This is a genomic window from Niveispirillum fermenti (assembly GCF_052474395.1).
Genome location: NZ_CP156681.1, coordinates 112177 through 568553, shown reverse-complemented (window position 1 = coordinate 568553; position 456377 = coordinate 112177). Strand labels below are relative to the sequence as shown.

At 66.5% G+C, this 456377-nt stretch carries 423 protein-coding genes, 10 tRNA genes and 3 riboswitches (2 of these 436 only partly in view); of the genes, 232 read left to right on the top strand and 201 right to left on the bottom strand.

Going from position 1 to position 456377, the window contains the following annotated elements; genetic code table 11:
- On the top strand, window positions 1-240 hold the 3' portion of the coding sequence (locus ABC728_RS14090; RefSeq protein WP_416618972.1) for a Smr/MutS family protein. The gene continues 384 nt to the left of window position 1, outside the view; only the last 240 of its 624 coding nucleotides appear in the window; its start codon lies off the left edge, out of view; its stop codon occupies window positions 238-240.
- A 126-nt stretch (window positions 241-366) separates the two neighbouring features.
- Here ABC728_RS14090 and ABC728_RS14085 read toward each other — a convergent pair whose 3' ends face one another.
- The 3 genes from ABC728_RS14085 to ABC728_RS14075 form a co-directional block, all read right to left on the bottom strand.
- Window positions 367-1161: a lysophospholipid acyltransferase family protein gene (locus ABC728_RS14085; RefSeq protein ID WP_416618971.1), complete on the bottom strand. Its 795-nt coding sequence runs from the start codon at window positions 1159-1161 to the stop codon at window positions 367-369.
- 31 nt (window positions 1162-1192) lie between these two features.
- Window positions 1193-2011, bottom strand: a complete 819-nt coding sequence (locus ABC728_RS14080; RefSeq protein ID WP_416618970.1) for a GNAT family N-acetyltransferase — start codon at window positions 2009-2011, stop codon at window positions 1193-1195.
- Window positions 2012-2333: 322 nt separating this feature from the next.
- A complete protein-coding gene (locus tag ABC728_RS14075; protein WP_416618969.1) occupies window positions 2334-2753 on the bottom strand; it encodes a MucR family transcriptional regulator in 420 nt (139 codons plus the stop codon).
- Between the two features lie 97 nt (window positions 2754-2850).
- On the opposite strand from ABC728_RS14075, the gene ABC728_RS14070 reads away from it, so the two are divergent.
- The gene (locus ABC728_RS14070) at window positions 2851-3099 is read left to right on the top strand and encodes a sulfurtransferase TusA family protein (protein ID WP_416618968.1); all 249 of its coding nucleotides are present in this window, start codon (window positions 2851-2853) and stop codon (window positions 3097-3099) included.
- Between the two features lie 4 nt (window positions 3100-3103).
- On the opposite strand, the gene ABC728_RS14065 is transcribed toward ABC728_RS14070, so the two are convergent.
- Entirely contained in the window at window positions 3104-3598 is a 495-nt protein-coding gene (locus ABC728_RS14065; RefSeq protein ID WP_416618967.1) for a GNAT family N-acetyltransferase, read from the bottom strand.
- A 5-nt stretch (window positions 3599-3603) separates the two neighbouring features.
- Window positions 3604-4296, bottom strand: coding sequence for a tRNA (adenosine(37)-N6)-threonylcarbamoyltransferase complex dimerization subunit type 1 TsaB (tsaB, locus tag ABC728_RS14060; protein ID WP_416618966.1), 693 nt, complete (start codon window positions 4294-4296; stop codon window positions 3604-3606).
- Window positions 4297-4364: 68 nt separating this feature from the next.
- On the opposite strand from tsaB, the gene ddpX reads away from it, so the two are divergent.
- A complete protein-coding gene (ddpX, locus tag ABC728_RS14055) occupies window positions 4365-4916 on the top strand; it encodes a D-alanyl-D-alanine dipeptidase (protein WP_416618965.1) in 552 nt (183 codons plus the stop codon).
- On the opposite strand, the gene truA is transcribed toward ddpX, so the two are convergent.
- The 4 genes from truA to ABC728_RS14035 all read right to left on the bottom strand — a co-directional run bounded on the left by truA (window position 4909) and on the right by ABC728_RS14035 (window position 7691).
- Window positions 4909-5679 (bottom strand): tRNA pseudouridine(38-40) synthase TruA, encoded by a 771-nt coding sequence (truA, locus tag ABC728_RS14050; RefSeq protein ID WP_416618964.1) that lies wholly within the window; start codon window positions 5677-5679, stop codon window positions 4909-4911. The two genes, ddpX and truA, sit on opposite strands and share 8 nt — an antisense overlap.
- Before the next feature lie 5 nt (window positions 5680-5684).
- On the bottom strand, window positions 5685-6518 hold the full coding sequence (locus ABC728_RS14045; protein ID WP_416618963.1) for a carbon-nitrogen hydrolase family protein: 834 nt from the start codon (window positions 6516-6518) through the stop codon (window positions 5685-5687).
- A gap of 4 nt (window positions 6519-6522) precedes the next feature.
- Window positions 6523-6792: a glutaredoxin 3 gene (gene grxC / locus ABC728_RS14040; RefSeq protein ID WP_416618962.1), complete on the bottom strand. Its 270-nt coding sequence runs from the start codon at window positions 6790-6792 to the stop codon at window positions 6523-6525.
- Window positions 6793-6911: 119 nt separating this feature from the next.
- Window positions 6912-7691, bottom strand: coding sequence for a double zinc ribbon domain-containing protein (locus tag ABC728_RS14035; RefSeq protein WP_416618961.1), 780 nt, complete (start codon window positions 7689-7691; stop codon window positions 6912-6914).
- Between the two features lie 238 nt (window positions 7692-7929).
- Between ABC728_RS14035 and ABC728_RS14030 the strand changes: the two genes are divergently transcribed.
- Entirely contained in the window at window positions 7930-8205 is a 276-nt protein-coding gene (locus ABC728_RS14030) for an usg protein (protein ID WP_416618960.1), read from the top strand.
- A gap of 57 nt (window positions 8206-8262) precedes the next feature.
- On the opposite strand, the gene ABC728_RS14025 is transcribed toward ABC728_RS14030, so the two are convergent.
- The 3 genes from ABC728_RS14025 to ABC728_RS14015 form a co-directional block, all read right to left on the bottom strand.
- Window positions 8263-10479 (bottom strand): xanthine dehydrogenase family protein molybdopterin-binding subunit, encoded by a 2217-nt coding sequence (locus tag ABC728_RS14025; protein WP_416618959.1) that lies wholly within the window; start codon window positions 10477-10479, stop codon window positions 8263-8265.
- Between the two features lie 35 nt (window positions 10480-10514).
- Window positions 10515-10973, bottom strand: a complete 459-nt coding sequence (locus ABC728_RS14020; protein ID WP_416618958.1) for a (2Fe-2S)-binding protein — start codon at window positions 10971-10973, stop codon at window positions 10515-10517.
- Window positions 10974-11182: 209 nt separating this feature from the next.
- The gene (locus ABC728_RS14015) at window positions 11183-13300 is read right to left on the bottom strand and encodes a winged helix-turn-helix domain-containing protein (protein WP_416618957.1); all 2118 of its coding nucleotides are present in this window, start codon (window positions 13298-13300) and stop codon (window positions 11183-11185) included.
- Between the two features lie 223 nt (window positions 13301-13523).
- Here ABC728_RS14015 and ABC728_RS14010 point away from each other — a divergent pair, with 223 nt between their 5' ends.
- Window positions 13524-15344: a DUF885 domain-containing protein gene (locus ABC728_RS14010; RefSeq protein WP_416618956.1), complete on the top strand. Its 1821-nt coding sequence runs from the start codon at window positions 13524-13526 to the stop codon at window positions 15342-15344.
- A gap of 266 nt (window positions 15345-15610) precedes the next feature.
- On the opposite strand, the gene rpsA is transcribed toward ABC728_RS14010, so the two are convergent.
- Together rpsA and cmk are read right to left on the bottom strand one after the other, a co-directional pair.
- Entirely contained in the window at window positions 15611-17305 is a 1695-nt protein-coding gene (gene rpsA / locus ABC728_RS14005) for a 30S ribosomal protein S1 (RefSeq protein WP_445376577.1), read from the bottom strand.
- Between the two features lie 452 nt (window positions 17306-17757).
- Window positions 17758-18423 (bottom strand): (d)CMP kinase, encoded by a 666-nt coding sequence (gene cmk, locus ABC728_RS14000; protein ID WP_416618955.1) that lies wholly within the window; start codon window positions 18421-18423, stop codon window positions 17758-17760.
- 209 nt (window positions 18424-18632) lie between these two features.
- Between cmk and ABC728_RS13995 the strand changes: the two genes are divergently transcribed.
- Complete coding sequence (locus tag ABC728_RS13995) at window positions 18633-19571, top strand: alpha/beta fold hydrolase (protein WP_416618954.1); 939 nt, start codon at window positions 18633-18635, stop codon at window positions 19569-19571.
- Between the two features lie 343 nt (window positions 19572-19914).
- On the opposite strand, the gene ABC728_RS13990 is transcribed toward ABC728_RS13995, so the two are convergent.
- On the bottom strand, window positions 19915-21288 hold the full coding sequence (locus ABC728_RS13990) for a M23 family metallopeptidase (protein WP_416618953.1): 1374 nt from the start codon (window positions 21286-21288) through the stop codon (window positions 19915-19917).
- 630 nt (window positions 21289-21918) lie between these two features.
- On the bottom strand, window positions 21919-23157 hold the full coding sequence (locus ABC728_RS13985) for a UbiH/UbiF/VisC/COQ6 family ubiquinone biosynthesis hydroxylase (protein WP_416618952.1): 1239 nt from the start codon (window positions 23155-23157) through the stop codon (window positions 21919-21921).
- A gap of 296 nt (window positions 23158-23453) precedes the next feature.
- Here ABC728_RS13985 and ABC728_RS13980 point away from each other — a divergent pair, with 296 nt between their 5' ends.
- The 4 genes from ABC728_RS13980 to ABC728_RS13965 all read left to right on the top strand — a co-directional run bounded on the left by ABC728_RS13980 (window position 23454) and on the right by ABC728_RS13965 (window position 29988).
- Window positions 23454-23792 (top strand): P-II family nitrogen regulator, encoded by a 339-nt coding sequence (locus ABC728_RS13980; protein WP_416618951.1) that lies wholly within the window; start codon window positions 23454-23456, stop codon window positions 23790-23792.
- Between the two features lie 304 nt (window positions 23793-24096).
- Complete coding sequence (locus ABC728_RS13975; RefSeq protein WP_416618950.1) at window positions 24097-25347, top strand: aminotransferase class I/II-fold pyridoxal phosphate-dependent enzyme; 1251 nt, start codon at window positions 24097-24099, stop codon at window positions 25345-25347.
- Window positions 25348-25379: 32 nt separating this feature from the next.
- A complete protein-coding gene (locus ABC728_RS13970; protein ID WP_416618949.1) occupies window positions 25380-28031 on the top strand; it encodes a DNA translocase FtsK in 2652 nt (883 codons plus the stop codon).
- A 115-nt stretch (window positions 28032-28146) separates the two neighbouring features.
- Window positions 28147-29988: an ABCB family ABC transporter ATP-binding protein/permease gene (locus tag ABC728_RS13965; RefSeq protein ID WP_416618948.1), complete on the top strand. Its 1842-nt coding sequence runs from the start codon at window positions 28147-28149 to the stop codon at window positions 29986-29988.
- A 341-nt stretch (window positions 29989-30329) separates the two neighbouring features.
- Here ABC728_RS13965 and htpG read toward each other — a convergent pair whose 3' ends face one another.
- From htpG to ABC728_RS13950, 3 genes are all read right to left on the bottom strand, one after another.
- Window positions 30330-32207 (bottom strand): molecular chaperone HtpG, encoded by a 1878-nt coding sequence (gene htpG / locus ABC728_RS13960; protein WP_416619059.1) that lies wholly within the window; start codon window positions 32205-32207, stop codon window positions 30330-30332.
- Between the two features lie 150 nt (window positions 32208-32357).
- Window positions 32358-33005, bottom strand: coding sequence for a UTRA domain-containing protein (locus tag ABC728_RS13955; RefSeq protein ID WP_445376576.1), 648 nt, complete (start codon window positions 33003-33005; stop codon window positions 32358-32360).
- Between the two features lie 149 nt (window positions 33006-33154).
- Window positions 33155-33712, bottom strand: coding sequence for a pseudouridine synthase (locus ABC728_RS13950; protein WP_416618946.1), 558 nt, complete (start codon window positions 33710-33712; stop codon window positions 33155-33157).
- A gap of 108 nt (window positions 33713-33820) precedes the next feature.
- On the opposite strand from ABC728_RS13950, the gene ABC728_RS13945 reads away from it, so the two are divergent.
- On the top strand, window positions 33821-34603 hold the full coding sequence (locus ABC728_RS13945; RefSeq protein ID WP_416618945.1) for a superoxide dismutase: 783 nt from the start codon (window positions 33821-33823) through the stop codon (window positions 34601-34603).
- A gap of 74 nt (window positions 34604-34677) precedes the next feature.
- Window positions 34678-35049, top strand: coding sequence for an HNH endonuclease signature motif containing protein (locus ABC728_RS13940; RefSeq protein WP_416618944.1), 372 nt, complete (start codon window positions 34678-34680; stop codon window positions 35047-35049).
- 236 nt (window positions 35050-35285) lie between these two features.
- Here the strand turns inward: ABC728_RS13940 and ABC728_RS13935 are convergent, their stop codons facing one another.
- The 3 genes from ABC728_RS13935 to thrC form a co-directional block, all read right to left on the bottom strand.
- Window positions 35286-35888, bottom strand: a complete 603-nt coding sequence (locus ABC728_RS13935; RefSeq protein ID WP_416618943.1) for a GNAT family N-acetyltransferase — start codon at window positions 35886-35888, stop codon at window positions 35286-35288.
- 56 nt (window positions 35889-35944) lie between these two features.
- Window positions 35945-37150, bottom strand: coding sequence for a M16 family metallopeptidase (locus ABC728_RS13930; protein WP_445376645.1), 1206 nt, complete (start codon window positions 37148-37150; stop codon window positions 35945-35947).
- Between the two features lie 101 nt (window positions 37151-37251).
- Window positions 37252-38661: a threonine synthase gene (thrC, locus tag ABC728_RS13925; RefSeq protein ID WP_416618941.1), complete on the bottom strand. Its 1410-nt coding sequence runs from the start codon at window positions 38659-38661 to the stop codon at window positions 37252-37254.
- A 331-nt stretch (window positions 38662-38992) separates the two neighbouring features.
- On the opposite strand from thrC, the gene ABC728_RS13920 reads away from it, so the two are divergent.
- From ABC728_RS13920 to ABC728_RS13895, 6 genes are all read left to right on the top strand, one after another.
- A complete protein-coding gene (locus ABC728_RS13920; RefSeq protein WP_416618940.1) occupies window positions 38993-39562 on the top strand; it encodes a hypothetical protein in 570 nt (189 codons plus the stop codon).
- Between the two features lie 6 nt (window positions 39563-39568).
- The gene (locus ABC728_RS13915; protein WP_416618939.1) at window positions 39569-40105 is read left to right on the top strand and encodes a hypothetical protein; all 537 of its coding nucleotides are present in this window, start codon (window positions 39569-39571) and stop codon (window positions 40103-40105) included.
- Between the two features lie 101 nt (window positions 40106-40206).
- A tRNA-Ile gene (locus ABC728_RS13910) sits at window positions 40207-40282 on the top strand.
- A 488-nt stretch (window positions 40283-40770) separates the two neighbouring features.
- On the top strand, window positions 40771-42966 hold the full coding sequence (locus ABC728_RS13905; protein ID WP_416618938.1) for a winged helix-turn-helix domain-containing protein: 2196 nt from the start codon (window positions 40771-40773) through the stop codon (window positions 42964-42966).
- Between the two features lie 228 nt (window positions 42967-43194).
- Window positions 43195-43440, top strand: coding sequence for a hypothetical protein (locus ABC728_RS13900; protein WP_416618937.1), 246 nt, complete (start codon window positions 43195-43197; stop codon window positions 43438-43440).
- Between the two features lie 21 nt (window positions 43441-43461).
- Window positions 43462-43818 carry a hypothetical protein gene (locus ABC728_RS13895; protein WP_416618936.1) on the top strand — a complete coding sequence of 119 codons (357 nt, stop codon included), beginning with the start codon at window positions 43462-43464 and terminating at the stop codon, window positions 43816-43818.
- A gap of 27 nt (window positions 43819-43845) precedes the next feature.
- On the opposite strand, the gene ABC728_RS13890 is transcribed toward ABC728_RS13895, so the two are convergent.
- Both ABC728_RS13890 and def (ABC728_RS13885) read right to left on the bottom strand, forming a co-directional pair.
- On the bottom strand, window positions 43846-44667 hold the full coding sequence (locus ABC728_RS13890) for a COQ9 family protein (RefSeq protein WP_416618935.1): 822 nt from the start codon (window positions 44665-44667) through the stop codon (window positions 43846-43848).
- Window positions 44668-44706: 39 nt separating this feature from the next.
- Window positions 44707-45267, bottom strand: a complete 561-nt coding sequence (def, locus tag ABC728_RS13885) for a peptide deformylase (protein WP_416618934.1) — start codon at window positions 45265-45267, stop codon at window positions 44707-44709.
- 307 nt (window positions 45268-45574) lie between these two features.
- Here def (ABC728_RS13885) and rpsU point away from each other — a divergent pair, with 307 nt between their 5' ends.
- Window positions 45575-45778, top strand: coding sequence for a 30S ribosomal protein S21 (gene rpsU / locus ABC728_RS13880; protein ID WP_012567245.1), 204 nt, complete (start codon window positions 45575-45577; stop codon window positions 45776-45778).
- 233 nt (window positions 45779-46011) lie between these two features.
- On the opposite strand, the gene ABC728_RS13875 is transcribed toward rpsU, so the two are convergent.
- The 3 genes from ABC728_RS13875 to thiO form a co-directional block, all read right to left on the bottom strand.
- Window positions 46012-46788: a thiazole synthase gene (locus ABC728_RS13875; RefSeq protein WP_416618933.1), complete on the bottom strand. Its 777-nt coding sequence runs from the start codon at window positions 46786-46788 to the stop codon at window positions 46012-46014.
- Window position 46789: 1 nt separating this feature from the next.
- Window positions 46790-46990: a sulfur carrier protein ThiS gene (thiS, locus tag ABC728_RS13870; RefSeq protein ID WP_416618932.1), complete on the bottom strand. Its 201-nt coding sequence runs from the start codon at window positions 46988-46990 to the stop codon at window positions 46790-46792.
- Window positions 46991-47027: 37 nt separating this feature from the next.
- Window positions 47028-48191, bottom strand: coding sequence for a glycine oxidase ThiO (thiO, locus tag ABC728_RS13865; RefSeq protein WP_416618931.1), 1164 nt, complete (start codon window positions 48189-48191; stop codon window positions 47028-47030).
- A riboswitch (TPP riboswitch) is annotated at window positions 48184-48288 on the bottom strand. It overlaps the preceding gene by 8 nt.
- A gap of 179 nt (window positions 48289-48467) precedes the next feature.
- Between thiO and def (ABC728_RS13860) the strand changes: the two genes are divergently transcribed.
- From def (ABC728_RS13860) to ABC728_RS13845, 4 genes are all read left to right on the top strand, one after another.
- The gene (gene def, locus ABC728_RS13860; protein ID WP_416618930.1) at window positions 48468-48974 is read left to right on the top strand and encodes a peptide deformylase; all 507 of its coding nucleotides are present in this window, start codon (window positions 48468-48470) and stop codon (window positions 48972-48974) included.
- A gap of 78 nt (window positions 48975-49052) precedes the next feature.
- A complete protein-coding gene (gene fmt, locus ABC728_RS13855; RefSeq protein WP_416619058.1) occupies window positions 49053-49973 on the top strand; it encodes a methionyl-tRNA formyltransferase in 921 nt (306 codons plus the stop codon).
- Window positions 49974-50001: 28 nt separating this feature from the next.
- Window positions 50002-50622, top strand: coding sequence for a thiamine phosphate synthase (locus ABC728_RS13850; protein ID WP_416618929.1), 621 nt, complete (start codon window positions 50002-50004; stop codon window positions 50620-50622).
- Window positions 50623-50685: 63 nt separating this feature from the next.
- Window positions 50686-51747 (top strand): COX15/CtaA family protein, encoded by a 1062-nt coding sequence (locus ABC728_RS13845; protein WP_416618928.1) that lies wholly within the window; start codon window positions 50686-50688, stop codon window positions 51745-51747.
- Between the two features lie 109 nt (window positions 51748-51856).
- Here ABC728_RS13845 and ABC728_RS13840 read toward each other — a convergent pair whose 3' ends face one another.
- The 4 genes from ABC728_RS13840 to ABC728_RS13825 all read right to left on the bottom strand — a co-directional run bounded on the left by ABC728_RS13840 (window position 51857) and on the right by ABC728_RS13825 (window position 55571).
- Window positions 51857-53056, bottom strand: coding sequence for a BaiN/RdsA family NAD(P)/FAD-dependent oxidoreductase (locus ABC728_RS13840; RefSeq protein ID WP_416618927.1), 1200 nt, complete (start codon window positions 53054-53056; stop codon window positions 51857-51859).
- 31 nt (window positions 53057-53087) lie between these two features.
- The gene (locus ABC728_RS13835; RefSeq protein WP_416618926.1) at window positions 53088-54509 is read right to left on the bottom strand and encodes a pentapeptide repeat-containing protein; all 1422 of its coding nucleotides are present in this window, start codon (window positions 54507-54509) and stop codon (window positions 53088-53090) included.
- A 150-nt stretch (window positions 54510-54659) separates the two neighbouring features.
- On the bottom strand, window positions 54660-54971 hold the full coding sequence (gene arfB, locus ABC728_RS13830; RefSeq protein ID WP_445376575.1) for an alternative ribosome rescue aminoacyl-tRNA hydrolase ArfB: 312 nt from the start codon (window positions 54969-54971) through the stop codon (window positions 54660-54662).
- 159 nt (window positions 54972-55130) lie between these two features.
- Window positions 55131-55571 carry a hypothetical protein gene (locus ABC728_RS13825; RefSeq protein ID WP_445376574.1) on the bottom strand — a complete coding sequence of 147 codons (441 nt, stop codon included), beginning with the start codon at window positions 55569-55571 and terminating at the stop codon, window positions 55131-55133.
- Between the two features lie 548 nt (window positions 55572-56119).
- Here ABC728_RS13825 and ABC728_RS13820 point away from each other — a divergent pair.
- From ABC728_RS13820 to ABC728_RS13805, 4 genes are all read left to right on the top strand, one after another.
- The gene (locus tag ABC728_RS13820) at window positions 56120-57433 is read left to right on the top strand and encodes a type III PLP-dependent enzyme (protein WP_416618923.1); all 1314 of its coding nucleotides are present in this window, start codon (window positions 56120-56122) and stop codon (window positions 57431-57433) included.
- Window positions 57434-57585: 152 nt separating this feature from the next.
- Window positions 57586-59010, top strand: a complete 1425-nt coding sequence (locus ABC728_RS13815) for a homospermidine synthase (RefSeq protein WP_416618922.1) — start codon at window positions 57586-57588, stop codon at window positions 59008-59010.
- 109 nt (window positions 59011-59119) lie between these two features.
- Window positions 59120-60472: an amidohydrolase gene (locus ABC728_RS13810; RefSeq protein WP_416618921.1), complete on the top strand. Its 1353-nt coding sequence runs from the start codon at window positions 59120-59122 to the stop codon at window positions 60470-60472.
- Window positions 60473-60716: 244 nt separating this feature from the next.
- A complete protein-coding gene (locus ABC728_RS13805) occupies window positions 60717-62420 on the top strand; it encodes an ABC transporter permease (protein WP_416618920.1) in 1704 nt (567 codons plus the stop codon).
- Window positions 62421-62601: 181 nt separating this feature from the next.
- Here the strand turns inward: ABC728_RS13805 and ABC728_RS13800 are convergent, their stop codons facing one another.
- Window positions 62602-63150 carry an invasion associated locus B family protein gene (locus ABC728_RS13800; RefSeq protein WP_416618919.1) on the bottom strand — a complete coding sequence of 183 codons (549 nt, stop codon included), beginning with the start codon at window positions 63148-63150 and terminating at the stop codon, window positions 62602-62604.
- A 268-nt stretch (window positions 63151-63418) separates the two neighbouring features.
- Here ABC728_RS13800 and ABC728_RS13795 point away from each other — a divergent pair, with 268 nt between their 5' ends.
- The 5 genes from ABC728_RS13795 to ABC728_RS13775 all read left to right on the top strand — a co-directional run bounded on the left by ABC728_RS13795 (window position 63419) and on the right by ABC728_RS13775 (window position 70208).
- Window positions 63419-63994, top strand: a complete 576-nt coding sequence (locus ABC728_RS13795; protein WP_416618918.1) for a sigma-70 family RNA polymerase sigma factor — start codon at window positions 63419-63421, stop codon at window positions 63992-63994.
- Window positions 63991-64659 carry a ChrR family anti-sigma-E factor gene (locus ABC728_RS13790; RefSeq protein ID WP_416618917.1) on the top strand — a complete coding sequence of 223 codons (669 nt, stop codon included), beginning with the start codon at window positions 63991-63993 and terminating at the stop codon, window positions 64657-64659. Before ABC728_RS13795 ends, ABC728_RS13790 begins: the two co-directional genes overlap by 4 nt.
- Window positions 64660-64798: 139 nt before the next feature.
- Entirely contained in the window at window positions 64799-65668 is an 870-nt protein-coding gene (locus tag ABC728_RS13785) for a 50S ribosomal protein L11 methyltransferase (protein WP_416618916.1), read from the top strand.
- A gap of 107 nt (window positions 65669-65775) precedes the next feature.
- Window positions 65776-67803, top strand: coding sequence for an aminopeptidase P family protein (locus ABC728_RS13780; RefSeq protein WP_416618915.1), 2028 nt, complete (start codon window positions 65776-65778; stop codon window positions 67801-67803).
- Window positions 67804-68111: 308 nt separating this feature from the next.
- Entirely contained in the window at window positions 68112-70208 is a 2097-nt protein-coding gene (locus ABC728_RS13775; RefSeq protein WP_416618914.1) for a TonB-dependent receptor plug domain-containing protein, read from the top strand.
- A 99-nt stretch (window positions 70209-70307) separates the two neighbouring features.
- Here ABC728_RS13775 and ABC728_RS13770 read toward each other — a convergent pair whose 3' ends face one another.
- Complete coding sequence (locus ABC728_RS13770) at window positions 70308-70838, bottom strand: hypothetical protein (protein ID WP_416618913.1); 531 nt, start codon at window positions 70836-70838, stop codon at window positions 70308-70310.
- Window positions 70839-70988: 150 nt separating this feature from the next.
- On the opposite strand from ABC728_RS13770, the gene murI reads away from it, so the two are divergent.
- A complete protein-coding gene (gene murI / locus ABC728_RS13765; RefSeq protein ID WP_416618912.1) occupies window positions 70989-71825 on the top strand; it encodes a glutamate racemase in 837 nt (278 codons plus the stop codon).
- Between the two features lie 78 nt (window positions 71826-71903).
- On the opposite strand, the gene ABC728_RS13760 is transcribed toward murI, so the two are convergent.
- The 3 genes from ABC728_RS13760 to ABC728_RS13750 form a co-directional block, all read right to left on the bottom strand.
- Window positions 71904-75047: an efflux RND transporter permease subunit gene (locus ABC728_RS13760; RefSeq protein WP_416618911.1), complete on the bottom strand. Its 3144-nt coding sequence runs from the start codon at window positions 75045-75047 to the stop codon at window positions 71904-71906.
- Window positions 75048-75183: 136 nt separating this feature from the next.
- Entirely contained in the window at window positions 75184-76284 is a 1101-nt protein-coding gene (locus tag ABC728_RS13755; protein ID WP_416618910.1) for an efflux RND transporter periplasmic adaptor subunit, read from the bottom strand.
- Between the two features lie 424 nt (window positions 76285-76708).
- Window positions 76709-77074 carry a hypothetical protein gene (locus ABC728_RS13750; RefSeq protein WP_416618909.1) on the bottom strand — a complete coding sequence of 122 codons (366 nt, stop codon included), beginning with the start codon at window positions 77072-77074 and terminating at the stop codon, window positions 76709-76711.
- Window positions 77075-77315: 241 nt separating this feature from the next.
- Between ABC728_RS13750 and ABC728_RS13745 the strand changes: the two genes are divergently transcribed.
- A complete protein-coding gene (locus tag ABC728_RS13745; RefSeq protein WP_416618908.1) occupies window positions 77316-78122 on the top strand; it encodes a CAP domain-containing protein in 807 nt (268 codons plus the stop codon).
- A 43-nt stretch (window positions 78123-78165) separates the two neighbouring features.
- Here the strand turns inward: ABC728_RS13745 and ABC728_RS13740 are convergent, their stop codons facing one another.
- Entirely contained in the window at window positions 78166-78360 is a 195-nt protein-coding gene (locus tag ABC728_RS13740; RefSeq protein ID WP_416618907.1) for a zinc-finger domain-containing protein, read from the bottom strand.
- A 200-nt stretch (window positions 78361-78560) separates the two neighbouring features.
- Here ABC728_RS13740 and ABC728_RS13735 point away from each other — a divergent pair, with 200 nt between their 5' ends.
- The 6 genes from ABC728_RS13735 to ABC728_RS13710 all read left to right on the top strand — a co-directional run bounded on the left by ABC728_RS13735 (window position 78561) and on the right by ABC728_RS13710 (window position 83896).
- Complete coding sequence (locus tag ABC728_RS13735) at window positions 78561-79544, top strand: ABC transporter ATP-binding protein (protein WP_416618906.1); 984 nt, start codon at window positions 78561-78563, stop codon at window positions 79542-79544.
- 9 nt (window positions 79545-79553) lie between these two features.
- A complete protein-coding gene (locus ABC728_RS13730; protein WP_416618905.1) occupies window positions 79554-80402 on the top strand; it encodes a ChbG/HpnK family deacetylase in 849 nt (282 codons plus the stop codon).
- 96 nt (window positions 80403-80498) lie between these two features.
- Window positions 80499-81059, top strand: coding sequence for a hypothetical protein (locus ABC728_RS13725; protein ID WP_416618904.1), 561 nt, complete (start codon window positions 80499-80501; stop codon window positions 81057-81059).
- 6 nt (window positions 81060-81065) lie between these two features.
- A complete protein-coding gene (locus ABC728_RS13720) occupies window positions 81066-81587 on the top strand; it encodes a hypothetical protein (RefSeq protein ID WP_416618903.1) in 522 nt (173 codons plus the stop codon).
- Window positions 81588-81657: 70 nt separating this feature from the next.
- A complete protein-coding gene (locus tag ABC728_RS13715; RefSeq protein WP_416618902.1) occupies window positions 81658-83043 on the top strand; it encodes an aldehyde dehydrogenase family protein in 1386 nt (461 codons plus the stop codon).
- 28 nt (window positions 83044-83071) lie between these two features.
- A complete protein-coding gene (locus ABC728_RS13710) occupies window positions 83072-83896 on the top strand; it encodes an N-formylglutamate amidohydrolase (protein ID WP_416618901.1) in 825 nt (274 codons plus the stop codon).
- 43 nt (window positions 83897-83939) lie between these two features.
- Here the strand turns inward: ABC728_RS13710 and ABC728_RS13705 are convergent, their stop codons facing one another.
- Window positions 83940-84113, bottom strand: a complete 174-nt coding sequence (locus tag ABC728_RS13705) for a hypothetical protein (protein WP_416618900.1) — start codon at window positions 84111-84113, stop codon at window positions 83940-83942.
- A gap of 198 nt (window positions 84114-84311) precedes the next feature.
- On the opposite strand from ABC728_RS13705, the gene ABC728_RS13700 reads away from it, so the two are divergent.
- Complete coding sequence (locus ABC728_RS13700; protein ID WP_416618899.1) at window positions 84312-84608, top strand: DUF1244 domain-containing protein; 297 nt, start codon at window positions 84312-84314, stop codon at window positions 84606-84608.
- Window positions 84609-84775: 167 nt separating this feature from the next.
- Here the strand turns inward: ABC728_RS13700 and rnd are convergent, their stop codons facing one another.
- Entirely contained in the window at window positions 84776-85924 is a 1149-nt protein-coding gene (gene rnd / locus ABC728_RS13695; protein ID WP_445376644.1) for a ribonuclease D, read from the bottom strand.
- Window positions 85925-86248: 324 nt separating this feature from the next.
- Between rnd and aspS the strand changes: the two genes are divergently transcribed.
- Window positions 86249-88060 (top strand): aspartate--tRNA ligase, encoded by a 1812-nt coding sequence (aspS, locus tag ABC728_RS13690; protein ID WP_445376573.1) that lies wholly within the window; start codon window positions 86249-86251, stop codon window positions 88058-88060.
- Between the two features lie 697 nt (window positions 88061-88757).
- On the opposite strand, the gene ABC728_RS13685 is transcribed toward aspS, so the two are convergent.
- The 3 genes from ABC728_RS13685 to ABC728_RS13675 are packed head-to-tail and all read right to left on the bottom strand — an operon-like array spanning window position 88758 to window position 91662.
- Window positions 88758-89771, bottom strand: coding sequence for a site-specific tyrosine recombinase XerD (locus tag ABC728_RS13685; RefSeq protein WP_416618896.1), 1014 nt, complete (start codon window positions 89769-89771; stop codon window positions 88758-88760).
- A 3-nt stretch (window positions 89772-89774) separates the two neighbouring features.
- On the bottom strand, window positions 89775-91541 hold the full coding sequence (locus ABC728_RS13680; RefSeq protein WP_416618895.1) for a hypothetical protein: 1767 nt from the start codon (window positions 91539-91541) through the stop codon (window positions 89775-89777).
- Window positions 91525-91662, bottom strand: a complete 138-nt coding sequence (locus tag ABC728_RS13675; protein ID WP_416618894.1) for a hypothetical protein — start codon at window positions 91660-91662, stop codon at window positions 91525-91527. Before ABC728_RS13675 ends, ABC728_RS13680 begins: the two co-directional genes overlap by 17 nt.
- A 266-nt stretch (window positions 91663-91928) precedes the next feature.
- On the opposite strand from ABC728_RS13675, the gene ABC728_RS13670 reads away from it, so the two are divergent.
- Together ABC728_RS13670 and aroB are read left to right on the top strand one after the other, a co-directional pair.
- On the top strand, window positions 91929-92504 hold the full coding sequence (locus tag ABC728_RS13670) for a shikimate kinase (protein WP_416618893.1): 576 nt from the start codon (window positions 91929-91931) through the stop codon (window positions 92502-92504).
- A 43-nt stretch (window positions 92505-92547) separates the two neighbouring features.
- Window positions 92548-93678: a 3-dehydroquinate synthase gene (gene aroB / locus ABC728_RS13665; protein WP_445376572.1), complete on the top strand. Its 1131-nt coding sequence runs from the start codon at window positions 92548-92550 to the stop codon at window positions 93676-93678.
- A 62-nt stretch (window positions 93679-93740) separates the two neighbouring features.
- Here aroB and ABC728_RS13660 read toward each other — a convergent pair whose 3' ends face one another.
- The gene (locus ABC728_RS13660) at window positions 93741-94409 is read right to left on the bottom strand and encodes a CoA pyrophosphatase (RefSeq protein ID WP_445376571.1); all 669 of its coding nucleotides are present in this window, start codon (window positions 94407-94409) and stop codon (window positions 93741-93743) included.
- A complete protein-coding gene (locus ABC728_RS13655; RefSeq protein WP_416618890.1) occupies window positions 94393-95022 on the bottom strand; it encodes a DUF1285 domain-containing protein in 630 nt (209 codons plus the stop codon). Before ABC728_RS13655 ends, ABC728_RS13660 begins: the two co-directional genes overlap by 17 nt.
- Window positions 95023-95164: 142 nt before the next feature.
- Here ABC728_RS13655 and ABC728_RS13650 point away from each other — a divergent pair, with 142 nt between their 5' ends.
- From ABC728_RS13650 to ABC728_RS13635, 4 genes are read left to right on the top strand one after another with little or no spacing between them, the layout of a single operon-like run.
- Entirely contained in the window at window positions 95165-96184 is a 1020-nt protein-coding gene (locus tag ABC728_RS13650; protein WP_416619057.1) for an AAA family ATPase, read from the top strand.
- A gap of 15 nt (window positions 96185-96199) precedes the next feature.
- Window positions 96200-97102 carry a DUF58 domain-containing protein gene (locus tag ABC728_RS13645; RefSeq protein WP_416618889.1) on the top strand — a complete coding sequence of 301 codons (903 nt, stop codon included), beginning with the start codon at window positions 96200-96202 and terminating at the stop codon, window positions 97100-97102.
- Between the two features lie 4 nt (window positions 97103-97106).
- Entirely contained in the window at window positions 97107-99845 is a 2739-nt protein-coding gene (locus ABC728_RS13640; protein ID WP_416618888.1) for a DUF4159 domain-containing protein, read from the top strand.
- Window positions 99842-101929: a hypothetical protein gene (locus ABC728_RS13635; RefSeq protein ID WP_416618887.1), complete on the top strand. Its 2088-nt coding sequence runs from the start codon at window positions 99842-99844 to the stop codon at window positions 101927-101929. The genes ABC728_RS13640 and ABC728_RS13635 overlap by 4 nt, the downstream gene beginning before the upstream one ends.
- A gap of 4 nt (window positions 101930-101933) precedes the next feature.
- On the opposite strand, the gene ABC728_RS13630 is transcribed toward ABC728_RS13635, so the two are convergent.
- The gene (locus tag ABC728_RS13630) at window positions 101934-102485 is read right to left on the bottom strand and encodes a DUF1003 domain-containing protein (protein ID WP_416618886.1); all 552 of its coding nucleotides are present in this window, start codon (window positions 102483-102485) and stop codon (window positions 101934-101936) included.
- 160 nt (window positions 102486-102645) lie between these two features.
- Window positions 102646-104124: a DegQ family serine endoprotease gene (locus ABC728_RS13625; RefSeq protein ID WP_416618885.1), complete on the bottom strand. Its 1479-nt coding sequence runs from the start codon at window positions 104122-104124 to the stop codon at window positions 102646-102648.
- Window positions 104125-104613: 489 nt separating this feature from the next.
- Here ABC728_RS13625 and ABC728_RS13620 point away from each other — a divergent pair, with 489 nt between their 5' ends.
- Complete coding sequence (locus ABC728_RS13620) at window positions 104614-105288, top strand: winged helix-turn-helix domain-containing protein (protein WP_416618884.1); 675 nt, start codon at window positions 104614-104616, stop codon at window positions 105286-105288.
- Window positions 105281-106657, top strand: a complete 1377-nt coding sequence (locus tag ABC728_RS13615; RefSeq protein WP_416618883.1) for a sensor histidine kinase — start codon at window positions 105281-105283, stop codon at window positions 106655-106657. Before ABC728_RS13620 ends, ABC728_RS13615 begins: the two co-directional genes overlap by 8 nt.
- A 36-nt stretch (window positions 106658-106693) precedes the next feature.
- Here the strand turns inward: ABC728_RS13615 and ABC728_RS13610 are convergent, their stop codons facing one another.
- A complete protein-coding gene (locus ABC728_RS13610; RefSeq protein WP_416618882.1) occupies window positions 106694-107437 on the bottom strand; it encodes a hypothetical protein in 744 nt (247 codons plus the stop codon).
- A 334-nt stretch (window positions 107438-107771) separates the two neighbouring features.
- On the opposite strand from ABC728_RS13610, the gene ABC728_RS13605 reads away from it, so the two are divergent.
- From ABC728_RS13605 to ABC728_RS13570, 8 genes are all read left to right on the top strand, one after another.
- Window positions 107772-108590 (top strand): phage capsid protein, encoded by an 819-nt coding sequence (locus tag ABC728_RS13605; protein WP_416618881.1) that lies wholly within the window; start codon window positions 107772-107774, stop codon window positions 108588-108590.
- Window positions 108591-108666: 76 nt separating this feature from the next.
- Window positions 108667-108936: a hypothetical protein gene (locus tag ABC728_RS13600; RefSeq protein WP_416618880.1), complete on the top strand. Its 270-nt coding sequence runs from the start codon at window positions 108667-108669 to the stop codon at window positions 108934-108936.
- 134 nt (window positions 108937-109070) lie between these two features.
- Entirely contained in the window at window positions 109071-109643 is a 573-nt protein-coding gene (locus tag ABC728_RS13595; protein WP_416618879.1) for a hypothetical protein, read from the top strand.
- Window positions 109640-111406, top strand: a complete 1767-nt coding sequence (locus ABC728_RS13590) for a hypothetical protein (protein WP_416618878.1) — start codon at window positions 109640-109642, stop codon at window positions 111404-111406. Before ABC728_RS13595 ends, ABC728_RS13590 begins: the two co-directional genes overlap by 4 nt.
- On the top strand, window positions 111406-114366 hold the full coding sequence (locus tag ABC728_RS13585) for a glycosyl hydrolase family 28-related protein (RefSeq protein ID WP_416618877.1): 2961 nt from the start codon (window positions 111406-111408) through the stop codon (window positions 114364-114366). Before ABC728_RS13590 ends, ABC728_RS13585 begins: the two co-directional genes overlap by 1 nt.
- A complete protein-coding gene (terL, locus tag ABC728_RS13580) occupies window positions 114366-115838 on the top strand; it encodes a phage terminase large subunit (RefSeq protein WP_416618876.1) in 1473 nt (490 codons plus the stop codon). The genes ABC728_RS13585 and terL overlap by 1 nt, the downstream gene beginning before the upstream one ends.
- Window positions 115839-115882: 44 nt before the next feature.
- A complete protein-coding gene (locus ABC728_RS13575) occupies window positions 115883-116191 on the top strand; it encodes a hypothetical protein (RefSeq protein WP_416618875.1) in 309 nt (102 codons plus the stop codon).
- Window positions 116188-116628: a cell wall hydrolase gene (locus tag ABC728_RS13570; protein WP_416618874.1), complete on the top strand. Its 441-nt coding sequence runs from the start codon at window positions 116188-116190 to the stop codon at window positions 116626-116628. Before ABC728_RS13575 ends, ABC728_RS13570 begins: the two co-directional genes overlap by 4 nt.
- A gap of 107 nt (window positions 116629-116735) precedes the next feature.
- On the opposite strand, the gene ABC728_RS13565 is transcribed toward ABC728_RS13570, so the two are convergent.
- A complete protein-coding gene (locus ABC728_RS13565; RefSeq protein ID WP_416618873.1) occupies window positions 116736-116957 on the bottom strand; it encodes a hypothetical protein in 222 nt (73 codons plus the stop codon).
- A 270-nt stretch (window positions 116958-117227) separates the two neighbouring features.
- Between ABC728_RS13565 and ABC728_RS13560 the strand changes: the two genes are divergently transcribed.
- From ABC728_RS13560 to ABC728_RS13550, 3 genes are all read left to right on the top strand, one after another.
- Window positions 117228-117617 (top strand): DUF952 domain-containing protein, encoded by a 390-nt coding sequence (locus ABC728_RS13560; protein WP_416618872.1) that lies wholly within the window; start codon window positions 117228-117230, stop codon window positions 117615-117617.
- Window positions 117614-118696, top strand: coding sequence for a quinone-dependent dihydroorotate dehydrogenase (locus ABC728_RS13555; protein WP_416618871.1), 1083 nt, complete (start codon window positions 117614-117616; stop codon window positions 118694-118696). The genes ABC728_RS13560 and ABC728_RS13555 overlap by 4 nt, the downstream gene beginning before the upstream one ends.
- A gap of 63 nt (window positions 118697-118759) precedes the next feature.
- Window positions 118760-119968, top strand: a complete 1209-nt coding sequence (locus ABC728_RS13550; protein ID WP_416618870.1) for an EAL domain-containing protein — start codon at window positions 118760-118762, stop codon at window positions 119966-119968.
- Window positions 119969-120009: 41 nt separating this feature from the next.
- Here ABC728_RS13550 and ABC728_RS13545 read toward each other — a convergent pair whose 3' ends face one another.
- Window positions 120010-120627 carry an alpha-ketoglutarate-dependent dioxygenase AlkB family protein gene (locus ABC728_RS13545; RefSeq protein WP_416618869.1) on the bottom strand — a complete coding sequence of 206 codons (618 nt, stop codon included), beginning with the start codon at window positions 120625-120627 and terminating at the stop codon, window positions 120010-120012.
- Between the two features lie 98 nt (window positions 120628-120725).
- Here ABC728_RS13545 and ABC728_RS13540 point away from each other — a divergent pair, with 98 nt between their 5' ends.
- The 7 genes from ABC728_RS13540 to trhO all read left to right on the top strand — a co-directional run bounded on the left by ABC728_RS13540 (window position 120726) and on the right by trhO (window position 129013).
- Window positions 120726-122003: a hypothetical protein gene (locus ABC728_RS13540; RefSeq protein WP_416618868.1), complete on the top strand. Its 1278-nt coding sequence runs from the start codon at window positions 120726-120728 to the stop codon at window positions 122001-122003.
- A 132-nt stretch (window positions 122004-122135) separates the two neighbouring features.
- Window positions 122136-122630 (top strand): iron response transcriptional regulator IrrA, encoded by a 495-nt coding sequence (gene irrA / locus ABC728_RS13535; RefSeq protein ID WP_416618867.1) that lies wholly within the window; start codon window positions 122136-122138, stop codon window positions 122628-122630.
- Between the two features lie 140 nt (window positions 122631-122770).
- Window positions 122771-125317, top strand: coding sequence for an ATP-binding protein (locus ABC728_RS13530; protein WP_445376570.1), 2547 nt, complete (start codon window positions 122771-122773; stop codon window positions 125315-125317).
- Between the two features lie 150 nt (window positions 125318-125467).
- On the top strand, window positions 125468-125872 hold the full coding sequence (locus ABC728_RS13525; RefSeq protein ID WP_416618865.1) for a tellurite resistance TerB family protein: 405 nt from the start codon (window positions 125468-125470) through the stop codon (window positions 125870-125872).
- Window position 125873: 1 nt separating this feature from the next.
- Window positions 125874-127202, top strand: coding sequence for an MFS transporter (locus tag ABC728_RS13520; protein WP_416618864.1), 1329 nt, complete (start codon window positions 125874-125876; stop codon window positions 127200-127202).
- A 100-nt stretch (window positions 127203-127302) separates the two neighbouring features.
- The gene (locus ABC728_RS13515; RefSeq protein ID WP_445376569.1) at window positions 127303-128193 is read left to right on the top strand and encodes a sugar phosphate isomerase/epimerase family protein; all 891 of its coding nucleotides are present in this window, start codon (window positions 127303-127305) and stop codon (window positions 128191-128193) included.
- A 58-nt stretch (window positions 128194-128251) separates the two neighbouring features.
- The gene (gene trhO / locus ABC728_RS13510; RefSeq protein WP_416618862.1) at window positions 128252-129013 is read left to right on the top strand and encodes an oxygen-dependent tRNA uridine(34) hydroxylase TrhO; all 762 of its coding nucleotides are present in this window, start codon (window positions 128252-128254) and stop codon (window positions 129011-129013) included.
- A gap of 16 nt (window positions 129014-129029) precedes the next feature.
- Here the strand turns inward: trhO and ABC728_RS13505 are convergent, their stop codons facing one another.
- Window positions 129030-130220, bottom strand: a complete 1191-nt coding sequence (locus ABC728_RS13505; RefSeq protein ID WP_416618861.1) for a hypothetical protein — start codon at window positions 130218-130220, stop codon at window positions 129030-129032.
- A 246-nt stretch (window positions 130221-130466) separates the two neighbouring features.
- On the opposite strand from ABC728_RS13505, the gene ABC728_RS13500 reads away from it, so the two are divergent.
- A complete protein-coding gene (locus ABC728_RS13500) occupies window positions 130467-130841 on the top strand; it encodes a ribbon-helix-helix domain-containing protein (protein WP_416618860.1) in 375 nt (124 codons plus the stop codon).
- 169 nt (window positions 130842-131010) lie between these two features.
- Here the strand turns inward: ABC728_RS13500 and ABC728_RS13495 are convergent, their stop codons facing one another.
- The 3 genes from ABC728_RS13495 to gluQRS all read right to left on the bottom strand — a co-directional run bounded on the left by ABC728_RS13495 (window position 131011) and on the right by gluQRS (window position 133641).
- Window positions 131011-131895, bottom strand: coding sequence for a TIGR01459 family HAD-type hydrolase (locus tag ABC728_RS13495; protein WP_416618859.1), 885 nt, complete (start codon window positions 131893-131895; stop codon window positions 131011-131013).
- A 269-nt stretch (window positions 131896-132164) separates the two neighbouring features.
- Window positions 132165-132656, bottom strand: a complete 492-nt coding sequence (locus ABC728_RS13490; RefSeq protein WP_416618858.1) for a hypothetical protein — start codon at window positions 132654-132656, stop codon at window positions 132165-132167.
- Window positions 132657-132735: 79 nt separating this feature from the next.
- The gene (gene gluQRS, locus ABC728_RS13485; RefSeq protein ID WP_416618857.1) at window positions 132736-133641 is read right to left on the bottom strand and encodes a tRNA glutamyl-Q(34) synthetase GluQRS; all 906 of its coding nucleotides are present in this window, start codon (window positions 133639-133641) and stop codon (window positions 132736-132738) included.
- Window positions 133642-134082: 441 nt separating this feature from the next.
- Here gluQRS and ABC728_RS13480 point away from each other — a divergent pair, with 441 nt between their 5' ends.
- Window positions 134083-134649, top strand: a complete 567-nt coding sequence (locus ABC728_RS13480; protein ID WP_416618856.1) for an HNH endonuclease — start codon at window positions 134083-134085, stop codon at window positions 134647-134649.
- A gap of 20 nt (window positions 134650-134669) precedes the next feature.
- Here the strand turns inward: ABC728_RS13480 and ABC728_RS13475 are convergent, their stop codons facing one another.
- Window positions 134670-135218, bottom strand: coding sequence for a D-glycero-alpha-D-manno-heptose-1,7-bisphosphate 7-phosphatase (locus tag ABC728_RS13475; protein ID WP_416618855.1), 549 nt, complete (start codon window positions 135216-135218; stop codon window positions 134670-134672).
- A 65-nt stretch (window positions 135219-135283) separates the two neighbouring features.
- The gene (ileS, locus tag ABC728_RS13470) at window positions 135284-138475 is read right to left on the bottom strand and encodes an isoleucine--tRNA ligase (protein WP_416618854.1); all 3192 of its coding nucleotides are present in this window, start codon (window positions 138473-138475) and stop codon (window positions 135284-135286) included.
- A 260-nt stretch (window positions 138476-138735) separates the two neighbouring features.
- Between ileS and ABC728_RS13465 the strand changes: the two genes are divergently transcribed.
- Window positions 138736-139971 carry an MFS transporter gene (locus tag ABC728_RS13465; RefSeq protein ID WP_416618853.1) on the top strand — a complete coding sequence of 412 codons (1236 nt, stop codon included), beginning with the start codon at window positions 138736-138738 and terminating at the stop codon, window positions 139969-139971.
- Here ABC728_RS13465 and gcvA read toward each other — a convergent pair.
- A complete protein-coding gene (gene gcvA, locus ABC728_RS13460; RefSeq protein WP_445376568.1) occupies window positions 139956-140852 on the bottom strand; it encodes a transcriptional regulator GcvA in 897 nt (298 codons plus the stop codon). The two genes, ABC728_RS13465 and gcvA, sit on opposite strands and share 16 nt — an antisense overlap.
- Window positions 140853-140971: 119 nt before the next feature.
- Window positions 140972-142957 carry a sensor histidine kinase gene (locus ABC728_RS13455; RefSeq protein WP_416618851.1) on the bottom strand — a complete coding sequence of 662 codons (1986 nt, stop codon included), beginning with the start codon at window positions 142955-142957 and terminating at the stop codon, window positions 140972-140974.
- Window positions 142958-143217: 260 nt separating this feature from the next.
- Between ABC728_RS13455 and ABC728_RS13450 the strand changes: the two genes are divergently transcribed.
- Window positions 143218-143293, top strand: a tRNA-Ile gene (locus ABC728_RS13450).
- A gap of 390 nt (window positions 143294-143683) precedes the next feature.
- Here ABC728_RS13450 and ABC728_RS13445 read toward each other — a convergent pair.
- The 7 genes from ABC728_RS13445 to ABC728_RS13415 all read right to left on the bottom strand — a co-directional run bounded on the left by ABC728_RS13445 (window position 143684) and on the right by ABC728_RS13415 (window position 151041).
- Window positions 143684-144727, bottom strand: a complete 1044-nt coding sequence (locus ABC728_RS13445) for a sulfate/molybdate ABC transporter ATP-binding protein (protein ID WP_416618850.1) — start codon at window positions 144725-144727, stop codon at window positions 143684-143686.
- A 14-nt stretch (window positions 144728-144741) separates the two neighbouring features.
- Entirely contained in the window at window positions 144742-145611 is an 870-nt protein-coding gene (gene cysW, locus ABC728_RS13440; protein WP_416618849.1) for a sulfate ABC transporter permease subunit CysW, read from the bottom strand.
- 1 nt (window position 145612) lies between these two features.
- Complete coding sequence (cysT, locus tag ABC728_RS13435) at window positions 145613-146464, bottom strand: sulfate ABC transporter permease subunit CysT (RefSeq protein ID WP_416618848.1); 852 nt, start codon at window positions 146462-146464, stop codon at window positions 145613-145615.
- 194 nt (window positions 146465-146658) lie between these two features.
- Complete coding sequence (locus ABC728_RS13430) at window positions 146659-147666, bottom strand: sulfate ABC transporter substrate-binding protein (RefSeq protein ID WP_416618847.1); 1008 nt, start codon at window positions 147664-147666, stop codon at window positions 146659-146661.
- Window positions 147667-148223: 557 nt separating this feature from the next.
- Window positions 148224-149210, bottom strand: coding sequence for a hypothetical protein (locus ABC728_RS13425; RefSeq protein WP_416618846.1), 987 nt, complete (start codon window positions 149208-149210; stop codon window positions 148224-148226).
- Between the two features lie 172 nt (window positions 149211-149382).
- Complete coding sequence (locus ABC728_RS13420; RefSeq protein ID WP_416618845.1) at window positions 149383-150669, bottom strand: hypothetical protein; 1287 nt, start codon at window positions 150667-150669, stop codon at window positions 149383-149385.
- Between the two features lie 297 nt (window positions 150670-150966).
- Window positions 150967-151041, bottom strand: a tRNA-Gln gene (locus tag ABC728_RS13415).
- A 189-nt stretch (window positions 151042-151230) separates the two neighbouring features.
- Here ABC728_RS13415 and ABC728_RS13410 point away from each other — a divergent pair.
- A complete protein-coding gene (locus ABC728_RS13410; RefSeq protein ID WP_416618844.1) occupies window positions 151231-152307 on the top strand; it encodes a peptidoglycan-binding protein in 1077 nt (358 codons plus the stop codon).
- A gap of 37 nt (window positions 152308-152344) precedes the next feature.
- Here the strand turns inward: ABC728_RS13410 and ABC728_RS13405 are convergent, their stop codons facing one another.
- The 4 genes from ABC728_RS13405 to argH are packed head-to-tail and all read right to left on the bottom strand — an operon-like array spanning window position 152345 to window position 158052.
- Window positions 152345-155077: a TIGR02302 family protein gene (locus tag ABC728_RS13405; protein WP_416618843.1), complete on the bottom strand. Its 2733-nt coding sequence runs from the start codon at window positions 155075-155077 to the stop codon at window positions 152345-152347.
- 49 nt (window positions 155078-155126) lie between these two features.
- On the bottom strand, window positions 155127-156410 hold the full coding sequence (lysA, locus tag ABC728_RS13400; RefSeq protein ID WP_416618842.1) for a diaminopimelate decarboxylase: 1284 nt from the start codon (window positions 156408-156410) through the stop codon (window positions 155127-155129).
- Complete coding sequence (locus tag ABC728_RS13395) at window positions 156407-156574, bottom strand: hypothetical protein (protein WP_416618841.1); 168 nt, start codon at window positions 156572-156574, stop codon at window positions 156407-156409. The genes lysA and ABC728_RS13395 overlap by 4 nt, the downstream gene beginning before the upstream one ends.
- Window positions 156575-156633: 59 nt before the next feature.
- Window positions 156634-158052, bottom strand: coding sequence for an argininosuccinate lyase (gene argH / locus ABC728_RS13390; RefSeq protein ID WP_416618840.1), 1419 nt, complete (start codon window positions 158050-158052; stop codon window positions 156634-156636).
- Window positions 158053-158160: 108 nt separating this feature from the next.
- On the opposite strand from argH, the gene ABC728_RS13385 reads away from it, so the two are divergent.
- Complete coding sequence (locus ABC728_RS13385; protein ID WP_416618839.1) at window positions 158161-158754, top strand: TlpA family protein disulfide reductase; 594 nt, start codon at window positions 158161-158163, stop codon at window positions 158752-158754.
- 67 nt (window positions 158755-158821) lie between these two features.
- Here ABC728_RS13385 and ABC728_RS13380 read toward each other — a convergent pair whose 3' ends face one another.
- The 12 genes from ABC728_RS13380 to rplU form a co-directional block, all read right to left on the bottom strand.
- The gene (locus ABC728_RS13380) at window positions 158822-160510 is read right to left on the bottom strand and encodes a methyl-accepting chemotaxis protein (protein ID WP_416618838.1); all 1689 of its coding nucleotides are present in this window, start codon (window positions 160508-160510) and stop codon (window positions 158822-158824) included.
- 179 nt (window positions 160511-160689) lie between these two features.
- A complete protein-coding gene (gene trmB, locus ABC728_RS13375) occupies window positions 160690-161400 on the bottom strand; it encodes a tRNA (guanine(46)-N(7))-methyltransferase TrmB (RefSeq protein ID WP_416618837.1) in 711 nt (236 codons plus the stop codon).
- A 141-nt stretch (window positions 161401-161541) separates the two neighbouring features.
- A complete protein-coding gene (metK, locus tag ABC728_RS13370; protein ID WP_416618836.1) occupies window positions 161542-162711 on the bottom strand; it encodes a methionine adenosyltransferase in 1170 nt (389 codons plus the stop codon).
- A 176-nt stretch (window positions 162712-162887) separates the two neighbouring features.
- On the bottom strand, window positions 162888-163337 hold the full coding sequence (locus ABC728_RS13365; protein ID WP_416618835.1) for a helix-turn-helix domain-containing protein: 450 nt from the start codon (window positions 163335-163337) through the stop codon (window positions 162888-162890).
- Between the two features lie 186 nt (window positions 163338-163523).
- Complete coding sequence (gene lnt / locus ABC728_RS13360; protein ID WP_416618834.1) at window positions 163524-165125, bottom strand: apolipoprotein N-acyltransferase; 1602 nt, start codon at window positions 165123-165125, stop codon at window positions 163524-163526.
- 153 nt (window positions 165126-165278) lie between these two features.
- Window positions 165279-166214: a hemolysin family protein gene (locus tag ABC728_RS13355; RefSeq protein WP_416618833.1), complete on the bottom strand. Its 936-nt coding sequence runs from the start codon at window positions 166212-166214 to the stop codon at window positions 165279-165281.
- A 10-nt stretch (window positions 166215-166224) separates the two neighbouring features.
- Window positions 166225-166908, bottom strand: coding sequence for an rRNA maturation RNase YbeY (gene ybeY / locus ABC728_RS13350; protein ID WP_416618832.1), 684 nt, complete (start codon window positions 166906-166908; stop codon window positions 166225-166227).
- Window positions 166909-166914: 6 nt separating this feature from the next.
- On the bottom strand, window positions 166915-167901 hold the full coding sequence (locus ABC728_RS13345) for a PhoH family protein (protein WP_416618831.1): 987 nt from the start codon (window positions 167899-167901) through the stop codon (window positions 166915-166917).
- Window positions 167898-169286 carry a tRNA (N6-isopentenyl adenosine(37)-C2)-methylthiotransferase MiaB gene (miaB, locus tag ABC728_RS13340; protein WP_416618830.1) on the bottom strand — a complete coding sequence of 463 codons (1389 nt, stop codon included), beginning with the start codon at window positions 169284-169286 and terminating at the stop codon, window positions 167898-167900. Before miaB ends, ABC728_RS13345 begins: the two co-directional genes overlap by 4 nt.
- A gap of 131 nt (window positions 169287-169417) precedes the next feature.
- Window positions 169418-170473, bottom strand: a complete 1056-nt coding sequence (obgE, locus tag ABC728_RS13335; RefSeq protein ID WP_416618829.1) for a GTPase ObgE — start codon at window positions 170471-170473, stop codon at window positions 169418-169420.
- Window positions 170474-170788: 315 nt separating this feature from the next.
- Entirely contained in the window at window positions 170789-171073 is a 285-nt protein-coding gene (gene rpmA, locus ABC728_RS13330; protein ID WP_416618828.1) for a 50S ribosomal protein L27, read from the bottom strand.
- Window positions 171074-171110: 37 nt separating this feature from the next.
- Complete coding sequence (rplU, locus tag ABC728_RS13325; protein WP_416618827.1) at window positions 171111-171422, bottom strand: 50S ribosomal protein L21; 312 nt, start codon at window positions 171420-171422, stop codon at window positions 171111-171113.
- Window positions 171423-171762: 340 nt separating this feature from the next.
- On the opposite strand from rplU, the gene ABC728_RS13320 reads away from it, so the two are divergent.
- Window positions 171763-171852: transfer RNA gene (locus ABC728_RS13320), tRNA-Ser, on the top strand.
- 116 nt (window positions 171853-171968) lie between these two features.
- On the opposite strand, the gene ABC728_RS13315 is transcribed toward ABC728_RS13320, so the two are convergent.
- The 5 genes from ABC728_RS13315 to ABC728_RS13295 all read right to left on the bottom strand — a co-directional run bounded on the left by ABC728_RS13315 (window position 171969) and on the right by ABC728_RS13295 (window position 174386).
- Entirely contained in the window at window positions 171969-172157 is a 189-nt protein-coding gene (locus ABC728_RS13315) for an HGGxSTG domain-containing protein (protein WP_416618826.1), read from the bottom strand.
- Window positions 172078-172755: a hypothetical protein gene (locus ABC728_RS13310; RefSeq protein WP_416618825.1), complete on the bottom strand. Its 678-nt coding sequence runs from the start codon at window positions 172753-172755 to the stop codon at window positions 172078-172080. Before ABC728_RS13310 ends, ABC728_RS13315 begins: the two co-directional genes overlap by 80 nt.
- Before the next feature lie 2 nt (window positions 172756-172757).
- Window positions 172758-173582, bottom strand: a complete 825-nt coding sequence (locus tag ABC728_RS13305; RefSeq protein WP_416618824.1) for a hypothetical protein — start codon at window positions 173580-173582, stop codon at window positions 172758-172760.
- Window positions 173582-173875 carry a hypothetical protein gene (locus ABC728_RS13300; protein ID WP_416618823.1) on the bottom strand — a complete coding sequence of 98 codons (294 nt, stop codon included), beginning with the start codon at window positions 173873-173875 and terminating at the stop codon, window positions 173582-173584. The genes ABC728_RS13305 and ABC728_RS13300 overlap by 1 nt, the downstream gene beginning before the upstream one ends.
- 373 nt (window positions 173876-174248) lie before the next feature.
- Entirely contained in the window at window positions 174249-174386 is a 138-nt protein-coding gene (locus tag ABC728_RS13295) for a helix-turn-helix domain-containing protein (protein WP_445376567.1), read from the bottom strand.
- Between the two features lie 171 nt (window positions 174387-174557).
- Here ABC728_RS13295 and ABC728_RS13290 point away from each other — a divergent pair.
- Window positions 174558-175747, top strand: a protein-coding gene (locus tag ABC728_RS13290; RefSeq protein ID WP_416622366.1) for an IS3 family transposase whose coding sequence is annotated in 2 segments (ribosomal slippage) — window positions 174558-174834 and window positions 174834-175747 — 1191 coding nt in all. Because the reading frame shifts where the segments join, the coding sequence is not laid out codon by codon here.
- A gap of 143 nt (window positions 175748-175890) precedes the next feature.
- On the opposite strand, the gene ABC728_RS13285 is transcribed toward ABC728_RS13290, so the two are convergent.
- Together ABC728_RS13285 and ABC728_RS13280 are read right to left on the bottom strand one after the other, a co-directional pair.
- Window positions 175891-176496: a hypothetical protein gene (locus ABC728_RS13285; RefSeq protein WP_416622287.1), complete on the bottom strand. Its 606-nt coding sequence runs from the start codon at window positions 176494-176496 to the stop codon at window positions 175891-175893.
- Complete coding sequence (locus tag ABC728_RS13280) at window positions 176493-177737, bottom strand: tyrosine-type recombinase/integrase (RefSeq protein WP_416622288.1); 1245 nt, start codon at window positions 177735-177737, stop codon at window positions 176493-176495. Before ABC728_RS13280 ends, ABC728_RS13285 begins: the two co-directional genes overlap by 4 nt.
- 395 nt (window positions 177738-178132) lie before the next feature.
- Between ABC728_RS13280 and ABC728_RS13275 the strand changes: the two genes are divergently transcribed.
- Window positions 178133-178672: an SH3 domain-containing protein gene (locus ABC728_RS13275; RefSeq protein ID WP_416622289.1), complete on the top strand. Its 540-nt coding sequence runs from the start codon at window positions 178133-178135 to the stop codon at window positions 178670-178672.
- A gap of 222 nt (window positions 178673-178894) precedes the next feature.
- Here the strand turns inward: ABC728_RS13275 and ABC728_RS13270 are convergent, their stop codons facing one another.
- Together ABC728_RS13270 and ABC728_RS13265 are read right to left on the bottom strand one after the other, a co-directional pair.
- A complete protein-coding gene (locus ABC728_RS13270; RefSeq protein ID WP_416622290.1) occupies window positions 178895-180622 on the bottom strand; it encodes a stimulus-sensing domain-containing protein in 1728 nt (575 codons plus the stop codon).
- Between the two features lie 12 nt (window positions 180623-180634).
- Entirely contained in the window at window positions 180635-181333 is a 699-nt protein-coding gene (locus tag ABC728_RS13265) for a response regulator transcription factor (protein ID WP_416622291.1), read from the bottom strand.
- A gap of 145 nt (window positions 181334-181478) precedes the next feature.
- Between ABC728_RS13265 and ABC728_RS13260 the strand changes: the two genes are divergently transcribed.
- Entirely contained in the window at window positions 181479-182246 is a 768-nt protein-coding gene (locus ABC728_RS13260) for a HugZ family pyridoxamine 5'-phosphate oxidase (RefSeq protein ID WP_416622292.1), read from the top strand.
- 194 nt (window positions 182247-182440) lie between these two features.
- Window positions 182441-184045, top strand: coding sequence for a phosphoenolpyruvate carboxykinase (locus tag ABC728_RS13255; protein ID WP_416622293.1), 1605 nt, complete (start codon window positions 182441-182443; stop codon window positions 184043-184045).
- A 207-nt stretch (window positions 184046-184252) separates the two neighbouring features.
- On the opposite strand, the gene ABC728_RS13250 is transcribed toward ABC728_RS13255, so the two are convergent.
- From ABC728_RS13250 to ABC728_RS13235, 4 genes are all read right to left on the bottom strand, one after another.
- Window positions 184253-185188, bottom strand: a complete 936-nt coding sequence (locus tag ABC728_RS13250) for an IS110 family transposase (protein ID WP_445376291.1) — start codon at window positions 185186-185188, stop codon at window positions 184253-184255.
- A gap of 265 nt (window positions 185189-185453) precedes the next feature.
- Window positions 185454-186401, bottom strand: a complete 948-nt coding sequence (gene egtD, locus ABC728_RS13245) for an L-histidine N(alpha)-methyltransferase (protein WP_416622298.1) — start codon at window positions 186399-186401, stop codon at window positions 185454-185456.
- Window positions 186401-187684, bottom strand: a complete 1284-nt coding sequence (gene egtB, locus ABC728_RS13240) for an ergothioneine biosynthesis protein EgtB (RefSeq protein WP_416622297.1) — start codon at window positions 187682-187684, stop codon at window positions 186401-186403. Before egtB ends, egtD begins: the two co-directional genes overlap by 1 nt.
- A 297-nt stretch (window positions 187685-187981) precedes the next feature.
- Window positions 187982-188905 (bottom strand): LysR family transcriptional regulator, encoded by a 924-nt coding sequence (locus ABC728_RS13235; RefSeq protein WP_416622296.1) that lies wholly within the window; start codon window positions 188903-188905, stop codon window positions 187982-187984.
- A 125-nt stretch (window positions 188906-189030) separates the two neighbouring features.
- On the opposite strand from ABC728_RS13235, the gene ABC728_RS13230 reads away from it, so the two are divergent.
- Window positions 189031-189825, top strand: coding sequence for a DODA-type extradiol aromatic ring-opening family dioxygenase (locus ABC728_RS13230; RefSeq protein WP_416622295.1), 795 nt, complete (start codon window positions 189031-189033; stop codon window positions 189823-189825).
- Window positions 189826-189915: 90 nt separating this feature from the next.
- Here ABC728_RS13230 and ABC728_RS13225 read toward each other — a convergent pair whose 3' ends face one another.
- Together ABC728_RS13225 and ABC728_RS13220 are read right to left on the bottom strand one after the other, a co-directional pair.
- Window positions 189916-191880, bottom strand: coding sequence for an AsmA family protein (locus ABC728_RS13225; RefSeq protein ID WP_416622294.1), 1965 nt, complete (start codon window positions 191878-191880; stop codon window positions 189916-189918).
- 264 nt (window positions 191881-192144) lie between these two features.
- Entirely contained in the window at window positions 192145-192375 is a 231-nt protein-coding gene (locus ABC728_RS13220; RefSeq protein WP_445376566.1) for a hypothetical protein, read from the bottom strand.
- A gap of 92 nt (window positions 192376-192467) precedes the next feature.
- Here ABC728_RS13220 and ABC728_RS13215 point away from each other — a divergent pair, with 92 nt between their 5' ends.
- Window positions 192468-193403 (top strand): IS110 family transposase, encoded by a 936-nt coding sequence (locus tag ABC728_RS13215; RefSeq protein WP_445376291.1) that lies wholly within the window; start codon window positions 192468-192470, stop codon window positions 193401-193403.
- Between the two features lie 185 nt (window positions 193404-193588).
- Here ABC728_RS13215 and ABC728_RS13210 read toward each other — a convergent pair whose 3' ends face one another.
- Window positions 193589-194152 carry a TetR/AcrR family transcriptional regulator gene (locus tag ABC728_RS13210; protein ID WP_416617953.1) on the bottom strand — a complete coding sequence of 188 codons (564 nt, stop codon included), beginning with the start codon at window positions 194150-194152 and terminating at the stop codon, window positions 193589-193591.
- A gap of 342 nt (window positions 194153-194494) precedes the next feature.
- Between ABC728_RS13210 and ABC728_RS13205 the strand changes: the two genes are divergently transcribed.
- The 5 genes from ABC728_RS13205 (at window position 194495) to groL (ending at window position 197425) form a co-directional block, all read left to right on the top strand.
- A complete protein-coding gene (locus ABC728_RS13205; protein ID WP_416617954.1) occupies window positions 194495-194692 on the top strand; it encodes a hypothetical protein in 198 nt (65 codons plus the stop codon).
- Complete coding sequence (locus ABC728_RS13200) at window positions 194689-194916, top strand: cytochrome P450 (protein ID WP_416617955.1); 228 nt, start codon at window positions 194689-194691, stop codon at window positions 194914-194916. The genes ABC728_RS13205 and ABC728_RS13200 overlap by 4 nt, the downstream gene beginning before the upstream one ends.
- A 199-nt stretch (window positions 194917-195115) precedes the next feature.
- Complete coding sequence (locus tag ABC728_RS13195) at window positions 195116-195247, top strand: hypothetical protein (RefSeq protein WP_416617956.1); 132 nt, start codon at window positions 195116-195118, stop codon at window positions 195245-195247.
- 181 nt (window positions 195248-195428) lie between these two features.
- Window positions 195429-195719 carry a co-chaperone GroES gene (gene groES, locus ABC728_RS13190; RefSeq protein ID WP_094458166.1) on the top strand — a complete coding sequence of 97 codons (291 nt, stop codon included), beginning with the start codon at window positions 195429-195431 and terminating at the stop codon, window positions 195717-195719.
- Between the two features lie 53 nt (window positions 195720-195772).
- Window positions 195773-197425 (top strand): chaperonin GroEL, encoded by a 1653-nt coding sequence (gene groL, locus ABC728_RS13185; RefSeq protein ID WP_416617957.1) that lies wholly within the window; start codon window positions 195773-195775, stop codon window positions 197423-197425.
- A gap of 125 nt (window positions 197426-197550) precedes the next feature.
- On the opposite strand, the gene ABC728_RS13180 is transcribed toward groL, so the two are convergent.
- Window positions 197551-198510: a hypothetical protein gene (locus ABC728_RS13180; protein WP_416617958.1), complete on the bottom strand. Its 960-nt coding sequence runs from the start codon at window positions 198508-198510 to the stop codon at window positions 197551-197553.
- Between the two features lie 187 nt (window positions 198511-198697).
- On the opposite strand from ABC728_RS13180, the gene ABC728_RS13175 reads away from it, so the two are divergent.
- The 4 genes from ABC728_RS13175 to ABC728_RS13160 all read left to right on the top strand — a co-directional run bounded on the left by ABC728_RS13175 (window position 198698) and on the right by ABC728_RS13160 (window position 201946).
- The gene (locus ABC728_RS13175; RefSeq protein ID WP_416617959.1) at window positions 198698-199489 is read left to right on the top strand and encodes an ABC transporter ATP-binding protein; all 792 of its coding nucleotides are present in this window, start codon (window positions 198698-198700) and stop codon (window positions 199487-199489) included.
- 91 nt (window positions 199490-199580) lie between these two features.
- Complete coding sequence (locus ABC728_RS13170) at window positions 199581-200453, top strand: transporter substrate-binding domain-containing protein (RefSeq protein ID WP_416617960.1); 873 nt, start codon at window positions 199581-199583, stop codon at window positions 200451-200453.
- Window positions 200454-200538: 85 nt separating this feature from the next.
- The gene (locus tag ABC728_RS13165) at window positions 200539-201252 is read left to right on the top strand and encodes an ABC transporter permease (protein WP_416617961.1); all 714 of its coding nucleotides are present in this window, start codon (window positions 200539-200541) and stop codon (window positions 201250-201252) included.
- A 16-nt stretch (window positions 201253-201268) separates the two neighbouring features.
- A complete protein-coding gene (locus ABC728_RS13160) occupies window positions 201269-201946 on the top strand; it encodes an ABC transporter permease (protein ID WP_416617962.1) in 678 nt (225 codons plus the stop codon).
- Here ABC728_RS13160 and ABC728_RS13155 read toward each other — a convergent pair whose 3' ends face one another.
- From ABC728_RS13155 to ABC728_RS13135, 5 genes are all read right to left on the bottom strand, one after another.
- Window positions 201947-204376, bottom strand: coding sequence for a patatin-like protein (locus ABC728_RS13155; protein WP_416617963.1), 2430 nt, complete (start codon window positions 204374-204376; stop codon window positions 201947-201949).
- Window positions 204377-204443: 67 nt separating this feature from the next.
- A complete protein-coding gene (locus ABC728_RS13150) occupies window positions 204444-205523 on the bottom strand; it encodes an NAD(P)/FAD-dependent oxidoreductase (protein ID WP_416617964.1) in 1080 nt (359 codons plus the stop codon).
- Between the two features lie 7 nt (window positions 205524-205530).
- A complete protein-coding gene (locus tag ABC728_RS13145; protein WP_416617965.1) occupies window positions 205531-207402 on the bottom strand; it encodes a LodA/GoxA family CTQ-dependent oxidase in 1872 nt (623 codons plus the stop codon).
- Window positions 207403-207684: 282 nt separating this feature from the next.
- Entirely contained in the window at window positions 207685-208035 is a 351-nt protein-coding gene (locus tag ABC728_RS13140; protein WP_416617966.1) for a hypothetical protein, read from the bottom strand.
- 143 nt (window positions 208036-208178) lie between these two features.
- A tRNA-Ala gene (locus ABC728_RS13135) sits at window positions 208179-208254 on the bottom strand.
- Between the two features lie 247 nt (window positions 208255-208501).
- Between ABC728_RS13135 and ABC728_RS13130 the strand changes: the two genes are divergently transcribed.
- The 4 genes from ABC728_RS13130 to ABC728_RS13115 are packed head-to-tail and all read left to right on the top strand — an operon-like array spanning window position 208502 to window position 211111.
- A complete protein-coding gene (locus ABC728_RS13130; RefSeq protein ID WP_416617967.1) occupies window positions 208502-208795 on the top strand; it encodes a YggT family protein in 294 nt (97 codons plus the stop codon).
- Between the two features lie 3 nt (window positions 208796-208798).
- Window positions 208799-209116, top strand: coding sequence for a DUF167 domain-containing protein (locus ABC728_RS13125; RefSeq protein WP_416617968.1), 318 nt, complete (start codon window positions 208799-208801; stop codon window positions 209114-209116).
- Between the two features lie 28 nt (window positions 209117-209144).
- A complete protein-coding gene (gene folD, locus ABC728_RS13120) occupies window positions 209145-210059 on the top strand; it encodes a bifunctional methylenetetrahydrofolate dehydrogenase/methenyltetrahydrofolate cyclohydrolase FolD (protein WP_416617969.1) in 915 nt (304 codons plus the stop codon).
- On the top strand, window positions 210056-211111 hold the full coding sequence (locus ABC728_RS13115) for a magnesium transporter CorA family protein (protein ID WP_416617970.1): 1056 nt from the start codon (window positions 210056-210058) through the stop codon (window positions 211109-211111). Before folD ends, ABC728_RS13115 begins: the two co-directional genes overlap by 4 nt.
- Before the next feature lie 49 nt (window positions 211112-211160).
- Here ABC728_RS13115 and mtgA read toward each other — a convergent pair whose 3' ends face one another.
- Complete coding sequence (gene mtgA / locus ABC728_RS13110; RefSeq protein WP_416617971.1) at window positions 211161-211859, bottom strand: monofunctional biosynthetic peptidoglycan transglycosylase; 699 nt, start codon at window positions 211857-211859, stop codon at window positions 211161-211163.
- Window positions 211860-211977: 118 nt separating this feature from the next.
- Here mtgA and ABC728_RS13105 point away from each other — a divergent pair, with 118 nt between their 5' ends.
- The gene (locus ABC728_RS13105; RefSeq protein ID WP_416617972.1) at window positions 211978-212613 is read left to right on the top strand and encodes a glutathione S-transferase family protein; all 636 of its coding nucleotides are present in this window, start codon (window positions 211978-211980) and stop codon (window positions 212611-212613) included.
- 88 nt (window positions 212614-212701) lie between these two features.
- Window positions 212702-212779, top strand: a riboswitch (SAM riboswitch).
- 84 nt (window positions 212780-212863) lie between these two features.
- Window positions 212864-214069 (top strand): O-succinylhomoserine sulfhydrylase, encoded by a 1206-nt coding sequence (gene metZ, locus ABC728_RS13100; protein ID WP_416617973.1) that lies wholly within the window; start codon window positions 212864-212866, stop codon window positions 214067-214069.
- A 40-nt stretch (window positions 214070-214109) separates the two neighbouring features.
- Here metZ and ABC728_RS13095 read toward each other — a convergent pair whose 3' ends face one another.
- Window positions 214110-214889 carry a class I SAM-dependent methyltransferase gene (locus tag ABC728_RS13095; protein ID WP_416617974.1) on the bottom strand — a complete coding sequence of 260 codons (780 nt, stop codon included), beginning with the start codon at window positions 214887-214889 and terminating at the stop codon, window positions 214110-214112.
- Between the two features lie 154 nt (window positions 214890-215043).
- Between ABC728_RS13095 and ABC728_RS13090 the strand changes: the two genes are divergently transcribed.
- From ABC728_RS13090 to ABC728_RS13065, 6 genes are all read left to right on the top strand, one after another.
- Complete coding sequence (locus tag ABC728_RS13090) at window positions 215044-215250, top strand: hypothetical protein (RefSeq protein ID WP_416617975.1); 207 nt, start codon at window positions 215044-215046, stop codon at window positions 215248-215250.
- A 156-nt stretch (window positions 215251-215406) separates the two neighbouring features.
- On the top strand, window positions 215407-215862 hold the full coding sequence (locus ABC728_RS13085) for an MmyB family transcriptional regulator (protein ID WP_416617976.1): 456 nt from the start codon (window positions 215407-215409) through the stop codon (window positions 215860-215862).
- Window positions 215863-215977: 115 nt separating this feature from the next.
- Window positions 215978-216910: a substrate-binding periplasmic protein gene (locus tag ABC728_RS13080; protein WP_416617977.1), complete on the top strand. Its 933-nt coding sequence runs from the start codon at window positions 215978-215980 to the stop codon at window positions 216908-216910.
- Window positions 216911-217090: 180 nt separating this feature from the next.
- Window positions 217091-217537, top strand: a complete 447-nt coding sequence (locus ABC728_RS13075) for a tripartite tricarboxylate transporter TctB family protein (RefSeq protein WP_416617978.1) — start codon at window positions 217091-217093, stop codon at window positions 217535-217537.
- 3 nt (window positions 217538-217540) lie between these two features.
- On the top strand, window positions 217541-219049 hold the full coding sequence (locus ABC728_RS13070; protein ID WP_416617979.1) for a tripartite tricarboxylate transporter permease: 1509 nt from the start codon (window positions 217541-217543) through the stop codon (window positions 219047-219049).
- Between the two features lie 71 nt (window positions 219050-219120).
- Window positions 219121-220092: a tripartite tricarboxylate transporter substrate-binding protein gene (locus tag ABC728_RS13065; protein ID WP_416617980.1), complete on the top strand. Its 972-nt coding sequence runs from the start codon at window positions 219121-219123 to the stop codon at window positions 220090-220092.
- 219 nt (window positions 220093-220311) lie between these two features.
- Here the strand turns inward: ABC728_RS13065 and ABC728_RS13060 are convergent, their stop codons facing one another.
- The gene (locus ABC728_RS13060) at window positions 220312-220689 is read right to left on the bottom strand and encodes a VOC family protein (protein ID WP_416617981.1); all 378 of its coding nucleotides are present in this window, start codon (window positions 220687-220689) and stop codon (window positions 220312-220314) included.
- A 220-nt stretch (window positions 220690-220909) separates the two neighbouring features.
- On the opposite strand from ABC728_RS13060, the gene leuD reads away from it, so the two are divergent.
- From leuD to sucD, 8 genes are all read left to right on the top strand, one after another.
- The gene (gene leuD / locus ABC728_RS13055) at window positions 220910-221521 is read left to right on the top strand and encodes a 3-isopropylmalate dehydratase small subunit (RefSeq protein WP_416617982.1); all 612 of its coding nucleotides are present in this window, start codon (window positions 220910-220912) and stop codon (window positions 221519-221521) included.
- A 144-nt stretch (window positions 221522-221665) separates the two neighbouring features.
- Window positions 221666-222781, top strand: a complete 1116-nt coding sequence (leuB, locus tag ABC728_RS13050) for a 3-isopropylmalate dehydrogenase (RefSeq protein ID WP_416617983.1) — start codon at window positions 221666-221668, stop codon at window positions 222779-222781.
- A gap of 22 nt (window positions 222782-222803) precedes the next feature.
- Window positions 222804-223277, top strand: a complete 474-nt coding sequence (locus ABC728_RS13045; RefSeq protein WP_416617984.1) for a GNAT family N-acetyltransferase — start codon at window positions 222804-222806, stop codon at window positions 223275-223277.
- Window positions 223278-223689: 412 nt separating this feature from the next.
- Window positions 223690-224655, top strand: coding sequence for a malate dehydrogenase (gene mdh / locus ABC728_RS13040; protein ID WP_416617985.1), 966 nt, complete (start codon window positions 223690-223692; stop codon window positions 224653-224655).
- A gap of 761 nt (window positions 224656-225416) precedes the next feature.
- Window positions 225417-225731: a hypothetical protein gene (locus tag ABC728_RS13035; protein ID WP_416617986.1), complete on the top strand. Its 315-nt coding sequence runs from the start codon at window positions 225417-225419 to the stop codon at window positions 225729-225731.
- Between the two features lie 343 nt (window positions 225732-226074).
- Window positions 226075-226386 carry a hypothetical protein gene (locus ABC728_RS13030; protein WP_416617987.1) on the top strand — a complete coding sequence of 104 codons (312 nt, stop codon included), beginning with the start codon at window positions 226075-226077 and terminating at the stop codon, window positions 226384-226386.
- 376 nt (window positions 226387-226762) lie between these two features.
- Entirely contained in the window at window positions 226763-227959 is a 1197-nt protein-coding gene (gene sucC / locus ABC728_RS13025) for an ADP-forming succinate--CoA ligase subunit beta (protein ID WP_416617988.1), read from the top strand.
- A gap of 1 nt (window position 227960) precedes the next feature.
- A complete protein-coding gene (gene sucD, locus ABC728_RS13020; protein WP_416573306.1) occupies window positions 227961-228833 on the top strand; it encodes a succinate--CoA ligase subunit alpha in 873 nt (290 codons plus the stop codon).
- 89 nt (window positions 228834-228922) lie between these two features.
- Here the strand turns inward: sucD and ABC728_RS13015 are convergent, their stop codons facing one another.
- The gene (locus ABC728_RS13015; RefSeq protein ID WP_416617989.1) at window positions 228923-229393 is read right to left on the bottom strand and encodes a helix-turn-helix domain-containing protein; all 471 of its coding nucleotides are present in this window, start codon (window positions 229391-229393) and stop codon (window positions 228923-228925) included.
- Between the two features lie 829 nt (window positions 229394-230222).
- Here ABC728_RS13015 and ABC728_RS13010 point away from each other — a divergent pair.
- Entirely contained in the window at window positions 230223-230441 is a 219-nt protein-coding gene (locus ABC728_RS13010; RefSeq protein WP_416617990.1) for a hypothetical protein, read from the top strand.
- Here the strand turns inward: ABC728_RS13010 and ABC728_RS13005 are convergent.
- The 6 genes from ABC728_RS13005 to ABC728_RS12980 all read right to left on the bottom strand — a co-directional run bounded on the left by ABC728_RS13005 (window position 230412) and on the right by ABC728_RS12980 (window position 240974).
- Entirely contained in the window at window positions 230412-232103 is a 1692-nt protein-coding gene (locus ABC728_RS13005) for a PAS domain-containing sensor histidine kinase (RefSeq protein ID WP_416617991.1), read from the bottom strand. The two genes, ABC728_RS13010 and ABC728_RS13005, sit on opposite strands and share 30 nt — an antisense overlap.
- Before the next feature lie 113 nt (window positions 232104-232216).
- Window positions 232217-233339, bottom strand: a protein-coding gene (gene prfB / locus ABC728_RS13000; RefSeq protein ID WP_445376565.1) for a peptide chain release factor 2 whose coding sequence is annotated in 2 segments (ribosomal slippage) — window positions 232217-233269 and window positions 233271-233339 — 1122 coding nt in all. Because the reading frame shifts where the segments join, the coding sequence is not laid out codon by codon here.
- Between the two features lie 160 nt (window positions 233340-233499).
- Window positions 233500-234156, bottom strand: coding sequence for an OmpW/AlkL family protein (locus ABC728_RS12995; RefSeq protein WP_416617993.1), 657 nt, complete (start codon window positions 234154-234156; stop codon window positions 233500-233502).
- 180 nt (window positions 234157-234336) lie between these two features.
- Window positions 234337-236628, bottom strand: a complete 2292-nt coding sequence (locus ABC728_RS12990) for an ATP-binding protein (protein ID WP_416617994.1) — start codon at window positions 236626-236628, stop codon at window positions 234337-234339.
- A 139-nt stretch (window positions 236629-236767) separates the two neighbouring features.
- Window positions 236768-237982, bottom strand: coding sequence for a 2-oxoglutarate dehydrogenase complex dihydrolipoyllysine-residue succinyltransferase (gene odhB, locus ABC728_RS12985; protein ID WP_416617995.1), 1215 nt, complete (start codon window positions 237980-237982; stop codon window positions 236768-236770).
- Between the two features lie 55 nt (window positions 237983-238037).
- Window positions 238038-240974 carry a 2-oxoglutarate dehydrogenase E1 component gene (locus ABC728_RS12980; protein WP_416617996.1) on the bottom strand — a complete coding sequence of 979 codons (2937 nt, stop codon included), beginning with the start codon at window positions 240972-240974 and terminating at the stop codon, window positions 238038-238040.
- A gap of 243 nt (window positions 240975-241217) precedes the next feature.
- On the opposite strand from ABC728_RS12980, the gene ABC728_RS12975 reads away from it, so the two are divergent.
- The 3 genes from ABC728_RS12975 to ABC728_RS12965 all read left to right on the top strand — a co-directional run bounded on the left by ABC728_RS12975 (window position 241218) and on the right by ABC728_RS12965 (window position 244104).
- The gene (locus tag ABC728_RS12975) at window positions 241218-241826 is read left to right on the top strand and encodes a TetR/AcrR family transcriptional regulator (RefSeq protein ID WP_416617997.1); all 609 of its coding nucleotides are present in this window, start codon (window positions 241218-241220) and stop codon (window positions 241824-241826) included.
- Between the two features lie 3 nt (window positions 241827-241829).
- Complete coding sequence (locus ABC728_RS12970) at window positions 241830-243131, top strand: hypothetical protein (RefSeq protein WP_416617998.1); 1302 nt, start codon at window positions 241830-241832, stop codon at window positions 243129-243131.
- A gap of 61 nt (window positions 243132-243192) precedes the next feature.
- Window positions 243193-244104: a peptidylprolyl isomerase gene (locus ABC728_RS12965; protein ID WP_416617999.1), complete on the top strand. Its 912-nt coding sequence runs from the start codon at window positions 243193-243195 to the stop codon at window positions 244102-244104.
- Between the two features lie 100 nt (window positions 244105-244204).
- Here ABC728_RS12965 and purF read toward each other — a convergent pair whose 3' ends face one another.
- Genes purF through radA form a run of 3 tightly spaced genes read right to left on the bottom strand, consistent with a single transcriptional unit; the run spans window position 244205 to window position 247856 of the window.
- On the bottom strand, window positions 244205-245659 hold the full coding sequence (gene purF / locus ABC728_RS12960; RefSeq protein WP_416618000.1) for an amidophosphoribosyltransferase: 1455 nt from the start codon (window positions 245657-245659) through the stop codon (window positions 244205-244207).
- 60 nt (window positions 245660-245719) lie between these two features.
- Window positions 245720-246442 (bottom strand): CvpA family protein, encoded by a 723-nt coding sequence (locus tag ABC728_RS12955; protein WP_416618001.1) that lies wholly within the window; start codon window positions 246440-246442, stop codon window positions 245720-245722.
- Window positions 246443-246455: 13 nt separating this feature from the next.
- On the bottom strand, window positions 246456-247856 hold the full coding sequence (gene radA, locus ABC728_RS12950) for a DNA repair protein RadA (RefSeq protein WP_445376564.1): 1401 nt from the start codon (window positions 247854-247856) through the stop codon (window positions 246456-246458).
- Between the two features lie 271 nt (window positions 247857-248127).
- Here radA and ABC728_RS12945 point away from each other — a divergent pair, with 271 nt between their 5' ends.
- Window positions 248128-248466 carry a hypothetical protein gene (locus ABC728_RS12945; protein ID WP_416618003.1) on the top strand — a complete coding sequence of 113 codons (339 nt, stop codon included), beginning with the start codon at window positions 248128-248130 and terminating at the stop codon, window positions 248464-248466.
- 346 nt (window positions 248467-248812) lie between these two features.
- On the opposite strand, the gene ABC728_RS12940 is transcribed toward ABC728_RS12945, so the two are convergent.
- A tRNA-Gln gene (locus tag ABC728_RS12940) sits at window positions 248813-248886 on the bottom strand.
- Window positions 248887-249233: 347 nt separating this feature from the next.
- On the opposite strand from ABC728_RS12940, the gene ABC728_RS12935 reads away from it, so the two are divergent.
- From ABC728_RS12935 to ABC728_RS12925, 3 genes are all read left to right on the top strand, one after another.
- Window positions 249234-250196, top strand: coding sequence for a Ppx/GppA phosphatase family protein (locus ABC728_RS12935; protein ID WP_416618004.1), 963 nt, complete (start codon window positions 249234-249236; stop codon window positions 250194-250196).
- A gap of 145 nt (window positions 250197-250341) precedes the next feature.
- A complete protein-coding gene (locus ABC728_RS12930) occupies window positions 250342-251052 on the top strand; it encodes an RlmE family RNA methyltransferase (protein WP_416618005.1) in 711 nt (236 codons plus the stop codon).
- 285 nt (window positions 251053-251337) lie between these two features.
- Entirely contained in the window at window positions 251338-252414 is a 1077-nt protein-coding gene (locus ABC728_RS12925) for an HD-GYP domain-containing protein (RefSeq protein ID WP_445376563.1), read from the top strand.
- 211 nt (window positions 252415-252625) lie between these two features.
- Here the strand turns inward: ABC728_RS12925 and ABC728_RS12920 are convergent, their stop codons facing one another.
- On the bottom strand, window positions 252626-253141 hold the full coding sequence (locus ABC728_RS12920; protein ID WP_416618007.1) for a DUF2059 domain-containing protein: 516 nt from the start codon (window positions 253139-253141) through the stop codon (window positions 252626-252628).
- Between the two features lie 59 nt (window positions 253142-253200).
- Window positions 253201-254298, bottom strand: coding sequence for an ABC transporter substrate-binding protein (locus tag ABC728_RS12915; RefSeq protein WP_416618008.1), 1098 nt, complete (start codon window positions 254296-254298; stop codon window positions 253201-253203).
- Window positions 254299-254476: 178 nt separating this feature from the next.
- Between ABC728_RS12915 and ABC728_RS12910 the strand changes: the two genes are divergently transcribed.
- Window positions 254477-255613, top strand: a complete 1137-nt coding sequence (locus tag ABC728_RS12910) for an acyltransferase family protein (protein WP_416618009.1) — start codon at window positions 254477-254479, stop codon at window positions 255611-255613.
- Between the two features lie 90 nt (window positions 255614-255703).
- Here the strand turns inward: ABC728_RS12910 and ABC728_RS12905 are convergent, their stop codons facing one another.
- The 14 genes from ABC728_RS12905 to ABC728_RS12840 form a co-directional block, all read right to left on the bottom strand.
- Window positions 255704-257545 (bottom strand): DUF885 domain-containing protein, encoded by a 1842-nt coding sequence (locus ABC728_RS12905; RefSeq protein WP_416618010.1) that lies wholly within the window; start codon window positions 257543-257545, stop codon window positions 255704-255706.
- A 293-nt stretch (window positions 257546-257838) separates the two neighbouring features.
- Window positions 257839-258201, bottom strand: a complete 363-nt coding sequence (locus tag ABC728_RS12900; RefSeq protein WP_416618011.1) for a hypothetical protein — start codon at window positions 258199-258201, stop codon at window positions 257839-257841.
- Between the two features lie 120 nt (window positions 258202-258321).
- Window positions 258322-259140 (bottom strand): ferritin-like domain-containing protein, encoded by an 819-nt coding sequence (locus tag ABC728_RS12895; RefSeq protein ID WP_416618012.1) that lies wholly within the window; start codon window positions 259138-259140, stop codon window positions 258322-258324.
- Between the two features lie 92 nt (window positions 259141-259232).
- Window positions 259233-259577 carry a HesB/IscA family protein gene (locus tag ABC728_RS12890; protein WP_416618013.1) on the bottom strand — a complete coding sequence of 115 codons (345 nt, stop codon included), beginning with the start codon at window positions 259575-259577 and terminating at the stop codon, window positions 259233-259235.
- A gap of 11 nt (window positions 259578-259588) precedes the next feature.
- Entirely contained in the window at window positions 259589-259978 is a 390-nt protein-coding gene (locus ABC728_RS12885; RefSeq protein WP_416618014.1) for an SUF system Fe-S cluster assembly protein, read from the bottom strand.
- A 15-nt stretch (window positions 259979-259993) separates the two neighbouring features.
- Entirely contained in the window at window positions 259994-260476 is a 483-nt protein-coding gene (sufU, locus tag ABC728_RS12880; RefSeq protein ID WP_416618015.1) for a Fe-S cluster assembly sulfur transfer protein SufU, read from the bottom strand.
- 65 nt (window positions 260477-260541) lie between these two features.
- Window positions 260542-261810, bottom strand: coding sequence for a cysteine desulfurase (locus ABC728_RS12875; RefSeq protein WP_445376562.1), 1269 nt, complete (start codon window positions 261808-261810; stop codon window positions 260542-260544).
- Window positions 261810-262703, bottom strand: a complete 894-nt coding sequence (locus tag ABC728_RS12870) for a GNAT family N-acetyltransferase (RefSeq protein WP_416618017.1) — start codon at window positions 262701-262703, stop codon at window positions 261810-261812. Before ABC728_RS12870 ends, ABC728_RS12875 begins: the two co-directional genes overlap by 1 nt.
- Before the next feature lie 3 nt (window positions 262704-262706).
- Window positions 262707-263966 carry a Fe-S cluster assembly protein SufD gene (sufD, locus tag ABC728_RS12865; protein WP_416618018.1) on the bottom strand — a complete coding sequence of 420 codons (1260 nt, stop codon included), beginning with the start codon at window positions 263964-263966 and terminating at the stop codon, window positions 262707-262709.
- A 3-nt stretch (window positions 263967-263969) separates the two neighbouring features.
- Window positions 263970-264857, bottom strand: coding sequence for a GNAT family N-acetyltransferase (locus ABC728_RS12860; RefSeq protein ID WP_416618019.1), 888 nt, complete (start codon window positions 264855-264857; stop codon window positions 263970-263972).
- 18 nt (window positions 264858-264875) lie between these two features.
- Entirely contained in the window at window positions 264876-265634 is a 759-nt protein-coding gene (gene sufC, locus ABC728_RS12855; protein ID WP_416618020.1) for a Fe-S cluster assembly ATPase SufC, read from the bottom strand.
- 86 nt (window positions 265635-265720) lie between these two features.
- On the bottom strand, window positions 265721-266005 hold the full coding sequence (locus tag ABC728_RS12850) for a GIY-YIG nuclease family protein (protein WP_416618021.1): 285 nt from the start codon (window positions 266003-266005) through the stop codon (window positions 265721-265723).
- 167 nt (window positions 266006-266172) lie between these two features.
- A complete protein-coding gene (sufB, locus tag ABC728_RS12845; RefSeq protein ID WP_416618022.1) occupies window positions 266173-267654 on the bottom strand; it encodes a Fe-S cluster assembly protein SufB in 1482 nt (493 codons plus the stop codon).
- A 37-nt stretch (window positions 267655-267691) separates the two neighbouring features.
- Window positions 267692-268150, bottom strand: coding sequence for an SUF system Fe-S cluster assembly regulator (locus ABC728_RS12840; RefSeq protein ID WP_416618023.1), 459 nt, complete (start codon window positions 268148-268150; stop codon window positions 267692-267694).
- 668 nt (window positions 268151-268818) lie between these two features.
- Here ABC728_RS12840 and ABC728_RS12835 point away from each other — a divergent pair.
- Window positions 268819-269211: a helix-turn-helix domain-containing protein gene (locus ABC728_RS12835; protein WP_416618024.1), complete on the top strand. Its 393-nt coding sequence runs from the start codon at window positions 268819-268821 to the stop codon at window positions 269209-269211.
- Between the two features lie 54 nt (window positions 269212-269265).
- Here ABC728_RS12835 and ABC728_RS12830 read toward each other — a convergent pair whose 3' ends face one another.
- The 3 genes from ABC728_RS12830 to rho all read right to left on the bottom strand — a co-directional run bounded on the left by ABC728_RS12830 (window position 269266) and on the right by rho (window position 272895).
- On the bottom strand, window positions 269266-271065 hold the full coding sequence (locus ABC728_RS12830; RefSeq protein ID WP_416618025.1) for a M3 family oligoendopeptidase: 1800 nt from the start codon (window positions 271063-271065) through the stop codon (window positions 269266-269268).
- A gap of 62 nt (window positions 271066-271127) precedes the next feature.
- Window positions 271128-271337 carry a hypothetical protein gene (locus ABC728_RS12825; protein WP_416618026.1) on the bottom strand — a complete coding sequence of 70 codons (210 nt, stop codon included), beginning with the start codon at window positions 271335-271337 and terminating at the stop codon, window positions 271128-271130.
- Window positions 271338-271626: 289 nt separating this feature from the next.
- On the bottom strand, window positions 271627-272895 hold the full coding sequence (rho, locus tag ABC728_RS12820) for a transcription termination factor Rho (protein WP_416618027.1): 1269 nt from the start codon (window positions 272893-272895) through the stop codon (window positions 271627-271629).
- 534 nt (window positions 272896-273429) lie between these two features.
- On the opposite strand from rho, the gene ABC728_RS12815 reads away from it, so the two are divergent.
- From ABC728_RS12815 to ABC728_RS12805, 3 genes are all read left to right on the top strand, one after another.
- Complete coding sequence (locus tag ABC728_RS12815) at window positions 273430-274074, top strand: response regulator (RefSeq protein ID WP_416618028.1); 645 nt, start codon at window positions 273430-273432, stop codon at window positions 274072-274074.
- A complete protein-coding gene (locus ABC728_RS12810; RefSeq protein ID WP_416618030.1) occupies window positions 274064-274597 on the top strand; it encodes a hypothetical protein in 534 nt (177 codons plus the stop codon). Before ABC728_RS12815 ends, ABC728_RS12810 begins: the two co-directional genes overlap by 11 nt.
- A gap of 227 nt (window positions 274598-274824) precedes the next feature.
- Window positions 274825-275151, top strand: a complete 327-nt coding sequence (locus ABC728_RS12805; protein WP_416618031.1) for a hypothetical protein — start codon at window positions 274825-274827, stop codon at window positions 275149-275151.
- A gap of 15 nt (window positions 275152-275166) precedes the next feature.
- Here ABC728_RS12805 and ABC728_RS12800 read toward each other — a convergent pair whose 3' ends face one another.
- Window positions 275167-275970, bottom strand: coding sequence for a polyphosphate kinase 2 family protein (locus ABC728_RS12800; protein WP_416618032.1), 804 nt, complete (start codon window positions 275968-275970; stop codon window positions 275167-275169).
- 198 nt (window positions 275971-276168) lie between these two features.
- Here ABC728_RS12800 and ABC728_RS12795 point away from each other — a divergent pair, with 198 nt between their 5' ends.
- Window positions 276169-278352, top strand: a complete 2184-nt coding sequence (locus ABC728_RS12795; protein ID WP_416618033.1) for a M3 family metallopeptidase — start codon at window positions 276169-276171, stop codon at window positions 278350-278352.
- 158 nt (window positions 278353-278510) lie between these two features.
- On the opposite strand, the gene ABC728_RS12790 is transcribed toward ABC728_RS12795, so the two are convergent.
- Together ABC728_RS12790 and ABC728_RS12785 are read right to left on the bottom strand one after the other, a co-directional pair.
- A complete protein-coding gene (locus ABC728_RS12790) occupies window positions 278511-279230 on the bottom strand; it encodes a hypothetical protein (protein ID WP_416618034.1) in 720 nt (239 codons plus the stop codon).
- Between the two features lie 107 nt (window positions 279231-279337).
- Window positions 279338-280006, bottom strand: coding sequence for a glutathione S-transferase family protein (locus ABC728_RS12785; protein WP_416618035.1), 669 nt, complete (start codon window positions 280004-280006; stop codon window positions 279338-279340).
- Between the two features lie 531 nt (window positions 280007-280537).
- On the opposite strand from ABC728_RS12785, the gene ABC728_RS12780 reads away from it, so the two are divergent.
- The 7 genes from ABC728_RS12780 (at window position 280538) to ABC728_RS12750 (ending at window position 287713) form a co-directional block, all read left to right on the top strand.
- Complete coding sequence (locus ABC728_RS12780; protein WP_416618036.1) at window positions 280538-280993, top strand: GNAT family N-acetyltransferase; 456 nt, start codon at window positions 280538-280540, stop codon at window positions 280991-280993.
- Window positions 280990-282600 carry an ABC transporter substrate-binding protein gene (locus ABC728_RS12775; RefSeq protein ID WP_416618037.1) on the top strand — a complete coding sequence of 537 codons (1611 nt, stop codon included), beginning with the start codon at window positions 280990-280992 and terminating at the stop codon, window positions 282598-282600. Before ABC728_RS12780 ends, ABC728_RS12775 begins: the two co-directional genes overlap by 4 nt.
- Window positions 282601-282718: 118 nt before the next feature.
- The gene (locus tag ABC728_RS12770) at window positions 282719-283177 is read left to right on the top strand and encodes a GNAT family N-acetyltransferase (protein ID WP_416618039.1); all 459 of its coding nucleotides are present in this window, start codon (window positions 282719-282721) and stop codon (window positions 283175-283177) included.
- Window positions 283178-283514: 337 nt separating this feature from the next.
- Window positions 283515-284576 (top strand): efflux RND transporter periplasmic adaptor subunit, encoded by a 1062-nt coding sequence (locus ABC728_RS12765; protein ID WP_416618041.1) that lies wholly within the window; start codon window positions 283515-283517, stop codon window positions 284574-284576.
- A 59-nt stretch (window positions 284577-284635) separates the two neighbouring features.
- The gene (locus tag ABC728_RS12760) at window positions 284636-285325 is read left to right on the top strand and encodes an ABC transporter ATP-binding protein (protein ID WP_416618042.1); all 690 of its coding nucleotides are present in this window, start codon (window positions 284636-284638) and stop codon (window positions 285323-285325) included.
- On the top strand, window positions 285322-286479 hold the full coding sequence (locus ABC728_RS12755) for an ABC transporter permease (protein WP_416618043.1): 1158 nt from the start codon (window positions 285322-285324) through the stop codon (window positions 286477-286479). The genes ABC728_RS12760 and ABC728_RS12755 overlap by 4 nt, the downstream gene beginning before the upstream one ends.
- Before the next feature lie 46 nt (window positions 286480-286525).
- Window positions 286526-287713, top strand: coding sequence for an ABC transporter permease (locus ABC728_RS12750; protein ID WP_416618044.1), 1188 nt, complete (start codon window positions 286526-286528; stop codon window positions 287711-287713).
- A gap of 130 nt (window positions 287714-287843) precedes the next feature.
- Here the strand turns inward: ABC728_RS12750 and ABC728_RS12745 are convergent, their stop codons facing one another.
- The 5 genes from ABC728_RS12745 to ABC728_RS12725 form a co-directional block, all read right to left on the bottom strand.
- Window positions 287844-290003 carry a TonB-dependent receptor gene (locus tag ABC728_RS12745; protein ID WP_416618045.1) on the bottom strand — a complete coding sequence of 720 codons (2160 nt, stop codon included), beginning with the start codon at window positions 290001-290003 and terminating at the stop codon, window positions 287844-287846.
- Window positions 290004-290085: 82 nt separating this feature from the next.
- A complete protein-coding gene (locus ABC728_RS12740) occupies window positions 290086-290289 on the bottom strand; it encodes a hypothetical protein (protein WP_416618046.1) in 204 nt (67 codons plus the stop codon).
- Window positions 290286-291437: a PepSY-associated TM helix domain-containing protein gene (locus ABC728_RS12735; protein WP_416618047.1), complete on the bottom strand. Its 1152-nt coding sequence runs from the start codon at window positions 291435-291437 to the stop codon at window positions 290286-290288. The genes ABC728_RS12740 and ABC728_RS12735 overlap by 4 nt, the downstream gene beginning before the upstream one ends.
- A gap of 206 nt (window positions 291438-291643) precedes the next feature.
- Entirely contained in the window at window positions 291644-292060 is a 417-nt protein-coding gene (locus tag ABC728_RS12730; protein WP_416618048.1) for an HRDC domain-containing protein, read from the bottom strand.
- A 277-nt stretch (window positions 292061-292337) separates the two neighbouring features.
- The gene (locus ABC728_RS12725; protein ID WP_416618049.1) at window positions 292338-293081 is read right to left on the bottom strand and encodes a SapC family protein; all 744 of its coding nucleotides are present in this window, start codon (window positions 293079-293081) and stop codon (window positions 292338-292340) included.
- A gap of 331 nt (window positions 293082-293412) precedes the next feature.
- Between ABC728_RS12725 and ABC728_RS12720 the strand changes: the two genes are divergently transcribed.
- A complete protein-coding gene (locus ABC728_RS12720) occupies window positions 293413-294315 on the top strand; it encodes a LysR substrate-binding domain-containing protein (RefSeq protein WP_416618050.1) in 903 nt (300 codons plus the stop codon).
- A 35-nt stretch (window positions 294316-294350) separates the two neighbouring features.
- Here ABC728_RS12720 and dapD read toward each other — a convergent pair whose 3' ends face one another.
- Both dapD and ABC728_RS12710 read right to left on the bottom strand, forming a co-directional pair.
- Window positions 294351-295196, bottom strand: coding sequence for a 2,3,4,5-tetrahydropyridine-2,6-dicarboxylate N-succinyltransferase (gene dapD / locus ABC728_RS12715; protein WP_416618051.1), 846 nt, complete (start codon window positions 295194-295196; stop codon window positions 294351-294353).
- Window positions 295197-295395: 199 nt separating this feature from the next.
- On the bottom strand, window positions 295396-296148 hold the full coding sequence (locus ABC728_RS12710) for a pyrimidine 5'-nucleotidase (protein ID WP_416618052.1): 753 nt from the start codon (window positions 296146-296148) through the stop codon (window positions 295396-295398).
- 102 nt (window positions 296149-296250) lie between these two features.
- Between ABC728_RS12710 and ABC728_RS12705 the strand changes: the two genes are divergently transcribed.
- The 4 genes from ABC728_RS12705 to ABC728_RS12690 all read left to right on the top strand — a co-directional run bounded on the left by ABC728_RS12705 (window position 296251) and on the right by ABC728_RS12690 (window position 301256).
- A complete protein-coding gene (locus tag ABC728_RS12705; RefSeq protein ID WP_445376561.1) occupies window positions 296251-297936 on the top strand; it encodes a sensor domain-containing diguanylate cyclase in 1686 nt (561 codons plus the stop codon).
- Window positions 297937-297988: 52 nt separating this feature from the next.
- The gene (locus tag ABC728_RS12700; RefSeq protein ID WP_416618054.1) at window positions 297989-299266 is read left to right on the top strand and encodes a DUF2336 domain-containing protein; all 1278 of its coding nucleotides are present in this window, start codon (window positions 297989-297991) and stop codon (window positions 299264-299266) included.
- A gap of 4 nt (window positions 299267-299270) precedes the next feature.
- Window positions 299271-300557: a CCA tRNA nucleotidyltransferase gene (locus ABC728_RS12695; protein ID WP_416618055.1), complete on the top strand. Its 1287-nt coding sequence runs from the start codon at window positions 299271-299273 to the stop codon at window positions 300555-300557.
- A 147-nt stretch (window positions 300558-300704) separates the two neighbouring features.
- Complete coding sequence (locus tag ABC728_RS12690) at window positions 300705-301256, top strand: DUF924 family protein (protein WP_416618056.1); 552 nt, start codon at window positions 300705-300707, stop codon at window positions 301254-301256.
- Here the strand turns inward: ABC728_RS12690 and ABC728_RS12685 are convergent.
- From ABC728_RS12685 to ccmA, 3 genes are all read right to left on the bottom strand, one after another.
- Window positions 301226-302713 carry a peptidoglycan DD-metalloendopeptidase family protein gene (locus tag ABC728_RS12685; protein WP_445376560.1) on the bottom strand — a complete coding sequence of 496 codons (1488 nt, stop codon included), beginning with the start codon at window positions 302711-302713 and terminating at the stop codon, window positions 301226-301228. The two genes, ABC728_RS12690 and ABC728_RS12685, sit on opposite strands and share 31 nt — an antisense overlap.
- 224 nt (window positions 302714-302937) lie before the next feature.
- Window positions 302938-303603 (bottom strand): heme exporter protein CcmB, encoded by a 666-nt coding sequence (gene ccmB / locus ABC728_RS12680; protein WP_416618058.1) that lies wholly within the window; start codon window positions 303601-303603, stop codon window positions 302938-302940.
- Complete coding sequence (ccmA, locus tag ABC728_RS12675; protein WP_416618060.1) at window positions 303600-304286, bottom strand: heme ABC exporter ATP-binding protein CcmA; 687 nt, start codon at window positions 304284-304286, stop codon at window positions 303600-303602. Before ccmA ends, ccmB begins: the two co-directional genes overlap by 4 nt.
- A 755-nt stretch (window positions 304287-305041) precedes the next feature.
- Here ccmA and ABC728_RS12670 point away from each other — a divergent pair.
- The 4 genes from ABC728_RS12670 (at window position 305042) to ABC728_RS12655 (ending at window position 308546) form a co-directional block, all read left to right on the top strand.
- The gene (locus tag ABC728_RS12670; protein ID WP_416618061.1) at window positions 305042-306169 is read left to right on the top strand and encodes a type III PLP-dependent enzyme; all 1128 of its coding nucleotides are present in this window, start codon (window positions 305042-305044) and stop codon (window positions 306167-306169) included.
- Window positions 306170-306449: 280 nt separating this feature from the next.
- Window positions 306450-307154, top strand: coding sequence for a TorF family putative porin (locus ABC728_RS12665; protein ID WP_416618062.1), 705 nt, complete (start codon window positions 306450-306452; stop codon window positions 307152-307154).
- A 177-nt stretch (window positions 307155-307331) separates the two neighbouring features.
- Window positions 307332-307760 (top strand): flagellar basal body rod protein FlgC, encoded by a 429-nt coding sequence (locus ABC728_RS12660; RefSeq protein WP_416618063.1) that lies wholly within the window; start codon window positions 307332-307334, stop codon window positions 307758-307760.
- Window positions 307761-307964: 204 nt separating this feature from the next.
- Window positions 307965-308546, top strand: coding sequence for a hypothetical protein (locus ABC728_RS12655; RefSeq protein WP_416618065.1), 582 nt, complete (start codon window positions 307965-307967; stop codon window positions 308544-308546).
- A gap of 69 nt (window positions 308547-308615) precedes the next feature.
- Here ABC728_RS12655 and ABC728_RS12650 read toward each other — a convergent pair whose 3' ends face one another.
- The 4 genes from ABC728_RS12650 to oppB are packed head-to-tail and all read right to left on the bottom strand — an operon-like array spanning window position 308616 to window position 312520.
- Window positions 308616-309617, bottom strand: a complete 1002-nt coding sequence (locus tag ABC728_RS12650) for an ABC transporter ATP-binding protein (RefSeq protein ID WP_416618066.1) — start codon at window positions 309615-309617, stop codon at window positions 308616-308618.
- Window positions 309618-309636: 19 nt separating this feature from the next.
- Window positions 309637-310650 (bottom strand): ABC transporter ATP-binding protein, encoded by a 1014-nt coding sequence (locus ABC728_RS12645; RefSeq protein ID WP_416618068.1) that lies wholly within the window; start codon window positions 310648-310650, stop codon window positions 309637-309639.
- Between the two features lie 13 nt (window positions 310651-310663).
- Window positions 310664-311581: an ABC transporter permease subunit gene (locus ABC728_RS12640; protein WP_416618070.1), complete on the bottom strand. Its 918-nt coding sequence runs from the start codon at window positions 311579-311581 to the stop codon at window positions 310664-310666.
- A 15-nt stretch (window positions 311582-311596) separates the two neighbouring features.
- Entirely contained in the window at window positions 311597-312520 is a 924-nt protein-coding gene (gene oppB / locus ABC728_RS12635; protein ID WP_416618071.1) for an oligopeptide ABC transporter permease OppB, read from the bottom strand.
- 643 nt (window positions 312521-313163) lie between these two features.
- Between oppB and acnA the strand changes: the two genes are divergently transcribed.
- A complete protein-coding gene (gene acnA / locus ABC728_RS12630; RefSeq protein WP_416618072.1) occupies window positions 313164-315872 on the top strand; it encodes an aconitate hydratase AcnA in 2709 nt (902 codons plus the stop codon).
- 211 nt (window positions 315873-316083) lie between these two features.
- On the opposite strand, the gene ABC728_RS12625 is transcribed toward acnA, so the two are convergent.
- From ABC728_RS12625 to znuC, 5 genes are all read right to left on the bottom strand, one after another.
- Window positions 316084-316692: a periplasmic heavy metal sensor gene (locus tag ABC728_RS12625; RefSeq protein WP_416618073.1), complete on the bottom strand. Its 609-nt coding sequence runs from the start codon at window positions 316690-316692 to the stop codon at window positions 316084-316086.
- Window positions 316689-317204, bottom strand: coding sequence for a hypothetical protein (locus ABC728_RS12620; RefSeq protein WP_416618074.1), 516 nt, complete (start codon window positions 317202-317204; stop codon window positions 316689-316691). The genes ABC728_RS12625 and ABC728_RS12620 overlap by 4 nt, the downstream gene beginning before the upstream one ends.
- Window positions 317201-317896 carry an RNA polymerase sigma factor gene (locus ABC728_RS12615; protein ID WP_416618075.1) on the bottom strand — a complete coding sequence of 232 codons (696 nt, stop codon included), beginning with the start codon at window positions 317894-317896 and terminating at the stop codon, window positions 317201-317203. Before ABC728_RS12615 ends, ABC728_RS12620 begins: the two co-directional genes overlap by 4 nt.
- Window positions 317897-318293: 397 nt before the next feature.
- Window positions 318294-319085: a metal ABC transporter permease gene (locus ABC728_RS12610; protein ID WP_416618269.1), complete on the bottom strand. Its 792-nt coding sequence runs from the start codon at window positions 319083-319085 to the stop codon at window positions 318294-318296.
- Window positions 319078-319914 carry a zinc ABC transporter ATP-binding protein ZnuC gene (znuC, locus tag ABC728_RS12605; protein ID WP_445376559.1) on the bottom strand — a complete coding sequence of 279 codons (837 nt, stop codon included), beginning with the start codon at window positions 319912-319914 and terminating at the stop codon, window positions 319078-319080. Before znuC ends, ABC728_RS12610 begins: the two co-directional genes overlap by 8 nt.
- Window positions 319915-320067: 153 nt before the next feature.
- Between znuC and ABC728_RS12600 the strand changes: the two genes are divergently transcribed.
- On the top strand, window positions 320068-321003 hold the full coding sequence (locus tag ABC728_RS12600) for a zinc ABC transporter substrate-binding protein (protein ID WP_416618076.1): 936 nt from the start codon (window positions 320068-320070) through the stop codon (window positions 321001-321003).
- A gap of 61 nt (window positions 321004-321064) precedes the next feature.
- A complete protein-coding gene (dapB, locus tag ABC728_RS12595; protein ID WP_416618077.1) occupies window positions 321065-321862 on the top strand; it encodes a 4-hydroxy-tetrahydrodipicolinate reductase in 798 nt (265 codons plus the stop codon).
- Window positions 321863-321941: 79 nt separating this feature from the next.
- Here the strand turns inward: dapB and ABC728_RS12590 are convergent, their stop codons facing one another.
- The 6 genes from ABC728_RS12590 to ABC728_RS12565 form a co-directional block, all read right to left on the bottom strand.
- Complete coding sequence (locus tag ABC728_RS12590; protein ID WP_416618078.1) at window positions 321942-322595, bottom strand: TerC family protein; 654 nt, start codon at window positions 322593-322595, stop codon at window positions 321942-321944.
- Between the two features lie 334 nt (window positions 322596-322929).
- Complete coding sequence (locus tag ABC728_RS12585) at window positions 322930-323301, bottom strand: hypothetical protein (protein WP_416618079.1); 372 nt, start codon at window positions 323299-323301, stop codon at window positions 322930-322932.
- 110 nt (window positions 323302-323411) lie between these two features.
- Window positions 323412-324023: a histidine phosphatase family protein gene (locus tag ABC728_RS12580; protein ID WP_416618080.1), complete on the bottom strand. Its 612-nt coding sequence runs from the start codon at window positions 324021-324023 to the stop codon at window positions 323412-323414.
- Window positions 324024-324033: 10 nt separating this feature from the next.
- On the bottom strand, window positions 324034-324933 hold the full coding sequence (hemF, locus tag ABC728_RS12575) for an oxygen-dependent coproporphyrinogen oxidase (protein WP_416618081.1): 900 nt from the start codon (window positions 324931-324933) through the stop codon (window positions 324034-324036).
- Between the two features lie 46 nt (window positions 324934-324979).
- Window positions 324980-325411 carry a tRNA (cytidine(34)-2'-O)-methyltransferase gene (locus tag ABC728_RS12570; protein ID WP_445376643.1) on the bottom strand — a complete coding sequence of 144 codons (432 nt, stop codon included), beginning with the start codon at window positions 325409-325411 and terminating at the stop codon, window positions 324980-324982.
- Between the two features lie 56 nt (window positions 325412-325467).
- Window positions 325468-325710, bottom strand: a complete 243-nt coding sequence (locus ABC728_RS12565) for a hypothetical protein (RefSeq protein WP_416618083.1) — start codon at window positions 325708-325710, stop codon at window positions 325468-325470.
- A 281-nt stretch (window positions 325711-325991) separates the two neighbouring features.
- Between ABC728_RS12565 and rpmB the strand changes: the two genes are divergently transcribed.
- The 6 genes from rpmB (at window position 325992) to ABC728_RS12535 (ending at window position 331426) form a co-directional block, all read left to right on the top strand.
- The gene (rpmB, locus tag ABC728_RS12560; protein ID WP_416618084.1) at window positions 325992-326288 is read left to right on the top strand and encodes a 50S ribosomal protein L28; all 297 of its coding nucleotides are present in this window, start codon (window positions 325992-325994) and stop codon (window positions 326286-326288) included.
- A gap of 162 nt (window positions 326289-326450) precedes the next feature.
- Window positions 326451-327224: a queuosine precursor transporter gene (locus tag ABC728_RS12555; RefSeq protein ID WP_416618085.1), complete on the top strand. Its 774-nt coding sequence runs from the start codon at window positions 326451-326453 to the stop codon at window positions 327222-327224.
- Window positions 327225-327350: 126 nt separating this feature from the next.
- Window positions 327351-328601 carry a tRNA guanosine(34) transglycosylase Tgt gene (gene tgt, locus ABC728_RS12550; RefSeq protein ID WP_416618086.1) on the top strand — a complete coding sequence of 417 codons (1251 nt, stop codon included), beginning with the start codon at window positions 327351-327353 and terminating at the stop codon, window positions 328599-328601.
- Window positions 328598-329509 carry a diguanylate cyclase gene (locus ABC728_RS12545; protein ID WP_445376558.1) on the top strand — a complete coding sequence of 304 codons (912 nt, stop codon included), beginning with the start codon at window positions 328598-328600 and terminating at the stop codon, window positions 329507-329509. Before tgt ends, ABC728_RS12545 begins: the two co-directional genes overlap by 4 nt.
- Window positions 329510-329526: 17 nt before the next feature.
- Window positions 329527-330303 carry a glycosyltransferase family 2 protein gene (locus ABC728_RS12540; RefSeq protein ID WP_416618088.1) on the top strand — a complete coding sequence of 259 codons (777 nt, stop codon included), beginning with the start codon at window positions 329527-329529 and terminating at the stop codon, window positions 330301-330303.
- 130 nt (window positions 330304-330433) lie between these two features.
- Entirely contained in the window at window positions 330434-331426 is a 993-nt protein-coding gene (locus tag ABC728_RS12535; protein WP_416618089.1) for a TerC family protein, read from the top strand.
- 61 nt (window positions 331427-331487) lie between these two features.
- Here ABC728_RS12535 and ABC728_RS12530 read toward each other — a convergent pair whose 3' ends face one another.
- Window positions 331488-332171, bottom strand: coding sequence for a DUF1194 domain-containing protein (locus ABC728_RS12530; RefSeq protein ID WP_416618090.1), 684 nt, complete (start codon window positions 332169-332171; stop codon window positions 331488-331490).
- Between the two features lie 25 nt (window positions 332172-332196).
- Window positions 332197-333285, bottom strand: coding sequence for an A/G-specific adenine glycosylase (mutY, locus tag ABC728_RS12525; protein ID WP_416618091.1), 1089 nt, complete (start codon window positions 333283-333285; stop codon window positions 332197-332199).
- A 28-nt stretch (window positions 333286-333313) separates the two neighbouring features.
- Between mutY and ABC728_RS12520 the strand changes: the two genes are divergently transcribed.
- A complete protein-coding gene (locus tag ABC728_RS12520; RefSeq protein ID WP_416618092.1) occupies window positions 333314-333787 on the top strand; it encodes a DUF721 domain-containing protein in 474 nt (157 codons plus the stop codon).
- 40 nt (window positions 333788-333827) lie between these two features.
- On the opposite strand, the gene ABC728_RS12515 is transcribed toward ABC728_RS12520, so the two are convergent.
- Entirely contained in the window at window positions 333828-334997 is a 1170-nt protein-coding gene (locus tag ABC728_RS12515) for an aminotransferase (RefSeq protein WP_416618093.1), read from the bottom strand.
- 81 nt (window positions 334998-335078) lie between these two features.
- The gene (gene ispH, locus ABC728_RS12510; protein ID WP_445376557.1) at window positions 335079-336053 is read right to left on the bottom strand and encodes a 4-hydroxy-3-methylbut-2-enyl diphosphate reductase; all 975 of its coding nucleotides are present in this window, start codon (window positions 336051-336053) and stop codon (window positions 335079-335081) included.
- Between the two features lie 167 nt (window positions 336054-336220).
- Between ispH and ABC728_RS12505 the strand changes: the two genes are divergently transcribed.
- The 6 genes from ABC728_RS12505 (at window position 336221) to ABC728_RS12480 (ending at window position 343132) form a co-directional block, all read left to right on the top strand.
- Window positions 336221-336775: a hypothetical protein gene (locus ABC728_RS12505; RefSeq protein WP_416618095.1), complete on the top strand. Its 555-nt coding sequence runs from the start codon at window positions 336221-336223 to the stop codon at window positions 336773-336775.
- A 59-nt stretch (window positions 336776-336834) separates the two neighbouring features.
- Window positions 336835-336935, top strand: a riboswitch (glycine riboswitch).
- A gap of 171 nt (window positions 336936-337106) precedes the next feature.
- On the top strand, window positions 337107-338225 hold the full coding sequence (gene gcvT, locus ABC728_RS12500; protein ID WP_416618096.1) for a glycine cleavage system aminomethyltransferase GcvT: 1119 nt from the start codon (window positions 337107-337109) through the stop codon (window positions 338223-338225).
- A 193-nt stretch (window positions 338226-338418) separates the two neighbouring features.
- Complete coding sequence (gene gcvH, locus ABC728_RS12495) at window positions 338419-338790, top strand: glycine cleavage system protein GcvH (RefSeq protein ID WP_416618097.1); 372 nt, start codon at window positions 338419-338421, stop codon at window positions 338788-338790.
- On the top strand, window positions 338790-340136 hold the full coding sequence (gene gcvPA / locus ABC728_RS12490; RefSeq protein ID WP_416618098.1) for an aminomethyl-transferring glycine dehydrogenase subunit GcvPA: 1347 nt from the start codon (window positions 338790-338792) through the stop codon (window positions 340134-340136). The genes gcvH and gcvPA overlap by 1 nt, the downstream gene beginning before the upstream one ends.
- Window positions 340136-341689: an aminomethyl-transferring glycine dehydrogenase subunit GcvPB gene (gene gcvPB, locus ABC728_RS12485; protein WP_445376556.1), complete on the top strand. Its 1554-nt coding sequence runs from the start codon at window positions 340136-340138 to the stop codon at window positions 341687-341689. The genes gcvPA and gcvPB overlap by 1 nt, the downstream gene beginning before the upstream one ends.
- 603 nt (window positions 341690-342292) lie before the next feature.
- A complete protein-coding gene (locus ABC728_RS12480) occupies window positions 342293-343132 on the top strand; it encodes a substrate-binding periplasmic protein (protein ID WP_416618100.1) in 840 nt (279 codons plus the stop codon).
- Window positions 343133-343162: 30 nt separating this feature from the next.
- Here ABC728_RS12480 and ABC728_RS12475 read toward each other — a convergent pair whose 3' ends face one another.
- Window positions 343163-344740: a peptide ABC transporter substrate-binding protein gene (locus ABC728_RS12475; RefSeq protein ID WP_416618101.1), complete on the bottom strand. Its 1578-nt coding sequence runs from the start codon at window positions 344738-344740 to the stop codon at window positions 343163-343165.
- 154 nt (window positions 344741-344894) lie between these two features.
- On the opposite strand from ABC728_RS12475, the gene ABC728_RS12470 reads away from it, so the two are divergent.
- From ABC728_RS12470 to smc, 4 genes are all read left to right on the top strand, one after another.
- Window positions 344895-345632: a TerC family protein gene (locus ABC728_RS12470; protein WP_416618102.1), complete on the top strand. Its 738-nt coding sequence runs from the start codon at window positions 344895-344897 to the stop codon at window positions 345630-345632.
- A 166-nt stretch (window positions 345633-345798) separates the two neighbouring features.
- On the top strand, window positions 345799-346188 hold the full coding sequence (locus tag ABC728_RS12465) for a winged helix-turn-helix domain-containing protein (protein WP_416618103.1): 390 nt from the start codon (window positions 345799-345801) through the stop codon (window positions 346186-346188).
- 102 nt (window positions 346189-346290) lie between these two features.
- Window positions 346291-346938, top strand: a complete 648-nt coding sequence (locus tag ABC728_RS12460) for a thioredoxin domain-containing protein (protein WP_416618104.1) — start codon at window positions 346291-346293, stop codon at window positions 346936-346938.
- Between the two features lie 182 nt (window positions 346939-347120).
- Entirely contained in the window at window positions 347121-350645 is a 3525-nt protein-coding gene (smc, locus tag ABC728_RS12455) for a chromosome segregation protein SMC (protein ID WP_445376555.1), read from the top strand.
- 59 nt (window positions 350646-350704) lie between these two features.
- On the opposite strand, the gene rlmN is transcribed toward smc, so the two are convergent.
- Window positions 350705-351907, bottom strand: a complete 1203-nt coding sequence (rlmN, locus tag ABC728_RS12450; protein ID WP_416618106.1) for a 23S rRNA (adenine(2503)-C(2))-methyltransferase RlmN — start codon at window positions 351905-351907, stop codon at window positions 350705-350707.
- Between the two features lie 319 nt (window positions 351908-352226).
- Here rlmN and ABC728_RS12445 point away from each other — a divergent pair, with 319 nt between their 5' ends.
- Window positions 352227-352490: a hypothetical protein gene (locus ABC728_RS12445; RefSeq protein ID WP_416618107.1), complete on the top strand. Its 264-nt coding sequence runs from the start codon at window positions 352227-352229 to the stop codon at window positions 352488-352490.
- Window positions 352491-352535: 45 nt separating this feature from the next.
- On the top strand, window positions 352536-353996 hold the full coding sequence (locus tag ABC728_RS12440; protein WP_416618108.1) for a methyl-accepting chemotaxis protein: 1461 nt from the start codon (window positions 352536-352538) through the stop codon (window positions 353994-353996).
- Between the two features lie 113 nt (window positions 353997-354109).
- On the opposite strand, the gene thpR is transcribed toward ABC728_RS12440, so the two are convergent.
- From thpR to polA, 3 genes are all read right to left on the bottom strand, one after another.
- Complete coding sequence (gene thpR, locus ABC728_RS12435; protein WP_445376554.1) at window positions 354110-354661, bottom strand: RNA 2',3'-cyclic phosphodiesterase; 552 nt, start codon at window positions 354659-354661, stop codon at window positions 354110-354112.
- A 25-nt stretch (window positions 354662-354686) separates the two neighbouring features.
- A complete protein-coding gene (locus ABC728_RS12430; protein ID WP_416618110.1) occupies window positions 354687-355730 on the bottom strand; it encodes an aldo/keto reductase in 1044 nt (347 codons plus the stop codon).
- 79 nt (window positions 355731-355809) lie between these two features.
- Window positions 355810-358740 carry a DNA polymerase I gene (polA, locus tag ABC728_RS12425; protein WP_416618271.1) on the bottom strand — a complete coding sequence of 977 codons (2931 nt, stop codon included), beginning with the start codon at window positions 358738-358740 and terminating at the stop codon, window positions 355810-355812.
- A 392-nt stretch (window positions 358741-359132) separates the two neighbouring features.
- Here polA and ABC728_RS12420 point away from each other — a divergent pair, with 392 nt between their 5' ends.
- Together ABC728_RS12420 and secB are read left to right on the top strand one after the other, a co-directional pair.
- Window positions 359133-361319, top strand: coding sequence for a putative bifunctional diguanylate cyclase/phosphodiesterase (locus ABC728_RS12420; RefSeq protein WP_445376553.1), 2187 nt, complete (start codon window positions 359133-359135; stop codon window positions 361317-361319).
- A 104-nt stretch (window positions 361320-361423) separates the two neighbouring features.
- Complete coding sequence (gene secB / locus ABC728_RS12415; protein ID WP_445376668.1) at window positions 361424-361870, top strand: protein-export chaperone SecB; 447 nt, start codon at window positions 361424-361426, stop codon at window positions 361868-361870.
- A 42-nt stretch (window positions 361871-361912) separates the two neighbouring features.
- Here secB and ABC728_RS12410 read toward each other — a convergent pair whose 3' ends face one another.
- Together ABC728_RS12410 and ABC728_RS12405 are read right to left on the bottom strand one after the other, a co-directional pair.
- Window positions 361913-362935, bottom strand: a complete 1023-nt coding sequence (locus ABC728_RS12410; RefSeq protein ID WP_416618113.1) for a 2-dehydropantoate 2-reductase — start codon at window positions 362933-362935, stop codon at window positions 361913-361915.
- Window positions 362936-362942: 7 nt separating this feature from the next.
- Window positions 362943-363497, bottom strand: a complete 555-nt coding sequence (locus tag ABC728_RS12405; RefSeq protein WP_416618114.1) for an Mpo1 family 2-hydroxy fatty acid dioxygenase — start codon at window positions 363495-363497, stop codon at window positions 362943-362945.
- Between the two features lie 94 nt (window positions 363498-363591).
- On the opposite strand from ABC728_RS12405, the gene ABC728_RS12400 reads away from it, so the two are divergent.
- Window positions 363592-364254 (top strand): hypothetical protein, encoded by a 663-nt coding sequence (locus ABC728_RS12400; RefSeq protein WP_416618115.1) that lies wholly within the window; start codon window positions 363592-363594, stop codon window positions 364252-364254.
- 3 nt (window positions 364255-364257) lie between these two features.
- On the opposite strand, the gene ABC728_RS12395 is transcribed toward ABC728_RS12400, so the two are convergent.
- The 4 genes from ABC728_RS12395 to secA form a co-directional block, all read right to left on the bottom strand.
- Window positions 364258-365673: a DegQ family serine endoprotease gene (locus ABC728_RS12395; RefSeq protein ID WP_416618116.1), complete on the bottom strand. Its 1416-nt coding sequence runs from the start codon at window positions 365671-365673 to the stop codon at window positions 364258-364260.
- Window positions 365674-365707: 34 nt separating this feature from the next.
- Window positions 365708-365965, bottom strand: coding sequence for a hypothetical protein (locus tag ABC728_RS12390; protein WP_416618117.1), 258 nt, complete (start codon window positions 365963-365965; stop codon window positions 365708-365710).
- Between the two features lie 133 nt (window positions 365966-366098).
- On the bottom strand, window positions 366099-366734 hold the full coding sequence (locus ABC728_RS12385) for a MarC family protein (protein ID WP_416618118.1): 636 nt from the start codon (window positions 366732-366734) through the stop codon (window positions 366099-366101).
- A 200-nt stretch (window positions 366735-366934) separates the two neighbouring features.
- Window positions 366935-369685, bottom strand: coding sequence for a preprotein translocase subunit SecA (gene secA, locus ABC728_RS12380; RefSeq protein ID WP_416618119.1), 2751 nt, complete (start codon window positions 369683-369685; stop codon window positions 366935-366937).
- A 348-nt stretch (window positions 369686-370033) separates the two neighbouring features.
- On the opposite strand from secA, the gene ABC728_RS12375 reads away from it, so the two are divergent.
- Complete coding sequence (locus ABC728_RS12375) at window positions 370034-370924, top strand: peptidylprolyl isomerase (protein ID WP_416618120.1); 891 nt, start codon at window positions 370034-370036, stop codon at window positions 370922-370924.
- A gap of 93 nt (window positions 370925-371017) precedes the next feature.
- On the opposite strand, the gene ABC728_RS12370 is transcribed toward ABC728_RS12375, so the two are convergent.
- Window positions 371018-372454 carry a hypothetical protein gene (locus tag ABC728_RS12370; protein ID WP_416618121.1) on the bottom strand — a complete coding sequence of 479 codons (1437 nt, stop codon included), beginning with the start codon at window positions 372452-372454 and terminating at the stop codon, window positions 371018-371020.
- Window positions 372455-372739: 285 nt separating this feature from the next.
- Here ABC728_RS12370 and ABC728_RS12365 point away from each other — a divergent pair, with 285 nt between their 5' ends.
- Entirely contained in the window at window positions 372740-377686 is a 4947-nt protein-coding gene (locus ABC728_RS12365) for an alpha-2-macroglobulin family protein (RefSeq protein WP_416618122.1), read from the top strand.
- 149 nt (window positions 377687-377835) lie between these two features.
- Here the strand turns inward: ABC728_RS12365 and trpB are convergent, their stop codons facing one another.
- Both trpB and ABC728_RS12355 read right to left on the bottom strand, forming a co-directional pair.
- Window positions 377836-379053 (bottom strand): tryptophan synthase subunit beta, encoded by a 1218-nt coding sequence (trpB, locus tag ABC728_RS12360; protein ID WP_416618123.1) that lies wholly within the window; start codon window positions 379051-379053, stop codon window positions 377836-377838.
- 133 nt (window positions 379054-379186) lie between these two features.
- Window positions 379187-380332 carry a succinylglutamate desuccinylase/aspartoacylase family protein gene (locus tag ABC728_RS12355; protein ID WP_445376552.1) on the bottom strand — a complete coding sequence of 382 codons (1146 nt, stop codon included), beginning with the start codon at window positions 380330-380332 and terminating at the stop codon, window positions 379187-379189.
- Window positions 380333-380404: 72 nt separating this feature from the next.
- Here ABC728_RS12355 and ABC728_RS12350 point away from each other — a divergent pair, with 72 nt between their 5' ends.
- From ABC728_RS12350 to ABC728_RS12335, 4 genes are read left to right on the top strand one after another with little or no spacing between them, the layout of a single operon-like run.
- A complete protein-coding gene (locus ABC728_RS12350) occupies window positions 380405-381646 on the top strand; it encodes a hypothetical protein (RefSeq protein WP_445376551.1) in 1242 nt (413 codons plus the stop codon).
- A 46-nt stretch (window positions 381647-381692) separates the two neighbouring features.
- Complete coding sequence (locus ABC728_RS12345; RefSeq protein WP_416618126.1) at window positions 381693-381998, top strand: hypothetical protein; 306 nt, start codon at window positions 381693-381695, stop codon at window positions 381996-381998.
- Window positions 381965-382624: a hypothetical protein gene (locus tag ABC728_RS12340; protein ID WP_445376550.1), complete on the top strand. Its 660-nt coding sequence runs from the start codon at window positions 381965-381967 to the stop codon at window positions 382622-382624. The genes ABC728_RS12345 and ABC728_RS12340 overlap by 34 nt, the downstream gene beginning before the upstream one ends.
- A complete protein-coding gene (locus ABC728_RS12335; protein WP_416618128.1) occupies window positions 382621-383598 on the top strand; it encodes a glycosyltransferase family 2 protein in 978 nt (325 codons plus the stop codon). Before ABC728_RS12340 ends, ABC728_RS12335 begins: the two co-directional genes overlap by 4 nt.
- On the opposite strand, the gene ABC728_RS12330 is transcribed toward ABC728_RS12335, so the two are convergent.
- From ABC728_RS12330 to ABC728_RS12305, 6 genes are all read right to left on the bottom strand, one after another.
- A complete protein-coding gene (locus ABC728_RS12330) occupies window positions 383505-383978 on the bottom strand; it encodes a helix-turn-helix domain-containing protein (protein ID WP_416618129.1) in 474 nt (157 codons plus the stop codon). The two genes, ABC728_RS12335 and ABC728_RS12330, sit on opposite strands and share 94 nt — an antisense overlap.
- Window positions 383979-384182: 204 nt before the next feature.
- Complete coding sequence (locus ABC728_RS12325; protein ID WP_416618130.1) at window positions 384183-384950, bottom strand: glycosyltransferase; 768 nt, start codon at window positions 384948-384950, stop codon at window positions 384183-384185.
- A 3-nt stretch (window positions 384951-384953) separates the two neighbouring features.
- Window positions 384954-387950, bottom strand: coding sequence for a polysaccharide biosynthesis/export family protein (locus ABC728_RS12320; RefSeq protein ID WP_416618131.1), 2997 nt, complete (start codon window positions 387948-387950; stop codon window positions 384954-384956).
- A 138-nt stretch (window positions 387951-388088) separates the two neighbouring features.
- The gene (aguB, locus tag ABC728_RS12315) at window positions 388089-388967 is read right to left on the bottom strand and encodes an N-carbamoylputrescine amidase (protein WP_416618132.1); all 879 of its coding nucleotides are present in this window, start codon (window positions 388965-388967) and stop codon (window positions 388089-388091) included.
- Between the two features lie 163 nt (window positions 388968-389130).
- Window positions 389131-390117, bottom strand: coding sequence for a FecCD family ABC transporter permease (locus ABC728_RS12310; protein ID WP_416618133.1), 987 nt, complete (start codon window positions 390115-390117; stop codon window positions 389131-389133).
- 7 nt (window positions 390118-390124) lie between these two features.
- A complete protein-coding gene (locus tag ABC728_RS12305; RefSeq protein WP_416618134.1) occupies window positions 390125-391063 on the bottom strand; it encodes an ABC transporter substrate-binding protein in 939 nt (312 codons plus the stop codon).
- 256 nt (window positions 391064-391319) lie between these two features.
- Between ABC728_RS12305 and ABC728_RS12300 the strand changes: the two genes are divergently transcribed.
- Window positions 391320-391883 (top strand): AAA family ATPase, encoded by a 564-nt coding sequence (locus tag ABC728_RS12300; RefSeq protein ID WP_416618135.1) that lies wholly within the window; start codon window positions 391320-391322, stop codon window positions 391881-391883.
- On the opposite strand, the gene ABC728_RS12295 is transcribed toward ABC728_RS12300, so the two are convergent.
- Window positions 391876-393180 carry a pentapeptide repeat-containing protein gene (locus ABC728_RS12295; protein WP_416618136.1) on the bottom strand — a complete coding sequence of 435 codons (1305 nt, stop codon included), beginning with the start codon at window positions 393178-393180 and terminating at the stop codon, window positions 391876-391878. The genes ABC728_RS12300 and ABC728_RS12295 overlap by 8 nt on opposite strands.
- Window positions 393181-393297: 117 nt before the next feature.
- Here ABC728_RS12295 and phoU point away from each other — a divergent pair, with 117 nt between their 5' ends.
- From phoU to ABC728_RS12275, 4 genes are all read left to right on the top strand, one after another.
- Window positions 393298-394029, top strand: coding sequence for a phosphate signaling complex protein PhoU (phoU, locus tag ABC728_RS12290; protein ID WP_416618137.1), 732 nt, complete (start codon window positions 393298-393300; stop codon window positions 394027-394029).
- Between the two features lie 121 nt (window positions 394030-394150).
- Window positions 394151-394648, top strand: a complete 498-nt coding sequence (locus ABC728_RS12285) for a hypothetical protein (protein ID WP_416618138.1) — start codon at window positions 394151-394153, stop codon at window positions 394646-394648.
- A 103-nt stretch (window positions 394649-394751) separates the two neighbouring features.
- On the top strand, window positions 394752-395525 hold the full coding sequence (locus ABC728_RS12280; RefSeq protein ID WP_416618139.1) for a hypothetical protein: 774 nt from the start codon (window positions 394752-394754) through the stop codon (window positions 395523-395525).
- Between the two features lie 116 nt (window positions 395526-395641).
- Window positions 395642-395878, top strand: a complete 237-nt coding sequence (locus ABC728_RS12275; protein WP_416618140.1) for a hypothetical protein — start codon at window positions 395642-395644, stop codon at window positions 395876-395878.
- Between the two features lie 58 nt (window positions 395879-395936).
- Here the strand turns inward: ABC728_RS12275 and ABC728_RS12270 are convergent.
- Window positions 395937-396011 (bottom strand) — tRNA-Thr (locus ABC728_RS12270).
- Between the two features lie 53 nt (window positions 396012-396064).
- Entirely contained in the window at window positions 396065-397285 is a 1221-nt protein-coding gene (rlmB, locus tag ABC728_RS12265) for a 23S rRNA (guanosine(2251)-2'-O)-methyltransferase RlmB (protein WP_416618141.1), read from the bottom strand.
- A 138-nt stretch (window positions 397286-397423) separates the two neighbouring features.
- On the opposite strand from rlmB, the gene ABC728_RS12260 reads away from it, so the two are divergent.
- The 15 genes from ABC728_RS12260 (at window position 397424) to ABC728_RS12190 (ending at window position 414669) form a co-directional block, all read left to right on the top strand.
- Window positions 397424-397508, top strand: a tRNA-Tyr gene (locus ABC728_RS12260).
- Between the two features lie 79 nt (window positions 397509-397587).
- Window positions 397588-397661, top strand: a tRNA-Gly gene (locus ABC728_RS12255).
- Window positions 397662-397728: 67 nt separating this feature from the next.
- A complete protein-coding gene (gene tuf / locus ABC728_RS12250) occupies window positions 397729-398916 on the top strand; it encodes an elongation factor Tu (RefSeq protein ID WP_416618142.1) in 1188 nt (395 codons plus the stop codon).
- A 265-nt stretch (window positions 398917-399181) separates the two neighbouring features.
- Window positions 399182-399257, top strand: a tRNA-Trp gene (locus tag ABC728_RS12245).
- A gap of 85 nt (window positions 399258-399342) precedes the next feature.
- A complete protein-coding gene (gene secE, locus ABC728_RS12240; protein ID WP_416618143.1) occupies window positions 399343-399558 on the top strand; it encodes a preprotein translocase subunit SecE in 216 nt (71 codons plus the stop codon).
- A 2-nt stretch (window positions 399559-399560) separates the two neighbouring features.
- A complete protein-coding gene (nusG, locus tag ABC728_RS12235; RefSeq protein WP_416618144.1) occupies window positions 399561-400091 on the top strand; it encodes a transcription termination/antitermination protein NusG in 531 nt (176 codons plus the stop codon).
- Window positions 400092-400228: 137 nt separating this feature from the next.
- A complete protein-coding gene (rplK, locus tag ABC728_RS12230) occupies window positions 400229-400663 on the top strand; it encodes a 50S ribosomal protein L11 (RefSeq protein WP_416618145.1) in 435 nt (144 codons plus the stop codon).
- Complete coding sequence (gene rplA / locus ABC728_RS12225; protein WP_416618272.1) at window positions 400663-401370, top strand: 50S ribosomal protein L1; 708 nt, start codon at window positions 400663-400665, stop codon at window positions 401368-401370. The genes rplK and rplA overlap by 1 nt, the downstream gene beginning before the upstream one ends.
- Window positions 401371-401674: 304 nt before the next feature.
- Window positions 401675-402193: a 50S ribosomal protein L10 gene (gene rplJ / locus ABC728_RS12220; RefSeq protein WP_416618146.1), complete on the top strand. Its 519-nt coding sequence runs from the start codon at window positions 401675-401677 to the stop codon at window positions 402191-402193.
- Window positions 402194-402238: 45 nt separating this feature from the next.
- Window positions 402239-402616, top strand: coding sequence for a 50S ribosomal protein L7/L12 (gene rplL / locus ABC728_RS12215; protein ID WP_416618147.1), 378 nt, complete (start codon window positions 402239-402241; stop codon window positions 402614-402616).
- Window positions 402617-402995: 379 nt separating this feature from the next.
- A complete protein-coding gene (rpoB, locus tag ABC728_RS12210; RefSeq protein WP_416618148.1) occupies window positions 402996-407189 on the top strand; it encodes a DNA-directed RNA polymerase subunit beta in 4194 nt (1397 codons plus the stop codon).
- Between the two features lie 88 nt (window positions 407190-407277).
- Window positions 407278-411567 (top strand): DNA-directed RNA polymerase subunit beta', encoded by a 4290-nt coding sequence (gene rpoC / locus ABC728_RS12205; protein ID WP_416618149.1) that lies wholly within the window; start codon window positions 407278-407280, stop codon window positions 411565-411567.
- A gap of 518 nt (window positions 411568-412085) precedes the next feature.
- A complete protein-coding gene (locus tag ABC728_RS12200; RefSeq protein WP_416618150.1) occupies window positions 412086-413729 on the top strand; it encodes an EAL domain-containing protein in 1644 nt (547 codons plus the stop codon).
- Window positions 413730-414038: 309 nt separating this feature from the next.
- A complete protein-coding gene (locus tag ABC728_RS12195) occupies window positions 414039-414377 on the top strand; it encodes a hypothetical protein (protein WP_416618151.1) in 339 nt (112 codons plus the stop codon).
- A 10-nt stretch (window positions 414378-414387) separates the two neighbouring features.
- Window positions 414388-414669: a hypothetical protein gene (locus ABC728_RS12190; RefSeq protein WP_416618152.1), complete on the top strand. Its 282-nt coding sequence runs from the start codon at window positions 414388-414390 to the stop codon at window positions 414667-414669.
- Between the two features lie 193 nt (window positions 414670-414862).
- Here ABC728_RS12190 and ABC728_RS12185 read toward each other — a convergent pair whose 3' ends face one another.
- Together ABC728_RS12185 and rimO are read right to left on the bottom strand one after the other, a co-directional pair.
- A complete protein-coding gene (locus ABC728_RS12185; RefSeq protein WP_416618153.1) occupies window positions 414863-415264 on the bottom strand; it encodes a DUF2306 domain-containing protein in 402 nt (133 codons plus the stop codon).
- 25 nt (window positions 415265-415289) lie between these two features.
- Window positions 415290-416627, bottom strand: a complete 1338-nt coding sequence (gene rimO / locus ABC728_RS12180; RefSeq protein WP_416618154.1) for a 30S ribosomal protein S12 methylthiotransferase RimO — start codon at window positions 416625-416627, stop codon at window positions 415290-415292.
- 811 nt (window positions 416628-417438) lie between these two features.
- Between rimO and rpsL the strand changes: the two genes are divergently transcribed.
- The 37 genes from rpsL to ABC728_RS11995 all read left to right on the top strand — a co-directional run bounded on the left by rpsL (window position 417439) and on the right by ABC728_RS11995 (window position 445469).
- Window positions 417439-417810, top strand: a complete 372-nt coding sequence (rpsL, locus tag ABC728_RS12175; RefSeq protein WP_029013599.1) for a 30S ribosomal protein S12 — start codon at window positions 417439-417441, stop codon at window positions 417808-417810.
- Between the two features lie 12 nt (window positions 417811-417822).
- Entirely contained in the window at window positions 417823-418293 is a 471-nt protein-coding gene (gene rpsG / locus ABC728_RS12170) for a 30S ribosomal protein S7 (RefSeq protein WP_416618155.1), read from the top strand.
- A gap of 36 nt (window positions 418294-418329) precedes the next feature.
- Complete coding sequence (gene fusA / locus ABC728_RS12165; protein ID WP_416618156.1) at window positions 418330-420402, top strand: elongation factor G; 2073 nt, start codon at window positions 418330-418332, stop codon at window positions 420400-420402.
- A gap of 37 nt (window positions 420403-420439) precedes the next feature.
- Entirely contained in the window at window positions 420440-421627 is a 1188-nt protein-coding gene (gene tuf, locus ABC728_RS12160; RefSeq protein WP_416618142.1) for an elongation factor Tu, read from the top strand.
- A 106-nt stretch (window positions 421628-421733) separates the two neighbouring features.
- Entirely contained in the window at window positions 421734-422042 is a 309-nt protein-coding gene (gene rpsJ, locus ABC728_RS12155; protein WP_029013602.1) for a 30S ribosomal protein S10, read from the top strand.
- A 66-nt stretch (window positions 422043-422108) separates the two neighbouring features.
- Entirely contained in the window at window positions 422109-422813 is a 705-nt protein-coding gene (gene rplC / locus ABC728_RS12150) for a 50S ribosomal protein L3 (protein WP_416618157.1), read from the top strand.
- Between the two features lie 3 nt (window positions 422814-422816).
- Window positions 422817-423437 carry a 50S ribosomal protein L4 gene (gene rplD, locus ABC728_RS12145; RefSeq protein WP_416618158.1) on the top strand — a complete coding sequence of 207 codons (621 nt, stop codon included), beginning with the start codon at window positions 422817-422819 and terminating at the stop codon, window positions 423435-423437.
- A complete protein-coding gene (locus ABC728_RS12140; protein WP_416618159.1) occupies window positions 423434-423751 on the top strand; it encodes a 50S ribosomal protein L23 in 318 nt (105 codons plus the stop codon). The genes rplD and ABC728_RS12140 overlap by 4 nt, the downstream gene beginning before the upstream one ends.
- A gap of 10 nt (window positions 423752-423761) precedes the next feature.
- Window positions 423762-424586, top strand: coding sequence for a 50S ribosomal protein L2 (gene rplB, locus ABC728_RS12135; RefSeq protein ID WP_416618160.1), 825 nt, complete (start codon window positions 423762-423764; stop codon window positions 424584-424586).
- 12 nt (window positions 424587-424598) lie between these two features.
- On the top strand, window positions 424599-424877 hold the full coding sequence (gene rpsS / locus ABC728_RS12130) for a 30S ribosomal protein S19 (RefSeq protein ID WP_054168362.1): 279 nt from the start codon (window positions 424599-424601) through the stop codon (window positions 424875-424877).
- Window positions 424878-424879: 2 nt separating this feature from the next.
- Window positions 424880-425278, top strand: coding sequence for a 50S ribosomal protein L22 (gene rplV, locus ABC728_RS12125; RefSeq protein ID WP_416618161.1), 399 nt, complete (start codon window positions 424880-424882; stop codon window positions 425276-425278).
- A complete protein-coding gene (gene rpsC / locus ABC728_RS12120) occupies window positions 425278-425955 on the top strand; it encodes a 30S ribosomal protein S3 (protein WP_416618162.1) in 678 nt (225 codons plus the stop codon). The genes rplV and rpsC overlap by 1 nt, the downstream gene beginning before the upstream one ends.
- A 42-nt stretch (window positions 425956-425997) precedes the next feature.
- Window positions 425998-426423, top strand: coding sequence for a 50S ribosomal protein L16 (gene rplP, locus ABC728_RS12115; protein ID WP_416618163.1), 426 nt, complete (start codon window positions 425998-426000; stop codon window positions 426421-426423).
- Window positions 426420-426629, top strand: a complete 210-nt coding sequence (gene rpmC / locus ABC728_RS12110) for a 50S ribosomal protein L29 (RefSeq protein ID WP_416618164.1) — start codon at window positions 426420-426422, stop codon at window positions 426627-426629. Before rplP ends, rpmC begins: the two co-directional genes overlap by 4 nt.
- Before the next feature lie 12 nt (window positions 426630-426641).
- Entirely contained in the window at window positions 426642-426899 is a 258-nt protein-coding gene (gene rpsQ / locus ABC728_RS12105; RefSeq protein WP_416618165.1) for a 30S ribosomal protein S17, read from the top strand.
- A gap of 18 nt (window positions 426900-426917) precedes the next feature.
- Window positions 426918-427286, top strand: coding sequence for a 50S ribosomal protein L14 (gene rplN, locus ABC728_RS12100; protein WP_094456275.1), 369 nt, complete (start codon window positions 426918-426920; stop codon window positions 427284-427286).
- On the top strand, window positions 427283-427603 hold the full coding sequence (gene rplX / locus ABC728_RS12095) for a 50S ribosomal protein L24 (protein WP_211098329.1): 321 nt from the start codon (window positions 427283-427285) through the stop codon (window positions 427601-427603). The genes rplN and rplX overlap by 4 nt, the downstream gene beginning before the upstream one ends.
- An 8-nt stretch (window positions 427604-427611) precedes the next feature.
- The gene (gene rplE / locus ABC728_RS12090) at window positions 427612-428172 is read left to right on the top strand and encodes a 50S ribosomal protein L5 (protein ID WP_416618166.1); all 561 of its coding nucleotides are present in this window, start codon (window positions 427612-427614) and stop codon (window positions 428170-428172) included.
- Window positions 428165-428470, top strand: a complete 306-nt coding sequence (gene rpsN / locus ABC728_RS12085) for a 30S ribosomal protein S14 (RefSeq protein ID WP_416618167.1) — start codon at window positions 428165-428167, stop codon at window positions 428468-428470. The genes rplE and rpsN overlap by 8 nt, the downstream gene beginning before the upstream one ends.
- 13 nt (window positions 428471-428483) lie before the next feature.
- The gene (gene rpsH / locus ABC728_RS12080) at window positions 428484-428882 is read left to right on the top strand and encodes a 30S ribosomal protein S8 (RefSeq protein WP_416618168.1); all 399 of its coding nucleotides are present in this window, start codon (window positions 428484-428486) and stop codon (window positions 428880-428882) included.
- Between the two features lie 11 nt (window positions 428883-428893).
- Window positions 428894-429427: a 50S ribosomal protein L6 gene (gene rplF, locus ABC728_RS12075; RefSeq protein WP_416618169.1), complete on the top strand. Its 534-nt coding sequence runs from the start codon at window positions 428894-428896 to the stop codon at window positions 429425-429427.
- Between the two features lie 11 nt (window positions 429428-429438).
- A complete protein-coding gene (rplR, locus tag ABC728_RS12070) occupies window positions 429439-429801 on the top strand; it encodes a 50S ribosomal protein L18 (protein ID WP_416618170.1) in 363 nt (120 codons plus the stop codon).
- Between the two features lie 10 nt (window positions 429802-429811).
- Window positions 429812-430438: a 30S ribosomal protein S5 gene (gene rpsE / locus ABC728_RS12065; protein WP_416618171.1), complete on the top strand. Its 627-nt coding sequence runs from the start codon at window positions 429812-429814 to the stop codon at window positions 430436-430438.
- The gene (gene rpmD, locus ABC728_RS12060; protein ID WP_416618172.1) at window positions 430438-430629 is read left to right on the top strand and encodes a 50S ribosomal protein L30; all 192 of its coding nucleotides are present in this window, start codon (window positions 430438-430440) and stop codon (window positions 430627-430629) included. Before rpsE ends, rpmD begins: the two co-directional genes overlap by 1 nt.
- A 35-nt stretch (window positions 430630-430664) precedes the next feature.
- Window positions 430665-431135, top strand: coding sequence for a 50S ribosomal protein L15 (rplO, locus tag ABC728_RS12055; protein WP_416618173.1), 471 nt, complete (start codon window positions 430665-430667; stop codon window positions 431133-431135).
- Between the two features lie 404 nt (window positions 431136-431539).
- Entirely contained in the window at window positions 431540-432883 is a 1344-nt protein-coding gene (secY, locus tag ABC728_RS12050) for a preprotein translocase subunit SecY (protein ID WP_416618174.1), read from the top strand.
- Window positions 432880-433524 (top strand): adenylate kinase, encoded by a 645-nt coding sequence (locus ABC728_RS12045; RefSeq protein WP_416618175.1) that lies wholly within the window; start codon window positions 432880-432882, stop codon window positions 433522-433524. Before secY ends, ABC728_RS12045 begins: the two co-directional genes overlap by 4 nt.
- A gap of 366 nt (window positions 433525-433890) precedes the next feature.
- Window positions 433891-434259 carry a 30S ribosomal protein S13 gene (rpsM, locus tag ABC728_RS12040; protein WP_416618176.1) on the top strand — a complete coding sequence of 123 codons (369 nt, stop codon included), beginning with the start codon at window positions 433891-433893 and terminating at the stop codon, window positions 434257-434259.
- Between the two features lie 17 nt (window positions 434260-434276).
- Window positions 434277-434672, top strand: a complete 396-nt coding sequence (gene rpsK / locus ABC728_RS12035; RefSeq protein WP_416618177.1) for a 30S ribosomal protein S11 — start codon at window positions 434277-434279, stop codon at window positions 434670-434672.
- Between the two features lie 130 nt (window positions 434673-434802).
- Complete coding sequence (locus ABC728_RS12030) at window positions 434803-435819, top strand: DNA-directed RNA polymerase subunit alpha (protein ID WP_445376549.1); 1017 nt, start codon at window positions 434803-434805, stop codon at window positions 435817-435819.
- A gap of 155 nt (window positions 435820-435974) precedes the next feature.
- A complete protein-coding gene (rplQ, locus tag ABC728_RS12025; RefSeq protein ID WP_102113032.1) occupies window positions 435975-436403 on the top strand; it encodes a 50S ribosomal protein L17 in 429 nt (142 codons plus the stop codon).
- 683 nt (window positions 436404-437086) lie between these two features.
- Window positions 437087-439228: an elongation factor G gene (gene fusA / locus ABC728_RS12020; protein ID WP_416618179.1), complete on the top strand. Its 2142-nt coding sequence runs from the start codon at window positions 437087-437089 to the stop codon at window positions 439226-439228.
- 111 nt (window positions 439229-439339) lie between these two features.
- The gene (locus ABC728_RS12015; protein ID WP_416618180.1) at window positions 439340-440230 is read left to right on the top strand and encodes a DMT family transporter; all 891 of its coding nucleotides are present in this window, start codon (window positions 439340-439342) and stop codon (window positions 440228-440230) included.
- 136 nt (window positions 440231-440366) lie between these two features.
- The gene (locus ABC728_RS12010; protein WP_054168339.1) at window positions 440367-440630 is read left to right on the top strand and encodes a DUF2312 domain-containing protein; all 264 of its coding nucleotides are present in this window, start codon (window positions 440367-440369) and stop codon (window positions 440628-440630) included.
- A gap of 207 nt (window positions 440631-440837) precedes the next feature.
- Window positions 440838-442292: a TrkH family potassium uptake protein gene (locus ABC728_RS12005; RefSeq protein WP_416618181.1), complete on the top strand. Its 1455-nt coding sequence runs from the start codon at window positions 440838-440840 to the stop codon at window positions 442290-442292.
- An 88-nt stretch (window positions 442293-442380) separates the two neighbouring features.
- Window positions 442381-444174 carry an acyl-CoA dehydrogenase gene (locus ABC728_RS12000; protein WP_416618182.1) on the top strand — a complete coding sequence of 598 codons (1794 nt, stop codon included), beginning with the start codon at window positions 442381-442383 and terminating at the stop codon, window positions 444172-444174.
- A 227-nt stretch (window positions 444175-444401) separates the two neighbouring features.
- Window positions 444402-445469 (top strand): Rieske 2Fe-2S domain-containing protein, encoded by a 1068-nt coding sequence (locus ABC728_RS11995; RefSeq protein WP_416618183.1) that lies wholly within the window; start codon window positions 444402-444404, stop codon window positions 445467-445469.
- 21 nt (window positions 445470-445490) lie between these two features.
- Here ABC728_RS11995 and ABC728_RS11990 read toward each other — a convergent pair whose 3' ends face one another.
- Both ABC728_RS11990 and ABC728_RS11985 read right to left on the bottom strand, forming a co-directional pair.
- Entirely contained in the window at window positions 445491-445964 is a 474-nt protein-coding gene (locus tag ABC728_RS11990) for a thermonuclease family protein (RefSeq protein ID WP_416618184.1), read from the bottom strand.
- A 160-nt stretch (window positions 445965-446124) separates the two neighbouring features.
- Window positions 446125-446298 (bottom strand): succinate dehydrogenase assembly factor 4, encoded by a 174-nt coding sequence (locus ABC728_RS11985; RefSeq protein WP_416618185.1) that lies wholly within the window; start codon window positions 446296-446298, stop codon window positions 446125-446127.
- Between the two features lie 226 nt (window positions 446299-446524).
- Between ABC728_RS11985 and htpX the strand changes: the two genes are divergently transcribed.
- Window positions 446525-447514, top strand: coding sequence for a zinc metalloprotease HtpX (gene htpX / locus ABC728_RS11980; protein WP_416618273.1), 990 nt, complete (start codon window positions 446525-446527; stop codon window positions 447512-447514).
- Between the two features lie 39 nt (window positions 447515-447553).
- Here htpX and ABC728_RS11975 read toward each other — a convergent pair whose 3' ends face one another.
- Window positions 447554-448435 carry a ribose-phosphate diphosphokinase gene (locus tag ABC728_RS11975; RefSeq protein ID WP_416618186.1) on the bottom strand — a complete coding sequence of 294 codons (882 nt, stop codon included), beginning with the start codon at window positions 448433-448435 and terminating at the stop codon, window positions 447554-447556.
- A gap of 324 nt (window positions 448436-448759) precedes the next feature.
- Between ABC728_RS11975 and ABC728_RS11970 the strand changes: the two genes are divergently transcribed.
- Together ABC728_RS11970 and ABC728_RS11965 are read left to right on the top strand one after the other, a co-directional pair.
- The gene (locus ABC728_RS11970) at window positions 448760-449737 is read left to right on the top strand and encodes a protein phosphatase CheZ (protein ID WP_416618187.1); all 978 of its coding nucleotides are present in this window, start codon (window positions 448760-448762) and stop codon (window positions 449735-449737) included.
- A gap of 6 nt (window positions 449738-449743) precedes the next feature.
- The gene (locus ABC728_RS11965; RefSeq protein WP_416618188.1) at window positions 449744-451009 is read left to right on the top strand and encodes a pentapeptide repeat-containing protein; all 1266 of its coding nucleotides are present in this window, start codon (window positions 449744-449746) and stop codon (window positions 451007-451009) included.
- Window positions 451010-451170: 161 nt separating this feature from the next.
- Here ABC728_RS11965 and acs read toward each other — a convergent pair whose 3' ends face one another.
- Complete coding sequence (acs, locus tag ABC728_RS11960) at window positions 451171-453111, bottom strand: acetate--CoA ligase (protein WP_445376548.1); 1941 nt, start codon at window positions 453109-453111, stop codon at window positions 451171-451173.
- A gap of 299 nt (window positions 453112-453410) precedes the next feature.
- Here acs and ABC728_RS11955 point away from each other — a divergent pair, with 299 nt between their 5' ends.
- Window positions 453411-453632, top strand: a complete 222-nt coding sequence (locus ABC728_RS11955; RefSeq protein ID WP_416618190.1) for a hypothetical protein — start codon at window positions 453411-453413, stop codon at window positions 453630-453632.
- Between the two features lie 64 nt (window positions 453633-453696).
- Here ABC728_RS11955 and ABC728_RS11950 read toward each other — a convergent pair whose 3' ends face one another.
- The 5 genes from ABC728_RS11950 to ABC728_RS11930 form a co-directional block, all read right to left on the bottom strand.
- On the bottom strand, window positions 453697-454032 hold the full coding sequence (locus ABC728_RS11950; RefSeq protein WP_416618191.1) for a Rieske (2Fe-2S) protein: 336 nt from the start codon (window positions 454030-454032) through the stop codon (window positions 453697-453699).
- Window positions 454029-454442: an EVE domain-containing protein gene (locus ABC728_RS11945; protein WP_416618192.1), complete on the bottom strand. Its 414-nt coding sequence runs from the start codon at window positions 454440-454442 to the stop codon at window positions 454029-454031. The genes ABC728_RS11950 and ABC728_RS11945 overlap by 4 nt, the downstream gene beginning before the upstream one ends.
- 47 nt (window positions 454443-454489) lie before the next feature.
- A complete protein-coding gene (locus ABC728_RS11940) occupies window positions 454490-454771 on the bottom strand; it encodes a YciI family protein (protein ID WP_416618193.1) in 282 nt (93 codons plus the stop codon).
- A gap of 127 nt (window positions 454772-454898) precedes the next feature.
- Window positions 454899-455414, bottom strand: coding sequence for a L,D-transpeptidase family protein (locus ABC728_RS11935; RefSeq protein WP_416618194.1), 516 nt, complete (start codon window positions 455412-455414; stop codon window positions 454899-454901).
- 24 nt (window positions 455415-455438) lie between these two features.
- A protein-coding gene (locus ABC728_RS11930) for a penicillin-binding protein activator (RefSeq protein ID WP_416618195.1) crosses the window boundary here: on the bottom strand, window positions 455439-456377 show its 3' portion. It continues 366 nt past the right edge of the window; the window shows 939 of its 1305 coding nt (coding positions 367-1305); its start codon lies beyond the right edge, outside the window — the gene reads right to left on this strand; its stop codon occupies window positions 455439-455441.

The window sequence follows — 456377 nt, the reverse complement described above, 5'->3', positions numbered from 1 at the left end:
GCGCATGACACGCTTCTGGGCTTCATCCGGCGCAGCCATGCGGCCGGCCGCCGCAACGTGCTGGTGATCACGGGCAAGGGGCAGATGCCGCGCGGCGAAGGGGTGCTGCGGCTGTCGGTCCCGCGCTGGCTGCGGGAAGGTGATGTCGGGCGGCTGGTCCTGTCCATCCACCAGGCCCAGCCGCAGCATGGCGGGGGCGGGGCCTATTACGTGCTGCTGCGCCGCCGGCGCGAAGGTTGATACCAGGTTGCGGTGAGTTGAACTCATCGCAACCTGATTGGCGCGTTGAGCGCCCGCGCGGCACGTGCTGCATGAAGCCCAGGCCGACGGATGTCGGCGTCGGCGTGAGGGGCAGAAAATATACGGTCAGGCCGCCCGGCCCGTGACGGCCCGGTCCACGCCCGCGGCCACCGATTTCCAGCAGATGTCGGCCAGCGCCTTGCGGCTGCCGACGCTGTCCAGCGATTGCGGCGGGTGGAACTCCACCAGGATGCGCAGGCGCCCGGCCCGCATCATGCGCCACAGGTGCGGGGGCAGTTCCATGTCGCCATACCAGGCGTAAAGCTGCCGCCAGGCATGGCCCAGCGGGATGCCGTCCAGATGGGTGGCTGTGACGCTGACAGGCTGCACGGTCAGGGGCCGATCCTGGATGCGGGTCGATGCGACGGCGAACAGCGCCGTCTTGAAGGGCAGGGTGCGGTTGCCGTCGCTGCTGGTGCCTTCCGGAAACAGGATCAGATGGTCACCGGCCAGCAGCCGGCCCTGGATCGTGTCGCGCTGTTCATCCGCCTTGTGCCGGGCCGTGCGATCGACAAAGACGGTGCGCTGCAGACGGGCCAGCAGGCCGAAGACGGGCCAGCCATCGACATCCACCTTGGCGATGAAACTGGCCGGCAGGATGGACCCCAGGACGGGAATGTCGAGATAGGAGGAATGGTTGGCAATGAACAGGACCGGCCGGTCGGTGGCCGGCGTGCCCTTCACCTCCACCTGCAGGCCCATGATGCGGCAGCAGATGCGATGGTAGAAACGCGGAAAGGCCGCCGCGGCCCGGTGGGGCGACAGGCGCAGCAGCAAAATCTGGACGGGAATGCCGCACAGGGTCACGGTGGCATAGGCCGCCAGCCTGAAAATTCCCAACAGCGTCGAGCCGATCTCCATTCCCCACCGCCCGTCGCGAAGGCGCGCCGCCTTACAGCAGCGCGCTGCCCCGGCGCTCATAATGGCGCAGGTATTTGTCGGTGATCAGGTCGGTCTTCACGACGATCGACACATCGGTCGTGTTGAACTGATGGTCTACCACGGCCCCTTCGCCCACGAAGCCACCCAGCCGCAGATACCCCTTGATCAGGGGCGGCACCTCATTGATGCCGCGGCGGGGGTCGATCTCATGCTCCGCCATCATCGCCATTTCCACATAGCGGTGCGGCAGGGCCACGGGGCGCAGGGCAGGCGGGGCCAGATGGTGGTAGTAGAGATAGGAGAGCGGCAGGGCGAGCGCCTTGGGGTCCGTGCCGGGCAGGCTGGCGCAGCCGAACATCAGCTTGATGTCGTAATGCGCGGCATAGGCGGCAATGCCCCGCCACAGCAACTGCATGGTCCCGCGGCTGCGATAGGCCAAATCCACGCAGGAGCGGCCCAGTTCCAGCACCTCGCCCGGATATTCCTCGATCCGGGAGATGTCGTATTCATCGGAGGAATAGAACGACCCCATGCGGGCCGCCGTGGCCCGCCGGATCAGGCGGTAGGTGCCCACCACGCCGGCCGCACCGCCGCCCAGGCTATGGTCGATCACCAGCAGATGGTCGCAGATGCTGTCGAACATGTCGAAGTCGCGCCGCTGGGCAGCCATCTCCGCCGTCGGCCGTGCCTCCATCTCCTCATAGAAGACGCGATAGCGCAGGCGCTGGGCGGCCGTGACCTCGGCCGCGCTTTCCGCGAGCCGGACTTCCAGATTGCCGGCGCGCAATTCACCGGAAATCAGGGCATCGGTGGCAATGATGTCAGCCATGCTCTCACATATTCTGGGTCGCTGGCGTTATCCGGCCGGGACCGGGCCGGTCTCCAACCTCGTGTATTGGCATAACACAAAGCGCCGTCAACCGGTCAACCCACTGTGTCACAATCGGTGGCCCGATCACGAAAGTTTCATGGCCCCGCCCCGCAAATTTCAAAGACCTTCGCGGGTTTGCGGGTAGGTACGCGCCGGTGCCATGCGCAAATCACAGGGGTTGCCCGCCCCCGCCCCCCCGGCTACGGCGCATGCCGACATGGAAAGGGGGCGGCCCTGCGGCCGCCCCCGAACCGATGCACCCCCGAAGGGCGTCTGGTGCTTACTCGTCCTCGCCGCGGCGGGCGCGGGTGCCAAGGCCGATCTGCTTGGCCAGGCGCGAACGCTGCTTGGCATAGTTGGGTGCAACCATCGGATAGTCGGGCGGCAGGCCCCAGCGCTCCCGGTATTCCTCCGGCGACATGTTGTAGGCCGTCTTCAGATGGCGCTTCAACATCTTCAACTTCTTGCCGTCTTCCAGGCAGACGATGTATTCCGGGGTCACCGACTTCTTGATGGCGACGGCCGGCTGCGGCTTCTCGCTCTGTACCACCGGCTCGGCGCCGACATTGGACAAAGTGCGGTAGACCTGTTCGATCAGCGCAGGAAGATCATTGATGGTGACTGTATTGTTGGAAACATGAGCAGCGACGATTTCCGTCGTCAGAGACAAAAGTTCGGGCGAGGATGATGCGTTCGTCATGTATCATTGCTCCGGGCGAGAATCTCGATGGTCATATAAGTCCTCTTTCCCCCTCTTGCAATATCGATTTGGCACGAAGGCAAAGGAATCGTTCGACGTGGAAAACATTCCAGATCAGTTTCTCGACATCACGGCACTTGTCTGCCCAATGACATTCGTCAGAACGAAACTTGTCGTGGAACGATTGTTGCCCGGTCAAGGGCTTGAAGTGAGAATGAATTTTGGGGAGCCCAGCCGCAATGTCCCGGCCAGCCTGCGTGAACACGGCTATCTGGTCGGCGATCTTCAACCGGAGAATCCTGAAATCCCCGACGGCATCCAGCGTTTGAAGGTGCGCAAGCCCTGACCGTTCAGGGCGGCGGCGGTTCCAGCATCATGATCAGCGCGTCAATTGATTGGCCGCCATGCTGGTAATAGCCGCGCCGCCGGCCGGCCTCGATAAAACCTGCCGAAGCATAGAGCGCGATGGCCGCTGTATTGATGACGGCGACTTCCAGGAAAATCTTTGCCACGCCGCGCGCCGTCAGGCTGTGCAACCCTTGGGCCAGCAGGGCACGGCCCAGCCCGTGGCCACGCGCGGCGGGGTCGGTGCCGATGGTCAGCAACTCCGCCTCGTCCAGCACCATTCGCCACAGTGCCAGGGCGCGCGGCGCCCCCCCTTCGGTCAGAATCCAGCCTTCCACGCCCGGCATGGCCAGCAGATTGGCGAAGGCGGCCTCGTCCCAGGCGGGGCCGCTTGGTGCGGGATCGCGGAAGGCCAGGGCATGCAGGGCGGCCAGCACACCCGCATGTACCGGCCCCGCCGGCAGGATTTCCCGTTCCCCCGTCTGCCGTTCCCCCGTCATGGCGGTCAGCGCGGCCGGGGAAGGGTGACGTCGGGCGGGCGCAGATAGAACGGATCGGCCGCACGCCGTGCGATATCGGCCGGCCCCGCCGCTGCCGCAATGCGGGCGGTGGCCAGCGCCTCTGCCGCACCCGTGGTTTCCAGCACGCCGACGGGGCCCGTCCAGACCCCCAGCGCCTGGGCCGCGCGCGCCGCGGCATCCCCCACGATCAGCAGCGGCCCCGGCGGCAGCGTGGCGGCGGCGTGGGCCGGCAGGTCGGCGGGCAGCACGTCGGCCGGCTCGCCCAGCGGGACCAGTGCCGCCGTGAAGGGCTGCACGAACAGGTCGTCGCGCCGGCTTTCGATGGCGGCCAGCAGCGTGTGACCGGCGCGGGTGGCGGGGTCCAGCCCTGCGGCGGCGGCTTCCAGCGTCGTCACTCCCACCAGCGGACAGCCGGCGGCCAGGGCGAAGCCGCGGGCGGCGGCCAGCCCGACGCGCAGCCCCGTGAAGGTGCCCGGCCCGACCGTCACCCCGATGCGGCCGATGGCGCCGAAGCCGATCCCGGCTGCGGCCAGCACCTCCTCGACCATGGGAACCAGCCGTTCGGCCAGGCCGCGCTGCATCTGTTCGGCGCGCACGGCCAGGCAGGTGCCTGTCGCCGCATCCCACAGGGCGACGGCGCAGGCGCTGGTCGCCGTATCCAGGCCAAGCGTGATCATTGGCGCATATCCATCCGCATCCGGTTCCGCTATCCAGGTCCGGCCCCCGAACGACAAAGGCCCGTCCCATGCGGTTCGTCCCCATCGCCCCGCCGGATTTCGACGTCGATCTCGATCTTCGCTATGCCACGGCCGACAATCTGACGGGAAGGCCGATCTTCGCGCGGCCGCTCTGCCTGCTGCATCCGGCTGCTGCCGCGGCCCTGTCGCGGGCCATCGGTCTGGCGGCGGCGCAGGGGCTGCGGCTGCGCGTCTTCGATGGCTACCGTCCGCCGGCGGCGCAATGGGCCCTGTGGAACGCGCTGCCCGATCCGACCTTTATCGCTGATCCGCGCATCGGGTCCAGCCATGGGCGCGGCGTTGCGGTGGACCTGACGCTGGCGGCACCGGACGGGGTGCCGCTGGAGATGGGCACCGGCTTCGATGACATGCGCCCCATCGCCTTTCACGCGGATACGCGCATTCCCGTGGCGGCCCAGCGCAACCGCGCCCTGCTGCTGGGCATCATGGCGGCGGCCGGCTGGCAGCATTACATGAACGAATGGTGGCATTACCAACTGCCCGATGCCGCAACCTATCCCCTGGTGGAGGATGGGGCCCTGGGACCAAGGATCATGTGACGGGATCGTCGAACCGTTCGCCCGGATAGAAGGCGTGCGTGAAGTAAAGACCATCGGCCGGGGCCGTCTGGCCCGCGGCCGACCGGTTGCGGGCGGCCAGGGCCGACGACACGTCATCGGCGGTCCAGCGTCCCTCGCCCACCATCTTAAGCGTGCCCACCATGTTGCGTACCTGATGGTGCAGGAAGGACCGGGCGCGGGCCACGATCCGCACCTCCTCCCCCACCCGGCCGACGGACAGTTCAGCCAGCGTCTTCACGGGGCTGGCGGCCTGGCACAGGGAGGCGCGGAAGCTGGTGAAATCATGCTGGCCCACCAGTCGCTGTGCGGCCGCATGCATGGCATCGGCATCCAGCGGGTGCGACACCAGCCAGGCCCGCCCGGCATCCAGGGCCAGCGGTGCCCGCCGGTTGACGATGCGATAGAGATAGGACCGGCCGATACAGGAAAAGCGAGCGTGGAAGTCGCCCTCCATCGCCTCGGCCCGCAGCACCGCGACGGGATTGGGCTTCAGATGGTAGTTCAGGGCGTCGCGGACCTTTTCGGCCCCGACATCCTTTTCCAGATCGAAGCTGGCGACCATGGCCGTGGCATGCACGCCGCTGTCGGTGCGGCCGGCGGCATGCACCGTCACGCGCTCCTGGGCGAAGCGGTGGACCGCCTCTTCCAGGCAGGCCTGGACGGAGGGGCCATGGTCCTGCCGCTGCCAGCCCAGGAAGGGACGGCCATCGAACTCGACGGTGATTTTCCAGCGCCGCGACATGGGGATCAGGGTCCGGCGAAGGGCCGGTCATGCATCAGGCTGGGCACCATGCGCCGCGCCTCCGCTACCTTGGACAGGTCCAGGTCGGCCAGCACGATGCCCGGCTCCTGCCCGCCATCGGCCAGGACCTCGCCCCAGGGGCTGATGATGACGGAATGGCCATAGGTGCCGCGCCCGCCATCATGCATCCCGGTCTGGGCCGGCGCCAGGATGAAGCATCCCGTCTCGATCGCGCGGGCGCGCAGCAGCACATGCCAGTGCGCCCGACCCGTGGGCACGGTGAAGGCGGCCGGGACCGTGATGATGGAAGCCCCGGCCTTGGCCAGCGCCCGGTAGAGATGGGGGAAGCGCACATCATAGCAGATGGTCAGGCCCAGCCCGCCCCAGGGCGTAGCCGCCACCACGGCCTGTTCGCCGGGGCGGTAGGTGGCGCTTTCGCGGTAGCTTTCGCCATCGGCCAGATCCACATCGAACATGTGGATCTTGTCGTACCGCGCTTCGATCCCGCCCTGCGGGGAGATCACAAAGGCGCGGTTGGCCACGCGGCCGTCGGGCAGCAGGCAGCCCAGCGTGCCCGTCATGATCCAGGCACCCGTCTCGCGGGCCAGATCGCGGAAGAAGGGGACGCCGGGATGCTCGGCCTCCGGCTTCACGCGGGCCAGCACATTCTGCCGCCCCTGCACCATCATGGAGACATTCTCCGGCAGGCAGACAAGCCGCGCCCCCTGTTCCACGGCCTGGCGCACGAAAAGGCCCGCCTGTTCCAGGTTGGGGGCGATTTCCGGACCGGCATTGACCTGCACCAGGGCGGCGCGCAGCAGCGAAGGCGCATCCGTCATGATGTCAGGCCCCGATGCCCAGCAGCGGGTCAAGCTTGCCCGCCCGTTCCAGGGCATAGGTATCGTCGCAGCCGCCGACATGCCGGCCGTCGATGAAGACCTGCGGCACGCTGGTGCGGCCGCCGGCGCGGTCCACCATTTCCGGCCGGCGTCCGGGGTCGGCCATGATGTCGATCTCCTCATACGCCACGCCCTTGCCGTCCAGCAGGCGCTTGGCGCGCGTGCAATAGCCACACCAGGGGCTGGTATAGATTTCGACCTTGGGCGCGGGCATGTCCGATCCTGTGGTGATCTTCGGTAAGGCTGCTATCTTCCAATATGGACGCGGAATGGCGCGGGGCAAAGGGATTGTCGCTGCAATGCACCCCCGCCCGTCCGCAAGGGGGAGGGCTGTCAGTTGTCCTCCGGCTCCACGGCGTCCGGCTCCACGGCGTCCAGCGCCACGGGACGCACCACGCGCGCCAGGGTCAGCACATCCACGGCCGCCGCGCCACCCCGCCTAAGCACCCGCACGCACTCCCCCACCGTGGCCCCCGTGGTGAACACATCATCCACCAGCAGGATGCGCGCGCCCCGGACCCGGCCCGCCCAGCGGTCGTTCAGCCCGAAGGCCCCGGCGACATTGCGCACGCGGCCCTTGGCCGTCAGCCCGCCCTGGCTGGGCGTGGCCCGCCGGCGCAGCAGCAGGTCGGGGATCACCTCCCGCCCCGCCCGCCGGCCCAGGGCCGTCGCCAGCAGCGCCGACTGGTTGTAGCGGCGGCGCAGCAGGCGCCAGCGGTGCAGCGGCACGGGCGCGACCAGCACCCTCTCATCCGTCAGCAAACCGGCCCCCGCCCGCGCCAGCCACTGGCCGAAGGCCGTGGCGCAGTCCGTCCGGTCCCCATGCTTGAAGCCCAGGACCAGCCGGCGGCTGGCATCGTCATAGGCGAAGACGGACCGGCAGCGGTCAAAGGGCGGCGGCCGTGCGATGCAGGCCCCGCAGACCAGCCCGCCACCCCCCTGGCCCAGGGGGTCGTAATCGAACGGCAGGCCGCAGCGGGCACAGTGCGGGGCCGCGATGAAGGAGATCCCCTGCCAGCAGCCGGGGCACAGCGCGCCGGGCTCCCCCACCTCCACCCCGCAGGACAGGCAGCGCGGGGGCAGCAGCAGGTCCAGCCCCCGCCGCGTTACCATGCGCAGCCAGGGGTAAAACCTTCCTATGCGTGTGTAAATGGTTTCATCCATACAGCAAAGGTAGCATCCGCCCGGCGCGGACGGCAATGGCCGTTTGGCAGCACTCCCGGCGTTATGCTACTAGTGCTTTGATATATAAACAATATTCACAAGATTGCGATTTGCTGGCAGACTTTTCCGGGTGGGATGGGAAGACCATCCCGCACGGTGAAAACCCGGATTGGTGAAAGGAGGTTCCATGGTCGCTTCCCGGTCCAGCCTGTCCCGGCAATTGCAGGATTACCGCCTGACCACGGCGGAAATACTATACCACATGCCCGACCATCCCGGCCTGCTGCAGACCTATGTCTGGCAGGAACTGGATCTGGCGCCCCGCTTTCCGGTTCTGCGCCGGTTCCTGGATTTCTGGTCTTCCAACCTGGATGGCCGGTTGCATTCGGTGCGGGTGGCGCATCTGGACCTGGTCTGCCCCGGCCGGATGCGCCATGTCGATGCGCTGATGAGCTTGCAGTAGCCGGCTCTCCAGCCGGCGGGGGGCAGTACCCGGCTCTCCAGCCGGCGGGTGCCTGGCCTAAAGGTCGGTGATGAAGCCGTGATCGGTCAGCGGCAGCGACCGGATGCGCCTTCCCGTCACGGCGAACAGCGCGTTGGCCAGGGCGGGGGGCAATGGCGGGGTCATGGGTTCCCCGGCCCCGCCGACGGGGGCGTCGGGACTTTCCAGCAGGATGATCTCAATTTCCGGCATCTGTTCCAGGCGCAGCAGGGGGTACTGGTCGAAATTCAGGCTGGTCACGGCTCCTTTGGCCAGTTCCACCTTCTCTGCCAATGTCGCGGACAGGGCCATCAGAATCGATCCCTCCCCCTGGGCCCGCACGCTGTCGGGATTGACGGCCGTGCCGCAATCGAAGGCACACCAGACCCTGGTGACCCGCAGCCGCCGGTCGGATACCTCCACCTCCACCACCTGGGCGGCGATCGCTTCGAAACTGTTCCAGATGGCCAGCCCCAGTCCCCGGCCCGCCGGCAGGGCACGGCCCCAGCCGGCCGCCGCGGCCGCCGCGTCCAGCACGCGCAGCGCGCGGGGGTTGTCGGCCAGCAGCCGGCGGCGATAGGCCAGCGGGTCCTGTCCCGCCTGTTCGGCCAGTTCATCGACGAAGGTTTCGAAGAAGAAGGCGCATTGTGTGCTGCCCGGTGCCCGCCAGGGACCGAAGGGGACGGGCAGGTCCGCCTGCGTCACGGCAGCCAGGGAAGCGGGCAGGTAATAGCTGGGCTGGTGGTCCGGTTGTCCGGCATGGCCCGGCCTGGCCATGGACAGCAGGACATCGCCGCCGGCCGGAACGCAATGCGTATGGACGGCGGTGGGCAAGCCGTCCGGGCCCAGCCCCGCCGTGATGCGGCAGGCCGTGGCCGTGCGGTAGCGGCCCTGGGCCATATCCTCTTCCCGCGTATAGACCAGTTTCACCGGAGCGCGGACCGACCGCGACAGGATGGCGGCATAGGCGACGTAATCATCGATGAAGCGCCGGCCGAATCCGCCGCCCGACACCAGCGTATGCGTCGTGACCTGTTCCAGCGTCAGGCCGGCGGCCCCGGCCACGATGCGCCGGACGGAGGAGGGGGCTTGGCTGCCCGTCCAGGCTTCCGCCGCGTCGGACGTGATATGGACCACGGCCGACAGCGGCTCCATCTGCGCATGCGCCAGGGCGGGGACACGGTAATCCCCACTGAACCGGCGGGTGGCGCGGGCCATGCCGGCCTCGTGCAGGCTGCGCTGTTCCGCCTCGTCCTGGCCCTCGGCCACACGGACGATGCCCGGACCATTCAGCCGGGCCATGATGGCGGCATGCATGCCGTCGGTGTCCAGATCGTCCTTGCCCTGATTGTCCCAGACCGGCGACAGGGCCAGAAGCCCCTGGCGGGCGGCCCACCAATGGCTGGCCACGACGGCCACGGCATCGGCCATCACCATGGGCTGGGGCAGGCCGGGGATGGTGATCTCCACCCCCATGACCGGCACGACATGGCGCACGCCGGGTATACGCAGCGCCGGGGCCGGATCGACGGAAACCAGCCGGCCGCCGAAAACGGGGCTCTGCATCAGCGTAGCGGACAGCAGGCCCGGCACCTGGACATCGGTGGCGAAGACGGCACTGCCATCCACCTTTGCCGGGATATCCTTACGTGGCAGCGGCCGGCCGATCAGCCGCCATTGCGACCGGGGCAGCGGCTCGGGCGCTTCCGGCACGGGCTGACGCGCGGCCGCATCGGCGATGACGGCATAATCCACGTGGCGCCCGCTGGGCGCATGATGCACGCCGCCCTCCATGGCCCGGCATTCCGCGGCCGGCACGTCCAGGTGGGCGGCCCCGGCCGCCACCAGCATCTGCCGGGCGGCGGCCCCGGCGCGGCGCAGCCGGTCCCATTGGGTACGGATGGATGAACTGCCGCCGGTCCAGTGCGCCCGGCCCGACCCCATGCCCATGCCCACCTTCAGCGGCGCCGTCTTCACGGTCACCCGGTCCCAGGGCACGCACAATTCCTCTGCCAGCATCTGGGCCACGCCGCTGAAACCGCCCTGGCCCATTTCCTGCGCGTTGGAGAAGATGGTGATGGAACCGTCACTGGCGACATGCAGCCAGTCATTGACCGTGGAGCCCCCACCGGGGGCGGCAGGTGTCAGGGCACCGCCGGGGGGCGCGACGGCAAGCGCGCCGCCCGGCAGCAGGGTCAGGGTCAGTCCGGCGCCCGTGGCGCGCAGCAGGCTGCGGCGGGAAAGTGCGATGGCCATGATGGCGTCTCCCTTGGAAAAGGTTGCGGGCCGGATCAGGCCGGGGGCATGCCGGCGGCCACGCGGATGGCGCGACGGATGCGGGGATAGGTGCCGCAGCGGCACAGGTTGGTGATGGCATCGTCGATATCGGCGTCGCTGGGCTGGGGCTTCTCGCGCAGCAGCGCCTCGGCGGCCATCAGCATGCCCGACTGGCAATAGCCGCATTGCGGCACCTGCCCCTCGATCCAGGCCTTTTGCAGCGGATGCGACCGATCGGGCGACAGGCCTTCCACGGTCGTCACCTTCTGGCCGTCGAACTGCTCCATGGGGAACTGGCAGCTTCGCACGGGAAACCCGTCAAGCTGCACGGTACAGGCGCCGCATTGGGCGATGCCGCAGCCGAACTTGGTGCCCGTCAGGCCCAGCATGTCGCGCAGCACCCACAGAAGCGGCATGTCCTCCGGGACATCCACAATGCGGGGCTGGCCATTCACCTCGATCTCGTAACGCATTCCGCCCTTCCGTCCTGTCACCCTGTGCTGCCGGCTGTCCGGCTCGTCGGTCGCGGCACAGGGTGGGGCGGATGGCGGCGGGGGGAAAGCGGGATGGCCCGACGGTTGGCCGGCGGAACCCCGATATTCTGCCGATGGCCCGGTCAACCGGCGGATCGGGCCCGCCGGTGACGATGTTCGGCCGGTGAGGGGTGGGCCGGTGGAAGGGATCAGGGGGCGGCGATGCGGATATCGACGATATCGACCATGGTGCCCTGATGTTCCCCGGCCACCAGCCGCCCCTCGGGGTCGATCGCCAGGGAGGATTTGTAAAGCGCGTCGGGCAGCGGCGCCACGATCCGCGGCTCCCCACCATCGGCCGGCAGCAGCAGGATGCGGGCACCCTGCTGCGGCACCCGTTCCACCAGATGCACGCCGGCCGGGCCGGTTACCCAATTCTCCACGTCATAGGGGTCCAGCACCTCGCTGATCTTCTCGGCCGGGCCGCCATCGGCGGGCTGACGCCACAGGCCGCGCTGCGTCGCATGGGCCAGATAGAGCCATTTGCCGTCCGCGCTCTCCTTGGCGGCGCGCCAGCCGGGCCCGGTGATGGGCATGGCCTCCCTGTAGGGCGGGCGGCTCAGCCAGATGCGCCAGTCACCCTGCCGGTTGGACGCGAAATAGAGCCGTCTCCCATCCCGGGACCAGGCGGGGGCCCGGTCCTCCACCCCCGGTTCGGCGGCGACGCGGGTCAGCCGGCCGCTGGCCCTTTCCAGGATGAACAGGCCGGGATTGCCGTCCACCGTGGAAATCAGGGCCAGCCGCCGCCCGTCGGGCGCCCAGCGGGGCGACTGGGTATAGGCGCCCCCGAACTGCGTCACGGGGACGGGTGCCGCGCCGGGGTCGGCCACCCAGATCTCGAACATGCCCGTCCGGTCGGAGGCGAAGGCGATGGCCCCGTCAGGGGACACATCGGGGTCCCAGTCCAGGCGCGTGCTGGGCGGGATGGCCGGGCTGGTGCCGCCATCGGGCTCCAGCCGCAGCAGGGCGGAACGGTTGGTCCGCACCTCTGCCGCCACCCGGTCGCCGCCGGCCGCCACCCGGCCCAGCAGATTCAGGCCGGGGGCGATGCGCTGCGGCGGCTGCCGCCCGTCCGGGTCGAAACGCCAAAGGCCGAAATCGCCCGTGCGGCTGGACGAGACATAAAGCCAGCGCCCGTCACCCGACCAGACCACCCCGTGCAGCTTCCGCCCATCCTGTGTCACGCGGGTTTCGCGGCCCGTGGCCAGATCGCGCACATGCACCTCGCTGACGCCGACGCCCAGATGGCGCATGAAGGCCAGCCGCCGGCCATCGGGGGATATGGCGGGGTCGCTGTCACCCGCCTGGCCGGCCGGCGGGTCGGTCAGGGGGACAAGCGTGCCGGCCCGCTCGCCCGACAGGGCCAGGGACCATATGCGGGCCGGCTCGCCCCTGGCGGCCCGCTCGCTGAAGGCCAGATGGTCTGCGTCCAGCCAGACGGGCTGGGTTTCGCGATAGGTGGTGCAGGCGCCCACCGGGCGTTCCGGACCGGACGGCACGGGCCGGACCAGGATGCGGCACGGCTTGCCCGCCTCGCTGCGGATGAAGGCGATGCGGCCGCCATCGGGTGACCAGGCGGGGAACAGGTCATGCGCCCGGTCGTCCGTCAGGCGCACGGGCGTGCCGCCGGACAGCGACTGCAGCCAGAGGTCGAAGCCTTGCCCGGCCCGATCGGCGGCATAGACGATCTGTCCGCCGCCGGGGCTGATGGCGGGATGCATCTCCTGCCCCGGATCGCTGGTCAGGGGCAGGACCGTGGCTGTCGGCGCCGCCGCCGGCCCCCCCAACGCCAGCCACAGTCCGGCCACCCCCGCCAGGGCCAGGATGGCGGCGCCCAGCAGCAGGCCTGGCCGGCGGGGTGCCGTGGCCGCTGGCCCATCGGGTGCCGTTGCGGGGCTGTCTACTTGTTTCGATTCCGCAACGATATCTTGTTCTGTATCCGGAATAATCAGCCGATAACCGATCTTGGGGATGGTTTCGAAGGTGATCACGCCATCCACGGTCAGCACGGCCCGCAGCCGGCCGATGCAGCGGCCGATGGCGTCGTCACTGACCTCCAGCCCCCAGGCGGTACGCATCAGTTCGGCCCGCGACACGGTGCGCCCCCCGGCCCGGACCAGCACGATCAGGGTTTGAAGTACGCGCGGTTCCAGCCGCACCTCCGCACCGTCGCGTAGCGCCAGCCCCAGCGACGGGCGGACCAGCCAGGGGCCCAGATGGAAATCCGGCTCCACGGCCAGATCGATGGTGCCCATCGCCACGCCCATGCGCCTGCCGTCCCCTTATCGTTCTTCCGCCGGCGCGCAGAGTGCCGCGATTGGCCCCGATTGGCAAATGGCAAGGCGGCGCTGGTTCCGGCCGGGGCGGGCGCAATGGCCCGGTGCCGGGGCTTGGCCCCCTGGTCGCGGCGGCCCGGCCATTGTAGGCTGGTCATTCCGCGACCGGTGATCGGACCATCGGCCGGCAAGCAAGAATGTGGGGAACATCACGATGAAATTGAAGCGCGTTCTGTTGGGCACCGTCGGGGGTGTCGTCGGTCTGGCTGCCGTGGCGGTGGCCTGGGGGTTGTGGGGCCCGCTGCCCATTCATCCGACGGTGGAGCGTCAGACGCTTGCCCAAATCATGGACAGTCCGGAACTGCTGACGCAGTTGGGCTTTGTCGATGGCACGCTGCTGGACTTCCATTCCGGCAAGCTGGACCGGATCAGCCCGGATGATCTGGCACGCACCCGCCGGGACCTGACGGCCTATATCAAGGAGATCGAGGGTTTCACGGGCCTGACGGGCCAGAAGGCGGTGTCGCAGCAGGTGATGCTGGAATTCTACCGCACCCAGCTCGACTTGCTGGATTTTCCATGGGTCACGGCGGCGGCCGGGCTCTATCCGGTGGACCAGCTTTTCTCCGTTCCCGTCAGGCTGCCGCAGTTCCTGACGAATGCCCATGTCGTGAAGGATGTGAAGTCGGCCGAACGCTATGTCAGCCGCCTGCAGGCGGTACGGCCGAAATTCACGCAACTGGCCGATGCGGTCAGGGAACAGGCGCGGGCCGGCGTCGTGCCGCCCGATTTCGTGGTCGACAAGGCGCTGGTCGTGCTGGACGGCTTCACGGCCGGGCCCGTGGCGGAAAACCCGCTTGTCGCCACCTTCGCTGCGCGCCTTGAAAAGGCCGGTGTCGGCGATGCGGATCGCCAGCGCCTGTTGGCCGCCGCAACGGCGGCGGTGGAACAGGATGTCTATCCCGCCTATCGCGATCTGGCCGCACTGTTGCGGCAGGAAATCAGGCCCAAGGCCACGGCCGATGCCGGCGTCTGGCGCCTGCCCGATGGGGAACGGTTCTATCGCGCCGCTTTGCGTGCCAACACCACAGTCGATATCGATCCCGAAACGATCCACCAGATCGGCTTGTCGGAGGTGGCACGCATAACGGGGGAGATGGATGCGCTGTTGCAGGGGCTGGGGCACCCGGACGGCACGGTGGCAGAGCGCGTCGCGCAGCTTGAACAGGACCCGGCCCAGCATTACCCGCCCGGCCCCGAAGGCCGCGCCCAGGAACTGGCTGATCTGAAACGGATGAGTGATACGATCCTGGCCAAATCGGGCGACTGGTTCCGCACATTGCCGCCGCAGCCGCTGGATATCCAGGCCGTGCCCGATTATGCGGAGGCGACGGCCCCCGGCGGCTATTACAATCCCCCCGCGCTGGACGGTTCGCGCCCCGGCATCTTCTATATCAACCTGGGGGAAAAATCGCGGGAGGCCAAGTTCGGCCTGCCCACCCTGGTCTATCACGAGGCCGTGCCAGGCCATCATTTCCAACTGGCCCTGGCCCAGAACATCCAGGACGTGCCGACCTTCCGCAAGGTCTATCCCTTTACGGCCTATGCGGAGGGCTGGGCGCTCTATGCCGAGCTTCTGGCCAAGGAAATGGGCATGTACGAGGACGATCCCCATGGCGATCTGGGCCGGCTGCGCGCCGAACTGTTCCGGGCCGTGCGGCTGGTGGTCGATACCGGCCTGCATGCCAAGCGCTGGACCCGTGAAGAAGCCATCACCTACATGCGCGACACCACGGGCATGAACGAGGCGGCCGTGACGATCGAGATCGACCGCTACATCGTCATGCCCGGCCAGGCCTGCGCCTACAAGCTGGGCCAGTTGAAGATCCTGGAATTGCGGGAAAAGGCCCGGGCGGCCCTGGGGGACAGGTTCGACATCAAGGGTTTCCACGATGTCGTGCTGGGGTCCGGCGGCCTGCCCCTGACCGTGCTGGAAGGGCAGGTGGATGCCTGGGTGAAGCAGGTGAGGGGTTAAGGATAAGGAGAGGGGGCAGTCGGTCGGCGCGGGACAGGGCAAAAGCTCCACCGTGTCGGCTGCGACCTTCGCGGAGACCGGTTGGCCTGGCCGCCGGCAACCCCCGGGACTGGACGATATCCAGGCGGACGGCGCGGCCCAATCCCTGTCTCCCGCACAGGATTGCAGGAAATGCGGCAGCCGAGCCGCACAAGCAAAAGGCCGCCGGGTCACCCCGGCGGCCTTCGCTACTCTCAACCCTGGCAGAGGGCTGATCCGTTGCCGGATCAGTCGTTCTGCTGCCTGCGCTTCAGGGCCGCACCCAGGATGTCGCCCAGGGAAGCGCCGCTGTCGGACGAGCCGTACTCGGCCATGGCGGTCTTCTCTTCCTCGACTTCCTTGGCCTTGATCGACAGGCCGATCTTGCGGGAACCGCGATCGACCTGGGTGACCTTGGCATCGACCTTTTCGCCAACGGCGAAGCGGTCGGGGCGCTGCTCGGAACGCTCGCGCGACAGGTCGGACTTGCGGATGAAGCCGGTGAAGCCTTCACCCACCTCGACCTCGATCCCGCCTTCGGTGATCTGGGTCACGGTGCAGGTGACGACCTCGCCCTTCTTGATGCCGGCAGCGGCGCTCTCGAACGGATCGGAAGCAAGCTGCTTGATGCCGAGCGAGATGCGCTCCTTCTCAACGTCAACGTCCAGGACCTTGACCTTGACCTGATCGCCCTTCTTGTATTCCTGGATCGCCTGCTCGCCCGGGGTGTTCCAGTCCAGATCGGACAGGTGGACCATGCCGTCGATGTCGCCCGGCAGACCAACGAACAGACCGAATTCGGTGATGTTCTTGACCTCGCCTTCCAGCTCGGTGCCGCCCGGGAACTTCTCGACGAAGGCTTCCCAGGGGTTCTGCATGGTCTGCTTCAGACCCAGCGAGATACGGCGCTTCACCGGATCGACGTCCAGGACCATCACTTCCACTTCCTGCGAGGTGGAAACGATCTTGCCCGGATGGACGTTCTTCTTGGTCCAGCTCATCTCGGAGACGTGGACCAGACCCTCGATACCCGGCTCCAGCTCCACGAAGGCGCCGTAGTCGGTGATGTTGGTGACGCGGCCCTTGAACTTGGCCTGCGGCGGGTACTTGGCTTCCACGCCCTCCCACGGATCGGCTTCCAGCTGCTTCATGCCGAGGCTGATGCGCTGGGTCTCCGGGTTGAAGCGGATGACCTGGACCGTGACGGTCTGGCCGATCTGCAGGGCTTCGGACGGGTGGTTGATGCGGCGCCAGGCGATGTCGGTGACGTGCAGCAGGCCGTCAACGCCACCCAGGTCAACGAACGCACCGTAATCGGTGATGTTCTTGACCACGCCCTGCAGAACCTGGCCTTCCTTGAGGGAGGCGACCAGCTCGGAGCGGGCTTCCGCACGGCTTTCTTCCAGCACGGCGCGGCGGGAAACGACGATGTTGCCGCGCGAGCGGTCCATCTTCAGGATCTGGAACGGCTGCGGCGTGCCCATCAGCGGGGCGATGTCGCGCACCGGACGGATATCGACCTGGCTGCCCGGCAGGAAGGCCACGGCGCCGTTCAGATCGACGGTGAAGCCACCCTTGACGCGGCCGAAGATGATGCCGGTGACGCGGGACTGGTCCGTGAAGGACTTTTCCAGCAGGGTCCAGGCTTCCTCGCGCTTGGCCTTTTCACGCGACAGGACGGCTTCGCCGTTCTTGTCTTCCATACGCTCCAGGTAGACTTCGACCGTGTCACCGGCCTTCAGTTCCACCGGCTGGCCCGGGACGGCGAATTCCTTCAGGGCGACGCGGCCCTCGGACTTCAGGCCGACATCGATCAGCACCATGTCGTTGTCGATGCTGAGGATGCGACCCTTGACGACGGTGCCTTCCAGGCTGTCGGAAGAGCCGAACAATTCTTCAAGCAGAGCGGCGAAGCTTTCCTTCGCGGCGGAAACCTGTGCCATTTGAACTCCAATGGGCAGACTGTTTCGGGTTGAACCAAACGATGACGCCGCCCCCGAACCGGCACGCCCGAGCCGGCCGATAAGGCTTTGCCACCGCCGCACCGGACACCATGTCCGGCGGCTTGGATGCGCGCGGGCCCCGGGCCGGTTGCCCGGACAGGTCCCGGTCCCGAAGATACCGGCCTCACCGCCGGCGGAATGCCGGGCGGGGAACCGATGAAGGCCATGGCGGCACCGGCGGCGAGCGCCGGCGAGGACGTTTTTCAAGCAAAAACGCGGGCATCGACACGCTCGGGCCCTGGGCCCGGGGGTCGCCGCTCGCGTCACGATCCTTCATGTCCTTCGGGACAGGCGGCCTATATAGCCGCGATGCGCGCTCCCCGCAACCGAATGAGTTGCGGGGAGCGCGCGCGGGCGGCCGCTCCGGACGCATGGGTGTCAGGCGGGGGGTGTCAGGCGGGAAGTCGCGCCCTGATGACCTGCATCGCCTCCTCGAACGATTGCCGGACATCCTTGTCGGAATTGTCCAGCACCACGGCGTCGCGGGCCGGGACCAGGGGGGCGATGGCCCGGTTGGAGTCGCGGGCGTCGCGGGCCTGCATGTCGGCCAGCACGTCGGGGAAGGACGGGGTCTCCCCGCGGCCGCGCAATTCATCGAAGCGGCGGCGGGCCCTGACCTCCACGCTCGCCGTCACGAACAGTTTCACGGGCGCGTCGGGACAGATGACGGTGCCGATGTCGCGCCCGTCCAGCACGGCGCCTGCGGCCCCGCCCGGCGGGCAGGCCGCGAAGGCGCGCTGGAATTCCAGCAAGGCCAGCCGGACACCCGTCACGGCCGACACGCGGGAGGCGCCGGCCGCCGTATCGTCCTGGCGCAGGGCGGGGTCGGCGGTCAGCCGGGCAATATCGTCGGCTGTCAGGGCGCGGGCGGCGGCGGCGGCGGCGGCGGGGTCGTCCAGATCGGCCCCAGACCGGATCATGGACAGGGCCACGGCGCGGTAGAGCGCGCCCGTGTCCAGCAGGGCGAAACCCAGGGCATCGGCGACGCGGCGGGCCAATGTGCCCTTGCCGGACGCTGCCGGGCCGTCGATGGCGACAATGGGGAGAGGACGTGTCATGGTCATATGTCCATTGCTGGCGGGATCGGCATCCGGGGTGGGGGCAGGGATGCGCCAGGCTTGTCCGCCCGTCAAGCCCGAGGGGTGACTTGAAATTCGATTCGGATTTCATTTGACTTGCCGGGGCAGGGGCCTTTGCCCATGCTGAAGCAGCCGGCACGGCCATAAACATGCCGGCAACGGCCATAAACATAAGGGAGGGGATGGAGATGCGCCTGTTGGGGAAAATCCTGCTGGTGCTCCTGGTTCTGGCGGCGGTTGGCATCGGCGGCTTCGCCTGGTGGGCCTACACGCCGGATCTGCCGCGCGCAGATGTGGAGGCGCGGTTCGCGCGCAGTATCGATGATTATGTCGAGGTCATGGGGGTTCGCTTCCATGTCCGGCGTGAGGGGGCATCGGACGCGCCCGTGCTGGTCCTGATCCATGGCAACGCCTCCATGCTGCAAAGCTGGGACGGTTGGGCCACCGACCTTGTGCAGGATCACCATGTCATCCGCTATGATCTGGCCGGGCACGGCCTGACGGGGCCGGACCCGTCGGGTGTCTATTCGCCGGAGCGTGATGCCGAACAGTTGAAGGCCTTGCTGGATGCGCTGGGCGTGACCCGGGCCACCCTGATCGGCAATTCGCTGGGCGGGCAGATTGCCTGGCACTTCGCCGCCGCACACCCCGAACAGGTGGAAAAGCTGGTGCTGATCGCGCCCGGCGGCTTCCCGCGGCCAGGCTTCGGTTATGACCGGAAGCCGGAACTGCCCAGCCAGATGAAGATGCTGCCCTATACGCTGAAGCGTGAGACGGTGGAAGCCGTGATCGGGCCGCTTTACGGGGACCGGGGGCGGCTGACGGCCGTGATGCTGGACAATTATCACCAGTCCTGGCTGGCGCCCGGCGTGCGCAAGGCCCAGGTACAGCGCCTGTCCAACTATATCCTGCATGAGCCGGAGGAACAGTTGCGGTCCATCCAGGCGCCCACCCTGCTGGTCTGGGGGGAAAAGGACTGGCTGGTGCCGTTCGCCAGTGATCCGCCGAAATTCCTGGCGGCCTTGCCGCAGGCGCGGCTGGTCAGTTTCCCCGGTCTGGGCCATATGCCGCAGGAAGAGGACCCGGTCACGACCCTGGTGCCCGTGCGCGCCTTCCTGGCGGAATGACAGGCGGCGATGGGGCAGGGCCGATGGTGGGGCGCATCGCACTGGCTCCACCGTCGGCCCCGCGCATCTAGCACCCGCCCTCGGCGCTTCAGGCCAAGGGTATGGCCAAGGGCGCGGGATGATGGGCCTGCGGCAACCTGACGGCATCGGCAAAAACCCATCCATGCCGGCGTCGATGCGAACCCCAAAGATGCGAACCCCAAAGCAAAGAGCCCCGGTGAAATCCACCGGGGCTCTTTGCTTTGGGGTCCTGGATGGGACGTGGCGCGACCGGAACGCGCCGTTGACTTGGGTGCCCGCCTGTCGAATATCGACTGAAGGCAGGCCGTATGGCCGGCTTGGATCAGCAGCCGAGCTTGGGGTCGCAGCTTGCCTTGGACGGCTTGGTGATAACGGCCGGGGCTGAGACCATGGCAACACCATCGGTATCGCCGCCGGCCTCGAACCGCTCGCGCAGGTTGGCGACCACGCCCTTGAAACGGTCAAGCTCCCGGCCCGTCAGGTTGCGGCCCGTGGGCATGGCCACGGACAGCGGGTTGACCTGCTGGCCGTTGCGGACGATTTCGTAATGCAGGTGCGGTCCGGTGGAACGGCCCGTCGTGCCGACATAGCCGATCACGTCGCCCTGGCCGACGCGCGCGCCGCGGCGCATGCCGCTACCGAAGCGCGACATGTGGGCATAGGCCGTCGAAATCTCGTTATTGTGCCGGATGCGGATATAGTTGCCATAGGCCCCCTTGGGCCCCACCTCTTCCACCACGCCGGCACCGGCGGCGAAGATGGGGGTGCCGGTCGGGGCGGCGAAGTCCACACCCTTATGCATGCGGCTATAGCCCAGCACGGGGTGACGGCGCATGCCGAAGCCGGAGGACAAGCGGGCGCCGTCCACGGGCGTGCGCAGCAGCGCCTTGCGCACCGAAGAGCCCTGGGCATTGAAATATTCGGCGATGCCCTGGTCGTCCTCGTACCGGTAGATGGCCTGTTCCTTGCCGGACAGGGTCAGCGAGGCATAAAGGATGTTGCCGGTGCCCGACGTGGGCTCCCCATCTTCCGTGACGACCCGTTCATACATGATCTCGAACCGGTCGCCGGGCTGGATGTCGCGCTGGAAGTCGACATCATAGGAATAGTTGCGGATCATCTGGGCCAGGACGGCCATGGGCACGCCGGCCCGGTTGCCCGATTCGAACAACGAGGAGCGGATTTCCCCCTGTGCCGCCACGGCGCGGCGGGTCAGCTTCTTCGCCGTTTCCGCCGCCTGATAGCGCACACCGTCATAGCTGACGGAAACCGACCGTTCCACGACGGGCTGGAATTCAAAGCCGACGAAGCGGCTTTCGCCGTCGGTGCGATCGAATCTCACTTCCACGGCCTGGCCGGACCGGATGCGGCGCGGATCATAGACGGCGCGCAGGGCGTTGATGGCTTCGTGTGCATGCGGCTGGGGCACGTCGGCATCCAGCAGGACCTGCATCAGCGTATCGCCACGGCCCAGATTGACCAGACGGCGTTCCACCGGATCGGCAGCCTTTTCCATGTCGCCCCAGGCATCGGGGGTGATGGCGGCGCCCTGCATAGCGTCCAGAGAGGCGAGGGCGGAACCTTCCGCGGCGGGCGGTGTTGTAGAGGACAGACTGGTACTGTCACGAAGCGTCGCGACGGTGACGCCGCCGATGGCGGCCAATCCGATGGCAAAAATCGCAAAACGCCTCAGCACCGACGCCCCTCCATCCTCGCGTTCCCTCAGGACCAGCCTATCTGGCAGGACCAGCCTGTCTGGATGCCCGGCCCGAAGGCCCGGCGGATGTTGCCTGGAAGTGACCAGCCCGCCACAGTCAATCGCAAGATTCGTCGAGACGAATGCGTTTCGTGCAGCGGACCCGTGCTTCCAGCATCGAAGTCGAGGGGATAATCCTTATAACGGCACGTGAATGCGAGCGAAAAGAAGCCTCAAAAGCAAAAAAAATCGCTGGAAAATCCGAACGCTTGCTGTTCCATACCCTGAATCGGGGCTTCATGTTTCCCGGCATTTTCCAGTACAGGTCGAATCGTGGGGATTACCGCTTTGGAATCCGCCATTTCCGGAGCACCCGGCTGACGGGTTGCTCCCCTGGTGGGGAAAGCGGAAGAAGGCCGCCCCATCCTGTCCGGATGGCCAGCGTCCGTTCCCTGTCATTATGCAGATGTCGCCTCCCCGATTCGGACTAGCCGGGATCGGCGGCCATTTCTGCCGGATGCCCACCGGGCAACCACCCGATGCCCGCGCTTGCATCACCCCCGCGCAGCAGACACCCCGAGGCCGCAATGGCCGAGGGGACAGGGGCCGGAGAAGAAGACCGGCGGCGGATCAGAGGGCCTCGCCCCGCACCAGCCGGGGCAGTTCGCCGACGACGCCCATGGCGTGGCGCATGAAGAACTTCTTCATGGGCTTCAGGGGGGGCAGGCCGTTTACGGCCGCCATGCCCAGGCGCCGTGCATGCACGACGGGGGCCACATCATTGCTGAACAACCGCACCAGCAGGTCGGTGGTGGCCAGCAGGCTGACCGTGTCGGCCCGCCGCCAGCGCTGATAGCGTTCCAGCACATTGGCCGCACCGGGGTCCAGCCCGACCCGGATGGCATCCACCACCACCTCGGCCAGGGCGGCCAGATCGCGGATGCCGACATTCAGCCCCTGGCCGGCAATGGGATGCATGCCATGGGCGCTTTCGCTGACCAGGGCCAGACGGGTGTCGATATAGCGTTCGGCATGCGACAGGCCCAGCGGATAGGACCAGCGGCCGGCCACCGGCTCCACCCGTCCCAGCCAGTCGCCGACACGAAGCTGCAGCTCCTGCCGGAAACGGTCTTCCGGCAGGTTCATATAGAAATCGACCAGGCTGGACCGCTCGGTCCAGACGATGCTGGTATGATGTCCGCCGGCCAGCGGCAGCATGGCGAACGGCCCGGCCGGCAGGAACTGTTCCACCGCCACGCCGCCATGCGCCCCGTCATGCCGGATGGTGCAGACGATGGCATGCTGCTTGTACGACCAGGCGATCTGCCGGATACCGGCATGCTCGCGGCAGAAGCTCTTCTTGCCATCGGCGCCCACCACCAGACGGCCGGTGATGGTGCGCCCGTCTTCCAGGCCGACCACCACACCGGCGGCATCACGCACCAGGGATGTCACGACGGACGGGGCCAGGTGCGTCACGGCGGGCAGTTCCGCCAGACGGCGATGGAGCGCATGGCGCAGCACCCGGTTCTCGATGATCCAGCCGAAAGGCCGGTCCCCGATTTCCTGATGGTCATAATGCAGGAATAGGGGAGAGGACTGGTCGGTGACACGGATGTCCAGCATGGGCCCGACATTGCTGTCCAGATGGTCCCAGATGCCCGCGCCCATCAGCACTGTGGCCGATCCGTAGGCAATGGCCGTGGTCCGGCCGTCGAAATCCGGCAGCAGGGTTCCGTCCAGCGGTTCCCGGTCGATGACCAGGGTCGCCACCCCGGCCGTTCCCAGCGCACAGGCCAGTGTCAGCCCCGACAGGCCGCCGCCGATGATGATGACATCGGCCTGATGGTCGCTGTTCTGCACGGACATGATGCGTTTTCCCCGGATAATGCGGATCAAATGGGCGGTTTGCAGCTTGGGACATGCGCCCCTGTCTGTCCAGACGGCGCGGCGTCGCAGCAACAGCCCAAAAAATAGGCATACATTGCCCATGTGCGCGCCGTAATCGTGGGGGTACCCCCCCTTTTTCGCGTCCAAGTCCCTGGAAAAGGTCCGCGGCACGGTTCTTGTAAGATAAAGTGGCGAAGCGCCGTGCCCGCTTTGGTCCGGCGTCGGGATCCTTAAGGTCGTATCTGTTCGTTCCATGCAAAGGAAGGGAGTGCGCAATGAAGCTCGTCGTGGCCATCATTAAGCCGTTCAAGCTGGACGAGGTGCGCGAGGCCCTGACGGGACTTGGCATCCAGGGCCTGACCGTCTCGGAGGTGAAGGGTTTCGGTCGCCAGAAGGGCCAGACCGAGATCTACCGCGGTGCCGAATATTCCGTCAGTTTCCTGCCCAAGGTGAAGGTGGAGGTGGCCGTCACCGATGAACTGGTGGACAGTGTCGTGGACGCTGTGCAGAAGGCCGCCAATACCGGCCGTATCGGCGATGGCAAGATTTTCGTGCTGGATGTTGTGCAGACCGTGCGCATCCGCACCGGTGAACAGAACGGCGACGCCCTGTAACAGGGCGCAACCCTTTCGACACGCTTCTGGAAAACCCGTCCGCGGCCATGGCCGCGGACGGGTTTTCTTGATTCGTTCACATGAAATCCGCGATTCCGATCAACCACTTACGGAAGTTTTCAACGCTTTTCTCAGATTTTATCCACAAGCCGTTGTTAACAAATTGATTCTGCCGGGCACAGGCCTTCGGACGGCCGGCTTGTGCGCTGCGGGGGCGGCGGCTACACTTCCGGCCATGGCGCCGGACGGGACCGACCGGGCGGCGCGGATTGCCACGCCAGCCCCCATGTCCCCAAGGCCCCCCATGCTTGACGCCGCCCTTCCCGCGATCCAGGCGCCCTGCCGCAACGACCGTCTGGCGGATCTGTGCGAATATCCGTTTCCGCGGCTGCATGCGCTGCTGGCCGGCGTGCGGCCGCTGTCCAATGTGGAACCCACGATCCTGACCATCGGGGAGCCGCAGAACGAGCCGCCATCCCTGCTGACCCGCACGCTGGCGGCCGCGGCCCCGGCGGCCTGGGCCAAATACCCGCCGACGGCGGGCACGCCCGGCTTTCGCACCGCCGTCGCCGGCTGGCTGGCCCGGCGTTTCGACCTGCCGCCCGGCTTCATCGATGCAGACCGCATGATCCTGCCCGTCTGCGGCACGCGGGAGGCGCTTTATCAACTGGCGCAACTGGTCGTGCCGGCGCACAAGGCCGGCGGGCGGCCCGTGGTGCTGATCCCCAACCCCTTCTACGCCGTCTATCAGGGGGCCGCCGTCATGGCGGGGGCGGAACCGGTGCTGCTGGATGGCACGCCGCAGACCGGGTTCCTGCCCGATCTGGACAGCGTGCCGCCCGATGTCTGGGCGCGCACGGCGCTGTTCTATCTCTGCACCCCGGCCAACCCGCAGGGTGCCGTGGCCAGCCTGGATTATCTGAAACGCGCCCTGCTGCTGGCCCGCCGCCACGGTTTCACCCTGGCGGTCGATGAATGCTATGGCGAACTGTGGCACGATGCGCCGCCGGCCGGCGGCATGGATGCGGCCCTGGCGCTGGGCGGGGAACAGCCCCTGTCCAACCTGCTGGTCTTCCATTCGCTGTCCAAGCGGTCCAGTGCTGCGGGCCTGCGCTCCGGTTTCATGGCCGGTGACCCCGGCCTGATCGCCGCCTTCACGCGGCTGCGGGCCTATTCGCTGGCCGGCATGCCGCTGCCGGTCCTGGATGCCGCCGCCGCCCTGTGGGCCGATGATGCGCATGTCGCCGTCAACCGCGACCTCTACCGCGCCAATGTGGATGCGGCGGAAGCCGTTCTGGACGGACGGCTGGGCTATTACCGGCCCGATGCCGGGTTCTTCCTGTGGCTGGATGTCGGCGATGTCTGCGGCACGGGGGAGGAGGCGGCCTGCCGGCTGTGGCGCGAGGGTGCCATCCGCGTGCTGCCCGGCGCCTATCTGACGCAGCCGCATGCCGACGGCTACAATCCCGGCGACCGGTATATCCGCGTCGCCCTGGTCCACGATACGCAGGATGTGGCCCGGTCGATCGAGCGGCTGGCCCGCATCCTGTCCTGATATTGCCCTTTTGTCCGGCGAGAAAAGAGCCCATGTCCAGCCGCACCAGCCCCCACACCCCGTCTTCCGGCCGCGCCGCGCCGCGCGGGAACGTGTCCGGTGCGCCGCGCCGGTCGCGGCTGTTGCCCGACGGGGCGCTGGCCTTTCTGCTGCGCCGCCTGACGGAGGGCGCGGGGCTGCTGGTGGCCGGCGCCGGCCTGCTGCTGTTGCTGGCCTTCCTGACCTATGACAGCCGGGACCCTTCCTGGAGCACGGCCGTGCCGGGGGAGGAGATACCCACCCATAATGCCATGGGCCATTCCGGCGCCTATGTTGCCGACCTGCTGTTGCAGAGCCTGGGCTATGCCGCCTATCTGCTGCCGCTTTTCCTGCTGGGCTGGGGCGGGCGGCTGTTCCGGCACAATCCCGCCCGCAATTTCGCCCTGCGCGTGCCGCTGGCGCTGGGCGCCGTGCTGCTGATGGCGATGGCCCTGGTCTGTCTGTCGGCCGGCAATCTGGCCTGGGGCGGGCTTGCCGGTGCCCTGCTGGTCGGGCCGCTGCTGCGGCTGGCCGAGGCGCTGACGGGCAGCGTATCGGGCCCGCTGGTCGGCCTGGCCCTGCTGCTGCCGGCCCTGCTGCTGGGGCTGTGGGCGCTGGATGTGAAATTGTGGCAGGTGTCGGCGTTCGCGGCCTGGGCCCGTGGCCGGTTGCGGGCGGCGCGTGGTTCATCGGGGCCGGCTGCCGCTGCCGCACCGCATGCCGACCCCGCCGGTGGTCACCGGGGTGGCCGCTGGTCGGCGCCCGCGGGGGAAACCGCCCCCGCCGTGCCGGCGGCAGTGCCGGTGGCCGGTGCCTCCATCGCCGCCCGTGCCGCGGCCATCCGGGCGAAGGCCGGAAGCCTGCTGTCGCGGTTCCGCCGCACCCCGGCCGTGGGGGAAGGGCCCGCCGGCCGTGTTGCACCCAGCCTGGGGGACGACCCCGCCATGCCATCTGCCGCGCCGGCGGGTGACGGCCCGGCCGCCGCCCCGCCCCCGCAAACTTCCCCCACGGAGGAAAGGCGCCGGCCGGCCCCCGTCGTCGGCCCGGCGCCCAAGCCGATCCCCGAAGTGGCGCGCAAGGTGGAAAAGTCTCGCCAGGCCGCCCTGTTGCTGGAACCGGAGGCGCGCGGCGACTATGAATTGCCCCCCGTCGACATCCTGCAGCTCCCCCCTCACGGCGCCGGTCCGGCCATGGACGCGGCGGCCCTGCAGGCCAATGCGGAGATGCTGGAGCGCGTGCTGGAGGATTTCGGTGTGCGCGGCCAGATCGTGAAGGTCAGCCCCGGCCCCGTCGTCACCCTTTACGAGCTTGAACCGGCACCGGGGCTGAAATCCTCCCGCGTCATCGGCCTGGCCGACGATATCGCCCGGTCGATGAGCGCGATGTCGGTGCGCGTGGCCGTGGTGCCCGGCCGCAATGTCATCGGCATCGAGATGCCGAACCAGAAGCGCGAGACCGTGTTCATGCGCGAACTGCTGATGGCCGACGCCTATGAGAAGAGCCAGCAGAAGCTGGCCCTGGTGCTGGGCAAGGATATCGGCGGCGGTCCCGTCATCGCCGATCTGGCCCGCATGCCGCACCTGCTGGTGGCCGGCACCACGGGTTCGGGCAAGTCGGTGGCCATCAACACCATGATCCTGTCGCTGCTGTACCGGCTGCCGCCGGACAAGTGCCGCTTCATCATGGTCGATCCGAAGATGCTGGAACTGTCCGTCTATGAAGGCATTCCGCATCTTCTGGCCCCCGTCGTGACCGACCCGAAAAAGGCCGTCGTGGCCCTGAAATGGGCCGTGCGGGAGATGGAGGACCGGTATCGCAACATGTCCAAGCTGGGCGTGCGCAATATCGACGGCTACAACGCCCGCCTGCGCGAGGCGCGACAGAATTCGGAGGTGCTGACGCGGCGCGTCCAGACCGGCTTCGATCCCGATACGGGCAAGCCGATCTACGAGGAGCAGCCCATCGAATTGACGGAACTGCCCTATATCGTCGTCATCGTCGACGAGATGGCCGACCTGATGCTGGTCGCCGGCAAGGATATCGAGGCGGCCATCCAGCGGCTGGCCCAGATGGCGCGTGCCGCCGGCATCCATCTGATCATGGCCACCCAGCGGCCCTCGGTCGATGTGATCACGGGCACGATCAAGGCCAACTTCCCCACCCGCATCAGCTTCCAGGTCACCAGCAAGATCGACAGCCGCACCATCCTGGGCGAACAGGGGGCGGAAAACCTGCTGGGCCAGGGCGACATGCTCCACATGGCCGGTGGCGGCCGCATCACCCGCGTCCATGGCCCCTTCGTGCGGGATGAGGAGGTGGAGCAGATCGTGAAGTTCCTGAAGGCGCAGGGCGAGCCGGCCTATGTCGATGCCGTGACGGAGGAGGATGAGGAGTTCGACCCCGCCGCCGCGGGCGATGAAGGCGGCAGTGGCGGCGGGCGCGGTGATTCCTCCGGCGACGACCTGTATGACCAGGCCGTGGCCGTGGTGACGCGGGAAGGCAAGGCGTCCACCAGCTTCATCCAGCGCCATCTGCGCATCGGCTACAATTCCGCCGCCCGCCTGATCGAGCGGATGGAGAAGGAAGGGGTGGTCAGCAAGGCCAACCATGCGGGCAAGCGCGAGGTGCTGGCCCGCGACCCCGACGACCGCGAGCGGGTGAACTGACGGTCCCGCGCAGGTCCGTGCCCGGATGGCAGCCATGTGACGGGCCGCCCTGTCCTTGGCGGGTGGGGCGGCCATATCCTGTCGGCCCCGCCACCGAAGATTGCCCCCGATCCGCATGCGCCGCCACGACCGTCCCTCCGGCACCCAAGACCCGGCCCAGCCCGCCCGCCAGCGCCTGTCCGACGGGCAGGTGATCCGGCAGTTGCTGCCCTATCTCTGGCCCGCCGGACAGGCGGGCATCAAGATCCGCGTCGTCACGGCGCTGTTGTTCCTGGCCGCGGCCAAGGCCGCCAATGTCAGCATCCCCATCTGGTACAAGGGGGCGGTCGACGCGCTGACGGCCACGGGGGACCTGGCCACCAATCCCTATATCGTGCTGCCCGTCGGCTTCATCCTGGCCTATGGCCTGGCGCGTGTCCTGTCGCTGGCCTTCGGGGAACTGCGTGATGCGGTGTTTGAACGGGTCAGCCAGCGGGCCATGCGCCACGCCGCGCTGAACGTGTTCCGGCACCTGCATGCGCTGTCGCTGCGCTTCCACCTGGAACGCCAGACCGGCGGGTTGTCGCGCATCGTGGAGCGCGGGACAAAGGCCATCGACAGCCTGCTGGGCACGGCGCTGTTCAACGTGCTGCCCACCCTGCTGGAAATCCTGCTGGTCACGGGCATCCTGTGGAAATTGTTCGATTTCCGCTTCGCCGCCGTGACCTTCGTCACGGTGGCCGGCTATATCTGGTACACGATCGCCGTCACCAACTGGCGCACCCGCATCCGCCGCGACATGCTGGATGCCGACAGCCGCGCCAGCGCCAAGGCCATCGACACGCTGCTGAACTATGAAACGGTGAAATATTTCGGCAATGAGCGGTTCGAGGCCGAGCGGTACGACACGGCGCTGCGCGTCTATGAGAATGCGGCCGTGCGCACCCAGTCCTCGCTGTCGCTGCTGAATGTCGGCCAGGGGGTGATCATCGCGGTGGGCGTGGTGACCGTGATGTGGATGGCGGCCGAGGGCATTGTGAGCGGCCAACTGACCATCGGTGATTTCGTTCTGGTGAACACCTATCTCCTGCAGCTCTACCAGCCGCTGAACGTGTTCGGCTTCGTCTATCGCGGCGTCAAGGAGGCGCTGAACGAGATGGAGCGGATGTTCGAGCTTCTGTCCGTCAACCAGGAGGTGCAGGACGCGCCGGATGCCAGGCCCCTGGTCTGTGCGGGCGGCGAGGTCCGGTTCGACGGCGTGCGCTTTGCCTATGATCCCCGCCGGCCGATCCTGCAGGGGCTGGATTTCACGGTGCCGGCGGGCCATACCGTGGCCGTGGTGGGACCGACGGGGGCCGGAAAATCCACGCTGTCGCGCCTGCTCTACCGGTTCTATGACACGACGCAGGGGCGCATCCTGATCGACGGGCAGGATGTGCGGGCCGTGACGCAGGAAAGCCTGCGCGCGGCCATCGGCATCGTCCCCCAGGACACCGTGCTGTTCAATGACACGATCCGCTACAACATCGCCTATGGCTGGCCCGGCGCCGATCAGGCCGAACTGGACCGGGTGGCGGAGGCGGCGCAGATCGCCACCTTCATCCGCGGCCTGCCCGACGGCTGGGATACGATGGTGGGCGAGCGCGGCCTGAAACTGTCGGGCGGGGAAAAGCAGCGCGTGGCCATCGCCCGCACCTTGCTGAAGAACCCGCCCATCCTGATCCTGGACGAGGCGACATCCGCGCTGGACACCCATACGGAACGGGAAATCCAGGCGGCCCTGCGCGATGCAGCGCGGGGGCGCACCACCCTGGTCATCGCCCACCGCCTGTCCACGGTCGTGGATGCCGACGAGATCATCGTGATGGATGCCGGCCGTATCGTGGAACGCGGCAGCCACGCAGTCCTTCTGGCCCGGGGCGGCGCCTATGCCGCCCTTTGGGCCCGCCAGCAGGAAGCCACGCTGGCAGGCCCCTGACGGGAAGGATGGGGAAGGAACGGCCGGCGGTTTCCACGGGCAGGGTGACCGCCGGCGGTCGCTAAGCAGGTTACTCCAGATCGGGCCATACATGGCCCAGCCTGGAGGAACCTGCCAACTCCATGGTTTGCAGATTTTCCGAGCCCGCCCATCTGTGGGCGGCGTTCGGAAAATCTGCTTATACTATTTTGCGGTGACCAGAACCTATTGGTTCTGGTCACCGCCCTCAATTGCCGGCGCCAACATTCGTTGGCGCGGGCGACGCCGCACGAGCGGTGCTGTGGCAGTCGCCGCCGGACCAAGTTGCGATGAGTTCAACTCACCGCAACTTGGTATGAGCGTCAGAGCCCCCGTTCCACGAAGGCGGCCATGCGGCGGCTGAAGGCAAGCGGGTCGGGCAGGGGCTCGCCCTCCAGGATCCGGGCCTGGTCCAGCAGCAGCCAGGCTGCATCCTCCAGCGCTTCCGCTGCCCCTTCCTGCCCGGCCTTTTCCGCCAGCCGGCGGATCAGCGGGTGGCCGGGATTGACCTCCAGCACGCGCCTGGTGGCGTCATCGGCGCCCAACTGCCCATGCTGTTTCAGCAGGCGCTGAAGGTGAATATCCATGTCGCCATCATCGGCGACAAGGCAGACGGCGCTGTCGGTCAACCGTTCCGACCGGCGGACATCCTTCACCTCCTCGCCCAGGGTCAGCTTCAGCAGGGCGGTCAGGGAGGACAGGTCGCCATCGGATGCCTTGTCCTTCTTCTCTTCTTCCGGCTTATCCTCGCCCTTGATCTTGGACAGGTCGGCCCCGCCGCGCGTCACGGACTTGAAGGGCTTGCCGTCCGTCTCGCGCACCGACCCCACCCAGAACTCGTCCACCGGGTCGGTCAGCAGCAGCACCTCCACGCCCCTGGCGCGGAAGCCCTCCACCTGCGGGCTTTTCTCCACGGCCGATTTCTCATCGCCCGTGATGTAATAGATGGCGTCCTGGCCTTCCTTCATGCGGGAAATGTAGGTGGCGAGGCTGACCAGCTCGCCCTTGCTCTCCGTGGTGCGGAAGCGCAGAAGCTTCAGCAGATCGTCGCGATGGGCGTAATCCTCGTAAAGCCCCTCTTTCAGCACGGCGCCGAAAGCGTCCCAGAAACGGGCGTAATCGGCCGCCTGCTCGGGATCGGCGGCCTTCTTGTTCAGGTCGCCCAGCACGCGCTTCACGATCCCGGCCTTCAGCTTGGCCAGCACCGGGTTGTTCTGCAGCATCTCCCGGCTGACATTCAGCGGCAGGTCTTCGCTGTCGACCACACCCTTCAGGAAGCGCAGATAGGGCGGGACCAGCCCTTCCGCCTCATCCGTGATGAAGATACGGCGCACATAAAGCTTCACATGATGGGCACGGCGCGGATCGAACAGGTCGAACGGCCGCTGCTGCGGCACGAACAGCAGGCCCGTATATTCGATGACGCCCTCGGCCCGCCAGTGCAGGGTCAGCCAGGGCTCGTCGAAGCCGTGGCCGACATGGTGGTAGAATTCCTTGTACTGCTCCGCCGTGATCTCCGACCGCGGCCGCGTCCACAGCGCGTTGGCCGCATTCACGCTGTCGGTGGCATCGGCGCCCAGCAGGATGGGCACGGCGATATGGTCGGAATAGGTCTTGATGACCTGGCGCAGCCGGTGTTCCTCCAGGAACTCCTTTTCCGCCTCGCGCATGTGCATGACGATGCGGGTGCCGCGGGCCGGCGCCTCCTGCGCCTCCGCCACCGTGAAGCTGCCCTGGCCGTCGCTGACCCAGCGCCAGCCCTGGGCCTCCCCGGCCTTGCGGCTGAACACCTCGACCTTTTCCGCGACCATGAAGGCGGAATAGAAGCCGACGCCGAACTGGCCGATCAGGCTGACATCCTTCTTGGCATCGCCCGACAGGTTCTTCACGAAGGCCGAGGTCCCCGACCGCGCGATGGTCCCCAGATTCTCCACCAGATCGTCGCGGCTCATGCCGATGCCGTTGTCGCTCAAGGTCAGCGTCCCGGCTTCCTTGTCGGCGACCAGGCGGATCTTGAAATCCGGATCATCGCCCAGCAGCGAACCGTCGGTCAGCGCGGCATAGCGCAGCCGGTCGCAGGCATCCGATGCGTTGGAGATCAGTTCCCGCAGGAAGACTTCCTTCTCCGAGTAGAGGCTGTGCGCCACGATATCCAGCAGGCGGCTGACCTCGGCCTGGAAACTGAGCCGTTCCTCGCTCATCTCTCTCACCATTTTGCTTGTCGTCATCTAGTCTGGCCTGAAGCCGATCCTGGATATGGGGCAAGGCGGCAGGTTGCGCAAGCGGTCCGGCCCACCGGCCGGCGATGGTCGCCGGGGGGCGGGGGACGGAACCGGCAATGCAGCGTGTCATCATGCCTTCGGGCGGGAAATGCCTGTCAGGATGATCTGGTCGCCGGGCATCCAGAATTCCGCCACCGTGGACACCTGGCCGCCCAGCCGGGTCCGGCGGGTCAGATGCAGGCAGGGGCTTTGCGGTGGCAGGGCCAGCAGGCCGGCAATGTCGGGCGGGGGCAGGGCGGCGCGCAGGCTGTGATCCATCTGCTCATAAGGGGCCACGGGTTCCGGCGTGCCGGGGGCCGGCCGGTCCGGGGCCAGATGCGGCAATGTCCAGCGGTCCTCCACCTGCAGGGGAAGCCGGTCGGCCAAGTGCCGCCAGCGGCCGTGGAACAGGCTGATGCCCGCCCGCATGCCAAATGCCAGGGCGATGGCGGACGAAGCCGGCTTCGTCGCGCTGGTGATGGTCTCCACCCGGTGCCGGGCTCCGCGGCCCAGCGCCGTTTCGACCATGTCGGGGATTTCCAGCATGGTCGCCGTTTGCCGGGCCGGAGCGACGAAGCTGCCAAGGCCCGGCACACGGATCACCCAGCCCTCGGCCGTCAGTTCCCGCAGTGCGCGATTGGCCGTCATCCTGGATACCTGGAACCGCGCCACCAGTTCATGTTCGGACGGCACACGGTCGCCGGGGGACAGAGCGCCGCTGCCGATCAGGGATGCCACATGCTCCTTCACTTTTTGATAAAGGGGTGTTGCCGAATTGGAAACAACGGGGTTCTGCTTCACATTCACTGACCGGTGCTGATGTTCATGGGGATCGAAGGGAAATCTCCAGATCAGCATACAGGGATAAAGCGGCGTGTGAAAGCCTGTCAGCGCCCTTTGGGAAACACGGTTTCACGCCATTGCCCGGGGGCCAGACCATCCAGGGTCCAGTCCCCCACGGCATGGCGGACAAGGCGCAGCGTGGGGAACCCGACGGCTGCCGTCATGCGGCGCACCTGGCGGTTGCGGCCTTCGCGCAGCACGATCTCCAGCCAGCTTGTCGGTATGGATTTCCGGAAGCGGACCGGCGGCGTGCGGGGCCACAGCCACGAAGGCTCGGCGATGGGCCGCACGGTGGCCGGTAGGGTCGGGCCGTCCTTCAGCGTGATGCCGTGGCGCAGCGCGTCCAGGACTTGCGCCGTCGGTTCGCCTTCCACCTGCACGCAATAGGTCTTGGGCCATTTGTGCCGCGGCTGGCTGATGCGGGCGATCAGGCCGCCATCATCGGTCAGAACCACCAGCCCCTCGCTGTCGCGGTCCAGCCGCCCGGCCGGATAGACGCCGGGCACGTCCACGCATTCGGCCAGGGTACGGGCGCCCGTACCTTCGTCCGTGAACTGGCACAGCACATCGAAAGGTTTGTTCAGAAGGATGACACGGGACATGGGAATGACAATATGAACCGATGGCAGTGGCTGGCTGTTGACGTTTTATAGGCGATGGCATTCCCCCGGCGCCATCGGCAAGAAGCTGGATTGAAAGGAAATGCACAAATGACCATGCATGCAAATGTCCGCAAGGGCGCCACGCAGGCCCAGGCCCACGCACTGGACCGCCGGCTTTTCCTGGCGGCCGGCGCTGCCGGGGCCGCCATTGCCGCTGCGGGCGGGTTCCATCTGCGCCCGGCGGCCGCCCAGGCGACGACGCAGGCGCCCTATACCTTGCCATCCCTGCCCTATGCCACCGCGGCGCTGGAACCGCATATCGATGCGCAGACCATGGAATTGCACCATGGCAAGCATCATCAGGCCTATGTCACCAACCTGAACAATGCCCTGGCCGACCATGGGCAGTTGCAGCGCCTGACCCTGGCCGAACTGTTGGCCGAATTGCCCCGCCTGCCCGAAGCCATTCGCAATGCCGTGCGCAATAATGGCGGCGGCCATGCCAACCACGCCATGTTCTGGTCGATCATGGCGCCCAATGCCGGTGGTGCGCCCGAGGGCGATATCGCCACAGCCATTGATGACAGTTTTGGCGGCTTCGACGCCTTCAAGAAGGCCTTCAACGATGCCGGCGCCAAACAGTTCGGGTCCGGCTGGGTGTTCGTGACGGTGGGGGCCGACGGCAAGCTGGCCATCAAGGCGCAGCCCAACCAGGACACGCCCCTGATGCAAGGCCAGGGCGTGGTAATGGGCAATGACGTCTGGGAACATGCCTATTATCTGAAATACCAGAACCGCCGCGCCGACTATCTGACGGCCTGGTGGAACCTGGTGAACTGGCACGCCGTCAATGACCGTCTGGCCCGTGTGCGCAATGGTGAGCGCATCTGATGCCGTGCGATGCCGGATGACGGCCAATGGCCATCATCCGGCATCGCCGGGGTGACCCATTGCCAGGGATATCGATGGACCGGCTGAAGCCCCTGCCGCCTGATGCCTGCCTGCCGGCCCGCCCTGCGGCCGGCAGGATGCTGGGTGCCTGCGGCCTGTGTGGCCGGCCGATGGTCGCGGGGCCCAGCGTGGAGGAACATCATCTCGTTCCGCGCAGCCAGGGCGGCCGGGAGACGGTGCCCCTGCACCGTGTCTGTCACCGGAAGATCCATGCCGAACTGTCGGAAAAGGAACTGGCCCGCGGCTACACCACGCTGGAAGCGCTGCGGGCCCATCCCGACATCGCCTCCTTCATCGCCTGGGTCGCCCGCAAGCCGCCGGAATTCACGGCCGTCACCTTCCGGGCGAAGGACCATGCGAAGGCGGGGCGCAAGTACCGCGACTGATGCTGGCGGTCAAAATGATTGACCCAAGGTCAATCTATTCATGCTGACGGTATGAACGGTATGATGCGGGCGCCTGCTTTGTCTGATGCCTGATCCCGGTGATCGGTTGCGATCACCGGGACTTGGTATACCGCTCCCCTCAGAAAATTCCGGTAGCGACCTCATGTTTTCCTTTATTTTCAGAGGTTTAAACAAGAGATTTCGGGGATTCTCTGGGTATTTGGGTATATGACGCCCTATTGCCCGCGCCCGGCCGCCCAGTCATCCCGCAGGATGGCATACAGCACATGGTCGGCCCATTTGTCATTGATGCGCAGATAGGCGCGGGCATAGCCCTCGCGCGTGAAGCCCACCTTTTCCAGCACGCCGCTGCTGGGCTGGTTGGTGGGCAGGCAGGCGGCCTCCACCCGGTGCAGACCCAACTGGCCGAAGGCGAAGGACAGCAGCAGGCGCACCGCTTCCGACGTGAAACCACGCCGGGCGAAGGGACGCCCCACCCAATAGCCCATGCTGGCCATCTGGGCGACGCCGCGCCGGACATTGGTCAGGCCGATGCCGCCCACCACCTGCTCGCTGCCCTGCTCAAAGGTCAGGAAACTATAGGCCTCGTCTTCCCGCCATTCCCCGGCCTGACGGCGCAGACGGCGGGCGAACGCCTCTCTGGTCAGGGCGTCGGGGGGCCAGGTCGGCTCCCACGGGACCAGGAATTCGCGGCTGGCTTCGCGCAGGTCGGCCCATTGCTTCCAGTCGCGCGGCTGGCCGGGGCGGATGAAGACGGATGCGCCGTCGACGCGCAGGGGCGGGGGGCTCAACAGCCCGTCGGGGATCAAGCGGATCATTCTGTGCTGCCCCTCCCCCTCTTGTCCCGTTGTTCCAGCCCCGGCCCCGATGGATATCAGGCTGCCAGCCGGCCCGTCACCTGCTCCAGGCTTTCCAGCCCTTCCAGCGGCCCCAGGGCCGCCAGGGTCGGCTTGCTGGCGAAGATGCGGTCGGCGCAGGCCGCCACGGCGTCCAGGTCGACGGCTTCCAGCCGGGCCACCGTTTCGGCCGGCGGGATGGCCCGGCCATAGACCAGAAGCTGGGAGCCAAGCTGTTCGGCCCGGTTCGTCGTGCTTTCCAGGCCCATCAACTGGCTGGCCTTCAACTGTGCCCGGGCGCGGGCCAGTTCCTCGGCCGTCAGGGTGCGGGCCAGCCTGCGCACCTCGTCGCAGATGACGGGCACCAGTTCGGCCGTGCGGTCGGGGCCGGTGCCGGCATAGATGCCGAAGACGCCGCTGTCGCTCATCGACCAGTTGAAGCTGTGGACGGAATAGACCAGCCCGCGCTTCTCCCGCACTTCCTGAAACAGCCGGGACGACATGCCCCCGCCCAGCAGGGTGGACAGCAGCATGACGGTGTGCAGGTCGGCGCTGTTGTTCGACACGCCGTCGAAGCCCAGCAGGACATGCACCTGCTCCAGGTCCCGCTCCTCCCGGAACTCCCCGCCCTGATAAAGGCCGGTCTCCGCCACGGGGCTGCTGCCATCGGGCAGGTCGGTGAACAGGCGGGCCACCTGTTCCACCAGATCCTCGTGCCGGAGATTGCCGGCCGCGGCCACGACGATATTGGCGGGGACGTAGCGGCCGGCCACGTAATCGACCATGGCGGCACGGGGCAGGCTTTCCACCACGTCGGCCGTGCCCAGCACGGGGCGTCCCAGCCGCTGCCGTGGAAAGGCCGTGGCCAGGAAATGGTCATAGACGATGTCGTCGGGCGTGTCTTCCGCCTGGCCGATCTCCTGCAAGATGACCTGGCGCTCCTTTTCCAGTTCGCCCTCGTCGAACAGGGGATGCTGCACCATGTCCGACAGGATCGACAGCGCCAGGCCCAGATCCTCCTTCAGGACCTTGGCGTAGTAGCAGGTCTGCTCGCGGCTGGTATAGGCGTTCAGATGGCCGCCGACATTCTCGATCTCCGCCGAAATGGCGAAGGCGTCGCGCGTCGGCGTGCCCTTGAACAGCATATGTTCCACCAGATGCGCCACGCCGTTGGCGGCCAGCGGCTCATGCCGGCTGCCGACGCCGATCCAGACGCCGACCGTCACGGTCTCGACATGGGGCATGGCGTCGGTGGCGACGCGCAGCCCGTTGGGAAGGGTGGTGACACGGGTGCCGGGGGCGGCGGGGAAGGCGCTGGTGCTCGACAAAGTCTTCTCTGTTCCGTTCAGGCGTTGATACGCGCCACGCGGGAGCGGGCACGCACATACTCCTTCAATATCTGGATATCGTTGGCAAGGATATCCATGCGTTCGGGTCGATCATAAAGATCGGCCAGATGCCGGGGCAGGGGGGGGCGCAGGCCCGTCGCCTTTTCCACCGCGTCGGGGAACTTGGCCGGGTGTGCCGTGCCCATGACGATGACGGGCACCGACGGGTCCAGGCCGGCGGCATGCGCCGCGGCCACGCCCACCGCGCTGTGCGGGTCGACCAGATAGCCCGACCGCGCATAGGCATCCTGCATGACCGCCAGCGTGCCGGCCGTATCGCAGCGATGGCCGGCGAACAGGTCGCGCACCCGTGCCAACTGGCCCTGGCTGACCTCGAACCGTCCCGTTTCCCGGAAACCGGCCATGCAGGTGGCCACCGCCGCACCGTCACGGTCCATCAGGTCGAACAGCAGCCGCTCGAAATTCGAAGAGACCTGGATGTCCATGGAGGGCGACAGGGTCGGCACCACGCCGTCGGCCTTCATCTCGCCGGACGCGAAGAACCGGGCCAGGATATCGTTCTCGTTCGTGCCGACGATCAGCTTCGCCACGGGCACACCCATCTGGCGCGCCGCATAGGCGGCATAGACATTGCCGAAATTGCCGGTCGGCACGGCGAAGGCCACCTCCCGGTCGGGGGCGCCCAAGGCCACGGCCGCCGCCACATAATAGACGATCTGGGCCATGATGCGGGCCCAGTTGATGGAATTCACGGCCGACAGGTTCAGCGCATCGCGATAGGCCGCGTCGTTGAACATGGCCTTCACGGCGTCCTGGCAATCGTCGAACGTGCCTTCCAGGGCGACATTGTGGACGTTGGATGACAGCACGCTGGTCATCTGCCGGCGCTGCACCTCCGACGTGCGGCCCCTGGGATGCAGGATGACGATATCCACGCGGTCGCGGTCGCGGCAGGCCTCGATCGCGGCGGAGCCCGTGTCGCCGCTGGTGGCCCCCACGATGGTGACACGGCTGTCCCTGGCGGCCAGCACATGGTCGAACAGCCGGCCCAGCAGTTGCAGCGCCACATCCTTGAAGGCCAGCGTGGGGCCGTGGAACAGCTCCATCATCCAGGTGCGGGCATCAAGCTGGACCAGCGGCACCACGGCCTGATGGGCGAAGCTGCCATAGGCATCGGTGACCAGCCGGGCGAAATCATCGCGGCCGATGGTGCCACCCAGGAACGGCAGCATGACCTCAACCGCCAGCTCGGCATAGGAAAGGCCACGGAACCGCCGCAGGTCATCGGGGGTCAGCCGGGGCCAGGCGGCGGGGACGTAAAGGCCGCCATCCCGGGCAAGGCCGGCCAGCAGAACATCGTCGAACGCCAGGGCGGGCGCCTGGCCGCGCGTGCTGATATAGGACACCTGATACCTCGACCCGGAAAGCGGCTGCAAAACAAGGCGCGTACCCTAGCCAGCACCAGCCGCCCCCGCAAGGGGACCGGCAGGCCGCTGGCGTGCCCTGGGCTCATGCCTGCCCCGATGGCGGGGTGTACCACCAAAAGCGGTAGGGCGACCCCGGAAAATCACCGGCCCGCCTGGGCTTAGGTGGTACTTCAAGCCGGGTTTCCTTATCGGCCGCAAAGGTTTATCTTAAATGCTATCAAATGTTCGGTCACAGGTTTTGGTCCCAAGGGTTGCAATTCCGGTGGCTGCCCGGATTGCCGGGGGATCAGGTAAGCGGGGTGGCGGCGCGATGGATTGGACACAGGCCTTCATGATGGGGATGGTGATGGGCCTTGGCGCCTATCTCTTCACCTATCTCATGGGGCGCTATGTCGAAAGCTCGCTCCAGTCCGGCCTCGACCTGAAACGGATCGAGGAGATATTGCCCCGCCGTTCCCTGCTGGAGGCAAAGTTCGACCTGCGCCGCAGCGACCGCAAGGCACGGGTGACGCAGTTGCAGGCCGAACTGACGGACCTGCGCCGCCGCCGCTTTCTGCAGGAAAAGGCCCTGGTGGATGCCAGGCGGGAAGCCAACTCGCCCGTGCGCATCATCGGCCCGGAAGGCCAGACACTGGCCAAGTTCCGCGCCTGGATGGTCAACCGCCAGGTGCAGCAGGCCCTGACCGACCGCAAGCGCCACCCGATGCTCGACATGGAATGGGCCAACCCGCAGGTGGTGGAGATCTGGGCCGACAACCTGGGCGATGCCAAGCGCGAGGCCCAGCGGCTGTTCCCCATGCCGCTGGGCTACAGCCTGCTGAACATCACGCTGGAAAGCACCTCGGCCCCGCCGGCCGCTGCCGAAGCGGCGGCGGGCTGACGGACGATGACCGGGCCGATCCTGCTGGTGGTGCTGATCGTCGCCACGGCCTTTGCGCTTGCCCTGGAACAGGCCATGCGCCGCGTGCGCAACACCCGCCGCCGTGTCAGCACCCTGGTGACCAAGAAGCAGCAGCAGGTTGAACGCCTGCGCACGGCCGGCCGGGAAAGCCTGACCCTGGGCCGGGAGGTGCGCAACCAGCAGCGCACCGCCGACCTGCTGCTGGAAGAAATCGGGCAGGTGGATGGCGAACTGGAACGGCTGGCCCATCCCGCCAACCGCACCTTCGTGCTGGATGAACGGCGCGGGGCGGCCGACAGCGGCTGGCATGTCACCGTGGAGGCCCCCATCGTCGGTGCCAGCACCCGCAACGGCCCGACCTGGCAGGGTCATCGCCGCTTCCGGGTGTGGGCGCCCGACGAGCATGCGGCGCGCGCCAAGGTCGAGAAGCGGTACGGTGCCGAACAGGGCTATGCCATCATCTCCATCTTCCCCGCTCCGCCCCCCGTCGCCAACCGCAATGGCGACCCGGCCATGGTCTGACATTGCGGGAGCCCCCGCCGCCCGTAAGGGAAAAGCCAGCCCATAAATCCCGTATTGCCAGGAAGCAGCCCTTTGGGGCATTGTGCGGCTCCGCCTTCTGCGGGCCTGTAGCTCAATGGTTAGAGCCGGCCGCTCATAACGGTCTGGTTGGGGGTTCAAGTCCCTCCGGGCCCACCAATTTATCAAGGGTTTAGCGTCGCCACGTTGGCGACGCTAACAGCCTTGTCAAGTGAGCTGTAAGTGCAAAGGGCGTTGGCGGACAGCTAATACTATTTTGCGGTGATCAGAACCAATTGGTTCTGATCACCGCCATCGATCGCCGGCGCCAACATTGGTTGGCTTGGCGACGCCGCACGAGCGGTATAAGGACCCGAAAATCTCACGCAACGCGGTCCAGGCCGTGCGCAGGAAGCGGGCGGGGCCAGCTCCTCTGACTTTCTCCCGCCTATAAGGAGATTGTTGGCATTATAATAAAATTATTAAGTGATTTATTGGAGGTCTCCGAGGGTTTTTGGCGTGAAATGATGGAAATACAACCCCCGCGTTCTGCAAATCGCTGGCTGCACGGTCATCATTTCAGGTAGATTTGGCGTTTCGACCGGCCGTGAAGGGCCGGCGGGCGAAGGATATGACGACGGGCAGCGCATGTTGCAGGGGAAATGGAAATGAATCGGCCGGACACGGAACCTGGCCGCGGCCAGGACGTGACCATCGGCGATGTCACGATTTCTCCGTCATTGAACCGTATCGCCATTGCCGCCCGTCAGTGCCGCCTGCAGCCCCGTGTGATGCAGGTGCTGCTTTTGCTTGCCCGCCACCAGGGGCGTTCCGTCACGCGCGATGAACTGCTGGAACAATGCTGGGGCGGTGTCTTCGTGGCCGAAGACAGCCTGAACCGCTCCATCTTCCAATTGCGCCGCGCCCTGCGGGAAGTGGGGGCGGCGTGCGTGCGGGTGGAGACGATACCGAAGATCGGCTACAGCCTCGTTATCGATGTGATGCCATCTGCCTCCGGGCCGGCCATTTCCGCAGAGCCGGGGGAGGATGCGCGGGGGGCGGAGGTGACGCCCGCGTCCCCGCCCGCCGCCGTGCCGCCAGCCCGGCCCGTGACCGGGCAAGAGGAAGCCGCGACCCTTGCGCCGCGGGGTTTGGCGACCCGCCTGCTGCTGTTGGTGGCGCTGTTGCTGCTCGTGGCGCTGGCGGTGCTGGGGCTGCTCTATCATCGCAAGGAGGGTGGCTTTGCGACATTGCCCGCCTTCGACATCCATGCCCTGACGCTGGAACCGGGATTGAACCTCTATCCCGCCCTTTCACCGGATGGAAAGATGGCGGCCTATGCCCACCGCAATTCCTTCGGCGACATGGATCTCATGCTGCGCAGTGCGGCCCCGGGCGGGCGGGCCACCATCCTGACCCAGACGGAGGACAGCGACCGTTATCCCGTCTGGTCGCCGCGCGGCGACCGGCTGGCCTTTGTGCGCGTCGGTCCCGACTGGAACTGCCGGCTTTACGTCATCAGTGTCCCGGCGGGAAAGGAAAGGCTGGTATCCCCCTGTCTGGGCGATCACATGCCGCATCTGGCATGGCGGCCCGATGGCAAGGCACTGGTGCTGACGGCGCTGACGGAAGGGGATCCGGGCCGGTCACGCCTGATCTCCATACCCCTGGATGGCGGCACGCCGTCGCCCGTGCCGGTTCCGGCAGACGCAGGCGCGGATGATTGGATGCCGGCCTATTCGCCCGATGGCGGCCGGCTCGCCTTCGTCCGGGCCCTGTCGGGCGGCCAGGCGGCGCTGATGGTTAGCGACGCCCGGACGGGGCGCGCGCTGCGGCGACTGCCGCTCGACCCTGGCATTTCGCATTTCGGCTGGGCGGCCGATGGCCAGGGATTTTACCTGACAAACGCTTCCCGGCGGCGGCGTGGATTGTGGCATGTGGATATCAGCACGGGACGCTGGCAGCAGATCATGCCGTCCATCGGCCGGCTGGGCCTGATATCGGTGGACCGGGCCCGCGGAACCATGCTGGTCGAAACCTATCGCGGCCATTCCGACATCGTGGAATTCGGTTCGTCGGGCAACCAGCATGTACTGCTGGGCTCCACCGCCAACGAGTACGAGCCCCAGCTTTCCCCGGATGGCAAGGCCATGGCCTTTGTCAGTGACCGGCTGGGGCCGCCGCAGGTCTGGCTGGCGGTGGAGGACGGGGAGCCCCGTCCCCTGACGGATCTGCGGGCGGCCATCCTGACCGGTCTGCGCTGGTCGCCGGATGGCGCCAGGTTGCTGTTTGTGGCGGAAGACGGCCCGTCGCACGACCTTTACCAGGTGGAACCGGCAAGCGGACAGACGACGCGCCTGACCCAGGATGGCCGCCAGAAGGGCACCCCCGTCTGGCTGCCGGATGGCAGCATCGGCCTGCCCGTGCTGGACACCGAGGGGTGGGCCGTCTGGTCCCTGGAACCCGATCGCGGCCTGTCCCGGAAGACGGATATGCGTCACGACTTCATCGACCTGTCACAGGACCGGACCATGCTGCTGACGGGGGATACCGGCACCACCCGGTTGAACTGGCGGATGCTGGATGGGTCGGATGCCGGGACGCTGGACCTGCCCTTCACGCTCCGTCGCCGCAATCTCGCCGTCTGCCCCGATACGATCTATGCCGCCCGCGTCACCCGGTTCAGTGCCGAGGTCATCGCCATCGATCGGCTGACGGGCTGGGAGCGGCGGCTGGGCATCCTGAACCGGACGGAATTGCAGGGCCAGATTTCCGCTGATTGCGCAAAAGGGTCCGTTCTGATGGCCAGCATCATCGACCAGGAAGCCGGCCTCGCCCTGATCACGCCGGATGATGCGGACTGACGGGGCGGCGGCACGGGTTTCCTGAGGGATGTGAGTTTTCTATTAAATATCAATTAATTAGAGTGGTGCTCTGATTTCCATTCGGAAATGATCGGCGTTCGATCATGCAATGATCAGCTTTCCGTCATGGCCTGATCGATGCGTCGCTGCAATGGTTGCGGCCTCTGCGGGCACCCTGCTGTTCCGGCCATGTCGGCCGGTGAAGGGGGCCTTGAACAGGAGCAGGAAATGAAGGACGGAAAACTCCGCCTCAAGGCATGCATCACCATCGAACTCCAGACCACCAGCTTCATGGAAGCCGGGGAACACCAGAAGCGCCTGATGCAATTGCTGGAAGAGGTTCAGCGCCATTATCCCGACAGCCGCCTGGATCTGCGTGAGCTGCGCACCAGGACGGCCGCCAACGGCAGTTCGGCACCGCAGCCGCCGGCCACGCGCACGGGCCGCCTGCGGCCCTATGCCAGTGTTGCCTGACGCCGGGGAGGGAGAAGCATCATGCAACGCTATCCCAGCACGGCGCTGTCGATCGCCCAGGCCCTGATGAAGATCAATCCGCGCATGTCGCTGCGCACGGCCACCACCTTGCTGACCATTTGCGAAAATGAGGGCATCAGCCAGGCCGAACTGGCCTATCTCATGGGGGAGGCGCCGTGCGCCATCAGCCGCGCCATCGATGAATTGTCACGCGATTGGGACAATGGGGAGGGCGCACCGGGTCCGCTGGTCGAACGCCGGCCCTGGACCCAGGATGCGCGCCTGCGTGTGGTCCAGTTGACCGACCACGGGCGCGCCATGCGCGATCTGCTGAACAGCCAGATCGAAGCGGCCCGGCCCATCGTCGCGGCCGCCTGATCCCGGTTCCGTCAATTGGCCCCGTCGTCAGCCGGCCCCGGCCGCCGCCTCGCGCAGGCGGCGCATGAAACGGGCCCGCGAGGGGACATGCTGAAGGATCGTGGCCGCCCTGTCCGCCCCGCCCGTCATGCGGCCGATGCCCTTGCCCAAGGCCAGGACATCGCTGATGCGGCGATCCAGGAAGGACCAGGTGTCGGCCATCCCTTCCGACTGGTCGTCCAGCCAGTAAAGGGTGGTGGCCGCCACGACGCCGGACAGCAACAGGCGCTTGGTATAGAAATTATAGTCGGTCGATGCATCCCCGATGCCACGCCAGACGGCATCGACCGTGGCGTACAGAAGCTGTGGCCCGCGCGCCGCGTTCAGCGGCATGGCCAGCAGGCTGCTGGACCGGCGCACGGCCTCCCGATAGGGGGCCAGCGCCTCCAGCCGGCTGCGCACGGCCAGGGCCACCCGTTCGCGCAGCTTCAGGGCCGTCAGGTCGGTGCGGGCCAGGGCAGCATGCATCTGCCGGTCGGCCCAGTCGCTCAGCCAGCAGGCCGCCTCGACGGGGCCGCCGGGAAAGGCGGCGTCGGCCTCCTGCGGGTGGAAACCGGCGCTTTCCGCGCCGCGGCGCATGACGGTGCGGTTCCAGCCGTCGAAGGCCACGTCGGGCAGCATGGCCAGCAGGATGCCATCCCGCCGCGCGGCCAGGGCCGCCTGGGCATCGGCGAAGGCATCGCTTTCCCCGGGCGCCGGCCCGCCGCTGCCCTCGGCGCCAGCCGTGCCGGCTGTGACGGCATCCGTCATTCCGGCCGTGGCGGTATCGGCGGCCGGGTCCGGCAGGGATGTTTCGCAGGCATCGGTCATGGCATCGTTCCTCAATAGAGCGGCCGGTTCCATGGGCTGTCAGCGTGCCGCCGCCAGCACGTCCGGCCCGAAGAACCTCTGTTCTTCCATATAGGTCAGCGTGGCCAGGGATTCCATGCGGTCCAGATAGAGGACGGCGTCCAGATGGTCCAGCTCATGCTGGATCACCCGGGCATGGGTGCCCGCGGCCTCGCGTTCCACCAGATTGCCGTCCAGATCATAGCCCCGGTAGCGGATATGCCGATAGCGCGGCACGACGCCGCGCAGGCCCGGAATGGACAGGCACCCTTCCCAGCCCGGTACCCGCTCCGCCGATAGGGGAACGAAGACCGGATTGACCAGGACTTGCGGCCCCATGGGCCGGTCGCCGGCCGTATCGGTGGCCCGTTCCGGCGGCACGCGGAAAACGATGATGCGGCGGGCGACATCGACCTGCGGTGCGGCCAGCCCGATGCCCGGCGCGTCTAACATCGTCTCCACCATATCATCCGCCAACTGCCGGATATCATCCCCGAAACCGCCCGCCGCCGGGACAGGTAGCGGGTCGGCAACCCGGCGCAGCACGGGATTGCCCATGCGGACGATGGGAAGAACGGCCATGACGGGCACCTCCTGCGCGGATGTGAAGGGACGATTCGGGGTGGTACGGCATTCTGCGACCCCGGCCCCGGCGATGCAAGGCAAGGAAAACCCGTCCATAGCGGCCCGCATGCCCGCCATTCCGCATGAATTGGCGGTTGATGATGATGCGGGCCTTCACAAGCCCCCCGCACCTGTGTATAACCCCGGCGACTGGATCGGGCGATGGCGCGACCTGCAAGGGTCTCGCGTTGCCGTTTCTTTGTTCTCAACCCTTATCGCGTGGCGCCGGTTCGCCCGGTCAGCGCACCATTGGAGTGGATGTCCCGTGCAAGTTCTGGTTCGTGATAACAACGTCGATCAGGCCCTGCGCGCGCTGAAGAAGAAGATGCAGCGTGAGGGCATCTTCCGCGAAATGAAGCTGCGCCGCAATTACGAGAAGCCGTCCGAGAAGCGCGCCCGCGAGAAGGCCGAGGCCATCCGCCGCGCCCGCAAGCTGCTGCGCAAGCGTCTGGAGCGCGAGGGCTACTAAGCCCTCCCCCCTCCCTGTCCATCGGACAGGCGCCAGTACGGCCCCGGTAACGGGATTGAACGCCGCCCCCGGATTGTCCGCGGGCGGCTTTTGATCTTTCGTGCCGGGGATTTCGTGTTTGCGGGGGTGGGGGCCTATGCCCGCCGTCCCGTGGACACAGGTTTATGGCGGTAGGGGGGGCACGGGCCGCGCCCTCGACCAGCGGGATCCGGTATCCCGCCGGTTCGTTCCCATCAGGTGCCGATCAGCCCCAGTTCCGGGCTGGATGCCTCCGCCCGCAGCCGCTTGGGGATACGGCCGGCCAGGCGTGCCAGCCGCCCGCCTTCCACCCCGGCCCGCATGGCGGCAGCCATCTTCACGGGGTCGATGCTTTTCGACACGGCCGTGTTCAGCAGTACGGCATCGCAACCCAGCTCCATGGCCAGTGCCGCGTCGCTGGCCGTGCCGATGCCCGCGTCCAGGACCACGGGCACGATGCTGTTCCGGCAGATCGTCTCGATATTGTAGGGGTTGAGGATGCCAAGCCCCGTGCCGATGGGGGCGCCCAGCGGCATGACGGCGGCACAGCCGACATCGGCCAGCCGCCGGCAGACGATGGGATCGTCGGTGCAATAGGGCAGGACGGTGAATCCGTCGCGCACCAGCTCGTCCGCGGCGCGCAGCAACTGTTCCACGTCGGGATAGAGCGTTTCCCGGTCGCCGATCAGTTCCAGCTTGATCCAACTGGTGTCCATCGCCTCGCGCGCCAGTTGCGCGGTCAGCACGGCATCCTTCACGGTGGAACAGCCGGCCGTGTTGGGCAGCAGCCACACCTTGCCGGCCACCAGGTCCAAAAGCCCCTCGCCATAGCCCGTCAGGTCGGCGCGGCGCACCGACACGGTCAGGATTTCCGCACCGGACGCCGCCAGGCTGTCCAGGAAAACCTGCTGGTTTGGATAGCCGGCAGAGCCCAGGAACAGGCGCGACGCGAAATTCTTGCCCGCAATCTTCAGCGGATCGGTGATAGCCATCTCAACCACCCTGCAGCACCTTGACGATTTCCACCCGGTCGCCGGGGGACAGGTTCGTATCGGCCCAGCGGCCGCGCGGCACCACCATGTCGTTGACGGCGACGGCGATGCCGCGCGCCGCCGGATCGATGCCGTCCGCGGCCATGACCGCGGTCAGGGCGTAATCGTCGGGCACCTGTTCCCTGCCATTGATGATGATCATGCCAACCTTTCCTTAGCCGCCCGGGTGGCGGCCAATCCTATGCCGCCTGCGCCGCGGCGAAACGTTCGGCCCCGAAGGGCCTGATATGCGTGTCGACCCGTCCCGTCAGGATCAGGTCGGTGATGGCATCGGCCGTGACGGGGGCCAGCAGGATGCCGTTGCGGTGATGACCGGTGGCCAGCACCAGCCCCTCCAGCCCCGGCGCGGGCCCCAGGATGGGGGCGTCGTCGCGGCTGCCGGGGCGCAAGCCCGTCCACATCTCGCGCACGGGCAGTTCCTCCACCCCCGGCAGGGCTCGCCAGGCGGCATCCAGCAGGGCCAGCACGCCGCCGGCGGTCATCTGGCTGTCGAATCCCTTTTCCTCCGTCGTGGCGCCGATGATCAGCGTGCCGTCACGGCGCGGCACCAGATAGCATTTGGGGGCCCAGACGACATGAGTCAAAAGCGGCCGGGCAGGGTCCATCGCCAGCGACATCATCTGGCCCTTCACGGGGCGGACGGGCGGCGGGACGGGCTGCCCCGGCAGCAGGCGCGACCAGGCGCCGGCCGCCAGCACGACGATATCGGCGCCGGCCACCCTGTCCCCCAGCACCACGCCCGTCACGCGGCCGGCCGACACATCCAGGCCGGTGACCGCCGTCCCCTCATGCAGGCGCGCCCCGGTCGCGGCCAGGGCGGCGCGCAGCGCGGCGGCGGCCAGGCGGTTGTCCACCTGCCCGTCCCGCGGGCTGAACACGCCGGCGGCCGTGCGCGGGTTGAGGAAGGGTTCCTTCTCCTTGGCTTCCGCCCCCGTCAGCCAGGACAGTTCCAGTCCCAGCCCGCGCTGGAAGGCGTAGTTGGAGCGCAGCAGTTCCACCTCGTCGCGGGTGCTGGCCACCACCAGCGTGCCTTCGCTGCGCAGGCCGGCGGGCAGGCCCGTGACCGCCTCCAGTTCCCGCGCGAAGCCGGGCCAGCGCGCCTGGCTTTCCAGGCACAGCGGCAACAGCGGCTGTTCGCCCGGCTCCGTCTCCACCCCGGCGGCCAGCATGCCGGCGGCGGCGCGCGTGGCGCCCTGGCCGGCCCGGTCGCGTTCGAAGATATCGACCGACGCCCCGGCCCCGGCCAGCCGCCAGCCGATCGCCATGCCGATGATGCCGCCGCCGATGATGGCCACGCGGGGCCGGTCCTTGGATTGCCCGTCCTTGGATTGGATAATGGTCATTCTCGCCTTCTCCCTTCGCCGGCATGACCCGGATCAGGTTCGATGGGTGTGATCTCAGCCGCCGTCCGGCAGGATGGCGGCACCCCAGGGTCCATGTCCTATGTCATGGGCCTGTCCCGGTTGGAATGCAAGGGGCTGGTGCCCGGCAGACCCGACCCGTCCGGTTCGCGCTTGACCATCGGCCCCATGCGGCATATCTGCCGCAATAGAGGGACCCTTGTGCAAGCAGCGTCGCCTCCCGCCCCGTCAATCCCGCCGGACCCGGACACGCCGCCCATGTCGCTTCTGCCCATCCTGACCATTCCCGACAGCCGCCTGAAGGCCACGTGCAAGCCGCTGGACAATGTCGACGGGCGCGTCGCGGCCCTGATGGATGACATGCTGGAAACCATGTACAAGGCCCCCGGCATCGGTCTGGCCGCGCCGCAGATCGGTCTGCTGGAACGGCTGATCGTCGTGGACGTGACCGATCACCGCACCGAGACGCCCCAGCCGCTGGCCATGGTCAACCCCGAACTGCTCTGGACCTCCGACGAGGTGACCGTGACGCAGGAAGGCTGCCTGTCCATCCCGGAAATCTATGCCGATGTGACACGGCCCAGCATGATCCGGGTGCGTTATGTCGATCGCGGGGGCGAGGTGCGGGAGATGGATGCCGACGGCCTGCTGGCCACCTGCATCCAGCATGAGATCGACCACCTGAACGGCGTGCTGTTCATCGACCATCTGTCGTCGCTGAAGCGCAACATGCTGCTGCGCAAATACAACAAGTCGCGCAAGTAAGCCCGCAAATAAGGATGATGCCGGGGTACGCCCCGGTTTCCCTGATCCCGGCCGAAAGAGAGGCTTTTCCCCGTGCCGCTGCGTCTTGCCTTCATGGGTACGCCCGACTTTTCCGTGGGCATCCTGGATGCCCTGGTCCAGGGCGGGCATGAACTGGTCTGTGTCTACAGCCAGCCGCCCCGCCCCGCGGGCCGCGGCCAGCAGGTGCAGGCCACGCCCGTGCATCGCCGGGCCGATGCGCTGGGCATCCCCGTGCGCACCCCCAAGAGCCTGCGCAAGCCGGAGGAGCAGGCGGCCTTCGCCGCCCTGGACCTGGATTGCGCCATCGTGGCCGCCTATGGCCTGATCCTGCCGCAACCCGTGCTGGACGCACCGCGCCTGGGCTGCGTCAATGTCCATGCCAGCCTGCTGCCGCGCTGGCGCGGGGCGGCCCCCATTCAGCGTGCCATCCTGGCCGGCGATGCCGAAACGGGCGTGACCATCATGCAGATGGATGCCGGCCTGGACACGGGCGCCATGCTGATGAAGGACAGCCTGCCCATCACGGCGGGCATGAACGCCGCCACACTGCATGACGCCCTGGCCGCCATGGGTGCCCGGCTGATGGTGGCGGCCCTGCCCGGTATTGCAGACGGTTCGCTGACCCCCGTGCCGCAGCCGGAAGAGGGCGTGACCTATGCCGCCAAGCTGGCCAAGGAGGAAGGGCGCCTGGACCTGTCCCGTCCGGCCGTGGAACTGGATCGGCAGGTCCGTGGCCTGACCCCCTGGCCCGGCTGCTGGATCGATCTTGCCGGCGGAGAGAAGCTGAAGGTGCTGGCGGCCGAACCGGTGGCGGGCGACGCCCCGCCGGGGACCCTGATCGATGCCGGGCCGACAGTGGCCTGCGGCGATGGCGCGTTGCGTCTGCTCCGGGTACAGCGGCCCGGCAAGGGGCCTGTGGATGGCGCTGCCTTCCTGCGCGGCTTTCCCCACCGGATCGGGGACAGGCTGACCGCCTGACAGGGGGCGGGGAAGGGGAGATGACGCCGTGCCGCTGCTGCCGTTCCCACCGCTGCTGCTGATCACCGACCGGGCGCAGGCCGCGGGCGGCCTGCCCGACATTGTCGCGGCCTGCGTCGCCGCCGGCTGCCGCTGGGTCAGCCTGCGTGAAAAGGACCTGCCGGCCGATGGACAGGCCGGGCTGCTGGCGGTGCTGCGACCCTTGCTGGCGCCCGTGGGCGGCGTGCTGACCGTCCATGGCGACCCGGCGCTGGGCCTGCTGTGCGACGGGGTGCATCTGCCCGACGGTGCCGACATCGCGGCCGTGCGCCGGCGCCTGGGGCCGGGCGCGCTGATCGGCGCCTCCTGCCACGGCCGGGCGGCGGTGGCGGCCGCGGCGCGGGCCGGCGCGGATTACGCCACGCTGAGCCCCATCTTCCCCAGCGCGTCGAAACCCGGATACGGTCCCGCCCTGGGGGCGGGGGTGCTGGCCGGGCTGCCCCTGCCCACCCTGGCGCTGGGCGGGGTGACGGCGGGGAACCTGCCGGATTGCCTGGCGGCGGGTGCGGCGGGGGCAGCCGTCATGGGCGGCCCGATGCGCGATCCGGCCGGTATGGCGGCACTGGTCACAGCCCTGGCTGCGACGCGGGGCCGCAAGGCCGGCATTTGACCATCGGCCCCTGTCGCGCCCATATCACGGCATCGTTTTCCCACCGATCGAACGGCCCGCCCCATGTCCGTCGCCCAGACCCCTTCTGTCCCCGGCCATCGCGCCGTTGCCAACTGGCTGCTGTTCTGCGCCGGCATGGTCTTCGCCATGGCCATCATCGGCGCCATCACGCGCCTGACGGAAAGTGGCCTGTCGATCACCGAATGGAAGCCCATCACGGGCACCATCCCGCCCCTGAACGAGGCGCAATGGCTGGCCGAGTTCGAAAAGTACAAGCAAATCCCCGAATATCAGGTTCTGAAGCGGGGCATGAGCCTGGATGAATTCAAGCAGATATTCTTCTGGGAATGGTTCCATCGGCTGTGGGGGCGGCTGATCGGGGTCGTCTTCGCCGTGCCGCTGGTCTGGTTCGCCGTGAAGGGCATGGTGACGCGGCAGATGCTGCCCCGCCTTGTGGGCCTGTTCCTGCTGGGTGGGCTGCAGGGTTTCATCGGCTGGTTCATGGTGCAATCGGGCCTGTCGGAGCGCACCGATGTCAGCCATTACCGGCTGGCCCTGCATCTGGGCATGGCGCTGTTCCTCTATGCATTGCTGGTCCAGGCCGGGCTTGACCTGCGCCACCCCCAGGCCCGCCGGCATCCGGAAAGGGCGGGGCTGGTCCGGCTGGGGCGGGTGTCGCTGGCGCTGGTGGCCGTGACGGTCATCTGGGGGGCCTTCGTGGCGGGGCTGGATGCCGGCCTCGCCTACAACAGCTGGCCCCTGATGAACGATGCCTTCGCCCCGCCGGAAATCTGGAACCTGCGGCCTGTCTGGCTGAATATCTTCGAGAATACGGCCATGGTGCAGTTCATCCATCGCTGGCTGGCCATCCTGACGGCCGGCGTCACCGTCGCCTATTGCTGGCGCATCGGTCAGCGCACGGATGTGCCGGCCGTGGCCAAGCGCGCCGCCCTGTGGCTGATGCTGGGCATCGGTGGGCAGGTGGTGCTGGGGATCACGACGCTGCTGCACGCCGTGCCCGTCGCGCTGGGCGCGGCGCATCAGGGTGGGGCGCTGATCGTCATCACGCTGCTGATCCGCTCGCTGCACACGCTGCGGCGTCATGCCGACGATCGACATGTCTGACCGTCGGTACAGGGCGGCGGCTGCCGTCGCGCGCCCATGCGCGCATGAGCCGTTGGCCTGTTGGCGCCGGCGGCCGAAGGGCCTGAAAAAGTGACTGACGGTCCGCTTTTCAGGCCGCCATGCCGGCCGCGTGGCCGGAGGACCAGGCCCATTGGAAATTATACCCGCCCAGCCAGCCGGTGACATCCACCGCCTCCCCGATCACGAACAGGCCGGGGATATTCTTCGCCTCCATGGTCTTGGAGGAAAGCGCGCCAGTATCGATGCCGCCCAGCGTCACCTCTGCCGTGCGATATCCCTCCGTCCCGTCGGGATGGACGGTCCAGCCATGCAGGGCCGCCGCCACGCCGGCCAGATCGGCATCCTTCAGGTCGGCCAGGGGGCGGCTGGTCAGGGGGGCCGTGCCCAGCAACCCCACTTCGAACAGCCGCTCGGCAAAGCGGCGGGGCAGCAGATCGCCCAGCACCGTCTTCAGCTCTGCCTTCGGGCGCGACCGTTTCAGCCCCTTCAGATGGTCGGCCAGCGCCAGATCCGGCGACAGGTCGATGACCACCGGCCGCCCTTCACGCCAGTAGGAGGATATCTGCAGGATCGACGGGCCGGACAGCCCGCGATGGGTGATCAGCAGCGCCTCGCGGAACCGGCCGCCGCCGCAGGCGACGGTGGCTTCCAGCGGCACGCCCGACAGGCCGTCCAGCTTCTTCAGATCCGGCGGCGCGAAGGTCAGCGGCACCAGCGCCGGGCGTGGTTCCACCACCGGCAGACCCCAGGCGCGGGCCAGCCGGAAGGCGAAGTCGCTGGCCCCCATCTTCGGGATCGACGGGCCGCCCGTGGCCAGGATGAAACTGTCGGACGTGAAGGCGCCGTGGCTGGTGTCCAGCGTGAAGCCGGGGGTGTTGGACGCCACGTCGGCGATGCGGCAGGCGGTGCGGATATCCACCCCGGCATCGGCGCATTCGGCCAGCAGCATGGCGACGATGTCGCGCGCGCTCTCGTCGCAGAAAAGCTGGCCCAGCTTCTTTTCGTGCCATTTGATGGCGTGCCGGTCGACCAGGGCGATGAAATCATGCTGGGTGTGCCGCTTCAGCGCGGAAATGCAGAAATGCGGGTTGGCCGACAGGTAACGGTCGGGCCGCGCATCCAGGTTGGTGAAGTTGCAGCGCCCGCCGCCGGAGATCAGGATCTTCTTGCCCACCTTTTCCGCATGGTCGATGACCAGCACGCGCCGGCCGCGGCGGCCGGCGAAGATGGCGGCATAGAGGCCGGCGGCCCCGCCCCCGGCGATGATGATGTCGTAATGCGTTCCCATGCCCGGTCGGTAGCAGGGAACGCGGCCGCGATCAATCCCGGCCCTGCAGATCGTCCGGTTCGGGCAGCCCCTTGGCGTTGGCCAGCTTGCATTTGCTGAAATCGACGCCGCGCAGGTCGGCATTCGTCAGGTTGGCGTCGGTCAGGTCGGCGCCCTTGATGCTGACATTGCGCACCTGGGCCTGCCGCAGGTCGGCCCCCGACAGGATGGCGCCCGTCAGGTCGGCCCCCACCAGGACGGCCTTGCCCAGGCGGGCCCGCTCCATGTTGGTCTGCCAGTCATAGCCCTGGATGTTGATGGGGGCGGCCAGCACCCCCGTCAGGTCGGCTCCCACCATCATCGACCGGATCATGCGGGCGCCGCGGATGTTGGAATTGCGCAGGTTCGCCCCCCGCAGGTCCGCCGACGACAGATCCGCCATCAGCAGGGCCGAGCGCGACAGGTTGGCATTGCGCAGCACCGTGCCGCGGAAGATGCCGGCCGACAGCGTCATGCGCGACAGATCGGCCCCCGTCAGGTCCTTGCCCGACAGGTCCAGTTGCCGGCCCTGGTTGCCGCCCGTCTCGATCCATTTGACATGGGCCTTCAGCAATTCCGCCAGGCCCCCTTCCATGTCGTCCAACTGCTCGACGGTCCTGGCATCCTCGATATTGGCCAGCGACAGGTCGACCCCGTCCAGGATGGCGCCGATCAGGTTGGCGCTTTTCAGGTTGGCATGGCGCAGCACGGCCCCCGTCAGGATCGCGCCCTCCAGGTTCGCGCCTTCCAGGTTGGCCTCCGTCAGGTCGCAGGAGGTGAGGTCGCAGCCCGTCAGGTTGCTGTCCGACAGGTTGGCCTTGCACAGGATGGACCCGCGCAGGTCGGCGTCACGCAGGTCGGTCTGCATGACGAAGCTGTCCGACAGGCGCGCCTTGGACAGGGTGGCGCGCATGATTACGGCCTTGGACAGGTCCGCTTCCGCGCTGTTGTGGACGGAGACCAGTTCGCCATTGCGGGCCAGCGCCAGGGTGCCGTTGCGGAAATCGGCAGAGGTCAGGTTGCAGCTGATCATCACCGCCCCGCGCAGGATGGCCCCGCGCATGTCGGCCGCCGTCAGATCGGCATGCATCAGGTCCGCTTCCGACAGGTCGGCCGCGTAGAAGTTGGTCATGCGCAGGTCCGCCCCGCGCAGCAGCGTGTTGTGCAGCTTGGCGCCCGTGAAATCGGCCGATGCCAGCACCGCCCCCGACAGGTCCAGGCTGGACAGTTCGCACAGCTTGAAATGCGCCCGCACCCCGGTGATGCGTTGCTCCACGAAGGCCTGATGCTGTTTCAGCATCACATCCAGGTCGGTCTGCGCGATCTTGCTGCGGTAGACGCCCAGCCGCTCATCCAGCAGCGAGGGCGATTTCTGGATCGCCACACGGGAAAGATCGACCGGGCGCTCGCTGCCCGAACGGGTGAATTTCGTCATGAACGGCGGGACCTGCACAGCCCGACCGGGACCAACCCGGTCGGGTTACCACATTAAGCCAGGCATCCCCGTGCCGCAAAGCACCATTCTGCCGGGGCCACGGATGTCCCGGTCTGGTGGGACCACGGATGTGCCGGCGGCACGAGGGTGTCAGTCCGGGTCCACCCGTCCGCGCATCTTCTTCACCCCGCTGCGGGTTGATTTCGCCTCCAGCCGGCGGGTCTTGGATGCCAGGGTGGGCCGTGTGGGCCGGCGCGGTGCCTGGCGCTCGGCGGCCTTGGCCAGGATTTCCACCAGCCGCGCCTTCGCATCCTCCCGGTTGCGCTCCTGGCTGCGATGGGCCTGGGCGACCAGGACCAGCACGCCGTCGGCCGTCAGCTTGCGCCCCGCCACGCCGCGCACCCGCTGTTTCAGCCAGTCGGGCAGGGAAGGGGAATTGGCGACGTCGAAGCGCAGTTGCACCGCCGTTTCCACCTTGTTGACATTCTGCCCCCCGGCCCCCCGGCCCGCAGGAAGCTTTCCTGCAGCTCGTCCTCGTCGATGGCGATATGGGGGGTGATGGGGATCATGGGTCCGGTTCCGTTGGGGCTGGATGCCAACAACAGCAAAGCCGGCCCGCCGTCAAGGCCCGGACGGCGGCAGCGGCTTGCGGCCGGGAACGGGGGAGGACTGCACCGGCGTCGGCTTGTCCGCTGCGCGGCCATGGGTGATGCGCGTGGCCGGCGGGTCGTTGCGTGGCGGGGCCGGCCCGTCCACGGTGACGGCGGGGGGCTGCGGTTCCTGCTGGGCACGCAGCATGCGTTCCGCATCCAGCCGGCGTTCGCGCATCTCCCGGTCGTACATCGGATCGGGGTCGGGGCGGGCGTCCAGGCCCGCTGGCGGGCGCAGCAGGTCGGATTGCAGGCGTCCCTGTTCGGCGGCGGCCGGGTCGGATGGGCGCGGCGCGCCCGTCAGGCCGGGCGGCGGGGTCAGCAGCGGGTTTTCCTGCGCCCCCGCGGGGGACAGGACCAGCAAGGCCGCAAGGACCGGCAGAAGGGGAGCGATCGGGCGCATGATCATCATATGGGTCCCCCTGCCCGCCCCGCACAGGGGCAGGCAGGGGGGGCGGGAAACGGTGCCGGCTGCCGCCGGGTACAGGCCAGCCATGCACATCCTGTCCGAACAAACCCTTGCAACGATGGCGCATTGCATGGATAAGCAGGGATAGACGCACCCGCACGTGCCCCTGGCCCTTGTGGCGCCACCGCCGGTCCCCGGCGATGCCCCTGGTGTTTACGCAACGACGTCAGGCGTCCTTTTTGGCAGCACCGGTCGACAGTGGGCCGGTACCCCGAGAGGGAAGTCGACATGAACGCCGTTATGCCTGAAAAGGCCATGTTCGCGTAAGCGCGACCCTGGCTCCCTCGTCCGTTGACGCTTTGCGGCCCCCTGCATCCCGCAGGATATCGGCCCGGCAATCACGACGCGGCGCCAGGAACCTTCCCGCATCTGAAACCGGCCGGGCTGCTTCGCCGCCCGCCGCCATCATTTCAATTCCGCCATGATGCCGCGCCCGCGCGAACGGGTGCCATATGGCGGCATGGGGTTTCCGCCCCCGGGGGATCGTCGCCATGGCCCATATCCGTTTCCGTTCTGCCGTCGCACCCTTGCGCCGCGGCCTTGCCCGCAACCCCGGCCCCCGTCCGGCCGGCCACCGTCTGGCGGGCTCTTGTCTGCCCGATGTCGGTCAGATGGTGGCGCGTCTGGCCCCGGCGGAGCCGATGCATTGCATTCGTCCCGACACGCTGCGCGCTACGGCCGGCCGTTTCCTTGACCTGTTTGGCCGGGCCACGGGCGGGGTGGGAGACGTGCTTTATGCCGTCAAGTGCAATCCGGACCCGGCCTTCCTGCGCGCGCTCTACCAGGGCGGCATCCGGCATTTCGACTGTGCCTCCCCGGCCGAGATCCGCGTGGTGCGGCAGATGTTCGACGATGCGCATATCCATTACATGCATCCGGTGAAGAACCGTGCCGCCATTGCCAGCGCTTATCGCGACCATGGCGTGCGCGACTTCTCGCTGGACAGCGTGGAGGAGTTGGAAAAGATCCTGGCCGTCACGGACAATGCGGCCGACCTCGGCCTGTTCGTGCGGCTGGCCATGCCCAAGGGCAAGGCCGCCTATGACCTGTCGGGCAAGTTCGGCGCGGCGTTCGACGATGCCGTCACCCTGCTGCGCCGGGCCCGTGCCGTGGCGGCCCGCGTCGGCCTGTGCTTCCATGTCGGCAGCCAGATGATGGAACCCGCCGCCTATGGCCGGGCCCTGGCCCTGGCCGGGCGGGTGATCGATGCCGCCGGTGTCGTCATCGATGTGCTGGATGTGGGGGGCGGCTTCCCCGTCGCTTATCCGGACATGGACCCGCCCGACCTGCGGGACTACATGGACGCCATCGCCACGGGCCTGGCGGCCCTGCGCCTGCCGGCCCACGCCCGCATCTGGTGCGAGCCGGGGCGTGCCCTGGTGGCGGCGGGCGGTTCCATCGTGGTGCAGGTGGAGCGCCGCCGCGGCACGGACGAGCTGTTCGTGAATGACGGCGTCTATGGCAGCCTGTCGGATGCCGGCGTGCCCGGTTTCCGCTTCCCCTGCCGGCTGATGAGGGCCTCCACGGCCCCGCTGGCCCCGTTCAGCTTCTGGGGCCCGACCTGCGACAGTGCGGACCACATGAAGGGTCCGTTCCTGCTGCCGGCCGACGTGCGGGAGGGCGACTGGATCGAGATCGGGCAGTTGGGTGCCTATGGCGCCACGCTGCGCACGGCCTTCAACGGCTTCGACCAGGCCCGTCTGGTGGAGGTCCGCGACGGCCCGCTTCTGGCCACGCCGGGACACGCCCAGGTACCGGATCAATCATCGGACCCCGCGCGGGAGTTGCCAGGAATGGCGGCTTAGGTCACTCTGTCCGGACCGCATTAACCCTGCATGGTCCCTTCCGGTGGACGGGGCCATGCTTTCCTGTTGTCTGCGTTCATCATTGAGCCCCAGTCAACCCCACGTCCATGAGGCACCCATAGGCGGGTAATAGCCCCGGAGCAAAAGCGAAAATGACCCAATATCAGAAGCATTGTGCCCTTCCCGGGCGTCTTGTGATGGTAGGTTTCGGCAGCATCGGCCAAGGTGTGCTGCCGCTGATTCTGAGGCATGTCGACATCAAACCTCAGAACATCACCATCGTTACGGCGGACGAGCGCGGACACGGTGAGGCTGACTATTACGGCATCAAGTTCGTCAAGGAGCCGCTGACCCGGGATAATTACCGGGCCGTGCTGGAACCCCTGCTCGCCAAGGGCGATTTCCTGCTGAACCTGTCCGTCGACGTGTCGTCGATGGCGCTGGTCGAACTGTGCGCCGAAAAGGGCGCGCTTTATCTGGACACCTGTATCGAGCCCTGGCCCGGCGGCTATACCGATGCCAGCGTCCCGCCCTCGCTGCGGTCCAACTATGCCCTGCGCGAGCAGGCGCTGGCCCTGCGGGCGAAACTGGGCCGGGATGCCCCCACGGCCGTGCTGACCCATGGCGCCAATCCGGGCCTGGTCTCGCATTTCGTGAAGCAGGCGCTGCTGAACATCGCGGAGGATACGGGCCGCGACGCGGCGGCCCCGTCCGACCGCGCCGGCTGGGCCGCCCTGGCGCAGGAACTGGGCGTCAAGGTCATTCACATCGCCGAGCGCGATACCCAGGTCTCCTCCATCCCCAAGAAGCGGGGGGAGTTCGTCAATACCTGGTCGATCGACGGTTTCATCTCCGAAGGCTGCCAGCCGGCCGAAATGGGCTGGGGCACGCATGAGGCCACCTTCCCGCCCGACGGCATCCGCCATGATTTCGGCTGCCAAGCCGGCATCATCCTGAACCGTCCGGGCGTGACCCAGCGCGTGCGCACCTGGACCCCCATGGAAGGCCCCTTCCACGGCTTCCTGATCACGCACAGCGAATCGCTGTCGATCCCCGATTTCCTGAGTGTGAAGGACGCGGACGGCAATGCCGTCTACCGTCCGACCACGCACTACGCCTACCATCCCTGCGACGATGCGGTGAAATCGATCCACGAATTCGCCGGCAAGAACTATGTGCAGCAGGAAACGCAGCGCCTGCTGATGAACGAGATCATCGAGGGGGTGGATGAACTGGGCGTGCTGCTGGCCGGGCATGAGAAGGGGGCCTACTGGTACGGTTCCCAGCTTTCCTGCGCGGAGGCGCGCCAGTTGGTGGAATTCAACAGCGCCACCAGCCTGCAGGTGACCGTGGCGGCCCTGGCCGGCATGATCTGGGCCATCGAGAATCCCGACCGCGGCATCGTGGAGGCCGAGGACATGGATTTCCAGCGCTGCCTGGATATCTGCACGCCCTATCTGGGGCCCGTCGTCGGCGCCTATACCGACTGGACCCCCCTGGAAGGGCGGAACAAGCTGTTCCCGGAGGATGTCGATACGTCCGACCCGTGGCAGTTCAAGAATATCCGCGTGCTGTAAGCCTGGGGCGGGCGGGGGGTGGCGCGTGCCCGTCCCCCACCCGCCTGCCTGTTGCCGACCCGGCCACCTGTCACACCGGGTGACGGCTTTATGATGGGGGTATGGGGTCATGAAGCGTAACCGGGTGGCCTGGGTCGTCATGGCGGCGGCATTCTGCCTGTCCCTGTCGGGCGGTGTGGCCGGCGCGCAGGAGGCGGCGCCCGCCGTTTCCGCAGCCGCCCCGGCCGCCATCCCCGCCTATATCCGGTCCGACGTGAAGGCGCTGGAGCCCCGGATCGTCGCCTGGCGGCGCGACATCCACCAGCATCCCGAACTGGGCAACCGGGAGGTCCGCACGGCGGCGCTGGTGGCCGACCATCTGCGCAAGCTGGGGATGGAGGTACAGACCGGCGTGGCCCATACCGGCGTCGTCGGGGTCCTCAAGGGGGCGGAACCCGGTCCCGTCGTGGCCCTTCGCGCCGACATGGACGCCCTGCCGGTCACCGAGCAGGTCGACCTGCCCTTCGCGTCCAAGGTGCGCACCACCTATAACGGGCAGGAGGTGGGCGTCATGCATGCCTGCGGGCATGACGGGCACACCGCCATCCTGATGGGCGTGGCCGAGTTGCTGGCCAAGCGGCGCGGCCAGTTGCGGGGCACTGTGAAATTCATCTTCCAGCCGGCCGAGGAAGGCGCCCCGGCGGGCGAGGAGGGCGGGGCCGAACTGATGATCCGCGAAGGGGTCCTGTCCACCGACCCCAAGCCGCAGGCCATCTTCGGCCTGCACCTGTTTTCCGGCGGGCACGCGGGGGAGATCAGCTATCGTCCCGGCCCCGCCATGGCCGCGTCCGACCGGTTCCGCATCCTTGTGAAGGGACGGCAGAGCCATGGTGCCTATCCCTGGGCGGGGGTGGATCCCATCGTCACCGCCTCGCAGATCGTCACGGCCCTGCAGACCATCGTCAGCCGGCGGGTGGAACTGGTGAAGGAGCCGGTCATCGTCAGCGTCGGTTCCATCCATGGCGGCGTTCGCAACAACATCATCCCCGATCAGGTGGAGATGGTGGGCACCATCCGCACCTTCGATGCTGCGATGCAGGCCCAGGTCCATGCGGAGATCAGGCGCATCGCCAACGGCATCGCCGAAAGCGCCGGCGCCACGGCCGAGGTGGAAATCGAGATCGGGTATCCGGTCACCGACAATGACGAGGCCCTGTCGGCATGGGCCGCCCCCGTGCTGGAACAGGTGGCCGGCAAGGACAAGCTCTCCATCCGGCCCAAGGCCGGTGGTGCGGAGGATTTCTCCTTCTTCCAGCAGAAGATACCCGGCTTTTATTTCTGGGTCGGGTCCACGGCGCCGGCCGTGCCGCTGGACAAGGCGCCGTCCAACCATTCCCCCCTGTTCCATATGGACGAATCCAGTCTGGCACTGGGGGCCGAGGCGCTGGCATCCCTGACCGTGGCCTGGCTGGACAGCCACTGATACCCTGTAGTCCGGCAGATCGCGGCCCATCACCGGGCTTGATACCGCCGGCCTGACTGATTGACCTTTGGCCAATCAATCATGGCCCTTCAATCGCCGGCGCCCACGTCCGTGGGCTCGGGTACGTGGCAGGTGTGGTGCCCCGCCATCCCACCCGCTTCCGCGCCCCGCACATGGCACCGATGGCGGGCCTGCGGCGTCTTCGTCATTGCGAACCGTTCGCATGGGTGGGAAAGTGCCCGGCATGAGCGATCACGTCCTTTCCGCCCCCCCCGTTTCCGCTGCAGCGCGTCTGCGCCCCGCCTGGTTCCGGTTCGTGCCCGGCGGCTGGACGCTGTCGGTACTGCTGATCGCGCTGTTCGTGGCGCTGCCGTTGCTGATCGTGGGCAGCCGCGTCTTCGTGTCCAGCAACGGGGTGTGGAGCCATCTGGCCTCCACCGTGCTGGGCACCTACATCGCCAACACGCTGATGCTGGCCGGCGGGGTTGCGTTGGGGGTGAGCGTGATCGGCGTGGGCACGGCCTGGCTGGTCACCATGTGCCGCTTTCCGGGCCAGCGCTGGCTGGAATGGGCGCTGCTGCTGCCCATGGCTGTGCCCGCCTATGTCATGGCCTATACCTATACCGACCTTTTGCAGTTCGTGGGACCCGTGCAGACGGGCCTGCGCGAGATGTTCGGCTGGCGCCGCGCCGATTACTGGTTTCCGGAGATAAGGTCGCTGGGCGGGGCCATCACGGTCCTGTCCTTCGTGCTGTACCCCTATGTCTATCTGCTGGCCCGGGCGGCCTTCCTGGAACAGTCGGTCTGTGTGCTGGAGGTGGCGCGCACGCTGGGCGCCGGGCCGTGGCGCAGCTTTATGCGCGTGGCCCTGCCGCTGGCCCGGCCGGCCATCGCCGCCGGACTGGCGCTGGCCATGATGGAGGTGCTGGCCGATTTCGGGACGGTGCAGTATTTCGCCGTCGATACCTTCACGACGGGCATCTATCGCACCTGGTTCGCGATGGGAGAGCCTGTGGCGGCGGCACAGCTTGCCTCTGTCCTGATGCTGTTCGTGATGGTGCTGATCGTCATGGAACGGTACAGCCGCGGCCGGGCCCGCTATTTCCATTCCACCGGGCGGTATCGCAGCCTGCCCAGCTATCATCTGCGCGGCCTGCCGGCGCTGGCGGCGCTGGTGGCCTGCCTGGCGCCGCTGCTGGCCGGCTTCGTCATTCCCATCGCCATCCTGGGAAAGCTGGCCATGGAGGGGGGCGACCAGCTGTTCGGGGCGAATTTCAGGGAACTGGCCGGCAATTCCTTCACGCTGGCGGGGCTGACGGCGGTGCTGGCCGTGGCGCTGGCCTGTCTGGTCGCCTATGGGCTGCGCCTGCGCCCCACGGCGACGTTGAAGACCGCAGCGCGGGTGGCGGCCATGGGCTATGCCATTCCCGGCTCGGTCATCGCGGTTGGCATCCTGATCCCCGCTGCACGCATCGACAATGCCGTCGATGGTTTCATGCGCGGTCATTTCGGCGTTTCCACCGGCCTGCTGCTGTCCGGCACCATCGCCGCCATCGTCTATGCCTATCTGGTGCGGTTCCTGGCCGTGTCCTTCAACACGGTCGAGGCCAGCCTGTCGAAGATACGTCCCACCATGGACCAGGCGGCCCGCATCCTGGGCCAGACGCCGGGCCGCACCCTGCTGAAGGTCCACACCCCCATCATGCGCGGCAGCCTGCTGACGGCGGGGCTGCTGGTCTTCGTGGATGTCATGAAGGAACTGCCGGCCACCATGATCGTCCGGCCGTTCAATTTCGACACGCTGGCCGTGCGTGTCTACACGCTGGCCAGCGACGAGCGGCTGGCCGAGGCGGCCACCCCGGCGCTGGCCATCGTCGCGGTCGGCATCCTGCCCGTCATCCTGCTGTCGCGCGCCATCGCCAAGAGCCGGCCGGGCAGCGACGGCTGATACTATTTTGCGGTGACCAGAACCTATTGGTTCTGGTCACCGCCCTCAATTGCCGGCGCCACCATTCGTTGGCGCGGGCGACGCCGCACGAGCGGTGCTGTGGCGGTCGCCGCCGGACCAACTTGCGATGCGTTCTACTCATCGCACGTTGGTATGAGACCAACGGTCAAATATTCTATTATTACGGCGCCGGCGGTGGGGCGCGGTCGGCGCAGGCGCTGCCGATGGCCTGATAGGCGGCACCGCTGCCCGCCAGGCTGAACGTGTCGATGGTGCGGTTGCCGCGCAGGCTGGTGCCCTGCACCTTCAGAAGCGAGCCCTGGGTCATGGCCTGGGCGATGGCGCGGTCGGTCTTGTCATCGCGCGCCCAGGCCTGCTCCCCGTCGCTGAACAGCTTGAAGCCGTGCCGGCCCACCTGGATCAGCACCTCGCTACGCTCCGCGAACGGATAGCCGGCGATGAAATTGACCACATCGAAGCTTCTTTCCGCCGGCCGATGGACCACCAGCAGGAAAACATCCCCGCGCCGCGTGAACTCCCCCTCCTGCCGCTTGGGCCGCGACACCATCCAGCAGACGGGGCCCGACGCCTCTTCCAGGATGAAGGCGTTCCAGTCGCGGTAGGCGCCGATCAGCTTCGGTTCCGCCGCAGGGGCCGGCAGGGCCAGCACCGACAGCACCGACAGCCAGCCCACCGTCAGACCGATCATCCGTCGTAGCGATGCGCGCATGGGCCCCCTTCGTCCTTCCCTTGCTGGTCCCGCCCGGGTGGCTGGCGTCGTCCCCTTCCCGTTTAACCGAATTGCCCGGTCGAACGGAATGCCAAAAAATTCGCCGCCTCCGGTGATCCGTTTCCGCCCGACCTTCGTAATGATTGGCATGGAACAGAGCGGTCACTATAGTCGGCGGGCATTCAGCGCGGCGGGACCCGGCAGACAGGCCGGGGCCAGGGCTGCGCTTGTCGCCCAACGGATACCGCCACCGGATATGACCGCGGACATGGCTGACACCACCGAGGTTGACCGGTTGAACGGACTGTTGCTGTGCGTGGCGCGGCAGCGGGACAGGCAGGCGTTCGTCGCCCTGTTCAATCATTTCGCACCCCGGCTGAAATCCTTCCTCCTGCGTGGCGGCATGGATGCGGGGGCGGCGGAGGAGACGATCCAGGACGTGATGGTCACGGTCTGGCGCCGGGCCGGCGATTTCGACCCGTCGCTGGCCGCGGCCAGCACCTGGATCTTCGCCATCGCGCGCAACCGGCGCATCGACCGGCTGCGCCGCGACCGGCGCCCCGCCTTCGATCCGGACGATCCGGCCCTGGTGCCGGACCCGGTGGATGGTGCGATGGAAATGATGCTGGTGGAGGAAAGGGCGGCGCTGCTGCACCGGGCGATCCGGGAGCTGCCTGCCGAACAGGCGGAATTGTTGAGGATGGCTTATTTCGAGGACAAGGCGCACAGCGCCATCGCACAGGAGAGGCACCTGCCGCTGGGCACGGTGAAATCGCGGCTGCGCCTGGCGCTGGCCCGCCTGCGCAAGGCGATGAGCGGCGATACGCTGGGGGAGCAGGCATGAGGTCACATCCCCACCATCATCCGGCTCCGGATCTTCTGCTGGCCTATGCCGCCGGCTCCCTGAACGAGGGGGCATCGCTTCTGGTCGCCACGCATCTGGCGCTGTGTCCCCATTGCCGGGCGGAGGTGACGCGGCTGGAGGAGATCGGCGGCGCCCTGCTGGAGGGGACCGAGCAGGTCGCCGTAGGCGATGACCTGCTGGCTGGCGTGCTGGCCCGGCTGGATGAACCGGCCCGGCCCCTCATCCGCATGCCCGATGTCACGCCGCGCCCGCCGCCGGCCGGGATGCCGCTGCTGCCCCAGCCGCTGCGATCCTATATTGGGGGGGACCTGGACCGCGTCCGCTGGCGCCTGACCATTCCCGGCCTGCACGAGGCGGCCGTGCCCTGCCGGGGCGGATCGGTGAAGATGATGCGCATCCGGGCCGGCATGGGCATGCCCCGGCATACCCATAATGGCGATGAACTCACCCTGGTGCTGGCCGGTGGCTTCTCCGATGCCGACGGGCATTACCTGCGCGGGGATTTCGCCGCCACCGACCCCAGCATCGATCACCGCCCCGTGGCCGACGCCGACGGGGATTGCATCTGCATCGCCTTCACCGACGCGCCGCTGCGGCTGACCGGCCGCTTCCTGCGCTGGCTGAACCCGATCCTGCGGACCTGACCGAGCCGTTTCTTCGCGTCTTGCGGGGCTCTGATGCCGCAATGTGCCGCAATGTGTCATTGTCGGGGGCGGCGGCGGCGGCTAGAAATGGCCGCGCCCGATGCGGGGGCGGACAGTTCGGAAGAGGCGGAGAGTTTTCATGCAGCCGATGTGGCGTGTTGCGTTCGAGGTGCCGGAGGCGCTGGTTCCCGTCTTTGCCGACATGGTGGAACCCCATGTCGATGCCGTGTCCACCTTCGAATTGCAGGAAGGCGGCCAGTGGCTGGTCGAATGCACGTCCTATAACGAGCCGGACAAGGCGCGCATCGGGTTGAAACTGGCCGTGCTGGCCGCGGCCCACGGCATCGCGGAACCGGACCTGACGGTGGAGCCGCTGGCCGCCATCGATTGGGTGACCAGGACCTATCTCAGCTTCCCGCCCATCACGGCCGGCCGCTTCTTCATCCATGGCAGCCACCATCAGAAGCCCGTGCCCAAGGGCAAGCTGGGCCTGCAGATCGAGGCGGCGATGGCCTTCGGATCGGGCGAGCATGCGACCACGCAGGGCTGCCTGCGCGCCATTTCCGAATTGTCGGCCCGCGGCGGGTTCGCCAACGCGCTGGACATGGGCTGCGGCTCCGGCATCCTGGCCTTCGCCCTGGCCAAGCTGGCGCGCGTGCCCGTGATCGGCGTCGATATCGACGAGGTGTCGATCGAGATCGCGCGGGAGAATGCCCGGCTGAACCGCGTGGCGGACCTGGTGAAGCTCTATGCCGCCAACGGCTATGCGGCCGAAGCCGTGCGCCGGCACGGCAAATTCGATCTGATCGTGGCCAACATCCTGGCCCGCCCGCTGGCCCGCATGTCGCCCGATCTGCGCCGCTATCTGGTGCCCGGCGGCACGGCCATCCTGTCGGGCCTGCTGCACCATCAGGAACCGCTGGTCATCAACGCCCACCGCGCCCAGGGCCTGCGCCTGGTCAAGCGCTTCCGCCTGGGCGACTGGTCGACGCTGGTGCTGAAGGGCTGACCGGCGGGGCGGGCGGCGCCCGCTGTCGGCCCCACCCGCCCCTTGCACCCCGGCGCCCGGCGCTCTAGCGTGGCGGCATCAAAAAGCCGCTCGCGGGAGCCAAGAAAGTGTCTGTCAGCACCCCTACCACCATTTACCAGGGCGACGCCGCCCTTGCCGATCTGCTGCGTGGCGACGGGATCGACCGGTCCGTGGCCGCCATCCGGGACCTGATCGCCGGCGTGAATGCCGCCCCGGATGGCGAGGCGCCCGATGCCTGGCTGGAGCTTGTGTCCGGCCGGCGGTCGGACGCGACGACGCAGCAGTTGCTGGCCCTCCGCGCCACCATGGCCCGCCCGGCCGATCCGGCCCATGGCGACCATGGCGCCCGGCTGGCGGCCTTGCGTGCCGAACTGAAACGCCGCGGGCTGGACGGGTTCGTGGTGCCGCGCGCCGATGAATATCAGGGTGAATATGTGCCCCTGCGCGGGTCGCGGCTGGCCTGGATCAGCGGCTTCACGGCCTCGGCCGGGGCCGTGGTGGTGACGCTGGACAAGGCGGCCGTCTTCGCCGATGGCCGTTACACGATCCAGGTGCGCCAGGAAGTGTCGGCCAGCCTGTTCAGCTATCATCACCTGATCGAGGAGTTCCACGGCGACTGGGCGGCGGCGAACCTGCCTTCCGGGTCCCGCCTGGGCTTCGATCCGTGGCTGCATACCGGTGCCTGGGCCGACCGGATGCGATCCTGCCTGACGCCGGCCGGCATCGAACTGGTGGCGACCGACGGCAATCCGCTGGATGCCGTCTGGGCCGACCAGCCGCCGGCCCCGCTGGGCGTGGTGAATGCCCATCCCCTGTCGGCCGCCGGGCGGTCCGCCGCCGACAAGCGGGCCGACATCGCCACGGCGCTGGCCGGGTTGAAGGCCGACGCCGCCGTGCTGACCCAGCCGGACAGCATCGCCTGGCTGCTGAATGTGCGCGGGGCCGATGTGCCCTGCACGCCGCTGCCCTTGTCCTTTGCCACCATCCGGGCCGATGGCGTGGTGGACTGGTTCGTGGACCGGCGCAAGCTGGCGCCGGGGCTGGAGGCGCATCTGGGCAACCAGGTCGCCATCCGCGCGCCCGACGAGCTGGGCAGCGCGCTGGATGCGCTGGGCGCGGCCGGTGCCAAGGTGCGGCTGGACGGGGCCAATGCGGCGCTGTGGGTGGTGGACCGGCTGTCGGGCGCCGGGGCCAGGGTGGATGGCGGCGGCGACCCCTGCACCCTGCCCAAGGCCGTGAAGAACCAGACGGAGATCGAGGGCGCCCGGGCCGCCCATCGCCGCGACGGGGCCGCCCTGGTCCGTTTCCTGCGCTGGTTCGACGCCGAGGCGCCGAAGGGCCATCTGGACGAACTGACCGTGGTGGACAGGCTGCACAAGGCCCGCCAGGGAGCCGCCGATTTCCGCGGCCCCAGCTTCGATACGATCAGCGGGGCCGGCCCCAATGGCGCCATCGTGCATTACCGCGCGACCCGGGCCACCAACCGCCGGATCGAGAAGGACAGCGTCTTCCTGCTGGACAGCGGCGGGCAGTATCTGGACGGCACCACCGACATCACCCGCACCCTGGCCGTCGGCGATGTCGGACCACAGGCGCGCCGGCACTTCACCCTGGTGCTGAAGGGCCATATCGCACTGAACCGCGCCCGCTTCCCCGCCGGCACGGCCGGCAGCCAGCTCGACAGTCTGGCGCGCCAGTTCCTGTGGCAGCACGGGCTGGATTACGACCATGGCACGGGCCATGGCATCGGTAGCTACCTGTCGGTGCATGAGGGGCCGCAGCGCATCGGCAAGCAGTTGAACGGCGTCACCCTGCTGCCCGGCATGATCCTGTCCAACGAGCCCGGCTATTACCTGGCCGGTGCCTATGGCATTCGGGTGGAAAACCTGGAACTGGTGGTGCCCGCCGCCATTCCGGGGGCCGACCGGCCCATGCTGGGCTTCGAGACGCTGACCCTGTGCCCCATCGATCACCGCATGGTCGATCGCGACATGCTGACGGGGGACGAGCGCGACTGGCTCAACACCTACCATGCCCGCGTCCGGACCGAACTGTCCCCGCTGGTCGAAGGTCCCGATCTCGACTGGCTGCATCAGGCAACGGCGGCGATTTGAGCCCCTTGTGCCGATGAAGGCCGGGTTACCGGCCCTCATCGGCATCCGCGGGCCCGTCCCTCCCTCCTTTTTCCGGGGCGGATGCCTGCCAAGGGACAGGTGCCGCCGGATGCACCGGCGGCCTATCCCTGGAACAGGGCAGCCGGCCGGCGCGGTTCCCCGCGCCCCTGCCGTGCCTGCATCCGTGCCTGCATCTGATCGGATTCTCCCGGTGCTTTGCGGTATTCAAACGGTGCATCAAGATGTTATGGCTGGTTCAGCCCTGTAAATTATATCCTATAGGGCAGAATTTGGAGGAATAGTGCCCCATGCGCCTGCACCGCGATGCCCCCCGCCCGTTCCTGTGGACCGTTGCCGCCCTGGCCCTGTTGCCCCTGGGGCCGGCCGGTCCGGTCCGGGCGCAGGACACGCAGGTGGCAGAGATCGTCGTGACGGGCCGGCGCGTCGGTGTGCCGGCCTTTGAACGGGTCTATGGTCCCACCATCATCGACGCGGCCACCCTGGCCACCGCCCCGCAACGGCGGCTGGATGAGGCGTTGCGGGCCGTACCGGGTTTCAGCCTGTTCCGCCGTTCCGGTTCCCGCACGGCCAACCCCACGGCGCAGGGCGTGTCGCTGCGCGGCATCGGCCCCAATGGTGCCGGCCGCACGCTGCTGCTGGTGGACGGGGTGCCGGTCAATGATCCGTTCGGCGGCTGGGTTTACTGGTCCCGGCTGCCCACCGGGTCGGTGGAAACCGTCACGATCACGCGCGGCGGCGGTGCCGGCCCCTGGGGCAACAGCGCCCTGGCCGGCACGATCCGTATTGAAACACGCCAGCGCGACGGTCTGGACATGGAACTGGCGGGGGGTGGCGATGGCACATGGCTGGGCCGGGCCACGGCCGGCGGGTCGGCCGGCGGCTGGCATGTGGGTCTGTCGGGAAGCGCGTTTCGCACCGATGGGGTGATGCTGGTCGAAAGATCCCGCCGTGGTCCCATCGACATCCCCGCCGATGCCGACGCCTATGCCGTGAACGGGGTCGTCGCCACCCGGATTGGCGGCATCGCCGCCACGGCCAAGCTTTCCGGCTTCAAGGAAAGCCGGGGGAATGGCACGCCCTACACCAACAATGCCACCGAAGCGCTGGAAGGCAGTCTGCGTCTGGCCGGTGATGGCGGGGCGGTCACCTGGGAGGCGCTGGCCTATTGGCGTGACTGGTCCTTTGCCAGCACCTTTTCCGGGGTCAACGCCGGGCGCACGGGCGAAACGCCATCGTTGGACCAGCATGACGTGCCGGCCACGGCCACGGGCGGCATCCTCCAGCTTTCCTTCCGGCCCGCCGCGGGGCACGAGACCGATATCGGCGCCGACCTGCGCCTGACCGACGGGCGAACCCGCGAGCATTTCACCTTTTCCGCTGGCCGGTACACGCGGGAGCGCGCGGCGGGCGGGGAACAGCAGGTGGCCGGCCTGTTCATCGAACATGCCTGGACCGGTGTGCCCGGTCTGACCCTGTCGGCCGGGGGCCGTCTGGATGGCTGGCGCAACAATGACGGCCACCGGACCGAACGCGACAATGCCACGGGGGCGATCCTGCGCGACGACCGGTTCGCGAAACGGGACGGCACCGTTGCCAATGGCCGGGCCGGCGCCGACTGGCAGGCCAGCGACCTGCTGGGCCTGCGCGCTGCCCTCTATACCGGTTTCCGCCTGCCCACCTTGAACGAGCTTTATCGGCCATTCCGGGTCGGCAATGACATAACCGAGGCGAATGCCGGATTGGAACCGGAACGGATGCGCGGTGTGGAAGCCGGGATCCGGTTGACGCCGGGCGGGGGCCTTACCGCCAGTGCTACCCTGTTCCATGTCCGGCTGCGGAATGCGGTGGACAATGTCGTCATCCAGACAACGCCGGGCAACAATGCCGAACTGGGCGTTTTCGTGCCGGCCGGCGGCAGCCTGGCCCAGCGCCGGGGGCTGGATCGCGTGGTAGTGCGGGGGCTGGAACTGGACCTGGGCTGGCAGGTGACGGACAGTTTGCGTCTCGGCGCCGCCTATCTGCATAGTGACAGCGAGATCACGGATGCGGGGGCCATGGCGGGGCTGGAGGGCAACCGGCTGGGCCAGTCACCCCGCCATGCCGGCACCCTGGACCTGACCTGGAACCCGGTTCCCGCCCTGACCCTGCGCGCCCAGGTCCGCAGTGCCGCCCGGCAATTCGAGGACAGCCGCAACCAGGGCACGCTGGACGGCTATACGGTGGGCGACCTCTACGCCGCCTGGCATGTCGATCAGAGCCTGGAATTCTACGCCACGGCGGAGAATGTGGCGGGAGCGCGCGTGGAGACAGGCCGGCGGGGCGATGGGCTGACCAATATCGGGCCGGAGCGTCAATGGCTCATGGGCCTGCGCGTGCGGCTGTAGGCCGTCCGCGCCGACCCCACGCAACCCATCATCCTGCCCCGGCGCGGATCAGGGCTTGGCGTCCGGTGCGCAGATCAGGGCTTGGCCCTGGGGCACGGATCAGGGCTTCGCCCTGGCGCGATAGATGCGGAGCTGCTCGTTGAACCGATCGGCGAAGATCTGCATGGCTGCGACGGTCAGGTCATATTGCTGGACCAGGGCCAGATATTCCTCGACCGTAACCTGATTCTGCGCGCTTTTCACCAGCCGGTCCAGGCAGGTGTTGAAGGCCTCCGACTCGGTGACATAGGTCTTCACGGCCACCTGGGCCTTGCGCATATCCTCTTCCGTCGCCTTGGTGCCATCGGGCAGGGCGCCCGGCGTGCGCGGACGGGTGCAGCCCGGCGCTTCGGCCTGGGCTGCCGCAGCGGCCTGCCCCTGCTGGCGTACCAGATCGCCCATGGTGGGCAGGTTGCCCGCCGGCGGCAGCGGGGATGCCGGCACGGGCGCCGCCTGCTGCTGCTGCGCCTGCCGCGCGATTTCGCCCATGGTGGGGCCGGCGGCGGGGCGGGCATCCTGTGCCAGGGCCAGGCCTGGCAGGACGGCAAGGGCCAGGGAGAGGGCGAACAGCGGACGGATCAGCGCGGGCATGGACGGAAGCACTCACCAGGGCAGGGGATTGAACGGTACGGAGGCGGAGTTACGCACAGCGCAGGGCCGCTGGCAAGTCGCTGAAATGCCGTTCCATCGCCGCAAACCCGTGCTAAACAGCGCGCAGATGGCTGGGAATGGGTTTTCCTGATGATCGGCGTGTTCGATTCGGGTCATGGCGGATTGACGGTGCTGCGCGCCCTGCACCGGTCCCTGCCATCGCATGATTTCCTCTATCTGGGCGATCATGCCGACGCCCCCTATGGCGACCGGCCGCCGGAAGAGATTTACCGGCTGACCCTGGCCGGTGTGTCACGCCTGTTCGAGCGGGGGGCCGGCCTGGTCATCCTGGCCTGCAATACGGCATCCGCCGTGGCGCTGCGCCGGTTGCAGCAGACCTGGCTGGAAACGGCCTGGCCCGGCCGGCGCGTGCTGGGCGTGCTGGTTCCCATGGTGGAGGCGGTGACGGGTGTGCCCTGGATGGCCGATGTGGCGGCCAGCCGGCAGGCGGGCGAACCGCGCACGGTCGGCATCTTCGCCACCAGCCGGACGGTGGATAGCGGTGCCTATCCGCGGGAGATCGCGGCCCGCGCGCCGGAAGTGCGCGTGGTGCAGCAGGCATGCCCCGCCCTTGTCCCCCTGATCGAAGCCGATGCCCCGCGCCAGCGCGTGGCGGAAGCCGTGCGCCTGTATGCCGACGGCCTGATGACCCGGCTGGCCAGTGCGCCGCCGCAGGCGGTCATGCTGGGCTGCACCCATTATCCGCTGGTGGCGGACCTGTTCACGGACGCCCTGCCGGTGGGGGTGGAGGTGCTGTCCCAGCCCGACCTGACGGCAAAAAGCCTGTCGGCCTATCTGGAACGGCACCCGGAATTCGACCGGCCCGGCCAGGGGGATGTCAGTTTCCTGACCACGGGCGATCCGTCCCGCATCACTGCGCTGGCCACCCGCTTCTTCGGAAAGCCGGCGCGGTTCGACCGGACATGAATGTCGGGCTGGCCACCGGCCTCACGAAGGGGCGTGCCCGGCCATTGATGAGCTGACAAGCGGCGACGGACGCTGCCATCACTCCGCCGGCACCTGCGACGGGTCCTTGTAGCGGCGCTCCTCCTCCTCCAACTGGCGGCGGACGATGCCGATGGGCTTCACGCCGCTGGCGAACAGGCTGTACAGCACGGGCGTGACGAACAGGGACAGCAATGTCCCGACGGTCACGCCGCCCACGATCACCCAGCCGATGGCCATGCGGCTTTCGGCACCGGCACCCGTGGCCAGCGCCAGCGGCATGGCGCCGAAGACTGTGGCGATGGAGGTCATCAGAATGGGGCGCAGGCGCAGGCGCGCCGCCTCCTCCACCGCGGCCATCAGTTCCAGCCCCTCCTCGCGGAGCTGGTTGGCGAACTCCACGATCATGATGGCGTTCTTGGCCAGCAGGCCGATCAGCATGATCAGGCCGATCTGCGTATAGGTGTTCAGTGACATGCCCGTCACCATGATGGCCAGCACGCCGCCCAGCCCCGCCGGCAGCACCGACGCCAGGATCATCAGCGGCAGGCGGAAATTCTCGAACTGGGCCGACAGCACCAGGAAGGCGACCAGCATGGCCATGCCGAAGGCGAACCAGATGGCGCTGCTGGCTTCCAGTTGCAGGCGGGCCGCACCCTCGAAATTGATCCGGGCCTCCGGCGGCAGCACCTCGGCCGCGGCTTGGCGCACCTCGGCGATGGCATCGCTCATCACCGTGCCCGCCGTCAGGTTGCCCGTGATGGTGATCGACCGCAGCCGGTTATAGCGGTTCAGTTCCGTCGGGCCGGCCACGTCGCGGATCTGGATCAGGTTGGCCAGCGGCACCAGCTGCCCCGTGCCGCCGGCCGTGGTGCCCCGCACGAAGATGTTGGTCAGGTCGCGGGGGTTGGACCGGTTCTCCGCCTCCGCCCGGACCACGACATCATATTCCTCGCCCCGGTCCAGATAGCGCGTGACCACCTTTTCGGCCAGCATGCTTTCCAGCGTGCCGCCGATGACCGTGACGGACACGCCCAGGTCGGCGGCCCGGTCGCGGTCGACGGTGACATAAAGCTGCGGCTTCGTCTCGTCGTAATCGGCCGTGAAGCCGGTCAGGCCGGGATATTGTTCCAGCCGTTCGATCAGCGCGTCGCGCCAGTCGGCCAGTTCCTCGAACGTGTTGCCGCCGATCACGACCTGGATCTGGTTGGCCGAGGCCCCGCCGCCGCCCAGGCCGGACGGCAGCACGGGCACGATGCGCGATCCGGGGATGGCCGACAATTGCGGGCGCAATTCGTTCACCATCTGCGGCAGGCTGCGGTCCGTCACGCGGTTGTTCCAGGGCGGGGTACGGATGATCATCATGGCGCGGTTGACGCCGGCATTGCCGCCCCAGCCGGGATTGACGATGGTCAGCACGCTGTCCAGTTCGCCCGACTTCAGATAGGGGGCCAGCAATCCTTCGACCTTCGCCACCTCTTCCATCGTGTATTCCATGCTGGCCCCTTCCGGTCCCGTCAGGGAGATGCGGGCCGTGCCGCGATCTTCCACGGGGGCCAGTTCGCTGGGCAGCGTGGCACCGATCAGCGCCGTCAGCACGATCGTCCCGCCCATGACCAGCAGCACCAGCAACCGCGCCGACAGGGCCATGCGCAGGATGCGGGTGTAGAAGTTGGTCAGGCCGACAAGCACCGCTTCGGACAGACGGTAGAGGCGTCCCGGCGAATGGTGGGGACGCAGCAGCTTGGATGACAGCATGGGAGAAAGGCTGAGGGCCACGATGCAGGAAAAGCCGATGGCGGCCATCAGCGCCACGGCGAATTCCCGGAACAGGCGCCCCTGGTCGCCCGGCAGCATGGAGAGCGGTGCGATGACGGCCAGCAGCACGGCCGTCGTCGCCAGCACCGCAAAGCCGATCTGCCGTGCCCCGCGATAGGCGGCCAGCAGGGGGGGCTCCCCCTCTTCGATACGGCGGGATATGTTCTCCACCACGATGATCGCGTCATCCACCACCAGCCCCACGGCCAGCACAAAGGCCAGCAATGTCAGGACGTTGATGGAGAAGCCCAGCGCCGCCATGATGCCGAACGCTGCCACCAGCGACACGGGGATGGCCACCACGGGAATGATGGTGGCACGGAAGGTGCGCAGGAACGCCCAGACCACCAGCACCACCAGGCCCACGGCCACGGCGATGGCGTGGAACACCTCATAGATGGACTGGCTGACATAGGCGGCGTCGTCCTGGCGGATTTCCAGCGTCATGCCGGGCGGCAGGTTGTTGTTGAACTCCGCCAGCATGGCGCGCACGCCTTCCGACACTTCCACGGTGTTGGCCGTCGACTGGCGCACGATGCCCATGCCGACCGCGGTGCCGCCATTGATGCGGAAATCGCCGCGGTCGTCGCGGGCGGCCACCTCCACCCGCGCCACGTCGCCCAGCCGGATCCAGTTCGCCCCGTCCTGACGGACCAGGATGGCGCCGAACTGCTCGGGGCGGTTCAGGCGGGTGTCGGTGCGCACCGTGAACTCGCGCTGGCTGCTTTCGATACGGCCGGCGGGCAGTTCGGTATTCTCCCGCCGGATGGCGGCCTCGATATCCTGCACCGTCACCTGGCGGGCGGCCATGGCGTTGCGGTCCAGCCAGATGCGCATGGCGAAATCGCGCCGGCCCGTCAGGCGCACCGACGCCACACCCGGCACGGTGGCCAGCGCGTCCAGATAATAGCGGCGGGCATAGTCGGTCAGCTCAAGCTGGTTCATCCGGTCCGATGCCAGCGACAGCCACATGATGGGGCTGCTGTCGGCATCGACCTTGCTGATCTCGGGCAATTCCGCCTCTTCGGGCAGATTGTCGGAAAGCCGGCCCACGCGGTCGCGCACATCATTGCTGGCGGCGTCGATGTCGCGGTCGATCTCGAACTCCACCGATACCGACGAACTGCCCTCGCGTGAGCGGGAGCGGATGGTCTTCACGCCCTCGATGCCATTGATGACGCCCTCGATGCGCTCGGTGATCTCATTGTCGATCACCTCCGCGCTGGCGCCGGGATATGAGGTGGAGATGGAGACGATGGGATAATCGATCTTCGGCAGTTCGCGGACCGGCAGCCGCTCGTACCCCAGCACGCCGAAAACCACCAGCATGGCGCTGATCACGAAGGCCAGCACAGGGCGCTGGATGGAGATGTCGGAAATCACCATGGCCGGTTTCCCACCAGAGTAGCATGCAGCCAGAAGCGCATGCACCATTCATCAATGGCCGGTGCCGCCCATGGGACGACCCGGCCCTCATCGCCGGTCGGGCGGGGCGTGCGATGCGCACCCCCGCCCGCACAAATCAAAGGGTCGGCCGCGCGGCCGACTGGGCGGCCGCCGCCGCATCGCCGACCACTTCCACCTGGACCGCCTGGCCGTCCCGGACCTTCTGGATGCCGCGGGTCACCACGACCTCGCCGCCGGTCAGGCCGGCCGTGATCTCCACAAAGCCGCGCGACCGCGCGCCGATCGTCACCTGCCGGCGCTCGACCCGGTTGTTCGCCACCAGGAACACGAACTGCCGGTCGCCCACGGGAACCAGTGCTTCTTCGGGTGCCAGCACGACGTCGCTGCGGGTTTCAAGGGTCAGGCGCGCCGTCATGAACATGCCGGGCCGCAGGCGGCCATCGGCATTGTCGATTTCCGCTACCGCGGCGATGGTGCGGGTGACGCTGTCGACGCGCGTATCGATGGCGGCGACATGACCGCGCGCCGGCTGGTCGGGATAGACGCTGGTGATGGCCGTGATCTCCATCCCCTGGCGCAGGTCGCGCAGCGCCAGTTCAGGCACGGTGAATTCCAGCTTCAGGGTGCGCGTGTCGTCCAGCGTCGTCACCACGTCGGCCGGACGGACCAGGGCGCCGGGGCTGACCTGACGCAGGCCCGTGTAGCCCGTGAAGGGGGCCCGGATGGTCAGGTCCTGAAGGCGGGCCTGCGTGGCGCGCACGACCGCGTCGGCGCTCTGCAATTGCTGGCTCAACTCGTCGACGCGGGCCTGGGACACGTTCTGGCGGACAAGCAGGGCACGGGCGCGTTCCAGCAACTGCGCGGCGTTGCGCCGGTCGGCCTCCGCGCCGGCCAGATTGGCCCGTACCTCCCGGTCATCCAGTTCCACCAGCACATGGCCCGCCTGAACCAATTGCCCCTCGGAGAAGTTGATCGACCGGACAAGGCCGGCCGTCTTGGCGGTGATGGTCACAGCCTCCGCCGCACGCAGCGATCCGACGGCGTCGAAGACGACCGGAATGTCGCCCCGGCCCACCGTCTTGCCGATGACGGAAACGGGGCGTGCTGCCTGCTGGGTGGCGGCGGTGCCATTGTCGCTCCTGCCCGTCGCATACCAGACGCCGCCGGCGATGGCGACGATGGCGACGGCGGTGGCGATCTGAAGGGGCAGGCGCATGATCCATCCGCATGTTATGGCGGCCGGCATCCGGGGACATGCCGACCCTGTTTGTTGCTTCCTGGATCCTTCCTGTGCCGCCGCACGCGGAAAGATACCATCCGTTAAATGTCGCTGGCCACCATCCGGTCAAGCCCGGACGCCCCGAAGCCGGAACAGTGCCGGCCAGCGTGCCTTTCAGGAACTAGACGCCCGACGCCCAAGCTCCAACCCCCCAATTGTTACGCGATGGTAACTGGTTGCGATAGGGGACAAACTTTTACATTTCAGGGAAAAGACATGCATGTGGCACACGCAGATGGCGTTTCGCACCTGCAAAAGGGCGACGCTGCCGGATTGTTGTGTGCGGGGAAGGGAACCCGGAGAAGGGAATCCGGATGGGGGCAGGACTGGGTAGGGGAGGGGCCGCCGGGGGGCACCGGGATCAGGCGGCGGAGGAACGGGCCCGCCGGCTGTTCAGTTCCTGCAGAAAGGCGCGATCGACGGCCGGATAGCGCGACGGCATCTCCCGTTCGATCCGGTCCATCAGGTCGACGGCGGCGACAGCACCATTGGCTTCCTCGTACAACAGGAACCAGGCGGCATAGGTGCGGCCCTGGAAGCGCAGATCCTGCCCCTCCGGCATGTCGGGCAGCACCCAATACCCGAAACGCCCATCAACGCGCTCCCCGACGAAGGGCAGTCGCGTCACCGGCAAACGCAGGCCGGAAGGGTGGTGGAGATCGGCGGGATGGTGGCTGGTCGGCATGATATCGGCAGACAGAAGGGTTGGCGCGACGAGCGGCGGCACGCTATGCTGTTAACCTGTTGTTCACAATAAGTCGGTGTAAAACAACCTTAGGCTACTATATCGGGTGTGATTCGGGATGCAACCCGCTTCAAGAATAGGTCAAGGCGCCCTGCTTGTCATACATCCAGATGGTTATGTCCGAACGGCATGCATCGCCCGCCGGACCGTGCTGCTGGGGGGGCTGGGACTGCTGCTCCCGGCCGGGGCGGCGGGTGCGTCGGCATCGCGAGCCTACGATTCCGTGCGCGACCCTTTGGCGGACAATGCCATACCATTGGATGGATTCGCCGACTATGCTGCGGCCCATCAGGTGTTCCGGCGGGCCGCGCAGGCCCAGGGGGCATGGCGGCGCGACGACATGCCGCTGCCCCGCATGGAGCGGGCCTGTCTGGAGGGGGCGTCGGCGCTGCGGCTGGGGGAGGGGGCGGCGCCCCTGGCGTCCGACATGGACCTGGCCTGGATCGCCCGCCATTACGCCGCGCAACTGGCCGCCGGCGCGCCTTTCGCCCATGCCGACGCGGGCGGGCGGCACGCCATGGACCGGATCGGCCTGCTGCACCGCACGCTGGTGGGCGTGAACGGAGAGAATCTCTATGGCAGCAACCTGTTCGACGCGGCGCAGCCGGAAAGGGCCGGCCGGCTGGCGCTGGACAATCTGATGCAGTCACCGGGGCACCGGGAAAACCTGCTGGACGCCCGATGGACCCATGCCGGCTTCGGTGCGGCCCTGGGGGTCGAGGGGGTGGTGCTGGTACAGCTTTTTGCCGAAAGGGCGGCGCTGCTGGCGGCTCCGATGCCCGTCACGCTGGTATCGGGCCGCCCCCTGCCGCCGGATTGCCTGCGCGCGGCCAGCGGCGGTTTCGATGGCATCGCCCTGGTGCCGACGGGACGGGAGCCCATGGCAGCCGACTTCATGCCACCCCAGGGGGTGGTGGCGCCGGCCGCCGGCCTGCATCGCTGCTTTTTCGCCCGCGCCTATGAGCGCACGGCACAGACCGCCCGCTACATCATCCACCCGGGCCCGATGCTGTCGGTCGCATCGGGTTGAACCGAAAGGGGTTGAACCGAAAGCCGGGGGGCAGGCGAGGAGATCAGTGGCCGTGGCCGCCGCCGGCCGCCTTTCCGGCCGCCGTCTGTACATAGTGGCGGCCGCAATAGGGGCAGTCGATCTCCCCCCGCGGGGCCAGCGTCAGATAGACCAGCGGATGACCCAGCGCCCCGCCGCCGCCATCGCAGCCGACGGTGTCTTCGTCGATATAGATGGTCTCGGCCGGCTGCATGGTCATCTGTTCCTTGGGAATGGTCTTGAAGGGAATCCGGGGAAAATCCGGGTTCGGCGGGTGCGGCGCATCATACTCCGGCCGCCGGTTTGCGCAAGGCCGGCGGCCGCCCCTGCCGTTCGGCAAATTGACCGGCGGTTGTTGCGGGTGTAGGCCAGGGGGTATGCAGCGACGCCCGTCGCCCCACCGTCCGGAACATGGTCACAATGCCCGACAGCCTGAGCCGGTCCGCCGGCACCGCCACCGACAGCGCACCGGCCGCCGCCATCGCCGTCACCGACCTGCGCAAAACCTATGCCGGCACTGCCAAGGCCCCGCCGAAGGAGGCGTTGAAGGGTATCACCCTGTCGATCCCGCGGGGGTCGATCTATGGCCTGCTGGGGCCCAACGGCGCCGGCAAGAGCACCTTCATCAACATCCTGGCCGGATTGGTGAACAAGACCAGCGGCAAGGCCAGCATCTGGGGTATCGATATCGATGAGCATGCCCGCTCGGCCCGCGCCGCCATCGGCATCGTGCCGCAGGAACTGAACCTGGATCCGTTCTTCACCCCGCGGGAGATCCTGGACCTGCAGGCCGGCCTTTATGGTGTGCCCAAGGCAGAGCGGCAGACCGACGCCCTGCTGGAGGCCGTGGGCCTGAAGGACAAGGCCAACGCCTATGCCCGCACCCTGTCCGGTGGCATGCGCCGCCGCCTGATGGTGGCCAAGGCCATGGTGCATGCCCCGCCCGTCCTGGTGCTGGACGAGCCGACGGCCGGCGTGGATGTGGAATTGCGGCAGAGCCTGTGGGCCCATGTGCGCGAACTGAACCGGGCCGGCACCACCATCGTGCTGACCACCCATTACCTGGAAGAGGCGCAGGAGCTTTGCGACACCATCGCCATCGTCAACCACGGCCAGGTGGTGGCGTGCGAGTCGACGGAGAACCTGCTGGGCCGGCTGGACAGCAAGGAGATGGTGGTCACGCTGGATGCCGACCTGGCCACCGTGCCCCCCGCGTTCGCCGCCTTCGACGCGAAGCTGGAGACCCCGCGCCGGCTGGTCGTCCATTACAAGCCCAGCGAGACCCGCGTCGCCGACCTGCTGGGGGCCATGGCCGCGGCGGGACTGGCCGTGAAGGACCTGTCCATGGTGGAAAGCGACCTGGAGGACGTGTTCCTGCAGCTTACCCGCGCGCCTGCGGCATAAGCGGCGGTCATGGCCCCGTCGGTCCTGGTCATCGCCGACGATTACGCCCTGTCGGCTGGGGTGACGGCGGCCATCCTGGACCTGGGCCGGCGTCGGCGGCTGTCGGGCACGGGGGCCATGGTGCCCAGCCCGCGCTGGCGGCACGACGCGGCCGGTCTGCGGGACATGCCGGACGGGTTCCAGACCGGCCTGCATCTCACCCTGACGGGGTCGCTGATGCCGCTGGGGCCGATGCCGGTCCTGTGCCCGGACGGGCGCTTTCCGGCGCTGGGCCGCTGGCTGCTGCTGTCGCATGCCGGCAGACTGCACGCGCCGGCGATGCAGGCCGAACTGGCGGCGGAGATCGACCGGCAGCTGGACGGTTTCGAGGCCGCGATGGGCCGTCCGCCGCATTTCGTCGACGGGCATCAACATGTGCATCTTCTGCCCGGCATTCGCCCCCTGGTCCTGGCGGCGGTGGCCCGGCGCTATCCGGCCGGCGGCGTCTGGGTCCGCGATTGTCATGAGGGGGCGGGGCGCATCGTCGCGCGTGGGGTGGCAGCGGGCAAGGCGCTGTTCATTGCCGCCCTGGCGCGGGGCATGGCGGAGGATGCGCGCACCGCGGGCCTGACCGTCAATCGCGGCTTTTCCGGCATCCATGGTTTCCGGGGGGATTTCCCACGCCTGCTGCCACGCTTTCTGGCGCGTATGGGCGATGGCGGATTGCTGATGGTGCATCCCGCCCTGCCCGACGATGAACTGGCCACGCTCGACCCCGTGGTCGGCGCGCGGCAGGTGGAAATGGCCTGCCTGACAGGCCCGCAATGGCCTGCCGCGCTGCAGCGGGCCGGGCTGGACCTGCGGTTCGGCCCGCCCTAACTTTTGGTTAGGTTGCAATGCGCGACAAGCCGTCCTGCGGGTGTTACACTCGACCTCGCCGCGTTAGCAGGTGCGGTCGTGGTGGTCGGCCACAGCATGACGTCAGACGGAATTGCCGCTTTGGAAATCAATGTCGTCCTCTTCGTCGTTGCCTTGCTGAGCGCCATCGGCGCTGTCAGCATCGCGCTGGTCCGGCAGGTCCTCTATTATTCCCGGCGCGCCCACATCGCCCGTATCGGTGAAAGCAACCGCGACCTGTCCCGCAAGCAGGAGGAACTGACCAAGGCCTACCGCGATGCGCAGGAGGCCGTCCGTCAGACGGAGGTGGAGCGCAAGGCCGCATCGACCCAACTGGCCGATGCGCAGCGCCGCCTGAAGGCCGCGGGCGAAGAGAATTACATCGTCGTGCATGAACTGGGCGAGCCGTCCGCATCCCGCCGGCTGTTCGTGGTGCAGATGACACTGGGCAGCGTGCTGACCATCAACCAGAACACCATCAAGGATTGCCGTTTCCGCGCCCTGCGCCATGTCGTGGAGATCTGGGCGGAGAATGCCGATGATGCCAACCGCATGGCCCGCACCCAATTCCCGCCTGATGGCGGCTTCAGCCTGTCCAAGGCCGTGCCCGCCAGTCAGGCGGCCATCGCGGCGGAGTGAGCGGCCATGTTGATCCAGGTCGGGCTTGTCCTGTTGATGCTGGTGTCGGTGGCCTACGCCGCCGCCGTGATGCGCAAGATCGAAACGGATGTCGGCCAGTATCAGCGCGACCTGCGCACGGTGGAGGAAGAGCATCACCGCCTGGACGTGGCCTGCAACACGCTGCGCACCCTGATTGCGCAGGTGGAGGATGAACTGTCCAAGGGCCGGGCCGGCCTGGGCGAACTGGTCGCCGCGCGGGAGCAGGTGGAGGCGGAAATCCTCGCCCTGGCGGAGGCGCCCAAGCAGCGCCTTTTCATGCTGGACCGTGCCACGCTGGCCTATGGCCGGCTTTGGGAGGTGACGGTCGTCAATGCCGGGGGGACGGGCGCGCCGCTGCCGTCGGAAACAGCCGTGGAATGGGCCAACGGCCGTACCTATATTATTCCGGGAACGACCGACCGAGATGCCCGCTATCGGGCCGAACCGCGCTTCCCGCCGTCCCTGGGATACCGGATTATGAAGGTGGAGCGCTTCCGGCGCGGCTGATGGCGGGCCCGGTGCCCTGTTGCGACCGTCGGGCTGCCCGGAAAGGCGCCCGGAACAAGGGAGCTGCGCCATGGCCGACGCCGTCATCGAGTTCCCCTCCGCCCTGGCACGCCAGCGGCCGGCCAGTGCCGCCGACAAGCGGCTGGTGGCGGCGCTGTCCCATCTGCGGGAAGGCTGGCGCCGTGAAGGCGGCATCGCCATCGACCGGCGGGCAGAGGTGCTGGACCGGCTGGCCGGCACATTGCGGCATTACGAGGCATCGCTGACCGAGGCGATGGCGGCGGATTTCGGGCACCCGCCGGGCCATGTCCGCCCCGATGCCGGCATCAGGCCCAGTCATGAGGCGATCCGCAACCTGGCCCGCCTTTGCCGGCGACGGGCACGGCACTGGCTGCCGCGCGGTGGCATGGAATGGGAGCCGCTGGGGGTGGTCGCCATCATCACGTCCCGCAACGACCCCGTGCAGCGCGCCCTGGTCCCGGTTGCCGCCGCCATCGCCGCCGGCAACCGCGTGCTGCTGAAACCGTCCGAACAGGCGCCGCGCACGGCCATCCTGCTGGAACGCCTGCTGGCGGAGACGTTCACACCGTCGGAAATGGCCGTGGCCGGCGGCGGAGCCGACACGGCGCAGGCCATCTGCCAGACGGCGGTGGACCATGTGCATTTCACGGGATGGGCCGGCAATGGCCGGCAGGTGATGCGGGCCGCCGCCGACAATCCGGCATCCGTCACGCTGGAATTGGGCGGAAAGAACCCGGTGATCGTCACCCCCGGCTATCCGCTGGCCCTGGCGGCGGCGCAGATCGCCGCCGCCAAACTGGCCGATGCCGGGCAGACGGGGGCCGCACCCGACCATGTGCTGCTGCCGGCCGGGAGCGAACTGGATTTCATAAATCATTTCGAGAAAGCAACAATTTCTCTTTATCCCTCTCTGCGGAGATCAAATTATTCCGCTATCGTAACAGATAAGCATTATCAGGATTTGTTGGGCATGATCGACGATGCGCGCCGGTGGGGCGCGCGGGCCTATGCCATCCATCCCGGGGGAGAGGGGCCGGAGCCGGGGTCGCGCAAGCTGGCACCCACCCTGCTTTGGCCCGTGATGGAGGAGGCCGAGGTGATGTCGCGCGAAGTCCATGGCCCCTTGCTGCCGCTTCTATCCTATGGCGCATTGGATGAGGCCGTGGCCATGGTGAATGGCCGCCCCCGTCCACCCGCCCTTTACCTGTTCAGCCGGCACGAACCGGATGTCGGTTTCGTGCTGGACCGTGTGCGGGCCGGCAGTATCATGGTCAACGGCACGCAATGGCGGGATGCACAAGGGAACCCGGTCTGCGCCGGCATCGCTGCCTATCATGGAGAGCCGGGGATCCGCCGGTTCAGCCAGCCGCGCATGATCTATCGCCGCGGGCCGCTGGACGGTCTGGCCAGGCTGTGGCGGCGGCTGGTCCGCTGATATCCGTCCATCCGGCTGGCCGGACGGGATGCCTGAACCGGTGACGGCCACGGGGATTTACGATAAGCAGGGTGGTATGGATATCGCCGCCCCCTCCTTCCTGTCCGCCGCCGATCCGGCACCCGTCCGCGTGATCAACCCCGATGGGGCCAGCCCGCTGCTGCTGGTCTGTGACCATGCCGGCAAGGCCGTGCCCGCCGCCCTGCATGGGCTGGGCGTCGAGCCGGCCGACCTGGACCGTCATATCGGTTGGGATATCGGGGCGGCGGCCGTGACGGAGGAACTGGCCCGGCGGCTGGATGCCACGGCCGTGCTGTCGGTCTATTCGCGGCTGGTCGTGGATTGCAACCGCTGGCCGGACAGCCCGACCCTGATGCCCGCGATCAGCGACGGGACACCGGTGCCGGCCAATGCGGTCCTTTCGGAAAGCGCGCGGATACAGCGACTGGAAGCGTTTTACCACCCTTATCACGACGCCATCAGCGCGGCGCGCCAGCATATCGCCGCGCGGGGGCAGTCTCCGGTCCTGATCTCCATCCACAGTTTCACACCACAGATGAACGGGTTTCGCCGACCCTGGCATGTCGGCGTGCTATGGAACCGCGATGGCGGTCTGGCCCTGCCCATGCTGGAGGCGCTGCGCGCCGAACCGGACCTGGTGGTGGGCGATAACGAGCCTTACAGCGCCCGCACGGGCACCGACTTCACCATCATCCATCATGGGGAAAAGGCCGGTCTGCCCGTCCTGATGCTGGAAATCCGCCAGGATCTGATCGCGGATGCCGCCGGAGCCGGCGCCTGGGCGGAACGGCTGGCCCGGCTGCTGCCGGCTGTGCTGGCCAGCCGGGCATAGCCCACCCCTGCCGGCTACGGGCGGTCGATCCCGCGGGGGACCGTCAATCGTTTTCAATATCCGCCATCAGCCCACGGACATCCAGAGACTGCAAGGCCAACAGCGCGGTGGAAAGATCAGCCGCGCATTGGTTCAGACGCTCCGCATGCAGGCTGAGCGTGGCGGCATGGCTGGTGATGTGGCTGTAGGGCAAGCGGGTGCGCATGTCGACGACCATCGGCCTCTCCATTTGGTAAAGATTCGGTTGATACTTTTGGATAGGTTTTTGAACTTGACGTCGATCTTGCATAGTTATAGCGAGACTGCAATAGGGAATTTGATCAATTATACTCAACTAAAATTTAAGATTATTTCTCTTATAGAAAGATGATCAGCGACCCATATAGGCTGCTCCATCGTTGCCGAGGAAACAGACATGGACGAGCAGACGCGCATTGAACTGGAAGCGGCGGCTTTTCGCCGGCTGGTGGCGCATCTTCAGGAGCGGACGGATGTCCAGAATATCGACCTGATGAACCTGGCCGGCTTCTGCCGCAACTGCCTGTCCAAATGGTACAAGGCTGCCGCGGACGAACGGGGGCAGGCCGTCAGCCAGGATGAGGCGCGCGAGCGCGTCTATGGCATGCCCTATGAGGAATGGAAGGCCCGGCATCAGAAGGAAGCAACGGCCGATCAGAAGGCCGCCTTCGCCAAGGCCAATCCCCATTCGTGACGAGGCCTCCTCCCAGAGGCCCAATCACGACAAGGGAACCATCATTGGGGTGGCGTGATTGGGGTGCCGTCGTCAGGGGGCCGTCGTTAGGGTGCCATTGTCAGGGTGCCATTGTCAGGGTGCCATCGTCGCGGTTGCCGGTCGGCCCAGGCCTGCCGGCAACCGGGTCACTTGGCCAGATCGACCATCTTGACCTTTTTGCCGGCGATGGCCAGGGCCAGCTTGCCGTGCTTAAGGCGCAGGGCGGCTTCCCCGAACACGTCCCGGCGCCAGCCCCTCAGGGCCGGGACATCGGCATCATCGTCCCCCGCGATGGCTTCCAGGTCGGCGGCGTTGGCAACCAGCCGGCTGGCCACGTCATTGTCGTCGCAGACCATCTTCAGCAGCACGCGCAGCAATTCCACGATGGGCGCGATGCCGGGGGCGGGTTCCACGCGCGGTTCCGGCCGTGGCAGGGCGCTGTCGGGAATGGCCTGCGCCGTCTTGATGGCGGCCAGCAATTCGGTGCCGTAGCGTCCCTGCGCCATGCCGGTGCCGAGGCCGCGCGTGCGTCCAAGGTCATCGACATTGCCGGGCGCGTGCGCCGCGATCTCCATCAGCGCCTCATCCCGCAGCACGCGGTTGCGCGGCAGGTTCTTGCGCTGCGCCTCCCGTTCGCGCCAGGCCGCCACCTCTTTCAGGATGGCGAGGAAGCGCGGCTTTTCGGTGCGGACCTTCAGGCGCTTCCAGGCATCCTCCGGCTCCGTCCGGTAGGTGGCCGGATCGGTCAGGATCCCCATCTCGTCCGCCAGCCAGGCCTCCCGCCCCGTGCGGTTCAGCTTGGCGCGGATCTTCTCATAGGCCGGACGCAGATAGGTCACGTCTGACAGCGCATATTGCAACTGCCGGTCGGTCAGCGGCCGGTGCGACCAGTCGGTGAAACGGCTGGACTTGTCAATGCGGGCCGGCGTCAGCTTGGTGATCAGCGTCTCATAGCCGACCGAATCACCGAAGCCGCAGACCATGGCCGCCACCTGGGTGTCGAACAGCGGGGCGGGCACCGACCCCATCAGGTTGACGAAGATTTCCAGGTCCTGCCGGGCCGCATGGAACACCTTCAGCACCGCCGGATCGGCCATCAGCGCGAACAGGGGCGAAAGGTCGATCCCGGGGGCCAGCGGATCAATGGCGGCGGCTTCATCGGGCCCGGCGACCTGTACCAGGCAAAGCTGCGGCCAATAGGTCTTTTCCCGCATGAATTCCGTGTCGACAGTGACGTAATCGGCGTCCCGGATACGGTCGATGAAGGCAGACAGGTCTTCGGTGGTCGTGATCAGAAGTCATGAGGGTTCTGGTAGCATCCCCGCTGCCCGCCAGACAAAGGCTTTATCGGTAGTTCAGGCATCTATTCCCTTTCTGTGTGCCGTTCCTGCTTTTGTGTGCCGTTCCTGCCGCAGCGGAAGGGCGGGCGGGTCGCAGTGGCCGGGTCGGTACTGGCTCCCATATCGATGCCATGTCTTGACAGGGAGAGGCTGTCGGTGTGGTGTGCGCATCGACGGGACGACCGCCGGCAGGCGGTGGCCCGCCCGTGCCGTTTCACCGCTTCATGTCTTGTTCACCACCGTTCTTTTCCACCACCGTTTGAAAGCAGCAGTCGCGCCATGCACGCCTATCGCACCCACAATTGTGGCCAACTCCGCCTTGATCATGCCGGCCAGTCCGTCCGCCTGTCCGGCTGGATCAACCGCAAGCGCGACCATGGGCAGTTGCTGTTCGTCGATCTGCGCGACCATTTCGGCATCACCCAATGCGTGGTCGATACCTCGTCCCCGCATTTCAAGGGGCTGGAGGATCTGCGTCTGGAATTGGTGGTGACCATCACGGGCGAGGTGGTGGCCCGCACCGCCGACACCATCAACGACAAGCTGCCGACCGGCCATATCGAGGTGAAGGTCCGTGACCTGTCGGTGCAGTCGGCCGCCGATCCGCTGCCGCTGCAGGTCAACAGCGAGCAGGACGCCGGCGAGGAACTGCGCCTGCGCTATCGCTTCCTGGACCTGCGCCGGGAGAAGATGCAGAAGAACATCCTGCTGCGCTCCAACGTCATCGCCTCGGCCCGCCGCCGCATGATCGAACAGGGTTTCGTGGAATTCCAGACCCCGATCCTGACGGCCAGCAGCCCGGAGGGTGCCCGCGACTTCCTGGTGCCGTCCCGCAACCATCCGGGCAAGTTCTATGCCCTGCCGCAGGCGCCGCAGCAGTTCAAGCAGTTGCTGATGGTGTCGGGCTTCGACCGCTATTTCCAGATCGCCCCCTGCTTCCGCGACGAGGACAGCCGCGCCGACCGCTCGCCGGGCGAGTTCTACCAGCTCGATTTCGAGATGAGCTTCGTCACCCAGGAAGACGTGTTCGCCGCCATCGAGCCGGTGATCCATGGCATCTTCGAGGAATTCAGCGGCTTCACGGGCACCAGGCGGACGGTGTCGCCGTACCCGTTCGTGCGCATCCCCTATGCTGAATCGATGCTGAAATACGGCAATGACAAGCCGGACCTGCGCAACCCATTGGTGATCACCGACGTCACCGAGGTGTTCAAGCGCGACGATGTGGAATTCAAGGCCTTCAAGGGCGTGATCGAGAAGGGCGGCGTCGTCCGCGCCATCCGCGCCCCGTCGGTCGGCGACCGTCCGCGCAGCTTCTTCGACAAGCTGAACGACTGGGCCCGCGGCCTGGGCGCGCCGGGCCTTGGCTATATCCTCTTCGAGGCGGCCGGCGGCAAGGGCCCCATCGCCAAGTTCGTGCCGGAGGCCGCCCAGGCGGCCCTGCGTGAGGTCGTGGGCCTGAAGGATGGCGATGCCGTCTTCTTCGTCTGCGACCAGGCCGGCCCCGCCGCCAAGCTGGCCGGTCTGGCCCGCACGCGCATCGGCGAGGAACTGGACCTGATCGAGAAGGACACCTACAAGTTCTGCTGGATCGTCGATTTCCCGATGTTCGAATATGACGAGGAGCGGAAGAAGGTCGACTTCAGCCACAACCCGTTCTCCATGCCGCAGGGCGGCCTGGACGCGCTGCTGAATCAGGACCCGCTGACCATCAACGCCTATCAGTACGACATCGTCTGTAACGGCGTGGAACTGTCGTCGGGCGCCATCCGGAACCACAAGCCGGAAATCATGTACAAGGCGTTCGAGATCGCCGGTTATCCGCCGGAGGTGCTGGAAGCGAAGTTCGGCGGCATGCTGTCGGCCTTCAAGCTGGGTGCGCCGCCGCACGGCGGCTCGGCCCCTGGCATCGACCGCATGGTGATGCTGCTGGCCGACGAGCCGAACATCCGCGAGGTCATCGTCTTCCCGCTGAACCAGCGCGCCGAAGACCTGCTGATGCAGGCTCCCAACGGCGTCACGCCGGACCGGCTGAAGGAACTGCATATCAAGCTGGACCTGCCAAAGCCGAAGATCACGACGGCGGAGTAAGGTTCGGGATCGTGAACAAAGGCCCGCCGCGGGGAAACCAGCGGCGGGCTTTTAGATGTTGGAATAACATATTTTTTCTGTTAAAAGAGTGGGCTCTCTTTTCGGGCGACTTTAAACGATAGGCACTACGATGACTATGTCTGCCGGCTCGGTTTGCTATCGCGGGGTTGTAATCACTCCGGTCAACTTTGAGCTGCTGAGTGGAGAAGGATTCACTGTGGAATACAGTCTGCATTGGTCGCTGCCAGACTGTGAGCATATTGAGAAATGGGGTGGCGATCTCATTCAAGCGACCTGGGAGGCAGCGCAAGATGCCTCAATCAACGCAGCGAAGCACCGACTCGATTACTATGCTCAGGCTGGCGTTTAGCATCTGTATGAAAAGTTCTTTGTGATTTTAATGCAGTACATGCTTTGATTTTCAGTATCAGGTTATCCATGCTGCGGCCGCTGGTATAAATCATGTCGGCGCTGACCGCGCCTCGCGCTGGACCCCGGCTTTCGCCGGGGTGACGGTGAGAATCCAATTTCTGTGCAATATCTTCACCGTTATATCCTGCGGGTTATAATGGCGGCAACTGCTGGCGCGTGGAACGTAGCCGAGCCCATGGATGGGGGCGATGGCCATTGAACCCGGTGACCGGTGGTGGTCATCGGGACACAGTATAAAGTGGTCGCAGCGGTCCGGCCAGACGGATCATGCCTTTGCCTTTCGCTTGCCCGACAGCGGATGGTGCTGTTCCACCGTCTGTTTCAGCCGTTCGCCCACGACATGGGTGTAAATCTGCGTCGTGCCGATATCGGCATGGCCCAGCATCTTCTGGACCGATCGCAGATCGGCGCCATGATCCAGCAGGTGGGTGGCGAAGCAGTGGCGCAGGACGTGCGGGCTGACCTTGGCCGGGTCCAGGCCCGCCTCGATGGCCAGATCCTTCAGCAACTGGCCGAAGCGCTGGCGGGTCAGGACCCCGGCATTGGCGCGCGATGGGAACAGGAAGGCCTGTTGCCGGCCTTCCCGCCCCCTGGTCATGAAGAAGGCGCGATCGGGCAGATAGGCGGACAGGGCGTCGCGGGCCGGGGCGGACAGGGGCACCAGCCGTTCCTTGCCGCCCTTGCCGCGCACGATCAGGGCGCGGGCATCGCGGGTCAGCGCGGCCATGGGCAGACCCACCAGTTCCGACACGCGCAGGCCCGTGGCGTACAGCACCTCCAGCAGCGCGTTCAGCCGCCGACCCTCCGGCGCGCCGCGGGCCGCAGCGGCCGACAGCATGGCCGTCACGTCGGCTTCCGACAGGATCTTGGGCAGGGCACGGCCCTGCCTGGGCGTGTCCAGGACGCTGGCCGGGTCCTCTGCCCGGTGCCCTTCCGACACCAGGAACTTGTAATACTGGCGCAGCGCCGACAGCCGCCGGGCCACGGTGCGCACCGATGAACCGGCCTTCACCCGGCCGGCAGCCAGATGGTCCAGATAGGCGCGCAGGTCATCGGTGGCGGCACGGTCCAGCGCGGGGCGGCCCTGCTGTGCCAGAAAGGTCGCCACATCGGCCAGATCACGGTGATAGGCCTCGCGCGTGTTGGCCGAGGCCGCGCGCTCGGCCACCATCATGTCCAGGAAGGCATCAACCCAGGGCGGCGGCGGGGGGGCCGGCTTGCGCGGCCGGCCAGGCCGCGCCTTGGCGGCACCGAGGGACCCTGCCGCCGGTCGGGTCATGGCTCAGGCCTCCGGTCGCAGCAGGCCGGCGATGGCTTCCGCGCCGATGCGGCGGGCCTGTTCCCCCAGGCCGGCCCGTGTCAGGTCGGTCAGGATGGCGGCCAGGTCCATGGCCGGCATGCCGGCCGGCCCGCCCGTGCCCAGGGCGATGATGGCATCCAGCAGGACGGCCCCCTTCACCTGACCCGGCGGCGCCGACCCGTCGGCCAGCGGCGGCAGGGCCATGGGCGTGTTCTCCAGCGCGCTCAGCAGGATCAGCACGCTGTCGACCGTATCGCGGGCGGCATTCCCGCCCAGATCGCGCTGCCAGACGGTGCGGTCGAAATCGGCCTCCCGCACCAGCCCATGGGCGGCGGCCAGGGGCCAGAGCCGGGCGAAGGCACCCTCATCCTTGCCGGCGTTGAAATCGTCCCGCGCCAGGTTCAGCCAGGGACCGGCATTGCGCAGGTCGCCATGCAGCAGGTGCAGACGCGCCACCATCGGCGCCACCGACGCGAAGCCGATGGTCAGGCGGAATTGCCGCGCCTCCTCCAGCAGCAGGCTGCCATAGGTTCCCGCCTGCATTTCCGTGCTGGCGGCCAGCATGGCGACCCTGAACAGGCCGGCCTTGGCGGCGGGCGCCGGCTCGGCCGCCAGGGCCCGGATGAGCTGGGCGCGCAGCAGGGGCGTCGGCTTCTTCGCCGCCGCTACGGTCAATGTCTTGGGATCGGGTTCGGGCACGGCCTCATAAAGGCTGCGCAGCCCCTCCGCCGTCAGACCACCGAGTGCGGCCGCCCGTTCCGCCGCCGCCAGCCGCTGCGGCAATGCCAGGCTTTCCACCCGGGCCAGGGCGGCCAGCGGGCCGGCGCCCGTGATCCGGGTTTCCGGCGGAAAGGCCCGGCCCGACGCCAGGATCAGGGCGAATTGCGTGGGTGTGGGGTCCGGTACGCCACGCACGGGGCGGTCGTTGCCCGTGATGGCGCCTTCGGCCAGCAGGGTGAAAAGCTCGTCCTTCTCCCCCTGCTCGCGCAGCATATCCAGGCCCAGCAGGGCCATGTCGGGCTGGCCGGCCACGATCTGGCAGACGATCTGCCATTTCTGCCAGACGGGGTGCCGGAAACGGCCCAGCAGGACGGGCACCTGATCGCAGGCGGCCTGCCGGTCATCCGTGAAATACCGCATTTCCAGCCAGGCCAGGGCCGCGTCTTCATCCTCCAGCACGGCGGGGGCCAGACTGCGCAGCGTATCGGCCCCGGCGGCATTACCGACGCGGACCAGTGCTTCGGCCCGTAACGCGGCCAGATCGCGGCCCTTTGCGCCAGGGCCCACCCCGTCGGCCGCGGTCAGCAGCAGCCGGCTGGCCAGATCGCGCAGGGCGGGGCTGGTCAGGCCGGCCGGGACGGCCGCGATCAGGCTTTCCAGTTCCCCGCGCGGCAGGCCCTGCCACAGGTCGGGCGACAGCCCGCCATTGTCGGGTCCCAGCGAACCTGCCAGTTCCGGGTCCTGCGCCTTCAACTCCTCCACCATCACCCCGCGCACGCCGCGCGCATCGGGGGGCGTGGCGGCCGGTGCCGGATCGGCGGCTGCCGGTTCCGCCCCGGCCGGGGCCGGCGGGAACAGCGACAGCGGCGCCCCGGTGGGACCGGGGGCCGGCCCGGAGCCGGGGGGTGTGGCGGGTGGCGGGCCGGCGGGCGGCCATGGCTGCTGCGCCAGGACGGGAGAGGCCAGCAGCGCCAGCCCGATGGCCGTCATGCAGCCGAAGCGGCGCACCCGGTCAGCCGAAACGGTCATTGGGGATCACCCGCTCCACCGGCTGCGACGGGGCGGGCAGGTCCATGCTGGCCAGCGCGACGAAGCCGCCGACACCGACAAGCAGAACGACAACCAGCAGGATCTTGATCAGCGTGCTCATGAACAACCGGTTCCGGTGAAATGGCAGAAAAGGATGGCACATGGCCGGCGCCGGGGCGCCCAGCCATGCGTCGGCGACCGGGTCCGGCTCCGCTTTTCCCTTGGCTCGCGGGGTTGGGCGATGGCGCCCGCGCGTGCTATGGAAACGTCCGTTCCGGTGGCCTTGCCAGCACCATAGCGTCCGTATCATGGGCTGGCAATCGCGCCACCACCGGCCATCCTGGTTTAAGCCCTTGACCGGCGCCGCAACCCCTGGATCAGACGCCCATGCCCGCCGCCGTCCCGTTCCCCGTGCCCAAGACCCTGGTGCTGATCGGCCTGATGGGGGCCGGCAAGACCAGCATCGGCAAGCGGCTGGCCACGCGGCTGGGCCTGCCCTTCGTCGATGCCGACCATGAGATCGAGCGGGCGGCCGGCTGCACCATCCAGGAAATCTTCGACCGGTTCGGGGAGACGGGTTTCCGCGACGGGGAACGCCGCGTCATCGCCCGGCTGCTGGAACAGCCCGTGCAGGTCCTGTCCACGGGCGGCGGGGCCTTCATGGACGCGGAGACCCGCGCGCTGATCCGCGAGCGCGGCATTTCCATCTGGCTGCGCGCCGACCTGGACCTGCTGGTCCAGCGGACGGCGCGGCGCGACCACCGGCCGCTGCTGCGCCAGGGTGACCCGCGTGCCGTGCTGTCGCGGCTGATGGATGTGCGCTACCCCGTCTACGCCGCGGCCGACCTCACCGTGGACAGTGACGACAGCCCGCCCGACATCACGACCGAGCGCGTCATCGCCGCCCTGCGCCCCCATCTGGGACATCCGGCCCCCATGGATGCCGGGGTGGCGACCGCCTGATCCCGCCTTCTTCCCTACCGTTTGCGCCTGGATACCGCCGCCCATGACCGCCGCCGCCCGCACCATCGTTCCCGTCGCCCTGCCCGTCGCCCTGGACGAACGGTCCTATGACATCCATATCGGCCCGGGCCTGATCGGGGATGCCGGTGCGCTGATCACGGCCGCCGTGCCCGGCCGGCCGCTGGTGGTGCTGACCGACAGCAGCGTGGCCGAACTGCATCTGTCCTCCCTGCTGGACAGCCTGCGCGCCGCCGGTGCGCGCGTGGCGGAACCGATCGTGGTTCCGGCGGGGGAGGCCAGCAAGGATATGGAGAGGCTGGGCACGGTGCTGGACGCCCTGCTGGCGCGGGGGATCGAGCGCCGGACGGTGCTGGTGGCGCTGGGCGGCGGCGTGGTGGGCGACCTGGGCGGCTTCGCAGCCGCCATCGCGCTTCGCGGCATCGACTTCATCCAGGTGCCCACGACGCTGTTGAGCCAGGTGGACAGTTCCGTCGGCGGCAAGACCGGCATCAACAGCCGCCATGGCAAGAACCTGATCGGCGCCTTCCACCAGCCGCGGCTGGTGCTGGCCGATACCGACAGCCTGAAGACCCTGCCCCGGCGCGAGATGCTGGCCGGCTATGCGGAGGTGGTGAAATACGGGCTGATCGACCGCCCGGATTTCTTCACCTGGCTGGAGATGCACGGCCCGGCGCTGGTGGCCGGCGACGATGCCCTGCTGACCGAGGCCATCCGCGTTTCCTGTGCGGCCAAGGCCGATATCGTGGGCAAGGACGAGAAGGAAGCGGGCCTGCGCGAATTGCTGAACCTGGGCCACACGTTCGGCCATGCGCTGGAAGCGGAGGCCGGCTATGGCACGGCCCTGCTGCATGGCGAGTTGGTGGCCATCGGCATGGTCATGGCCTTCGACCTGTCGGTGCGCATGGGCCTGTGCCCGGCCGGCGATCTGGACCGGGTGAAGGCGCATCTGTCGGCGGTGGGCCTGCCCGTATCGGCCGCCCATCTGGGCGGCGGCACCTGGACCGCGGAAAAGCTGGTTTCTCATATGGCCAGGGACAAGAAGGTGAAGGATGGGCGCGTCACCTTCATTCTGGCCCGGGGCATCGGCAAATCCTTCCGCTGCGCCGATGTCCACCTGGCCGACGTGACATCCGTGATGGCTGGTCACCTGTGACGCGGATGACCGCCGGATGGCGGTCTGGGTGACGCGGATGACCGCCGGATGGCGGTCCGGGATCAGCCCAGTTCGCCCAGCACGTCGCACAGATTGACCAGCATCCCGGCCGTGGCGCCCCAGATATGGCGGTCCTGGTAGGGGAAGACCCAGAATTGCCGCAGCGCGCCCTTGAACTCCACGCTGTCCCGGCGACGGGAGGCGGGGTCCAGGATGAAGGACAGCGGCACCTCGAACACGTCCGCCACCTCATAGGGGTCTGGTGTCAGCGTGAAGGGCGGGCGGATATGGGCCACGACGGGGACCACCCGGAAACCGGTGCGCGTGACATAGGTGTCCAGATGGCCCAGCACCTCGATATGCCGGTGGTGCAGGCCGATTTCCTCCTCTGTCTCGCGCAGGGCGGTGGCGACGGCGTCCTCGTCCTCTTCCTCCACCCCGCCGCCGGGAAAGCTGACCTGGCCCGCATGCGCGGCCAGGTGTGCGGTGCGCTGGGTCAGCAGGATGGTGGTGCCGTCGGGCCGGTCGACCAGCGGCACCAGCACGGCGGCATCGCGCAGCAGGGCCGGCTGTTCCAGGCCGGGATTGCCGTCCAGGTCGCCGCGCATGCCGATCAGGCGCGACGGTTCCTGCCGGCGCCGCTGGAAAAGTCCCCTTATGTCGTTCATGGCGGGGACCAGCCCCGGCCTTGTCTCAGCCCCGATCAATTGCCCGTCAGCCTTCCGTCGCACGTCCCAGGGGAAAGAATGCCCCCTGGCTCCACACCCCGATCATGCCGTCATCCTGGCCCGGTTCGGACCGTTCGACCAGTTCATAGAAGATCGCGCGGTTGATACGCGCCTCCAGCGGCGCCTCGGGCGGACCCTTGACCATGATATAGGGCCGCGGCTCCCCTGTCTCGGAGTCGGTCTGCACCCGGATGGGATAGTCCGGGCCGGCTATGACCTCCTGATCCAGATTGGTGCGGAAAACCAGCCGCTGGTCGTGCCCGCTGCCTTCCACCGTCAGGCCAACGGCCACGAAGGGCGCATCCTCCACCGTGATGCGCCCCCGTTCCGCCGGGGTGATCAGCCAGTAATCGCCGGCTGTGTCCCGCCGCAGGACCGTGGCGAACAGCCGGACCATGGGTAGCCGGCCGATGGGGCTGCCATGGTAATACCAGGTGCCGTCGGCGCGGATTTCGATGGGATAGGCCTCGTCCTCGGCGGTGGGCGCGCGGGGGGTGCCGCCGGCCAGGGCGCGCAACGCCGCATCGGCCCCCGCATGAGCCCCGCCGGAACCGGCGCCGCCGGTTCCATCGGCCTGCGGTGCATCGGCACCGTTATTGTTCTTGCTTTCCGTCATCGTGGATTGGACCATCCTGTTCGGTTCCGGGCTGGTGGCGCCGTCGACTGCCGTATTGATAACATAGTCGTGATGCCTAGCTTCTGGTACCCAGGGTATGCCGTCCGCGACGATGCGCGGCAGTCTGATCAGCAAAGGGACGATGATGGTGGTGAACAGTCTGGACGCCGGCCGCAACGCCGACCCGCAGGCCTTGCTGCGCGACGTCGGGGTGCTGGGCGACAAGCTGGCGGAGGCGCGCGAAGCCATCGGGCGCGTGATCTTCGGCCAGCAGGAGGCGATTGACCTGTCGCTCGTCACGCTGCTGGCGGGCGGGCATCTGCTGCTGATCGGCGTGCCGGGCCTGGCCAAGACGCGGCTGGTGGAGACGCTGGGCACCGTCATGGGGCTGGACAACCGTCGCGTGCAATGCACGCCCGACCTGATGCCGGCCGACATCCTGGGGTCGGAGGTGCTGGAGGAACAGGAGAACGGCCGCCGCGCCTTCCGTTTCATTCCCGGCCCCGTCTTCGCCGAACTGCTGATGGCTGACGAGATCAACCGCGCCAGCCCGCGCACCCAGTCGGCGCTTTTGCAGGCCATGCAGGAAGGCCGCGTGTCGGTGGCCGGCCATTACCATCCGCTGCCCCGGCCCTTCCATGTGCTGGCCACGCAGAACCCGCTGGAGCAGGAAGGCACCTATCCGCTGCCCGAAGCGCAGTTGGACCGTTTCCTTCTTCAGGTCGATATGGATTATCCCGATCGCGACAGCGAACGGCGCATGATGATCGCCACCACGGGCCCGGAAGCCAGTATCGCCACGCCCGTGCTGTCGGGGCCGGAGCTGATCACGGCGCAGGCCCTGGTGCGCCGCGTTCCCGTGGGCGACAATGTCGTCGACGGCATCCTGGACATGGTGCGCAACGCCCGGCCCGACGACAGCCCGCTGGAAAGCGTGCGCCGGCACGTGGCCTGGGGTCCCGGTCCCCGCGCGTCGCAGGCGCTGATGCTGGCGGCGCGCGCCCGCGCGCTGCTGGACGGGCGCATGACGCCGTCGCTGGATGACGTCGTGGCGCTGTCCCGGCCCGTGCTGCGCCATCGCATGGCGCTGAACTTCGCGGCGCGGGCCGATGGCATCACCCTGAATGCCATCATCGACCAGCTTGCAGCCCGGCTGGCCTGACGAGGAACCGCCGGCATGGACAATCCCGGCCGCCACCTGCCCGCCGCCATCCGCGCCCAGCACCGGGCGGAGGATCTCGCCCGCCGCCTGCCCCCGCTGCTGGTGGAGGCCGAGCGCATCGCCGCGACCGTGGCGCAGGGCGCCCATGGCCGCCGCCGCGTCGGCACGGGTGAGACCTTCTGGCAGTTCCGGCGCTATCAGCCCGGTGATGCCCATAACCGCATCGACTGGCGCCAGACCGGCAAGTCGGCCCATGTCTTCGTGCGCGAAAACGAATGGGAGGCGGCGCAGACCGTCTGGATCTGGCGCGACGACAGCCCGTCGATGAACTGGCGGTCGGGCCGCGGCCTGTCCAGCAAGCGCGAGCGCGCCGATCTTGTCGTGCTGGCGCTGGCCGCCCTGCTGCTGCGCGGCGGGGAACGGGTGCATCTGGCCGGCAGCGACGTGCCTCCGTCGGCCGCCCGGTCCATCCTGCCCCGTCTGGCGGACTGGCTGACGGCCAGGGCGGACGGGCATGACGGGTCCGGCCTGCCGCCGGCCGCAGTACGCCTGCCGCGCCATGCCCAGGCCGTGCTGGTCGGTGACCTGCTGTCGCCGCTGGACGATATCCAGGCCGCCGTGGCCCGGCTGGCCGCCATGGGCGTGCGCGGGCATCTGGTGCAGGTGCTGGACCCGGGGGAGGAGACGCTGCCCTATGCCGGGCGCATCCGCTTCAAGGGGCTGGAGGGGGAGGGGGCGCTGCTGGTGCCCCGCGTCGATGGGGTGCGCGACGCCTATCTGGACCGGCTGGCCGCCCAGCGCGACGGCCTGGCCGCCATCGCACGCGCCGCGGGCTGGACCCTGACCCTGCACCGGACCGACAAGCCACCGCAGGCCGTGCTGCTGTCCCTGTGGACGGCGCTGGCCGGGGAGGGATGAGGCCATGCTGAACCTGGGTCCCATCGCGTTTGCGGCGCCCTGGCTTCTGCTGGGGCTGGCCGTGCTGCCCGTGCTTTACTGGCTGCTGAAGGTGACGCCGCCCAATCCGCGCACCATCGCCTTTCCCGCCATCCGGCTTCTGGCCGATCTGGTGCATCGGGAGGAGACGCCGAACCGCACGCCCCTGTGGCTGCTGGTGCTGCGCATGCTGCTGGCCGCCCTGGTGATCCTGGCCCTGTCGCGGCCTTTGCTGAACCCGGCCGCTTCGCTGCCCGGCGGCGGGCCGCTGCTGCTGGTGGTGGATAATGGCTGGGCGGCGGGACGTGACTGGCCGGCGCGGCTGTCGGCCATGGACGGGCTGATCGACCAGGCCGACAGGCAGGGCCGCAGCGTCGTGCTGCTGCCCACGGCGCCATCGGCCAATGGCGACGCGCCGGCCCTCGCCGGCCCCATGCCGGCCGACATCGCCAAGCGGCAGGCGCAGGCGCTGCGTCCCTATCCCTGGCCGGTGGACCGGGCGGGGACGCTGGCGGCCTTGCGCGAATACCGGCCCGATGGGGCGCCCTATATCGTCTGGCTGTCGGACGGGGTGGCCGCGGCCGGGCCGGCCGGCATCGATGATCCCGCCACGGCGGAGATGGTGACGCATCTGCGCCGGCTGGGAACGCTGGAGGTGCGGACCGACGGGCCTGAACAGCCGGCCCTGCTGGTCCGTCCACCGCAACTGGAGGGCGGCACGCTGCGGGTGCCGGTCGAACGGGCCGACGCCAGCCTGCCGCTGCCCATCACGCTGCGCGCCCAGGGGGCGGATGGCCGGCTGCTGGGGGCGGCGCAGGTCACGCTGGCGGGCGGCCAGGGACGGGTGGAGGTCCCGCTGGACCTGCCGACCGAACTGCGCAACGAACTGGCCAGTCTGCGCGTGGAGGGCCAGGCAACAGCCGGTGCCACCCTGCTGACCGATGAGCGCTGGCGCCGCCGCCCCGTGGGGCTGGTTTCCGGCCGGGCCGATGGCGAACAGCCGCTCCTGTCCGACCTTTACTATCTGGAACGGGCACTTGGCCCCTATGCCGAACTGCGCAAGGGCAACATCACCGACCTGCTGGAACGCGACCTGTCCGTGCTGATCCTGGCCGATGTCGGGTCCCTGTCGGAGGCGGAGGTGGAACGGCTGCGGGCCTGGATCGAGGGTGGCGGCGTGCTGCTGCGCTTCGCCGGTCCGCGTCTGGCCCAGAATGCCGACAGCCTGATCCCCGTGCCGCTGCGCGCCGGTGGCCGGGCCCTGGGCGGTGCCCTGTCCTGGGACGTGCCGGCCGGCCTGGCACCGTTCGTCGATGAAAGCCCGTTCGCCGGGCTGGCCGTGCCGGATGATGTGACCGTGAAGCGTCAGGTGCTGGCAGAGCCGGGGATCGACCTCGCCTCGCGCACCTGGGCGCGCCTGGCCGACGGCACGCCGCTGGTCACGGGGGAACGGCGCGGACGCGGTGCGCTGGCGCTGGTCCATACCAGCGCCGGGCCGGACTGGTCCAACCTGGCCCTGTCGGGCCTTTATGTCGACATGCTGCGCCGTGTCGTGGCCCTGTCGGCCGGGGTGCGGGGCGGGGAGGCCTCGGGCACATTGTCGCCGCGGGCCGTGATGGACGGGTTTGGCCGGCTGTCCGACCCGCCGGCTACGGTGTTCCCCATCGCCGCCGCCGACCTGTCGGGCCCGCCGGGACCCCGCCACCCGCCGGGATATTACGGTCCGGCCGAGGCGCCGCGCGCGCTGAACCTGTCGGCCGCCGTGCCCGCCATGACCACGCCCGATGCCCTGCTGGCGGGTGTGCCCCGGGGGCTGTACGCTGGCGGCGGTGAAACCGAACTGAAGCCGACCCTGCTGACCATGGCATTGATCCTGGGCCTGATCGACCTGCTGATCGCGCTGTCGCTGCGCGGGCTGCTGCCCCTGCCCGCCTTCCTGCGCCGGGGTGCCGGCGTGGGCCTGGGGCTGCTGCTGGCGCTGTCCCTGGCCGTGCCCGGGGGCAGGGCCGATGACAGGCGCGCCATCGAGGCAACCGCCCAGAACTGGCTGGCCTTCGTGCGCACCGGCGATGGTGCGGTCGACAATATCAGCCGCGCCGGCCTGGAAGGGCTGGGTCGTGTGCTGGCCGACCGCACGGCCATCGATGTCGCGGGTGCCATGGGCGTGGACCTGGAGAATGACGAACTGGCCTTCTTCCCCCTGATCTACTGGCCCGTGACGGCGGGGCAGACGGAATTGTCGGAAAAGGCCCGCACCCACCTGAACGATTATATGCGCCAGGGGGGCATGGTGCTGATCGACACGCGCACCCCCACGGCCAATGGCAGTGGCGGGCCGGGTGGTGCTGGGCTGGAATCCCTGTTGCGGGGTCTGGACATCCCGCCACTGGCGCCCGTGGGGGCCGAGCATGTGCTGAGCAAGGCCTTCTACCTGCTGGGTGATTTCCCCGGCCGCTATGCGGGAGGGGAAGTGTGGGTGGAGGCGCGGGAGGACAATAGCAGCAATGACGGCGTCTCTTCCGTCATCATCGGGTCGAACGACTGGGCCGCGGCCTGGGCCATGGACGACCGGGGCCGGCCGCTCTATCCCGTCATGCCGGGTCCGGAACGCCAGCGGGAGATCGCCTATCGCGTGGGCGTGAACATCGTGATGTACGCCCTGACGGGCAATTACAAGGCCGATCAGGTGCATGTGCCGGCCATCCTGGAAAGGCTGGGGCAATGACGGCGCAGGATATCGCCTTCGCCCCGCTGGTCCCGTGGGCCGTGCTGGTCCCGCTGGCGCTTGTGGCGCTGATGCTGGCCGCCTATGGCCTGTTCCGCCGGGCGCGGGGGGGCTGGTGGCGGCTGGCGGGGCTGGCCGTGCTGATCCTGGCGCTGGCCAACCCGTCGCTGGTGACGGAGAAGCGCGAGCCCATCAGGGATGTCGCCGTCATCGTCGTCGACCAGTCGCCCAGCCAGAAGATCGGCGAGCGCACGGCGCGCACGGAAAGGGCCGTCGCCGCGCTGCGCGAACGGCTGGCCCGGTTCCCCGACCTGGAGGTGCGGATCGTGCGCGCCGGCGGGGGGGACGGGACCGAGGTGGAGGAAACCCGCCTGATGGAGGCCATGACGCGGGCCGTCTCCGACGTGCCGCGCGGCCGGCTGGCGGGGGCCGTCCTGGTCACCGACGGGCAGGTGCATGACGTGGCGGCCACCCTGCCGTCGCTGGGCGATTTCGGCCCCGTCCACGCCCTGCTGACGGGTGACCGGGAGGAGGGCGACCGCCGGCTGACCATCGTACAGGCGCCCAGCTTCGGCATCGTGGGCAAGGACATCACCTTCACCATCCGGGTCGATGACCTGCCGGCCCCGCGCGGCGGCGGTGACGGGGGGATTGCCGGCGTCACCCTGCGCCAGGATGGGCAGGAGGCCCAGATGCTGGCCGTTCCCCTGGGGGAGGAGGTGCCGATCACCCTGCCGCTGTCGCATGGCGGCCTGAATATCGTGGAACTGACGGCGGAGGCCGGGCCGCGTGAACTGACGCTGGCCAACAACCGTGCCGCCGTCGTCGTCAACGGCGTGCGCGACCGGCTGCGCGTGCTGCTGGTTTCCGGCGAGCCGCATGCGGGGGAGCGCACCTGGCGCAATCTTCTGAAGGCCGATCCCGCCGTCGATCTGGTACATTTCACCATCCTGCGCCCGCCGGAGAAGAATGACGGCACGCCGATCCGTGAATTGTCGCTGATCGCGTTTCCCATCCGCGAACTGTTCGAGATGAAGCTGTCGGAATTCGACCTGATCATCTTCGACCGCTACAAGAAGCGTGGCGTCATCAACAACATGTATCTGGCCAACATCGCCGAATATGTGGAGCGGGGCGGCGCCTTCCTGGAGGCCAGCGGCCCCACCTTCGCCACGGCCCTGTCACTCTATCGTTCTCCCATCGGCACCATACTGCCGGGCGGCCCCACGGGCCGCGTGCTGGAACAGCCGTTCAAGCCCACCGTGACGGAAGTGGGTAAACGCCATCCCGTGACGGCCGGGCTGACCGATGCGCCGGACGGCGTGGGCTCCTGGGGCCGCTGGATGCGGCAGATCGACGTGTCGGCCGACAGGGGCAGCACCGTGATGTCGGGTGCCGAAGGCCGGCCGCTGCTGCTGCTGGACCGGGTGGGCCAGGGGCGGGTGGCGCAATTGTCATCGGATCATTTCTGGCTCTGGTCGCGGGGATATGAGGGGGGCGGGCCGCAGGCCGAACTGCTGCGCCGCCTGGCCCATTGGCTGATGAAGGAACCGGAGCTGGAGGAGAACGACCTGCGCACGGCGGTCGATGGCAGCCGGATCACCATCACCCGCCGGTCGCTGGAACCCGACGCCCGGCCCGTCACCGTCACCGCGCCCGACGACACCGCCCAGCAGGTGGAGATGCAGGAGGCCGGCACGGGGCAGGCCACGGGCACGCTGATCGCGTCGGAACCCGGCATCTGGCGCGTGACGGACGGGGAGAAATCGGCCGTGGCCGTGGTGGGGGCCGTGAACCCGCCGGAACTGGCCGATGTCCGGTCGACACCGGAACCGCTGTCGCCCGTGCTGCGCCAGACGGGGGGCGGTGCCTATTGGCTGGAAGGCGACGGGTCGGGAATACCCGCCATCCGCCGCGTGCGGCCGGGCCGCGACGCCGCCGGGTCGGGCTGGCTGGGGCTGCGCGGCAATGACGACCATGTCGTGACGGGTGTCACGCAGACCCCGCTGCTGCCGGCCCTGCCCGTGCTGCTGCTGGCGCTGGGCATGCTGCTGCTGGCCTGGCGGCGCGAAGGGCGGGGATAGAGGTCTATCCCCGTGCCGCCAGCCCGTCCACGGCGGCGCGCAGCAACGTCAGTTCCTCGGCCTGGCTGTGCAGCATGGCTTCAAGCTCTCCGGTGCGCAGCCGGTCCAGCTTCTCGTGCAGGGCCATGATCTCCAGTTCCGCCTTCAGGTTGATTTCATAATCCATGGCGGCCTGGACACGGTCCTTCGCGGCCTGCCGGTTCTGCGACATCATGATGATGGGGGCCTGGATGGCCGCCAGCGTGGACAGGACCAGGTTCAGCAGGATGTAGGGATAGGGGTCCCAGCCGAATCCCAGCCAGGCGGCGTTCATCGCCATCCAGCCCAGCATGCACAGCGCGAAGCCGCCGACGAAGCTCCAGGAACCGCCTATGGCCGCCACCTTGTCGGCCAGCCTTTCGCCCAGAGCCATGCGGGACTCGAACTCCGAACGGGCATTGCGGGTGATCGACCGGCGATGGGCGATGCGGCTCAGCACGCGGCGCTCACGTTCCGTCAGGGCGGTGTCGCCCTGGACCAGAAGCTGTTCGGCCAGTTGCCGGATCTCGTCATTCATCGCCGCCGCTTCCGCTGGACATGGCCTTGTCCGGTGATCCTACCGGCTCCGTGCCGCCTTTCAAGCCCGATGCCGGTCATGAAAAAGGGGACGGGTGGTCTGCGCCACCCGTCCCCCCGCTCCATTGCCTTCCGGTTGGCCGGGCCGGTGTCCTTCCCGCCTATCCGACCGTGGCGGGGATGGTCAGGAAGGCCGTGGCGTCGCCGCGCCGCACCTGGACCAGGGCATTGCGGCGCCCGGCCTTGTTGGCGGCCTTCACCTGTTCGGCCACGTCGTCCGGGCTTTTCACGGGGGTGTTGTTGACCGACTGGATGAGGTCGCCCGGCCGCAGCCCCTCGATCCCCTCGCCCACGTCCAGCACCACGACGCCGTTGGCGTCCTGGGGCAGGCGCAGCCGCTGGCGCCACTGGTCGTTCAGGGTCGACAGCTTCATGCCGGCGACCTCCTCCCCGTCCTGCTGCTGGGTCTCGGTACGGGCCAGACGCTGCTGCGGCTGGCCGGGGGCCTGATCCACCGTGACAGTCATGGTGCGTTCCCGCCCGTCGCGCCAGATCCCCAGGTCCAGCTTCGTGCCGGGCTTCACCATGCCCACCTGCCGGGCCAGATCGCGCGTGTCCTTCACCGGCTTGCCGCCGGCCGACAGGACCACGTCGCCGGGCTGCAATCCGGCCTTTTCCGCGGGGCTCTTGGCATCCACGGTGGCGATCAGGGCGCCGCCCTCCTTCTTAAGGCCCAGGCCCTCGGCCAGTTCCTTGGTGACGGCCTGCAGGTTCACGCCCAGCCAGCCGCGCTCTACCTTGCCGTCGCGCTTCAGCGCCTCCACCACAGGCTTGGCCAGGTTGGAGGGGATGGCGAAGCCGATACCGACCGAGCCGCCATTGGGGGAGAAGATGGCCGTATTGATGCCGATCACATCGCCGGTGATATCGAAGGTGGGCCCGCCGGAATTGCCGGAATTGATGGAGGCGTCGAGCTGGAGATAATCGTCATAGGGGCCCGAGCCGATATCGCGCGACCGGGCCGAGACGATACCGGCCGTGACCGTACCGCCCAGCCCGAACGGGTTGCCCACCGCGATGGCCACATCGCCCACGCGCACCTTGTCGCTGTCGGCGAATTTCAGGGCGGGCAGCGGCTTGTCCGTCTTCACCTTCAGCACGGCCAGATCGGTGCGCTCATCCTCACCGATGATCTCCGCCTCGCGCTCCGTTCCGTCGCTGAAGGAGACGGTCACCTGATCGGCATCGGCGATCACATGGCGGTTGGTGACCACATAGCCAGCACTGTCGAAAACGAAGCCGGAGCCCAGCGCGCGGGCCATCGGGGCGCTGCGCCCCTCGCGCCCGCCGGGGCCGCCGGGCAGGCCGGGCAGGCCGAAGCGGCGCAGGAATTCCTCGAAGCCCGGCGGCAGGTCACGGGCCATGCGGCGGTTCGGCGTGGTCTGGGCCGCCGTGATGGTCACGACGGCGGGCGACACGCGCTCCACCAGATCGGCGATGCCACCCTGGGCCAGCACCTCCGGCGGCGCGGCGCGGGCGGTTCCGAGGGTTGCCGGCGCAAGGCCGCCCAGCAGGGCGGTGCCGGCAAGCAGGGCCATGGCCAGGTTGCGGCGAAAGGCCCGGGGCGTGGCAAGCGACATCGTACTCTCCGTATCTTCTTTTCTGTCCTGGCGCCGCATCGCCCTCCACCCGGCCTGACCCCGGATAAGGGGAAGGGGGAAGGCGGTGCCGCCTTGATGATGGCAGCATCATCCCGCCCTGACGACAGCGCCCTGACAGCCGTATGAAAAATCTGTCATCCCGCCGGGCCGTCCCCGGGCCGGGATCGGGGGTCATTGTCCGGCCGGATTCAAGGCCGGGCATCATGAAACTTTGTTCATCTTCCCGAAAGGCGGCTGTCAGCGGGGCGGGGCTAAGGTGCAGTCATGGATCGACGGGCACCGAGCCCCACACCCCCCCGCCCGGCGGTCCAGACCAGAAGTTGGCGGGGGTCGCTTCCCCACTCTCCGACCCCCGCCGACGCTTCCCTTGTAGTACATCGTAGTCTCTCTCGTCCCCTGTGGCCGGGCGGCCCCCACCGCCCGGCCACACTTCTTTTCGGGCGCCAGAAGCGTTAGGATGCGCCAATCATGAAGATCCTTGTCATCGAAGACGACCGCGCCACCGCCGATTATCTGGTCAAAGGCCTGAAGGAGGCCGGCCATGTGGTCGATCATGCCGACAATGGCCGCGACGGCCTGTTCCTGGCAGCCTCCGAACCCTATGACGCGCTGGTCGTCGACCGCATGCTGCCGGGCCGGGACGGGCTGTCGCTGCTGGAGGTGCTGCGCGCCACGGGCAATGAGGCGCCGGCCCTGGTCCTGTCCGCGCTGGGCAGCGTGGATGACCGCGTGAAGGGCCTGCGCGCCGGGGCCGATGATTACCTGACCAAGCCATTCGCCTTTGCCGAGCTGCTGGCCCGGCTGGAGGTGATGCAGCGCCGGTCCAGGGGCGGCGCGGCGCCCACCACCAAGCTCCAGATTGCCGATCTGGAGATGGACCTGCTGGCCCGCACCGTGAAGCGCGCGGGCAGGCCCGTGGACCTGCTGCCGCGGGAATTCCAGCTTCTGGAATATCTCATCCGCAATGCGGGCAATGTCGTTACGCGCACCATGCTGCTTGAAAATGTCTGGGATTATCATTTCGATCCGCAGACCAATGTCATCGACGTGCATATCGCGCGGCTGCGCCAGAAGATCGACAAGGACCACCCGGTCCCGCTGATCCATACGGTGCGCGGGGCGGGGTACGTCCTGCGTGAGTAGGTTCAATTTCCTCCGCACCACCAGCTTCCGGCTGGCCGCCTTCCATATGGGGGTCTTCACCGTCTCCATCGTGGTGGTGCTGTCCGTCGTCTACTGGTTCACGGCCGGCTTCATCAACCGCCACACGGAGGACACCGTGCTACGGGAGGTGGAGGAACTGTCCACCGTGCTGAACGAGCGGGGGCTCATGGGCCTGCTGCGCGTCGTGTCGGAACGGGCATCGGACGGGCGGACGGACATGATCTATGCCCTGACCTCCCCCAGCCATGACATCATTGCGGGCAACCTGGCCCGGTGGCCGTCGGGCGATATCGGGTCGGGCTGGATCGAATTCGACATCAAGAGCCGCAAGGAACCCGGCCGCAAGCGCCAGGCCGTGGGCGTTATCCTGCCCGTTCCCAATGTCGGCTGGCTGCTGGTCGGCCATGACATGACCGACCGCTATCTGCTGCGGGGGCAGTTGCTGACGGGCCTGATCTGGGCCGTGTCGCTGGCCATCGCCGTGGGCACGCTGGGCGCGGTCATCATGAGCCGCCGCGTGTCGGAACGGATCGAAAGCATCAACCGCACCATCGATCGCATCACGGCCGGGTCCTTCGCCGACCGCATGCAGGTGACGGGGTCGGGGGACGAGATCGACCAGCTGGTGACCAAGCTGAACCGCATGCTGGACGAGATCGGGCGCCTGATGCTGGGCATGCGGCAGGTGACCGACAATGTCGCCCACGATCTGCGCACGCCCCTGTCGCGCCTGCGGGCCCGGCTGGAACTGGCCCAGCGCGACCAGACCCTGTCGGACGGCCAATATACCACGCTGGAACAGGCCATATCGGAGATCGACCGGCTGCTGGGCGTGTTCAACGCCATCCTGACCATTGCCGCCGCCGAATCAGGCCGGGCGCGCGACGATTTCACCAAGGTGGATCTGGCCGCCCTGGCCGCGGAGGTGGCGGAACTGTACGAGCCACTGGCCGAGGAACGGGGCCTGTCCATGGATGTGACGGCCTCGTCCCCCGTACTGGTGCAGGGCAGCCGCCAGTTGCTGGCGCAGGTGATCAGCAACCTGATCGAGAATGCCGTGAAATACAGCCCCGAGGGTGGCCACGTCTCGGTATCGGCCGCCGTCGCGGACGGGCGCCCGGTCCTGTGCGTGGCGGACCAGGGACCCGGCATTCCCGCCGGCCAGCGGGAAAAGGTGCTGGAACGGTTCGTGCGGCTGGAGGCGCATCGGGGCACGCCGGGCCACGGGCTGGGCCTGTCGCTGGTCGCCGCCGTCGCCTGGCTGCATGATGCCGCACTCCACCTGTCGGACGCCCGCGACGATCCCGACGCACCCGGATTGAAGGTGGAACTGCGGTTCCGGGCGTGAGCGCGGGGACGCGGCGATCCGGTTGCTGGCCGCCATTCAGGCCGGGGGGAACCAGTCATTGCCCATCCATTGATTGGCCGCCCGCGCGATCAGGTCGGGATAATCCACATCATCGGGCAGCAACAGGGGCAGGCCGAACCTTGCCACCGTGGCCCGCACGCCATCCCGGTCCAGGGGGTAGCCCCACAGGCGGGCATGGCGCGCGATCTCCAGTTCCTGGCCCCAGAAATAGACGAGCGGCGCCTTGCAGTTGGCTGTCATGGCCTGCACCTCCTCCACCCTGCCGTCATTCATCAGGGGCTGCCAGATGTCGGGCATCAGCAGATCGACGGGCCGGTCCGGCACATAATCATGGGCGTTGGCATTGACAGTGCGGATCTTGGCCCGCGCATCGGGTGGAAGCTGGTCCAGCACGCCCAGCTCGGCGATGAGCTCCAGGACGGCCGGGTCCAGCTCGACGGTGGTGACGGTTGTCACCGCCGGGTTCATGGCCGTCGCCGCCGTACACCAGCCCATGCCCATGCCCATGATCACGACATGGCCGTGTGCATGCAGACAGCCGAGTTCCTGGCTTTCGATCTCCATCGGCGTGGTGGACATCCAGGTTTGTTCCAGGCCGCCTTCGTTCCGCCGCAACAGACCCGCCATGTTCCGGCACAGGCGCGCCTCGCTCCAGTACCCTTTGCACAGCAGAAGATCGGCCATCTTCACCCGCCAGCGCCCGACCGTCACCGCGCGGTAGGTCGGCACGAACAGCCGCGGTTCATAGAGGTCGAGCATGTATTTTCCTATCAGGGGTTGTTGTCCGCCTATAACCTAGCAACAGGCCGGCGGCAGGGTGATCGTTTTTTGCTTGACAGATATCGGATAATAATCCTATAAAAACCTACCAACGCCCGATCCATGGCTGCAGGCCATTTGGTGACAGGGGGTTGGCATCACCCCGATTTTCACGGTCCGGACACCCTGTCACTGCTGGCAACCCGCGTATCTGCGGGCCAGTACTCGACATTCACCTGTCTGTCCGGACCTTCCCCCATCGCTGCCCGACATGCGGCCGGCCCCCGCCCGGCAACCGCGACGGCTGCATTCAACATAGGAATGAGGTCGCAGGATGTCCACCGACATCGAGAAATCGTTCGTGAAGCAATATGAACGTGAAGTGCATGAGGCCTATCAGCGCCTGGGCTCCAAGCTTCGGGCCACGGTGCGGTCGAAGAACAATGTGAAGGGCGCGACCACGGTCTTCCAGAAGGTCGGCAAGGGTGTCGCCGGCACCAAGTCGCGCCATGGCAGCGTTCCGGTCATGAACCTGGACCACGGCACCGTGGAATGCGGCCTGGTCGATTATTATGCCGGCGACTGGGTCGACAAGCTGGACGAACTGAAGACCAATATCGACGAGCGGACTGTCATCGCCAATGCGGGCGCCTATGCGCTGGGCCGCAAGACCGATGAATTGATCATCGCCAGCCTGGATGCCGGTGCCAGCTTTGCCGGCAGCGACGGGGACGGCCTGACCAGGGACAAGGTGCTGGCGGCGTTCGAGATGATGGGGGCCGCCGACGTGCCCGACGACGGCCAGCGCCATGCCGTGGTGGGCTGGAAGCAATGGAGCCAGTTGCTGGGCATCGAGGAGTTCGCCAATGCCGATTATGTCGGCGAGGGGGAACTGCCCTGGCGCGGCACGCAGGCCAAGCGCTGGCTTGGCACGCTGTGGATGCCGCATTCGGGTCTGACGCTGGCGGCCGGCAATGTCCGCCTGTGCCACTGGTACCACAAGACGGCCGTGGGCCATGCCAGCGGCGCCGACGTGTCCAGCGACATCACCTGGCACGGCGACCGCGCGGCACATTTCGTGAACAACATGATGTCCCAGGGTGCCTGCCTGATCGACGCCACCGGCGTCGTCACGCTGCGCTGCAAGGAGTGATGCGCGCGGTCCGGGGCGCGGCATCACCTGCGCTCCAGGACCGCGGCCCCTCCCTTCCATCCGAAGGAGTTCAAGCATGTCCTTTGTTCCGCAGGACCTGTCGGTCCTGGCCTATGCCAACGGCTTCACGCTCTGGCATTACAGCACGCCCGACGCCCATACCGCCGTGCGGCTGGCCGGCTATTTCAACGCGGTCAGCCACATGTTGCGCCTGGGCGACATGATCCTGGCCAATACCGGGGTGGGCGGCACGCCCGTGTCCGGCATCCTGCTGGTCAATGCCAATGCCGGCGGCACGGTCGATACCGCCGATCTGACGCAGGTCGGGGCGACGGATACCGATTGACCGGCAGCCTTCCCCCGCCCCCCCGTTCCGGCAGCGTTCGGGATGACGGGGGAGGGGGCTTCGCCTCCTTAATCCCGTTTCCCGGTGAATACAACTCACCGGGAAACGGCAGTATCCCCCGAGGAGCCCATATCATGGCCTATTCCGCGGTCGGGCTGTGCGCCCGCGCGCTTTTGAAGGTCGGGGCGAACCCGATTACCTCCTTCCAGGACGGCACGGCCGAAGCGGAACTGGCCGCCGCCCTTTATGCGCCCACCCGCGACGCCCTGCTGGCCGCCCATGGCTGGAGCTTTGCCACGCGGCAGGCCGCGCTGGCCCGGCTGGCCGGCATGCCTGTTGCCGATTTCGCCCACGCCTTCGCCCTGCCGGATGATTTTCTGCGCGCGCTTTCGCTGGGAACCGGCGGGCGGGGACGGGGCCTTTCCTACCGCATCCAGGAAGGGGCGCTGCTGGCCGATGCGCCGTTGGTCACCCTGACCTATGTCGGCCGTGTGGGGGAGGGGCGGTTTCCCGCCTTCTTCGACGGTGTGCTGATCGCCCGGCTCGCAGCGGAATTCTGCATTCCGCTGACCGAGAACAGTTCCCGCGCCGACAGCCTGCTGAAGCATGCCGAAGCGGAGTTCCGCCGCGCCCGGCTGGCCGACACGTCCCAGGACAGCCAGCCGGGCTTCGAGGATTTCACCCTGATCGAGGCCCGCCTGTCATGACGCGGCTGAAAAGCATCAAGACCAGTTTCACCGGGGGCTGTGTGAGCCCCGACCTGCTGGGCCGCGGCGATCTGGCTGCGTTCGAGAATGGCGCCCTGGCCCTGACCAATGTGCTGATCGAACCCACGGGCGGGGTGCGTCGCCGGCCCGGCACGGGCTTCATCGCCCGCGCGCCGGGGCCCGGCCGCCTGATCGCCTTCACCTTCAATACCGAGCAGACGCATCTGCTGGTGCTGACCGACAGGCTTCTGTCCGTCTTCGGTGATGACAGCCTGCAGGCCACGCTGCCGGCACCCTGGACCCTGGCGCAATTGCCCGGCCTGAACTGGGCACAGAGCGGCGACGTGCTGCTGGTCTGCCATCCGGACGTGCCGCCGCGCCGCATCAGCCGGCGCGGTCCGGGTCAATGGACCCTGGCGCAATTGCCCGGCCTGAACTGGGCACAGAGCGGCGACGTGCTGCTGGTCTGCCATCCGGACGTGCCGCCGCGCCGCATCAGCCGGCGCGGTCCGGGTCAATGGACCCTGGAACCCTGGAGCTTCGCGGAGGAGGAGGGGCGGCCCCGCATCCCCTTCTTCCGCTTTGCCGACGCGGCCATCACCCTGACCCCGTCGGGCACGACGGGCCGGGTGCGGCTGCGCGCATCGGCGCCCGTCTTCACGCCCGACCACGAGGGGGCGCCCCTGCGCATCCACCGGATGCCGGGGCGCATCGCCGCCGTCCGGTCGGAGCGGGAAGCGGAGATCGATCTTGCCGACACGCTGCCCCACACCGACCCGACGCGCGACTGGGACGAGGCGGCGTTCAGCCCGCAGCGCGGCTGGCCCATTTCCGTGGCCTTCCACCAGGACAGGCTGGTGATCGGCGGATCGCGCGACCTGCCCAACCGGCTGTGGCTGTCGAAATCGGGCGACCTGTTCAATTTCGACCTGGGCGAGGGGGAGGATGACAGCGCCATCGAGTTCGCCATCCTGTCCGATGAGGTGAACCCGATCCGCGCCGTCCATTCCGGCCGGCACCTGCAGGTTTTCACGACGGGCGGCGAATGGGCCGTGACGGGCCAGCCCCTGACCCCGTCCGCCATCCGGCTGGACCGGCAGACACGGATCGGCAGCGTGGCGAACCGCAACATCCCGCCGCAGGAAATCGATGGCGGCACCCTGTTCGCGGCCGCCGACGGATCGATCCGCGATTTCCTGTGGACCGACCTGGAGCAATCCTATTCCGCGGCCGACCTGACGCTGACCACCCGGCCCATCCTGCCCGGCACGGTCGATATGGAGTTCGACCGGTTCCGCCGCCTGCTGCTGGCCGTGCAGGCGGACGGCACGCTGGCCGTGCTGGCCGACGGGGCCGTGACGCCGGTCGCCCCCGTCGCAGCCGGCCGTATCCGCCTGCCGCAGGCGGCGGCCGCGGTGCAGGCTGGGCTGGCCTTCACGCATATCATCGAACCCATGCCGCCCAACCTGCTGGCGGCGGACGGACAGGGACGGCGTGCGCGCCTGCTGGCGGTGACCTTCCGGCTGAAGGACACGCCCGCGCTGCGCGCCGACCTGGGGCAGGGGCCGGTGGAGGTGCCGCTCCGGCGCGCCGCCGGCCCCGCGCTGGCGGCGGGCCCCGCCCCGGCCTTCACGGGCGACAGGCGGCTGACCACGCTGGGCTGGTCCGCCAGCCGCAGCGGCCCGCCCTGGCGCATCGCCGAGGCGCGGCCGCTGCCCTTCACGCTTCTGTCCGTAACCCATGAAATGAAGGTGAATGACTGATGGGTGGGATCACGACGCCGGTCCTGGCCACGCTGGGCACCGTCAACAGCGTCGGCCGGACCGTTGAGCGGACGGGCGACCTGCTGGGCATCGGCAAATCCGGCCGCAGGCGGCGGGAGCGCGCGCAACTGCTGGCCGGGCAGGAGGCCGAGACGGCCGACCTGACGGCCCGCCAGGCGGCGGAGGTGGAGGCGCTTTCCCGCCGCAACGCGCTGGCCGCCGACCGCATCCAGGTCGAGGCCGGGGCTGACGGACGCCGCCGCAGCCGGGCCCTGCGCCAGGAAACCGGTCGCACCCGTGCCGCGCTGGGCGCCCAGGGCATCAGCACGGCCGATGGATCGGGCGAGGCCATCATCCTGGGCCGGGAGCGCGCCGCGGCGGCGGAGGACCGCGACGCCGACCGCCTGGACGCCCTGCGCCTGGCTGCCCTTGCCGAGGAAGAGGAGGTGCTGGACCGCCGCAACCTGCTGGACCTGACGCGCCAGCAGGAACGCCAGCGGCTGGAAAGCTGGCGCGGGGTTTCTGACGCCGCCCGCCCTCCGGCCGGTGCCGGCCGCCATGATTTCCCCCGACACGAGATCCGGAGACATTCCATGTCCACCGCCCCCCTTCCGGCGGCGAGCCCGCGTGCGCAATATGTCGCCGACGGGGCCGCCACCCGCTTCGCCTTTCCCTTTCCCGTCTATGGTTCCGGCGACCTGTCGCTTTTCCTGGATGCCGCCCCGCATGGGTCCGGCTTCATGCTGGAAGGGCTGGGCGATCCGGCGGGCGGTGCCGTGCAACTGGATACCCCGCCGCCGGCCGGGACCATCGTCACCATCGAACGGCGCATGGTGCTGGACCGGCAGGCCGATTTCCTGGAAAGCGGACCGCTGGCCGCCCGCAGCCTGAACGAACAGCTCAACCGCCTGACCGCCATGGTGCAGCAACTGGCGGCCGATCAGGCCCGCATGCTGAAGGCGGCGGCGACCGATCTGCCTTCGGCCAGCCTGCTGCCCGACCGTGCCGTGCGGGCCGGCACCGCGCTGGGTTTCGATGCGGGCGGCAATCCCGTGGCGCTGCCGCTGGAAAGCCTGCCGGCCACCGCGACGGTTGCTGCCCTGGGGGCCGGCGCTGTCACCCGCGCCGTGGCGGACAAGCTGCGCGACCAGGTGTCGGCCCGGGATTTCGGGGCCGTGGGTGACGGGATCGCCGACGATACCAACGCCATCCTTGCAGCCCTTGCCGCGCATCGGTCGGTCTTCCTGCCGGCCGGCACCTACCGCACCAGCGCCCCCATCACCCTGGGCTATGGCCACACGCTCTATGGCGAGGGGGAGGGCAGCGTCATCCAGGCGCGGGCAGAGGCCTATGATCCTGTGAACCTGCCCACATATCCCAGCCCCTTCAACGCCGTGGAACTGGTGGACGGCTATGCCACGCTGCGCGACCTGCGCATCGTCGGCGGGGCCACGGGCGTGAAGCTTTATGGGCGCGACGGGCCGGCCGTGAAGAACGTCGTGGAGAACCTGTCCATCTGGGACACCGTCAACGGCATCGTCCTGGACGGCTATCACGACACGAACCGGCCCTGCTACTGGAACCATGTGGCCCGCGTGCTGGTGGCGCGCCCGCAGGCGCATGGCGTGCTGTTCACGGTGGAGGGCGACGGGGACACGCCCAATGCCAACAAGTTCCAGGATGTCCGCGTCTACAGCCTGGCCGCGCCCATCGGCGGCTGCGGCTTCTTCATTTCCGCCGGGCGCTTCAACAACAGCTTCACCGATTGCGAGGCGAACCTGCATCCCGGCGCGCAGGCCTGCCTGCGGCTGGGGTCGGCCACCGACCAGAACCTGATCGTCAATTTCTATGCCGAGAGCCTGGGTGCGGTGCCCGGCATCCGCATCGACAACGGATCGCAGAACACCAGCATCGTCAACCTGTTCAGCGCCACGGGCGGTCAGCCCATCTGGGATACGGCCCAGGCACGGGCCTATACAGCCGTCAATGCCGGCTATCCGCTGCGCAACCTGCTGAAGGAGACGCATGTCACCGACCTGCGGGTGGAAGGGCTCAGTGTGGAGACCACCTATGTCGAACCCGACACGGGCGGGCTGGTGGCGGCCGATCTGGGCTTCACCACGCATCTGGTTTCCGCCTTCGGCGGGGCCGTGGAATTCCGGCTTCCCAAGGCGGACACGGCCAATGGCCGCATCCTGCATATCAAGAAGACGGACAGCAGTGACAACCCCGTCACGGTCAGCGAACTGGGCGGGGCGGGGCCGGATGGCCGGCCCGTGCTGCTGGCCAGCCGCTACGACCATGTGTCGGTCGTGTCCAACGGCGCCGGCTGGTGGGTCACGGCGCGCACCGGCGCACCGGCCAACGCCGCCTTCCGCGACATGGCCGGCCTGTTCGAACCTGACCTGATGAAGGATCTGTATCTCGTGTCCGGTGCGGCCGGAGCCGTGGAGGTACGCCTGCCCGCCCCGTCGGCCGTGCAGGCCGTGGGCCGCCGCATCACCATCAAGAAATCCGACCCGTCCGACGGCGCCGTGACGGTGACGGCGGCGGCCGGCACGGGGCCGGACGGGCGCGTCTGGCGCCTGGGCAAGCCGCATGAGCAGGTGACCGTCCTCTCCAACGGGGCGGGCTGGTGGGTTACGGGGGCCAGCCGGCCGCCGGCCACCATCCATTTCCACGAGGCGGCCGGCCTGTTCCAGCCCGATCTGGGCGCCGAGCATTACCTCGTCTCCGCCTTCGCGGGGCCGGTGGAACTGCGCCTGCCCGCCCCGGATGCGGCCAATGCCGGCATCCGGCTGGGCGTGAAAAAGACGGACCCGTCCGCCAATCCCGTCACGGTCACCAGTGGCGACGGCACGGCCGGCCCCGATGGCGGTCCGCAGGTCCTGGCCGGCCAGCATGACGGGCTTTGCCTGCTGTCCAACGGCAGCGCCTGGCACATTGTCGGGCGCACCTGATGGATGACGGCGACAAGAAAAGCTTTCACGCCTTCCTGGAATGCTGGAATGGCGAACAGGGCATGCAGACCCCCGCCCTGCACACCGACATGGCCGCCTGGCTGGAGGGGCGCTGGCGGGCGGGGGCGCGGGAATTGCTGCTGCTGGCCTTCCGTGACAGCGGCAAATCCACCCTGGTCGGCCTGTTCTGCGCCTGGCTTCTGTATCTGGACCCCAACCGCCGTACCCTGGTGCTGGCGGCGGAAACGCGGCTGGCCAAGAAGATGGTGCGCACCGTCAAGCGCATCATCGAACGCCATCCCGACTGTCAGGGCATGAAGCCGCAGAAGCCCGACCTGTGGGGGGCGGAGGAATTCACCATCGCGCGTGACAAGGTGATCCGCGACCCGTCCATGCTGGCCAAGGGCATTGCGGCCAACATCACGGGCAGCCATGCCGATATCGTCGTCTGTGACGATGTGGAGGTGCCCAACACCAGCGCCACGGCCGACAAGCGTCAGGAACTGCGCCAGCGCCTGGCGGAAATCGCCTATGTCCTGTCGCCCGGCGGCACCCTTCTCTATATCGGCACGCCGCACGCCTTCCATTCCATCTACAGCCGCAAGGCCCATGCGGAGGAAGGGGAGGAGGAGCCGTTCCTGGACGGGTTCGAGCGGCTGGAGAAGCCCGTCTACACGCCGGCGGGCGACAGCGCCTGGCCCGAGCGGTTCCCCGCCGCCGCCATCGAGCGCATCCGCCGCCGGTCCGGTGCCAACAAGTTCGCCAGCCAGATGATGCTGTTGCCCGCCTCGCTGGAAGACGGGCGGCTGGACGTCGACAAGCTGCTGCCCTATCGCCACGACCTGTCCATGCCGCGCACGGGCCAGCCCTTCCACCGCCTGGGGGAGACCCGGCTGCGCAGCCTGCGTGTCTGGTGGGACCCGGCGGTGGGCCTGCGCGACCGCAAGCGGCGACGGGCCGGCGACGGTTCCGTCGCGGTGCTGCTGGGGGAGGATGGGGAGGGGCATTTCTTCATCCACCGCGCCCTTTACCTGAAGGTTCCGCCCGGTGCGGAACAGCAGGCCGGCCGCGCCCAGTGCGAGGAACTGGCCGTCATGCTGAAGGAGATGGCGGTGCCGGTGCTCCATCTGGAGGTGAACGGCATCGGCGCCTTCCTGCCCGAAACGCTGCGGGCCGTGCTGGCGGCGCGGCAGGTGGCAACCCGGGTGGTGCCCGTCCGTTCCACCCTGGCCAAGGCCGACCGCATTCTGGGCCATATCGATGCGCCGCTGCATGACAGCCGGCTTTTCGCCCATGAAAGCGTGTTTGCCGGGCCGCTGCTGCGCGAGATGCGCGAATGGCGGCCCGGCGGCAAGGGCCATGATGACGGGCTGGACGCCCTGGCCGGCGCCCTGTCCACCTGCCCGGCACAGCACCCGGCCGATGCCGTGCGCATGGCCGTGATGCAGGTGGAAAGCAGTTTCACCGCATAGCGCATTCCCGACCCGCTTCGACCTCGCAAGGAGTTTTCACGACCATGACCTCCGCCCCCCCTCTGGACCTCATCTGGTGGATCACGGCCATCGAGGTGCCGGCCCTGGCCGGCCTGTTCTGGCTGGTGCAGCAGACGCGCAAGGAGAATGAACAGGCGCTCGACCCGCTGCGGCGCGGGCTGGAGACCACCTCCATCCAGCTTCGCGAGGCCCTGGCCGCCTACAAGCTGGAGGTGGCCAAGAACTATGCCTCCATCGCGGCCGTCACGGCGCTGGAAGACCGGCTGACGGCGCATCTGCTGCGCATCGAAACCAAGCTGGATGGCCGGCTGGCCGAAGGGGGCGGGCGATGAGCCGGCCCGTGCTGCTCGCCGTGACCGAAGGGGCTGGGGCCCGCCCCGGCCCCGATGCGGGCATCGATGCCCTGGCCCGCGCCATCTGGGCCCATGGGCGGGAACGGGGCATCCGCGCCATGGAGGCGCTGGCCGCCATGGCGGTGAACCGCCGCACCCTCTTTCCGGGGCGGACGCTGGCCTGCATCGCGTCCGACCCCACCTTGTTCGCGGCCTGGGACCCGGCCGATGCGCGCCATGAGGCGATGCGCCGGGCCGACAGTGCCGACCCGGCCTTCGCCGCTGCCCTGCGGGTGGCCCGCCGCGCGCTTGCCGGCGGTGCAGATCCCGTGGATGGGGCCACCTGGTTCCATGATATTGCCGATCCGGTACCCGCAGGCGTTGCCGCGCTGGCACCGCGCGCACTGCTGGCGGGCTTTCATTTCTACCGGACATAAAAAAACGCCGTCCCTGGCAAGTACCGGGGACGGCGGCAAGGTGTATGCTACGGAACAGGGAGAAGGGAAGAAGAAGAGAAATAATGAAGACAGACAGGAAAGCCTGATCAGTCAGCGGCGCGGAGCATCGCTGTATAAACAGCCATGGCCATCTCGATGCTGATCCCGCCGGCGCGGGCGCCGGCGGTCAGCATTTCCTGCGTCGGCTTCACGGGAACCGCCGTCAGGCCGCGGGTTCCCATCTGTTCCACCTCATTCAAGGCGAAACGCATGCGATCGCTCAGCATGGTTTCATTGATCTCGGGGAAGATGCGGACCACGTCCTTCATGACGGATACTCCTGGTACTGGTTGGTTGGGCCGATGGTCGCAACACCGGCCCGCCCTGTGGATGATTAACTATAGACAGGATTCTTAAGGGGCGGCCACTGTGCAGACGTATAGATTTGCCGTTATTTGCCGAATACATGCTGTTTGATGTTGGTAAAGGCCGGCGTGCATTCTCTTGCACGATGCGTAGGGCCATTGGCAGTCGCGGCCCTTTCGGATTAGGGTGGCGCCAGTCGTTCCAACCCTTTCCCGTCGCATCAAACGGACATCATGGCCGCCCCCATCTTCCACATGTGCCGCGCCGATGAATGGCAGGCCGCCCAGGCCCTTGGCCGCTATGACGGCTCGTCCCAGGACAGGGCCGACGGCTTCATCCATTTTTCCACCGGTGCCCAGTTGCCGGAAAGTGCCGCCAGACACAGGCGGGGCCAGGACGGCCTGCTGCTGCTGACCGTTGATGGCGATGCCTGCGGCGACGCACTGAAGTGGGAGCCGTCGCGCGGCGGTGCCCTTTTCCCCCATCTCTACGGCCCGCTATCGCTGGCTGCCGTGCTGCGCGTCGATCCGCTGCCCCTGGGGCCCGACGGGTTGCACCATTTGCCGGCCCATGTGGTGGGAGAAGACATGGTGGGAGAAGACATGGCGGGAGGAAACGCATGATCGACCTTTACCCCCTGGCCCGCCCCTTCCTGATGGCGATGGATGCCGAGCAGGCGCACAATCTGACGGTTGCCGCGCTGAAGACAGGGCTGGTCCCCGGTGCCGGCGGTAGCGAGGCGCCCAGTCTCGCCACGCGCGTGTTCGGGCTGGATTTTCCCAATCCCATCGGGCTTGCCGCCGGGTTCGACAAGAATGCGGAGGTGCCGGACGCGATGTTGCGTCAGGGCTTCGGCTTCGTGGAATGCGGCACCGTCACCCCCCGGCCCCAGGATGGCAATCCCCGTCCGCGCCTGTTCCGTGTGCCGACGGCGGAGGCGGTGATCAACCGGTTCGGTTTCAACAACCAGGGCCTGGACGCCTATGCTGCGCGGCTGGCGGCCAGGGCCAGCCGGCCCGGCATCGTCGGCGCCAATGTCGGCAAGAACAAGGACACGGTGGACGCCGCCAGCGATTATACCGCCTGCATCCGCCGGGTGGCCCCGCTGGCCGGCTATCTCGTCGTCAATGTGTCCTCTCCCAACACGCCGGGGCTGCGCACGCTGCAATCGCGCGATGCGCTGGCCGACCTGCTGGGCAAGTGCCTGGAGGCGCGGGACGGCACGGGTTCCCGGCCGCCGCTGTTGCTGAAGGTGGCGCCAGACCTGACGGACGAGGACAAGGCCGACATCGCCGCCGTCGTGCTGGACAGCGGCATCGACGGGCTGGTCGTGTCCAACACGACGCTGGCCCGGCCAGCCGCCATCCCGTCGGCGCTGGCTGCGGAGGCCGGCGGTCTGTCGGGACGGCCGCTGATGGAGGCCTCGACCCGCGTGCTGGGCGAATTCTTCGGCCTGCTGGGCGGCAAGGTGCCGCTGGTCGGGGTGGGTGGTGTGGCTTCCGGGGCGGATGCCTATGCCAAGATCCGGGCCGGCGCCAGCCTGGTGCAGCTTTATTCCGCCCTGGTCTATCAGGGGCCGGCGCTGGTGGCGCGGATCAAGGCCGATCTGGTCCGCCGGCTGGCAGAGGACGGGTTCGCCCATGTCGGTGACGCGGTGGGGGCGGCACACCGCGCGGAACAGGGATCACCGGCGCCGCGATGATGCGTGGCGATGACGCATCGGTGGGGCGCATCGGTGTGCGTGGCCGATAAGAGGGGGTGCCGCATGCATTGGGTCCGCCATCTGGTGTTCGCCGCCGTCTATACGGCGCTGGCCCTTGTCGTGGCATTGTCATTGCCCTTGTCGGCGCCGGGGCTCGGCGGGCATGGCGGCCTGCTGTTCGGTCTGGTGATCCTGGTCTTCGGCGGGCTGCTGCATGAATTCTGGGCCCGGCGGGACGAACGGGCGCGGCTGGAAGAACGCCTGTGGGACATGGAGACGGCGCTGGCCGATCTGCGTGCCGAACTGGCTGTGCTGCATGATGTGGAAGCCCGCCCGCCGGCACCGGAGCGGACGGAGGTGGCGGCCGTGCTGTCGGAGGCGCGGGTGCTGGAACGGCTGGCCGACCGGCTGCCTGCCCCCTCACCCCGCGCGACCCCGCCCGCTGTGGTGGAACCGGCCGGCCCGCTGTTCACGGCCCGCCCGGTCCCGTCACCCCCCGGCCCCGATCCCCAGGCCATCCTGGACCAGGTGCGCGAGGCGCTGCGCACCGATCAGGTGGATGTGTTCCTGCAGCCCGTGGTCAGCCTGCCGCAGCGCCGGCACCGGTATTACGAGCTGTTTTCCCGCATCCGGGCCGGGAAGGATGCGGCGGGCCAGCCACACTATCTCCTGCCTGAGCAATATCTGGGGCTGGCCGCGGAAGCCGGGCTGATGGCCACCATCGACAATCTGCTGCTGTTCCGCTGCATGCAGTTGCTGCGGGAAACGGAGAAGCGGCACCAGAATGTCGGCTTCTTCTGCAACCTTTCCGCCGCGACGCTGAACGATGCCGCCTTCATGCATGAATTCGTGTCCTATATGGGCCAGATGCCCAATCTGGCGGCGAAGCTGGTGTTCGAGCTTTCGCAGCAGGACCTGATGCAGGGGGGGCTGTTCGCGACGGGTTTCCTGGACGGGTTGCGGCGGCTGGGCTTCCGGTTTTCCATGGATCAGGTGGAAAGCCTGGACATGGACTGGACCGAACTGGCCCGCCACGATATCCGTTTCGTGAAGCTGGATGCCGCGCGGCTGCTGGACCCCGATGGCCGTTTCGCGGACCCGCGGGCCGTGCGCGACCTGCGCCAGCAACTGGACCGCAGCAACATCGACCTGATCGTGGAGAAGGTGGAGACCGAGGCCCAGGTGATCGAACTGCTGGATCTCTATATCGATTTCGGGCAGGGCTTCCTGTTCGGCGAACCGCGGCTGGCCCGCAAGACGGCGCCCGCCTGACGCAGCGGCTGCCGGGTGCGCCCCTTTCCGACCCGCCCCGGCTATCCCCGTGTCACACGGCGCAGGGTCAGGTTCAGGCGCCCGCCTTCCGGCAGCAGCCGGCTGGACCCGACGCGCAGCCTGTCCACGCCGTGATAGAACATGCGTGACGGCCCGGCGAAGACCATGGCCGTGCCGCTCTCCACGGCGAAGGAACGGGTGGGGTCGCGCCGGGCCGGGCCCCCCAGACGGAAAATCCCGGTATCGCCCAGCGAGATGTTGACGATGGGGGCGTCGAAATCCTCCTCATCCTCGTCCCGGTGCAGGGAAAGCCGCGCTCCTTCGCCCCGATAATGGTTGATCAGGCAGCATTCGGCATCATGGGCATAGCCCGACAGGTCCCGCCACAGGCGCAACAGCGGTTCCGGGATGGCCGGCCATGGCCGGCCGTTGGCAGGCTGCACGGGCGAATAGCGGTAGCTCTGCCGGTCCGCGATCCAGCCCAGGCTCCCGGCATTGGTCATGTCGATTGAAAAGGGGCGGCCCGTGCGCGGCATCACGAAGCGGGTGAACGGCGCCTCTTCGGCAATTCGCGCCACCACTGCCACCAGCGCTTCCTGCGCGGCCCGGTCGAGATGGCCGGGCAGGAACCGGAAGCCGTCATCCGTCACTCTGTTCACCTTTTTTCCCCTGCATATGGGCCCTGGAAGCGTCGTTTCATGCCAGTGTCACGCGCCAATCATGGACTCTGCGCGGCAACGCGCCTAGATTCATGATTATGAGAGACGAAGCCTTCGATAGCGAGCTGACGAACGACTGGAACCCCGTGGCCCTGCGCGGCGGCGTCGTCAGCCTGCGTGTCCCGGCAAGCTGGCAGCGGCTGTCCCGCGATGATGGCGGGCTGGCTTTCCAGTCGCCCGGTGCCGATCCCGTCGATCTTTTGATCTCCGTCACGACCTATCGCAACCCCTATGGCGTGCGCGCCGAGGAGGCGATCCAGTATCTGGACCGCGAGAATGTGCTGCCCCGTGGCATCCTGCCATCGATCGAGGATGGGGTGGACGGCATCGGCGGCGCGCCGAACCCGTTCGATGCCCAGATGCGGGGGGACCGGCAATGGATCGCCTATGCCGTGTCGCAGCCGCCCGATCGCCAGATATTCGTCTGGAAGGTGGCGGATTTCCAGCCGCCCGATCTGGTGCGCGTGGCGACCTTGCAGCTTCTGATCCCCGGCATGCGCGCCGACGACCCGGAACTGGCCGTTCTGATCGACCGGCTGGGGGAGGAGGCGACCCGTATCCGCTTCCATCCCGGCCCCGTCCAGGGCCCCGTGCAGCGTGTGACAATGCGCAATGTCTGGCATGGGGACAATGTGCGCTTCCGCCTGCCCTGGGACTGGCGCACGCGCACGGAGGGCGAATTGTCCGTGTTCCATCGTGAACAGGATGGTGCCGGCACCCTGCGCGTGGCCATGCACAGCTTCGAGCATCAGGGCGAGGATGCCGAATTGCGGGCCCATGCCGTGCTGCGCCAGACGGCCGAACAGTTCATGGAAGGCCCCGAGGGCCGCGTGGGCGAAGGGTCCCTGGAATGGCTGCCGGACGGGGAAGTGATGGCCCGGTTCGTCACCGACGGGGAGGAGGACGGGGAGAAGCTCCGCTTCTTCATGTGGCTGCGCGGTGCTGCGCTGGATGGCTGCACAACGGTGGCATTGTTCAGCTTCGGTCTGCCGTTATCCTCCTGTGGCGGTGAGCTGGAGCGCGCCAGCCTGGCCATGCTGGAGCAGGAGGTGCGCCGCGCCGTCGTCGGCATCGCCGATTGCACGGAGCTGGAGGATGAGGAGGACCCGCTGGCCGACGGGTTCAGCCTGTCGGACCTGCTGGAAGACGACGATCTGGATACCCAGGCAGCCCTTTCCGCCATGGAGATCGCCCTGGCCGACGATGATTTCGACCTGGATGGCGACGACGATGACGACGATGACGACGATGACGACGATGACGGGGGGGATGGCGGCAGCGGCCCTTCCGGCCCCGGCCCCTACGGTTATTCCTGACGCCTTGTCCGGCCCCGGCATGAATTGTCGGCATGGCCGGCCGGTGTGACCTTCGTCACACTTACCCCTTGTCAAATCGCCTCTGCCTGCCCCACATGACCGGGACCCGCCTTTTCAACGGTTCCCGGCACGATGCCTGACAGCGTTCATCCCTTCCCCGACGATCCCTGCCTGCCCGACTGTGCCCCCGGCTGTGCCGAGGATGCACGGGATTGCCGCGCGATCGCGGACCGGTTGAGCCGCGCCTGCCTGCGCCCGACGCGCCAGCGGGTCGATCTGGCCACGCTGCTGTTCCAGGGCGGCGGGCATCGGCATGTCACCGCCGAACAGTTGCATGCCGAGGCGCTGGCGGCCGATATGAAAGTGTCGCTGGCCACCGTGTACAACACGCTGAACCAGTTCCGCGATGCGGGCCTTCTGCGCGAGGTTGTGGTGGAGGCCGGCAGCACATGGTTCGATACCAATACCGCCGACCACCACCATATCTTCCATGAGAACAGCCGCCGGCTGCTGGACATCGCGGCCGAACATCTGCGGCTGACGGGTCTGCCGGGCCTGCCGCCGGGCACCAGCCTGTCGCGCGTCGATATCATCATCCGCGTCACCGGTGGGGCCGGCGGAGATTGATGTTCCGCGCCAGCCGTCCGGCCCTGGTTCCTTCCGGATAGGCATGCATCGCGATGATTGCGGCGGGGAGATGGCGCACGTAGACTATTGCTCCAACGCAATGCCTAACCGGTGGCGACACCGGGATGGCGGGGGACCGGATGCGCAAAGTCTTGATGGGGGGGCTTGCCCTGCTGGCCAGTGTGCATGTCATTGGCAAGTCCCTCGATATCCAGGCCGGGTGGCGTGAATACCAGGTCGCAACGGAGATCGCCGACCTGAAGCAGGTCAGCCGCGATCTGCTGGTGGCGGCCCGCGACCACGGGATCGAGGCCGGGATGACCAGCCTGGTGCTGGAGGCCGCCAGCATGCCCGGCGCCCCGGAAGCCGCCCTGCGGCCCCAGATCAACCGCCATCGCGAGGAGGGGGAGCGCAGCGCCGGCGCGGCCCTGGCCCACCTTGCCCGTATGCCGGTGGAAAGCGCGCTGGAGGAGGATGTCGCCTCCCTGCGGGTGGCCCTGGCCCGTGTGCAGGAGTTGCGCCAGCCCCTGGATGCGCTGATGTCGCGCCTGCAGGATGGCCGCACGCTGGACGGGGTGGGAACCAGCCGCGCCGATGCCGCCGTCATCATCGCCGACTGGCAGGAGGCCTCGCAGTCCTATGGGGCGGCGCTGCTGACTCTGCTGCGGGAGATCAACCGTCCCGCCCTGTCCTTTGGCGGTGCGGCGGGCGCCGCCGAAATGCTGACCCGCGACGCCATCCGCCTGCGCAGCGAGGTGGGGCAGGATATGGGCCTGCTCTACATGGCCATCATGGGCCGGCGGCCAGAGGGCAGCGCCCTGAGGGAGGCCACCTCCCTGGCCGAGATGGAGATGGCCTGGCGGCTGGTGCGTCAGGCGGCGGAGCCTGCGCACCTGCCCGAGCCCGCCCAGGCGGCGCTGAGCCAGATGGAAACGGCCTTTCATCAGCGGTACCTGCCCCTGCGCGCCGTGGTGCTGGAGGCGGCGGCACGGGGGGAGGCACGCGGCCGCATGCCCGAGCTGCTGCGCAGCGGCACGGGCATGTTGAATGCGGCCAGTGACCTGGTGGTGGAGGCCGTCAACGCCGCAGGTGCCGCGACGGAGGATATCCGCGCCACCGCCCGGCGCCGGCTTTGGACCGACATGGCGGAATTGCTGATCGCCATGGTGGCGCTGGCCTTCGCTGCCTGGATGTTCCGGGAGCGCGTCCTGCGGCCCATCCGGCAGATGACGGAAGCGATGCGGGCACTGGCCGGCGGTGATCATTCCGTGCAACTGCCCGATTTCAAGGGCGTGGGGGCGGAGATCGCCGCCATGGCGGCCGCCGTCCGGGTGTTCAAGGAAAATGCCCGGCAGTTGCAGACGGAGAATTGGGAACGCGGCCGCATGGAACGGCTGCTGATGGTGGAACGCGGAATTCTGGAGATGGCGGCGGCGGGCGCGTCGCTGGGCGATGTGCTGGCGGCCCTGTGCCGCGGCATGGAGGAGCAGTTGGACAATGCCCGCTGTTCCATCCTGCTGCTGGCAGAGGATGGCCTCCACATGTCGGTCGGCGCGGCCCCCAACCTTCCGGCCGAGATGGGCCGCGCCTATGAAGGGGTGGCCATCGGTCCGGATGTCGGTGCCTGCGGGGCGGCCGTCTATCGCCGCGCACCGGTCGTCACCGCCGATATCGCAAGCGATCCCCGCTGGACCCGGTTCAAGCACCTGCCGCTGGCGGCGGGGCTGCGATCATGCTGGTCGTTGCCCATTCTGTCGGGTGACGGGGAGCCGCTGGGCGCCTTCGCCATCTATGGCGACACGGTGCGCACGCCACAGGATTGGGAGATGGAGCGGGCCCGCCGCGCGGTGCAGCTTGCTGCCCTGGCCATCACCAGCCGCCGCGCCGCCGAACAGCTTGAGCATGCCAAGGCGCAGGCTGAACTGGGCAGCCGCACCAAGACGGAATTCCTGGCCAATATGAGCCATGAGCTTCGCACGCCGCTGAACGCCATCATCGGTTTCGCCGAGGTGCTGGAGAGCGAGCTGAAGTCCAGCGAGAAGCAGGCCCAGAACAGTTCCAGCGTCGCCTATGCCGGCGACATCATCGCCTCGGGCCGTCACCTGCTCACCCTGATCAACGACATCCTGGATGTGTCGAAGATGGAGGCCGGGCGGGTGGAACTGCGCGAGCGCATCTGCGGTGTGGATGAGCTGGTGCGCGGCTGCGAGCGCATCGTGCGGGCCCGCGCCATGGAACGCCGCCTCAATCTGCTGATCGAGGTGGCGGACGGCATGCCCCCCATCCTGGTCGATGATGTGAAGTTCAAGCAGATCGTGCTGAACCTGATGTCCAACGCCATCAAGTTCACCTCCCCCGGCGGCACGGTGAGGCTGGTGGCCAGCGTCGATCCGGCGCGCGGCGTTGCCATCACCGTCAGCGATACCGGTATCGGCATCAAGCCGGAGGACCTGCCGAAGGTCTTCGTCCCCTTTCATCAGGTCGACAATGTCTACGCCCGGTCCACGCCGGGCACGGGCCTGGGCCTGACCCTGTCCAAGGGGCTGACGGAGTTGCATGGCGGGCGCCTGACCATCGAGAGCGTGTTCGGCGAGGGCACGACCGTCACCCTGTCCCTGCCGCCGTCGCGCATCGTGTGGACGGAGACGGCCGGCCTGCCGCTGCCCCTGCCCCTGTCCATGCGGTGAGGGGGGGGTGCGGGAAGGCTGCCGGTTGCCGTAGGCCGCCTGGTGCCGGGTCCGACCCACGGCCTAAGCCGCCCGTGGGCTTGACGGTCGGGGCTGCTTTGCGCCCTACTGCCCGCACCCGCGATATTCCAGCCGAAGCAGGACCCCAGGATGATCGACCATCACCGCGCCCTGATCTACACCATGGTGCTGACCTCGGCATCGGACGGCGACATGACGGATGCCGAGTTGCACATGATCGGGGATAGCATCCGCAGCCTGCCCGTCTTCGCAGATTTCCACATCGACCAGCTGGCCACGCTGATACGGGAATGCACGGAAATCCTCAGCGATCCGTCCGGCCTCGACACGGCCATCGGCATGATCAAGCGGTCCCTGCCCAAGAGCCTGCGCGAGACCGCCTATATGCTGGCCTGCGAGGTCGTGGCCGTGGACCGCACCGCCACCCAGGAGGAACTGCGCCTGCTGGAACTGCTGCGCCATGGGCTGGATGTCGACCGGTTGACGGCTGCGGCCCTGGAACGCGGCGCCCGCGCCCGCTATACCGTGGCCTGACATGGAAACGGGCCGGCTGCCGCGTCCGGCCATCGCCGGCTGGTGCCTTTATGACTGGGCCATGTCGGCCTTCAACACCGTCATCGGCACCTTCGTCTTCTCCGTCTATTTCACCAAGGGCGTGGCGGCCGACGCTCAGTCGGGATCGGCCGACTGGGCCGTGATGCTGGGCCTGTCGGGCCTGGCCATCGCGCTGCTGTCGCCCGTGCTGGGTGCCATCGCGGACCGCGGCGGGCCCATCAAGCCATGGCTGGGCGGCTTCACGGCCCTGGCCGTGCTGGGATCGGCCCTGCTCTGGTTCATCCGGCCCGACCCGGCCTATGCGTTGCCCGCCCTTCTGCTGGTGGGCATCGCCAGCACGGCCTTCGAACTGGCCAATGTCTTCTACAATGCCCAGCTTCCCGTCATCGCGCCCAAAAGCCACCTGGGCCGGGTATCGGGCTGGGGCTGGGGCGTGGGGTATCTGGGGGGGCTGGTCTGCCTGATCCTGTGCCTGGTGCTGCTGCTCCAGGCCGATCCGCCGCTGTTCGGGTGGATCGACAGTGCGGAATCGGCCCCGGTGCGGGCCACTTCCGTACTGGTCGCCGTCTGGTACGCGGTTTTCGCCCTGCCGCTGTTCCTGCTGGTGCCCGACCGGCCGCGCGTGGCCGGTCGGCGTGCCATGGACGCCGTGCGGGAAGGGCTTTCCACCCTGGGCCGCACGCTGCGGCAACTGCCGGCCCATGGCAACACGCTGCGCTATCTGATCGCCAGCGCCCTGTGGCGCGACGGGATCAATACCATCACGGCGTTTGGCGGCATCTATGCCGGTATCGTGTTCGGCATGGTCGAGCAGCAACTGATCCTGTTCGCCATCCTGTTGAACGTGGCGGCCGGGCTGGGGGCCATCGGTTTCGCCTGGGCCGACGACCGGATGGGCGCCAAGCCGACCCTGATCATCAGCCTGCTGGGCCTGATCGCCACGGGGCTGGCCATGATCCTGGTGGGCACGGGCTGGTGGGGCTGGGCCCCGGTCCTGGCGCTGCCGCTGCCGCTGGATTTCACGCCCGATCAGCAATGGCTGCTGCTGTTGGGCATGGGGCTGGGCATCTTCTTCGGACCGGCCCAGGCGGCCGCCCGGTCGATGATGGCCCGGCTGGCCCCGAAGGGGCTGGAGACGGAGTTCTTCGGGCTCTATGCCCTGACGGGACGCGCCGTCGGTATCATCGGGCCGTTGGCCTATGCCGCGGCGGTCAGCCTGATGGAGACCCAGCGGGCCGGCATGGCCACCGTCATCTTGCTTTTCCTGCTGGGGCTGGGCCTGCTGCTGACCGTGCGCGAACAGCGCTGAACCGCATCGCGCCGGGCTTGTCGGCGGTTCCCCCTTGGCAAGGGCCGCTGTTCGGCCGATAACCGGTCTGACAGCGTTATCAGAAAAGCGGGGGGGGACGATGGCGGGGATGTTGAAGCGCCTGCTGGGCGCGGGGCTGGGGGCCTGGATGGCCGGGGCCGCCGTACCGGCGGCTTGGACGGCAGACGCTGCCGTGCCAGCAGATCGTATCGCGGTCCAGCTTTACAGCTTGCATGCGGCGCTGCTGCGTGACCCGGCCACGGCCCTGGACCGGCTGCGGGCCATGGGCGTGACGCAGGTGGAAGCCTATGGCACGCTCGGCATGTCGCCCTCCGATTTCCGGGCAGCCCTGGACAAGGCCGGCCTGACGGCCGTGGGCAGCCATGTCTGGCTGGGCGACCTGCGCGACAATCCGGAAAAGATCGTGGAGACGGCGCGTGCGGTCGGCTACCGCTATGTCGGCGTGGCCTGGATCAAGCCGCCGGATGCAAGCCCCGGCCAGGCGATCAGCCGCGCCGACGTGGATGCCGCCATCGCCGCCTACAAGGCCGCATGCCCCGTGCTGAAGGCGGCGGGTCTGGGTGTCATGTACCATATCCACGGGTACGAATTCGTGCCCGATGGTGACGGCATCCTGCTGGACCGTCTGCTGGCCGGGCTGGACCCCGATTGCGTCGATATCGAACTGGACGTGTTCTGGGTGGTGAAGGCCGGGGCCGATCCCGTGGCCCTGCTGGATCGGCTGGGATCGCGGGTGAAAATGCTGCACCTGAAGGACATGGTGCCGCAGGCGGCGGTGGGGGATTTCACCGGTCAGGCGCCGCCGGGCGACTTCGCCCCGGTGGGGCAGGGCCGGGTGGACTGGCCGGCCCTGCTGGCCGCGGCAAGGCGGGCCGGGGTCGAATGGTATGTGCTGGAGGACGAATTGGCCGATGCGGCCCGGCATCTGGAACAGTCGCTGGAATGGCTGCGCGGGCATGCGTTGCCATAGTGGGCGGGCGGGCGCCCGGCTGCTATAAGCGTCGTCAGCCAGACCGGACCCGCCTGCCATGACCGATATCGCCGTCGCCGCGCTTTACCGTTTCCACCCGCTGCCGCATTTCCGCGACCTGCGCCAGCCGCTTTACGACATGATGGCGGCGGCCGGCGTGCGCGGGTCCCTGCTGCTGGCGGCGGAAGGGTTGAACGGCACCATCGCCGGGCCGGCCGCGTTGATGGAGGGCGTGGTCGGCCGGATTGCGGCGATTGCCGGTATCGCGCCGCTGGAACCACGCTGGTCGCAGGCCGGCAGCCTGCCCTTCGGCCGCCTGAAGGTGCGGTTGAAGAAGGAGATCGTGACGATGGGCGTGCCGGCAGCCGATCCGCTGCGCGCCGTCGGCACCTATGTCGAGCCGGAGGACTGGAACGCCCTGATCAGCGACCCGGACACGCTGGTGATCGATACGCGCAACAGTTTTGAAGTGGCGCATGGCACCTTCCGGGGGGCGGTCGATCCCGGCACGGCCAGCTTCGGGCAGTTCCCCGACTATGTCCGCCGCAACCTGGACCCGGCCCGGCAGCGCAGGGTGGCGATGTTCTGCACGGGTGGCATCCGCTGCGAGAAGGCGACAGCCTATATGCTCCAGCAGGGATTCGGGGAGGTCTACCACCTGAAGGGCGGCATCCTGAACTATCTGGAACGGATCGAGCCGCAGGACAGCCTGTGGCAGGGCGGCTGCTTCGTCTTTGACGATCGCGTCGCCCTGGGCCATGGGCTGGTGCCTGTCCATTCCGGTGAGGGCGACGCTGCGGCGGGTGAGCGGGAGGCGTGAGACCGGCCCCGCGGCATCAGCGCGCCAGCCGCACCTCGCCCTTGCCCAGATGATAGACGTTGGGCGTGCCCTCATGCCCGGCCAGGATGACGCGGCCCGGTCCCGTCAGCAGGATTTGCGGGTCGCGCGCCGTGCCGCCAAAATGCAGTTCTCCCGGTCCCGTCAGCCCGGCTGTCAGGCTGCTGGCCGTGCCGGCGCCGATGTCCAGGGTGCCGGGGCCGGGAATGGCCGCCGCCACGGCACCGGACACCGACCCCACCTTGATCGTGCCCGGCCCCGGCACATTGACGCTCAGCCCGTTGTCCACCACGCCCAGCCGCACGCTCGCGGGACCGGTCAGGTCCAGGGCGGCCGTACCGGCCTTGCCGATATTCACGTCGCCCTGGCCCGTGACCCGCACGGCGGCCAGACCCTGGACAGTGCCCAGCGACACGGTGCCCGACCGGGTGATGCGCACACTGGCCGATTCCAGGCCACCGATGGCCATCTCTCCTTCGGCCAGTTCCAGGCGCGCCGGCGCCTGCAGGTCACCATCGACGGTCAGATCGCCAGCAAAATTGTTCACCAGCAGGGGCGTGCCGCGCGGGACCGACACTTCCAGCGTCACGGCGGGGTCGCTGTCGGGGCCGGGTCCCGTGATCCACAGGACCCCGTTGCGGATGGACAGGTTGAACCGTTTGCGGCTGTTCTCCAGCGTGAACAGGATCTGGTCGCCCGCATCCGCCACCTTGATCTTCACACTTCCCTTCACGTTGGCCAGCCGCAGGCCGGCCGGTGCCAGGGCCGTGGCGGTCAGCCGGTTGGTGCCGTCCTGGTCGCTGGACCGGTCCAGGTAGCGGATGTCCGGGTCCCTGCCGCGTGTGGCGTCGGCCTTGGCCGTGGCGGCCTTCGCGGCCGTTTCCAGGGCCGCATCGACACTGCGTCCGATGGCGGCCATGTCGACGGCCTGATGGGGCCGATGGCCTGTCGTGGCGCGGACTTCCGTCCTGTCGGCCGACCTGGTCGTCCTGACCTCAACCTCCGTCTTCAGGCTCCGATGGTCGGAGATCCTGGCGAAATGCTGCTCCGCCCCTGTCAACCAGCCGCCGCCATCCCTGTCCCCTGTGGCCAACGCCCAGCCGATGGTGCCGGCGGTGACCAGGACGGCGACGACTCCACCCAGCGGAATGCCGGGGGTGACACGGGGGCGGTTGCTGGAAGGGGGCATCGGGGGGCGTCCGGATGGGTGGGGCAGGGCGGGGAATCGGCTGGCATCATAGCGCACATCACCGGGCTGTCGCGCAGGGTTTCCTTGCCGAAACAATGTCGCTGGCCTGTTACAAACCCTTGCCGGAAAACGGGTAATCGGAATGGCTATCATAGCACCCGCGACAACCCATTGTCACATACAAGTAGATTCAATATGTTCCGCACAACTGCGAACAACGATTGACAATAGGACGGACGGTTCCAGATGGCCGCAAAACGTCGTCCCCCGACGAATCCCGAAGATACGGCGCCGGAGTCCATGCGGGCTGTGTGCCGAAATGTCATTGTCGGTGGCAAGCGGACCAGCGTTCGGATGGAACCGCTGTTATGGGACTGTCTGACCGAGATATGCCGGCGCGAATCGCATCTGATGAACGATATCGTCACGATGATCGATGCCCGCCGGGGGGACAGCGCCCTGACCGCGGCGCTGCGTATCTTCATCCTCAGCTATTTCCGCACGGCCTCCGATGCGTCGCCGCGCCTGGCAGGCCTGCAGGAGGAACAGGCGGCGTTCGGCACGGCGGCCGACTATTCCGCCGTCTTCCGGCGGGCGCTGGGCGTCTTCGACCCCGGGTGATCCGGCACCGGCCCCGGCTGCATCATGCCCTGCAATCGCCAGTGCCCCTCATGCGGTAGCTTTTGGGCGTTGGCTTTGGGTGTGGGTTTTGGCGACGCGGCCGGGGCCGTGCGGCGGTGGTCGCCGCCGGACCACCTTGCGATGAGTTCTGCTCATCGCAAGAGCGGCATCAGTCCCAGCGCAGGCCGGCGGCGGCACAGGTCGGGCGGTGCGGGCTGGCTTCCAGCAGCCGGCCCAGTTCCGCCGGCCCCGGCAACTGCCCCAGCACGGTGCCCAGTTCCTCGCGATGGATGCCGCCGGTGATCAGCAGGCTGTCGATGCCGGCGGCATTGGCACCGGCGATGTCGGTGCGCAGGCTGTCGCCCACGGCCAGGATGCGGCCGGGGGGCAGCCCGCCCAGCAGGTCGAAACAGCGGCGATAGACGGGGGCGTGCGGCTTGCCGTGATAACGGACATCGCCGCCCAGTTCGCCATAGTGGCGGGCCAGTTCGCCGGCACACAGCACCAGCCGGTCATCGATCACCACCACCAGATCGGGGTTGGCGCACAGCATGGGCAGCCCCAGGTTCCGGCAACGCTGCAGCAGCGGCGCATAATCGACCAGGGTCTCGTCATAGTCGTCGATGCCGGTATTCAGGACGAAATCCGCTTCTTCCGGGCTGTCCACGCGCGCACGGTCGCCCAGGCTGTCATAGACATCATTGTCCCGCGGCGGGCCGATATGGAACAAACGCGGCCCCAGTGCCGCGTGCCAGGCGTCGTTGCGGTCGCGCAACGCCTCGAAACTGGCTTCCCCCGAGGTGTAGAGCGCATCATACAGGTCCGGGGTCACCCCCATGGCCGTCAGCTTGGCCGCTGCGGCCTGGATGCGCCGCGGGGCGTTGGACAGGAGGCAGACGCGCTTGCCGGCCGCGCGCAGCGCGCGCAGGCATTCCACGACCCCGTCATAGGGGCGTATCCCGTCATGCACCACGCCCCACAGGTCCAGGATGAAGCCGTCATAGCGATCGGCGATGCCGGCCAGGCCGGGAAGCAGCGGGACGGGATGCGACATGGCGGAAGAGGTCCGGAACAGAAAGACGGGATGGGGTCAAGGTGGCCGCTGGCCGTACCCGGGGCAAGGCCGGGCGGGGGCATGGCAGCCGTGCCCCCGTGCCATCTGATACGAGCGGCCGAAAATCTTGACCGATGGTCAAGGTTTTCGGCACCTCAAGCGCCGGGCCGGCAGTCGCCGCCGCGCCGCCCATGCGGGGTCGCCAAGCCAACGAATGTTGGCGCCGGCGACTGAGATACCGTGTTGGGTGTCAAGCGGGTCGCGGCGGGTCAGAACAGGTCGTCGATCTCGCTCTGGTCCATGGTGACGGCGGGGTTGCTGTCCTGGACGGAGCCATGGACGATCGCGCTGCCCCGATCCACCAGATCCTGCAGGCGCCGCCAATAGTCGCCGGCCGTGAAGCCCAGCATTTCCGGATCGTCGCGCATGGGCGACAGGGTGGCCACCGCCTCCACGATCAGGCTGTTCATGTCGTTGATGGTGTCATCGAACGGCGCCCGGAATTCCATGGGCACATGGTCATAGGCTTCGATGGCCAGCGGGGCGAAGGCCAGGCCGGATTCCTCGAAATGCTGGCGATAGGTCTTGGGTGTCCAGGCGACGATCTCGTCCAGCATGTCGGGCATGTCGCCAACCATCGACAGCAGCATGATCACTTCGTTGAAATGATTGAAATAGTCCGTCGACAGAAGGGTCCTGTCATCGATGGTGGTGTCGCGGACGCGCTGGCGGTAAAGATCGAACATGGACGTATCTTGCATGGCATGGTCTCCATACCACAATATTTGGCCACAATATCCTTAAAATTGCATCAAGCCTGTTTCCGCTCGCCGTTCCCTTTTACCTTTCCTTCATCGCGCACCCCTCATGGATGGGCATCATTTTACCCCGTGCGCGGGCCCGCACCGTGGCCGGGTCCAACCCTTGGTCCCGCAGCTCCCGCAGGGCGGTGGCGCCGTCGCGTTTGGACAGTCGCTCGCCCCTGTCGTTCAGCAGCAGCCCATGATGATGATAATCCGGAACCGGCAGGCCCAACAGGGCCTGAAGCAGCCGGTGGACGTGTGTGGCGTGAAACAGGTCCTCCCCGCGTGTCACCAGGGTCACACCCTGTAACGCATCATCCACCGTCACTGACAGGTGGTAGGAGGTGCGGACATCGCGCCGGGCCAGCACGACATCGCCCAGCAGGCCGACCAGCGCATCGGTCCGCCCCCGCCCCCGGTCATGCCAGGAAAGCGGGCCGGTCAGTGCCGCCGCCTTCGCCACATCCAGGCGGATGGCATGCGGCTCCCCCGCTGCCACGCGGGCGGCCGCCTCGGCCCGGGGGCGATGCCGGCACAGGCCGGGATAAAGCGGACCCTCGGGCCCCATGGCGACCAGATGCGGGGCATTGCCGGCCCGCGCGATTTCATCCGCGATCTCCTTGCGCGAACAGAAGCAGGGATAGGTGACGCCCAGCCCGTCCAGCCTTTCCAGCGCGGTGGCATAGTCGGCCATATGCTCGGACTGGCGGCGCACCGGTTCTGCCCAGGCCAGCCCCAGCCAGGCCAGATCCGCTTTCAGCGCCACCTCAAATGCCGGGCGGCAGCGATTGGGATCGATATCCTCGATCCGCAATAAAAAGCGCCCGCCCGCCCGCTGTGCCGCATTGAACGCGAACAGGGCGGAATGGGCATGGCCCAGATGCAGATACCCCGTCGGGCTCGGGGCGAAGCGGGTGATGGTGGCGTCGGGCTGTTCTGCCATGTCCTGAAAGCCGGATGGACCGGGGCGGTCCCTATGCAAACGCACTATACCCTCAATGGATGGCGGGTCACAAGGTCAACACCCACAAGGACTTGAGTGTCATTTTCGTTGCAGACGCATGATAAATCCGGAAATCCGCCCTTCGGCGGGTTGCCAGACGGCCTGCGCCGTTATATCTAATTTCCGACGTTCCGGCCTGCCGCCAACCTGTCCGCCGCCCGATGCCAAGGTGTCTCCTCGGGTGGAAGAAGGCGGGGCTCGGGGGTCGGGAACACCGACGGAACGGCGCTGGGGGTGAATCTTGTCACCACCTTATGATTGTTGTCCCGAATTGGTGCTGGCCGGGTCCCCCCGTCCGACCGGCAGGCACCCGCTGTCGCTGAAATCCGGTTCGCACATGGTGCGGTTGCTGATCCAACCTCCATTTCATGGGGGTGGGGCATGAGTGCGACCGTCAGCAATCTCAGGACTTTGGTCCTTAATGCCGACATGCAACCGCTCAGTTGGGCGCCGCTTTCCGTCTGGAACTGGCAGGAGGCGTTCGTCGCCGTCCTCCAGGGCCGGGTGACGCAGTTGCGATCCTATGACGATGTCCGCATCCATTCGGCCACCCGCGCCTTCGAGGTGCCGGCCGTTGTTGCCCTGAAAAGCTACCGCAAGCGCAAACGGGTGGCCTTCACGCGCTACCATCTGTTCCTGCGGGACGAGTTCCGCTGCCAATATTGCGGTCAGCGGCATGATGCGAAGGACCTGACCTTCGATCATGTCATTCCGCGCAGCAAGGGTGGCCTGACGGAATGGTCCAATATCGTCGCCTCCTGTTCCGCCGACAATCTGCGCAAGGGCAGCCGCACGCCGGCACAGGCGGGGATGCGGCTGATGCGCCAGCCGGTGGAACCCTCCCCCATGCAGCTTGACGCCGCGGCCAGACGCATGCCCTGGGCCAAGGACGAACTGCACCAGACCTGGCTGGACTTCCTTTACTGGGACAGCGAATTGCAGGGGTAACAAAGGGCGATCCGCACAGATTATGGCTGTTCGGTATCGGTGGCAGACATCGCGGCGCCGCCCGTCAGGCGGTCCACCTGGGCGAGGAGGCCGGCCGGGTCGATCAGATGGCCGGGCAGCCCCGCCGCCTTGGCGGCCACCAGGTCGCTGTCCTGGTCCCCGATCAGGAAGCTGCCCTGCAGCCGCACGGGCCAGTGGCGCATCAGGTCCAGGATCATGCCAGGGGCCGGCTTGCGCCAGTCGCTCTGCCGCCGGTATCGCGGCAGTGGCGCATCCGCGTGATAGGGGCAATAGCGCCAGTCATCGATAAGTGCCCCCTGTTCGGCCAGCCGCGCCGCCATCCAGCGGTGCAGGCTGGTCACGGCATCTTCGTCGTAGAAGCCACGGGCCACCCCGGATTGGTTGGTGACGACAAAGACGTGATAGCCGCGCCGGTTCAGCAGCCGCACCGCGTCTGCCGCCCCGTCGATCCAGATGATCTGGTCCGGCCGGTGGGGATAGCCGCTATCGACGTTCAGTACGCCGTCCCGGTCCAGAAAGGCCGCCGGTCGCGGCGTCCGGTCCTGCATGCGGGTCACCTCCCTGGCTGACGCCGCCGGGCCCATGGTGGGGGCCCGGCGGCTGGTGCCGATCCTCAGGCCTTGGCCAGGACCAGCGCGATGCTGGTGCCCGACAGGTCGACCGTGACGGGCGTGCCCGGCAGGCTGTCCGGATTGACGGCCAGCGACAGGGCCAGGGTCTCCCGCTTGATCGTTTCGGCATGCGTGGTCAGGGCGCCGGCGATATTGTCCGGCACCTGGGCCGCGATGGTGATCCGGTCGGTGACCTGGAAGCCGCTATCCTTCCGCGTCGACTGCACGGCACGCACAAAGTCGCGGGCCCAGCCTTCGGCTTCCAGTTCCGCATCCACGGTTACGTCCAGCACGACCACGCCCTTGCCGCCGGCGAAGCGGGCCGCGTGGGTGCCTTCCTTGGCCTGGACACGGATGTCGAAATCGCCGGCTTCCAGAACCACACCGGCCAGTTCGACCGTGCCGTCGCCCTTGTCGGTCCATTTGCCCTGCTTGCTGGCGGCCATGACCTCCTTCATCTTCGGACCGACCTTGGGACCGACCACGGCGGCGTTCACGGCCAACTGACGGGTGCCGACTAGGCTGATGTCGGACGACACCACCACCTGCTTCACATTCACCTCGTCGGCGACCAGCGCACCCAGCACCGCGTCGAACTGGCCCTTCAGCCGGTCGGCATCGGGATGGACGATGGTCAGGGTGCGCAGTGGCAGACGGATGCGCAGCTTCTTGGCCTCGCGCAGCGACATGGTCGAGGCACAGATTTCCCGGACAAGGTCGATCTGGCTGGTCAACTCATGGTCAGCCGGCAGGTAGGACACATCCGGCCAATCGGCCAGATGCACCGACGCCTCACCCGTCAGGGCCGTATAGATCCGCTCCGTCACATGCGGCAGCAGCGGGGCCAGCGCCTTGGTCGCCGTCACCAGACAGGTATAGAGCGTGTCATAGGCGTCGCGCTTGTCCTGGCCATCGCCCTCCCCCGCCTCGCGCCAGAAACGCGACCGGGAACGGCGGATGAACCAGTTGTTCAGCGCGTCGTAATAGCCGGTGATGATCGCATAGGCGCCGGGCAGGTCGTAGGCGTCCATGCGGCCTTCGATGCCCTCCACCAGCTCCCGCGTCTTGGCCAGGATGTAACGGTCCAGCAGACCCTTCTGGTCGGCGCGGATCGTCCCCTTCACCTGATCGATATTGGCGTAGAGCGTGAAGAAGCTGTAGGCGTTCCACAGCGGCAGCACGCCTTGCCGCAATGCTTGAGCGATGCCGCGCGCATCCTTGGGCATGGCCAGATCGCCGCCCACCATCAGGGGGCTGGACACCAGATACCAGCGCAGCGCGTCGGCACCCTGGTTGTTCAGCACTTCCACCGGGTCGGGATAGTTGCGCAGACGCTTGGACAGCTTCTGCTTATCCTCGTCCAGCACCACGCCATGGCAGATGACGTTGCGGAAGGGTGCGCAGTCGAACAGGGCCGTGGACAGCACCATCAGCGTGTAGAACCAGCCACGGGTCTGGGCCACATATTCGACGATGAAATCGGCGGGGAAGGCGGCCTCGAACCGTTCCTTGTTCTCGAACGGGTAATGCTGCTGCGCGAACGGCATGGAACCGCTCTCGAACCAGCAATCCAGCACGTCTTCCACGCGGCGCATCATCGACTGGCCGGTCGGATCGTCGGGGTTGGGGCGGGTCAGATGGTCGATGGCGGGGCGGTGCAGGTCGGTGACCTTCACCCCGAAATCCCGCTCCAGTTCTTCGATCGAGCCATAGACGTCGATGCGCGGATAGCGGGGATCATCGCTGCGCCAGACCGGGATGGGCGAGCCCCAGAAGCGGTTGCGGGAGATGTTCCAGTCGCGCGCATTGGCCAGCCAGTTGCCGAAGGACCCATCCTTCACATGGCCGGGGATCCAGTTGATCTGCTGCTGGTTCAGCTCGACCATCCGGTCCTTGAACTTGGAAACCTCGACATACCAGCTATTCACCGCCTTGTAGATCAGCGGCTGATCGGTGCGCCAGCAATGCGGGTAATTGTGCAGATAGGTCTCGTGCCGCAGCACGACGCCGCGCGCCTTCAGGTCCTGGATGATCGGCTTGTTGGCCTCGATCACGTTCAGGCCGACATAGTCGGACACTTCCGCCGTGAAATTGCCGGCCACATCCACCGGCACCTTTACCGGCAGCCCATGGGCCTTGCAGACGGCCAAATCGTCCTCACCGAAGCCGGGCGCCATATGGACGATGCCCACGCCGTCGCCGGTGGTGACGAAATCGGCCACCAGGATCTGGTGCGCCTTCTCCAGCCCCTTGAAATAGGGGAAGATCGGCTCGTAGGTGCGGCCACGCAGGTCGTCCGCCGTCAGCGTCGATTCCTGCTCGTAGCCTTCCAGTTCCTTGGCGTACTTCGCGACAGCCGACGTGGCCAGGATCAGCCGGTCATCGCCCTTGCGCAAGACGGCATATTCGATCTCCGGACCGATGGCCAAGGCCAGGTTGGACGGCAGGGTCCAGGGCGTGGTCGTCCAGGCCAGGATATCCAACGCGCCGGCATCGCCCGCACGCGGGTGCAGGCGGAAACGCACGGTCAGGGCCGGATCCTGGCGCTCGCGGTAGGAATTGTCCAGGCGCGTCTCGAAGTTGGACAGCGGCGATTCCACGGCCCAGCTATAGGGCACGACGCGGTAACCCTCATAGACCAGCCCCTTGTCCCAGAGCTGCTTGAAGGCCCACATCACGCTTTCCATGAAGCTGATGTCCATGGTCTTGTAATCGTTCTGGAAATCGACCCAGCGGCCCTGGCGCGTGACGTAATATTCCCATTCCTGGGTAAAGCGCAGCACCGACACCTGGCAGTGGGCGTTGAACTTGTCGATGCCATATTTCAGGATGTCGTGCCGCCCGGAAACACCCAGTTCCTTTTCGGACTGAAGCTCCGCCGGCAGGCCATGGCAGTCCCAGCCGAACCGGCGTTCGACCTTGCGGCCCTTCATGGTCTGGTAACGCGGCACCAGATCCTTCACGAAGCCCGTGACCAGATGGCCATAATGGGGCAGGCCGTTGGCGAACGGCGGGCCGTCATAGAAGACGAATTCGTTATGCTTGCCGTCCTTTTCCAGCGGGCGGAAATCGACCGATTGTTGGAAAACCGCGTTCTCCTTCCAAATCCGCTGCACCTCTTCCTCGATCCGGGGGAAGTCCGGATTGGGTTCGGCGGCGGGATAGGGCTGGAAGGTTTCAGTGGACGCGGTCATGGGACACCATCTCGTTGGCAATGCCCGAACGGGGCGCGGAGCCGGTCCGCACCCTTGGGAACCTTTCATGTAACGATCCGGGAAAGCCCTGTCCAGAACGGCCCGGCGCAAGGCACGCCTGCCCGTGCCAGGGGGCAGGGCTGCCACCCGGCCACCGGCGGGCCGGGTGAAAACCCTTCATCCTGGAACCGGTCCTTCTCCTTTGTCGCGGGGTCCCGGCGGTTTCCATACTGCCGGGACCGGAACGGCGGGAGGATGGCATGGCGGATAATCGCGCGGGCTGGCTGTGGCTGCTGCCGGCCATGGTCGCGGCGACCCTGATCATGGGGGCGGCGCTGGGGACACGGCAGAGCTTTGGCCTGTACATCGCCCCGTTCTCCTTCGATCACGGCGTGCCGGTGACGCTGATCGCCTTTGCCATCGCCCTGCATAACCTGGTCTGGGGTCTGTCCCAGCCGCTGGCGGGGGCGGCGGCCGATCGCTGGGGGGGCGCCCCCGTGGTGGGGGTGGGTGCGCTGTTCTACGCCGCGGGTCTGGCCCTGTCGGCCCTGCGGCCGGAAGGGTCCATGCTGATCCTGGGTCTCGGCCTGCTGGTGGGGCTGGGGGTCAGTTGCACCAGCTTCGGGGTGGTGATGACGGCTGTGGGCAAGGCCGTGACGCCGGAACGGCGCAGCATGGCCATGGGGCTGGCCAGCGCCGGCGGATCGGCCGGGCAGGCGCTGCTGGTGCCGCTGGCCCAGGCCGTCGATGCCGGCTGGGGCATGGCCGCCTCGCTGCTGGTCCTGGCCGCCATCATCCTGGTGACGGCGCCGCTGGGCCTGCTGCTGGACCGGCGGCGGCCTGCCGGGCCGGTGGTGGTCAAGGCCGCCATGGCGCCGCCGCCCACCACGCTGCGCACGGCCCTGGCCGAAGCGGGCGGGCATGCGGGCTATCGCATGCTGACGCTGGGCTTCTTCACCTGCGGCTTCCAGCTTGCCTTCATCCTGACCCACCTGCCGGGCTATCTGGTGCTGTGCCAGATGCCCGCGGGTCTGGCGGCGACGGCGCTGGCGGCCATCGGCCTGTTCAACATGGGGGGAAGCTGGCTATGCGGCTGGCTTGGCGGGCGCTACCGGCAGCCTCAGGTGCTGGGCTGGCTCTATCTGGTGCGGGGTGGGGCCATCGCCGCCTTCGTGTTCCTGCCCAAGAGCGAGGTGTCGGTGCTGCTGTTCGCGGCCGTCATGGGGGTGTTGTGGCTGGGAACCGTGCCGCTGACCAGCGGGCTGGTCGCCAGACTGTTCGGCGCGCGGCATCTGGGCGCCCTGTTCGGGGTCTGCTTCCTCAGCCACCAGATCGGCGCCTTCCTGGGGTCCTGGGCTGGCGGGCTGGTCTTCGACCTGACAGGGTCCTACACGCCGGTCTGGATCGCCACGGTGGTCATGGGGCTGGCGGCGGCGGCCCTGCATTTCCCGATCGATGACCGGCCCGTGGCCCGGCCGGCCTATGCCGGCCCGTGAAGCCCTTCCTTCAATTCCGCCTTGATCCAGGCACGGAAGGCGGCGACCTCGGGCCGGGCCAGCAATTCCCGGCCTGCGACCAGCCAGTAGCTGACCCGGCTTTGTACGGGCGGGCCCAGCACGGCCACCAGCCGGCCCGCCGACAGGTCCCCGGCGACCAGCGGCAGCCGGCCGATGGCCACGCCCAGCCCCTGCGCGGCGGCGGCCTGCGCCATGTGGATCGTGTCGAAGCGCGATCCGCGTTGCAGGTCCAGCCCCTCCACCCCGGCCAGATCGGCCCAGGCCGCCCAATCCTCCGACGTGCTGACCACATGCAGCAGGGGGCGGCCGGCCAGATCGGCGGGGCTGTGGATGCCGGCGGCCATGGCGGGTGCGCAGACAGGCACCAGATCCTCCGTCACCAGTCTCGTGGCATAGAGGTCCGGCCAGTCGCCATCGCCGCGCCGCAGGGCGACATCGATGCCGTCGCGCGGGAATTCCACCTGCCGCTGTGCGGTATCCACCGTCACCTCGATTTCCGGGTGCCGGGCCTGGAACCGGGGCAGGTTGGGGATCAGCCAGCACAGGCCGAAGGTGGGGGCCACGCTGACCGACAGCCGGCCCGTGGCGCGCCGGCCCGGCACCGCCTCCGTCGCGCGGGCCAGCACCTCCAGCGCCGTGCGCACCTGGGTCAGGTAGGCCGCACCGGCGGGGGTCAGCGACAGGCTGCGGTGACCCCGCGCGAACAGCGCCACGCCCAGCCAGTCCTCCAGCGTGTGGATGGCGTGGCTGACGGCGCTGGGGGTCAGGCCAAGCTCGTCCGCGGCCTGCTTGAAGCTCAGGTGGCGGCCCGCCGCCTCGAACTGGCGCAAGGTGTTCAGCGGCGGCAATCGATAGGCCATGGGCATCCTCCGGCCGGATGGGGGGCAAAGCCTATGCGGTAGGTCTGGCCGGCGGCAATCCCCATCCGCTCACCCGGCGATGAATGCAATTCACCCTTCCGGCCTGCCGGTCCACCGGCTCAATCCGCAGCGCGCACCATCAGGCGGCGGGTTTCGGCCAGATCGGTGGAAAGCGGCACGGTGAAGCTGGCGATGGTGCCGCGCCCGGGCATGCTCTCCAGCTTCAGTTCGCCGCCATGGCGCAGCACAAGGTCGCGCACCAGGGTCAGGCCCAGGCCGGTTCCCGTCTCTCCCTGGGTGCCGGGCCGGCTGGGCTTGGGGCCGGCGCGCAGGGCCTGCTCAAGCTGGGCCGGCTCCATGCCAACCCCCTTGTCGGTGACGGCCAGTTCCAGCCGGTCGCCCAACGCCCGGCTGGTCACATGCACGACGCCGCCCTGATGGCTGAACTTGACGGCATTCATCAGCAGGTTGCGCAGCACGGCCAGGATCATGGTGCGGTCGGCCAGGACCCAGCGGTCGCCCGATGCGTCCAGGATCTGGATATCCTTGGCCTGGGCGGCTGACGCCACATCGCGGATGGCGTCGCCCACCACCTCCCGCATGGGGAAGACGCCGGGGGCGAACGGCGTGCCCGACATTTGCACCCGCGACCATTGCAGCAGGTTCTCCAGCAGGTCGAAAACGCGCCGGGCCATCTCATGCACCGACCGGGCGAAATCGGCCGTATCCTCCGCCCGCATCTTCGGCGCGTGATCGGCCAGTTCCTGCGTCATGCCCAGCATGGCGTTGAACGGCCCGCGCAGATCATGGGAGATCAGGGAGAAGAAGCGCGTCTTTTCCCGGTTGAGGAAATCCAGCTCGTCATGGGCGGCCCGCAGGTCGGCCAGCGCGCGCTCGGCGTCGGCGCGTGCCTGGCGCTCGGCCGCCGCGGCCGCGTCACGCACGGCCAGGGCCCGCTGCATCAACCGGCGCGACACGAAGATCACCACCAGCACCGACGCGATGAACCCGGCCACGGAAATCAGGATGTCCATCAGGATGGACAGCAGGGCCGACAGGGCCGGCGCGATATAGACGACCTGCCAGGGTGAATTGCGCAAGGGCACGACCACGATCTGCGGCTGGATCAGGCCACGGCCGATGACAATCTCGCCCGATGCCTCTGCCGGCAGCCCGGCCGGGTAGACATCGCGCACATGCCGGGGCAGGGATGCCCCGCCGGCCGCGCCATTGCCCGTGATCACACCGCCATCGGCATCGACCAGCAGCAGCATGGCATCGTTCCGGCTGACGGCGCCCAGGGTCTCCTTCAGCCCGGCGATGGGCATTTCCAGCGCCAGGGCCCCGGCATAGCGGCCCTGGAGGCTGACCGGCAGGGCGACGAAGGCGCTGGCCGCATCGCCAGCATCCGGGTCGGGCAGGGTCCAGACGGGGCGGCCCGACGGGTTGGCGGCGGGTGCCGCCCGCTGGAAGGGGGCGTAGGTGGTGACCCGGGACAGCATATTGTCCCGGCTGCTTTCCACCCAGGGCTGGACCGCCACCATGCCCGACAGCGAGGCATATACGAGACGGCGGGCCTGTGGCACGACCCGCTGCGTGACGGCCATCAGGGGCAGCATCTGCACGGCCATGGCCGCTTCCTGCCGCCATCCTGCATGATCGGGCCGAGACAAGGTCGGATCGGCTGCCACGGCAGCCGATGACAGGGCGATGATGTTGCCGATCTGGTCCACCAGATAGGGCGGAGGCAGCCGGTCCATGCTGTACAGCCGGCCCGCCGTGTCATCCGGATTGGATGCCAGCAGGGTCGACAGAAGGCTGGTGTCGGGCACCTCGTCGGGGGCCGGGTATTCGGCATAGAAGAATTCGGCGCGCTGGCGCAGCGCTTCCAGATGGCCGATGGCGGTGTGCATCTGCATGTCCAGGGCCCCGGCGCGGGTGCGGACCTGCACGCCCAGCACAGTCTCGAACCGTTCGATCCGGTCGCTGACATGCGACCAGAGCAGGGCGCCCCCCAGGATGCCGCCGGCCAGAAGGGCCAGGATCAAGGCGCGGTCGATCCGCGCCCCGCCGAACAACGCCGCTCCCCATCCTGATCTTGACACGCGCCCGTCCCCTGTCGCCCTGTCTGGCGGACATCGGCCAAAGCCTTGGCCGAAAAGGGGCCTTGGCCGCCCCCAGCCGGCCCCTTGACCCATTGGTAACACCAAGCGCCGGGGCGGGCAACGCGCAGCCCGGTGAAAGCGGGGGAATCCCTGGCTTCCCGACGGGGGGAGGGCGTTCCTTTTTCCGCAGCGCGCTTTTTTCTGACGAAAAGCGCTTGACACCGGGGCCCGCCCCCTCTATCACCCCCCTCCACGAGAGGGGGCGCGTAGCTCAGGGGTTAGAGCACTCGCCTGATAAGCGAGAGGTCGGTGGTTCGATTCCACCCGCGCCCACCATCCCTTCTCGATGCGAAAAAGCCGGCCTTTGGGCCGGCTTTTTGCGTTTTCGGCTTTTTGCGCTTCCGGCCGGGCGAAGGCTGGGTGCGGGGTTCAGTGGAATCCCCGTGCCGCCATGCAGGCGCAGGACACGGCCACGACGGCCTCAGCACCGCGGGTGCGGCGCAGACAAGCCGTTGGCATGTTGGCACCGGCGATTGAAGGCGGTGACCAGAACCAACAGGTTCTGATCACCGCAAAATAGTATCATGCCCCTGGTATAGGCCGGCGACTGCCGGCCCGGCGCTTGAGGTGCCGAAATATTTGACCGTTGGTATCGGCGGTGACTGCCGCCGCGCGCCACGTGGCGCGCGCCCGAGCCCACGGATGGGGGCGTGGCGCGCGATGCGCCTATCCGGGATAGACGTTGGCCCGGCGCAGGCGCAGCGCCACGGTCTGGCCCGGCGTCAGGGGCGTGGTGGTGGCGTGGCGGTCCAGCACGGCTTCCACCACCTGCCCGTCCAGGGTCAGATCCAGGCGAAGCTGCGGGCCCACCGGCTGCACCAGCCGGATGGTGGCGGGCAGGGTGCCGGGCTCCGGCACGTCGGCCAGATCGATGTCATGGGCCCGGATATAGGCGGTGGCCGGACCGGGCGGCGGCAGGTCGTTGACCACGGGGACACGCACGCCGCCGATCAGGGCGGCCCCGTCCGCCACGGTGCAGTCCAGCCGCGTGCCGGACCCCAGGAAATCGCAGACGAAGGCGGAGGCGGGGCTGTCATAGACCTCTGCCGGGGTGCCCACCTGCTCGATGCGGCCCTTATTGAGGATGGCCACGCGGTCGGCCAGTTCCAGCGCTTCTTCCTGGTCATGGGTGACGAACACGGTCGTCACGCCCATGCCCTTGTGGATATCGCGCAGCCAGCGACGCAGTTCCTTGCGCACCTTGGCGTCCAGGGCGCCGAACGGCTCATCCAGCAGCAGCACGCGCGGTTCGGTGGCCAATGCGCGGGCCAGGGCCACGCGCTGGCGCTGGCCGCCGGAAAGCTGGTTGGGGTAGCGCCCCGACAGGGGACGCAACTGCACCAGTTCCAGCAGGTCATGGACGCGGTTGCGGATATCGTCTTCCGACAGTTTCGGCTTGCGGCGTGATACCCGCAGGCCGAAGGCCACGTTCTCGAACACGGTCATGTGGCGGAACAGGGCGTAATGCTGGAAGACGAAGCCGACGCGGCGGGCATGGGGCTCCGACACGGTGGCGTCCACGCCCTCGATCAGCAGCGTCCCCTCGTCGGCATAGTCCAGGCCGCCGATCATGCGCAGCAGCGTGGTCTTGCCCGAGCCGCTGGGGCCCAGCAGGGCCATCAGCTCCCCCGGCCTTATGTCGAGGTCGATGCCGTCCACAGCCGCGAAGCCGCCAAACCGCTTGGTCAGTTTCTGGATATTGATGCTCATGGGTCTGTTCCCGATCAATGACGGCGGGCGGCGGCGGCCAGTTCGGCGCCGTGGCGCCATTCCAGCAGCGACTTGGCAACCAGCGTCACCAGGGCCAGGATGGCCAGCAGCGACGCCACGGCGAAGGCGGCGACGAAATTATATTCGTTGTAGAGAATCTCGACATGCAGCGGCATCGTGTTGGTCAGGCCCCTGATATGGCCCGACACCACGCTGACGGCGCCGAATTCCCCCATCGCCCGGGCATTGCACAGCAGCACGCCATACAGCAGGCCCCAGCGGATGTTGGGCAGGGTGACACGCCAGAAGGTCTGCCAGCCCGACGCGCCCAGCGTGATGGCGGCCTCTTCCTCCTCCACGCCCTGGGCCTGCATCAGCGGGATCAGTTCGCGGGCCACGAAGGGGAAGGTGACGAACAGGGTCGCCAGCACCAGCCCCGGCACCGCGAACACGATCTGGATGCCATGTTCGCGCAGGAAGGGACCCATCAGCCCATGCGCCCCGAACAGCAGCACATAGACAAGGCCCGAAATGACGGGACTGACCGAGAAGGGCAGGTCGATCAGGGTCAGCAGCAGCGATTTGCCGGGGAATTTGTGCTTGGCGATGGCCCAGGCGGCGCTGATGCCGAAAACGACATTGACGGGCACGGCGATGGCGGCGACCAGCAGTGTCAGCCGGATGGCGGCCAGCGCATCCGGCTCCACCAGCGCTTCCAGATAGGGGCCGAAGCCGCGGCGCAGTGCCTCGGTGAACACGGCCGCCAGCGGCAGCAGGATGAAGAAGCCGAGAAAGCCCAGCCCGGCCAGCAGGATCAGGGCCTTCACCCAGCGCGGTTCGGCCAGAGCGACGCGGGATTTGGGGGAGAATGACGATCCGGCCATGTCAAACCCCCGCCCAGCGCCGGGACCAGCGCTGCAAAAGATTGATGACCAGCAGCATCAGGAAGGAGATGACCAGCATGGCGACACCGATCGCGGCGGCACCGGCATAGCTGAACTGTTCCAGCTTGATGACGATCAGCAGCGGTGCGATCTCCGACACCATGGGCATGTTGCCCGCGATGAAGATCACCGATCCATATTCCCCGACGGCCCGCGCCAGCGCCAGGGCGAAGCCCGTCAGCAGGGCGGGGAAGATCACGGGCAGGATGACGCGGATGAAGGTTTCCAGCCGCGTGGCGCCCAGGCAGGCCGCTGCCTCTTCCAGCTCGGCGTCCAGTTCCTCCAGCACGGGCTGCACGGTACGCACGACAAAGGGCAGGCCGATGAAGGTCAGTGCCACGATGATCCCCAGCGGCGTATAGGCGACCTTGATGCCCAGCGGCTCCAGATACTGTCCCACCCAGCCGTTCGGCGCGTAGAGCGAGGTCAGCGCGATGCCGGCCACGGCCGTGGGCAGGGCGAAGGGCAGATCGACGATGGCGTCGATCACCCGCTTGCCGGGAAAATCGTAGCGCACCAGCATCCAGGCGACGGCCAGACCGAACACGGCATTGACCAGGGCGGCCCCCAGCGCCGTGCCGAAGGACAGGCGCAGGGCCGCCAGCACGCGGGGCTGCGTCACCTCCTCGATGAAGCCGGCAAGGCCCAGTTCCCAGGGGCGCAGCACCAGTGCGGCCAGCGGGATCAGCACGATCAGGGTCAGGTGGGTCAGCGTGATGCCGAGCGTCAGGCCGAAGCCGGGGATGATGGTCCGCTCACGCCGGCTGAAAGGGATAAGGGAACGCGCGGTCATGGCCGGCTTCCCCCATGGGGTTCCACCGGAAAAGGATGGAAAGGTGGCTTCGAACGCAAAGCGATGTTCCTGCCCAAGGCCGGCCCCCTCGCATCAAAGGGTGCCCGCCGGCCCTGGAGGGGGCCAGCGGGTGGGAAGGGGCCAGGGTAATGCACTTGCCCGTCACCACCAAGCGGCGTGAAGGGCCCGAACCGTCAGCGTCCCGGCTTGTAGATCTGGTCGAACACGCCGCCATCGGCGAAATGCGCCTTCTGGGCCACGCTCCAGCCGCCGAACTTGGAAATATCGAACAGGGCCAGTTCAGGGAACCGGTCGGCATATTTCTGGGCAAGCTGCGGCAGGCGCGGGCGGTAATAATGCTTTGCCGCCAGTTCCTGCCCTTCCGGCGTGTAGAGATAGGTCAGATAGGCCTCGGCCACCTTGCGCGTGCCCTTGCGGTCGACATTCTTGTCGACGACGGCCACGGGCGGTTCGGCCAGGATCGACACGGACGGCACCACGATCTCCAGCTTGTCGGGCCCCAGTTCGTTGATGGCCAGGAAGGCCTCGTTCTCCCAGGCCAGCAGGACGTCGCCGATACCGCGCTGCACGAAGGTGGTGGTGGAGCCGCGGGCACCGGTATCCAGCACCGGCACGTTGCGGAACAGCCTCGTCACGAAGTCCTTGGCCGCTTCCTCGCTGCCGCCCGCCTTGTCCTGGGCATAGCCCCAGGCGGCCAGATAGTTCCAGCGCGCGCCGCCGGAGGTCTTCGGATTGGGGGTGATCACCTGGATGCCGGGCTTCACCAGGTCGTCCCAGTCCTTGATGCCCTTGGGATTGCCCTTGCGCACCAGGAAGACGATCGTGCTGGTATAGGGCGTGGAATTGTACGGCAGCTTGGCTTGCCATTCCTTGGACAGAAGATCGGTATGTTCGGCAATGGCGTCGATGTCGCTGGCCAGGGCCAGCGTCACGACGTCGGCGTCCAGCCCGTCGATGACGGAGCGCGCCTGCTTGCCCGAGCCGCCATGGGAGACCCGGATCTCCAGCGCCTCGCCCGTCTGGGTCTTCCAGTGCTTGGCGAACGCCTCGTTGAACTCCCGGTAAAGCTCCCGGGTCGGGTCATAGGAGACGTTCAGGATCTGGCCGCTGCCCCACACGGGCGTCACGGCCATGGTCAGCAGGGCGGCGGTGGTCAGGGCGATGCGCTTGAACCATTTCATCGTGGTGAACTCCCCTCATCTGTTGGCGGTGCAGCCACGAATCCGGTTCGTGGCGCTTTAGCGTTTGGTGACGCGGCGCAAGCTGCGCGATCAAATTGCCGCGGCCGGGGAACTATCCCTATCGGCGATATGGACTTTCGTTTGTCCAGATTTAACTGTCAATAAAAATTTTTAACACAAAAAATTTGTGATTAATGTGAAAAGAAAGGGAAAAATCTGCACTGTCGGATGAAACTCATCTTTTTTTTAAAAAGATACAGGCGATCGGTCCCTGCGGCCTGTCGGCCTTCATCGTCACCGCCTGAATGCCCGGCCCGACAATGCCGGCGACCGGGGCCTCGCACCGGAAACGGCGAACCCGGAAACGGCGAACGTCGCCCGCAACTCCCCCGGGGCCGGACGCCGCAGGTCTGTCAGGTCGCCCGATCATCTTGTGTCGGATGATCTTGTGAATTGCCGCATGAAGGCGGCACCCGATCCGGCGGGCGCGTTAACCATAGAATATGGCTGAATCGACCCATCAAGGAAGCGAAAATCCACAGCACGGCATTTGTGGATCAGCCGCCGCGCTGCCAGACCTTGCTGATCAGGAAATTCTTGGCCAGGAACTGATAAGTCTTTTTCAGGCGCCCCTCGGTCTCCGGCTCCTTGTCGATCTCGTTCCCGTCCCACAGGTCGACCATCTCGTCCCACACCATCAGCAGGGTGTGAAGCTCGTCACGCATGCGGCGGATGAAGGCGACCTGGGCATCGAAGGTGCGGAGCATGGCCATCACCTCCGACGTCTGGGCATCGACCTGCTCGAAAATATCGTCGAAATTGCTGATGGGCGTCTTGGCCAGGGCCTGCATGCGGGCCAGATCGGACGTGATCTGCCCGTCGCCCTTGAAACTGCGCTTGGCCTGGCCCAGTTTGGCCATGACCTTCTGGACCTGCCCGTAACGGTCGCGCAGCGCTTCGATATAGGAGAGTTCGCGGGCCAGATAATCGACCTTGTCGACCATCTCCTGCTTGCGCTCCTCCGGCAGGCCGAACTGCTTGGCCAGCTTGGAAAAGGCCTCCTGCGCCTTGGTCTTGGTCTGGGGGTCCTCGACGATCTGCTCCAGCTTGAAACGGTCGGTGACCATTTCTTCCCGGCCGGTGATCCAGGAGACGAGCTGCAGGGTCAGACGGCCCCGGGCAATCGTCAGATGCCGTTCATCGACGCGCCATGACGCGGACCCGTCCAGCAATTCACGGGGAATGCTGTCGCCGGGCCTGATTTCCTTCACATATTTCAGGCCCTTCTCGACGATGGAGAGCAGCCGTGCATCGTCGCTCTTCTCTTCGATCTGGAAGCTCTCCCGCAGGGTGCGGAATGGAATCTTGCCCCAGACATCGCCCAGATGGACGTTGAACACCGGGTCATTGTTATCCCTGGACAGGCAGAAATATCCGCCGGGCAGAGCGAAGACTTTGCTGGTGAACAGGAAATGGGTGCTGGCACTCGTTCCCTGTTGATCCGAATTCTGGCCTTCCGCTTCGGCTGTTTGATTATCTGACACCGATTGCATCCGAGCAGGCCCGTCCCCCCATGTTCCAACTAAAACCTATCATACAGACAAGTCATGACGTTGGCGACTGATACCGCATCACCTAAAGCGCAGATTGACGCCGTCTTCATCTGATTTTGGTGGAATATATTCATGGCCGCATGGATGGGCGGCTATGCAATCTTTAGTCGCTCATCATCTTGGCGCTCTTGATGGCGTCGCGCAGCAGCACGCCCTTGCGCAGGATATTGTCGACGATACGGCCCTGGACCAGGCTGATGCCGGCCTTCTCGGCGAACATCAGGCCAGAGACGGACCCGCAGCGGGCCAGGATGAAGCGGCAATTGCTCTGCGCCTTGATCTTCTCGGCAAAGACCTCGTACTCGTGGTCCGACATCATCTCCATTTCGTCGGTCCAGAAGATCTTGGCATAGTCGCAGGCCATATATTCCAGGTCCATGTGAGTGACCCAGAAATCGTTCAGCCCATCGATACAGATCTGGTAGCCCTTGGAGGAGGCGAAATCGACAACCTCCTTGTAGGTGTCGATATTCTCCACCAGGTCGGCCTTGTTGATTTCCAGCACGACATTGCCGCGCAGGTCGGCCGTCAGGCGTTCATCGAATTTCACGAAGGTCGATGACATGATGGTGGACAGGTTCAGGTTCAACCCGATGCGCCGGCCGCGCAAGAAATCCACCCCGTAATTCAGTGCCTTCAGCACCGAATTATCCAGGTTGGCCGTGAAATAGCTGAACAGCCACTTGTTGGCGGTGATGTCGTAATTGGGGGACAGCCGCTCTTCCAGCGCCTTGATGGCGATATAGAGTTCGAAATACTCGAACTGGTTCTGGTCGCCGTTCTGGATGTCGACCACGGGCTGGTTCAGCATGAAGGGCGACAGGTCGAACATCTGCACGGCACGTTCGATCTTGCCCAGTTCCTCCAGCGTAATGGGCGGCTTGGTCTCCACCTTCGCCGCATCGGCGTTCGACTCGCGTGCCAATCCCTCGATGAAGCGGATGACGTTCACGAAGTTCAGCGACAATTCCATGATGGAATAGAGGCTGTCTTCCCCATAGGGATTGCGCTTCACCATCACGGTGCGCGCCAGCATCAGCTTTTCGATCTTGGAACAGACGTCGGAGATCAAGGAGAACTTGATGCCCTTGTAAAGGACGATCACGTCATCGTTGGACAGGGAGAAAAGCTGGAGATAGGCGGACTGATCCGCCGTTTCCTGCATGGCCCGCTTGATGGAGATCAGGTCAAGCTGGCTCTTGTCCTTCAGCAGGGACATATGGAGATGGATGAGGCGCAGCCCCTGGACCTCGCGCTTCGCGCTCTGCAGCAGCGTCAGCAGCTTCTGGTCATCATATTCGGGCTTTTCATTCATCGCATTGGCAGCAGAACGCTCTCCGGGTTTCACCCGGACCCAGTCGCGTTTCGGTGCATTCGGTTGGCGATTCATGAAACTGCCCTAGCGCCCTTCCATCGGCGGTCCCTGCAAGACCATAGGTTACCATGATGCTGTCGGATGGGGTCCTCGCCCTTCCATAAGGCGATACATCCAAAAGACATAATGGGGCTAGCGGACTGCCGGGACAAGTGTACAAAATTTTATCTATCTCTCCTACAGATCATTTTTCCGTCAAAATGACCCGCTGACAAGCTGACCGGGCGCATAGGCGGGCCTTCCGGCCCTTATGCCGAAAGGGTAGACGGGCCCATGCGACAGCACGATCCGCGGAGAGGAAATGAGGAAGGATGGCTGGGGCGCCAGGATTCGAACCTGGGAATGGCGGTACCAAAAACCGCTGCCTTACCGCTTGGCGACGCCCCAACACGAGGCCCGTTTTCGGGCGGCGCGCACCATAGTCAAAATCCACCGCCTGTGCAACAGGCTCGATGAAGGGAAAATCGGCGACGGCGCGGGAGCCGGCTCTGGCGGTGGCGACCTTTCGTGCTAGTCTGCCGCCGACCCCTCGAATCCAGTGGTGGAGAAGCCGGCATGCGTAGCCGGAACCGTGACATGTCCATATCCTTGTCTTCCCTGCGCCGCGTCCGATTCGCCCCGCTGCTGTCCGGTTTGCTGCTGCTGCCGGGCGCGTCGTCGCTGGCTGCCGACCCGGCCCCCCGTCTGGTCGCGCAGAAACCGAAGGCCGAGGCGGCGGCCCCCCGAAAGCGCCCGGCGGCATCGGCCGGCGCCGCGGCCCTGGCCGCAGGCACTGCGACGGCACCCGTCCTGCCGGCCACGGCCGATGCGGCCTTGCGCGAACTGGAGGGCCGGGCCCGGGACGGGGATGCAGAGGCGCAGATGGCCCTGGCCGAGGCGCTGACCATGGAAACCCCGACCAGCCCGCAGAACATCGGGCGAGCCGTCTATTGGTATGGCCAGGCGGCGGCCCGCGGGGATGCCGACGCCTGCTGGACGCTGGCCGAACTGTTCCGTGGTGGCCAGGGCATCCCCGCCGATGTGGAAGAGGCGTCGGTCTGGTACATGAAGGCCGCCGACCTTGGCCATGCGGAAGCGGCGTTCGACCTGGGCCTTCTCTATACCGAAGGGTACGGGGTGGACCGTGATCCCGGCCTGGCTGCCCGCTGGTTCGAGCAGGCGGCCGATGCGGGCATCGCGCGCGCGCTCTATCTGCTGGGCACGCTCTATGAGCAGGGGGTGGATGGTGCCGCGGACCTGGAGGCAGCCCGCGCCTGGTATCGCCGCGGGCTGGATGCCGGGGATGAACGGGCGGGGCAGGCCCTGCGGCGGCTGGAAGCGGGCGGGCGCAATGTGCAACTGGCAGAGGGACCGCCGCCGGGCATGCTGGGTGGGCCGCCCGGGGATGCGGGGGCACGGGCGGGTGCCACGGCATCGGGCCGGGCGGCTTCGGCCAGCGGTGCTGCCGCCGGTGCGCGCCCCGTGCCCGTGGACCAGGCCGGCGTGCGTGAAATTCAGACCCGCCTTGCCCGGCTGGGCTATCACAAGGGCAAGGCCGATGGCATTCTGGGCAAGCGCACGGACGCCGCCATCCGCGCCTATCAGCGGGCCGAGGGGTTGAAGGTGGACGGCAAGGCCAGCCAAGCCCTGCTGCGCCGCCTGCGCCAGGGGTGAGGCGAGGGGGGCACCGCGCTTCCCCCTTTTTCGGATTTCAATATTGCCGGAACCTGTCCAGCAGCCGGTCGATGTAATCGCGTTCGGCCTTGGGGCGGTTCTGCTCGCCGGCCCGGCGACGCAGTTCCTCCAGAATCTCCCTCGCCCGCTGCATGTCGGCCCCGGTGGGGATCTTCACTTCCTCCCCGTTCAGCGAGCCGGTGCCGGGCAGGGGGCGGCCCAGCGGGTCACGGCCCTGCCGCCGCCCGGTGCTGGTCTGCTGTCCGCCTGACTGTCCCGGATTGCTGCGGGCCATCTGCTCCTGCATGGATTGCATGGTCTGCTGCAATTGCTCCAGCACCTCACCCTGTGATGCCACGGCCTGATCGGGCGACCCGTCGCGCAGGGCGTCGGCGGCGTCCTTCATGGCGCGTTCGGCCCGGCCCAGCGGCCGGGGGATCTGCCCGCCGACTTCGCCCAGGCGGCGCATGATGTCGCCCAGTTCGGAACGCAACTCCTCCTGGGTGGTTGCCAGCGGGTCGCCGGCGGCGCCGTGCCGGCCCTCGCCCTGTCGCCCTTCGCCCTGTCGCCCTTCGCCCTGCTGCCGGCCCGGCTGGCGTCCCTGCCGGTTGGGCATGCCCAGGCCGGGCAACTGGTTGGTGGGCAGTTCCTCCGCCCGGTCGAACATTTCCTGCTGGTGCTGGAACGTCTCGTCCATCACCTGCTGCTGGCGGCGCTGCAGGTCGCGCAGGCGCTCGGTCAGTTCGGCCAGCGCCTGGCCCTGCTGGCTGTCCTGCTGTTCTCCCGGCGGCTGGCGGCCGTTCTGCAGGCTTTCCATCATCTGCTGAAGCTGGGACAGCATCTGGCGGGCGGCTTCCTGGTTGCCGGACTGGGCCAGTTCGCGCATCTGGCGGACCATGTCCTCCACGTCGTCGCGCGTCATGGCCTGCATGTCGGGGGTCTCGGCCCCTTCCATCGGTTGTGACGGGCCCGGCGGCGGCTGGCCGGCCTGCTGTTCCAGGGCGTCCATGAACTCCTGCATGGCCTGTTCCAGCCGCTGCATGGCGCGATCGACCTCCTCGGCCGGGGCGTCGCGGTCCAGCGCCTCCATCAGCGCCTTCTGAGCGTCGCGCAACTCGCGTTCGGCCAGCGACAGGTTGCCATCCTCGATCCGCAGCGCCACGTCCCACAGCATGGCGATCGTCTGCGCCACGGTGTCGTCGGCGCGGTTGCGCATCAACCGGCCGACGGCGCTGCGCATGGCCAGGAAGGCCACGGGATCGCCGCCATAGGTGTCCAGGGCGGCCGACAGTTCGTAAAGGTGGCGGGCCACCAGGGGGCGTACCTCGTCCCCCATCAGGATCAGGGCCTTGCGCTGGTCGATCACGGCGCGCGCCACGGGATGGTGGAACTGCCGTTCGGGCAGCACCACCTCCTGCTCGGCGCTTTGCGAGGACTGGCCCGCCCCGTCCTGCGCGTGCAGCCGCACCTTCACGGGAAGCCCTGCCCAGGGGTGGCCGGTCAGGTCGTGGAAGCCCGTGCCCGTGATCTCCCGCCGGGTCCTGGAGGCCACGGGCAGCGTCAGTTCGATGGGGGTGCGGTCCAGTGCGGGGGGCGCGTCGACGGCCAGCGTGACCGTGGCTGTGACGGCATGGATGCCGTAATCGTCCGCAGCCGTGTAATCAAGCCGCAGCGACTGGCGCTCCGTCGCGGCGGGCGGGGTGCGGAACGCGATGCCCGGCGGCTGGTCGGGCACCAGCCGGATCGGCCAGGACGCCACCTCGCGGCCCAATTGCCGCACCGATACGCCCTCGCCGCTGGTCAGAACCATTTCCGTCTGATAGCCGCCGCCCGCCACCGGCTGGAAATCCGTGTCGGTGCCGTTGGCCACCAGGACCGGCGTGCCATAGCCGCCATCCAGCCGCACCACCAGCTTCGTGCCCGCGGGCAGGAACAGGGGCCGCCCTTCCGGCTGGCCGGCCGTGGGGGTGGCCGTCAGGAAGACGGGGGGCTGGCCGGTATAGTCGGGTGGCGTGGCCCAGGCATCCAGCCGCGTGGGGGCCAGGAACTCCCCGATGCCCAGGGATGGCAGCAGCGCGCCCATGGTCCGGCTGCCCAGATCGCCCCAGCCGATGACGGCCCCCACCACCATGCACAGGGCGGCGGCCACACGCAGGGCCCAGGGGTCGCGCGCCGGCAGCCGGCTGTCGGGGGCATCCAGCCGCAGGCGGTCCGCCTGCTGGCGCGCCCGTTCCTGGGCCAGGCGCCACATGGCGTGGGACAGCGGATCGCCGGCACCGCCGGCGATGCCGTCGCGCAACTGGGTCAGCGGGCGGTGGGGCAGGTGGCTGTCGCGCTCCAGCCGGCGGCGGGCATCCGCTTCGGTCGGCGCGCGGAAATCCCGCCATCCCTGCCGGCCCAGCCATGCCAGCCCGGCCAGCAGCACCAGCAGGACGGGCACATGCAGCCAGACCGGCAGGTGGATGAACAACCCGCCCCAGGCGGCGGCCAGGAAAAGCCCGGCCAGCGACAGCGGGCGCCACAGCGCGGGCCACAGCGCCTCCCACCACAGGACGGCGCCGGCCACGCGCATCGGACGGCTGCCGGCATCGCCGGGCCGGGCCGGTGTGGTCCCGCCCTGGCCCGGCCCGCCCTGGCCCGGCCCGGTGCGGCGTCGCCCGCGCAGCAGGTTCCGCAAGCGGGGCAGCAGCGACCCGGCCTGCCGGTCGGGTGCCTGCCGGTCAGAAGCCGACCGGCCAGGGGGCTGTGGATGCTGCTCGGGTCGGGGCATGCCTGTCTTCAACCTTGAACGTCTGCCCCAGACTACCCTGACGGCGGGGTCAGGGGGAGAGCCAATCGGGCATCGCTTCCAGCGTCAGTGAATCCTCGAAGCTGGGGCGGCGGCGCACGGTCTCGAACCGGTCGCCGGACACCAGCACCTCGGCCACCAATGGACGCGAATTATATGTCGAAGACATGGCGGCCCCATAGGCCCCCGCCGTCAGGAAAGCCAGAAGGTCGCCGGGTGCCACGGGCGGCATGGGCCGCAGCCGGGCGAAGGTGTCGCCCGTCTCGCACACGGGGCCGACGATGTCGGCCTCCGTCAGGGGGGCGCCGGCCGCGGGCTCGGCCACGGGCACCACGCTGTGCCAGGCCTCGTACATGGCCGGGCGCACGAGATCGTTCATGGCCGCGTCCACGATCAGGAACCGGCGGTGCAGCCCGTCCTTCACGAAGATGGTGCGGGTCAGCAGCAGGCCGGCGGCGGCCACCAGCGAACGGCCGGGCTCCAGCGTCACGCGGCAGCCCAGATCGCCCACCGTCTCCGCAATGGCCCTGGCATAGGCGTGGTAGTCGGGGGCCGCGTCCTCGGACTTGTACGGCACGCCCAGGCCGCCGCCCAGGTCGATGCGCGACAGGGGCACGCCGCTGGCCTTCAACTCCCGCACCAGGCCGGCCAGCTTGCCGAAGGCCCGGCGGAAGGGCGTGGTCTTCAAAAGCTGGGACCCGATATGGACGGCGATGCCTAAGGGCTTCAGGCCCGGCAGCGACAGGGCGCGGGCATAGGCCTCGCCGGCATGGGCGAAATCGATGCCGAACTTGTCCTCCTTGCGGCCCGTATTGATCTTGCCGTGGGTTTCGGCATCCACATCGGGGTTGATGCGGATGGCGATGGGGGCGTCGATCCCCAGTTCCACGGCCACGGCCGACAGGGCATCCAGTTCCGGCAGGCTTTCGACATTGATCTGGTGGATGCCGGCGGTCAGTGCGGCGGCCAGCTCCGCCTTCGTCTTGCCCACGCCGGAAAAGACGATCTTGCCCGCCGGGATGCCGGCGGCCAGCGCGCGGCGCATCTCCCCCACCGATACGACATCGCCGCCGGCGCCAAGGGTGGCCAGCGTGCGGATGACGGCCAGATTCGAATTGGCCTTCAGCGCATAGCAGATATCGACATCCTGGCCCGCGAAGGCATCGGCATAGGCACGCCAGGCGGCCGTCAGCCCCTCGGTCGTATAGACATAGGTCGGCGTGCCCACGGCCGCCGCGATGGCCTCCAGGGCCACGCCTTCGGCATGCAGCCGGCCCTGGACATAATGGAAACCGGGAACGGGAAAGCAGGTCATGATGCGGGCTTCTCGGCGTCGGTGCTGGGGGCCGGCTTGGGGTCGCCGGCGGGGTCGGGATAGGTGTGCGGCGGCGGGCTGCCGGGCGGGGCCTTGGGGAAATGCGGTTTCACACCGCAGGCGGACAGGGCCAGCAGGGCAGCGAGAAGGAGGGCTTTGCGCATGGGCGGCGTCCTTGTCGGGGGAAGCAAGGCCCCGGTCCCTTGCGGGCCGGGGCGGCAGATCAGAGGAAGCGCTTCCGGGCGGCCTCGACCGCTTCGCGCACGCGCGACGGCGCCGTGCCGCCGAAGCTGGTGCGGCTTTCCACCGACGCTTCCAGCGTCAGCACGGCATAGACCGCCTCCGTGATGCCGGGATGCACCTGCTGCATCCGGTCCAGCGGCACCTCGGCCAGGCCCGTGCCGGCCTCCTCGGCCAGCTTCACGATGCGGCCCGTGATGTGGTGGGCGTCGCGGAACGGCACGCCCAGGCTGCGCACCAGCCAGTCCGCCAGGTCGGTGGCCGTGGGGAACCCCGCCTCCACGGCCCGGCGCATGGCGGCCGGGTCCGGCGTCAGGTCGCGGATCATCCCCGTGGTGGCGGCCAGGCACAGGGCCAGCGTCTCGTCGGCCTGGAACACGGGCTCCTTGTCTTCCTGCATGTCCTTGGAATAGGCCAGCGGCAGCCCCTTCATGACGATCAGCAGCCCGTTGAGCGCGCCGATGACGCGCCCCACCTTGGCGCGCACCAGTTCGGCGGCGTCGGGATTGCGCTTCTGCGGCATGATGGAACTGCCGGTCGTGAAGGCGTCGGTCAGGCGGATGAACCGGAACTGGCTGGTACACCAGATCACGATCTCTTCCGCCAGGCGTGACAGGTGGGTGCCGCAGATGCTGGCCGCCGACAGGTAGTCCAGCGCGAAATCACGGTCGGACACGGCGTCCAGCGAATTGGCCGTCGGCCGGTCAAAGCCCAGCATGCGCGCCGTCGCGTCGCGGTCGATGGGATAGGGCGTGCCGGCCAGTGCTGCGGAGCCCAGGGGGCTTTCGTTCAGGCGCGCGCGGGCATCGCGCACCCGGGCGCGGTCACGGCCCAGCATTTCCACATAGGCCAGCAGGTGATGGCCGAAGGTGACGGGCTGGGCTGTCTGCAAATGGGTGAAGCCCGGCATGATCAGGTCGGGAAACTGTCCGGCCCGGTCGATCAGGGCCGCCTGCAAAGCCTGCAGGTCGGTGTCCAGCCGGTCCAGCGCGTCGCGGACCCACAGCTTGAAATCGGTCGCCACCTGATCGTTGCGCGACCGGGCGGTGTGCAGGCGGCCGGCGGGTTCCCCGATGATCTCCTTCAGGCGGGATTCCACATTCATGTGGATATCCTCGTTCTCCACCGTGAAGGAGAAGCGGCCCTCTCGGATCTCCGTGGCGACCTGGTCCAGCCCCTTCAGGATGGCATCGCGGTCTTCGGCGGTGATGATGCCCTGGGCCGCCAGCATCGTGGCATGCGCCTTCGACCCGGCAATGTCCTGGGCCCAGAGTTTCTGGTCGAACCCGATGGAGGCGTTGATCTGCTGCATGATGGCGGCGGGACCGCTGGCGAATCGCCCGCCCCACAGCGCATTGGCATCGGTTCCGGTCTGGTCGCTGGGGTTCTGGCTGTCGGTCATCGTCGTCTTGCGTCAGTTTCCAGGGTTGACGGCGGGGCCGCCGGGCACGAACTCTGTTGCTGGCAGCAAAGGGACCCGAAGGTCCGGCAAAGTTCGACAGAGGGCAGAATGGCGATTTTCCGACGCATCGCAACAATCGTGGCCGTGGGTACAGCAATTCTTCTGACGGGGGGCTGTGGCGAGAAGACGGAAAATTCCACGCCGGCCGCCGCCGTACCCGCCGCCATGCCGATTTTCCAGGGCGAGTCGCGCCCCTTCGTGGCCAATGCGGAACGCCCGGCGCTGCCCGCCCTGACCGTGATGGACGCCACGGGGCAGCCCGTGGATCTGGCGTCCTTCAAGGGCAAGGTGCTGCTGATCAATCTGTGGGCGACCTGGTGCGCCCCCTGCATCCGGGAAATGCCGGCGCTGGACCGGCTGCAGGCCGACATGGGCGGCGACCGGTTCCAGGTCGTCGCCATTTCCGTCGATCGCGGCGGGATGAACGAGGTCGGGCCCTTCTTCGAGAAGACGGGCCTGACCGCGCTGCCCATCTATCTGGATCAGAAGATGGCCTCCATGAAGGCCTTTCCCTTGAAGGAAGGGCTGCCGCTTTCCATCCTGGTCGATGCCGACGGGCGGGAGATCGGGCGCCTGGCCGGGGCCGCGCATTGGGACGGGGCCGAAGCAAAGGCCCTGATCGGCTGGGCCCTGCGGCCCTGACCTTGTAAGCATAGGCATGGGGGCCGGGCCAGCGATGGCCCGGCCCCCGTCTTTGTCGCACCGGCCGTCAGGCGGCCATCAGCGTCTTCACGAACTGGTCGACCTCGGTGTTCAGCACCTCGGACTGATGCGTCAGGTCCGATGCCGTGCCATGCACCGTTCCGGCGGCCCCGCCGGTATTGGCGGCGGCCTTGCTGACGCCCTGGACGGCATTGCAGACGGCCTGGGTGCCGTTCGCCACCTCCTGCACCGTGCGGGCGATCTCGTTCGTGCTGGCCTGCTGTTCCTCGATGGCGGCGGCCAGGGCGGTGGTGATTTCCCCGATCTTGTCGATGGTGTTGGCGATGCGGGCGATGGCGGTGACGGCGGCACCCGTCTCGCGCTGGATGCTGGCGACCTGGGTCGTGATATCCTCCGTTGCCTTGCCCGTCTGCATGGCAAGCTGCTTCACCTCCGATGCCACGACGGCGAAACCCTTGCCCGCCTCCCCGGCGCGCGCTGCCTCGATGGTGGCGTTCAGGGCCAGCAGGTTGGTCTGGGCGGCGATCCCCTGGATCAGGCCCACCACCTCCTCGATGCGCGTGGCGGCCCCTTGCAGCCCGTCCATGGTCCGGCTTGTCTCGCTGGCATCCTCCACCGCGGTGCGGGCGACATTGTTGGCTTCCACCACCTGGCGCGCGATCTCGGCGATGGAGGCGTTGATCTCCTCCGTCGCGGCCGCCACGCTCTGCACGCCGGCGGCGCTTTCGTCGGATGCGGTGGCGACCTCGGCCGCCTGGCTGGCGGCGGCGCGGGCCGCGCCGGACAGGCCCTCCGCGCTCACGCGCATCTCCTGGGCGGAACGGGCCAGCGCCGTGGAAACCTGGCCCAGCTTGCCGGCGAAATCACCGGTCAGCCGTTCCAGCCGCTGCCGCCGTTCCTCCTTCGCGGCCTGTTCGGCCTTCTGCTCGGCTTCCAGCCGGCGCGCTTCCAGCAAGCCACGCTTGAACACGTCCAGCGCCTGCGCGATCTGTCCCACCTCATCGGCGCGGCCCGTCTCCGGCACGGTGGCCGACAGGTCGCCGCCGGCCATGTTGCGGACAGTGCCCGTCACCGCGGCCAGCGGGCCCGTCACCTGCCGCGACACCAGCCAGATGGCAAAGGCTACGGACAGGGCGATGCCAAAGCCGGCCACCAGCAGCATGACCAGCCTCTCATGGCGGCCGAAGGCGGCCAGCCCGTCGATGCCGGCCAGGACCTGTGACACCTGCTGCGCGGACAGCTTGACCATCACCTCGTTGAAGGCCTTGCGATTGGCGCGGTTGGCTTCGTTGTCGCCGATGGCGCGGGCGGCGGCGGCCCCGTCGGTGCGGCCCGCGCGGGTCATGTCGCTGCGGAAACGGATGAATTCGCGGCCCCGCGTGATGGCATCGCGCATCTGCACGGCGGCGGCGGGGTCGATCACGGCCTCATACTCCCCCAGCCGCCGGTCCAGGATATCCAGGCTGGCCGTCAGGGTCCGGGCGAACCGCTCCAGTTCCTCCGCGTCGCGCGCCATGTAGATGCCGCGGCTGTCCATCACGACGGCGTTGATCAGGCCGTTGATCTGTTCGGATAGCACGGCCCGCTGCGTTTCACGGCCCATCCGCTCGACCTCGGTCTGATACACGGACATTGCATAAAGACCCATGCCCGCCATGATCACGGCGATCAGGGCCAGCAGGCCCATGGCGAGGTTCACTTTCATCCCGATCTGCAAATCGCGGAGTCGCATCATTCCTTCCTCCCCCTTTCCGCGCTTCCTGTTCTCCCCCTTGGGGACAGGGTAGCGAGGCCTGGTCGTTCCACCTGGAACGGAAATCATAGGGTCGGAATGATGCGCCCCAGTTGCGCGATTTTGGAGAGTGCGAAAGGTCAGTTTCCACTGAAAACGCCGGGTCTGACCGATTCTTAAGGTCAGGTTTCGCGTATTTTGCGAATGAAACGCATGAACACTGGGCTTCGTCCTGCCTCCAGCGCCTTTTTCTCGTAGCGCGTCTGGGGCCAATCTTCGGGCCGGACGCGCCAATCCTGCGCCGTTCTGGCCAGCCATTCGAAATCCGGATGGCGCAGCATATGTTCCAGCATCCAGCGCTGCAATTTCGGATCGTCGGATGCGATCCGCAGTTCGGCCCCATCCTTCAGCACGCGCGACAGGCGCGGCAGATTGTCGGGGCCGATGAAGCGGCGGAAAGCGTGGCGCAGTTTGGGCCATGGATCGGGGAACAGCACGAAGGCCCGCCCCACCGATGCGTCGGGCAGCGCGTCCAGGATGGGCCGCGCATCGTCGGGAACCACGCGGATATTGTTCTGCCCGCCTTCCTCGACATGCTTCAGCAGGCTGGACACGCCGTTCACGAACGGCTCGCAGCCGATGAAGCCGATCTCCGGGTTCCGGGCCGCCTGCCAGGCCAGATGCTCGCCCCCGCCGAATCCGACCTCGAACCACAGGTCCCGCTTGGGTTCGGCAAACAGGCTTGCGGTGTCCAGCCGCGCGCCCTTTTCCGGAGCAACCAGCTTCATGCGTGGCAGCAGCGTGTCCATGACCTCCTGCCGGTGCCGGCGCAGGGGGCGGCCATGGCGGCGGCCATAAAGAACCTTGCGATGGGGAATGCTGTCCTCGGACATGGGGCGGCTCGACCAGGGCGTGATGGGGGGGAAGGAAAAGAACGCGGCGAGGGGCTGAATGGCAAACGGCCCGCCGGGCAGGCGGGCCGTTGCGGCAGGCACGGGTGGGGCAGGGCGGGGCAGGCCCCCGCCCTGCCCGGATCAGGCACCGAAAGCCGACTTCAGGGCATCGACCAGATCGGTCTTTTCCCACGAGAAGCCGCCGTCGGCATCCGGCTCGCGCCCGAAATGACCATAGGCGGCCGTGCGGGCATAGATGGCGCGGTTCAGCTTCAGATGCTCGCGGATGCCACGCGGGGACAGGTTCATCAGATCGCGCAGCACGTCGGACAGCCTGTCCTCATCCACGCGGCCGGTGCCGGCCGTGTCGATATAGACCGACAGCGGGTGCGACACGCCGATTGCGTAGGAAAGCTGGATCGTACACTTGTCGGCCAGGCCGGCGGCGACGACGTTCTTGGCCAGATACCGGGCGGCATAGGCGGCCGACCGGTCGACCTTCGTCGGGTCCTTGCCGGAGAAGGCGCCGCCGCCATGGGGGGCTGCACCGCCATAGGTGTCCACGATGATCTTGCGGCCGGTCAGTCCGGCATCGCCATCGGGACCGCCGATGACGAAGCGGCCCGTCGGGTTCACATAGAACGCCTCTTCCGGGCACATCCAGCCATCGGGCAGGACGGACAGGACATGGCGGCGCACGGTCTCCCGGATCTCTTCCTGGCTGACGCTTTCCGAATGCTGGGTCGACAGCACGACGGAGGTGGCGCCCACGGGCTTGCCATCGCGGTATTGCAGGGAGAACTGGCTCTTGGCGTCGGGGCCCAGCCAGGGGGTGGCGCCGCTGTGACGCTCATCCGCCAGACCCTTCAGCAGCTTGTGGCTGTAATAGATCGGCGCCGGCATCAGGGCCGGCGTCTCGTTGCAGGCATACCCGAACATGATGCCCTGGTCGCCCGCACCCTCGTCCTTGTTGCCAGCGGCGTCCACGCCGACGGCGATGTCGGCCGACTGGGCATGCAGGAAGACCGAAACCTCGGCATTCTTCCAGTGGAAGCCATCCTGTTCGTAACCGATATCCTTCACTGCGGCGCGGGCAACCTCTTCCACCTGGCCCAGCAGGCCTTCGGGGCCGCGCACTTCACCGGCAATGACGATGCGGTTGGTGGTGGCCAGCGTTTCGCAAGCGACGCGGGCATAGGGGTCCTGGGCCAGATACAGGTCGACAACGGCATCGGAAATGCGGTCGCACACCTTGTCCGGATGGCCTTCGGACACGGATTCGCTGGTGAAGACGAAGTTCGATTTGGCCACTTGCGACGCCTCGGCTGAACAGGGTTGGAACCGTGAAGTGAAAAACGCGCTGCCCGGTTTCCCCGAGCACGCGCGTTTGTCGCAATCTTTTCCACAAGGGTCAAGCGCGGTGCGCTCATTCCCGCTTTGCCGCAGGGCGGCCCCCCTCCGTGCCAAAGGGCGGCGGGCGGCCGCCGTCACGCCGCGTCGGAGGCGCCGGCCACGGCCTTGGCCAGTTCGAAGATACGCTTGCGCACGGCCGGATCGGTGATCCGGTAATAGGCGCGCACCAGTTCCAGCGTTTCGCGCTTGGCCATGGGGTCGGGTTCGCCCGCTTCCGGCATGGGGGTGGGCGCGGGGTTCGGCGAGCCGTCAGGATGCGGCATATCGTCGAAGAAGAAGGAGACGGGCACGTCCAGGACACGCGAAAGATCGAACAGGCGCGACGCACCGATCCGGTTGGCACCGCGCTCGTATTTCTGCACCTGCTGGAAGGTCAGACCGATGGCCTCGCCCAGCTTCTCCTGGCTCATGCCCAGTAGCGTGCGCCGCAGGCGAACACGTGTACCGACATGAACGTCGATGGGATTCGGCTTGCCCAACTTGGGCCGGCCGCCACCACGACGGCCACGGGTTTCAGTTTGCATGGAAACAACCTCCAGAATGGTGTTGTGCCGATCCTGCGACATACGTTTGCATGTCGTCAAGAGGCATGCCCTATTCTTCGGTAGCAATTGCGGTGTTCCGATCGCGCCCTAAAGGCCGGAAAATATAGTAAACGGGCCGTTTATCCCCAGGGAAATGCCGCGTTTCACCCGCATTTCACCCACGTTTCACAGCGTCCGGCGCCGGCTCAGGATGGTTGTCAGCAAAACTCCGAGCCAGACAATAGCGAGGATCGCATCACCGTAATGAGCATACAATGGCACGGAATCCGCGCCTTCGGGTAGTGCGATATCGAGGATACTCCCCTGGCCGAGGGGAATAGATCCGCGTATACGACCAAAGGCGTCAACCACCCCGGAAATGCCGGTATTGGCCACCCGGACCAGGGGAATGCCTTCCTCCACCGCCCGCACGGACGTGATGGCGAAATGCTGGTACGGTCCGGCCGTGTGGCCGTACCAGGCATCGTTGGTCAGGTTCAGCAGCCATTGCGGCCGGGCAGCATCGCCCGCCCCCGGCATCACCGCGCCGGGAAAGATCACCTCGTAGCAGATCAGCGGGCTGGCCGGCGGGGCCCCCGGCAGGGTCAGCGACCGCGGACCATCGCCGGGGGAAAAATCGGCCCCCGCGGCAACAGCCGTCATGCCCTTGGGCAGCAGGCCGCGCAGGGGCAGGTACTCCCCGAAGGGCACCAGATGGAACTTGTCGAAGCTGGCGGTCACGCGGCCATCGCCGGTCACGACGAACAGGCTGTTGAAATAGGACTGGTTGCCGTCACCGTCGCTGTCCAGCCGGTTGCCGCCCGTGATCAGTGCACCGCCCGGCGGGGCCGCGTCGGCAAGATAATCGAGCAAGGGGCGCTGACCGGCATCATCATTGTCTGATGACATCCAATAGGGCACGGCTGTTTCCGGCCAGATCACATGCGTGACCCGGTCATGGCCCGGCGCGCGGGAAAGATCCATCAGGTGGCGCAGGTTGGCCAGCTTCTGTTCCTCCCGCCATTTCAGGGTCTGGGGGATGTTCGGCTGGACCAGGCGCAGCGTGACGTTCTCCACCGTGCCCAGCCCCTGGCCGGTCATGCGCCAGCCGCCCCAGCCGGCCAGCAGCGCCAGCGCCAGCAGACCGGCCAGCGCCGGCCGCCAGGACGGCTTCGGCCCCGACAGGGCGGCGGGCAGGGCGGCGGCCAGCATGGTGACCAGCGACAGCCCATAGATGCCGGTCACCGACACCGTCTGCAGCACCGGCAGCACGGGCACCCAGCCATAGCCGATCAGATTCCAGGGAAAGCCCGTGAACAGGTGTCCGCGCAGATATTCCACGGCCGTCCAGGCCAGTGCCAGACAAGCGGCCTCGGCCCAGCCGATCAGGCCCAGCCGGCGGCGGACCCACCCATGGGCCACCATGCCCGCCCCCAGGAACAGGCCCAGCAGGGCCGGCAGCCCCAGCAGGGCGAAGGGCAGCATGAACCAGAAGCGCCCGATATCGGTGAACAGCGCGGCGCTGATCCAATAGAGACCCGGCACATGATGACCGACGGCGAAGGCGAAGCCGATGGCAAAATCGTCCCGCTTGCGCGACGATCCGCGCAGCAGCCAGATCAGGGCCGGCACCGCCAGCCAGAGCAGGGGGAGCAGATGGGCCGGTGGCAGTGCCAGGGTGGCCAGCGCCCCGGCCAGGGCGGCCAGGCCCAGCCGCGCCCGCCCGCGTGCCATGACGAACCGCGCCGCCAGCCGGTCGATGCGGGATGAAACGGCATGGTCGGTCATGAAGGGATTGCCCTGGCTTGGGGTGCGAACGGCCACGCTGTGCGGTTGGGCGGTTATATGGCCGGGGAACCCGTGCTTCCCGGCCGGATGGCTGATCAGGGGTGTGGATGACCACGTCCCCTGCACCGGCGCCCGGCCGGAAGGGTGGGAAGGTCAGCCCACCGCCCGCTGCGGTTCATCGGCATCATCGGTGCCGTTCGTGGCGAGATTGCGGACACGCAGCATCTTGACGCGCCGGGGGTCGGCATCGACGATCTCGAAGGCCAGACCGCTCGGATGCTGGAATGTCTCGCCCTGTGACGGCACCCGGCCGGCCATGGAGGAAACAAGCCCGCCCAGCGTGTCGACATCCTCCAGCTCCTCCGGCTGGAAATAGCGTCCAAGCTGGGCCTCGAACTCCTCCACCGGGATGCGCGCATCGACCAGCAGCGTGCCGTCCGGGCGGGGCACCAGCGCGTTGGTCTTGGCGTCGTCATGCTCATCCTCGATGTCGCCGACGATCTCCTCCACCAGGTCCTCGATGCTGACCAGCCCGTCGATGCCGCCGAACTCATCCACGACAAGGGCCAGATGCTGGCGCTTCTGCCGCATCTTCAGCAACAGGTCCAGAACGGGCATGTTGGGGGTGACGATCATGACCTCGCGCGTGATGGCGGCCAGGTCGAAGGGACGGGTCCCGGCCACGCAGGCCAGCGCGTCCTTGATGTGGACCATGCCGATCACGTCATCCAGCTCTTCCCGGTAGACGGGCATGCGGCTGTGCGCCTCGGTCGCGAAGCGCAGGATCAGGTCGGTCAGCGGGATATCCAGCGGCACGCCGATAATGTCGGCCCGCGGCACCATGGCATCCACCACGGTGCGATGACGGAGCTTCAGGATATTGGCGAGCAATGTCCGCTCGCCCTCCGCCATGGAAGCTTCTGCGGAACCCGTCTCCTCGATCAGTTCCTCGATGGTGTCGCGCAGCGTCTCGCCCCCGCGTACCCCCAGGATTGACCGCAGCCAGCCACGAAGCTGCTGGGTGAAGGTTCCATTTTCTTCGGCCCCGTCCTCGCGGGGCGATCGACTGTCGCTAAGGTCGGCCATCATCTTTCAGGGGTTATGGGGACGGGTCCGGGGGCGGTCGCCCCGGATGCCCGGCGGTATCGCCGGGGTCGTCGGGCGCGTGGTATCCGTCCGACGGATCACGCCCGGCATAGGGGTCGGCAATGCCGAGCCCCGACAGGATCTGGGTTTCCAGCCGTTCCATCAACGCGGCCTCGGAATCCTCGATATGGTCGTAACCCAGCAGGTGCAGCACCCCATGGGTCACCAGGTGGGTCAGATGGTCCGCCAAGGCCTTGCCCTGTTCGCGCGCCTCGCGGTCCACCGTTTCAAACGCCAGGATCACATCGCCCAATATTACAGGAACCGGGGCGTCTGGCGACAGGAATTCCGTGTCATCTTCGCTATCGGCTTCATCGGAATGATCGATTTCGTCGATGGTTTCGTCCCATTCGCCTTCCGTGCCATCTTCGCCGCCATCGGCATACAGCGCGAAGGACAGGACGTTGGTGGGCTTGTCCTTGCCACGGTAATTTCTGTTCAGATCCTGGACTGTCGCGTCATCGGCCAGGACCAGCGACATCTCCAGCGGCCCCGCGGGCAGCCAATCCGGGTCCTGCGCGTGCGCGGCGTCCAGGGCGGCACGCGCGGCGCGGGCGCACAGCGCCTCCACACCGGTCGCCAGGGCTTCCCAGCGCTCATCCTCGATACTGATGGCAAGATCGACGCGGTCGGTCATCGCGGATCAGGCCCCCGCCGCCGGCGCACCGGTACGTTCCGCCGCGTCATAGGCGCGCACGATGCGGCCGACCAGCGGGTGGCGCACGACATCCTGGTCGGTGAATTCCACGAAGGCGACGCCATCAACCCCGCGCAGAATCGACAGGGCCTCGCGCAGCCCGGATTTCTGGCCCGAGGGCAGGTCGATCTGGGTGATGTCCCCTGTCACCACCATGCGGCTGCCTTCGCCCAGGCGGGTCAGGAACATCTTCATCTGCATGGGCGTGGTATTCTGCGCCTCGTCCAGGATGACGAAGGCATGGCTCAGGGTGCGGCCGCGCATGAAGGCCAGCGGTGCCACCTCGATCACGCCGGTTTCCATCCGCTTCGTCACCTGGTCGCCCGGCAGCATGTCATGCAGCGCGTCATAGAGCGGGCGCAGGTAGGGATCGACCTTTTCCTTCATGTCGCCGGGCAGGAAGCCCAGCCGTTCCCCCGCCTCCACGGCGGGGCGCGACAGGATGATGCGCTCGATCGAGCCCTGCATCAGCAGGCTGACGGCCTGGGCCACGGCCAGATAGGTCTTGCCCGTGCCCGCCGGCCCCAGCCCGAAGACAAGCTCATGTTCCGCCAGGGCCTCCAGATACCGGGCCTGGGTGGCGCTGCGCGGGGTGATGGTGCGGCGCTTGGTGCGAAGACCGGCGCGCGGGTCGGCCATCTGGGCCAGCGCGACACCCCCGGTCTGTACGTCGGTGCTGATCGCCAGCCGGGCGGCGGCGTCCACCTCGCCCGGTCCCACGGGCATCCCGGCCTTCACCCGGTCCCACAGGGCCAGAACGGCGGCGCGGGCCGCGTCGGTCGACGCGGCATCGCCAGAGATGGACAGGACATTGCCACGCGATACCAGCCGCACGCCCGTCTGCTGCTCCAGCCGTGTCAGGAAACGTCCATGTTCACCGAACAGCAGGGGCAGCAGGCGGTTGTCGTCGAACGACAGTTCCAGGGTGGTCAAGCGTGTGCCTCCATGACCGGGCGGCCGGCCGGGGTAAGGGTCTCGCCCGTCACGACATGGCCGGACAGGCTGTTGGCGAAGGCACCGTCGATCGCCACCTCGACGATCTGACCCATCAGGCGGGCGGGTGCATCGGCATGGACAGATTGCATGAAGGGGCTGCGGCCCAGCAACTGACCTTCGTGCTTACCCACCCGGTCGAACAGCACGGTCAGGGTCCGGCCGACCAGGGTCTGATTGAAGGCCACCTGCTGCGCGTTCAGCAACTGCTGAACGGCCTGCAGGCGCTGATCCTTCACCGCCTCGTCCACCTGGCGGCCTTCCAGGGATGCGGCCGGGGTGCCGGGGCGGGCGGAATATTTGAAGCTGTAGGCCTGGGCGAAGCCGACATCGGTGATCAGCCGCAGCGTGTCGGCGAAATCCTGGTCCGTTTCACCGGGAAAGCCCGTGATGAAGTCCGACGACAGCGCCAGATCGGGCTGGCGCTGGCGCAACCGGTCCACCAGGCGGCGGTAATCGTCGCCCGTATGTTTGCGGTTCATGGCGGCCAGGATGCGGTCGGACCCCGATTGCACCGGCAGATGCAGGAAGGGCATCAGTTGCGGCACCGTGCCATGCGCGTCGATCAGGTCGTCATCCATGTCGCGCGGGTGGCTGGTGGTGTAGCGGATGCGGGCCAGCCCGTCGATTTCCGCCAGCGCGCGGATCAGGCGGCCCAGGCCCCAGACCTTGCCATCCGGCCCCTCGCCGTGGAAGGCGTTGACATTCTGGCCCAGCAGCGTGATCTCGCGCACGCCATGGCCAACCAGGCGGCGGGCCTCGGCCAGCACCTGCGAAACGGCGCGGCTATATTCCGATCCGCGCGTATAGGGCACGACGCAGAAGGTGCAGAACTTGTCGCAACCCTCCTGCACCGACAGGAAGGCGGCCGGGCCCTGGGGTCGGAAGCCTTCCTCCGGCAGCAGGTCGAACTTGCTCTCCACGGGAAAGTCGGTATTGACCACGCCGCCGGCCCCGCGTACCGCGCGCACCACCATCTCCGGCAACTGGTGATAGGTCTGCGGCCCGAAAACCATGTCGACATGGGGCGCGCGCATCATGATCTCGGCGCCCTCGGCCTGCGCCACACAGCCGGCGACGGCCACCACCATGCGACCACCCTCGGCCGCCTTGTCATTCTGCATCAGCCGGATGCGGCCCAGTTCGGAATAGACCTTCTCCGACGCCTTCTCGCGGATGTGACAGGTGTTCAGGATCACCATGTCGGCGCCGTCGGGCCTGTCCGTCGGCTCATAGCCCAGCGGCGCCAGGACATCGACCATGCGGTCGCTGTCATAGACATTCATCTGGCAGCCATAGGTCTTGATGAACAGCTTCTTCTTCAACGCCGTCACCCCGATGCCGGGGCCTTTCCGCAAGATGAGGGTGGCGGAGGGCTGGGCCCTGCGCTCAACCGGGCAAAGATAGGGATGTTGGGGCGGGTGTCAACGGCGGAGCACGGCACCACAGGTCCCGGTCACTCCTCGATCGGCCGATATCGCGCGCGGTAGGCCGCCTCCTCGGCGGCGATATCCTCCGCCGCGCGGCCTTCCTTGATGATGTTCAGCAGGGCATACAGCACCTCCTGCACGCCCTGGCCGGCCGCACCCGACATGACCAGCACCGGCTTCTTCGCCGACCGGCGCAGCTTGGTGCGCTTGAACTCGATCTCTTCCTCGGTCAGGGCGTCGACCTTGTTGAGGACGACGATCTCCTTCTTGTCGGCCAGCCCGCCACCATACATGCGCAATTCACGCCGGATGGTGCGGTAGGCCAGTTGCACATCCTCCTGCGTCCCGTCCACCAGATGCAGCAGCACGCGCGTGCGCTCCACATGGCCCAGGAAGCGGGTGCCCAGGCCATGGCCTTCATGCGCGCCCTCGATCAGGCCGGGGATGTCGGCGATGACGAACTCTTCCTCGCCCGCCTTCACCACGCCCAGGTTGGGGACCAGCGTCGTGAACGGGTAATCGGCGATCTTGGGCCGGGCGCGCGACACGGCGGCCAGGAAGGTGCTCTTGCCGGCATTGGGCAGGCCCAGCAGCCCGGCATCGGCGATCAGTTTCAGCCGCAGCCAGACCCAGCGCTCCTCCCCCGGCCAGCCGGGGCCGAAATTGCGGGGGGCGCGGTTGGTGGAGGTCTTGAAATGCTCGTTGCCATAGCCGCCATCCCCGCCGCGCAGCAGCACCACGCGCTGGCCGACCTCGGTCATGTCGGCGATCACCGTTTCCTGGTCCTCGTCCAGCACCTGGGTGCCGACGGGCACGCGCAGCACGGCATCGTCGCCGCGCCCGCCCGACCGGGACCGGCCCATGCCGTGATCGCCGCGCTTGGCCTTGAAATGCTGCTGATAGCGATAGTCGATCAGTGTGTTCAGGCCGTCCACCGCCTCGATCACGACATCGCCGCCACGCCCGCCATTGCCACCGTCGGGCCCGCCATATTCGATGAACTTCTCCCGCCGGAAGGACACGGCCCCGGGCCCGCCGTCACCGCTTTTCAGGAAGATCTTGCACTGGTCGAGGAACTTCATGGCGGCACCGCGAAAGCCAAAGAGAGAACAGGGCCCCGTACAGGCAATCCTGCCCGGGGCATCTAGCCTTTGTCCCCGCGAAGGCGGGGACAAAGGCGGGGCATAGGCCCTGCCGCCGGTTCCATCGCCCCCGGGCCCCCGCTGTCGTGGGGGCGGCATGCTGTCGGGGTGGATCGGGTAAGGTGACAGGCCACGCGACGCGCAGCCCTTCACGCCCAGCGGGGATCAAAGCCCAAACAAAACAAATCGGGGGAACGGTTGCCCGCTCCCCCGACCCGTCACATTCCGGACACCGGCCGAAACCGGCGGCAGACCTTACTCGGCGGCGACCGCCGGGGCCTCTGCAACGTTTCCGTTGACGGCCACGTAGGTGCGGCCCTTCAGGCCGGTCTTGAACTCGACATTGCCGTCGACCAGGGCGAACAGCGTGTGGTCCTTGCCGATGCCGACATTCGGGCCGGCATGGAACTTGGTGCCGCGCTGACGGACCAGGATGTTGCCGGCCAGAACCGATTCGCCACCGAAGCGCTTCACGCCCAGACGGCGACCGGCGGTATCACGACCGTTGCGGGACGAGCCGCCTGCCTTTTTATGTGCCATGGAACCTACTCCTTACCAGATAGCTTCAAAAAGGCGCTCAGGCCTGGATACCGGTGATGCGCAGCACCGTCACTTCCTGACGATGGCCGTTCTTCCGGCGGTAGTTCTGGCGGCGCTTCTTCTTGAAGATGATGATCTTGTCGTTGCGGTCCTGGGCCACGACATCGGCCGTGACAGAGGCATTGGCAACCAGCGGGGACCCGACGGTGGTGGTGCCCTCGTTGCTGACCAGCAGGACTTCGTCCAGCTTCAGGGAGGCGCCAGCCTCACCGGCCAGCTTCTCGACCCGAATGACGTCGCCGGCCGCGACCTTGTACTGCTTACCGCCGGTGCGGATGACTGCGAACATTCTAACCACCACTTCTTAAAGATCCGGGAACCCCCGCCAATGGGACGGCCCCTTCCATTCTGCCGCAAAAAGGAATACGGCAGCCGAACCGGCTCCGTTCCCAGAGGCGGCGGAATATACCTGTCCGAGACGGGCTGTCAACCGGGAACCAACTCTTTCCCTTGGGTTCCGGCCCCGCCCGGCCTGCAAGGGTGCCGCCGATTCACCGCATGCCGCTCTTATATAATGTCGGGTGGCTTAAAAAAGGAGTGTTGCGCTCCGCAAAGGCTTTGTGTAGGTTCCCCGCCACTTCGCCGGTGCCGGGGACGACCATCCTGGCTTCTGATCTGGCGAAGGCTGCGGAGAGGTGGCGGAGTGGTCGAACGCGTCGGTCTCGAAAACCGAAGTACCTGCAAGGGTACCGTGGGTTCGAATCCCACCCTCTCCGCCATTCACCCTTGAATCTATTGAACAATTGGCGGTGGGGCGCTGAAATTCCCATAAACGCTCCCCGATAGGTGGCGCGCTGGGCTATCGGGTTCCCCAAGTGCAGCGGTGCAGGCCGGTTCAATGGCCTACCGTTCGCGCAATCCTGTTTAGGTATTGAGCGGCTGCCAATGTTTCGGCAGATCGGGTACCATGCTTCCAGGCGTTACGGTTGCCTTCAGGCGCACCACTACCTCTGCCGCCGTGCATCCGGCACCGCTTCGCTCCCTTGATCGCAGGGGCTTGGCAAGCCGTTCCATTGCGCGTCATGGCTAAGCATCGTGGGGCTGCCCTGAGTCGCGCCGGTTCCGGCTGCATGGGGTTGTTCGGTGGCTTCTGCATTTTGGCATCCCCCCGCATGGTGGTGGAATTGGTCGGCAATGACGGCTTGGCCGCCTTCGTTCACATGCACATGGCGCACGGTTTGTTCGGGTGACTGGTGAAGTTTTGCCAGCGCTTCCAGGGTAGCCCGGCATTGTGCCTGAGCCTTCAGCGCAATGCGGGCGTAGGCTTCGGTTGCCGCCATATGTGTGCCCATGTTGAGTGCCATGCGCCGGGCCATTTCCGTGAACATATTGTCCAAGGACAAGGCCTGAACAGCGAGCAATTCACTGGCAAACGCCAAATCCCCTGTAACAGCATGCGCGCCGAGTTGCCGAATGCCGTCTGCGTAATCGCCATAACCGGGCGCATCTTCCATGCTGCCAAATTGCGCCTTGTGGAGGTGTGAAGTTGTGATGGCGTGGCGAAATGATGTGGCCAGGATCGCTGTTGCGGTAGCGCGCGGCAGGTTATCGCCGTCCTTGGCGTACACCTTAAGCGCATCGTTCCGTTTAGCCGTGGTTGTGGGAGTGGTTTCCTGTTTCATGGTCAATTCCTTGTCTTACGCGCTGTAGCGCCGATGTTCTGAGACGTGCCGCACCGCTTGCCGATGACGCGCCCGCCCGGCTGCAACCGCTCCAGGCTGGATTGTGACGCGGCCATGCGGCTTGCCCCTTTCAGGACATAGGAAAGCGCTGTTTCCAGATTGATGGCGTGGAGGTCTGGATTACCGGTTTCCAGGCCAAGCCGCCCGCCAATGGGTTTGCTGTGGATTACCCTCGCCTGATAGGGCCGTCCGGTGATCCGACGAAGCCAGCCGCGCTGCAACGCCGTTAGAGCGGGCACCAGGGGGGCGGGAACGTGGGCAAGCAAATGACAGTGACCACCTTTAGCATGGCCATTGCCGGGCACATTTTCATGTGTCCAAAGCCATGCCGTAGGGCTTCCATGTCGAGCAAGTGCCTTTGTCATGAGATCGGTGAACCGACCGGTAGCCTTTGCCATTTCGCCCAGCGGCACCCCGGCTGCTTCCCAATGAATGGTGATCATACGGGTAAGGGGCCGCCCGATCTTTTCCGCGAAGCGTTCAGCGGCTTTCAGGTTGGCAACCTGAGCGCCTGTCAGGGCATGGCTTTCCCGGTCGGCACGGTTGCGCGCACCCCCTCTGCCGGGGCTGGTAGCGGAAAGGGCTGCCACACCAGAGGTAATGTACTTTACAGCAACCATCGTGCCATCGGCTGAAATGGGCGGACTTGCGCGCATTTGCCGTTGAAGCGGTGCGATTGGAACTTCACCGAAACAGCAAACCGGTGAAGTTTCAAAAGCACGCCCTTGCCCGGCCTTGCCGTTCGGTCGGGCTATGGCAGCGGCCATTATGAGGCAATCCAGACGATGGCCATTTTGCCGGTGCGGTTTGGTCTGCGGATGCCGCTGTCCCGGATCACACCCTTGCGCTTCAATTCGCTGGTGCGTGGCTGGATTGACCAGCGGTCCATATTGAGCCGGGCCGCTAGTTCATCGGCAGTGAGACCTTGTGCGCCCGCTTCACGGATTGCGCCTTCTGCCATGCGTTGGAGCCGTCCGAGCGCGGGAGCCAGGGCTTCCGCAGCGGCGATTGAGGTATCGACCGCCCGGTGTCCGGGTGCATTGGGGTAGGCGTCCATCATTCGCCTCCCGCTGCCATGGGTGGCAGGCCTGAACGGTCAAGCAGCTTGTCCAGCCAATCCGCCTGAGCCTCGCTCATAGGGGCGGTATCAACGGCAAGCTGACCAAGGAATTGCCCGGCCTTGCGACTGAACCGGTGGTCGCTGTTCAGAAGGGCCAATGCGGCAAGCCGATGGGTGGGGAAGGGCTGCCGATTCATGACAGCCCCCCATCAAGCATTGCCATGACATACCCCGCCGCGTGGATAGTGAATGCCATAAGCGGGCTGCCTGCATCCAATCCTATCAACCCCGCGCTATAGGGGAGCGACTGGAACCAGCCGCAACATGAGGGTCCAACCTGCATTCGGTTTGGGCGTTTGAGCGTTACCATGGCTTATGCTCCCGCCTGATAGTTCGGGAGACTGGCCAGATAGGTTTCGAGATCGGCGAAGGAGATCAATGTGCGCCGCCCGGCCTTCCTGGCAGAGAGATCGCCGCGCTTCAACGCCTCGTAGATCGAGGTGCGCGACATCCCGGTTGCCTTGACGGCATCCGATACGGTGACTGCAATTGGGGTCGGCATTTTGAATTTTCCCACAAGGTCCGTGCGTGATTGCCAGAACGTTGTGGGGTACTTAGAGGTGGCCCCATGAAATCGGACAGGGTGATAAGCTAATCCCGTCTGCTGGAAGGACGAGGATTGATGGGCAAGGTGACGCGGAAGCGGTATTCGGGGGAATTCAAGGCGAAGGTCGCGCTTGAGGCGATCAAGGGTGAACAGACCCTGGCGGAACTGGCGGCGAAGTACGCGATCCACCACACGATGATCGCGCAATGGAAGCGCCAGGCGATCGAGGGGATGGCAGCGACGTTTTCCGGCAAAGCCGTGGAGCCGGACGCTGCGGTCAGCGGCGCGGATGTCGAGAAGCTGCACGCCAAGATCGGTCAGTTGGTGGTGGAACGGGATTTTTTGCGGGACGCCTCTGTTCGCTTGGGCTTGATCAGAGGCGCCAAATGATTGAACGGGACCGCGCGGGCCTGTCGATTGTCCGGCAATGCGCCTTGCTGTCGCTGAACCGGTCCGGGGTTTACCATCGGCCGGCGCCGGAGAGCCCGCTGAACCTGTCGCTGATGCGCCTGATCGACGAGCAGTTCCTGGAAACGCCCTATTACGGGGCCCGGCAGATGGCCCGGCATCTGCGGCGCCTGGGCCATGAGGTCGGCCGCAAGCGGATCGGCCGGCTGATGGGCAGGATGGGCTTGGCGCCGATCTATCAGAAGCCCAGGACCAGCGTGCCGCATCCGCAGCACCCCACATATCCCTATCTGCTGAAGGGGCTGGTGATCGACCGGCCCAATCAGGTCTGGTGCTCGGACATCACCTACATCCCGATGCGCAAGGGCTTTCTCTATCTGACGGCGATCATGGATTGGGCGACGCGCAAGATCCTGGCCTGGCGGCTGTCAAACACCCTGGATGCCGATTTCTGCATCCAGGCACTGGAGGAGGCCCTGGCCCGCCATGGCACCCCGGAAATCTTCAACACCGATCAGGGCAGCCAATATACCAGCCCGCGTTTCACCAGCTTGCTGAAGGACCGGAACATCAAGATCAGCATGGATGGAAGGGGCCGGTGGATGGACAATGTCTTTATCGAGCGCCTATGGCGGTCGATGAAATACGAATGCGTCTATCTGCATGCCTTCGAGACCGGATCTGAACTGCGGGCCGGGCTGACGACATGGATTGGACATTACAATGCCCGGCGCCCGCATTCGGCGCTAGCGGGACGGACACCGGACGAGGCATATCATCAAACCGGACCGACGATCCTGCCGGGGTTAACCCCGGCAGGATCGTCAACAGGCCCATACGACAAAGTGGCGGCGTAACGACAACCGGGATTAGCTTATTCCTGCCGCCAAGCTGTCCGATCAGACGGGGCCACCTCTCTTAGTTGTCACATGTTCGACAGCAATGCCAAACAAAGGCGCGTCATGACTTCGTTGGAAAAGCTGTGACACCCTTGAAAACGTTACCTTTTATCGAGTGCCTTTATCGCCCAAACTAGGTGCTGAAGCACTATTTCTGGCTGCTCACTCCATCGTATCGACCATCCCATTCGCGGCTGAAATTCGGGAAGGCCATGAATAGCCTTTCTATACTTCTCTACAGTAGAGTGTGCCGTTTGAGACCTATTGAGTTCGGCGCGATATTCAGCGTCTTTTTTGCATTGTCGTTTTAATTCGTCGGCTGCTTCAACCACCAATGACATCAGGCGAAGCCGCTCGGTGCTGGGCTTGCCGCCTTGCATAGTTCCATTGGGCCGCAAGGCCTCGGCTGTCACGCCTCGGTTCAACTCTTGTAACGCAACGGATAGGTCGCTCAGATCGGGAAGTGCCAAACAACCGTTGATAAAGCGCAGCTTGGCTATCCACACATTTCGTATTGCCTCGGCTTCCTCTAAACTTGCCGGAGACAACAGCGGTGCTAACGCGGGCTGGAGCGCCTTCATCGTTTCGTGAACACTGTAAAAAATTGCCTGTTGGGCACTACTTATTGCAGCAGCGCTACCCGGCTCAGCTTCCAGCGCAGCTCTAATGTGCCCGCTGATAAGTTCAGCGTTTGACGCATTGTTCATGCCACTACCCCCCGGATTGGAGTAACCGTGGCACCAGCCGCGCCGTCACTGGCGCAATAGGTTGCCCAGTCCGCCATGAGCCGTCGCCGTTTATCGAACAGATCGCCGCGCCGGTAAGCCGCTTCGGCCTTATTGCCTACGACATGGGCGAGCGCCATTTCGCAAACTTCATGGGCGTATCCGGTGCATTCGGCTGCCCAGTCCCGGAAACCAGATCGGAAGCCGTGAACGGTGCAATCCAACTTCATGCGACGAAGCAGCATTGCCATGGCCATTGCAGAGAGTTTGCCGCCCTTGTCGGTCGCAAACAGATTAGCCGTCCCCAATGGCCGGACAGTCAACAGAATCTCCACCGCACGCGGCGACAGCGGAATGCGATGTTCCCTTGCCGCCTTCATACGCGATGCCGGTACTGTCCAGATTGCCTTATCCAGGTCAATTTCGGCCCATGTCGCTCCCAGCACTTCATTGGTGCGCGCCGCAGTGAGAATGACAAACTCCAAAGCCAGCGCCGCCATCGCCTCCCGCGTCCGCAGGTTCACCATGAAAGCCGGGATGACTGCATAAGGCATGGCTTTGTGATGGCCGCGTTTAAGCCGGGTGCGTGGCGGTAGGATTTGCGCAATGTGGCCACGCCAGCGGGCCGGGTTCTCTCCCTCCCGGTATCCGCGCGCCTTGGCTGCATCAAGCACCGTTTCAATGCGCCCCCGGACGCGGCTAGCCGTCTCTGGCTTGTCCTTCCAAATGGGTTCTAGAATTGTCAGAACATGCGCCGTGGCAATGTCGGCAACCGGTAATTCGCCCATGACGGGATAGACGTAGCTGGCCAACGTGTTGCGCCATTGTTGCCGGTGCTTGTCATTGCGCCAACTTGCCTCATTCGCGCCGATATAAGCCTCTGCGACAGCCCGGAACGTGATTCCGGCTATCGCTGCCGCCTGAGCCGCCGTAACTGCCTTTGAGGCTTCCCGCTGGCGTTCTTCCAGGGGGTCAGTGCCCGCCTTCACCTTGAGGCGGAGTGCATCGCGCGCCGCGCGGGCATCTGCCAAGGAAATGCCCCCCGGTCCCGCTGCCCCTAGGCCAATGTCGCGCGACTTGCCCTGAAGCATGAAGCGATACACCCATGACCGCGCGCCAGTTTCCTTTACCAGCAAATGCAGCCCGCCCCCATCCGCGTGCCGTCCTGGCTTCGCATTCTTAACGGTAAGCGGAGTTAGGACATTGCTTAGCTTGCGGGGCATGTCTGCCGCCTCCGTTCCCAAAAACGTTCCCCAATAATACACCGGTTTTATGGGAACGCAATGGGACGGAACGGGACAGGAACAAGGCGGTATTGCTTATAAATGCGAGGAATATCAGGTGCTAACTTGATGCCTACGGGTGCCAGCGGATTGTAGTTTGCCGGACACCCTCTCCGCCATTCATCCTTAAAAATCTGAGGAAATGCCGGCGGCCGGTGACGAATCCCGGGGCAAGGGGAGTACTGGTCTTCCCCCGCCTTCCAACTGGGGGTGATCGTCGCTGATGCTTGACCCGGCCATTCGCGGTACGGCAAAAAGGGGCATGAATGTCCGGCCCATGTGGCGGCGAAGCGGCGGGGCCGGGAGTGCTTGGAAACAGGGCGAATAAGGTGTGGATGACGGTATCGGCCGGTACGGCACGCCTGCTGCTCGGTGGGGTGGTGGCGGCCACGTTCCTGTTCACTCCCACCGTGGGGCTGGGCCAGGAAACGGACCCCCGGTCCGACATGATCGTGCGCAGCGGTCTGCCCGTGCCGCGGTTTGTTTCGCTGCGTTCCGCGGAAGTCAATCTGCGCACCGGGCCCGGCCGTTCCTATCCCATCGAATGGGTTTTCGTGCGTCCCGGCATGCCTGTGGAGGTCACGGCGGAATTCGACACGTGGCGCCGTATCCGCGATGTGGAGGGCACGCAGGGTTGGGTACACCAGTCCATGCTGTCCGGCCGGCGCATGCTGGTCATCACGGGCGAACTTCGGACCGTGCGGGAACGGCCCAGCGCCTCGGCCGCCGCGGTGGCCCAGGCCGAGCCCGGTGTGATGGGCCGTCTGATCGCCTGCAAGGGTGCCTGGTGCGAAGTGGAGATCCAGGGCTATCACGGCTGGCTGGAACGCGGCGAATTCTGGGGTATCTACCCCGACGAGACGGTGGACGATTGAGCCGTTTTCCGGCCTATACCAGGGGCATGAATTTGTGACTCATGCCCCTGGTATAGGCCGGTGACTGCCGGCCCGACGCCCGTGCGCCGCAAGCCCAAGCCGCCGGATGGCGGCGCCCGGCGCTTGAGGAACTGAAAGCGAGAGCCCCCGTATTTCCGGGCAACGGAGATACGGGGGCTCCAGCGGGGAAAACCGGTCCGGTCGCTTCCGTCCCGGTGTTGCCTATCGCGGCAGCACCACGGTGAAGCGGGCACCCTTCACGCTGCCGTCGGCATCCTGGATATTATCCGCGAAGATGCGGCCCTGATGGGCATCGATGATCTGCTTGGAGATGGACAGGCCCAGGCCGGAATGCTTGCCGAAGGCTTCCGATTTCGGCCGCTCGCTGTAGAACCGGTCGAAGATGGCATCCAGCTTGCCCTGCGGGATGCCCGGCCCCTGGTCCTCGCAGGTGATCTCCACCCGGTCGGCGAAGGATTTCGCCTTGAACCGCACGACACCGCCGGGCGGGGAGAAGGACAGCGCATTCGACAGCAGGTTCTGGAAGACCTGGGTCAGCCGCCCTTCCAGTCCCGGCACGATCAGGCCGGTTCGCGTCTGCGGCAGTTCCACTTCCACCGTCACCGGGGGCGGCAGGCCGGCGGCATCGGTTCCGGCCTCCGCGGCGGCTTCACGCAGAGCCTCGGCATTGCCCAGTGTGGCATCGTGGATATCGGCCAGCATGGTCAGCATCTGTCCGATATCGGCCGGTTCGGACCGGGCGCGGGACAGTTCGGCATCCAGCCGGCTGGCATTGGAAATGTCGCTGATCAGCCGGTCCAGCCGCTGCACGTCATGATGAATGATGGACAGCAGCCGCTGGCGCTGTTCGTCGGTCTTCACGCGCTGCACGGTTTCAACGGCGCTGCGCATGCTTGTCAGGGGGTTCTTGATCTCGTGCGCAACATCGGCGGCGAAGCGTTCGATGGCGTCCATGCGGTTCCAGATGGCTGCCGTCATTTCCCGCAGGGCGGCCGACAGGTCGCCCACCTCGTCCCGGCGGCGGGAGAAATCGGGGATCGTCACCTCGCGCCCGCGCCCGTGGCGCACCTCGTCCGCGGCCTGCGCCAGCCGGCGGATGGGTCGCGCAATGGTGCCCGCGAGATAGAAGGACAGCAGCACCGTCACGCCCAGCGTGATCACGAACAGGCGCAGGATGTCCATGCGGAATTCCCGCACGGCCACGTCCACGGCCACCCCGCTGCGCGAGATATAGACGGCGCCCAGCACCTTCTTGTAGCGCTGGACGGGCACGGCCACGGTCAGCACCATGTCGGACCGGCCATCGGGCCGGGCGATGCGCCAGACATTGCGGCCGATTTCCCCCGACAGGGCCTTCATGACGTCGGAATAGCTTTCCGCCGTCGTGTCCCGCTCGTTGGGATAGGCGGGCAGATGCTCCCGCTCCGGCACGGCATTGACGATATAATCGTAGATGGAGATGCCGATTTCCGTCAGCCGGTTGCCGTCACGCAGCGGCGGCAGTTCCTCGATCTGCACCATCCCGCCGGGGCCGCCCAGCACCCGGCTGTCCGCGATCAGTTCCCCTGACGGCACGAACAGCCGCGTGCGGGTGTCGGTGGTTTCCACCAGGCGGCGGACCATCTGCCGCGCCAGTTCATAGGAAAGCTGGTTGGCGGGCTCGTTGAACTCATCCAGGACGGGCTGCATGGCGCCTTCGCCCAGCGCGCCGGCGAAGATCCGCGCTTCGGTCGTCAGCGCGTCCAGTTCCTTGTCGATCAGCCATTGCTGATAAGTGGAAAGGTAGAGCAGGCCACCCAGCAGGGTGGCCAGCGCCAGCATGTTGACGGCCAGGATGCGCAGTGTCAGGGGCGAGAAATGCCTCACCCGCCGGCGGCTGGCGGGGGCCTCCGGTGTCTTGCCTGCCGAAGCGCGGAACGGTCGTTTCACCGTCGACCGCCCTTATTCCCGGTACTTGTAACCGACGCCGTACAGCGTTTCGATCTGCTGGAAATCCTCGTCCACGGCCTTGAACTTCTTGCGCAGCCGCTTGATGTGGCTGTCGATGGTGCGGTCATCGACATAGATATGCTCGCCATAGGCGGCATCCATCAACTGGTCGCGGTTCTTCACGTGGCCGGGGCGAATGGCCAGGGCCTTGACCAGCAGGAATTCCGTCACCGTCAGGTCGATCTCCTTGCCGCGCCAGGTGCAGAGATGGCGGGCGCCGTCCAGCACCAGATCGCCGCGTACCAGCGTCTGGCCGGGATCGGGGGCCGTTCCCTTGCCCTGGGCCAGTTCGGTGCGGCGCAGCAGCGTCTTGATGCGCTCGATCAGCAGGCGCTGGCTGAAGGGCTTGGTGATGTAATCGTCGGCCCCCATGCGCAGGCCCTGCAGCTCGTCCGTCTCATCATCCTTGGAGGTCAGGAAGATGATGGGCATCTGCGTCGTCTGGCGCAGGCGCTGAAGCAGTTCCAGCCCGTCCATGCGCGGCATCTTGATGTCCAGCACGGCCATGTCCACGGGGCGCGAACTGATCCCGCGCAAGGCCTCGTCCCCATCGCCATAGGTACGCACCTCGTACCCCTCGGCTTCCAGCGCGATGGACACGGATGTCAGGATATTACGGTCGTCATCGACCAGGGCGATCGTCTGGGCCACCTTAATCTTCTCCCGCCTTTGCCGGTTGCATGCGGATTACCTCCGAAAGACCGGCTTTGCCAAAGCCAGATTCACTTTCAATATGTCATGAATGCGGCATCGAAAAGAGCCGTTAATGACATAGGACAGGCGGGGGAGGCGTCATATGGCGGTCGTCGGAGAGGAGATGGAACCGGAACTGGCCGATCCGGGCCTTCAGGCCCGGGCGCTGATGCGCGGATCGGGCGAGGCGACGCTGGCCACCCTGTCACGCCCGGGCGTGCAGGGCGGGATGGACGGATGGCCCATGCCCTCGCTGGTGCTGGTAGCCTTCGACCTGGACGCCACGCCGTTGTTGCTGATCTCACGTCTGGCCGAGCATACCCGCAATCTGGAAGGCGATCCGCGCTGCGGCCTGCTGTTCGACGGGACCGGCGGGCATGCCGACCGGCTGACGGGACCGCGCCTGTCGGTGCAGGGCTATGCCGAACGGTCGGGCGATACGCGGCTGCTGGAACGGTTCATCGCCCGGCACCCCTCGGCCAGCGCCTATGCCGGCTTCCGCGATTTCGCGCTGTGGCGGCTGGACCCGCGGCGGGGTCATATGGTGGCCGGCTTCGGCCGCATCCACGGGCTTTCGGCTACCGATCTGCGTCTGGCGCCCGTGGACTGGACCTCCCTCGCCGGCCGTGCCACGGACATCGTGGCCCACATGAACGACGACCATGCGGAAGCGATCGGCCTCTATGCCACGCGGCTGCTGGACCGGCCGCCCGGCGACTGGCGGATGACGGGCATCGATCCGGAGGGCTGCGACCTGCGATGCGGCACCCTGACGGCCCGGCTTGCGTTCGACAACCGTGTCCGGAATGCCGAGGCGGCGCGGGCGGAACTGGTCCGGCTGGCCGGTGAGGCGCGCGGGCGGAAAGGTTGAACAGCCCGTGGCCCGGCCTGCGGCGTTCCGACAGGGGACCTGTGCCCCGGCGGTACTTGTCAGGGCTGGGCAGGAACGGTAAGTAAACATCAGCCGTTACATAAAATGCCGCGTAGCAGGTGTTTCTCCCGCTACATGGCCGCGGGCTCCGGCGAACGGGCACGGCGGATGCCAAGTCAAGGGAGAAATCCAACGTGGAACATACCGGTCCCGTCATCAGCAGCTTCGGTCTGGATTACCTGGGCCTGACCAATCTGAAGGCCGCGCATTGGAACCTCAGCGTCGGCGGCCTCTATGAGCAGGCCTTGCGCCGCGGCGAGGCGAAGCTGTCCAAGGACGGCGCCCTGGTCGCCATTACCGGCCAGCATACCGGCCGCTCCCCCAACGACAAGTTCACCGTGCAGGAGGAGACGACCGCCGACGACATCTGGTGGGGTCCCAACAAGCCCTTCACGGAAGAGGCGTTCGATCGTCTGCATGCCCGCATCACCGCCTTCCTGCAGGGCCGGGAGGTGTTCGTGCAGGATCTTTATGCCGGGGCCGACCTGCAATATCGCCTGCCCGTGCGGATCGTGACCCAGCATGCCTGGCACAACCTGTTCGCCCAGAACATGTTCATTCGTCCGCCCCTGGCGGAGCGCGCCCAGTTCGAACCGTCCTTCACGGTCCTCCAGGCGCCCGATTTCCATGCCGTGCCAGAGCGTGACGGCACCCGTTCCGACGTGTTCGTCGTGATCAATTTCAAGAAGCGGCTGGTCCTGATCGGCGGCACCTCCTATGCCGGCGAGATCAAGAAGTCGATCTTCTCCATCCTGAATTTCCTGCTGCCGGCGCAGGGCGTGCTTCCCATGCATTGTTCGGCCAATATCGGCGCCAATGGTGACACGGCCATCTTCTTCGGCCTGTCGGGCACGGGCAAGACCACCCTGTCGGCCGACAGCAGCCGTACCCTGATCGGCGATGACGAGCATGGCTGGTCGGACAATGGCGTCTTCAACTTCGAAGGCGGCTGCTATGCCAAGGTCATCCGCCTGTCGGCGGAGGCCGAGCCGGAGATTTACGAGACGACGCGCCGCTTCGGCACGGTGCTGGAAAATGTCGTGATGGACGACCGGACCCGCGCGCTGGACCTGGACGATGCCAGCCTGACGGAGAATACCCGCGCCAGCTATCCGATCGACTTCATCCCCAATGCCAGCGAGACGGGCCGCGGCGGCCAGCCGCTGAACATCATCATGTTGACGGCTGATGCCTTCGGCGTGCTGCCGCCCATCTCAAAGCTGTCGGCCGATCAGGCCATGTACCATTTCCTGTCCGGTTACACGGCCCGCGTGGCCGGCACGGAAAAGGGCGTGACGGAACCGCAGGCCACCTTCTCCACCTGCTTCGGCGCCCCGTTCATGCCGCGCCATCCGACCGTCTATGCCAAGCTGCTGGGCGAGAAGATCAAGACCCACGGCGCCAATTGCTGGCTGGTCAATACCGGCTGGACGGGCGGTTCCTATGGCACCGGCAGCCGCATGAAGATCGGCCATACGCGCGCGCTGGTGAATGCCGCGCTGAACGGCAAGCTGGCCACCGTCAGCCACAAGCCGGAGCCGAATTTCGGCCTGGCCGTGCCGGAAGGCTGCGACGGCGTGCCGGCCGACGTGCTGCTGCCGCGCAACGCCTGGGCCGACAAGCAGGCCTTTGACGCCACCGCCCATGAGGTGGCCCGCCGGTTCGAGGCCAATTTCACCCAGTTCGCCGACCAGGTGGACGAGAAGGTCGTGCGCGCCGGCATCCGTTCGGCCGCTTGATAACGACACGCCACCACCCTCCGGACCGGGGAGGGGCGGCAGGGGCTGGGGGAGCGATCCCCCGGCCCCTGCCGTTTTAGGCCTTTTCCAGCCCCCCGTCAGCCAAGGGTCAACCCCTCGGCGATACCAGCGGCCGAAAATCTTGACCGATGGTATCGGCGGCGACTGCCGCCGCGCGCCACGTGGCGCGTAGCCAAGCAACTGTTTTCATGCGGCGTAAGTTCTCTGATCGCGGATGATGGCATTGGCGAGGACGACGATCTTTCGCATGATGGCAACGAGGGCAACCTTTGGCTTCTTTCCAGCGGCGATGAGTTTTTTATAGAAGGCGGCCAAGGGTGGATTTCGCCGACTGGCGACGACGGCAGCCATGTAAAGGACGGTTCGGACAACGGGCCTTCCACCGTAGATGCTGCGCGGGCCATCGCGTTTGCCGCTCTGGTTATCCATCGGGGCAACGCCGGCCAGGGCGGCGACCTGATGTCGTGTCAGTGTGCCCAACTCCGGCATATGGGCCAGCAGGGTGGCCGCCAGCACCGGCCCGACAGCAGGAATGGACTGGAGCAGGTTGTCGTTGACCTTCAAGGTTTTGGATGCCGCGATCTGCTCGGCAATGCGCTTGTCGAGGCGCAGGATCAGCAGGGCGATGGCATCCAGGCGCCGCTTGGCCAAGCGGCGCAGTTCCGGATCCGCCAGGGTCTGGGCCTGGTTCCTGACCATGGTCTGCTCGTCGAGCAACTGGCGCCGGTAGGTGGCCAGTTCCGCCAGGACCTCCCGTTCCGGATCGGGTTGGTAGGCGGCTCCGGGGATCGCCTGGGCATAGGCGGCGATCATCCGGGCATCCAGCCGGTCATTCTTGGCCCAGCGTCCATGCGCCCTGGCAAAATGCCGGACCTTGCGAGGATCGACGAGGCGGACGGGAATGCCGGCTTTCGATAAAGCCTCCATGACCGGCCGCTCATAGCCACCACTGGCTTCCAGGACGACCTGCACGGCGCGCTTGCCACACCGTCGCCGAAGGAGACTGTAACCAGCCTCGGCATTCTCGACTTGGAAAGCCTCTCCTGTCTCGGCATCCAACCCGTCCAGACGGGCCTTGCTGACGTCCAGGGCGATGATAGAGTCCTGTTGTGCCATCTTCATACTCCCTGCCTTGCACGTACGGGGCTGCAACCCCAAGCAACTGTTCGGGTCAATGAAGGGGCCGACCGGAGAACCATGCTTGGCTACGGTGTATGATCTACCTTTCCACGGAGCGGTCTTCCGGACGGATCGCCGGCCGGGGCATGCCCCGGCCGGCGATCACACATCTTACTGACATTTCGAAAACACAAGCCAACGGATGTGGGCGCCGGCGCTTGAGGTGCCGAAAACCTTGATCATAGGTCAAGGTTTTCGGCCGCTTTTATCAGACAAGGCCGAAAATCGCGAACCGTTCGTCCGGGTCGGTCCAGGCGTGGTCCAGCCGCCAGCCGGCGCGGCCGGCCAGCGCCGTGAAGGAGGCGTGGTCATATTTGCGCGAGCTTTCGGTATGGATCGTCTCTCCGGTGTCGAAGTCGAACCGGCGACCGCATACATGGACGCTTTGCAAGGCAAGGCTTTCCAGATGCATTTCGACAGCGGCCTCCCCGCTGTTCCAGACCGCGCGGTGCCGGAACCGGCCCGGATCGAAGGTGCCGCCCAGTTCGCGGTTGATGCGCCGCAACAGGTTGAGATTGAACCGCGCGGTCACGCCGCGACTGTCATCATAGGCGCGGAGCAGGGTGTCGACATCCTTCTTCAGGTCCACGCCGATGATGCATCGGCCGGCCTCCCCGACATGCCGGCGCACCTGGACCAGAAAGGCGACGGCTTCGGCGGGGTCCAGATTGCCGATCGTGGAACCGGGGAAGAAGCCGAACCGACGGGCGGCGGGAACCGATGCCGGCAGGTCCAGCGGCGTTGTGAAATCGCCGACGACCGGGGCCGTATTCAGGCCGGGGAACCGCCGCCGCAACCGGCTAGCGGTTTGCTGGAGGAAATTGCCGGCAATGTCGATGGGGACATAGAGGCGCAGCGACGGCAGGGCGCCGATCACGATCTCGGTCTTGACGCCGGCACCGGCGCCATATTCCAGCATCACGGCATCCGGCCCGCAGAAGGCGGCGATGTCCTGCGCATGGGCGGCCAGGATGGCCGTCTCCGTGCGGGTCGGGTAATATTCCGGCAGCCGCGTGATCTCCTCGAACAGGCCGCAGCCGCGGTCGTCATACAGCCAGCGGGGCGGCAGCGCCCGGCGCGGCTGTGACAGTCCCGACAGGACATCCCGCCGGAAGGCGGCCATTTGGGTATCGATGATATCGGCATCCAGGGGCATCAGGCATCCTCCGCCAATCGCAGGCCGGAAAACTGCCAGCGGGCATGGGGTGGGAAGAAATTGCGATAGCTGGCCCGGACATGGCCGGCGGGCGTGGCACAGGAACCGCCGCGCAGCACGAACTGCCCCGACATGAATTTCCCATTATATTCGCCGACGGCGCCGGCGGGCGGGCAGAAGCGCGGATAGGGCAGGAAGGCGCTGCGCGTCCATTCCCAGACATCTCCGAACATCTGGCGCAGGCCACCGGCCGGCGAGGCGGGGGCGGGCGCCAGACGACCGCTGTCGGCGAAATTGCCTTGGCCGGCGGCTTGGCCATCAATGGCCAGCGTGCCGGCGGCATGTTCCCATTCGGCCTCGCCGGGCAGGCGCCGCCCCGCCCAGGTGGCAAAGGCATCGGCCTCGAAATAGCTGATATGGGTGACGGGGGCGGCGGGGTCCACGGGCCGCAGGCCTTGCAGCGTCATGCTCACGAACCCGTCATTCCGCCTCTGCCAGTAAAGCGGTGCCGACCAGCCTTCCGCCTGCGCCCTGGCCCAGCCGTCGGACAGCCACAGCAGGGGGGTGCGATATCCGCCATCCGCGATGAAATCCAGCCATTCCGCGTTGGTCACCAGCCTGTCGGCCAGGCGGAACGGCTGGATCAGCACCTCGTGGCGGGGGCCCTCGCAATCGAAGGCGAACCCGCCGCCCGCATGCCCGATGCGGATGACCCCGCCATCGAACGCGATGAAGCCCATTGCCGCCGGGCGGTCCGGGATGGCCGGCAGGGCCCCCGGGGGCGTGCGGAAGGCCGGTGCCAGCGGGTTCTGTGCAAACAGATGCAGGATGTCCGTCAGCAACAATTCCTGGTGCTGCTGTTCATGATGGCATCCCAGTTCCACAAGGCTGGCCACACCGTCGGGCATTCTCGTTCCCATCAGGTCAGCCACGGCCTTCGTCACATGCTGCCGGTATGCCAGGACCGTCGCCAGGCACGGCCGGGTCAGCATGCCGCGCCGCGGCCGGGAAAGCCGGGGTCCGATGGTTTCATAGTAGGAATTGAACAGGAAATCGAAGGCGGGATCGAATGGCCGGTACCCTGGCACATGGCGCGCCAGCACCATGGTTTCGAAAAACCAGCTCGTATGGGCCAGATGCCATTTGGCCGGGCTGGCATCCTCCATCGACTGGACGGTGGCATCGGCATCGGACAGACCGGCCGCCAGCGCCTCGGTCCGGGCCCGAACCCTTTTGAACAAGGCGGTCAACGGATCGCAGGAAACAGGAAGCGGTCCATCCATGGTCGATACGGCTCCAGCGGCGGGGCGGTCGCCGGCGGGGGTGCGAGCGGCCTTGGGAGGGAGGACAAGCGATGTGTTCTCAGGGGAAACAACACCGCAACCCACCCAAGGGTTTCGCATTCTTCCAGTCTTATACCAGCGGCCGAAAACCTTGACCGATGGTCAAGGTTTTCGGCACCTCAAGCGCCGGGCGCCGCCATCCGGCGGCTTGGGCTTGAGGCGGACAAGCGGCGGCAGACGCCGCCGGACCAGATCCCCATGCCATGCCGCGGCGACCCCATGGCCGGCGACAAGGCATCAGGGCGGGTTGGCGGCCCGTGACGCCGGCGACCGGCGTTCCAGCTCATCCATGAACCAGCGTCCGGCGGGGCCTGCGGCGGCATCCGCCCGGCGGGCGGCAACCAGCGGCAGGCGCGGCGGGCCGGCGGCACCGTCCCAACTGCGCACGGCCAGTTCCACCAGCCGCCCTGCCGTCAGATCGCCGGCCACCATGTGGGCCGGCATGCTGCCCCATCCGACCCCGGCCAGCAGCAGCGCATGCTTGGCGCCCAGGTCCGCGATGCGCCAGGTCGAGGTGGCGGCAACCCCGTGGTCCCGGCCCGCCGTCTGTTCCGACCGGTCCGTCAGGACAAGCTGGAGATGGTCGCGCAGGTCACCGGTCTCCAGCGGCCGGCCCGCCCGGGCCAGCGGATGGGCCGGTGCCGCCACGGGAACCAGGCTGATCTCCCCGACGGGCACGCGGACCAGGGCCGGGCTGTCACTGGCAAAGGCCGTGAGGATGCCGATATCGGCCGCGCCACCGATCACGGCCCCCGACGCGGCACCCAGCGTTTCCACCAGCACCCGCGTGCGCACCGACGGGTAGCGCCGGCGCAGCGCCGCCAGCATCTCCACCGCCAGGGCCATGGGGGCCATGGTCTCGATCACAATGGACAGTTCCGCCTCCAGCCCCCGGCTGAGACCGGCCGCCTGGCTGCGGAAGGCGTCCAGCTCCGCCAGTATCCGCCGGGCCTGGGGCAACAGGGCGGTGCCGGCCGGGGTCGGTACGGGGCGGTAGCCGCTGCGGTCGAACAGCGCGACCTGCACCTGATCCTCCAGCCTGGCGATGGTGTAGGTGATGGCGGACTGCACCCGATTCAGCCGCCGGGCGGCCGCAGAGAAGCTGCCCGTATCCGCAACGGTGACGAAGACCGCGAACTGGTCGAGGGATAACGCATCCATCTTCATCTATTCTTCTGATGATCTTAATCGAAACTATATCAGTTAAACCATCGAAGGCGGGACGCTATCTTCTTGGGAACGGTAAGGCCGGCCCAAGTCGGCCCCATGGCCTTTGGAGATTTTCCATGAGCGATCAACGGCAACCCACTTTTTTCATCCCCCATGGCGGCGGTCCCTGCTTCTTCATGGAGGATCCGCGGGGTGTCTGGACCGGCATGGCCGGGTTCCTGGGCGGCCTGTCCGCATCCCTGCCGGCGCGGCCCCGGGCGATCCTGGTCGTGTCGGGCCATTGGGAGGAGCAGGGTTTCGCCTTCACCGGCGCCACGGCACCGGGGCTGATCTATGATTATTACGGGTTCCCGGCCCATACCTACCAATTGCGCTATGATGTGCCCGGCAGCCCGGATCTGGCTGCGCGGGCTGCGGACCTGCTGAAGAGGGCGGGGCTGCCTGCCCGTACGGACGATCGGCGCGGCCTGGATCACGGTGTCTTCATCCCGCTGAAGGTCGCCTTTCCCGACGCCGATATTCCCGTGGTGGAGATGTCGCTGGACCGGTCGCTGGACCCCGCCCTGCATCTGGCGGCGGGGCGCGCCCTGGCTTCGCTGCGCGACGAGGGCGTGCTGATCCTTGGATCGGGGATGAGCTTCCACAATATGAAAGCCTATGGCGATCCCCGTGCCACTGGCCCGTCACAGGATTTCGACCGGTGGCTTGCCGGCGCGGTGCAGGTCCCCGGTACGGAGCGCGCCGCGGCGCTGGCCGGCTGGCGGGGGGCGCCGCAGGGTCCTTTCTCCCACCCCCGGGAAGAACATCTCATCCCGCTGATGGTGGCCGCCGGCGCTGCCGGGGGCCCCGGTCGTCGGGTCTATGGCGAAACCGTATTGCACACGGCCGTGTCGGGCTTTCGCTTCGACTGAAGCCGGGCTTCCCGCAACCAGGGGCGGGGGCGCTTCGCACCCTGCGCCTGTCGGCGCAGACAACAAGGGGCATTTTCCTGCCCCTTGTTGTCAGTCGTCGCCTTCCGTCGCCCGTTCCGCCGGGTCCTTGCCCTCCTGCGCGCGGGCCTGGCGGACCAGGGTGCGGCAGGGGCTGTCCTCCCCGCCGCCGGCATCCAGGAACGGGACGATGGCGGCCAGCGGCGTCAGAAGAAGGCCCAGCGTGGCCGCCGCGGCACCCTTGGTGGCCAGCCTTCCGCCATCGATCCCGATTCGCGGTTCGGCCAGCGTGCCGCCGATCAGGATGGGCACACGCGCCGTCAGCGGGCTGAAATCCTTGGGCTTGGGCCGCAAACGGCCTTCCAGCGCCTCTTCCCCCAGGTTCAGTCGCAGGGTGCCGCCGATATTGGTGTCGGTTGTGTCCAGGACGAGGGTGCTGGACCGCATGTCGCCCTTTTCCACGGTGAAGTCCGCGACCAGACAGCGAACATCAATGGGCTTGTCACCGCCGATCAGCCGGGCCAGCGCCTCGGCCGCGTCCAGCCCGGCGACCTCGACCAGCAGGTGGCTGATGCTGCCATTCTCCATGACCAGCACCAGACTGCCATCCGACGTCCCCAGGATTTCCGCCAGCGACCGGCCGGTGCCCTGCAGGCGCAGCCGGCCGGCCAGCGCGCCATCGGTTTCCGCCTCGAAAGCCGTGCCTTTCACGAACGGCTTCAGACCCAGGTTGCGCACCTTCAGGTCGAAGGTCCCTTCAGGCTGTTCCCGCCGACCGTCCAGGGCCACGGTACCGGCCACCTGCCCGATATCGGCCTCGAACCGCAGGGGCGACAGCGTGGCAAGCCCGCCCGCCAGTTTCAGGTGAAATTCCAGTTCGCGCAGGGGCAGGCCCGGCGCCTTCACGTCGGCCCCGGTGAAATGGATGTCCATGTCGGTGGCGCGCAGCCTTTCCAGCTTTACCGGGATGGCAGGCAGCACGCGGCCGGGCGGCGCCACGCCCGCCGTCGGGTCCTCCTGCCCGGGGTCCAGTCCGATCAGGCCGCCCAGGTCGATCAGGCGCAGATGCTGTGATACCAGTTCGGCCCGGACCAGTGGCACCTCCTCGCGCGGGTCGATGGACAGCCAGCCGGCCAGGTCGCTGTCACCGACCCGGCCTTCCAGATCGTCCACGCGCCACCGGCCCTCGCCGCGCCGCAGCCGTCCCGCCAACTCATAGGCGGCGGTCGTCGGTGTCGGAATGCCGAAGATGGGGAATATCTCGGCCAGGTCCGGCCCGCTCAACCGCAGCAGAAGGTCGGCCCCGTCAAGCCGCACGGGGTCCGTCATGGTTCCGTCCAGGGAAAAGCGGGTGCCCCCGGCTGCCGCCTCCAGCGTCAGCGGATAGGGCGTCTCGGCTGCGCGCAGGGCCAGCAGCGATCCGCCCGTCAGGGTCAGGGTGAAGGATTTGCCGTCAAGCGTTCCTTCCCCCTTCAGCCGCACCCGGTTCTTCCGGTCGGCGCCCGTGGCAGCCACGCTGTCCAGGCGGCTCCTGAAATCGATGCCCCGGCGCGGGTCGCGGTAATCCAGGGTGCCGCCGGTGATGGCCATCGCGCCGATCATGGGCATCTCGCGCCGGTTGTCGGGGGCGACGGCACCGGCCGTCGCGCTGCCGGCCACGAAATCCCAGTTGGCCCGGCCCTGCGCATCCTGTTCCAGCAGCAGCCTGGCGCCCGTCAGCACCAGCCGCGGTACCTCCAGACGGCCCTGAAACAGGGCGGGGATGGAGATGGTGACATCCAGTTCCCGGATATCGGCCAGCAGGGGGCCGCTGCCCCAGGGCGCATTGGCGACGCGCAGATCGCTGACCAGAATGCGGGGGCGCCAGGACCATTCCACCGCCAGGCCGGACAGGCTGACCTCGCGCCCCGCGGCATCCGACAGGCGCGCACCCAGCCACGGGGCCAGTCGCCCCCAGTCGAACAGGATCACGGCCAGTATCAGTGCCAGCAGGATGCCGGCCAGGATGCCGGCACTCCAGGCAATGGCGCGGCGCATGGCGGTTCCTTTCCATCGGGGCTCTTGCCACCCCTTGCAAAGGTAACCCGCCATCGCACCCGGAAGTTCCGGATCAATGCAACCAGACGGGAAAACGCCACCTGAGATTTCAGCCGCGGTGGCGTCGTCGTCCGGCTATTCCGCCGCCACGGTCAGGTGTCCGTCGGGCAGCGCCCGCGCCAGCCCACTGGCCAGCCGCGCCCCCGCCGACACCCCCTGCCAATACCAGATAATGTCCCGTCATGCCCGCTCCCTTCATACCCGTCAGGGGGGATCGCAACCGATCACCGCCGGAACGGCTTTCCAGCCAGCGAAAGGCCGTTCAAGAACCGTATTTCCGCCGACCGGAAACAGGCTCTCGCTTTTCAATTCCTCAGCCGGCACCGCATCCGCGGCTTGTGTTTTCGAAATGTCAGTAAGATGTGTGATCGCCGGCCGGGGCATGCCCCGGCCGGCGATCCGTCCGGAAGACCGCTCCGTGGAAAGGTAGATCATACACCGTAGCCAAGCATGGTTCTCCGGTCGGCCCCTTCATTGACCCGAACAGTTGCTTGGGGTTGCAGCCCCGTACGTGCAAGGCAGGGAGTATGAAGATGGCACAACAGGACTCTATCATCGCCCTGGACGTCAGCAAGGCCCGTCTGGACGGGTTGGATGCCGAGACAGGAGAGGCTTTCCAAGTCGAGAATGCCGAGGCTGGTTACAGTCTCCTTCGGCGACGGTGTGGCAAGCGCGCCGTGCAGGTCGTCCTGGAAGCCAGTGGTGGCTATGAGCGGCCGGTCATGGAGGCTTTATCGAAAGCCGGCATTCCCGTCCGCCTCGTCGATCCTCGCAAGGTCCGGCATTTTGCCAGGGCGCATGGACGCTGGGCCAAGAATGACCGGCTGGATGCCCGGATGATCGCCGCCTATGCCCAGGCGATCCCCGGAGCCGCCTACCAACCCGATCCGGAACGGGAGGTCCTGGCGGAACTGGCCACCTACCGGCGCCAGTTGCTCGACGAGCAGACCATGGTCAGGAACCAGGCCCAGACCCTGGCGGATCCGGAACTGCGCCGCTTGGCCAAGCGGCGCCTGGATGCCATCGCCCTGCTGATCCTGCGCCTCGACAAGCGCATTGCCGAGCAGATCGCGGCATCCAAAACCTTGAAGGTCAACGACAACCTGCTCCAGTCCATTCCTGCTGTCGGGCCGGTGCTGGCGGCCACCCTGCTGGCCCATATGCCGGAGTTGGGCACACTGACACGACATCAGGTCGCCGCCCTGGCCGGCGTTGCCCCGATGGATAACCAGAGCGGCAAACGCGATGGCCCGCGCAGCATCTACGGTGGAAGGCCCGTTGTCCGAACCGTCCTTTACATGGCTGCCGTCGTCGCCAGTCGGCGAAATCCACCCTTGGCCGCCTTCTATAAAAAACTCATCGCCGCTGGAAAGAAGCCAAAGGTTGCCCTCGTTGCCATCATGCGAAAGATCGTCGTCCTCGCCAATGCCATCATCCGCGATCAGAGAACTTACGCCGCATGAAAACAGTTGCTTGGCTTCACGACGCACAGCCGCGGCGGGCGCAGTCGCCAACGGAGCTGTTTCCGGTCGACCGAAAACAGCTCTAACGGAACATATCCTGCCGCAGCGGCCGGATCAGGTCGCCGGCACGGCCATCACGGCGCGGCAGGGTCAGTCCCCGCACCAGCACCAGCCGCATTATAGTATCAGTCCCCGCCCGCGGCCCGGCGGAAGGCCGCGCGCTGCCTTTCCGCGGTCCAGTATGACTGGTCGAAGACCGTCTGCATGGCGATGCCGTAAAGCGCCTTGCAGATATCCTCCGCCCGCTGGTCGGCCGCCGGGTCTGCCATGCCTGCGGCAATGAAATGGGTGCGCAATCGTTCGCGCGTGCCGACAAGCCCGCGCTGATGTTCCTGCGACAGGCCCGGTTCGAACAGGGCCGCGGTCCAGAAGCACAGCCAGATGATCCAGTGCCGCCGCTGGTCCGGCCCCACGGGCAGCAATTCCTCCATCGCCCTTACCGGATCGGCCGGCAGTCCCGCCAGCGCCTGCTCGCGAAGGGCCACGGCCTGCATGAAATTGTAGCGGTAGGTCTCCAGCAGCACCTCGTTCTTGTCGCGGAAGAAGTGGCTGATGACGGTGGTGCTGCAGCCCAGCCGGGTCGCCAGGTTGCGGAAGGTCACGGCATTCAGCCCACCTTCGATGATCAGGTCCGCCGCGGCGGCGGCAACTTCCGTCCGGCGCTGGCCACTATCCACGGCAACGGGCATCGGCCCCCATCCTTACCTACTATGCGACACCTGTTCTACAGGCCCGGCCGGCCCGGCGGAAGAGGGGATAGAAAATGCGCATCAGTGCAAAAAAATATGGTGTGCAACATATGCTTTACACCCATGATCCGGAACAGGGAGGCGCGGTCGCCTGTCCGCAGAACAGGGATGGGCCGCGGCAGAAGAAGGAAGATCGGCGATGCAGCAGCACCCCGTCATTCCCGACCATGTGCCGCCGGGCCTGGTACGGGATTTCAGCTATTTCAGGTCGCCCGGCATGGCCCCGACGCCCAACGGCAATCCGCAGGCGGGCTCAGCTTTGTGCATCAGGGTGGGCCGCCCGTGTTGTACGCCCCGGCCAACACCTATGACGGGCGCGGCACCTGGGTCATCACAAGGGCCGATGACCAGTTCCACGGCACGCTGGAAAAGCGGCTGGCCGCTATGCGCACCGTCGTGGATTTCATGAAGGGCCTGGCGAACTGCGCCGGCGGGAGCCGGCGGACGATTTCGTCGGCTTCCTGCTGCGCGCCGGGGTGAAAGGCCGGCCGCTGACCGACAAGGAGGTGCTGGGCATTGCCGTGCTGCTGTTCGAGGCCGGCCTGGACACGGTGGCCGCGGCCCTGGGCTTCGACCTCTACCATCTTGCCACGCATCCGCAGGATCAGCAGCGCCTGCGCGACGACCGCGAATTGATCAAGCCGGCGGTGGAGGAGTTCTTCCGCGCCTATTCCACGGTGCAGATGCTGCGCCCTGGCGCGTGAGAACAACCGTCACACGGCCTTCGCCTATGGTCCGCACCGCTGTCTGGGGTCCCATCTGGCACGGCGGGAACTGATCATCGGGCTGGAGGAGTTCCTGGAGCGGATTCCGGCATTCCGGATCAAGCCCGGCACGGCGCCCATGACCCATGGCGGCATGTGTTCGGGATCGAGAATGTCGTGCTGGACTGGATGGGGGGAATTGAGAAATGCGCATGGAGACCCACGCAAGGTCGGCCTGTCGCTGGTCTTGACGGTGCTGTTCCTGCTGCTGCCGGCGGCCTGCCTGCGGGCTGGGGGCCGGGCGGCGATGCGGCGGCGGCTGGCGGATTGATGTCGCGGGCGGTGGGCCGGGGTGCGACCCCTTTCGCCGCCGTCATGGCAACCCCATCCAATTATGCCAGCGCCCCTCTTGACAGGCGGGGATGGGATGAATAGCTCTGTTGGCACTCACCGAGCGTGAGTGCTAACAAAGGCTCACGCCAACCCTTTTGCCTATCTCAGGGAGAGATCCTATGAAGTTCCGTCCGCTGCACGACCGCGTCGTGGTCAAGCGCGTCGAGTCCGAAAAGAAGACGGCCGGCGGCATCATCATCCCCGACACCGCCTCGGAAAAGCCCCAGGAGGGCGAGGTGGTCGCCGTGGGTCCGGGTGCCCGTGACGAGGCCGGCAAGCTGGTGGCTCTCGACGTCAAGGCCGGCGACCGCGTCCTGTTCGGCAAGTGGTCGGGGACCGAGGTGAAGATCGACGGTGTCGAATACCTGATCATGAAGGAAAGCGACATCATGGGCGTGCTGAACGCCTGAGTCGGATCACCTGATCCACGCCCGACCCCATAGAATTCAAAAGGATTAGAGCAATGGCTGCCAAGGAAGTTAAGTTCGGCTCCGACGCCCGCACCAAGATGCTGCGCGGCGTGGACATTCTGGCCGATGCCGTGAAGGTCACCCTGGGCCCGAAGGGCCGCAACGTCGTGATCGAGAAGAGCTTCGGCGCTCCCCGCATCACCAAGGACGGTGTCTCGGTCGCCAAGGAAATCGAACTGTCCGACAAGTTCGAGAACATGGGCGCCCAGATGGTCAAGGAAGTGGCGCAGAAGACGGCCGATCTGGCCGGCGACGGCACCACCACCGCCACCGTGCTGGCCCAGTCCATCGTCCGTGAAGGCGCCAAGGCCATCGCCGCCGGCATGAACCCGATGGATGTGAAGCGCGGCGTCGATCTGGCCGTCGCCACCGTCGTGGCCGACATCCAGTCCCGCTCGCGCAAGGTCACGACCAACGACGAGATCGCCCAGGTCGGCACCATCTCCGCCAACGGCGAAGCCACCATCGGCGCCCAGATCGCCGAGGCCATGGCCCGCGTCGGTAACGAAGGCGTCATCACGGTTGAAGAGGCCAAGAGCCTGGAGACCGAGCTGGACGTCGTGGAAGGCATGCAGTTCGACCGCGGCTACCTGTCGCCCTATTTCGTGACCAATGCCGACAAGATGGTCGCGGACCTGGAAAACCCCTATATCCTGCTGTTCGAAAAGAAGCTGTCGGGCCTGCAGGCGATGCTGCCGGTTCTGGAAGCCGTCGTGCAGTCGTCCCGTCCGCTGGTCATCGTGGCCGAGGATGTGGAAGGCGAGGCGCTGGCCACGCTGGTCGTCAACAAGCTGCGCGGCGGCCTGAAGATCGCCGCCGTGAAGGCCCCGGGCTTCGGTGACCGTCGCAAGGCGATGCTGGAAGACATGGCCATCCTGACGGGCGGCCAAGTCATCAGCGAAGATCTGGGCATCAAGCTGGAGAACGTGACGCTGGACATGCTGGGCCGCGCCAAGAAGGTGACGATCAGCAAGGACAACACCACGATCGTCGACGGCGAGGGTGCGAAGGAAGACATCACGGCCCGTATCGCCCAGATCAAGGCCCAGATCGAAGAGACCACCAGCGACTACGACCGCGAGAAGCTGCAGGAGCGTCTGGCGAAGCTGGCTGGCGGCGTTGCCGTCATCCGCGTCGGCGGCGCCACCGAGGTCGAGGTGAAGGAGCGCAAGGATCGCGTTGACGACGCGATGCACGCCACCCGCGCCGCCGTGGAAGAGGGCATCGTCGCCGGCGGCGGCGTGGCCCTGCTGTACGCCACGAAGAAGCTGGAAGAACTGGTCGCCCCGAACGCCGACCAGAAGTTCGGTGTGGACATCGTCCGCAAGGCCCTGCAGGCCCCGGTCCGCCAGATCGCCCAGAATGCCGGTTTCGACGGCTCGGTGATCGTCGGCAAGCTGCTGGAGCAGGCTGACACCAACCATGGCTTCAACGCCCAGACCGGCGAATATGGCGACATGTTCAAGTTCGGCGTCATCGACCCGACCAAGGTCGTGCGCGCCGCCCTGCAGGACGCCGCCTCCATCGCCGGCCTGCTGATCACCACCGAGGCGATGATCGGCGAGAAGCCGCAGCCGCCGGCCGCCGGTGGCGCCGCTCCGGGCGGCATGGGTGGCATGGGCGGCATGGGCGGCATGGACTTCTAAGTCCGGGCCGTTCAGCCGAACAGGCATGAATGCGAAGACCCCCGGCAGGGCAACCTGCCGGGGGTTCTTCTTTTCGGGGAGCCCCCCTTCTGCGGGAGCGGGGTGCCGGTCCTTGGTGCCGGTCCTTACCGCGGCGGCGCGCGGCTGGCCAGACGCCAATGCTTGGCCTGGGAATAGCTGCGGGCCAGGAACTGGTATGTCTTTTTCAACACGGCCTCGAAGGGTGCCCCCTTCTCGATGGCGACGGCTTCCCAATCCTCCATCACCTCGTCCCAGGGCAGCAGCGTCTGGTGCAGGTCGTCACGCATCTCGCGGATATAGGTGATGTTCTTGTCGAACAGGGTCAGCATCGACAGGACCTCTCCCGTCTGGGCATCGACCTGCGCGAACCGCTGCTCGATATCGGTGATGGGCGGCAGCGACAGGGTCTGCATGCGCACGATCTCCTCGCGCAGGGTGCGCTCGATCTTGTAAAGGCGGTGCGCCAACTCCAGCCCGTCGCGGATCTTGTGCAGGCGGCTCGCCCGTTCGCGCAGCGCCTCGATATAGGACAGTTCCTTGGCCAGCGCGTCGATGCGGTCTTCCACCTGCTGCTCGGCATTGCCGGTCAGGGCCAGCCGGTTGGCGATCATCTGGAAGGCCTCGCGCACGCGGGTTTTCGTGGTCGGGTCCTCAACCACCTGTTCCAGTTGCTCGGGGCTGGAAATGACCGTCTCGCCACCTGTCAGCCAGGTCACCATCTGCACCGTCAGCCGACCCTTGGCGATGGCATAATGCCGGTCATCGACGCGCCAGGATGCGGTACCGTCGATCAGTTCATTGGGGATCGTGTCGCCGGGCCGGATCTCGCGCACATATTTCAGGCCCTTGGCCACCATGTCGATCAACTGGCCATCGAAGCTTTTGGGATCGATCTTGAACTCGTTGCACAGCTTGTCGAGCGCCACCTCTGCCTCCACTTTGCCGAGGAGGAAACGCATCACCGCCTCCTCGGCGGACCGGGACCAGACGAAGCGGCAGCCTTCCACCGTGAAGACCTTGTGTTCGAACAGGAAATGCGTGCTGCGGTTCGGGGTTGGCTGCATGCCTTGGCTCATGCTGGCGCGGGGCTCCGGAACAGGGGAACGGTACGGCCTTCCTTCCATAGCATGGGATGCCGCCCGCCCGCCCGTCAATTCCGCCACGCCTGGGGCCGGATTTCCCCTTTCGCTGCCGGGGGTTGGCGAGGTAGCTTTGCCTTGTCACCCGTCCACATCGCAGCCATGGACCCCGATGCCACCCACCCCCACCGTTTCCGCCCCCGTGCCGGCCGTGCAGGTGGAGGCGCTGCACAAGCGTTTCGGTGACAACGAGGTTCTGAAGGGCGTCTCCCTGTCGGCGCAGGAGGGCGAGGTGGTGGCCCTGATCGGATCGTCCGGGTCGGGCAAGAGCACGCTGCTGCGCTGCATCAACCTGCTGGAAATCCCCGATGACGGCATCGTGCGCATCGAGGGGGAACAGATCGCCATGAAGCGCACCCGCCATGGCGCGCAACCGGCCGATGGCCGGCAGGTGGATCGTATCCGCCAGCGCTGCGGCATGGTGTTCCAGGGTTTCAATCTCTGGACCCATATGACGGTGCTGGAAAACATCATCGAAGCCCCCGTGCATGTGCGGGGCCAGCCGAAGGACCAGGCCGTCGCCCGGGCGGAGGCGCTGCTGGCCAAGGTCGGCCTGTCGGCCAAGCGCGACGCCTATCCTTCGCAGATGTCGGGCGGGCAGCAGCAGCGCGCGGCCATCGCCCGCATGCTGGCCATGGAGCCCCGCGTCATGCTGTTCGACGAGCCGACCAGCGCGCTGGACCCCGAACTGGTGGGCGAGGTGCTGCGGGTCATCCGCGACCTGGCATCGGAGGGGGCGACGATGCTGATCGTCACGCATGAAATGGCCTTCGCGCGGGAGGTGGCGCACAAGGTCGTCTTCCTGCATCAGGGCCGGATCGAGGAGGAGGGGACGCCGGCGGAACTGTTCGGCAATCCCAGATCCGAACGCTGCCGCCAGTTCCTGACCCGCGAGGGGCTGTGACCGGCGGCGGACAGAAAACCGGAAAAGCAGGCACGCAATCCAGACGCCGGGCACAGGGCAGGCAGGCACAGGGTCGAGGGGGTATCGGGTGATGAGGAAATTGATGGTGGCGCTGGCCATGGCCGGCCTCGTGGCGCTGACGGGCTGCGGCAAGGAGGGAGGCGAACAGGCGGCGACGGCGCCGGGTGGCATACCCGATCCGTTGCGCGTGGCGACCGAAGGCGCCTATCCGCCCTACAACATGCTCGACGCATCCGGCAATCTCGTCGGGTTCGAGGTCGACATGATGAAGGATGTCTGCCGCCGCATGGCGGTGCGCTGCCAGTTCATCGCCCAGGCCTGGGATGGCATGATCCCGGCCCTGCAGGCCGGCCGCTTCGATGTCATCGTGGCCGGCATGTCCATCACCGGGGAACGCCAGCAGGCCGTCGACTTCACGAAGGGTTATGCCACGACGCCGGCCTATCTGGTCTCTGCCAACGCCAACCCGTTGCAGCAGGTGGATTACGGCGTGGAACGGGTGGACCTGACGGAGATCGACCAGGCGGAGCAGGCCGCCATCGACACGCTGCGCGAACACCTTAAGGGCAAGGTCCTGGGCGTGCAGACCAGCACCATCCACGCCAATTTCGCCGATACCTATCTGGCCGATGTGGCCAGCATCCGCCGCTATGACACGCAGGAGAACCTGGCGCTGGACCTGCAGACGGGCCGCGTGGAGGTGGGACTGGCCGACGCCATCACCTGGAACGCCTTCCTGCAACGGCCGGAAGGCAAGGATTTCAGCTATTTCGGGCCGGGATTCGATGGTGGGCTGTTCGGCCGCGGCCAGGGTATCGCGGTGGCCAAGGGCCGGCCGGACCTGCTGGGCGCGCTGGACAAGGCGGTTGCCGAGATGAAGGCCGACGGCACCATGTCGAACCTGTCGGTGCAGTGGTTCGGTTTCGACAGTTCCATGCCCTGACCCGCCCCGGAGGCCGGAGGGGACGGGGGACGTACCCCGTCGGCCCTGACGGCCCGCCCAGGACCAAGCCGGACCGGACCTGCCCATGCTCGACCTTCTTCGTTTCGGTGCCGATGGTTGGGGCGATGAAATCGCCGCCGGTGCCGCCATGACCCTGGCGGTGGCCATCCTGGCCTATCTGCTGGGGCTTGTCGCCGGATCGCTGGCGGCCGCGGCCAAGCTGGCGGGACCGGCGCCCGTGCGCTGGCTGGCAGCCATCTATACAACCGTGGTGCGCGGGGTGCCGGCGCTGCTGGTCATCTGGCTGCTGTTCTTCGGGGGGGCGGGCTTCGTCACCTGGATGGCCGGCCTGTTCGGCTATACGGGCCGGGTGGACCTGCCGACCTTTGCCGTGGGCGTCGTGGCGGTGGGCATCGTGTCGGGCGCCTATGCGGCGGAGGTGATCCGCGGTGCGGTGCAGGCCGTGCCCAAAGGCCAGATCGAGGCGGCGCGCGCGCTGGGCATGCATCGCCTGCTGATCCTGCGTCGCATCCTGGTGCCGCTGGCCCTGCGCCATGCGCTGCCCGGCCTGGGCAATGTCTGGCAGATGACGCTGAAGGATACGACGCTGGTATCCGTCGTTTCCCTGGCCGAACTGATGCGACAGTCCTTCCTGGCCATGCAGTCCACGCGCCAGGCTTTCCTGTTCTATGCCACGGCGGCCATTCTCTACATGATCATGACGACGGCGTCGGAACTGGGCTTCCGGGCCCTGTCGCGCCGGGCCGAGCGCGGCGTGCGCCGGGCCGGCGGCAATTGAGCGGGGGAGAGGCGGCATGAATATCGATCTCGTCCTGTCCTCCCTGCCGGCCCTGCTGGCCGGAACCTGGACCACCTTGCAACTGGTCGTCCTGTCGCTGGGGCTGGGCTTCATGCTGGCCATGGTCGTGGCCTTCGGGCGCCTGTCGTCCAGCCCGGTCCTGTCGGGCCTGTCGGGGACCTACATCTTCCTGTTCCGGTCGACGCCGCTGCTGGTGCAGATATTCCTGATCTATTACGGGCTGGGGCAGTTCCAGGCGGTAAGGGACAGTTTCCTGTGGCCCGTGCTGCGCGAGCCCTACGGGTGCGCCATCATCGCGCTGACGCTGAACACCGCCGCCTATACGGGCGAGATCATCCGCGGTGGCATCCGGTCGGTGCCGTTCGGCCAGATCGAGGCGGCGCGCGCGCTGGGCATGTCGCGCCCGCTGCTCTACCGCCGCATCGTGCTGCCGCAGGCCCTGCGCCAGATGCTGCCCGCCTATGGCAACGAGATGATACAGATGGTGCAGGCCACCTCGCTGGCCAGCACCATCACGCTGGTGGAACTGACGGGGGCCGCCCGCAACATCGCCTCGCGCACCTTCCAGCCCGTGGAAATCTTCATCATCGCGGGTGCCATCTATCTGGCCATGAATTTCATCATCGCCCAGGCCATCCGCTGGGCGGAGCGCCGGACGGCGGCGGCGGGCTGATCAGCCGCAGCCCTCCACCCAGACACGCACCTGGGCCAGCGCCCGGTTGTCGGGGCCGAGCCGCCGGGTCTCCGTGGCCAGGATGGCGTCGAAGGCGCGACGCTTCAGCGCGTCGATGCGATCGGCGGGCAGGGTGCGCCCCCCGGCATCCACGACCAGGTCGATGCAGCGTTCCGCCGCCTGCAGGCGGCCCAGCAGGTAATCATGTTCCCGGTCATGGCGGCTGAAGAAGCCGCCGAAGGCGTTCATGCGGGCGCTGCGCAGGTCGGTGGGCGCGCCGGCCTGCTGCAAAAGCCGTGCATCGGGCGGCGCGATGCGGTCCACGCGGATGGCGTGGAACTCGTCCAGTTCGACCCAGCCACTGGTGGAGAAGGTCAGCACATCCCAGAAGGCGAAACCCAGATAGGCCTCGAATATCTGCCGCCGTGCGGCCGGCCCCAGATAGTTCAGGCCCATCAGGGCGAAAATCTCGTCGATCTCGTCAGACTGCGCTTCCAGGTTCCAGGCGGCGGCCAACTGGCCCAGCACGCGGTCCAGCGTTTCGGGGCCGGGCACGGGGCCGTCGGCCCGCATGGTGTTGTTGAGCGCGCTGCGCTCCCCGGCATTGAACACGCCCAGCCCGTCCGTTGCGGCCCCCGACGGGCCGGGCAGCCGTTCCAGCGCGCTGTACAGGCTGGCCTTGATCTCGTCCAGGTCGTCGGGGAGGGTGTCTGCATGCTCACCCGTCCCGACCATCGGATAGATGGCATTCAGTTCCCGGATCAGGAAACGCAGGCGCCGCGCGCGGAAGGCGATGTCGAAATCGCGCAGGAACCGCACCCAGGCCAGCATCTCCCCTTCCCGTCCCGCATCCAGCCGGTCGGGCAGCACGCCACGCGACCGCGCCCATTCATGCAGGGCCGCCAGCAAGGCCGGCCGCGCACCGGCATCCAGCCGGCCCAGGCAGGGAACCAGCAGGTCGGCCAGATATTCCAGGGCGCCCTCGATCTTCAGGCGCAGATAGGCCTCGAACGCGAAGCCGGCCTGTTCAGCGGCCCGCGCGCTGGCCCGGTCGCGCCAATGGCGGATCTGTTCGATGGTCGGGGCGAAGGGCAGCGGCCCGCCCACCACCAGCGCCACCTGTTCGGCCACGCGCGGCCGGGCGGCATCCAGCAGGCCGCGCAGCCGTTCCACGCGGGCATTGCGGGCGGCGATGGCCAGCAACTCGTCGCGCACGGGTTCATTGCGGGGAATGTCGGACAGGGCGCCGCGAATGGTCCGGAAAAATCCCGGCACGTCCCGCCGTCCGCCCGGCGCCTGTGCCCTGGCCGCCGGCTTGGGGTCGATATAGACGACGCGGCGGTCCACCTCGCGATAGGCCGGCCGGCCCGCGATGGCGGCCACGGCGGCGGCGAAGGGTTTGTTGTTCAGGACCGACCCGTCGATGAAGCTGGCCTGGTCGGGATCGGCGCCTTGCCGGCGGTATTCGGCGAAATTGCGCTGGAAGAAATGCGCCCGGCCGTCCCACCCCTCGCCGCGTTCGTTCAACAGCCGGTCGATATGGCGCAACTGGGCGGGCGGGAAGGCACCGGGGTAGGACGCGGACGCCCGTGCCGCAAAGACCAGCCCCGGCACGTCGCCATCCCTGAAATCGCTTTGCACGTCCCCCGCCCCACCCCGGCGGTAATGGAAGGAGAAGCGGTGCCGATGCTCCCGCTCCAGAATCTCCGGCGGGTCATGGGCCGGGATGCGGGTCGTGTAGCCGTGGAAATCCGTCACCGTCACATGCAGCGACAGGGGCAGGCCGCGCGGCATCAGGCTGGCCTGGGGCTGCGCGTCGCTTCGGCCCATGGCATGCGCGGCGTCCAGCAGAAATCCCATCAGGCGGTTGCCGTCGAAGGGGGGCCGGAACCAGCGCGAGCGCACGAACAGCGACAGCTTGTCCCGCACCTCCGGGTCGGGTGCCAGCCGTTCCAGCCGCCGCGTCATGGCCCAAAGCACGGGCCGCATGAACCATTTGCTCCATTTGCCGGCGCGGCTGTCGGCCGTCAGCAGCCGTGTGACGTCGGCATTCTCCAGCCACAGGCCCGTCAGCGGATCCAGGTCCAGGTCATGGGCCAGGGCGCGGGCCAGCAGCACACCGTTGATGCCCCCGGCGCTGGCCCCGGCGACGACATCGATCAGCACGCGCAGGGACAGGTCGGGAAGCAGATCGTGCAGCAGGTCGAAATACACCGATTCGGTGTCGAAGGGCCGGTTGTCGCCGACGCTGGCGGCCGCGAAATCGTGGGACTGGCCGTGGCCCGTGCCCGGGCGCCCATGGCGGCCGGCATGCAGTGCCTGGCTGGCACGGACCAGCTTCCACAATTCCTTGGTGACGCCGTGCATGTAGACCGCCAGGCTGACCCCGCCATAGCAGACCAGTGCTATCCGCAGTTCCTTTTCCTTCACCGTCCCGGTTCCTCCCCTTTCCGGTTCCAGGGGGCAGAGTGGGGCCGGGCGGCGGCCAGCGTCAATCTCATCCGCGATCCGGCCGGCGTGCCCAGAAGGGCCGGCCGGCCCAGCGCCGCTCCAGCCCATAGAACGCGGTCAGATGCGCGCGGTAGGCGGCGCGGATGTCGTTCAGGCGGCCGGTATGGGTGCCGGCCGCCCCGGCCCTGTCGCCAGCCAGGGCGCGATCGGCCCCTTCCGCCGCGGCCAGGCCGGTATAGAGCGCGTTGAACAACCCCTGGGCGGACAGCGGATCGAACGCACCGGCCGCATCGCCGCAGGCAAACCAGCCGGGTCCGGCGGGCGGGTCCAGCACGCTGCCATGCGCGGCCGTGAAGCCGCCCGGTCCGGCCGGCACGGCCCCTTGTGGCAACAGGGGGGCCAGCGCCTTCACACCGGCGGCCCGCCACAGCAGGCCCACCCTGTCATGCACGCTGCCCGCGGCATCCAGATCGGCATCGGTATGGAAGGCCAGCACACGCTGTCCGCCCGGCAGCGGCGCGCTGTACCACCAGCCGTCGGGTTCCGCCACGATGCTGGTCAGGCCGGGGGCAGCGCCCGTGTCGGGCAGGTGGGCCCAGGCGCAGGCCAGCCGGTCCAGCGGGCGCGGCATGACGCCCAGCCGGCGGGCCAGCGGGGCCGCCCGGCCACCGGCATCGATCAGCACGCGGGCCTGCACGATCCGGCCACCGGCCAGCCGCACCCGCCATCCGTCGCCGTCACGTTCCAGCCCGGCCAACTCATCGGGAATGGACAGTGCCGCCCCGCGACAGCGGGCAACATCGCGCAGCCAGCCGTCGAACCGGGCCCGGTCCAGGTGCCAGCCATGGCCATAGGGGTCGCGCAGTGCATCGCGTTCCACCGGCTCCGGCCCGCCCCACAGGGAGCGCTGCCCGTGGCAGGGGGCATGACGTTCGGCCAGGAAGGCCGGCAGCAGTCCCATGTCGGCCAGCAGGCGCCCGGCCGCTGCGGGCAGCGACTCGCCGATACGCGGCGGACAGTCCGCCCGCCGGTCGATCAGCAGCACGCGCCGCACCGGGGCCAGGTTCAGCGCGGCGGCGCAGCCGGCCGGACCCGCCCCGATGACCAGAGCATCGACGCTTTCCACGCCTGCGTCAGAGGCGGACGCGGGAGGTGAAGCGCCGCACCTTCTCGATCTTCGACAGGTCGGGCGGGGCGCCGTCCGTCTCCAGACCGGCCTTCAGCAGCGCAGGCGGCGGCGCCTCCCGGTCGGCGACCTCCATCACCTTGGGAAGCGGCAGGTCGCCCGGACCGGGGGCCACGTCCACCACGGCCACGATATCGATATTATTGGCCAGGTTGTTGATCTGGCTGATGTAGGTGCCCTTGCCCAACGGATCGTTCCAGGAGGCGCGGCGGGCGAAGGCGGCCAACCTTTCCTCCGCCGGCAGCTTCTTGTTCATCACCGTCTTGTAGTCGCTGGGCGTCAGCACCTGGTTGGGGACGCGCGCTGGCCAGAAGGTGGGCAGATAGGGATCATAGGCGGTGTCATAGCCCGACCGGCAGCTTGCCGTGTCGGTCTGCCAGGGCACCGCCATCCAGCGGGAGATGGAACCCGGCCGCTGGCCATAGAGCGGGCCATCTGGCGTCCCGCAGATCTCCGATGTCATGACGGGGCCGTAATCCGGTTCCTTGCTGCCGGCGGGCGCATGCAGGAAGCGGTAGGCGCCCATGAAGATGCTTTCCGACCGCACGGGCCATGTCATCTCGCAGCCGGGATGAAAGGCGTCGGCCAGACAGAATTCCAGCGACGCGCGGTCCAGCATGTCGGGCTGCCGTTCCACGGGCACCTTGTCCAGGCTGGCCGGCGGCCTGGCCGTGGGGTCGTAATCATTGATAAAGTCGCCGGCCACCCACTGTTTCAGGAAGCCCAACTGGGTCTCGGTCAGTTGCGTGAACTGGCGCGGTGTCCTGGCGGCCGGCACGCTCATCGCGTCGCCATAGACCCAGGGCCAGGGCACGGGCGACCAGCTATCCCGGTCACCCTGGCGGAACTGGTTGTAAAGCTGGCGGCGGGTTTCCTGGTTGGAAGCGGAACCGTCGGCCAGCTTGGCCTGCCAGTCCGGGCTGGTGAAGTCGAACGGGGAACCCCAGCCGAAACCACGGGCGAAGCCGGCATTCACCCATTGCAGCCGGCTCAACCGCTCGAAGATGGGCAGGATGTCCCCGGTGAAGGACGGACGGGCCGGCCGCTTCAGAAAGGCCAGATCATAGGCGATGTCGCGCATCAGGTCCCACATGGTGCGGACCGATTTCTGCTGCGGGGCATAGTTGGGCGGGCCGACGACGATCCAGGCCGGCGTCACCTGGATATCCTTGCCCTGCCAGCGCACGGATGCCGTCACCGGCCCGTCGGCCACATCATCATGCCAGCCATCATTGTTGCCGAAGGTCACGGCCGGCGCACCATTGTAGGAGGCCGACTTGCCATGCCCGCCCAGCACGACCAGACGCCCCGCCTCATCGGTACGCAATTCGCCCAGATAGACGCGCTTGCCCACGAACTCCCCGTCATCGAAGGCAACCGGACCCTTGCCGGCACCTGCCAGCGAGCGCGGGCCGGGATCGATGGTCAGCGAGGCGCGGTCCTTCACCTGGGCATTGCGGCGGTAGGAGGGCGGGGCGGCGGCCGCTTCCGGAATGTCCAGCGCCAGTTGGAATTCGTACCAGGAGGCCTTCTGGTTGGCCAGATGCACGGTCCATTCCACCTCCGCCCCCTTCGCCCCCGTCAGTTCCTTCACCGGCAGGCCGGCGGCGTTAAGGCCATAGACCCGGAACCGGGCCGCCTGCCGCTTCAACGCTCCCGTTTTGTCCCGGTAGAAACCGGCGGGCTGCGGCGGCGGGTCCGGCACCTCGGGACCATAGAACCATTCCTGCGGGCTGTTGCCGACGCGCGCGACACCGATGGCCGGATAGATCGCCGCGCTGACGATCGTATCGTCGACAGAAGGGGCCTTCTTCGCCATGACCGGATTTCCTTGCCTTGACCATAGGGCCGCCACGCTGGCGGATCACGACGAAATTGCGCGAATATCTTTTTAAGTACAACAATTAAAACGATAGAAAGTCCTATTGTCGATAGGTGTCACCCTGGCCGTGTCCGGCCGTGTCTGGCCGCCGGGGGCGACGGTACGGGCGCAACAAAGCCCGCTCCGGGGCGAGGCGGCGGGCCGCCGCCGGCCATTTTCATTTCCCATCGGGAGACAGTGGAAATCCTGGCGGCCGCGACCGCGGCCGTGCGCGATCCGTCACGCCACGCGGGTGCCGCCGCGTTCGTTCTGGGCGCTCTTGTGGACGACAAGGGTGATCTTGTCGTTCATCATGTGCAACTGCTTGGCCGATTTGGTCGGCAGCGGGATGCGCTGGTTGATGCAGAAGAAGATCAGGCAGGCGGCCAGCGTGGGATTGTCCACCCAATGCACCTGACGCGCCCCGTCATCCTGCCCGACATGCAGCGCACAGCGCACGGGGTCGGCCATCACCTCCATCCGGATGACGCTGCCCGACGGCATGGGGTTGCCGGCACGGCGGTGATATTCCACCACGGCGCGGATCACCTCGTCATTGCTGAACAGGATATGGCGGATTTCAGTCGGCATGCCCAACCTTACCCGCCCCGCCGGGATACGTCACCAGCCGGAAACGGGAAATGAAACCAGGGTACGGGAGACATCAGGGCGCAGGAAGGTGGCGGAGCGGCAAAGCCCGCAGCCTGTCGAACGAAACGGATATGAAGGAGGAATGGTGGAGCCGAGGAGGATCGAACTCCCGACCTACGCATTGCGAACGCGTCGCTCTCCCAGCTGAGCTACGGCCCCACACCATCGTTGCCCGAAACGACAAGTCAACCGGGCCCCTGAAGTGGCGCGGATAATGCTGATCGGGCCGGCCCCTGTCAAGCGCGGCATTGCGCCCCAGGGTTCCGTCCCGTGCATGGGGCCCGCGCATGGGTCCGTTCCAGGGCGGCGGGGCCCGGATGGGGGGTGGACAGGGACAGGTGGCGACATTACGTTCCACAGCACAAGGCGCCTGTTGCCGATACCGTCCACCAGATCCGGAAAAATCATGGACCCGCTGCTGCGCACCATCGTCGAAATCCTCTATGTGGTGCTGGACCTTTATGTCTGGGTTCTGATCATCTCGGCCATCCTGTCCTGGCTGATCGCCTTCAACGTCATCAACACGCATAATCGCGTGGTCTATACCATCTCCGACATCCTCTACCGCCTGACGGAACCGGCGCTGCGCCCCATCCGCAACGTCCTGCCCAATCTGGGCGGCATCGACCTGTCGCCCGTGGTCCTGATCCTGATCATCATGTTCGTGCAGCGGCTGATCCTGAATTACGGGCTGTTGTAAGGGATGAAGCCGGCCCTGGAAGGTGCGGCCGGCGGCGTCCGGCTGTTCGTGCGGGCGGCACCCAGGGCCAGCCGCAACGCCGTGCAGGGGATGGCCCCCGGTGCGGATGACAGGATGCAGGTGAAAATATCGGTCACGGCCGTGCCGGAGGATGGCAAGGCCAATGCCGCCATCATCGGGCTGCTGGCCAAAGCGTGGCGAATTCCGAAAAGCAGCATCAGCGTCGTCGCGGGTGGCACCGACCGGTCAAAGATATTATTCGTTGCCGGCGAAACAGAGGCCCTGATGACCCGGCTGTCGGACTGGCTGGGCGGGCTGTAACGTCGACAGGATCGAAGGGGAACCGGGCATGGCCGAGGCACGCATCATCGACGGCAAGGGCTTTGCGGCCGGCTTGCGGGCACGAATCGCAACGGCGGTGGACCAGTTGCGCACGGCGCATGCGCTGGTCCCCGGCCTGGCCGTCGTGCTGGTGGGGGAAGACCCGGCCAGCGCCATCTATGTGCGCAGCAAGGGGGAGCAGACGCGCGAGGCGGGGATGCATTCCGTCACCCACCGCCTGGACGCGGCCACCAGCCAGGAGGATCTGCTGCGTCTGGTCAACCAGTTGAACAACGACCCCTCGATCCACGGCATCCTGGTGCAACTGCCCCTGCCGGCCCATATCGACAGCCAGACCGTGCTGGCCGCCATCGATCCGGCCAAGGATGTGGATGGGTTCCACGTCATTAATGCCGGGCGGCTGTCCATCGGCCTGCCGTCGCAGGTGCCCTGCACGCCTCTGGGCTGCATGCTGTTGCTGAAGGACACGGTCGGGGACCTGCGCGGCCTGCACGCCGTCGTCATCGGCCGGTCCAACATCGTGGGCAAGCCCATGGCGCAGTTGCTGCTTCAGGCCGATTGCACCGTCACCATCGCCCATTCCCGCACGCGCGACCTGCCCGCCATCTGCCGGGAGGCGGATATCCTGGTGGCCGCCGTCGGCCGGCCGGAAATGGTGAAGGGCGACTGGATCAAGGAGGGGGCGGTCGTCATCGATGTGGGCGTCAACCGCGTGCCCGCGCGTGACCCGGCGGCGGCGGCGGCCGGCAAGACCCGGATCGTCGGTGATGTCGCCTATGCCGAGGCGGCGTCGGTGGCCGGCGCCATCACGCCGGTGCCCGGCGGCGTGGGGCCGATGACCATCGCCTGCCTGCTGTCCAACACGGTGACGGCCGCCTGCCGCGCGGCCGGCGTGCCGGTGCCCGCCGGGATCGGTCTTTGATCACGGTCTATGTCCGTGATGGCACGGGCCTGCGGGCCCAGGCCCTGGACCCCGGCGAGCCCGTGCCGTCGGGGACGATCTGGCTGGACATGCTGTATCCGGACGAGACGGAGCGGCTGACCGTTTCCACCCTGCTGTCGGTCGACCTGCCGACGCAGGAGGATATCAGCGAGATCGAAACCTCCTCCCGCCTCTATACCGAGGGGGAGGTGGCCTTCATGACTACGCCCGTGATCGTGCGCTCATCCACGGGGCCGCTGGAACGCGGGCTTCTGACCTTTGTGGTGGCGCCGTCGCTGCTGGTGACGATCCGGCATGCCGAACCCCTGTGGTTCACCATCTTCGCGGCCCGCGCCCAGCGGCAGGTGGAACTGGTCACCTCGCCGCTGGAGGCGTTCCTGGGGTTGCTGGAAGCGGTCGTGGACCGCGCGGCCGACGTGCTGGAACGGGTGACGGCCGACCTGGACCGGCTGTCGCACCGCATCTTCGCCGATCACGAGGACCGGGTGGTGGAACCGCTGGTGGGGCGTGATGGCGGGGTGGTACAGCGCCGGCAGGCGGTGGCCCGCGAACATACCCGCCGCCGCCCGCCCACCACCGTGTCCATGCGCGCGGTCATCACCGCCATCGGCCGGGCCGGCGACCTGACCCAGAAGGTACGCGACAGCCTGGCCGGCCTGGAACGGCTGGTGGCCTTCGCCACGACCGTCGCCGGGCCGCGCATGGCCAAGGACCAGAAGGCGCGGCTGAAGACCATCGGCCGCGACGTGCATTCGCTGGTCGAACATGCGGCCTTCCAGGCCATGCAGACGAATTTCCTGCTGGATGCCACGCTGGGCGTGATCAATATCCAGCAGACGAACATCATCAAGATTTTCTCCGTCGCGTCCGTGGCCTTTCTGCCGCCGACGCTGGTCGCCAGCATCTATGGCATGAACTTTCACCATATGCCCGAACTGGACTGGACGCTCGGCTATCCGCTGGCGCTGCTGCTGATGGTGCTGTCGGCGGTGGGGCCGCTCTGGTATTTCCGCAAGCGCGGCTGGCTGTAGGCTGGGCGCCCGCCCCCGCGCTCAACTCAGAACGCCGTCCTTGCGCCTGTCAGAGGACGCAATCATCCAGCGCATCGCGACGGACGATCGCCATGCGCTGCATCAGCGTGCCGGCCCGCGACGCGACATAGGGTCCGGGCGGGTCGGCCTTCCACTGGCGCGGGCTGGGCAGGATGGCGGCCAGCAGGGCGGCCTCGCGCGTCGTCAGCGCATCGGCCCCCTTGCCGAACCAGTGACGGGCCGCCGCCTCGGCGCCATAGACGCCCGGCGCCCATTCCACGATGTTCAGATAGACCTCCAGGATGCGCCGCTTGGACCAGAAGGTCTCCACCAGCAGCGTGAAGCCCAGTTCCACCCCCTTGCGCAGCCAGGAGCGGTCGGGCCACAGGAAGGCGTTCTTGGCGACCTGCTGGCTGATCGTGCTGCCGCCACGCAGGCGCCCGCCCGACTGGTTACGTTCCAGCGCCCGCTCGATGGCGTCCATGTCCAGGCCGCCATGGGCGCAGAACCGGCTGTCCTCCGCGGCGATGACGGCACGGACCAGATGGGGGCTGATCCGTTCCACGGGGCGCCATTCATGGTGCCATTCCTGGCCCTGGATGGCGCGGATGACCATCAGCGGCGTGCCCGGCACGGGAACGACCGCATAGGCCAGCACCCAGGTCACGCAGAAGCCGGCCAGCGCCAGCAGAACCACCCCCAGCCAGAGCGCGACCCTGCCGATCCTGCCGCGCCCGCTCTTCGCCATTGCCGCCAATGCCCGTTCCCCGCATGGTGCCGACCGCCACCGCAGCCTTCATTCGTTGAAGGCTGCCAAGCATAAGGTAAAAACCGGTCCGCCCCTTTCCAACCCGGAAGATGTGACGATGTACAAGCTTTACTGGAATCCCGGTATGGCCAACCTGGCCCCGCACATGGCGCTGGAGGCCATTGGCGTTCCCTATGAACTGATCCGCGTCGATACCGGTGCGGGCGAACAGCACAACGAAGCCTATCGCCGGCTGAACCCCACGGGCCGCATCCCGACCCTGGTCCATGACGACCAGCCCCTGTTCGAGACGGCGGCCATCCTGCTGCATCTGGCCGACCGGCACCCGGAAGCCGCGCTGATGCCGGCGCCGGGCACGCGGGACCGGGCCCTGGCCTATCAATGGCTGATCCATCTGACCAATACGGTGCAGGCGACATATCTGGCCTACTATTATCCCGAGCGCCAGGTGGCCGACCCCGCCCTGGCCGGCAGCGTCCGCCAGGCGGCCGAAACCCGGCTGGGGGAGATGTTCGACCTGCTGGAGCAGGCCCTTGACGGTCGGGAATGGATGGTGGGCGAGGGGCCGACCATCGTGGATTTAATGCTGCTGATGATGATCCGCTGGGGCCGCAATTTCGCCCGCCCGCCGCGCAGCCTGCCCAACCTGGGCGTGCTTGCCGCCCGCATCGCCGCCCTGCCGCCCGTGCGCCGCGCGTTCGAACAGGAAGGGCTGGCCCAGCCCTGGTACTGAACCCGACCGGGGCGGATGACAGGGTTGGCGCCAGCGCCGGCCCGGCCGCAACCGGACGGCTTGACAAGCAGGGGCGGGAGGGATTTAACCAAGCCCACGTGGTGATTTGGTGACCGGATTGCAGACCACGTTAAAGAAACTGCTAAAAGGTCGATGCCATGAACCAGATGCCGGATACGGACGGGAACAGGGCCTCGATCGAACGGTCGGGGCCGCTGGAAGCCGGCCTTTAGGCAAGTCTGGAAGGAACATGGCGATGAGTGATCTGCCCGATGATGTGAACCCCGCGACCCTGCTGGTGCATGGCGGCACGCGCCGCAGCCAGTTCGAGGAGACGAGCGAGGCCATCTTCCTTACTTCGGGTTATGTTTATGGCAGTGCGGAGGCGGCCGAGGCGGCCTTTGCCAATGACGGATCGCGCTTCGTCTATTCCCGCTTCCGCAACCCCACGGTCGCCATGTTCGAGGACAGGCTGGCGCAGTATGAGGGGTATCCCCGCTGCTTTGCCACGGCGTCCGGCATGGCGGCCGTGCATGCCGCCGTCATCGGCCTGCTGAAGGCCGGTGACCGGCTGGTGGCCAGCCGCGCGCTGTTCGGCTCCTGTCTTTACATCGTGTCCGACATCGCCCGGCGGTTCGGGATCGAAAGCGTCATCATCGACGGCACGAAGCCGGAGGAATGGGAGAAAGCCCTGTCGGTGCCGACCGACCTTGTGTTCCTGGAAACCCCCAGCAACCCCTGCCTGGACGTGGTGGACCTGGAACATGTCGTGCCGCTGGCGCATAAGGCCGGGGCCCGCGTCGTCGTCGACAATGTGTTCGCCACGCCCGTTCTGCAGAAGCCGAACCGGTTCGGGGTCGATGTCGTCGTCTATTCGGCCACCAAGCATATCGATGGGCAGGGACGCTGCCTGGGCGGCGCCATCCTGTGTGACGACACGGTGGCGGCGCTGCTGGCGCCCTATCTGCGCCATACCGGCCCCGCCATGAGCCCGTTCAACGCCTGGACCCTGCTGAAGGGGCTGGAGACGCTGGAACTGCGGGTGAAGGCGCAGCAGGCCGCCGCCCTGAAGGTTGCCACGTTCCTGGAAGGGCACCCGGCCGTGGCGCGCGTGCTTTATGCCGGACTGGACAGCCACCCGCAGCGTGCATTGCTGCGGCGGCAGATGGCCGGTGGCAGCAACCTGATCTGCTTCCACCTGAAGCCCGCCGGCGGCGACGCCAAGGCGGCTGCCTTCGCCACCCTGAACGCGCTGCGGATCATCAAGATTTCCAACAATCTGGGCGACAGCAAAAGCCTGGCGACCCACCCCGCCACCACCACCCATCAGCGCCTGACGGTGGAGGAGAAGGAGACATTGGGCATCGGCCCCGGGACCATCCGCCTGTCGGTGGGCCTGGAAGACCCCGACGACCTGATCGCCGACCTGAAGCGCGGGCTGGATGGGCTGGTATAATACCAGCCCCGGGGATCAGAACTCACCGGGCCCCGGCGGATCAGCCGCGCCTTGCCTGGATCAGCATGGTGTCCAGCCGGAAACTGCCGTCGGGCTGGATGGCGAAATGGTCCTTCACCTCCGGGGCGGCACCGGCCTGAAGGCTGGCAAGGGCCGGGCGGTGGGCGGTGGGTGTGCCGATCCTTTCCATCCAGCTTTCAAAGGCGATGGGCAGCCGGTAGGTCTGCGGCGCCTGCGGCACCAGCCCGGCGCCGGTCAGCATGTGCCGCCATTCGGCCAGGCTGTAATTACGGACATGGCTGGGGTCGCGCACCATTTCAATGGTTTGCAGGTGGCTGTCCAGCAGCGGATCGGCCGGGGCGAAGACATCCATGATGATGCAGCGCCCGCCGGGCCGCAGCACCCGCACCGCCTCTGCCAGCGACCGGGGCACGTCGCGCCAGTGATGCGCGCTGTAGCGGCTGACCACCAGATCGAAGCTGCCATCCGCAAAGGGCAGTTCCTCTGCCCGCCCCTGACGTGTGGCGATGTTGCACAGGCCGCGTTCGACGGCGCCGGCCGCCACCACGTCCAGCATGGCGCGCGACAGGTCATAGGCCACGATATGGTCGGCGAAGGCGGCGGCATGGAAGCTGGCATGCCCGCCGCCACAGCCCAGATCCAGCATCCGGTCGGCCGGCGCGATGCGCAGAAGGGATTGGAAATCCGTCAGGTCCGGGCCGCTTGCATGGGTGGGGCTGCTGGCATAGGCGGCGGCGCGCGGCGCAAACTGCCGGACGACAAGGTCATGCTGGCTGACGGTGGCGGCTGCGGCTGACATCGGGTGACGCTCCATCGGGGATCTGGTACGGCGGCGCTGGCGATTGAGGTGCCGAAACCTTGACCATCGATCAAGATTTTCGGCCGCTGGTATAAGGCTGGCATCCTCACCAAACTGGTACAAGATAAGTAGTTATCCTGGTATGAATACCACCATGAACACGCCCCCTGTTCTTCTGAATGATGGCCGGGATGCCGCCACGGCGCAGCGGCGTCTGCTGGGGCTTTTCCTGCGGGAAAGGCGGGCACGGCTGGACCCGGCCGCCGTGGGCATCGGCAGCCTGGGCCGCCGTCGCGCACCGGGCCTGCGGCGGGAAGAGGTGGCGATGCTGGCCGGGATCAGCCCCACCTGGCTGACCTAGCTGGAACAGGGACGCGACATCCAGGCCTCTTCCCAGGCGCTGGACCGGCTGGCCCGTGCGCTGCGCCTGGCGGCGGCGGAACGCGCCTATCTGTTCCAGCTTTCCGGCCGGCGCGACCCGCGCGAACCCGGTCCGGCCGATACCGATGCGGCCCTGTTGCCGCTGCTGCGCCAGGCGGTCGATGGCCAGCAGGCTCCCTGCTATGTCCTCAACCATCGTTATGACATGCTGGCCTGGAACCGGGGGGCAGCGGACCTGTTCGCCGGCTGGCTGGATCGGCCGGGCCCGCACAACCAGCTTCGCTTTCTGTTCCTGGACCCGGTGGCGCGGCGCCTGCTGGTGGATTGGCCGGCCCGCACGGCGCGCGTGCTGGCCGAATTCCGCGCCGATCATGGCCGCCACCTGGCGGATGGGTCCCTGGCCGCGCTGGTGGGCGAACTGCGGGAGCGCAGCCCCGAATTCGCCGCCGGCTGGACAGGCGCCGATATCCGCGGGCGGGAGGGTGGGGAACGTCTGTTCCTGCACCCGGATCAGGGCCTGCTGCGCCTGACACAGGTGACCCTGGCGGTGGAAGCGCGGCCCGATCTGCGTCTGGTGCTGCTGTTGGGATAGGTGTTTTCCCGCTTGCCATCACGCCGGAAAACAGGTGACCTGTTGTCCTGGCACGGGCGGTGGGTCCAGCATCCACGGACAATAAGCGAATACCGCCCCGGGGGTAGGAGGCGCCATGCGCTGGCGGTTGGCCACGCTGCTGTCTTTGGCGGGGCTGTCTTTGGCGGGCTTGCTGACGGGTTCGCTGTTGTTTCAGGCAGGGGCCATGGCGGAACCTGTGGCCCCGAACGTCTACCGGATCGAGCATAATGCCTCGCCGGCCGGGGCCAATGTCCGCTCCTATTATATCGATCTGATCGAGGAGATATTCCACCGCACGCAGGCGGAGTTTGGTCCCGCCACCCTGGAAAGGGTGCCGGGTGACGTGCCGCAGGCCCGGCTGCTGGCACTTCTGGCCCACGGGCGACTCGATCTTCTGTGGACGACGACCAGCCGCCAGCGGGAGGCGTTGGCCACACCCATCCGCATTCCGCTGGACATGGGGCTGACCGGCCAGCGTGCGCTGGTGATCCGGGCCGACCGCAAGGCGGAATTCGATGCCATCACCAGCCTGGAGGAACTGGGCCGGCTGAAGGCCTGCCAGGGCGCCTATTGGCCCGACACCGCCGTGCTGCGCGCCGCCGGCCTGCGGGTGGTGGAGTTCGAATGGATCGATCTGGCCTATCCGGCCCTTTATGACGGGCGTTGCGATTATCTGCCGCGCGGCATCAACGAGATCGACAGCGAGGTCCGGGCGGTGGGTGATCCCGGCGTCATGGTCTATGACCGGCTGTTGCTGTCCTATCCGCTGCCCATGTACCTGTTCGTGGCGCCGCAGCGCGCGGAGTTGGCCCGGCGCCTGACACTGGGGCTGGAACGGATGGTGGCCGATGGCGGCCTGCGCCGGTTTCTGGAGCAGCACCCTGCCACATCCATGATCTTCCCCCTGGGGCGGTATCGCGGCGCCCGCGTCCTTCACCTGGCCAATCCCGACCTGCCGGAGGAGACACCGCTGAACGATCCCCGCCTGTGGCTGGATGTCGCCGGGCCGCATCGACCAAAGTCCTGATGCCCGCACCGGCCGTTGCGGGCCGTTGGCAGGAAGATTACTGTTCATGTGGGCATGAATGCCCTTCAACCCCGGCGCGTGGCCCGATCCGGACCCGAGACCGGGGAACAGCATAGGGGAGGGACGGACGGATGCGATATCCCGGGGTCGCGCGTTTCCTTGTCCGCAGGGGGGCATGCCATGCGTGTGCGTAGCCCCCAGGATCTCGTGGGCGGGATCGCCCTGGTGCTTGTCTCCATCCTGGCCTTTTCCCAAATCGGCGATTTGCGCATGGGCACGGCGTCGCGCATGGGGCCGGGCTATTTCCCGATCGTGCTGGCCGGGCTGACAGGGCTTCTGGGGCTGGTCATCGCGGGCCGGTCGCTGGTTCTGGACGGGCCACCGCTGGACCGGCTGCACTGGCGCCAGGCGTTGCCGCTGCTGGGGGGCATCGTGGCCTTCGGGCTGGCCATCCGGCCCCTGGGCCTGGTGGCTGCCTCCGCCCTGCTGTTCGGCGTGGCGGCACTGGCGTCCGACGATACGCGCTGGCGTGAATTGCTGGTGGTCAGCGTGGTCCTGATCCTTTTCGCGGTCGGGCTGTTCGTGCTGCTGCTGGGTCTGCCCTTCCCCCTGTGGCCGCGGACGTGACGCATGGATAACGTCTTCTCCAACCTCGCCATGGGATTTGGCGCCGCCGCCACGCCCATCAATCTGGGCCTGTGCTTCGTGGGGGTGCTGGTGGGCACGCTGATCGGCGTGCTGCCGGGGCTGGGCCCCATCGCCACCATCGCCATCCTGCTGCCCATCACCTTCTATCTGGACCCGCTGGGTGCGCTGATCATGCTGGCTGGCATCTATTATGGCGCGCAGTATGGCGGCAGCACCACGGCCATCCTGGTCAACATGCCGGGGGAGACCTCGTCCGTCGTCACGACGCTGGACGGGCACCAGATGGCGCGGCAGGGCCGCGCCGGTCCCGCCCTGGCCATCGCGGCGCTCGGCTCCTTCTTCGCGGGCTGTGTCGCCACCTTCGTCGTCGCGCTGTTCGGGCCGTTGCTGGCGGCGTTTGCACAGAATTTCGGCCCGCCGGAATATTTCGCGCTGATGCTGCTGGGGCTGGTCGGGGCCACGGTCCTGGCGTCCGGCTCGGTGGTCAAGGCTGTTTCCATGATCATCGTCGGCCTGCTGCTGGGCTGCGTGGGATCGGATATCGAGACGGGGGAACAGCGCATGACCTTCGGCATCGCGGAGATGGCGGAGGGCATCAATTTCACGACCCTGGCCGTGGGCCTGTTCGGCGTGGCGGAGATCCTGCGCAACCTGGAAAAGACCCAGGACCGGTCCGTGGTGCAGGCGAAGATCAGGGGTTTGATGCCGACGCTGGCCGACCTGCGGCAGAGCTTCCCCGCCGTGCTGCGCGGGACGGGCCTGGGGTCGGTGCTGGGCATCCTGCCGGGCAACGGCGCGGTCCTGGCACCCTATGCCAGCTATACCCTGGAAAAGAAGCTGGCGCGGGAGCCGCAGCGGTTCGGCCGGGGTGCCATCGAGGGTGTGGCCGGGCCGGAAAGCGCCAACAATGCCGGGGCGCAGACCAGTTTCATCCCGCTGCTGACGCTGGGCATCCCGCCCAATGCCGTGATGGCCATGATGGTCGGTGCCATGACCATCCAGGGGATCGTGCCGGGCCCGCAGGTCATGAACGAAAACCCGACCCTTTTCTGGGGCATGATCGCCAGCATGTGGATCGGCAATGCCATGCTGGTCATCATCAATCTGCCGCTGGTCGGCGTCTGGGTGAAACTTCTGCAGGTGCCCTACCGGCTGCTGTTTCCGGCCATCCTGATGTTCTGTTGCATCGGGGTCTATTCCATCAATTCCTCGGGCGTGGAGGTGATGCTGGTCGCGCTGTTCGGGCTCATCGGCTATTTCCTGCTGAAACACGGGTTCGAGCCGGCCCCCCTGCTGCTGGCCTTCGTGCTGGGCCCGCTGATGGAAGAGAACCTGCGCCGTTCCTTCCTGATCGCGCGCGGCGACCCGATGATCTTCGTCAGCCGCCCGCTGTCGGCGACCTTGCTGGTCCTCACCCTGCTTCTGTTGGCCATCGTGTTGCTGCCGGCCGTCCGTCGCCGGCGGGAGGAGGTGTTCCACGAGGAGGATTGAGGATGATGCCGGCCGGCAATGGCGGGCCGGCATGCCGAACAACCATATCGAACCATAAAGGGAGGTCCCCCATGCGTTTCAGGTCCATCATCCTCGCGGCCGCGCTGCTGGCCGGACTTGGTCCCGCTGCCGCGCAGGATTATCCGACGCGGCCCATCACCATGGTCGTGCCCTTCTCGGCCGGCGGCCCGACCGATACCGTGGCCCGCCTGGTGGCGCAATCGATGAGCCGTACCCTGGGCCAGCAGGTGCTGGTGGAGAATGTCGGCGGGGCCGGCGGTACCATCGGGGCGGCCCGCGTCGCCAAGGCGTCGCCCGACGGATACACGATCCTGCTGCACCATATCGGACAGGCGACGTCCGCCACGCTCTATCGCCGGCTGCCCTATAACGCCCTGACCGATTTCGCGCCGGTCGGGCTGGTGACCGACGTGCCCATGGCCATCGTGGCGCGCAAGGATTTCCCGGCCAGGGACCTGGCCGAACTGGTGGCCTATGTGAAGGCCAACCCCGACAAGGTGACGCTGGCCAATGCCGGGGTCGGCGCCGCCTCGCACCTGTGCGGCATGCTGTTCATGCAGGCGCTGGGCACGCCGCTGACCACGGTGCCATACAAGGGCACCGGACCCGCCATGAATGATCTGGTCGGCAGCCAGGTGGACATGCTGTGCGACCAGACGACCAACACGACCGGCCAGATCAAGGGCGGGGCGGTAAAGGCCTATGCCGTCACGACGGCGACCCGCGTGCCCTCCCTGCCGGACCTGCCGACGACGCGGGAAGCCGGGCTGCCGGGCGTGCAGGTGGCCGTCTGGCACGGCATCTACGCGCCGAAGGGCACACCGGATGCGGTGACGGGCAAACTGTCCGACGCGCTGAAGGTGGCGCTGAAGGATGATCTCGTGAAGCAGCGCTTCGGCGAGCTGGGGACCGAGCCCGTGGCCGAGGACCGCGCCACGCCCAAGGCCCTGGGCGATTTCCTGGCCGCGGAGATCGAGCGCTGGCGCCCCCTGATCACGGCCGCCGGGGTTTATGCCGACTGATAGCAGCGGCCGAAAATCTTGACCGATGGTCAAGGTTTTCGGCACCTCAAGCGCCGGGCCGGCAGTCGCCGGCCTATACCAGGAGCATCAGTCATAAATTCATGCCCCTGGTATGATACCGGGTCGGGAAATCCTGGTCCCCGGAATCCGCGCCGGCTGGCGCGCTCCCCCCCATGTCATGCTTCATGACCTTGGGGGATGCCGGATCAGGGCAGGTGCTCACAGGCCCGTGAATTCCGTTCCCGCCGCCACGAAGCAGAGCGGGTTGCCGAACGGGTCGCGGCAATAGAAGCTGCGCTCCCCCCAGGGACGGACGGCGATGGCGCCATCCTGTGCCAGCACGGCGCCCGCCGCCACTGCCCTGGCATGGAAGGCCGCCAGGTCATGCACGGCCAGGTAGACGGGCTCGGGCAGGGGTGTCGCCGGCCCGGTGTCGCCATCGGCAACGGGGTCGTAACAGGCCAGCACCATCTGGCCGAGGTCGAAATAATGCCGCCCGGCGGACACGCGCCTTCCGGGTTGGCCCAGCAGCGACTTATAGAAATCCGCCGCGGCCCCGATCGGGCTGGCGGGCAGGATGATGCGGAACACACGCATGGCGCCTATCCCTCCCTCGACATTTTCGTCCTTCTTGATCATTGAAGATAATGTCGATGGCCGGGCTCTGCCATCCCCGCCAAGGTCGAACCCCGCCGTGCCGGGTGTTTCACGCAAGCTTCTGTCGCAGGGCAGCCTTCCGACGATCATGTATTGCGCAGTGCGGGAGCGACGTGGCAAAACAGAGGCCGTTTGATCCCCTTTTCGGTCGGGTAGTCCCATGGAGAAGTTTGTTCAGCTTACCGGCGTCGCCGCCCCGCTGCGTCTGATGAATGTCGATACGGATATGATCATCCCGGCCGACTATCTGAAGACGATCAAGCGCACGGGCCTGGGTGCCGGCCTGTTCGCCTCGATGCGCCTGAAGGACGGGGAGGAAATTCCCGACTTCGTCCTGAACAAGCAGGCCTATCGCCAGGCCAGGATCCTGATCGCCGGTGACAATTTCGGCTGCGGCTCCAGCCGTGAGCATGCGCCGTGGGCGCTGGCCGATTTCGGCATCCGCTGCATCATCGCCCCCAGCTTCGCCGACATCTTCTTCAACAACTGCTTCAAGAATGGCATCCTGCCCATCCGCCTGCCGACCGAACTGGTCGACAAGCTGATGGGGGCCGCCGACAATGGCGCCAACGCCGTCTTCACGGTGGACCTGGAAGCGCAGCAGATCACCCTGCCCGACGGGGAGAAGATCGGTTTCGACGTGGAGCCGTTCCGCCGCCAGTGCCTGCTGAACGGCTGGGACGATATCGGCCTGACCCTGCGCAATGCCGATGCCATCGACGCCTTCGAGGGCAAGTCGAAGGACGGGCAGCCCTGGCTCTGGGCCTCCTGATCGGCGTCTTCGGTCGCGATCCGCGAAGGGAAATTCCCGATCCCGTGCCCGGCGCCCCCTGGCGGCGGACGCGGGATCGGTTTATCAACGCAAGGCGTGCCCGACCGGCCGCCATCGCCCAAGAAAACATACAGAGGTATTTCGATGTCGACGAAGCGTTCGCTCCTCCTGCTGCCGGGCGACGGCATCGGCCCCGAGGTCATGCGTCAGGTCCGCCGCGTCATCGACTGGTATGCCCGCAAGCGCGGCATCGAGTTCCAGGTTGAGGAAGGCCTGGTCGGCGGCTGTTCCTACGACGCGCATGGCACGCCGCTGACGGACGAGACCATGGCCCGTGCGCTGGCCGTGGATGCCGTGCTGCTGGCCGCCGTGGGCGGACCGAAATGGGACAATCTGGGCTTCGACAAGCGCCCGGAGGCAGGGTTGCTGCGCCTGCGCAAGGAAATGGAGCTGTTCGCCAACCTGCGTCCGGCCAAGGTGTTCGACGCGCTGGTCGATGCGTCCACGCTGAAACCCGACGTGGTGCGCGGGCTGGACATCATGATCGTGCGCGAACTGACGGGCGGCATCTATTTCGGGGAGCCGCGCGGCATTTCCGACCTGCCCAACGGCGAGCGCCGGGGCATCAACACCCAGGTCTATGACACGCACGAGATCCACCGCGTGGCCCGTGTGGCGTTTGAACTGGCCCGCAAGCGCTCCAACAAGGTCTGCTCTTCGGAGAAGGGCAATGTCATGGAGTCGGGCCTGCTGTGGCGGCAGGAGGTGATCGCCCTGCACAAGGCCGAATATCAGGATGTGGAACTGTCCCACATGCTGGCCGATGCGGCCGCCATGCAGCTGGTGCGCAATCCCAAGCAGTTCGACGTGATCGTCACCGACAACCTGTTCGGCGACATCCTGTCGGACGAGGCCTCGATGCTGACCGGTTCCATCGGGATGCTGCCCAGCGCCTCGCTGGGGGCGACCGATGCCGACGGCAAGCGCAAGGCCCTGTATGAGCCGGTGCATGGTTCGGCCCCGGACATTGCCGGCCGCGACCTGGCCAACCCCATCGCCATGTTCCTGTCCTTCGCCATGGCGCTCCGCTGGTCCTTCGACCTGCAGGCCGAAGCCGACATCCTGGAACAGGCCGTGGAGAATGTGCTGTCCACGGGGCTGCGCACGGGCGACATCATGCAGCCGGGCATGGCCAGGGTTTCCACCTCCGTCATGGCCGACAGCATCCTGCGTGAGATGGACAAGCTGGCGACCGCCTGATCGCGGAACCGTGACGGCCATCGTGAAGAGACAGATCGGCGTCCGTCGGGCCACCCCGGCGGACGCCGATCTTGTTTGCGCCTTCGTCGCCGCGCTGTCGGCAGAGGAAGGCATGGACCCGCCCGCCCTGACCCCGGCGAAATTCCGCCGCCAGGGGTTCGGGGAGGATGCGCTGTTCCGCTGTCTGGTGGCGGAATGCGGGGACCGCATTGCCGGCATGGTCTTGCTCACCCCTGGCTATGACAGCCAGACCGCCACCGGCGGCATGATGCTGGAAAATATCTATGTGGAGCCGGGATCGCGCCGGCTTGGCGTGGGCCGCGCCCTGATGGCCGCGGCAGGGCGGATGGCGCTGGACCAGGGCCTGTCCTGGATCTGCTGGCACGCACGGCCCGCCAATGTCCGCGCTGGCCTGTTCTATCGGGCGCTGGGCGCGCGGACGGAGAGCGTCACCCTGCTGGGCATCGATGTGAAGCTGCTGGTGGGGACGGGCTAAGCAGGTTCCTCCAGATCGGGCCACACATGGCCCGGCCTGGAGGAACCTGCCGACTCCATGGTTAGCAGATTTTCCGAGCCCGCCCATCTGTGGGCGGCGTTCGGAAAATCTGCTTAGTGCCAGCCTTCGCCTGCGGTGGAGGCGAAGAGCGGGCGCGCAAGCAATCTGCGTCATCAACCATGCCGGTCAGGGCCTGAAATCCCGGCCGACGGCACCTTCTGCATACACGCCTTGCGTCAGGCGCTGACCAGCCACCCCGCACCCACGACCCTTGTCGGCTTGCCCGAACGGCTGTTTCAGGCTAATGACGCCGCCCAGGGTCATCCCGCATTGCAGCTAATGATGAGCGCGGCTCGGATGTTCCAAACGTAATCTTGTTTCCTGACCCGAACCAAATCGAAGGGAAATTCCCATGGCACGCAAGAAGATCGCGCTGATCGGCGCCGGCCAGATCGGTGGCACGCTGGCCCTGCTGGCTGGCCAGAAGGAGCTGGGTGACATCATCCTGCTCGACATCCCCGACTTCGCGGGCGTTGCCAAGGGCAAGGCGCTGGACATTGCCGAACTGTCGCCGGTCGCCGGTTTCGATGCCGGTTACTCGGGCACGTCGGATTATGCCGACATCGCCGGCGCCGATGTTGTGATCATCACCGCCGGCGTGCCGCGCAAGCCGGGCATGAGCCGTGACGATCTGGTCGGCATCAACGCCAAGGTCATCAAGGCCGTGGCTGCCGGCGTCAAGGAACACGCCCCGAACGCCTTCGTCATCGTCATCACCAACCCGCTGGACGCCATGGTCGGCCTGTTCCAGCAGGTCTCCGGCCTGCCGGCGGAGAAGGTGGTCGGCATGGCCGGCGTGCTGGACAGCGCCCGCTTCCGCTGGTTCCTGGCCGAAGAATTCGGCGTGTCGGTCGAAGACGTGACGGCCTTCGTGCTGGGCGGCCATGGCGACACGATGGTGCCGTCGGTCCGTTATTCCACCGTCGCCGGCATCCCGCTGCCCGATCTGGTGAAGATGGGCTGGACCACGCAGGAGAAGCTGGACAAGATCGTGCAGCGTACCCGTGACGGCGGTGCGGAGATCGTCGGTCTGCTGAAGACCGGCTCCGCCTTCTACGCCCCGGCCGCTTCCGCCATCGCCATGGCTGAGAGCTATCTGAAGGACAAGAAGCGCGTCCTGCCGGTGGCTGCCAAGCTGTCCGGCGAGTATGGCGTCGACGGTCTCTATATCGGCGTGCCGACCATCATCGGCGCCAAGGGCGTGGAGAAGATCATCCAGATCGACCTGTCCGATGAGGAGAAGGCCAATTTCGACAAGTCCGTCGACGCCGTGAAGACCCTGGTGGACGTCACCGCCAAGGTTTCGGCCGAAGGCTGATCCGGTTTCCCCCTGTCCCGCATCCGCGGGGCAGGGTCATCCGGCCTGAAAACCCCGCACAGCGATGGCTACGCGGGGTTTTTTTACTTCCGGCCTGCGAATGGTTTCATTCCGTCACCCTGGCGAGAGGTCGGGGCCTGGCTCTCAGGACGGGGCGCTTGTCATGGCCTTCCGGTGCCCGGTGCCGGGGTGAGGACAACCCCGAAAGACAGGGCCTGCATGATTCTGAAATCATGTGGAATTTTCCGGATGGGTATCGGGGGTGCAGGGATCGCGCCAGGGGGCACAGGCAATGATCCATGGTGTGATCGTGCGTTTGATGGCCTTTACTGATAATTTCCGCAAAATACACAATAAATCCTGCTCAAATGAAGCGAGGCCATTCCCTTGCTTCCCCTTGAGGCCGTTGCAACACTGGTCTGCATTGCCGCACGCCCAAAGTATAGTTTTGGTTTCCGTTGTTAACCATTCGCTTACTCGTGACCCCTATAGTCCGCGCACGACGCCGAAAGCCTGAATAATAAGGTATGTGTCGGGGGCGCATGGACAGAAGCCATCGGCTTTCAGAGGGGCAATCCGGTTAATCCGAAGTCTCTTTGATGGATGGTGGCATTCTATGCTGTGCATCCATCAAATAATAAACGTCCCCAGCCGCTGGAATGGGGAAGGACGCCTGCCCCGGAACTGTGATCACCGTCTTTATCTATCGCAGAATCCCCCACCATCACCCATTCCGTGACCGGAAGGAAAAAGGATCTCCAATGAAGACCGCCGTGCTGTTCTCCGTCGCCCTTCTCTCCCTCACCGCCGGCACCGCCATGGCGCAGAGCTGCGATCAGGGGGCTCCGCCCGTGCTGGTTGACGGTTCCACCGCGACCGAGGCGCAGATGGCAGATACGATGAAGGCCGTTAAGGCCTATATCGTGGCGACCGAGGAATACCAGGCGTGCCTTGAGGCTGCCGGCCGCGGCGGCAAGGTGGATGTGGATGCCTATAACCGCTCCGCCGCCCGCATGGAGGCGCTGGCTGCCGACTTCAACAAGCAGCTCAAGACCTTCAAGGCCCGCAACGGCTGATCGTCGTCATCGGGTCTTCCGGGGCGTCAAGAAAAGAGCCCGCGCCGGGAACCGGCGCGGGCTCTTGCTTTTGCAGTGCCGGGTGGACTGCCGGCTGATCGGTCATGGCGCTGCCGGATGCAATGTCTGCAAGAACCCTTTCCCGGCCGTTGGAATTGACGATTACTCCAGATGAACCTATCCTTCCGGCAGGTTTAGGGAGATAGGGCAGATAAGCCTAATAATTAGTCAATTGGGGATAACGCGGCACCCAATAAAACAGCAGTGGGAACGAAAATTCCATTCTTCTTGCGGGATGAGATTGGAAGTTTCCTGAATTTTTATTGTCTGGGGGTGTCCAATCATGAAGAAAGCAATCCTGATCACGACCTTTGTCTCCTGCCTGTTCGTGCCGGCGGCGTTCGCCGCCTGCGAGCAGGGTGAACCGCCCAGCCTGCCCGACGGCTCGACCGCCACGGAGGCCGAGATGGGGCAGGCGGTGCAGCAGGTGAAGGCCTACATCGCAGCGACGGAGGAGTACCAGGCCTGTCTGACCGCGGAAGGACGCCGTGGAAAGATGGATATCGACAGCTACAACAAATCGACCGAAAGGATGGAGCGTCTGGCGGCCGCCTTCAACCGCCAGCTCAAGGCCTACAAGAGCCGGGGCGGCTGACCCGGGCGGCTGATCTGGGGCATCGGGAAAGTCCGGCTCCCCTCCGGGGCCGGACATCCTGTCTGCCGGCCATCATGCCTGTCGGTAACGGGATTGTCCTCATTACATGGCACCCTTGCGTGGTGCCATTGGGTTATGTCGCACTTGCGGCACAGCGTGTTGCGATGCAAGGGTTTGCGGGCTTCCTTACCGCTGTTCGGACAGGCGGGGGGCGGCCGGCGCCGGGCCTCCGCTGCGGCCATGGGGGACCTTTGGATGGTTGATCCCGGTCGGCATAGTGCTAAAGTGCGGCCCGCGCGGGGATCAACCCGGCGCGCGGCCCGGCGGATCCCCGTCTGGCCGGCCCGTCTCCCATCCAGAGCAAGACGGCTGAGCGATGAATATCCATGAGTACCAGGCCAAGAGCCTGCTGAAGAAGTACGGCGTCGCGGTGCCGCGTGGCGGCGTGGCCTATACGCCGGAAGAAGCCGCCAAGGTCGCCACCGAGCTGGGTGGCCCCATCTGGGTGGTGAAGTCGCAGATCCATGCGGGCGGCCGTGGCGCCGGCCGCTTCCAGAATGACCCGAATGGCAAGGGCGGCGTCCGCGTCGTCAAGAGCGTGGAGGACGTGCAGTCCAACGCCGCCGCCATGCTGGGCCAGGTTCTGGTCACCAAGCAGACCGGTCCGGACGGCAAGGAAGTCGCCCGCCTCTATATCGAGGAAGGTGCGGACATCAAGCGTGAGCTGTACCTGTCCATGCTGCTGGACCGCGGCTCTTCCCGCGTCACCATCGTCGCTTCCACCGAAGGCGGGATGGAGATCGAGGAAGTGGCCCACAGCCACCCGGAAAAGATCACCAAGGTCGCCATCGATCCGGTGGAGGGCCTGCAGGGCTATCATGCCCGCAAGGTCGCCTTTGCCCTGGGCCTGGAAGGCAAGCAGGTCAATGCCGCCGCCAAGTTCATGACCGCCATGTACAAGGCGTTCGTGGATCTGGACATGAGCATGGTCGAGATCAACCCGCTGGTCGTGACCGGTGCTGGTGAGGTGATCGCGCTCGACGCCAAGGTCAACTTCGACGACAACGCGCTGTACCGCCACCCGGAAGTGGAGGAACTGCGCGACCCGACCGAAGAAGAAGCCTCGGAGACGGAAGCCACCAAGCACGGCCTGAACTATGTGAAGCTGGATGGCAACATCGGCTGCATGGTGAACGGTGCCGGCCTGGCCATGGCCACCATGGACATCATCAAGCTGTATGGCGGCGAGCCGGCCAACTTCCTGGATGTCGGCGGCGGTGCCACCAAGGAGCGCGTGACGATCGCCTTCAAGCTGATCCTGTCCGATCCGAACGTGGAAGGCATCCTGGTCAACATTTTCGGCGGCATCATGCGCTGCGACGTCATCGCGGAGGGCGTTGTCGCTGCCGCACGTGAAGTGTCCCTGCATGTTCCGCTGGTTGTCCGCCTGGAAGGCACGAATGTCGATCTCGGCAAGAAGATCCTGGCCGAAAGCGGTCTGCCGATCCTGTCGGCCGACAACCTGGCCGACGCCGCCGAGAAGATCGTCAAGGCCGTGAAGGAGGCCGCGTAACATGGCCGTTCTCGTCAATAAAGACACCAAGGTCATCTGCCAGGGCTTCACCGGCGCGCAGGGGACCTTCCATTCCGAACAGGCCATCGCCTATGGCACCAAGATGGTCGGCGGTGTGACCCCCGGCAAGGGCGGTTCCAAGCATCTGGACCTGCCCGTGTTCGACACCGTGGCCGACGCGGTGCTCAAGACCGGTGCCAACGCCTCGGTCATCTATGTGCCGCCGCCGTTCGCGGCCGACGCCATCCTGGAAGCCATCGATGCCGAACTGCCGCTGGTGGTCTGCATCACCGAGGGCATCCCGGTGCTGGACATGGTCCGCGTCAAGCGTGCCCTGGCCAATAGCGGTACGCGCCTGATCGGCCCGAACTGCCCCGGCGTCATCACCCCGGACGAGTGCAAGATCGGCATCATGCCAGGCCACATCCACAAGCGTGGCAAGATCGGCATCGTGTCCCGTTCCGGCACGCTGACCTATGAGGCGGTGGCGCAGACGACGGCCGCCGGCCTGGGCCAGACCACCTGCATCGGCATCGGCGGCGATCCGGTCAACGGCACGAACTTCGTGGACGCGCTGGAGATGTTTGCCAAGGACCCGGAAACCGAAGGTATCATCATGATCGGCGAGATCGGTGGTGACGCTGAGGTGAACGGTGCGGAGTATATCAAGGCGTCGGGCCTGAAGAAGCCGGTCGTCGGCTTCATCGCCGGCCGCACGGCTCCTCCGGGTCGCCGCATGGGCCATGCCGGCGCCGTGATCTCCGGCGGTAACGACACCGCCGAGTTCAAGGTGGAGGCCATGCGCGCCGCCGGTATCCATGTTTCCGAAAGCCCGGCCAGCCTGGGTTCGACCATGGTGAAGGCGCTGGGCTGATTTCCAGTCTGCAGCTCGCACTCCTGGTGATTGCAGGAAACCCGCCGGGGCGACTCGGCGGGTTTCGCTTTGCCGGGGCCCCGATAGCTTCACCGCTCCGGTATTTCGGCTGCCCGCGACAGCGGGTAGGCGGCCAGTTCGCTTTCCGTCAGCCGCGCCGAAGCCGCATAGAGGCGGGCGATGATTTCCCCTTTTTCCAGCGGCGTCAGGGTGTGGCTGTATTCGCGTTCCACCCGGTGGATCATGGCCGCCAGCAGATATTCATCGACTTCCAGCGAGGTTGTCGCTTCCGGTGGTGGAGGGGGATGGTTCATGGCATCCGCGCCATCCATCGCGGCCGAGGACAGAAGCATCTCCCCTTCACCTGTCAGAAGCCAGTTCAGGTTCACGCCCCGCCGCGCCAGTTCCACCAGCCATTCCACCTTGGGCGGACCGGAATCACCTTCGTAAGCGCTGTAGGTGGAGTTGGGCAAACCCAGGTGACTGGCCATGTCGGACCGGCGGTTGAAGCCGATTCGAATGCGCAATTCCCGCAGGCGCAAGGCGATACTGCTTTTCACGTTCCGGCCTCCCCCGCATTGATCGGCATGAAGGCCCGAGGCCCGGTATTCATACCTTTGTTTCCAATGAGATTGGACAGCCACCGTGGATTGTCGGAATTCACTTGCATACATTCGTATGCGATTCCGTGTTCCGGTTTCCCATGCTGCTTTATTCGCCCAACCATCGTGAAGTGAGACGGTTTTTCGTTGAATTCCCGTTTTTCGATGCGTAAAGTCATTTTCAAGTGATCGAGCCCTTGTAGGATGGAGGCACGGAGGGGGGATAAGAAGTAATTGAACCAACTTTTCCCTAATCCAGATGTTGGGGCGGGATCATCCTTTCCAGATTTGGGAAGGGGAGAGGAAATGGTTGGCCGTCAACAAAGCCGACCATTTGAATGGACTGGCTGTTGTTCTCTAGATCGTGATTTTGGGCTGGACAAACGGTTTCCGGCTTTTGCCTCCATCCGGTGAAACGACCCTAATGGTGACTGAAAACTTGTCCGTTTGTCAAAGTGGACAGTGGTCGCGACAGATTGTGACATTTTGGGTCAATGCCATTGGTCGTGCGGCATCCGTGCGGAATCCGTTGGTCAGGCTGGCTGACAAGATAGGATTTCCTTCGCCTTTTCCCATGCCTTGGCTGGCCCCTTCTATCCTCAGCGCAACTGGCCTCAGCGCAACTGGCCTCAGCGCAACTGGCCTCAGCGCAACTGGCCGAATGGAATTGCCGCCGATGTCCGTGGGAATCCCGACCGATCAGCGATACATGCAAAGGGTTGGGTTTGCGTTACCCCGCGCACTGGGGGTGGCGTCCGGCTTTTGCGGTATTCCGGGAATTCGCTGAATGAGCGACCCCATTAAAAATGGTTCGCCAACAAAATCGTTGGCGATGCATCTGGCGCCGGAAGATGATTGGCGTCGAAGCATGGAGCTTTCCCATCGCGTCGCCTTCCTGGCTTGGCTGGATTGTGCCGAGGGGGCCACCCGCCGTCAGTTGGCGGCGGAAATGGCAAAGGTTTCAGGGGCCCCGGTGTCAGGTACCAAGTGCGGTTGCTGTGGTTGACCTTTCGCGCAGATCATTGCTGGCGGCTGGTCGCGGCGCCGTGCCACGGGTGACATTGGGGGCGGGGAAACGGAAGGTGAAGGTCGTGCCTTGCCCCAGAACACTGTCCACCGCGACCTCTGCACCGTGCAACTCGGCCAGCGCCCGCGCGATGGACAGGCCCAGCCCGGTGCCGTTCTGGTGGTCCTGCACCTGGCCGACCTGTTCGAACGGATGCCAGATGCGATCCAGGTCGCTGTCGGAAATGCCGACGCCTGTGTCCGCCACCGACAGGACAAGGTCGCGGCTGTCGGGGTCGATAATGGCACCAAGGTTGATCTTCCCGCCGGCCGGCGTGAACTTCACGGCATTGCCGACGATGTTCAGCAGCAATTGCCGCAGGGCCCGCTCGTCTGCCAGAAGCAGCACCGGTTCCCCCTCGGGCAGGTCGACCCGGACGTCCAGATTCTTGTCCTGTGCAAGCCCCAGGGCAATGCGCTGGATCTGCCTTAACTCACCTTCCAGGGGAATCCAGCAGGGCTCCAGCGTCAGGCGGCCGGCTTCGATCTTGGACAGGTGCAGCATGTCGTTGATGACGGACAGAAGGTGCCGGGCCGCCAACATGATGTCGCCCGCATATTCGACATGATGGGGATCGACGGCCGTTCCGTGCTGCCCGCTGCCGGCAATCATGCCGGCGAAGCCCAGGATGGCGTTCAGCGGCGTGCGCAACTCGTGGCTCATGGTCGCGATGAAGGCGGATTTGGTCCGCGATGCCTCCTCCGCGGCCAGACGCGCGGCCTCGGCGGCGGCGGCCTTGGCCTGGGCCGTCACATCAACGACCGTGGATTGAATGGCATGGCTCCCGTCCCAGACGATGCGGCGGGCCAGCACATCCACATGGATGATCGATCCGTCCTTCTTCAGGACCTTGGCTGCCCGGAAAATGGGCAGCTTGCCGCCGGCCAGCAGGATCGACCAGGCCCGGTCGGCCTGCGCCCGTTCCGCAGCCGGAATGATCAGGGATATGTCGCCCGCGATCACGTCCAGCACCGACGAGTAGCCCAGCATGCTGGCATAGGCCGGGTTGCAGAACAGGATGCGGGATCCCTGATGCACCACGATGCCCTGCACCGACCCTTCGACCATGTCGCGCAGCCGTTGCTCGTTGGTTCGCAAGGCCTGTTCGATGTCGCGCGCCTCCGTCACGTCCCGCCCTTCCACCACCAGACGGGGATGGCCATCCCCGTCATGGTCGATTGGCGTGATGGACAGGTCGAAGACAAGCGGGGCGCCCGTTTCAGGCCCCGTTCCCAGGTCGAAGCGGATGGTGGCGCCCTTGCAGGCCGCCTGCACGGCGGAAACAAGCCGGTCGCGCGCCACGTCGGAGCCCCGCCACCAGGGCGTGTCCCACAATGCGATGCCCTGTACCTGGGAGGGGGGCAGATCGCCCACGCGCAAGGCCGCCCGGTTGGCCGCCAGCACGACGCCATCCCCGTCCAACAGGAGAAGCACCTGCGATGTGCTGTTGAAATAGGATATGAACAGCCGGTCGGCACCTGCCAGACCATCCACCCATAGATCCGAACCGGTCGCCTCCGCTGCCGCCATCAGGCATTCCCCTGCGATGTCCAGGGCGTGCGCCAGGGCGCCCAGGGCATCCGCCGAAAAAAATGGGAGCAATCCCGCCCATCGCCGGGGGCAGGACAGCCTGTCCATTTGTGATAGAAAAGCGAAAGCCCGGCAACAGAATGTTGCCGGGCTTGGGCAGGAAGATAGCCGCAGGTGGAAGATACCTACTCGTTCTTCCCGTCACCGTGGCCATTCAGCCGCTGTGCCAGGGCCGCCTGCAGGAACTTGTCCAGATCACCGTTCAGCACGCCGGCGCTGTCGGATGTCTCCACCCCGGTCCGCAAATCCTTCACCATCTGATAGGGCTGCAGGACATAGGAACGGATCTGGTGGCCCCAGCCGATATCGGTCTTGGTGGCTTCCAGGGCGCTGGCAGCCTCTTCCCGCTTGCGCAGTTCCAGCTCGTACAAGCGGGCACGCAGCATATCCCAGGCCTTGGCCCGGTTCTTGTGCTGGCTGCGTTCCTGCTGACAGGAAACCACGATTCCAGTCGGGATATGCGTGAAACGCACGGCCGAGTTGGTCTTGTTCACGTGCTGGCCACCGGCCCCGCTGGCGCGGAACGTATCGACCTTCACGTCCTTCTCGTTGATTTCCACATTGATCTTGTCATCGATCACGGGGGTGACCGAAACCGATGAGAAGGAGGTGTGGCGCCGTGCCTGGCTGTCGAAGGGAGAGATCCGGACCAGACGATGCACGCCCGATTCCGACTTCAGCCAGCCATAGGCGTTATGGCCCTTGATCTGGATGGTGGCGGACTTGATGCCGGCTTCCTCGCCGTCGGTCTCGTCCAGCATTTCCACCTTGTAGCCGTGCTGTTCGGCCCAGCGGGTGTACATGCGCAGCAGGATCAGGGCCCAGTCCTGGGCTTCCGTGCCGCCGGCACCGGCATTGACTTCCAGGTAGCAGTCATTGGCATCGGCCTCACCGGAAAGCAGGCTTTCCAGTTCCATGGTGGCGGCGCGATCCTGCAGGCTGAACACGGCCTTCTCGGCCTCGGCGACCATGTCCTGATCGCCTTCCATCTCGGCCAGCTCCAGAAGTTCCAGATTGTCCTTCAGGTCGCGTTCCAGCTGCCGCGTCCCGTTCAGGGATGCTTCAAGCTGGTTCTTTTCCCGCAGCAGCTTCTGGGCCCGGTCGCTGTCATTCCACAGGTTGGGGTCTTCGGTCAGTGCGGTCAGTTCGTCGAGGCGGAAAAGGGATTTCTCCCAGTCAAAGATGCCTCCTCAGCAGGACCAAGGACTGTTCCACAGCCTCGGCCACCGCTTGGATTTCGGCGCGCATGGGCATGCTCCCGATCAAGAACGGTGCGGCCTTGCCCGGACAGGGACCGGGGGCGGCCTTGTTGCGAAGGGCCTTGTGTACCCCCGGATGCCGCCGAGGCCAAGTCCCTTCCCAACATGGCCGCCCCCGGTTTGCGGGGACGGTCGCGCCGGACCGCCGATCAGAAGCGGTAGCCGAAGCCGACGCCGAAGATCCAGGGATCAAGATCGACCTTGGCATTGACCAGCGCGGGCAGGCCGGCATTCACCTTCACATCGGTGTTCAGCCACAGCTTCTTGACGTCCAGGTTCAGCGACCATTTGTCCGTCAGCGCCACGTCCACGCCACCCTGCAGGGCCACGCCGAAACTGTTGTCATAATCGATGCCCAGCGCGGCACCGGGATCGTCGCCATAGAAGATGGTGTAGTTGACACCGGCGCCGATATAGGGGCTGACCTTGCCCTTGGGGTTGAAATGATACTGAAGGGTCACCGTCGGCGGCAGCAGCCAGACATCGCCCAGATCCACCGACGCACCCAGCGGCGAGCCCTTTGCCTTCACATGATGATGGGTCGTGCCCAGGATCAGTTCGGCGGCGATATTGTCGGTGAAGAAATAGCTGAAATCGAGTTCCGGCACCGTGGAATTATCGACCGATGCCTTGCCGGGGATCGCCGTGGTGCCCAGCTTCAGGTTGCTGCCTTCATCAGGCTGCACATAGATGACGCGACCACGCACAAGCAGATCACCGGCTGCCTTCTCCGCCTGTGCCGGCACGGCAGCGGCGGCGGCAATCGTCAACGCGGCGGCAACCGCCGGGACAGCGATGTTCCTCATCGAAAGGCTCCTGTATTGTGTGCCGGGCGAATATTTCCCCGGCGTCATGGCGCAGTTTCGTGCGTCGTTTACAGGAAGAAGATATATTCTATTGGTCAGGCGCGATCCCTGACTTGGATCAATTTATGGATTTGACTGGATCGCCTTGGTGGAATGCAATAATCGCGGGTGTCGCTTCTTTTATTCTGCCGCGTTGCGCCGGGTCCGGGGCAGCCGGGCCTGGGCATCGGCCAGGATGGCGTCCATGGCGGCCAGGGCCGTATTCATGGGCTGGCCGGGTCGCAGCAGGGCCAGACAATCCCGCAAGGCCTGGGCATCGGCCGTGAAGCCGACGCAGTCCAGCCCGTCCGCCAGCCGCAGGGTGACACGACGAATATCCTTCAGGGGAGGGGGCTTGCGCTCCTCGGCCTGCCGGAATTGCTGACGGGCGTCGGCAACATTCTGTGCCGCCAGCGACAGAAGCCCGTCGACCGCCGGTGTCCCCAGCCGGCCACGCAGCAGCGCCACAGGCCCGGCATCCGCGAGCGGCTGGGGGGCTGATGCCGCCTCTGACGCCCGGCTCGCCTCCGGGATGCTGCCGATGCCGTCAGGCGGGATATGACGCCCCAGCGCGGTCAGCAATTCATCAAGCTTGATGGGCTTGCTCAGGAAGCCCTGCATGCCCACGGCACGGCTGCGGGACACGGTTTCGGGCAGGACATTGGCTGTCAGGGCGATGACGGGAACCGTGGCCATGGGGCCGCCACCGGCCCGCAGCCGTGCCGTGGTTTCAAACCCGTCGAGTCCAGGCATGCCGATATCCATCAGGACCAGCCTGACACGCAGCGTTTCCAGCAGGCGCAGGGCCGTCTCCCCGTCCTCCGCGGTTGTGACCTGGAAGCCCTGCCGGGTAAGAAGCTGTGTTGCGACGAACTGGTTGACGGCATCATCCTCCACCAGCAGCACGGCCGGCCGGCTGGTCCAATAGGGTAACAGGCGGCTGCCCTGGCTGGCCTGGGCGGGGGCGGCGGTCAACGGCATGGGCAGGTCCAGCAAGAAGACGGTGCCATACCCTTCGGCGCTTTCCGCCCGGATGGTGCCGCCCATCATGTCGACCAGCCGCTTGCAGATGGCCAGTCCCAGGCCCACCCCGCCAAAACGCCGGCTGTTGCCCGTCTCCACCTGATAGAAGGCGTCGAACACATGGGGCAGCTTGGCCGGTGGAATGCCGATGCCCGTGTCGGCGACGCTGATCCGGATCAGCGCCGCGCCGGGTGTGATGCTGGCATCGCCGATGCTGGGTTGTTGCCGGCTCACCTCGACCCGGATGCCGCCATGTTCGGTGAACTTGATGGCATTGCCGATCAGGTTCAGCAGGATCTGGCGCAGGCGGGCCTGGTCGATGCTGACATGGCGGGGCACGTCGGGGGCAATGGCGATATCCAGCAGCAGGCCGCCGGCCGCGGCACGCCCGGCCATCAGGTCGATGGCATCATGCAGGCGCTGGTGCAGGTCGGTCGGCTGTGGCAGCAGGGACAGGTGCCCCGCCTCCATGCGGGTGATGTCCAGCAGGTCGTCCAGCAGGGCCATCATCGACTGGCCGGCTTTCTCCATCACCTCCAGCACCTTCTGCTGGGGTGATCCCTTCGGGGGCGGGTCCTGGCGGTGCAGGATTTCCAGCCCGCCCAGCACGGCGTTCACGGGGGTGCGGATCTCGTGACTGACGGCCGCCAGGAACATGGACTTTGCATGGTTGGCCGCCTCCGCCGTCTGGGCCGCGTGGTCGCGCTCCTGTGCGACGCGCGCATTCTCCGCTGATTCCATTTCCAGACGGCGCTGCAGCCATTCGTTGGTCAGCGCCATCATGGCGATGCTGCCCATCACCAGCCCCAGGGTGGTCAGCAGGAAGTTCAGCGATGCGGTCGGGCTGGGCGCGAAAATCCCCTCCGCGTCGGGGTGCAGCAGCAGGTCGGCCAACCGTACCGACAATATCACGGCCATCCCGCCGAAGATGGTGGCGATGGCCACCCACAGCCGCGGCGCCACCTTGCGCCCGTATCGCCAGCATTCGTAGGTGATCAGCAGCTTGATGCCGACAACCCAGATGGTGGCCACGATGGAGCGCAGCACGATGTCGTCGCGCGTCAGCACATCGTAACCCAGGATGGCCGTCATCAGCAGCAGGGAAGCCACCGGCATGGCCAGCCGCGCGCGTCGCCCGTTGAAAAGGCGGATGGAGCCCAGCAGCGCGACCAGCGCCCCACCGACCAGGAAATTGCCAAAGATGACGGCAAACCAGAGCGGCGCGAACCCGCGGCTGGCCAGAACCGCGACGCCCAATCCCACAAGGAAGATGCCGACCGTGAAGTGCGACAGGCCCGGCACGGTCCGCTGACGCCACCAGTAGAGACCCACCGACAGGCCGAGTCCCAGCGCGATCGCCGAAAAGGTGACCAGTTGGGTGATGGTATCGAGGTGCCGAACCAGTTCCATGCCCGCCATCCGCCGGAACGTGTGCCGACAGTTCAAGCATGTCGTGCCCGGCTTGTCATCAAAAGGCTGTTATCCAAAAGAAAAGGCCGTCCCCTGGGGGACGGCCTCTCGCGCACAAGGTTCGGTGCCGATCCGCGGATCAGACATCCAGCAGGATGCGCTCCGGGTTCTCGATGCATTCCTTGACGCGCACCAGGAAGGTCACGGCCTCGCGGCCGTCGATGATGCGGTGGTCATAGGACAGCGCCAGATACATCATGGGCCGAACCTCGACCTTGCCGTTCACGACGACGGCGCGGTCCATGGTCTTGTGCATGCCCAGGATGCCGGATTGCGGCGTGTTCAGGATCGGCGTCGACATCAGCGAGCCATAGACGCCGCCGTTGGAGATGGTGAAGGTGCCACCCGACAGGTCTTCCATGGACAGCTTGCCGTCGCGGGCCTTCTTGCCCAGCTCGCCGATGGTCTTCTCAACGCCGGCGAAGGACAGCTTGTCAGCGTCGCGGACCACGGGAACCACCAGACCCTGCGGCGTGCCCACGGCCACGCCGATATCATAGTAGTTCTTGTAGACAAGATCGGTGCCGTCGATCTCGGCATTGACGGCGGGCAGTTCCTTCAGCGCGACCAGGCAGGCCTTCACGAAGAAGGACATGAAGCCCAGCTTCACGCCGTGCTTCTTCTCGAAGGCGTCCTTCAACTGGTTGCGCATGGCGATCACGTTCGTCATGTCCACCTCGTTGAAGGTGGTCAGCATGGCGGCCGTGTTCTGCGCTTCCTTCAGGCGCTCGGCGATGCGCTGGCGCAGGCGGGTCATGCGCACACGCTCTTCCAGGTCGGCCTTGGCGCGCGGACCGGATGGGGCGGGTGCGGCCTTGGGCGCGGGGGCCGGTGCCGGGGCGGCCTTCGGCGTCTCGATGGCGGCCAGCACGTCGCCCTTGGTCACGCGGCCATCCTTGCCGGTGCCGGCGATGGCGCCGGTATCGACGCCGTTATCCGCTGCGATCTTGGCGGCGGCCGGCATGACCGGGGCCGTGGCGGCCGGTGCGGCGGCAGCGGCGGCCGGCGCAGCGGGTGCCGGGCTGGCCTTGGCCGCGGGGGCCACAGCGGCCCCGGACCCTTCACCGATGGTGCCCAGCAGGGCGCCGACATCGACGTTGGCGCCTTCTTCGGCGACGATCTCCGTCAGCACGCCGGCGGCCTGTGCATTGACCTCCAGCGTCACCTTGTCGGTTTCCAGTTCCACCAGGGCGTCATCGACATTGATGGCGTCCCCGACCTTCTTCAACCAGCGGGCAACCGTCGCTTCCGTGACCGATTCGCCCAGGGTGGGCACCTTGATTTCCGTCGCCATATTCTGTGGCCTTCGTGATTGGATGGTCGTGGGTATGAAAGGATGTTGCCGGCGGTCAGACCGTCAGCGCGTCGTCCAGAAGCTTCGCCTGCTCCTGGTTGTGGCGCTTCAGCATGCCGGTGGCAGGGGCCGCGGATTCGGGCCGGCCGGCATATTTCGGACGGCCCGCCTTGTGCCCGATGCTGGTCAGCACCTTTTCAATGCGGCGGTCGACGAAGTTCCAGCTTCCCTGGTTCTCCGACTCCTCCTGGCACCAGACGACATCGGCGTTCGGATACTTGGCCAGTTCCACGCCCAGCGCATCGGCCGGGAACGGATAGAGCTGTTCCAGGCGGACGATGGCGATGTCCTTGAGGCCCCGGCTCTCGCGTTCCTGGAACAGGTCATAATAGACCTTGCCGGAGCACAGGACCACGCGGCGGATCTTGTCATTGGCCACCAGATCGACGCCCGTTTCGTAAAGGACGCGATGGAAGGTCTGGCCGTTGGTGAACATCTCCAGCGGCGACACGGCCAGCTTGTGGCGCAGCAGCGACTTCGGCGACATCACGATCAGCGGCTTGCGGAAATCGCGGCGGACCTGACGGCGCAGGGCGTGGAAATAGTTGGCCGGCGTCGTGATGTTGCAGACCTGCCAGTTATCCTCGGCCGAGTTCTGCAGAAAACGCTCCAGCCGGGCGGAGCTGTGTTCCGGACCCTGGCCTTCCATGCCGTGCGGCAGCAGCATGACCAGACCGGACATGCGCAGCCACTTCGATTCGGCCGAGCTGATGAACTGATCGATGATGACCTGCGCACCGTTCACGAAATCGCCGAACTGTGCTTCCCAGATGGTCAGCGCATGCGGTTCGGCCAGGGAGAAGCCATATTCGAAGCCCAGCACGGCCGCTTCCGACAGCGGGCTGTCATGCACCTCGAAGGTGGCCTGCTTGCCCGGACGGATATTGTTCAGCGGGATGTACTTCTCTTCATTCTTCTGGTCGATCAGCACGCTGTGCCGCTGGGAGAAGGTGCCGCGGCCCACATCCTGCCCGGACAGGCGCACGGCCGTGCCCTCCACGGCCAGCGTGCCGAAGGCCAGCGCCTCGGCCGTGGCCCAGTCGATGCCCTGGCCCGAGCTGATGGCCTCTGCCTTGGCCTTCAACTGGCGGGCGACCTTGGAATTGACGTTGAAATCGGCCGGCACGCGGGAGATGGCCATGCCCACTTCCGTCAGCAGGTCGGCGGGGACGGCCGTCGTGCCGCGATGCGCATCGGCCTTCGCGGCGGACAGGCCCGCCCACTTGCCTTCCAGCCAGTCGGCCTTGTTGGGCTTGTAGGACATGCCCGCCTGGAATTCGGCTTCCATCCGGGTATTGAACTCGGTGACGAAGCCCTCGGCCTCGTCCTGGCTCAGCACACCTTCAGCGACCAGTTGCTGGGCATAGAGCGCGCGGGTCGTCTGCTGCTTGGCGATGGTCTTGTACATCAGCGGCTGCGTGAACGCCGGCTCGTCGCCTTCATTATGGCCCTGGCGGCGGTAGCAGACGATGTCCACCACCACGTCCTTCAGGAACTTCTGGCGGAATTCGATGGCGATGCGGCTGACATGGATCACCGCTTCGGGATCGTCGCCGTTCACATGGAAGATCGGGGCCTGGATCGACTTGGCCACTTCCGTCGGATACGGGCCGGAACGGCTGTATTGCGGGGCGGTGGTGAAGCCGATCTGGTTGTTGATGATGAAATGGATGATGCCGCCCGTGCGGTAGCCCTTCAGTTCGGACAGCAGCAGCGTTTCCGGCACCAGCCCCTGGCCGGCAAAGGCGGCGTCGCCATGCAGCAGCACGCCCAGCACGTTCCAGCGGCTTTCGTCGGACGGCGGCACCTGCCCGGAAATCTGGCACTGCTTGGCCCGCACGCGGCCGCAGACGACCGGGTTCACGACCTCCAGATGCGACGGGTTGGGCGACAGCGACAGGTGGATGGTGTTGCCATCGAAATCACGGTCGCTGGACGTCCCCATATGGTACTTCACGTCGCCGGAGCCCTGGACATCCTCGGGGTTCGCGGGGTTGCCCTGGAACTCGCTGAAGATGGCCTTGAAGGGCTTGCCCATCACATTGGCCAGCACGTTCAGGCGGCCGCGATGGGCCATGCCCAGCACGATCTCCTTCAGGCCCAGCTGGCCGCCGCGCTTCATCACCTGTTCGATGGCCGGCACCAGCACCTCGCCGCCTTCCAGGCCGAAGCGCTTGGTGCCCGTGTATTTCACTTGGCAGAACTTCTCGAACCCTTCCGCCGCCGTCAGGCGTTGCAGGATGGCCTTCTTGCCATTCACCGTGAAATCGGTCTGGTTGCGGATGCCTTCGATACGTTCCTGGATCCAGGCCTTCTGCTCGGGATCCTGGATATGCATGAACTCCACGCCGATCGAGCCGCAATAGGTGCGATGCACCGCGTCCACGATCTGGCGCAGGGTGGCCGTCTCCATCCCCAGCACGTTGTTGATGAAGATCGGGCGGTCCAGGTCGGCGTCGGTGAAGCCGTAATGGCGGTAGTCCAGTTCCGCATGCTCGGCCCGCTTGTCCAGGCCCAGCGGGTCCAGCTTGGCCAGCAGATGGCCGCGCACCCGGTAATTGCGGATCAGCATCAGGGCGCGCAGGCTGTCCAACTGTGCCTGGCGGACCTGCTCGGGCGTGAAGCCGTTGGCGACCGGTGCCGCGGCCGCCGCGGGGGCGGCCGCCTTGTCGCCCTTGCCCGGCTTGGCCGGCACGGCGTCCGGATCGGCGGCCCCGATGACCCTGGCGGTCGACTTCGCCCAGGACGCACCGTTCAGCTCCGCCAGGATGGCATGACCGTCATCGCCCAGATCGGCGAAGAAGGCCTGCCAACTTGCGTCGACGGAGGCGGGGTCCTGTCTGTAACGGGCGTAGAGTTCCGCGATGAAGGTGCCGTTGGCGCCGAAAAGGAAGGAAAGGCGCTCACTCGGGGCTTGGTCGTAGGGGGCCATTGGGGATTCCGGTCGGAAAGGCCGTGGTGCGGAGCCGCACCGGGCCGGGTGCAAAGGCATGAAATTCCGCGACGGTTGTACGTCAGTGCAACGGTGTCATCAATATGCAGGTCTGCCGTGGCAGCCTTTTGCCTGTAGCACGGGTAGGGTGGATAGCCGGACAAAGGTCGATGCCGTCATCCGGCCGTGTTACAGATAGGAACCCGTCGCGCCAAATCCAGGGAAAATCGGGAAAAATCGCCCATGACACGCCAGCCCCGCGCCGAACTCGCCAAAGCCGTCCTGCACGAGGCGCGCAAACTGGTCGCTGACCACGGACTGGCCGCGCTCACCGCCAGGACTTTGGCGCAGGCGGTCGGTTGCTCTGTCGGGACCCTGTACAACCTGTACCCGAACCTTGATACCGTGCGCCTGCATCTGAACGCGGAACTGCTGGACCGCCTGCAGGTCGTGATGGCCGCCGCCGATGCGGCCGTGCCCGCGGATGCGGCCGTGGAGACACGGCTGCTGGCGCTGGCCAACGCCTATCTTTCGTTCGCACGCTCCAACCTGAACCTGTTCCAGACCCTGATCGACAACCGGCCGCCCGTCCTGACCGAACCGCTGCCCGACTGGCTGCTGGAACGGATCGTGCGCCTGCGCCGGGGGGTGGAGGCGGCGGTCGCCCCGCTGGTGCCCGATGCGGGGGCGGAGCGGCTGGAACGCGCGGCCACCACCATCTGGGCCGCCGTCAACGGCCTGGTGGAGGGCATCGTGTCGGGCAACCTGGCCCCCGTCAGCAGCGCCGACCCCGAATTGCTGATGAGCGAGCTGGTGGAGATGCTGGCCGCGGGCCTGCGGGCCAGGGGGTAGGCCATGGGCCGTGCAGTCACTGCCATCCTGTCATGCGTGCTGCTGGCCCTGCCCGTGTCGGCTGCGGAGCCGGCGGATCCGGCACCGGCGGAAACGCCCGCCGAAAGGGCGCTGGCCGTCCGGCTGTGTGCCGCGCTGACGGTTGCCATCGACAATGTGCCGGGGCGGGGACCCGCATTCCTGCGTTCCTACGACGCCCCGTCGGGCCAGGGCGCGCCGGAGGAGCCGGCGCTGGCCACGGCGGCCTTCACCTATGACAATGCGCTGGCCGCCATCGCCCTGGTGGCCTGTGGCCGCGCGGCCAAGGCGCGGCGTATCGGCGACGCGCTGCTGGCAGCTGTGGAGCATGACCGCGCCGGGGCCGACGGGCGGCTGCGCACGGCCTATCGCGCCGGCCCGCAGCAGGAATTCCCGATTCCACCCAATGGCTGGTGGAATCAGCGGCGGCAGCGCTGGGAGGAGGATGCCTATCAGGTGGGCACCGCCACCGGCAATGTCGCCTGGGCCGGGCTGGCTCTGCTGACCTTGGGTGATGTCCTGGACGAGCCCAGATACCATGCCGGGGCCGCGGCGCTGGGCGCCTGGGTTCTGGCCCGGACGGCGGATGACCGGGGGCCGGGTGGCTTCACGGGCGGGGTTCACGGATATGACGGCGAGACCGTGGCGCTGACCTGGAAATCAACGGAACATAATGTCGATCTGGTGGCGCTGTTCGGCTGGCTGGAACGCGCCGGTGCCGCGGGCGGGGACTGGGCCGGGGGCCGGGCGGCGGCGCGGGGCTTCCTGGACAGCTTGTGGCGGGCCGACAGCGGCCATTTCCCCACGGGCACCCTGCCCGACGGCGTGACGGTCAATGACGGCAATTCGGGCCTGGATGCGCAGCTCTGGCCCCTGATGCTGCCAGGGGCGCCGGACGAATGGCGCCGCGCGCTGGCCTATGCCGACGCGGCGCATGGTGTCGGCGGCGGCTATGATTTCAACGCCGACCGCGATGGCGTCTGGGTGGAAGGCACGGCGCAGGCGGCGCTGGCCTGGCGCATTGCGGGCGACCGGGAACGGTCCGATGCGCTGCTGGAAGGGCTGGCGGCGGATGTCAGCCCCGGCGGCTATCTGTGGGCCACGCGCAGCGACCGTGTTTCCACCGGCTTCGCCATCGGCCCCGACAGCGCGGAAGCGGATTTCTTCTATCACCGCCAGCCGCACCTTGGGGCCACGGCCTGGGCCGTGCTGGCGGCCAGGGGCTGGAACCCCTTTGCGGGCCGGCGTATCGGCGGGCCCAGCGGCGGGCCCAGCGGCGGGCCTTGAGGGCCGGGGCGCCTTCTGGGATGCTGCCGGTCCATCGGCAATCCATCACAAGAAGAAGCCCATGCGCCCGACCCTGTCCGCCGCCGCCCTGGCCCTGGCCCTGGCAGCCCCCGTTTCCATCCCCGCCGCCGCGTCGGCGGCCGCACACCCGACACAGGCGGAGGTGCTGGCCGCCTCGCCCGCGTCGGACTGGCGCGCGCCCGTGCCGGAGAACACGCTTTATCTGGAACTGCCGGCCGGGCGGGTTATCATCGAACTGGCCCCCGGCTTCGCGCCCGCGCATGTGGACAATATGCGCAAGCTGGCGCGGGAACATTGGTATGACGGCACCTTCATCGTGCGGGTGCAGGACAATTACGTCACGCAATGGGGAATGCCGGAGGAAACGCCCCGGCCCATGAAGACCGCCCTGGACCGGCTGGCGCCGGAATTCACGGTGAAGGACGGGGCGGCGGCCTTGCCCTTCACCGTCTCGCCCGATCCCGATGCCTATGCGCCGGAAGTCGGCATTTCCGACATCTTCCCCGCCGCCCGCGATCCGCGGACGGGAGAAGCCTGGATGACCCATTGCTATGGCATCGTCGGGGTGGGGCGCGGCTATGCGCTGGACAGCGGCAGCGGTGCCGAACTCTACACCGTCATCGGCCACAGCCCCCGCCCGCTGGACCGGGTGATCACCCTGGTCGGGCGCGTGCTGAAGGGGATGGAACTGCTGACGGCGCTGCCGCGCGGCACGGGGCCGCTGGGTTTCTATGAAAAGGCCGAACAACGGGTGCCGATCCACAGCGTGCGCCTGGCCGCGGACCTGCCCGCGACGGAACGGGAACGGATCGAGGTGCTGTCCGGCCAGTCCGCGACCTATGTGAAATGGCGCGAGGCGCGGCGCTTCCGCCAGGATGATTTCTTCATCCGGGCGGCCGGCCATATCGATGTCTGCAATGCGATGCCTCCGGTGCGCAGCATCGACGGCTGAGCGGCCGCCACCGGGCGGCACAGACCGGGCCCTGTGTTCCGATCGATGCCGGGATGCGCCGATGCCGCCTTGCGGGCAGCCCGGCGCATCTCCGCCGGGATCAGGCCCGCTTGGCGCCGATATAGGCCACGTCGGCGCGCGGGGTGCTGTCGAAATCGGTCAGCGGAATCGGATATTCGCCCGTGAAGCAGGCGTCGCAATATTGCGGCAGGTCGCTTTCGCGCCTGGCATGGTCCAGCGACTTGTAAAGCCCGTCCAGGCTGATGAAGGCCAAACTGTCGGCATTGATATAGCGCTGCATCTCCTCCACCGTCATGCGGTGGGCCAGCAGCTTTTCCTTCTCCGGCGTGTCGATGCCGTAGAAGCAGCTATGGCTGGTCGGCGGGCTGGAGATGCGCATATGCACTTCCTTGGCGCCGGCGTCGCGCATCATCTCCACGATCTTCACCGACGTGGTGCCGCGCACGATGCTGTCATCGACCAGGATGATGCGCTTGCCCTCGATGAAATGCCGGTTGGCATTATGCTTCAGCTTCACGCCCAGGCGGCGGATCTTGTCCGTCGGCTGGATGAAGGTGCGGCCGACATAATGGTTGCGGATGATGCCCAGGTCGAAGGGGATGCCGCTCTGCTCGGCATAGCCCAGCGCGGCGGGTACGCCGCTGTCCGGCACGGGGATGACCAGATCGGCATCCACATGGCTTTCGATGGCCAGTTGCTGGCCGATCTTCTTGCGCACGCCATAGACGGAATGGCCTTCCATGAAACTGTCCGGCCGGGCGAAATAGATATATTCGAAGATGCAGAACTTGGACGCGGTATTCTGGAAGGGCCGCAGGCTCTGGACACCGTTGCGGTCCAGCACCACCATTTCCCCCGGTTCGATGTCGCGCACGTAATCGGCGCCGATAATGTCCAGCGCCACCGTTTCCGACGCCAGCACATGGCTGTCGCCCAGCCGGCCCAGCACCAGCGGGCGCACGCCATACGGGTCGCGCACGCCGACCACCTGGTCCTTGGCCATGCAGACCAGGGAATAGGCGCCTTCGATCTGGCGCAGCGCATCGACCAGCCGGTCGATGACGCTGCCGTTCCGGCTGGTCGCCATCAGGTGGATGATGGTTTCGGTGTCCGACGTGGACTGGAACAGGCAGCCGCGGCGCACAAGCTGCCGGCGGAGCTGCATGGCGTTGGTCAGGTTGCCGTTATGGGCCAGGGCGAAGCCGCCGAACTCGAACTCGGCGAACAGCGGCTGCACGTTGCGCAGGCTGCGCTCGCCCGTCGTGGCATAGCGGACATGGCCGATCGCGACCTCGCCCGTCAGGTTGCGCATGACCGTTTCGCTACCGAAAATATCGCCGACCTGCCCCAGGGCGCGGTGCTGTGGAAAGTCCTGGCCGTCGAAACTGACGATGCCGGCCGCCTCCTGCCCGCGATGCTGGAGCGCATGCAGCCCCAGCGCCACGAGCGCCGCCGCATCCTGGGGACCATACACACCGAAGACGCCGCACTCCTCGCGCAGCTTGTCGTCGTCGAAGGGATGGGTCGTAAGCATGGGCAGAACGCCTTTCGCGGCTGAGGATGTGTCCGGTTATGTCGAGTTGGCGGGCCGGGTCTAGCGTTGGTCCCCGTCGGGACGTCGATCCGGTTCAAGGAACGGTTGGTCGGTGCTTTTGATCACCTGGTCGAGACGGCCGAGATCATCGGCATTATAGCCGCGATCGGTCTCCGGCACAGCCGCGTTCCCCGCAGATGTGGGGCGCGGATTGGCCAGCCTTTCCAGGGTGCGCCGGGCGTTCTCCGCCTCTTCCAGCCTGTGGCGCGCGCGCTCCGCCTCCCGCTGTGCCGGCGTCAGGTCGGCATTGGGCAGGAAGCCGCGCAACATGTCAGCCCCGGTTTCCAGATAGGGACGGGACTTCGCCTCGCGCAGCCAGACGGGTTGTTCCGGCCACAGCCAGGCGGCGAAAAGATAGGCCAGCGACACCAGCACCGCCCCGCGCACGATGCCGAACGCGAATCCCAGTGACCGGTCGATGGCCGACAGGCTGCTTTCCTGCACCCGACCCGAAATGGCACCGGTCAGCAGGGACAGCGCGATCAGCGAGCCCGTGAACAGGCCCAGGATGGTCACGCCGTCGGCAACATATTGGGTATCGATATGGGCACGGGTGAAGGGGGCTGCCACGGGAAACAGCCATAATGTCGCAAGTGCCGCCCCGATCCAGGCCGCCACCGACAGCACCTCGCGCACGAAACCGCGCGCGAAGGCCATCAGGGCGGAGATCAGCAGGATGATGATGACCGCGATATCGACCGGGTTCAGGCTGCTGGCTTCCATGACGGCTTCCCCCTCAATCCCGGCCGCGCGGCGGACGGGGCGGCGCATCCGCCTGGAACAATGGCAGCAGGTCGGACAAATGGTCCAGTTCGACGCGCCGCAGCCCGTCGGCCGAACCACCACCGCGCGCGCGGCGCGGCTGCGGCATCAGGGCGCGGTTGAAGCCCAGCTTGGCGGCTTCCTTCAGCCGCTGGTCGGTCTGGCTGACGGCCCTGATCTCCCCTGACAGCCCGATTTCCCCGAACACCACGGCGTCGGCCGGCACGGGTTCCCCCGTCAGGCTGCTGATCAGCGCCGCGGCCACGGCCAGGTCGGCCGCCGGTTCGGAAACCTTCAGCCCGCCGGCCACCGACAGATAGACGTCGTTGGCCCCGATGGCCACGCCGCAGCGCGCCTCCAGCACGGCCAGCACCATGGCCAGGCGCGACGTGTCCCAGCCCACCACGGCCCGGCGCGGTGTGCCCAGCGGGGACGGCGCGACCAGGGCCTGGACCTCCACCAGCACGGGGCGCGTACCCTCCAGCCCGGCGAAGACGGCGGTGCCCGTGATATCGCGGCGGCGGTCGGCCAGGAACAGTTCGGACGGGTTGGGGACCTCCACCAGCCCGTCCTCCCCCATCTCGAACACCCCGATCTCGTCGGTCGGGCCGAAACGGTTCTTCACGGCGCGCAGGATGCGGAACTGGTGCCCCCGTTCCCCTTCGAAATAAAGCACGGTGTCGACCATGTGTTCCAGCACGCGGGGCCCGGCGATCTGCCCGTCCTTGGTGACATGGCCGACGATCAGCAGGGTGATGCCCCGGCGCTTGGCCACGCGGATCAGTTCGGCCGCGCAGGACCGGACCTGGGCCACGGTGCCCGGCGCGCTGTCCAGCGTGTCGATATACATGGTCTGGATCGAATTGATGACGGCGACCTGCGGTCCGTCGGGGGCTTCCAGGCTGGCCACGATGTCGCGGACATTGTTGGCCGATGCCAGTTGCACGGGCGCGTTGGCCAGCCCCAGACGGGCGGCACGCATGCGCACCTGATCCACCGCCTCTTCCCCGCTGATATAGGCGCAGCGCGTTTCCTGTGCCAGGCAGCAGGTGACCTGCAGCAGCAAGGTGGACTTGCCGATGCCGGGATCGCCGCCGACCAGCAGGGCCGAGCCATTGACCAGCCCGCCGCCGCATACACGGTCGAATTCCTGGATGTGGGTCATGCGGCGGGGCGCATCCTTGGACACGCCGGAAAGGGCCACGAACTCTATGCGCCGCCCGCTGCCGGATTTGCCCAGCCCCTTGGGCATGGCATCGGCGGCCTGCTCCTCCACCAGCGTGTTCCATTCCCCGCAGGCATCGCATTTACCCGACCATTTGGGGTAATACGCCCCGCAATTCTGGCAGACATATCGGCTGGTGGCGCGGGCCAAGGTCGTGCAGGCTCCAGGGGTCGGGGGACGCGCCTTATATAGACGCATCATGCTGCCAAGGGGAGCCCTTCATAACACGGATGCAACATGCGCAAGGGCTGGCCGTAAGGGCTATCCCGTCGGGGGGCGGCAGGGCCGGCCCGGGGGGCGCATACGATACGTTCGATCAGATAAGCGAATGGATAGCTTGCCTGTTCATGTGGCAATGGTCAGGTTTGAAACATGCGGTCATGCTTGATCCGCGCGTTCACAATGCAAGGACCTCCCCGCCATGGGCCAAGTCATCCCCTTTCCCCGCCCGCAGGGCGCGACACGGGTTGCCGCCCTGGCCAACAGTCTGGTTGCCACCAATGCGGCACTGCCCCAATTGCTCTCGGTCATGGGGGATGTGGGGCGTTCCACGGAGGCGCTGTGCCGGTCCTTCCAGGACAGCCTGCTGCAATTGAGCGCATCGTTCGATGAGGCATTGATGCTGAATGCCGCCCATCGCCGCCTGCAACGGGCGACGCAGGACGCCATGGAACTGGCCGCCACCGATCCGGAAAAGGCGGCCTTGAGGCTGGCCGAACTGCGCGCCGATTACGCCCGCATCAATTGCCAGGGTTCCTGACGGACGGCAGGGAACGGGGCTGTTCACCTTATACTATTTTGCGGTGACCAGAACCTATAGGTTCTGGTCACCGTCCTCAATTGCCGGCGCCAACATTCGTTGGCTTGGCTGCGCCGCACGAGCGGCGCGGCGGCGGCCGCCGCCGGACCAACTGGCGATGAGTTCTACTCATCGCCAGTTGGTATTACCTCACCTCACCGCGCCCCTGGGCGCAACAGGTCACCTCACCTCACCGCGGAGGCGCCAGGCCGCGTCGGCTGGCGATGCATGCAAGGATCGGCCTGTAAGGCTATCCGTCCGGATGCCGGCCTTGTATCAGCAGGAAATATGCGATCTCGGGAAGAGGTGGCTGGGGGACTAGGATTCGAACCTAGACTGGCGGAGTCAGAGTCCGCTGTCCTACCGTTAGACGATCCCCCATCCGAACCGGCGTCCGGTGCCGCACTTGGCGACCCGCCGTCGGGGTGGGCGGGCTTATAGCACCGGGTTTCGGGGTTGTGAACCCCTTATCTTCACAAAAAACGCACGGGTCGTCCGCCGGGTGGCGGGGCTGCCCACGGGGTGGCCAGTCCGCCAGCCGGGCGGGCAGGCCTGCTTGAACGGTGCTTGCGGGCTGTCGGTCTTCAGTTACGATGGCACGACGGTTTCAACATGGCAGATGTCGCTGGGATTTGGCAGTCGTGGAAGGTGGTGTTGCAGACAGGGGCGGCTCTGACCGCTGTGGGCCGCCGGCGTCGGAGCCGGCGACAGCCGGTTGTCGCTCGCCCGTGCTGGCGGCACTGGATCTGGGCACCAACAATTGCCGCCTGCTGATCGCGAAGCCGGCGCGTGAGGGGTTCCGTGTCATCGACGCCTTTTCCCGCATCGTCCGTCTGGGCGAGGGGCTGTCGCGCAGCGACCGGCTGTGCGACGACGCGATGGCCCGCACGGTCCAGGCGCTGAAGGTCTGCCGGTCCAAGATGGAACGCCGCGGGGTCAGCCACCTGCGCGCCGTCGGGACGGAGGCCTGCCGCCGCGCCGGCAATTGCGACGAGTTCCTGAGCCGTGTGGAGGGGGAGACCGGTCTGAGGATCGAGATCATCAGCACGCGGGAGGAGGCGCGGCTGGCACTGGCCGGCGTGGCTCCGCTGCTGGATGCCAGGATCCCCAACGCCCTGGTCTTCGATATCGGCGGTGGTTCCACCGAGCTGATCTGGATCGAACTGGTGCGCGGTCGCCCGCGCGTCATCGATCAGATATCGGTGCCGCTGGGCGTCGTCAACCTGACGGAGACTTATGGCGGCGACCGCGTCTGTCCCCTGGATTACCGGCGCATGATGGACAGGGTGGGGGCCGGACTGGGCGATTTCGACGAGCGTAACGGCATCGCCCGCGCTGTGGCGGAAGGGCGGGTGCAGATGCTGGGCGCCTCGGGCACCGTCACGACGCTGGCCGGCATTCAGATGGGTCTGGAACGCTATGACAGGTCGCGGGTGGATGGCGCCTTCCTGGATCGCGACAAGGCGCGCAGCATCTCCGACACGCTGCTGGGGCTGGATTACATGGGCCGGGCCGGCCAGCCCTGCGTCGGTCGCGACCGGGCCGATCTGGTGATTGCCGGCTGCGCCATCCTGGATGCCATCTGGCGCCAATGGCCGGTGCCGCAATTGCGCATCGCCGACCGTGGCGTGCGTGAAGGCATCCTGTGCGAACTGGCCGCCGCCGCCCGCCGTCGGCGGGGCCGGGGCTAGCGGTTTCGGATGACCGGAAACGGTGCCGGCGCCTGGTGAAGGGCAGGGTAGGGCTGGGTTGCGGCCCTACCCCCTTGTGCCGGGGGGCGTTCGGGGGAATGCTACCTGCCTGATCCTTCATTTCCGTTCCGATGGCGCCTGTCCCATGAGCAAATCCTCCGGCAACATTCCCACCGGCCGCGGCCAGTCCGTCCGCGTGAAGACCGCCAAGCGCCGGTCGGTGTCATCGGCGCGCTGGCTGGAACGGCAACTGAACGACCCCTATGTCGCCGAAGCCCGCAAGCGCGGCCTGCGCAGCCGCGCGGCGTTCAAGCTGCTGCAGCTTGACGAGAAGTTCGGCCTGCTGAAGCGCGGGCAGCGCATCGTCGATCTGGGCGCCGCGCCCGGCGGCTGGACACAGGTGGCGGTCGACAAGTCGAAGTCCGACCAGGGTGGCACCGGCCAGGTGGTCGGGCTGGATTTGCTGGAGATGGAGCCCGTGCCCGGCGCCACCACCTTCCAGATGGATTTCACGACCGACGAGGCGCCGGCCCGGCTGAAATCCCTATTGAACGGCCCGGCCGATATCGTGATGTCGGACATGGCGGCCAACACGACGGGCCACACCCAGACCGATCATCTGCGCATCATGGGTCTGGCCGAAATGGCCTATCAGTTCGCGACCGAAGTGCTGGCGCCCGGCGGGCATTTCATCTGCAAACTGTTCCAGGGCGGGGCGGAGCGTGAATTGCTGGCCCGCATGAAGCAGGACTTTGCCAGCGTCCGCCATGCGAAGCCGGCCGCCAGCCGACAGGACAGCAGCGAGACCTATCTGGTCGCCATGGGTTTCCGTGGTGCAACCCCGCCGCAGGCCTGACGCCGGGCGCGATTGCGCAAGGTTGGTTTCCATTCTGGCAAAAGTAATGCCGCGCCGATCGCGTCATATCCGGAAGGGCCGGGGCGGGGTGGTATTTCCATAGGTGTAGTACAACCCGTTTGAAGGGCTGATCCAACTGAGATAAATTGTTGGCTTGGCGGCTCCAGTAAGGGGAGCCCGCTCCATTTGAGCGGGTGTGGTTCGTCCGGTGACAGGACGAATCCGACTTCAATTCTCGGGAAAGGGGATATTTGGTCGCCACTTGCGCAAACCGTGGGGCTTGGAATGCAGATGGCTATCAATATACCCGATGAAATATCGCTTAGTTCGGCACGGCTTCTGGTCATAGATGATATGCAGGTCAGCGTTGATCTGCTGATCTGTATTCTTCGCCGGGCCGGGCTGGCGCATATATCCGCGACAACTGATCCGCTGGAAGGGCTCAATTTGTGCCTTGTTTCGCCGCCGGATCTTGTGTTGCTGGATTATTGCATGCCGGGCCTGGACGGCCCGGCCTTCATCGAGGCGATGAACCAGGCCCTGGGCGATGATGCCCCGCCCGTGCTGATCATCACGGCCCATGATGCCGGCAATATGCGCCGCCGCGCGCTGGAAACCGGTGCCATCGATTATGTCACCAAGCCCTTCACCGACTGGGAAATACTGACCCGTGCCCGCAACCTGTTGCGGCTGAACATGCTGTATCGCAGCCAGCGTTCGCTTTCCCGCTTCCTGGAGGAGCAGGTACGGGCGCGCACGGCCGAACTGGAGCATACGCGCGCGGAGATCATCCATCGCCTGTGCAATGCGGGGGAGTTCCGGGACGAGGATACGGGCCGGCATGTGGCACGGATCGGACAATTATCGGCCCGGCTGGCGGCCCTGGCCGGGCTTGACGACGGGTTCGTGCAGCGGCTGGGGGCCGCGGCCCCGCTGCATGACATCGGCAAGATCGGCATTCCGGACAGGGTCCTTTTGAAGCCGGGCAAGCTTGATCCCGCAGAATGGAACGTGATGCGCAGCCACTGCGCCCTGGGCGCGCAAATCCTGGCGGGCAGCGGCCTGCCGCTGCTGGACCTGGCGTCGGAGATCGCACTCAGCCATCACGAAAAATGGGATGGGGGCGGCTATCCGCGCGGACTGTCGGGCACCGATATCCCGCTGTCGGGCCGGATCGTCGCCGTTTGCGACGTGTTCGACGCGCTGCTGTCGCACCGGCCTTACAAACAGCCCTGGTCCATGGATCGTGCGCTGGCCTATATCGGAGAGGTGGCGGGCAGTCACCTGGACCCCGACATCGCACAGCTTTTCCTGGACAACCGGGAGGAGATGATCGGCATCCGGCTGGACATGGCGGACTGATACCAACGTGCGATGAGTAGAATTCATCGCACGTTGGTCCGGCGGCGACTGCCACAGCACCGCTCGTGCGGCGTCGCCGGCGCCAACGAATGTTGGCGCCGGCAATTGAAGGCGGTGATTAGAACCAATAAGTTCTAATCACCGCAAAATAATATGATTCCGGTCCCGGTGCCGGCGGCGTGGGGATCGGCCGCGATCACCGCCGCCTGTGTCAAAGCGGTTGCGGCAGCGCCAGGCCACGCGCCTTGGCGGCTTCGACGAACCTGCCGGCCGCACGTTCCCCCACGCCCTGGCCCCAGACCTGTCCGATGGCCATCGACTGCTGGGTGATCATCGGCAGTGACTGGACAAGCTTGGAGCCGGTTGGCGTCCTGTAGAAGCGGATGATATCGTCCAGTTCGGCCATCGTGAATTGGGTGGCATAGATGCCGGCCAGTCCCCGGATCAGATCGGGCAGGGCGGCCTTGGCCTCCGGCACGAAATATTCCTGCAGCAGCGACCGGATTTCCCCCGCGTGGCCCGGATTGCGATCGATCATCTGCTGTTCCATTTCGTGGAGCATGGCGACGATCAACTGTTCCCCGATATTGGCGGCACCGGAAACCCTCAGCAGTTCGGCAGCCTTTTCCTGGCGGGCGGCCGGCTGTTCGGCGTTGCCGGCAAGGCTTGCGGGTGCCAGCAGCAAAAGCCCGGCAAGGATGGCGGGAAAGGTCTTGCGGATCGGCACGGGTTCCTCGGAGGCTGGGGGGAGGGATGGCTGGGGGGAGGGATGATGGTGCGGCCGCGTCAGACTGCCAGCACGGAGGTGACCTGCAGGTCGTATGCCCCGCGCCGCTGCCGCAGGCGGGAAAAGTCGATCCGGCTCCAGCCGTCATCACCGAAGCGGGCCAGATAGCGGTCGGCCCCCTGCCGGTCCAGCGGGGCCAGGGACAGACGCTGTTCAGCCCCGCCGGCGGCCGCGAAATCACGGCCATCGGCATGGTCGCGCAGCCAGGCCAGGGCCCAGGCACCAAGCAGGAAGTGGCCACCCATAGATAGCGCGATCCGCCCCGCCGCCACCTCTCTCAGTGCATCGGTCTGCCAGTTCATGCCGACCAGCGCCAGATCGATGCCGGTCTTGAAGCCCAGTTCCGCGGCACCGTCCAGGGCACCCAGCGCCATATCGTCATTGGCGCACCAGATACCCTCTGTCTGCGGCTGACGGCGCAGCAGGGAAATGACGCGGCTGCGCGCCTGTTCCCGGCTCCAGTTCAAGGAGACATGGTCCAGCACGACCGCATTGCCGTCCGCGGCCACGGCGAGGCGCAGCCCGTCCGACCGTTCCTGACCGGCCGGTGTGGCGGCCGGCCCGGCGATCGCCAGCAGCGGAACGGCATCCGTCCGCTCCGGCCGGCGCAGGCGGCGGCATTCGGACAGAAGCCCCCGGGCCATGGCAGCCCCCGCCGCCATATTGTCGGCGACCAGACTGCCCAGCAGCAAGGGGGAACGTTCCCGCGGGCGGCCCAGGATGGCAATGTCATCCGCCGCCAGCCCGCTGAAGACCAGCAGGCAGGGTGTGCCGGCCTCCATCGCTGCATTCGCCAGGGGGACGGCTGTGCGGTGTTCATTGACGATGGCCAGATAATCCAGCCCCTGGTCGATCAGTTCCCGCCCCTGAACAATGATCCGCTGCCGGTCGCGTTCACCCCGGCGAACCACCAGATCGATATCGAAATGATCGGCGGCCGTCCGCATCAGCCGGTCCGCCATCTGCCAGAATCCGTCCGTGGTGCGGCCGGGATTGACGAACCCCACGCGCAGGCGCCGGGCCCGCGCCTGCGATGGCAGGGTCAGGCCAGCAAGGGAACCGGTCAGCAACTGACGACGTGAAGGTCGAAAAGGCACGGGGGTGAAGCCCCTATTAGGTGTGGGCAGGTAAAGATCATACCCTGTTTGGCGTCGGAACTGCAAAGGGGTGTCGCATCTTCCGCCCTGGTTCCTTTGCATACGAAGTCATGTTGCGTATGAATTTTTTGCCCTCCCTAATGAAATGGAAAAAGTTTCTTATAAGGCAGGGGGGAATATGATTGCGCCTGTGGACCGGCGGTTCGACCGTCCGGAGCTGGATGTGTTGCGCTTCCTGGCTTTTGTCGGTGTCTTCGCCTTTCACTATATCGATTACGCGCCATTCGACCGTGATGCCCATCCGGTCTTCATGGCTTTTTGCACCATCGGTGCCTTTGGCGTTTCGGTATTTTTCCTGTTGTCGGCCTATCTGATCACCGAACTGCTTTACCGGGAACGTCAGGCGGCCGGGCGGGTCGATGTGAAGCGGTTCTTCATCCGCCGCAGCCTGCGGATATGGCCGCTTTACTTTGCGACCCTGTTCGGGCTGCTGGCGTTGGGGCAGGTGGTGCCCAAGGTGGCGCCGGACACCTGGCCGGCGGTGCTGACCTTCCTCACCTTCACCGGCAACTGGTACGTCATGGATCAGGGCTGGATCGCCGGGTCGTTCGACCCGCTATGGAGCATTTCGGTCGAGGAGCAGTTCTATATCCTGGTACCTTTCGCCATCGCGCTGTTGACGCGCCGGTGGGTCGTGGGCATCTGCCTGGGGATCATCGGCCTATCCTATGCCACCATCCTGCATTATGCGATGCACCCGGTTGCCGGGGACAACGGGATGTGGACCAACAGTCTGGTGCAGTTTCAGTTCTTCGCCGCCGGCACGCTGCTGTCCATCGGGCTGCGCGGGCGGGTGCCGGATTGGGGGATCGCGCGACGGTCCGGCCTGTTCGCGGCCGGGCTGGGGTGCTGGCTGTGGGCGCTGTGGGGGTTTGGCGTCAAAAGCTGGGATGCGCATCCCACGCCCGCCGGTGCGCTTGCCGGCTGGGCGCTGGTGCTGCTGGGGGCGGTGCTGTTCTTCCTGGCCCTGCTGGGTATGGACCGGCGGCTGGCCCCGCCCTGGCTCACCTACTGGGGCCGGGTGTCCTATGGGCTTTACCTGTTTCATTCACTGGTCATGTATCTGACCTTCGGGTTGCTGCTGGGCTGGTTCGGCACGCCGGCGCTGCTATCGGGGGAACCGGGCGGGCCGGCCCTGTGGGCGGGCACGGCGCTGTCGCTGCTCGTGCTGTTCACCCTGGCCCATCTTTCCTACCGCTATTTCGAAAGTCCGTTCCTGCGGCTGAAACAGCGTTACGCCATCGTCCGGCGATGAAGGGACGGGGTGGGGCGGCTCTCACCCCCCACCCCGTCCGCCTGGTATCAAGCCCGTCGATCGCCGGTGCCCGCCCATGGGTCCGGGGCGTCAGGCCGCGTTCCGGCGGCCCTCGATCCAGCCATCCACCACTTCTTCCAGGATGGGCAGGGTGACGGCCCCGTTCATCAGCACGGTGTCGTGGAAGCCGCGGATGTCGAACCGGTCCCCCAGGGCGGCCCGCGCCTTCTCCCGCAATTCCAGGATCTTGTTCATGCCGATCTTGTAGCCCAGCGCCTGACCCGGCCAGACGAAATAGCGGTCGATCTCGTTGGCATTGTCGGCCAGCGGGTTGGCCGTGTTCTCGCCCATCCAGGCCACGGCCTGCTCGCGCGTCCATTGCTTGGCGTGAATACCCGTATCGACGACCAGCCGCCCGGCGCGGAACAGTTCCGACACGATGCGGCCCGCCTCGTTCAGGGGAGATTTGTAGAAGCCGTAATCCTTGGCCATGCGCTCGGTATACATGGCCCACCCCTCCCCATAGGCCGTGTCCCAGGCATATTTGCGGAAGGTGGGCAGGCCCTGGGTCTCCTGCGCGATGGCGATCTGCATGTGATGGCCCGGCAGCGCTTCGTGGAAGCACAGCGCCTGCAGGTCGTGGCGTGTCTGCACCGACATGTCCGACAGGTTGGCATAGAACACGCCGGGCCGGGCGCCGTCGGGGGATGAGGGTTCATAGAAGGCGCTGGGCGTCGCATTCTCGCGATAGGCCTCCACGGGCTTCACCACGACCCTGGCCTTGGGAAGCGCGCCGAAGAATTCCGGCAGCCGGGCGCCCATCTCCTCGATATAGGCGGTGGCAGTGGCCAGATATTCCTGCCGTCCCTCCGCGCTGTCGGGGAAGCGGATGGACGGTTCGGTACGCAGGTGCTGGAAGAAATCCTGCACGCTGCCCGCAAAATCCATCGCCGCCATGGCTTCCCGCAGTTCCGCATGCAGGCGGGCCGTCTCCGACAGGCCGATGGCGTGGATCTCGTCTGCGGTCAGGTCCAGACCCGTATGGACCATGATCTGCGTGCGATAGAAATCCGCCCCGTCCGGCAGGGACCAGACGCCGTTGCTGTCCTTCTGCCGGTCGGCCATCTCGGCCACGGTGGCCAGGAAGCGCTGATAGGCGGGCAGCAGGCTGTCCGTCATGGCCCTGGTGCCGGCCCGGATGATGGCCTGCTTTTCCGCGGTGGGGATGGACAGCTTGCCCACCTTCTCCTTCAGATCGGCCAGCAGCGGGTTGTCCTTGCCGGCGCTCGCCTCGAATGGCGCACCGGCGATGACATTGCGGGCCGATTCCGTGATGCGGCCGAAGCAGAAGGCGGGGGGCAGCACGCCCTTGCCGGCCTGCCGGCGCATGTTCTCGCCGGCAATATCCATCACCTGTCCGGCCCCTTCCAGCCGGCGGACATAGTCCCTGGCATCCGCGGCACTGTTCACGGCGTGATAGCCGATCAGGAAGGATGGAATCTCGGTATGCGCACCGCCCAGATGGCTGACGGCATAGAGATGATGGCGCCAGCGGTAGAAATCGAGCTGGCGGCGCAACGCCTGGCCGAACAGCTTGTGGCTGACCTGCGCCGTGGGCGACAGTGCTTCCAGGTCAAAGGCGGACAGGCCCTGCAACTGTTCCGCCGCGATGCGCAGGCTCAATTGCTGGAAACCCTCGTCGGGCAGGGTCCAGCGGTCATGCGGACCGGGCAGCCCCATGCGCGTCCGCTGTTCGGGGCTGCGGGCCAGGTCCTCCTGCCAGCATTTCTCCAGATATTCGTTCAGCGCCTTGTCGGCCGGTCCGTCCTGGCCCGCCATCGCAAGCCGGGGGATCACGCCCTCCAGCGCAACGGCGGTGGCGGACAGGGCAAACAGGCCGGTAACGGCGGCACGGCGGGTAACGCTGGGCATGATGGCTCCGGTTCGGACGGGCGGGAATACCGGGCGCATCCTACCCTGTCCCGCCGCGCGGCCAACAGAACCATTGTAACCCGCCTGTAATACCAACGTGCGATGAGTAGAACGCATCGCACGTTGGTCCGGCGGCGACTGCCACAGCACCGCTCGTGCGGCGTCGCCCGCGCTAACGAATGTTGGCGCCGGTAATTGAGGGCGGTGACCAGAACCAATAGGTTCTGGTCACCGCAAAATAGTATAACGGGTGGGCCGGACATGCGGCCCGGCAGGTCCGGCCGGCCCCGGTTTCAATCCCGGCTGGGGCGGCCCTGCACGCTGTCACTGCTGGGGCTGCGCATAACGCTTTTGCCACTGTCCGGATTGGGGGTGTCGGTCATGCGGTCCGCGCGGCGGTTCGGGCCGCCGGGCGTGCCATAGATCTTGTGCAGCCGGTCGAATTCCTGGCGGTGATGTTCCCAGCTTTCCTGGAAGCCTGGCTCCCCGTCGCGGCGGCCGCGAACGATGATCTCGTCTTCCATCTGCTGCTGTTGCTGTGCCTTGGCGGGTGCCGGCGGTTCAGGGTTCTGCTGTGCCTTCACGGCAAGCGCTGTCATCAACGCGAACAGCGTGGCGCAAACCAGCACCAGACCCACTTCCAGCATCATCCGCATCAATCACCCCTGCATCCCGCGATACCATGCGCAGGATGCCACAGGCAGGTCAAGATGAACATAGTTCATTGGACATAGGGAGCGATCATACCAACTTGCGATGAGTAGAACTCACCGCCCTCAATTGCCGGCCAGCGGCTCGTACCAGTCCGATGGCAGGCCCGCCAGCTCGCGTGACAGACCGTTGAAGGGGCGCTTCAGTTCACCCTTGAAATGGGTGCGCACCAGTTGCTGCCACCAGGGGCCGGCCTCCTGCCCCAGGCATTGCGCGGCTACCTGGAACCAGCGGCGGCCTGTGGCGACGTGGCCGACCTCGTCGCGCAGGATGATGCGCAGGACCTCCACGCTTTCCGCATCGCCGGCCTTGGTCAGGCTGTCGATGATGGCGGGTGTGACGTCCAGGCCGCGGGCCTCCAGCACCATGGGCACGACCGCCAGCCGGGCGGCCAGATCGTGCGCCGTGGCCTCTGACGCCTGCCACAGCCCGTCATGGGCCGGCAGGTCGCCATAGGCCGCCCCCAGACTGGCCAGGCGGTCGGCGACCAGGGTGAAATGCAACGCCTCCTCGTCCGCCACCCGCAGCCAGTCGGCGTGGAACGAGAGGGGAAGCGGCGAGCCATCCGGCAGGTGCCGGAACCGGGCCAGGATATCCCAGGCCAGGTCGATGGCGTTCAGTTCGATATGGGCGATGGCGTGCAGCAGCGCGACGCGGTTGGCGATGGATTGCCCCCGCCCGCGCTTGGGCATGTCCTTCGGGTGGCGCAGTTCAGGCCTGGCCGGCCGGGCGGGACGAGCGGGCGGCATGCTGCTGCCCGGGCCGGTGATGGAGCCATCCCGCCACGCCGCCGCGAAGGCGCGGGTCAGGCGAGCCTTTTCCCGCGCGTCGGCGGTGGTCAGCACGGAGACGGCGGCGTCGGAAAGGCTGGGGGGAAGGGACATGAAAGGTCGCGAGGATGCTTATCGATGCTTTGAACGCCCACGCACACGGGAAGGGATGAACGGGGAGGCGTGGTGGATCATTGTTGGGGTTCCTACACCGAAAAACTCTCTCCGCATCCACACCGCGCCTTCTCGTTCGGGTTCTTGAAGGTGAAGCCGGACTGGAACTTGTCCTCGGCATAGTCCATTTCGCTGCCGATCAGGAACATGGTGGCGGCGGGGTCGATCAGGATGGTGACGCCCTTATCCTCCACCACCTCCTCGAACTTCTTCTTTTCCTCGGCATATTCCACGAAATAGGACATGCCGGAACAGCCGCGGGTCTTCACGCCCACGCGCAGGCCGACCAGCGGCTTCTCGGACCGGGACATCAGTTCCCTGACCCGTTCGGCGGCGGCGTCGGTCAGGGTCAGGGCCTTGGGCATGGGGCGGGCCATCTGCTCCTCCTTCAGAACATGTTCAGCGCGATGCGGGCTTCGTCGCTCATCCGGGTGGGGTCCCAGGCGGGCTCCCAGACCAGTTCGACATGCACGCTGCTCACGCCATCGACGGCGGCCACGACCTGCTGCACCTGGCCCGGCATCTCGCCGGCCACGGGGCAACCGGGGGCCGTCAGGGTCATGTCGATCTCCACATCGCCATCGCCGTCGATGTCGCAGCGGTAGATCAGCCCCAGTTCATATATATTCACCGGGATCTCGGGATCATAGACGGTGCGCAGCGCCTCGATCACCCTGTCATGCAGCGGGGCGTCGGGGGGCAGCTTCTCGTCGGCCGGAATGTCCACGGGGCTGCCCATGGAAACGTCGGGGGCGATGGGGCGGGTGGTCTGGTTCATGTCTCGTCTCTCCCGTCAGAAGGAGGCATTTTCGGTGGAGGCGGCGGCTTCGCCATGCAGGGCCGCATTCATCGTGTGCCAGGCCAGCGTGGCGCATTTCACCCGCATGGGGAATTCGCGCACGCCCGACAGGACGGCCAGCTTGTCGGTGGCATCCTCGTCCAGGGCGCCATGGTCGCCCTGCTCATCCTCGTCCTTGGTACACATGTCATGGAAATAGCCGAACAGCGCCTCGGCCTCCTTGACGGGCTTGCCGCGCAGGATCTCCGTCATCAGGCTGGCGCTCGCCTGGCTGATGGCACAGCCGCGCCCATCGAACCGCAGGTCCTGGATGATGCCGGCATCATCCACCGTCAGATAGATGGCGATCTTGTCCCCGCACATCGGGTTGTCACCCCGGGCCGTGCGGTTGAAGGCATCGGGCTTGCCGAAGTTCCGCGGGTTCTTCCCGTGGTCCAGGATCACTTCCTGATAAAGATCACGCAAATCATCGAACATTGCTTACCCCGTCAATTCCCACAGGGCGCCGGACCGGTGCCCGCCGCCCTGTGGAAGGCCCGCTGTCACCCGAAGAACGCCTTGCAGGCCTGGACCGCCTCGACCAGCGCATCCACCTCGGCCTCTGTATTATATAGGCCGAAACTGGCGCGGGCGGTGGCCCCGACCCCGAACCTGTCCATCAGCGGTTCCGCACAGTGCCGGCCCACCCGTACCGCCACCCCGCCGCGATCCAGCAGGGTGCCGATATCATGGGGGTGGATGGCGTCCATGGTGAAGCTGATGATGGCCGCCTTGTCCGGGGCCGTGCCGATGATGCGCAGCCCTTCCACCTCCGACAGCCTGTGCGTGGCATAGGCCAGCAGGCGCTGTTCATGCGCCTGGATGGCGTCCATGCCAAGTGCGGTGACATAGTCGATGGCGGCCCCCAGCCCGATCCCTTCCACGATGGCCGGCGTTCCGGCCTCGAACCGGTACGGTGCTTCGCGATAGGTCGTCTTCTCGAAACTGACCGCGCTGATCATGTCGCCGCCGCCCTGCCAGGGCGGCATGGCGTCCAGAAGCTCCTTGCGGCCATAGAGAACGCCGATGCCGGTCGGGCCATAGAGCTTGTGGCCCGTGAAGATGTAGAAATCGGCGTCGATGGCGGTGACGTCCACCGGCTGATGCACGGCGGCCTGGCTGCCGTCGAAGGCGACCAGGATGCCCTTGGCATGGGCCAGCCTGGCGATGCGGGCCGCCGGGTTGACCGTGCCCAGCACGTTGCTGGCATGGGTGATGGAGACCAGCTTCACCTCCGGCGTCAGCATGGCCTCATAGGCATCCATGTCCAGGCTGCCATCATCCAGCACCGGCACGACCTTGATGTCGATGCCGATCCGGTCGCGCAGCAATTGCCAGGGCACGATATTGGCATGGTGCTCCATCCAGGAGATGACCACCGCGTCACCCGCCTTCAGGAATTTGCCGCCCCAGCTCTGGGCCAGCAGGTTGAAGGCTTCCGTCGCGTTGCGGGTGAAAACGATGTTCTCGCGCGAGGGGGCGTTCAGGAAGGCGGCGACCTTGTCGCGCGTGGCCTCGTACAGGTCGGTGGAACGCTGGGACAGGAAATGCACGCCGCGATGCACATTGGCGTAATCATTTTCCAGCAGGTGCGACATGGCATCGATCACCTGGCGCGGTTTCTGCGCGCTGGCGCCATTGTCCAGATAGACCAGGGGCTTGCCGGGGCGGCCCTTCTTTTCATGCACCAGCCGCGTCAGGATCGGGAAATCCTGGCGGATGCGCATGACGTCATAGGGGGCGTTGCCGATCGTCCTGGTCTGCTCACTCATCATTCATCCCCGATGGCCCGCCGCAACCAGTCGCGGCCATGGCCCAAAAGATAGTCATCGACCCGCAGATGGCGGGCATATCCGTGACGGCGGAAAAAGTCCGGCTGCTGATAGTCCATCGGCATCACCGTGGACCAGCGGCAGCCCGCCTGCACCCCCGCCTGTTCCAGTGCCGCCAGCAATCGCCGGCCGATCCCCTGTCCCCGCCATGCCGGCAGCACCAGCAGGTCGACCAGCGTCAGATAGGCGCCGTCCACCACGGCCAGCCCGGCCCCGACCCGCGCCCCGGCCGCATCCGTGATCTCCACCGCCGTCTCGGTATAGGGATCGGGAATGGTCAGATACCAATGCGCGTCCAGCCCGTTCTCCACGGTGCGCACATCGGCATCGTCGGCGGCTTCGGCCCGGTGCAGGTATAGGCCCGCCGGCAGCGGCAGGGCAGGGGCGGGGGCCAGCGTCTCCTTGCGGAAATAGTGCCGGTCGTGCCCCCAGGTGAAGTCGGTGAACACGCCTTGGGCGGCAAAGCCGTAGCGTGGATAGAAATCCGGTCCCTGGAAACCCATGGTGGACAGGTAGAGCCGCGCCGCGCCGGCCGTCACGGCGGCGTTTTCCGCCGCGCGCAGCAGGGCGACACCCACCCCGCGTCCACGCCATGGCGCATCCACCCACAGCACGTGGATATAGGCGTCGCGGCCATAGAACCACAGCACGATGCCGCCCTGGATGGCCCCGCCCGCGTCGCGTGCGAACAGGGCCAGGGTCTGGCGCTCCACGCCCAGCGCCGCGCGCTCCGCCGTCATGGCCTGCCCGTGCAGCCAGCCGATCACCGCCCCGTCCGCCGGATGGCGAGGGGTCAGCGTCAGCGTGGCGTTGCGGGACGGGCCGTCGGACATGCCTCAGCGCCTTCCCATCCAGCTTTCGGCCCGGCCACGGAAATGGGCGCGGATATCTTCGTCGATGATCTCGTCCAGCGCTTCGTCCAGAAAGGCACCGATCAGCAGCACGCGGGCCGCGTCGCGCGGGATGCCGCGGGCCCGCAGATAGAACATCTGGTCCTCGTCCAGCTCGCCCGCCGTGGCGCCATGGCTGCATTTCACGTCGTCGGCATAGATCTCAAGCTCGGGCTTGGAATTGATCTCGGCATTGTCCGACAGCAGCAGCGCGCGGTTCAACTGATAGCCGTCGGTCTTCTGCGCATCGGGGCGCACGACGATCTTGCCCTGGAACACGGCGCGGGCATTGCCGTCGATCACGCCTTTCACGACCTCGCGGCTGGTGCAGCTGGGTCTGGCATGGTCGATCAGGGTGGTGATGTCGCTGACCTGATTGCCGCCGATGGCATAGGCGCCGGACACCCGCGCCTCGATCCCCGTCCCGTCCAGCACCTGCCGGGCCTCATGCCGGGCCAGGCGCGCACCCAGGTTCAGCACGAACGTGTCATAGACCGCGTCCTGTGCCAGATGGGTGGCGATGTTGGCCAGATGCCAGGCATCCAGGCTTTCGGCCTGCAGCTTGTAATGATGCAGGCGGGCGCCGGCCCCCACCTTCACATCGGCGGCGATGTTGCTGACATAGGGGCCGGCATTGGCGCCGACATGGTGTTCCACCACGGTGGCCTCGGCCCCGTCGGCGATGTCGATCAGGATGCGCGGGTTCCACAGCGCCGCCTTGTCCCCCGCACTGGCGGCGATGAAGACCAGTTCGACGGGTCTGTCCAGCTTCACCGCCGGTCCGATACGCAGGGCGGCCCCATCCGACGGCAGGGCGCTATTCAGCGCGCGGAACGGGTCGTCGCCCGTTGCGGGGGCGGCGGTGCCGGCGGCAAGCGGTTCCAGCACCGCGCCGTCGGGCAGGCCATCGGTGCGCGACAGGTCGGCCCGGAACTGACCGGCCACGAAGACCAGTCGCGGACCGGGCCGGTCCAGCGCCGTGGGAATGGCATCCACCGCCACCGATGCGGCATCGGGCGCCGGGCCCAGGATCAGCTTGTCCAGCCCGCGCAGGTTGGTGAATTTCCAGGCTTCCACCCGGGTGGTTGGCAGGCCCGCCTTGGCGAACCGGTCCAGCCCCTCGCCGCGCACACCGTCCAGGGCGGGGGCAAGCGCCACCACCTGTTCCACGAAACCCTTGGCGGTCTGGTTCTGTTCGTCGCGCATCGTCTAAAGCTTCATGTCAAAGAAGTTCATGTTCAGGCCCGGCACGTCATATTCGGCATAGCCGAAGCGCCGGAACCCATGCAGCGGATAGAAGGTCGGGGCCTGGCAATCCATCGTCTCCACCGCGGCCCGCGTGCAGCCCATCCGCCGTCCCTCGTCCAGGGCGGCGGCCAGCATGGCAAAGCCCGTGCCGGTGCCGCGCAGCCCTTCCTCCACCCACACCATGTCGACCATGAAGTCGGTTCCCACGGCATAGCAAAGGGCGGCCCCGCGCGGGGCGTTGTTGGTGCGGTCGCGGACATAGGCTGCCACCAGCCGGACGGGGGCACCCAGCAGTCCCTGACGGCGGGCATCGGTGATGCGCCATATCTCCTGCGACAGCGGCCGGGGCGGCGGCTCGTGGATGGCCAGCGCCAGGCCCGGCGGCATGTCCCGCCCCCCACCGTCGCGCGCGGCCAGCCGCTTTTCCAGCACCGTGAAGGCCCCGCCGCTTATATGGTCCGCGATCACCTGCCGCAACCCGAAGCCGGCGGCCAGATAGGGGGCCGTATCGTCATGGGCGCGGACCACCATGATCAGCCGGTCCACGTCGCGGCGCAGCAGCTCCGCCTCCGTGCGGGCCAGCAGGGTGGAGATGGCCGGCGCCGCTTCAACCCCCGGCGCCGCCCAGGCGCCCCAGAAGCAATAGGCATCGCGGCCCCACAGCGTCAGCGAGAGACCGGCCTGCGGCGTGCCCTTCTCCTGATCGCTGGCAACCAGCACGAAACGGCCGGCGGCCGGCGGCAGGTTGGCGGCGTTGTAGGCCATCAGCCCGTTCAGCACGATCTCGGCGTCGGGCGCCGTGAGCGGCACGTCATGTTCGATGCTGATGCGGATATCGGGGGAGACCATGGCCGCGGGCCCTTCGTCCTAAGCCGCCTCGGTCACGCCGAATTCGGCATAACCCTTGGCTTCCAGCTCCAGGGCCAGTTCCTTGCCGCCCGTCTTCTGGATGCGGCCATGGGCCAGCACATGCACCACATCGGGCACGATATAGTCCAGCAGGCGCTGGTAATGCGTGATGACCAGCATGCCGCGGCCGGGGCCGCGCAGCTTGTTCACGCCCTCGGCCACGATCTTCAGCGCGTCGATGTCCAGGCCGCTGTCGGTTTCGTCCAGAATGGCCAGCTTGGGCTGCAGCACGGCCATCTGAAGCGCTTCGTTGCGCTTCTTCTCACCCCCGGAGAAGCCGACATTGACGGCGCGCTTGATCATCTCGTCCGTCATCGACAGATCCTTGGCCTTGGCCCGGATCAGCTTCAGGAACTGCATCGCGTCCAGCGGGCTCTCGCCGCGCGTCTTGCGCACGGCGTTCAGCGCCTCCTTCAGGAAGGTGGTGTTCGAGACGCCGGGAATTTCCACCGGATACTGGAAGGCCAGGAACAGGCCGGCGGCGGCCCGCTCCTCGATCTCCATGGACAGCAGATCGCGGCCGTCGAAGGTCACGGACCCTTCGGTGATCTCGTATCCCTCACGGCCCGCCAGCACATAGGACAGCGTGCTCTTGCCCGACCCGTTGGGGCCCATGATGGCATGCACCTCCCCCGGATTGATGGTCAGATCGATCCCTTTCAGGATCGCCTTGCCATCGACAGCGGCATGCAGGTTCTTGATTTCGATCAGGGACATCGCCTTACACCCATTCCTTAGGGGACCTTGGTCCCAATCCTTCCTCTGCTGTCATTCCAGCGAAAGCGGGATTGACAGTGACGCTGCTAAAGCAGCGTCGAACTCAAATCCTTCCACTCCGGATTGGAGGCTTCGATCAACTCCAGCTTCCAGTCGCGGTTCCATTTCTTCATCTGCTTTTCCCGAAAGATCGCATCATCTATCCGGTCGAAAAGCTCGTAATGGACCAGTGTTTTCACACCATACTGCTTGGAGAAGCCGTCCACCAATCCTTCCCGGTGTTCGTAAATCCGCCGTCCGATGTCGCTTGTCACCCCGATATAAAGGGTACCGTTGCGCTGACTGGCGAGGATGTAGACGTAACCGGGCACACCCCTTCCTTTCCGCTTCCATCCTTCTCCACCGTCATCCCCGCGAAAGCGGGGATCCAGCGTAGCGGCGTCAGCCGCGATAGGACTCATATCGGCGCCAACCGCGCCTCACACTGGATTCCCGCTTTCGCGGGAATGACGGTAGTGAGAGTGGGCGGGGGCGTTCATCACCCCACGCTTCCCTCCAGGCTGATCGCCACCAGCTTCTGGGCTTCCACCGCGAATTCCATGGGCAGTTCCTTCAGCACTTCCTTGCAGAAGCCGTTCACGATCAGGCCGACCGCATCCTCTTCCCCCAGGCCGCGCTGGCGGCAGTAGAAAAGCTGGTCTTCGCTGATCTTGGCCGTCGTCGCCTCATGCTCCACCCGCGCCGTGCGGTTGCGGCTTTCGATGTAGGGCACGGTGTGCGCCCCGCACTTGTCACCGATCAGCAGGCTGTCGCACTGGGTGAAGTTGCGGGCGTTTTCGGCCCGGGGCAGGATGCGGACAAGGCCGCGATAGGTGTTCTGGGCGCGGCCGGCGGAGATGCCCTTGGAGATGATGGTCGATCGGGTGTTCTTCCCGATATGGATCATCTTCGTGCCGGTATCGGCCTGCTGCATGTTGTTTGTGATGGCGACGGAATAGAACTCGCCCACCGAATTGTCGCCCTGCAGGATGCAGCTCGGGTATTTCCAGGTGATGGCCGACCCGGTTTCCACCTGCGTCCAGCTCACCTTGCTGTTCCGGCCGCGGCAGGCGGCCCGCTTGGTCACGAAATTATAGATGCCGCCCTTGCCGTTCTCATCGCCCGGATACCAGTTCTGGACGGTCGAGTATTTGATGGTGGCGTCATCCAGCGCCACCAGTTCCACCACGGCGGCATGCAACTGGTTCTCGTCGCGCTGCGGGGCGGTGCAGCCCTCCAGATAGGAGACGTAGGACCCTTCATCGGCGATGATCAGGGTGCGCTCGAACTGGCCGGTATTCTTCGCATTGATGCGGAAATACGTGGACAGTTCCATCGGGCAGCGCACGCCCTTGGGGATATAGACGAAGCTGCCATCGGTAAAGACGGCACAGTTCAGGGTCGCGAAGTAATTGTCGGAATAGGGCACGACGGTGCCCAGATACTGGCGCACCAGATCGGGATGGGTCTTCACCGCCTCGCTGATGGAACAGAAGACGATGCCCTTCTCCTCCAGCTTCTTCTTGAAGGTGGTGGCCACCGACACGCTGTCGAACACGGCGTCGACCGCGATGGACGGGCTGTCGCCAGCACCCTCCACGCCGGCCAGGATGGCCTGTTCCTTCAGCGGGATGCCCAGCTTCTCATAGGTCTTCAGCAGTTCCGGATCGACCTCGTCCAGCGACTTCGGGCCGGCCGTCGTCTTGGGTGCGGAATAGTAATAGCTGTCCTGATAGTCGATCGGCGGGTAATGCAGCTTGGCCCAGTCCGGCTCTTCCATGGTCAGCCAGTGGCGATAGGCCTTCAGCCGCCATTCCAGCAGCCATTCCGGCTCCCCCTTCTTGGCGGAGATGAAGCGGACGATATCCTCCGACAGGCCCTTGGGCGCCGTTTCGGATTCGATGTCGGTGAAGAAGCCGTACTTGTACTTCCCCTCCGCCAGGCTCTTGACCTGTTCGATCGTCTGTTCAGTGGCGGCCATGTCCGTCGCTCCCTATCAACCTTCAACCCGACGCCGTTCAACCGGCCAGCGCCGCGCGGCGGGCCGGCGGCGGCTGGTCGAAATCGAACAGGTTGGGCGTGGCCATGTCGGCCAGCGTCACATCCTCCAGCGCCCGGCGCACGGCGCCGTTCACCTTTTCCCAATGGCCCTTGCGCGAGCACAGGCTCTGCACACCGCATGACCCGCTGCCGCCATCCACGCAATCGGTCAGGGCGATGGGCCCCTCGATCGCTTCGATGATATGCACGACATTGATGCGGTCGGGCGTGCGCGACAGGCTGTAGCCACCCATCGCGCCGCGGTGCGATTGCAGCAGGTCGCCACGGGCCAGCAGCTTCAACAGCTTCTGCACCGTCGGCATGGGCAGGCCCGTGCGGTCGGCCAGCGAATTCGCCGTGTGCAGCGCGCCGTCGGCATGCGCCAGCGTGGTCAGGACGACCACGGCATAATCCGTCATCTTGCTGAGCCGCAGCATGGGCTTTTGCGAACCTTTCTCAATACAGGACCAATCTGGTCCCGATTAAGTGATCCGACCGGGCACGATAGTCAAGCGCCGGCCCACCCCCCCTGCGACACGGGAGACATGCAGTAGCGTGGAAGCCATGGGCCTGCCAAGCAAAGATTGGAGAGGAAATCCGGCTTCAATGCTGGCTTCCCGCAGCCATGACCTGAGCGGGCAGCTTTCGCCCTGCACCATTCGGCATTGGACGTTGATCGGGTGGCGGGATGGGTGCAGGCTTAATTCACTGGCGGGGCAATCGGGACCAATCCCCGCCATGACCGACCTGCCCCGATGACGGGTGGCCGGACAATCGGCCGGATCATTCGCGGCAAAGCCCCCGCCTCCGCGCGGTTTAAACATGGCTTGTGCCCATCCGGCTGAGGCCGAGAGGCTATCGAAGAAACGGCGGGTCTGTCCGTGACAAGCGGATGGCCCGCCGTCTTTCGTTTCGGCCCCCCCCTGTGCCGACCGGTATCGGCCCCGTGGGCCCATCCGGTGGGCATACCCCTGCTGGACGATATCCTGATGCAAATGGATTGGTGGGACGTTTGTCCCAGGCTCGCCATTTTTCAGCCGCCCATGTGCCATCCCCGCTGCGTTCCCTGTTTATCAACTGCGACGTAACAGCGGAGCTTATTCCCATGTTGACTGGCAGCACACTCATGGCCGCCCCCCACGCCAATGGTATGGCGGCACCCGCGCAGCATATGGTGCGGGGTGACCTGGATTTGCGGCTGGATACCGGCCGTGTGCAATGGCGGGGGCGGCCTGTGCCCCTGACCATGACGGAATGCAAGATGGTGCGCCTGATGGCGCAGCGGCCCGGTACGGGCGTCACCTATCGCGACCTGTACGATCTGGTCCACGGGCCGGGCTTCATGGCGGGCAAGGGGGCGTCAGGTTACCGTGCCAACGTGCGGGCCTTCATCAAGCGTATCCGCAAGAAGTTTCGGGACATTGATGATGGGTTCGATGCCATCATCAATGATCCCGGCACGGGCTATAGCTGGGCCAAGCAGGGGGAGGCCGAATAGGCTTCCCCCCACCGGCGGGCATCGCCCCCGGTCAGCGCCACCTGCCAGGCCGGATCACAGCCCTTCCAGTTCCGTGATGAAGCTGTCCAGAAGGCCCAGTCCCTTGTTCCAGAAGGACGGGTCCTTCAGGTTCAATCCGAACGGGGCCAGCAGATCGCCATGATGCAGGGTGCCGGCCGCGGACAGCATTTCCATATATTTGGCGGCAAACGCTTCTCCCTGGCCCTGGACCGCGGCTTCCTGATAGGCGGCGTACAGGCTGTTCACCAGGCAATCGCCGAAGGCATAGGCATAGACATAGAAGGGTGAATGGACGAAATGCCCGATATAGGCCCAATAGGGCCGATAACTGTCCTCGAACTGGAAGGCGGGGCCCAGGCTTTCGGTCTGCACCTGCATCCAGATGTCGGCGATCCGCTCGGCTGACAGTTCGCCTTCCCGCCGCTCGGTATGCAGGGTCCGTTCGAACTGGTAGAATGCGATCTGCCGGATCACCGTGTTGATCATATCCTCCACCTTGCCGGCCAGCAGCGCCTTGCGCTTGGCCTTGTCGGTGGTGGCGTCCAGCAGGCTGCGGAAGGTCAGCATTTCCCCGAAGACGGACGCGGTTTCGGCCAGCGTCAGCGGGGTGGATGCCTGGAGATGGCCCTGGGCCCGGCACAGATACTGATGCACGCCATGGCCCAGCTCATGCGCCAGGGTCATCACGTCGCGCGTGCGGCCCATATAGTTCAGCAGCAGATAGGGATGGGCCGAGGGCACCACCGGATGCGCAAAGGCACCGGGGTTCTTGCCCGGGCGCGGCGGGACATCGATCCAGGGATTGTCGAAGAATTTCTGCCCGATCTCGGCCATGGCCGGGCTGAAGCGGGCATAGGCGCCGCGCACGATCTCCTTGGCATCCGACCATGGTATCTTGCGGTCGTCATCGCCGGGCAGCGGGGCGTTGCGGTCCCAGTAATCCAGCTTGTCCTGTTTGAACCATTTGGCCTTCAGGCTGTAATAGCGGTGGGACAGGCGCGGATAGGCAAGGCGGACCGATGACAGCAGCGCGTCCACCACCTCGTCCTCCACCTGATTGGCCAGGTTGCGGGCCGACCAGGGATAGGGGTAGTGGCGCCAGCGATCCTCGATCTCCTTGTCCTTGATCAGGGTGTTCATGATGTGGGCGAAGGTGCGCTGGTTCTTTGCCAGCACGTCGCCCAGCGCGAGCGCTGCATCCTTGCGCAGCGAGGCATCGGTGGATGACAGCAGGTTCAGCGCCTGGGCGGAGGTCAGGTTCTCCCCCCGCACATTGAAGCGCAGGTCGGCCAGATGCTCGTCGAACAGGCGGGTCCAGGCGGCGCGGCCGGCCACATGCTTTTCATGGAGCAGCCGTTCGGCCTCGTCGGAAAGCTGGTGCGGCCGGAACAGACGGGTGTCGCGCAGGAAGGGCATATAGGCGGCCAGCGCCCTGTCCTTCAACTTGGCTTGTATATCCTTGTCCTCCAGCCGGTTGATCTCCAGCGTGAAGAACAGCAGGTGGACGGAGATGGCGGTCACCCGCTCGCTCATGCCCTGATAGAAGCGGCCGATGGCCGGATCGGCCATGTTGCCGGCATAGAGCAGGCCGGCATAGCTCATCACCTTGGAAAGGACCTCGTCCAGCCGTTCATAGTCGGCGATGGCCCGGGCCATTTCGGCCCCTGTCAGGCCGGGCAGCTTGCCCTGGTAGCGGCGGGAGAAGGCGACGGCGTCGGCTTCCGCCTGGTCCAGGTCGGTCTTCAATGCGGGACTGTTGGGTCCGGCATACAGGTCGGACAGGTCCCAGGTGGGCAATTCACCCAGTTCGGCTTGGTTCAGGCTGTCGGGCATTCGCCCCCTCCGGCAAAAAAGGACTGCCGGTTGCATATGGCACGGCGGGAACGTCAGTTCAATCAGGCGGCCGTCGTCACGAAGGCGGGCCGGCCGCAATCGTTGCTGGCCATGCGCCCGGCCGTCACGCGCATCAGCCGATGCACATCGTCGGCGGCGACGCCGTCACGGTCCATCAGCAGCCGCGCGATGGGATCGGCCAGCAGATCATTCAGGCTTGCTTCCCCAAGAAGATCGGGGTTCAGCGGCAAGGTCGTATCGAAAATATCCATTTGTGTCCTCCTGTCCGGGCCCTGCGGCCAGCGTCAGCGGTTCCACGAGGCAACGGGATGATCATGCGCTTGTTCCATGACAATACAATGCTCTCATGACCGATTTGACGGACCCTATACCTTTGCGTGGCCGGGTGCCGTGATGCAGGTCACGCGGTCTATGAAATGCCTATGAAAAAAGGCCGCGGCGGATATCCGCCGCGGCCTTCCATCGGGGGAACCGGTGATCGCGGGGGGCGGGGCACACCCCTCACCCCGGCTGGTGACGGCATGAGGGGGGCGGCTCCGGTCACTGGTTCATGCTGTCGAAGAAATCGTTGTTGGTCTTGGACTGTTTCAGCTTGTCGACAAGGAATTCGACGGCGTCCTGCGGACCCATCGGGTTCAGGATGCGGCGCAGGATCCACATCTTGGCCAGCGCCCCGCGATCGACCAGCAGATCCTCCTTGCGGGTGCCGGACTTCTGGATGTCCAGCGACGGGAAGATGCGCTTGTCGGACAGCTTGCGGTCCAGGACGATTTCGCTGTTGCCCGTGCCCTTGAACTCTTCGAAGATCACCTCGTCCATGCGGCTGCCGGTATCGATCAGCGCGGTGGCGATGATGGTCAGCGACCCACCTTCCTCGATATTGCGGGCGGCACCAAAGAAGCGCTTGGGGCGCTGCAGGGCGTTGGCATCGACACCACCCGTCAGCACCTTGCCCGACGAGGGGACGACGGTGTTGTAGGCGCGGCCCAGGCGGGTGATGCTGTCCAGCAGGATGACCACGTCACGCTTATGCTCCACCAGGCGCTTGGCCTTTTCCAGCACCATCTCCGTCACCTGCACGTGGCGGGTGGCCGGCTCGTCGAAGGTGGAGGATACGACCTCGCCCCGGACCGAGCGGGCCATGTCGGTTACTTCTTCCGGACGCTCATCGATCAGCAGGACGATCAGATAGACTTCCGGATGGTTGGTGGCGATGGAATGGGCGATGTTCTGCAGCATCACCGTCTTGCCGGTGCGCGGCGGCGCCACGATCAGGGCGCGCTGTCCCTTGCCCAGGGGAGCGACAAGGTCGATGACGCGGGTCGTCATGTCCTTGCGGCCCTTGCCGGAATTATCGACCTCGACCTCCAGCTTCAGCCGCTCGTCCGGGTAGAGCGGGGTCAGGTTGTCGAAGTTGATGCGGTGGCGCACCTTGTCCGGGTGGTCGAAATTGATGGAATTGACCTTCAGCAGGGCGAAGTACCGCTCCCCGTCCTTGGGCGCCCGGATCTGGCCTTCCACCGTATCCCCGGTGCGCAGGCCGAAGCGCTTGACCTGCGAAGGCGAGATATAGATGTCGTCGGGGCCCGGCAGATAGTTGGCTTCCGGGCTGCGCAGGAAGCCGAACCCATCGGGCAGCACCTCCAGCACCCCTTCGCCATAGATCGGCACATCATTGTCGGCAAGCTGCTTCAGAATGGCGAACATCATGTCCTGCTTGCGCAGCGTGCCGGCATTCTCGATCTGCAGCTCCTCGGCGAAGGCGAGCAGCTCTGCGGGGGTCTTGGCCTTGAGTTCCTGGAGATTCATCGGATCTGGCTTCGGTCGGCCGGAAGGCCGGTTGCGGGGAGGGGGAAACGGGGGATACCCGTGGGATGTGTCCCATGGCGTGCAGCCGGATCGGGCATGCATCCGGATTGCGGCAGGATCACGGCCCTGGAGGCCGCTTGGAGAATCGCTCTGGTAGCCGGTGGCACAGGGTCTGCACGAACTTGCAAGGAGGGGATCAAGAAGGGGATGGGGAGGTGTGAGCATGCCGGACAGGCATACCCAGGTGACAGCCGCGTCGAATGGCCATCCAAGATGGACTGCCGTCCGGCGATTCGCCCTGACACCTGCCCGGTGCCCGGACCCTGCAGGCGCGTTGGGGCGCCCCGTATCCGGCCTTAACCTTCTACCGTGGTCATCGATAGCCCAGCAGCCTGTGCAAGTCAAAGCAAAAGAGTGGGTAAGCCCTGTTCCACCCTGTCGCAGCCGGATCACCACCTGTTCCCGCCGGATAAGTGCGCCTCATGGCAACGGGAGACTATGCGCAATCGCCTGTTGCTGTAATATAGCGTTTAAATGGCTTACTTTTTGGGCAACAAGACCATGCGCCTGCTGATCGCCGACGACCACGATCTCTTACGCGACGCCCTGCGTTCCCATTTCGAACGGGAAGCGCCGGGCACTTTTGTCCAGGGGGTGGGCACGGTCAGCGAAGCGCTGAAGGTGCTGGATGACGGGCAGCCGTTCGATATCCTGCTGCTGGACCTGCGGATGCCGGGGATGAACGGCCTGAACGGTCTGGTCCGACTGCGGGAGCGCTATCCGTCCCTGAAGATCGCCCTGATGTCGGGCGAGGCCAAGAACGAGGATATCCGCCTGGCCATGGCCCATGGCGCCATCGGCTTCCTGCCCAAGACGCTGCCCGGTTCGGTGCTTCTGCAGGCCGTGCAGCGCATGGCGGGCGGCGAGGTGTTCATGCCGGACAATCTGCCGGAAAGCGCCATGGCCGACAGCAACGCGCTGAACAGTACCTTCACCCGACGCGAGCGGGAGGTGCTGGACTTCCTGCTGAAGGGCCAGTCCAACAAGGAGATCGCCCGCGCGCTGGACCTGGAAGAGGTGACCGTCAAGCTGCATATCCGTGGCCTTTGCCGCAAGCTGGGTGCCAAGAACCGCACCCAGGCCGCCATGCGCGCCGTGGAGCTTGGCCTTGCCCGCTGACGACCGCGCCCCCGCTGCACCGGCCGTATCCCCGCCGCTGGATGCCAACGGTCTGCCGCGCGGGCTGCGCCATGATCTGGTCAATGCGCTGAACGCCCTGCTGGGCTTCGCCACCTTCCTGGAAGCCGACCTGCCGGAAGGCCCGTCGCGCGAATTCGCCACCCGCATCCTGCAGGCCGGCCGTCAGGCCATGACCCTGGCCGAGCGCATTCCGTCCAGCAGCCGGGCGGCGGCGGTGCGGGTGCTGATGGTATCGACCGCCGCCGATGCCGATCCGCTGGTGCTGGAACTGGACGGCTATGGCTGCGAGGTGACGCTGGTGACCAGCGTTGCCAAGGCTGCCCAGGCCTTGCGGCAGGCGCCGAACGCCTGGGACGTGGTGCTGGCCGACCTGCCGGGTCCGGCCGACGCCGCGACCCTGCGCGCGGCGGCTGGCCGGATGGAGATCATCCCCCGGACGGCGGAGGCCACGGCCGCCGGTCTGGCCCTTGTCCTGCGTGCCGCAGGGACGGCGCCTGCCTGAGCGCGATGCTGCGGCATCCCCTCATCGTTCCCGATTGATCCCCCCCCGATGGGCACTCCTATGTGCGGCCCCCGGTGTCCGATGCGCCGGTGGCGCTGGCCTGTTCCTTCGCTGATCGGTTGTAAAGCTTCCGCGACCTAGCCTTTTGTACCCCTGTCGGTCAGGGTTGTTTCGTGCGAGTCTCAGGTGCTCGGCCTTTTGGCCGCATGCAACCAGGCTGGTTTCTCATGCCCTGTCGTCGATCCGCCCCCGCCCTGCTGCTGTTCGCCTTTTCGCTGGCGGCAACGCCTGTGCTGGCCGGGCCCTGCACGCTTCCGAAGATCGATGGCGGCATTGCCATCGGCGAGGCCGACCGGATCGACAAGGACCGTGACGCCCTGCTTTCCTATGAGGCCTGCCTGGCGGAGCAGGAGGAGCTGGAAGGCGCCTTCAACAGCGATGCGGCGGACCGCACCGCCTTGCAGCGCGAGGCGGCGGCCAACCTGCGCCGCACCCTGGATGCCTGGCAGAAGACGCGCCGTGCCGCCGACGCCACCCCCCAGAAACGGTCCTGAGCGCGGGGTGAGGCGTCACTTCCGCAACAGCTTTTCCGCCGCCGCCTTCACGGCCGGGTCCAGCGGAGGCGGAGTGATGTCGATGCCTTGTGACAACACCTCCACCACATGCCGCAGCACGGCCACCCTGGCATACCATTTGGCATCGGCGGGGATGGCCACCCAGGGGGCGATGCCCGTGCTGGTATGGGTGAACATGTCATCGATGGCCTGTTCATAGTCGGCCCGCCGGTCGCGGTTGCGCAAATCCTCCGCCGTCAGCTTCCAGCGCTTGTAGGGATTGCCGAGCCGTTCCCTGAACCGTTCAAGCTGCTCGGCCTCGCTGACATGCAGGAACAGCTTGACGATCCGCACCCCGTCATCGCTCAGCAGCCGCTCGAACTCGTTGATCTCGTCATAGGCGCGGCGCCATTCATGGGGCTTGGCAAAGCCTTCGACCCGCTCCACCAGGACGCGCCCGTACCAGGAGCGGTCGAAGATGGCGAAGGTTCCCGGTTCGGGCAGGCGCTGCCAGAAGCGCCATAGGTAATGCCGGCCCTGTTCGGCCGCCGTGGGGGCCGCGATGGGCCAGACATGCGCGCCGCGCGGGTCCAGGTTCTCGGTCAGGCGGCGGATGGCGCCCCCCTTGCCCGCGGCGTCCCACCCCTCGAACACGATGATGGCCCGCCGCTTGGCATGCCAGTAGGCCTGCTGCACATGCAGGATTTTCTCCTGCAACGCCGCCAGTTCCTTCTGATAGGCGGCTTTCTCGGCGAAGCGGTGCCCCTTCATGTCCAGGTCGGCCAGGCGGGGAACAGAATGGGCGTTGTCGTGCATCATGACTCCGGCAGGGTGGGGCGGACGGTCCTTCGGGTCGGCTGGCAGCTTATACCAGAGACCGGTGATCGGTTGCGATCACCGGGACTTATTAGCGACGGTGCGGATATTGTAACAGAACTGTTTCGCCCCTTGTCTTGGCACACGCCATATCGGACCCATGTAGTTTCGGACGAACCCTGGCAAAAATGGGGACATGTGGTGAAGACGGTGTTGAAGAACGGGGCCTCGGCCCTGATCCTGGCCATGGTGGGCGCTGTCGCCCCCATGACCGTGATGGCGGCGGACGCCCCGGTGCAGGTGGCGCAGGCGGAGACCAAGGTGACCAGCGAGAATCCCTTCTTCCAGGAATGGAAGACCCCGTTCGGCGTGCCGCCGTTCGACGCGATCAAGCCCGCGCATTTCCGGCCCGCCTTCGACAAGGGGATGGCCGACCATCTGGCCGAGATCAAGGCCATCACCGACAACCGGCAGGCCCCCACCTTCGCCAACACCATCGATGCTTTGGAAAAAAGCGGCCGGTTGCTGGGCGATGTGTCGCGGGTGTTCTTCAACCTGACCGCCTCCAACACGAATGACGAGCTGCAGGCGCTTCAGCGCGACATGGCGCCGCTGCTGGCCGACCACAGCAACGCCATCAACCTGAATGCGGCCCTGTTCAAGCGCATCGACACGCTGTACGCCCAGCGCGAGAAGCTGAAGGTCACCGCCGAACAGCGCCGGGTGCTGGAACGCTACCACCTGGATTTCGTGCGCGCGGGCGCCCAGTTGGAAGGCCAGGACCGCGAGCGGATGGCCGCCGTCCTGCAGCGCCTGGCCGTGCTGTCCACGCAGTTTTCCCAGAACGTCCTGGCCGACGAGAAGGAATACAAGCTGGTCCTGTCCAGCAAGGACGAACTGGTCGGCCTGCCCGACTTCTTCGTGGCTGCCGCGGCCCAGGCCGCCAAGGATCGCGGCGATGACGGCAAGTATGTCGTCACCCTGTCGCGCTCCTCGATCGAGCCGTTCCTGACCTTCTCCGCCAACCGGCCCCTGCGCGAGCAGGCGTGGAAGGCCTGGATCGCCCGCGGCGACAATGGCGACGAGCACGACAACAACGCCATCATCACGGAGATCGTGCAACTCCGTATCGAGCGCGCGAACCTGCTGGGCTACAAGACCTTCGCCGAATACAAGCTGGCCGACACGATGGCCAAGACCCCGCAGGCCGTCAGCGACCTGCTGCTGCAGGTCTGGGAACCGGCCAAGATTCGCGCCGCGGAGGAACGCGACGAGATGCAGAAGCTGGCCGCTGCGGAAGGCCAGAACATCACGATCGAGCCGTGGGACTGGTATTATTACGCGGAGAAGGTCCGCAAGGCGAAGTACGACCTGGATGAGGAGCAGATCAAGCCCTACTTCCAGCTCGACAAGATGATGGAGGCCGTCTTCTACACGGCCACCCAGCTGTTCGGCGTCACCTTCACCGAGATGAAGGACGCGCCGCGTTACCATCCCGATGTCCGGGTGTACGAGGTCAAGGACCGCAAGGGCCAGCATGTCGCCGTGTTCTACAGCGACAATTTCGCCCGCCCGTCCAAGCGCAGCGGCGCCTGGATGTCGTCCTTCCGCGATCAGGAAAGGCTGTCGGGCACCGTCACGCCCGTGGTGATCAACAACAACAACTTTGCCAAGGCGGCGGAAGGGGAGCCGACGCTGCTGTCCTTCGACGATGCGACGACCCTGTTCCATGAATTCGGCCACGGCCTGCACGGCATGCTGTCGAATGTGACCTATCCGATGTTCTCCGGCACCTCGGTCCTGCGCGATTTCGTGGAGTTCCCGAGCCAGATCCTGGAACACTGGATTTCCCAGCCGGAGGTGCTGCAGCGCTTCGCCGTCCATTACAAGACGGGCGAGCCCATCCCGAAGGAGTTGCTGGACAAGATCCTGGCCACGCAGACCTTCAATCAGGGTTTCGCGACCGTGTCCTATACCTCCTCGGCGCTGGTTGACCTGGCCTATCACAGCCTGACCGATGCCAAGGGGCTGAACCCGGACACGTTCGAGCGGGAAACGCTGGACAAGCTGGGCATGCCGAAGGAAATCGTCATGCGCCACCGCAGCCCGCATTTCAGCCATATCTTCTCCGGCGACGGCTATTCGGCCGGCTATTACAGCTATATGTGGGCCGAGGTGCTGGACGCCGACGGCTTCAACGCCTTCAAGGAGGCGGGGAACATCTTCGATCCGAAGCTGGCCCAGAAGTTGTACGAGAACATCTACAGCGCCGGCGGTGCGGTGGATCCGATGGATGCCTATGTCGCGTTCCGCGGCCGCGCGCCGAAGGTCGATGCGCTGCTGGAGAATCGCGGCCTGCTGGGCGTCGGTTCGCGCGTGAACTGATACTATTTTACGGTGATCAGAACCAATTGGTTCTGATCACCGCTCTCAATCGCCGGGCCGAACCGGCGGGAATAGGCAAGGGCCGTGGGAGGTGATCCCGCGGCCCTTTTCCGTGCAAGGAGTCGGCCCGTTCCGGTGCCGGCCCGACGGGAATGATATCAGTTCGGCGGGGTGGCGAAGGCCGACAGCGTCACGCGGGCGCCAACCACCAGCTTGTCCTGCACGCCGGGCTGGGCGTCGGCCATGGGGGCCGCCGCGGCTTCCATCATCTGCTTGCGCGCGCCGGTGACCATGACGGCCCGCGGCACGGACTGTTCGAAGAAGTCGATGCCGGCCACGCGGTAATTGCGGCCGGGGAAGGCCGTGTTCAGCCGCTTCAATTCGCCATTGACCTGGGCATAGAGCCGGTCGCGCAGGGCCGCCCGCGTCGTTTCCGTTTCCGCCAGGGTCGGGTCGAAGGCCACGGAGCCGACGCGCACCTGCAGGCCGCTGCGGCTGGCCTTCTTGGTACGGTCATTGAGGGCCGGAAGCTGGCTCTCCGGCAGGCGTGCCTGCAGCAGGGCCTGCCAGCGGTCCAGCCCGGCGCTGTCATTCTGCTTGTCCATGGCGATGAAGCGCCACTCGGCCCGGTCGGCCACGCCGGCGACGGCCTTCAGGATGTCACCGCGCAGGTTGGTGCCCTCGCCGCTGCCGGCGACATCGACCACCAGGGTGACCAGGGCCGTCTCGGTCTTCACCCAATCTTCCACGGACAGGTTCAGCGACACGCTGTCGGTGACGGGCGGTACGATGGTCTGGGCCATGGCGGTCGCCGGCATCGCGGCCAGCGGCAGGGCGAGAAGGGCGGCGGCGGTAAGGGGACCCATGAGCCGGCGCATGATTTTTCTCCGTATTTCCGTGCTGGGCGCCCTCTTGGGCGGGGCACCCCTGGGACGTATCATGTCACAGCACGTTTGGCCGAATTGCGACCGAAATGCGGAAAGGATCAGAAATCGAGATCGGCGTAATGCTTGGGCGGCGCCAGGCCCGGCTGGTGATCGGCCAGCAGCGGGCGGAAGCTGGGCCGGCTTTTCACGCGCGCGTAGAAATCCTTGGCGTCGGGATGGTCGTCCCACGGCACGTCGCCCAGATAGTCGATGGACGAAAGCTGGGCCGCCGCCGCGATGTCGGCCCAGGAGAAATCGTCCCCCGCCAGCCATTTCCGCCGTTCGGCCAGCCAGCCGATATAGTCCAGGTGATAATGGATGTTGGCCAGGCCGGCGCGGATCGACTGGGCATGCGGCGTGCCCTGGCCGGAAAAGCGTTTGAACAGCTTCTCGCCTACCAGCAGGTCGGTGACCTCCGCCTTGAACTTCACGTCGAACCAGGCGGCCAGCCGCCGCACCTCTGCACGCTGCGGCACGTCGCGGCCCAGCAGGCTGTGCCCCGGATAGGCATCCTCAAGATATTCGCAGATGGCGATCTGATCGGCGATCACGGTGCCGTCATCCTCCACCAGCACCGGCACCTCTCCGGCGGGGTTCAGCATCATGAAGGCTTCCCGCCGTTCCCAGGGCTTTTCCGGGAGCAGGTCGAAATCCAGGCGCTTTTCCGCCAGTGCCACCCGCACCTTGCGGGAAAAGGGGGAAAGGGGGTGGTGAAAGAGAGTCCGCATCCGCTGTTCCGATCCCGCTGCCCATGGCCTTCCGTCACGCCCCGGACGGCCGGTCCACGGCCGTCAAAGCTGTGCCACAGGCGGCGGGTGTCTGACAAGGGTGACCGGACCGGACAAATCCTTTTCCCGCCGGGGGTTATGCCAACGTGCGATGAGTAGAATTCATCGCACGTTGGTGCGGCGGCGACTGCCGCCGCGCCGCTCGTGCGGCGCAGCCAAGCCAACGAATGTTGGCGCCTGCGAATGAGGGCGGTAACCAGAACCTAAAGGTTCTGGTTACCGCAAAATAGTATTATGCCCGCTCGCGGTGATTACAGCCCGCCGGGGACCGATAGGACGGCGAGGGCCGCCACGCGCCCTGCGGCGCGTGTCAGAGGCCATGGATGGGGGGCTGGCGATTGAGATTTTGTGATAATCATCCCCGCCGCCTTACGCCGCATGGACAGAAACCATGGGGAGTGCGATACCCGAAGCGGCGTCGGGGGACGCCGTTACGGTTTTGGGGGAGCATGGAATTTGACGGCGGGCGGAGTGACCGTGCGTGCGGTCGGGCCTGGGGATCGTGATGCATGGCGCATCCTCTGGGATGAATATTGCGCCTTCTACCGGGTGACGGTGCCGGCGGAGGTGACGCAGACCCTGTGGCACCGGCTGCTGGACCCGGGCTCGCCGGTAAGCGGACTGGTGGCGGTGGGGCCGGATGGCAGCCTGCTGGGCCTTTGCCATTACGTCCTGCATCCGCACACCTGGTCGGTCCGGCTGGTCTGCTATCTGGAGGATCTGTTCACGGCCGGGCCGTGCCGCGGGCGCGGCGTGGGCCGGGCATTGATCAGCCATCTGCGTGAAATGGGCGCGGCGGCCGGGTGGGGCCGGCTCTACTGGAATACCGAGCATGACAACCATCAGGCCCGGGCGCTCTATGACAAGGTGGCGGGTGGGGCTGACGGCTATGTCCGTTATCTGATCCCGTTGGCGCCCCGCGGATGAGGGGCCGGGCCGGCCGGCCGGCCGGTTTCCTCCCCTGGCTGGTCCTGCTGCTGATGCTGGCGGTGCCGGCGCCGATGGTGCGGGCAGAGGCGCCGGATGGGCCGGAACTGCGTATCGGGCTGGACAGTCTGGGGGTGACCTATGCCCCCTATGCGGTCAACAGCCTGTCGACCCGCACCCTGCTGTCCCACCTTTACGAAGGACTGGTGGCGCGACGGCCCGATCTGGGTCTGGTACCGTCCCTGGCGACGGGCTGGAGCCGGCGGCCCGATGGGGCGTGGCTGTTCGAGCTCAGGCCCGGTGTGCTGTTCCATCGTGGCGGGGTCCTGCGGGCCGGCGATGTCGTCTACAGCCTTTGCCGTATCCTGGCCACGCCGGGGTCGGTCCTGGCGACCACGGTGCGCCAGTTCGCCATGGTGGAGGCTGTGGGGGCCGACAAGGTGGCGATCCACCCCCTGGCACCCTTCGCCGATGTGCCGGGGCAGATGGTGGGCCTGTGGATCGTCCAGGCGCCCTCCGGCTGGGCGGGACGCTTCGACCCGGCCGGCTGTGCCGGGGTGGAGGGAACCCCGGGCCCGGTGCCGGACGGCCCGCCGGATGCCAACGGCACCGGGCCCTACCGGCTGGTGCAGTATCAGGCCGACACCCATCTGGTCATGGTGCGGTTTCCCGGCCATTGGCATGGGGTGCCCGCCTGGGGTCGGGTCGTGATGCTGCGGATCGGCGATGCCGGCCGCCGCGCCCGCGCGCTTGTCGTGGGCGAGGTCGACCTGATCGACATGGTTCCGGCCGAAAGCCTGGCCTATCTGCAGGGCCGTCCCAATCTGGAGATCGTGGCAGGCCCGATCTACCGCGTGTTCATGATCCAGATGAACCAGCGTTCCGCGGCCATGGATGTGCAGGGGCGCAATCCCCTGGCCGATGCCCGCGTTCGGCGCGCCATATCCCTGGCCATCGATCGCGGGACGCTGGCCCGGCGCACCATGGTGAACGGGGCGAAGCCCACGTCGCAACTGGTGCCGACCGGCATGGCGGGCCACCAGCCGGACCTTTCCGACGATCCCTATGATCCCGACGCCGCCCGGCGGTTGATGCGGGAGGCGGGATTCACCGACGGGTTCACGCTCAGCCTGGCGACGCTGGACCATGCTGCGCGGCTGGGCACGGCCGTGGCGCGCTATCTTCAGCAGATCGGCATTCGTGTCATCCTCCACACCCTGTCGGAGGCGGAGTTGATCAGCCGGGCGGCTGCCGGGGATTTCCAGCTTTTCATCGGGTCCGCCAACCTGTTCAGCGGCGATTTCACCACCCTGGTGCGCGACCTGCTGGCCAGCCCGGACGAAGCCGCCGGCCGGGGCGGCTATAATCGCGGGCAGTTCCGTGACGCGGAAATGGATGCGCTGGTCGCCCGGCTGATGACGCTGCCGCCCGATGATCCCCTGCTGCCCGCCTATCGCCGCCGCGTCGCGCTTCTGGCCCATGCGCAGACGGCCGTCGTGCCGCTGGCCCATGCCGGACGGCTTTGGGCCGTGCGGCATGGGCTGGCCTTTTCCGGGCGTATGGATGGAATGACACTGGCCATGGATGTGGCGCCGCCCCCGCCCTGATCCTTCAGGATGTTCATCTGTCATCCATTACATCCATGACGGGTGATGGGATTGGACAAGGATATGGTGGACAGGTATCGTTGGGGGGATTTAAGGGTTAACAATGGAGGAAGCGGCCATGGCGGATTTCACCATCGCCCCACCCGCCCCGGAGGATGAGGCTGATTGGCGCCGCCATTGGGCACAATATCTGACCCGCTACACCGTCAATGTCACCCCGCTGACCACCGACATCATCTGGGCCCGCATGCTGGACCCGACATCCGCCATGCGCGGCCTCATCGCCCGTGATGCCGATGGGCGGGGTATCGGCTTCTGCCACCTGATCCTGCACGACAATACCTGGTCGCTGCACCCGTTCTGCTATCTGGAAGATATGTTCATCGCGCCCGAATACCGGCGGCGCGGGATCGGCCGGGCCATGCTGGACCGGATCGTCGAACTGGCACATGCCAACCAGTGGGCCCGCGTCTACTGGACGACGTGGGAGAATAATGCCGGTGCCCGGACCCTGTACGATCAGGTGACGGGCGGCGCCGATTCGCTGGTCCATTACACGATCAAGGTCAGTGCCTGACCCCCGGCCCGTGGCGCACCTCCCTTCTTCTCCCTTGGTTTCCGCCCCTGTCCGCCTGGTGGGCATGTTCTCTTTTGGTTCCGGACGCTAACCATGATAGGGTGGGCGCCGCCGGGGGGCGGAGATGTGATCGGTTGACGGTACGGGTGGACCCCGCGTGAGGCGGCGCGTTTCATCCGGGCCGACCGATGCATGTTGCTCCCTTCACAAGTTTCGCATCCACCCTATTTCCGGTCCGGGTCGCTTCCGCCGGTCGGCGGAAAGCGGGACGAACCCGGCAACAGGCCGGCGCCGCAGGCATGGCGCGGGCGGGAATGAAAATGGTTGGACGGTCGTGATGGACAATAAACGGGACCTGCTGCACTCGCTGAAGATCGACCGCCGGGAGGACCCGGCCATGCCGGCGCAGGGAACCAGCGGCTGGGTCCGTGTGGCGGGCGTGGCGGGCTTGCTGGTGCTGGGCGTCGTGGGTGGGGTCGTTGGCGCCCGCCTTCTGGGGGAAACCGGGCCGGCGGCTTCCGGTCCGGCTGCCTCCGGGGCCAATGGCGCAGCGGTGCAGGCGCCCTCTGCCGCCAGCGCCGCTGGCACCGCCAACGCCGCCCCGGCGCGGCCGGCCGGCTCGCTGGTGGCGTCGGGCTATATCGTGGCCCGGCGCACGGCGACCGTGTCGGCGGAACTGACGGGCCGGGTGCAGGATGTGCTGGTGGATGAGGGCATGGTGGTGACCAGGGGCCAGGAACTGGCGCGGCTGGACGCGACCCTGGCCGTGATCGACCTGGACCTGGCCAAGGCCCGCGTGGCCGCCGCCCAGGCCCAGGCGGAGGGGCTGTCCGCCGACCTGCGCGACGCGGAGCGGGTGTTGCAGCGCACCTCCTCCCTTTCCCGGGCTTCCAACGCCTCGGAAGCGGAACTGACGCGCGCCCAGGCCCGGGCGGAAACATTGCGCGCCCAACTGAAAGGCGCCCGCGCAGAGATGGAGGTGGCGCGCATTTCCGTGGCCCGTCAGGCGGAAACCGTGGACAGGCATGTCGTGCGGGCCCCGTTCGACGGCGTCGTGATCGACAAGAACGCGCAGCCGGGAGAGATCATCTCCCCCATGTCGTCGGGCGGCTTCACCCGTACCGGCGTCTGCACGCTGGTGGACATGACCAGCCTGGAGGTCGAGGTGGATGTGAATGAGGCCAATATCGGCCGCGTCCGGCCGGGCCAGAAGGTGGAAGCCGTGCTTGATGCCTATCCGGACTGGAAGATCGCGGCCAGCGTGATCGCCGTGGTGCCGCGCGCCAACCGCGACAAGGCGACCATCAAGGTGCGCATCGCCCTGGATCAGCGTGACGCCCGCGTCCTGCCCGACATGGGGGCCAAGGTCACGTTCCTGGACGCCAGATCGTCCGATTGAAGCATTTTCAACTTGGCGGCCGCTGTCCCCTCGGGATGGCGATTGGGGGGAGAGCGTACATGACGGCACTGATCACCATCACGGGCGGCGCCAAGCGTTTCGTCAAGGGCAAGGAAACCATCACCATCTTCGACCGGCTGGACATGCAGATCGAGGAGGGGGATTTCATCGCCATCATGGGCCCCAGCGGGTCGGGCAAGACGACACTTCTGAACCTGCTGGGCGGTATCGACAAGCCCACCGCCGGGTCCATCGATTTCGCCGGGCAGCGCCTGGATCAGATGGGCGAGGGGCAATTGTCGGCCTGGCGCGCAGCCAATGTCGGCTTCATCTTCCAGTTCTACAACCTGATGCCGGCCCTGAACGCGGCGCGCAATGTGGAACTGCCCCTGCTGCTGACCCGGCTGGGTGCGGGGGAGCGCCGGCGACGGGTGGAAACGGCACTGAAGATCGTGGGCCTGGCGGAACGCGCCCGGCATTTCCCGCGGGAGATGTCGGGCGGGCAACAGCAGCGCGTCGCCATCGCGCGCGCCATCGTGGCCGACCCCAAGCTTCTGCTCTGCGATGAACCGACGGGCGATCTGGACCGCAAGACGGCGGACGAGATTCTGGGCATGCTCCAGTTGCTGAACCGCGAGCTGGGCAAGACCATCATCATGGTCACCCATGATCCGGAGGCGGCGCGCCACGCCAACCGCGTCCTGCATCTGGACAAGGGCCGCTTCGTGGAGCAGGAGGGCGTGGCATGACCGATTTCAGCCTGATCCTGGCCAACCTGTTCAGCCGCAAGCTGCGGGCCGCGCTGATGATCGTGGCGATTTTCTTCGCCTTCCTGATCTTCGGCATGCTGGCCGGCGTGCAGAACGGCTTCAACAGTATCGGCAGCAGTGCCGGGGAAAACCGGCTGGTCACGGTGAACAAGATCAACTTCACCCAGCCCATGCCCATCGCCTATGTCAACCGCATCCGCGCCGTGGACGGCGTGGCGCGGGCCAGTTTCGCCAATTGGTTCGGGGGCTATTACCAGGACCCCAGGAACCTGGTGATGACCTTCGCCATCGATCCGGAAAGCTATCTGGACATCTATGCCAGCGACATCGCCCTGACGGCGGACGAGCGGGCGGCCTTCCTGGCCGATCGCACGGGCCTGCTGGTGGGGCGCAAGCTGGCGGAAAATAACGGCTGGAAGGTGGGGGACCGCATCCCGCTGAAATCCAACATCTATACCAACAAGAGCACGGGTGAGCAGTCCTGGGACTTCACCATCGCCGGTATCATGGAGCCGGCGCGGGAGGAGGCGGATACGAACTATGCCCTGTTCCACCACACCTATTTCAACGAGTCGGTGACATTCGGCCAGGATACGGCCGGCTGGATCGTCATGGAAACCACGGACAAGGCGCTGAACACCAAGGTGGCGCAGACCATCGACGCCATGTTCGCCAATTCCCCGGCCGAAACCGCGACAGACACGGAGAAAGCCTTCAACGAGGCGTTCATCGGCCAGTTGGGCAATATCACGCTGATCATCACGCTGGTGGTCGGGGCGGCCTTCTTCACGATCCTGATGATCGTGGGCAATACCATGGCCATGGCCGTGCGCGAGCGGACGAAGGAGATCGGGGTCATGAAGACGCTGGGCTTCCCCTCCCGCCGCATCTTCAAGCTGGTGCTGGGGGAAAGCCTGCTGTTGTCGGCGCTGGGCGCGCTACCGGCCCTGGCCCTGGCGGCTTTCCTGCTGGCCATGCTGAAGCCGGTCATCGGCTTTCCCGGCCTGGCGCTCAGCCCGCCCTACATCGCGCTGGGCCTGGGCATCATGCTGCTGCTGGGGCTGGTCACGGGCATCATTCCGGCCTGGACCGCCCTGCGGCTGAATATCGTCACCGCCCTGGGGCGGCAGTGAATATCCTCAACCGCCCCGGGGCGGTCGTGAGGGCGGGGGGACACCGATGCGTATCCTGAACCAGATCGTCGCCGTTTCGACCATCAATCTGAAAAGCCTGCCGCAGCGTTTCTGGCTGTCGCTGTCCACGGTGGTGGCCGTGGCGCTGGTGGTGATGGTGCTGCTGTCCTTCCTGGCCATGGCGGCCGGGTTCCAGCGCACCATCGAAGGGTCCGGGTCGCCCGGCATCGCCATCCTGTTGCGCGATGGCTCGCAGCAGGAACTGAATTCCATCGTGATGCTGGAGCAGATACGGCTGGTGGGGGAGGCGCCGGGTATCGTGCGCAAGCCCGATGGCAACCCGCTCCTGTCGGGGGAGCTTTATGTCGTCGTCGACGGCATCCGGCGCAGCACCGGCATGAAGGCGAACATACCGCTGCGCGGCATCGGCCAGGATGGCCCCGGCCTGCGTGACGGGCTGACCTTCTCCCAGGGCCGCATGTTCTCCCCCGGCAGCAACGAGATCGTGGTGGGCGAGGGGCTGGCACGGGAATTCACCGGTTTCGAACTGGGGCGGGAGATCAAGCTGGGGCCGACCACCTGGAAGGTGGTGGGCGTCTTCGCCATGAACGGGGCCGTGTTCGAGAGCGAGATCTGGGCCGACGTCACCGTCGTGCAGAGCATGTTCCGTCGCGGCAACAGCTTCCAGACCATCCGGGTCCGGTTGGAGACGCCACAATCCATCAAGGTGCTGCAGGATTATGTCGCGAACGAACCGCGGCTCAAGCTCGCCGTCTCATCCGAGCAGGAATTCTTCGCGGGCCAGTCCTCGGGCACCGTGAAGCTGATCCGGGGTGCTGGCTGGCCGCTGGCCATTGCCATGGCCGTGGGGGCGCTGGCCGGGGCGCTCAACACCATGTACAGCTCTGTCGCTGCGCGGACGCGGGAGATTGCGACCCTGCGCTGTCTTGGCTTCGGCGGCTTTCCCAGCTTTGTCGCCACCCTGCTGGAAAGTCTTGTCCTGTCGGCCATCGGCGGGCTGATCGGGACCGTGCTGACCTGGATGTTCTTCGACGGGTTCAGCACATCCACCCTGGGCGAGGGGTTCACCCAGATCGTGTTCAGCTTCTCCCTCACCCCGGCGCTGGCCGTGCAGGGGGTGACGCTGGCCCTGGTGGTGGGCATGATCGGCGGCTTCTTCCCGGCCTTGCGCGCCGCACGGCTGCCGATCGTCGCGGCCTATGCCCAGGGGTGATGCCAAATTGCGATAATGCCAATCCGCCTTGATACTGACCATCGGCCAGTATCAAGGCGGATTGGCATGACCTGACATCTTCCGGTTCTGTCCGGTGAGGGGGCCTGCCCCCACCGGACAGGGGTGCTGATCAGAAATCGACCGTGGTCGACAGCTTGAACGTGCGCGGCGCGCCCTGCAGAAGCGTGGTGGCGAAGGCGTCGTAGGAAGAGGCCCAGTACCGCTTGTCCGCCACATTGTCGACGTTCAGGCGCAGCGTCACCGGCCGGTCGCCCGCCAGGAACACATAGCGGGCCCCCAGGTCGAACCGCGTCCAGGCGGGGATCGACAGGGTGTTGGCCGCATCCACCTTCTGGCTGCCCGTGCGCACGACCCGCCCGGTCAGCGTGACGGCCGGCATGAAGGGCAGGTCCCATTCGACATTGCCGTTGATCGTGTAATCGGGAACGCCGATCACGTCATTGCCCTCGTTCACACCGCCGGCCGTCTTGCGCAGCTCCGCATCGCTGAGCGAGAAGCCGCCGATCAGGCGCAGCCCGTCCACCGGCTCCCCATCCAGGCTGAGTTCGATGCCGCGGTTGCGCTGTTCGCCATCCATCGCAAAGACCAGCGGGCCGGCCGGGTTGGCCGCGTCGACCGGCCGGGTGAAGGCGCTGGGCTTCTTCGTCTGGAACAGGGCCAGCGACACGGCCATGCGGCCGAAATCATACTTGCCGCCGATTTCATACTGTGTGGACTTGTAAGGGGCGAACACCTCCCCCGAATTCACCACGCGCACATCGATGGGGGCCGTCGGCCCCTGCGCCAGCCCCTGGATGCGGTTGGCGTAAAGCGACAGCCCCTCGGCCGGCTTCACGACCAGGCCGACGACGGGCGTGTTGGCGCTTTCATCATATTCGCCGGACTGGACGCCCGTGCCATAGGCATAGCTTTTCGTGCGGATGACCTGGTGGCGGATGCCCAGCGTCAGCAGCACCTTGTCGTCGAAGGCACCCAGCGTGTCGGCGATATAGGCGCTGTAAAGCCGCGTGCGGGAAATGGGATCAGGATCGTCCAGATCCCCGCCGGAGAAGGCGGAGGCCGGCTGTGCCACCGCCGGCGTGGTGTAGAGATTGCTGGCAAAGCCGCCGAAGAAATCATAGGCATTGCGGTTGACCTGCCAGACGGCCGAGCCGCCGGCATTGATCTCGTGGCTGATGGCGCCCGTGCCCAGCTTGGCCCGGATGCCGGCCTGCGCGGCTTCGTTATTGTCGGTACGCGGAATGTACGACCCGCCGCCATTGGCGGCACCGGTCAGCACATCGGTCACGGTGATGCTGTCATAGATGCCCTTTTCCGACCCGTCGCGGGCGCCGGCCGCCGCGTACAGCGTAACATTCTCCGTCACGTCATATTCACCGCGCAGGATACCGAACACGTCGCGCAGGGTGCTGTAGGACCAGGACTGGCCGTAATTGTGATCGGCCTTCGGCACGTCGGGGATGGCGTTTGTGCCCAGGGTCACCTTGGGGCGAAGGTTGCGCACATGCATGCGCTGATAGGCCAGGTCGAAGGAAAGGCGCGCACGCTCCCCCGTCCAGTCCAGGCCCGTGCCCAGCACATAGGCGCTGCGGAATTCCCCGTCGATGGCCACATCGCCGGTGCGGGCGGCGCCGTTGATGCGGATGCCGAACTGGTCGCCCTCCCCGAACCGGCGGGCCATGTCGAAGCTGCCGCCTATATGTTCGTCGCCGGTATAGTTCAGCGTGGCGCGGGCCAGCGGCCGGGCTCCCGCCCGCTTGGGCACCAGATTGACGTTGCCGCCCAGGCCCGAGCCGCCGGGGGCGGCGCCGTTCAGGAAGGCGCTGGCGCCGTTCAGCACCTGCACCTGCTCGTAAAGCTCCGGGGCGATCAACTGGCGCGGGGTCAGGCCGTACATCCCGTCGATGGCGATATCATCGCCGAACAGCGGGAACCCGCGCACGATGAACAGTTCGGCGGCATTGCCGAAGGCATAGCCCGTGCGCACCGACGGGTCATTTTCCAGCACCTGACCCAGCGTCTGCGGCTGCTGGTTCAAGATCAGGGCCGAGCCATAGGATTTGATGGCGAACGGTACATCGCCGGCCGGCTTGTCGCCCAGCACGCCGACGGTGCCGCCGCGGATGACCTGGGTCTGGTTCCCGCGCTGCGCGGTCACCACGATTTCCGACAAGGCCTCGCCCCCGGCCTGCTGAGCCTGCGCCGGCAGACCGGCCGCCAGCAATGCCGCCAGGGAGACACCGGCAATCAGGGCATGATCGAGTTTCATTCTCTTCCTCCGGCGTTGAAGCCGCTTCCTTAATCAAGGGTGAAATCGCAATCGCTTCTTAGTGGCGATTGCCTGGAACAAATCAGGACCGTCGCGCCCACAGGGCCCAGGCCACGACCAGGACCGGAATGCCAAGCGTGATCCAGGAGACCAGATCGCGCAGGCCGTCGCCCGTCAGCGCGGCGATCAGGCCGATGGTGCTGGCGATGGCGATCAAGGTGGGCGCCAGGAAGATGGCCGCCAGGGATTGCCGGCCTTGACGCCCGGTTCCGGTCCCGCGGCTCATTCCGCTGCCCCCGCCGCCTGGATGCCGCCCGTCTCCACCTCCCGCACGCGGGCTTCCAGGCTGGGGGTGCGACGGCCCAGCCAGAGATAGAGACCGCTGCCCAGCACGATCGTGGTGAAGAGGGTCAGCACCGCCCATAGCAGTTTCAGCGGCAGCCCGCCGTAATCCCCGAAATGCAGCGGCCGCGACAGCATCAGCGCTTGCATATACCAGGGCATGGGCCGGGCGGCCGTCAGGTCGCCGGTACTGGCATCGACCAGGGCGGGGGTCAGCAGTTCCTTGGTCAGCGGCGTGGCCCCTTGCAGGAACACGCCGTAATGATGGCGGGTGGAATAGGCCGTGCCGGGGAAGGCCACGAATTGCGGCCGGCTGTTGGGCACGGCGGCCTTGGCCGCCTCCACCGCGTCATGCAGGGAGGCCAGGTCGCGCGTCACCACCCCTTCCCGGTCGCCATAGGCGCTGGTCAGCGCCGCGAGCTGCCCGCGCTGCCATGCCTGGACGATGGGCGTGTCGAAGGCGTTCAGCACGCCCGTCAGCCCCACCACCAGGGCCCAGGCCAGGGACACGATGCCCAGCAGATTATGGTAATCCAGCCATTTCAGCCGTGTGCTGCGCGTTGTCCGCACCGTACCGAACGGCAGCTTGCGCATGAAGGGCGCGTAAAGCACCACACCCGACACGATGGCCACCAGGAACAGGATGCCCATCACACCCAGGAACAGCATGCCGGGCAGCCCCAGGAACATGTCGGTGTGGAGCTGCAGCAGGAAATGCATGAAGCCGCTATCATCGATGATGCCGACCAGTTCGCCCGTGCGCTGGTCAAACGACCGGATGGTCATCTCCTTGGCGGTGACATCGGGGCGCGGACCGGTGGTGATGTTCACCACGGGCCGGTCCTCGTCGAAGCTCATGAACAGCCCGATCTCGCCGGGACGGGAGGACAGCGCGATGGCCATCATCTCGTCCAGCGTCTTCAGCCCGGCATCGGTGTCGGCCAGGACCTGCCTTTCCTCCGTCAGCGCCTCGATCTCGTCATGGAAGATCAGCGGCAGCCCCGTGATGCACAACATCAACAGAAAGGCCGTGCAGATGATGCTCGTCCATTTATGGATCAGGAACCAGGCCCGGATGGTTGCCGAGGTCATGAATATCCCGCAAGGCGAAGGATTATGATAGTCATTATCAATTCTTATAGGCGCCAAAGCCTGGGCCGGCAAGCCGGTTCCCGGCATGGTGGGCGGCGTGGCCCGGACACGACAGGAATTGGCCCGCAAGCAAAACGGCCTGCCGGGCGGCATTACGCCCCGCAGGCCGGGATGGGCGGCATGGGTACTGTCGGGGAAGGGGACGGTCAGCCTGTCAGGTCTTCCATGGTGCGGCGGACCACACGCACGATCTCGGCCCCGCGCTTGTGCGCATCCTCACCCAGGCTGCTGACGATGACCGACAGCTCGATCTCCGTGGTGGGCGCGTAGCGGGCGACCTCGGCCAGCAGATGGTTGCTCATCACCTCTTCCCGGTCCACGGCCAGGTTGCGGGCGACCTCACTGCGCCAAAGGTTCAGTTCGGCCTGGATCGCGGTTTCGATCTGGGCCTGCTCTTCCTTCCGGCGCAGGTCGCGGTAATGCACCAGGATACGCCAGCTCTCACCGGCATAGGCCGTGTCGATCCGCTCGACCTCTACCGTGCGCAGGAAATTGGCGACCCGATGCTCATCATCCTCGGCGCTCGCGTCGCGGATGGTGAAGGTCCGAAGCTCAAGATTCATGATGAAAACCTGCCGCTGGTGACCTGATGCGGGCACCTGTACCGACCCGGCGGCACTGCCCGGCTGCTGCGTCCGGTCGCACCGCCCGGTGGAAGGGCCCATCCCGCGCACTATACCGTGGGCGTGTGACAGTGGCATCTATCTTCACGTATGGGTCGGGGGGCATGGAAACCGACCGGAAAACAGCAACGGCCCCGCGGTGATGCCGCGGGGCCGTTGCCAGCCGCCAACCCGCCGTCACAAGGCGGGCACGCTCAAGGCCTGAAGCCTGATCACGTCAGGCCGCGGTGCCCAGCCGGTCGACCAGATTCTGCCAGCGGCCCAGCGACACGAAATGGGCATAGACCAGACCGATCCAGTTGCGCTTGCGCCATTCCAGGAACACCTCGTCTGGCAGGGCGTTGAACTTGGCCTCGTCGATGATGCGGAAACCGGACAGCGACAGGCGCTTGCCGTCGGGGGTCACCACCTCGGCGCGCTGGTCGACCAGCAGGTCCAGCTTCTGCACTTCGTCGCAGAAAAGCTGGGTCTGACGGGCGGAATTGTTGAAGGCCACGCAATAGTTCAGGATGTCCTCGCCATCCTTGGTGCCCTTGCCATTCTCAAACAGCGGCATGTCGCCATCGGGACCAACCAGGCGTGCATCCTCTTCCATGATCAGGATGAGGCGCTTGTCTTCCGGCATTTCCACCAGAAGGAAAGGGTAGCGGCCGATATAGGCCGGCACCTGGACATTCTTGGCCCAGGCGCCATCCTTGTCCACGAACAGGTTTTCACCCGCGCGCAGGCCCGACAGTGCCATCACGCCCGCATTCGGACCGGGGCCGAACACCAGCGGATAGAAATTCTGGAGCTGCGGCATCTCCTCGGCCAGCACCGGGATCGCGTGGATATTGGCAGCATACTCGAAGCTGCGGTTGCGCTTCACCTTGACATTGGCGTGCCGCTCCGCGCTGACGGGCACGGGGTTGTTGTACAGCAGCGGCATCTGGGGGGCGTCGGCGTTGGCGACGTCGGTCATCTTGGTCAGTCCCGGCAAAAGGTATGGCAAGGGCGGTTGCCCGCCCGGTGCTGGAGCCATTCAACTGCCGCAAACCACCCCCCCTGTCAATGCCGGTGGCATGGGTTTTCAGCCGTGAAACGGCACGAAAGCAGGCCGAAAAGCAGGGAAAAGGGCCAGAAGGGACGGGTGGGGGGCGGTGCCTGGCGGGCCATGCTGGCGACTCCGGATCGGGGGGGAAGGTTCTGCCCGCATGATCGGGCTTTCCCGCCTTGACGTCGAACACCGATCCAATACAGTCGCTGTAACTTGTCGTTACAGCAAAGGTCGCGCCATGCGCCGGTTGCCGCCCATGACCATGCTGCGCGCGTTCGAGGCTGCGGCGCGCCACGAAAGCCTGTCGCGCGCGGCGGAGGAACTGAATGTGGCCCATCCGGCCCTGTCCCGGCAGGTCCGGGATCTGGAGTCCTGGCTGGGCTGCGCCCTGTTCACGCGGCACAATCGCGGCCTGTCGCTGACGGAGGCGGGCCGGGTCTATCGCGATGCGGCGGTTGCCGCCTTCGACCTGCTTGAAACGGCGACCGGCCTGCTGCGCACGGCCCCGCCGCAGGCGGGCCGGACACGTCTGGTCCTGTCGGTCGAGCCGTCCTTTGCCCAGCGCTGGCTGGTGCCACGGCTGGGCGATTTCCGCACCCGCAACCCGCTGGTGGAGGTGGTGGTGGATGCCACCCGCGCGCCGGCCGATTTCCGCAAGGGTGGGGCCGACCTGGGCATCCGCTACGGCAATGGTCCCTGGTCGGGTCTGCAGGCGCAGCTTCTATGGGCGGTGGAGAATTTCCCCGTATGCGCGCCGGGTCTGGCGGCCGGGCTGCCGGCCGATCCGGTGGGGTTGCTGGCCGGCGACCTGCTGCTGGAGGAGATGGACATGCCCTGGCATGCCTGGTTCCGTGCGGCGGGCATCGGGGTTGCGGGGCCGCTGCGGGGGCCGCGCTTCTATGATGCGGGAAACGCCATTGATGCCGCGGTGGCGGGGCAGGGGGTGGCGCTGGGTGACGCGATCCTGGCGGCCGACGACGTGGCGGCGGGCCGGCTGGTCCGGCCCTATCCGCAGACGGCGGTCCATGACGCCTACCATCTGGTCGCCCCCGCCCCGCATTTCCGCCGCCCGGCCGTAAGGGCCTTCATCGACTGGGTGGTGGCGGCGATGCGAGATTTCCATGCGCGGCGGGCGGGGCACTCCCCGCCCGGTATCTGAGCCCGGAGACCGGACAAGGTCATCGGGACCGGATATCAGTCGCGCAGCAGGTCATTGATGGAGGTCTTGGAGCGGGTCTGGGCATCCACCCGCTTCACGATCACGGCACAGGACAGGGACGGGCCGGGCGTGCCGTCGGGCAGCGGCTTGCCCGGCAGGCTGCCGGGGACCACCACCGAATAGGCCGGGACACGGCCCACGAACACCTCGCCCGTGGTGCGGTCGATGATCTTGGTCGTGGCGCTGATGAACACGCCCATGGACAGCACGGCACCCTGTTCCACGATCACGCCTTCCACCACTTCGGACCGCGCGCCGATGAAGCAATCATCCTCGATGATCACGGGGCCGGCCTGCAGCGGTTCCAGCACGCCGCCGATGCCGACGCCGCCGGACAGATGCACGTTCTTGCCGATCTGGGCGCAGGAACCGACCGTAGCCCAGGTATCGACCATGGTCCCCTGGTCCACGAAGGCGCCGACATTGACGAAGCCGGGCATCAGCACGACACCGGGGGCGACATAGGCGCTGCGGCGCACGACGCTGCCCGGGACGGCGCGGAAGCCGGCCTGGCGCCAGGCATTCTCGTCCCAGCCCTCGAACTTGGACGGCACTTTGTCCCACCAGTAGGCGCCGCCGGGGCCGCCGGCGATCATGCTGTTGTCATTCAGGCGGAAGGACAGCAGCACCGCCTTCTTCAGCCACTGGTTGACGACCCAGGCGCCGTCCACCTTGGCGGCCACGCGGGCATCGCCGGCATCCAGCAGCGACAGGGCCCGGTTCACGGCGTCGCGCACGTCGCCCGTGGTGGAAAAGCCAAGGCTGGCCCGGTCTTCCCAGGCCTGGTCGATGATACGGGCGAGATCGGCGTGGCTGGTCATCGCGGGGGCTGTCCCTATCGTCGGTTTCAAGATCGGCGGGGACTTTGTGCGTCCCCATCCGCCCTGTCAACGCGGGTGCCCGCAGGGCGCCCATGCCCCCCAGGGGCGCCGGTCCATGCCCCCCAGGGGGCGCCGGTCCATGCCCCCCCAGGGGCGCCGGCCATCCCCGCCCGAGCCCCCTGCCGTGCGGGGCGCGCGATCAGCGCCGGCGCGCCGCCAGCCCCTCCAGCCAGGTTTCCACATCATCGATGACGTGATGCACATGCGGGCCGGGATGCTGGATGGCCTGCGGCTTGAACTCTCCCTTCATCTCCGGGTGCGAGAACTCGCTTTCGGTGCGCACCCAGACGGTGGTCATCCCCATCTCGGCGGCGGGCCCCAGATTGCGGTGCAGATCCTCCACCATCACGGCGCGCGACGGTTCCAGCGCGAAGCGGCGGGCCATGGCTGCATAGGTCGCAGGATCGGGCTTTGGCACGTAATCGGCGGCGACGATGTCGAAGATGCCGTCGAACTGGTCCGCCACCCCCAACCGCGTCAGCACATTCTCCGCATGGCGCACCGACCCGTTGGTGAAGACCAGCTTGCGTCCCGGAAGCGCGCGCAGGGCCGCCGCCATGGCGGGCGAGGGGGCCACCGGCGTCACGTCGATATCGTGGACATAATCCAGGAAGGCCGCCGGATCCATGCCGTGATGGATCATCATGCCGCGCAGCGATGTGCCGTGGCGCAGATAATAATCCTTCTGCCGGGCCCGTGCCGCCTCCCGGTCCAGTGCCAGTTCGCGCGCGATATAATCCGTGATGCGGACATCGACCTGTGCGAACAGGTTGCATCGGGCGGGATAAAGCGTGTTGTCCAGATCGAACACCCATTGGTCCACATGGGCGAAGGGATCGGCAACCGGTGAACCCGCGGGCGGCGGAATGGTTTGGTGATCGACTTTCATCATGTCCTTAAGATGATCATGCCCGGCAGGGACCGCAAGTGCGATGGACCCGGCGGCGGGAGTGGAGTACCACTTGCTGTTGTCCCCCAGGGCTTTGACAGGAGCATGGCCGCCTTGCCCCCCGATGAAGGTTCGATACCGCCCGGCGATGGTGCGGATGCCCTGGCAGGCCTTATGCATGGCTGGCCCGGCCCGGCGCTGGCCATTTGCGGCGACGGACGGGTGCGCTCCTGGAACGAGTCGGCGCGGGTGATGGCCAGCCGGCATGATGGCTGGCTGACGGAACTGGCCCGCTGGGTGGGGACCGGCGGCGCGCTGAACGAACCCTGCCGCTCGGTGCCTGTGGAAACCGGCAGTGGACCGGGAGTGGTGGAATTCACGACCGTGCTGCTGCCCCAGGGCATCGTCGCCTGCCTGGGCCGCGATGTGACGCTGGAACGGCGTCTGCGGCATGCCCTGACCGAGTCGCGCCAGCGCTACAAGGATCTCGTCGATGTCTCGTCCGATTTTGCATGGGAAGTGGGGCCGGACGGGCAATTCGTTTTCGTCTCCTCGGCGGGGGCCATCGGCTACCATCCCGATGACCTGATCGGACGCCACCCGTCGGAATTCGTGCTGTCCGACTTCGCCGACCAGCCGCTGCCCTTCGATACGGCCGTGGGGATCGAACGGACGGAGGTCTGGTTGCGGGCCAAGGATGGGGAGGCCGCCTGCCTGATCTCCTCCGCCGTGCCGCTGATCGGGGTGGATGGCGGCTGGATCGGCGCGCGCGGGGCCTGCCGCGACATTACCGAAGCGCGCGTAAAGGGCATGGAACTGGCCCAGGTCCGCCTGCGCGAGAAATATCTGGGCTATATCGTCTCCTCCACGCGCGACGACGTGGACCCGGCCAAGACGCTGGAGATTGCGGTGGGCGTGGCCGTCAACGCCACGGGTGCCGGCGGGGCCATGCTCTATGCCCGCACGGGCGATGTCTTCTCCCGCGCAGCCGGCCAGGGCCTGCTGCCGGAAGGGCTCCGCCCGGCCATCGCACCGTTCCTGGAACAGGTGGCCGGACAGCCGACGCCTACCATCAGCCGGGCCGGCGGCTGGACCCTGCTGGCCACCCGGACCCTTTTCCGCCACGAGGTCAACGGCGCCGTGCTGGTCTGGCGCGACGACGGCCAGGACTGGAACGAGGATGACCTGTCCATGGTCCAGGCCATCGCCGACCAGGTGGGCGTGGCCGTGGCCCAGGCCCGTTACCAGGAACGGCTGAAGACCCTTTCCGAGCGCGACGGGCTGACCGGCCTCTACAACCGCCGCACCTTCATGGAGATGCTGGAGGCGCGGCTGGACAAGCAGACGGGTGGCGGTTCGGCCCTGCTCTATTTCGATCTCGACAATTTCAAGGCGGTCAACGACAAGTTGGGCCATGGGGCCGGCGATGACGTGCTGCGCGCCGTGGGCGAGCTGCTGGGACGGCTGGCACGCCCGGGCGACCTGTCGGGCCGGCTGGGCGGGGACGAGTTCGTGCTTTGGATCGACCGCGTGGACCAGGGGCAGGCGCTGGCCGTGGCCGACCGCCTGCTGCGCGAGGCGGCGGAGTTCCTGCGGCCCCTGTCGGCGACGCACGACAAGCCGCTGGGTGTCTCCGTCGGTGTCGCCTTCTATCGCGGCGGTTCGGGGGAGCCTGCACAGGGGCTTGTCGACCGGGGCGACCAGGGAATGTATGCTGCCAAGCGCATGGGCAAGGGCCATCGCGCGCTGGCACCGGGATTCGAGCCGGCGGGACCGGCGCAGGACAGGTAGGCCGTCGGGCCGAACCGTCCGATGGATGGAACGATCAATGCGGGTTTCGGGCATGTCAGGTTCGCGCATCCCCCTGGACTATGAGACGGCGAAGAAGCTGGCCGCCAGCCAGGACACGGGGGACAGGCGGCTGGTCGCCAGCCGCGCGGACACCCAGCCTGAAATCCTGTTCTTCCTGGCCAACGATGCCAGCGCGGAGGTGCGGCGGGAAATCGCCCGCAACGATTCGACCCCGCGCCAGGCCGATCTTCTGCTGTGCGGCGATCCCGACGAGGAGGTGCGCAGCGGCCTGGCGCGCAAGATCGCCCGGCTGCTGCCATCGCTGACGGCGGATCGTGTGGGCCAGTTGGAGCGGATGACGCTGGACATCGTTGAGGCGCTGGCCCGCGACCAGGCCATCGCCGTGCGCCGCGTCGTGGCCGAAACGCTGAAGGATACCGACGCCGCCCCGCCGCATCTGGTCCAGCAACTGGCCCGTGACCTGGAACTGTCGGTCAGCGGCCCGGTCCTGCGCCATTCGCCGTTGCTGACCGATGACGATCTGCTGTCGATCATCGGCAGTCAGCCCATGGACGGCAAGCTGGTGGCCATCGCGGAACGGGCCGGCCTGTCGGGATCGGTTTCCGAGGCTGTCGCCCGCACGCAGAACGAGGCGGCCGTGGCCGCCCTTCTGGGCAACCAGTCCGCCCAGATCCGGGAAGAGACGCTGGACCGGATCATCGACATGGCGCCCAGGTTCGAGCCGTGGCACAGCCCGCTGGTCCGCCGTCCGTCCCTGCCGCCCCAGGCCGCGGCGCGCATCGCGGGCTTTGTCAGCGAACAGTTGCTGAAGGTCCTGGAAACCCGCACCGACCTGCCGGCCGATGTGCGCGGCGCCATCCGGAGCGCGGTGCAGCAGCGCGCCAATGCCGGCAATCCTGCGCGGGGCGGGGCCGAACCGCTGGGCATCGCCGACCCCGCGGAGGAAGAGGAGCCGAAGGAACGCCCCATGGACCGCGCGCGTAAGGCGCACGCCGCAGGCAAACTGGACGAGGAGATGATCACCGAGGCGCTGACGAAGGGTGACCGCGGCTTTGTGCTGGGCGCGCTGTCCCTGCGGGCCGGCGCCCCGCTGGAGGCGGTGGACAAGATCATTGGCGGACAGAGCGCACGCGGCGTCACGGCCCTGTGCTGGAAGGCGAAACTGTCCATGCGTCTGTGCCGCCAGGTGCAGCTCCGCATCGCGAACATCCCGCCTTCCTCCGTCCTGAACGCCCGCGACGGCAGCCATTATCCCATGTCGGACAGCGAGATGGTCTGGCAGCTCGAATTTTTCGGCCTGAAAGGCTGAAGCAATGGAGGGGGTGGGGGAACAGCCGGACCTGCCGACCGCCCACCCCGGCCCCGTCGGCCTGATGGCCGGCACGGCGGCGCGGCGGGTCATGCAATCGCTGATGCGCACGGGGCAGGAGGCGCGCTTCATCGGCGGCTGCGTGCGCGATGCGCTGCTGGGCGTTCAGGCCAGCGATATCGACATCGCCACCCCGCTGCTGCCCGATGAGGTGACGCGGCGGCTGCGCCAGGACGGCATCCGGGTTGTGCCCACGGGCATCGCGCATGGCACCGTGACAGCCGTGACGGAGGGGGCGTCGTTCGAGATCACCACCCTGCGCCGGGATGTGGAGACCGATGGCCGCCATGCCGTCGTCGCCTTCACCGACGATTGGCTGGTCGATGCGGGCCGGCGCGATTTCACCTTCAATGCCATGTCGCTGACGCCGGAAGGGGAGCTTTACGACCCGTTCGGCGGCGTGCGCGACCTGCGCGCGGGGCGTGTGCGCTTCATCGGTGCCGCCCGGGAACGGATCGCGGAGGATGTGCTGCGCATCCTGCGCTTCTTCCGGTTCCATGGCCGGTTCGGCCAGGGCCGGCCCGACCCCGACGGCCTGGCCGCCTGTGCGTCGCTGGCCCCGCTGCTGCCTTCCCTGTCGGGAGAGCGGGTGCAGCAGGAGGTGACGCGCATCCTGGTCCAGGACCGGGTGGTGGAGGTCTGGCGCCTGATGGCCGGTTGCGGCGTCGTGGCGCAGATCCTGCCGCAGGCGCTGGATACCGACCGGCTGGCCGCCCTGGACCGGCTGGAATGGCTGGTGGGGGAGGCGCATCCCATGGCGCATCTGGCCGCCCTGCTGCCCCCGAGCCTGAGTGCCGCGACCGACGTGGCCGAGCGGCTGCGCCTGTCCAACGCCAATCGCAGCCATCTGCTGGCATTGTGCGCCCCGACCGTGGATGTGCATCCTGATCTGACCGTGACCAGCCGGCGGCATGCGCTGCAGAAGCTGGGACCGGAACTGTACCGCGACCTGCTGCTGCTGTCGGCAGCTTCCCGGCGCACGCCTGCCGTGGAACTGCTGGAGGCGCTGGCCGATGCGGCGACCTGGATTCAGGTGCCCTTCCCGTTGAAGGGGCGCGACGCGATCGACCTGGGCATTCCGCCCGGCCCGGATATCGGCCTGCTGCTGGCCGGCGTCGAAGGCTGGTGGGCCGCCCGCGACTATCGCCCCACGCGGGAGGAGTGCCTGGCCGAACTGGCGCGCCGCATCGCCGGCCGTGCGGCGGCGGAAAGCGGGTCGGGGCAGGCATGACCGGCGCCCGGGAATGGTGCGGATGCCGGAATAATCGGCGTGGATGCTGGACATCCGGTGCCGCTGGCCTCATCTGTTGTTTTCCGACCATGATGCCGGCAGCGGCAGAACAAGGCGGCCGCTGGCCGCGCAGGAGGAGAAGGCCGCATGCGGGCCAGTGATGTCGATGGCGTCCTCAGCTTCTGGTTCGACGAGGCGGGGCCGGCAAAATGGTTCGGCGGCGGGCCGGATTTCGATGTGCTGGTGACACAGCGCCTGCTGGCCGCCCATCTGGCCGCTTCGGCTGGCGATCTGGCGGATTGGACGATGACGCCGGAAGGCACGCTGGCGCTTTGCATCCTGTTGGACCAGGCGCCGCGCAACATGTTCCGCGGTACCGCCCGTGCCTTTGCCAGCGACGAACAGGCGCTGCTGGTCGCCACCGATGCCGTGGCCCGGGAGCAGGATCTGATGCTGCCCGACAATCAGCGCCTGTTCATCTATCTTCCGTTCGAGCATTCAGAGAAGATCGAGGACCAGCGGCTGGCCGTCCGGCTGTTCGCCAACCGCACGCGCGACCCGACGCTGCTGGATTACGCCTGCCGCCATCTGGCCGTGATCGCGCAATATGGCCGCTTTCCCCATCGCAACAAGATGCTGGGGCGGGAGAGTACGCCCGACGAGCTGGCCTATCTGGCGCTGCCGGGATCGGGTTTCTGACCCCGGAAGGCGCGCGGGACCGGGTCCCTATCCCTCGCACAGGTGCCGGCCGCGTTCCATGAAACGCAGCGGATTGACGGGCTTGCCGTCCAGCAGCACCTCGTAATGCAGGTGGGGACCGGAACTGCGGCCGGTGCTGCCCAGGGTGCCCAGGGCGCGGCCGGGGTCCAGATTCTCCCCCGCTTGACGCTGATCTTCTTCATATGGGCATAGCGGGTATGGATGCCGAAACCATGATCCACCTCCACCATGTTGCCATATCCGGGATCATAGCCCGCCCGGATGACGCGGCCGGCGGCGGGCAGGGTGACGGGTGACCCTTCACGCGCCACCAGGTCCAGGCCGGTATGGGAGGCCCAATCATTGGTGAACGGGTCGCGCCGGCTGCCGAAACCGCTGGAGACGTAGAAATTGTCCACCGGTGGCGTCAGGGGCAGGTAATGCTTCACGGCGCGCAGCCGCGCCTGACGCTCCAGCCGCGATTCGAGCTGGGTCAATGCGACGCGCGCCTCCGGCGGCAGTGCCGCCGTGGGCAGATCGGGCAGGCCGACCAGCGGGCCGCCAACCCCGCGCGGGGTGCCATCCTCCATGGCGGTCAGCACCTGTTCCAGATCGATGCCGGTCTCGCGCAACTCGCCCTCGATGGCGCCGGAGCGCAGTTCCGTATGTTCGGCCAGCCGGGTCAGCAGGGCCACCTGGCCGGCCGCCACCTCGCCCATGCGCTGTTCGGCGGCGGCCAGGGTCGCGGCCATCGCGTCGCGCTCGGCCCGCATCGTTTCCGCCTCGCTCCGGTTGCGCAGCGATTCGGCCTGTGCCTCCGCCAGGGTACGGGCAAGGCCCTGGCCCGCCAGCACCAGCGTGGGCGGCGCATCGGCCGGCGCGTCCAGACCGTCGATGGCCAGGGCCAGCGCGGCCATGGCGGCCTGGGCCCGGCGGGCGGCGATGTCATGGCTGACATCGGTCACCATCTGCAACGATTCCTGCGCGGCGCGCAGATGGCTGCCGCCTTCCGCCACGCCGATGCGCAGCGGGGCCAGTTCGGTGCGCACGGCCGCCAGGACCTGACGCGGGGTCTGCTTGCTGCCGGACCTGTCGGCGGCGATCAGCACGTCCAATGCTGCCTGCACCCGCGCGCGGGAGGCCTGTTCCTCCTCCAGCGCCGCGCCCAGTGCTTCTCTGGCATTTTCAAGTTCGCCGGCGATGCGGGAAATATGCTCCCGGCTGTCGGCAAGCTGCCGGGCCAGACCCTGGGCGCCCTGGTCGACCTGTGCGATGCTGTTGCGGCTGCTGTGCAACGCCACTGTCGTGGCGATCCAGCCGATGGAGGTGGTGACGGCCACGGCCAGTGTGGCGGCCAGCAGCAGCGGCCGGTGCCGGTCGGCGAAGGTGACGGGCTTCGCCTCGCCATCATCCTCGACGATGATCACCTGTCGGCTGCGCTTGAAGATGCCGATCACCCCTTGAACCCCCCGTCAGTGCCGTCGGCCCTGTGCCCGGCTGTGATGGCCGGGATGGAACCTGCTTGCGGACGATCAGGCGCCCGCGGTGCCGGCACTGGCGCCGGCGAGGGGAATTTAAGGGAAACTACCCCGAATGGGCAAGCCGCGAATCGCCAATGGACTATATCCAAGGTGTGGATGGGTCTTTCCCGGTTCCCCGATCGGGGAACAGTCCAGGGCGATCAGTCCAGCGCGGCGCGCAAGGCGGCGGCCCCGGCCCAGGGGGCCAGCGGCAGGGCGGCGGCCAGCAATCCGCCCAGCAGCAGCAGGTGCGGGCGCGCGGTCTGGCCTGTCAGGGTGGCATCAATGGCGGCGGCAGCGAAGATCAGGGCGGGGATGTAGAGGGGCAGCACCAGCAGCGGCAGCAGTACCCCGCCCCGCCGTGCCCCCAGCGTCAATCCGGCCCCGATCCCGCCGATCAGGCTCAAAAGCGGCGTGACCAGCGCCAGCGTTCCCAGCAGGATCGGAAAGCCTTCCCCCGGCAGATTGAGGAACAGGGCCAGCAGCGGGGATGCCAGGATCAGCGGCACACCCGTCACCAGCCAATGGGCCGTGATCTTGGCCGCCGCCACGCCTTCCAGGGGCAGGAGCGACAGGGCCAGCAATTCCAGCGAGCCATCATCCATATCCGCCTGGAACAGCCGGTCCAGGGACAAAAGCGAGGCCAGCAGGGCAGCGACCAGGATGACGCCGGGCGCGATGCGCGACAGCAGGCCCGGTTCCGGCCCGATGCCGAACGGGAACATCACGACGCACAGCACGAAGAACAGCACGGCCATGGCGGCGTCGGCGCCCTGGCGCAGGGCCAGCCGCAGATCACGGCGCAACAGCCGCAGGAACCCTGTCATGGCGCCGGCTCCGCAGCAGCGGGGCCGAACGCGGCCATATCCAGCATGATGGCGTCCGGCACATCCAACTCGCTATGGGTGGACAGCACGACCATCCCGCCATCGGCCCGGTGGGCGGCGATCAGGGCGGCCAGACGGTCGATCGAATCGCGGTCCAGCGCCGTCGCCGGCTCGTCCAGCAGCCATAGCGGTGCCAGTGCTGCCGGCGCCAGGGCCAGCCGGGCCAGATTCACGCGCTTCTTCTGACCGGCGGACAGATAGCGGCCCGGCATGTCGGCGACATGCGCCATGGACATGCGCCGCAGGGCCTGGCGCGACCGGTCCTCCGGTTCGGGCAACCCGTCCAGCCCGGCCCAGACCGAAAGGTTCTCCAGCGCCGTCAGGGTGGGTTTCACTGCATCCTGATGCCCGGCGTAACGCAGGCGGCCGCGGTGGGCGTCCGGGTCCTGGATGATATCGGCCCCGTTCCACAGCAAGGCGCCGGCAAAGGGGCGCGACAGACCGGCCAGCAGGCGCAGCAGGCTGGACTTGCCGCTGCCGTTGGGCCCCACCAGGACCAGTGCGCCGCCGGCGGGCAGGGTGAAATCCAGCGCCGTGAAGACGACACGCTCGCCCCGCAGGCAGGTGAGGCTGCGCGCGGCGAGCAGATCGGAAGAGGGCGCGGAGGCCTGGCCTTCGGTCAAGGATACGGCTCCTGGCAGGGAACGGGCGGTCAGGGCGCCACGATGCCAGAACCGGCGACAAAAAGGGGGCACAAAATGCGGGCAAAGAAACGGCCACCGCGGGGGCTTGTGCGGTGGCCGCAATAGCGTCGATCCGGGGCGGGATCGACAGTTTCGGGCAGATCTTCACAGGTGGGGCCTGGAATCCCGCCGGCACGGGGTGTCTCAAACGTACCGGCGCTGCCACGGCCCAACCTGACCGGCCCGCGTGTCCAAACTCTTGCGGGAAAGTGGCAAAATTTTGATTTGTGCGCAGGTCACCCGTCCTATGCGGAATTTCACGGTCCAGACACAAAAAACTTCTTTGCCCACCGGGGGTTCGGCCCTATATAGCCGCTTATCGCAGCGCACGTGCCTATGGCCCCCACACCCGTCCCGCCTGTCATTTTCAAGAGAGGGACGGAGCCGTCGACCCGGTGGGGTTATGCAACGACGTAAAGCGTATCCCCGTCCGTCCCTTAAACAAGGCGGCGAATTGGAGGCTACGATGGATGTTGTTGTTGTCGGGGGGCCGGCCGTGCCCTTCGTTTCCATTTTCCATTCCGACCGGACCCCTGGCCATGGGGTGTCGGTTCTCCCTGGCGTCATGACCAGTATCTGACCCGCCTGGGCCGGCCGCGAAAGGCGGCACGCTTGGGCGGAACCGGACCCTGTCGGGGTCCGGCAGAGAGCCTTTCACCCTTCATTATCATCGCCATGCCGCCTCGGAGTCCCCGATGACCGAGAAGATCGCCCGTTTTTTCGCTGAACAGACCCCCGCCACCCCTTGCCTGGTCGTGGATTTGGATGTCGTTGCCGACAATTTCGGCAAGCTGGCCGGTGCCATGCCCGACAGCCGCATCTTCTATGCGGTGAAGGCCAATCCCGCGCCGGAGATTCTGCGCCTGCTGGTGGAGCGCGGGTCGAGCTTCGACACGGCGTCCGTGCCGGAAATCCAGTATTGCCTGGATGCCGGTGCCACGGCCGACCGGATCAGCTTCGGCAACACGATCAAGAAGGCCGGCGATATCCGCACCGCCCACGCCCTGGGCGTGGACCTGTTCGCCTTCGACAGCATCGAGGAACTGGAGAAGATCGCCGAGAACGCGCCCGGCGCGCGCGTCTTCTGCCGTATCCTGACATCCGGCGAGGGGGCTGACTGGCCCCTGTCGCGCAAGTTCGGCTGCGAGCCGGATATGGCGCGCGACCTGCTGATCCAGGCGGCTGGCATGAATGTCGTGCCCTATGGCGTGTCGTTCCATGTCGGCAGCCAGCAGCGCGACCTGCGGCAGTGGGACGTGGCGTTGTCCACGGCCGCCGCCATCTTCCGCGGCTGCGAGGAGAAGGGTGTGCTGCTGCGCATGGTCAATATGGGCGGTGGCTTCCCGACGCGCTATCTGAAGGACGTGCCGACCAGCCAGGCCTATGGCGAGGCCATCAACGAGAGCCTGCGCCGCCATTTCGGCAATCGCCTGCCGGAAACCATCATCGAGCCGGGCCGCGGCATGGTGGGCAATGCCGGCATCATCCAGTCCGAAGTGGTGCTGATCTCCCGCAAGTCGGCCAATGACGACAAGCGCTGGGTCTATCTGGATATCGGCAAGTTCGGCGGTCTGGCCGAGACCATGGACGAGGCCATCCAGTACCCGATCCGCAGCGAGCGTGACGGCCCGGCCGAGCCCGTGATCCTGGCGGGCCCGACCTGCGACAGTGCCGATGTGCTTTATGAAAAGGCGGAATATCGCCTGCCGACCTCGCTGAAGATTGGCGACAAGGTGACGATCATGGCGACCGGTGCCTATACGACCACCTATTCTGCGGTCAATTTCAACGGGTTCGCTCCGCTGCACGCCTATTACATCTGACGCTTCCCGAACCGTCATTTTTGCACAAGCCGCCCTTTTCAGGGCGGCTTGTGTCATTTTATGGACTTTTTGGTGGTTTTTTAAGCAACCCTTGGGCAACTGCGTATTTATTTTGCAACACTCCCGGGGATTGTTGCAGGGCAGCATGCGCCGGTTCTAGGCGCTGCGATTGAAAACCCTCATAATCCGGCCTTGTAAGGGCCTCGCGCAGCAAGTGGCATCATATTTGCTGCACTGCGTGCGGACCCCAACCATATAAATGCCTCATAAGGAGTGGTTCATGCGTTTCTCCCGGTTGCTCGCCTCCACCGCGGTTGCCGTCACCATGCTGGGCGCCGCTGGCGCTGCCCATGCCGAGGACGGGCCGTTCTCCTTCTCCGGCTCGGCCGCCCTGACCAGCGATTATGTGTTCCGTGGCTACAGCCAGACCGAAGAAGACCCCGCCGTCCAGTTGGGCCTTGAAGTCGGTCATGAAAGCGGCTTCTTCGCCGGCGCCTGGGGCTCCAACGTCGATCTCGGCGCCGATGCCGATGTCGAGCTGGATGTCTATATCGGCTACGGCAACACGATCGACAATTTCTCCTATTCGATCGTCGGCAACTACTACACCTATCCGGGTGCTGACAGCTCCGCCAAGTATGACTTCTTCGAGTTCGGCCTGAACCTGGAATATGCGCTCGACAAGTTCACGCTGTCTGGCTCCGCCTACTGGTCGCCGGAATTCTACGGCACGCAGGGCGGTGACGGCTGGTACTTCAACACCGGCTTGGCCTATGCCGTGACCGACACCGTGTCGGTCTATGGCGCCATCGGCTTCAACGAGTTCGACAGCGCCCTGCTGGAAGACTATCAGGACTACCAGGTCGGCGTGACGGTCGATTTCGAGCCGTTCGCCCTGGACGTCAAGTATGTCGACACCGACGTGAAGAATGCCGCCCCGCTGGGCAATTCCCGCTTCGTCGCCACGCTGTCCTACTCGTTCTGATCGGGGGCGGGCTTTTGCCCGCTCTCCATCGTCTCAATCAATGTGGTCCGGGCTGCGGCCGGTCTCCCTTCCGGGGACCGGCCGTTGCTTTTCAGCCCTATCCTTTCCCGCGCTTGCCGATGCCGGCGGCCCGGGTCATGCTGGCAACATCCGCGTGACCCCCAAGGACCTTCCCCCATGTCCATCGGCGGCATTAATATCGCCCTGTCCGGCGCCCTGGCGCAGACCCAGCGTCTGGCCGTCAGCGCCGGCAACGTTGCGAACCTGCGCAGCACAGGGGCGATTCCCGCAGCCGACGGCACCGTGCAACCTGGCCAGAGCCAGCCCTACCAGCCGCAGACAGCCAGTCAAACCAGTGTGGCCGGGCCTGGCGGCCAGGGCCAGGGGACGCGGGTTGTCGCACGACCAACCACGCCGGCCTATCTGCCCGAATATCAGCCGGACAGCCCCGACGCCAATGCCGATGGGCTTGTCGCCGCGCCGAATGTAGATATCGTCGGCGAAAGCGTCGGCCAGATGACCGCCCTGCGGGCCTTCCAGGCCAATCTTGCCACCATCCGCACCCAGGATGAGATGGAACGCAGCGCCATCGACACGCTGGCCTGATCGACATGTTGGCCTGATCGACACGCTGGCCTGAGGATCGCTTCGCCGGTGATGGGCGGATTTGCGGTGCGGATGGCTTAATCCGGCCTTGCCCGCCTGCCCACCAAAGAGGCAGGATAGGCGCCATGAAACCGCCACGCCCTGGCGGCAACCTTCCGTTTCAGACCCTTGTCTTCCCCCCTTGCCGCTCCCAAGGACCGCCCCATGCTGCGCCGCTCGCTGCTGACCCTGGCCCTGGCCACGCCGTTCCTGTCCATCCTGCCCGCCGCGGCCCAGTCCGCCGGTGTCGATTTCACGACGCGGGAGCCGATCGTGCTGGATGTGGCCAGCATCGAGGTGGAAAGCCCCTATGTGCCCCCCATGAAGCCGCCCAACGTGGATCACCTGATCCCGCTGACGCCGTCGGATTCGGTCCGGCTTTGGGCCACGTCCCGGTTGAAGGCCGGTGGTCCGCAGGGCCGGGCCCGCGTCATCATCCACGACGCCTCGGTGAAGGAAGAGGACCTGGACCGGACCAAGGGCATCCGGGGCTGGTTCACCAAGGACCAGTCGCAGAAATATGCGGGCAAGGTCCAGGTGGAGGTCGTGGTGGAGGGCACCTCGCGCGGCTATAACGGCAGCGTGTCCGCCACCGTCGCCCGCGCCACCACGGTGGCAGAGGACGTGACCCTGGCCGGCCGGGAAAAGACCATGCTGGGCCTGGTCCGCGACCTGGCAGCCGACATGGATACCGAACTGGACAAGAGCATCCGGGCCAACATGTTCCCGGTCATCATCATCCAGTAGGGTTTTGCTCAGGAGGGGGCACCGGCCTGCCGGCAGTCCCCTTTTGCTGTGGCGCCGTATCAGGCCGGGTCAGACCAGCTTGCGGTCGGGCAGGCCCCAATGGTGGCAGGCCACCTGATGGCCGGGGGCCTTTTCCTCCAGCTTGGGTGTCAGATTGGCGCATTCTTCCGTCGCACGCGGGCAGCGCGTGCGGAAGACACAGCCGGACGGCGGGTTCATGGGGCTGGGCAGGTCGCCGCCCAGCACGATCCGCTCCTTGTTCTTCTCGACATCCGGGTCCGGCACCGGCACGGCGGAAATCAGCGCTTGGGTATAGGGGTGCAGGGGGGCGGCATAGATGGCGTCGCGATCCGCGATCTCCATCACCTTTCCCAGATAAAGCACCATGACGCGGTGGCTGACATGGCGCACGACAGACAGGTCGTGGCTGATGAACAGCAGCGACAGGCCCATCTCCTTTTGCAGATCCATCAGCAGGTTGACGATCTGGGCCTGGATCGACACGTCCAGGGCGGACACGGGCTCGTCGCAGACGACCATTTTCGGCTTCAGGATCATGGCCCGCGCGATGCCGATGCGCTGGCACTGCCCGCCGGAGAATTCGTGCGGATAGCGGTTGATCATCTGCGGCAGCAGGCCGACCTTGGCCATCATGTCCTTGACCAGGGCCTTGCGCTCGGCCTTGGGCATCTTGGGCCGGAAGACGGTCAGCGGCTCGGCGATGATGTCGCCGATGGTTATGCGGGGGTTCAGGCTGGCCAGCGGGTCCTGGAAGACGATCTGCATGTCCTCCCGCTTCTGGCGGATCACCTCCGCCCCCACGCCCGTCAGTTCCGAGCCCATGAACAGCACTTGTCCGTCGGTCGGCTTGATGAGCTGCAGGATGGCACGGCCCAGCGTGGATTTGCCACAGCCGGACTCGCCCACGATGCCCAGGGTCTCTCCCTCGCCCAGGGCGAAGGAGACGCCGTCCACGGCCTTCAGCGGCGTGTACCGCCCGATCAGGACGCCGCCGGTGCGGATGGGGAAATGGACCTTCAGGTCGGAGACGCGGAGCAGTTCCTTGGACATGGGGTGCATACTCCGTGCCTTATTCGCCGACCGGCAGCGACGGGGCGGCCGGATCGGAAACGGGGTTTTGAAGACTGACCAGGTGGCAGGCCTTGGCATGGCCGGGCCCGACCTCGCGCAGCAGCGGCAATTCGCTTACGCAGCGGTCATGCACGAAATCGCAGCGTTCCTGGAACGGGCAGCCCTTGGGCAGGCGCTGCAGGTTCGGCGGCTGGCCGGGAATGGCATAGAGCGTTTCCGACCGTTCCTCCGTCAGGCGCGGCATGGAGGAAAGCAGGCCGGCGGCGTAAGGGTGGGCGGGGGAATAGAAGATGTCCCGCACGGTGCCCGTCTCCATGAACCGGCCACCGTACATGACCTGCACCTTGTCGCACAGGCCGGCGACGGTGCCCAGATCATGGGTGATCAGCACGATGGCGGCCTTGGTCACGCGCTTCAGGTCGGCCATCAGGTCCAGGATCTGGGCCTGGACCGTCACGTCCAGCGCCGTTGTCGGTTCATCCGCGATCAGCAGTTCCGGCTCGCACAAAAGCGCCATGGCGATCATGATGCGCTGGCGCATGCCGCCCGACAATTCATGGGGATATTGCGTCAGGCGCCGGCCCGCCTCCGGGATCCGCACAAGGTTCAGCATTTCCAGCGCGCGCTTGGTGGCGTCGGCGTTGCTCATGCCCTTGTGCTGCACCAGCACCTCGGTCATCTGGCGGCCGATGCGCAGATGCGGGGTCAGGCCGGTCATGCTGTCCTGGAAGATCATGGCGATCTTGTCGCCGCGGATCCTGTTCAGTTCCTTGACCGGCATGCCGACCAGTTCGGTCCCGCGATAGCGGGCGGACCCCAGCGTCCGGCCGTTCTTGGCCAGAAGCCCCATCACGGACATGAAAAGCTGGCTCTTGCCGGAACCACTCTCACCGACGATGCCGACACATTCTCCCTCGTTTACATCGAAGGAAACGCCGTTGACGGCACTGACCTCGCCATCGGGTGTGGCGAAACGGACCTGGAGGTCGCGGACTTCCAAAACTGCGGTCATCTTGTCCGTTCCCTTAGCGGTCCTTGGGGTCCAGCGCGTCGCGCAGCCCGTCGCCGATGAAGTTGAAGCAGAACAGCGTCACCGCCAGGAACACGGCCGGGAAGATCAGCATGTGCGGGGCATTCTCCATCTGGGCGGCCCCTTCGGAAATCAGCACGCCCCAGCTCGTCATCGGCTCCTGCACGCCCAGGCCCAGGAAGGACAGGAAGCTTTCCACCAGGATCACCACCGGCACCAGCAGGGTGACGAACACGATGACCGGGCCAATGACGTTGGGGATGATGTGGCGGCGGATGATGTTGGGCGTGGACACGCCGGCGGCGCGGGCCGCCTCGATATATTCCTTGCGCTTCACGGACATGGTCTGGCCGCGCACGATACGCGCCATGGTCAGCCATTCGACACAGCCGATGGCCGCAAACACCAGGATGATGTGCCGGCCGAACACCACGACCAGGATGATCACGAAGAACATCAGCGGCATGGAATAGAGCACGTCGACGATGCGCATCATGACGCTGTCGATGCGACCACCGAAATAGCCGGCGACGGCACCGTAGACGACACCGATGATCAGGGCGACCAGCGTCGTGACGATGCCCACCGCCAGCGACACCTTGGCACCATACAGCGTGCGGATGAACAGGTCGCGGCCATTGGCATCGGTGCCGAACCAGTGGCTGTTCTCCAGCGTCGGGCCGACGCCGATATAATCCCAGTAGACCGCGTCATATTCATGCGGGCTGAGAAAATCCGCGAAGATCGCCAGCAAGGTGATGATGCCCAGCACGATCATGCTGACCACGGCCATCTTGTTGGCCAGCAGGCGGCGACGCGCGTCCTGCCAGAGCGACCGGCCCAGAACCTCCTCGCCCGCCGCCTTTTCGATCAGGGCCGCCCGTGTGGCGCTGCCGGTGATGTCTTGAACCATGGGGGTTTCCAGTTCTCAGTCGTAGCGCACGCGCGGGTCCATCAGGCCATAGACCAGATCGACCAGCAGGTTCATCAGCACGATCAGGCTGCCATAGGTGATGACGGTGCCCATCACCAGCGTATAGTCACGGTTGATGGCACCCTGCACAAAATAGCGGCCGATGCCGGGCAGCCCGAAAATCTGCTCGATCACCACCGAACCGGTCACCAGCCCGGCAACGGCCGGCCCCAGATAGGAGATCACGGGCAGCAGGGCCGCGCGCAGCGTGTGCCGGGTGATGATCAGGCGTTCCGGCAACCCCTTGGCATGGGCGGTGCGCACGAAGTTCGACCGCAGCACCTCCACCATGCCGCCGCGGGTCAGGCGGCTGATGATGGCGATCTGCGGCAGGGCCAGTGCCACAACCGGCAGAACCAGATGGCGCATCGACCCATCCCCCAGCCCCGCCACGGGCAACAGGCCGAGATAAATGCCGAAAACCAGGGTCAGCAGCGGCGCCATCACAAAATTCGGGATCGTGATGCCCACCATGGCCACACCCATGATGGAATAATCCGTCTTTGAATTCTGCCGCATGGCCGCGATGATGCCCAGCGTGCAGCCGATCACCACGGCCAGGGCAATGGCGGAAAGACCAAGGCGAAGCGAAACGGGGAAACCGGTGCCGATCAATTCGGATACCGTGAAATCCTTGTAGGTGAAGGAGGGGCCGAAATCACCCTGCAGCGCATTGCCCAGATAGATCAGGAACTGTTGCCAGACCGGCTTGTCCAGATTGTAGGCGGCCTTCAGGTTGGCCTCGATCTCCGGCGGCAACACCCGCTCGCTGTCGAACGGGCCGCCGGGGGCGGAGTGCATCAGGAAAAAGGACAGGGCAACGATCACCAGCAAAGTCGGGATCGCTTCCAGCAGCCGCCGGACGGCATAAGACAACATCTACAGGGTCCCTCCATCGCGCCTTATTCAGCCGGCATGGACTCTGCCATGCGCCAAACGCATCCCGCGCGGACGGCATGACATGTCTGTGAAAAAACCGTCCCTGTCAACCGTGCCACGGCAAAAGAGATATTATTTCAAGTCTAGACATGTCCGCGGGCCATTCATCATTTAATGCAGGCCGTATCGGGTAATTTTTGGTGCCGGAAACGCGCGAGGGCATATTCCGGTATTCGCCGGTTCCGTTCCATTCATCATCCACCGCCCATGATCGTGCCGGGTTTCACGGCGGGTTTCCAGTTCAATCACCGGCACTGCGTCCTGTCCGCCGCCGCCATGGGCGGGCTCTCCGGTTACCGGGTCGTGCCCAGGGGGCGGGCCCCGGCGCATGGCCCGTGGCGGTGATCCGGCCGCAGGTCCGTCTCCAGTTAAGATTGTTTCGCAACAAGCCCCTACCTTGAGCGAAATCGACGAAAATGGGGGGCTGATCCCCCCTTCTGGGATTTGCCCCGCACCGCAAAAAGCGCTACACCACGCACCGAAACAGCCATCCTCGGCAGGCCGGTTGTTCCCGGACGCTGGAGCCGGGGCGAAGGTGCGGCCCGCCTAATTCCCGCGACCCCGTTGGAGGAGTCACCCCCTTATGTCCACGACCACCGGCACCGACAGCCTGAAAACCCGCCGCACATTGACCGTCGGCGGCAAGTCCGTTGATTATTTCAGCATTCCCGAAGCCGAGAAGGCCGGCCTGGGCGATGTATCGCGCCTGCCCTTCTCGATGAAGGTGCTGCTGGAGAACCTGCTGCGCTTCGAAGATGGGCGCACGGTGAGCGTGGACGACGTGAAGGCCGTCGCCCAGTGGCTGGTCGACAAGCGGTCCGACCGCGAGATCGCCTATCGTCCGGCCCGCGTGCTGATGCAGGATTTCACGGGCGTTCCGGCCGTCTGCGATCTGGCCGCGATGCGCGAGGCCATGGTGGCGCTGGGTGGTGATCCGACCAAGATCAACCCGCTGACCCCGGTCGATCTGGTCATCGACCATTCGGTGATGGTCGATGCCTTCGGCACCCCGCAGGCCTTTGACGAGAATGTGGACCTGGAATTCCAGCGCAATGGCGAACGGTACGAGTTCCTGCGCTGGGGCCAGAAGGCCTTCAACAATTTCCGCGTCGTGCCGCCGGGCACCGGCATCTGCCACCAGGTGAACCTGGAATATCTGGCCCAGACCGTCTGGACCGATACCGACCAGACCGGCGCGACCGTGGCCTATCCGGACACGCTGGTCGGCACCGACAGCCACACGACCATGGTCAACGGCATGGCCGTGCTGGGCTGGGGCGTGGGCGGTATCGAGGCCGAAGCCGCGATGCTGGGCCAGCCCATCTCCATGCTGATCCCGGAAGTCGTCGGCTTCAAGCTGACCGGCAAGCTGCGTGAGGGTGCGACCGCCACCGATCTGGTGCTGACCGTCACCCAGATGCTGCGCGCGAAGAAGGTGGTCGGCAAGTTCGTGGAATTCTACGGTTCGGGCCTGGACGCCCTGACCCTGGCCGACCGCGCGACGATCGCCAACATGGCCCCGGAATATGGCGCCACCTGCGGCATCTTCCCGATCGATGCCGAGACCATCCGCTTCCTGCACTTCACCGGCCGCGACGCCGACCGCGTGGCGCTGGTGGAAGCCTATGCCAAGGCCCAGGGCATGTGGCGCGATGCCAACTCGCCCGAGCCGGTCTTCACCGATACGCTGGAACTGGACCTTGGTTCGGTTGAGCCGTCCCTGGCCGGCCCGAAGCGTCCGCAGGACCGCGTGCTGCTGTCCAACGTCACCAAGGAATTCGGCGAATTCCTGGCCACCGACGTTGCCGGCCGCCCCGTCAGCCAGCCGACCGACGTTGCCGGTGCCGATTACAAGCTGGATCACGGCCATGTCGTGATCGCCGCCATCACCAGCTGCACCAACACCTCCAACCCGTCGGTGCTGTTCGCCGCCGGCCTGGTGGCGAAGAAGGCGGTGGAACTGGGCCTGAAGACCAAGCCGTGGGTGAAGCCCTCGCTGGCGCCCGGGTCCCAGGTCGTGACCGACTATCTGAATGCCGCCGGCCTGTCGTCCTATCTGGATCAGCTCGGCTTCAATCTGGTCGGCTATGGCTGCACCACCTGCATCGGCAATTCCGGTCCGCTGCCGGACCCGATCGCCGCCGCCGTGGATGCGGGCAAGCTGACCGTCGCGTCGGTTCTGTCGGGCAATCGCAACTTCGAAGGCCGCGTGTCCCCGCAGGTCCGCGCCAACTATCTGGCCTCCCCGCCGCTGGTGGTGGCCTATGCCCTGGCCGGCACGCTGCACCTGGACATCTCCAAGGATCCGATCGGCACGGGCAAGGACGGCAAGCCCGTCTACCTGAAGGACATCTGGCCGTCGAACAAGGAGATCGAGGACACGATCGCCCAGTTCCTGACGCGCGACATGTTCGTCAGCCGCTATGCCAACGTGTTCCAGGGTCCGGAACAGTGGCAGAAGATCAAGACCGTCGAGGGCATGACCTACAAGTGGGACGACAAGTCGACCTACGCGAAGCGTCCGCCGCTGTTCGACGGCATCACCATGCAGCCGGGCGACGTGTCCGATGTGAAGGGGGCCCGTGCGCTCGCCATTCTGGGCGACAGCATCACCACCGACCACATCTCCCCGGCCGGCAACATCAAGAAGGCCAGCCCGGCCGGTGAATACCTGCTGGAGAATGGCGTCACCGTCGCCGACTTCAACAGCTATGGCGCCCGCCGCGGCAACCATGAAGTCATGATGCGTGGCACCTTCGCCAATATCCGCATCAAGAACGAGATGGTGCCGGGTGTCGAAGGCGGCGTGACCAAGTATGTCCCGACCGGCGACGTCATGCCGATCTACAATGCCTCCATGAAGTATCAGGCCGAGGGCACGCCGCTGGTCGTGTTCGCGGGCGCCGAGTATGGCACCGGTTCCTCGCGTGACTGGGCGGCCAAGGGCACCCGCCTGCTGGGCGTTCGCGCCGTGGTGGCGGAAAGCTTCGAGCGTATCCACCGGTCCAATCTGGTCGGCATGGGCATCCTTCCGCTTCAGTACCCGGCCGGTGTGAACCGCAAGACGCTGAAGCTGGATGGCTCGGAAACCTTCGACATCGTGGGTGTCGAAGCCGGCCTGAAGCCGCGCATGAACCTGACGCTGACCATCACCCGCGCCGACGGGTCGAAGGAGACGCTGGACCTGCTGTGCCGCATCGACACGCTGGACGAGGTCGATTATTTCAAGAATGGCGGCATCCTGCAGTACGTGCTGCGCAATCTGGCGGCCCCGGCCGCCGCCGCAGAGTAACCGACGCCCTGATGGACAGGGTTCCCGTCTGGGAACCCTGTCCGGTCTGCCGGCGGCAAATACCGCTGGCGGGCAGGCGGGATGAAGGGCAGGGGCGTCGGTGCAATCCGGCGCTCACCCTGCACAAAGAAAACCCGGCGGAACCATCCGCCGGGTTTTTTCATGAACGGGGCTTGTTTCCGGACATCCCCGGCGGGCTGGCCGGGGATGTCTAGCGCTGCTCGTCGCCTTCCCCTGGCCTGGGGCCCGGCGGTGCTGCCATCGGGGCGCGGGCCGGGTCGAATGGAATGGCACCGGGCGGTGGCGGGGGCATGCCCGGTTCGCGGCCGCCCGGCCCGTCATTCATCAGCAGGCGGGGGCCGCGCATCTCCGTCAGGCGGCGTCTTCCCTCCGGCGACAATTTCTCCAGGACGGCGATGATCGTATCGGTCTGGCCACGCTCCATCGCCTGACGTTCGGCTGCGGCCTTCTCCAACTCCGTGCGCAGGGCGGCGGCGTCGAAGGGGTCGGCCTGCATCAGATCACGAAGGTTATCGATACGGCTCCGGAATGTTTTGGCGCGCTCGGCGAATTTTTCCATATCGCCTTCGAAATGATCCCGAAGTATCTGGGCATCGGCTGGCGGAAGATCATCGATTTTCCGCCGCAGGGCGATCATGGGACCACCGAAGCCCGGGGGGCCCTCCGGACCGTCCGCCATCATGCGTGGCGGATGGGGCGGGGTGGGCGCCAGCCAGTGGGGAACCTGCGTTCCCAGCAGGAAAAGGTTGAGGCCGACCGACGCCAGCAGCGCGGTCTGGATCAGGCGGTTGCGGTTCATTGGAACAGGCTTTCCAGGGCGGACGGGGTGAAAAGGGCGCCGGCCAGATCATTGCCGGCGGTGGCCGTGACGGCGGTGACCGCGGGGGCGGGGCCTGTCGCCGGTGTCACGGTGCCGACGAGGATTCCGGCCGCGGTGCAGGCCGCCAGCCCGGCTGTGCGGGGCCAGACGGGGGCAAGTGTATCCACCCAGCGGCGCAGACGCTGTGCAAAAGGGGGCGGCCGCCGCACCGGCTGCCGTGCGGGCAGGTCGGCCAGGGCCCCGGCCACGACCCGGGCCACGCGATCGGCCCCTGTGTCGGGCCGCGGGGCCATGTCCAGCAGTCCGTCCAGGGCCGCGGCCTGTCGCAGGGCCGCGTGTGCCTCTCTGGTGCTCGCCAGCAATGCCTGGGCCGGGCCACGCCATTCGGCAGGCCAGCGGTCCGGTGCGGCGCCGTACTGCTCCAGCAGGCTCCGGAAGGTGGCCATCCCCATGGCCGTCTCCCGATCCGCATCTTGCTTCGGTTCCCTCATGTCTCATCCTCCCCCACGCCCGTAATCCCCAGGGCGGTCAGCCGGCTGCGCAAGGCGCGGCGGGCGCGGGCCAGCAGCGATTCCACTGCTGGCACCGACAAGTCCATCACCCGCCCGGCCTCGGCGGCGCTCATCTCCTCGTAATAGCAAAGGGCGACGGCCGCCCTTTGCCGCTCCGGCAGGCCCGCAAGGGCCGCCTCCATCTTTGCCGATACCTGCCGACGCGCCACCAGCGTGCCAGCGGCGGGTGCCGGGTCGGGAACGTCGGGTGCGTCGTCCAGCGCCTCGAACCCCTGCCGCCGCCGGCGATCGATGCATTGGTTGACGACGACCCTGTGCAGCCAGGTGGGGAACCGGGCCGAACCGCCCGCCTGCCACTGGCCGGCCCGGGTCCAGACCTTCACCCACGCCTCCTGTACCACCTCGTCCGCCTCGGCGGCACTGCCCAGAATACGCTGGGCAACGGACAGGGCCCTGGCGCTGTGCCGGGTGGCCAGCACGGCAAAGGCCGCCCGGTCGCCATCGGCGATAAGGGCCAGCAGCGTGTCATCGTCCAGCACCTGCTCCGCAGCCGTCATCGGCGTCACGGTCACCTGCTTCTCTTCGTTCCGAACCCGTCCGGCGGCGCTGGATATCCGGGCGTCGCGCCCCGGCGGATCCAGCGGTGACGGCAACCGCTTCGTCGCCAGCATGCCCCTTCCACGCGGCGGGGCACAGGGGACTGTCGCGCCCCTGTGCGGGAAAAATTACCAAGCCTACGCGACAGGGACCAGCCGGGGGCAGCGTGGAAGAGGTATCGCCACCCGGTGCAAACCCCATCCGACGGCACCGGCAAAATCCCCCGTACCCCAGCCCATCCGGCCCCGGGGGATCGGCGATGAACGGGCCGGCCTCCCGGCATATCCGGACCCCGCCGACCCCGCCCCTTCAAAAAGGCGGTGTCCGGCCCGGGAGGTTCCAGGTGCGGCCATGTCTCCAGAGTAGGGCTGACCCCCGCTGTTCCTGCCCGGACGGCGGGGGTCTTCCTGCCTGCTGCATCATGCCCTTCAATCGCCAGCGCCCCATGCGTGGGCCATGACCACGCGGTCGCTACGCAGCCGCGCGGGCCGGCAGCAGGTGGCTGATCAGGAACAGGAAAGCGCCGGCCGACACGATGGCCGGTCCCGTCGGCAAATCAGCCCAGAGCGAGGCGGCAAGCCCCGTTACCACCGTGCCCATGCCGATCAGGACGGACAGCAGGGCCATGGCTTCCGGCCCGCGCACGAAGCGCCGGGCCGTGGCCGCCGGGATGATCAGCAGCGACGTGACCAGCAGAATGCCCACGATTTTCATGGCCAGCGCGATGGTGACGGCGATCAGCAGCGTGAAGCCCAGCCGGATGCGGCGCACGGGCACGCCTTCGACACGGGCCAGATCCTCATCCACGATCAGGGCCAGCAACCCGCGCCAGATCCAGGCCAGCAGCGCCAGCACGACAGCCCCGCCGGCCCAGATGGCGTAAAGGTCCGCGTCGGCGACGGCCAGAATGTCGCCGAACAGATAGGACAGCAGATCCACCCGCACCGACCCCAGCAACGCCATGGCGACCAGCCCCAGGCTGAGCGTGGAATGCGAGATGATGCCCAGCAGCGTGTCACTGGCCAGCCGTCGCTGTTCCTGGAGGAGGGTCAGCGAAACGGCAATGACCAGACAGACCAGCACGATGCCGGCCCCGGCCCCGATCCCGGCCAGAAAGCCCAGTGCCACGCCAAGCAGGGCCGAATGGGACAGGGTGTCCCCGAAATAGGCCATACGCCGCCAGACGACGACGCAGCCCAGCGGCCCCGTGACCAGCGCCATGCCGATACCGGCCAGCAATGCCCGAACCAGGAAATCATCCATGGTCATGCCCCGCCGGATGATGATGGCCGTGCCCGTGCCGCCCATGGTCATGGTGATGATGGTGGCTGTGGGGGGTATGTTCCTGCCCCGCCGGCACCACGCAGCCATCATCGGCGTGGCTGTGGTCATGGCTGTGGTGATAGACGGCCAGTGCCTCTGCATGGCGGCCGAACAGGGCCGTGTATTCAGGATGGCGCGACACGTCCTCGGGCTTGCCCTGGCAGCAGACATGCCGGTTCAGGCAGAGCACCGTGTCGGTGCGGGCCATGACCAGATGCAGGTCGTGGCTGACCAGCAGTACGCCGCAGCCCCGGCGGTTGCGGATATCGCCGATCAGTTCGAACAGTTCGATCTGGCCATGCACGTCCACGGCCTGTACGGGTTCGTCCAGGACCAGCAGGTCCGGGCGGCGCAGCAGGGCGCGGGCCAGCAGCACGCGCTGCATCTCCCCGCCCGACAGGGTCTGCACGGCGCGGTCGATCGTATGGGACGCTCCCACCTCCGCCAATGTGCCGCGCATCTCCGCTTCCCCGCTGCGCGACCAGAGCGACAGGAAGCGCCGCACGGTCAGCGGCAGCGTGGCATCGACGGAGAGGCGCTGGGGCATATAGCCGATGCGCAGGCCCGGCCGGCGTTCCACCCGGCCCGCCGTGGGTGGCAGCAGGCCCAGGCACAGCTTGACCAGACTGGTCTTGCCGGCCCCGTTGGGGCCGATCAGGGTGACGATCTCCCCTGCGCTGACGGTCAGGGACACGTCGTCCAGCACGGCGCGTCCCGCCCGCGACAGGCTCAACCCCTCGGCTTTCAACAGCGGCGTGGACACGGGCATGAAGGCTCCGGTGGCGGCGGGCGGCGATCTGATCTGCGCCTGCCGCAGGGTTTACGCCATGCTGTGCGTCTTGACAAACGTTACATTATAACACATTTGCTGGGTTCCCACTTCTCGACGTCAGGTTTGCTGTCTCCGCCAGGGTTCCGTTGCATGTTCCGTTTGCTGACAATCGCGGTCCTTCTCGTGGCCGGGCTCTCCTTCCCGATTGCCGCGGCACCGCCGCCGCCCAAGGTGGTCGTGTCGGTGAAACCGCTGCATTCCCTGGTTGCCGGGATCATGCAGGGGGCGGGGGAACCTTATCTGCTGGTAAGGGGCGCCGCCAGTCCGCACGCCTTCGCGCTGCGGCCGTCCGATGCCCGGGCCCTGGCCGATGCGCAACTGATCGTGTGGGCCGGCCCGATGATGGAGACATTCCTGGAACGGCCGCTATCCACGCTGGCGCGCGGGGCCACGCTGCTGACCCTGTCACAGTCCGCCGGGGTGCGGCTGCTGCCCACCCGGGCCGGCGGTGCCTGGGAACATCACGACCATGATCACGGCCATGCCGGCCACGATCATGGTGACCTGACGACCGACGGGCATTTGTGGCTGGACCCCATGAACGCCAAGGCCATCGGCCTGGCCGTGGCGGGGGCGCTGTCCACACTGGACCCGGCGCGGGCGGCCCTCTACCACGCCAATGCGCAGGCCCGGAGCGAAGAGATCGACCGCCTGCACGCGGAATTGTCGGCCGAACTGGCGACGGTCAGGGACCGGCCCTTCATCGTCTTCCACGACGCCTATCATTATCTAGAGGACCGGTACGGGCTGGCCACCGCCGGGGCCATCACGGTGAGCCCGGACCAGCCGCCGGGTGCCGCCCGCCTGTCGGCCCTGCGCCGGCGTATCGCGCAGGCCGGGGCCGTGTGCATATTCGCCGAGCCGCAGTTCGAGCCGGCCCTGGTGCGCACCCTGGCCCAGGGGACCAAGGCGCGCACGGGTGTGCTGGACCCGGAAGGGGCGAATATTCCCGACGGGCCGGGCCTTTATCCCGCCCTGATGCGCTTCAACGTGCGTTCACTGGTGGATTGCCTTTCCGGGGGCTGATCAGGGCACCGGGGCATGCTATGCCCATGGTCTGGATCATGTCTGGGTGAGGGAAATGGCGATGCGTATCGGAATCGTGGGCGGCGGCGGCCGCATGGGTCAGATGCTGATCCGCGAGGTCCTGGCGACCGGGGGGGCCAGCCTGTCCGGTGCCACGGAGCGGCCGGGTTCGGCCGTCATCGGCCGTGACCTGGGCGTGCTGGTGGGGGGCGAGCCGGCGGGTGTCGCCGTCACCGACGACGCGGCCGCCCTGTTCGCCACGGCCGATGCCGTCATCGACTTCACCGCACCGGCGGCCACGGTGGCCCACGCCGCCCTGGCTGCCGAACATGGCACGGCGCTGATCGTGGGCACCACCGGCCTGACGGCCGACGACCATGCGCGGCTTGCGATGGCGGCGGAGAAGGCGCCGCTGGTCGTGGCGGCCAATTTCAGCCTGGGCGTCACGCTGCTGGCCGGACTGGTGCGCAAGGTTGCGGCGACGCTGGGTCCCGACTGGGATATCGAGATCGTGGAGATGCACCACAAGCACAAGGTCGATGCGCCCAGCGGCACGGCGCTGGCATTGGGCCGCGCGGCGGCGGCCGGTCGCGGGGTGGACCTGATGGATGTGAAGGATGCCGTGCGCGACGGCCATACGGGCGCGCGCAAGCGGGGGGATATCGGCTTTGCCACCGTGCGCGGCGGCGACGTGGTGGGGGACCATACCGTGATGTTCGCCACCGAGGCGGAACGGCTGGAACTGACGCACAAGGCCGGCAGCCGCGCCATTTTCGCGCGCGGCGCCGTGCGGGCCGCATTGTGGGCCGGGGGCCGGGCACCGGGACTATATTCGATGGATGACGTGCTGGGCCTCTGACCCCGGCACGCCAGAGACGACGCGATCGGCAAGGGGCCGGCCGGGGGGGGGCGCATACCCCCCCGGCCGGCCCGGTTCCTCAGCCGCCGATCATGCCCACGAAGGGCACCACCTGCTCCCCGCCACTGATGATCATCTTGATGGCCACGTAAAGGATGACCAGCAGGCCGATATAGGCGATCCAGTGGTAGCGCGACAGAAGCTTGGCGATGGCTGTCGCGGCCGCCCCCATGAAGGCCACCGACAGGGCCAGCCCCAGGATCAGCACCTCCGGATGGTCATGCGCCGCGCCGGCCACGGCCAGCACATTGTCCAGCGACATGGACACGTCGGCGATGACGATCTGGATGATGGCCTGGCGCACCGTCTTGGTGCCTTCCGGCGGCAAACTCTCTGCATCGGGATTGTCGCCATCGGGGTTGGCGGCCTCGTCCACCACCTCGGCGGCCAGCGCCTCCTGCCGCTGTTCGCGGATTTCGCGCCACATCTTCCAGCAGACCCACAGCAGCAGGATGCCACCCGCCAGGGTCAGTCCCACGATATCCAGCAATTGCGTGGTCAGCAGGGCGAAGATGATGCGCAGCACCACGGCCGCCGCGATGCCCCAGAAGATGACCTTCGTGCGTTGATGGGCTGCCACCCCGGCTGCGGCCAGGCCGACGACGATGGCATTGTCGCCCGCCAGCACGATGTCGATCAGGATGACCTGCCACAGGGCATGCCAGAACGACATTTCAAAAAACATTTCCATATCCGCAGATCCTCTCGCCGATGGTGCCCGTCCGTTTGCGGAGAGGCATTTTTATTGATTTAGACAAGTACAAAAAAGCCCGCCCCTTGAAACAGGGGCGGGTTATCAAGTCTTGGCAGTTGGATCCTGCATGAATGATGACAGGACAATTTGAGATTGGGCGCAGAAATCGCGGATGTCAAACAGTAAATTCACAAAATATCAAAATGAATTGGCGATATTTACTTAATCTCAGGCAAAGAAAAAGCGCTTTCATCCAATTATATGGATGAGGTACTTCAAGTTATTGCAATGAAAGAAGGAGTTGCCGGAGCCCTTACAGGCGCGGCGGGCCCGTGGCCCAGGGGCGGCCCGTCAGGCGGCCATCCTGCTGCGCGGCAGTGGCGAAGATACGGGCCGATGTCGCCGTGAATCCCCGCTTCAACGTGGAAGCAGGGGAGGCGAGCCCGTCCATGCCCGAGCCCTCGTCGCTGTTGGCAGGCGACGGTGTCTCGGGTATCGCGGTCAGAAGCAGGGGGGCGGTATCGTCGGGGCCGGGCGGCGGCAGGGGGATGTCGTCCCCGGCTGTCGCAATGCCACCTGGCGGCTGATCGGGGGCGAGCCCGTGCGCTGTTGCCGGCGGGGCCAGCAACAGGAAGGACAGGCTCAGCAAAAGGACAAGCAACCGTACAACGGTCACAGGCATCATCCCCGGCGGCGCAATCCCATCTCGGGACGCTACATCCCTACAATGGGCGCGCCCTGGCCCGACGGCAAGGGCAAGAAAGGCATGTGAGCCCCCCGGCGGGGCCAGGGGCGTCAGCCGCCCAGTTCCTCCACCCCATGCCGGGACAGCCGGAACACGCGATCCTGCGGCACGGGCAGGGCACAGCATGTGGCCTGGTCCTGGCCGGCATAATGGCCGCGCAGGACGCGGCCCGTCATGCCGTGTGAGATGGCGATGGTGGGCCGGTCCACGACCGCCAGGAAGGATAGCAGCCGTTCGAGCACGCCGTCGAAACGCTCCCCGTTCGGGGCGTGGAACTGCCAGCCATGCGGGCCGTGGGCGGCCAGCCAGGGATTGGCCGCCTCGATCTCCGGCCGGGTCATCCCTTCCCAATCGCCGAACGACACCTCTGCCAGGCGTGCATCCAGCGTGACGGGCAGGTCCAGATGGCGGTTGATGATGCGCGTCGTCTCCTGCGTCCGGCCCAGAGGGCTGGAGACCAGCCGGACGCCGTCGCGCCCGCCGGGGATCGCCGCCAGCAGGGTCCGAAGGATACGGCCCACCTGATCGGCCTGGGCACGGCCCTTTTCCGTCAGGTCGCTGTCCATCTGGCCCTGGCACCGCGCCTCCACGTTCCATCGGGTCTGCCCGTGGCGGACCAGCAGGATGGGATGGGCGGCGATGGTGCGGTGTTCCAGGATCATGTCCATGGGATCAGGGCCATTTCACTTCGGGCGGCAGGCTCATCAGGATGGCGTCGATATTGCCGCCCGTCTTCAACCCGAACAGCGTGCCGCGATCATGCAGCAGGTTGAATTCGACATAGCGGCCCCGGCGCAGCAACTGGTGCTCGCGCTGGGCGTCGGTCCAGTCCTGCTGCATGCGCCGGGCAACGATGCGGGGATAGACATCCAGGAACGCCTCGCCCACCGCGCGGGTGAAGGCGAAATCGGCTTCCCAGTCGCCGCTGTCCAGATGATCGTAGAAGATGCCGCCCACGCCCCTTGGCTCGTCGCGGTGGGGCAGGAAGAAATAGCGGTCGCACCATTCCTTGAACCGGTCGTAATAATCGGCGCCGTGCCGGTCGCAGGCCGCCTTCAGCGCAGCGTGGAACGCGGCCTTGTCCTCTTCGGTCTGCACGCCTTCCAGGAACATCGGCGTCAGGTCGGCGCCGCCGCCGAACCAGCCCTGGCTGGTGACCAGCATGCGGGTGTTCATATGGACGGCCGGAACCAGAGGGCTGCGCATATGGGCCACCAGACTGATGCCGCTGGCCCAGAAGCGCCCGTCACCGCCCGCCCCCGTGATCGATCCCCGGAATTCAGGAGAGAAGGTGCCATGGACGGTGGAGATGTTGACGCCCACCTTCTCGAACACGCGGCCCTTCATCACGCTCATCACGCCGCCGCCGCCCTCGGCCCCGTCATGGTTGGGCCGGTTCCATTCCTTGCGTTCGAACCGGCCGGCCGGCAGCCCGGCATGCCGTCCGCCCGCCAGATCATCCTCCAGCCGCTCGAACGCGGCGCAGATATGATCGCGCAGGGTCCGGAACCATGTGCTGGCCTGGGCCTGGCGGGCGGCCAGGATGTCGGGGGCGGGAAGCGGGGTGGGCATGGGGCGGGTCCGGGACAGCCAACGGGAACGGGGAACGGATGCGGGTTTACCCTGTCGCGCCCGTGCGTGCCATGGGGGAATCGGCCGCACCGCCCCCCACCTGCCGCAACACTTCCCCCAGCACCATGGCGGCGGCCACGGCGACATTCAGCGACCGTGTGCCCGCGCGCATGGGGATCAGCACCCGCAGGCTGGCGGCCTCATGCACATCTTCCGGCACGCCGGCGCTTTCCCGGCCCAGCAGCAGGATGTCGTCGGGCCGGTAGGCGACCTGGGTATAGGGCACGGCGGCGCGGGTGGTCAGCAGCACCAGCCGTCCCTGCCGCCGGGCCTGGAAGGCATCCCAGCTCGCATGGCGCGTCACCTCGGCATGGCCGGCATAATCCATCACCGACCGCCGCATGCGCCGGTCGTCCAGGATGAAGCCGCAGGGCTCTATGATGTCCAGGCCGACGCCGGTGCAGGCGGCCAGCCGCATCAGCGTGCCGGCATTCTGCGGAATGTCGGGCTGGTAAAGGGCGATGCGGGGCAAGGTCAGGTCAGCACGTCCAGATACATGCCACGGCGGTAGCGGGCGGGAAGGCGCAGCATGCCATCAACGATCAGGGCCGCCAGCTCCCGCGGGTTGGGCCAGCGGTTGCCGGGCCGCCCCGTGGGGATGGGCCGCCCGCCGGGGCCGGTGATGGCGATGGTGCCGCGCCGGCCACCGCCTTCCACCAGGGCGCCGCCCATGCCGCTGGCAGCGGCGGATGTCGAATTCATGCGCGTATCGACCATCTCGTGGTGTCCCCCGGCCGGGTTGTCTTTGCATCAGGAGCAGACAGGATATAAGGAACAAGGCCCGGCGGAAAGGGGCTGGTGCATCCCCGCATGGCGGAATTGCGGGGGAAAGCCGCTGTCCACGGGCTTGACTCCATGCAACCCCTCGTCTATCAACGCGGCTTCGTTGGTCGGGCGGGTTCCCGGCCGGCAATGTCGAGTTTCGTCGTCGAGTTTCGTCAGGGTGCGCCCCGGTATCTTCTTATCCGTGGCCGCCAGCAGCAAAGAATAGGTGTTCCATGTCCCGCAAGTGCGCCGTGACCGGCAAGGGTGTGCAGACCGGCAACAACGTCTCCCACGCCAACAACAAGTCCCGCCGGCGCTTCCTGCCGAACCTGCAGGAGACCTCCCTGCTGTCCGATGCGCTGGGCCGCATGGTGCGCCTGCGCCTGTCGACCAACGGCATCCGCACGATCGAGCACAAGGGTGGCCTGGACGCCGCCCTGCTGGACATCGCCGACGCCAAGCTGAGCGACGATGCCCGCAAGGTGAAGAAGCAGATCCAGAAGGCGCTGGCCGCCAAGTCCGCCGCCTGATCGGCGCGCGACGGTTCTTCTGATCGCTGCTGACGGTATCGTCGGCCCCGCGAGACATCCCGAGGGGATCGTTTCGCGGGGCCGCTGCCGTTTGCGGGCAGGGCCTTTCCATCCGGCCGTCGCCGGCCGGTGTGCCCGCCGTTCCTGCCAAGGTGCCGCCGCATGTCGCTGTCGCCCGCCGACCTGATCGCCTTTCTGAACGGGATGCCGCCCGAGGCGCTGCTGCTGTTCCAGGCCTTGTTCTGCTTCGGCACGATTCTGGTGATGGTGCGGCTGTTCGGGGCCGCCGGCCTCTACCTCTATATCGCCACGGCCGTCATCGCGGCGAATGTGGAGGTGCTGAAGGCCGTGCAGTTCAGCTTCTATGACCATCCCGTGGCCATGGGCACGGTGCTGTTCGGCTCCACCTATCTGGCGACCGACATCCTGACGGAACATTACGGGCGCCAGGCGGCGCGCCGGGCCATCTTCCTGTCCTTCGCCGCCTATCTGCTGTTCACGCTGCTGATGGTCCTGACGCTGGGCTTCCGGCCCATGAATGCCGAACAGGCGGCCGGCGGCATGGAATGGGCCCTGCCCATGCACGACCATATCGGCGCCCTGTTCAGCCCCGCCCCGGCCCTGTTCGCGGCCGGGATGACGGCCTATCTGACCAGCCAGCTTTTCGATGTCTGGGTCTATCAGCGGATCCGGGGCGTCACGGGTGACCGCCATCTCTGGCTGCGCAACAATGCCAGCACGATGCTGTCCTCCCTGGTCGACAACGTGATCTTCTCCGTCCTGGCCTGGGTCGTCTTTTCCCCCGACCCGGTGGGGTGGGAGGCGCTGTTCTATACCTATATCCTGGGCACCTATGGCATGCGCGTCGCCCTGACCGTGCTGGACACCCCCTTCATGTACCTGTCACGCCGCATGGTGCGGCGGGTGGATGGCTGAGGACGGAAGGGGTGGCGGCCAGCCATTCGCTGTGGCTTCTGTACAAAGCCGCCATTTTCGCCAATACCGGTAGGCAAGCGGCGCTGGGCGCCTGACCGTCACATCCGAAGAGTTTGTTTGCACGCCATGTCCGCAACATATCCCGGTTTCTCCTTCGACATCACGCATCGCGATCCGGCCGGGTCGAAGGCGCGGATCGGTACGCTGTCCACCCCGCATGGCGCCATCCAGACGCCGAATTTCATTTTCTGCGGCACCAAGGCGGCCATCAAGGGCCTGACCACGGAGCAGATGCGGGAAGAGAAGACGGACATCATCCTGGCCAATACCTACCATCTGATGATCCAGCCGGGCGCCGATCTGGTGGCGAAGCTGGGCGGCCTGCACAAGATGATGAATTGGCACGGGCCGATGCTGACCGACAGCGGCGGCTATCAGATTTTCGCCATGGGCCACGGGTCGGTGGCGGACGAGGTGAAGGGGCGGCGGACCACGACGCGCGAGAAGACGCTTCTGAAGATCACGGAGGAAGGGGCGACCTTCCGGTCCTACACCAATGGCGAAAAGCTGTTCCTGACGCCGGAGAAAAGCATCGACATCCAGCGCAAGCTGGGACCGGACTTCGTCGTGCAGCTTGATGAATGCACGCCCTTCCATGTCGATCGCAGGTACACGGCCCGTTCCATGAAGATGTCGCATCGCTGGGGCGACCGGTCGCTGGCGGCGTTCCGGGAATTTGGCGGCATCTCGGCCAATGGAATGCCGCAGGCCATGTATGGCATCGTCCAGGGCGGCGTCTATCCCGACCTGCGCAAGGAGAGTGCCGAGATCGTCGCCAGCCAGGATTTCTTCGCCACGGCCGTCGGCGGCTGCCTGGGCGCCACGCGCGAACAGATGCACGATGTGGTGGGCATGGCCATGGCGCATGTGCATCCCGACCGGCCGGTGCATCTGCTGGGTATCGGCGGCATCGTGGATATATTCGAAGGGGTGGCGCTGGGCATCGACACGTTCGACTGTGTCAGCCCCACCCGCATCGCCCGCCATGGCTGGGCCCTGGCGCCCGGCGTGAAGGGCGAACGGCTGAATATGCGCAATGCGCGGTTCAAGGATGATGATACGCCCATCGATGCCGAATGCGGCTGCTTCGCCTGCCGCACGGCCAGCCGGGGTTATGTCCACCATCTGCTGAAGGCGGAGGAGATGCTGGGCATGCAGTTGCTGACCATGCACAATGTCCACACCATGAACCGTCTGATGCGCGATATCCGCGCCGCCATCATCACCGGCACCCTGGCCGAGGCGCGGCGCAAATGGGTGTGGCAGCCGGGCGACGGGGCCGAGGGGGCCGAGGGGGCCGAGGGGAGAAGTAAATGAGCGAACCGGCCGGCGCGGCGCCTTCCACGACCATCGCCGGCCTGTCGGCGGTCGTGGACGAGCATCTGCGCTGGCTGACCCGCTGGCACCGGGCCGCCTTTTTCCCGCGCGAAAGCGGGCTGACCGGTCTTGATGACGTGCCCGTGCCGCCCGGCCTGGCGGCCTGGGTTGCACAGATGCGGCAGGACATGGTGGCCGACCAGCCGGCCATCGACCGGCTGATGCTGCTTCATGAGCAGTTGCACCGCATGGGCCGGCTGCTGCTGCTGCGGGCCATGGAGGGCGACCCGCCCGACCATGGCGCCTATGGCGCCGTGATGGACCGTTTCGATGAGTTCATCCAGCAATGCCGCCGCATCGAACGGGCGCTGTCGGTCGCGGGCAGCGGCATCGATCCGCTGACGGGCCTGCGCAACCGCACGGGCCTGATGGAGGAGGTGGGGCGCGAGCTGGCGCGCTTCGCCCGCACGGGCCAGCCCTTCTGCGTGGCCCTGTGCGATCTGGACCGGTTCAAGTCGGTCAATGACACCTTTGGGCACGAGGCCGGCGACCGCGTGCTGGTGGCCGCCGCCGGTTGTCTGGGCAGCGGCATCCGCGCGCTGGACGAAGCCTTCCGCCTGGGTGGAGAGGAAATCCTGATCCTTCTGAAGGAGACGGGGCTGGAAGAGGCCGTGGCCGTACTCGACCGGCTGCGCGCCGACCTGGCGGCGACGCCCGTGCAACTGGCCGACGGGCATGTGCTGCATGTCACGGCCAGCTTCGGCGTGGCCTGCCATGGCCTGGCCGAATTGGCCATCGGCCTGATGGCGGACCAGTTGCTGGAAAGGGCCGACCAGGCGCTTTATGCTGCCAAGCATGGCGGCCGCAACCGGGTGGAGGCCTGGCGGCCCGCCCATTCCCCTCCCTGATCGCCGGGCCGTCGCCGATGCCGCCGAAGCTGCCCCTGTCCGTCTTCATCATCTGCCAGGACGAGGCCGACCGGATCGGCCCCGTCATCCGGGCCGTGGCCGGCTGGGTGGACGAGGTGGTGGTGGTCGACAGCGGCAGCAGTGACGGCACGCCGGACCTGGCCCGGTCGCTGGGGGCCCGCGTCATCCACCATGACTGGCCGGGATACGGCCCGCAGAAACGCTATGCGGAGATGCAGTGCCGGCACGACTGGCTGCTGAACCTGGATGCCGACGAGGTGCCCGTGCCGGAACTGGAGGCGGAGGTGCGGTCCTTGTTCGCGGCCGGCCCGCCGGCGCACCAGGGATATCGCATACGCACCGTGATGGCCCTGCCGCATCAGCGCCGGCCGCACCGGTTCGCCCCCCGGCACAATTACATCCGCCTTTACGACCGGCGTCACGGGCGGTTCGCCGACAGCGCCACGCATGACGCCGTGGCAATGCACAGTGGAACGGTTGCCAGCCTGCGCGCCATCATCGTGCATTATTCCATCCGCAACCACGCCGACCTGATCGCCAAGCTGAACCGCTATTCCACGGCGCAGGCGGCGGAGATCGTGGGGGCGGGCAAGGCCGGACGCTATGGCGCGCTGCGCGCCGTCACGGAGTTCCCCGTCAACCTGCTGCGCTATTTCTTCCTGAAGGGCTATTGGGTTTTCGGGCTGTACGGGCTGGAACTGGCGGCCATCATCGCCTTTTTCCGGTTCGCGCGCGTGGCGAAGGTGCGCGAAATGCATCGCGTCCCCCCTTGAACAATACGGTCCGCTCATTACATTGCACCCCATCCGGGCCCCTCTGGCAGCCGAGGCGTCGGCTGTGATGTCGGATATGAACCCTCATCGCTGACGCAAGCATATCAGGCTGATCCAAGGAGGCGCTCCCATGGAGTTCCTGACAACGATCCTGCTTGAGCCGGTCATGGGTAAGGCCCTGTGGCTATGGCTCGTTTTCATGACCATCGTCCTCACGCTCCTGGCTTTCGACCTGGGCGTCCTCAACAAGAAGGACCATGAGATCGGAATCAAGGAAAGCCTTTATCTTTCGGCTTTCTATATCGTCATCGCCGTCATTTTCGGCAGTTGGGTCTGGTGGTATCTGGGGCCCGATCCGGGCATGCAGTACTTCACCGGCTATGCCCTGGAAAAGGCGCTGTCGCTCGACAATGTCTTCGTCATCTCCCTGATCTTCGGCTATCTGGCCATCCCGCGGCTCTATCAGCACCGGGTGCTGTTCTGGGGCATCCTGGGCGTCATCATCCTGCGCGGCGTGATGATCGGGCTGGGCACGGCGCTGGTCACGAAATGGTCCTGGATATTGTTCCTGTTCGGCGGCTTCCTGATCCTGACGGGTCTGAAGATGCTGTTCATCGCCGACAAGGATGACAAGACGCTGGACGACAATGCCATGGTGCGCTTCCTGCGCCGGCATGTCCGCGTGACCCCGGAACTGCATGGCAACAGCTTCTTCGTTCACCAGCCGCATCCCGCGACCGGCAAGCTCACGCGCTATGCCACGCCGCTGTTCCTGGCGCTGCTGATGGTGGAATTCGCGGACATCGTGTTCGCGGTGGACAGCGTGCCGGCCATCTTCGCCATCACGACCGATCCGTTCATCATCTATACCAGCAACATCTTCGCCATCCTGGGGCTGCGCGCGCTCTACTTCGCGCTGGCCGCCATGGTCCATCGCTTCGAATATCTGAAATATGCGCTGGCCCTGGTGCTGGTGTTCATCGGCGGCAAGATTTTCTGGAACCATTTCCAGGGGAAGATGGACCCGGCCATCTCGCTGTCCGTCACCTTCGTCCTGCTGGCCGGCGGCGTGGTCTATTCATTGCTGAAGACCCGCCGCGCGGAGGCCAAGGACAAGATCTGATGTGGGCCGGCGGGCGGGTGCAACACCCCGCCCGCCCCCGGTGCCGCCCCTTGGCAGGCGGTCACACCATCTCCGTCACCAGCTTGCCCAGCAGCACGCCGGCGAAGGCATCCAGGCTGTCGGCCGCGCGCACGAAGGCGTCGCGGCCGGTGATGACGTTGCCGGTATAGTAATTCTCCAGCCAGTCATATTCGTTCAGGATGGCCAGCGCGTTGATGGTGACATTGGCGCCGGCCGCATAGCCGCGGGCCGATCGCGGATCGATGCCGGCATTGCTGAAGCCGTTGGACACGACATCGATGGTCCGCCGGGCGGTACTGAAAGGTGCCTGGTCCAGAAGGGCCACGGCCCGCACCATGGCGCTGCCCAGTGCCGTCGCCCCGCCCATGGCCACACCGGGGGCAGCATCGATGCTGGCGGCGAAGGTCTCGCAATCGCTCCCCGTCCGCAGGTGCCGCCAGGGAACCAGGGTGGTCAGCGTATCGGGGCCGGCGAACTGGGCCAGCATGACGGCGATGCCATTGCCCCCGCCCCGGACGATGGCTTCGGCCACCGCCTTGTGCCGAAAGGCGGCGGCATGGCCGCGCAACTGGAAATCCAGCAATCCCTCATCGATGCTGGCCGATGCATCCACGGCCAGCAGCAGGGCGAGATCGACCGCCGGCGCCGGCTGGGCCAGTGCTGCGGGAACCGCTGGCAGGGCCGCCAGTCCTGACAGGATGGAACGACGCGACAGCAGGGTCACAGGATGCTCGGGGCCTCCGCCCGGTTCAGGCCATGCGGGTCAGCGCATGGCGCAAGATCTTCATCATGACGGTGGGCAGGGCTTCGTCCGCCAGCGCGTCGGGCGCCACCCATATCAGCCCCGGACCCTTTTCCTCTGTGCCGGCCGTCCGGCCCGCCACCACGCCAATTTCGAACTCGAAATGGGTGAAAGTATGACGGACCAGCCCCGGCAGCGCCTGCCAGCCGATGCCGGGCAGGGGGACGTGGCCGGCGGCGGCCGGCAGGGAGGGAAGGGGCGCCGTTTCCCACGGGGTGGTCGGCACCTCCATCATGCCGCCCAGCAATCCTTTCTCCGGCCGGCGGCGCAGCGCGACATGGCCGCGACCGTCGGTCAGCACAAAGGCCAGCGCCCGGCGCACGGGCTTTGCGGCCTTGGCCGTCTTGGCGGGCAGTTCCTCTGCGATGCCCTGCCGGCGGGCCCGGCACGGGTCGGCCCAGGGGCACAGGATGCAGCGCGGCTTGCGCGGCACGCAGATGCTGGCCCCCAGGTCGAACAGCGCCTGGGTATAATCGCCGGGGCGGGTTTCGGGCACCAGGGCGGCGGCATGGGCCTTCAGCACGGGTTTTGATCCCGGCAGCGGGTCGCGCACGGCATGCAGGCGGGCCATCACCCGCTCGACATTTCCATCCATGGCCGTGGCCGGCTTGTCGAACGCGATAGCCAGGATCGCGGCGGCCGTGTAGGTGCCGATGCCGGGCAGGGACAGCAGCCCCTCCTCGCTGTCGGGAAAGTGTCCGCCATGCCGGTCGGCCACGGTCACGGCGCATTTATGCAGGTTGCGGGCGCGGGCATAGTAGCCCAGCCCGGCCCAGGCCCGCAGCACATCATCCAGTTCGGCCGCCGCCAGGTCGGCAATGCCGGGCCATCGCGCCAGGAACGCCTGGAAATAGGGGCCAACCGTGGCCACCGTCGTCTGCTGGAGCATGATCTCCGACAGCCAGACGCGGTAGGGATCGGCTTTTTCCCCCGGCGCGGCGCGCCAGGGCAGCACGCGGCGGTGCCGGTCGTACCAGTTCAGCAGAAGGCGCGGCAGGTCACCGGGCTGGTCAGTGCCGGGGCGATCTGCTTTCATGGGGCCAGCAAGGGAAGATCGTGCTGTCATGAATGAACCTGGTGGTTTCGGGCCGCAGCGGCTCGGGCGGACATTGAAGACCATCGCCGGCAAGGCGCTGGGCAAGGATGGGCTGGCCTTCGGTGCATTGCTGACCGACTGGCCCACCATCATGGGCTCACGGCTGGCCGAGCAGACGGGGCCGCTGAAGCTCGTCTTTCCGGCAGGCCGGCGGGAGAATGCCGTGCTGCATATCCGCGTGTCCAGCGCGGCGGCCCTTCTGGTCCAGCATGAGGAGCCGCAGATCCTGGAGCGCATCAACGCCTTCATGGGCTGGCGGGCCGTGGCGCGTCTGAAACTGGTGCATGCCGGGCCGGCATTGCCGCAGAAGAACTATGCGCTGCGGCCGCTGAAACGGCTGGACCCGGTGAAGGAGGCCGAACTGACGGCCGCCACGGCCCCCGTCGACGATCCCGAACTGCGCGCCGCGCTGGAACGGCTGGGCCGGGCGCTTTCCGGATAGGCATAACCAGAGGTGGCCACCTGCCGGCCCCGCTTTCATCCTATCCGGCCAGCGCGCCGCGCCCCCGGATCAGCCGGGCTATGGCCTCGTCCAGTATTTCGTCCCGCTTGCAGAAGCAGAAACGGGCCAGATGCGTGGGCGCGTCCGCCTCATAGAAGGCGCTGAACGGGATGGCGGCCACGCCGACCCGTTCGGTCAGCAGGCGGCAGAAATCCTGATCGGCCATGTCGATGCCGCTGGCTTGCAGGTCCACGGCCAGGAAATAGGTCCCGGCACAGGGCAGCACGGCCAGCCCCACCGCCGACAGCCCGGCCGACAGCCGGTCGCGCCGCGCCTGCATGTCGGAAGCCAGCCCGGTGAAATAGCCATCATCCTTGGAAAGCCCCAGCGCCACGGCATGCTGCAGGTTGGGCGCCGTCGTGAAGGTCAGGAACTGGTGCGCCTTCATGACGGGTGCCAGCAGGTGCGGCGGCGCCGTGAGATAGCCGACCTTCCACCCGGTCAGGGAGAAGGTCTTGCCGGCCGATCCGATGCGCAGCGTGCGCTCGCGCATGCCGGGCAGGGTCATTAACGGGATGTGCGGCCGCCCGTCGAATACCAGATGCTCATAGACCTCGTCGCACAGCGCGATGGCATCATGGGCGATGACGCGGCCGGCCAGCAATTCCAGCTCCGCGCGCGTCCAGACCTTGCCGGCCGGGTTCTGCGGGTTGTTGATCAGCACCAGCTTGGTGCGTTCCGAAAAGACGGCATCCAGGTCGGCCGCGGAGAAGGACCAGTCCGGCGCCTTCAGGCTGACGAAGCGCGGCACGGCCCCGGCCCGCCGGATGAGGGGGACATAGCTGTCATAGAGCGGCTGGAACAGCACCACCTCGTCCCCCGGCTCCAGCAGGCCGAACAGACAGGCCGCCAGCACCTCCGTGGCACCGCAGGCCACCATGGTTTCCGTCGCCCAGTCGATGTCCAGGCCATAGAATCGCCGGCCATGGGCCGCCACGGCCTGACGCAGGGCCGGCAGGCCCGGCATGGGCGGATACTGGTTCCAGCCGCTGGCAAGATAGTCGGCGGCGGCGGCCACGATGTCGGGCGGGCCGTTGCCATCCGGGAAGCCCTGACCCAGATTGACGGCCTTGTGCTGGTCGGCCAGCCGCGACATGACCTCGAATATGGTCGTGCCGTAGGAGGACAGGACGGAATTGCCTGATTTCATCGTGAACCCTGGCTGATCGTGCGGAACGGGGGAAGGCCGGGACCGGGCAATACCACCGGTCAAGATAACCAGCCGCTGGTGTTATTCCGCGGCCAGCACGCGCGGCAGCTTGAAGGTGACGTTCTCCGTTGCCGTCACGACTTCCTCCACCGTCACCGCGAATTGTTCGCCCAGGGCGGCCAGCACCTCGTCCACCAGCACTTCCGGGGCCGACGCGCCGGCCGTGATCCCCAGGGTCCGGATATTCTCCAGCCGGTCCCAGTCGATCTGGGCGGCCCGCTGCACCAGCATGGCACGGGTACAGCCATGGGCGCGCGCCACCTCCACCAGCCGGACGGAATTGGACGAGTTGGGGGCCCCCAGCACCAGCAGCGCATCGGCGCCGGTCGCGATGGCCTTCACGGCCGCCTGCCGGTTCGTGGTGGCGTAGCAGATATCCTCCCGCTTCGGGCCGGCGATGGTGGGAAAGCGGGTGCGCAGCGCCTCCACGATGGCGCCCGTGTCGTCGACCGACAGGGTGGTCTGCGTGGCGAAGGCCAGGTTGTCGGGATCATCGACCGACAGGGTGGCGACATCGGCCACCGTCTCCACCAGTTTCACGGCCCCATCGGGCAACTGGCCGATCGTGCCCACCACCTCCGGATGGCCGGCATGGCCGATCAGGATGACGGTGCGTCCCGTCTCGAAATGGCGCTCCGCCTCGCGGTGGACCTTGGAAACCAGGGGGCAGGTTGCATCCACGAAGATCATGTTGCGCCGCTGAGCCTCGGCCGGAACCGATTTGGGCACGCCATGGGCGGAAAACACCACGGGCCTGTCGTCCGGCACCTCGTCCAGTTCCTGCACGAACACGGCACCCTTGGCTTCCAGGCTTTCCACCACGAAGCGGTTATGCACGATCTCGTGCCGGACATAGACGGGGGCGCCGAATTTCCGCAGGGCCGTTTCCACGATCTGGATGGCGCGGTCCACCCCGGCACAGAATCCCCGGGGTGCCGCCAGCAGCACGTGCAGCGGCGGAAGCGGGGCGGCGGGGCGGGCAATGTTCTCGGACATGATGATGGGATGATCCCTGTCGAAGCGTGTCAGCGGTTGGGGCCATGCTTGCGCGGCCGGATGGCCCCCTATATTGTCGCAACCCGGCATATATAGGGTGCGGGCCATGCTGTTGACATGGTCGCCGCCCAATCTGGCCGCGGTGAACGGAAGTGAACGGACCCTTGATGACCAGCCCTTGCTCGATGAAGACCCGGCCCGACCATAAACCGGTTTCGCCGGTCAGGAAAGCCGCCCGCCGCTGGACCCTGGCCGCTTTGGCGGGGATGGGTGTCCTGACGCTGGGCGCCTGTTCGGACAATGAACACATGATCGCCGCCTGCCCCAATGTGGGCGTGCTGCGCGATGCCGGCACGGCCCGCAGCGAGGCCGGTGTGGCCATCCTGTCCGGCATCCTGGCCAATTGCGGCTATGACGACAATTCGGTCACCGTTGCCGCCAACCTGGTCATCACGGGCCGCGCGGCCGATGGGGGCACGGCCACCGCCATCCCGGTCACCTATTTCGTCGCCGTGACGGACCCGGACCGCAACATCCTGTCAAAGAAGACCTTCACGACGTCCGTGCCCCTGTCGGGCGGGGCCGGCACGGTGGAACAGAAGCTGACCCAGGTCATCCCCGCGCCCAAGACCATGGATGCGCGCTGGTTCGAGGTCCTGGTCGGCTTCCAGCTCACCCCGGAAGAGATCGCTGCCAACCGGGCGTCGAACGAGGGGCGGTGACCCTTCACTGGGGGTTGACAGGCGCGAAGGTAAGCGTAGGTTAGCGCCCGCATAGCCGATGACCCCATGCGGGAGAGACCGGCCCCTGGCAACGGGGTGTCCGGCGCCGAAGGAGCAACCGCCCCCGGAAACTCTCAGGCAAAAGGACCGCACAGGGTAGGCGCATCTGGAAAGCAGGCGGGTCCGGCAACGGGCCGACAGCCCACCGACGGAGTAAGCCGACGTGTGAACCGCGCGGCGAATCTCTCAGGGGCCAGGACAGAGGGGGGCGAACCGCCGCGGGGAGGCGCCCCGTGACGGCCGCACTCTGTCCTGATGGGAGTGTCCCGCCTTGGGTGACACCAGCCTGCTGCGCACACCGCTTCATGATCTTCACGTCGAACTGGGCGCCAGGATGGTGCCGTTCGCCGGTTATGACATGCCGGTCCAGTATCCGCTGGGCGTGCTGAAGGAGCATCTGCACACGAGAGCCCGCGCCGGTCTGTTCGATGTGTCGCACATGGGACAGGTCCGCCTGCGGGGGGGCGGCATCGACAGCGTGATCAAGGCGCTGGAAGCGCTGGTGCCGGGCGATATCGCGGCCTTGGCGCCGGGCCGCATCCGCTACACCATGTTCACCAATGATGAAGGCGGCATCCTGGATGACCTGATGGTCACCCGGTTCGAGGATCACCTCTATGTGGTGATCAATGCCGGCTGCAAGGCGGAGGATCTGGCCCACCTGAAGGCCAGCCTGCCCGCCGACGTGACCATCGACTATCTGGGCGACGATGCCGGCCTGCTGGCCCTGCAGGGGCCGGAGGCGGCGTCCATCCTGTCCCGCCTGCTGCCCGAAGCGGCGGCCATGGGCTTCATGAGCGCGCGCCAGGCTGTCATCGGCGGCATTCCCGTGCAGATCAGCCGCTCGGGCTATACCGGCGAGGACGGGTACGAGATCAGCGTGGCCGCGGCCGATGCCGAAGGGCTGGCCCGCCTGCTGCTCGCCCAGGACGGGGTGGAGGCGATCGGGCTGGGTGCGCGCGATTCGCTGCGCCTGGAAGCCGGCCTGTGCCTTTATGGTCATGACATCGACACCACCACCGATCCGGTGGAAGCCGCCCTGACCTGGACCATCTCCAAACGCCGGAAGGCAGAGGGCGGGTTTCCCGGTGCATCGGTGGTGCAGTCCCGACTGGCTGCCGGCCCCGCCCGCAAGCGCGTGGGCATCCAGCCGGAAGGCAAGGCGCCGGCCCGTGAGCATACCGAAATCCAGGACCTGTCCGGCAATCGTATCGGGGAGATCACCAGCGGCGGCTTCGGCCCCACGGCCGGCGGCCCTGTTGCCATGGGCTATGTCGATGCCGGCTTTGCCGCCGTCGGCACGGAGGTCCGGCTGATCGTCCGTGGCAAGGCTTTGCCCGCCAAGGTGGCCGCCATGCCGTTCGCACCGCACCGCTATTTCAAGGGCTGAGGGTCGCAAGACCCTCTTCCCCGCCGCACAGATGCTGCCATTGCTGTGAAAGTGCCTGGGCGCTGATTGACCATTCCTCATCACGCCGTCTTCCCCGCTTTCGTGGGGATGGCCGTGATGAGGGGCCAAGCGCAGACACAGCAATGGCAACCAACCGACCTTCCCATCCCCCAAGACCCGAGAGACCCGACCCATGACCATCCGTTTCACCAAGGACCATGAGTGGATCAGCCTGGACGGTGGTGTTGCCACCGTCGGCATCACCGACTATGCCCAGAACGCGCTGGGCGACGTGGTGTTCGTCGAGGTGCCGGACGCCGGCAAGGTCCTGACCCAGGGGGCGGAAGCCGCTGTGGTGGAATCGGTGAAGGCCGCCTCGGAGATCTATGCGCCCGTCGCTGGCACGGTCCTGGAGGGCAATGCCGCCCTGGCCGATGAGCCGGCCCTGGCCAACACCGACCCGCAGGGTGACGGCTGGTTCTTCAAGATGACCATTGCCGATCAGGCGCAGTTCGACGCCCTGATGGACCAGGACGCCTATAACGACTTCATTCAGGGGCTGTGATGCGTTACCTGCCGCTGACGGATGCCGACCGTGCCGCCATGCTGTCCACCATCGGGGTGGACAGCGTGGATGCCCTGTTCCGTGACGTGCCCGACCATGCAAGGCTGCCGGGCAAGATCGCGGGCCTGCCCGACCATAAGGGCGAACTGGAGGTGGAACGCCACCTGTCGCGCCTGGCCGCCAGGAACGTCGCGGCCTCGACCGTGCCGTTCTTCGTGGGGGCGGGGGCCTACAAGCACCATGTGCCCGCCTCGGTCGATCAGATCCTGCTGCGTGGCGAGTTCCTGACCAGTTACACGCCGTACCAGCCGGAAGTCACCCAGGGCACGCTGCAATATCTGTTCGAGTTCCAGACCCAGGTGGCGGTGTTGACCGGCATGGATGTGGCCAACGCCTCCATGTATGACGGGGCGACGGGCACGGCGGAGGCCGTCCTGATGGCCGCCCGCGTCAACAAGCGCAACAAGGTCATCCTGTCCGGCGGCCTGCACCCGCATTACCGCGAAGTGGTGGAAACCACCTGTGGCGTGATGGGTATGGATATCCGCGCCCAGGCGCCGGACTGGAAGAATGCCGAGGAGCTGTCGGCCCTGCTGGACGCGGAGACCTCGGCCGTCGTCGTGCAGACCCCGTCCCTGTTCGGCCATCTGCGCGACTTCACGGCACTGTGCGAGGCGGCGCACGCCAAGGGCGTGATGGTCATCGTGGTGGTGACGGAGGTGGTGTCGCTGGGCCTGTTGCCGTCGCCCGGTTCCATGGGGGCCGATATCGTGGTCTGCGAGGGGCAGAGCATCGGCAATGGCCTGAATTTCGGCGGTCCTTACGTGGGCCTGTTCGCCACGCGCGACAAATTCGTGCGCCAGATGCCGGGCCGCCTGTGCGGCCAGACGGTGGATGCCGATGGCAAGCGTGGTTTCGTGCTGACCCTCTCGACGCGCGAGCAGCATATTCGCCGCGAGAAGGCGACGTCGAACATCTGCACCAATTCCGGCCTGTGTGCGCTTGCCTTCACCATCCACCTGTCGCTGCTGGGCGAGCAGGGGCTGGTGCAACTGGCCCGCATCAACCACGCCAATGCTGTGATGCTGGCCGACAAGCTGTCGGCGGTGAAGGGGGTCAGCGTCGTCAATGACGGGTTCTTCAACGAATTCACGGTAAAGCTGCCCCGGAAGGCGGCGAAGGTCGTCTCCAAGCTGGCGGCCAGGAACATCCTGGCCGGCGTGCCGGTCAGCCGCCTGCACCCGGATGTGGAAGGGCTGGACGATCTGCTGCTGGTCGCGGTCACCGAGATCAGCAGTGTGGAAGACATGGACGCGCTGGCGCGCGGCCTGGAGGAGGTTCTCTGATGGCCATGAACAGCCAGGGTCGCGACAGCACCCCCCATGCCGTGTCGATCACGGACGAAATCGTCACCTTCACCGGCAACAAGGCGCTGCAGCAGGAAGAGGCGCTGATCTTCGAACTGGACAATCCGGGCGCCATCGGCGTGGACTTGGACGAACCGGTGACCGCCGCCACCCGCCTGGGGGGCCTCAGCCCGCGTGCCGGTGTCGGCCTGCCGTCGCTGGCCGAGCCCGATGTGGTGCGCCATTACACGCGCCTGTCCCAGAAGAACTTCGCCATCGACACGACCCTCTATCCGCTGGGGTCCTGCACGATGAAACACAATCCGCGTCTGAACGAGAAGGTGGCCCGCCTGCCGGGCTTCAGCGATATCCACCCGATGCAGCCGGTGGAAACGGTTCAGGGTGCGCTGGAACTGATCGATCAACTGGCGCACTGGCTTAAGACGCTGACCGGTATGCCCGCCGTCGCCATGTCACCGGGCGCCGGCGCGCATGGGGAGCTGTGCGGCCTGATGGCCATCCATGCGGCGTTGGAAGCACGGGGCGAAAGCCGTCGCCGCCGCGTGCTGGTTCCCGAATTGGCCCATGGCACCAACCCGGCCACGGCCGCCTTCTGCGGTTTCACCGTCGACACGATCCCGACGGAGGATAATGGCCGTGTCAGCGTGGAGGCCGTGAAGGCCAAGCTGGGCGACGATGTCGCCTGCATCATGCTGACCAACCCCAATACCTGCGGCCTGTTCGAACCGCAGATCAGGGAAATCGCCGACGCGGTGCATGCGGCCGGCGGCTATTTCTATTGCGATGGTGCGAATTACAACGCCATTGTCGGCCGGGTCCGCCCCGCCGACCTGGGCGTCGATGCCATGCACATCAACCTGCACAAGACCTTCTCCACCCCGCATGGCGGCGGCGGTCCGGGTTCCGGCCCGGTGGTGCTGTCCGACGCCCTGGCCCCCTTCGCGCCGCTGCCCTTCGTGGTGCATGGCAAGGACGGGTTCACCCTGGTCGAACATGCCAGGGATGCCGGCGAGGCCCGGCCCTTCGGCCGGCTGAAGGGCTTCCATGGCCAGATGGGCATGTTCGTGCGGGCGCTGGCCTACATGCTGTCGCACGGGGCGGACGGGCTGCGACAGGTGTCTTCCGACGCCGTACTCAATGCCAATTACGTGCTGGCCAGCCTGAAGGATGTGATGTCGGCCTCGTTCGAGGGGCCGTGCATGCACGAGGCCCTGTTCGACGACCGCTTCCTGAAGGGTACGGGCGTCACCCCACTGGATTTCGCCAAGGCGATGATCGACGAGGGTTATCATCCCATGACGATGTATTTCCCGCTGGTCGTACACGGCGCCCTGCTGATCGAGCCGACGGAAACGGAAAGCAAGCGCACGCTGGACCTGTTCATCGGGACCATGCGTCATCTGGCGGCGAAGGCCAGGGCGGGTGACCAAACCCATTTCCAGGCCTCCCCCCGGCTGACCCCGCGCAAGCGGCTGGACGAAACGCAGGCGGCCCGCAAGCCTGTACTGCGGTGGACCAGGCCCGCCGCCTGACAGCGGCAGGTCAGGGGGCCTGATAGGGATGGGGTCATTGTCCCGGGGTGAACGGAACGGATTGCGGGCCTTCCGTCACCCCGTCATCCAGGGACAATCCCTGTGTCGTTTATCGGCCATGCCAGTTCCCGGTGATCAGAACCTGTTGGTTCTGATCACCGCTCCCTATCGCCGGCGCCAGCATCCGCTGGGTTGGCGACGCTGCACAAGCGCTGCTGTGGCAGTCGCCGCCGGACCAGCTTGCGGCCAGTTCTGACAGGCATACTATTTTACGGTGACCAGAACCTATAGGTTCTGGTCACCGCCCTCAATCGCCGGCGCCAACATTCCTTGGCTTGGCTACGCCGCACGAGCGGCGCGGCGGCGGTCGCCGCCGGACCAAGTTGCGATGAGTTCTACTCATCGCAACTTGGTATCAGACAGTCTCCACAATAGTGGCCGAGGCCAGTTGCGGCCGTCCTTCTCTTTGTCCAGAGAGAAATTGAATAAAATTATCGAAAAACATTGTTAAAGCCGGATACAGGACGGGGTTTCCACGGATTTTCTTATAGACTTCAAAGTCCGGGCGTGATTTGTGCCGGAGCATGTGTATATTACCGTCCCATGCTGAAGTCCTTGGCCGATCTCCGGTGCATCCTCATCCCCCAATGCTTCGCCCTGGCATTCGTCATCGGTGCTGATGGGGTTCGCGCCCATGAACTGAACGCGACCGAACTGGCACGGCCCGTTGTCATCGCGTCAGACCCTTGGTGCCCCTATGCCTGTGATCCGGACGCCGATGGGCGCGAGGGTTACATGGTTGATATCGCAAGGGAAATATTCGAGGCGTCGGGCCTGCGGGTTGAGTATCGCGTCGTCAATTTCGCCGTGATGCGGCGCATGGCCAGCGATGGCAGCGCCACGGCGTTACCCGGCGTGGCTTCCGACATGGATGGTGCCATCCGGTTGCCGGAACTGGCGCAAGGCAATTCAGCCAATGCCGTGGCCGTGACCCGCGGCCGTGGCTTCATCTTCAACGATCCCGAAGATTTCGTTCCTTTCCGCCTGGGCGTGATCAAGGATTATGATTATGGCGGCGCGTTGCAGGCGTATGTTAACAGGAATCAGGACAATCCGGACCGGATCACGGTGCTGAGTGGCTTTGGCTATTCGCACCTGGTGCAGGGGCTGCGCATGTTGACGGCCGGGCGCATGGACATGCTGCTGGACGACTATAACGTGTTGCGCTGGCAGGTCCGCCGCCTGGGCCTGGACCATAAGGTCGAGACCGTGCCGTTGCGCGACGATGCCGACCTGTTCGTCGGGTTTTCAGCCAGCGATCCGCGTGCGCCCGTCCTGGCCCGGATGATGGCCGACGGGACACGCCGGCTGCGGGAGAGCGGCCGGCTGGCCGCCATCATGCGCCAATACGGGCTGGAGGAGCAGGCCGACGTCGTGAATTGACGCCGCCCCCCCTCCGGTCTCACGCCGGTCTCAGCGCTTCACATCCAGCCAGCGCGTCGGCAACTGGTCCAGCGGCACCGGCCGCCAGCCCTGGACCTTGGGCGATACCATCCGGCGGCGGTTGTTGTGGTAGAGCGGGACGATGGGGAAGTCGGCCTGGTACATGCGTTCGGCCTCTGCCAGCATCGTCATGCGCTCTGCCGGGTCCAGGCTGGCATTGGCCTTGTCCAGCAGCGCGTCATAGGCCGGATTGCGATAATCGGACAGGTTCTGCTGGGCCACGTCACCGCGCAGCAGTTTCAGGAAATTGATCGGATCGGGAAAATCACCGATCCAGCCATATGAAATGACGTCCTTGTAGCTCTTCTGGTTGCCGATGCTGGCGACGACGCGGAATTCCTGGTTGTTCAGGTTGGTCTGCACCCCCAGCTTCTGCCGCCACATGGCGGCCACGGCCACCATGACCCGCCGTGAATTCTCCGAGGTGGAATGCAGAACCTCCACCGTCGGCAGCGTATTGCCGCCGGGGCCATAGCCCGCTTCTGCCAGCAGCTTCTTCGCCATCTCGTCACGCTGCGCCTGGGTCAGGGCCGCCCAGTCCGGGCGCGGCGGTTCGTACCCGCCGACATTGCCCGGCGGGGTGAAGCTGTAGGCGGGCAGCATGTCGCCGTTCAGCACCTTTTCCGTCAGCACCTCCCGATCAATGGCCAGGGTCAGCGCGGCCCGCAGCTTGGGGTTGGACTTCCAGGGCTCGTGCCGCAGGTTGAAGGCCAGATAGAAGGTGGAATAGGTGGGGGTCGGCACATAGGCATCGGCCGCCTGCCGCCGCGCCCATTCCGCCTGGGTGACGGGCAGGGTATAGGTGATGTCCAGCTCACCGGCCCGGAACCGCTTCAGCTCCGTTTCCAGGTTCTCCGTGACATTGTGATAGACCGTGTCGATCTTCACGGCCGCATTGTCGTAATAGTAGGGGTTGCGGGTCAGCTTGTAGTGGGTCTGGGGTATCATCTCCACCAACTGATAGGCCCCGTTGCTGATGGGCTGGCCGTCCTTGCGGTCCAGCCGGATGGGGGACATGGACTGATGTGAAAGCTGGCCCAGGAAATAGGCGGCCGGTTCCTTCAGCACCACCTTCAGCGTGCGGTCGTCCACCGCTTCCACGCCCAGTTTTTCCGGCGGCAGCTTGCCCGACGACACTTCGGCCCCGTTCTGGATGACCCAGACGAAATAGCCATAGGGCGACGCCGTGGCCGGTGCCGCCAGATGCCGCCAGGCCGTGACGAAATCGCCGGCCACCACGGGCTTGCCGTCGGACCATTTGCCATCGGCGCGCAGATGGAAGGTGTAGGTGCGGCCATCGGCCGATATGTCCCATTTCTCCGCCGCACCCGGGCGTGGTGTCCCGTCCGCGCCGGGCGTCAGCAGCCCTTCATACAGGTCATAGATGACGATGGACGACGGGTGCAGTTCGGCCTTGCCGGGGTCCACCGTATCCGGGGCGGCCCCGATGCCCCGGCGCAGCACGGTTTCAGCGGCGGCGGGCAGGGCGCTGGCCAGCGGCGCGGCCGCGAGGGCGGCCAGCAGGAGCGAGCGGGCGATGAGACGCATGGGCGGTTCCTGATCGGTATGGATTTGCCTGTCACGCTATTCCCGATGGCCACCCACCGCAAGCTTGCACGCGCGGGCTCCTTGCAGGCTGGAACGTCTCTTCCTTATGCTTGTTCACTTTTCGCTAACCAACCCTTATCGGCAGGTGGAACGAATGTTCGACTGGTTGTCCGACCCCAATGCCTGGGCCAGCCTGGCGACCCTGACGGCGCTGGAGATCGTGCTGGGCATCGATAACATCATCTTCATCTCGATCATGGCCAACCGCCTGCCGGAGGCGCAGCGCGCCAGGGCGCGGCAGATCGGGCTGGGCCTGGCCCTGGTCATGCGCCTGGGGCTTCTGGTCTCCATCGCCTGGATCATGTCGCTGACCCGGCCGCTGTTCACGCTGTTCGAGATGGATTTCTCCGCCCGCGACCTGATCCTGCTGGGGGGTGGGCTGTTCCTTCTCTACAAGGGTACACAGGAGATACATCACACGATGGAAGGCGGGCAGGAGGACGGGGGCAAGCCCCTCGTCGTGGCCACCTTCGGCGGTGTCATCGCCCAGATCCTGGTGCTGGACATCGTCTTCTCGCTGGACAGCGTGATCACCGCGGTCGGCATGGCCAACCATCTGCCCGTCATGGTGACGGCCGTGGTCATCGCGGTTGCCGTCATGCTGTTCGCGGCCGGCCCCACATCCCGTTTCGTGCAGGACCACCCGACGGTGAAGATGCTGGCGCTGGCCTTCCTGATCCTGGTCGGAGTGGCACTGATCGCCGACGGACTGCATTTCCACATTCCCAAGGGCTATCTATACTTCGCCATCGCCTTCTCGATCGGTGTGGAGAGTTTGAACCTAGCCGCCGCCAAGCGGCGCCGGCGCAAGGCGGAAGCGGCGGGGCACTGACGCGGCAGCGTCGGGGGGTAACTGACGCGGCAGCGTCGGGGGCAAGTGACGTGGAGGCTGCTGCGGCTTGACGCCGGGGGCCTTTCCCGCCCAATTGACAGGGTTCTTCCCGCGCCCGCCGGGGAAGGAGACTTTCACGCCCCGCCCCTGCCACGGATGCCCACCGATGACCCGCCTCACCCTGCGCCTGGATTTTACCAATGGGGCCAAGCTCGGCCCCGGAAAGATCAGGCTGCTGGAAGCCATCGAGGCTACGGGTTCCATTGCCGCGGCCGGGCGGTCGCTGGGCATGTCCTATCGGCGGGCCTGGCTGCTGGTGGACGAGGTGAACCGCGCCTTCGCCGGGCCGGCCGTTGCGGGACAGACGGGCGGCAGCGGCGGCGGCGGTACGGCCCTGACCGACTGGGGCCGGGAACTGGTCGTTCTCTATCGTCAGGTCGAGGCCGAAAGCCGCATGGCCAACACCACCGCCCTGGCCCGTCTGGAAAGCCGGCTGGGAGTGGGGGAGGCGGGGGCGGCGGCCAAGGACGCCGGAAAGCCGCCCCGGGGCCGTTGAGCGCCGACTGCGCGCGGTCGCCCAACCGCCTTGCCGCCGCCATGATCATCCCCCTATAGTCGCATCCGAGCCGATCCATCCTTTTGCCTGGAGACAAGCCCCGTGAGCGGTTCCGTCGTTTCCGCCTTCTCGCGCCGCCACCTGCTGGCCAGCGGTGCCGCCCTGTCACTGGCGCCTGCCCTGCCGGCCTTCGCCCAGGATGGCGCCATCGACCTGAAGGCCGCCATGGCCGAAATCTCCTATGGCGATCCGAAGGCCAAGGTGACCGTGGTCGAATATGCCTCCCTGGCCTGTTCGCACTGCGCCCATTTCGAGACGGAGATGTTTCCGACCTTCAAGAAGGAATTCATCGACACGGGCGAGGTCAGGCTGATCTTCCGCGACTTTCCGCTGAACGGGCCGGGCCTGCGCGCGCACATGCTGATGCGCTGTGCCGGCGGGGCGAAGACCCAGGCGCTGAAGACCGTCATCTTCAAGAACCAGGGGAGCTGGCTGAACCAGAACTTCCTGGTCAATCTGGCCAATATCGGCAAGCTGGCCGGCGTCAGCCAGGCACAGTTCGACGCCTGCATGGCGTCCAAGCCGCTGGAGGATTTCCTGATCAAGGGCCAGTATGCCGCCAGCCAGGAAAAGCAGATCAACTCCACCCCCACCTTCATCGTGAATGACGAATATGTCATCGCCGGTGCCTATCTGGACCAGTTGACCGAGGCCGTCATCAAGGCCGGCGCCAAGCGCAAATCGTCCTAAAAGCGGGATGCCGGCGCTGGCGGCCGGCTGAACGCGGAATGCCGGCGCGGACCGCCGGATCATCACGGACGGGGGTGCGGCGGGTGACGCCGTGCCCCCGTTATTGTTTTCGCGCCGGAGTGCGCCGCCGGCTGACGGTCGGGCCGGCGCCGTCCCCTTCCCCGACACGGATGTAAGCCCCCGTGCAGTTCAACAAGCTCCGCCTGTCCGGCTTCAAATCCTTTGTCGATCAGACCGAGTTGCTGATCGAGCCCGGCATGACGGGTGTCGTCGGCCCCAATGGCTGTGGCAAGTCCAACCTGCTGGAGGCGCTGCGCTGGGCCATGGGTGAGACATCGGCCAAGCGCATGCGCGGCGAGGACATGGACGATGTCATCTTCGGCGGCACGGCCACGCGGCCGGCGCGCAATATCTGCGAGGTGACGATGGTGCTGGCCAATGATGCCCGCACCGCCCCACCCCCCTTCACCGATGCGGAAGAGCTGGAGATCACCCGGCGGCTGGAACGTGGCTCCGGGTCCGATTACCGCATCAATGGCAAGCTGGTGCGTGCCCGCGATGTGCAGATCCTGTTCGCCGACCATTCCTCCGGCGCCAACAGCCCGTCCATGGTCAGCCAGGGCCGCGTCGGCGCGCTGATCAATGCCCGGCCGTCCGACCGGCGGCAATTGCTGGAAGAAGCGGCCGGCATCAGCGGCCTGCATGCAAGGCGGCACGAGGCCGAACTGCGCCTGCGTGCCGCGGACACGAACCTGACCCGGCTGGAGGACGTGCTGGGCGCCCTGGACGGGCAGTTGCAGGGACTGCGGCGTCAGGCCCGGCAGGCGCAGCGCTATCGTCAGGTGCAGGACCATATCCGCCGGGCCGAGGCCCTGTTGCTGTACCAGCGCTGGCACGAGGCCAACCGGTTCCTGGACCGGGCGCACGCCGCCCATGCCGCCGCCGATACCGCCGTGCGCGACCAGATGCTGGCGGTCACGGCGGCATCGACGCTGCGCGAACAGGCGGCAGAGGCGCTGCCGCCGCGCCGGCAGGAGGATGCGGCGGCGGCGGCGGCGCTGCAGCGCCTTGTTCTGGCGCGCGAGCAACTGGATGCCGAGGAGGCGCGGGTCGCGTCGGCGCATGCCGCCACGCAGCGGCGGCTGGCGCAACTGGCCACCGATCTGGCCCGTGAACGGTCGCTGGCCGCCGATGCCGACAGTGCCGCCGCCCGTCTGGCGGCGGAACGGACCGCCCTGCTGGAAGCCCAGGCCGACGAGGTCATGGAACTGGAAGCGGCGGAGGAGGCCGCGCAGGTGGTGCTGGACGCGGTGGATCTGGCTGAACGCGACCTGTCCCGCGCGCTGGAGGTGGCCGCCGCACAGGACGCGGCCCGCAACGGTGCCGCCGGCCGGCTGCGCGACGCCCAAGCACGGCTGGCCACGCTGGAAAGGCGGCTGGCCGAACAGGCGGCGCAACTGGCCACCCTGGATGCCCGCATCGACGATGGCATGGACCTGGAACAGGCGGCCGAGACCTGTTTGCTGGCGGAGGAGCGGCTGGAGCTTGCCCGTGACACGGCCGAAACGGCAGAGGCCGTCCGGCAGCAGGCCGACGCGGCGCTTGAGCGGGCGCGCGCCGAAGGTCAGGCCGCCATCGCCGCCGGTCGCGCCGCCCTGTCGCAGGCCGAGGCACGCGACACCCAGTTGCGGGCGGAACGCGACGGGCTGCGTGCCCTGCTGCACCTGGAGGAGGAGGATCTCTTTCCGCCGCTGATCGATGCGATCACGGTGGCTGCCGGCTATGAGCAGGCGCTGGCGGCGTCGCTGGGGGAGGATCTGACGGCCCCGCTGGACGAGGCTGCCGCCCGCCACTGGCGCGCGTTGCCGCCCCTGGCAGACAGCCGTGCCCTGCCGGCCGGGGTGGAGCCGCTGGCGGCCCATGTCAAGGCGCCTGCCGAACTGGCCCGCTGCCTGTCCCATATCGGGCTGGTATCCGACACGGCCCTGGCGCAGCATCTGGCCCCGACGCTGGCGCCGGGCCAGATGCTGGTCAGCCGGGATGGCGGGTTGTGGCGCTGGGACGGGCTGACCGTCACGCCGGGGGCCCCGACGGCGGCAGCCATCCGTCTGACACAGCGCAACCGTCTGGCCGCGATCGAAGCCGACCAGCAAAGGGCTACGGCCGAACTGGCCGGGACCCGCAAGGCTTATGCCGAAGCCGTGGCTGCGGCGGATGCGGCAATCGCCGTAGCGCGACGGGGGCAGGAAGAAGCGGCCGCCCGCGACCGGCAGGCCCGCGACGCCGTGCGCCATGCCTTCACCGGCCTGGACCAGGCCCGCGCCGCCCAATCCCGGCTGGCCGCGGAAGCCGCTGCCGCCCGGTCCCGGCGTGATGCCCTGGCCCAGGCGCTGGACGCGCTGGACGGCGACCGGGCCATGGCGGCCGGCGACGTGGCCGCGGCGCAGGCCGAGCTGGACGGCTCACCCGACCCCACCCTGTCGCGGCTGGCCGTGGCCGATGCGCGCGGCCTTCTGGCCGAACAGCGCGGACACCTTTCCGGCGCGCAGGCCGGTGTGGAGCGTGTGAAGCGCGAGGCCGAACAGCGCCGCCGCCGGCTGGCCACGCTGGAGGCCGAGCAGGCATCCTGGCGGATGCGGGTGGAAGGCGCCGCGGCCCGGCTGGCCGAATTGACCGAACGGGCCGAGGAAGGGCGCGGCGAATTGGAACGGCTTGCCGAACGGCCCGTGGAGATCGAGGCGGAGCGTGATGCGCTGCGTGACCGCATCACGGCCGCCGAGCGTCAGCGCCGCCGGACCGGCGACGCGCTGGCCGAGGCGGAAACAGCCCTGTCGGCGGCCGACCAGTCCGTGCGCCGTGCCGAAACCGGTCTGGCTGATGCGCGCGAGGCGCGCGCCCATGCCGAAGCGGCCGTCGCCCAGTCGTTGTCCGCCCTGGCGGCGCTGGTGGAACGGGTGCGGGAGAAGCTGGACTGTGAACCGGGCGACGTGCTGGCCACGGCTGGCGTGGAACCCGACGAGGAGATGCCGCCGCCATCCCAACTGGAACAGCGGCTGGCCCGGCTGATGGAGGATCGTGAGCGTATCGGCCCCGTCAATCTGCGGGCCGAGGTCGAACTGGCGGATATGGAAGGGGAGGTGGCCCGGCTGACGGCGGAACGCGACGATCTTGTCGCAGCCATCGCCCGGCTGCGCCAGGGGATCGGCGCCATCAACCGCGAGGCGCGGGAAAAGCTGCTGGCCAGCTTCGAACTGGTGGACGGCCATTTCCAGCGGCTTTTCACGCGCCTGTTCGGCGGTGGCATGGCATATCTGAAGCTGACCGAATTGGAGGACCCGCTGGATGCGGGGCTGGAAATCTATGCCAGCCCGCCGGGCAAGAAACTGCAGGTCCTGTCCCTGCTTTCAGGGGGCGAACAGGCGCTGACGGCCCTGTCGCTGCTGTTCGCGGTGTTCTTGTGCAACCCGGCGCCGGTCTGCGTGCTGGACGAGGTGGATGCACCGCTGGACGAGGCCAATGTCGGCCGGTTCTGCGACATGGTGGAGGAGATGGCGGCCAGCGGCGCCACCCGCTTCCTGATCGTCACCCATCACCGGCTGACCATGGCCCGCATGCACCGGCTGTTCGGCGTGACCATGATGGAACGCGGTGTCAGCCAGCTCGTATCGGTCGATCTGGCGCGGGCCGCCGAAATGGTCGACGCCTGAGGCTGAGAGCGCCTCCCTGCCCAGATGTCCCATGTCCCACGGTCCCAGTCCCATCCGGCCTACAGTGCCAGGGCGGCTTCCTTCGCGGCGATCTGGGCCGCGTATTCGGCGGCCAGCAGCTTGTGCTGTTCCAGTTGCGCCATGCGCTGGGCGGCGCTGGGGCGCTGGCTTTCGCTTTTCAACTGACCGCAGGCCGCCAGGATGTCGTCGCCGCGCGGCCGGCGGATGGGGCTGGCATAGCCCGCCTCGTTCAGATAGTCGCTGAACCTTTCGATCTGGTCCCAGTCGCTGCGCTCGAACGGGGAGCCGGGCCAGGGATTGAAGGGGATCAGGTTGATCTTGGACGGGATGCCGCGGATCAGGCGTACAAGCTCGCGCGCGTCCGCCATGCTGTCATTGACGCCCTTCAGCATCACATATTCCCAGGTGCAGCGCCGGGCATTGTTCAGACCCGGATAGGTGCGCACCGCTTCCATCAGTTCCCGGATGGGGTATTTGCGGTTGATGGGCACGATGCGGTCGCGCAACTCGTCATTCACCGCATGCAGCGAAACGGCCAGATTGACACCGAGCTCGGCGCCGCAGCGCTTCATCAGGGGCACCACGCCGCTGGTCGACAAGGTGATGCGCCGCTTGGATATGGAGATACCCTCCCCATCCATGATGATCTTCAGCGCCTTGGCGACATTCTCGTAATTGTAGAGCGGTTCCCCCATGCCCATCATGACGATGTTGGACAGCATGCGGCCATCCACGGGGCTGGGCCATTCATCCAGATGGTCGCGGGCCAGCATGACCTGGCCCACGATCTCGTCCGCCGTCAGGTTGCGCACCAGACGCTGGGTGCCCGTATGGCAGAACCGGCAGGTCAGCGTGCAGCCGACCTGGGAGGAGACGCACAGCGTGCCGCGATCCTCCTCCGGGATATGCACGGCCTCCACCTCCTGCCCGTCATGCATGCGGCAGAGCCATTTGCGCGTCCCGTCGGTGGATTTCAGATCCTTCACGGGCATCGGCCGGTCGATCAGGAACCGTTCGGCCAGCTTTTCGCGCGCGGGCTTGGCCAGCGTGGACATGAGTGCGAAGTCCGTCACCCCGCGATGGTACAGCCAGTGCCAGACCTGACGGGCCCGGAACTTCTCGAATCCGGCGTCGGTCAGCGTGCTTTCCAGCTCCTCGCGGGAAAGGCCGATCAGATTGATGCGCCCGTCGGCCCGCGGGGCCGCGGGGGCGAAGCTGCTGCTGTGATTCTCAATGCCCATGACCGGGTTAAATGGCGCATGCGGCGGCCCCTGTCAAAGGCCTTGCCGCCAGGGGTGGCTTGCAGGGGCCGCAGGGGCGGGGATACGGAAGTTGCGGATGTGACAGGTATATGATTGCGTTAGTATGCATTCATGCCTCGAATAAAAATCTTCAGTCAATCATGGCAGCCTGCATGTACGGAGCGAAATATATACGTAAGGTCATCTGGATTATCGCGGTGGCATCACCATGTTAAATTGTCGCCCACTATCATAAGGCGAAGATTTTCAATAGTTTGGTGACTTCACTATGTTCAACCGATCCGGTTTTCTTGTCGGCTTGACGCTGTTGGTCACGTTGCTGGTCCCGATGCTGGTGGCCCTGTCACCCGTGCCGCAAGGGGGGCGCAGCTTCGCGGTCATCCTGCCGCCCTGGATGGCGCGTGATGCCCAGATCGCGACCCTGGCGGACACCGGCGTCCGGCTGCGCGAAGGCGGTGCTCCCGTCTGGATCGTCGATGTTCCCGACCAGGAAAGCGCGCGCCGGCTGGCCGCCCTGCCGGCCCTGCTATTGTCGGGAACCCTGGTCGGCTGCGGTTCCTGACATTCCCCGACCCTGTCCTGTCTGTCCCCGGTTAAGGCAATGCCCATGACACCCATCGATCGCATCCGCAGTATGGCACTGCTCGTCTTCATCGCCTTTCTCTGGCTTTGCGTGCCGCTGGCGCTGGTGGCGGCCATCCTGGATCAGGTGAATTGGGTGGCGTCGGTCCTGTCAGCCCTTCTGATCGCCGGATTGGGGACCACAGCCCATCTCCTGCGCATGCCGCGTCCGGGCGTGGAATATCTGTTCGCGGTGCTGGCAGTGGCCCAGGTTTCGGTGGTCGTGGCCGCCGCCGCCGGCCCGTGGCAGATCGACGCGCATTTCCTTTACTTCGCCGTGCTGGCCATGCTGACGGCCTTCTGCAACTGGCGCGTCATCCTGGTGGCGGCCGGCGTCACGGCTGTCCATCACCTGACCCTCAGCTTCCTGCTGCCGGCCCTGGTCTTTCCCGATGGCCAGGGCAGCCTGCTGCGTGTGCTGGTGCATGCGGCCGTGGTGATCATGGAGACCGCCGTGCTGCTGTGGCTGTCCTGGAACCTGGAGCGCGCCTTCGTCTTCAGCGAGCGCGCCCGCGCCACGGCGGAGGCGGCCGCGGTGGAAACCGAACGGCTGCGGGCGCAGCAGCAGGCGGCGGCCGAGACGCAGCGGGCCGAGCGCATGACCCTGCGCAAGGCGCTGGCCGACCGGTTCGTGGTCGATGTGGAAAGCATGACCCGCCGCCTGGACGGTGCCGTGCGGGGCCTGAAGGAGGAGGCGGACCTGCTGGGCCAGACCGTGTCCAGCACGGGTGATGTGACCAGCAGCGCCCGTATTGAGGCCGAGGAGGCGACCAGCCATGCCGCCAGCGTGGCCGCCGCCGTGGAGCAGATGGCTGCCAGCATCGCCGAGGTTTCCCGCGCCGCCAGCGGAGCCGCCGTCCAGGCCCGTGGCACGAATGTGGAGGTGGGGCGCGTGCGCGAGCGGGTGGCTGACCTGTCCGACACCGCGGCCCGTATCGGCAATATCGTGCAATTGATTGCCGACATTGCCGGTCAGACCAACCTGCTGGCCCTGAACGCCACGATCGAGGCGGCCCGCGCCGGTGATGCCGGCAAGGGCTTCGCTGTCGTGGCCAGCGAGGTCAAGTCCCTGGCCAGCCAGACGGGCCGCGCGACGGAGGAGATCAGCCGTCAGGTGGCGGAAATCCAGGCGGCAACGCGCCAGGCCGTGGAGGCCATTGCCGGGGTCGCCGAAGCGGTCACGGCGCTGGACACCGGCGCCGGTGAAATCTCCGACGCTGTGCAGCAGCAGGAGGCCACGGTCATGGAAATCAGCCGGTCGATCCAGACCGTATCCAGCCGCACGGCAACGCTGGGCGGGGCCGTTGCACGCATGGCCGACGTGGCCACGGAGATCGCCGGTGCCGTCGGCAAGACCCACGCCACGGCGGGAGACGCCGAACGCCTGTCCACAGAGATGCATGATCGGCTGGACAGCTTCATCAACGAATTGCGCGACGCGGCGTAATACTATTTCGCGGTGATCAGAACCTATTGGTTGTGATCACCGCCTTCAATTGCCGGCGCCAACATTCGTTGGCTTGGCGACGCCGCACGAGCGGCGGTATAAGGCCGGACCGGTCAGTCCGGCTGCCAGCCGCCCAGCGGGTACTCCTGCAGGATGTGGTAGCTGGGGCCGGACCGGCCCGGGACGCTTTCATAAAGGCAATAGCGGTCGACGGTGAAGGGGCCGGCCTGGAACAGGCCATTGGCCCCCATATAGGTGGCCAGCCGCGTTTCCGGTGTGTCGGAAAGGTAGGCCAGCGTCACATGCGGGCTGAATTTCCGCTCCTCCGCCGGCAATCCGGCCCGGACCAGGGCCAATTCCACCTTGTCACGCAGGTGATGCAGCGCGTCGGCGGGTGCCACGCCCGCCCATAGCGCATGCTGCCTGTGTCCCCGGCCGAAACAGCCCAGCCCCGACAGGGCCACCGGAAAGGCCGGGCCCGTGACATAGTCCAGCGCCTCGTCAACATCATGGGCGGTGCCCTCGTCCACCTCTCCCACGAAGCGCAGGGTCAGGTGGTAATTCTCCGGCGGGACCCAGCGCGCGCCGGGCAGGCCCGATGCCAGGGCCGACAGGCGTTCAACGACCATTTCCGGCATGGGAATGCCGATGAACAGGCGCAGCATTGCGGCAGTTCCCCCTTCTCGCGTCTCAAAGGCAGGGGTTGGGATTGGCGGCGTGTACCGCCTCCAGTGCCGTCAGCACCTCCGGCGGCAGGGTCATCGCGCCGCCGTCGATGGCGATCCGCAACTGGTCCAGGCTGGTGGCCCCGATGATGGTGCTGGTCACGAAGGGCCGGCTCACCACATAGGCGATGGCCATGGCCGCCGGGTCCAGCCCGTGGGCCCGGGCAATGGCCAGATAGTCGCGGGTTGCCGTGTCACCCCGCGCCGTATCGTAGCGGGAGCGGCGATTATCGATGGCGCGGCGGGTGCCGGCGGGGATGGCCCCGTCCAGGTACTTGCCCGTCAGCGTGCCGGCGGCCAGCGGGGAATAGGCCAGCAGCGACACATCCTCGCGCAGCGCCACCTCCGACAGGCCCATCTCGAAGCTGCGGTTCAGCAGGTTGTAGGGATTCTGGATCGATGCGATGCGGGGCAGGCCCAGGCGGTCCGCCGCAGCCACATAGCGCATGGTCCCCCAGGCCGTCTCGTTGGAGATGCCGACATGGCGGACCTTGCCCGCCTGGACCAGATCGGCGAAAACGGCCAGCGTCTCCTCGATCGGGACCTCGTCGGGGCCCGTGGCGGGGTTGGTGATGGTCCGGCCGAAACGGTCGGCATTACGGTCCGGCCAGTGAAGCTGGTAAAGGTCGATATGGTCGGTGCGCAGGCGGCGCAGGCTGGCTTCCACCGCCGCCTCGATATTGGCGCGGTCGGCCCTGGCCCCGCCACCGCGTACATAGGCAAAGCCGCCATCGGCATTGCCGATCACCTTGCTGGCCAGCAGCACGTCGTTCCGGCGGCCGGTCCGGGCGAACCAGTTGCCGATGATCTCCTCCGTCCTTCCATAGCCCTCTGGCGAGGGCGGTGCGGCATACATTTCCGCGGTGTCCCAGAAGAACAATCCATGGTCCAGGGCCATGTCCATCTGGGCGAAGCCCTCGGCCTCCGTGTTCTGCCGGCCCCAGGTCATGGTGCCCAGGCACAGGGCCGGAACGGAAAGGTCGGTGCGGCCGAGGCGGCGAAGCGTCATGGGACGTGTCCTTGTCAACAATAACGGATGAAACCACCGGCGAATATGGATCGGGCGGGCGCCTGAATCTTGAGGCGCCTCAATGCGCTTCGGCCCAGGAGGCACCGGTGCCGGCCTCCGCCACCAGGGGAATGCCGATATCAGCCGCCCCCTCCATGACCGCTCGCACCAGGGTCGACGTAGCCTCCACCTCCGCGTCCGGCACCTCGAACAGCAGTTCGTCATGGACCTGGAGCAGCATGCGGGCCTTCAGCCCGGCATCGGCCAGGGCGCCGGGCAGCCTGATCATGGCCCGCTTGATGATGTCGGCGGCCGTGCCCTGGATGGGCGCGTTGATGGCCTGGCGCTCGGCATAGGCCTTGCGCGCGCCCTTCTCCTGGATACCCGGTATCCAGCATTTGCGGCCCAGCAGCGTGCGCACGAAGCCGTGTTCCCGGGCCTCGGCCTTGGTCTTCTCCATATAGGCCTGCAATTCCGGGAACCGCTCGAAATAGGCCTTGATGAAGGCCCCGGCCTCCCCCGGTGCGATACCGAGCTGGCGTGACAGGCCGAAACTGGAGATGCCATAGATGATGCCGAAATTGATGGCCTTGGCCCGCCGGCGGATTTCGGACGTCATCTGGTCCAGCGGCACGTTGAACACCTGGCTGGCCGTCATGGCGTGGATGTCGATCCCGTCGCGGAAGGCCTGCTGCAGGGCCGGGATGCCCGCCATTTCCGCCACGATGCGCAATTCGATCTGGCTGTAGTCCACGGACATGATGCGGTGGCCGGGGGCAGCCACGAAGGCACGACGGATCTTGCGCCCCTCCTCCGTCCGGATGGGGATGTTCTGCAGGTTCGGGTCGGTGGAGGACAGGCGGCCCGTGGAGGTGGCGGCCAGCGCGAAGCTGGTATGGACGCGGCCCGTCACGGGGTTGATCTGTTCGCCCAGCGTGTCGGTATAGGTGGATTTCAGCTTCTGGAACTGCCGCCAGTCCAGCACCTTCTGCGCGATGGGAATGCCCAGGTCGGCCAGTTCCTCCAGCACGGAACTGTCGGTGGACCAGGCGCCGGTCTTGCTGCTTTTCTTGCTGCCCGACAGTTTCATCTCATCGAACAGGATCTCGCCCAACTGCTTGGGACTGCCCACATTGAACTCTCGCCCGGCCAGCTTCTGGATATCGGCCTCGAACTCCACCATCTTCTTGGCGAAATCACTGGAAAGTTCGCGCAGGACCTGCCGGTCGACCAGCACGCCCTCCATCTCCATGTCGGCCACGACCCGGATCAGCGGCCGGTCGATGGTCTCGTAGACCGTCACCATGCGGTCGGCCAGCACGTCGTGGCGCAGCACGTGCCACAGGCGCAGTGTGATGTCGGCATCCTCTGCGGCATAGGAAGTGGCCTTGTCCAGCGGCACGCGGTCGAAGGTGACGCGCGCCTTGCCCGTGCCTGTCACCTCGTCATAGGTGATGCAGGTGATGCCCAGGTGGCGCTGGGCCAGTTCATCCATGCCGTGCCCGTGCCGCCCGCCGCCGATGACGTAGGAACGCAGCATCGTATCGTCGATGGGATCGACCTTGATGCCGTTCTTGGCAAACATCTGCCAGTCGAACTTGATATTGTGGCCGACCTTCAGCACCCCCGGATGTTCCAGCAGGGGGCGCAGGATTTCCAGGGCGCGGGCCGCCTGTATCTGGCGCGGCGGCGGGGCGGCATCGCCGAAATCCAGCCCGCCGGCCCCATCCTTGGGCGTGGACGGATCGATATGGGCGACAGGGATGTAGCAGGCACGGCCGGGCCGGGTGGCCAGCGAGATCCCCACCAGGTTGGCCCGCATCGGCGTCAGCCCGTCCGTCTCCGTGTCCAGGGCCACGACGCCGGCTTCCAGCCCCTCCGCAACCCAGGCGGCCAGTGCCTCCTCCGTATCGACCAGGATATATTCCACGGTCGCGGGGCGGGGGATATGCGCATCCTCCCGCGCGTCCGGCGCGGCGGCGGGGGGGGCATAGGAACGGCCATCCAGGGCGGCACGCAGGTCGCGCAGGCCCTGTTCCCCGCCACCCGTACCGGCCGCGGCGCTGATGGCGGCGCCGTCGGCCAGCGTACCATCCTCGGCAATTTCCGCCTTCACCTTGGCGATGATGCTGCGGAAGCCCTGCACCCCCAGCCAGGACAGCAGCCGGTTCACGTCCGGCTCGCGCACCTTCAGCGCCTCCACGGGCACGGGCACGGGGGCGTTTTCCTCCAGTTGCACCAGGCGCTTGGAAATCCGGGCCATGTCGGCATTGTCGATCAGCTTCTGCCGCCGGCCCGCCTGCTTGATCTCCGCCGCCCGTTCCAGCAGCACTTCCAGCGATCCGTACTCGGTGATCAACTGGGCGGCCGTCTTCACGCCGATGCCGGGCACACCTGGCACATTGTCGACGCTGTCGCCGGCCAGCGCCTGCACATCCACGACCTTCTCGGGTGCCACGCCGAACTTCTCGAACACCTCGTCCGGTCCGATCAGCCGGTTCTTCATGGGGTCCAGCATGCGGATGCCGTCGCCCACCAGTTGCATCAGATCCTTGTCGGACGACACGATGGTGACGGGGCGGCCCAGCGCCCGGGCCTGGCGGGCATAGGTGGCGATCAGGTCGTCCGCCTCGTACCCTTCCAGCTCGATGCAGGGCAGGCTGAACGCCTCCACCGCCTCCCGGATCAGGGCGAACTGGGGCCGCAGATCCTCCGGCGGGTCGGGCCGGTGGGCCTTGTAGTCGGGATAGAACTCATTGCGGAAATTGATGCGCTTGCTGTCGAAGATGACAGCCACCGCCTCCGCCTTCAATTCCGCCAGCAGGCGCATCAGCATGTTGGTGAAGCCCATGACAGCGTTCACCGGCGTGCCGTCCGGCCGGCTCAGCGGCGGCAGCGCGTGATAGGCGCGGAAGATAAAGCCCGAACCATCGACCAGATAGAGCGGATTGCCGTCCGCCGGCGGCGGCGGCGCAACAGGGCTGGCGGCGGTCAGGATGTCGGTCGGCATGGGGCGGCCTGTCGTTCCGGCTGTGTTCTGGGGCTCGATCCGAACATGGCCCATCGGGCGGCCCCTTGTCGAGAGGCGCAGCGTCGAGAGGGGCAGCGTCGAGAGGGGCAGCGTCGAGAGGGGCAGCGTCAAGGGGGGCGGCGCCATCAGCCCCGCTTCCCGACCGCACTCCGTGTCGCCAGGCGGCAGGACAGGGTTGAAGCCGGCGTGGGAGGGATGAGCGCGTTTCACATAACCCTATGGATATGTGGGATTATTGGCGAGCTTAGTTCTTTGGCATTAGGGTCATCTTGTATGACGACTAAAGTAATAGGCTATAGGGCCTAGTTTCTTGGTTCGGTTTCGGCTCGCGATTTCAGCCGCCCGCCGACTTCGAAGAGGATGCTTCCACCGTGCACCTGTCTGATCACCAAAGGCACTATCTGGCCAGCATCGTCGAAAGCAGTGATGACGCCATCATCGGTGAGGATCTCGATGGCCGGATCACAAGCTGGAACCGGGCGGCCGAAAAACTGTTCGGCTATGGTGCGGCGGAAATGCTGGGCCAACCGGCGGCCCGACTGCTTCCGGCGGAAATGGCGCAGGACCGGGACATCCTTGACCGCATCTCCCGTGGCCAGCCCGTGGGATCGTTCGATACGATCCGGTTGCATCGCGATGGCCGCCCGCTGCATCTGTCCGTTGCCGCTTCTCCTATCCTGGATGGGGTGGGCAAGGTGATCGGTGCGTCCATGATCGCCCGCGACATCACGGCCCGCAGGCGGGTGGAGGAGCGGCTTGAACTGACGGCCAGTGTCTTCGACCATTGTTCGGAAGCGGTGGCGATCATCGATGCCGATGGCGTCTTCATCGAGGTGAACGGCGCTTTCGCCACCGTCACCGGCTATAGCCGGGAAGAGGTGCTGGGTCGCACGGCTTTTCTGTTCCAGTCGGGCCGGCAGGGGCCTGAGCTTTATCACCGCATGTTCCACGACCTGATCATGACCGGCTGCTGCAAGGGAGAGGTCTGGACGCGGCGCAAGGACGGGCAGTCCCTGGCCGGCCTGCTGACGGTCAGCCGGATCCGCGACGGCAAGGACAGGGTTGCCAGATATATCGCCATCTTCGCGGATGTCACGCCGCTGCGCCTGCAGCAGGAGCGGGTGCAGCGGCTGGCCCATTACGATCCGCTGACCAACCTGCCCAACCGGCTGCTGCTGTCCGACCGGTTGCGGCAGGCCGTTCTTCATGCGCGGCGGACGGGCCAGGAAGTGGTGGTCGCCTATCTGGACCTGGACGGATTCAAGGAGATCAACGACAGCCACGGCCATGCCGTGGGGGACGAGGCGCTGAACACCGTGTCACGTCGCATCCAGGGCACCATGCGGGCCACCGATACATTGGCCCGCATCGGTGGCGACGAGTTCGTGCTGGTGCTGGGTGGCATCGACGATCAGGAAAGCTATACCGCGATTCTGGACCGCGTGCTGGAGACCTGCCGCCGGCCCATCATGCTGGGTTCGGCCAGTCTTCAGGTTTCCGCCAGCATCGGCGTCACGGTCTATCCCACAAACTCGTCCGACGTGGATCAGCTTCTGCGGCATGCCGATCAGGCCATGTATGACGTCAAGCAATCGGGCCGCAACCGCATCCATTTCTTCGATGTCGGCCGTCAGCACCGGAACCGCCATCTGCATGCCCGGCTGAACAGCATCGAGCGGGCGTTCGGGAATGGGGAATTCGTGCTGTACTACCAGCCGCGCATCTGCCTGCGCGATGGTTCCGTCGCCGGTGCGGAGGCACTGATCCGCTGGCAGGACCCGCAGCGCGGGCTGGTCGGGCCGGGTGACTTCCTGCCCCTGATCCAGGACCATCCGCTGATTGAAAGGCTGGGGGCCTGGGTGATCGACAGCGCGCTGGATCAGGTCGCCGCCTGGAGCCGACAGGGCATGCCGACACCGGTCAGCATCAACGTGGCCCCCCGGCATTTCCTGGCCGGGGGCTTCCTGGACGATCTCCTGTCCCGGTTGCGGGCGCACCCGTTGGTGACGCCCGAGATGATCGAACTGGAATTGGTGGAAACCAGTGCGCTGGAGGATACAGCCCGCGTGGCCGCAGCCATGGAGCGCAGCCAGCAGGCCGGGCTGCGCTTCGCCATCGACGATTTCGGCACGGGCTATTCCTCGCTGACCTATCTGAAGACCCTGCCGGCCGAAATCCTGAAGATCGACCGCAGCTTCGTCCAGGGCATGATGGAGAATGAGCGGGATGAAAAGCTGGTGCGCGCCATTGTCGGCATGGCCGATGCCTTCGACCGCATGGTGGTGGCCGAGGGCGTGGAATGTGTCGAACAGGGAGTAGCTCTGGCTGCCATGGGGTGCTGGCACATACAGGGATTCGCCATCGCCCGGCCCATGCCGCCGGCCCGGTTCGAACGCTGGTCGGCGGCCTGGCTGGCAAGCCGGCAGGTGACCGACGGGGTCTTCGACCTGCCGGCGACGGTCGACCGGTGCCGCCGGCGCCTGGCACTGGACGACCTGCTGTCGCAGGAAGGCGCCGGCCATCGGGGGACGTTGCCGACAAGCACCGTTCCGTGCTAGGTCCCGCACCGGAGTTGATGTTCCCGAAACCGGAGTTCCCCATGACCGACGAGACCGTCGATAACGGCAACGAAGCCGCCGAAGCCGATAACGCGCGCCCTGTGATGCCGCTCGTCGTCAATATGCAGTATGTGAAGGACATGTCCTTCGAGAACCCGAATGCGCCGCGTATCCTGACCGGCGCCTCGGAACAGCCGAAGATCGACCTGCAGGTCGACCTGCAGGCCCAGGGGCTGGCCGACAACGTGGCGGAAGTGCAGATGCGCCTGCGCGCCGAGGCCACGATCGGCGAGGCCACGGCTTTCATCGCCGAACTGGTCTATGCCGGTGTCTTCACCCTGCCGCCGTTGCCGCCGGAACAGCAGCGCGCCGTGCTGCTGATCGAGGGGCCGCGCCTGCTGTTTCCCTTCGCCCGCCAGATCATCGCGGAGATCACCAGCCAGGGCGGCTTCCCGCCGCTGCTGCTGCAGCCGCTTGATTTCGTCGACCTGTACCGTCGTCAGGTGCTTGCCCAGCAGGCCCAGATGGGCGAGGCCCAGGGCACGGCCTGATCATCGGTCCCGTATCCGGCGGCAGGCCGGGTAGGGGAATCCCTATGCCCCGCCGCCCTGTGCCCCCACGGCATCGGGCGGCAGCCCGGGCGAGCCGGTTCCCGCCGCTTCCGCCTGCCGGACAAGGTCGCGGACACGCGCGTTGACCGGGGCGGACAGGCTGTGGCGGCCGGCAAGCGCCACAATGGCGCCCTGCAGGCGGTCGATCTCCGTCGGGCGACGGCGTTCCAGATCCTCCCACATGGAGGAGCGGGCCAGCGGATCGATGGACAGCATCCGCCGGGCCAGCAGCCGGAACAGCGGGTCCGGCAGGCGCAGCACATGGGGCAGCAGTCCCGGCCGCAGCGGACCCAGCCGGGCCGGGCGGATGCCGGCCGCGGCCAGTGCGCGCAGCGCCTCCCGCTGCTGTTCGGCCAGAAGCAGGCGCCAGGGGCGCAGCCCGAGCTGTTCGGCCAGCGGCAGGCCCGACAGGGCATTCAGCGCATTGTTCAGATTGATCAGCAGCTTGCCCCACAGCACGCTGTCCATGTCCGCGCTTTCGACCACGGGCAGGCCCGGCACGTCCAGTTCCGCACGCAATCCCGCATGCCCCGCGGCGACCATGACGGCGCCATCCGTGCCGCGATGGAAACGGCCATCGGCAAGCTGCACGATATTGAAGGGCACCATGCCGGCCACGACGCGGTCATGGCCCAGAGGTTCGGCCAGCAGGGCGGCATTGCCCACGCCGTTCTGAAGGCTGATCACGGTCGTATCCGACGGGGCATGATCGGCGATCAGCCGCCCCATGGCAGCCGTGTCGGCGCATTTCACCGTCACCAGGATCAGACCCGCGTCCCGCATGGCGGCGGCCGGATCGGTTTCCGGCCGCAGGCCGGGGCCGGCGGCAATGTGATGGTGCCGGCCTTCCAGGTCGCTGACATGCAGACCCCCGGCGGTGATCCTGTCCATCAGGGAGGGCCGGCCCAGCAAGGTGATCGGCCGGCCCGCATGGGCCAGACAGCCGCCGGCATAGGTGCCGACGCTGCCGGCCCCGGCGATCAGGATGCGGCGTCCGCCGACCATGACCGGTTCAGCCCTGCTGCATTTTCAGCCCCAGCGCGCCGGGGCCGCCGACGCCGTCGGCGACCAGCCGTTCAACCTCCGCCTCCACATCCTTGCGCAGGCCCAGCGCGAAATAGGCCTCCGCCACCAGGAACAGGGGGGCCACGAAAATCTGGAGCAGGTTGGCGGTCAATGCCGGCCTGTTGCCTTCGAACTTGTGTCCCAGCAACTGCACGGCCCAGCCACCGACAAAGGCCACGATGCCCACCGTGGCCGCCAGAACCGGGGGCTGCGTCGTCAGATGGTCGGCCAGCATCAGCACCGGAATGGCGATGGCCGTCAGCGTGCCGCCGATCATCGGGTCCAGATAGACATAATAAGCGGCCAGCACCGCCATCAGCAGCAGGGCCAGGCTGATGTTCGCGCCGCCCAGCGGCAGGGTGACATAGGACAGGCCCAGCATGACGGCGAACACGATGACCGGCACGCCGAAATAATGTGTCAGCCGGTTGTGCGGGTGCCGGTGATAGGCGGAATAGAAGGCCATGCTGCGGGCCAGCCTGCTGACATTCTGCGTGCTCATCCTTGCCGTTCCTTCCTGTTATTGATAAAACAGACCGATCGGTTTGTTTTTACATGGCAGGGGCTTCCATGGCAATGGTGAAAGGAACGAACGGTTGGACGATACCGGAGGCATGATGGCAAAGGGGGGTGCCGCCCGGCGCAGCCAGGCCGAGCGGCGGGACGGGATGCGTCAGCGGCTGGCGGCGGCGACGCTGGATGCGCTGTGCCGGCATGGCCATGCGGGGGCATCGCTGTCGGTGATCCTGGACGGGGCGGGCGTGTCGCGCGGCGCCTGGGCCCACCATTTCGAGACCAAGGCCGAAATGCTGGCACTGGCGGCGGAAGGGCTGCTGCGCGACGCGGTGGAGGCGGCACGCACCTTGGCCCCGCCGGCCGTCACGCTGGACGGCATGGATGTGGAAAGGCGGCTGACGGCGATGATCGAAATCGCCTGGAACCGTTTCTATACCGGCCGCCATCGCGACCTGCTGTTCGAGGTGGCGCTGGCGGCGCGCACCGATGGGGAACTGCGCGAGAGGCTGGCGCCGATCTTCGCCGGTTTCCTGGCGGCCGTCGGCGGCAATTGGGGGCTGGCGCTGAAGCCCGGTGCCGGCGCCGGCACGGAGATCGCGGGCCTGATGACGCTCAGCATCTACATGCTGCGCGGCATGGCCATGCAGGAACTGGCGGCCGGTCCCGTGGCGGACCATGCCGGCCTGCGCGCGCTGTGGGTGCGGCTGCTGGCCGGATGGCTCCGCGTAGGTGACAGGGCCTGACGGTCAGCCGCCGACCGTCGTGGTCAGCGTCTGGTCGCCGCGGCGCACCGCGATGGTCCAGCGGCGGGCCTGGGTGCCCAGCGCCGCGTCCAGGTCCTTGACCAGCCGGATGTCACGGTCGTTCACCCGCAGCAAGACGTCGCCCGGCCGCAGGCCCAGCGAGGCGGCCGGCGTGCCGCGGCCCACCTCCAGCACGATCACGCCCTCCCCGGCCCCATCGAACCGCAGTTCCTCCACCAGGGCAGGGCTGAGATTGGCGACCTTGGCGCCCGACAGGGGGGTGCGGCCGGCCAGCAATGTCTCGTCGCGGGGCGGGTCTTCCGGCGGGCCGATCAGGCGCAGGGACAGGGTCTGTTCCCGGCCCTGGCGCAGCACGGTGATGGTGGTCGTGCCGCCCACGGCCAGCGTGGCGACGCGGTAGCGCATGCTGTCCGGATCGTCCACGGGCTTGCCATTGACGGAAACCACCACATCGCCGACGCGCAGGCCCGCCTGTTCGGCCGGCCCGCCCCGGCGGATCTGGTTGATCAGCACGCCTGCCGGCCGGGCCAGGCCCAGCGAGGCGGCGATATCGCTGGTCACGGCCTGTCCGCCGGCACCGATCCAGGGGCGCACCAGCTTGCCGCCATTGCGCACGGCTTCCACTACGGTGCGGACCATGTTGGCCGGGATGGCGAAGCCGATGCCGATCGACCCGCCGGACCGGCTGAAAATGGCCGTGTTGATCCCGACCAGCCGCCCGTCCATGCCGATCAGCGCACCGCCGGAATTGCCGGGATTGATGGCCGCATCGGTCTGGATGAAGAAATTATAGTCGGAGATGCCGACCGCCGTGCGCGCCACGGCCGACACGATGCCGCTGGTCACCGTCTGGCCCACGCCGAACGGATTGCCAATGGCCAGCACCAGGTCGCCGACCTCCAGATTGTCGCTGTCGCGCATGTCCAGCACCGGCAGCTTTTCCCGGCCGGGATCGATGCGCAGCACGGCCAGGTCGACCTGTTCGTCCGTCGTCACCAGCTTGGCCGGGAATTCACGGCGGTCGGCCAGGACGACCGTGATCTCGTCGCTGTCCTTGATGACATGGGCGTTGGTGACGATCAGCCCGTCGGTTCCCAGGATCACGCCCGATCCCAGACTGCTTTCCACCCGTTCACGCGGGATGCCCGACAGGGCGTCGCCGAAGAACCGCTGGAACAGCGGGTCCTGCAACAGGGGGGAGATGCGCTGCTGCACCCGCCGCTTGGTGTAGATGTTCACCACGGCGGGACCGGCCTGTTTGACCAGCGGCGCGAAGGACAGGGTGATGTCGGCCCGGCCGGCCGGCACGGCCCGTTCCTGGGCCGGTGCGGGCAGCGGGGCCATGACCAGGGCGGCCAGCGTCAGGGCCGCCAGTTTCTTGGCAACAATGGCTTTCATTCTTCCATTCCGCGAACAGGGTTCGCCCGCCGGATCAGCAGCGGGCAAGGCAGCTTTGCAGTTCGGCCTTGCAGGTGGCGCCCATGCCATGGTCGGTGTTCCCGACCTGGGAGGTGTTGCCGCCGCGGGTCGACTGCTGGTCCATGCAGATATTGTTGTCGCGGTTGCATTGCGCAATGCAGGCGCGGCGCGGATCGACACCGACGCGCGCTTCCCGCTGGGCAGGGGCGGCCATGCAGCCGGCAAGGCCCAGAAGGGCCAGCAGGGCGACGGTGGTACGGGCGGATTTCATGTCGGGGACCTTCCCAGGATCAATCTGCCGCCATCCTAGGCCGAATGGGGCAGAGCGCAACAGGCATGCTTGTCACGGGGCCGCGCGTGGCGGCCCGTCGCCGGTGGCATGCCATTCAGTCCTTGTCCCGCGGTCAGGTCATCCAGCCGGGGAACAGCGCGCGCAGCCCGTTGGCCATGATCTCCACTGCGACCGCGGCCAGCAGCAGGCCGGTCAGGCGGTTCATGATGTTCAGGCCCGTCTGGCCCAGCTTGGCCCCGATGGGCACGGCCAGGCGCAAGGTGATGTAAAGCCCGGTGCAGACCAGAACGATACAGCCGACCAGAACGGCATAATGCTCCCAGCCATGGCCGCGCTGCACCTCGATGATGACGGCAGAGATGGAGCCGGGACCGGCCAGAAGCGGCAGGCCCAGCGGGACCACGCCGATGGCGGTGCGCTGCCCGGCCTCGTCGGCTTCCTGCGGCGTCTGCTTCACGGCGCTGACCGTCGCGTTCAGCAGCGACAGCGCGATCAGGAACAGCACGATGCCGCCGCTCACCCGGAAACTGGCAAGGCTGGTGCCCAGCACCTTCAGCACGGCATCGCCCAGAAAGACCGAACTGATCAGCACGGCCGCCACCGTCAGCACGGCCGACCGCGCAATGCCGTTGCGCTCATGCGGGGCGCGGCCTTCCGTCAGCCCCAGGAAGATGGGGATGGCCGCGAAGGGCGTCAGGATGGCGAACAGGGCGATGAAGAAGCGGGAATATTCCGACCAGGCTTCCATTGGGGATGTCCGGCTGCATGTCCCCCTTCGGGGGAATTATTGTGGGGACCGAACCATAGCATGGCTGCCGGGTCCGGATAGAGGGGCAAGGAAGGCGGCGCGGACACGGCGGCGGGACGGGGCGACCCGCCGCCGGTGACCAAGAAAAAGGGGACGGCTGCCTGCCGCACCCCTTCCCGATCCGCCGGGATGACGGCCGGTCAGCCGGCCGCACCGTGGCAGTGCTTGAACTTCTTGCCGCTTCCACAGGGGCAGGGGGCGTTGCGAGGCGTATTGATCCAGGATTCGCGTTCCTTCAGATCGCTTTCCTGCGCGACGGGCAGGCCCGTGGCGCCGAACGACGGCACGGTGGCACTCCGCCGTACCATCCCCTCCGGCAGGGGGGCGTCGGCGGGGGGCATTCCGCCGCCGGCCAGGGCCGGGTCCAGGCGGGTTTCCTGCCCCACCACAGGCGGCGGGGTGAGGTCGGGTTCCGCCACGCGCACCTGGATCAGCATCAGCATCTGGGTCACCTGCTCGCGCAGATTGTCCAGCAGGCCGGAGAAGAGTTCGAATGCCTCGCGCTTGTACTCGTTCAGCGGGTCGCGCTGGGCATAGGCGCGCAGGTTGATGCCCTGGCGCAGATGGTCGAGCGACAGCAGATGGTCCTTCCAGACCTGGTCCAGGATCTGAAGCAGCAGGCTCTTCTCGATATTGCGCAGCAGTTCGGGTCCGTAGGAGGCTTCCTTTTCCGCCATCTTGTCGTCGGAGAACTTGATCAGCCGCTCGGTGATCTCCTCGTCCGCGATGCCTTCCTCCTGCGCCCATTCGCGCACGGGCAGGTCGGCCCCCAGCAGGCGCAGGCATTCCTCGTGCAGCAGGTTCATGTTCCACTGCTCGGCATAGGCGTTTTCCGGGATGGCCCGGCGCACCATGTTGGCGATCACCTCATGGCGCATGGACGTCACCATTTCCTGGACGTCCTCGGCCTCCATGATCTCGCGGCGCTGCTCATAAATGACCTTGCGCTGGTCATTCATGACATTGTCATACTTCAGCAGGTTCTTGCGGATCTCGAAATTGTGGGCTTCGACGCGCTGCTGCGCCTTGGCCAGGGCCTTGTTGATCCAGGGGTGGATGATGGCCTCCCCCTGTTCCAGGCCCAGCTTCTGCAGCATCGTGTCCAGCCGCTGGGTGCCGAAGATGCGCATCAGGTCGTCTTCCAGCGACAGGAAGAACTTCGAGGCGCCCGGATCGCCCTGACGGCCCGACCGGCCGCGCAACTGGTTGTCGATTCGGCGGCTTTCATGCCGTTCCGTGCCGACGACATAAAGGCCGCCGGCCTTCAGCACCACGTCGCGGGCGGCGGCCACCTCGTCCTTGATGGTCTGGATGCGGCGGTCGCGCTCCTCCCCCTCGGGGATGTCGGCCAGCTCATGCTCGATGCGCATGTCCAGGTTGCCGCCCAACTGGATGTCGGTGCCGCGGCCGGCCATGTTGGTGGCGATGGTGATGGCGCCGGGCCGGCCCGCCTGCGAAACGATATAGGCTTCCTGCTCGTGATAGCGGGCGTTCAGCACATTGTGCGGGATGCCCTTCTTCTTCATCAGGGCCGACAGCGTCTCCGATTTCTCGATCGAGACGGTACCGACCAGCATGGGCTGCTGGCGCGCGCGGCATTCCTCGACCAGCTTGACGATGGCCTCGTACTTTTCTAGCGCGGTGCGATAGACCTCGTCATCCTGGTCCTTGCGGGCCACGGGCAGGTTGGTGGGGATGTCCACCACTTCCAGGCCGTAGATTTCCGCGAATTCGGACGCTTCGGTCATGGCTGTGCCGGTCATGCCCGACAGCTTGGGATAGATGCGGAAGTAATTCTGGAAGGTGATGCTGGCCAGCGTCTGGTTCTCCCGCTGGATCGTGACGCCTTCCTTCGCTTCCAGGGCCTGGTGCAGGCCCTCCGAATAGCGGCGGCCCTCCATCATGCGGCCCGTGAACTCATCGATGATGACGACCTTGTCGTCCTTGACGATGTAATCCACGTCGCGGGTGAACAGCTTGTGCGCCTTCAGCGCCTGGTTCACGTGATGGACCAGCGAGATATTGTGGATGTCGTAAAGGTCGCCGGTCTTCAGCAACTCCATGTCCTTCAGGATCTGGGCCACCTTCTCGGTGCCGCCCTCGGTCATGGAGACGGCCTTGGCCTTCTCGTCCTTCTCGTAGTCGGCCTCGTCCAGCAGGGCCATCACCTTGTTGATGGCGATATAGAGTTCGGAACTGTCGGTGGAGGGGCCGGAGATGATCAGCGGGGTCCGCGCCTCATCGACCAGGATGCTGTCGACCTCGTCGACGATGGCATAGTTGAAGGGCCGCTGGACCATGTCGGTCAGGCGGTACTTCATATTGTCGCGAAGATAGTCGAACCCGAATTCGTTGTTGGTGCCATAGGTGATGTCGCTGGCATAGGCCGCGCGGCGTTCATTGTCATCCAGCCCATGGACGATGACGCCCGTGGTCAGGCCCAGGAAGCCATAGAGCCTGCCCATATGGCTGGCATCGCGGCTGGCCAGGTAATCGTTGACGGTGACGACATGCACGCCCTTGCCCTGCAGGGCGTTCAGGTAGACAGACAGCGTGGCGACCAGCGTCTTGCCCTCGCCCGTGCGCATTTCCGCGATCTTGCCGGCATGCAGCACCATGCCGCCGATGAGCTGCACATCGAAATGGCGCATGCCCATGACCCGCTTGGACGCCTCGCGCACCGTCGCGAAGGCGTCGGGCAGGATGTCGTTCAGCGTCTCGCCCTTTTCCAGCCGGTCGCGCAACCAGTCCGTGCGCATCTGCAATTCGGCATCGGACAGGCCGGCCAGCTTCGGCTCCAGCGCGTTGATGGCCTCCACCTGCTTGCGCAGGCCCTTGACCACCCGCTCATTGGCGCTGCCGAACAGCTTGCGGGCGATGGCACCGAACATGAAAGCACTCCACCAAAGGAACAGGCGCGAAGGACACCGGACACAACGAAATCCCGGTCACGGCCGGGCTGGCCGCCGGGAAGGCTTCTGGCCGAAACGGAGTTACCTATTTCAGCGCCCGTCACAGATAAGACCTGCCATCCCGCCGGTCAATGCGGCATCGGTATCCCGAAGGCGTTTGGCCGCCATGAAACCGCCATTTAGGGGTGATTTGGGTTGCTCTTACCCGTATCAACCGTCCCCCCTTGCCTGTTCGTGGGCTGTCATGCTTTATGCCGGGGCGGCCGGGGATGAGGATCTGATACCCCCCTTAGTGCCGACCGTACTGTTTCGAGGGAACCCCTGCTGATGTCTTTCAAGACCATGCGTGCCGCCCTGGTTGTCGCCGCCCTCGGGTCGGTCGCCACCGCCGCCCTTGCCCCTGCCATGGCGCAGGATGCTGCCCGGCCGGCGGCTGGCGCCAATCTGGGTGACGACCCCGTCGTCGCCCGCGTCAATGCCAAGGAATTCAAGCGTTCCGACGTGCTGGCCCTGCTCCAGCAACTCGACCCGCAGGTCCAGCAGATGCCCTTGCAGCTCATCTACCCGCAGCTTGTCGAGCAGCTGGTCCAGGGTCAGCTGCTGACCGAAGCGGGCTACAAGGCCAAATTGCAGGACAGCGCGGACGTCAAGCGCCGCATGAAGATGGCCGAGGAGCAGTTCGTGCAGCAGGCCTGGCTGAAGGCCGAGATCGACAAGAAGCTGACGCCGGAACGGCTGCGCGCCGCCTTCGACAAGTGGACGAAGGAGAATCCGCCGCAGGATGAGGTGCGGGCCCGTCACATCCTGGTCAAGACCAAGGCCGAGGCGGAAGCGCTGATCAAGCAGCTTCGCGGCGGCGCCGACTTTGCCAAGCTGGCGGCCGAGAAGGGCACCGACGGCACCAAGGATTCCGGTGGCGACCTGGGCTATTTCGTGCATGACCGGATGGTCAAGCCGTTTGCCGACGCCGCCTTCGCGATGAAGGCCGGCGATATCAGCCAGACCCCGGTCCAGACCGATTTCGGCTTCCATGTCATCAAGGTCGAGGACAAGCGCAAGCAGACCCCGCCGACCTATGAGCAGGCGGCCCCGCAGCTTCGTGGCATGGTCGCGCAGGAAATCGCCGAGGAACTGGTCGAAGGCCTGCAGAAGACCGCGAAGGTCCAGACCTTCAATATCGACGGCTCGCCCATGCCGGCCGCCGCACCGGCCCCCTGAAGAACCGGCGCTTCCCCCTGACGGTGCCAGCACCGTCAGGGGGAAGCGGATTTCCCGCCCCATTCCAGGCCGATCGCCGGGGATGGGGTTTTTTCATGCCGGGGGGCTGTTGGGGGCCGGCCGGACCTGTCCCCGCCGCCGCATATCCAGCCAGGCGGCCATCGCCATTCCGGTCGCCAGTGTGGCCAGCCATACAACTCGGCCCTGATAGCGGTCATGCGGGTTGGAAAGGGCGCCGTTGATGAAGGCGTTGCCCAGCAGGGCCAGGGCCGTGAACAGGGCAAGCGCCCCCAGGTCGGCCCGCCCGCCCCGGCGCAGGCCCCAGGCGGCCGCCAGCAGCAGCCCCAGGCCCGACAGGTGCGCCACGGGCACATGTACGGCGTTCAGCGTATCGAAAAGGCCGCGCGTCACCTCGCCGCGCTGCTGGCGGGCCGTGGTGAAGGACAGTTCCTGCTGCCGCGGCATGAAGGCGGCAAAGACCCAGCGCGTGACCTCATGCCATTCATCCAGCCCGTCCCCGGTCCTGACGGTGACAAGCTGGCGCGCCGCGGCCCGCAGCCCGGTGGCCAGGAAGGCCAGGGGTTCTTCCCGGATGATGCCGGCGACGAGGCGGGACAGTTCCGCGTCGGCCCCGCCCCACCAGCCGATGACGCGGAAGGGGCTGTCCGCATGCCACAGGAAATCGTTGGCCGTCGACGGCATCCGGTCGCGGTGATCACACAGCCGGATGGTTGCGTCCGGGCAATGGCGCTCCAGATAGCGCTGGGCCAGCCCGTCCTGCACCAGCCGGCCGAACACGAAGGCGGGGCCGCCGGGCGTGTAGCCCTGCTTGCCGATCAGCGCCATATGCAGCGTGGGCATCAGCAGCAGGGCCATCGCCACAAGGCCGGCGGCGGGGCCCAGCCGGGGCGACAATGCCCAGCCGCACCGGCGGTCCAGCACCCTGGCCACGGCGATGACGGCGACCAGCCCGACGGCCAACCCCATGCCCGACATATGGGACAGCAATGCCAGCAGGCCGATGGCAGCCACGCCCAGCCTTTCACCGGGGTTCAGCGTTTCCCACCGGAAGGCCAGCAGCCAGAGGGCTAGCACCAGCAGGCCCAGCAGGATGTCGGGCATCAGTTGCGCCACATACCAGGAAATGCCCGTCAGCGCGGACAGGCCGATGGCGGCGACCCCCGTGACCTGGGCGGCCGGCCAGTCGCGGCAGCCGATGGCATGGCTGCGCAGGGTCAGATGGATCAGCCACAGCGTCGCCGCCGCCTGGGCCAGCACCGGCCCCCAGAAGCTGAACCATCCGGCGGAGGTGGCGAAGAGGAACAGGCCATAGAAGAAGGACCGGCCCGGTTCCAGGTCCCAGTCAAGCACGCGCTTGATATAGCCGCCCGTATCGAAGAACACGACGGGGAAACCGTTCCACAGGGCCGGCCCCAGCAGCGCGAAGGCCCCCAGCCACAGGGCCAGGCGGGGCCAGTCCAGGCGCGGCAGGCGTCGGGGGGCGTCGGGCGCATCTTCGGGGGCGGTCATGGCTTGACGATCTCACAGGGGGAACGGTCGGGACAGCATGCCGGCCGGCCCGTTGACGGGGCACGGGGGACGGCGGCACGCGGCGTACTGTCACGGGATCGGGGGCTTCATGCAAGGCGCATCCCGATCCCTCTCCCTCGGGGGTGCGCTCCCCCATCCCAATGACCTTGTTGCAAAGATTTGGAAAACAGCGTCCTCTGGCCGTTGTGGTGCCATATTCGTGGCGTCCATTCCACCGTCGCTCCGCTTCCGCCCTTCCGTCCCGCCATTCGCCTCCCAAGACACATGCCGCGCATTCAAGCCCTGCTGCTCGCCACGGCTATTCTCCTGGCGCCCGCTGCCCTTGCCCAGGGAGGTCAGCGCCCGCCGCCGCCGCCCGCCGCCGCGCCGGCCGCGGACCCGGAGTCGCGCCCCTTCGAACTGATGGGGGTGGAGGTGGCGGCCGAGCGTGACCAGCCGCAGGCCTGTTTCGCCTTCACACGGGCATTGCCGCGCCAGCGGGGCCGAACGAACGAATTGTCGCGCTTCGTCTCCGTCGATCCGGGACAGGGCGTCAACCTGACCACGCGCGATCAGACCCTGTGCCTGGACGGGCTGAAGCATGGCCAACGCTATGCCGTCACCATCAAGGCCGGATTGCCCGCCGCCGGCGCGCGGGAAAAGCTGGCCGACGCCGTTACCCGCGAACTGGCCGTGCCGGACCGGCGGCCCAGCCTGTCCTTCCGCGGACAGGGATACATCCTGCCGCGGGTCGGGGCGGACGGGCTGCCGCTGCGCAGCGTCAACACCGACCGTGCCCGCCTGACCGTGCTGCGTGTCAATGACCGCGCGCTGGTGGAACAGGTCTATTATGGCCGGTCCAACCAGACCATGACCGATTTCGAGATCGGCGATGTCCTGGACCAGAAGGGCGAGCGCGTCTGGAAGGGCGAGATGGCCATCGGCGGCGCGCGCAACAAGAGCGTGTTGACGCCGTTTCCCATCGATGCCGTGCTGGGGGCGCTGACGCCGGGCGTGTATGTCGCCGTGGCAGAGGATGCGGCCCTGTCCTTTGTGGCGTGGGACAAGCGCACGACGCAATGGTTCGTGGTTTCCGATCTGGGATTGACCAGTTTCAAGGCCGGCAACGGGCTTTATGTCTTCGCCCGCAGCCTGGCCACGGCAAAGCCGCTGGCCGGGGTGGAACTGCGGCTGGTGGCGCGCGACAAGCGCGAACTGGGCCGTGCTGTGACGGGGGCCGACGGCATGGCCCGGTTCAACGCCGCCCAGATCGGCGGCGTGAACGAGGCGGCGCCACAGGCGCTGTTCGCGTCCAGCTCCGATGGCGGTTTCTCGCTGCTGGATTTCGGCGTGCCGGCCGTGGAATTGCTGGGGGGAAGCGGCGGCCGTGCCGTGTCGGGGCCGGCCGACGCCTATCTTTTCACCGAGCGCGGCGCCTATCGTCCGGGCGATCCGGTATGGCTGACGGCATTGCTGCGCGATGCCGACGCCAATGCGCTGGCTGGCCAGAAGCTGACAATGCGCTTCGTCCGGCCCGACGGGCTGGAAGTGGAACGGCGCGTGGTGGAGGATGAGGGCGCTGGCGGCCATGTGCTGCGCTTCGAGCTTCCCGCCAATGCACCGTCGGGTCGCTGGACGGCAACCGCGCATCTGGACCCGTCCGGCCCCGCAATCGGCGAGACGCGCTTCAATGTCGGGGAGGTCGCGCCCGCCCGCATCGCCTTCGACCTGTTGGCCGACCGGCCCCGCATCGGGGCCGACGGGAAGGTCAATCTGTCCGTGGCGGCCCGTTACCTGAACGGGTCGGCGGCTGGTCTGCTGCCGGGTGAGATGACCGTGACGCTGCGGTCGACGGACAAGGTCTGGCCGGGGCTGGAAGGGTATCAGTTCGGGCTGGCCCAGCAGGTGCCGTCGCCGGAAAGGCGGCCGCTGCCCGGCTTCACGACCGGCGACGATGGTGCGGCGCAATTGTCGCTTGATGTGGGGCGTCTGCCGGATACGACCCGGCGGCTGGAAGCCGTGCTGCGTGCCACGTTGCATGATGTCGGCGGCCGTTCGGTGGATCGCGAGCTGGTCCTGCCCGTCGGTCATCGCCCTGTCTTTCTGGGTTTGAAGCCCAATTTCAGCGGCGATGCCGTGCCGGAGGGGGCGACGGTGGCCGTGGATGTCGTGGCCGCCGCGGCCGATGGCCGCCGTATCGCGCGCAACGGCCTCTCCTGGGACCTTTTCGAGGAAGAGTTCGATTACGAGTGGTACGCCGCCGATGGCCGCTGGGAATACCGCACCACGGTCAAGGACCGGCGGCTGACCGGCGGCAGCATTGACGTTGCCGCCGATCAGCCCAGCGTCATCGAGGAGCAGGTTCGCGCCGGCCGCTACCGGCTGGAGGTTTTCGACCCGGCATCCGGCACGGCCAGTTCCATCCGCTTTTCCGCCGGCTGGTGGGTGAGTGCCAAGCTGGGTGACGCGCCCGACATCGTCGAGGTCAAGGTGCAGGAGCCGCTGCACCGGCCGGGCGACAAGGTGCGGGTCTTCGTGCGGCCGCCCTATGCCGGCACGGTGGCCGTCACCCTGGCGGATCGCGCCATTCGCCAGACCGTGGTCAGCGAGATCGGGACCGAGGGCGCCTTCGTGGAACTGTCCCTGCCGGGCGATGTGACGGCCGGTGCCCATGTGCTGGCCACGGCCTTCGCCCCGGCCAATCCCGGCAACCGCACGCCCCCGCGCCGCGCGCTGGGGTCCGGCTGGGTCGCCATCGATCCCGCCGACCGGTCGCTGACCGTGACGGTGGAAGCGCCGGAGGCCGCGCATCCCCGCGGTCCCGTGACCCTGCCCGTCACCGTGACGGGCTTGGAACCGGGCGGCACCGTCAATCTGGTCCTGACCGCTGTGGATGAAGGTGTGGCCCGCCTGCCCGAAACGCGCAAGGTCGATCCCGTCGGCTGGTATCTGGGCAAGCGGCGGCTGGCGGTGGAACTGCGCGATGTCTATGGGCGGCTGGTCAGCCCGACGGAGCCGCCAGCCGCAGCCGCAGCCGGCGACAATGGCGAGGCGGCACGCAGCCGTGTCACCACGGCCCCGCGCTCCGGTCCCGTCACGGCGCTGCATTCGGGCGTCGTCACGGTTGGCCCGGATGGCAAGGCCGTCGTGACCCTGGACCTGCCCGACGCCACGGGCCGGCTGGACCTGACGGTGGTGGCCTGGAGCGGGGCCAAGGTCGGCAGGGGGACGGCCGTGCTGGATGTGCGTGACGACATCGCGGCGGACGTGAGCCTGCCGGGCTTCCTGGCGCCGGGCGACCGGGCGCGCATCGCCCTGACGCTGGAGAACCTGTCCGGTCCGCGCGGCGCCTACAAGGTGTCGTTCACGGCGGAAGGCCCGGTGAAGCTGGAAGGCGGGCAGGAGGAGACGCGCTTCTCCTCTCTGGCACGCGGGCGCAAGGTGGTGCTGAACCGCCTGCTGGTGGGCGGTGATCCTGGCTACGGCGTGCTGGTCGTGCATGTCACGGGACCGCAGGGCTACAGCCTCACCCGGCGGTTCCCCGTCAATATCCGCCCCGCCCACCCGTTGGCGGTGACCCAGGTGCGGGGTGAACTGGCCGCCGGCCAGACGGTGGCCCTGACCCCGCCGCAGCATGAGGCGCCGGTGGCGGGGGCGACGACGCGCCTGGCCATGGTGTCGGCACCGCCGCCGCTGGACGCGCTGACGCATCTGCTGCTGATCGACAGCCGGCCGTTCGGATCGGCCGACCAGTTGGCCGCCCGCCTGTTGCCCCTGCCGGGGGCCAATGCCTGGCTGAAGGCGCTGGACCTGCCCGCCGACGAACGGCTGTCCGCCAAGGCAGAGGATCTGGTGGAACGGCTGATCAGCCGCCAGCGGGCCGATGGTGCCTTTTCGCTCTGGGCGCATGACGGGCCGGCCGATCCGTGGCTGACGGCCTTCGCGCTCGACGTGCTGACCCGCTCACGCGAGGCCGGGTTCACCGTGCCCGAGGACGGCTATCGCCGGGGGCTGGATTATCTGGTCCGTTCCATCGGCAACCGCTGGATCGAGGATGCGGAACTGCCGGCCCGCGCCTACGCGCTCTATGTCGCGGCCCGGGCCCGGGCCATCGACGCCGCACCTATCCGTTTCTTCCAGGAAACCTTCATGGCCCGTGTGCCCACACGGCTGGCCCGCGCTCAGGTCGCCGCGGCCTTCGCCATCCTTGGTGAAGGGCAACGCGCGGCCGACCTGCTGGCACGGCTGGACGATCCGCTGCCCGTGGCGGTGGGCATCCGTGATTTCGGCTCCCCCTTGCGCGACCGGGCGGCCACCTTGTCGCTGCTGATCGCCGCCAATGCCGATCCTGCCCGCATCAATGCGGAGACGGCGACGTTGTCGGAGATGCTGCGCGATCCGTCGCTGGTGGCCACGCAGGAACGGGCCTGGCTGCTGCTGGCGGCGCAGTCGCTGGCCCGAGTCACGCCGCCATTGTCCCTGACCGTGGATGGCCAGCCCGCGACGGGGGATGGCCCGTTGCTGCGGCCGCTTGCTGCCGACGGTCCGGGCCTGTCGGTGCGCAATGACGGCGATCAGCCGCTGCGGACCCTGACCATGTCGGCCGGCATCCTGTCGACGCCGGACAAGGCTGATGCCGCAGGCCTGGGCTTGACCCGGCAGATCATGGACAGCCGCGGCCGGCCCGCCAACCTGTCGCGGGTGCGCACCGGCGATCTGCTGGTCGTGGTGCTGGAAGGCCGGGCCGAACAGCCGCTGACCGGGCCGTTGCTGCTGCTGGACCCGTTGCCGGCGGGTCTGGTCGTCGAAAATGTGCGCCTGGCCGGCAGTGCCCAGTTGGGCAACCTTTCCTGGCTGGGTACCCTGTCGGAAGCGGCACTGGTGGAATTCCGCGACGACCGGTTCGTGGCGGCGCTGGACGGCATGCCCGATGGCGGCAGTTTCCGGCTTGTCTATCTGGCCCGCGCCGTGACGGCTGGCACCTTCGCGCTGCCATCGGCCCGGCTGGATGACCTGATCGACGGCACCCGCTTCGCGCGCACCGCGGCGGGTACCCTGACCGTGCTGCCACCCGCCCCCCCGCCGGCGCCGGCCCCCCAGCCGGTTCCCGCCCCCACGCCGGCGCCTGCACCGGCGCCCATTTCGGCGCCCCCCTCGGCCCCGACGACCGGTCCGGTGCAACCGGCGCTGGACGTTCCCGCCCCGCCGCCATCGGCCGCGCCGTCCCCCTGATCAGGAACGACAAAGCCGCCGCCATGCGCTCCCCTGGGGGGCAATGGCGGCGGCTTCGCAGGTATTGCCGATCTTTCCCGTGGTGCCCCGGACAAAGGCGTGCCCCGGACAAAGGCGTGCCCTGGTCAAGGCATGCTCCGGACAAGCGATCAGAGTGCCACGCCCAGCTCGTTGCCGATGGTGAAGATGTCCTTGTCACCGCGACCCGACAGGTTCACGACCAGGAGCGTGTCCCTGGGCAGCGTCGGGGCCAGCTTGGCGACCACGGCCAAGGCGTGGCTGGGCTCCAGGGCGGGCAGGATGCCCTCCAGGCGGGCCAGCAGTTGGAAGGCGTCCAGCGCCTCCTTGTCCGTGGCGCTGACATATTCGACGCGGCCCACCTCGTGCAGCCAGGCATGTTCCGGGCCGATGCCCGGATAGTCCAGCCCGGCGGAGATGGAATGGCCTTCCAGGATCTGGCCGTCTTCATCCTGCAGAAGATAGGTGCGGTTGCCATGCAGCACGCCGGGGCGCCCACCGGCCAGACTGGCGGCATGGCCGTTGGGCGTGTCCAACCCGTGGCCGCCGGCCTCCACGGCGACCATGCGCACCGACGGGTCGTCCAGGAACGGGTGGAACAGGCCCATGGCATTGGACCCGCCGCCGATGCAGGCGACCAGCAGATCGGGCAGGCGGCCTTCCATCTCCATCATCTGCTGGCGCGTTTCCTCGCCGATAATGTTCTGGAAGTCGCGCACCATGGCCGGATAGGGATGGGGGCCGGCGACGGTGCCGATGATGTAGAAGGTATCCTCCACATTCGTCACCCAGTCGCGCAGCGCATCGTTCATCGCGTCCTTCAGCGTCGCGGCACCGCTGGTCACGGCCTTCACCTCCGCCCCCAGCAGCTTCATCCGGAACACGTTGGGCGCCTGGCGCGCGATGTCGGTGGCGCCCATGTAGATCGTGCAGGGCAGGCCCATCAGGGCGCAGACCGTGGCTGTGGCCACGCCGTGCTGTCCGGCACCCGTTTCCGCGATGATCCGCTTCTTGCCCATGCGCTTGGCCAGCAGGATCTGGCCCATGCAATTGTTGATCTTGTGCGCGCCGGTATGGTTCAGCTCCTCGCGCTTCAGATAGATCCGCGCGCCGCCGAAATGGCTGGTCAGCCGCTCGGCGAGGTAGAGCGGGCTGGGCCGGCCCACATACTGCTTCAGATAGCCTGCCAGTTCGGCGTGGAAGGCCGGATCGGCCTTCGCCTCCTCATAGGCCTTTTCCAGGTCCAGGATCAGCGGCATCAGCGTTTCGGCCACGAAACGGCCCCCGAATATGCCGAAATGCCCGTGCTCGTCGGGGCCGTTGCGGTAGCTGTTCAAGGGCTTGTTCATCGGATGACCATCATGCTGGCGCGAATGTGACAGGCAAACTAGACCGCCGGCCCGGGATTTCCAAGTCCGCACGGGTCTGTATTGCATCATGGCGCGGCGGCGATTTCGCGGGCAATGAAATGTCCGCTTCGCATCAGGCCGTCAGCAGGGGACCGCTGGTCACCAGCACTTCCCGGCCCGCGATGGACAGGAGGATGTCGCCGGGGCAGGCATAGCGGTTTCGCGACCGGGCCCAGACGGGGCCGTCGCTGGCGGCATGACAGGCGTGGCGGGTGCCCGTCATCGGGTCCAGCACGCAGGCGACATGCTGTCCGGCCTGTACCTGCTCACCCAGCATGGCATGGTACAGCACCACGCCACCGGCCGGCGCGCGCACCCTGTCCACGGCGGCCAGCGGCGTGGCGATGTCGGCGGCAATGGCCATGGCGGGTGCGGGCACGTCCAGGATGCCGCGCCAGCCCAGGTGATCGATCAGGGCATCGGCATCCCGCCGCGCCATCGTCTCGTCGACATCATGCTGGCCGCGCAGTTCCACGGTCACCGAAATGCAGCCCACGGGAATGGGGGTGGCGGGGCCGCCATGCCCGCGGCGCAGGCTGTCCCACGGGGTGGAACACACCTCGTCGAAGGGGTTGCCGCCCGATGTCTCGGCCAGCAGCGCCACCCCGCAATCCAGGCGGGCCGCCAGATCGTCCACACCCAGCGGCCAGCAGCAGGGGGTGGTGTACAGATGCATCAGCGCCTCGCTGTCGCAATGCAGATCCAGCACAAGATCGGCATCCACGGCATGCGACAGCAGCAGTTTGCGCAGCGCCTCGGTCTCCGTCCGGGTCCGGATTTCGCCGGCCGCCTGTGAAAGGGCTGCCTGCAGAAGGCGCCGGTTGGCCTCGGGGTCTGCCGACAGCGGTCCCAGCGTTCCGGCCGCCAGCCGTGCCGACACCGGATCGGACAGGTCGGCGAAGGCGCGGTTGAAATTGACCCCGCCGGCCAGGTCGAATTGGCCCATATGACCGCCCATGATGATCTGGTCCAGCCCGATCGGGTTGGCCATGGGGATCAGCACGACATGGCCCGCCACCTTGCCCTGCCCGTCCAGTGCGGCCAGCCGGTCGATCAGGTGGCGGGCAACCAGCATGCCGGGCAATTCATCAGCATGCAGGCCGGCCTGGATATAGGCCTTGGGCCGGGCGCCCGGCTGCCCGAACTGGTGGATGGTCAGCTGCCGGCTGGTGCCCGGCCGGCCGTGCGGCAGTGCGATGGTGTCGATCTGGTGCGTCATGGCCAGGGATTTGGACCCGGCACGGCATGCTTGTCCAGTCCCGATCCCATGGCACAATGGGTGTTGAGGAAGATGGTTGCGGATCGCGTGATGCGGGTAGGGTGGGCGGAAGATAGACGCTGGGTGGCGCTGGGGCTGGCCTTCATCGCCTATGGGCTGGGCAGCGCACCCGCCCCACCCGGCATCCGTTTGCAGGAACTGCTGGTTTTCGTCGGCATCGCGGTCTGTGCCGGCCTGGCTGTTCCCTGGCGCTTCCTGTCCGGCCTGGCCGTAGCACGGGGGCCGGCCGTGCTGGGGATCGGGTCCGCCATCATGGTCTGGCTGTTCTGGCAGGGGCTGGTTCGGGGCCTTTGGAACGGCTGGGGCCTGACAGACATGGTGCGCGACATCGTGCCCATGATGTTCCTGGCGCTGCCATTGCTGCTGGCCCCCGCGCTGGCGCATCTGCCCGACCGGTCGGCTGATCGGCTGGCCGATGCGGCGGCGATGGGCGGGGTGGCCCTGGCCATGCGCTGGTGGCTGGATGCCGGCATGGCCTTGTCCGCTGTCGGTTCCGCCCCCCTGGGCGAGGGGCGGGACTATCTGTTGAACAGTGCGCTGATTCCCTTTGCCTCGGTCTGGCTGGGGCTGCGCGGGATGGACGGGCTGGCGATGGGGACGGGCTGGTTCAGGCGGGTGCCGGCCCTGCTGGCGCTGGCCGGTGCCGCCTGCTGTCTGCTGGCCCAGGCCGCCACCCTGCATCGCGCCGGGCTGGGCCTGTCGCTGCTGGCGCTGCTGGCGGGTCTGGCGCTGCCCCTGTGGCGGCTGGTGGTGCGGCGGCCCGTATGGCTGGTGCTGGGGCTGTTCCTGCTGGCCTTGTTCCTGTTGGTCATCCGTGAACCGCTGGCCGGCGTGGCGGGGTTGCTGGCGGACAAGACGCAGGCGGTGGGGCTCAACAACCGCGCCGATGAATTTCTGGCCGTCCTGGACCAGATGGGTCGCAGCCCGGTGGCCTTCCTGTTCGGCGACGGCTGGGGCGCGCTGGTGGCCAACCCGGCCGTTGGCTGGTGGCGGGTATCCTATACCCACAGCGCCGCCAGCTATTTCCTGTTGAAGCTGGGGGCCGTGGGGCTGGCGCTGGTCGTGATCTATGCCGGATTGCTGGCCGGCCTGGTGGTTCGCAGCCCCGCTGTGCCGATGCGTCTGCTGCTGGCGGCCACGCCGTCGCTGCTGCTGGGATTGCTGCTGCATACAAGCTTCAAGTACATTTGTTTCAGCATGATTATATCATTGGTCGCAGGGAGGGCGCTTTCCGGGCTTTACAAGAGAATATGATGCATACATCCTCTTCTTCAGGTGAGTATAAGAAGAGGCATCCCCCGTGCCGGACAGTCTCGGCTCCACTGTGGCGCTGCCCGCGCCGGGCATCCTGGAAATGTTTCGCGCGCTGGCGGGGGATTGGCGGCGGCTGGCCCTGGCCACTGCGGTGGGCGTGGGGCTGATGGTGCTGGCGCTGCACCTTGTCACGCCGCAATTTACCGCGAGCATGGTGGTGGGCCCACCCGGCCGGTCGGGGCCGGCCGCCATGGGCCCGCGTGCCCCGGCCCTGTCGCCGGCCGCAGCATTGCCGAACCGGGGGCGGCGGACGAGCTTGTGTCCGACTTCGCCCGTTATCTGGCCCTGCTGACCTCGGTGCCCGTGGCGGAAAGGCTGGAGGCGGACCCGGCCATCATGCGGGTCCTGTTCAAGGACAGTTGGGATGCCGAAGCCGGTGGCTGGCGCCCCCCCGTCGGCCTCACCGCCCTGCTGGGCCGGACCCTGCGATGGGTGGCCGGGCATCCCACCTGGGCCCCGCCGGATGCCGTGGACCTGTCGCGACACCTGAAGAAATATCTGGCCATCGAATTGGTGTCCGGCGGCCCCATGCGACGCCTGGTCTATCGGCATGAGCGGCGGGATTTCGCATTGCTGCTGCTGGCCCGGCTGCATGGCGCCACGGAGGCGCATCTGCGGGAGGAGGCGCGGCGGCGCCTGCGGGCCGAGATGGACCATGTCGGCAGCCGGCTGGCCACCATGTCCAACCTGGACCGGTCGCGGTCGCTGACCGGGATGGTGGCGGATCAGGAACAGACCCTGATGATGCTGGAACTGGGCCTGCCCTTCGCGGCGGATCCGCTGGAGGCGCCGTCCGCCCCGGCGCTGGCCGACTGGCCCAATCCCGTGCTGTTGTTGCCGGCGGGCGGGCTTGCCGGCTTCGCGCTCTGCCTGTTCGTGCTGTCCGCCCGGTTCGGGTGGCGCCGGGGGTGGGCATGAGCGGTGATATCCCCGCCACCGTCATCGTGATGACCCGTAACGAGGCGGCGAACATCACCGCCTGCCTGGCCTGCCTGGACCGTTTTGCACAGGTGCTGGTGGTGGACAGCCACAGCGAGGATGGAACCGACAGCCTTGCCAAGGCGGCGGGCGCGGAAATCCTTCCTTTCCGCTGGAACGGCCTTTACCCCAAGAAGAAGCAATGGTCGCTGTCGCATCCGCGGGTACGACACGACTGGGTGCTGTTCATCGATGCCGACGAGCGGGTGCCGCCCGCCCTGGCGGAGGAGATCGCGGTGCTGTTGCGCGGTGAGAGCCGCCATGATGCCTTTTTCATCGACAGCCGGCCCGTCTGGCTGGGCCGCACGCTGCGCTTCGGCACCCCTTACCGCAAGATCGCCCTGCTGCGCCGCGACCGGGTGCGTTTTCCGACCTGCGACGATCTGCACATCACCCGCATGTGGGAGGTGGAAGGCCATTATCAGCCCGTTGCTGACGGGTCGGTGGGCCGGCTTTGCGCCTTCATGCTGCATGATGATGCCAAGCCGCCGGCCGCCTGGTTCGATCGTCACAACCGCTATTCGGACTGGGAAGCGGGGCTGTCGCGGTATGCGGCCCGCGGACAGCAGGTACGGCTGGCCGGTGAACGCGGCTGGCGGCGCCGGGCCAAGCATCTGGTGGCGTCCCTGCCGTGCCGGCCGTTGCTGGCGTTCCTGCACGCCTATATCTGGTGCCTTGGCTTTCTGGATGGCCGGGCGGGGCTGCACCATGCCCTGGCCCGGGCCTTCTACTATTGGTCGATCGACCTGAAACGCGACTGGCTGGCCACGCGGGACGCAGCCAGCCAGATGGACCGTTCAGGCGCTGGGGACCGGTATGATCAACCGGCCTTGGTGCTGTCCGTCGCGTCGCCGGCCAGGGTCTTGACCAGTTCGAACGTGCGGCGGCGGATGGATTCGTCGGGAATCCGGTAATAGGCGCGGACCAGTTCCAGCGTCTCGCGGCGTGCCATCGACTCGAACTCCTGCGTCTCGCTGGGCTCCTCCTGGACCAGGGTGGCCTCCGGCGCCGGCAGATCGTCGAAGAAGAAGGTCACGGGCACGCCCAGCACCTGGGACAGGTTGAACAGGCGGCTGGCGCTGATGCGGTTGGCACCGCGCTCATATTTCTGAAGCTGCTGGAAGGTGATGCCCACCGCCTCGCCCAGTGTTTCCTGGCTCAGGCCCAGCAGGGTGCGGCGCAGGCGAAGGCGCTGGCCGACATGGATATCGATCGGGTTCGGACCTTCTCCCCGCTTCGACAGGGAATAGGCCTGGGCAAGCCCGGCCTTCGACGGGTTTCTTTTTTCAAGCATCGCTATACTCCTTCGCGCCTGACAGTTACCGCTACATATAGAACCCCGGTTTGTCCGCTCCAATACGGCTAGTTGCATAGTCACAGGTTGCGAACCGGTCACGGTTCGGGGCGGCAGAGGCGCATAGCGGCGGGTGTAACGCTTGAAAACATTGTGTCAATGGCGGTTTAACACCCTCCTGTGGTGGCCATGTTCAGGGTTTCTTTACCGGAAAACCCAAAAGGCATAGCCCCTTGGAAATATATGTCGCATCGTGCCTGCGACAATTTGTATCAGATAAATTCCCTTGGATAAAATCCGTGGCATTTTAAGCAAGTGCTGCCGGATGTACGCCTGCTCCATCCTGCCCAATGCCGCATATCTACGGGACAATCCGCCGGGTGCAAACCGGGCGACGACGCGCGCGGCGCGTGCGACTCGGGGCGTACGCCGCAGGGCCGCCAATGTGAAGGCATAATCCCCCGCGACCTTGTACCCTTGTTCCATCCGCAGGCCTGCGACCAGGGCGCGGCGGTAATATAGCGCGCAATGGTGGGCCGGCATGCCGTAGAATGCCCATCGCCAATGTCGCGCCGGTTTGCGCCGGACCCGCCCGTCGCCTGGGTCCTCCAGCGTATCGCCATAGAAGATGTCGGCGTCCCGGCCCGCCAGCAGGCCGGACAGGTCCTGAAGGACATCGTCGTCGGCCAGCAGGTCGCCGGCATTCAGGAACAGCAGGAAATCGCCCTGTGCATGCGCCATGGCCCTGTCCATGCCGTCGAAGGGGCCGCCATCGGGCCGGCTGTCGGCCCAGTCCGGCGGCCGCGGAACGGCGGCCAGTGCCGCCAGGGTGGCCGGGCCGGACCCGCCATCGGCCACCAACCATTCGAACGCCGTCCAGCGCTGGGCCGCCACACTTCCCGCCGTCGCCGCCAGCCCTTCGGGATCGTCGCGCACGACGGTAATGATGGACAGGCGGGGCGGTGGTGCCATGGATCAGTCCTGGATGGCTGCGATGGCGGCGGCGCTGAAGGCGATCTGGCTCAGGATCGTGGTGATGCTCTGTGCCAGCGGCAGCCATTCGAACGGCTCCGCGTCGCGGGGCACCACCAGCATGGAACCGGGCGTGATGGCCATGGCGCGATGCGACAGCCAGCCGCTGCGCAAGGGCTCGGCCGCGCCATCGGGATGGATGATGAAGATGCGGCCATCATCGGCGTAGCGGGTCAGTCCGCCCGCCTCGCGCAGGTAATCGCGCGGCGTCTTTTCCGGATCGAACAGCAGCGATGCGGGGGACAGCACCTCCCCCGACACCGTGACGGTCAGTGGCCGCCGGGGAATATGGATGCGATCGCCGGGCATAAGGGGAATGTCCAGTTCGGGCCGGTCGGCCAGCACACCGGGATCGGCCTTCACGGTTATGCGTCCCAGGGCGCTGACCCCGCGCAGATCCTCCGTCAGGCGGCGCAGCAGGTCCACACGCGCCGGGTCGGGCGGGTTCTTGCCGCCCAGCATCTGGGCCAGTTGCCGGTCCAGTTCCCGCGCATTGCGTCGCAGCCCCTCCTCCTCCGCCAGCCGGGCGCTTTCGCGGGTGAAGATGGTGCCGTCGGGATAGGCATCGGCCGTCAGCCCGCCCGCACGGGTCAGCAGGCCGGACAATGTCTCGCCCGGCGCCAGATCGTAGGTTCCCGGCTCCATCACCTCTCCGGCCAGCAGCACGCTGCGCCGTTCCTGCGGCCGCTGCCGCAGCCCGACGCGCAGCGCCGAGCCCGGTGGTATGGATTGTGCCCCGGCGCTACCCTGCGGCAGCAGGCGGGGCTGCCCTGCGAACGGGTCGGTGTCGGGCCCGGCGGGGGGGTGGGGGGTCAGCTCCACCCGCGCGCCATCGGCATCCGGATGCAGGCCGCCGGCCACGCGCAACAGCAAATCCAGCGGGGCCGGACCTGCCACGGGGTATTCGCCGGGCCGCATCACCCCGCCCCGCACGGCGATGGTCCTTTCGCGCAACAGGGCGCGGGCGGCCGGTTCCAGCGGGTCCGGCGTGTCGGGATTGTCGGGTGCCGCCATCACCTCGGTCTGATGGAACAGCGTGACGCGGTCGCCGTCCCGCAGGCGCAGGTCGAACCTTCCGGCCAGGACATCGGCCGGGGCGAACAGGTGTGTCCGCCGCGCCGGTCCCGCGGGGTCGGCACGGTCCAGGATGGCCGCCAGCCCGTAGGCGTCCGGCAGCGGGGCGCCCGCCCCCGTCAACAGGCTGCGCAGGCTGCCGCCGTCGAAGGGGCGAAGGCCCGGCTGGCGCACCGCCCCGGCCAGCAGGATGCCGTCGCCCCCCGCATCGGCCACCTGGCCGGGATGGGCCAGTTCGCGCCCCTCGTGCCGCCCGCCGGCCACCGGCGCCAGCAGAGACAATGCCACCGGGCCGGCCACGGGATAGGGACCGGGCCGCATCACGCCGCGCCGCAGGAACACCGATTGCCGCAGCAGGAAGGGCAGAAGGTCGGGATCATCGATGAACAGGGATGGGCAGGGCAGGGGCGGTCCTTCCATCCCTGTGGCGGCCAGGGCGCCCGGCCCGGCGGCCAGCGGTCCCCCGGGGTCGGCCGTCAGCGCGGCGGCCAGCGACGCCAGGCCGGGGCAGGCCGCGACCGCGCCTGGATCGGGGAAACGCCCGGCCAAAAGCGACAGCACGGCCCGGCTGCGCAGGAACGCCACATCGGTCGCAGCCAGCAGCAGCAGCCGGTCCCCGTCGCGCGCTTCCTCCCCCTGGTGGCCGGCCAGCAGGGCGGCAAGGTCCAGGGCCAGCATCTCCGGCGGGCCGCCGGCCGCCGGCCGGCGCAGCAGGATGGCGACGGGATAATAGATGTCGGCCGGCAGCATATCCGCATCCACCAGCCCGGCCAGCCGCATGCCCGCCGCCAGCGGCCGTTCCCCTGGTTCCGCCACGGCACCGCCCAGTGTCACGCTGCCCTGACGGGCGCCGCCCAGCGGGGCATGCAGCAGAAGGTCGCCGTCGCGCAGGGGCAGCGGTGTGCCAGCCGATACGGGCTGTGGCCGTTCCACCCCCTGGGCGTCATAGCGCAGCAAGGTCGACCGGTCCTGTCCCGGCCGCAGGCTGCCACCGGCCAGCGCAAGCAGGTCCGCCGTATCGTCCGGGCCGGTCAGGCCCCCGTCACCGGCCGGCAATTCATAAAGGCCGGGGCGCTTTACGGCGCCGGCCGCGGCCACGACGGGCCCGATGGGCGGAATGACAAGCCGTGTGCCGTCGGCCAGCAGCCGGGTGGCGGCACCGTCGCCACGTGTCATCAGATCGTAAAGATCGACCAGGGTCTCCTGTCCGCCGGGCTCCAGCAGGCGGATGGCACGCAGGCTGCCATCCGGCAGCACGCCGCCGGCCGCCTGCAAGGCATCCAGCGCTGTGGCGAAGGCGGGCAATTGCTGACGGCCCGGCCGCGCCACCTGGCCCAGCACCAGCACCCCGACCTGTCGGGGTGCCACAACCGACAGAAAGGCCTGGGTCTGGAGATGGGCCACGGCGATGGCCGCCTCCACCTCCTCCCGCACGTCCCGCAGGCTGCGGCCGGCGGCGGCGATAGGGCGGAGATCCTCGATCAGCAGCAGCCCGTCGGCGCCGATCCGGTACAGCCTGCTGCGCGACACCTGCCCCCGCAGCAACAGCGACAATTCATCGCCGGGGCCCAGACGGTATTCGTCGCCCACCATGCCCAGCAGCGGCGTGCCGTTCGTCTGTGGTCCGCTCGTCTGCAATCCGGGCGCCGGCGGCCCGCCGAACAGGTCACGCCCAAACAGGGTCAGTACCTGGCCCGCGCGCTGGCTGAACATCCGCTCCAGCCGTCCCTGGGGCGGCTGGCCGGATTGCGGCTCGGCCGCCACTGTCATCCGCGGCTCGGCCGCCACTGTCATCCGCGGCTCGGCCGCCACTGTCATCCGCGGCTCGGCCGCCACTGTCATCCACGGCTCGGCCGTGCCGGTCATCCGCGGCTCGGCCGCCGCAACCGTCAAAGCTGTGATTGTCAGAAGGAAGATCAGACAAAAGAGCAGGCGCAAGGTTGCAATGGGTCCTTAAGGGTGCAGGACCACAGGATTACACATATATTCGGTTTATTAAAGACGCTATGCGTGGCGCAGGCTGCCATCCAGGCTCAGGATCGGGGCGTAAAGCGTGGGGCGCCGGTCTCGGAACACGCCCCAGCCGGCGCGCGTGCGGGCGATGGCGTCCAGGTCGAATTCCTGCACCAGCAATGCTTCCTCCCCCCGACCCGCCTCGGTCAGTTTGGCCCCCTTCGGGTCGGTGATGAAGCTGGACCCGTAGAAGGTAATGCTGCCCGTGTCGAAATCCTCCTGCCCGATGCGGTTGCTGGCGATCACGGGGATCAGGTTGGCCCCGCTATGGCCCTGCATCACGCGCTGCCAATGGTCACGGCTGTCCAATGTCGGGTCCTGCGGTTCGGAACCGATGGCCGTGGGATAGAACAGCAGTTCTGCCCCCTGCAGCGCCATGACGCGCGCGGCTTCGGGAAACCACTGGTCCCAGCAGATGGCGGTGCCGATACGGGCGTATCGGGTCTGGCAGGTCCTGAACCCGGTATCCCCGGGGTTGAAATAATATTTCTCCTGATAGCCCGGCCCGTCGGGAATATGGCTCTTGCGATAGATGTCCAGGATGGTGCCGTCGGCATCAATGGTGGCCAGTGAATTGTAATGGGCGTTGTTTGCCTTTTCGAAAAAGGACAGGGGCAGCACGACCGCCAGCTCCCGCGCCAGGGACTGAAAATGTGACAGCAGCGGATTGCCGGCGGCCGGTGCGGCCAGTTCGAAATATTCCGGCTTCTGGTCCTGACAGAAATAAGGGGTTTCAAACAGTTCCTGGATCAGGATGATCTGTGCGCCCCTCGCATGGGCGTCGCGGATCATCCGTTCCGCCTTGGCGATATTGGCTTCGCGATCCCAACTGCACGCGAACTGCGTGGCGGCGACGGTCACCTTGCGCATGTCATCATCCCCGGAGAAAAGTCCGGCTCCCAGCATAGTCAAGCCAGGGCCGGGGGGTGAGTGAAATTCCCGCTTAACCCCATGGTCCGGCGATCGCAACCGGCGGCCGGCGTCCATCGCCGGCGTCCATCGCCGCAGCCGGGGCCCGCAGCCGGGTCCCGCATCAAACCAGCCGTGCGCGCGTCTTCAGCACCAGGACCAGGAAGAAGGGCGCGCCCAGCAGGGCCGTGACGACACCCAGCTTCAGTTCCTGTCCCGGCCCGCCCAGGCGGACGGCGGTGTCGGCGGCCAGCAGCAGGGCGGCCCCGCCCAGGGCCGACAGCGGCAGCAGGCGCGATGGCTGCGCCCCGGCCAGCGGGCGCAGGAGATGCGGCACGATCAGCCCGATGAAGCCGATGGCGCCGGCTACCGACACTGCCGCCCCCACCGACAGCGCCGTGCCGATGATGACCAGCGCGCCCGTGCGACCGGGGTTGAACCCCATGGACCGCGCCGTTTCCTCCCCCAGTGACAGGGCGTCCAGCCCGCGACCGGCCAGCAGCAGCAAAAGCGCACCGGCCAGCATGAAGGGGGCCGCCACCGTCACATGATCCATGGACCGGTCGGCCAGCGATCCCAGCATCCAGAACACGATTTCCGACAGGGCGAACGGATTGGGCGACAGCGACAGGGCCAGGGAAGTCAGCGCCGACGCCAGGCTGCTGATGGCCACGCCGGCCAGGATCAGGGTCAGGACGGAGGCCTGACGCCCGGCCAGCAGATAAAGAAGGGTAACGGCGACCAGCGCCCCGGTCATGCCGCCCAGGGGCAGGGCCAGCGGGAAAACCAGGGTCATCCCGGCATAAAAGGCGATGACCGCGCCCAGCCCGGCACTGGCCGACACGCCGATCAGGGCCGGCTCGGCCAGCGGATTGCGCAAAAGCCCCTGCAGGGCGGCGCCGGCCAGCCCCAGCACGGCACCGATGCCCAGCCCCAGCAGGGCGCGGGGCAGGCGAATGTCGGCGAAGATGATGGCGGCCGTTCCGTCGCCCCCCCGCCACCATTCGCCGACGGCCAGCGGCAGTGACACGGCGCTGGGGCCCACGGCCAGCGAGGTGACGAAGAAAAGCGGTACGGCCAGGATCAGCAGCGGCAGGGTCCAGCGCGGCATGGATGGGTCATTCCTTCTCAGAACCGGGCCGTCTTGAAACCCGGCCTTCGTCAAAAACGGTCTCCGCCAGAAGCCGGTCGCGGGCGGCGGCCAGGCCGGCCACGGCTTCTGCGGTGAAAGGCCCGCCGCAGGTCCACAGCCGGCCCGGCACCACGGGCCGCCGGCCGGCCGGCACGGCATGGGTCAGGGCCGGGTGGGTCAGCATCTGCCCGTTCAGCGACGGGTGCCGCCCCTCGTCGGTGCCGGCGACCAGCAGATCGGGCGGGTCGGCGGCCACGGTCTCGACCGACAGATAGCCATAGCCGGCAAGGCCCTTGCCGGCGGCATAATTGTCCAGGCCCGCCGCCCGCATGACGGCGTCGTAAAGCGTGCCGGACCCGGCCGTGAAGGCACCGGGCGCCAGCGACAGCACGCGCAGCCGCCGCGCCGGCCCGTCGGCCCGGCGGGCGGCGGCCAGCATGGCATCCATCTCCGCGATGGCAGCTTCGCCCCGCGCCGTTTCGTCCAGGGCGGCGGCCACCTGCCGGATCTGGGCACGGATATCGTCGAAATCATTCACCAGGCCGATTTCCAGCACGGGGATGCCGCGGGCGCGCAGCAGGGCGATGGTGTGGCGCGTCGTGAAGGCGCCGGCCAGGACGAGGTCGGGCTTGAGGGGCAGCACCTCTTCCGCCATGCCCTGCAGAAGCGGAATGCGGCCCACCTGTCCGGCCAGGGCGGACAGGCCGGGATCGGCGGCCAGATGCGTCAGCCCTGCGATCCTGTCACGCGGCAACAGCAGCAAGGCCAACTGGTCGGTGCAGAGATTAAGGGAAACAACCCGCGCCGGCCCCGCTTTCGCCGCAATCGGCACCAGCATCGCCATGGTGACGACACAGAGGGCGGCGAAGACGGAGAGGCCGCATCCCCGCCTTTCGGAGGGATTGGCGGCGGGAGCGCTAGGCACGATGCTATCCTTTGGACCCGTACATCCGCCCGACGGCGGATGCGACCTTATACCAAACTGCGATGAGTGGACCTTATCGCAATTTGCTACGGCGGCGACTGCCGCCGCGCCGCTCGTGCGGCATCGCCAAGCCAACGGATGTTGGCGCCGGCATTTGAGGGCGGTAATCAGAGCCAACAGGCTCTGATTACCGCAATGCAGTATTATAAGGCCGATGGAACGGCACGGGCAAGTTCTGGGGGAGGTGGCGCAGGAGATGACGCGACAGCCACGCATCGGGATTGCCGGCAGCGCCGGCACCGGAAAATCGACCTTGGCCGCCCGCCTGTCGGGGGACCTTGGCCTGCCCGTGCGCCAGGAGGCGATGCGCGCCAGACTGGCGGCCGGGTTCGATTTCCACGATCTGACCCGGGATGGACACAGGCGGTTGCTGGCGGGGGATGCCGACGCGCTGGCGGCCGATCTGGCCCGCGGCGACGGGCTGGTCACCGACCGCACGCCGCTGGATTTCGCGGCCTTCTGGCTATCCAACGGCTTTGGCGTGGATGACCCGGCCGCAACGGAGGCGCTGCTGGCCCGTGCCGTCTGCGCCATGGCGGATTACAGCCTTGTCGTGCTGCTGCCCTGGGGGGCCATGCCCCTGGCCGGCGACGGGGTGCGGTCCACCAATCCCTGGCTGCAGCTTCATTTCCAGACGGTGCTGGAAGGGCTGTGCCAGCGCTATGTGGCGCCCGCGCGCCTGTTGTCGCTGGCCGATGCGCCGGCCGACACGGCAACGCGGTTGTTACTGGTGCGTTCGCGTCTGGCGGTGCTCAACTGAAATCATCATCCTCATCGGGTGCGGGCAGGGCCGCCCCCTTGGTGACGGCCCCCGCCATGTCGGCGCCTCGCATGTTGGCATCCAGCAGGTTGGCGTCGGTCAGGTCCGCATCGCGCAGATTGGCGCCCGACAGGTTCACGCCGCGCATGCTGGCGCGGGTCAGGCTGGCCTGGACAAGGGTGGTGTTGGACAGGTTGGCGGGCCATTTGCGGCCCGTGCCGCGGCCGTTCGGCCCCTTGATCTCCACCGAGCCGACCTTGGCACCGTCCAGCTTGGCGCCCGTCATGTCGCTGCCGCGCAGGTTGGCCCCGTCCAGCGTGGCACCCGTCAGGTCGGCATAGTTCAGGGCCGCGCCCGACAGGTCGGCCATGATGAACAGGCCGTCGCGCAGCTTGGCGCCCGACAGCTTCACGCCCTTCAGATTGGCGCCGCCCAGGTTGGCACCGGCCAGGTCGATATGCGACAGGTCCTGGCCCTCCAGGTCGGCACGCTCCCCCTTCTCGCCATTGCTGGTGATCCAGGTCTGGTGCTGGCTGAGGATGCGTTGGATGGTGGCAGAGAAGCTTTCAGCCGAGCGGCTGAAATTGGCGCCCAGCATGTCGACATTGGACAGGTCGACCCCTTCCAGATTGGCCCCCTGCAGGTCGGCATTGCGCAGGTTGGCGCCGGCCATCACTGCGCCGGCCAGATTGCAGTCGCGCAGCCGCGCACCGGCCAGGTTGGCGCCAGCCAGGCTGACGCCGCGCATGTCGCTGCCCGCGAAATTGGCGTTCTTCATGACCGACCGGGCCATGTTGCAGCCGGCCATCTGCGCACCTGAGCAATCCGCGCCCACCAGCGAGCATTCCGACAGGTCGGCCCCGGCCAGATTGGCATTGGCCAGCGTGGCGTCATCCATGTCGGCACCGCGCAGATCCGACGGTTCCATCCGCACATTGCCGGGATTGCGCCGGTCCAGCAGCGCACCGCCCCGCAGGTCCGCCCCGCGCAGGATGGCGCATTTCAGCCGGGCGCCGCGCAGGTGGGCGCCGCGCAGGTCGGCATTGGTCAGGTTGGTATTGACCAGGATGGCGCGGCTCAGCCTTGCGGCGAACAGGTCGCATGCCGACAGGTTGGCACCGGTGAAGTCGCAATCGGAAAGGTCGGCGCCGGAAAACTTGCCATTCTGCAAGTTGGCACCGGAGAAATTATGGCCCTGCAGGTCAGCCAGCGCCAGCATGGCGCGGGCGCCGCCCGTCAACCTTTTCAGCCAGCGTTCATGTTTGTCTATGACGGCAAGCAATTCATGCGGGGTCATCGTGGCGGGAGCCCGTTCGCGAAAGATGAACTTTTCTTGAACCTGCCACAGGCGCGGACATTTGTGTTAGATGCTTTCTTGACAATTGTATCCGTTTCCAAGGCCGGAGCCCGCCCCGTGGACGAGAAAAGCAGCGTCGTGCCCACGCGCCATATCGTGAGCGCGTTCGACGAGCAGTTGGATATCCTGCACGAACTGATCCGGGAGATGGGCCGGGTGGCCGTTCGCCAGATCACGGAGGCGGTGACCGCCATGACCGAGCGTGACGGCGACCTGGCCACCGCCGTCATGGCCCGCGACAGCGTGCTGGATGATCTGGAACGCAAGGTGGAGGCGCAGACCATGCGCCTGCTGGTGCTGCGCCATCCCAAGGCCAACGATCTGCGCGATGTCATCGCCGCCATGCGCATCGCCAACAATCTGGAGCGAATCGGCGATTTCGCCTCCAACGTCGCCAAGCGCACCATGGTGCTGCAGACCTTGCCGGAAGTGGCGCTGGCCCGATCCATGCGGCCCATCGCCCGATCGGTGGCCGACATGCTCGAACTTGTCATGCAAGCCTATGACGAGGCGGATGATACCAAGGCCCTCGCCGTGCGCGACAAGGATGAGGAGGTGGACCGCGCCTATACCGCCCTGTTCCGCGAGTTGCTGACATATATGATGGAAGGCCCGGTCCGCATCACGGCCTGCACCCATCTGCTGTTCGCGGCCAAGAATCTGGAGCGTATCGGCGACCATGCCACAAACATCGCCGAGACCCTTTGCTATCGCGTCCAGGGGCAGCCCCTGGACGCCGCCCGGGCCAAGGGCGACGATACCGCCGCCGTCACGGTGATGCCGGCCTGATCCGGCCCTTGCCCCGCGACGGTTGAGCTGGGCCTTCCCTTTCATCGAAAGGGTTGCCGAATCCCGGGCCTGGCCCCACCTTGATTGATGGTGGGGCCGCAGTGATCGGGGGCCGGTGGCCATGACGGATGCCTACATACTGGATATCGGCCCGGCGCAGGGCAGCCTGCGGGCCTTGCCCCTGCGCATGCTGTTCGATGCCTGGACCCGTGCCATCCGGCCGGGGGATCGCCTGCCGCGCCTTGCTGCGATCGACCCGACGGTCCTGGCGGTGGTGGCTGACCGGTTCTGGTCCTTCGATCTCTTGCCGTCGCCGGTGCCGGGTGGCCGGCCCGATTTCCGCGGGCGGATTTTCGGGGCGGTCACCATCGCGTCCTATCAGATGGACCCTGCGGGACGGCTGGTCAGCGAGTTCATCCGCATGCCCGTTTATGCCCGCATCTTCCGCGTCCTGTCGGCCGTGGCGGGCGGCGGGGGACAACCGGTTCGCTTCGCGGCGGACCAGTCGGTGATGTCCGACGGGCGGTTGTCGGACGTGGAGGCGCTGGGCCTGCCCGTGACGGGAGATGATGGCGTCCTATCAGGGATCATCGGGGCCACCTACGCCCGTGGCGATTGACCGGGGCCGTTGTTTCATGCCGCTGGCATGGCGGTTGCTTGGCATGATCAGAATTTCGGGCCGATCCCGGACCCGTGCCCCTTTGAGAACCGGAACCGCCGCCATGCCCCGCCATTCCCCGTTCCTTCCCCGCCTCCGGGTCCATCCAGGGCTGGCCCTGCCGCTTCTCCTGGCGCTCTGCCTGGGGCTTGCGGGTTGTTCCGGCCGGCCCCTGGCCGTGGGCCAGGCGCTGCGGCCCCAGCCGGTGCTGCAATCGGCAGGGCAATGGCAGGTGGTCGCCGATGATGTCGCCTCGGCAATTTCAGCCCACCTGGAACTCCAGATGGGCAGGAAGGTGCCGGTGCAGGTCTATATGATGCGCCGCGACGATACGCTGTTTGCCGATGCCTTTCAGTCGGCCGTGACCACCAAGCTGGTACAGGCCGGCCATCTGGTATCGGTCGATGCGCGGCCCGACGTCGTCGCGGTCGGCATCGATGTGCTGACCGTGAAAAGCAGCGGTCCCCGCATGGCGGCCGACCCGTTCCCCGGTCCGCTGACGCTGCTGGCGGCGGGTGTCGGCGTGGCATCATACCTGTCGGGGGGTGACCTGCCCAAATTCCCCTGGGGCATCTCGGCAGGCCTGGCCGCGGTGGGGCTGGAGGCGCTGAATGCGAAGCCGGCGGAAACGGATATGGAGATGGTCCTGACCGTTTCCATCGCACGCGATGGTTTCTACACCTTCCGCACCAGCGCCGTTTACTATGTGAACGAGGCCGACCTCTGGCATTATGCCGGCACGGGATCGGCCCAGGGCATGCACCGGGTGAACCTGAACAGCGTGCCGCAGGGCACCGTGCGCTATGACCTGGGCGGCAAGCCCTATGTCATCAAGTGATGGCGGCCGCGGGCTCGGGCCCCAGGCTCGCTCCCTATCGCCTCTGCATCCCGGCCCGGCCCTTGCAATTCCCGGATAAAATCCTGGAACCGGTCGTCAGCCCTTACGGTGTTGGGATGTTCGACGCCGTGCATTCGCCTGACATTGCCGCACAGGTAGCAGGAGCAGGGCTTCAGGTGGTTGGCCACCCGGCCGGGCTCCTCGACATCTGGATAGAACCTGCGGGCACGCTGCTTCATGCGCGCATAATCGCGGCGGCGTTGGGCACGCTTGTTTTGCATCGGAACCCCGTCATTGGCGGCCCCATCGACGCCGATCCGGTATGGATCGGGTGGGATGGGGCTATCGCATGATCGGTCGATGCTTATTCATTGAGTGCCTTCGGGGCGGGCGCACTGGGGACGGGCGCACTGGTGCCGGCTGTCAGGATTGAACTGACGACCTACCGCTTACAAGGCGGTTGCTCTACCACTGAGCTAAGCCGGCGTTCCAGGCGGGTAACGCCGGAGGGCGGACCCTCCGGCGAATGGGCGGCGACATTAGCGCCGTCGGGCGACCTCGTAAAGGGCCACGGCGGCGGCGGTGGAAACATTCAGGCTGCCGACGGGGCCGCCGGTCGGCAGCTTGACGATTTCATCGCATCGTTCGCCGGTCAGACGCCGGATGCCGTCCCCTTCCGACCCCAGAACCAGTGCCGTCCGGCCGGACAGATCCACCTCGTGCAGGTGGCGGGCACCCGATTCGGCCAGCGCCACGGTCCAGAAGCTGGCGGCCTTCAACTGATCAAGCGCGCGCGCCAGGTTCGTGACGCGGACCAGCGGCACCGCCTCCACCGCGCCCGACGCCGTCTTGGCCAGCGTGCCTGTCACGGGCGGGGCATGCCGGTCCTGCACGATGACCGCCTTGGCGCCGAATGCCGCGGCGGAACGCAGGACGGCGCCCACATTGTGCGGATCGGTCACCTGGTCCAGCACCACGACCAAGGCTGTCGGATCATCGGCGGCGGCGTCGACGATATCCTCGATCTCCACTTCCGCCAAAGGCGCGCAGGAGAGCGCCACCCCCTGATGCACGGCACCCGGCGGCAGCAGCCTGTCGATCTCCTCCTTCTCCACCAGCCTTGGCTCGGGCCGGTCCAGTTCGGCCGTCGAGGCGGCGTCAAAGGCGGCATCGAGCGCCTCCAGCCCGGATTCGGTGACGAACAGGTCGCGGACCCGCCGGCGCGGGTTCGTCCAGGCCGCCGACACGGCATGCACCCCATAAAGCAGGTTGTGCTTGTTCAGGGCGGGGCCGGTGCTGGCACGCAGGGGCGTCGATTCGAGACCAAGTTCCTCCGCGGCGCTCAGCGGCCGGCGGCGTTCGGTGCCGGCGCGCTCCCGGTCCTGCGGGGCGCGGGCCGGGCGCCGCTCGTCCCGCCGGTCCTCGTGCCGGCGATCCTCCCGGCGATCGTCATGTCGACGATCCTCCCGCCGGGCGTCGCCGCCGCGGGCGGGGCGGGCGGATGAGCGCTGATCGCCTTCCTGCTCCCGCCGCGGGCCGCGGGCCGGACGGGCATCGTCCTCCCGCACGGGCCCCCGGGCGGGCCCGCGCAGCGGGCCGCGGGATGTCTTGGTCGCACCGGGCTTGCCGCCGCCGCGCGGCGGACGCGGGGCCTCTTCGCCGGAACGGTTGCTGGTGCGGCCACCGGTGCGCGAAGCGCCAGCGCCGCTGGCGCCGCTCTTGCCGCGGCCTGATTTGGGGGAGGGGGGTCGGTTTCTCATGATGGCACTTTCCGTCAAACCCCGCGTTTCCGCCAGTGGCTAGAAAGAATGAATGCGCATGTCAGAATGGCGTTGACATGGCCGATTTAATCCTTATAACCCGCCTCCGTTCCGGCCGCTGGCCGAGAGCGGCACCGAGGAAGGGTGGCCGAGTGGTTAAAGGCAGCAGACTGTAAATCTGCCCGCATAGCGTACGCTGGTTCGAATCCAGCCCCTTCCACCAGTTCAGGCGCGCCTCAGATGATGAGGCGCGCCGTTCTGCTTGAGGTGGCGCCATCGGTCTGGTGGTTGCAACAACTCGCGCGGGTGTAGCTCAATGGTAGAGCAGAAGCCTTCCAAGCTTACGACGAGGGTTCGATTCCCTTCACCCGCTCCAAATCAGAGTTTGTTTTCCACGACCCGGCGTCTTCTAGAGATCGCAGCAGGCAAGGGCACAGGATACCATGGCTAAGGCAAAGTTTGAGCGGACGAAGCCGCACTGCAACATCGGCACCATCGGCCACGTCGACCATGGCAAGACGTCGCTGACGGCCGCCATCACGAAGGTGCTGGCTGAAAAGGGCGGCGCGACCTTCACCGCCTACGATCAGATCGACAAGGCGCCGGAAGAGAAGGCCCGCGGCATCACGATCTCGACCGCTCACGTTGAGTACGAGACGGACAACCGCCACTATGCCCACGTGGACTGCCCGGGCCACGCCGACTATGTGAAGAACATGATCACGGGTGCGGCGCAGATGGACGGCGCGATCCTGGTGTGCTCGGCCGCCGACGGCCCGATGCCGCAGACGCGCGAGCACATCCTGCTGGCCCGTCAGGTCGGCGTGCCGGCGCTGGTGGTGTTCCTGAACAAGATGGACCTGGCCGATCCGGACCTGGTCGAGCTGGTTGAGCTGGAGCTGCGCGAGCTGCTGTCCTCCTACGGCTTCCCGGGCGACGATATTCCGATCGTGAAGGGTTCGGCGGTCTGCGCGCTGAACGACACGCAGCCGGAGATCGGCCGCGAGGCGATCCTGGCGCTGATGGCCGAGGTGGACAAGTACATCCCGCAGCCGGAGCGTCCGATCGACCGGCCGTTCCTGATGCCGATCGAAGACGTGTTCTCGATCTCGGGCCGTGGCACCGTGGTGACGGGCCGCGTCGAGAAGGGCATCGTCAAGGTGGGTGAGGAAGTCGAGATCGTCGGCCTGAAGGCCACGGTGAAGACGACCGTGACGGGCGTCGAGATGTTCCGCAAGCTGCTGGACCAGGGCCAGGCTGGCGACAATATCGGTGCGCTGCTGCGCGGCACGAAGCGTGAGGACGTGGAGCGCGGCCAGGTTCTGGCCAAGCCGGGCTCGATCACCCCGCACACGGACTTCGAGGCCGAGACCTACATCCTGACCAAGGAAGAGGGCGGCCGTCACACCCCGTTCTTCGCCAACTACCGTCCGCAGTTCTACTTCCGTACCACGGACGTGACCGGCTCGGTGACCCTGCCGGAAGGCACGGAGATGGTGATGCCGGGCGACAACATCCGCATCGGCGTCAAGCTGATCGCCCCCATCGCCATGGACGAAGGCCTGCGCTTCGCCATCCGCGAGGGCGGCCGCACCGTCGGCGCCGGCGTCGTGTCGAAGATCGTCAAGTAAGGTTGACGGGTCCCCGGACCCGTTGGGGAAGGGCCGCTGGTGACAGCGGCCCTTTTCCTTTTATTGGGAAGGGACTGGCGGCGTTGCCGCGGTCCTTATCCGGGATGCGGCGGGCGCAATGTTCCCCTGCAACGTGCCGGGCCGGCTTTCTGCAAACTGGCTGTTGCGTTGCGGGCTCAACTGCGCTATCAACCCGCACTCCCCGGGACCGCTCGGGGCGATGGCGATGTTTTGTCGCCGCCGCCCAGGACGGGACCAGCGGTGTAGGAGTGTAGCTCAATTGGTAGAGCACCGGTCTCCAAAACCGGGGGTTGGGGGTTCGAGCCCCTCCACTCCTGCCATTCCCTCCGGAATGGCCCCCTGCCGAAGATCGGCCCCAGCCGATGCCTGTGCCAGGGTGACCCGCAATGGTATGTGCATTCAGGAATGATGGCCGACGCCGACATGGCAAAAACCAATCCCGCAGAGTTCTTGCGCGAGGTGCGCCGTGAAGTGGCCAAGGTTACATGGCCGACGCGGAAAGAGACCCTCGTGTCCACCGGCATGGTGTTCGTCATGGTGACCCTGGCCGCCCTGTTCTTCCTGGTGGTGGACCAGATCATCGGATTCGGCATCCGCCTGATTCTTGGCATTGGGGGCTGACCATGACGATGCGTTGGTACGTCGTGCATGTCTATTCCGGCTTCGAGAAGAAGGTCGCCCAGGCGATCCGCGAGAAGGCCGCCCAGAAGGGCCTGGAAGAGCTGTTCGGCGACATCCTGGTCCCGACCGAAGAGGTCGTGGAGGTCCGTCGTGGCGCCAAGATCAATTCGGAGCGCAAATTCTTCCCCGGCTATGTGCTGGTGAAGATGGAGCTGACGGACGATACGTGGCATCTGGTCAAGAATGCGCCGAAGGTCAGCGGCTTCCTGGGGTCCGGCGGCAAGCCGCAAGCCATCTCGGAGCATGAGGCCCTGCGCATCATGAACCAGGTGCAGGAAGGTGTGGAACGGGCCAAGCCCTCCATCACTTTCGAGGTGGGCGAGCAGGTCCGCGTCACGGACGGTCCCTTCACCTCCTTCACCGGCCTGATCGAGGAGGTCGACGAAGACAGGACGCGCATCAAGGTTGCGGTGTCCATCTTCGGTCGCGCCACGCCGGTGGAACTGGAATATACCCAGGTCGAAAAGATCTGACCCGTTTCCGGCCGCCGATCCGTCGGTGGCCGGCTTTCGTCGTGGGAGGCTTTGCCCGAAAGTCCAAGGGCGGCCGCACCACGCAATCCCATGGCGGTTAGGGCCCGGCCCGGCCGCCAGATCATGAGGATCATGTCATGGCGAAGAAAATCGTCGGTTACATCAAGTTGCAGGTTCCGGCCGGCAAGGCCAATCCCAGCCCGCCCATCGGCCCGGCGCTGGGTCAGCGCGGCCTGAACATCATGGAATTCGTCAAGCAGTTCAATGCGAAGACGGCCCAGCTTGAGCAGGGTATGCCGATCCCGGTCGTGATCACCGCTTATGGTGACCGTACCTTCACCTTCGTGACCAAGACCCCGCCGGTGACCTACTTCCTGAAGAAGGCCGCCAAGATCGACAAGGGCTCCTCCACGGTCGGCAAGTCCGCCGCCGTCGGCAAGGTGACGACCAGCCAGGTCCGCGCCATCGCCGAGCAGAAGATGGTCGATCTGAACGCGAACGACGTTGAAGCCGCGATGACGATGATCGTCGGTTCCGCCCGTTCCATGGGTCTCGAAGTGGTGGAGGGCTGATCATGGCCATCGGTAAGCGTCTGAAGAAGGCCAACGGCAACGTTGACCGCGCCAAGTTCTACGAGCTGGGCGATGCCATCACCACCGTGAAGGGCAACGCCACCGCCAAGTTCGACGAGACCGTCGAGATCGCGATGAACCTGGGCATCGATCCGCGTCACGCCGACCAGCAGGTCCGTGGCATGGTCGTTCTGCCCAACGGCACGGGCAAGACCGTCCGCGTCGCCGTGTTCGCCCGCGCCGCCAAGGCCGAGGAAGCCAAGGCCGCCGGTGCCGACATCGTCGGTGCCGATGATCTGGCCGAGCAGATCCTGGCCGGCAACATGGATTTCGACCGCTGCATCGCGACCCCGGACATGATGGGCGTGGTCGGCAAGCTGGGTAAGGTTCTGGGCCCCCGCGGCCTGATGCCGAACCCGAAGCTGGGCACCGTCACCCCGAACGTCGGCGAGGCCGTGAAGGCCGCCAAGGGCGGTTCGGTCGAGTTCCGCGCCGAGAAGACCGGTATCATCCATGCCGGCGTCGGCAAGGCCAGCTTCTCTCCGGAAGCCCTGGAGGAGAACGTGAAGGCCTTCGTTGCGGCCATCAACCGTGCTAAGCCCTCGGGCGCCAAGGGCACCTATATCGAGAAGGTCTCGCTGTCCTCCTCGATGGGTCCGGGCCTGAAGCTGGACGTGCAGGCGCTGGCCGCCGCGCTGAACGCCTGAGTCCGGTACTGAGTTTCCCGTTCCGGTCCGCCGGGGCGGGATCGGGCCCTCTCCGGAGGGTCCACCCTGTCCGAGACCGCCGTGCGCCGATGGGACCTGTCCCTGACGCTTAATAGTCCAGCCGGCGCAGACAGGAGCAAAAGCATTGAATTGCCGGGACGGCCGTAGCCGCCCTGGACATGATGGCTTGAAGCTTCTGGGACAGGTAACCCCGATCCGGGCTGGTTCATCCGAACCGGCCTGGATGTGTTGTAACCGGGCGGAACAGCCTTGTGGCTGTCCTGTCCCCTGTTGGAGGCGAACCGTGGATCGTTCACAGAAGGAAGCAACGATCGCGGCCCTTAATCTTGAGCTGCAGTCGGCAGCCCTCGTCGTCGTGACCAAGCAGTCCGGCATGACGGTGGCTGAAGTTACCGACCTGCGCCGCAAGATGCGGGCCGCGGGCGCGAGCTACAAAGTGACCAAGAACCGGCTCGCCGTCATCGCCCTCAAGGGCACGCAGTTCGAGGGCACCGAGGGCCTGTTCAAGGGCCCGACCGCCATTGCCTGGTCCAAGGACCCGGTTGCGGCGGCCAAGGTTGCCACCGATTACGCCAAGGCCAACGACAAGTTCAAGATCGTTGGTGGCGGCCTCGGCGCCGTTCAGCTGGACGCTTCGGGCATCGAAGCCCTGTCCAAGCTGCCGTCGCTGGACGAACTGCGCGCGTCCCTGCTCGGCATGATCCAGACCCCGGCGACCCGTGTCGCTGGTGTTCTGCAAGCGCCGGGTGGCCAAGTGGCCCGCGTTCTCGCGGCCTATGCCAAGAAGGACGAGGCGGCCTGAGCCGCATCCTCTCATACTCACATCTAGTGTCCCTAGGAGACCATCATGTCCAAGCTCGAAAAGCTGGTTGAAGAACTGTCCGCCCTGACCGTCATCGAGGCGGCCGAACTGTCCAAGCTGCTGGAAGAGAAGTGGGGCGTTTCCGCCGCTGCTCCGGTTGCTGTTGCCGCTGCTCCGGCCGCCGCTGCCACTGCCGCCCCGGTCGAAGAGCAGACCGAGTTCACCGTTGAGCTGCTGGACGGCGGCGACAAGAAGATCAACGTGATCAAGGAAGTCCGCGCCATCACCAACCTCGGCCTGAAGGAAGCCAAGGACCTGGTCGAGGGTGCGCCGAAGGTCGTCAAGGAAGGCGTGTCGAAGGACGAAGCTGCCAAGCTCAAGAAGCAGCTCGAAGACGCCGGCGCGAAGGTCGCCGTCAAGTAATAGTGGCGCTCGTCGCTGCATAGGAGGGCGCTGGACGGTGGTCCCCCGGAAGTGGGGGCCGCCGCCCGGCGTCGTCTGTCTTTTCTGAACCGGAACGTTCCGCTATCATGGCGGGCTTTTCCGGCAAGGGACCTTGAGGGTTCCGGAAAGGGTAGGGGTTCTCCCTGTCCGATCCGGAAAAAGTGAGGCAAATCCTGGCTTCTACCGGCAGCGGAAGCGGGAGGCGCCGATACTGACGACGCGGTTCGGCGACAATCCCGACGGGATTTGCGCTCGCGTCGATTTGTGTTTTGGGGCACCGGGTAGCAGGCCCGGGGTTCCAATGTTGGGCATTGACCAGAGCGCGCACTGCACCGGGCGAGTTCACGAGAGGCACTCTATGGCCAAGTCGTTCACGGGACGTAAGCGTATCCGCAAGAGCTTCGGGCGTATCCCCGAGGTGACCCGCATGCCGAACCTGATCGAGGTTCAGCGCAGCTCCTACGACCACTTCCTGCAAATGGATGTGGTGCCGGAGAAGCGGGCGGTCCTCGGTCTCCAGGAAGTCTTCAAGTCGGTCTTCCCGATCAAGGACTTCTCCGAGCGCGCCGTGCTGGACTTCGTCCGGTACGAGCTTGAGCAGCCGAAATATGATGTCGAGGAATGCCAGCAGCGCGGTATGACCTTCGCCGCCCCGCTGAAGGTGACACTGCGCCTCACCGTGTTCGACATTGATGAGGATACCGGTCTGCGGTCGATCCGCGACATCAAGGAGCAGGACGTCTACATGGGCGACATGCCCCTGATGACGGCGAACGGCACCTTCATCATCAATGGCACCGAGCGCGTGATCGTCAGCCAGATGCACCGCAGCCCCGGTGTGTTCTTCGACCACGACAAGGGCAAGACCCACAGCTCGGGCAAGTACCTGTTCGCTGCCCGCGTGATCCCCTATCGCGGCTCGTGGCTGGATTTCGAGTTCGATGCCAAGGACATTGTCTATGTCCGCATCGACCGTCGCCGCAAGCTGCCGGCCACCACGCTGCTTTATGCGCTGGACGGCACCGAGACCGAGGAACTGCGCGCGCAGCGCCGGGGCCAGGGCAAGGACCTGCTGCCCTATGAAGCGCAGGGCATGACCAAGGAGGAGATCCTTGGCGGCTTCTACGCGACCGTGAATTACACCCGCGCCGGTGCCGGCTGGAAGACCGCGTTCGAGCCCGAGCGCCTGAAGGGTCAGAAGCTGGTCAACGACCTGATCGATGCCCGGACGGGCGAGGTTCTGGCCCAGCGCGAGACCAAGATGACCCCGCGCGTGCTGAAGCGCCTGGTCGAGCAGGGCTTGACGGAGGTTTCCGCCTCGGTCGAGGAGATCGTCGGCCGTTATCTGGCCGTCGACATCATCGACGAGAAGACGGGCGAGGTCCTGTACGAGGCCGGTGACGAGATCAGCGGCGCCGCGCTGGACCGGCTGGAGAAGCTGGGCGTCCAGGACCTGCCGGTCCTGGCCATCGACCATCTGAATGTCGGTCCCTATATCCGCAACACCATGGCTGCGGACCGCAATGCGAGCCGCGAGGACGCGCTGGTCGACATCTATCGTGTGATGCGTCCGGGCGAGCCGCCGACGCTGGAAAGTGCCGAGGCGCTGTTCCAGGGCCTGTTCTTCGACCAGGAGCGCTATGACCTGTCGGCCGTGGGCCGCGTGAAGATGAACGCCCGTCTCGGTTTCGAGACGGACGATCAGATGCGCGTGCTCCGCAAGGAAGACATCCTGAAGATCCTGAAGATCCTGGTGGAACTGAAGGATGGCCGCGGCGAGATCGACGATATCGACCATCTGGGCAATCGTCGCGTCCGCTCCGTCGGTGAGCTGATGGAAAACCAGTACCGCGTCGGCCTGCTGCGCATGGAGCGCGCCATCCGCGAGCGCATGAGCTCGGTGGAGATCGACACGGTCATGCCGCATGACCTGATCAACGCCAAGCCGGCCGCCGCCGCCGTGCGTGAATTCTTCGGCTCCTCGCAGCTGTCGCAGTTCATGGACCAGACCAATCCGCTGTCCGAGATCACGCACAAGCGTCGTCTCTCGGCCCTGGGGCCGGGCGGTCTGACCCGCGAGCGCGCCGGCTTCGAAGTCCGCGACGTGCATCCGACCCACTATGGCCGCATCTGCCCGATTGAGACGCCGGAAGGCCCGAATATCGGTCTGATCAACAGCCTGGCCACCTATGCCCGCGTCAATCAGTACGGCTTCATCGAGAGCCCGTACCGCAAGGTCGTGGACCAGAAGGTGACGTCGGAAGTGGTCTACCTGTCGGCCATGGAAGAGGGCCGCTACATGGTGGCCCAGGCCAACGCGCCGCTGCATGATGATGGGCGCTTCGCCGAGCCGCTGGTGTCCTGCCGCAAGGGCGGGGAATATCTGCTGGCGCGGCCCGACATGATCGACCTGATCGACGTGTCGCCCAAGCAGGTCGTGTCCGTCGCCGCGGCGCTGATCCCGTTCCTTGAGAATGACGACGCCAACCGCGCGCTGATGGGCTCCAACATGCAGCGCCAGGCCGTGCCGCTGATCAAGGCGGACAGCCCGCTGGTCGGTACCGGCATGGAAGCCACGGTTGCCCGTGACAGTGGCGTGACCATCGTGGCCCGCCGCGCCGGCATCGTCGACCAGGTGGATGCCACCCGTATCGTGGTCCGTGCGACCGAGGATACGGATCCGGCCGCTCCCGGTGTCGACATCTACAACCTGCTGAAGTTCCAGCGTTCCAACCAGAACACCTGCATCAATCAGAAGCCGCTGGTGAAGGTGGGCGATCGGGTGATCAAGGGCGATATCATCGCCGATGGTCCCTCGACCGACCTGGGCGAGCTGGCCCTGGGCCGGAACGTGCTGGTGGCGTTCATGCCCTGGAACGGCTACAACTTCGAAGACTCGATCCTGATCTCCGAGCGGATCGTGCGCGATGACGTCTTCACCTCGATCCATATCGAGGAGTTCGAGGTCATGGCCCGCGATACCAAGCTGGGCCAGGAGGAAATCACCCGCGACATTCCGAATGTCGGCGAAGAGGCTCTGAAGAACCTCGACGAGGCCGGCATTGTCTATATCGGCGCCGAAGTCCGTCCGGGCGACATCCTGGTCGGCAAGGTGACGCCGAAGGGCGAAAGCCCGATGACGCCGGAAGAGAAGCTGCTGCGCGCCATCTTCGGCGAAAAGGCGTCTGACGTGCGTGACACGTCCCTGCGTCTGCCGCCGGGCGTGGTCGGTACGGTCGTGGAAGTGCGCGTGTTCAGCCGTCGCGGTGTCGACAAGGACGAGCGCGCGCTGGCCATCGAACGGGCCGAGATCGAGAAGCTGGCCAAGGATCGCGACGACGAGAAGGGCATCCTGGAGCGTTCCTTCTACACTCGTCTGAAGGAACTGCTGATCGGTCAGACCGTCGTGTCGGGCCCCAAGGGCCTGCGCGGTGGCGAGGTGATCAATGCCGAGCTGTTGTCGGGCCTGACCCGCGGCCAGTGGCGCCACATCTCCGTTGCCGAGGACGGGGTGATGGAGTTCATCGAGCAGACCGGCAAGGTGTTCGATGAGAGCGTTCAGCGCCTGCAGGAGAAGTTCGAGAACAAGGTCGAGAAGCTGCAGCGCGGCGACGAGCTGCCGCCCGGCGTGATGAAGATGGTCAAGGTCTTCGTGGCTGTTAAGCGCAAGCTGCAGCCCGGCGACAAGATGGCCGGTCGTCACGGCAACAAGGGCGTCATCAGCCGCATCACCCCGATCGAAGACATGCCGTACCTGGAAGATGGCCGGAATGTCGATATCGTGCTGAACCCGCTGGGTGTGCCGTCGCGCATGAATGTCGGTCAGATCCTGGAAACCCATCTGGGTTGGGCTGCTGCCGGTCTGGGGCGCCAGATCGGTGAGATGCTGGACAAGATGCGGGCCCAGGCCACCGATGCGGCCATCAAATCCAAGACCCTGGATGAGTTGCGGGCCCGCCTGCGCCACATCTATGGCGAGGATGTCTGGGGCAACGACATCTCCGACATGGGCGACGCCGAGCTGATCGAACTGGCCAACAACCTGCGTCGCGGCATTCCCTTTGCCACGCCCGTCTTCGACGGCGCGCGCGAGGAGGACATCTGCCGCATGCTGGAAGATGCCGGCATCGACCGTTCGGGCCAGATGCAGCTGATCGACGGCCGCACCGGTGAGCCGTTCGATCGTCGCGTGACGGTCGGCTACATCTACATGCTCAAGCTGCACCATCTGGTCGACGACAAGATCCACGCCCGCTCCATCGGCCCCTACAGCCTGGTCACCCAGCAGCCGCTGGGCGGTAAGGCCCAGTTCGGTGGCCAGCGCTTCGGTGAAATGGAAGTGTGGGCATTGGAAGCCTATGGCGCCGCCTATACCTTGCAGGAAATGCTGACGGTGAAGTCGGACGACGTGTCCGGCCGTACCAAGGTCTACGAGGCCATCGTCCGCGGCGACGATAATTTCGAGGCCGGCATTCCCGAAAGCTTCAACGTTCTGGTCAAGGAACTGCGTTCTCTGGGCCTGAATGTCGAGCTGAACGAGCGCGACTACTAAGGGCCGGACAGGTCGGCGCCCGGCGGGTCACCGCCCGCCGGGCGCTCTCAATCGTTTGACGAAGCCACACCCCCAGGGGAGACGGCACATGAATACCGAATTGATGAACATCTTCGGCACCCCGCAGGGGCCGCAGAGCTTCGACCAGATCCGCATCTCGATCGCCAGCCCGGAGCGCATCCGCTCCTGGTCGTTCGGCGAGATCAAGAAGCCCGAGACGATCAACTACCGGACCTTCAAGCCGGAGCGCGACGGCCTGTTCTGCGCCCGCATCTTCGGCCCGATCAAGGATTACGAGTGCTTGTGCGGCAAGTACAAGCGCATGAAGTATCGCGGCATCATCTGCGAGAAGTGCGGCGTGGAAGTGACCTTGTCCAAGGTCCGCCGCGAGCGCATGGGCCATATCGAACTGGCCTCGCCCGTTGCCCATATCTGGTTCCTGAAGTCGCTGCCGTCCCGCATCGGCCTGTTGCTGGACAACACGCTGAAGGATCTGGAGCGCATCCTTTACTTCGAGAACTATGTCGTCATCGAACCCGGCTTGACTGAGCTGAAGCAGGGTCAGTTGCTGTCCGAAGACGAGCTGATCGACTTCCAGGACAAGTACGGCGAGGACACTTTCACCGCCAAGATCGGTGCCGAGGCCCTGAAGGACATGCTGTCCTCCCTGGACCTCATCTCCGAGAAGGCGAATTGCCGCGACGATCTGCGCGAGACCGCCAGCGAGGCCAAGCGCAAGAAGCTCGTCAAGCGTCTGAAGATGCTGGAAAGCTTCCTGGGCGAGCCGGTCGAGGTGGAAGATGTCGCCGCTTATGAGCGGTTCGAAGGCTACAAGGAGCGCGTCGAGCATGCCGATGCGCCGACCATCTACAAGACCTATCCCGAGGCGACCCGTCCGGAATGGATGATCCTGGAAGTCGTTCCGGTCATCCCGCCCGAACTGCGCCCGCTGGTCCCCCTGGATGGCGGCCGTTTCGCGACGTCGGATCTGAACGATCTGTACCGCCGCGTGATCAACCGCAATAACCGTCTGAAGCGCCTGATCGAGCTGAAGGCCCCGGACATCATCGTCCGCAACGAAAAGCGCATGCTGCAGGAAGCTGTGGACGCGCTGTTCGACAATGGCCGTCGCGGTCGCGTCATCACCGGCGCCAACAAGCGTCCGCTGAAATCCATCAGCGACATGCTGAAGGGCAAGCAGGGCCGCTTCCGTCAGAACCTGCTGGGCAAGCGCGTCGACTATTCTGGCCGTTCGGTCATCGTCGTGGGTCCGGAACTGAAGCTGCACCAGTGCGGCCTGCCGAAGAAGATGGCGCTTGAGCTGTTCAAGCCCTTCATCTACGCCAAGCTGGAACTGTACGGTCTGGCCAGCACCATCAAGGCCGCCAAGCGGATGGTGGAAAAGGAGCGTCCGGAGGTCTGGGACATCCTGGAAGAGGTCATCCGCGAGCATCCCGTGATGCTGAACCGCGCGCCGACCCTGCACCGCCTGGGCATCCAGGCGTTCGAGCCGACGCTGATCGAAGGCAAGGCCATCCAGCTTCACCCGCTGGTCTGCACCGCGTTCAACGCCGATTTCGACGGCGACCAGATGGCCGTTCACGTGCCCCTGAGCCTTGAGGCCCAGTTGGAAGCGCGCGTCCTGATGATGTCGACGAACAACATCCTGTCGCCCGCGTCGGGCCGTCCCATCATCGTCCCGTCCCAGGATATCATCCTGGGTCTGTACTACATCACGATGGAACTGCCGGGTGCCGTGGGCGAAGGCATGGCCTTCGGTTCGATTGGCGAGATTGAGCATGCGCTGGCGGCCAAGGCCGTGACGCTGCATTCCAAGATCCAGGCCCGCTACCACACGGTGGACAGCGAGGGCAATCCGATCACCACCCGCGTGACGGCCACCCCCGGCCGCATGCTGCTGTCGGAGATCCTGCCCCGTCATCCGGCCATCAAGTTCGACCTGATCAACCGCCTTCTGACCAAGAAGGAAATCGGCAACATCATCGACGTCGTCTACCGCCATTGCGGTCAGAAGGAGACGGTGATCTTCGCCGACCGGATGATGCGTCTGGGCTTCACGAACGCCTTCAAGGCCGGCATCTCCTTCGGCAAGGATGACATGGTCATCCCGGCCGAGAAGGAGACGCTGATCGCCGAGGCGCAGGATCGCGTCAAGGAGTTCGAGCAGCAATATCTGGACGGCCTGATCACCCAGGGCGAAAAGTACAACAAGGTCGTCGACGTCTGGTCGGAAACCACCGAAAAGGTGGCGACTGCCATGATGAAGGTGATCGAGCAGCCGCGCCCCGGCTACGGCGTGAACTCGGTCTACATGATGGCACATTCCGGTGCGCGTGGGTCGCCGGCCCAGATCAAGCAGCTTGCTGGTATGCGCGGCCTGATGGCCAAGCCGTCGGGTGAGATCATCGAGACGCCGATCATCTCCAACTTCAAGGAAGGCCTGACCGTTCTGGAGTATTTCAACTCCACCCACGGTGCCCGTAAGGGTCTGGCCGACACCGCCTTGAAGACGGCGAACTCCGGTTACCTCACCCGCCGTCTGGTGGACGTGGCGCAGGACGCCATCATCACCGAGACGGATTGCGGTACGAAGAATGGCCTGACCGTGAAGGCGGTGATCGATGGCGGCGATGTCATCGTTCCGCTGTCGGAGCGTATCCTGGGCCGCACCTCGACCGTCGATCTAGTCAACCCGCTGACGGGCGAGATGATCGTGCCGGCCGGCGAACTGATCACCGAGCGGGAGATCGAACTGGTCGACCGCGCCGGCATCGACACGGTCCATATCCGTTCCGTGCTGACCTGCGAAACGCAGGATGGCGTGTGCGCCCACTGCTATGGCCGGGACCTGGCCCGTGGCACGCGGGTGAACATGGGCGAGGCCGTGGGCGTCATCGCCGCCCAGTCGATCGGCGAGCCCGGCACGCAGCTCACCATGCGCACCTTCCACATCGGTGGTGCGGCGCAGCGCGGTGCCGAGCAAAGCTTCATCGAGGCGACGCTGGATGCCAAGGTCGTGGTCCGCAACCGCAACTTGGTGCTCAACAGTGACGGCGTGCCCGTCGTGATGGGCCGCAACTGCGAACTGGCGCTGCTGGACGAGCAGGGCCGCGAGCGCGCCAAGCATCGCGTGCCCTATGGTGCCAAGCTGCACAAGGCGCTGGCCGTGGATGGGGCCCCCATCCAGCGCGGCGACCGTCTGGCGGAATGGGACCCGTATACCCTGCCGATCCTGACTGAAAAGGAAGGTACCGCCACCTATGTCGACCTGGTGGAGGGTGTGTCCGTCCGCGAGGTCATGGACGAGGCGACGGGTATCTCGGCCAAGGTGGTGGTGGATTGGCGTCAGCAGCCGCGTGGTGCGGACCTGCGTCCGCGCATCGCACTGCTGGGCGAGAATGGCGAGGTCGTGAAACTGCCGAACGGCACCGAAGCCCGCTATTTCATGAGCGTCGATGCCATCCTGTCGGTGGAGAATGGCGCGAAGGTCCGGGCCGGTGACGTGCTGGCCCGTATCCCGCGCGAAAGCTCCAAGACCCGCGACATCACGGGCGGTCTGCCGCGCGTGGCGGAGCTGTTCGAAGCCCGCCGCCCGAAGGACTTCGCGATCATCGCGGAGATCGAGGGCCGGGTGGAGTTCGGCAAGGACTACAAGACCAAGCGCCGCATCGTCGTGAAGAGCGATGAGACGGGGGAAGAGCGTGAGTACCTGATCCCGAAGGGCAAGCACATCTCCGTTCAGGAGGGTGACTATGTCCAGAAGGGCGACAGCCTGATGGATGGCAGCCCCGTGCCGCACGACATCCTGTCTGTGATGGGTGTCGAGGCGCTGGCCAACTATCTCATCAACGAGATCCAGGACGTCTATCGTCTGCAGGGCGTGAAGATCAACGACAAGCATATTGAAGTGATCGTCCGCCAGATGCTGCAGAAGATCGAGGTTTCCGATCCGGGTGACACCACCCTGCTGATCGGCGACCAGGTGGATCGCGTCGAGTTCGAGCAGGAGAACCGCGCCGTTCAGCAGCGGATCAAGGAAGGCGAGCAGGATCTGCGGTTCGCGCAGGGCAAGCCGGTGCTTCAGGGCATCACCAAGGCCAGCCTGCAGACCCGTTCCTTCATCTCTGCCGCGTCGTTCCAGGAAACGACCCGCGTCCTGACGGAAGCCGCCGTCCAGGGCAAGGTCGATAATCTGGAAGGCCTGAAGGAGAACGTGATCGTCGGTCGTCTGATCCCGGCGGGTACGGGCTCCGTCGTCAATCGCCTGAAGGCGATTGCGGCCGAGCGCGACCGGGCCATGCAACTGGGTGAGAACCCGGATGACGCGCCCGCCCTGCCGCCGGAAGCGGCGGAGTAAGGCCGCGCTGCCCGTCAGGCATCGCATGAATGGGTTAGGGCCGCTCCGGAAACGGGGCGGCCTTTTCCTTTTGAACATCGCCATGGGATTCCGATATATCGGAACAGTCCGGAAGTGATTCGCCACGAATGCCGAAAATCCGTCCCGAAACCAGCCATGGTGGAGGGGGCAACCCGCAGAGGGGGGAGGCGGCTGGTTCCCTCTGCCAGCATCGGGTTGTCGGGATGGCGTTGCCGGTCACCGTCATGGCGGCTGCCGGAAACCAGCGTCACCGCTGGAACCCGGCAGTGTCTGGCATGTGAATTTTCACCTGTGACTATTCCAGTAATCGGCGCCCATCACCTGGCACGGTCATGGACAGGGCAGTAACCGGTCGGGTTGTCCAAGAGGTCGTTGACAGGAAAGGGTGATGTCATCACAAGTTAGCCGGTCTGATATCCCGACAGGCTACCGCATCGCCTGGAAGTCCGTCCGGCAGGCAACGGCGCGGGGGGTGGGCCGGAGGGGGAGCCATGACAATGCCTAAGACCGCGCGCTATCTCGGCTTCGCCTTCGCGAACTCCGATCTGCTGCTTGAGGTTGATTTGGGGGGACGGATCACCTTCCTGGCCGGCGCGGTCCAGGCGCTGACCGGGCGGACCGACGATAATGTCAGGGGGCTGGCGCTGCGTGATCTGCTGTCCGATGCCGACGCGCGTCTGGCATTACGCCTGTTGACCGATCTGGGCGAGAATGAGCGGCTGGAGCCGCGCCTGATCCATCTGCGCCATCCGCTTTTGGGGGAAACCCCCTGTGTGATGGGCGCTTATCGCGTGTTGGGACGGGCGTCCATCAGCGTCACTTTTTCCCGTCTGGCGGGACGCGACGGCACACGCAGTTTCAAGCCGAGCGAATGCGACGTGGAAACCGGCCTGTCCAGCCAGGCCAGCTTCCAGAAATATCTTTCCGGCCTTGAGATGGGCGAGGGGGATTCCCGACATCTGACATTGATCCGTCTGGCCGAATTACGGGAAATGTGTGCCGAGCTGGTGCCGGCGCAGGCCAGTGAGTTGCTGGCCGAAATCGGTGCTGTTCTGCGCCAGCACGCACCGTCCGATGCGGCGGTGGCCCGGCTCGGACCCGACCGGTTCGGCATGCTGCACACCGAGGACGTGGTGTCGGAGATCCGTGGGGAGATCGATGATGTTGTCCGGGCGCTGGTGCCGGACAGCAACGGTACGACCATCGATATCCAGACGCTGGACACAGAGGGTCTCGGCCTGTCGATGCCGGACCGGGTCCGCATCCTGCTGCATGTCGTCCGCCGCTTTGCCGAGAAGGGGCTGGTCAGCTTCGATCCGCAGGGCGGCCGGCCGCTGGTCACGTCGCTGGTGCAGGAAACGGTGCAGCAGATGCTGTCCTTGCGCGATGACCTGCTGGCCAAGCGCATCGGCCTCGCCTATCAACCCATCATCGATTTGCGCACCGGCCGGACACATCACGTGGAAGCCCTTGCCCGCAAGCCGGATGGTACGTCCTATGCCCCCGGCATTGCCTTTGCCGAGCAGGTGGGCGTGGTGGCTGATTTCGACTTGTTCGTCTGCCGCAAGGTGCTGCACGATCTGGAGAAGGCACCGGCCGGCCACCGTGTCGCCGTCAATCTGTCGGGCCATTCGATCGGCAGCGACCTGTTCGTTCAGGCGCTTGTGGAGATGTTGCGGGCCCGCCCGGTGGAAGCTGCCCGGGTGCTGTTCGAACTGACGGAAACGGTGGGTTTGAAGGACCTGCCGCGGGCCGGGAGGATCATTGCCGACCTGCGGGGGGCGGGCCACGCGGTCTGCCTGGATGATTTCGGGGCGGGGGTGGCGTCGTTCCCCTATTTGCGCGACATGAAGTTCGACTATGTGAAGCTGGACGGTTCCTATATCCGCAATCTGGGTCGCAGCGAACGGGATGATGCCATCCTGGGCAGCATGATGGGCCTGTGTCGCCGGCTGAAGGTGAAGACCATCGCCGAGCATGTCGAGACGGTGGAGCAGGCCGTCCGGTTGCGCAGCCTGCGCTGTGATCTGGCGCAGGGCTGGCTGTTTGGCGCCGGGACCAACCGGCTGGAATATCAGCAGTTCGACATCAACAAGTTGAACCAGCCCGGCCAGTGGCACTCGCAGTTGCGCGTGCAGTAGCGGCCGGAGGGGCAGGCGGCCGCGTCCGGGGGACGGCGGCCGATCGCGTCTGAGGCAGTGCGCATGACGAGGGGGCTTTTTACCCTTGGCAACCCATTGCCTGCCCCCTCATACTATTTTACGGTAATCAGAACCTATTGGTTCTGATTACCGCCCTCAATTGCCGGCGCCAACATTCGTTGGCTTGGCTGCGCCGCACGAGCGGTGCTGTGGCGGTCGCCGCCGAACCAACTTGCGATGAGTTCTACTCATCGCAAGTTGGTATAAATAGCCGGCAATGGGAAATTCGTTCAGGGCAGGAGACGGGCAATGGCCGCGCGCAGTCGATTGGGTGGCAGGGTTGGCCTGCTCTTCGCGGCCCTTGCCGGCGCTGGGGCGGCGAGCCTCATGGGGTCGCTGTTGCGGTCACTGCCGGGGGCGGCCGCCATCGCGGCGGATAATCCCGTGATTTTCATCGTGGCGCCCCTGCCCATCGGTGCATTGGTGGCCGTGCTGCACATCTATTGGCTGCGCCGTGTGCTTGCGGCTTCGGCTGCCGCCGGCACTCCGGCCGATACCCCGCCCGCGCCCGCGCGGACCCTCGTGCCGCCTGCCGACGCGGCCAGCGGCGGCAGCCCGCCGCGTTGGCGGCCTGTGATCCGCAACTGAAGCAGAAAAGATGAACCGGACGCAGTTGACCCTGGCGCTGGATGATATGGATCGGCTTTATCCCAATGTCCTGCAGCCGGCCTATCGGGATCAGGTGCTGGGCGTCGGGCGATCCTTTCCGCCCGTGGGGCGGACGGCGAAACGTCTGGCGACATTGCTGCATGCCCATCGCGGCTGCAAGCTGGACCAGGTGAATGAGCCTGTCTTGGCGGAGGTGCGGCGCCTGCATGACGAATTGCGGGAGGGCGCGCAGCGCCTGCTGGCGGCAAAGGTATGGATCGGCGACGAATGATACCAACGTGCGATGAGTTGAACTCGTCCCACGTTGGTCCGGCGGCGACCGCCGACGTACCGCTCGTGCGGCGGCTGAGGGCGGTGATCAGAACCAAATAGTATGATACCCGCGGCAGAAAATCCTGACCGATGGTCAAGATTTTCTGCCGCGGGCATGATTGTGGCTCTGCACCCCGACGGGCGCGCGGCCGTCAGCCCCCGAACAGGACCTGATGCATCAGCCGACCTGGCAGCAGGGTGAAGGCGCCTGTGATGAGCAGGGCCAGCAGGTACAGCCGTATCATGGTGCGCCTATGCCGGGCGATATCGCCGCGCCGGGCCAGCCGGACCCCCTGCCACAAGGTGACCAGAACCAGCACGGCCAGCAGATGGATGGGGCTGAACGGGCCGATCATCCGCAATTCGTGAATACCGAAAGCGGACAGGGCGACCAGCGCCATGCCCCCCACCCAGAAACGGCCCAGCAGCCGGTGACTGCCCGTGCCCTTGGGCAGAGCGAACTGAAGCCCGCCCGCCAGGATGGCGGCAAGGGCCAGGATCGTGTGAAACTGGATCAGCCAGGACGCGCTGAGGAACAGGTCGAGACCGTGCATGGTTCCGGACTCCATCATGGCGGGATCAGCGGATGATGCTGCCCCAAAGGTCGTACTCGTCCGCTTCCTCGATCTTCACGCGAACCATGTCGCCCGGCTTCACCTTGAACTCATCATTCAGGTAGACGGCACCATCGATCTCCGGCGCGTCGGCCCAGGAACGCCCGATGGCCCCCTCGGCATCCACTTCGTCGATCAGCACGTCCATCTCGCGGCCGATCTTGGCGGCGAAGCGCCTGGCGCTGATTTCCTGCTGATGCGCCATCAGGCGGTTCCAGCGCTCCTCCTGGACTTCCCGAGCGACGGCACCGGGAAGCGCGTTCGCGGGAGCGCCGTCCACCGGCTCGTACTTGAAGCAGCCCAGCCGGTCGATCTGCGCTTCGGTCAGCCAATCCAGCAGATACTGGAAATCCTGTTCCGTTTCCCCGGGGAATCCGACGATGAAGGTAGACCGCAGGGTCAGGTCGGGGCAGCCCTGGCGCCACATCTTGATCCGGTCCAGCACCTTGTCGGTATTTGCCGGCCGCTTCATGGCCTTCAGCACGTTGGGGGCGGCATGCTGGAAGGGGATGTCCAGATAGGGCAGGACCTTGCCATCGGCCATCAGGCTGATCACCTCATCCACGTGGGGATAGGGGTAGACATAATGCAGGCGGATCCAGGCGCCCAGGTCACCCAGCTCGCGGGCCAGATCGATGAATTTCGCGCGGACCTGCCGGCCCTTCCACTTGGCTTCGGCGTAGCGGGTATCCATGCCGTAGGCGGAGGTGTCCTGGCTGACCACCAGGATTTCCTTCACGCCGGCCTTCACCAGGGCCTCGGCTTCCGCCAGAACCATGTTGGCGGGACGGGAAACCAGATCGCCGCGGATGGATGGGATGATGCAGAAGGTGCAGCGATTGTTGCAGCCCTCGGAAATCTTCAGATAGGCGTAATGGCGCGGCGTCAGGCGCAGTCCCTGCGGCGGCACGACGTCCAGATAGGGATCATGGCGCGGCGGCACCACCTCATGCACGGCACTGACCACCTGCTCATACTGGTGCGGACCGGTGACGGCCAGCACGTTGGGATGGGACCGGCGGATCAGGCCCTCTTCCTTGCCCAGGCAGCCCGTGACGATGACCTTGCCGTTTTCCTTGATGGCTTCCCCGATGGCCTCCAGGCTTTCTGCCTTGGCACTGTCCAGGAAGCCGCAGGTATTAACCAGCACGACATCGGCTCCGTCATAGGAACCGGAAATCTCATACCCCTCCGACCGCAGCTTGGTCAGGATGCGTTCACTGTCCACCAGTGCCTTGGGACAGCCGAGGGAGACGATACCGACCTTGGGCGCGGCGGCGGGGGCATGGGCAAGCTTGGTCATGGCAACGGGTCCTTGAAAACAAGCGGCCTATATAAGGCCGGACGCGCGCGCAGGCCAGTAGGGCCGCAAGCATGGCGGGGTGGCGATAACCGGCGCAAACGGCGGCTGGACGCGATTCGGGCCATGATAGCCTTCCAATCCGGCGGCCGGGATGGTCGAAGGGCCATCGCCATCCAGATGCCGCCGATCCGAAAGGGACGGGCATGGAGGCTTTCCTTGTCCGGGGCAAGGGCGGATGATCTGTCCGATCAGGCGCGGATGGCGACTGTTGGATTATCGAAACGATCCAAGGTCTGAAAGCCGGGACCCCGCTGGAGAGCGTGGGCGTGACCATCTCCATGGCGCACATTCATGAGGATGTGGAACCGGCGACGCCCGGGGGATGGTGACCACCGGAGGCCGGGGGCAATCCCGTGGCGCCTCCCAGCCCTGCGGACTCCGGAGGGCCAGGATGCGCGGGAAACGGGGCGGAAGCCCTAGGGTCGCGCTTGACGGGGTGGGGTCAGGTCCCTATAGTCCGCCAACCTATTTCGGGGGGGCAGGCTGTAGCCCGCCCTCGTGGCGTCTAGACGCTGTCCCCAATGTTGGTACTGCGCTCCGCGATTGACGGTGCGGCCAGCTCCAAGGAACCCTCCCGGAACAGTCGATAGCCGCACCCGAGTCCTTGTTCGGACGGCGTATGGAAATCTCCCGCACGGAGCTTGACGCTTCGTATGCGGGTCTTTTTCGTCCGTTGTCTGTCGGAATGCTGGTGCGACCGGTTTGGAATGACATCCCCGGACGGGGATTTGAGAAAAGGCGAAGGGCGTTCATGCCGACGATCAGTCAGTTGATCCGCAAGCCGCGGGCTCCGTTGGTGGCCCGGGACAAGGTGCCGGCCCTGCAGGAATGCCCGCAGAAGCGTGGCGTCTGCACCCGTGTCTACACCACCACCCCGAAGAAGCCGAACTCGGCGCTTCGTAAGGTCGCCCGCGTGCGCCTGACGAACGGCTACGAAGTCATCAGCTACATCCCCGGCGAGGGTCACAACCTCCAGGAACACTCGGTTGTCATGATCCGTGGTGGCCGTGTGAAGGATCTTCCGGGTGTGCGTTACCACATCATCCGCGGCACGCTCGATACGCAGGGCGTGAAGGACCGCAAGCAGCGTCGTTCCAAGTACGGCGCGAAGCGGCCCAAGTAAGGAGAGCGAGCAATGTCCCGTCGTCGTAAAGCCGACAAGCGCGAAGTTCTGCCCGACGCCAAGTTCGGCGATATCGTGCTGACGAAGTTCATGAACTGCCTGATGTACGACGGCAAGAAGTCGGTGGCCGAATCCATCGTCTATGGCGCCCTGGATCGCATCGAGGTGAAGACCAAGCAGGACGCCCTGCAGCTCTTCCATGACGCCCTGAACAATGTCCGTCCGTATCTGGAAGTCCGCTCCCGCCGCGTCGGTGGTGCGACCTACCAGGTGCCGGTGGAAGTGCGTACCGATCGTGCGCAGGCCCTGGCGATCCGCTGGATCATCGGTGCGGCCCGCAACCGTTCGGAAAACACCATGACCGAGCGTCTGTCGGGTGAGTTGCTGGATGCCGCGCAGCAGCGTGGTACGGCTGTGAAGAAGCGTGAAGACACGCATCGCATGGCCGAAGCCAACAAGGCCTTCTCGCACTACCGCTGGTAAGTTCGTCAAGAACCACGCATGGCGGAAGTTCCACTCATGGCCCGTTCCCATCCCATCCACTCCTATCGGAATATCGGCATTGCCGCGCATATCGATGCCGGCAAGACGACGACGACGGAGCGGATTCTCTATTACACGGGGAAGTCCTATCGCATCGGCGAGGTCGATCACGGCACCGCCACGATGGACTGGATGGAGCAGGAACAGGAGCGGGGCATCACCATCACGTCGGCAGCGACGACCTGCTTCTGGAAAGATCACCGCATTAATATCATCGACACGCCTGGGCACGTCGACTTCACCATTGAGGTCGAACGCTCCCTGCGGGTGCTGGATGGTGCGGTGGCCCTGTTTGATGCCGTGTCGGGTGTCGAACCCCAGTCGGAGACGGTGTGGCGGCAGGCGGACAAGTACCGTGTGCCGCGCATCTGCTTCGTGAACAAGATGGACCGTGCTGGCGCGGACCTTCTTGCCACGGTCGGGATGATCCGGGAAAGGCTTGGCGCCAATCCCGTTCTCCTGCAGCTCCCGCTGGGGTTGGAGGCCGGGTTCAGGGGTGTCATCGACCTGATCGCCATGAAGGCGGTCATCTGGGCCGATGACATGCTGGGCGCCCGCTTCGATCACGCGGACGTGCCCGCCGATCTGCTCGACGAGGCCAAGCGCTGGCGCGCAAGGCTGGTGGAGCAGGCGGTCGAACTGGACGAGGCGGCGACGGATGCCTTCCTTTCCGGCGATGAGCCGGACGAGGAGGGGCTTCGCCGTCTGATCCGCAAGGGTACGCTCGGGCTGAAGCTGGTCCCGGTGCTGTGTGGTTCGGCGTTCAAGAACAAGGGCGTTCAGCCACTTCTGGATGCTGTCATCGATTATCTGCCGTCGCCGGCCGATGTCGGCGATGTGGTGGGAACGACCCCGTCAGGGGATCCGGCCAGCCGGCCGGCCAATGACGAGGCGCCGTTTTCCGCCCTGGCGTTCAAGGTGATGAACGATCCGTTTGTCGGGTCATTGACCTTCGCCCGTATCTATTCCGGCACTTTGCGTCAGGACGCCATGATGGTGAACCCAGGCAAGAAGCTGGAAGAGACGGCTGGCCGCATGCTCCTGATGCATGCCAACAGCCGGGAGGAGATCGGGGAGGCGTTTGCAGGTGACATCGTCGCCTTCGCCTCCCTTGAGGGGACGACGACGGGGGATACGCTGTGTGATCCGGCCCATCCGATCCTGTTGGAGCGGATGGAGTTTCCCGAGCCGGTGATCGAGGTGGTGGTCGAGCCGCGCACGCAGCCCGATCATGACCGGATGGCGGTGGCGCTTGGCCGTCTGGCGGCCGAGGACCCGTCGTTCCGGATCGGCCGCGATCCTGAATCGGGGCAGGTGATCCTGCGGGGCATGGGTGAACTCCATCTGGAGATCATCGTGGACCGCATGCGGCGGGAATTCCGGGTGGAAGCGGCGGTCGGCACTCCGAAGGTGGCCTACCGGGAGACCGTGACCGCGCGGGGCGAGGCCGATTATACCTATCGGCGCCAGATCGGTGCCGTTGGCCATTTCGCCCGCGTCAAGCTGGCGATCATGCCGGCGGTGGCGGGACAGGGGCTGGTATTCGTGAATGATCCGGCGGCCGAAGCGCTGCCAAAGGAATTCGTCACGGGCGTGCAGAAGGGGCTTGAGGCCGCCAGAACCTCGGGGATCGTCGCCGGATATCCGGTGGTCGATATCCGGGTGGAACTGGTCGATGGCGCCTTCCACGATGTGGAGAGCTCTGCGCAGGCGTTTGAAATCGCGGCGCGGGCGGCATTGCGGGAAGGGCTGGCCAAGGCTCGCCCCGTCCTGCTGGAGCCTGTGATGAAGGTCGAGGTGGTGACCCCGGACGAATATCTGGGGGACATCATCGGCGACCTGAACAGTCGCCGGGGGCAGATCCTGGGCATCGACCAGCGGGGCAATGCCCGGGTGATCGATGCGAAGGTGCCGCTGGCGACGATGTTTGGTTACGTGAACACGCTCCGGTCCGTCAGTCAGGGCCGGGCACAGTACTCGATGCAGTTTGAACGTTATGAACAGGCGCCGCACGCCATTGCGGAGGAACTCCGCAGCAAAGTGGCTTGAACCGGTCGTCAACCGATTGAAATGAGGACGGAACATCATGGCTAAGGCAAAGTTTGAGCGCACGAAGCCGCACTGCAACATCGGCACGATCGGCCACGTCGACCATGGCAAGACGTCGCTGACGGCCGCCATCACGAAGGTGCTGGCTGAAAAGGGCGGCGCGACCTTCACCGCCTACGATCAGATCGACAAGGCGCCGGAAGAGAAGGCCCGCGGCATCACGATCTCGACCGCTCACGTTGAGTACGAGACGGACAACCGCCACTATGCCCACGTGGACTGCCCGGGCCACGCCGACTATGTGAAGAACATGATCACGGGTGCGGCGCAGATGGACGGCGCGATCCTGGTGTGCTCGGCCGCCGACGGCCCGATGCCGCAGACGCGCGAGCACATCCTGCTGGCCCGTCAGGTCGGCGTGCCGGCGCTGGTGGTGTTCCTGAACAAGATGGACCTGGCCGATCCGGACCTGGTCGAGCTGGTTGAGCTGGAGCTGCGCGAGCTGCTGTCCTCCTACGGCTTCCCGGGCGACGATATTCCGATCGTGAAGGGTTCGGCGGTCTGCGCGCTGAACGACACGCAGCCGGAGATCGGCCGCGAGGCGATCCTGGCGCTGATGGCCGAGGTGGACAAGTACATCCCGCAGCCGGAGCGTCCGATCGACCGGCCGTTCCTGATGCCGATCGAAGACGTGTTCTCGATCTCGGGCCGTGGCACCGTGGTGACGGGCCGCGTCGAGAAGGGCATCGTCAAGGTGGGTGAGGAAGTCGAGATCGTCGGCCTGAAGGCCACGGTGAAGACGACCGTGACGGGCGTCGAGATGTTCCGCAAGCTGCTGGACCAGGGCCAGGCTGGCGACAATATCGGTGCGCTGCTGCGCGGCACGAAGCGTGAGGACGTGGAGCGCGGCCAGGTTCTGGCCAAGCCGGGCTCGATCACCCCGCACACGGACTTCGAGGCCGAGACCTACATCCTGACCAAGGAAGAGGGCGGCCGTCACACCCCGTTCTTCGCCAACTACCGTCCGCAGTTCTACTTCCGTACCACGGACGTGACCGGCTCGGTGACCCTGCCGGAAGGCACGGAGATGGTGATGCCGGGCGACAACATCCGCATCGGCGTCAAGCTGATCGCCCCCATCGCCATGGACGAAGGCCTGCGCTTCGCCATCCGCGAGGGCGGCCGCACCGTCGGCGCCGGCGTCGTGTCGAAGATCGTCAAGTAAGCCTATCGCTTCGACGCATCACAGCAATGTGGTGGGGCCGGCCCGAAAGTACTTGGGGCCGGCCCACTCTTTGGGTATAAACCCTGCTCTTTTTGGGGTCTAGGACATGGACAATCAGAATATCCGGATCCGCCTTAAGGCGTTTGATCATCGCGTGCTCGACCAGAGCACCAGCGAGATCGTCAACACCGCGAAGCGGACCGGTGCGCGCGTCCGCGGTCCGATTCCGCTGCCCACGCAGCTGGAGAAGTTCACGGTGAACCGCAGCCCGCATATCGACAAGAAGTCGCGCGAGCAGTTCGAGATTCGCACCCACAAGCGCCTGCTGGACATCGTCGATCCGACGCCGCAGACGGTTGATGCGCTGATGAAGCTCGACCTGGCCGCCGGCGTCGATGTCGAGATCAAGCTGTAATCAGTTTTGGTGTGAGTACGGGACCTCTCCCGATCTGAGGATGTCCCGAGTGATGGAGAAAAACAGATGCGATCCGGATTGATCGCGCAGAAGGTCGGCATGACCCGCGTCTTCACCGACGAGGGTGAGAGCGTGCCGGTGACTGTGCTGAAGCTGGACCAGGTCCAGGTCGTCGCCCACAAGACGGAAGCGAAGGATGGCTACACCGCCCTCCAGCTCGGCGCCGTCAAGGCCAAGGTGAAGAACGTCGCCAAGGCCCAGCGTGAGGTGTTCGCCCGGGCCAAGGTCGAGCCGAAGAAGAAGCTCGTCGAGTTCCGCGTGGCTCCCGCCAACCTGATCGAGGTTGGTGCCGAGCTGACCGCGGATCATTTCGTTGCCGGCCAGTTCGTGGACGTGCAGGGCACGACCCTGGGTAAGGGTTTTGCCGGCGGTATGAAGCGCTGGAATTTCGGCGGTCTGCGGGCGACCCACGGCGTGTCCGTGTCGCACCGCTCCATCGGTTCGACCGGTGGCCGTCAGGATCCGGGTAAGACCTTCAAGAACAAGAAGATGCCCGGTCATCTGGGCTCTGAGACCGTCACCGTCCAGAACCTGAAGGTCGTGTCGGTCGACGCCGAGCGCGGTCTGATCCTGGTCAAGGGTGCCGTCCCGGGCCATGAGGGCGCCTTCGTCCTCGTCAAGGACGCCGTCAAGAAGAAGCTGCCCGAGGGCGTGCCGTTCCCCGGTGCCTTCCGTGCTCCGGCTGCTGAAGCTGTCGCGGCGGAGGGCTGATAAATGAAGACGTCCATCAAGAACCTGAACAACGAGACCGTCGGCGAGATCGAGCTGTCGGAAGCCGTGTTCGGCCTGCCGGCCCGCCAGGACATCCTGGCTCGCATGGTGCTGTGGCAGCTCGCCAAGCGCCGCGCCGGCACGCACAAGACCAAGGGGATCTCCGAGATCTCCGGCACCACGAAGAAGCCGTGGCGTCAGAAGGGCACCGGCCGCGCCCGTCAGGGTTCCGTCCGTTCGCCGCAGTTCCGCGGCGGTGCGCGCATTTTCGGGCCGGTCGTTCGTTCCCACGAGCATGACCTGACCAAGAAGGTTCGCAAGCTGGCCCTGAAGACCGCCCTGTCGGTCAAGGCCGCCGAGGGCAAGCTGGTCGTGCTGGAAGCTGCGAAGACCGATAGCCACAAGACCAAGGCGCTGTTCGGCCAGCTCCAGGCCCTCGGCCTGAAGTCGGCTCTGATCATCGACGGCGCCAATGTCGACGTGAACTTTGCCCGTGCCGCCGGCAATATTCCGCACATCGACGTGCTGCCGGAACAGGGCGCCAACGTGTACGACATCCTGCGCAAGGACGTTCTCGTCCTGACGCGCAACGCGGTCGAGCAGCTGGAGGCTCGCCTGAAATGAGCACGAGCAAGAAGACCATCATCTCGGCCGAGCGCATGTACGATCTGATCGTCGCGCCCGTGATCACCGAGAAGGCCACCATGGGCTCCGAGCATAACCAGGTCACCTTCAAGGTGCGCCTGGATGCGAAGAAGCCCGAAATCAAGGCCGCGATCGAAGGCCTGTTCAAGGTGAAGGTCACGGCGGTGAACACCGTCGTGGTCAAGGGGAAGACCAAGCGCTTCCGTGGGACGATCGGTCGCCGGTCGGACTACAAGAAGGCCGTGGTCACCCTCGCCGAGGGCAGCTCCATCGACGTGACCACCGGCGTGTGAGGGTAGAGCTATGGCTTTGAAGACTTTCCGTCCGATTACGCCCAGCCTCCGCCAGCTCGTTCTGGTGGATCGCTCGGAGCTGCACAAGGGCAAGCCTGTGAAGATGCTGACCGAGGGCCTGTCCGGCTCCGGCGGTCGCAACAACACCGGTCGCATCACGGCCCGCCGCATGGGTGGCGGGCACAAGCGCACCTACCGTATCGTGGACTTCAAGCGTCGCAAGTTCGACGTCCCGGCCACGGTGGAACGCCTGGAATATGACCCGAACCGTACCGGCTTCATCGCCCTGGTGAAGTACGAGGACGGCACGCTCTCCTACATTCTGGCCCCGCAGCGCCTGAAGGCCGGCGACGTCATCGTCTCCGGCGAAAAGGTCGATGTGAAGCCCGGCAATGCCATGCCGCTGAAGAACATCCCCGTCGGCACCATCGTCCACAATGTGGAGCTGAAGGCCGGCAAGGGTGGTCAGCTGGCTCGTTCCGCCGGTACGTACCTGCAGCTCGTCGGTCGCGACCAGGGCTATGCCCAGCTCAAGCTCCCCTCGGGCGAGCTGCGCATGGTCCGTGGTGAGTGCATGGCCACCATCGGTGCTGTGTCCAATCCGGACCAGTCCAACGTGGTCATCGCCAAGGCCGGCCGTAACCGCTGGCTCGGCAAGCGCCCGGCTGTTCGCGGTGTCGCCATGAACCCGATCGACCACCCGCACGGTGGTGGTGAAGGTCGCACCTCCGGTGGCCGTCATCCGGTCACGCCGTGGGGCAAGCCGACCAAGGGTAAGAAGACCCGTCAGAACAAGGGCACGGATAAGCTCATTATCCGCCGCCGCGCTAAGTAAGGGAGTGCTGCCGTGACTCGTTCCGTTTGGAAGGGGCCGTTCGTAGACGGCTACCTGTTGAAGAAGGCAGACAAGGCGCGGGCGTCGGGCCGCAACGAGATCATCAAGATCTGGTCGCGTCGCTCCACCATCCTGCCGCATTTCGTTGGTCTGACCTTCGGCGTGTACAATGGCCAGAAGTTCGTGCCGGTGCTGGTGACCGAAAACATGATCGGCCACAAGTTCGGTGAATTCTCGCCGACCCGTACGTTCTACGGTCATGCGGCCGACAAGAAGGCGAAGAGGAAGTAATCATGGGAAAGCCTGCTGCAGAGCGGCGCCTCAGCGAGACTGAGGCCAAGGCGTTCGGCGGAATGATCCGCACGAGCCCGCAGAAGCTGAACCTGGTTGCGCAGCTGATCCGCGGAAAGTCCGCTGGTGAAGCTGTCGCCCTTCTGACATTTTCCAAGCGTCGTATCGCTGGCGAAGTGAAGAAGGTCCTCCAGTCCGCCATCGCGAACGCCGAGAACAACCACCAGCTGGATGTCGATCGTCTGTATGTGTCCCATGCGACGGTCGGCAAGGCTCTGGTCATGAAGCGCTTCCACGCCCGCGCCCGCGGTCGTGGCGCCCGTGTCGAGAAGCTGTTCAGCAACCTGACCGTGATTGTGCGTGAGCGCGCTGAGGACAAGGCCGAGGGGGCCGCTGAATAATGGGTCAGAAAGTCAATCCGATCGGCCTGCGCGTTGGCATCAACCGCACCTGGGACAGCCGCTGGTACGCGGGCCGCGACTACGCCAAGCTGCTCCACCAGGACCTGAAGCTGCGCGGCTACCTGCAGTCCCGTCTGCAGGCGGCCGGTGTCAGCCGAGTCATCATTGAGCGTCCGGCCAAGAAGGCCCGCGTCACCATTCATACGGCCCGTCCGGGTGTGGTGATCGGCAAGAAGGGCGCGGACATCGAGAAGCTGCGCACGGAACTGAGCCGCATGGCCGGGTCCGACGTGAACCTGAACATCGTCGAGATCCGCAAGCCGGAACTGGACGCCCGGCTGATCGCCGAGAACATCGCCAGCCAGCTGGAACGCCGCGTGGCGTTCCGCCGCGCCATGAAGCGCGCCGTGCAGTCGGCGATGCGTCTGGGCGCCCAGGGTATCCGGATCAACTGCTCCGGTCGTCTGGGTGGTGCGGAAATCGCGCGTATCGAATGGTACCGTGAAGGCCGCGTGCCGCTGCACACCCTGCGTGCCGACATCGATTATGGTGTCGCGACCGCGAAGACCACCTATGGCACCTGCGGTGTCAAGGTGTGGGTGTTCAAGGGTGAGGTGTTGGCCCATGATCCGATGGCGCAGGACAAGCGCGCCGCGGACCAGACGGCCGCCCGCTGATCATCCGGATACTGGCAAGGGATCTAGAGAAGGCTACATGCCATGCTGAGTCCGAAGCGTACCAAGTATCGCAAGGCGCATAAGGGCCGTATTCACGGCGCGTCGAAGGGCGGTACCACTCTCAATTTCGGCGCTTTCGGCTTGAAAGCTGTCGAGCCGGCGCGTATCACGGCCCGTCAGATCGAGTCCGCGCGTCGTGCCATCACCCGTCACCTGCGTCGCCAGGGGCGCGTGTGGATCCGGATTTTCCCGGATCTGCCCGTTTCCTCGAAGCCGGCGGAAGTGCGCATGGGTTCCGGTAAGGGTTCTCCGGAATTCTGGGCCGCGCGCGTTGCGCCGGGCCGTATCATGTTCGAACTCGATGGCGTGCCGGCCGAACTGGCCACGCGCGCTTTCGAACTGGCCGCTGCGAAGCTGCCGATCAAGGTGCGTATGGTCACCCGTCTGGGTGAAGGGGGTGAGGCATGACGAAGGCTACCGACCTTCGCGCCAAGAGCGTGGACGAGCTGAACGATCAGCTCCTCCAGCTCAAGAAGGAGCAGTTCAACCTGCGTTTCCAGAAGGCCTCCGGCCAGCTGGAGAACACGGCGCGGGTTCGTGTGGTGCGTCGCGATATCGCCCGCATCAAGACCATCCTGGGCCAGCAGACGTCGTCTGCTGCGTCCGCGTCCTAAGGGGGTTAAGCGATGCCCCGTCGCGTCCTGCAGGGTACCGTGGTGTCCGACAAGGGTGACAAGACCGTCACCGTCCTGGTCGAGCGCCGCGTGATGCATCCTGTCTACAAGAAGTTCATCAAGCAATCCAAGAAGTACGCCGCTCACGACGAGGCGAACGCATTCAAGATCGGCGATACCGTCCAGATCGAAGAATGCCGTCCGATCTCCAAGTCCAAGCGGTGGACCGTTATTGTGGCCCCGGCCGCAGACGGCAATCCGAACGCCTGAAGATAAGGAAGACATTCCATGATTCAGATGCAAACCAACCTGGAAGTCGCGGACAATAGCGGCGCGCGCCGGGTGCAGTGCATCAAGGTGCTGGGCGGCGCTGGTCGTCGCTTCGCCGCCATCGGCGATATCATCGTCGTGTCGGTGAAGGAGGCGATCCCGCGCGGCCGTGTGAAGAAGGGTGACGTGCAGCGCGCCGTCATCGTTCGCACCGCAAAGGAACTGCGCCGTGAGGACGGTTCCGTCATCCGCTTCGACCGCAACGCCGCCGTGCTGATCAACAAGCAGGGCGAGCCGATCGGCACCCGTATTTTCGGGCCGGTCACCCGCGAGCTGCGCGGTAAGAAGTTCATGAAGATCATTTCGCTGGCGCCGGAGGTGCTCTGATGGCTGCGAAGATCCGCAAGAATGACCGTGTCGTTGTCATCGCTGGCAAGGACAAGGGCAAGACGGGCGAAGTCATCGAAGTGCTGCCGACCGAAGGTCGCGTCAAGGTGCGCGGTGTCAACCTGGTGAAAAAGCACCAGCGTCAGACGCCGATGCAGCAGGGCGGCATTGTCGAGATCGAAGCTGCGCTGGACGTGTCCAACGTCGCGCACATCGACCCGAAGACCAACAAGCCGACCCGCGTCGGCTTCCGGACCCTGGAAGACGGCCGCAAGGTTCGTTTTGCCAAGGCGTCCGGTGAAGTGATCGATCAGTGAGGCGCGCCATGGCTGCTCGTTTTAAGGAACGCTATGACGCGACCATCCGTGCAAAGTTGAAGGCGGAGTTCAACTACGCCAACGACATGCAGGTGCCGCGTCTGGAAAAGATCGTGATCAACATGGGCGTCGGCGAAGCCGCCGGCGATGGCAAGAAGGTGAACCAGGCGGCCGCCGAGCTGGCTGCCATCACCGGCCAGAAGCCCGTGATCACCAAGGCCCGCAAGTCCATCGCGCAGTTCAAGCTGCGTGAAGGCATGCCGATCGGCTGCAAGGTGACCCTGCGCCGCGACCGCATGTACGAGTTCCTGGACCGTCTGGTCACCATCGCGCTGCCCCGCGTCCGCGACTTCCGCGGCATCAAGGGCGATGCCTTCGATGGCCGTGGGAACTACGCCATGGGTCTGAAGGAACAGATCATCTTCCCCGAAATCGATTACGACAAGATCGATGAGATTCGGGGCATGGACATCATCTTCGTCACGACGGCCCAGACCGACAAGGAAGCCAAGGCTCTCCTGAAGGGTTTCGACATGCCGTTCGCCGGGGAGGCGGGGACCAATGGCTAAGAAGAGCTCGATCGAGAAGAACAAGCGCCGCACCGAGCTGGCGGCGAAGCATCGGGAAAAGCGGGCTGCCCTGAAGGCCACCGCGAAGAACCGCGAACTGTCCGATGAGGAGCGTTTTGCGGCCGTCCTGAAGCTGGCGCAGCTGCCCCGTAACGGCAGCCGCACCCGCATCCGGAACCGTTGCGAGCTGACGGGGCGTCCGCGCGCCTTCTATCGCAAGTTCCGCTTGTGCCGTGTTGCCCTGCGTGATCTCGCCAGCAATGGCCAGATCCCGGGCATGACCAAGTCCAGCTGGTAAGGAGGGTCGGGTAATGAGCCTGAGCGATCCCCTGGGCGATATGCTGACCCGCATCCGCAATGGTCAGAAGGCCCGTATGTCGGTCGTGACGAGCCCCGCCTCGAAGCTCCGTGCCAATGTGCTGGAGGTTTTGAAGCGTGAAGGTTACATCCGCGGTTATTCCGTGGAAGAGGACCGTCCCGGTGTGCAGTCCCTGCGCATCGAACTGAAATACTTCGAAGGCGAGCCGGTCATCAAGGAAGTGCATCGCGTTTCCAAGCCGGGCCGCCGCATCTATTCGAAGATCGCCGATCTGCCGCGGGTCTTTAATGGCCTGGGCATTTCGATCCTGTCGACGCCGCGTGGCGTCATGTCTGATGCGGAAGCCCGCGCTGCCAATGTCGGCGGCGAGGTCCTCTGCAAGGTGTTCTAAGGAGCACGGCCATGTCGCGTATCGGAAAGCATCCGGTGCCGGTCCCGGCCGGGGTTACCGTCCAGGTCACCGGTCAGACCATCACCGCGAAGGGCAAGCTGGGCGAGCTCAGCCTGACCCTCATCGACGAAATCGAAGCCAAGCTGGAGGACGGTAAGATCACCGTCCTGCCGCGCGCCGAAACGGTCCGCGCCCGCCAGAACTGGGCGACGGCCCGCACCAATGTTTCCAACTTGGTGACCGGGGTGGAGAAGGGTTTCACGCGCAACCTCGAAATCACCGGCGTCGGCTACAAGGCCGCCGTCGCTGGCAGCGAGCTTGTGCTGAACCTCGGTTTCAGCCACGACATCCGTTACCCCATTCCCGCGGGTATCACGATGAAGTGCGACAAGCCGACCTCCATCTCGATCAGCGGTGCTGATAAGCAGCAGGTTGGTCAGATCGCCGCGGAGATCCGTGGTTATCGTCCGCCCGAGCCCTACAAGGGCAAGGGTGTGAAGTACGATAACGAGACGATCATCCGCAAGGAAGGCAAGAAGAAGTAAGGCGGACGTCGATGAGCAAGCAACAGGATCTCAACGCGCGCCGCAAGGCGCGGGTGCGTGCCCGGCTCCGCAAGGTTGGCGGCGGTCGCGTGCGTCTCTCCGTTTTCCGGTCGAGCCAGCATATCTATGCCCAGATCATCGACGATACGGAGGGCCATACGCTGGTCTCCGCGTCGACTCTGGAAAAGACGCTGCGCGACGGCCTGAAGACCGGTGCGGACATCGAGGCGGCAAAGGCGGTCGGCAAGTTGATTGCCGAACGCGCCGTCGAGAAGGGTGTCAGCAGCGTTTATTTCGACCGTGGTCAGTACCTGTATCACGGGCGTGTGAAGGCCTTGGCCGACGCCGCCCGTGAGGCCGGCCTGCAGTTCTAAGGGGGTAGCAATGGCTCGTAATGAGAACAGCGCGGCCGGCGGCGAGGGTGAGCGGCGGAACCGCGATCGCGGCGAACGCCGTGATCGCGGGGACAACCGCGAGCGTCGCGAAGAGCGCGAAGGCGACGATCTCGTCGAGAAGCTTGTCGGGATTAACCGCGTCGCCAAGGTGGTGAAGGGTGGCCGTCGCTTCGGCTTTGCCGCCATCGTCGTGGTCGGTGATGCGAAGGGCCGCGTCGGCGTCGGATCGGGCAAGGCCCGTGAAGTGCCGGAAGCCATTCGCAAGGCCACCGACCAGGCCAAGCGCTCCATGATCCGCGTACCCCTGCGCGAAGGTCGCACGCTGCATCATGACGTGTACGGTCACTTCGGTGCCGGCAAGGTCGTGCTGCGCGCTGCCCCTCCGGGTACCGGCATCATCGCGGGCGGCCCGATGCGCGCCATCTTCGAAGCGCTGGGCGTGGCGGACGTGGTGACCAAGTCGGTCGGCACCTCCAACCCGCACAACATGATCAAGGCGACCTTCGACGCCCTGGCGCAGTGCGTCAGCCCGCGTTCGGTTGCTGCCCGTCGTGGCCGCCGCGTCTCCGACATTCTCGGCAAGCGCGATGGCGCTGGTGAGAAGGAGGCCGCATAATGGCTGAGAAGAGCACCGTCATCGTGACCCAGACGGGCAGCCCGATCGGACGCAAGTCCGATCAGCGCGCGACCCTGATCGGTCTGGGCCTCAACAAGCTGAACCGCACCCGCGAACTGGAGGATACCCCCTCCGTCCGCGGGATGATTGCCAAGGTTCGGCACCTCGTGCGCGTCGAGGAGGCCTCGTAAGAGGCGTCCCCGATACGGCCTGAAGGATCAAAACCATGAAGCTCAACGAAATCACCGAAAACGAAGGCGCCCGCAAGGGCCGCATGCGTATCGGCCGCGGGATCGGGTCCGGCAAGGGCAAGACCGGTGGTCGTGGCGTGAAGGGCCAGAAGTCGCGCACGGGCGTGTCGATCAAGGGCTTCGAAGGCGGCCAGATGCCTCTGCATCGCCGTCTGCCGAAGCGTGGTTTCTCCAACGCTCCGTTCGCCAAGGACTATGCCGTGGTCAATGTCGGCGCCGTGCAGAAGGCCATCGATGATGGTCGCCTGAACGCCGCGGAGACCGTGAACGCCGAAGCGCTGGTGAATGCCGGTCTGGCTCGTGCCGCCCGCGATGGCGTGCGCCTGCTGAACAAGGGCGCCATCACCGCCGCTGTCACCTTCGATGTTGCCGGCGCTTCCGCCGGTGCCGTCGAGGCCGTGCAGAAGGCGGGTGGCAAGGTGAACGTCCCGGCCGTCGAGGCCTGAGCGAGCACCCTTGCGACAGTGACGTTGGTGACGAGGCCCCGGGGCGACCCGGGGCCTCGTTGCGTTTGGTTCCCACGCACTTTCCTGCATCAGCGAAGCGGGGAGCAGGGGAGTTCCTGGTGGTTTCTCCATGGAAAGGGCATGGCTCTGTCAACGTCGGCACGACCCCGACGATAGTGGCATTGACCGTGCGACGGTTTGCGGGATATTTCCCCGCGGCAGACCGGAAGGGGAAGGCCCCTGACCCGTCGAAGCGAGGGACGGCGAACCCCCGCCAACAGCACATGGCATCGTGGCGCGACCGTTTTTCATGTTGACCGCATGGCCCTATGTCCTGTTGATACGCTGTGAGAAGGACTGGCCGTGTGTTTCGGCCAGCAATGTGACTTGCCAAGAGGCCTTTTATGGCATCCGCCGCTGAACAGCTTGCCGCGAATATGAGTTTCGGCGCCTTTTCCAAGGCGACCGAGCTCAAGAAGCGGATTTGGTTCACCCTGGGGGCGCTGATCGTCTACCGTCTGGGGACCTATATTCCGCTGCCGGGTATCGATTCCGGCGCCTTCGCCAGTTTCTTCGCCGACCAGTCGGGCGGCATCCTGGGCATGTTCAACATGTTCGCCGGTGGTGCTGTCGAGCGCATGAGCATCTTCGCGCTCAACATCATGCCCTACATTTCCGCCTCGATCATCATTCAGCTCATGACCGCTGTGTCGCCGACGCTGGAGACCTTGAAGAAGGAAGGCGAATCGGGCCGGAAGAAGATCAACCAGTACACGCGCTACCTGACGGTGGCCCTGGCCGTGGTGCAGTCCTACGGGCTGGCGCTTGGCCTGGAGGGCATGAACCAGGCGGGAGGCGGTGTCGTGATCGATCCGGGCTGGTTCTTCCGCCTGTCGACCGTCATCACGATGGTTGGCGGCACGATGTTCCTGATGTGGCTGGGTGAGCAGATCACGGCGCGCGGCGTTGGCAATGGCATCTCGCTGATCATCTTTTCGGGCATCGTCGCGGCATTGCCCGGTGCGCTGGCCCAGATCCTGGAGTTGGGCCGTACCGGCGCCATGAGCACCTGGTTCATTATCGGCGTGCTGCTGCTGGCCGTCATCGTGATCACGGGGATCGTGTTCTTCGAGCGCGCGCAGCGCCGCTTGATCGTGCAGTATCCCAAGCGCCAGGTTGGCAACAAGATGTATGGCGGTGAAGCCTCGCATCTGCCGCTGAAGCTGAATACGGCCGGCGTCATTCCGCCCATTTTCGCGTCGTCGCTGTTGCTGCTGCCGCTGACGGCGGTCGGCTTCTCGTCGAGCGGTGGGCCGGAATGGCTGTCCATGATCACGCGCAACGTGGCCCACGGCACGCCGCTTTATATGATCCTGTATACGGCGCTGATTGTCTTTTTCTGTTTCTTTTATACCGCCATTGTCTTCAATCCGACCGAAACGGCGGACAATCTGAAGAAGTATGGCGGGTTCATACCGGGCATCCGGCCCGGCAAGAACACGGCCGATTATCTGGATTTCGTGCTGACCCGTTTGACGGTGGTGGGGGCCGCCTACATCACGGTGGTCTGCCTGCTGCCCGAACTGATGATGGCGGAGTATGGGGCCGCCTTCTATTTCGGCGGTACCAGCCTGCTGATCATGGTGACGGTGACCCTGGATACGGTGGCTCAGATCCACTCCCACCTTCTGGCGCATCAGTATGAAGGCCTGATCAAGAAGGCCAAGCTGCGTGGGAGACGTGGATGAACCTGATTTTGTTGGGACCGCCGGGGGCGGGCAAGGGGACGCAGTCCCAGCGTCTGGAGAAGAAGTACGGCACCGTGCAGCTTTCGACCGGTGATATGCTCCGGGCGGCCGTGCGCAGTGGCTCCGAACTGGGGCAGCGGGCCGATGCCATCATGAAGGCCGGCCAGCTTGTACCCGACGAGGTCATGATTGCCATGATCGCCGAACGGATCGAACAGCCGGATTGCGCCAAGGGCTTCATCCTTGACGGTTTCCCGCGCACCGTGCCGCAGGCCGAGGCGCTGGACAGCATGCTGGCCGAGAAGGGCCTGAAGCTGGATCATGTGATCGAGATGAAGGTGGACGGTCCGGCACTGGTCACCCGAGTGACGGGGCGCTTCACCTGTGCCAAGTGCGGCGCCGGCTATCACGACACGTTCAAGCCGACCGCCACGTCCGGCGTGTGCGACAATTGCGGTTCGACCGAGTTCACCCGCCGCGCCGATGACAATGCCGAGACCTTCGGCAAGCGTCTTGCCGCCTATGAACGCGACACGGCACCCATCCTGCCCTACTACCGCGGTCGCGGTGTGCTGAAGCAGGTGGACGGCATGGCTGACATGGATGAGGTCACCCGGCAGTTGGAAGCCATCATCGGCTGATCAGCTTCCGGAAGTCCGGACCTGGGCGAACGAGAACGGGGCGGGCCTTGGGCACCGCCCCGTTTCTTTTGTGCCGCGCATGCCAGACCCTTGCCGGGATGCTTGACAGTGCCGGCGCGCTGCCTATACTCCGCGCCTTCGATCCCGCAAGGATCGGACGCGCACGACCATACCCGTCCATCGGCTTTTCGCCGGGGGCGTCGTTGGCGTGTGTATGCATTTGGAGGCCTGGAGCCGTATCCGGGTTTCTTCGGATGAGATGTCCCGAAGCCGACCGGTCGCCCCGCCACGGGTGCCGGAACCGGCAGGCGGGATGTGGACGAAGATCGTCCGGCCGTCCGGCCGGGCATAACGAGGAGAAGACACGTGGCGCGTATCGCTGGCGTCAATATCCCCACGGCAAAGCGTGTGGTGATCGCCCTTCAGTACATTCACGGCATTGGTCCGAAGTTCGCTTCCGACATCTGCGCCAAGGTTGGCATCCCGGCCGAGCGCCGCGTCAACCAGCTTACCGACGACGAGGTCCTGCGGATCCGCGAGACCATCGACAGCGACTACAAGGTCGAAGGTGACCTGCGTCGCGAAGTCGCCATGAACATCAAGCGTCTGATGGACATGGTTTCCTACCGCGGCCTGCGTCATCGCAAGGGCCTGCCGGTTCATGGCCAGCGCACGCATACCAATGCGCGCACCCGCAAGGGCCCGGCCAAGCCGATCGCCGGTAAGAAGAAGTAAGACGGGAGTAGGACCAAATGGCCAAGCCCAATGCCGCCGCGCGTCTTCGCCGTCGCGAGCGTAAGAACATCACCTCTGGCGTCGCGCATGTGAATGCCAGCTTCAACAACACCATGATCACCATCACCGACGCCCAGGGCAACACCATTGCCTGGTCCTCGTCGGGCACGATGGGCTTCAAGGGTTCGCGCAAGTCCACGCCCTACGCGGCGCAGGTCGCTGCCGAGGATGCCGGCCGCAAGGCGCAGGAACACGGCATGAAGACCCTGGAAGTCGAAGTGAAGGGTCCGGGTTCGGGCCGTGAATCGGCTCTGCGCGCCCTGCAGTCGATCGGCTTCCAGATCACGTCCATCCGCGACGTGACGCCGATCCCGCACAACGGCGTTCGCCCGCCGAAGAAGCGTCGCGTCTGATTTCTGTTGCTCATCGTCCCGGAGCAGGCTCCGTTCGGGAAAGGCCGCCACATGCCATCGTGGCGGCCCAGAATGGAACGGAACCCCTGCGCCGGGACGTTGTTTTCCCCCGATGGCATGAGGCACAGCCGTGATCCAGAAGAACTGGCAGACTCTCGAAAAGCCGAACAAGTTGGAAATCACGCCGGGCAATGACCCGAAGCGTGACGCCGTCATCGTCGCCGGCCCGCTGGAGCGTGGCTTTGGCCTGACGCTGGGCAATTCGCTGCGTCGCGTCCTGCTGTCGTCCCTGCAGGGTGCCGCTGTCACGTCGATCCATATCGACGGCGTGCTGCATGAATTCTCGTCGATCCCGGGCGTGCGCGAGGATGTGACGGACATCGTCCTGAACATCAAGGCCATGGCGCTGAAGATGGGTGCCGAAGGCCCCCGCCGCATGCGTCTGCGCGCCGAAGGCCCGTGCAATGTCGTTGCCGGCATGATCGACACCGGCGCCGATATCGAGGTGCTGGACCCCGATCACGTGATCTGCACGCTGGACGCCGGCGCGCGGCTCAACATGGAACTGACCGTTCATTCGGGCAAGGGCTATATCCCCGCCTCCATGAACCGTCCGGAAGACGCCCCGATCGGCCTGATCCCGGTCGACAGCATCTTCTCGCCCGTCCGCAAGGTCGCCTACAAGGTGGAAAACACCCGCGTCGGCCAGACCACGGACTATGACAAGCTGCTGCTGACCGTTGAGACCAACGGTGCGGTCACGCCGGAAGACGCGGTGGCCATCGCCGCCCGCATCCTGCAGGACCAGCTGCAGATGTTCATCAATTTCGAGGAGCCGCAGGCTGCCGTGGCCGAGTTGAAGGCGGACGAGATCCCCTTCAACAAGAACCTGCTGCGCAAGGTCGACGAGCTGGAACTGTCGGTCCGTTCGGCCAACTGCCTCAAGAACGACAACATCGTCTATATCGGTGATCTGGTGCAGAAGACCGAGGCGGAGATGCTCCGTACCCCGAACTTCGGCCGCAAGTCGCTGAACGAGATCAAGGAAGTGCTGGCCCAGATGGGTCTGCATCTCGGCATGGAAATCCCGAACTGGCCGCCTGAGAATATCGAGGACCTGGCCAAGCGTCTGGAAGAGCCGTACTGAGCTTGATTTTACGGGCGGAGCCGTCTAGGTTCCGCCCGCTTTTGCGTACCGGGCATTCCGCCCACCCCCGCCGTACTGGCCCTTCCGGGTACCGGCGCTTGCGGGGATCGCCATCGGTTCCGCCCAGCGGGGCCATGCTATGAAGGAGAGTACCCATGCGTCATGGAATGTCCGGGCGTAAGTTCAGCCGCACCACCTCCCACCGTCTGGCCATGTTCTCCAACATGGCGAACGCCCTGATCAAGCACGAGCAGATCAAGACGACCCTGCCGAAGGCCAAGGACCTGCGTCCGATCGTCGAGAAGCTGATCACGCTCGGCAAGAAGGGCGGCCTGGCCAACAAGCGTCTGGCCTATGCCGAGCTGCGCGACAATGCCGTTGTGGACAAGCTGTTCACCGTCATCGCCGAGCGTTACAAGGATCGCAACGGTGGCTATACCCGCGTCCTGAAGGCCGGCTTCCGCTATGGCGACAACGCCCCGATGGCCATCATCGAGTTCGTTGACCGCGACGTGGCCGCCAAGGGCCAGGACAGCGGCCCGGTCCTGGTCAAGGATGAGGACGGCGAGGAAGCCGCCGCCTGATTTCAGGTGTACGGTTGATCGTATGAAAAACCCCGGCGGGAGCAATCCCGTCGGGGTTTTTTTTATGTACGCCGATATCTTGTGCCGATCGATCCTGCATGGAATGCTGCGGTTCAACCCGCAGATCCTTCCAGGCGAGAAGTATCAGAGTCCGCTTTAAGGCGCCCACCCGTGATCCAGTCACAAGCCGGCAGGTGCAGAATCCAGCCTTCCTGATTGCGACTGGCGCCCAACGGGGCCGCGAGCGCAGTCCGCGTCATCTCCTGTTGACCCATTGCTTTCGAAACTGGGGTCTTCACGGTCGAATGCCTCCACCCAGTCCGGTACCGGCTCGTTACCAGCAGCCATCCGGAATAACCTCACCTGGAAAATCGTGGCGGGTGACGTGGCGCGTATAGTGGGAACGGCGGATGGTGGTGCTGAAAAGTACGCGCGCCCATGCCGTCCCCATCCCCCCGCGCTTACCCGTCATGCCATATCCCCCCTTGGCATATAGGCGCATCCGCGCTAAATAGGCCGCCACCGGGGAACCGAGGCCTTTGTGCTTTCGGCACCCCGGTTTTTTTCGTGCGGGATGGGTGCTGCGGCCTCGTGGTTCCTCCCGCCTCATCCACGCACTCGACCTCACCACGCCGGGTCGTTTGATCTGTTTTGACACGACGCTGGACGACGGAGCCCTTCTTATGCCCCGCACTACCCCGCTTTCTGATATCCGGAATATCGGCATCATCGCCCACGTCGATGCCGGCAAGACGACGACGACCGAGCGCATCCTGTACTATACCGGTCGCAAGCACACGATCATCGACGTTCATGATACCAAGGATCTGAAGACGTCGACGACGACCGACTACATGGAGCAGGAACAGAAGCGCGGCATCACGATTCAGTCGGCGGCCGTGTCCTGCTTCTGGAAGGGCAAGAAGATCAACGTCATCGACACCCCGGGCCACGTGGACTTCACCATCGAGGTGAACCGTAGCTTGCGCGTGCTCGACGGCGCTGTCGTCGTGTTCGACGGTGTGGCCGGCGTGGAGCCGCAGACCGAGACCAACTGGCGCCTCGCGGACAACTACAAGGTTCCGCGCATGTGCTATGTCAACAAGCTGGATCGCTCGGGCGCGAATTTCCGCCGCACGGTGAAGATGGTTGTTGACCGCCTGGGCTCGCGCCCGGTGCCGCTGCAGATGCCGATCGGCTCGGAAGATGATTTCCACGGCATGATCGACCTCGTCGAGATGAAGGCCTATGTCTGGTTCTCCGACGAGAAGGATGCCAAGTGGGAAGAGTGGGAAGTCACGGATGATCTGGCTGACAAGCTGAAGATCACCAACGCCTACGACCGCGAGCTGCTGTCCCAGTACAAGCAGTATCGCCAGGATCTGGTGGAAGCCTGCGTCGAGCAGGACGAAGATGCCATGGAAGCCTATCTGACGGACGGCAGCGAGCCGTCGGTCGATGTGCTGAAGGCTTGCATCCGCAAGGCCACCATCGATGGTGCCTTCGTGCCGGTCCTGTGCGGCTCCTCCTACAAGAACAAGGGCGTGCCGCAGCTTCTGGACGCCGTTGTGGCTTACCTCCCGGCCCCGACCGACGTGGAAGCCATCAAGACGGTGGACCCCGATGGCAACCCGGACGGCGAGCGCGTCTGCTCCGACGACGAGCCCTTCTCGGGCCTGGCCTTCAAGGTGCTGAACGACAAGTACGGCTCGCTGACCTTCGTCCGCGTCTATTCGGGCGTCGTGACCAAGGGTTCCGCCCTGCTGAACACCACCCGTGGCAAGCGTGAGCGCATCGGCCGTATCGTGGAGATGTTCGCCAAGGACACCAACGATCTGGATGAGTGCCGCGCCGGCGACATCGTCGCCTTCGTGTCGCTGGCCGAAACCGATACCGGCGACACGCTGTGCGATCCGACCGCTCCCGTCGTGCTGGAGCGCATGCGCTTCCCCGACCCCGTGATCTCCGTCTCCATCGAGCCGAAGAACCGCGGTGACCAGGACAAGTTCGGTGCCGCCATCGGCAAGATGGTCCGTGCCGACCCCTCGCTGCGTCTGGAAACCGATCGTGAGACCGGCCAGACCCTGCTGCGCGGCATGGGCGAACTGCACCTGGAAGTCACCCTGGACCGCGTCCGCACCGAATATGGTGTGGAAGGCGTCATGGGCCGTCCGCAGGTGGCCTATCGCGAGACGATCACCCGTCCGGTCACGCATATCTATACCCACAAGAAGCAGACCGGCGGTTCGGGCCAGTTCGCTGAAGTGAAGATCGTGTTCGAGCCGCAGGAGCGGGGCCAGGGCTATGCGTTCGTCGACCAGGTGGTCGGCGGTACCGTGCCGCGTGAATACATCCCGTCGGTCGACAAGGGCCTGCAGATGCAGAAGGAAGACGGTGTCATCGCCGGCTATCCGACTGTGGACTTCAAGGCCACGCTGATCGACGGCAAGTATCACGACGTCGACTCCAACGCCCTGACCTTCGAAATCGCCGCGAAGGCCTGCTTCCGTGAGGCCATGAAGCTGGCCGGCCCGGTGCTGCTGGAGCCGATCATGAAGGTCGAGGTCGTGGTGCCGGAGGATTACCTGGGTGACGTGATCGGCGACGTGAACCGTCGTCGCGGCACGATCCTGGGTCAGCTGGAGCGCGGCAACAACATCGCCGTCGAGAGCCACGTTCCGCTGTCCGAAATGTTCGGCTATATCGGCCAGCTGCGTGGCATGACGTCGGGTCGCGGCTCCTTCACCATGGAGTTCTCGCACTACGATCCGGTGCCCCGTAACGTGGCCGACGAAATCGTCGCCAAGCAGGGCAAGAACGGCTGATCCGGCATATCCATTGCCGGCTGATTGCCTGAGGTTTACGGCCGTCCCCATCCGGGGGCGGCCGTTTTCCGTTCCAGAGCCTTCATCCATGTCCACCCGGTGCCCGTCCCGATGTCGACCCCGTCCACCCCGCGCATGACCGCCCCCCATTGGCAGCAAGCCGCGCCCGCCCTGTTCGTGCTGCTGTGGAGCACGGGCTTCATCGGCGGCAAGCTGGGGCTTCCCCATGCGGAGCCGCTGACTTTCCTGCTCTGGCGCATGGCGCTGGTGGCCGTGGCGCTGACGATCGTTTCCGCCTGGGTGAAGGCGCCCTGGCCCGGCAGCTGGCGGGCGGCCGCCCACATCGCCGTGGCCGGGCTGCTGGTTCACGGGCTTTATCTGGGCGGTGTGTTCGCGGCCCTGGACCAGGGCGTGCCGGCGGGCCCGGTGGCCGTCATCGTCGGCATGCAGCCCCTGCTGACAGCGCTGGCGGCGGGTCCCCTGTTCGGCGAAAGGCTGACCCGGCGCCAGTGGCTCGGGCTGGTGCTCGGCCTTGGCGGCGTGGTGGCCGTGGTGTGGGAGAAGCTGGCCCTGGGTATCGGAACGCCGCTGGGGCTCGCCCTGTGCGGTGTGGCCCTGATGGGCATCACAGGGGGTACGCTCTATCAGAAGCGCTATTGCGCGGAAATGGATCTGCGTACCGGCACCGCCATCCAGTACGGCGCGACAGGCGCCGTCCTGGCCATTCTGGCGCCGATGCTGGAAACCATGCATGTCCGGTGGACGGGGGCGTTCATTTTCGCCCTGCTCTGGCTTTGTCTGGTCCTGTCGGTGGGGGCCGTGTTCCTGCTGTTCGCCCTGATCCGGCAGGGGGCGGCGTCGAAAGTGGCCAGTCTGTTCTATCTGGTGCCGCCGGTCACGGCGGTGATGGCCTGGGCGCTGTTCGGTGAGCGCTTGGGGCCGCTGGCGTTGGCTGGCATGGCGTTGACGGCCGGCGGTGTGGCCCTGGTCCTGCGGCGGTGACCGGGCGGTAGAACCTCCCACGCGCGCGGTGGGGCCGGCGGCCGGCCGGCGATGGCGTCACCAACCGGCTTGCGTCCGTCGGGCCGGCTGGCTAAGGTCCCCCCACTTCCAACACTATCGCAAGGTAAGAGGCATCATGTCTGACGCCGCAACCTCCAACGATGTCGGCGGTATCGCGGCCGACCGTCTGCGCTCCTTCATCGAGCGTATCGAACGCCTGGAGGAGGAGAAAAAGGGTATCCAGGACGATATCAAGGATATCTATGCCGAGGCGAAGGGCACCGGCTTCGATACAAAGGTGATGCGCCAGATCATCCGCATCCGCCGGATGGAGAAGGAAGACCGTCAGGAGATGGACGCCCTTCTGGAACTGTACAAGGCGGCGCTGGGGATCGAGTGATCCTTCTGCCGCCCTGATCGATGAGCGCCGGGCCTTCCCGGAAATCATCGGCACCGGCGGCAACGGCTGCCACCGCGCCGGGCGGCGCATATACTTGGATCGGCCGGGTATCGTCCCGGCCGTCCGTTTTTCGGCATCAAGTCCTTGACGGCCGGACGCCCTTCGCGAAGGGTGGCATATGCCGGCCGGCCCAACCATCGGAGTGCCATGCTCTCCCTGGACGTTCGCCCCATCTTCTATGTCATCGGTGCGCTTTTGTCGGTCATCGCGCTGGCGATGGTGGCGCCGCTGACGGCCGACCTGGCCGCCGGCCATGATGATTGGCGTGTCTTCGCCGTGTCGTCGGCGCTGACCCTGTTTTTCGGCGTGCTGCTGATGCTGATGAACCGGTCGGGGCGCATCGCGCTGTCGTTGCGCCAGACATTCATCCTGACATCCGTCGCCTGGATCATCGTCTGCGCCTTCGCGGCCCTGCCATTCGTCTTCACCGAACAGGGGCTGTCCTATACCAATGCCTATTTCGAGGCCATGTCGGGCCTGACCACCACGGGGGCCAGCGCCTATTCGTCGGTCCAGACATTGCCGCCCGGCGTGCTGCTTTGGCGCTCGCTGCTGGTCTGGCTGGGCGGTATCGGTATCGTGGGCATGGGCATCGTGATCCTGCCGTTCCTGCGGGTCGGCGGGATGCAGCTTTTCCGCAGCGAATCATCGGACAAGTCCGACAAGGTGGTGCCGCGCGCCGCCGATATGGCCCTTGGCTTCGGCTGGGTTTATCTCGCGCTGACCATCATCTGCATCATCCTGTTGAAGATGGCGGGCCTCGGCATGTTCGACGCCATCAATCATTCGATGACCGCGCTGGGGACGGGTGGCTTCTCCACCAAGGACAGTTCGATCGGCTATTTCCAGAACCCTGCCGCCGAATGGATCATCATCCTGTTCATGTTCCTGGGCAGCCTGCCGTTCGTCCGGTTTATCAGCATGATCAAGGGCGATGTCAAGGCCCTGTGGCATGACAGTCAGGTCCGTACCTATACGGCCTTTACCGGGATTGTGGCCTCACTGCTGGCCATCTATCTGATGGCCACGGGGCAGATGGGGGCTACCGATGCCATCCGCCATTCCTTCTTCAACTGCGTCTCGCTGATCACCACCACGGGCTTCTCTTCCACCGATTATCTGGCCTGGGGTCACGGGCCCGTGGCGCTGTTCTTCATCCTGACCCTGGTGGGCGGCTGCACGGGTTCCACTTCCGGCGGGATCAAGATGTTCCGGTTCGAGATCCTGTGGCTGGCGATGCGCATGCAGGTCCACCGGCTGTTCAGCCCCAATCGCGTCATGCCGCTTTCCTATAATGGCAAGCTGGTGGATGCCGACGTCATCGTCTCGGTGATGAGCTTCATCTTCCTCTACATGGCGCTGATCCTGGTCTTCGGTGTGCTGCTGGCCCTGACGGGGCTGGATTACGTCACGGCCATTTCCGCGGCGGCGACGGCCGTCAGCAATGTCGGCCCCGGTCTTTCCCAGGCTATCGGTCCGGTCGGCAATTACGACCCGTTGCATGATTTCGGCATCTGGATCATGTCGCTTGGCATGTTGCTGGGCCGGCTGGAACTGTTCACGGTGCTGGTCCTGATCAGCCCGTCCTTCTGGCGACGGTAAAGCCGCTCGACGGGCGGCCTCTCCGCATTTAAACATTTGTTTGAAGCCCGGTGCGAGCGGGCCGCGAACAAAGGGGAGGGACTGGCACATGAGCCGGATGGATCGCCGCGAGATCGATTTTCTGCTGGATGGCCTGCTGGACCTGGAGGGGCTGCTGTCGCGCCCGCGCTATGCGCATCTGGACCGTGACGCGCTGTCCCAGGTGCTGGATACGGCTGCGGGTCTGGCCGACACGAAGTTCGGCCCCCATTACCACGACACCGACAAGCATGAGCCGGAGCGCATCGACGGCAAGGTCGTGATGCTGCCGGCCGTGAAGGAGGCTGTGGATGCCCTGGCGGGTGCCGGCTTCATGGCTGCCCACCATGACGAGGAACTGGGTGGCCTTCAGCTTCCCTGGTGTGTCGTGCAGGCGGCCTTCAGCTTCTTCCAGACGGCGAACATCGCCACGGCCGCCTATCCGTTCCTGACCATCGGGGCCGGCAACCTGATCCGCAGCTTTGGCAGCCCCGGGCAGCAGGCGATGTTCCTGGCCCCCATGCTGACGGGCCGCTTCTTCGGCACCATGGCCCTGTCGGAACCCCAGGCCGGCAGCAGCTTGGCCGATATCCGCACCGGTGCGGTGCCCAATGCCGACGGTTCCTATGCCATCACGGGGACCAAGCAATGGATCAGTGCCGGCGAGCATGAGTTGTCGGAAAACATCGTCCATATGGTGCTGGCCAGAATCAAGGGCGCGCCGGCCGGCGTGAAGGGCATCAGCCTGTTCATCGTGCCGCGCCATCGCATCAACGCGGATGGCAGTCTGGGTCCGGATAATGACGTGCGGCTGGTCAGCCTGCTGCACAAGATGGGGTATCGCGGCACCACCAGCACCATCCTGTCCTTTGGAGAGGAGGGGCGCTGCCAGGGCTTCCTGGTGGGGCAGGCGCATCAGGGACTGGCCTATATGTTCCAGATGATGAACGAGGCGCGGATCGGCGTGGGGCTGGGGGCGGCGGCCCTGGGGTATGCCGGCTATCGCTATTCCGCCGATTATGCGCGCACGCGCACGCAAGGGCGGCCCCTGGCGGCCCGCGATCCGGCCAGCCCCATGATCCCCATCATCGAACATGCCGATGTCCGGCGCATGTTGCTGCAGCAGAAGGCGGCCGCAGAGGGCGCCATCGCCCTTTGCCTCTATTGCGCCCGACTGGTGGATGAGGAGAAGACAGCGCCCGACGCGGCCGACCGGCGCCGGGCCGGCCTGCTGCTGGAACTGCTGACACCCATCGCCAAGTCCTGGCCTTCCGAACATTGTCTGGAAGCCAATAAATGGGCCATCCAGATTCTGGGTGGCTATGGCTATACCCGCGATTATCCGGTGGAGCAGTATTATCGCGACAACCGCCTGAACCCGATCCATGAGGGCACATATGGTATCCAGGCCAATGACCTGCTGGGTCGCAAGCTGTTCATGGAAAACGGCGCGGCGCTGGAGGAGCTGGGCCGTACCATGGGGGTCACCATCGCCCGGGCGGCCGGCATGCCCGATCTGGCCGGCCACGCGGCCGACCTGCGCGATGCCCTGACCCGCGTGGCCAGCGTCACCGCCCGCCTGGGGCAGGTACGGGCCGCGGGGGATGTGGCGCTCTGCCTGGCCAATGCCACGGCGTATCTGGAGATGTTCGGCCACACGGTGCTGGCCTGGATCTGGCTGCGCCAGGCCATGGCCGCCGCCGACCGGTTGGCGACGGGGCAGGGGGATGCCGATTATCTGAACGGCAAGCTGGCCGCCTGCCGCTGGTTCTTCGCGCACGAACTGCCCAAGACGATAACGCAGGCGGCATTGCTGGCCAGCCTGGACCGAACCGTGCTTGATGTCCGGCCGGAATGGTTGTGATGGTAAAAAGCCATCATGATCCGCTTATACTATTTTGCGGTGATCAGAACCAATAGGCTCTGATCACCCCCCTCAATTGCCGGCGCCAACATGTGTTGGCTTGGCTACGCCGCCGAAGCGGCGCGGCGCCGGTTGCCGCCAACCTAGGTGCGATGAGTAGAACTCATCGCACCTAGGTTGGCGGGACCTGCCCGACGGGGCTTTGGCGGGCCGCGACCGGCGGTGCTATGGTGCGCCCGTCCGCTGCCGAAAGCCGCCCCATCATGGCCAATCCATCGCCCTTCCTGACTGACATCTGGTATTTCGCGCTGCCGTCCACGGCCCTGAAGCGGGGAGGCATGCTGGCCAGGACCCTGCTGGGCCAGCCGGTCCTGTTCGCGCGGGACAATGACGGCCAGGCCTTCGCCCTGCGGGACATCTGCCCCCATCGCGGCATCCCGCTTTCCTGCGGCCGTTTCGACGGGCGGGAGGTGGAATGCCGCTATCACGGCTGGCGTTTCGACGCGGCCGGTGCCTGCACGGCCATCCCGTCACTGGTCCCCGACCAGGATTTCGACCTGACGCGCATCAAGGTGCGCCGCCATCCGGTGTCGGAGGCGCAGGGGAACCTGTGGATATGGATGGGGGAAGGCCCCCCGGAGGGAGAACCGCCGCAAATGCCCGACATGGATGGGCGCGTGCCCAACATGACCGAAACCATGGCCTTTCCCTGTCCGGTCGACCACGCCGTGATCGGCCTGATGGACCCGGCCCACGGACCTTTCGTGCATCAAAGCTGGTTCTGGCGTTCTTCCCGCTCCATCCATGAGAAGTCCAAGGCCTTTGGCCCCGCGCCGCTGGGCTTTGCCATGAAACGGCACCGTCCCTCGTCCAATTCCGCCGCGTACCGCCTGCTGGGCGGGGCGCCGGAGACCGAGATCACCTTCAGACTGCCGGGCATCCGCGTGGAGCATATCGCGGCGGGCCGGCACCGTATCGTCAACCTGACCACCGTCACGCCCGTCGATGCCACGAACACGGAAGTCACCAACAGCTTCTATTGGACGCTGGGCTGGGCCGATCTGGCGCGGCCCGTCCTGCGCCGCTTCGTGCGGCGTTTCCTGGGCCAGGACCGGGATGTGGTGGTGATGCAGCAGCAGGGGCTGGCGCATGACCCGACCCTGATGCTGATCAAGGATGCCGACACCCAGGCACGCTGGTATCACCAGTTGAAGAACGAGCATCAGCGCGCACGGGCCGAGGGGCGGGAATTCGTCAATCCCGTGCGCGACACGGTGCTGCGCTGGCGGAGTTGACCGCGATCCCGGCCGTTCCGCCTACATCCCGGCGCACCAGGGCTCACGCTTGCCCCCGGTATAGGGGCGGGCATGGCCAGTCTTGATCAGGGCCTGTGAAAGGTCCGTGCCGTCGGCCAGCGTCACACGGGCCCGCACCCGGCCACCATATTTGTCATAGACGACATCATGCAGCCGGATGGTGCCGTCGCCCCGGCCTTCGGTTGCCGGGGCCACCAGATCGGCCAGCATGCGGCGCGCCTCCTGCGCCATACGCTTTTCCGCCGCGCATCTGGACCGGCTTTCGGGTGTGTCGATACCGTCCAGCCGGACCCGTGCCACCACCTCCTGATCCAGCCAGATCAGGGCACGGACATTCAGCGTGTCGCCGTCCACCACCTCCGTCACCCGCGCCGGCACCGGGCCGGCCAGCCGGCTGATGGCCAGCGATGGCACCGCCCCCAGCACAAGGGCGAGTAGAAGCGGCAGAGGCAAAAGGGCGGAACGCATGGACATGGGGCCGCTGGGGCATCGGGGACAAGGATTTAAGCCTGCATCCTATGCCGAACCAGTCCAGGGCGGAACAAGAATTTATGATCTATTTCCTAAGTAGAATACACTTAGGATCATTGACGCATAATGAGAGCGTTTCTGGGCGCATGCGCAACCAGTGGGGTTAAAAGTCGCTGCAGCGGCCCTTGAATTCCCAATCGCCGAACCGTGTCGGTTCGGGCCCGGCCGGACCGCCGATCTCCCCCGGCGGCTGTAAGATCGCGGGCTTGCGGGGCGGGCTGGGCGGTTGGCCGGCCGGAACCGCCGCCTGGGGGTCGCGCTTGCTCTCGTCCGTCATCAAGAGGTCTCCATCCGTGTCGGGCATTAATACTGTCTCGCGGTGATCGGAACCTGTTGGTTCTGATCACCGCCCTCAGCGCCGGTGCCAGCATCCGCAGATATGGCGCGCCGGCGGGCCGCTGCCAAGCCTTAACAACTCTTGATGCGGCGGGGGCAGGGGCCATATCAGGAAGGCGGGCGTCATGCCCGCTCGCATCAGGCATGAAGGGAGCCTTGAGGAACCCATGAACGGCTATTTCCGAACCGCGATGCTGCTGGCAGGGCTGACCGGCCTGTTCCTGGCGGTCGGCTATATGCTGGGGGGGCAGGGAGGCATGGTGGTGGCGCTGGGGATCGCGCTGGCCATGAACTTCTTCGCCTACTGGAATTCCGACAAGATGGTGCTGCGCATGTATGGCGCGCGGCAGGTGGATGCGGCGACCGCGCCGCAATTCTACACCATGGTCCAGCGTCTGGCGCAGCGGGCCGAACTGCCCATGCCGAAGGTCTATATCATCGACAATGACCAGCCCAACGCCTTCGCCACGGGCCGCAACCCCGAGAACGCGGCCGTCGCCGCCACGACCGGCCTGTTGAAGCGACTGTCGGGCGAGGAGGTGGCGGGCGTGATGGCCCATGAACTGGCCCATATCAAGAACCGCGACACGCTGATCATGACGATCACGGCGACGCTGGCCGGTGCGTTGTCCATGCTGGCCAATTTTGCCATGTTCTTCGGTGCCAGCGGCAACAGCGACAATCGCAACAACCCGCTGGGCATTGTGGGCGTGATCCTGGTCGCCATCCTGGCCCCGCTGGGTGCCATGCTGGTGCAGATGGCCATCAGCCGGTCGCGGGAATATGAGGCCGATCGCATCGGCGCGGAAATCTGTGGCAAGCCCACATGGCTGGCCGATGCGCTGGAAGGCATCCAGTCCGGTGCCGCGCGCGTCATGAATCATCAGGCGGAAAGCAATCCGGCCACCGCGCATATGTTCATCATCAACCCGCTGCACGGGCGTGGGGTGGACAGTCTCTTCTCCACCCATCCCAGCACGGCGGAACGGGTGCGCCGCTTGCGGGCGATGGCGATGGGTGGGGACCGTTCCGGCAGCCCTCCCCCTTATCGTCCCGCCGCCGGCCCCGCGACGCCCCCGCCCCCGCCCCCGTCGCGTCGCGCCGGCAGCGTTCCCAATGCCGGTGGCAAGGCGCCGCCGCGGTCACCCTGGACCTGATACCCTTTGCTGCGCCCCGCCCGGTCCGGGGCGGGGCGGTCACAGGGTGGCCAGGCAGTCCGCGATCAGGCCGGTCAGGCCGATGGCGTTGGTGGGGTGGTCGATGCCGTCGGCCGACACCACGGTTTCGATCCCCGCCGCCTGGAAGGCGGCCATCCGTTCCATGGGGAACACGGCATGCGCCGTGGCGGCCAGGAACCGTGTGGCCCCATGGGCACGGGCAACCTTTGCGGCGTCGATCAGGGTGCCCCCGGAACTGACGATGTCGTCGACGAACAGCACGGTCCGGCCCGTCAGGTCCGTGCCGGCCGGCAGGCCGACGGACACATCATGATCCCCGCGCCGCACCTTCAGCCCCACCAGTGCCTGCGCGCCTGCGGCCTGCGCCGCGCCATGGACCAGATGCTCGGACTCCTCGTCCGGCCCCAGAATCACCCAGCCCGCATCAGCCCCCTGTTCGCGGGCCCAGCGGCCCAGCAGCGGTCCGGCCGACAGGGCGGCACTGCGTGTCCCGGGAAAGACCGCCGTCAGGTCATGGGTGCGGTGCAGGTGCGGTTCCACCGTGACGATGCGGTCGAACAGCCCGCCCAGCCATCGGCCCATGATGCGCTGGCTCACCACCTCGCCGGGCCGGAACTCAATGTCCTGGCGCATATAGGCCAGGTAGGGGGCGACCAGCGTCAGTTCCCGGCACCCGCGTTCCCGCAGGGCACCGGCCAGGAATTGCAACTCCACCAGCTTGTCATTGGGCCGATCCAGGGAGCGGACGATCACCGCCCGTTCCGGCGCGCCCTCCAGCCGCACCAGGCTTTCCCCGTCGGGAAACCGGTGCAGCGCCACCATACGCAATCCCAGCCCCAGCCGTGAGGCCAGCCGGCCGGCCAGTGCCTCGCCTTCCGGAAAGCCGATCAGAATGTCCATCGCGTTTCTTCCCCCGACGGGCCGCCTCGCCGGCCCCTTTCGTGATCCCTGGAACGGAACCCGCCTTTGGGGTCCGCCTCCCCCCTGTGCATCGCCCCGTTGCCAGATTACACCGGCCACGGGCCATGACGCATCCGGGAAGCGCAAAAGGTCAGTTCAGTGTGGCGAAATTCGGGGTTAGGATTTATTCGACTGAAAAATGGGTGCGTTTCGTTCATTCTTATCCATGGCTTGTCCATGGCTGCGGGGCATGCCCCGCGGGTGTGGCGGTGTGCAGCGGTTGAAAGGGGTGGCCCGATGTGGGGGCTAGGCGGAAGCGGCGGCATGGACCCGATGGAGCTGTCGGAGAAGGAATATTCAGCCCTGGAAGAGGCGCTGATGGCGTCGGCCCGCGGCCGGGCCTTCCTGCGTCAGCGCGACCGGCAGACCCGCATCGTGGCCCAGGATGACTGGCGCGCCCTGTTGCAGGGCATGACCGAGCAGGTGGGGCGCCTTCAGGGTATCGGCGGGGGCGGTGCCGCGGCCGCGGTCGTGGGTGACCAGAGCCCGCACCTGCACATCATGCGCGAGGAACTGAAACAGCTTTCCAACTATATCGAACAGACCCGTCAGGAGATCGCCCAGCTTCGCCCCATGGATGCCGGCGCCAATCGCATCATGGCCGCCACCAATGAGCTGGACGCCATCGTGACGGCGACCGAACGCGCCACATCCGACATCCTGAACGCGACGGAGCGGATACAGTCGCTGGTCTCCCGACTGCCACCCAGCGACATCACCAACGATATCGACGCCCAGACGATCGAGATCATGACGGCCTGTTCCTTCCAGGACATCACGGGCCAGCGCACGACCAAGGTGGTGAACACGCTTCGCTATATCGAACAGCGCGTCAACACCATGATCGAGATCTGGGGGGTCGAGGAGACCGACGGCGCCCCCAACAAGGTGGGCGCGGACGGGTTGATTGCGTTGCGCCCGGACGACACCCGACCGGACAAGCACCTGTTGCATGGCCCCGCCATGGAACCGGTCAGCCAGGCCAATATCGATGCGCTGTTCGACAGCCTGGACAATGACGAACCGGCCAAGGCCGACCCCAACGATGCCCTGACCAACATGGATGATTGGGGACTGGCGGCAGAGGACGTGGCAGCCCCGCCGCCTCCGCCTCCGCCTCCGCCTCCGCCTCCGCCGCCCCCACCTCCGCCGCCTCCACCTCCGCCCCCGCCTCCTCCCCCTCCGCCACCGGCGGCCGGCGCCACCGTATCGCAGGCCGATATCGACGCCTTGTTCGGGTAAGCTCGCATGTCCGAAGACAGCAACAACGTCGCCCCGCGTGTGCGCCTGACGCAGGCACAGCTTGACCGTGCCTGCGAACGGCATCTGGCCTATCTTTCCGGCCTGCAGGGCGGGGCCAAGCTCTCGTTGCCCTTTTTCGACCTGTCGGAATTATCGTTCAACGGCCGCAACCTGACGAACGCCAACCTGTCCGGCGCTATCCTGCGTGGCACGCGCTTCGTGGGGGCGAAGCTGGACTATGCCGATTTGTTCGGGTGTGACCTGTCGGAGGCCGATCTGACACGGGCGCAACTGACCCGCACCGACCTGCGGGCGGCCAGTCTGCGCCGGTCGGTGCTGCGCGGTGCGCGGATGGTGGAATGCGACCTGCGCGACGGCAACATGGCGGTCAGCACGCGGGCCGATTTCCGGGTGCTGGGGCTTGATATCGGTCCCGCCGATATCTCACTGGCCATCATGGCCGATGCCGACCTGACGCGGGCGCGGCTGACCGGCTCCTGCGCGCGGGAGGCGGATTTTTCCGGCGCCATCATGTCCGGTGCCCATCTGGCGCGGACCGATCTGCGCGACGCGCAGTTCAAGGCCACTGACCTGGAAGGGGCTGATCTGGCTGATGCCGATCTGCGTGGCGCCGACCTGTCGGGCGCCAAGGTCTCCCTCCAGGCATTGCAGAGCGCCATCCGCACGGACGAGGATGCGGCCCGCCGCGCCATCCGGATGGAGGAAGGGGCAATGCCCGCGCCCGACCGGCCGCCGGAAGGCCCCCCGTCACCGGAGCGGCTGGATGCCATGCTGCGAGCCCATGCCCAATGGGTGGGTACGGGCGGGCGCTCGGGCCACCAGTTGGATATCAGCGGGCTGGACCTGTCACAGGTCGATCTGGCGGGGCGGGTCCTGACGCTGATGAAGGCCACGGGCGTGATCTTGCGCGGGGCCGACCTGCGCGGCGCACAGATGCAGGCGGCGCAATTGTCCGGTGCCGACCTGCGATCCACCGACCTGGGCTTCGCCGATCTGCGCGGCGCCAGCCTGGATCGTGCCAACCTGATCGACGCCAATCTGGAAAAGGCCAATCTGGCCATGTTGAAGACCGCGCGCGGGCATGAATTGCGGACCTCTCTGGTCCGGGCCCGGCTGGCGGCGGCCATCCTGCGCGGGGCCGACCTGACGGGTGTGGATTTTTCCGGCGCCGACCTGACCGAGACGGTGATGGATGGGGCGACGCTGACCGACGCCACGATTGCGGCGGCGCGCGGCATCAGCCTGGGCTGAACCCCGTCGCACCCTCCCCCTCGGGCTCGCGGGCACGGACCCGCCAGCCCGTGCAGAAACAGCAGGGTGGTGAAATGAGTGGTGAAATGAAAACGGCGGGGTCTATCCCCGCCGTTTTCATTCGTCTGCGTGTGCTGCTGCGTGTGCTGCACCGATGACGGTCAGCCGCGGTTCATGCGGCTGCCGACCAGATCGCTGACGACGCCGGGATCGGCCAGCGTGCTGGTATCGCCCAGCGCCTCATGCTCATTGGCGGCGATCTTGCGCAGGATGCGGCGCATGATCTTGCCCGAACGGGTCTTGGGCAGGCCGGGCGCCCACTGGATCAGGTCCGGCGTGGCGATGGGGCCGATTTCCTTGCGCACCCAGGTCACCAGTTCGCGGCGCAATTCGTCGGTGGGCTCCTCGCCGGCATTCAGGGTGACATAGGCGTAGATGCCCTGGCCCTTCAGGTCGTGCGGATAACCCACCACGGCGGCCTCGGCCACCTTGGGATGGGCGACCAGGGCCAACTCGATCTCCGCCGTGCCCAGCCGGTGACCGGACACGTTGATCACGTCATCGACGCGCCCCGTGATCCAGTAATAGCCATCCTCGTCCCGGCGGCAGCCATCGCCCGTGAAATACTTGCCCTTGAAGGTGGAGAAATAGGTCTGGACGAAGCGCTCATGATCGCCGAACACCGTGCGCATCTGGCCCGGCCAGCTATCGGTGATGCAGAGATTGCCTTCCGTCGCCCCTTCCAGGACCTGACCGTCATTATCCACGATCTCCGGCTTCACGCCGAAGAAGGGCAAGGTGGCCGATCCCGGCTTCTGGCCAATGGCGCCGGGCAGCGGAGTGATCAGGATGCCGCCCGTTTCCGTCTGCCACCAGGTATCGACGATGGGGCAGCGGCCGTCACCGACCACGCCATGATACCACAGCCAGGCTTCGGGGTTGATCGGTTCCCCCACCGAGCCCAGCAGACGCAGGCTGGCGCGGCTGGTCCGCTTCACCGGCTCCTCCCCCTCGCGCATCAGGGCGCGGATGGCGGTGGGGGCGGTATAGAAGATGTTGACCTTGTGCTTGTCGATCACTTCCCAGAAGCGGCTGACGGTCGGGTAATTGGGGATGCCCTCGAACATCAGGGTCGTGGCACCGTTGGCCAGCGGTCCATAGACGATGTAGCTGTGGCCCGTCACCCAGCCTACATCGGCCGTACACCAGTAGATGTCACCCTCGTGATAGTCGAAGACATATTGGTGCGTCATGGCGGCATAGACCAGGTAGCCGCCCGTGGTGTGCAGCACGCCCTTGGGCTTGCCCGTCGAACCGGAGGTGTAGAGGATGAACAGCGGGTCTTCCGCCCCGATCTTCGCGGCCTCGTTCTCCGCGGGGACCTTGGCCACTTCCTCATGATACCAATGGTCGCGGCCGTCCTTCCAGCCGACGGTGCCGCCCGTGCGCTTGACCACGATGACGGAGGTGACGTCGGGCAGGCTTTCCAGCGCCTTGTCGACATTGGCCTTCAGCGGCACCTTGCGGCCGCCGCGCAACCCCTCATCGGCCGTGATGACGACCTTGCCCTGGCACCCTTCGATCCGGTCGCGCAGGCTGTCGGGGGAGAAGCCGCCGAACACCACGGAATGCACGGCCCCGATGCGCGCACAGGCCAGCATGGCATAGGCGGCTTCCGGGATCATCGGCATGTAGATTGTGACGCGGTCCCCCTTTTCCACGCCATGCGCCTTCAGCACATTGGCCAGCCGGCCGACCTTCTCGTGCAGTTCCCGGTAGGTGATATGGGCGCTTTCGCTGGGATTGTCGCCTTCCCAGATGATGGCGGTCTGGTCGCCGCGCGTGGCCAGATGCCGGTCGATGCAGTTATAGGCGACATTGGTCACCCCGTCCTCGAACCAGCGGATGGAAACATCGCCCTCGAAGCTGGTGTTCTTCACCTTGGTGAAGGGGGTGAACCAGTCGATGCGCTTGCCATGCTCTGCCCAGAACGCTTCCGGGTCGGCGAGGGACTGCGCATACATGGCCTTGTATTTGGCCTCATCGATCCAGGCGCTGCCGGCCACCTCTTCCGTCACGGGAAAGAACGAAGGGCTGCTCATGGCGTTGTTTCTCCCAATCGGTTGGCGGGCGGTGCGGCGCACCGGCCGGTGACCCGGCCCCGCTTATCTCCCATCCCGGTCCCGGCGCCGACAGCAAGGAAAGCCGACGCGGACCATGGTTTACGCAAGCTTATGTAAGCAACGGCCGCCTGTTTTGGAACATGTACATTCGTCGTGTCGGCATTTCGCCGCATTCAACGGTTTTTCAAGGGGAAAGACGGCGGCGATAGCGCGTGCCATGGGTTGCACAGCATGGTATGGTCCGCCTTCAATCTTCGATACAAACCGGGCAGGATGGCATGACGGGGGGCGTTCCCGGGGGCGGGGAAATCGCGGTGGCGGAAGGGGATGTGGCCAGGCTGGGCATGCGCACCAGCCTGATGACCCTCGACCTGCTGCTGGCTGTGTTGCCGCCGGACGGCTCCGGCTATGCCGATGCCGCGGCGGAGGCATGCATCCTGTCCCGCCGCATCGGCACGGCGACGGCCGATTTCGCCGAAATGATGCGGATGGCGCGCTGAGCGGCAGCGAGCGGCTCCGGTTGGGCAGCTTGGGGCCACGGGGCCCGGCCTTTCTGCGGCGGCATCAATCCCCGACGGATACCATGCCCCCCGTGATGCTGACCGGCACGGACCGCAGCGGCCGGCCGATGCAGGGGCCCAGCACGCACATGCCGTCTTCCACACGGAACTGCGCGCCATGGGTGCTGCATTGCAGATGCAGCCCGTCCAGGCTCATGAAATCGTCGGGGTCCAGTTCCAGCGGCACGCCGACATGCGGGCAGGCGTTGCGATAGCCGAAGACCCGGTCGCCCCTGCGCGCGACCAGGATTTTGACCTTTGTTTCCCCGCGCGGCCAGTCGAAGCCGCGGGCCGTGCCGTCGGGAATATCCTCCACCCGGCACAGCACATGGCCTGTCATGCCGACACCCCGGCCAGCATGCAGATATGCGCCCATTGTTCATCGGTGACGGGGCAGACCGACAGCCGCGACTGCTTGATCAACTGCATGTCGGCCAGGGCGGGATCGGCCTTCATCTGCTTCAGCGTCACGGGGGTGGCCACGGGTTTCACCGGTGCCAGATCGACCATCACGAAACGGCCGGCCGGATCGCTGGGATCGGGATAGGCCTCGCGCACGATCTCGGCGATGCCGACGATCTCCAGCCCTTTGTTGGAATGATAGAAGAAGGCATGTTCGCCCACCTTCATGCTTTTCAGGTTCAGTGCTGCCTGATGGTTGCGCACGCCGTCCCAATGGGTGCGGCCGTCCTGCACGAACCGGTCCCAGGAATATTTGAACGGTTCCGATTTCACCAGCCAGTAAGCCATCTCGTCTCCCTCTCAACGGTCATTCGCATCGGTCGCCATCCGCGCCATCAGGCCGGCAGGACCTTGCGGTAGGGGCGGATGGTGACGGACTTGAACAGGCCCGCCCTGGCATAGGGATCGTTGGCGGCGAAATCCTCCGCGCCGGCGCGGTCGGGATAATCCAGGATGATCAGGCTGCCCACGGGCCTGCCCCCGTCGGCGTCCAGGATGGGACCGGCGATGACGATATGGTCCAGCCGGCTTTCCATATAGGCCAGGTGCTCTGGCCGCGTGGCCATGCGCAGGTCGAGCCCGCCGTCCTTGTCGTGACATTCCAGGATGAAATGCATGGGGGAACCGTCCCGTCGCTCGAAGGTTGGAAAAAGTCCAGGCAGAGTGCATAGCCGCCCCGTGCGGCGGCGTCCAGAACCAGAAAGGGCCCGTCGCCACGGGTGCCGCCCAATGCCCGCCCGCCGGTCAGCCATGGGCCGGAATGACGATCCGGTCACCCGGCCCGGCTGCGGTCAGCAGCGCCAGCATGTCATCCGGCTGCACGGCGACGCAACCGGCCGTCGGGCCATAGTCGGGTCCTGTCAGGTGCAGGAAGACCGCGCTGCCCAGCCCCGGCACGGGCGGGTCGTCATTGTGGCCCAGCACGACGACGATGTCGTAGACGCCGCGTTCCATCCACATCCGCTCGTGCGAGGCGGCGAAGGGCAGCGTCACGGGCCGGTTGTAGTCGGGATGGGCCGGGTCGTCGCACCAGCCATCATCGGGACCGATGGTTGAGACCGGCAGGCCCGTGCGCGGTCGGGCTTGCCGGTCGGCACGGTAGAGCACGCGGCGCAACGCGAAGGCGCCCACGGGTGTGGCCCCGTCGCCTTCGCGCTTGTCCTGCCGGATGCCGCCGCGGCCCAGCGCGCAACGCGCCTGCCCGCCGTTCCAGGAAAGGTGATGCCGCCCGTCCGCGCCGGGAATGACGATGATATCCATGGGCAGGGCTTCCCGGCCGGCTTGTCAGGACGTGGGGGCGGGGGCGGACAGGAAACTCTGCGGCGCGGGATCGACCTCCATCGTGCCCGTCCGCGTCACCTCCATCACGGCCAGTCCGCGTTCGGCGATGCCGGCGGGCAGCAGGCGGAAAATGCCTTCCACGCCTGCGAACCCGTTGGCATTGGTCAGGTCGGGCAGCGCGAATCCGTTGCCACCGCGTGCCAGCACGGCGGCCAGGGCCGTGGCATCATAGGCCAGCGTGGCCAGCCGGTGCGGGCGATAGCCATAGGCCTGCTGGAACCGCGTCTCGAACGCGGCGCGTCCGATCGGGGACGGGGCGGCGAACCAGCCGCCGATCAGCGACGGTTCCCGGCCCAGCCCGGCCTCGTCCCACAGGCCGGTGCCCAGCAGGCGTACCGGCCCCGGATCGATGTCGAAGAAGGGGAACAGGGCTGCCAGTTCACGCAGCGTCTGTCCCCCCTCCGCGATCAGCACGGCATCGAAGGGCAGCGGGCCGAACGTGTCGGCATTGGACAGGCGGCGCAGGACGGCGAGCGACTCCGGATCACCCAGTGCCTGAAGGCGGGACCGTTCCGCCGCCAGGGCCGCCTGACGCTGGTCGAAATCGGACAGGCGGCGCACCAGGTCGGTCAGATTGGTGGCACCGGCGGTGTAGCGTTCCACCTTCGTCACCTCCCCACCCATCCCGATGACGGCGTCGCGCAGCGATTGCACGGCGGCGTCGCCATAGGGTGTGGCCGGGGCCAGCACGCCGAAGCGCATAAGCCCGCGCGACGCGGCCAGATCGACGACGCGGCGCACCTGTTCCTGCGGCTGGAAGCCCAGGGTCCAGACCCCGCCGCCGGCAACGTTCCAATCGCTGGAAAAGGACAGAACGGGCCGGCCGGCCTGGGCGGCAACGGGTTTCACGGCGGCGGCCTCGCCCCCGAACAGGGGGCCCAG

Coding starts and splice junctions, on each gene's coding strand:
- ABC728_RS12805 (WP_416618031.1), top strand. CDS start 274,825: ATGCCCTGTCGTCGATCCGCCCCCGCCCTGCTGCTGTTCGCCTTTTCG.
- ABC728_RS13775 (WP_416618914.1), top strand. CDS start 68,112: ATGCGCCTGCACCGCGATGCCCCCCGCCCGTTCCTGTGGACCGTTGCC.
- cmk (WP_416618955.1), bottom strand. CDS start 18,423: ATGACACGTCCTCTCCCCATTGTCGCCATCGACGGCCCGGCAGCGTCC.
- rpsL (WP_029013599.1), top strand. CDS start 417,439: ATGCCGACGATCAGTCAGTTGATCCGCAAGCCGCGGGCTCCGTTGGTG.
- egtB (WP_416622297.1), bottom strand. CDS start 187,684: ATGGATGGACCGCTTCCTGTTTCCTGCGATCCGTTGACCGCCTTGTTC.
- ABC728_RS12705 (WP_445376561.1), top strand. CDS start 296,251: ATGGCCGCCTTGCCCCCCGATGAAGGTTCGATACCGCCCGGCGATGGT.
- ABC728_RS13030 (WP_416617987.1), top strand. CDS start 226,075: ATGAAGAAAGCAATCCTGATCACGACCTTTGTCTCCTGCCTGTTCGTG.
- ABC728_RS13735 (WP_416618906.1), top strand. CDS start 78,561: ATGCCCGACAGCCTGAGCCGGTCCGCCGGCACCGCCACCGACAGCGCA.
- ABC728_RS13295 (WP_445376567.1), bottom strand. CDS start 174,386: ATGTCGCGCACCTCGATCTACGAGGCGTTGAAGCGCGGCGATCTCTCT.
- ABC728_RS13800 (WP_416618919.1), bottom strand. CDS start 63,150: ATGCGCGCATCGCTACGACGGATGATCGGTCTGACGGTGGGCTGGCTG.
- ABC728_RS13785 (WP_416618916.1), top strand. CDS start 64,799: ATGCAGCCGATGTGGCGTGTTGCGTTCGAGGTGCCGGAGGCGCTGGTT.
- rpmD (WP_416618172.1), top strand. CDS start 430,438: ATGGCTGAGAAGAGCACCGTCATCGTGACCCAGACGGGCAGCCCGATC.
- mutY (WP_416618091.1), bottom strand. CDS start 333,285: ATGAAAGCAGATCGCCCCGGCACTGACCAGCCCGGTGACCTGCCGCGC.
- ABC728_RS12650 (WP_416618066.1), bottom strand. CDS start 309,617: ATGTCCAAGGAACTGCTCCGCGTCTCCGACCTGAAGGTCCATTTCCCC.
- ABC728_RS13675 (WP_416618894.1), bottom strand. CDS start 91,662: ATGAGCACGCTGATCAAGATCCTGCTGGTTGTCGTTCTGCTTGTCGGT.
- ABC728_RS13630 (WP_416618886.1), bottom strand. CDS start 102,485: ATGAATGACGAGATCCGGCAACTGGCCGAACAGCTTCTGGTCCAGGGC.
- ABC728_RS13180 (WP_416617958.1), bottom strand. CDS start 198,510: ATGCAGCCAACCCCGAACCGCAGCACGCATTTCCTGTTCGAACACAAG.
- aguB (WP_416618132.1), bottom strand. CDS start 388,967: ATGCGCAAGGTGACCGTCGCCGCCACGCAGTTCGCGTGCAGTTGGGAT.
- ABC728_RS13915 (WP_416618939.1), top strand. CDS start 39,569: ATGACCGGGCCGATCCTGCTGGTGGTGCTGATCGTCGCCACGGCCTTT.
- ABC728_RS12585 (WP_416618079.1), bottom strand. CDS start 323,301: ATGATGCCTGTGACCGTTGTACGGTTGCTTGTCCTTTTGCTGAGCCTG.
- ABC728_RS12310 (WP_416618133.1), bottom strand. CDS start 390,117: ATGCCGCGCTGGACCCTGCCGCTGCTGATCCTGGCCGTACCGCTTTTC.
- ABC728_RS12005 (WP_416618181.1), top strand. CDS start 440,838: ATGCTCTCCCTGGACGTTCGCCCCATCTTCTATGTCATCGGTGCGCTT.
- ABC728_RS14080 (WP_416618970.1), bottom strand. CDS start 2,011: ATGGCTGACATCATTGCCACCGATGCCCTGATTTCCGGTGAATTGCGC.
- ABC728_RS13875 (WP_416618933.1), bottom strand. CDS start 46,788: ATGGCTATCACCGATCCGCTGAAGATTGCGGGCAAGAATTTCGCGTCG.
- ABC728_RS11935 (WP_416618194.1), bottom strand. CDS start 455,414: ATGGATATCATCGTCATTCCCGGCGCGGACGGGCGGCATCACCTTTCC.
- ABC728_RS12580 (WP_416618080.1), bottom strand. CDS start 324,023: ATGATCCTGGAACACCGCACCATCGCCGCCCATCCCATCCTGCTGGTC.
- ABC728_RS12540 (WP_416618088.1), top strand. CDS start 329,527: ATGCCGCCGAAGCTGCCCCTGTCCGTCTTCATCATCTGCCAGGACGAG.
- ABC728_RS13570 (WP_416618874.1), top strand. CDS start 116,188: ATGAGCCGGCCCGTGCTGCTCGCCGTGACCGAAGGGGCTGGGGCCCGC.
- ABC728_RS13680 (WP_416618895.1), bottom strand. CDS start 91,541: ATGACCGTTTCGGCTGACCGGGTGCGCCGCTTCGGCTGCATGACGGCC.
- ABC728_RS12765 (WP_416618041.1), top strand. CDS start 283,515: ATGGACAATAAACGGGACCTGCTGCACTCGCTGAAGATCGACCGCCGG.
- ABC728_RS13140 (WP_416617966.1), bottom strand. CDS start 208,035: ATGCCGACTGAAATCCGCCATATCCTGTTCAGCAATGACGAGGTGATC.
- ABC728_RS13845 (WP_416618928.1), top strand. CDS start 50,686: ATGTCCGTCGCCCAGACCCCTTCTGTCCCCGGCCATCGCGCCGTTGCC.
- ABC728_RS12755 (WP_416618043.1), top strand. CDS start 285,322: ATGACCGATTTCAGCCTGATCCTGGCCAACCTGTTCAGCCGCAAGCTG.
- fusA (WP_416618179.1), top strand. CDS start 437,087: ATGCCCCGCACTACCCCGCTTTCTGATATCCGGAATATCGGCATCATC.
- ABC728_RS13260 (WP_416622292.1), top strand. CDS start 181,479: ATGGCGGTCGTCGGAGAGGAGATGGAACCGGAACTGGCCGATCCGGGC.
- odhB (WP_416617995.1), bottom strand. CDS start 237,982: ATGGCGACGGAAATCAAGGTGCCCACCCTGGGCGAATCGGTCACGGAA.
- ABC728_RS12365 (WP_416618122.1), top strand. CDS start 372,740: ATGCCGCGCATTCAAGCCCTGCTGCTCGCCACGGCTATTCTCCTGGCG.
- htpX (WP_416618273.1), top strand. CDS start 446,525: ATGAACGGCTATTTCCGAACCGCGATGCTGCTGGCAGGGCTGACCGGC.
- ABC728_RS12535 (WP_416618089.1), top strand. CDS start 330,434: ATGGAGTTCCTGACAACGATCCTGCTTGAGCCGGTCATGGGTAAGGCC.
- ABC728_RS12800 (WP_416618032.1), bottom strand. CDS start 275,970: ATGATGCACGACAACGCCCATTCTGTTCCCCGCCTGGCCGACCTGGAC.
- ABC728_RS12875 (WP_445376562.1), bottom strand. CDS start 261,810: ATGAGTGAGCAGACCAGGACGATCGGCAACGCCCCCTATGACGTCATG.
- lysA (WP_416618842.1), bottom strand. CDS start 156,410: ATGACCTGCTTTCCCGTTCCCGGTTTCCATTATGTCCAGGGCCGGCTG.
- acnA (WP_416618072.1), top strand. CDS start 313,164: ATGTCCACGACCACCGGCACCGACAGCCTGAAAACCCGCCGCACATTG.
- ABC728_RS12625 (WP_416618073.1), bottom strand. CDS start 316,692: ATGAACCGCAACCGCCTGATCCAGACCGCGCTGCTGGCGTCGGTCGGC.
- ABC728_RS13430 (WP_416618847.1), bottom strand. CDS start 147,666: ATGAAATGGTTCAAGCGCATCGCCCTGACCACCGCCGCCCTGCTGACC.
- ABC728_RS12295 (WP_416618136.1), bottom strand. CDS start 393,180: ATGACCCCGCATGAATTGCTTGCCGTCATAGACAAACATGAACGCTGG.
- cysW (WP_416618849.1), bottom strand. CDS start 145,611: ATGGCCGGATCGTCATTCTCCCCCAAATCCCGCGTCGCTCTGGCCGAA.
- mtgA (WP_416617971.1), bottom strand. CDS start 211,859: ATGGCGAAGAGCGGGCGCGGCAGGATCGGCAGGGTCGCGCTCTGGCTG.
- trpB (WP_416618123.1), bottom strand. CDS start 379,053: ATGAACAAGCCCTTGAACAGCTACCGCAACGGCCCCGACGAGCACGGG.
- rplN (WP_094456275.1), top strand. CDS start 426,918: ATGATTCAGATGCAAACCAACCTGGAAGTCGCGGACAATAGCGGCGCG.
- ABC728_RS12645 (WP_416618068.1), bottom strand. CDS start 310,650: ATGACCGCAGTTTTGGAAGTCCGCGACCTCCAGGTCCGTTTCGCCACA.
- rplF (WP_416618169.1), top strand. CDS start 428,894: ATGTCGCGTATCGGAAAGCATCCGGTGCCGGTCCCGGCCGGGGTTACC.
- ABC728_RS12405 (WP_416618114.1), bottom strand. CDS start 363,497: ATGAGCACGCAGAATGTCAGCAGGCTGGCCCGCAGCATGGCCTTCTAT.
- ABC728_RS13070 (WP_416617979.1), top strand. CDS start 217,541: ATGGATAACGTCTTCTCCAACCTCGCCATGGGATTTGGCGCCGCCGCC.
- ABC728_RS12370 (WP_416618121.1), bottom strand. CDS start 372,454: ATGACCGCCCCCGAAGATGCGCCCGACGCCCCCCGACGCCTGCCGCGC.
- rpsE (WP_416618171.1), top strand. CDS start 429,812: ATGGCTCGTAATGAGAACAGCGCGGCCGGCGGCGAGGGTGAGCGGCGG.
- trmB (WP_416618837.1), bottom strand. CDS start 161,400: ATGTCCGAGGACAGCATTCCCCATCGCAAGGTTCTTTATGGCCGCCGC.
- rplU (WP_416618827.1), bottom strand. CDS start 171,422: ATGTTCGCAGTCATCCGCACCGGCGGTAAGCAGTACAAGGTCGCGGCC.
- rplO (WP_416618173.1), top strand. CDS start 430,665: ATGAAGCTCAACGAAATCACCGAAAACGAAGGCGCCCGCAAGGGCCGC.
- ABC728_RS13685 (WP_416618896.1), bottom strand. CDS start 89,771: ATGACCCGACCGGCGGCAGGGTCCCTCGGTGCCGCCAAGGCGCGGCCT.
- oppB (WP_416618071.1), bottom strand. CDS start 312,520: ATGTTGTCTTATGCCGTCCGGCGGCTGCTGGAAGCGATCCCGACTTTG.
- ABC728_RS13355 (WP_416618833.1), bottom strand. CDS start 166,214: ATGATGGCCGACCTTAGCGACAGTCGATCGCCCCGCGAGGACGGGGCC.
- ABC728_RS13565 (WP_416618873.1), bottom strand. CDS start 116,957: ATGAAGGACGTGGTCCGCATCTTCCCCGAGATCAATGAAACCATGCTG.
- ABC728_RS12660 (WP_416618063.1), top strand. CDS start 307,332: ATGTCCATCGGCGGCATTAATATCGCCCTGTCCGGCGCCCTGGCGCAG.
- ABC728_RS12700 (WP_416618054.1), top strand. CDS start 297,989: ATGTCAGGTTCGCGCATCCCCCTGGACTATGAGACGGCGAAGAAGCTG.
- ABC728_RS12615 (WP_416618075.1), bottom strand. CDS start 317,896: ATGCTGGCGACGAAGCGGTTGCCGTCACCGCTGGATCCGCCGGGGCGC.
- ABC728_RS12190 (WP_416618152.1), top strand. CDS start 414,388: ATGAACCGGACGCAGTTGACCCTGGCGCTGGATGATATGGATCGGCTT.
- ABC728_RS12980 (WP_416617996.1), bottom strand. CDS start 240,974: ATGGCCCCCTACGACCAAGCCCCGAGTGAGCGCCTTTCCTTCCTTTTC.
- ABC728_RS13600 (WP_416618880.1), top strand. CDS start 108,667: ATGTCCTTTGTTCCGCAGGACCTGTCGGTCCTGGCCTATGCCAACGGC.
- murI (WP_416618912.1), top strand. CDS start 70,989: ATGATCGGCGTGTTCGATTCGGGTCATGGCGGATTGACGGTGCTGCGC.
- ABC728_RS12570 (WP_445376643.1), bottom strand. CDS start 325,411: ATGCGGCTGGCCGCCTGCACCGGCGTCGGCCTGGACATCATAGAGCCC.
- rplP (WP_416618163.1), top strand. CDS start 425,998: ATGCTGAGTCCGAAGCGTACCAAGTATCGCAAGGCGCATAAGGGCCGT.
- ABC728_RS13210 (WP_416617953.1), bottom strand. CDS start 194,152: ATGCCCGTTGCCGTGGATAGTGGCCAGCGCCGGACGGAAGTTGCCGCC.
- ABC728_RS14020 (WP_416618958.1), bottom strand. CDS start 10,973: ATGCGTTACGAGATCGAGGTGAATGGCCAGCCCCGCATTGTGGATGTC.
- mdh (WP_416617985.1), top strand. CDS start 223,690: ATGGCACGCAAGAAGATCGCGCTGATCGGCGCCGGCCAGATCGGTGGC.
- rpsC (WP_416618162.1), top strand. CDS start 425,278: ATGGGTCAGAAAGTCAATCCGATCGGCCTGCGCGTTGGCATCAACCGC.
- ABC728_RS12975 (WP_416617997.1), top strand. CDS start 241,218: ATGACACGCCAGCCCCGCGCCGAACTCGCCAAAGCCGTCCTGCACGAG.
- ABC728_RS13595 (WP_416618879.1), top strand. CDS start 109,071: ATGGCCTATTCCGCGGTCGGGCTGTGCGCCCGCGCGCTTTTGAAGGTC.
- ABC728_RS13550 (WP_416618870.1), top strand. CDS start 118,760: ATGCATTGGGTCCGCCATCTGGTGTTCGCCGCCGTCTATACGGCGCTG.
- rplK (WP_416618145.1), top strand. CDS start 400,229: ATGGCGAAGAAAATCGTCGGTTACATCAAGTTGCAGGTTCCGGCCGGC.
- ABC728_RS12955 (WP_416618001.1), bottom strand. CDS start 246,442: ATGGAAGCCAGCAGCCTGAACCCGGTCGATATCGCGGTCATCATCATC.
- ispH (WP_445376557.1), bottom strand. CDS start 336,053: ATGTCCGAGAACATTGCCCGCCCCGCCGCCCCGCTTCCGCCGCTGCAC.
- ABC728_RS13125 (WP_416617968.1), top strand. CDS start 208,799: ATGAAGCCGGCCCTGGAAGGTGCGGCCGGCGGCGTCCGGCTGTTCGTG.
- ABC728_RS12480 (WP_416618100.1), top strand. CDS start 342,293: ATGCTGAAGTCCTTGGCCGATCTCCGGTGCATCCTCATCCCCCAATGC.
- ABC728_RS13035 (WP_416617986.1), top strand. CDS start 225,417: ATGAAGACCGCCGTGCTGTTCTCCGTCGCCCTTCTCTCCCTCACCGCC.
- lnt (WP_416618834.1), bottom strand. CDS start 165,125: ATGACCGACCATGCCGTTTCATCCCGCATCGACCGGCTGGCGGCGCGG.
- ABC728_RS13815 (WP_416618922.1), top strand. CDS start 57,586: ATGACCCAATATCAGAAGCATTGTGCCCTTCCCGGGCGTCTTGTGATG.
- ABC728_RS13520 (WP_416618864.1), top strand. CDS start 125,874: ATGGAAACGGGCCGGCTGCCGCGTCCGGCCATCGCCGGCTGGTGCCTT.
- ABC728_RS13380 (WP_416618838.1), bottom strand. CDS start 160,510: ATGATGCGACTCCGCGATTTGCAGATCGGGATGAAAGTGAACCTCGCC.
- ABC728_RS13930 (WP_445376645.1), bottom strand. CDS start 37,150: ATGCCCCATGTCGAGACCGTGACGGTCGGCGTCTGGATCGGCGTCGGC.
- dapD (WP_416618051.1), bottom strand. CDS start 295,196: ATGACCAGCCACGCCGATCTCGCCCGTATCATCGACCAGGCCTGGGAA.
- rplD (WP_416618158.1), top strand. CDS start 422,817: ATGAAGACGTCCATCAAGAACCTGAACAACGAGACCGTCGGCGAGATC.
- ABC728_RS12860 (WP_416618019.1), bottom strand. CDS start 264,857: ATGGTCTCCCCCGATATCCGCATCAGCATCGAACATGACGTGCCGCTC.
- ABC728_RS11995 (WP_416618183.1), top strand. CDS start 444,402: ATGGTGCGCCCGTCCGCTGCCGAAAGCCGCCCCATCATGGCCAATCCA.
- ABC728_RS12385 (WP_416618118.1), bottom strand. CDS start 366,734: ATGGAAGCCTGGTCGGAATATTCCCGCTTCTTCATCGCCCTGTTCGCC.
- ABC728_RS12465 (WP_416618103.1), top strand. CDS start 345,799: ATGACCCGCCTCACCCTGCGCCTGGATTTTACCAATGGGGCCAAGCTC.
- ABC728_RS12640 (WP_416618070.1), bottom strand. CDS start 311,581: ATGGTTCAAGACATCACCGGCAGCGCCACACGGGCGGCCCTGATCGAA.
- ABC728_RS11945 (WP_416618192.1), bottom strand. CDS start 454,442: ATGGCTTACTGGCTGGTGAAATCGGAACCGTTCAAATATTCCTGGGAC.
- ABC728_RS13560 (WP_416618872.1), top strand. CDS start 117,228: ATGGCCGCCCCCATCTTCCACATGTGCCGCGCCGATGAATGGCAGGCC.
- ABC728_RS13895 (WP_416618936.1), top strand. CDS start 43,462: ATGCAACGCTATCCCAGCACGGCGCTGTCGATCGCCCAGGCCCTGATG.
- ABC728_RS12895 (WP_416618012.1), bottom strand. CDS start 259,140: ATGTCCCTTCCCCCCAGCCTTTCCGACGCCGCCGTCTCCGTGCTGACC.
- ABC728_RS13175 (WP_416617959.1), top strand. CDS start 198,698: ATGCCACCCACCCCCACCGTTTCCGCCCCCGTGCCGGCCGTGCAGGTG.
- ABC728_RS12390 (WP_416618117.1), bottom strand. CDS start 365,965: ATGAAATCCGCCCGTACCACCGTCGCCCTGCTGGCCCTTCTGGGCCTT.
- ABC728_RS13970 (WP_416618949.1), top strand. CDS start 25,380: ATGTCCAGCCGCACCAGCCCCCACACCCCGTCTTCCGGCCGCGCCGCG.
- secE (WP_416618143.1), top strand. CDS start 399,343: ATGATGGCCGACGCCGACATGGCAAAAACCAATCCCGCAGAGTTCTTG.
- rplV (WP_416618161.1), top strand. CDS start 424,880: ATGGGAAAGCCTGCTGCAGAGCGGCGCCTCAGCGAGACTGAGGCCAAG.
- ABC728_RS12330 (WP_416618129.1), bottom strand. CDS start 383,978: ATGCTTGAAAAAAGAAACCCGTCGAAGGCCGGGCTTGCCCAGGCCTAT.
- ABC728_RS13225 (WP_416622294.1), bottom strand. CDS start 191,880: ATGCGCCGCGCCATTGCCTGGAGTGCCGGCATCCTGGCCGGCATCCTG.
- ABC728_RS14085 (WP_416618971.1), bottom strand. CDS start 1,161: ATGGAGATCGGCTCGACGCTGTTGGGAATTTTCAGGCTGGCGGCCTAT.
- argH (WP_416618840.1), bottom strand. CDS start 158,052: ATGACCGACAGCCAGAACCCCAGCGACCAGACCGGAACCGATGCCAAT.
- ABC728_RS13890 (WP_416618935.1), bottom strand. CDS start 44,667: ATGACCGATGCCTGCGAAACATCCCTGCCGGACCCGGCCGCCGATACC.
- ABC728_RS12770 (WP_416618039.1), top strand. CDS start 282,719: ATGGCGGATTTCACCATCGCCCCACCCGCCCCGGAGGATGAGGCTGAT.
- ABC728_RS13720 (WP_416618903.1), top strand. CDS start 81,066: ATGTTGATCCAGGTCGGGCTTGTCCTGTTGATGCTGGTGTCGGTGGCC.
- ABC728_RS12335 (WP_416618128.1), top strand. CDS start 382,621: ATGAGCGGTGATATCCCCGCCACCGTCATCGTGATGACCCGTAACGAG.
- ABC728_RS12015 (WP_416618180.1), top strand. CDS start 439,340: ATGTCGACCCCGTCCACCCCGCGCATGACCGCCCCCCATTGGCAGCAA.
- ABC728_RS12885 (WP_416618014.1), bottom strand. CDS start 259,978: ATGAACCAGACCACCCGCCCCATCGCCCCCGACGTTTCCATGGGCAGC.
- ABC728_RS13980 (WP_416618951.1), top strand. CDS start 23,454: ATGAAGCTCGTCGTGGCCATCATTAAGCCGTTCAAGCTGGACGAGGTG.
- htpG (WP_416619059.1), bottom strand. CDS start 32,207: ATGAGCGAGGAACGGCTCAGTTTCCAGGCCGAGGTCAGCCGCCTGCTG.
- sucD (WP_416573306.1), top strand. CDS start 227,961: ATGGCCGTTCTCGTCAATAAAGACACCAAGGTCATCTGCCAGGGCTTC.
- ABC728_RS13490 (WP_416618858.1), bottom strand. CDS start 132,656: ATGCAAGATACGTCCATGTTCGATCTTTACCGCCAGCGCGTCCGCGAC.
- ABC728_RS13900 (WP_416618937.1), top strand. CDS start 43,195: ATGAAGGACGGAAAACTCCGCCTCAAGGCATGCATCACCATCGAACTC.
- ABC728_RS11990 (WP_416618184.1), bottom strand. CDS start 445,964: ATGTCCATGCGTTCCGCCCTTTTGCCTCTGCCGCTTCTACTCGCCCTT.
- rplQ (WP_102113032.1), top strand. CDS start 435,975: ATGCGTCATGGAATGTCCGGGCGTAAGTTCAGCCGCACCACCTCCCAC.
- ABC728_RS12505 (WP_416618095.1), top strand. CDS start 336,221: ATGACCAGCCCTTGCTCGATGAAGACCCGGCCCGACCATAAACCGGTT.
- ABC728_RS13365 (WP_416618835.1), bottom strand. CDS start 163,337: ATGCAAACTGAAACCCGTGGCCGTCGTGGTGGCGGCCGGCCCAAGTTG.
- ABC728_RS12355 (WP_445376552.1), bottom strand. CDS start 380,332: ATGACGCACCAGATCGACACCATCGCACTGCCGCACGGCCGGCCGGGC.
- ABC728_RS12565 (WP_416618083.1), bottom strand. CDS start 325,710: ATGGTCGATACGCGCATGAATTCGACATCCGCCGCTGCCAGCGGCATG.
- ABC728_RS12785 (WP_416618035.1), bottom strand. CDS start 280,006: ATGCGGACTCTCTTTCACCACCCCCTTTCCCCCTTTTCCCGCAAGGTG.
- cysT (WP_416618848.1), bottom strand. CDS start 146,464: ATGACCGCGCGTTCCCTTATCCCTTTCAGCCGGCGTGAGCGGACCATC.
- ABC728_RS12470 (WP_416618102.1), top strand. CDS start 344,895: ATGTTCGACTGGTTGTCCGACCCCAATGCCTGGGCCAGCCTGGCGACC.
- ABC728_RS13095 (WP_416617974.1), bottom strand. CDS start 214,889: ATGTCAGCCGCAGCCGCCACCGTCAGCCAGCATGACCTTGTCGTCCGG.
- ABC728_RS13250 (WP_445376291.1), bottom strand. CDS start 185,188: ATGAAGATGGCACAACAGGACTCTATCATCGCCCTGGACGTCAGCAAG.
- ddpX (WP_416618965.1), top strand. CDS start 4,365: ATGCGGTTCGTCCCCATCGCCCCGCCGGATTTCGACGTCGATCTCGAT.
- secA (WP_416618119.1), bottom strand. CDS start 369,685: ATGTTCGGTGCCATCGCCCGCAAGCTGTTCGGCAGCGCCAATGAGCGG.
- ABC728_RS13555 (WP_416618871.1), top strand. CDS start 117,614: ATGATCGACCTTTACCCCCTGGCCCGCCCCTTCCTGATGGCGATGGAT.
- ABC728_RS12555 (WP_416618085.1), top strand. CDS start 326,451: ATGTCGCTGTCGCCCGCCGACCTGATCGCCTTTCTGAACGGGATGCCG.
- rlmN (WP_416618106.1), bottom strand. CDS start 351,907: ATGGGCATTGAGAATCACAGCAGCAGCTTCGCCCCCGCGGCCCCGCGG.
- tuf (WP_416618142.1), top strand. CDS start 420,440: ATGGCTAAGGCAAAGTTTGAGCGCACGAAGCCGCACTGCAACATCGGC.
- ABC728_RS13710 (WP_416618901.1), top strand. CDS start 83,072: ATGCCTGAACCGGTGACGGCCACGGGGATTTACGATAAGCAGGGTGGT.
- ABC728_RS13935 (WP_416618943.1), bottom strand. CDS start 35,888: ATGATCCGCTTGATCCCCGACGGGCTGTTGAGCCCCCCGCCCCTGCGC.
- def (WP_416618930.1), top strand. CDS start 48,468: ATGTCGCTTCTGCCCATCCTGACCATTCCCGACAGCCGCCTGAAGGCC.
- ABC728_RS14015 (WP_416618957.1), bottom strand. CDS start 13,300: ATGGGCGTGGCGATGGGCACCATCGATCTGGCCGTGGAGCCGGATTTC.
- ABC728_RS12830 (WP_416618025.1), bottom strand. CDS start 271,065: ATGCCCGACAGCCTGAACCAAGCCGAACTGGGTGAATTGCCCACCTGG.
- ABC728_RS12430 (WP_416618110.1), bottom strand. CDS start 355,730: ATGACGCTTCGCCGCCTCGGCCGCACCGACCTTTCCGTTCCGGCCCTG.
- ABC728_RS13590 (WP_416618878.1), top strand. CDS start 109,640: ATGACGCGGCTGAAAAGCATCAAGACCAGTTTCACCGGGGGCTGTGTG.
- ABC728_RS12200 (WP_416618150.1), top strand. CDS start 412,086: ATGCCTAAGACCGCGCGCTATCTCGGCTTCGCCTTCGCGAACTCCGAT.
- leuD (WP_416617982.1), top strand. CDS start 220,910: ATGGAGAAGTTTGTTCAGCTTACCGGCGTCGCCGCCCCGCTGCGTCTG.
- ABC728_RS12300 (WP_416618135.1), top strand. CDS start 391,320: ATGACGCGACAGCCACGCATCGGGATTGCCGGCAGCGCCGGCACCGGA.
- znuC (WP_445376559.1), bottom strand. CDS start 319,914: ATGCCCGTGTCCACGCCGCTGTTGAAAGCCGAGGGGTTGAGCCTGTCG.
- ABC728_RS12475 (WP_416618101.1), bottom strand. CDS start 344,740: ATGCGTCTCATCGCCCGCTCGCTCCTGCTGGCCGCCCTCGCGGCCGCG.
- ABC728_RS12440 (WP_416618108.1), top strand. CDS start 352,536: ATGACACCCATCGATCGCATCCGCAGTATGGCACTGCTCGTCTTCATC.
- ABC728_RS13790 (WP_416618917.1), top strand. CDS start 63,991: ATGAGGTCACATCCCCACCATCATCCGGCTCCGGATCTTCTGCTGGCC.
- ABC728_RS12870 (WP_416618017.1), bottom strand. CDS start 262,703: ATGTCCGACGGCCCGTCCCGCAACGCCACGCTGACGCTGACCCCTCGC.
- ABC728_RS12665 (WP_416618062.1), top strand. CDS start 306,450: ATGCGTTTCTCCCGGTTGCTCGCCTCCACCGCGGTTGCCGTCACCATG.
- ABC728_RS12720 (WP_416618050.1), top strand. CDS start 293,413: ATGACCATGCTGCGCGCGTTCGAGGCTGCGGCGCGCCACGAAAGCCTG.
- ABC728_RS13985 (WP_416618952.1), bottom strand. CDS start 23,157: ATGTCCGTGCAGAACAGCGACCATCAGGCCGATGTCATCATCATCGGC.
- secY (WP_416618174.1), top strand. CDS start 431,540: ATGGCATCCGCCGCTGAACAGCTTGCCGCGAATATGAGTTTCGGCGCC.
- rimO (WP_416618154.1), bottom strand. CDS start 416,627: ATGACCAAGCTTGCCCATGCCCCCGCCGCCGCGCCCAAGGTCGGTATC.
- ABC728_RS12320 (WP_416618131.1), bottom strand. CDS start 387,950: ATGACCGGCACGGCCGAGCCGTGGATGACAGTGGCGGCCGAGCCGCGG.
- ABC728_RS12610 (WP_416618269.1), bottom strand. CDS start 319,085: ATGGATGATTTCCTGGTTCGGGCATTGCTGGCCGGTATCGGCATGGCG.
- ABC728_RS11950 (WP_416618191.1), bottom strand. CDS start 454,032: ATGACAGGCCATGTGCTGTGCCGGGTGGAGGATATTCCCGACGGCACG.
- ABC728_RS13575 (WP_416618875.1), top strand. CDS start 115,883: ATGACCTCCGCCCCCCCTCTGGACCTCATCTGGTGGATCACGGCCATC.
- rpsN (WP_416618167.1), top strand. CDS start 428,165: ATGGCTAAGAAGAGCTCGATCGAGAAGAACAAGCGCCGCACCGAGCTG.
- ABC728_RS13505 (WP_416618861.1), bottom strand. CDS start 130,220: ATGCCCCCTTCCAGCAACCGCCCCCGTGTCACCCCCGGCATTCCGCTG.
- dapB (WP_416618077.1), top strand. CDS start 321,065: ATGCGTATCGGAATCGTGGGCGGCGGCGGCCGCATGGGTCAGATGCTG.
- ABC728_RS12930 (WP_416618005.1), top strand. CDS start 250,342: ATGAGCAAATCCTCCGGCAACATTCCCACCGGCCGCGGCCAGTCCGTC.
- ABC728_RS14010 (WP_416618956.1), top strand. CDS start 13,524: ATGAAATTGAAGCGCGTTCTGTTGGGCACCGTCGGGGGTGTCGTCGGT.
- ABC728_RS12410 (WP_416618113.1), bottom strand. CDS start 362,935: ATGGTCGGCGGACGCCGCATCCTGATCGCCGGGGCCGGCAGCGTCGGC.
- ABC728_RS13585 (WP_416618877.1), top strand. CDS start 111,406: ATGGGTGGGATCACGACGCCGGTCCTGGCCACGCTGGGCACCGTCAAC.
- ABC728_RS12840 (WP_416618023.1), bottom strand. CDS start 268,150: ATGCTGCGGCTCAGCAAGATGACGGATTATGCCGTGGTCGTCCTGACC.
- ABC728_RS13920 (WP_416618940.1), top strand. CDS start 38,993: ATGGATTGGACACAGGCCTTCATGATGGGGATGGTGATGGGCCTTGGC.
- ABC728_RS12520 (WP_416618092.1), top strand. CDS start 333,314: ATGAATGAACCTGGTGGTTTCGGGCCGCAGCGGCTCGGGCGGACATTG.
- secB (WP_445376668.1), top strand. CDS start 361,424: ATGCCGCTCGTCGTCAATATGCAGTATGTGAAGGACATGTCCTTCGAG.
- ABC728_RS12195 (WP_416618151.1), top strand. CDS start 414,039: ATGGCCGCGCGCAGTCGATTGGGTGGCAGGGTTGGCCTGCTCTTCGCG.
- ABC728_RS13670 (WP_416618893.1), top strand. CDS start 91,929: ATGCCCGCCGCCGTCCCGTTCCCCGTGCCCAAGACCCTGGTGCTGATC.
- ABC728_RS12545 (WP_445376558.1), top strand. CDS start 328,598: ATGAGCGAACCGGCCGGCGCGGCGCCTTCCACGACCATCGCCGGCCTG.
- ABC728_RS11955 (WP_416618190.1), top strand. CDS start 453,411: ATGACGGGGGGCGTTCCCGGGGGCGGGGAAATCGCGGTGGCGGAAGGG.
- rpsQ (WP_416618165.1), top strand. CDS start 426,642: ATGCCCCGTCGCGTCCTGCAGGGTACCGTGGTGTCCGACAAGGGTGAC.
- rplL (WP_416618147.1), top strand. CDS start 402,239: ATGTCCAAGCTCGAAAAGCTGGTTGAAGAACTGTCCGCCCTGACCGTC.
- thiO (WP_416618931.1), bottom strand. CDS start 48,191: ATGACCATTATCCAATCCAAGGACGGGCAATCCAAGGACCGGCCCCGC.
- ABC728_RS12695 (WP_416618055.1), top strand. CDS start 299,271: ATGGAGGGGGTGGGGGAACAGCCGGACCTGCCGACCGCCCACCCCGGC.
- ABC728_RS12970 (WP_416617998.1), top strand. CDS start 241,830: ATGGGCCGTGCAGTCACTGCCATCCTGTCATGCGTGCTGCTGGCCCTG.
- ABC728_RS12590 (WP_416618078.1), bottom strand. CDS start 322,595: ATGTCGTTCTGGCATGCCCTGTGGCAGGTCATCCTGATCGACATCGTG.
- rpoB (WP_416618148.1), top strand. CDS start 402,996: ATGGCCAAGTCGTTCACGGGACGTAAGCGTATCCGCAAGAGCTTCGGG.
- aspS (WP_445376573.1), top strand. CDS start 86,249: ATGCACGCCTATCGCACCCACAATTGTGGCCAACTCCGCCTTGATCAT.
- ABC728_RS12690 (WP_416618056.1), top strand. CDS start 300,705: ATGCGGGCCAGTGATGTCGATGGCGTCCTCAGCTTCTGGTTCGACGAG.
- ABC728_RS14075 (WP_416618969.1), bottom strand. CDS start 2,753: ATGACGAACGCATCATCCTCGCCCGAACTTTTGTCTCTGACGACGGAA.
- ABC728_RS13500 (WP_416618860.1), top strand. CDS start 130,467: ATGGCCGCAAAACGTCGTCCCCCGACGAATCCCGAAGATACGGCGCCG.
- rlmB (WP_416618141.1), bottom strand. CDS start 397,285: ATGAGAAACCGACCCCCCTCCCCCAAATCAGGCCGCGGCAAGAGCGGC.
- ABC728_RS13130 (WP_416617967.1), top strand. CDS start 208,502: ATGGACCCGCTGCTGCGCACCATCGTCGAAATCCTCTATGTGGTGCTG.
- ABC728_RS12395 (WP_416618116.1), bottom strand. CDS start 365,673: ATGAAAGCCATTGTTGCCAAGAAACTGGCGGCCCTGACGCTGGCCGCC.
- ABC728_RS12285 (WP_416618138.1), top strand. CDS start 394,151: ATGACGGATGCCTACATACTGGATATCGGCCCGGCGCAGGGCAGCCTG.
- thpR (WP_445376554.1), bottom strand. CDS start 354,661: ATGCTGCGCCTGTTCATCGGCATTCCCATGCCGGAAATGGTCGTTGAA.
- rpsH (WP_416618168.1), top strand. CDS start 428,484: ATGAGCCTGAGCGATCCCCTGGGCGATATGCTGACCCGCATCCGCAAT.
- ABC728_RS12910 (WP_416618009.1), top strand. CDS start 254,477: ATGATTGCGCCTGTGGACCGGCGGTTCGACCGTCCGGAGCTGGATGTG.
- polA (WP_416618271.1), bottom strand. CDS start 358,740: ATGCCGACCGACATCCTGACCGCCGCCAGCCCTGTTGCGCCGCCGCCG.
- ABC728_RS13620 (WP_416618884.1), top strand. CDS start 104,614: ATGAAGATCCTTGTCATCGAAGACGACCGCGCCACCGCCGATTATCTG.
- ABC728_RS12350 (WP_445376551.1), top strand. CDS start 380,405: ATGGTTGCGGATCGCGTGATGCGGGTAGGGTGGGCGGAAGATAGACGC.
- sucC (WP_416617988.1), top strand. CDS start 226,763: ATGAATATCCATGAGTACCAGGCCAAGAGCCTGCTGAAGAAGTACGGC.
- ABC728_RS13315 (WP_416618826.1), bottom strand. CDS start 172,157: ATGACGCGCAATGGAACGGCTTGCCAAGCCCCTGCGATCAAGGGAGCG.
- gcvH (WP_416618097.1), top strand. CDS start 338,419: ATGACCATCCGTTTCACCAAGGACCATGAGTGGATCAGCCTGGACGGT.
- ABC728_RS13650 (WP_416619057.1), top strand. CDS start 95,165: ATGATGGTGGTGAACAGTCTGGACGCCGGCCGCAACGCCGACCCGCAG.
- tsaB (WP_416618966.1), bottom strand. CDS start 4,296: ATGATCACGCTTGGCCTGGATACGGCGACCAGCGCCTGCGCCGTCGCC.
- ABC728_RS13230 (WP_416622295.1), top strand. CDS start 189,031: ATGAGCGATCAACGGCAACCCACTTTTTTCATCCCCCATGGCGGCGGT.
- ABC728_RS13445 (WP_416618850.1), bottom strand. CDS start 144,727: ATGAGCATCAATATCCAGAAACTGACCAAGCGGTTTGGCGGCTTCGCG.
- ABC728_RS13840 (WP_416618927.1), bottom strand. CDS start 53,056: ATGGGAACGCATTACGACATCATCATCGCCGGGGGCGGGGCCGCCGGC.
- hemF (WP_416618081.1), bottom strand. CDS start 324,933: ATGCCCACCCCGCTTCCCGCCCCCGACATCCTGGCCGCCCGCCAGGCC.
- ABC728_RS13945 (WP_416618945.1), top strand. CDS start 33,821: ATGACCATGCATGCAAATGTCCGCAAGGGCGCCACGCAGGCCCAGGCC.
- ABC728_RS13730 (WP_416618905.1), top strand. CDS start 79,554: ATGGCCCCGTCGGTCCTGGTCATCGCCGACGATTACGCCCTGTCGGCT.
- sufC (WP_416618020.1), bottom strand. CDS start 265,634: ATGTCCCTGATCGAAATCAAGAACCTGCATGCCGCTGTCGATGGCAAG.
- egtD (WP_416622298.1), bottom strand. CDS start 186,401: ATGCCCCTGGATGCCGATATCATCGATACCCAAATGGCCGCCTTCCGG.
- groES (WP_094458166.1), top strand. CDS start 195,429: ATGAAGTTCCGTCCGCTGCACGACCGCGTCGTGGTCAAGCGCGTCGAG.
- ABC728_RS13940 (WP_416618944.1), top strand. CDS start 34,678: ATGGACCGGCTGAAGCCCCTGCCGCCTGATGCCTGCCTGCCGGCCCGC.
- ABC728_RS12045 (WP_416618175.1), top strand. CDS start 432,880: ATGAACCTGATTTTGTTGGGACCGCCGGGGGCGGGCAAGGGGACGCAG.
- rplB (WP_416618160.1), top strand. CDS start 423,762: ATGGCTTTGAAGACTTTCCGTCCGATTACGCCCAGCCTCCGCCAGCTC.
- ABC728_RS13305 (WP_416618824.1), bottom strand. CDS start 173,582: ATGGCCGCTGCCATAGCCCGACCGAACGGCAAGGCCGGGCAAGGGCGT.
- ABC728_RS12965 (WP_416617999.1), top strand. CDS start 243,193: ATGCGCCCGACCCTGTCCGCCGCCGCCCTGGCCCTGGCCCTGGCAGCC.
- ABC728_RS11985 (WP_416618185.1), bottom strand. CDS start 446,298: ATGACGGACGAGAGCAAGCGCGACCCCCAGGCGGCGGTTCCGGCCGGC.
- ABC728_RS13525 (WP_416618865.1), top strand. CDS start 125,468: ATGATCGACCATCACCGCGCCCTGATCTACACCATGGTGCTGACCTCG.
- ABC728_RS13385 (WP_416618839.1), top strand. CDS start 158,161: ATGGCGATTTTCCGACGCATCGCAACAATCGTGGCCGTGGGTACAGCA.
- terL (WP_416618876.1), top strand. CDS start 114,366: ATGGATGACGGCGACAAGAAAAGCTTTCACGCCTTCCTGGAATGCTGG.
- gcvPB (WP_445376556.1), top strand. CDS start 340,136: ATGGCCATGAACAGCCAGGGTCGCGACAGCACCCCCCATGCCGTGTCG.
- ABC728_RS13285 (WP_416622287.1), bottom strand. CDS start 176,496: ATGAACAATGCGTCAAACGCTGAACTTATCAGCGGGCACATTAGAGCT.
- ABC728_RS13090 (WP_416617975.1), top strand. CDS start 215,044: ATGAACACGCCCCCTGTTCTTCTGAATGATGGCCGGGATGCCGCCACG.
- ABC728_RS12000 (WP_416618182.1), top strand. CDS start 442,381: ATGAGCCGGATGGATCGCCGCGAGATCGATTTTCTGCTGGATGGCCTG.
- thiS (WP_416618932.1), bottom strand. CDS start 46,990: ATGATCATCATCAATGGCAGGGAACAGGTGCCCGACGATTACGCCCTG.
- sufD (WP_416618018.1), bottom strand. CDS start 263,966: ATGCGCGACGAACAGAACCAGACCGCCAAGGGTTTCGTGGAACAGGTG.
- ABC728_RS13530 (WP_445376570.1), top strand. CDS start 122,771: ATGCGCAAAGTCTTGATGGGGGGGCTTGCCCTGCTGGCCAGTGTGCAT.
- ABC728_RS13640 (WP_416618888.1), top strand. CDS start 97,107: ATGCTGAACCTGGGTCCCATCGCGTTTGCGGCGCCCTGGCTTCTGCTG.
- ABC728_RS13705 (WP_416618900.1), bottom strand. CDS start 84,113: ATGGTCGTCGACATGCGCACCCGCTTGCCCTACAGCCACATCACCAGC.
- tuf (WP_416618142.1), top strand. CDS start 397,729: ATGGCTAAGGCAAAGTTTGAGCGGACGAAGCCGCACTGCAACATCGGC.
- ABC728_RS12990 (WP_416617994.1), bottom strand. CDS start 236,628: ATGGAACTGGTTCGGCACCTCGATACCATCACCCAACTGGTCACCTTT.
- ABC728_RS12710 (WP_416618052.1), bottom strand. CDS start 296,148: ATGATGAAAGTCGATCACCAAACCATTCCGCCGCCCGCGGGTTCACCG.
- gluQRS (WP_416618857.1), bottom strand. CDS start 133,641: ATGGCAGAACAGCCCGACGCCACCATCACCCGCTTCGCCCCGAGCCCG.
- ABC728_RS12375 (WP_416618120.1), top strand. CDS start 370,034: ATGTCTTTCAAGACCATGCGTGCCGCCCTGGTTGTCGCCGCCCTCGGG.
- ABC728_RS13655 (WP_416618890.1), bottom strand. CDS start 95,022: ATGACGGAAAGCAAGAACAATAACGGTGCCGATGCACCGCAGGCCGAT.
- ABC728_RS12280 (WP_416618139.1), top strand. CDS start 394,752: ATGCCCCGCCATTCCCCGTTCCTTCCCCGCCTCCGGGTCCATCCAGGG.
- ABC728_RS14045 (WP_416618963.1), bottom strand. CDS start 6,518: ATGACGGATGCGCCTTCGCTGCTGCGCGCCGCCCTGGTGCAGGTCAAT.
- ABC728_RS12775 (WP_416618037.1), top strand. CDS start 280,990: ATGAGGGGCCGGGCCGGCCGGCCGGCCGGTTTCCTCCCCTGGCTGGTC.
- ABC728_RS13275 (WP_416622289.1), top strand. CDS start 178,133: ATGACGGTATCGGCCGGTACGGCACGCCTGCTGCTCGGTGGGGTGGTG.
- ABC728_RS11940 (WP_416618193.1), bottom strand. CDS start 454,771: ATGCATTTCATCCTGGAATGTCACGACAAGGACGGCGGGCTCGACCTG.
- folD (WP_416617969.1), top strand. CDS start 209,145: ATGGCCGAGGCACGCATCATCGACGGCAAGGGCTTTGCGGCCGGCTTG.
- metZ (WP_416617973.1), top strand. CDS start 212,864: ATGGCGATGAGTGATCTGCCCGATGATGTGAACCCCGCGACCCTGCTG.
- ABC728_RS12900 (WP_416618011.1), bottom strand. CDS start 258,201: ATGCGGATGATGCTGGAAGTGGGTCTGGTGCTGGTTTGCGCCACGCTG.
- ABC728_RS12815 (WP_416618028.1), top strand. CDS start 273,430: ATGGCTTACTTTTTGGGCAACAAGACCATGCGCCTGCTGATCGCCGAC.
- acs (WP_445376548.1), bottom strand. CDS start 453,111: ATGAGCAGCCCTTCGTTCTTTCCCGTGACGGAAGAGGTGGCCGGCAGC.
- rpmB (WP_416618084.1), top strand. CDS start 325,992: ATGTCCCGCAAGTGCGCCGTGACCGGCAAGGGTGTGCAGACCGGCAAC.
- rpsG (WP_416618155.1), top strand. CDS start 417,823: ATGTCCCGTCGTCGTAAAGCCGACAAGCGCGAAGTTCTGCCCGACGCC.
- sufB (WP_416618022.1), bottom strand. CDS start 267,654: ATGGCCGCCACTGAACAGACGATCGAACAGGTCAAGAGCCTGGCGGAG.
- ABC728_RS13820 (WP_416618923.1), top strand. CDS start 56,120: ATGGCCCATATCCGTTTCCGTTCTGCCGTCGCACCCTTGCGCCGCGGC.
- rplC (WP_416618157.1), top strand. CDS start 422,109: ATGCGATCCGGATTGATCGCGCAGAAGGTCGGCATGACCCGCGTCTTC.
- ABC728_RS13950 (WP_416618946.1), bottom strand. CDS start 33,712: ATGTCCCGTGTCATCCTTCTGAACAAACCTTTCGATGTGCTGTGCCAG.
- ABC728_RS12325 (WP_416618130.1), bottom strand. CDS start 384,950: ATGGCACCACCGCCCCGCCTGTCCATCATTACCGTCGTGCGCGACGAT.
- ABC728_RS13065 (WP_416617980.1), top strand. CDS start 219,121: ATGCGTTTCAGGTCCATCATCCTCGCGGCCGCGCTGCTGGCCGGACTT.
- ABC728_RS12735 (WP_416618047.1), bottom strand. CDS start 291,437: ATGACCTCGGCAACCATCCGGGCCTGGTTCCTGATCCATAAATGGACG.
- rpmC (WP_416618164.1), top strand. CDS start 426,420: ATGACGAAGGCTACCGACCTTCGCGCCAAGAGCGTGGACGAGCTGAAC.
- ABC728_RS12185 (WP_416618153.1), bottom strand. CDS start 415,264: ATGCACGGTCTCGACCTGTTCCTCAGCGCGTCCTGGCTGATCCAGTTT.
- ABC728_RS13740 (WP_416618907.1), bottom strand. CDS start 78,360: ATGACCATGCAGCCGGCCGAGACCATCTATATCGACGAAGACACCGTC.
- fusA (WP_416618156.1), top strand. CDS start 418,330: ATGGCCCGTTCCCATCCCATCCACTCCTATCGGAATATCGGCATTGCC.
- ABC728_RS13770 (WP_416618913.1), bottom strand. CDS start 70,838: ATGCCCGCGCTGATCCGTCCGCTGTTCGCCCTCTCCCTGGCCCTTGCC.
- purF (WP_416618000.1), bottom strand. CDS start 245,659: ATGCTTACGACCCATCCCTTCGACGACGACAAGCTGCGCGAGGAGTGC.
- ABC728_RS11970 (WP_416618187.1), top strand. CDS start 448,760: ATGGACCCGATGGAGCTGTCGGAGAAGGAATATTCAGCCCTGGAAGAG.
- gcvA (WP_445376568.1), bottom strand. CDS start 140,852: ATGGCCTATCGATTGCCGCCGCTGAACACCTTGCGCCAGTTCGAGGCG.
- ABC728_RS13540 (WP_416618868.1), top strand. CDS start 120,726: ATGAGAGACGAAGCCTTCGATAGCGAGCTGACGAACGACTGGAACCCC.
- ABC728_RS13495 (WP_416618859.1), bottom strand. CDS start 131,895: ATGTCGCATCCCGTCCCGCTGCTTCCCGGCCTGGCCGGCATCGCCGAT.
- rpoC (WP_416618149.1), top strand. CDS start 407,278: ATGAATACCGAATTGATGAACATCTTCGGCACCCCGCAGGGGCCGCAG.
- ybeY (WP_416618832.1), bottom strand. CDS start 166,908: ATGACCGACCGCGTCGATCTTGCCATCAGTATCGAGGATGAGCGCTGG.
- ABC728_RS12655 (WP_416618065.1), top strand. CDS start 307,965: ATGCTGCGCCGCTCGCTGCTGACCCTGGCCCTGGCCACGCCGTTCCTG.
- ABC728_RS12890 (WP_416618013.1), bottom strand. CDS start 259,577: ATGGCCCGCCCCATGCCCAAGGCCCTGACCCTGACCGACGCCGCCGCC.
- ABC728_RS13160 (WP_416617962.1), top strand. CDS start 201,269: ATGAATATCGATCTCGTCCTGTCCTCCCTGCCGGCCCTGCTGGCCGGA.
- ABC728_RS12750 (WP_416618044.1), top strand. CDS start 286,526: ATGCGTATCCTGAACCAGATCGTCGCCGTTTCGACCATCAATCTGAAA.
- ABC728_RS13280 (WP_416622288.1), bottom strand. CDS start 177,737: ATGCCCCGCAAGCTAAGCAATGTCCTAACTCCGCTTACCGTTAAGAAT.
- groL (WP_416617957.1), top strand. CDS start 195,773: ATGGCTGCCAAGGAAGTTAAGTTCGGCTCCGACGCCCGCACCAAGATG.
- ABC728_RS13405 (WP_416618843.1), bottom strand. CDS start 155,077: ATGCCCCGACCCGAGCAGCATCCACAGCCCCCTGGCCGGTCGGCTTCT.
- ABC728_RS13610 (WP_416618882.1), bottom strand. CDS start 107,437: ATGCTCGACCTCTATGAACCGCGGCTGTTCGTGCCGACCTACCGCGCG.
- ABC728_RS12515 (WP_416618093.1), bottom strand. CDS start 334,997: ATGAAATCAGGCAATTCCGTCCTGTCCTCCTACGGCACGACCATATTC.
- ABC728_RS13145 (WP_416617965.1), bottom strand. CDS start 207,402: ATGGCGAAGAAGGCCCCTTCTGTCGACGATACGATCGTCAGCGCGGCG.
- ABC728_RS13700 (WP_416618899.1), top strand. CDS start 84,312: ATGGACGAGCAGACGCGCATTGAACTGGAAGCGGCGGCTTTTCGCCGG.
- ABC728_RS13475 (WP_416618855.1), bottom strand. CDS start 135,218: ATGCAGGACCGGACGCCGCGACCGGCGGCCTTTCTGGACCGGGACGGC.
- aroB (WP_445376572.1), top strand. CDS start 92,548: ATGACCGCCGCCGCCCGCACCATCGTTCCCGTCGCCCTGCCCGTCGCC.
- ABC728_RS13465 (WP_416618853.1), top strand. CDS start 138,736: ATGGCGGATAATCGCGCGGGCTGGCTGTGGCTGCTGCCGGCCATGGTC.
- ABC728_RS12905 (WP_416618010.1), bottom strand. CDS start 257,545: ATGCCCAGCGTTACCCGCCGTGCCGCCGTTACCGGCCTGTTTGCCCTG.
- nusG (WP_416618144.1), top strand. CDS start 399,561: ATGACGATGCGTTGGTACGTCGTGCATGTCTATTCCGGCTTCGAGAAG.
- trhO (WP_416618862.1), top strand. CDS start 128,252: ATGACCGATATCGCCGTCGCCGCGCTTTACCGTTTCCACCCGCTGCCG.
- ABC728_RS13975 (WP_416618950.1), top strand. CDS start 24,097: ATGCTTGACGCCGCCCTTCCCGCGATCCAGGCGCCCTGCCGCAACGAC.
- ABC728_RS13480 (WP_416618856.1), top strand. CDS start 134,083: ATGAGTGCGACCGTCAGCAATCTCAGGACTTTGGTCCTTAATGCCGAC.
- ABC728_RS13215 (WP_445376291.1), top strand. CDS start 192,468: ATGAAGATGGCACAACAGGACTCTATCATCGCCCTGGACGTCAGCAAG.
- ABC728_RS13760 (WP_416618911.1), bottom strand. CDS start 75,047: ATGGTGATTTCCGACATCTCCATCCAGCGCCCTGTGCTGGCCTTCGTG.
- ABC728_RS13010 (WP_416617990.1), top strand. CDS start 230,223: ATGAGCGACCCCATTAAAAATGGTTCGCCAACAAAATCGTTGGCGATG.
- ABC728_RS13715 (WP_416618902.1), top strand. CDS start 81,658: ATGGCCGACGCCGTCATCGAGTTCCCCTCCGCCCTGGCACGCCAGCGG.
- ABC728_RS14025 (WP_416618959.1), bottom strand. CDS start 10,479: ATGGCCATCGCACTTTCCCGCCGCAGCCTGCTGCGCGCCACGGGCGCC.
- ABC728_RS13235 (WP_416622296.1), bottom strand. CDS start 188,905: ATGGATGCGTTATCCCTCGACCAGTTCGCGGTCTTCGTCACCGTTGCG.
- ABC728_RS13905 (WP_416618938.1), top strand. CDS start 40,771: ATGAATCGGCCGGACACGGAACCTGGCCGCGGCCAGGACGTGACCATC.
- rpsA (WP_445376577.1), bottom strand. CDS start 17,305: ATGGCACAGGTTTCCGCCGCGAAGGAAAGCTTCGCCGCTCTGCTTGAA.
- ABC728_RS11965 (WP_416618188.1), top strand. CDS start 449,744: ATGTCCGAAGACAGCAACAACGTCGCCCCGCGTGTGCGCCTGACGCAG.
- truA (WP_416618964.1), bottom strand. CDS start 5,679: ATGTCGCGGCGCTGGAAAATCACCGTCGAGTTCGATGGCCGTCCCTTC.
- rpmA (WP_416618828.1), bottom strand. CDS start 171,073: ATGGCACATAAAAAGGCAGGCGGCTCGTCCCGCAACGGTCGTGATACC.
- ABC728_RS13725 (WP_416618904.1), top strand. CDS start 80,499: ATGACGTCAGACGGAATTGCCGCTTTGGAAATCAATGTCGTCCTCTTC.
- ABC728_RS12945 (WP_416618003.1), top strand. CDS start 248,128: ATGGGCCAAGTCATCCCCTTTCCCCGCCCGCAGGGCGCGACACGGGTT.
- ABC728_RS13420 (WP_416618845.1), bottom strand. CDS start 150,669: ATGAATCGCCAACCGAATGCACCGAAACGCGACTGGGTCCGGGTGAAA.
- ABC728_RS12725 (WP_416618049.1), bottom strand. CDS start 293,081: ATGACCGACGTCGCCAACGCCGACGCCCCCCAGATGCCGCTGCTGTAC.
- ABC728_RS12140 (WP_416618159.1), top strand. CDS start 423,434: ATGAGCACGAGCAAGAAGACCATCATCTCGGCCGAGCGCATGTACGAT.
- ABC728_RS12835 (WP_416618024.1), top strand. CDS start 268,819: ATGTTGACTGGCAGCACACTCATGGCCGCCCCCCACGCCAATGGTATG.
- ABC728_RS13805 (WP_416618920.1), top strand. CDS start 60,717: ATGAGCGATCACGTCCTTTCCGCCCCCCCCGTTTCCGCTGCAGCGCGT.
- ABC728_RS13075 (WP_416617978.1), top strand. CDS start 217,091: ATGCGTGTGCGTAGCCCCCAGGATCTCGTGGGCGGGATCGCCCTGGTG.
- ABC728_RS14030 (WP_416618960.1), top strand. CDS start 7,930: ATGGTCGCTTCCCGGTCCAGCCTGTCCCGGCAATTGCAGGATTACCGC.
- ABC728_RS13835 (WP_416618926.1), bottom strand. CDS start 54,509: ATGACGAAATTCACCCGTTCGGGCAGCGAGCGCCCGGTCGATCTTTCC.
- rho (WP_416618027.1), bottom strand. CDS start 272,895: ATGAATCTCCAGGAACTCAAGGCCAAGACCCCCGCAGAGCTGCTCGCC.
- obgE (WP_416618829.1), bottom strand. CDS start 170,473: ATGAAGTTCCTCGACCAGTGCAAGATCTTCCTGAAAAGCGGTGACGGC.
- ABC728_RS13060 (WP_416617981.1), bottom strand. CDS start 220,689: ATGCGTGTGTTCCGCATCATCCTGCCCGCCAGCCCGATCGGGGCCGCG.
- rpsK (WP_416618177.1), top strand. CDS start 434,277: ATGGCCAAGCCCAATGCCGCCGCGCGTCTTCGCCGTCGCGAGCGTAAG.
- ABC728_RS13965 (WP_416618948.1), top strand. CDS start 28,147: ATGCGCCGCCACGACCGTCCCTCCGGCACCCAAGACCCGGCCCAGCCC.
- ABC728_RS12825 (WP_416618026.1), bottom strand. CDS start 271,337: ATGGATATTTTCGATACGACCTTGCCGCTGAACCCCGATCTTCTTGGG.
- ABC728_RS13395 (WP_416618841.1), bottom strand. CDS start 156,574: ATGCGCAAAGCCCTCCTTCTCGCTGCCCTGCTGGCCCTGTCCGCCTGC.
- ABC728_RS13795 (WP_416618918.1), top strand. CDS start 63,419: ATGGCTGACACCACCGAGGTTGACCGGTTGAACGGACTGTTGCTGTGC.
- leuB (WP_416617983.1), top strand. CDS start 221,666: ATGTCGACGAAGCGTTCGCTCCTCCTGCTGCCGGGCGACGGCATCGGC.
- ABC728_RS13105 (WP_416617972.1), top strand. CDS start 211,978: ATGTACAAGCTTTACTGGAATCCCGGTATGGCCAACCTGGCCCCGCAC.
- ABC728_RS13410 (WP_416618844.1), top strand. CDS start 151,231: ATGTCCATATCCTTGTCTTCCCTGCGCCGCGTCCGATTCGCCCCGCTG.
- ABC728_RS12760 (WP_416618042.1), top strand. CDS start 284,636: ATGACGGCACTGATCACCATCACGGGCGGCGCCAAGCGTTTCGTCAAG.
- rplR (WP_416618170.1), top strand. CDS start 429,439: ATGAGCAAGCAACAGGATCTCAACGCGCGCCGCAAGGCGCGGGTGCGT.
- sufU (WP_416618015.1), bottom strand. CDS start 260,476: ATGTTCGATGATTTGCGTGATCTTTATCAGGAAGTGATCCTGGACCAC.
- ABC728_RS13635 (WP_416618887.1), top strand. CDS start 99,842: ATGACGGCGCAGGATATCGCCTTCGCCCCGCTGGTCCCGTGGGCCGTG.
- rpsJ (WP_029013602.1), top strand. CDS start 421,734: ATGGACAATCAGAATATCCGGATCCGCCTTAAGGCGTTTGATCATCGC.
- ccmB (WP_416618058.1), bottom strand. CDS start 303,603: ATGACAGGGTTCCTGCGGCTGTTGCGCCGTGATCTGCGGCTGGCCCTG.
- ABC728_RS13170 (WP_416617960.1), top strand. CDS start 199,581: ATGAGGAAATTGATGGTGGCGCTGGCCATGGCCGGCCTCGTGGCGCTG.
- ileS (WP_416618854.1), bottom strand. CDS start 138,475: ATGACCGCGTCCACTGAAACCTTCCAGCCCTATCCCGCCGCCGAACCC.
- ABC728_RS12995 (WP_416617993.1), bottom strand. CDS start 234,156: ATGAGGAACATCGCTGTCCCGGCGGTTGCCGCCGCGTTGACGATTGCC.
- ABC728_RS13300 (WP_416618823.1), bottom strand. CDS start 173,875: ATGATGGACGCCTACCCCAATGCACCCGGACACCGGGCGGTCGATACC.
- ABC728_RS11975 (WP_416618186.1), bottom strand. CDS start 448,435: ATGGACATTCTGATCGGCTTTCCGGAAGGCGAGGCACTGGCCGGCCGG.
- ABC728_RS13625 (WP_416618885.1), bottom strand. CDS start 104,124: ATGTCGCTTGCCACGCCCCGGGCCTTTCGCCGCAACCTGGCCATGGCC.
- ABC728_RS13755 (WP_416618910.1), bottom strand. CDS start 76,284: ATGCGCCTGCCCCTTCAGATCGCCACCGCCGTCGCCATCGTCGCCATC.
- ABC728_RS14065 (WP_416618967.1), bottom strand. CDS start 3,598: ATGACGGGGGAACGGCAGACGGGGGAACGGGAAATCCTGCCGGCGGGG.
- ABC728_RS13645 (WP_416618889.1), top strand. CDS start 96,200: ATGGACAATCCCGGCCGCCACCTGCCCGCCGCCATCCGCGCCCAGCAC.
- ABC728_RS12745 (WP_416618045.1), bottom strand. CDS start 290,003: ATGAAACTCGATCATGCCCTGATTGCCGGTGTCTCCCTGGCGGCATTG.
- ABC728_RS13515 (WP_445376569.1), top strand. CDS start 127,303: ATGGCGGGGATGTTGAAGCGCCTGCTGGGCGCGGGGCTGGGGGCCTGG.
- rplE (WP_416618166.1), top strand. CDS start 427,612: ATGGCTGCTCGTTTTAAGGAACGCTATGACGCGACCATCCGTGCAAAG.
- ABC728_RS12010 (WP_054168339.1), top strand. CDS start 440,367: ATGTCTGACGCCGCAACCTCCAACGATGTCGGCGGTATCGCGGCCGAC.
- ABC728_RS13810 (WP_416618921.1), top strand. CDS start 59,120: ATGAAGCGTAACCGGGTGGCCTGGGTCGTCATGGCGGCGGCATTCTGC.
- ABC728_RS13995 (WP_416618954.1), top strand. CDS start 18,633: ATGCGCCTGTTGGGGAAAATCCTGCTGGTGCTCCTGGTTCTGGCGGCG.
- ABC728_RS13080 (WP_416617977.1), top strand. CDS start 215,978: ATGCGCTGGCGGTTGGCCACGCTGCTGTCTTTGGCGGGGCTGTCTTTG.
- ABC728_RS12740 (WP_416618046.1), bottom strand. CDS start 290,289: ATGAGCCGCGGGACCGGAACCGGGCGTCAAGGCCGGCAATCCCTGGCG.
- ABC728_RS12620 (WP_416618074.1), bottom strand. CDS start 317,204: ATGAGGGAACCGAAGCAAGATGCGGATCGGGAGACGGCCATGGGGATG.
- ABC728_RS13605 (WP_416618881.1), top strand. CDS start 107,772: ATGTCCACCGACATCGAGAAATCGTTCGTGAAGCAATATGAACGTGAA.
- ABC728_RS12790 (WP_416618034.1), bottom strand. CDS start 279,230: ATGCGCCGGCTCATGGGTCCCCTTACCGCCGCCGCCCTTCTCGCCCTG.
- def (WP_416618934.1), bottom strand. CDS start 45,267: ATGGCCGTTCTTCCCATCGTCCGCATGGGCAATCCCGTGCTGCGCCGG.
- ABC728_RS13310 (WP_416618825.1), bottom strand. CDS start 172,755: ATGAAACAGGAAACCACTCCCACAACCACGGCTAAACGGAACGATGCG.
- ABC728_RS12925 (WP_445376563.1), top strand. CDS start 251,338: ATGCAGATGGCTATCAATATACCCGATGAAATATCGCTTAGTTCGGCA.
- ABC728_RS12600 (WP_416618076.1), top strand. CDS start 320,068: ATGTTCCGTTTGCTGACAATCGCGGTCCTTCTCGTGGCCGGGCTCTCC.
- ABC728_RS12730 (WP_416618048.1), bottom strand. CDS start 292,060: ATGAATCTTGAGCTTCGGACCTTCACCATCCGCGACGCGAGCGCCGAG.
- gcvPA (WP_416618098.1), top strand. CDS start 338,790: ATGCGTTACCTGCCGCTGACGGATGCCGACCGTGCCGCCATGCTGTCC.
- grxC (WP_416618962.1), bottom strand. CDS start 6,792: ATGCCCGCGCCCAAGGTCGAAATCTATACCAGCCCCTGGTGTGGCTAT.
- ABC728_RS13825 (WP_445376574.1), bottom strand. CDS start 55,571: ATGATGATCATGCGCCCGATCGCTCCCCTTCTGCCGGTCCTTGCGGCC.
- tgt (WP_416618086.1), top strand. CDS start 327,351: ATGTCCGCAACATATCCCGGTTTCTCCTTCGACATCACGCATCGCGAT.
- ABC728_RS12670 (WP_416618061.1), top strand. CDS start 305,042: ATGACCGAGAAGATCGCCCGTTTTTTCGCTGAACAGACCCCCGCCACC.
- irrA (WP_416618867.1), top strand. CDS start 122,136: ATGCCTGACAGCGTTCATCCCTTCCCCGACGATCCCTGCCTGCCCGAC.
- ABC728_RS12275 (WP_416618140.1), top strand. CDS start 395,642: ATGTTCGACGCCGTGCATTCGCCTGACATTGCCGCACAGGTAGCAGGA.
- ABC728_RS13220 (WP_445376566.1), bottom strand. CDS start 192,375: ATGATCTACCTTTCCACGGAGCGGTCTTCCGGACGGATCGCCGGCCGG.
- ABC728_RS13165 (WP_416617961.1), top strand. CDS start 200,539: ATGCTCGACCTTCTTCGTTTCGGTGCCGATGGTTGGGGCGATGAAATC.
- ABC728_RS14035 (WP_416618961.1), bottom strand. CDS start 7,691: ATGGTAACGCGGCGGGGGCTGGACCTGCTGCTGCCCCCGCGCTGCCTG.